Origin of the sequence: Enterobacter cloacae complex sp. 277I4 (genome assembly GCF_050031465.1) — a bacterium.
Lineage (GTDB): Bacteria > Pseudomonadota > Gammaproteobacteria > Enterobacterales > Enterobacteriaceae > Enterobacter > Enterobacter cloacae.
This window is the reverse complement of sequence record NZ_JBLGWC010000001.1, coordinates 56,341-517,713: the sequence shown is the minus strand read 5'-3', so window position 1 is coordinate 517,713 and position 461,373 is coordinate 56,341. Positions and strand designations below refer to the sequence as shown.

General features: G+C 54.8%; 419 protein-coding genes, 12 tRNA genes, 6 rRNA genes, 4 pseudogenes and 1 riboswitch (1 of these 442 only partly in view). Of the genes and pseudogenes, 199 read left to right on the top strand and 242 right to left on the bottom strand.

Translation table 11 applies throughout. The features are described from left to right. Positions 1-73 precede the first annotated feature (73 nt). Both fbp and ACQG19_RS02470 read left to right on the top strand, forming a co-directional pair. Positions 74-1,072, top strand: a complete 999-nt coding sequence (gene fbp, locus ACQG19_RS02475; RefSeq protein WP_013095345.1) for a class 1 fructose-bisphosphatase — start codon at positions 74-76, stop codon at positions 1,070-1,072. Between the two features lie 145 nt (positions 1,073-1,217). Beyond that, positions 1,218-1,577, top strand: a complete 360-nt coding sequence (locus ACQG19_RS02470) for a LysR family transcriptional regulator (RefSeq protein WP_246932104.1) — start codon at positions 1,218-1,220, stop codon at positions 1,575-1,577. Here the strand turns inward: ACQG19_RS02470 and ACQG19_RS02465 are convergent. From ACQG19_RS02465 to ytfQ, 5 genes are all read right to left on the bottom strand, one after another. Next, the gene (locus tag ACQG19_RS02465; RefSeq protein WP_097536000.1) at positions 1,549-3,120 is read right to left on the bottom strand and encodes a methyl-accepting chemotaxis protein; all 1,572 of its coding nucleotides are present in this window, start codon (positions 3,118-3,120) and stop codon (positions 1,549-1,551) included. The two genes, ACQG19_RS02470 and ACQG19_RS02465, sit on opposite strands and share 29 nt — an antisense overlap. Before the next feature lie 93 nt (positions 3,121-3,213). Further along, positions 3,214-4,215 carry a galactofuranose ABC transporter, permease protein YjfF gene (gene yjfF, locus ACQG19_RS02460; RefSeq protein ID WP_040020470.1) on the bottom strand — a complete coding sequence of 334 codons (1,002 nt, stop codon included), beginning with the start codon at positions 4,213-4,215 and terminating at the stop codon, positions 3,214-3,216. Beyond that, on the bottom strand, positions 4,202-5,227 hold the full coding sequence (ytfT, locus tag ACQG19_RS02455) for a galactofuranose ABC transporter, ATP-binding protein YtfT (RefSeq protein WP_161799150.1): 1,026 nt from the start codon (positions 5,225-5,227) through the stop codon (positions 4,202-4,204). Before ytfT ends, yjfF begins: the two co-directional genes overlap by 14 nt. A gap of 10 nt (positions 5,228-5,237) precedes the next feature. Beyond that, complete coding sequence (gene ytfR / locus ACQG19_RS02450; RefSeq protein ID WP_040020472.1) at positions 5,238-6,740, bottom strand: galactofuranose ABC transporter, ATP-binding protein YtfR; 1,503 nt, start codon at positions 6,738-6,740, stop codon at positions 5,238-5,240. 131 nt (positions 6,741-6,871) lie between these two features. Next, positions 6,872-7,828, bottom strand: a complete 957-nt coding sequence (gene ytfQ / locus ACQG19_RS02445; protein WP_222169094.1) for a galactofuranose ABC transporter substrate-binding protein YtfQ — start codon at positions 7,826-7,828, stop codon at positions 6,872-6,874. A 309-nt stretch (positions 7,829-8,137) separates the two neighbouring features. Here ytfQ and ppa point away from each other — a divergent pair, with 309 nt between their 5' ends. The 4 genes from ppa to ACQG19_RS02425 all read left to right on the top strand — a co-directional run bounded on the left by ppa (position 8,138) and on the right by ACQG19_RS02425 (position 10,209). Next, positions 8,138-8,668 (top strand): inorganic diphosphatase, encoded by a 531-nt coding sequence (ppa, locus tag ACQG19_RS02440; protein ID WP_008501423.1) that lies wholly within the window; start codon positions 8,138-8,140, stop codon positions 8,666-8,668. 218 nt (positions 8,669-8,886) lie between these two features. Next, positions 8,887-9,471 (top strand): hypothetical protein, encoded by a 585-nt coding sequence (locus ACQG19_RS02435; protein WP_013095338.1) that lies wholly within the window; start codon positions 8,887-8,889, stop codon positions 9,469-9,471. Continuing rightward, positions 9,468-9,938: a hypothetical protein gene (locus ACQG19_RS02430; protein ID WP_038418553.1), complete on the top strand. Its 471-nt coding sequence runs from the start codon at positions 9,468-9,470 to the stop codon at positions 9,936-9,938. The genes ACQG19_RS02435 and ACQG19_RS02430 overlap by 4 nt, the downstream gene beginning before the upstream one ends. Then, positions 9,916-10,209 (top strand): hypothetical protein, encoded by a 294-nt coding sequence (locus ACQG19_RS02425; RefSeq protein ID WP_013095336.1) that lies wholly within the window; start codon positions 9,916-9,918, stop codon positions 10,207-10,209. Before ACQG19_RS02430 ends, ACQG19_RS02425 begins: the two co-directional genes overlap by 23 nt. Before the next feature lie 41 nt (positions 10,210-10,250). On the opposite strand, the gene ACQG19_RS02420 is transcribed toward ACQG19_RS02425, so the two are convergent. From ACQG19_RS02420 to tamA, 3 genes are read right to left on the bottom strand one after another with little or no spacing between them, the layout of a single operon-like run. Beyond that, positions 10,251-10,595, bottom strand: a complete 345-nt coding sequence (locus tag ACQG19_RS02420) for a gamma-glutamylcyclotransferase family protein (protein ID WP_028027890.1) — start codon at positions 10,593-10,595, stop codon at positions 10,251-10,253. 2 nt (positions 10,596-10,597) lie between these two features. Continuing rightward, positions 10,598-14,374 (bottom strand): autotransporter assembly complex protein TamB, encoded by a 3,777-nt coding sequence (tamB, locus tag ACQG19_RS02415; protein ID WP_102751781.1) that lies wholly within the window; start codon positions 14,372-14,374, stop codon positions 10,598-10,600. Beyond that, positions 14,371-16,104: an autotransporter assembly complex protein TamA gene (gene tamA / locus ACQG19_RS02410; protein ID WP_013095333.1), complete on the bottom strand. Its 1,734-nt coding sequence runs from the start codon at positions 16,102-16,104 to the stop codon at positions 14,371-14,373. Before tamA ends, tamB begins: the two co-directional genes overlap by 4 nt. A 225-nt stretch (positions 16,105-16,329) precedes the next feature. Here tamA and msrA point away from each other — a divergent pair, with 225 nt between their 5' ends. Next, positions 16,330-16,971: a peptide-methionine (S)-S-oxide reductase MsrA gene (gene msrA / locus ACQG19_RS02405; RefSeq protein ID WP_246932106.1), complete on the top strand. Its 642-nt coding sequence runs from the start codon at positions 16,330-16,332 to the stop codon at positions 16,969-16,971. Here the strand turns inward: msrA and ACQG19_RS02400 are convergent, their stop codons facing one another. After that, the gene (locus ACQG19_RS02400; protein WP_029882373.1) at positions 16,972-18,030 is read right to left on the bottom strand and encodes a LacI family DNA-binding transcriptional regulator; all 1,059 of its coding nucleotides are present in this window, start codon (positions 18,028-18,030) and stop codon (positions 16,972-16,974) included. It abuts the gene before it with no gap. A 192-nt stretch (positions 18,031-18,222) separates the two neighbouring features. Here ACQG19_RS02400 and ACQG19_RS02395 point away from each other — a divergent pair, with 192 nt between their 5' ends. The 5 genes from ACQG19_RS02395 (at position 18,223) to ACQG19_RS02375 (ending at position 24,301) form a co-directional block, all read left to right on the top strand. Further along, on the top strand, positions 18,223-19,374 hold the full coding sequence (locus ACQG19_RS02395) for a Gfo/Idh/MocA family protein (protein WP_058684042.1): 1,152 nt from the start codon (positions 18,223-18,225) through the stop codon (positions 19,372-19,374). Positions 19,375-19,390: 16 nt separating this feature from the next. Further along, positions 19,391-20,575, top strand: coding sequence for a Gfo/Idh/MocA family protein (locus ACQG19_RS02390; RefSeq protein ID WP_020684407.1), 1,185 nt, complete (start codon positions 19,391-19,393; stop codon positions 20,573-20,575). Then, on the top strand, positions 20,572-21,639 hold the full coding sequence (locus ACQG19_RS02385) for a Gfo/Idh/MocA family protein (RefSeq protein WP_102751782.1): 1,068 nt from the start codon (positions 20,572-20,574) through the stop codon (positions 21,637-21,639). The genes ACQG19_RS02390 and ACQG19_RS02385 overlap by 4 nt, the downstream gene beginning before the upstream one ends. A gap of 12 nt (positions 21,640-21,651) precedes the next feature. Then, positions 21,652-22,671 (top strand): Gfo/Idh/MocA family protein, encoded by a 1,020-nt coding sequence (locus ACQG19_RS02380; protein WP_102751783.1) that lies wholly within the window; start codon positions 21,652-21,654, stop codon positions 22,669-22,671. Between the two features lie 82 nt (positions 22,672-22,753). Continuing rightward, entirely contained in the window at positions 22,754-24,301 is a 1,548-nt protein-coding gene (locus ACQG19_RS02375) for an MFS transporter (RefSeq protein WP_222169096.1), read from the top strand. A 92-nt stretch (positions 24,302-24,393) separates the two neighbouring features. Here ACQG19_RS02375 and ACQG19_RS02370 read toward each other — a convergent pair whose 3' ends face one another. Both ACQG19_RS02370 and ACQG19_RS02365 read right to left on the bottom strand, forming a co-directional pair. After that, positions 24,394-24,888 (bottom strand): YrhA family protein, encoded by a 495-nt coding sequence (locus ACQG19_RS02370; protein WP_369700805.1) that lies wholly within the window; start codon positions 24,886-24,888, stop codon positions 24,394-24,396. A gap of 16 nt (positions 24,889-24,904) precedes the next feature. Next, on the bottom strand, positions 24,905-25,777 hold the full coding sequence (locus tag ACQG19_RS02365) for an HNH endonuclease signature motif containing protein (RefSeq protein WP_080397695.1): 873 nt from the start codon (positions 25,775-25,777) through the stop codon (positions 24,905-24,907). A gap of 521 nt (positions 25,778-26,298) precedes the next feature. On the opposite strand from ACQG19_RS02365, the gene ACQG19_RS02360 reads away from it, so the two are divergent. Continuing rightward, on the top strand, positions 26,299-27,636 hold the full coding sequence (locus ACQG19_RS02360) for a hemolysin family protein (RefSeq protein ID WP_013095324.1): 1,338 nt from the start codon (positions 26,299-26,301) through the stop codon (positions 27,634-27,636). A gap of 76 nt (positions 27,637-27,712) precedes the next feature. Here the strand turns inward: ACQG19_RS02360 and ACQG19_RS02355 are convergent, their stop codons facing one another. The 4 genes from ACQG19_RS02355 to ACQG19_RS02340 all read right to left on the bottom strand — a co-directional run bounded on the left by ACQG19_RS02355 (position 27,713) and on the right by ACQG19_RS02340 (position 29,471). Then, a complete protein-coding gene (locus ACQG19_RS02355) occupies positions 27,713-28,120 on the bottom strand; it encodes a hypothetical protein (protein ID WP_246932108.1) in 408 nt (135 codons plus the stop codon). After that, positions 28,098-28,514 carry a polymorphic toxin type 44 domain-containing protein gene (locus ACQG19_RS02350; RefSeq protein ID WP_071885244.1) on the bottom strand — a complete coding sequence of 139 codons (417 nt, stop codon included), beginning with the start codon at positions 28,512-28,514 and terminating at the stop codon, positions 28,098-28,100. The genes ACQG19_RS02355 and ACQG19_RS02350 overlap by 23 nt, the downstream gene beginning before the upstream one ends. 1 nt (position 28,515) lies before the next feature. After that, the gene (locus ACQG19_RS02345) at positions 28,516-29,001 is read right to left on the bottom strand and encodes an Hcp family type VI secretion system effector (protein ID WP_038418543.1); all 486 of its coding nucleotides are present in this window, start codon (positions 28,999-29,001) and stop codon (positions 28,516-28,518) included. Between the two features lie 263 nt (positions 29,002-29,264). Then, entirely contained in the window at positions 29,265-29,471 is a 207-nt protein-coding gene (locus tag ACQG19_RS02340) for a DUF1107 domain-containing protein (RefSeq protein WP_008501430.1), read from the bottom strand. A 324-nt stretch (positions 29,472-29,795) separates the two neighbouring features. Here ACQG19_RS02340 and ACQG19_RS02335 point away from each other — a divergent pair, with 324 nt between their 5' ends. Then, on the top strand, positions 29,796-30,353 hold the full coding sequence (locus tag ACQG19_RS02335; protein WP_013095323.1) for a YtfJ family protein: 558 nt from the start codon (positions 29,796-29,798) through the stop codon (positions 30,351-30,353). On the opposite strand, the gene cysQ is transcribed toward ACQG19_RS02335, so the two are convergent. After that, complete coding sequence (cysQ, locus tag ACQG19_RS02330) at positions 30,347-31,087, bottom strand: 3'(2'),5'-bisphosphate nucleotidase CysQ (RefSeq protein ID WP_013095322.1); 741 nt, start codon at positions 31,085-31,087, stop codon at positions 30,347-30,349. The genes ACQG19_RS02335 and cysQ overlap by 7 nt on opposite strands. Before the next feature lie 190 nt (positions 31,088-31,277). Between cysQ and ACQG19_RS02325 the strand changes: the two genes are divergently transcribed. Continuing rightward, complete coding sequence (locus ACQG19_RS02325) at positions 31,278-33,221, top strand: bifunctional 2',3'-cyclic-nucleotide 2'-phosphodiesterase/3'-nucleotidase (RefSeq protein WP_013095321.1); 1,944 nt, start codon at positions 31,278-31,280, stop codon at positions 33,219-33,221. 530 nt (positions 33,222-33,751) lie between these two features. On the opposite strand, the gene ACQG19_RS02320 is transcribed toward ACQG19_RS02325, so the two are convergent. Beyond that, positions 33,752-34,132, bottom strand: a complete 381-nt coding sequence (locus tag ACQG19_RS02320; protein ID WP_028027891.1) for a winged helix-turn-helix transcriptional regulator — start codon at positions 34,130-34,132, stop codon at positions 33,752-33,754. Positions 34,133-34,221: 89 nt separating this feature from the next. On the opposite strand from ACQG19_RS02320, the gene ACQG19_RS02315 reads away from it, so the two are divergent. The 3 genes from ACQG19_RS02315 (at position 34,222) to ACQG19_RS02305 (ending at position 37,017) form a co-directional block, all read left to right on the top strand. Beyond that, positions 34,222-35,070, top strand: coding sequence for an SDR family oxidoreductase (locus ACQG19_RS02315; RefSeq protein ID WP_226835549.1), 849 nt, complete (start codon positions 34,222-34,224; stop codon positions 35,068-35,070). An 81-nt stretch (positions 35,071-35,151) separates the two neighbouring features. Further along, on the top strand, positions 35,152-35,976 hold the full coding sequence (locus ACQG19_RS02310) for an AraC family transcriptional regulator (protein ID WP_013095315.1): 825 nt from the start codon (positions 35,152-35,154) through the stop codon (positions 35,974-35,976). Positions 35,977-36,051: 75 nt separating this feature from the next. After that, positions 36,052-37,017, top strand: coding sequence for a DMT family transporter (locus tag ACQG19_RS02305; RefSeq protein ID WP_246932110.1), 966 nt, complete (start codon positions 36,052-36,054; stop codon positions 37,015-37,017). Between the two features lie 62 nt (positions 37,018-37,079). Here the strand turns inward: ACQG19_RS02305 and ACQG19_RS02300 are convergent, their stop codons facing one another. Then, positions 37,080-38,729, bottom strand: a complete 1,650-nt coding sequence (locus ACQG19_RS02300; protein WP_020684395.1) for a methyl-accepting chemotaxis protein — start codon at positions 38,727-38,729, stop codon at positions 37,080-37,082. A 244-nt stretch (positions 38,730-38,973) separates the two neighbouring features. On the opposite strand from ACQG19_RS02300, the gene ytfE reads away from it, so the two are divergent. Next, positions 38,974-39,636, top strand: a complete 663-nt coding sequence (gene ytfE, locus ACQG19_RS02295) for an iron-sulfur cluster repair protein YtfE (protein WP_023619711.1) — start codon at positions 38,974-38,976, stop codon at positions 39,634-39,636. Between the two features lie 95 nt (positions 39,637-39,731). Here the strand turns inward: ytfE and cycA are convergent, their stop codons facing one another. Together cycA and fklB are read right to left on the bottom strand one after the other, a co-directional pair. Continuing rightward, a complete protein-coding gene (gene cycA / locus ACQG19_RS02290; RefSeq protein ID WP_023619712.1) occupies positions 39,732-41,141 on the bottom strand; it encodes a D-serine/D-alanine/glycine transporter in 1,410 nt (469 codons plus the stop codon). 311 nt (positions 41,142-41,452) lie between these two features. Continuing rightward, positions 41,453-42,073 carry an FKBP-type peptidyl-prolyl cis-trans isomerase gene (fklB, locus tag ACQG19_RS02285; RefSeq protein WP_008502892.1) on the bottom strand — a complete coding sequence of 207 codons (621 nt, stop codon included), beginning with the start codon at positions 42,071-42,073 and terminating at the stop codon, positions 41,453-41,455. 233 nt (positions 42,074-42,306) lie between these two features. Here fklB and ACQG19_RS02280 point away from each other — a divergent pair, with 233 nt between their 5' ends. Then, positions 42,307-42,951 (top strand): OapA family protein, encoded by a 645-nt coding sequence (locus tag ACQG19_RS02280; RefSeq protein ID WP_246932112.1) that lies wholly within the window; start codon positions 42,307-42,309, stop codon positions 42,949-42,951. A 46-nt stretch (positions 42,952-42,997) separates the two neighbouring features. Here ACQG19_RS02280 and ACQG19_RS02275 read toward each other — a convergent pair whose 3' ends face one another. The 5 genes from ACQG19_RS02275 to rpsF form a co-directional block, all read right to left on the bottom strand. After that, positions 42,998-43,927, bottom strand: coding sequence for a DMT family transporter (locus tag ACQG19_RS02275; protein ID WP_246932114.1), 930 nt, complete (start codon positions 43,925-43,927; stop codon positions 42,998-43,000). A 151-nt stretch (positions 43,928-44,078) separates the two neighbouring features. After that, positions 44,079-44,528 (bottom strand): 50S ribosomal protein L9, encoded by a 450-nt coding sequence (gene rplI, locus ACQG19_RS02270; protein WP_008502894.1) that lies wholly within the window; start codon positions 44,526-44,528, stop codon positions 44,079-44,081. A 41-nt stretch (positions 44,529-44,569) separates the two neighbouring features. Next, a complete protein-coding gene (gene rpsR / locus ACQG19_RS02265) occupies positions 44,570-44,797 on the bottom strand; it encodes a 30S ribosomal protein S18 (RefSeq protein ID WP_000135199.1) in 228 nt (75 codons plus the stop codon). 4 nt (positions 44,798-44,801) lie between these two features. Then, positions 44,802-45,116, bottom strand: coding sequence for a primosomal replication protein N (priB, locus tag ACQG19_RS02260; protein WP_008502895.1), 315 nt, complete (start codon positions 45,114-45,116; stop codon positions 44,802-44,804). A gap of 6 nt (positions 45,117-45,122) precedes the next feature. Continuing rightward, positions 45,123-45,518 (bottom strand): 30S ribosomal protein S6, encoded by a 396-nt coding sequence (rpsF, locus tag ACQG19_RS02255; protein WP_003856034.1) that lies wholly within the window; start codon positions 45,516-45,518, stop codon positions 45,123-45,125. 343 nt (positions 45,519-45,861) lie between these two features. Between rpsF and yjfY the strand changes: the two genes are divergently transcribed. Next, the gene (gene yjfY / locus ACQG19_RS02250; RefSeq protein WP_013095308.1) at positions 45,862-46,137 is read left to right on the top strand and encodes a DUF1471 family protein YjfY; all 276 of its coding nucleotides are present in this window, start codon (positions 45,862-45,864) and stop codon (positions 46,135-46,137) included. A gap of 140 nt (positions 46,138-46,277) precedes the next feature. Here yjfY and ACQG19_RS02245 read toward each other — a convergent pair whose 3' ends face one another. The 6 genes from ACQG19_RS02245 to ulaA are packed head-to-tail and all read right to left on the bottom strand — an operon-like array spanning position 46,278 to position 50,686. Beyond that, positions 46,278-46,964, bottom strand: a complete 687-nt coding sequence (locus ACQG19_RS02245) for an L-ribulose-5-phosphate 4-epimerase (RefSeq protein ID WP_013095307.1) — start codon at positions 46,962-46,964, stop codon at positions 46,278-46,280. Beyond that, positions 46,957-47,817, bottom strand: a complete 861-nt coding sequence (locus ACQG19_RS02240) for an L-ribulose-5-phosphate 3-epimerase (RefSeq protein ID WP_013095306.1) — start codon at positions 47,815-47,817, stop codon at positions 46,957-46,959. The genes ACQG19_RS02245 and ACQG19_RS02240 overlap by 8 nt, the downstream gene beginning before the upstream one ends. A gap of 9 nt (positions 47,818-47,826) precedes the next feature. Beyond that, on the bottom strand, positions 47,827-48,477 hold the full coding sequence (gene ulaD, locus ACQG19_RS02235; protein WP_013095305.1) for a 3-keto-L-gulonate-6-phosphate decarboxylase UlaD: 651 nt from the start codon (positions 48,475-48,477) through the stop codon (positions 47,827-47,829). 13 nt (positions 48,478-48,490) lie between these two features. Then, the gene (gene ulaC / locus ACQG19_RS02230; RefSeq protein ID WP_013095304.1) at positions 48,491-48,958 is read right to left on the bottom strand and encodes a PTS ascorbate transporter subunit IIA; all 468 of its coding nucleotides are present in this window, start codon (positions 48,956-48,958) and stop codon (positions 48,491-48,493) included. A gap of 9 nt (positions 48,959-48,967) precedes the next feature. After that, a complete protein-coding gene (ulaB, locus tag ACQG19_RS02225; RefSeq protein ID WP_004109091.1) occupies positions 48,968-49,273 on the bottom strand; it encodes a PTS ascorbate transporter subunit IIB in 306 nt (101 codons plus the stop codon). Between the two features lie 12 nt (positions 49,274-49,285). Continuing rightward, a complete protein-coding gene (ulaA, locus tag ACQG19_RS02220; protein WP_246932116.1) occupies positions 49,286-50,686 on the bottom strand; it encodes a PTS ascorbate transporter subunit IIC in 1,401 nt (466 codons plus the stop codon). Between the two features lie 359 nt (positions 50,687-51,045). On the opposite strand from ulaA, the gene ulaG reads away from it, so the two are divergent. Continuing rightward, positions 51,046-52,110 carry an L-ascorbate 6-phosphate lactonase gene (gene ulaG / locus ACQG19_RS02215; protein WP_010427455.1) on the top strand — a complete coding sequence of 355 codons (1,065 nt, stop codon included), beginning with the start codon at positions 51,046-51,048 and terminating at the stop codon, positions 52,108-52,110. Between the two features lie 110 nt (positions 52,111-52,220). After that, positions 52,221-52,976: an HTH-type transcriptional regulator UlaR gene (gene ulaR, locus ACQG19_RS02210; protein ID WP_013095301.1), complete on the top strand. Its 756-nt coding sequence runs from the start codon at positions 52,221-52,223 to the stop codon at positions 52,974-52,976. Here the strand turns inward: ulaR and yjfP are convergent. Further along, complete coding sequence (gene yjfP / locus ACQG19_RS02205) at positions 52,973-53,695, bottom strand: esterase (RefSeq protein WP_094916355.1); 723 nt, start codon at positions 53,693-53,695, stop codon at positions 52,973-52,975. The two genes, ulaR and yjfP, sit on opposite strands and share 4 nt — an antisense overlap. A 137-nt stretch (positions 53,696-53,832) precedes the next feature. Between yjfP and bsmA the strand changes: the two genes are divergently transcribed. The 3 genes from bsmA (at position 53,833) to ACQG19_RS02190 (ending at position 56,688) form a co-directional block, all read left to right on the top strand. Next, on the top strand, positions 53,833-54,162 hold the full coding sequence (bsmA, locus tag ACQG19_RS02200; RefSeq protein ID WP_071830088.1) for a biofilm peroxide resistance protein BsmA: 330 nt from the start codon (positions 53,833-53,835) through the stop codon (positions 54,160-54,162). Positions 54,163-54,298: 136 nt separating this feature from the next. Next, positions 54,299-54,586 (top strand): DUF1471 family protease activator YjfN, encoded by a 288-nt coding sequence (yjfN, locus tag ACQG19_RS02195; protein ID WP_013095298.1) that lies wholly within the window; start codon positions 54,299-54,301, stop codon positions 54,584-54,586. Positions 54,587-54,756: 170 nt separating this feature from the next. After that, positions 54,757-56,688, top strand: a complete 1,932-nt coding sequence (locus ACQG19_RS02190) for a methyl-accepting chemotaxis protein (protein WP_161657645.1) — start codon at positions 54,757-54,759, stop codon at positions 56,686-56,688. Here ACQG19_RS02190 and ACQG19_RS02185 read toward each other — a convergent pair. Then, entirely contained in the window at positions 56,685-58,307 is a 1,623-nt protein-coding gene (locus ACQG19_RS02185) for an isovaleryl-CoA dehydrogenase (protein ID WP_013095296.1), read from the bottom strand. The two genes, ACQG19_RS02190 and ACQG19_RS02185, sit on opposite strands and share 4 nt — an antisense overlap. 193 nt (positions 58,308-58,500) lie before the next feature. On the opposite strand from ACQG19_RS02185, the gene ACQG19_RS02180 reads away from it, so the two are divergent. Beyond that, positions 58,501-59,775, top strand: coding sequence for an MFS transporter (locus ACQG19_RS02180; protein ID WP_020688968.1), 1,275 nt, complete (start codon positions 58,501-58,503; stop codon positions 59,773-59,775). Positions 59,776-59,853: 78 nt separating this feature from the next. Here ACQG19_RS02180 and rlmB read toward each other — a convergent pair whose 3' ends face one another. The 14 genes from rlmB to nnr form a co-directional block, all read right to left on the bottom strand. Further along, positions 59,854-60,588 (bottom strand): 23S rRNA (guanosine(2251)-2'-O)-methyltransferase RlmB, encoded by a 735-nt coding sequence (gene rlmB / locus ACQG19_RS02175; protein ID WP_013095294.1) that lies wholly within the window; start codon positions 60,586-60,588, stop codon positions 59,854-59,856. A 67-nt stretch (positions 60,589-60,655) separates the two neighbouring features. Then, positions 60,656-63,097, bottom strand: coding sequence for a ribonuclease R (gene rnr, locus ACQG19_RS02170; RefSeq protein WP_013095293.1), 2,442 nt, complete (start codon positions 63,095-63,097; stop codon positions 60,656-60,658). A gap of 38 nt (positions 63,098-63,135) precedes the next feature. Next, positions 63,136-63,561: a nitric oxide-sensing transcriptional repressor NsrR gene (gene nsrR / locus ACQG19_RS02165; protein WP_014830384.1), complete on the bottom strand. Its 426-nt coding sequence runs from the start codon at positions 63,559-63,561 to the stop codon at positions 63,136-63,138. 193 nt (positions 63,562-63,754) lie between these two features. Continuing rightward, on the bottom strand, positions 63,755-65,053 hold the full coding sequence (locus ACQG19_RS02160; protein ID WP_006178975.1) for an adenylosuccinate synthase: 1,299 nt from the start codon (positions 65,051-65,053) through the stop codon (positions 63,755-63,757). Positions 65,054-65,157: 104 nt separating this feature from the next. Further along, entirely contained in the window at positions 65,158-65,361 is a 204-nt protein-coding gene (locus tag ACQG19_RS02155) for a DUF2065 domain-containing protein (protein ID WP_246932117.1), read from the bottom strand. 71 nt (positions 65,362-65,432) lie between these two features. Beyond that, positions 65,433-66,437, bottom strand: a complete 1,005-nt coding sequence (hflC, locus tag ACQG19_RS02150; protein WP_013095290.1) for a protease modulator HflC — start codon at positions 66,435-66,437, stop codon at positions 65,433-65,435. A gap of 2 nt (positions 66,438-66,439) precedes the next feature. Further along, positions 66,440-67,699 (bottom strand): FtsH protease activity modulator HflK, encoded by a 1,260-nt coding sequence (gene hflK, locus ACQG19_RS02145; RefSeq protein WP_013095289.1) that lies wholly within the window; start codon positions 67,697-67,699, stop codon positions 66,440-66,442. Between the two features lie 56 nt (positions 67,700-67,755). After that, positions 67,756-69,036 carry a ribosome rescue GTPase HflX gene (gene hflX / locus ACQG19_RS02140; RefSeq protein WP_013095288.1) on the bottom strand — a complete coding sequence of 427 codons (1,281 nt, stop codon included), beginning with the start codon at positions 69,034-69,036 and terminating at the stop codon, positions 67,756-67,758. A 74-nt stretch (positions 69,037-69,110) separates the two neighbouring features. Continuing rightward, positions 69,111-69,422 carry an RNA chaperone Hfq gene (gene hfq / locus ACQG19_RS02135; RefSeq protein WP_013095287.1) on the bottom strand — a complete coding sequence of 104 codons (312 nt, stop codon included), beginning with the start codon at positions 69,420-69,422 and terminating at the stop codon, positions 69,111-69,113. Positions 69,423-69,507: 85 nt separating this feature from the next. Then, complete coding sequence (miaA, locus tag ACQG19_RS02130) at positions 69,508-70,458, bottom strand: tRNA (adenosine(37)-N6)-dimethylallyltransferase MiaA (protein WP_020688973.1); 951 nt, start codon at positions 70,456-70,458, stop codon at positions 69,508-69,510. Beyond that, positions 70,451-72,295, bottom strand: coding sequence for a DNA mismatch repair endonuclease MutL (mutL, locus tag ACQG19_RS02125; RefSeq protein ID WP_246932119.1), 1,845 nt, complete (start codon positions 72,293-72,295; stop codon positions 70,451-70,453). The genes miaA and mutL overlap by 8 nt, the downstream gene beginning before the upstream one ends. Before the next feature lie 9 nt (positions 72,296-72,304). Further along, on the bottom strand, positions 72,305-73,630 hold the full coding sequence (gene amiB / locus ACQG19_RS02120) for an N-acetylmuramoyl-L-alanine amidase AmiB (RefSeq protein ID WP_222169104.1): 1,326 nt from the start codon (positions 73,628-73,630) through the stop codon (positions 72,305-72,307). Between the two features lie 16 nt (positions 73,631-73,646). Then, positions 73,647-74,108 carry a tRNA (adenosine(37)-N6)-threonylcarbamoyltransferase complex ATPase subunit type 1 TsaE gene (gene tsaE, locus ACQG19_RS02115; RefSeq protein WP_013095283.1) on the bottom strand — a complete coding sequence of 154 codons (462 nt, stop codon included), beginning with the start codon at positions 74,106-74,108 and terminating at the stop codon, positions 73,647-73,649. Then, positions 74,101-75,624, bottom strand: a complete 1,524-nt coding sequence (gene nnr / locus ACQG19_RS02110) for a bifunctional ADP-dependent NAD(P)H-hydrate dehydratase/NAD(P)H-hydrate epimerase (RefSeq protein ID WP_222169105.1) — start codon at positions 75,622-75,624, stop codon at positions 74,101-74,103. Before nnr ends, tsaE begins: the two co-directional genes overlap by 8 nt. Between nnr and queG the strand changes: the two genes are divergently transcribed. Continuing rightward, a complete protein-coding gene (queG, locus tag ACQG19_RS02105) occupies positions 75,623-76,762 on the top strand; it encodes a tRNA epoxyqueuosine(34) reductase QueG (protein WP_246932121.1) in 1,140 nt (379 codons plus the stop codon). The two genes, nnr and queG, sit on opposite strands and share 2 nt — an antisense overlap. A 270-nt stretch (positions 76,763-77,032) precedes the next feature. On the opposite strand, the gene ACQG19_RS02100 is transcribed toward queG, so the two are convergent. From ACQG19_RS02100 to orn, 4 genes are all read right to left on the bottom strand, one after another. Then, positions 77,033-77,108: transfer RNA gene (locus ACQG19_RS02100), tRNA-Gly, on the bottom strand. Positions 77,109-77,153: 45 nt separating this feature from the next. Further along, positions 77,154-77,229 (bottom strand) — tRNA-Gly (locus ACQG19_RS02095). 45 nt (positions 77,230-77,274) lie between these two features. Continuing rightward, positions 77,275-77,350, bottom strand: a tRNA-Gly gene (locus ACQG19_RS02090). Between the two features lie 196 nt (positions 77,351-77,546). Then, positions 77,547-78,092: an oligoribonuclease gene (gene orn, locus ACQG19_RS02085; RefSeq protein WP_013095280.1), complete on the bottom strand. Its 546-nt coding sequence runs from the start codon at positions 78,090-78,092 to the stop codon at positions 77,547-77,549. Positions 78,093-78,199: 107 nt separating this feature from the next. Between orn and rsgA the strand changes: the two genes are divergently transcribed. From rsgA to mscM, 3 genes are all read left to right on the top strand, one after another. Continuing rightward, positions 78,200-79,252, top strand: coding sequence for a small ribosomal subunit biogenesis GTPase RsgA (rsgA, locus tag ACQG19_RS02080; protein ID WP_013095279.1), 1,053 nt, complete (start codon positions 78,200-78,202; stop codon positions 79,250-79,252). A 96-nt stretch (positions 79,253-79,348) separates the two neighbouring features. After that, positions 79,349-80,317, top strand: coding sequence for an archaetidylserine decarboxylase (gene asd / locus ACQG19_RS02075; protein ID WP_013095278.1), 969 nt, complete (start codon positions 79,349-79,351; stop codon positions 80,315-80,317). A gap of 19 nt (positions 80,318-80,336) precedes the next feature. After that, positions 80,337-83,660, top strand: a complete 3,324-nt coding sequence (mscM, locus tag ACQG19_RS02070; protein WP_029883866.1) for a miniconductance mechanosensitive channel MscM — start codon at positions 80,337-80,339, stop codon at positions 83,658-83,660. Between the two features lie 43 nt (positions 83,661-83,703). On the opposite strand, the gene epmA is transcribed toward mscM, so the two are convergent. Then, a complete protein-coding gene (gene epmA, locus ACQG19_RS02065) occupies positions 83,704-84,681 on the bottom strand; it encodes an elongation factor P--(R)-beta-lysine ligase (RefSeq protein ID WP_014830371.1) in 978 nt (325 codons plus the stop codon). A 309-nt stretch (positions 84,682-84,990) separates the two neighbouring features. Here epmA and frdA point away from each other — a divergent pair, with 309 nt between their 5' ends. Genes frdA through frdD form a run of 4 tightly spaced genes read left to right on the top strand, consistent with a single transcriptional unit; the run spans position 84,991 to position 88,284 of the window. Beyond that, entirely contained in the window at positions 84,991-86,781 is a 1,791-nt protein-coding gene (gene frdA, locus ACQG19_RS02060) for a fumarate reductase (quinol) flavoprotein subunit (RefSeq protein WP_013095275.1), read from the top strand. After that, positions 86,774-87,508, top strand: coding sequence for a fumarate reductase iron-sulfur protein (gene frdB, locus ACQG19_RS02055; RefSeq protein ID WP_013095274.1), 735 nt, complete (start codon positions 86,774-86,776; stop codon positions 87,506-87,508). Before frdA ends, frdB begins: the two co-directional genes overlap by 8 nt. A 10-nt stretch (positions 87,509-87,518) precedes the next feature. Further along, positions 87,519-87,914: a fumarate reductase subunit FrdC gene (gene frdC / locus ACQG19_RS02050; RefSeq protein ID WP_013095273.1), complete on the top strand. Its 396-nt coding sequence runs from the start codon at positions 87,519-87,521 to the stop codon at positions 87,912-87,914. 10 nt (positions 87,915-87,924) lie between these two features. Beyond that, positions 87,925-88,284, top strand: coding sequence for a fumarate reductase subunit FrdD (frdD, locus tag ACQG19_RS02045; RefSeq protein ID WP_013095272.1), 360 nt, complete (start codon positions 87,925-87,927; stop codon positions 88,282-88,284). A gap of 29 nt (positions 88,285-88,313) precedes the next feature. Here frdD and ampR read toward each other — a convergent pair whose 3' ends face one another. Next, the gene (gene ampR, locus ACQG19_RS02040) at positions 88,314-89,189 is read right to left on the bottom strand and encodes a LysR family transcriptional regulator AmpR (RefSeq protein WP_020688981.1); all 876 of its coding nucleotides are present in this window, start codon (positions 89,187-89,189) and stop codon (positions 88,314-88,316) included. A gap of 132 nt (positions 89,190-89,321) precedes the next feature. Between ampR and ACQG19_RS02035 the strand changes: the two genes are divergently transcribed. Together ACQG19_RS02035 and ACQG19_RS02030 are read left to right on the top strand one after the other, a co-directional pair. After that, positions 89,322-90,467: a class C beta-lactamase CMH-4 gene (locus tag ACQG19_RS02035; protein ID WP_013095270.1), complete on the top strand. Its 1,146-nt coding sequence runs from the start codon at positions 89,322-89,324 to the stop codon at positions 90,465-90,467. A 158-nt stretch (positions 90,468-90,625) separates the two neighbouring features. Further along, positions 90,626-91,156, top strand: a complete 531-nt coding sequence (locus ACQG19_RS02030) for a lipocalin family protein (RefSeq protein ID WP_013095269.1) — start codon at positions 90,626-90,628, stop codon at positions 91,154-91,156. Here the strand turns inward: ACQG19_RS02030 and sugE are convergent. Next, complete coding sequence (sugE, locus tag ACQG19_RS02025) at positions 91,153-91,470, bottom strand: quaternary ammonium compound efflux SMR transporter SugE (protein ID WP_013095268.1); 318 nt, start codon at positions 91,468-91,470, stop codon at positions 91,153-91,155. The two genes, ACQG19_RS02030 and sugE, sit on opposite strands and share 4 nt — an antisense overlap. Before the next feature lie 262 nt (positions 91,471-91,732). Between sugE and ACQG19_RS02020 the strand changes: the two genes are divergently transcribed. Next, a complete protein-coding gene (locus tag ACQG19_RS02020; RefSeq protein WP_222169106.1) occupies positions 91,733-92,332 on the top strand; it encodes a response regulator transcription factor in 600 nt (199 codons plus the stop codon). 37 nt (positions 92,333-92,369) lie between these two features. Here the strand turns inward: ACQG19_RS02020 and ecnB are convergent, their stop codons facing one another. The 3 genes from ecnB to efp all read right to left on the bottom strand — a co-directional run bounded on the left by ecnB (position 92,370) and on the right by efp (position 93,370). Further along, positions 92,370-92,516: a lipoprotein toxin entericidin B gene (gene ecnB, locus ACQG19_RS02015; protein WP_003025482.1), complete on the bottom strand. Its 147-nt coding sequence runs from the start codon at positions 92,514-92,516 to the stop codon at positions 92,370-92,372. Positions 92,517-92,624: 108 nt separating this feature from the next. Then, positions 92,625-92,756, bottom strand: a complete 132-nt coding sequence (locus ACQG19_RS02010) for an entericidin A/B family lipoprotein (RefSeq protein ID WP_013095266.1) — start codon at positions 92,754-92,756, stop codon at positions 92,625-92,627. A gap of 47 nt (positions 92,757-92,803) precedes the next feature. After that, a complete protein-coding gene (gene efp, locus ACQG19_RS02005) occupies positions 92,804-93,370 on the bottom strand; it encodes an elongation factor P (protein WP_014830362.1) in 567 nt (188 codons plus the stop codon). A 40-nt stretch (positions 93,371-93,410) separates the two neighbouring features. Between efp and epmB the strand changes: the two genes are divergently transcribed. After that, a complete protein-coding gene (gene epmB, locus ACQG19_RS02000) occupies positions 93,411-94,439 on the top strand; it encodes an EF-P beta-lysylation protein EpmB (protein WP_222169107.1) in 1,029 nt (342 codons plus the stop codon). 47 nt (positions 94,440-94,486) lie between these two features. Here epmB and ACQG19_RS01995 read toward each other — a convergent pair whose 3' ends face one another. Further along, complete coding sequence (locus ACQG19_RS01995; RefSeq protein WP_013095263.1) at positions 94,487-94,840, bottom strand: DUF4156 domain-containing protein; 354 nt, start codon at positions 94,838-94,840, stop codon at positions 94,487-94,489. Positions 94,841-95,094: 254 nt separating this feature from the next. Here ACQG19_RS01995 and ACQG19_RS01990 point away from each other — a divergent pair, with 254 nt between their 5' ends. Both ACQG19_RS01990 and ACQG19_RS01985 read left to right on the top strand, forming a co-directional pair. Continuing rightward, complete coding sequence (locus ACQG19_RS01990; protein WP_246932122.1) at positions 95,095-95,772, top strand: nucleoside recognition domain-containing protein; 678 nt, start codon at positions 95,095-95,097, stop codon at positions 95,770-95,772. Beyond that, positions 95,753-96,214 carry a YjiG family protein gene (locus ACQG19_RS01985; protein ID WP_058661912.1) on the top strand — a complete coding sequence of 154 codons (462 nt, stop codon included), beginning with the start codon at positions 95,753-95,755 and terminating at the stop codon, positions 96,212-96,214. The genes ACQG19_RS01990 and ACQG19_RS01985 overlap by 20 nt, the downstream gene beginning before the upstream one ends. A gap of 89 nt (positions 96,215-96,303) precedes the next feature. Here the strand turns inward: ACQG19_RS01985 and groL are convergent, their stop codons facing one another. Then, a complete protein-coding gene (gene groL / locus ACQG19_RS01980) occupies positions 96,304-97,950 on the bottom strand; it encodes a chaperonin GroEL (protein ID WP_013095260.1) in 1,647 nt (548 codons plus the stop codon). Positions 97,951-97,989: 39 nt separating this feature from the next. Continuing rightward, a complete protein-coding gene (locus tag ACQG19_RS01975; protein ID WP_003855929.1) occupies positions 97,990-98,283 on the bottom strand; it encodes a co-chaperone GroES in 294 nt (97 codons plus the stop codon). 178 nt (positions 98,284-98,461) lie between these two features. Here ACQG19_RS01975 and yjeH point away from each other — a divergent pair, with 178 nt between their 5' ends. Further along, positions 98,462-99,682: an L-methionine/branched-chain amino acid transporter gene (yjeH, locus tag ACQG19_RS01970; RefSeq protein ID WP_246932124.1), complete on the top strand. Its 1,221-nt coding sequence runs from the start codon at positions 98,462-98,464 to the stop codon at positions 99,680-99,682. A 37-nt stretch (positions 99,683-99,719) separates the two neighbouring features. Here the strand turns inward: yjeH and ACQG19_RS01965 are convergent, their stop codons facing one another. Beyond that, complete coding sequence (locus ACQG19_RS01965; RefSeq protein ID WP_013095258.1) at positions 99,720-100,184, bottom strand: FxsA family protein; 465 nt, start codon at positions 100,182-100,184, stop codon at positions 99,720-99,722. A gap of 335 nt (positions 100,185-100,519) precedes the next feature. On the opposite strand from ACQG19_RS01965, the gene aspA reads away from it, so the two are divergent. The 6 genes from aspA to ACQG19_RS01935 all read left to right on the top strand — a co-directional run bounded on the left by aspA (position 100,520) and on the right by ACQG19_RS01935 (position 106,306). Beyond that, positions 100,520-101,956, top strand: coding sequence for an aspartate ammonia-lyase (gene aspA, locus ACQG19_RS01960; protein WP_003855923.1), 1,437 nt, complete (start codon positions 100,520-100,522; stop codon positions 101,954-101,956). Positions 101,957-102,072: 116 nt separating this feature from the next. Next, complete coding sequence (locus ACQG19_RS01955) at positions 102,073-103,374, top strand: anaerobic C4-dicarboxylate transporter (protein ID WP_013095257.1); 1,302 nt, start codon at positions 102,073-102,075, stop codon at positions 103,372-103,374. 113 nt (positions 103,375-103,487) lie between these two features. After that, positions 103,488-103,811 (top strand): divalent cation tolerance protein CutA, encoded by a 324-nt coding sequence (gene cutA / locus ACQG19_RS01950; protein WP_013095256.1) that lies wholly within the window; start codon positions 103,488-103,490, stop codon positions 103,809-103,811. Next, on the top strand, positions 103,787-105,487 hold the full coding sequence (locus ACQG19_RS01945; protein ID WP_246932126.1) for a protein-disulfide reductase DsbD: 1,701 nt from the start codon (positions 103,787-103,789) through the stop codon (positions 105,485-105,487). The genes cutA and ACQG19_RS01945 overlap by 25 nt, the downstream gene beginning before the upstream one ends. A 48-nt stretch (positions 105,488-105,535) precedes the next feature. After that, positions 105,536-106,111: a transcriptional regulator gene (locus ACQG19_RS01940; protein ID WP_013095254.1), complete on the top strand. Its 576-nt coding sequence runs from the start codon at positions 105,536-105,538 to the stop codon at positions 106,109-106,111. 119 nt (positions 106,112-106,230) lie between these two features. Beyond that, positions 106,231-106,306 (top strand) — tRNA-Phe (locus tag ACQG19_RS01935). Positions 106,307-106,671: 365 nt separating this feature from the next. Here the strand turns inward: ACQG19_RS01935 and ACQG19_RS01930 are convergent. Next, a complete protein-coding gene (locus tag ACQG19_RS01930; RefSeq protein ID WP_014830351.1) occupies positions 106,672-106,992 on the bottom strand; it encodes a FaeA/PapI family transcriptional regulator in 321 nt (106 codons plus the stop codon). Positions 106,993-107,160: 168 nt separating this feature from the next. Between ACQG19_RS01930 and ACQG19_RS01925 the strand changes: the two genes are divergently transcribed. From ACQG19_RS01925 to ACQG19_RS01915, 3 genes are read left to right on the top strand one after another with little or no spacing between them, the layout of a single operon-like run. Further along, positions 107,161-107,889 (top strand): winged helix-turn-helix domain-containing protein, encoded by a 729-nt coding sequence (locus ACQG19_RS01925; protein ID WP_023621694.1) that lies wholly within the window; start codon positions 107,161-107,163, stop codon positions 107,887-107,889. Further along, the gene (locus ACQG19_RS01920; protein WP_044158991.1) at positions 107,882-108,349 is read left to right on the top strand and encodes a FidL-like protein; all 468 of its coding nucleotides are present in this window, start codon (positions 107,882-107,884) and stop codon (positions 108,347-108,349) included. The genes ACQG19_RS01925 and ACQG19_RS01920 overlap by 8 nt, the downstream gene beginning before the upstream one ends. A 51-nt stretch (positions 108,350-108,400) precedes the next feature. After that, on the top strand, positions 108,401-109,573 hold the full coding sequence (locus ACQG19_RS01915) for an HD domain-containing protein (protein ID WP_048972334.1): 1,173 nt from the start codon (positions 108,401-108,403) through the stop codon (positions 109,571-109,573). Positions 109,574-109,609: 36 nt separating this feature from the next. On the opposite strand, the gene ACQG19_RS01910 is transcribed toward ACQG19_RS01915, so the two are convergent. The 21 genes from ACQG19_RS01910 to ACQG19_RS01810 form a co-directional block, all read right to left on the bottom strand. Further along, positions 109,610-110,347 carry an SDR family oxidoreductase gene (locus ACQG19_RS01910; RefSeq protein ID WP_246932128.1) on the bottom strand — a complete coding sequence of 246 codons (738 nt, stop codon included), beginning with the start codon at positions 110,345-110,347 and terminating at the stop codon, positions 109,610-109,612. Between the two features lies 1 nt (position 110,348). Then, on the bottom strand, positions 110,349-110,600 hold the full coding sequence (locus ACQG19_RS01905) for an acyl carrier protein (protein ID WP_246932129.1): 252 nt from the start codon (positions 110,598-110,600) through the stop codon (positions 110,349-110,351). Continuing rightward, positions 110,587-111,390 (bottom strand): MaoC/PaaZ C-terminal domain-containing protein, encoded by an 804-nt coding sequence (locus ACQG19_RS01900; RefSeq protein WP_246932131.1) that lies wholly within the window; start codon positions 111,388-111,390, stop codon positions 110,587-110,589. Before ACQG19_RS01900 ends, ACQG19_RS01905 begins: the two co-directional genes overlap by 14 nt. Beyond that, positions 111,387-112,640 (bottom strand): beta-ketoacyl-[acyl-carrier-protein] synthase family protein, encoded by a 1,254-nt coding sequence (locus ACQG19_RS01895; protein WP_046887426.1) that lies wholly within the window; start codon positions 112,638-112,640, stop codon positions 111,387-111,389. Before ACQG19_RS01895 ends, ACQG19_RS01900 begins: the two co-directional genes overlap by 4 nt. Further along, positions 112,618-114,000 (bottom strand): TolC family protein, encoded by a 1,383-nt coding sequence (locus ACQG19_RS01890; RefSeq protein ID WP_246932133.1) that lies wholly within the window; start codon positions 113,998-114,000, stop codon positions 112,618-112,620. The genes ACQG19_RS01895 and ACQG19_RS01890 overlap by 23 nt, the downstream gene beginning before the upstream one ends. Beyond that, the gene (locus tag ACQG19_RS01885; RefSeq protein ID WP_246932135.1) at positions 113,997-115,928 is read right to left on the bottom strand and encodes an ABC transporter permease; all 1,932 of its coding nucleotides are present in this window, start codon (positions 115,926-115,928) and stop codon (positions 113,997-113,999) included. The genes ACQG19_RS01890 and ACQG19_RS01885 overlap by 4 nt, the downstream gene beginning before the upstream one ends. Before the next feature lie 3 nt (positions 115,929-115,931). Then, the gene (locus tag ACQG19_RS01880) at positions 115,932-117,083 is read right to left on the bottom strand and encodes an efflux RND transporter periplasmic adaptor subunit (RefSeq protein ID WP_246932137.1); all 1,152 of its coding nucleotides are present in this window, start codon (positions 117,081-117,083) and stop codon (positions 115,932-115,934) included. Then, complete coding sequence (locus ACQG19_RS01875) at positions 117,073-119,187, bottom strand: peptidase domain-containing ABC transporter (protein WP_246932139.1); 2,115 nt, start codon at positions 119,185-119,187, stop codon at positions 117,073-117,075. Before ACQG19_RS01875 ends, ACQG19_RS01880 begins: the two co-directional genes overlap by 11 nt. 2 nt (positions 119,188-119,189) lie before the next feature. Further along, positions 119,190-120,146 carry an ABC transporter gene (locus ACQG19_RS01870; RefSeq protein ID WP_095440240.1) on the bottom strand — a complete coding sequence of 319 codons (957 nt, stop codon included), beginning with the start codon at positions 120,144-120,146 and terminating at the stop codon, positions 119,190-119,192. 4 nt (positions 120,147-120,150) lie between these two features. Beyond that, positions 120,151-120,768 carry a DsbA family protein gene (locus ACQG19_RS01865; RefSeq protein ID WP_246932145.1) on the bottom strand — a complete coding sequence of 206 codons (618 nt, stop codon included), beginning with the start codon at positions 120,766-120,768 and terminating at the stop codon, positions 120,151-120,153. A 114-nt stretch (positions 120,769-120,882) separates the two neighbouring features. Then, the gene (locus tag ACQG19_RS01860; RefSeq protein ID WP_013095127.1) at positions 120,883-121,083 is read right to left on the bottom strand and encodes a DUF4762 family protein; all 201 of its coding nucleotides are present in this window, start codon (positions 121,081-121,083) and stop codon (positions 120,883-120,885) included. 89 nt (positions 121,084-121,172) lie between these two features. Further along, positions 121,173-121,832, bottom strand: coding sequence for a transcriptional regulator (locus tag ACQG19_RS01855; protein ID WP_095440241.1), 660 nt, complete (start codon positions 121,830-121,832; stop codon positions 121,173-121,175). Positions 121,833-121,855: 23 nt separating this feature from the next. Then, complete coding sequence (locus ACQG19_RS01850; protein WP_048972343.1) at positions 121,856-122,404, bottom strand: fimbrial protein; 549 nt, start codon at positions 122,402-122,404, stop codon at positions 121,856-121,858. A 9-nt stretch (positions 122,405-122,413) separates the two neighbouring features. Beyond that, complete coding sequence (locus tag ACQG19_RS01845) at positions 122,414-123,457, bottom strand: fimbrial protein (RefSeq protein ID WP_023622584.1); 1,044 nt, start codon at positions 123,455-123,457, stop codon at positions 122,414-122,416. 18 nt (positions 123,458-123,475) lie between these two features. Next, positions 123,476-124,219 carry a fimbrial biogenesis chaperone gene (locus ACQG19_RS01840; protein ID WP_370882414.1) on the bottom strand — a complete coding sequence of 248 codons (744 nt, stop codon included), beginning with the start codon at positions 124,217-124,219 and terminating at the stop codon, positions 123,476-123,478. 41 nt (positions 124,220-124,260) lie between these two features. Next, the gene (locus ACQG19_RS01835; RefSeq protein ID WP_102751994.1) at positions 124,261-126,735 is read right to left on the bottom strand and encodes a fimbria/pilus outer membrane usher protein; all 2,475 of its coding nucleotides are present in this window, start codon (positions 126,733-126,735) and stop codon (positions 124,261-124,263) included. 219 nt (positions 126,736-126,954) lie between these two features. Continuing rightward, positions 126,955-127,485, bottom strand: coding sequence for a fimbrial protein (locus ACQG19_RS01830; RefSeq protein WP_246932141.1), 531 nt, complete (start codon positions 127,483-127,485; stop codon positions 126,955-126,957). Positions 127,486-127,974: 489 nt separating this feature from the next. Then, positions 127,975-128,090 (bottom strand): 5S ribosomal RNA (gene rrf, locus ACQG19_RS01825). 187 nt (positions 128,091-128,277) lie between these two features. Further along, positions 128,278-131,181, bottom strand: a 23S ribosomal RNA gene (locus tag ACQG19_RS01820). A 182-nt stretch (positions 131,182-131,363) separates the two neighbouring features. Beyond that, positions 131,364-131,439: transfer RNA gene (locus tag ACQG19_RS01815), tRNA-Glu, on the bottom strand. An 84-nt stretch (positions 131,440-131,523) separates the two neighbouring features. Further along, a 16S ribosomal RNA gene (locus ACQG19_RS01810) occupies positions 131,524-133,063 on the bottom strand. Together the 16S, 23S and 5S rRNA genes with 1 tRNA gene alongside form the textbook arrangement of a ribosomal RNA operon. A gap of 497 nt (positions 133,064-133,560) precedes the next feature. Between ACQG19_RS01810 and ACQG19_RS01805 the strand changes: the two genes are divergently transcribed. Continuing rightward, a complete protein-coding gene (locus tag ACQG19_RS01805; RefSeq protein WP_038418498.1) occupies positions 133,561-134,514 on the top strand; it encodes a nickel/cobalt transporter in 954 nt (317 codons plus the stop codon). 33 nt (positions 134,515-134,547) lie between these two features. On the opposite strand, the gene proP is transcribed toward ACQG19_RS01805, so the two are convergent. Continuing rightward, a complete protein-coding gene (proP, locus tag ACQG19_RS01800; RefSeq protein ID WP_013095119.1) occupies positions 134,548-136,050 on the bottom strand; it encodes a glycine betaine/L-proline transporter ProP in 1,503 nt (500 codons plus the stop codon). A 649-nt stretch (positions 136,051-136,699) separates the two neighbouring features. On the opposite strand from proP, the gene kdgT reads away from it, so the two are divergent. Further along, positions 136,700-137,692, top strand: a complete 993-nt coding sequence (gene kdgT, locus ACQG19_RS01795) for a 2-keto-3-deoxygluconate transporter (RefSeq protein ID WP_013095118.1) — start codon at positions 136,700-136,702, stop codon at positions 137,690-137,692. A gap of 41 nt (positions 137,693-137,733) precedes the next feature. Here kdgT and ACQG19_RS01790 read toward each other — a convergent pair whose 3' ends face one another. Together ACQG19_RS01790 and crfC are read right to left on the bottom strand one after the other, a co-directional pair. Then, the gene (locus ACQG19_RS01790) at positions 137,734-138,609 is read right to left on the bottom strand and encodes a diguanylate cyclase regulator RdcB family protein (RefSeq protein WP_029882903.1); all 876 of its coding nucleotides are present in this window, start codon (positions 138,607-138,609) and stop codon (positions 137,734-137,736) included. Then, positions 138,606-140,960 (bottom strand): clamp-binding protein CrfC, encoded by a 2,355-nt coding sequence (gene crfC / locus ACQG19_RS01785; protein WP_013095116.1) that lies wholly within the window; start codon positions 140,958-140,960, stop codon positions 138,606-138,608. The genes ACQG19_RS01790 and crfC overlap by 4 nt, the downstream gene beginning before the upstream one ends. 600 nt (positions 140,961-141,560) lie before the next feature. On the opposite strand from crfC, the gene ACQG19_RS01780 reads away from it, so the two are divergent. The 16 genes from ACQG19_RS01780 (at position 141,561) to phnP (ending at position 153,393) form a co-directional block, all read left to right on the top strand. Then, on the top strand, positions 141,561-141,896 hold the full coding sequence (locus ACQG19_RS01780) for a zinc ribbon domain-containing protein YjdM (protein WP_013095115.1): 336 nt from the start codon (positions 141,561-141,563) through the stop codon (positions 141,894-141,896). A gap of 80 nt (positions 141,897-141,976) precedes the next feature. Next, positions 141,977-142,420 carry a VOC family metalloprotein YjdN gene (gene yjdN / locus ACQG19_RS01775; RefSeq protein WP_013095114.1) on the top strand — a complete coding sequence of 148 codons (444 nt, stop codon included), beginning with the start codon at positions 141,977-141,979 and terminating at the stop codon, positions 142,418-142,420. A gap of 173 nt (positions 142,421-142,593) precedes the next feature. Further along, the gene (gene phnC / locus ACQG19_RS01770) at positions 142,594-143,382 is read left to right on the top strand and encodes a phosphonate ABC transporter ATP-binding protein (RefSeq protein ID WP_013095113.1); all 789 of its coding nucleotides are present in this window, start codon (positions 142,594-142,596) and stop codon (positions 143,380-143,382) included. 23 nt (positions 143,383-143,405) lie between these two features. Further along, the gene (gene phnD, locus ACQG19_RS01765; protein WP_095455747.1) at positions 143,406-144,422 is read left to right on the top strand and encodes a phosphonate ABC transporter substrate-binding protein; all 1,017 of its coding nucleotides are present in this window, start codon (positions 143,406-143,408) and stop codon (positions 144,420-144,422) included. A 115-nt stretch (positions 144,423-144,537) separates the two neighbouring features. Further along, positions 144,538-145,317, top strand: a complete 780-nt coding sequence (gene phnE / locus ACQG19_RS01760; RefSeq protein WP_013095111.1) for a phosphonate ABC transporter, permease protein PhnE — start codon at positions 144,538-144,540, stop codon at positions 145,315-145,317. Positions 145,318-145,337: 20 nt separating this feature from the next. Beyond that, positions 145,338-146,063, top strand: a complete 726-nt coding sequence (gene phnF / locus ACQG19_RS01755; RefSeq protein WP_013095110.1) for a phosphonate metabolism transcriptional regulator PhnF — start codon at positions 145,338-145,340, stop codon at positions 146,061-146,063. Beyond that, entirely contained in the window at positions 146,064-146,516 is a 453-nt protein-coding gene (phnG, locus tag ACQG19_RS01750; RefSeq protein ID WP_023621464.1) for a phosphonate C-P lyase system protein PhnG, read from the top strand. Continuing rightward, entirely contained in the window at positions 146,513-147,097 is a 585-nt protein-coding gene (gene phnH / locus ACQG19_RS01745) for a phosphonate C-P lyase system protein PhnH (protein ID WP_014830323.1), read from the top strand. Before phnG ends, phnH begins: the two co-directional genes overlap by 4 nt. Beyond that, on the top strand, positions 147,097-148,161 hold the full coding sequence (locus ACQG19_RS01740) for a carbon-phosphorus lyase complex subunit PhnI (protein ID WP_038980855.1): 1,065 nt from the start codon (positions 147,097-147,099) through the stop codon (positions 148,159-148,161). Before phnH ends, ACQG19_RS01740 begins: the two co-directional genes overlap by 1 nt. Continuing rightward, on the top strand, positions 148,154-148,999 hold the full coding sequence (phnJ, locus tag ACQG19_RS01735; RefSeq protein ID WP_013095106.1) for an alpha-D-ribose 1-methylphosphonate 5-phosphate C-P-lyase PhnJ: 846 nt from the start codon (positions 148,154-148,156) through the stop codon (positions 148,997-148,999). Before ACQG19_RS01740 ends, phnJ begins: the two co-directional genes overlap by 8 nt. Beyond that, complete coding sequence (phnK, locus tag ACQG19_RS01730; RefSeq protein ID WP_222169147.1) at positions 148,996-149,751, top strand: phosphonate C-P lyase system protein PhnK; 756 nt, start codon at positions 148,996-148,998, stop codon at positions 149,749-149,751. Before phnJ ends, phnK begins: the two co-directional genes overlap by 4 nt. Before the next feature lie 85 nt (positions 149,752-149,836). Continuing rightward, positions 149,837-150,517: a phosphonate C-P lyase system protein PhnL gene (phnL, locus tag ACQG19_RS01725; RefSeq protein WP_013095104.1), complete on the top strand. Its 681-nt coding sequence runs from the start codon at positions 149,837-149,839 to the stop codon at positions 150,515-150,517. Then, entirely contained in the window at positions 150,514-151,650 is a 1,137-nt protein-coding gene (phnM, locus tag ACQG19_RS01720; protein WP_246932714.1) for an alpha-D-ribose 1-methylphosphonate 5-triphosphate diphosphatase, read from the top strand. Before phnL ends, phnM begins: the two co-directional genes overlap by 4 nt. Continuing rightward, a complete protein-coding gene (phnN, locus tag ACQG19_RS01715; RefSeq protein ID WP_028028055.1) occupies positions 151,647-152,198 on the top strand; it encodes a ribose 1,5-bisphosphokinase in 552 nt (183 codons plus the stop codon). Before phnM ends, phnN begins: the two co-directional genes overlap by 4 nt. Further along, positions 152,191-152,625 (top strand): aminoalkylphosphonate N-acetyltransferase, encoded by a 435-nt coding sequence (gene phnO / locus ACQG19_RS01710; protein ID WP_023621470.1) that lies wholly within the window; start codon positions 152,191-152,193, stop codon positions 152,623-152,625. Before phnN ends, phnO begins: the two co-directional genes overlap by 8 nt. Before the next feature lie 9 nt (positions 152,626-152,634). After that, complete coding sequence (gene phnP / locus ACQG19_RS01705) at positions 152,635-153,393, top strand: phosphonate metabolism protein PhnP (RefSeq protein ID WP_246932716.1); 759 nt, start codon at positions 152,635-152,637, stop codon at positions 153,391-153,393. Positions 153,394-153,445: 52 nt separating this feature from the next. Here phnP and yjdP read toward each other — a convergent pair whose 3' ends face one another. From yjdP to ACQG19_RS01690, 3 genes are all read right to left on the bottom strand, one after another. Beyond that, positions 153,446-153,769 (bottom strand): DDRRRQL repeat protein YjdP, encoded by a 324-nt coding sequence (gene yjdP, locus ACQG19_RS01700; RefSeq protein ID WP_029882896.1) that lies wholly within the window; start codon positions 153,767-153,769, stop codon positions 153,446-153,448. A gap of 78 nt (positions 153,770-153,847) precedes the next feature. Next, entirely contained in the window at positions 153,848-154,471 is a 624-nt protein-coding gene (locus ACQG19_RS01695) for a GNAT family N-acetyltransferase (protein WP_062935408.1), read from the bottom strand. Positions 154,472-154,592: 121 nt separating this feature from the next. Then, positions 154,593-156,869 carry a hybrid sensor histidine kinase/response regulator gene (locus tag ACQG19_RS01690; protein ID WP_246932718.1) on the bottom strand — a complete coding sequence of 759 codons (2,277 nt, stop codon included), beginning with the start codon at positions 156,867-156,869 and terminating at the stop codon, positions 154,593-154,595. Between the two features lie 181 nt (positions 156,870-157,050). On the opposite strand from ACQG19_RS01690, the gene ACQG19_RS01685 reads away from it, so the two are divergent. The 7 genes from ACQG19_RS01685 to lpxO all read left to right on the top strand — a co-directional run bounded on the left by ACQG19_RS01685 (position 157,051) and on the right by lpxO (position 164,232). Beyond that, a complete protein-coding gene (locus ACQG19_RS01685) occupies positions 157,051-158,571 on the top strand; it encodes a sugar ABC transporter ATP-binding protein (RefSeq protein WP_246932720.1) in 1,521 nt (506 codons plus the stop codon). Continuing rightward, positions 158,568-159,563: an ABC transporter permease subunit gene (locus ACQG19_RS01680; RefSeq protein WP_013095095.1), complete on the top strand. Its 996-nt coding sequence runs from the start codon at positions 158,568-158,570 to the stop codon at positions 159,561-159,563. The genes ACQG19_RS01685 and ACQG19_RS01680 overlap by 4 nt, the downstream gene beginning before the upstream one ends. 28 nt (positions 159,564-159,591) lie before the next feature. After that, entirely contained in the window at positions 159,592-160,533 is a 942-nt protein-coding gene (locus ACQG19_RS01675; protein ID WP_013095094.1) for an ABC transporter substrate-binding protein, read from the top strand. Positions 160,534-160,616: 83 nt separating this feature from the next. Beyond that, positions 160,617-161,303, top strand: a complete 687-nt coding sequence (locus ACQG19_RS01670) for a D-lyxose/D-mannose family sugar isomerase (protein WP_095455741.1) — start codon at positions 160,617-160,619, stop codon at positions 161,301-161,303. A gap of 10 nt (positions 161,304-161,313) precedes the next feature. Next, positions 161,314-162,174 (top strand): ketose 1,6-bisphosphate aldolase, encoded by an 861-nt coding sequence (locus tag ACQG19_RS01665; RefSeq protein WP_044159019.1) that lies wholly within the window; start codon positions 161,314-161,316, stop codon positions 162,172-162,174. Continuing rightward, positions 162,174-163,181 (top strand): carbohydrate kinase family protein, encoded by a 1,008-nt coding sequence (locus tag ACQG19_RS01660; RefSeq protein ID WP_047351897.1) that lies wholly within the window; start codon positions 162,174-162,176, stop codon positions 163,179-163,181. The genes ACQG19_RS01665 and ACQG19_RS01660 overlap by 1 nt, the downstream gene beginning before the upstream one ends. Before the next feature lie 142 nt (positions 163,182-163,323). Then, complete coding sequence (gene lpxO / locus ACQG19_RS01655; RefSeq protein WP_246932721.1) at positions 163,324-164,232, top strand: lipid A hydroxylase LpxO; 909 nt, start codon at positions 163,324-163,326, stop codon at positions 164,230-164,232. 4 nt (positions 164,233-164,236) lie between these two features. Here the strand turns inward: lpxO and ACQG19_RS01650 are convergent, their stop codons facing one another. Next, positions 164,237-164,968: a response regulator gene (locus ACQG19_RS01650; protein ID WP_013095088.1), complete on the bottom strand. Its 732-nt coding sequence runs from the start codon at positions 164,966-164,968 to the stop codon at positions 164,237-164,239. Positions 164,969-165,220: 252 nt separating this feature from the next. Between ACQG19_RS01650 and fdhF the strand changes: the two genes are divergently transcribed. The 4 genes from fdhF (at position 165,221) to ACQG19_RS01630 (ending at position 170,084) form a co-directional block, all read left to right on the top strand. Beyond that, positions 165,221-167,368, top strand: a complete 2,148-nt coding sequence (gene fdhF, locus ACQG19_RS01645) for a formate dehydrogenase subunit alpha (protein WP_077681898.1) — start codon at positions 165,221-165,223, stop codon at positions 167,366-167,368. 297 nt (positions 167,369-167,665) lie between these two features. Beyond that, positions 167,666-169,035, top strand: a protein-coding gene (locus ACQG19_RS01640; protein WP_085949440.1) for an IS3-like element ISKpn8 family transposase whose coding sequence is annotated in 2 segments (ribosomal slippage) — positions 167,666-168,146 and positions 168,146-169,035 — 1,371 coding nt in all. Because the reading frame shifts where the segments join, the coding sequence is not laid out codon by codon here. Positions 169,036-169,135: 100 nt separating this feature from the next. Beyond that, positions 169,136-169,288 (top strand): Hok/Gef family protein, encoded by a 153-nt coding sequence (locus ACQG19_RS01635; protein ID WP_013095084.1) that lies wholly within the window; start codon positions 169,136-169,138, stop codon positions 169,286-169,288. Between the two features lie 121 nt (positions 169,289-169,409). Next, positions 169,410-170,084, top strand: coding sequence for a tetratricopeptide repeat protein (locus ACQG19_RS01630; RefSeq protein WP_029883707.1), 675 nt, complete (start codon positions 169,410-169,412; stop codon positions 170,082-170,084). A gap of 80 nt (positions 170,085-170,164) precedes the next feature. Here ACQG19_RS01630 and gltP read toward each other — a convergent pair whose 3' ends face one another. Further along, positions 170,165-171,478, bottom strand: a complete 1,314-nt coding sequence (gltP, locus tag ACQG19_RS01625) for a glutamate/aspartate:proton symporter GltP (RefSeq protein WP_013095082.1) — start codon at positions 171,476-171,478, stop codon at positions 170,165-170,167. Positions 171,479-171,901: 423 nt separating this feature from the next. Here gltP and acs point away from each other — a divergent pair, with 423 nt between their 5' ends. From acs to actP, 3 genes are all read left to right on the top strand, one after another. Continuing rightward, positions 171,902-173,860, top strand: coding sequence for an acetate--CoA ligase (gene acs / locus ACQG19_RS01620; protein WP_246932723.1), 1,959 nt, complete (start codon positions 171,902-171,904; stop codon positions 173,858-173,860). Positions 173,861-173,993: 133 nt separating this feature from the next. Beyond that, complete coding sequence (locus ACQG19_RS01615; protein ID WP_013095080.1) at positions 173,994-174,308, top strand: DUF485 domain-containing protein; 315 nt, start codon at positions 173,994-173,996, stop codon at positions 174,306-174,308. Beyond that, positions 174,305-175,954: a cation/acetate symporter ActP gene (actP, locus tag ACQG19_RS01610; protein ID WP_013095079.1), complete on the top strand. Its 1,650-nt coding sequence runs from the start codon at positions 174,305-174,307 to the stop codon at positions 175,952-175,954. The genes ACQG19_RS01615 and actP overlap by 4 nt, the downstream gene beginning before the upstream one ends. Before the next feature lie 31 nt (positions 175,955-175,985). Here the strand turns inward: actP and ACQG19_RS01605 are convergent, their stop codons facing one another. Together ACQG19_RS01605 and ACQG19_RS01600 are read right to left on the bottom strand one after the other, a co-directional pair. Continuing rightward, complete coding sequence (locus ACQG19_RS01605) at positions 175,986-176,675, bottom strand: LrgB family protein (protein WP_246932724.1); 690 nt, start codon at positions 176,673-176,675, stop codon at positions 175,986-175,988. Beyond that, the gene (locus tag ACQG19_RS01600; RefSeq protein WP_020686648.1) at positions 176,668-177,078 is read right to left on the bottom strand and encodes a CidA/LrgA family protein; all 411 of its coding nucleotides are present in this window, start codon (positions 177,076-177,078) and stop codon (positions 176,668-176,670) included. Before ACQG19_RS01600 ends, ACQG19_RS01605 begins: the two co-directional genes overlap by 8 nt. Before the next feature lie 102 nt (positions 177,079-177,180). On the opposite strand from ACQG19_RS01600, the gene ACQG19_RS01595 reads away from it, so the two are divergent. Next, positions 177,181-178,068 carry a LysR family transcriptional regulator gene (locus ACQG19_RS01595; RefSeq protein WP_040023652.1) on the top strand — a complete coding sequence of 296 codons (888 nt, stop codon included), beginning with the start codon at positions 177,181-177,183 and terminating at the stop codon, positions 178,066-178,068. Positions 178,069-178,138: 70 nt separating this feature from the next. On the opposite strand, the gene ACQG19_RS01590 is transcribed toward ACQG19_RS01595, so the two are convergent. The 4 genes from ACQG19_RS01590 to soxR form a co-directional block, all read right to left on the bottom strand. Beyond that, on the bottom strand, positions 178,139-179,785 hold the full coding sequence (locus tag ACQG19_RS01590) for a Na+/H+ antiporter (RefSeq protein ID WP_013095075.1): 1,647 nt from the start codon (positions 179,783-179,785) through the stop codon (positions 178,139-178,141). A gap of 149 nt (positions 179,786-179,934) precedes the next feature. Beyond that, the gene (gene ghxP / locus ACQG19_RS01585; protein ID WP_013095074.1) at positions 179,935-181,284 is read right to left on the bottom strand and encodes a guanine/hypoxanthine transporter GhxP; all 1,350 of its coding nucleotides are present in this window, start codon (positions 181,282-181,284) and stop codon (positions 179,935-179,937) included. Between the two features lie 298 nt (positions 181,285-181,582). Then, positions 181,583-182,254, bottom strand: a complete 672-nt coding sequence (locus tag ACQG19_RS01580; protein ID WP_013095073.1) for a glutathione S-transferase family protein — start codon at positions 182,252-182,254, stop codon at positions 181,583-181,585. A gap of 312 nt (positions 182,255-182,566) precedes the next feature. Beyond that, positions 182,567-183,025: a redox-sensitive transcriptional activator SoxR gene (gene soxR, locus ACQG19_RS01575; RefSeq protein ID WP_013095072.1), complete on the bottom strand. Its 459-nt coding sequence runs from the start codon at positions 183,023-183,025 to the stop codon at positions 182,567-182,569. A gap of 97 nt (positions 183,026-183,122) precedes the next feature. Between soxR and soxS the strand changes: the two genes are divergently transcribed. Then, the gene (gene soxS, locus ACQG19_RS01570; protein WP_013095071.1) at positions 183,123-183,449 is read left to right on the top strand and encodes a superoxide response transcriptional regulator SoxS; all 327 of its coding nucleotides are present in this window, start codon (positions 183,123-183,125) and stop codon (positions 183,447-183,449) included. Between the two features lie 5 nt (positions 183,450-183,454). On the opposite strand, the gene ACQG19_RS01565 is transcribed toward soxS, so the two are convergent. Next, the gene (locus ACQG19_RS01565) at positions 183,455-185,020 is read right to left on the bottom strand and encodes an EAL domain-containing protein (protein ID WP_023622182.1); all 1,566 of its coding nucleotides are present in this window, start codon (positions 185,018-185,020) and stop codon (positions 183,455-183,457) included. A 659-nt stretch (positions 185,021-185,679) separates the two neighbouring features. On the opposite strand from ACQG19_RS01565, the gene ACQG19_RS01560 reads away from it, so the two are divergent. Next, positions 185,680-185,961, top strand: coding sequence for a YjcB family protein (locus ACQG19_RS01560; RefSeq protein WP_008503385.1), 282 nt, complete (start codon positions 185,680-185,682; stop codon positions 185,959-185,961). Positions 185,962-186,022: 61 nt separating this feature from the next. Here ACQG19_RS01560 and ACQG19_RS01555 read toward each other — a convergent pair whose 3' ends face one another. Next, positions 186,023-186,658, bottom strand: coding sequence for a hypothetical protein (locus ACQG19_RS01555; RefSeq protein WP_038418467.1), 636 nt, complete (start codon positions 186,656-186,658; stop codon positions 186,023-186,025). Positions 186,659-186,758: 100 nt separating this feature from the next. Further along, positions 186,759-187,283, bottom strand: coding sequence for a single-stranded DNA-binding protein SSB1 (ssb1, locus tag ACQG19_RS01550; RefSeq protein ID WP_003860284.1), 525 nt, complete (start codon positions 187,281-187,283; stop codon positions 186,759-186,761). Positions 187,284-187,534: 251 nt separating this feature from the next. Between ssb1 and uvrA the strand changes: the two genes are divergently transcribed. Then, entirely contained in the window at positions 187,535-190,357 is a 2,823-nt protein-coding gene (gene uvrA, locus ACQG19_RS01545; protein ID WP_013095069.1) for an excinuclease ABC subunit UvrA, read from the top strand. A 3-nt stretch (positions 190,358-190,360) separates the two neighbouring features. Here uvrA and ACQG19_RS01540 read toward each other — a convergent pair whose 3' ends face one another. The 6 genes from ACQG19_RS01540 to dnaB form a co-directional block, all read right to left on the bottom strand. Then, positions 190,361-190,714: an MmcQ/YjbR family DNA-binding protein gene (locus tag ACQG19_RS01540; protein ID WP_013095068.1), complete on the bottom strand. Its 354-nt coding sequence runs from the start codon at positions 190,712-190,714 to the stop codon at positions 190,361-190,363. 2 nt (positions 190,715-190,716) lie between these two features. Further along, a complete protein-coding gene (locus ACQG19_RS01535; RefSeq protein ID WP_013095067.1) occupies positions 190,717-191,133 on the bottom strand; it encodes a secondary thiamine-phosphate synthase enzyme YjbQ in 417 nt (138 codons plus the stop codon). Between the two features lie 112 nt (positions 191,134-191,245). After that, positions 191,246-191,959, bottom strand: a complete 714-nt coding sequence (gene aphA, locus ACQG19_RS01530) for an acid phosphatase AphA (RefSeq protein ID WP_013095066.1) — start codon at positions 191,957-191,959, stop codon at positions 191,246-191,248. 217 nt (positions 191,960-192,176) lie between these two features. Further along, a complete protein-coding gene (tyrB, locus tag ACQG19_RS01525; protein WP_222169151.1) occupies positions 192,177-193,370 on the bottom strand; it encodes an aromatic amino acid transaminase in 1,194 nt (397 codons plus the stop codon). A 125-nt stretch (positions 193,371-193,495) separates the two neighbouring features. Then, entirely contained in the window at positions 193,496-194,575 is a 1,080-nt protein-coding gene (alr, locus tag ACQG19_RS01520) for an alanine racemase (protein WP_013095064.1), read from the bottom strand. Between the two features lie 16 nt (positions 194,576-194,591). Continuing rightward, positions 194,592-196,004: a replicative DNA helicase gene (gene dnaB / locus ACQG19_RS01515; protein ID WP_013095063.1), complete on the bottom strand. Its 1,413-nt coding sequence runs from the start codon at positions 196,002-196,004 to the stop codon at positions 194,592-194,594. 60 nt (positions 196,005-196,064) lie between these two features. On the opposite strand from dnaB, the gene ACQG19_RS01510 reads away from it, so the two are divergent. Beyond that, positions 196,065-197,048, top strand: coding sequence for a quinone oxidoreductase (locus tag ACQG19_RS01510; protein ID WP_095453734.1), 984 nt, complete (start codon positions 196,065-196,067; stop codon positions 197,046-197,048). Positions 197,049-197,232: 184 nt separating this feature from the next. On the opposite strand, the gene pspG is transcribed toward ACQG19_RS01510, so the two are convergent. The 4 genes from pspG to ACQG19_RS01490 all read right to left on the bottom strand — a co-directional run bounded on the left by pspG (position 197,233) and on the right by ACQG19_RS01490 (position 200,658). Continuing rightward, entirely contained in the window at positions 197,233-197,475 is a 243-nt protein-coding gene (gene pspG, locus ACQG19_RS01505) for an envelope stress response protein PspG (RefSeq protein ID WP_013095061.1), read from the bottom strand. Positions 197,476-197,611: 136 nt separating this feature from the next. Continuing rightward, positions 197,612-198,607, bottom strand: a complete 996-nt coding sequence (dusA, locus tag ACQG19_RS01500) for a tRNA dihydrouridine(20/20a) synthase DusA (protein WP_013095060.1) — start codon at positions 198,605-198,607, stop codon at positions 197,612-197,614. Positions 198,608-198,689: 82 nt separating this feature from the next. Next, on the bottom strand, positions 198,690-199,949 hold the full coding sequence (gene traF / locus ACQG19_RS01495; RefSeq protein WP_201747483.1) for a conjugal transfer protein TraF: 1,260 nt from the start codon (positions 199,947-199,949) through the stop codon (positions 198,690-198,692). Between the two features lie 220 nt (positions 199,950-200,169). After that, complete coding sequence (locus ACQG19_RS01490; protein ID WP_023620296.1) at positions 200,170-200,658, bottom strand: cupin domain-containing protein; 489 nt, start codon at positions 200,656-200,658, stop codon at positions 200,170-200,172. A gap of 115 nt (positions 200,659-200,773) precedes the next feature. On the opposite strand from ACQG19_RS01490, the gene zur reads away from it, so the two are divergent. Next, positions 200,774-201,286 carry a zinc uptake transcriptional repressor Zur gene (zur, locus tag ACQG19_RS01485; RefSeq protein WP_013095057.1) on the top strand — a complete coding sequence of 171 codons (513 nt, stop codon included), beginning with the start codon at positions 200,774-200,776 and terminating at the stop codon, positions 201,284-201,286. 69 nt (positions 201,287-201,355) lie between these two features. Here zur and ACQG19_RS01480 read toward each other — a convergent pair whose 3' ends face one another. From ACQG19_RS01480 to ACQG19_RS01460, 5 genes and pseudogenes are all read right to left on the bottom strand, one after another. Beyond that, positions 201,356-201,565 carry a CsbD family protein gene (locus ACQG19_RS01480; protein WP_020686626.1) on the bottom strand — a complete coding sequence of 70 codons (210 nt, stop codon included), beginning with the start codon at positions 201,563-201,565 and terminating at the stop codon, positions 201,356-201,358. A 49-nt stretch (positions 201,566-201,614) separates the two neighbouring features. After that, positions 201,615-201,689 (bottom strand): annotated as a pseudogene (locus ACQG19_RS01475) (hypothetical protein); the annotation flags it as partial. Next, positions 201,686-203,023: an MATE family efflux transporter DinF gene (gene dinF, locus ACQG19_RS01470; RefSeq protein ID WP_062729307.1), complete on the bottom strand. Its 1,338-nt coding sequence runs from the start codon at positions 203,021-203,023 to the stop codon at positions 201,686-201,688. The pseudogene ACQG19_RS01475 and the gene dinF, both read right to left, overlap by 4 nt. A 64-nt stretch (positions 203,024-203,087) precedes the next feature. Beyond that, the gene (gene lexA, locus ACQG19_RS01465; protein ID WP_013095053.1) at positions 203,088-203,696 is read right to left on the bottom strand and encodes a transcriptional repressor LexA; all 609 of its coding nucleotides are present in this window, start codon (positions 203,694-203,696) and stop codon (positions 203,088-203,090) included. A gap of 108 nt (positions 203,697-203,804) precedes the next feature. Further along, entirely contained in the window at positions 203,805-204,173 is a 369-nt protein-coding gene (locus tag ACQG19_RS01460; protein WP_246932726.1) for a diacylglycerol kinase, read from the bottom strand. Between the two features lie 154 nt (positions 204,174-204,327). Here ACQG19_RS01460 and plsB point away from each other — a divergent pair, with 154 nt between their 5' ends. Continuing rightward, on the top strand, positions 204,328-206,748 hold the full coding sequence (gene plsB / locus ACQG19_RS01455; RefSeq protein WP_426725817.1) for a glycerol-3-phosphate 1-O-acyltransferase PlsB: 2,421 nt from the start codon (positions 204,328-204,330) through the stop codon (positions 206,746-206,748). A gap of 98 nt (positions 206,749-206,846) precedes the next feature. Here plsB and ubiA read toward each other — a convergent pair whose 3' ends face one another. The 5 genes from ubiA to malK form a co-directional block, all read right to left on the bottom strand. Continuing rightward, the gene (gene ubiA / locus ACQG19_RS01450; protein WP_013095050.1) at positions 206,847-207,716 is read right to left on the bottom strand and encodes a 4-hydroxybenzoate octaprenyltransferase; all 870 of its coding nucleotides are present in this window, start codon (positions 207,714-207,716) and stop codon (positions 206,847-206,849) included. A 13-nt stretch (positions 207,717-207,729) separates the two neighbouring features. Further along, positions 207,730-208,227: a chorismate lyase gene (ubiC, locus tag ACQG19_RS01445; RefSeq protein WP_013095049.1), complete on the bottom strand. Its 498-nt coding sequence runs from the start codon at positions 208,225-208,227 to the stop codon at positions 207,730-207,732. A gap of 180 nt (positions 208,228-208,407) precedes the next feature. After that, the gene (gene malM / locus ACQG19_RS01440) at positions 208,408-209,352 is read right to left on the bottom strand and encodes a maltose operon protein MalM (protein ID WP_023622494.1); all 945 of its coding nucleotides are present in this window, start codon (positions 209,350-209,352) and stop codon (positions 208,408-208,410) included. Between the two features lie 114 nt (positions 209,353-209,466). Next, positions 209,467-210,774, bottom strand: a complete 1,308-nt coding sequence (locus ACQG19_RS01435) for a maltoporin (RefSeq protein WP_013095047.1) — start codon at positions 210,772-210,774, stop codon at positions 209,467-209,469. Between the two features lie 71 nt (positions 210,775-210,845). Further along, positions 210,846-211,955 (bottom strand): maltose/maltodextrin ABC transporter ATP-binding protein MalK, encoded by a 1,110-nt coding sequence (gene malK, locus ACQG19_RS01430; protein WP_008500080.1) that lies wholly within the window; start codon positions 211,953-211,955, stop codon positions 210,846-210,848. A 371-nt stretch (positions 211,956-212,326) separates the two neighbouring features. Here malK and malE point away from each other — a divergent pair, with 371 nt between their 5' ends. The 3 genes from malE (at position 212,327) to malG (ending at position 216,092) form a co-directional block, all read left to right on the top strand. Further along, positions 212,327-213,517, top strand: a complete 1,191-nt coding sequence (gene malE, locus ACQG19_RS01425; protein ID WP_014830274.1) for a maltose/maltodextrin ABC transporter substrate-binding protein MalE — start codon at positions 212,327-212,329, stop codon at positions 213,515-213,517. A 125-nt stretch (positions 213,518-213,642) separates the two neighbouring features. Then, entirely contained in the window at positions 213,643-215,187 is a 1,545-nt protein-coding gene (gene malF, locus ACQG19_RS01420) for a maltose ABC transporter permease MalF (RefSeq protein WP_020686620.1), read from the top strand. A gap of 14 nt (positions 215,188-215,201) precedes the next feature. Then, positions 215,202-216,092, top strand: coding sequence for a maltose ABC transporter permease MalG (gene malG, locus ACQG19_RS01415; RefSeq protein WP_013095043.1), 891 nt, complete (start codon positions 215,202-215,204; stop codon positions 216,090-216,092). Positions 216,093-216,195: 103 nt separating this feature from the next. Here malG and ACQG19_RS01410 read toward each other — a convergent pair whose 3' ends face one another. The 5 genes from ACQG19_RS01410 to psiE all read right to left on the bottom strand — a co-directional run bounded on the left by ACQG19_RS01410 (position 216,196) and on the right by psiE (position 221,095). Beyond that, positions 216,196-216,900 (bottom strand): GntR family transcriptional regulator, encoded by a 705-nt coding sequence (locus tag ACQG19_RS01410; RefSeq protein ID WP_029882653.1) that lies wholly within the window; start codon positions 216,898-216,900, stop codon positions 216,196-216,198. 40 nt (positions 216,901-216,940) lie between these two features. Further along, positions 216,941-217,801 carry a hypothetical protein gene (locus tag ACQG19_RS01405; protein ID WP_045294813.1) on the bottom strand — a complete coding sequence of 287 codons (861 nt, stop codon included), beginning with the start codon at positions 217,799-217,801 and terminating at the stop codon, positions 216,941-216,943. A 2-nt stretch (positions 217,802-217,803) separates the two neighbouring features. Beyond that, entirely contained in the window at positions 217,804-218,847 is a 1,044-nt protein-coding gene (locus ACQG19_RS01400; protein WP_058660669.1) for an oxidoreductase, read from the bottom strand. Continuing rightward, entirely contained in the window at positions 218,844-220,538 is a 1,695-nt protein-coding gene (locus tag ACQG19_RS01395; RefSeq protein ID WP_426725816.1) for a PTS transporter subunit EIIC, read from the bottom strand. The genes ACQG19_RS01400 and ACQG19_RS01395 overlap by 4 nt, the downstream gene beginning before the upstream one ends. A 146-nt stretch (positions 220,539-220,684) precedes the next feature. Continuing rightward, positions 220,685-221,095 carry a phosphate-starvation-inducible protein PsiE gene (gene psiE, locus ACQG19_RS01390; RefSeq protein ID WP_000202963.1) on the bottom strand — a complete coding sequence of 137 codons (411 nt, stop codon included), beginning with the start codon at positions 221,093-221,095 and terminating at the stop codon, positions 220,685-220,687. Between the two features lie 96 nt (positions 221,096-221,191). Here psiE and ACQG19_RS01385 point away from each other — a divergent pair, with 96 nt between their 5' ends. Beyond that, on the top strand, positions 221,192-221,644 hold the full coding sequence (locus tag ACQG19_RS01385; protein ID WP_094916507.1) for an acyltransferase: 453 nt from the start codon (positions 221,192-221,194) through the stop codon (positions 221,642-221,644). 55 nt (positions 221,645-221,699) lie between these two features. Here the strand turns inward: ACQG19_RS01385 and ACQG19_RS01380 are convergent, their stop codons facing one another. The 5 genes from ACQG19_RS01380 to pgi all read right to left on the bottom strand — a co-directional run bounded on the left by ACQG19_RS01380 (position 221,700) and on the right by pgi (position 227,491). Then, the gene (locus ACQG19_RS01380) at positions 221,700-223,796 is read right to left on the bottom strand and encodes a YjbH domain-containing protein (protein WP_029882648.1); all 2,097 of its coding nucleotides are present in this window, start codon (positions 223,794-223,796) and stop codon (positions 221,700-221,702) included. After that, positions 223,796-224,533, bottom strand: a complete 738-nt coding sequence (locus ACQG19_RS01375; RefSeq protein ID WP_148790502.1) for a capsule biosynthesis GfcC D2 domain-containing protein — start codon at positions 224,531-224,533, stop codon at positions 223,796-223,798. The genes ACQG19_RS01380 and ACQG19_RS01375 overlap by 1 nt, the downstream gene beginning before the upstream one ends. Then, complete coding sequence (locus ACQG19_RS01370; RefSeq protein WP_013095035.1) at positions 224,530-225,168, bottom strand: YjbF family lipoprotein; 639 nt, start codon at positions 225,166-225,168, stop codon at positions 224,530-224,532. Before ACQG19_RS01370 ends, ACQG19_RS01375 begins: the two co-directional genes overlap by 4 nt. Positions 225,169-225,231: 63 nt before the next feature. Continuing rightward, complete coding sequence (yjbE, locus tag ACQG19_RS01365; protein WP_013095034.1) at positions 225,232-225,474, bottom strand: exopolysaccharide production protein YjbE; 243 nt, start codon at positions 225,472-225,474, stop codon at positions 225,232-225,234. Positions 225,475-225,841: 367 nt separating this feature from the next. Further along, positions 225,842-227,491 (bottom strand): glucose-6-phosphate isomerase, encoded by a 1,650-nt coding sequence (gene pgi, locus ACQG19_RS01360; protein WP_246932728.1) that lies wholly within the window; start codon positions 227,489-227,491, stop codon positions 225,842-225,844. 375 nt (positions 227,492-227,866) lie between these two features. Between pgi and lysC the strand changes: the two genes are divergently transcribed. Then, positions 227,867-229,216, top strand: coding sequence for a lysine-sensitive aspartokinase 3 (lysC, locus tag ACQG19_RS01355; protein ID WP_040023622.1), 1,350 nt, complete (start codon positions 227,867-227,869; stop codon positions 229,214-229,216). A gap of 92 nt (positions 229,217-229,308) precedes the next feature. Then, the gene (gene panS, locus ACQG19_RS01350) at positions 229,309-230,253 is read left to right on the top strand and encodes a ketopantoate/pantoate/pantothenate transporter PanS (RefSeq protein WP_013095031.1); all 945 of its coding nucleotides are present in this window, start codon (positions 229,309-229,311) and stop codon (positions 230,251-230,253) included. Between the two features lie 67 nt (positions 230,254-230,320). Here the strand turns inward: panS and rluF are convergent, their stop codons facing one another. The 5 genes from rluF to metH all read right to left on the bottom strand — a co-directional run bounded on the left by rluF (position 230,321) and on the right by metH (position 237,380). Continuing rightward, positions 230,321-231,190 (bottom strand): 23S rRNA pseudouridine(2604) synthase RluF, encoded by an 870-nt coding sequence (gene rluF, locus ACQG19_RS01345; RefSeq protein ID WP_023621411.1) that lies wholly within the window; start codon positions 231,188-231,190, stop codon positions 230,321-230,323. A gap of 53 nt (positions 231,191-231,243) precedes the next feature. Continuing rightward, positions 231,244-231,561 (bottom strand): CcdB family protein, encoded by a 318-nt coding sequence (locus ACQG19_RS01340; RefSeq protein ID WP_038980792.1) that lies wholly within the window; start codon positions 231,559-231,561, stop codon positions 231,244-231,246. Beyond that, entirely contained in the window at positions 231,561-231,854 is a 294-nt protein-coding gene (locus tag ACQG19_RS01335) for a type II toxin-antitoxin system CcdA family antitoxin (protein WP_020686614.1), read from the bottom strand. The genes ACQG19_RS01340 and ACQG19_RS01335 overlap by 1 nt, the downstream gene beginning before the upstream one ends. A 95-nt stretch (positions 231,855-231,949) precedes the next feature. Then, on the bottom strand, positions 231,950-233,581 hold the full coding sequence (locus tag ACQG19_RS01330; protein ID WP_013095027.1) for a Na/Pi cotransporter family protein: 1,632 nt from the start codon (positions 233,579-233,581) through the stop codon (positions 231,950-231,952). Positions 233,582-233,696: 115 nt separating this feature from the next. Further along, a complete protein-coding gene (gene metH, locus ACQG19_RS01325; RefSeq protein ID WP_038980788.1) occupies positions 233,697-237,380 on the bottom strand; it encodes a methionine synthase in 3,684 nt (1,227 codons plus the stop codon). 193 nt (positions 237,381-237,573) lie between these two features. Between metH and iclR the strand changes: the two genes are divergently transcribed. Further along, the gene (iclR, locus tag ACQG19_RS01320) at positions 237,574-238,401 is read left to right on the top strand and encodes a glyoxylate bypass operon transcriptional repressor IclR (protein WP_013095025.1); all 828 of its coding nucleotides are present in this window, start codon (positions 237,574-237,576) and stop codon (positions 238,399-238,401) included. A gap of 22 nt (positions 238,402-238,423) precedes the next feature. Here the strand turns inward: iclR and aceK are convergent, their stop codons facing one another. The 8 genes from aceK to ACQG19_RS01280 all read right to left on the bottom strand — a co-directional run bounded on the left by aceK (position 238,424) and on the right by ACQG19_RS01280 (position 249,627). Further along, the gene (gene aceK, locus ACQG19_RS01315) at positions 238,424-240,175 is read right to left on the bottom strand and encodes a bifunctional isocitrate dehydrogenase kinase/phosphatase (protein WP_246932729.1); all 1,752 of its coding nucleotides are present in this window, start codon (positions 240,173-240,175) and stop codon (positions 238,424-238,426) included. Positions 240,176-240,225: 50 nt separating this feature from the next. After that, entirely contained in the window at positions 240,226-241,530 is a 1,305-nt protein-coding gene (gene aceA / locus ACQG19_RS01310) for an isocitrate lyase (RefSeq protein ID WP_222169156.1), read from the bottom strand. A 32-nt stretch (positions 241,531-241,562) separates the two neighbouring features. Continuing rightward, the gene (gene aceB, locus ACQG19_RS01305; RefSeq protein WP_040023614.1) at positions 241,563-243,164 is read right to left on the bottom strand and encodes a malate synthase A; all 1,602 of its coding nucleotides are present in this window, start codon (positions 243,162-243,164) and stop codon (positions 241,563-241,565) included. 270 nt (positions 243,165-243,434) lie between these two features. After that, positions 243,435-244,364, bottom strand: a complete 930-nt coding sequence (gene metA / locus ACQG19_RS01300; RefSeq protein ID WP_246932731.1) for a homoserine O-acetyltransferase MetA — start codon at positions 244,362-244,364, stop codon at positions 243,435-243,437. A gap of 175 nt (positions 244,365-244,539) precedes the next feature. Next, a 5S ribosomal RNA gene (gene rrf / locus ACQG19_RS01295) occupies positions 244,540-244,655 on the bottom strand. Between the two features lie 187 nt (positions 244,656-244,842). Next, a 23S ribosomal RNA gene (locus ACQG19_RS01290) occupies positions 244,843-247,745 on the bottom strand. 182 nt (positions 247,746-247,927) lie between these two features. Further along, positions 247,928-248,003, bottom strand: a tRNA-Glu gene (locus ACQG19_RS01285). An 84-nt stretch (positions 248,004-248,087) separates the two neighbouring features. Further along, positions 248,088-249,627 (bottom strand): 16S ribosomal RNA (locus ACQG19_RS01280). 563 nt (positions 249,628-250,190) lie between these two features. Here ACQG19_RS01280 and purH point away from each other — a divergent pair. Next, positions 250,191-251,780, top strand: coding sequence for a bifunctional phosphoribosylaminoimidazolecarboxamide formyltransferase/IMP cyclohydrolase (gene purH, locus ACQG19_RS01275; RefSeq protein WP_013095020.1), 1,590 nt, complete (start codon positions 250,191-250,193; stop codon positions 251,778-251,780). 15 nt (positions 251,781-251,795) lie between these two features. Next, positions 251,796-253,088, top strand: coding sequence for a phosphoribosylamine--glycine ligase (gene purD, locus ACQG19_RS01270; protein WP_246932943.1), 1,293 nt, complete (start codon positions 251,796-251,798; stop codon positions 253,086-253,088). Between the two features lie 46 nt (positions 253,089-253,134). Here the strand turns inward: purD and ACQG19_RS01265 are convergent, their stop codons facing one another. The 6 genes from ACQG19_RS01265 to nudC all read right to left on the bottom strand — a co-directional run bounded on the left by ACQG19_RS01265 (position 253,135) and on the right by nudC (position 257,489). Beyond that, on the bottom strand, positions 253,135-253,827 hold the full coding sequence (locus ACQG19_RS01265; protein ID WP_023621286.1) for a DUF1481 domain-containing protein: 693 nt from the start codon (positions 253,825-253,827) through the stop codon (positions 253,135-253,137). Between the two features lie 11 nt (positions 253,828-253,838). Then, complete coding sequence (gene hupA / locus ACQG19_RS01260; protein ID WP_002445246.1) at positions 253,839-254,111, bottom strand: nucleoid-associated protein HU-alpha; 273 nt, start codon at positions 254,109-254,111, stop codon at positions 253,839-253,841. A gap of 186 nt (positions 254,112-254,297) precedes the next feature. Next, the gene (locus ACQG19_RS01255) at positions 254,298-254,888 is read right to left on the bottom strand and encodes a YjaG family protein (RefSeq protein ID WP_013095017.1); all 591 of its coding nucleotides are present in this window, start codon (positions 254,886-254,888) and stop codon (positions 254,298-254,300) included. Positions 254,889-254,932: 44 nt separating this feature from the next. Then, positions 254,933-255,601, bottom strand: coding sequence for a deoxyribonuclease V (gene nfi, locus ACQG19_RS01250; protein ID WP_029883065.1), 669 nt, complete (start codon positions 255,599-255,601; stop codon positions 254,933-254,935). A 9-nt stretch (positions 255,602-255,610) separates the two neighbouring features. Next, positions 255,611-256,675 carry a uroporphyrinogen decarboxylase gene (gene hemE, locus ACQG19_RS01245; protein WP_020684618.1) on the bottom strand — a complete coding sequence of 355 codons (1,065 nt, stop codon included), beginning with the start codon at positions 256,673-256,675 and terminating at the stop codon, positions 255,611-255,613. Positions 256,676-256,715: 40 nt separating this feature from the next. After that, the gene (gene nudC, locus ACQG19_RS01240; RefSeq protein ID WP_013095014.1) at positions 256,716-257,489 is read right to left on the bottom strand and encodes an NAD(+) diphosphatase; all 774 of its coding nucleotides are present in this window, start codon (positions 257,487-257,489) and stop codon (positions 256,716-256,718) included. A 95-nt stretch (positions 257,490-257,584) separates the two neighbouring features. On the opposite strand from nudC, the gene ACQG19_RS01235 reads away from it, so the two are divergent. The 10 genes from ACQG19_RS01235 to ACQG19_RS01190 all read left to right on the top strand — a co-directional run bounded on the left by ACQG19_RS01235 (position 257,585) and on the right by ACQG19_RS01190 (position 266,329). Next, positions 257,585-258,082: an Rsd/AlgQ family anti-sigma factor gene (locus ACQG19_RS01235; protein WP_013095013.1), complete on the top strand. Its 498-nt coding sequence runs from the start codon at positions 257,585-257,587 to the stop codon at positions 258,080-258,082. 54 nt (positions 258,083-258,136) lie between these two features. After that, positions 258,137-258,246, top strand: a riboswitch (TPP riboswitch). 79 nt (positions 258,247-258,325) lie between these two features. Next, positions 258,326-260,221 carry a phosphomethylpyrimidine synthase ThiC gene (gene thiC, locus ACQG19_RS01230; RefSeq protein ID WP_246932941.1) on the top strand — a complete coding sequence of 632 codons (1,896 nt, stop codon included), beginning with the start codon at positions 258,326-258,328 and terminating at the stop codon, positions 260,219-260,221. Beyond that, a complete protein-coding gene (thiE, locus tag ACQG19_RS01225) occupies positions 260,221-260,856 on the top strand; it encodes a thiamine phosphate synthase (protein WP_020684621.1) in 636 nt (211 codons plus the stop codon). The genes thiC and thiE overlap by 1 nt, the downstream gene beginning before the upstream one ends. After that, positions 260,849-261,604, top strand: a complete 756-nt coding sequence (locus ACQG19_RS01220) for a HesA/MoeB/ThiF family protein (RefSeq protein ID WP_013095010.1) — start codon at positions 260,849-260,851, stop codon at positions 261,602-261,604. Before thiE ends, ACQG19_RS01220 begins: the two co-directional genes overlap by 8 nt. Then, complete coding sequence (gene thiS / locus ACQG19_RS01215) at positions 261,588-261,788, top strand: sulfur carrier protein ThiS (protein ID WP_013095009.1); 201 nt, start codon at positions 261,588-261,590, stop codon at positions 261,786-261,788. The genes ACQG19_RS01220 and thiS overlap by 17 nt, the downstream gene beginning before the upstream one ends. Before the next feature lies 1 nt (position 261,789). Further along, positions 261,790-262,560 (top strand): thiazole synthase, encoded by a 771-nt coding sequence (gene thiG, locus ACQG19_RS01210; RefSeq protein ID WP_013095008.1) that lies wholly within the window; start codon positions 261,790-261,792, stop codon positions 262,558-262,560. Beyond that, positions 262,557-263,690: a 2-iminoacetate synthase ThiH gene (gene thiH, locus ACQG19_RS01205; RefSeq protein WP_058679394.1), complete on the top strand. Its 1,134-nt coding sequence runs from the start codon at positions 262,557-262,559 to the stop codon at positions 263,688-263,690. Before thiG ends, thiH begins: the two co-directional genes overlap by 4 nt. Positions 263,691-264,015: 325 nt before the next feature. After that, positions 264,016-265,557 carry a sensor domain-containing diguanylate cyclase gene (locus tag ACQG19_RS01200; RefSeq protein WP_028028038.1) on the top strand — a complete coding sequence of 514 codons (1,542 nt, stop codon included), beginning with the start codon at positions 264,016-264,018 and terminating at the stop codon, positions 265,555-265,557. 146 nt (positions 265,558-265,703) lie between these two features. Continuing rightward, positions 265,704-266,012 carry a PTS sugar transporter subunit IIB gene (locus ACQG19_RS01195; protein ID WP_023334100.1) on the top strand — a complete coding sequence of 103 codons (309 nt, stop codon included), beginning with the start codon at positions 265,704-265,706 and terminating at the stop codon, positions 266,010-266,012. Further along, positions 266,012-266,329 (top strand): PTS lactose/cellobiose transporter subunit IIA, encoded by a 318-nt coding sequence (locus ACQG19_RS01190; RefSeq protein WP_020684626.1) that lies wholly within the window; start codon positions 266,012-266,014, stop codon positions 266,327-266,329. The genes ACQG19_RS01195 and ACQG19_RS01190 overlap by 1 nt, the downstream gene beginning before the upstream one ends. A gap of 57 nt (positions 266,330-266,386) precedes the next feature. Here ACQG19_RS01190 and rpoC read toward each other — a convergent pair whose 3' ends face one another. The 13 genes from rpoC to ACQG19_RS01125 all read right to left on the bottom strand — a co-directional run bounded on the left by rpoC (position 266,387) and on the right by ACQG19_RS01125 (position 280,457). Further along, complete coding sequence (gene rpoC, locus ACQG19_RS01185; RefSeq protein ID WP_013095003.1) at positions 266,387-270,610, bottom strand: DNA-directed RNA polymerase subunit beta'; 4,224 nt, start codon at positions 270,608-270,610, stop codon at positions 266,387-266,389. 76 nt (positions 270,611-270,686) lie between these two features. After that, positions 270,687-274,715, bottom strand: coding sequence for a DNA-directed RNA polymerase subunit beta (gene rpoB, locus ACQG19_RS01180; protein ID WP_008503453.1), 4,029 nt, complete (start codon positions 274,713-274,715; stop codon positions 270,687-270,689). Between the two features lie 319 nt (positions 274,716-275,034). Further along, a complete protein-coding gene (gene rplL, locus ACQG19_RS01175) occupies positions 275,035-275,403 on the bottom strand; it encodes a 50S ribosomal protein L7/L12 (RefSeq protein WP_013095002.1) in 369 nt (122 codons plus the stop codon). A gap of 66 nt (positions 275,404-275,469) precedes the next feature. Then, positions 275,470-275,967, bottom strand: a complete 498-nt coding sequence (gene rplJ / locus ACQG19_RS01170) for a 50S ribosomal protein L10 (protein ID WP_013095001.1) — start codon at positions 275,965-275,967, stop codon at positions 275,470-275,472. A gap of 292 nt (positions 275,968-276,259) precedes the next feature. Continuing rightward, the gene (gene rplA / locus ACQG19_RS01165) at positions 276,260-276,964 is read right to left on the bottom strand and encodes a 50S ribosomal protein L1 (protein WP_013095000.1); all 705 of its coding nucleotides are present in this window, start codon (positions 276,962-276,964) and stop codon (positions 276,260-276,262) included. 3 nt (positions 276,965-276,967) lie between these two features. Continuing rightward, the gene (rplK, locus tag ACQG19_RS01160) at positions 276,968-277,396 is read right to left on the bottom strand and encodes a 50S ribosomal protein L11 (RefSeq protein ID WP_008503452.1); all 429 of its coding nucleotides are present in this window, start codon (positions 277,394-277,396) and stop codon (positions 276,968-276,970) included. Positions 277,397-277,551: 155 nt separating this feature from the next. Further along, on the bottom strand, positions 277,552-278,097 hold the full coding sequence (nusG, locus tag ACQG19_RS01155; RefSeq protein WP_003862341.1) for a transcription termination/antitermination protein NusG: 546 nt from the start codon (positions 278,095-278,097) through the stop codon (positions 277,552-277,554). A 1-nt stretch (position 278,098) separates the two neighbouring features. Beyond that, complete coding sequence (gene secE / locus ACQG19_RS01150; protein ID WP_013094999.1) at positions 278,099-278,482, bottom strand: preprotein translocase subunit SecE; 384 nt, start codon at positions 278,480-278,482, stop codon at positions 278,099-278,101. 229 nt (positions 278,483-278,711) lie between these two features. Further along, a complete protein-coding gene (tuf, locus tag ACQG19_RS01145; protein ID WP_013094997.1) occupies positions 278,712-279,896 on the bottom strand; it encodes an elongation factor Tu in 1,185 nt (394 codons plus the stop codon). Positions 279,897-280,014: 118 nt separating this feature from the next. Beyond that, positions 280,015-280,090 (bottom strand) — tRNA-Thr (locus tag ACQG19_RS01140). A gap of 6 nt (positions 280,091-280,096) precedes the next feature. Then, positions 280,097-280,171, bottom strand: a tRNA-Gly gene (locus tag ACQG19_RS01135). 117 nt (positions 280,172-280,288) lie between these two features. Further along, positions 280,289-280,373 (bottom strand) — tRNA-Tyr (locus tag ACQG19_RS01130). A gap of 8 nt (positions 280,374-280,381) precedes the next feature. Continuing rightward, a tRNA-Thr gene (locus ACQG19_RS01125) sits at positions 280,382-280,457 on the bottom strand. Positions 280,458-280,774: 317 nt separating this feature from the next. On the opposite strand from ACQG19_RS01125, the gene coaA reads away from it, so the two are divergent. Continuing rightward, on the top strand, positions 280,775-281,725 hold the full coding sequence (gene coaA, locus ACQG19_RS01120; RefSeq protein ID WP_013094996.1) for a type I pantothenate kinase: 951 nt from the start codon (positions 280,775-280,777) through the stop codon (positions 281,723-281,725). Between the two features lie 43 nt (positions 281,726-281,768). Here coaA and dppF read toward each other — a convergent pair whose 3' ends face one another. The 9 genes from dppF to ACQG19_RS01075 form a co-directional block, all read right to left on the bottom strand. Beyond that, complete coding sequence (gene dppF, locus ACQG19_RS01115; protein WP_014830234.1) at positions 281,769-282,782, bottom strand: dipeptide ABC transporter ATP-binding subunit DppF; 1,014 nt, start codon at positions 282,780-282,782, stop codon at positions 281,769-281,771. Further along, positions 282,779-283,762: a dipeptide ABC transporter ATP-binding protein gene (gene dppD / locus ACQG19_RS01110; RefSeq protein WP_013094994.1), complete on the bottom strand. Its 984-nt coding sequence runs from the start codon at positions 283,760-283,762 to the stop codon at positions 282,779-282,781. The genes dppF and dppD overlap by 4 nt, the downstream gene beginning before the upstream one ends. A 10-nt stretch (positions 283,763-283,772) precedes the next feature. Next, positions 283,773-284,675, bottom strand: coding sequence for a dipeptide ABC transporter permease DppC (gene dppC, locus ACQG19_RS01105; RefSeq protein WP_020684504.1), 903 nt, complete (start codon positions 284,673-284,675; stop codon positions 283,773-283,775). A 9-nt stretch (positions 284,676-284,684) separates the two neighbouring features. Then, a complete protein-coding gene (dppB, locus tag ACQG19_RS01100) occupies positions 284,685-285,704 on the bottom strand; it encodes a dipeptide ABC transporter permease DppB (RefSeq protein WP_014830232.1) in 1,020 nt (339 codons plus the stop codon). A 160-nt stretch (positions 285,705-285,864) separates the two neighbouring features. Further along, complete coding sequence (gene dppA / locus ACQG19_RS01095) at positions 285,865-287,472, bottom strand: dipeptide ABC transporter periplasmic-binding protein DppA (RefSeq protein ID WP_023620080.1); 1,608 nt, start codon at positions 287,470-287,472, stop codon at positions 285,865-285,867. A 620-nt stretch (positions 287,473-288,092) separates the two neighbouring features. Further along, positions 288,093-288,169: transfer RNA gene (locus tag ACQG19_RS01090), tRNA-Pro, on the bottom strand. 91 nt (positions 288,170-288,260) lie between these two features. After that, positions 288,261-289,955, bottom strand: coding sequence for a kdo(2)-lipid A phosphoethanolamine 7''-transferase (gene eptB, locus ACQG19_RS01085; protein ID WP_023620079.1), 1,695 nt, complete (start codon positions 289,953-289,955; stop codon positions 288,261-288,263). A 239-nt stretch (positions 289,956-290,194) separates the two neighbouring features. Beyond that, positions 290,195-291,397, bottom strand: a complete 1,203-nt coding sequence (locus ACQG19_RS01080) for an L-lactate MFS transporter (protein ID WP_246932244.1) — start codon at positions 291,395-291,397, stop codon at positions 290,195-290,197. Between the two features lie 238 nt (positions 291,398-291,635). Next, a complete protein-coding gene (locus ACQG19_RS01075) occupies positions 291,636-292,334 on the bottom strand; it encodes an autotransporter domain-containing protein (RefSeq protein WP_023620076.1) in 699 nt (232 codons plus the stop codon). A gap of 159 nt (positions 292,335-292,493) precedes the next feature. Here ACQG19_RS01075 and tag point away from each other — a divergent pair, with 159 nt between their 5' ends. Both tag and ACQG19_RS01065 read left to right on the top strand, forming a co-directional pair. Continuing rightward, positions 292,494-293,075, top strand: a complete 582-nt coding sequence (gene tag / locus ACQG19_RS01070; protein ID WP_013094984.1) for a DNA-3-methyladenine glycosylase I — start codon at positions 292,494-292,496, stop codon at positions 293,073-293,075. Continuing rightward, entirely contained in the window at positions 293,053-293,499 is a 447-nt protein-coding gene (locus ACQG19_RS01065; RefSeq protein ID WP_102752339.1) for an N-acetyltransferase, read from the top strand. The genes tag and ACQG19_RS01065 overlap by 23 nt, the downstream gene beginning before the upstream one ends. Here ACQG19_RS01065 and ACQG19_RS01060 read toward each other — a convergent pair. Next, positions 293,462-295,783 carry a molybdopterin guanine dinucleotide-containing S/N-oxide reductase gene (locus ACQG19_RS01060; RefSeq protein WP_281506480.1) on the bottom strand — a complete coding sequence of 774 codons (2,322 nt, stop codon included), beginning with the start codon at positions 295,781-295,783 and terminating at the stop codon, positions 293,462-293,464. The genes ACQG19_RS01065 and ACQG19_RS01060 overlap by 38 nt on opposite strands. 164 nt (positions 295,784-295,947) lie before the next feature. On the opposite strand from ACQG19_RS01060, the gene ACQG19_RS01055 reads away from it, so the two are divergent. The 6 genes from ACQG19_RS01055 to ghrB all read left to right on the top strand — a co-directional run bounded on the left by ACQG19_RS01055 (position 295,948) and on the right by ghrB (position 301,949). After that, positions 295,948-296,610, top strand: coding sequence for an OmpA family lipoprotein (locus ACQG19_RS01055; RefSeq protein ID WP_013094980.1), 663 nt, complete (start codon positions 295,948-295,950; stop codon positions 296,608-296,610). A gap of 129 nt (positions 296,611-296,739) precedes the next feature. Beyond that, complete coding sequence (locus ACQG19_RS01050; protein WP_222168963.1) at positions 296,740-297,756, top strand: LacI family DNA-binding transcriptional regulator; 1,017 nt, start codon at positions 296,740-296,742, stop codon at positions 297,754-297,756. Between the two features lie 104 nt (positions 297,757-297,860). Continuing rightward, entirely contained in the window at positions 297,861-298,610 is a 750-nt protein-coding gene (locus ACQG19_RS01045) for a sugar phosphate isomerase/epimerase family protein (RefSeq protein WP_038418414.1), read from the top strand. Between the two features lie 3 nt (positions 298,611-298,613). Continuing rightward, on the top strand, positions 298,614-299,552 hold the full coding sequence (locus ACQG19_RS01040) for a sugar kinase (protein ID WP_013094977.1): 939 nt from the start codon (positions 298,614-298,616) through the stop codon (positions 299,550-299,552). A gap of 115 nt (positions 299,553-299,667) precedes the next feature. Continuing rightward, positions 299,668-300,948: an MFS transporter gene (locus tag ACQG19_RS01035; protein ID WP_013094976.1), complete on the top strand. Its 1,281-nt coding sequence runs from the start codon at positions 299,668-299,670 to the stop codon at positions 300,946-300,948. Between the two features lie 26 nt (positions 300,949-300,974). Then, positions 300,975-301,949: a glyoxylate/hydroxypyruvate reductase GhrB gene (ghrB, locus tag ACQG19_RS01030; protein ID WP_045901963.1), complete on the top strand. Its 975-nt coding sequence runs from the start codon at positions 300,975-300,977 to the stop codon at positions 301,947-301,949. Positions 301,950-302,007: 58 nt separating this feature from the next. On the opposite strand, the gene cspE is transcribed toward ghrB, so the two are convergent. After that, the gene (gene cspE / locus ACQG19_RS01025; RefSeq protein WP_003860775.1) at positions 302,008-302,220 is read right to left on the bottom strand and encodes a transcription antiterminator/RNA stability regulator CspE; all 213 of its coding nucleotides are present in this window, start codon (positions 302,218-302,220) and stop codon (positions 302,008-302,010) included. Between the two features lie 246 nt (positions 302,221-302,466). After that, complete coding sequence (locus ACQG19_RS01020; protein WP_013094974.1) at positions 302,467-303,177, bottom strand: DUF3053 domain-containing protein; 711 nt, start codon at positions 303,175-303,177, stop codon at positions 302,467-302,469. A 331-nt stretch (positions 303,178-303,508) separates the two neighbouring features. Between ACQG19_RS01020 and ACQG19_RS01015 the strand changes: the two genes are divergently transcribed. Next, positions 303,509-303,796 carry an HTH-type transcriptional regulator gene (locus tag ACQG19_RS01015; protein WP_013094972.1) on the top strand — a complete coding sequence of 96 codons (288 nt, stop codon included), beginning with the start codon at positions 303,509-303,511 and terminating at the stop codon, positions 303,794-303,796. Between the two features lie 46 nt (positions 303,797-303,842). Here the strand turns inward: ACQG19_RS01015 and ACQG19_RS01010 are convergent, their stop codons facing one another. The 4 genes from ACQG19_RS01010 to ACQG19_RS00995 all read right to left on the bottom strand — a co-directional run bounded on the left by ACQG19_RS01010 (position 303,843) and on the right by ACQG19_RS00995 (position 309,151). Then, entirely contained in the window at positions 303,843-305,462 is a 1,620-nt protein-coding gene (locus tag ACQG19_RS01010; RefSeq protein ID WP_222168965.1) for an ABC-F family ATP-binding cassette domain-containing protein, read from the bottom strand. Positions 305,463-305,694: 232 nt separating this feature from the next. Then, positions 305,695-307,764 (bottom strand): glycine--tRNA ligase subunit beta, encoded by a 2,070-nt coding sequence (glyS, locus tag ACQG19_RS01005; RefSeq protein ID WP_222168966.1) that lies wholly within the window; start codon positions 307,762-307,764, stop codon positions 305,695-305,697. A 9-nt stretch (positions 307,765-307,773) separates the two neighbouring features. Continuing rightward, a complete protein-coding gene (gene glyQ / locus ACQG19_RS01000; protein ID WP_003860141.1) occupies positions 307,774-308,685 on the bottom strand; it encodes a glycine--tRNA ligase subunit alpha in 912 nt (303 codons plus the stop codon). Positions 308,686-308,845: 160 nt separating this feature from the next. Next, positions 308,846-309,151 (bottom strand): YsaB family lipoprotein, encoded by a 306-nt coding sequence (locus ACQG19_RS00995; RefSeq protein WP_023620070.1) that lies wholly within the window; start codon positions 309,149-309,151, stop codon positions 308,846-308,848. A gap of 183 nt (positions 309,152-309,334) precedes the next feature. Between ACQG19_RS00995 and ACQG19_RS00990 the strand changes: the two genes are divergently transcribed. Next, on the top strand, positions 309,335-310,330 hold the full coding sequence (locus ACQG19_RS00990) for an acyltransferase (RefSeq protein ID WP_029882714.1): 996 nt from the start codon (positions 309,335-309,337) through the stop codon (positions 310,328-310,330). Here ACQG19_RS00990 and ACQG19_RS00985 read toward each other — a convergent pair. From ACQG19_RS00985 to xylA, 4 genes and pseudogenes are all read right to left on the bottom strand, one after another. Continuing rightward, positions 310,323-311,243, bottom strand: a pseudogene (locus ACQG19_RS00985) (GlxA family transcriptional regulator). The gene ACQG19_RS00990 and the pseudogene ACQG19_RS00985 overlap by 8 nt on opposite strands. Beyond that, on the bottom strand, positions 311,243-311,782 hold the full coding sequence (locus ACQG19_RS00980) for an isochorismatase family protein (protein ID WP_013094966.1): 540 nt from the start codon (positions 311,780-311,782) through the stop codon (positions 311,243-311,245). Before ACQG19_RS00980 ends, ACQG19_RS00985 begins: the two are co-directional and overlap by 1 nt. A gap of 103 nt (positions 311,783-311,885) precedes the next feature. Continuing rightward, complete coding sequence (gene xylB / locus ACQG19_RS00975) at positions 311,886-313,340, bottom strand: xylulokinase (RefSeq protein WP_246932246.1); 1,455 nt, start codon at positions 313,338-313,340, stop codon at positions 311,886-311,888. Between the two features lie 59 nt (positions 313,341-313,399). Beyond that, positions 313,400-314,722, bottom strand: a complete 1,323-nt coding sequence (gene xylA / locus ACQG19_RS00970) for a xylose isomerase (RefSeq protein ID WP_014830210.1) — start codon at positions 314,720-314,722, stop codon at positions 313,400-313,402. Positions 314,723-315,092: 370 nt separating this feature from the next. Here xylA and xylF point away from each other — a divergent pair, with 370 nt between their 5' ends. The 4 genes from xylF to xylR all read left to right on the top strand — a co-directional run bounded on the left by xylF (position 315,093) and on the right by xylR (position 320,070). Beyond that, positions 315,093-316,085, top strand: coding sequence for a D-xylose ABC transporter substrate-binding protein (xylF, locus tag ACQG19_RS00965; RefSeq protein ID WP_013094963.1), 993 nt, complete (start codon positions 315,093-315,095; stop codon positions 316,083-316,085). A 72-nt stretch (positions 316,086-316,157) separates the two neighbouring features. Further along, positions 316,158-317,699: a xylose ABC transporter ATP-binding protein gene (locus ACQG19_RS00960; RefSeq protein WP_013094962.1), complete on the top strand. Its 1,542-nt coding sequence runs from the start codon at positions 316,158-316,160 to the stop codon at positions 317,697-317,699. After that, positions 317,677-318,858: a xylose ABC transporter permease XylH gene (gene xylH / locus ACQG19_RS00955; protein WP_020686536.1), complete on the top strand. Its 1,182-nt coding sequence runs from the start codon at positions 317,677-317,679 to the stop codon at positions 318,856-318,858. The genes ACQG19_RS00960 and xylH overlap by 23 nt, the downstream gene beginning before the upstream one ends. A gap of 33 nt (positions 318,859-318,891) precedes the next feature. Further along, positions 318,892-320,070 (top strand): D-xylose utilization transcriptional activator XylR, encoded by a 1,179-nt coding sequence (gene xylR, locus ACQG19_RS00950; protein WP_426725815.1) that lies wholly within the window; start codon positions 318,892-318,894, stop codon positions 320,068-320,070. 37 nt (positions 320,071-320,107) lie between these two features. Here xylR and ACQG19_RS00945 read toward each other — a convergent pair whose 3' ends face one another. Next, positions 320,108-320,932 carry a protein bax gene (locus tag ACQG19_RS00945; protein WP_014830204.1) on the bottom strand — a complete coding sequence of 275 codons (825 nt, stop codon included), beginning with the start codon at positions 320,930-320,932 and terminating at the stop codon, positions 320,108-320,110. Positions 320,933-321,246: 314 nt separating this feature from the next. On the opposite strand from ACQG19_RS00945, the gene ACQG19_RS00940 reads away from it, so the two are divergent. Continuing rightward, entirely contained in the window at positions 321,247-323,277 is a 2,031-nt protein-coding gene (locus ACQG19_RS00940; RefSeq protein WP_246932248.1) for an alpha-amylase, read from the top strand. 194 nt (positions 323,278-323,471) lie between these two features. Further along, complete coding sequence (gene avtA / locus ACQG19_RS00935; RefSeq protein WP_013094957.1) at positions 323,472-324,728, top strand: valine--pyruvate transaminase; 1,257 nt, start codon at positions 323,472-323,474, stop codon at positions 324,726-324,728. 4 nt (positions 324,729-324,732) lie between these two features. On the opposite strand, the gene ACQG19_RS00930 is transcribed toward avtA, so the two are convergent. Further along, positions 324,733-325,188: a 4Fe-4S dicluster domain-containing protein gene (locus tag ACQG19_RS00930; protein ID WP_013094956.1), complete on the bottom strand. Its 456-nt coding sequence runs from the start codon at positions 325,186-325,188 to the stop codon at positions 324,733-324,735. 3 nt (positions 325,189-325,191) lie between these two features. Next, the gene (gene yiaJ / locus ACQG19_RS00925; protein ID WP_013094955.1) at positions 325,192-326,010 is read right to left on the bottom strand and encodes an IclR family transcriptional regulator YiaJ; all 819 of its coding nucleotides are present in this window, start codon (positions 326,008-326,010) and stop codon (positions 325,192-325,194) included. Positions 326,011-326,235: 225 nt separating this feature from the next. Here yiaJ and yiaK point away from each other — a divergent pair, with 225 nt between their 5' ends. The 8 genes from yiaK (at position 326,236) to araD (ending at position 333,959) form a co-directional block, all read left to right on the top strand. Next, entirely contained in the window at positions 326,236-327,234 is a 999-nt protein-coding gene (gene yiaK / locus ACQG19_RS00920) for a 3-dehydro-L-gulonate 2-dehydrogenase (RefSeq protein ID WP_013094954.1), read from the top strand. Between the two features lie 10 nt (positions 327,235-327,244). Next, positions 327,245-327,712, top strand: a complete 468-nt coding sequence (locus ACQG19_RS00915; protein ID WP_222168970.1) for a YhcH/YjgK/YiaL family protein — start codon at positions 327,245-327,247, stop codon at positions 327,710-327,712. Positions 327,713-327,863: 151 nt separating this feature from the next. After that, positions 327,864-328,790, top strand: a complete 927-nt coding sequence (locus tag ACQG19_RS00910) for a DUF4862 family protein (protein ID WP_246932250.1) — start codon at positions 327,864-327,866, stop codon at positions 328,788-328,790. 45 nt (positions 328,791-328,835) lie between these two features. Next, positions 328,836-330,155, top strand: a complete 1,320-nt coding sequence (locus tag ACQG19_RS00905; RefSeq protein ID WP_029881926.1) for an MFS transporter — start codon at positions 328,836-328,838, stop codon at positions 330,153-330,155. 96 nt (positions 330,156-330,251) lie between these two features. Next, a complete protein-coding gene (locus ACQG19_RS00900; RefSeq protein WP_246932252.1) occupies positions 330,252-331,757 on the top strand; it encodes an FGGY-family carbohydrate kinase in 1,506 nt (501 codons plus the stop codon). After that, the gene (gene ulaD, locus ACQG19_RS00895) at positions 331,754-332,407 is read left to right on the top strand and encodes a 3-keto-L-gulonate-6-phosphate decarboxylase UlaD (protein ID WP_038418390.1); all 654 of its coding nucleotides are present in this window, start codon (positions 331,754-331,756) and stop codon (positions 332,405-332,407) included. Before ACQG19_RS00900 ends, ulaD (ACQG19_RS00895) begins: the two co-directional genes overlap by 4 nt. Before the next feature lie 2 nt (positions 332,408-332,409). Continuing rightward, positions 332,410-333,270, top strand: coding sequence for an L-ribulose-5-phosphate 3-epimerase (locus ACQG19_RS00890; RefSeq protein WP_020686527.1), 861 nt, complete (start codon positions 332,410-332,412; stop codon positions 333,268-333,270). Beyond that, positions 333,264-333,959, top strand: coding sequence for an L-ribulose-5-phosphate 4-epimerase (araD, locus tag ACQG19_RS00885; RefSeq protein WP_048972676.1), 696 nt, complete (start codon positions 333,264-333,266; stop codon positions 333,957-333,959). Before ACQG19_RS00890 ends, araD begins: the two co-directional genes overlap by 7 nt. Here the strand turns inward: araD and ACQG19_RS00880 are convergent, their stop codons facing one another. Continuing rightward, complete coding sequence (locus ACQG19_RS00880; RefSeq protein ID WP_020686525.1) at positions 333,960-334,778, bottom strand: helix-turn-helix domain-containing protein; 819 nt, start codon at positions 334,776-334,778, stop codon at positions 333,960-333,962. 224 nt (positions 334,779-335,002) lie between these two features. Between ACQG19_RS00880 and ACQG19_RS00875 the strand changes: the two genes are divergently transcribed. Next, positions 335,003-336,403: an MFS transporter gene (locus tag ACQG19_RS00875; protein ID WP_020686524.1), complete on the top strand. Its 1,401-nt coding sequence runs from the start codon at positions 335,003-335,005 to the stop codon at positions 336,401-336,403. Positions 336,404-336,413: 10 nt separating this feature from the next. After that, positions 336,414-338,369, top strand: coding sequence for a glycoside hydrolase family 127 protein (locus ACQG19_RS00870; RefSeq protein ID WP_102752350.1), 1,956 nt, complete (start codon positions 336,414-336,416; stop codon positions 338,367-338,369). A gap of 77 nt (positions 338,370-338,446) precedes the next feature. On the opposite strand, the gene ACQG19_RS00865 is transcribed toward ACQG19_RS00870, so the two are convergent. After that, complete coding sequence (locus ACQG19_RS00865) at positions 338,447-339,187, bottom strand: MipA/OmpV family protein (protein ID WP_013094942.1); 741 nt, start codon at positions 339,185-339,187, stop codon at positions 338,447-338,449. A 117-nt stretch (positions 339,188-339,304) separates the two neighbouring features. On the opposite strand from ACQG19_RS00865, the gene ACQG19_RS00860 reads away from it, so the two are divergent. Beyond that, positions 339,305-340,270, top strand: a complete 966-nt coding sequence (locus tag ACQG19_RS00860; protein WP_061771396.1) for a LysR family transcriptional regulator — start codon at positions 339,305-339,307, stop codon at positions 340,268-340,270. Here the strand turns inward: ACQG19_RS00860 and exaC are convergent. The 6 genes and pseudogenes from exaC to ACQG19_RS00830 all read right to left on the bottom strand — a co-directional run bounded on the left by exaC (position 340,267) and on the right by ACQG19_RS00830 (position 347,407). Then, a complete protein-coding gene (gene exaC, locus ACQG19_RS00855; protein ID WP_020686520.1) occupies positions 340,267-341,805 on the bottom strand; it encodes an acetaldehyde dehydrogenase ExaC in 1,539 nt (512 codons plus the stop codon). The two genes, ACQG19_RS00860 and exaC, sit on opposite strands and share 4 nt — an antisense overlap. An 86-nt stretch (positions 341,806-341,891) precedes the next feature. Further along, entirely contained in the window at positions 341,892-343,739 is a 1,848-nt protein-coding gene (selB, locus tag ACQG19_RS00850; RefSeq protein ID WP_057071741.1) for a selenocysteine-specific translation elongation factor, read from the bottom strand. Beyond that, complete coding sequence (selA, locus tag ACQG19_RS00845) at positions 343,736-345,121, bottom strand: L-seryl-tRNA(Sec) selenium transferase (protein WP_246932253.1); 1,386 nt, start codon at positions 345,119-345,121, stop codon at positions 343,736-343,738. The genes selB and selA overlap by 4 nt, the downstream gene beginning before the upstream one ends. Positions 345,122-345,224: 103 nt before the next feature. Beyond that, positions 345,225-345,833, bottom strand: coding sequence for a glutathione S-transferase (locus ACQG19_RS00840; RefSeq protein ID WP_013094937.1), 609 nt, complete (start codon positions 345,831-345,833; stop codon positions 345,225-345,227). An 89-nt stretch (positions 345,834-345,922) separates the two neighbouring features. Beyond that, a pseudogene (locus ACQG19_RS00835) lies at positions 345,923-347,048 on the bottom strand (HlyD family secretion protein). 2 nt (positions 347,049-347,050) lie between these two features. Next, complete coding sequence (locus ACQG19_RS00830) at positions 347,051-347,407, bottom strand: DUF3302 domain-containing protein (protein WP_013094935.1); 357 nt, start codon at positions 347,405-347,407, stop codon at positions 347,051-347,053. A gap of 659 nt (positions 347,408-348,066) precedes the next feature. Between ACQG19_RS00830 and ACQG19_RS00825 the strand changes: the two genes are divergently transcribed. From ACQG19_RS00825 to ACQG19_RS00810, 4 genes are all read left to right on the top strand, one after another. Further along, positions 348,067-349,974, top strand: coding sequence for a PTS mannitol transporter subunit IICBA (locus ACQG19_RS00825; RefSeq protein ID WP_013094933.1), 1,908 nt, complete (start codon positions 348,067-348,069; stop codon positions 349,972-349,974). 102 nt (positions 349,975-350,076) lie between these two features. Further along, positions 350,077-351,225: a mannitol-1-phosphate 5-dehydrogenase gene (gene mtlD, locus ACQG19_RS00820; RefSeq protein ID WP_013094932.1), complete on the top strand. Its 1,149-nt coding sequence runs from the start codon at positions 350,077-350,079 to the stop codon at positions 351,223-351,225. Next, a complete protein-coding gene (mtlR, locus tag ACQG19_RS00815) occupies positions 351,222-351,812 on the top strand; it encodes a mannitol operon repressor MtlR (protein WP_058661810.1) in 591 nt (196 codons plus the stop codon). Before mtlD ends, mtlR begins: the two co-directional genes overlap by 4 nt. 58 nt (positions 351,813-351,870) lie before the next feature. Next, positions 351,871-352,233 (top strand): YibL family ribosome-associated protein, encoded by a 363-nt coding sequence (locus ACQG19_RS00810; RefSeq protein ID WP_023621173.1) that lies wholly within the window; start codon positions 351,871-351,873, stop codon positions 352,231-352,233. 33 nt (positions 352,234-352,266) lie between these two features. Here the strand turns inward: ACQG19_RS00810 and ACQG19_RS00805 are convergent, their stop codons facing one another. The 4 genes from ACQG19_RS00805 to ACQG19_RS00790 are packed head-to-tail and all read right to left on the bottom strand — an operon-like array spanning position 352,267 to position 357,139. Then, on the bottom strand, positions 352,267-353,361 hold the full coding sequence (locus tag ACQG19_RS00805; protein ID WP_038418375.1) for a fimbrial protein: 1,095 nt from the start codon (positions 353,359-353,361) through the stop codon (positions 352,267-352,269). Between the two features lie 9 nt (positions 353,362-353,370). Beyond that, positions 353,371-355,851, bottom strand: coding sequence for a fimbria/pilus outer membrane usher protein (locus tag ACQG19_RS00800; RefSeq protein ID WP_029881913.1), 2,481 nt, complete (start codon positions 355,849-355,851; stop codon positions 353,371-353,373). Between the two features lie 3 nt (positions 355,852-355,854). After that, positions 355,855-356,526, bottom strand: coding sequence for a fimbrial biogenesis chaperone (locus ACQG19_RS00795; protein ID WP_038982547.1), 672 nt, complete (start codon positions 356,524-356,526; stop codon positions 355,855-355,857). 31 nt (positions 356,527-356,557) lie between these two features. Further along, entirely contained in the window at positions 356,558-357,139 is a 582-nt protein-coding gene (locus ACQG19_RS00790) for a fimbrial protein (protein ID WP_029881911.1), read from the bottom strand. Positions 357,140-358,222: 1,083 nt separating this feature from the next. On the opposite strand from ACQG19_RS00790, the gene lldP reads away from it, so the two are divergent. The 5 genes from lldP to trmL all read left to right on the top strand — a co-directional run bounded on the left by lldP (position 358,223) and on the right by trmL (position 363,873). Continuing rightward, the gene (gene lldP / locus ACQG19_RS00785; RefSeq protein WP_020686512.1) at positions 358,223-359,878 is read left to right on the top strand and encodes an L-lactate permease; all 1,656 of its coding nucleotides are present in this window, start codon (positions 358,223-358,225) and stop codon (positions 359,876-359,878) included. Next, positions 359,875-360,648 (top strand): transcriptional regulator LldR, encoded by a 774-nt coding sequence (gene lldR, locus ACQG19_RS00780; protein WP_246932255.1) that lies wholly within the window; start codon positions 359,875-359,877, stop codon positions 360,646-360,648. The genes lldP and lldR overlap by 4 nt, the downstream gene beginning before the upstream one ends. Beyond that, positions 360,645-361,832 (top strand): FMN-dependent L-lactate dehydrogenase LldD, encoded by a 1,188-nt coding sequence (gene lldD / locus ACQG19_RS00775; protein ID WP_246932256.1) that lies wholly within the window; start codon positions 360,645-360,647, stop codon positions 361,830-361,832. The genes lldR and lldD overlap by 4 nt, the downstream gene beginning before the upstream one ends. A gap of 181 nt (positions 361,833-362,013) precedes the next feature. Further along, positions 362,014-363,354, top strand: coding sequence for an MFS transporter (locus ACQG19_RS00770; RefSeq protein WP_020686509.1), 1,341 nt, complete (start codon positions 362,014-362,016; stop codon positions 363,352-363,354). A gap of 45 nt (positions 363,355-363,399) precedes the next feature. Further along, positions 363,400-363,873, top strand: coding sequence for a tRNA (uridine(34)/cytosine(34)/5-carboxymethylaminomethyluridine(34)-2'-O)-methyltransferase TrmL (trmL, locus tag ACQG19_RS00765; RefSeq protein ID WP_045294588.1), 474 nt, complete (start codon positions 363,400-363,402; stop codon positions 363,871-363,873). Here the strand turns inward: trmL and cysE are convergent. From cysE to ACQG19_RS00740, 5 genes are all read right to left on the bottom strand, one after another. Next, positions 363,870-364,691, bottom strand: coding sequence for a serine O-acetyltransferase (cysE, locus tag ACQG19_RS00760; RefSeq protein WP_013094922.1), 822 nt, complete (start codon positions 364,689-364,691; stop codon positions 363,870-363,872). The two genes, trmL and cysE, sit on opposite strands and share 4 nt — an antisense overlap. Before the next feature lie 75 nt (positions 364,692-364,766). Further along, on the bottom strand, positions 364,767-365,786 hold the full coding sequence (gpsA, locus tag ACQG19_RS00755; protein ID WP_020686508.1) for an NAD(P)H-dependent glycerol-3-phosphate dehydrogenase: 1,020 nt from the start codon (positions 365,784-365,786) through the stop codon (positions 364,767-364,769). After that, positions 365,786-366,253 (bottom strand): protein-export chaperone SecB, encoded by a 468-nt coding sequence (gene secB / locus ACQG19_RS00750; protein WP_003860835.1) that lies wholly within the window; start codon positions 366,251-366,253, stop codon positions 365,786-365,788. Before secB ends, gpsA begins: the two co-directional genes overlap by 1 nt. 33 nt (positions 366,254-366,286) lie before the next feature. Continuing rightward, positions 366,287-366,538, bottom strand: coding sequence for a glutaredoxin 3 (gene grxC / locus ACQG19_RS00745; protein ID WP_010426371.1), 252 nt, complete (start codon positions 366,536-366,538; stop codon positions 366,287-366,289). An 11-nt stretch (positions 366,539-366,549) separates the two neighbouring features. Further along, entirely contained in the window at positions 366,550-366,981 is a 432-nt protein-coding gene (locus ACQG19_RS00740; RefSeq protein ID WP_013094920.1) for a rhodanese-like domain-containing protein, read from the bottom strand. Positions 366,982-367,229: 248 nt separating this feature from the next. Between ACQG19_RS00740 and gpmM the strand changes: the two genes are divergently transcribed. From gpmM to ACQG19_RS00725, 3 genes are read left to right on the top strand one after another with little or no spacing between them, the layout of a single operon-like run. Next, positions 367,230-368,774, top strand: coding sequence for a 2,3-bisphosphoglycerate-independent phosphoglycerate mutase (gene gpmM, locus ACQG19_RS00735; RefSeq protein ID WP_058650592.1), 1,545 nt, complete (start codon positions 367,230-367,232; stop codon positions 368,772-368,774). Positions 368,775-368,807: 33 nt separating this feature from the next. Further along, a complete protein-coding gene (gene envC, locus ACQG19_RS00730; protein WP_246932297.1) occupies positions 368,808-370,067 on the top strand; it encodes a murein hydrolase activator EnvC in 1,260 nt (419 codons plus the stop codon). Positions 370,068-370,070: 3 nt separating this feature from the next. After that, a complete protein-coding gene (locus ACQG19_RS00725; RefSeq protein ID WP_246932257.1) occupies positions 370,071-371,003 on the top strand; it encodes a divergent polysaccharide deacetylase family protein in 933 nt (310 codons plus the stop codon). Positions 371,004-371,014: 11 nt separating this feature from the next. Here ACQG19_RS00725 and ACQG19_RS00720 read toward each other — a convergent pair whose 3' ends face one another. Beyond that, positions 371,015-371,815: a glycosyltransferase family 2 protein gene (locus ACQG19_RS00720; protein WP_246932258.1), complete on the bottom strand. Its 801-nt coding sequence runs from the start codon at positions 371,813-371,815 to the stop codon at positions 371,015-371,017. A gap of 206 nt (positions 371,816-372,021) precedes the next feature. On the opposite strand from ACQG19_RS00720, the gene ACQG19_RS00715 reads away from it, so the two are divergent. Together ACQG19_RS00715 and ACQG19_RS00710 are read left to right on the top strand one after the other, a co-directional pair. Next, a complete protein-coding gene (locus tag ACQG19_RS00715) occupies positions 372,022-373,227 on the top strand; it encodes a glycosyltransferase (protein ID WP_246932299.1) in 1,206 nt (401 codons plus the stop codon). A gap of 15 nt (positions 373,228-373,242) precedes the next feature. After that, positions 373,243-374,157, top strand: coding sequence for a hypothetical protein (locus tag ACQG19_RS00710; RefSeq protein WP_102752290.1), 915 nt, complete (start codon positions 373,243-373,245; stop codon positions 374,155-374,157). Between the two features lie 71 nt (positions 374,158-374,228). Here ACQG19_RS00710 and ACQG19_RS00705 read toward each other — a convergent pair whose 3' ends face one another. The 3 genes from ACQG19_RS00705 to kbl all read right to left on the bottom strand — a co-directional run bounded on the left by ACQG19_RS00705 (position 374,229) and on the right by kbl (position 378,205). Then, on the bottom strand, positions 374,229-375,809 hold the full coding sequence (locus ACQG19_RS00705) for a phosphoethanolamine transferase (protein ID WP_246932259.1): 1,581 nt from the start codon (positions 375,807-375,809) through the stop codon (positions 374,229-374,231). A 164-nt stretch (positions 375,810-375,973) separates the two neighbouring features. Continuing rightward, positions 375,974-376,999, bottom strand: a complete 1,026-nt coding sequence (gene tdh / locus ACQG19_RS00700) for an L-threonine 3-dehydrogenase (RefSeq protein WP_029881902.1) — start codon at positions 376,997-376,999, stop codon at positions 375,974-375,976. Positions 377,000-377,008: 9 nt separating this feature from the next. Further along, positions 377,009-378,205 (bottom strand): glycine C-acetyltransferase, encoded by a 1,197-nt coding sequence (gene kbl, locus ACQG19_RS00695; protein WP_246932260.1) that lies wholly within the window; start codon positions 378,203-378,205, stop codon positions 377,009-377,011. Between the two features lie 215 nt (positions 378,206-378,420). Between kbl and rfaD the strand changes: the two genes are divergently transcribed. Genes rfaD through ACQG19_RS00670 form a run of 5 tightly spaced genes read left to right on the top strand, consistent with a single transcriptional unit; the run spans position 378,421 to position 383,417 of the window. Continuing rightward, positions 378,421-379,353: an ADP-glyceromanno-heptose 6-epimerase gene (gene rfaD, locus ACQG19_RS00690; RefSeq protein ID WP_013094908.1), complete on the top strand. Its 933-nt coding sequence runs from the start codon at positions 378,421-378,423 to the stop codon at positions 379,351-379,353. A gap of 2 nt (positions 379,354-379,355) precedes the next feature. Continuing rightward, the gene (rfaF, locus tag ACQG19_RS00685; protein ID WP_040021004.1) at positions 379,356-380,402 is read left to right on the top strand and encodes an ADP-heptose--LPS heptosyltransferase RfaF; all 1,047 of its coding nucleotides are present in this window, start codon (positions 379,356-379,358) and stop codon (positions 380,400-380,402) included. Between the two features lie 3 nt (positions 380,403-380,405). Continuing rightward, a complete protein-coding gene (rfaC, locus tag ACQG19_RS00680) occupies positions 380,406-381,389 on the top strand; it encodes a lipopolysaccharide heptosyltransferase RfaC (protein ID WP_246932261.1) in 984 nt (327 codons plus the stop codon). A 3-nt stretch (positions 381,390-381,392) separates the two neighbouring features. Beyond that, the gene (locus ACQG19_RS00675) at positions 381,393-382,502 is read left to right on the top strand and encodes a glycosyltransferase family 9 protein (protein WP_013094905.1); all 1,110 of its coding nucleotides are present in this window, start codon (positions 381,393-381,395) and stop codon (positions 382,500-382,502) included. Between the two features lie 6 nt (positions 382,503-382,508). Beyond that, positions 382,509-383,417 carry a glycosyltransferase family 2 protein gene (locus ACQG19_RS00670; protein ID WP_246932262.1) on the top strand — a complete coding sequence of 303 codons (909 nt, stop codon included), beginning with the start codon at positions 382,509-382,511 and terminating at the stop codon, positions 383,415-383,417. A 105-nt stretch (positions 383,418-383,522) separates the two neighbouring features. Here the strand turns inward: ACQG19_RS00670 and ACQG19_RS00665 are convergent, their stop codons facing one another. Further along, the gene (locus ACQG19_RS00665; RefSeq protein ID WP_013094902.1) at positions 383,523-384,479 is read right to left on the bottom strand and encodes a polysaccharide deacetylase family protein; all 957 of its coding nucleotides are present in this window, start codon (positions 384,477-384,479) and stop codon (positions 383,523-383,525) included. 150 nt (positions 384,480-384,629) lie between these two features. On the opposite strand from ACQG19_RS00665, the gene rfaQ reads away from it, so the two are divergent. The 7 genes from rfaQ (at position 384,630) to coaD (ending at position 391,522) form a co-directional block, all read left to right on the top strand. After that, a complete protein-coding gene (gene rfaQ / locus ACQG19_RS00660) occupies positions 384,630-385,700 on the top strand; it encodes a putative lipopolysaccharide heptosyltransferase III (protein ID WP_222168979.1) in 1,071 nt (356 codons plus the stop codon). After that, a complete protein-coding gene (locus ACQG19_RS00655) occupies positions 385,697-386,824 on the top strand; it encodes a glycosyltransferase family 4 protein (RefSeq protein WP_222168980.1) in 1,128 nt (375 codons plus the stop codon). The genes rfaQ and ACQG19_RS00655 overlap by 4 nt, the downstream gene beginning before the upstream one ends. 2 nt (positions 386,825-386,826) lie before the next feature. Next, positions 386,827-387,927, top strand: a complete 1,101-nt coding sequence (locus ACQG19_RS00650; protein ID WP_029881896.1) for a glycosyltransferase — start codon at positions 386,827-386,829, stop codon at positions 387,925-387,927. Positions 387,928-387,938: 11 nt separating this feature from the next. Then, entirely contained in the window at positions 387,939-388,928 is a 990-nt protein-coding gene (locus tag ACQG19_RS00645; protein WP_246932263.1) for a glycosyltransferase, read from the top strand. A 66-nt stretch (positions 388,929-388,994) separates the two neighbouring features. Next, a complete protein-coding gene (gene waaA / locus ACQG19_RS00640) occupies positions 388,995-390,269 on the top strand; it encodes a lipid IV(A) 3-deoxy-D-manno-octulosonic acid transferase (RefSeq protein ID WP_013094897.1) in 1,275 nt (424 codons plus the stop codon). Next, positions 390,269-391,039 (top strand): glycosyltransferase family 2 protein, encoded by a 771-nt coding sequence (locus tag ACQG19_RS00635; protein WP_038418342.1) that lies wholly within the window; start codon positions 390,269-390,271, stop codon positions 391,037-391,039. The genes waaA and ACQG19_RS00635 overlap by 1 nt, the downstream gene beginning before the upstream one ends. A gap of 3 nt (positions 391,040-391,042) precedes the next feature. Further along, complete coding sequence (gene coaD / locus ACQG19_RS00630; RefSeq protein WP_013094895.1) at positions 391,043-391,522, top strand: pantetheine-phosphate adenylyltransferase; 480 nt, start codon at positions 391,043-391,045, stop codon at positions 391,520-391,522. A gap of 2 nt (positions 391,523-391,524) precedes the next feature. Here the strand turns inward: coaD and mutM are convergent, their stop codons facing one another. From mutM to radC, 4 genes are all read right to left on the bottom strand, one after another. Further along, positions 391,525-392,334, bottom strand: coding sequence for a bifunctional DNA-formamidopyrimidine glycosylase/DNA-(apurinic or apyrimidinic site) lyase (gene mutM, locus ACQG19_RS00625; RefSeq protein ID WP_246932265.1), 810 nt, complete (start codon positions 392,332-392,334; stop codon positions 391,525-391,527). 74 nt (positions 392,335-392,408) lie between these two features. Then, positions 392,409-392,576, bottom strand: a complete 168-nt coding sequence (gene rpmG / locus ACQG19_RS00620; RefSeq protein ID WP_013094893.1) for a 50S ribosomal protein L33 — start codon at positions 392,574-392,576, stop codon at positions 392,409-392,411. Positions 392,577-392,598: 22 nt separating this feature from the next. Next, positions 392,599-392,835, bottom strand: coding sequence for a 50S ribosomal protein L28 (rpmB, locus tag ACQG19_RS00615; protein ID WP_002436699.1), 237 nt, complete (start codon positions 392,833-392,835; stop codon positions 392,599-392,601). A gap of 217 nt (positions 392,836-393,052) precedes the next feature. Then, entirely contained in the window at positions 393,053-393,721 is a 669-nt protein-coding gene (gene radC / locus ACQG19_RS00610) for a RadC family protein (RefSeq protein WP_013094892.1), read from the bottom strand. Between the two features lie 185 nt (positions 393,722-393,906). On the opposite strand from radC, the gene coaBC reads away from it, so the two are divergent. The 3 genes from coaBC to slmA all read left to right on the top strand — a co-directional run bounded on the left by coaBC (position 393,907) and on the right by slmA (position 396,271). Further along, a complete protein-coding gene (coaBC, locus tag ACQG19_RS00605) occupies positions 393,907-395,118 on the top strand; it encodes a bifunctional phosphopantothenoylcysteine decarboxylase/phosphopantothenate--cysteine ligase CoaBC (RefSeq protein WP_246932301.1) in 1,212 nt (403 codons plus the stop codon). Beyond that, complete coding sequence (dut, locus tag ACQG19_RS00600; protein ID WP_015570042.1) at positions 395,096-395,554, top strand: dUTP diphosphatase; 459 nt, start codon at positions 395,096-395,098, stop codon at positions 395,552-395,554. The genes coaBC and dut overlap by 23 nt, the downstream gene beginning before the upstream one ends. A gap of 120 nt (positions 395,555-395,674) precedes the next feature. Continuing rightward, positions 395,675-396,271, top strand: coding sequence for a nucleoid occlusion factor SlmA (gene slmA, locus ACQG19_RS00595; RefSeq protein ID WP_013094890.1), 597 nt, complete (start codon positions 395,675-395,677; stop codon positions 396,269-396,271). Between the two features lie 83 nt (positions 396,272-396,354). On the opposite strand, the gene pyrE is transcribed toward slmA, so the two are convergent. Next, a complete protein-coding gene (gene pyrE / locus ACQG19_RS00590) occupies positions 396,355-396,996 on the bottom strand; it encodes an orotate phosphoribosyltransferase (RefSeq protein WP_013094889.1) in 642 nt (213 codons plus the stop codon). Positions 396,997-397,063: 67 nt separating this feature from the next. Further along, positions 397,064-397,780 carry a ribonuclease PH gene (rph, locus tag ACQG19_RS00585; protein ID WP_013094888.1) on the bottom strand — a complete coding sequence of 239 codons (717 nt, stop codon included), beginning with the start codon at positions 397,778-397,780 and terminating at the stop codon, positions 397,064-397,066. A 125-nt stretch (positions 397,781-397,905) separates the two neighbouring features. Here rph and ACQG19_RS00580 point away from each other — a divergent pair, with 125 nt between their 5' ends. Next, complete coding sequence (locus tag ACQG19_RS00580; protein WP_013094887.1) at positions 397,906-398,769, top strand: YicC/YloC family endoribonuclease; 864 nt, start codon at positions 397,906-397,908, stop codon at positions 398,767-398,769. Between the two features lie 205 nt (positions 398,770-398,974). Continuing rightward, positions 398,975-399,592 (top strand): trimeric intracellular cation channel family protein, encoded by a 618-nt coding sequence (locus ACQG19_RS00575; RefSeq protein WP_246932267.1) that lies wholly within the window; start codon positions 398,975-398,977, stop codon positions 399,590-399,592. Between the two features lie 2 nt (positions 399,593-399,594). Here the strand turns inward: ACQG19_RS00575 and ligB are convergent, their stop codons facing one another. Continuing rightward, on the bottom strand, positions 399,595-401,265 hold the full coding sequence (gene ligB / locus ACQG19_RS00570) for an NAD-dependent DNA ligase LigB (RefSeq protein ID WP_013094885.1): 1,671 nt from the start codon (positions 401,263-401,265) through the stop codon (positions 399,595-399,597). A 251-nt stretch (positions 401,266-401,516) separates the two neighbouring features. On the opposite strand from ligB, the gene gmk reads away from it, so the two are divergent. From gmk to recG, 5 genes are read left to right on the top strand one after another with little or no spacing between them, the layout of a single operon-like run. Continuing rightward, entirely contained in the window at positions 401,517-402,140 is a 624-nt protein-coding gene (gene gmk / locus ACQG19_RS00565) for a guanylate kinase (protein ID WP_013094883.1), read from the top strand. A 54-nt stretch (positions 402,141-402,194) separates the two neighbouring features. Further along, positions 402,195-402,470 carry a DNA-directed RNA polymerase subunit omega gene (gene rpoZ / locus ACQG19_RS00560; protein WP_000135058.1) on the top strand — a complete coding sequence of 92 codons (276 nt, stop codon included), beginning with the start codon at positions 402,195-402,197 and terminating at the stop codon, positions 402,468-402,470. A 19-nt stretch (positions 402,471-402,489) separates the two neighbouring features. Further along, positions 402,490-404,604 carry a bifunctional GTP diphosphokinase/guanosine-3',5'-bis pyrophosphate 3'-pyrophosphohydrolase gene (gene spoT / locus ACQG19_RS00555; protein ID WP_013094882.1) on the top strand — a complete coding sequence of 705 codons (2,115 nt, stop codon included), beginning with the start codon at positions 402,490-402,492 and terminating at the stop codon, positions 404,602-404,604. A gap of 4 nt (positions 404,605-404,608) precedes the next feature. Then, positions 404,609-405,298, top strand: coding sequence for a tRNA (guanosine(18)-2'-O)-methyltransferase TrmH (gene trmH, locus ACQG19_RS00550; protein ID WP_020686483.1), 690 nt, complete (start codon positions 404,609-404,611; stop codon positions 405,296-405,298). Positions 405,299-405,301: 3 nt separating this feature from the next. Beyond that, positions 405,302-407,383 (top strand): ATP-dependent DNA helicase RecG, encoded by a 2,082-nt coding sequence (gene recG, locus ACQG19_RS00545; RefSeq protein WP_014830141.1) that lies wholly within the window; start codon positions 405,302-405,304, stop codon positions 407,381-407,383. 2 nt (positions 407,384-407,385) lie between these two features. On the opposite strand, the gene gltS is transcribed toward recG, so the two are convergent. Next, entirely contained in the window at positions 407,386-408,588 is a 1,203-nt protein-coding gene (gene gltS, locus ACQG19_RS00540; RefSeq protein WP_013094878.1) for a sodium/glutamate symporter, read from the bottom strand. A 225-nt stretch (positions 408,589-408,813) separates the two neighbouring features. Between gltS and ACQG19_RS00535 the strand changes: the two genes are divergently transcribed. Together ACQG19_RS00535 and ACQG19_RS00530 are read left to right on the top strand one after the other, a co-directional pair. After that, entirely contained in the window at positions 408,814-410,205 is a 1,392-nt protein-coding gene (locus ACQG19_RS00535; protein WP_426725814.1) for a nucleobase:cation symporter-2 family protein, read from the top strand. Between the two features lie 119 nt (positions 410,206-410,324). Next, complete coding sequence (locus ACQG19_RS00530; RefSeq protein ID WP_013094876.1) at positions 410,325-412,028, top strand: AsmA family protein; 1,704 nt, start codon at positions 410,325-410,327, stop codon at positions 412,026-412,028. Positions 412,029-412,076: 48 nt separating this feature from the next. On the opposite strand, the gene yicI is transcribed toward ACQG19_RS00530, so the two are convergent. Continuing rightward, complete coding sequence (yicI, locus tag ACQG19_RS00525; protein ID WP_246932268.1) at positions 412,077-414,395, bottom strand: alpha-xylosidase; 2,319 nt, start codon at positions 414,393-414,395, stop codon at positions 412,077-412,079. A 328-nt stretch (positions 414,396-414,723) separates the two neighbouring features. Between yicI and ACQG19_RS00520 the strand changes: the two genes are divergently transcribed. Continuing rightward, positions 414,724-414,818: transfer RNA gene (locus tag ACQG19_RS00520), tRNA-Sec, on the top strand. Positions 414,819-414,888: 70 nt separating this feature from the next. Continuing rightward, positions 414,889-415,464: a DUF6680 family protein gene (locus ACQG19_RS00515; protein WP_048972662.1), complete on the top strand. Its 576-nt coding sequence runs from the start codon at positions 414,889-414,891 to the stop codon at positions 415,462-415,464. Between the two features lie 7 nt (positions 415,465-415,471). Here the strand turns inward: ACQG19_RS00515 and ACQG19_RS00510 are convergent, their stop codons facing one another. Beyond that, on the bottom strand, positions 415,472-415,663 hold the full coding sequence (locus ACQG19_RS00510) for a toxin-antitoxin system HicB family antitoxin (protein ID WP_075203472.1): 192 nt from the start codon (positions 415,661-415,663) through the stop codon (positions 415,472-415,474). Positions 415,664-415,799: 136 nt separating this feature from the next. Between ACQG19_RS00510 and ACQG19_RS00505 the strand changes: the two genes are divergently transcribed. Beyond that, the gene (locus ACQG19_RS00505) at positions 415,800-416,141 is read left to right on the top strand and encodes a SymE family type I addiction module toxin (protein WP_045294542.1); all 342 of its coding nucleotides are present in this window, start codon (positions 415,800-415,802) and stop codon (positions 416,139-416,141) included. A 59-nt stretch (positions 416,142-416,200) separates the two neighbouring features. Further along, positions 416,201-417,238, top strand: a complete 1,038-nt coding sequence (locus ACQG19_RS00500; protein WP_048972660.1) for a virulence RhuM family protein — start codon at positions 416,201-416,203, stop codon at positions 417,236-417,238. Here ACQG19_RS00500 and ACQG19_RS00495 read toward each other — a convergent pair. The 5 genes and pseudogenes from ACQG19_RS00495 to ACQG19_RS00475 all read right to left on the bottom strand — a co-directional run bounded on the left by ACQG19_RS00495 (position 417,235) and on the right by ACQG19_RS00475 (position 421,250). Beyond that, positions 417,235-417,675 carry an acetyltransferase gene (locus tag ACQG19_RS00495; protein ID WP_048972659.1) on the bottom strand — a complete coding sequence of 147 codons (441 nt, stop codon included), beginning with the start codon at positions 417,673-417,675 and terminating at the stop codon, positions 417,235-417,237. The genes ACQG19_RS00500 and ACQG19_RS00495 overlap by 4 nt on opposite strands. A 90-nt stretch (positions 417,676-417,765) precedes the next feature. Next, positions 417,766-418,763: pseudogene (locus ACQG19_RS00490) on the bottom strand (class I SAM-dependent methyltransferase). A gap of 85 nt (positions 418,764-418,848) precedes the next feature. After that, a complete protein-coding gene (locus tag ACQG19_RS00485; RefSeq protein ID WP_058678555.1) occupies positions 418,849-419,736 on the bottom strand; it encodes a GlxA family transcriptional regulator in 888 nt (295 codons plus the stop codon). Between the two features lie 238 nt (positions 419,737-419,974). Next, positions 419,975-420,457, bottom strand: coding sequence for a hypothetical protein (locus tag ACQG19_RS00480; RefSeq protein WP_013094867.1), 483 nt, complete (start codon positions 420,455-420,457; stop codon positions 419,975-419,977). A gap of 1 nt (position 420,458) precedes the next feature. After that, the gene (locus ACQG19_RS00475) at positions 420,459-421,250 is read right to left on the bottom strand and encodes a winged helix-turn-helix domain-containing protein (protein ID WP_023621014.1); all 792 of its coding nucleotides are present in this window, start codon (positions 421,248-421,250) and stop codon (positions 420,459-420,461) included. 710 nt (positions 421,251-421,960) lie between these two features. On the opposite strand from ACQG19_RS00475, the gene ACQG19_RS00470 reads away from it, so the two are divergent. From ACQG19_RS00470 to ACQG19_RS00445, 6 genes are read left to right on the top strand one after another with little or no spacing between them, the layout of a single operon-like run. Then, the gene (locus tag ACQG19_RS00470) at positions 421,961-422,563 is read left to right on the top strand and encodes a LuxR C-terminal-related transcriptional regulator (RefSeq protein ID WP_246932271.1); all 603 of its coding nucleotides are present in this window, start codon (positions 421,961-421,963) and stop codon (positions 422,561-422,563) included. Between the two features lie 52 nt (positions 422,564-422,615). Then, a complete protein-coding gene (locus tag ACQG19_RS00465) occupies positions 422,616-423,200 on the top strand; it encodes a fimbrial protein (protein ID WP_161657547.1) in 585 nt (194 codons plus the stop codon). A gap of 53 nt (positions 423,201-423,253) precedes the next feature. Further along, complete coding sequence (locus ACQG19_RS00460; RefSeq protein WP_023621016.1) at positions 423,254-423,931, top strand: fimbrial biogenesis chaperone; 678 nt, start codon at positions 423,254-423,256, stop codon at positions 423,929-423,931. Between the two features lie 23 nt (positions 423,932-423,954). Further along, positions 423,955-426,477, top strand: coding sequence for a fimbria/pilus outer membrane usher protein (locus ACQG19_RS00455; RefSeq protein WP_139937352.1), 2,523 nt, complete (start codon positions 423,955-423,957; stop codon positions 426,475-426,477). After that, positions 426,468-426,983 (top strand): fimbrial protein, encoded by a 516-nt coding sequence (locus ACQG19_RS00450; protein ID WP_023621018.1) that lies wholly within the window; start codon positions 426,468-426,470, stop codon positions 426,981-426,983. Before ACQG19_RS00455 ends, ACQG19_RS00450 begins: the two co-directional genes overlap by 10 nt. Then, positions 426,983-427,993, top strand: a complete 1,011-nt coding sequence (locus ACQG19_RS00445; RefSeq protein WP_246932303.1) for a fimbrial protein — start codon at positions 426,983-426,985, stop codon at positions 427,991-427,993. The genes ACQG19_RS00450 and ACQG19_RS00445 overlap by 1 nt, the downstream gene beginning before the upstream one ends. A gap of 3 nt (positions 427,994-427,996) precedes the next feature. Here the strand turns inward: ACQG19_RS00445 and ACQG19_RS00440 are convergent, their stop codons facing one another. Beyond that, the gene (locus tag ACQG19_RS00440; protein WP_029881878.1) at positions 427,997-428,521 is read right to left on the bottom strand and encodes a lipocalin family protein; all 525 of its coding nucleotides are present in this window, start codon (positions 428,519-428,521) and stop codon (positions 427,997-427,999) included. 117 nt (positions 428,522-428,638) lie between these two features. On the opposite strand from ACQG19_RS00440, the gene ACQG19_RS00435 reads away from it, so the two are divergent. The 5 genes from ACQG19_RS00435 to ACQG19_RS00415 all read left to right on the top strand — a co-directional run bounded on the left by ACQG19_RS00435 (position 428,639) and on the right by ACQG19_RS00415 (position 433,017). Continuing rightward, complete coding sequence (locus ACQG19_RS00435; protein WP_020686466.1) at positions 428,639-429,364, top strand: MerR family transcriptional regulator; 726 nt, start codon at positions 428,639-428,641, stop codon at positions 429,362-429,364. A 99-nt stretch (positions 429,365-429,463) separates the two neighbouring features. Beyond that, positions 429,464-429,874, top strand: a complete 411-nt coding sequence (gene uraH / locus ACQG19_RS00430; RefSeq protein WP_013094857.1) for a hydroxyisourate hydrolase — start codon at positions 429,464-429,466, stop codon at positions 429,872-429,874. A gap of 102 nt (positions 429,875-429,976) precedes the next feature. Beyond that, positions 429,977-430,936: a YbgA family protein gene (locus ACQG19_RS00425; protein ID WP_062730020.1), complete on the top strand. Its 960-nt coding sequence runs from the start codon at positions 429,977-429,979 to the stop codon at positions 430,934-430,936. Between the two features lie 145 nt (positions 430,937-431,081). Beyond that, the gene (locus tag ACQG19_RS00420; RefSeq protein ID WP_013094854.1) at positions 431,082-432,170 is read left to right on the top strand and encodes an AAA family ATPase; all 1,089 of its coding nucleotides are present in this window, start codon (positions 431,082-431,084) and stop codon (positions 432,168-432,170) included. Positions 432,171-432,285: 115 nt separating this feature from the next. Then, positions 432,286-433,017: a carbonic anhydrase gene (locus ACQG19_RS00415; RefSeq protein WP_052705562.1), complete on the top strand. Its 732-nt coding sequence runs from the start codon at positions 432,286-432,288 to the stop codon at positions 433,015-433,017. A gap of 60 nt (positions 433,018-433,077) precedes the next feature. Here ACQG19_RS00415 and ACQG19_RS00410 read toward each other — a convergent pair whose 3' ends face one another. From ACQG19_RS00410 to ACQG19_RS00345, 14 genes are all read right to left on the bottom strand, one after another. Next, on the bottom strand, positions 433,078-434,055 hold the full coding sequence (locus ACQG19_RS00410) for a GlxA family transcriptional regulator (protein ID WP_246932275.1): 978 nt from the start codon (positions 434,053-434,055) through the stop codon (positions 433,078-433,080). Between the two features lie 25 nt (positions 434,056-434,080). Beyond that, entirely contained in the window at positions 434,081-434,860 is a 780-nt protein-coding gene (locus ACQG19_RS00405; RefSeq protein ID WP_061771466.1) for an MBL fold metallo-hydrolase, read from the bottom strand. Between the two features lie 89 nt (positions 434,861-434,949). Further along, a complete protein-coding gene (locus ACQG19_RS00400) occupies positions 434,950-436,200 on the bottom strand; it encodes an HlyD family secretion protein (RefSeq protein WP_013094850.1) in 1,251 nt (416 codons plus the stop codon). Positions 436,201-436,206: 6 nt separating this feature from the next. Next, positions 436,207-436,956 carry a hypothetical protein gene (locus ACQG19_RS00395; protein WP_046888806.1) on the bottom strand — a complete coding sequence of 250 codons (750 nt, stop codon included), beginning with the start codon at positions 436,954-436,956 and terminating at the stop codon, positions 436,207-436,209. Beyond that, complete coding sequence (locus ACQG19_RS00390; protein WP_246932277.1) at positions 436,953-439,049, bottom strand: peptidase domain-containing ABC transporter; 2,097 nt, start codon at positions 439,047-439,049, stop codon at positions 436,953-436,955. Before ACQG19_RS00390 ends, ACQG19_RS00395 begins: the two co-directional genes overlap by 4 nt. A gap of 64 nt (positions 439,050-439,113) precedes the next feature. Beyond that, on the bottom strand, positions 439,114-439,299 hold the full coding sequence (locus ACQG19_RS00385; protein ID WP_013094847.1) for a hypothetical protein: 186 nt from the start codon (positions 439,297-439,299) through the stop codon (positions 439,114-439,116). A gap of 22 nt (positions 439,300-439,321) precedes the next feature. Further along, positions 439,322-439,516, bottom strand: coding sequence for a hypothetical protein (locus tag ACQG19_RS00380; RefSeq protein WP_013094846.1), 195 nt, complete (start codon positions 439,514-439,516; stop codon positions 439,322-439,324). A gap of 72 nt (positions 439,517-439,588) precedes the next feature. After that, positions 439,589-440,242: a hypothetical protein gene (locus tag ACQG19_RS00375; protein WP_246932279.1), complete on the bottom strand. Its 654-nt coding sequence runs from the start codon at positions 440,240-440,242 to the stop codon at positions 439,589-439,591. Positions 440,243-440,248: 6 nt separating this feature from the next. After that, complete coding sequence (locus tag ACQG19_RS00370) at positions 440,249-441,847, bottom strand: hypothetical protein (RefSeq protein ID WP_038982468.1); 1,599 nt, start codon at positions 441,845-441,847, stop codon at positions 440,249-440,251. After that, positions 441,825-444,419, bottom strand: a complete 2,595-nt coding sequence (locus ACQG19_RS00365) for a CS1-pili formation C-terminal domain-containing protein (RefSeq protein WP_246932280.1) — start codon at positions 444,417-444,419, stop codon at positions 441,825-441,827. The genes ACQG19_RS00370 and ACQG19_RS00365 overlap by 23 nt, the downstream gene beginning before the upstream one ends. Positions 444,420-444,425: 6 nt before the next feature. Then, positions 444,426-445,103, bottom strand: coding sequence for a fimbria/pilus periplasmic chaperone (locus tag ACQG19_RS00360; RefSeq protein WP_020686458.1), 678 nt, complete (start codon positions 445,101-445,103; stop codon positions 444,426-444,428). Between the two features lie 45 nt (positions 445,104-445,148). Then, the gene (locus tag ACQG19_RS00355; RefSeq protein ID WP_013094841.1) at positions 445,149-445,772 is read right to left on the bottom strand and encodes a common pilus major fimbrillin subunit EcpA; all 624 of its coding nucleotides are present in this window, start codon (positions 445,770-445,772) and stop codon (positions 445,149-445,151) included. A gap of 229 nt (positions 445,773-446,001) precedes the next feature. Then, positions 446,002-446,487: a hypothetical protein gene (locus tag ACQG19_RS00350; RefSeq protein ID WP_013094840.1), complete on the bottom strand. Its 486-nt coding sequence runs from the start codon at positions 446,485-446,487 to the stop codon at positions 446,002-446,004. A gap of 4 nt (positions 446,488-446,491) precedes the next feature. Beyond that, the gene (locus tag ACQG19_RS00345) at positions 446,492-447,292 is read right to left on the bottom strand and encodes a winged helix-turn-helix domain-containing protein (RefSeq protein WP_038418292.1); all 801 of its coding nucleotides are present in this window, start codon (positions 447,290-447,292) and stop codon (positions 446,492-446,494) included. Between the two features lie 374 nt (positions 447,293-447,666). On the opposite strand from ACQG19_RS00345, the gene ACQG19_RS00340 reads away from it, so the two are divergent. From ACQG19_RS00340 to ACQG19_RS00325, 4 genes are read left to right on the top strand one after another with little or no spacing between them, the layout of a single operon-like run. Next, entirely contained in the window at positions 447,667-448,251 is a 585-nt protein-coding gene (locus ACQG19_RS00340; protein WP_013094838.1) for a fimbrial protein, read from the top strand. A gap of 52 nt (positions 448,252-448,303) precedes the next feature. Next, positions 448,304-448,996 (top strand): fimbrial biogenesis chaperone, encoded by a 693-nt coding sequence (locus tag ACQG19_RS00335; RefSeq protein WP_246932282.1) that lies wholly within the window; start codon positions 448,304-448,306, stop codon positions 448,994-448,996. Between the two features lie 15 nt (positions 448,997-449,011). After that, entirely contained in the window at positions 449,012-451,507 is a 2,496-nt protein-coding gene (locus tag ACQG19_RS00330; protein WP_246932284.1) for a fimbria/pilus outer membrane usher protein, read from the top strand. A gap of 12 nt (positions 451,508-451,519) precedes the next feature. Continuing rightward, on the top strand, positions 451,520-452,584 hold the full coding sequence (locus ACQG19_RS00325; RefSeq protein ID WP_013094835.1) for a fimbrial protein: 1,065 nt from the start codon (positions 451,520-451,522) through the stop codon (positions 452,582-452,584). A gap of 41 nt (positions 452,585-452,625) precedes the next feature. On the opposite strand, the gene ACQG19_RS00320 is transcribed toward ACQG19_RS00325, so the two are convergent. Continuing rightward, positions 452,626-453,291 (bottom strand): LuxR C-terminal-related transcriptional regulator, encoded by a 666-nt coding sequence (locus tag ACQG19_RS00320; RefSeq protein ID WP_130626913.1) that lies wholly within the window; start codon positions 453,289-453,291, stop codon positions 452,626-452,628. A gap of 447 nt (positions 453,292-453,738) precedes the next feature. Between ACQG19_RS00320 and ACQG19_RS00315 the strand changes: the two genes are divergently transcribed. Continuing rightward, positions 453,739-454,350, top strand: coding sequence for a helix-turn-helix transcriptional regulator (locus ACQG19_RS00315; RefSeq protein ID WP_080348043.1), 612 nt, complete (start codon positions 453,739-453,741; stop codon positions 454,348-454,350). Between the two features lie 69 nt (positions 454,351-454,419). Further along, a complete protein-coding gene (locus ACQG19_RS00310) occupies positions 454,420-455,100 on the top strand; it encodes an EAL domain-containing protein (protein ID WP_058650563.1) in 681 nt (226 codons plus the stop codon). Positions 455,101-455,112: 12 nt separating this feature from the next. Here ACQG19_RS00310 and nlpA read toward each other — a convergent pair whose 3' ends face one another. The 4 genes from nlpA to ACQG19_RS00290 all read right to left on the bottom strand — a co-directional run bounded on the left by nlpA (position 455,113) and on the right by ACQG19_RS00290 (position 457,263). Next, a complete protein-coding gene (nlpA, locus tag ACQG19_RS00305) occupies positions 455,113-455,913 on the bottom strand; it encodes a lipoprotein NlpA (RefSeq protein WP_130626912.1) in 801 nt (266 codons plus the stop codon). 140 nt (positions 455,914-456,053) lie between these two features. Then, entirely contained in the window at positions 456,054-456,452 is a 399-nt protein-coding gene (locus ACQG19_RS00300) for a type II toxin-antitoxin system VapC family toxin (RefSeq protein WP_020686448.1), read from the bottom strand. A 3-nt stretch (positions 456,453-456,455) separates the two neighbouring features. Further along, the gene (locus ACQG19_RS00295; protein ID WP_020686447.1) at positions 456,456-456,716 is read right to left on the bottom strand and encodes an antitoxin; all 261 of its coding nucleotides are present in this window, start codon (positions 456,714-456,716) and stop codon (positions 456,456-456,458) included. 127 nt (positions 456,717-456,843) lie between these two features. Continuing rightward, positions 456,844-457,263, bottom strand: coding sequence for a GNAT family N-acetyltransferase (locus ACQG19_RS00290; RefSeq protein ID WP_246932286.1), 420 nt, complete (start codon positions 457,261-457,263; stop codon positions 456,844-456,846). Between the two features lie 187 nt (positions 457,264-457,450). Here ACQG19_RS00290 and ACQG19_RS00285 point away from each other — a divergent pair, with 187 nt between their 5' ends. The 3 genes from ACQG19_RS00285 to ACQG19_RS00275 form a co-directional block, all read left to right on the top strand. Then, positions 457,451-458,020, top strand: a complete 570-nt coding sequence (locus tag ACQG19_RS00285; protein ID WP_013094828.1) for a TetR/AcrR family transcriptional regulator — start codon at positions 457,451-457,453, stop codon at positions 458,018-458,020. 148 nt (positions 458,021-458,168) lie between these two features. Then, positions 458,169-459,290, top strand: a complete 1,122-nt coding sequence (locus ACQG19_RS00280; protein WP_246932305.1) for an efflux RND transporter periplasmic adaptor subunit — start codon at positions 458,169-458,171, stop codon at positions 459,288-459,290. After that, positions 459,290-461,373 carry the 5' portion of an efflux RND transporter permease subunit gene (locus ACQG19_RS00275; RefSeq protein ID WP_029881863.1) on the top strand. 1,027 nt of this gene lie beyond the right edge of the window, so only the first 2,084 of its 3,111 coding nucleotides appear in the window; it begins with the start codon at positions 459,290-459,292; the stop codon falls past the right edge of the window. The genes ACQG19_RS00280 and ACQG19_RS00275 overlap by 1 nt, the downstream gene beginning before the upstream one ends.

Sequence of the window (461,373 nt, the reverse complement as noted above, 5' to 3'; positions counted from 1 at the left end):
TTAAGATTGTTGGGCATTAGTCGTTTTAGTGAACATACAATCGCTCTACTCACAAAGATGCAGGGAAAGTGTTATGAAAACGTTAGGTGAATTTATTGTCGAAAAGCAGCACGAGTTCTCTCATGCTACCGGTGAACTCACTGCTTTGCTGTCGGCAATAAAGCTGGGCGCTAAGATCATCCACCGTGATATCAACAAGGCCGGTCTGGTCGATATCCTGGGTGCCAGCGGTGCCGAGAACGTTCAGGGCGAGGTTCAGCAGAAACTCGATCTGTTCGCAAATGAAAAACTGAAAGCTGCACTGCGCGCGCGCGACATCGTTGCGGGTATCGCCTCTGAAGAAGAAGATGAAATTGTCGTATTCGAAGGGTGTGAACACGCGAAATACGTTGTTCTGATGGATCCGCTGGACGGCTCCTCCAACATCGACGTTAACGTTTCTGTCGGTACCATTTTCTCCATCTACCGCCGCGTCACGCCTGTTGGCACGCCGGTGACAGAAGAAGATTTCCTGCAGCCTGGCAGTCAGCAGGTTGCTGCCGGTTATGTCGTGTATGGCTCCTCCACCATGCTGGTCTACACCACCGGCTGTGGCGTTCATGCCTTTACTTACGATCCGTCGCTGGGCGTATTCTGCCTGTGTCAGGAACGTATGCGCTTCCCGGAGAAGGGCAACACCTACTCCATCAACGAAGGTAACTACATCAAGTTCCCGACTGGCGTGAAGAAGTACATTAAATTCTGCCAGGAAGAAGATAAAGCGACGCAGCGCCCTTACACCTCCCGCTATATCGGTTCCCTGGTTGCGGATTTCCACCGTAACCTGCTGAAAGGCGGCATTTACCTCTACCCAAGCACCGCCAGCCACCCGGACGGGAAGCTGCGTCTGCTGTATGAATGCAACCCGATGGCGTTCCTGGCGGAACAGGCGGGCGGCAAGGCGAGCGATGGTAAAGAGCGCATTCTGGACATCGTGCCAGAAAGTCTGCACCAGCGTCGTTCCTTCTTCGTCGGCAACAACCATATGGTTGAAGACGTTGAACGTTTTATCCGTGAGTATCCGGACGCGTAATCCCTCTCCCGGGGAGCCGCTCTGGCTCCCCAATACATTTATATAATTTACCGTATAAGTGTTTATAAAAAACGCGCTTTAATATTCAGATTCGCTCCTGCATTATTTCCATAACAGTTTGACAGATATTTCCTGGAGCGCACCCGTGACGAAAAACTATTCCCGTGCCAATACCGGCATCGATTTAAATCTTATTCCTGTCTTTATTGAAGTGGTCCGCTGCGGCAGCATGGCGAAGGCCTCTGTCCGGCTGGAGATGTCACGCCCGGCCGTGAGCCTGGCGTTGAAGCGCTTTAGCCAGCTTTTTGCTGAACCGCTATTTATCCGTAAAGGGTTATATCTTGAACCGACGGAAAAAGCGTTAACCTTAACCCACCAGCTGGAAATATTACTCGGTAATATTCACGATAATATTAGCGCGATTAATTCGTCCGAGAATAATACCCTGGCACAGAATGTACCAGGGTCGGGGAATATTATGCGACACTCTGCGTCGTCAGTTTAAATGATGACATGGCTTCCATCAGCTGGCGCGACTGCTCTTCCAGCGAGCGCGTCGCGGCAGAGGATTGCTGTACCAGCGCCGCATTCTGCTGCGCGGTTTCATCCATCTGATTTACCGCAATATTAACCTGTTCAATACCACGGCTCTGTTCCTGAGACGCGGTGGCAATTTCGCGCATCAGTTTGGTCATGCGCAGCACTTCGGTTGCGATCTCATCCATCGTTTCGCCCGCCTGCTGCGCCAGCTCGCTGCCCTCATTAACGTGGGTCTGCGAGTCGCTGATAAGTGAACGGATCTCTTTTGCCGCATCGGCGCTGCGGCTGGCAAGATTGCGCACCTCGCCCGCAACGACGGCAAAACCGCGCCCCTGCTCGCCCGCACGCGCCGCTTCCACGGAGGCGTTCAGCGCCAGAATGTTGGTCTGGAAGGCAATGCCGTCAATAACGCTCAGAATGTCGGCAATGCGCGCCGAGCTGCCGGAGATATCGCGCATTTTCTCAATCACATAGCAGACCATTTCGCTGCCGTGATCGGCAGTATCCGAGACAGATTTCGCCAGCTGGTGCGCCTGCTCGGCGTTATCCGCGTTGAGTTTCACCGTGGCGGTGATCTCTTCCATGCTGGCGGCGGTCTGCTCCAGCGAGGTCGCGGTGGACTCCGTGCGCTCGGCAAGATCCCTGTTTCCCGCCGTCAGCTCGCGGCTGCCGGTATCAATTTGCGAGCTGGCATCGCGGACCCGCAGCACCGAGTGCATCAGCGACTGGCGCATGCCTTCGATAGCAGCGTTCAGACGGTTGAACTCCTGGCTCGCCGGGGCATTCAGCGTGTGGGTTAAATCCCCCGCGGCGACGTTTTCCAGCTGCGCAATCGACGCCGAGAGCGGCTTGAGCAGCATGTGGCGCAGCACCAGCCAGGCCAGCACAATGATGCCTGCCGTCAGCAGCGCCGCGACAACGATCAGGATCAGAACCCGCGTTTTGCTCGACTGCACGGCGCTGACTTCCGCTTTCCCGCGCGCGTCGCTCCACATCTGGAACGTCTGCATATCGTTATCAAACTGCTTTGCTACCGGAATGAGCTTACTCTCCAGCAGATCGTAATAGCTGTCTGCGCTCTGTTCGTTCAGCGCTTTCAACATTGGGTTGATCCCCTGCTGGTTATAGGCCGCCAGACTGGCCGCCACCTTATCCAGCAACTGCTGTCCCTGGGGATCGGCCACGCCTGCGTCGATCACGCCTTTCAGCGTTTTTTGCGCCAGGGCGATCTCCTGATTAATGCTTTTCACCGATTTCGCGGCATCGTCCAGCAGACCAATTTCCATCATTCTGACGGCCTGGCCCGCCTCGTTGCGCGCACGAAGGATCAGCGTATAGCCAGAATTGAGCTGCACCATCTGCTCACCCTGAAGGTGGTTGATGCGCTGAAGTGACGAAGAACTCTGTGTGAGGGCATAAATGCCAATGCCGCTGACAATCAGCAGCAGAAGGGTCATAACGGCCAGTAAAGAGAGCAAGCCGGTACGAATCGATAGCGTTTTAAGCATGATGTTATTTCCGGTAGCGAGATATTTCTGGGCATAAAAAAAGAGTATCGGCCGCTACCGGAAAATGTTTAGACTTTAAGCAAATTCAGCATGTTATCGCTCTGTTACTGATGTGTTCACGCGGGTAACAGGCGAGCTCTGGCGGTTCTCCCAGAGCACCGTCAGACCGCGCTGCAGGGCAATAAAAATAAACAGTAAAATGCCGATGGCGATTTTCGTCCACCAGGAGCTGAGCGTGCCGTCAAAGTTGATATAGGTCTGGATCAGCCCCTGGATTGCCACGCCAAACAGTGTTCCCAGCACCGTCCCCACCCCGCCGCTGAGCAGCGTGCCGCCAATCACCACAGAGGCAATCGCATCCAGTTCAACGCCAACCCCGGCCAGCGCGTAACCCGCCTGGGTGTAAATGGAGAAGACAATCCCCGCCAGCGTCGCCAGCCCGGTGGAGAGCATATAGATGCGGATGGTGGTGCTACGGGTGGAGATCCCCATCAGGTTGGCCGAGGTCGCGTTGCCGCCAATAGCGTAGACCTGATTACCAAACCGGGTGCGATGGGCAAGGAAGATACCAATGACCACCACGCCCAGCATCAGCAGCCCCATCGCGCTCAGGCGGCCCCCGCCGGGGATTTTCCACGCCAGGCTGGAGAGCGTGTCGTACACCGGATGGTTGATCGGGATCGATTCCTCAGACACCAGATAACTCACGCCGCGCAGGAAGAACATCCCGGCAAGCGTAATGATAAAGGCCGGGAGCTTGAGCGCGTCAATCAGAAGCCCCATAAAGGCACCAAACGCACAGCCCATCACCAGCACCAGCGGAAACGCCACCAGCGGCGAGATGCCCCAGAAACCGATCGCTTTGGCAAGAAACACGCCGGTAAAGGCGATCACCGATCCGACGGAGAGATCAATCCCCCCGGAGAGGATCACAAAGGTCATCCCAACCGCGATGATGCCTAAAAAGGCGTTATCTGTCAGAATGTTACAAATCACACGCGTCGAGGCGAACCCCGGGAACTGGGTCAGGCAGTAGAGATAGCCCAGCACAAACACGCCCAGCGTGATCATTAACGGTAAATTACGTTTTATCATGGCCACGGATCCCCTTAATGATGCTGACAAAGCGCGGTGACTGAACGATCAGCACGCAGAGCACGACCACCGCTTTCACCACCTGGTTGAGTTCCGGCTGGAACCCGGAAAGCAGGATCCCGGTGTTCATGCCCTGAATAATCAGCGCACCAATTACCGAGAGCAGCAGGTTAAAGCGCCCGCCCATCAGCGATCCGCCGCCAATAACCACCGCCAGGATCGCATCCAGCTCCAGCCATAACCCGGCGTTGTTGGCATCAGCCCCACGAATATCTGCCGCGACGATCACCCCGGCGATGGCAGCACACACGCCGCTCAACACGTACGTGAGCATCACCATCAGCCGCGTATTGACCCCCGCGTTGCGCGCCGCACGGATGTTGATCCCGACCGCTTCAATGAACATGCCCAGCGCCGTTTTGCGGGTAAAGATCCAGAACACCACCAGCGTCACCAGCGCAATGATCACCGGCGTGGGGAAGAAGAGCAGCTTGCCGCTCCCGAGCCACGCCAGGTTCGGCGAGTTGAAGGTAACAATCTGCCCCGAGGTGATGAGCTGTGCGACACCGCGCCCGGCCACCATCAATATCAGCGTGGCAACAAACGGCTGGATTTTGAGCACCGCCACCAGAATGCCGTTCCACAGTCCGGCCAGCACGCCGGTGCCCAACGCCGCCAGCAGCACCACTGGCAGGCTGTGCCCGGCCACGGTCATTGATGCTGCCGTCGCCCCGGCAATGGCCATCACCGCGCCAACAGAAAGGTCGATCCCGCCGGTGGCGATCACCAGCGTCATACCAATAGCGAGCAGCGCCACCGGCGCGGCGCGGTTTAAAATATCGATCGGGCTGCCGAACAGGCGGCCATCCTGCACGATTATCTGGAAGAAATGCGGTGCGACTAGGCTATCGACCAGCAACACCACCAGCAGCGCGGCGATTTGCGGCGTGCCGGTCGGCCAGTTGAAGCGGCGTTTTGTTTCGCCAGTTTGCGAAAGCGAACGAGACATCACGATTCACTCCTTACGCCGCGATGGCATTCATGATTGCCGGAACGGACAGTTTATCCAGCGGGATCTCTGCCACCTGCTTGCGATCGCGCATGATGATGACGCGATCGGCATAGCCCACCAGCTCCTCCAGTTCAGACGAGATGACCAGCAGCGCCAGCCCGTCCGCGCACAGGGTTTCAATAAGGCGGATAATTTCGGCGTGCGCCCCCACGTCAATGCCGCGGGTCGGTTCATCGAGGATCAAAAACTGAGGTTTGGTCAGCAGCCAGCGGGAAAGCAGTACCTTCTGCTGGTTGCCCCCGGAGAGGAACTCTATCGGCTGTTCTGCGCTCGGGGTACGGATACCGAGCTGGCGAATAAAGCGCTCGGCAATGGCGTTTTGCTCTTTCCGTGGGATCGGCCGCAGCCAGCCGCGCTGCGCCTGTAAGGCCAGAATGATATTTTCCCGCACCGAGGCGGCGGCAATAATGCCATCCGTTTTTCTGTCTTCCGGGCAGAAGCCCACACCCAGACAGGAGGCCTGATGTGGCGAGCGCAGGGTTTGCGGTTTACCTTTGATCAGCGCGGTGCCGCTGTCTGCAGGCTTGATCCCGAAGATCACCTCGGCGGTTTCGGTACGGCCCGAGCCTAACAGGCCCGCCAGACCGACAATTTCACCGGGGCGCACCTCCAGGTTAAACGGCGAGATGACCCCTTTCTTGCCGAAATCACTGAACGCGGCGACCGGTTTCTCACTCAGCAGCGTACGGCCGGCACGCTGGAGCGCATTGGATTCCAGCTCGCGGCCGAGCATCATTTTGACCAGTTCAATCTGCGGCAGCTCGCGGGTTTCGCGGCAGCCGACAAAACTGCCGTTGCGCAGCACCGTAATGCGATCGCTCACCTCATACACCTGATCGAGGAAATGGGTGACGAAGATCAGGCTCACGCCCTGATTGCGCAGCTGGCGCATCAGGGTAAAGAGCATCTCCACTTCCTGGGTATCGAGGCTGGCGGTGGGCTCATCAAGGATCAGCACTTTTGCCGAGAGGTCGATAGCGCGACAAATGGCGACAATCTGCTGCATGGCGACGGAAAAACGGTTCAGCGGCTCGCGTACGTCGAGAGAGAAGCCGTAAGACGCCATCAGTTTTGTCGCCCGCGCTTCCATCTCCTTGCGGCGAAGCAGGCCAAAGCGTCGTGGCTCCCGGCCAATAAACAGGTTATCCGCGACCGACATGTTCGGCAGCAGGTTCACCTCCTGGTAGACCGTCCCGATCCCCAGCTGCTGCGCATGGGCGGTATTTTTGGGTGATATGGCGTTACCTTCCAGCCAGATGGTGCCGCGATCGGCGTGATAAACCCCGGTCAGGGCTTTAATCAGCGTCGATTTCCCCGCACCGTTCTCGCCCAGCAACGCCATGATCTCGCCGCGTCGCAGGCTAAAATCAACGTTATCCAGCGCTTTTACGCCGGGGAAGAATTTACTCAAGCCCTCTGTGCGGAGGATTTCCTGGTGTTGTTCAGTGGTCATGGTTTTCCCCCTCACCCTGACCCTCTCCCCGGAGGGGAGAGGGGACTATTCGTGCCAGTCTTTAATTTTCTGCCCAAACTGCCCTTTTCCCTCTCCCCTCCGGGGAGAGGGCTAGGGTGAGGGGGCTGAGCTTAGTAGCCCATATTTTTTTTCTTCTCTAACTCTTCTTTCGCGGTATCCGGCAGGTAGAGAGTGGATTTGGTGACCGTCACCTTCTGAGGCATCGTGCCGTCTTTCTTGAATTTCTCCAGCGCATCGAATGCAGGACCGGCCATGTTTGGCGTGAGCTCCACGCTGGCGTTGGCTTCGCCGTCGATCATCGCTTTGTAGATGTCTGGCACGCCGTCGATAGAGCCGGTGAGGATATCTTTGCCCGGTTTCAGGCCCGCTTCTTTAATGGCCTGAATCGCCCCGATCACCATGTCATCGTTGTGGGCGTAAACCATGCAGATGTTCTTGCCGTTGTTTTCAGCTTTGATAAAGCTCTCCATGACCTCTTTACCTTTACTGCGGGTAAAGTCACCGGACTGAGAACGGATAATTTTAATGTTTGGCGCTTTGGCGATGGCCTCAGCAAACCCCTTCTTACGGTCGATGGCCACGCTCGCGCCGACCGTACCCTGCAGCTCGACGACGTTACACGGCTTGCCATCCACCTGTTTCACCAGCCAGTCACCAATTAATTGCCCTTCAAGAACGTTGTTGGCGGTCACGGTGGTCATATAGAGAGATTTGTCTTTTACATCGATGGAACGATCGAGCAGGAAGACCGGGATCTCAGCATCTTTCGCTTCCTTCAGGACAGGCTCCCAGCCGGTCGCCACAACGGGCGCAATAAAGATGGCATCCACACCCTGCGCAATAAACGAACGCACGGCTTTAATCTGGTTTTCCTGTTTTTGCTGGCCATCGGCGATCTTCAGCGTGATGCCGCGTTTCTGGGCCTCGCTTTTCGCCACGTTGGTTTCTGCCGCACGCCAGCCTGATTCAGAGCCGACCTGCGAAAATCCTACGGTTAAAGGTGCGGCCATCGCCATAGACGACATGGCTGCCGAAACTGCTGTGACAAGAAGTAAGCGCTTCCACATATGAACGTCCTCGTAGGGTGAGTTATTGTTGGTTAAAAGATGTTCTGCGAAATGACTATAGCCAATGAAATATGTAACGAATTGCGTTACATCACACTTCAGAAAAGTGAATAAAACGTTAATCACAAGTTTGTAATCGCTTTCATTTCTCCATGAAAAATGCGGCTGAGTTTATGGATTTTTCTGTCATGGAATCGGTCTGAAAAGTGAGACGAACGCGGTGAGAAGACGAAAACAGGCGGAGACATTCAGCGCCAGTTGGCTATAATACCTGCCACTTGTTTACCATCCATTTTAAAGGACACAGACATGAGCTTACTCAACGTCCCTGCGGGTAAAGAACTGCCAGAAGACATCTACGTTGTTATCGAAATCCCGGCTAACGCAGATCCTATCAAATACGAAGTGGACAAAGAGAGCGGTGCGCTGTTTGTAGACCGTTTCATGTCTACCGCGATGTTCTATCCATGCAACTACGGTTACATCAACCACACCCTGTCTCTGGACGGTGACCCGGTTGACGTGCTGGTTCCAACGCCATACCCACTGCAGCCAGGCGCAGTCATTCGCTGCCGCCCAGTTGGCGTGCTGAAAATGACCGACGAATCCGGCGAAGATGCGAAACTGGTTGCGGTACCGCACACCAAGCTGAGCAAAGAGTACGATCACATCAAAGATGTGAACGACCTGCCAGAACTGCTGAAAGCGCAGATCACTCACTTCTTCGAGCACTACAAAGACCTCGAAAAAGGCAAGTGGGTTAAAGTTGACGGCTGGGACAACGCAGAAGCGGCGAAAGCAGAAATCATCGCCTCTTTCGAACGCGCTGCTAAGAAGTAATTCTTACCGCACATCGATAAAGCCCCGCTGGTCGGGGCTTTTTTGTACCTGGCTAACGCATCACAAGCGGATATTTAAGAAGAATCTCATTCCTTTTCATGCATATAATAAAACCATAAACGATGCACTATCATTTATGGTGGGGATAGTTGAATAGACTGGCCATTAACAACATACTGTCACGATGAACATTAATCCCCATTCTTTATAGGATTCACATGTCATCCATTAACATTGATGTTGCCCGCCCAACTGGAATTTATTTTATCATTGAACGCCTGTATTCTCGCGATGGCCTGATGCCTTCTTTTGGGGAAATAAGTCCCTCTTTGACACAGGTGCACCGTACTGTCATTCAGCTCAAACGCAAGCAAGATATGTTTATGGATGGTGTCAAGGTTATCCCCAAAGACATTACCCTTTGGCAACAGATAAAATATATTACGGGTTCAAAAGTCACGACCAAAGATACAGATACGTTAGTGTATACGACCGATTTTATCGGCTCCCTTGTTGCCACAACACCGTTAGGCAATATTGAACTTGAAAATATTCCTCGGTTCCTCACGACAGAGTCTATCCACTCGCTGCCACAGGCGGTGAGTTATGGCCGTGATCCCATTCCACAAGTTCTTCTGTATGGCCGTAAGGATATTGTTTTCTTTATGGACAATGGTGGAAAAGGCACGCCAACCGCTATTGCAAAATATAACCATAACACGCGCGATCTTGCCATAATCAAAGATCAGCTAGAAGCCAGTAAAACAATGAAAGAACTGCTCTCAAAAGGAGCAAAATTATGAATAAAAAAACTCATATCGTGAGTCTTTTCATCCTTATTATTGCCGCCTTTATCTTTGGCAGAAGCACATATACTGAATACCTGGCATGGTACTATGGGAGCAATAATTTAATATTTAGCGAAGTGAACAGCGCCTTATTATCCAGTTTATTCAACGGGTTCTTCTTCGTTCTTTCAGCATGTATTATTTATGCGTCGCTCACTCTATTAAAAAGAATCCCCAGAAATATCGTTGTTTCATGTCTGCTTCAGTTCTGTATTAATATCGGTCTCTATACGCTTTTCGTTGCCGTAGAGAGAGGATATAGTAAATTGCATACTTTAGGCCCGGGTGCTACTGACATTACCTACGGCTATTTTTTAGGGGCGTTGCTCACGAGCACCCTCCTGACCGTCGCGATCGTGAGCGTTATACATGCTAAGTTTCTTTCTTCAAAGCATAAAGATGGGCTACATAAAGGCGTTTGACTGTTACGGCAAAGACAGTAAATGGCAGTATCTCTGCATCCTGGCATTCCAGCTTGCCTGGTTTTTGGGGTACTTATGGATCCCTTATCGAAGTGATTATGCGATTCTGCTGTTTTTACTGTTTTTCCTGCCCGTCATTTCAAGCAATACGCGGTGCATAAACTACTATGGCCGTTCACGCGCCCTGTGCCTGTTATGGCTTATTGCCCCGTACATCATGCTGTTTGTTCCTCTGTTTTTAACCCGTCGCCGGGATACAGAAGAGAGTTGAAGGCACAAAAAACAACGCCACCTCACGGTGGCGTTGTTTTTTCAGTACTGGTCTCTGTCTAACCAGTTACCGCTTACAATCCGCGTTAACCCTTCGACCGGACGCTGGTAGACGTACATCCACGCACTTCCGTACGGCGTCTGGATCAACTGGCGCGCGTATTCACCGCCCCTGGTGCGCAAGGCATCAAGTTCGGCAAGTGTCGCGTTATCAATACGATAAACTTCACCGTGTACTGTTCCTTCGCCGGGAACCGCGCCTGGATAGTGGCCCAGGCTGTACAACTGGTAGTTTTCGATATTGTAATTCCCAAGCAACAGGGCATTGGTCATCCAGTGACTGTTGCCTTGCTTGGTTCGTAAACTGCCGTAGACAAATATTCGCATTGCTAAAACTCAAACTGATAGAGCAGATCAAGTGCCTGGTCTACGCCGGACACTGCTTCCAGATATAGCTTAGGCATCAGGCGATAGCGTAACGTGAGAGTTGCCAGCGAGTCAAAGATCCCCACGCCATATTTTACCTGCAGACCCGGCAGTACATAGCCGCTGACCACCACCTGCGAGGAGTCACCCACGCCCTGGGTGTCCAGCGCCAGATTGCTTACGCCGAACGTCTCACCGATTTTACCCACAACCTGACCACTTTGTGCAACCCCCAGACCCACTAACATTGAGGTCATCGCTGCACTGTCGCTTTGGCCGCTATCCAGGCCCTGACCACGCAGCAGGTAAGAGAGTGCTTCCTGCTGGGACATCGCCGGGTCGGAGAAGATCTCCGCCTTCGGTTCGTCGGCCGAACCGGTGACACGCACGCCCGCAATCACGTCGTTTTCTGTCGCTTCCGGGTTACGAATCGCTTCAATGTTGAGCAGCGGCTGATCCGGCGGACCGGAGAACAGCAGTTCACCTTTACGCACTATCAAATCCTGACCATAAGCATGGAAGCGCCCTTCAGGAATGTTGATCTGCCCGTTCAGGCCAAGCCCCTGTCTGTCCTGCGCCACTTTCAGGTCACCCGTCAGGCGTGCCTTCAGCCCAAACGCGTTCAGACGAACGTTATTCCCCACATGCACGGTAAGATTGCTGTTGATCGGAATGCCCGCGCTTTGCTGATTAATCGGCTTGAGGTTATCGTCGAGCATCACTTCATCACTGGAGACGCCCACCGCGCTTTCCGGCACCTCGTGAACCACGATGCGCGCCCACGGCACGTCCACGTTCCCGTCGAGGGTAAAGAGGCTCGGCGTTGCTTCAAAGACGATATCCGGCGAGACATCCAGACGTACCATCGGCGGTACGGTGATCCTCACCTTGCTGCCTTTCGCGGCGATACGGGCGCGCCAGTTATCAAGCTGGCTCCAGTCGGCGTCACCGCTGAGGTTGATTTGCCCCTGCTGGGTCAGCACCGAGCCGTTCAGCGTTGAGCTCATCCCGTTGAAGTTCATCGTAATCTGGCTTGGCTGCATATCGAACGGCATAAAGTTGCCGTCGATATCCACACCGTTTAGCTGCATCTGACCGAACAGCTGCGGGCTTTGCGCGTTGCCCGCCAGCCGCAGGTTCGCGTTGAGCATCCCCGCCGCTTTTTCACCGCGCGAGAAAATCGGGTTAACCATCGCCAGGTTGAAGTTGCGAATAGAGACGTTCCCACCCAGATTACGTCGCCCTTGTGGGTCGGTAATCTGCACCTTACCGTCGAACTGGCCATTATTGGTCAGGCGGATAAGCCACCCCAGCTCGGCCCGGTTGTTGTGCAGATCCGCGCTCAGGTTCAGGGTATCAAACGCCACCGGCAGCGGCGCGTTGTTGACATCCTGTGTCACCTTCACGTTGCGGCCAGAAAGCGTCACGCTGCCCTGTGGCAGCCCCTCTTTGGTGGTGTCCCAGGCCACATCAGCCTTCCCGCTAAAGACGCCGCTCGCCTGAGTGGTATCCGGCATGAACGGTTTTAACATCGCCAGATCAAAACGATTGAGGGTGATCTGCGCGCGCCCTTCCGCTCCCGCGTCGATGGTCTGCGGCACACACAGCTCCGCATTCGGGTTGGTCCAGCAGTGTGGGCCAATGCTGATCTTTTGTTCGGCATTGCGGTAGTCCAGGGCAATAGCGCGTGACAGCACCAATGGCCCTACCGGGGTGTTGAAACGGGTATTGTCGAGCGTCCCTTTCCAGCGCTCCGCCTTGCGGTCGAAGCTCCCCGTCAGGTGAAGCTGCCCGGAAACCGGCTCGCCCTGCACGCGCAGCTGGAGGTCGTGCTGCTTCTCGTTGCCTTTGGCGTCCAGGGTCACCAGATTAATGTTCACGTCCGGCTGAGAAATGCGTTCCACGCGCAGGTTCAGGTTACCGCCGATCTGATCGGTGGATTTCACATCCCCGTCAACGCGCACACGGGCGATGGACAGCTCCTGCCAGCGCAGGTTACTGGCCGTGATATCCGCCAGCAACTGCGGTGCATCCACCGTGCCGCGCACCTTAAGCAGCCCCTTCGCCGTGCCGCCAAGCCCCGGAAGGGCGTTATCCAGATTCGGCGCATCGATAGTGGCGTCGAGGTTCAGATCTTTCACCCCCAGTTCACCTTTGATATCCGCCGTGTTGCGCCCCAGCGCCACGTGCAGACCCGGGATCACCCACTGCAGGTAGCTGTTGCCTTTGAGCGAACCTTCTACGTTAACCTTGTTCTGCTTCACGTTACCGGTGAGCTTGATTTCCGGGACATCCATCTGCCACGTGCCGCCGTACAGGCTGCCGCGAGTTTTGATAAGACCGTCCAGTTTTGACGGCCAGTCCGGCACCTCTTTCGCCGTGTTAATCCCCGAGAGCTTCAGCTGACCGCGCCAGCTGATCGCCTGCTGCCAGTCGAGCAGCGCGGTCAGCTCGGTTTTGCCTTCCAGCGCCGCAACGGTCAGTTTGTCGAGATTAACCTGCTGTTCATTCCCTTTTGCATCCAGCGTGATCGTGGCGGGTGGCACGTCCTGGCCCTTCACGGCGGTACGGAACGACAGCGTGTAATCGGTCATCTTGCCGCTCAGCTTCAGCTTCAGGTCATCGGCCTGGAACTGTTTCTCGCCGGTGAACGGCCAGTACAGCTGCTTGCTGACCACCTCAAGGTTAAGCGGCAGTCCGGCTTCCGCCAGCTGGGTTTGCGCGCGCAGGGCCATGTCCACCGGGCCGGAGAGATTCACCCCGACATCCAGCTTGTCGCGTAGCGCGCCGCCCACCTTGACCTTCACTTTTTCGCCTTTCAGCGGGTCGATGTTAAGCGCGCTGTTCAGGGTAATATCCACCGGCCAGTTGTCACGCAGCAGGGCATGACCCGAGGCATTGACAGAGCCCTGATTGGTGTCGATATCCAGCGCGTCGAGCTTCATGTTGCCGTCGATGCTGCTGACCTTCAGCAACATGTTATAGACCGTGAGATCGGTGTCACCGGTCAGACGCAGTTGCTCGCCCTTGAACGCTTCGATATTCAGGTTCAGCGGCAGATGCACGTCCGTCATCTCCGGCAGGACGGGCTTCGAGAACAGATCTTTCAGCGTTTCACCCAGCGGTTTCTCTTCCGGCTGTGGGTTCTGGATCTTCGGCTCGACGATCTCCTCTTGCGCCACGTCCGCCACCTTCGGCAGCGCGATCAGCAATCCCTGCAGGGTGGTTGGCGTCAGGGTGAGGTTTTTCTCCTGCCAGCGCAGGCCGGAGGTGAAATCCATCACCGATACGGTGGTGTCATCGATTTTGACATTGACGTTGTCCAGCGCCACCCGATAAAGCGCAATCGGGTACGGCGTCGAGAGATTCAGCGGGCCGCTGTCCTCTTCTTCAACCGGCGCTGATTTCGGCATTTTCTCCGAATCAATCGCCACGTTCACATCTTTTAGCGACAGGTCGTTGACGCAGAGCTTACTGTCCCGCAGGCAACCCAGCCTGACGGCAAGGTGAAACTCGCCCGCGTTGACCGCAACGCCAGGCTGCTCGTAGCGAATATTCTTCAGACGTAGATCGCGCCAGCCGCCCGTCACCTGGCCGATTTCCAGCCCGGGTACCCAGCGGTTCGCCGCGTTAAACAGCAGATGCAGGCCGGTTGTCGTGCCCACCAGAAACGCCACCGTACCGAGCAGCAGCACGATAAAAATCAGTACTCCGAGGCTTATCTTCTTCCATAAACTCATAATTCAGGCCCCAGACCGATGTAAAACTGTAAACCGTGTTCTTCTTTGTCACCCACCGGCACAGCGAAGTCGAGCTTGATGGGCCCGACGGGCGACTGCCAGCGCACGCCCACGCCCGCGCCGGTTTTGAAATCACTGCGGCGGATATCGCTCACCGCTTCGCCGCCGTCCACAAACATGGCGCCCCACCATTTTCCGCTGACGTTGTACTGGTACTCCAGCGAGCCGGTCGCCAGCTTGGAGGCCCCGATCAGCTTGCCGTCATCATCTTTAGGCGCGATGGATTTGTATTTGTAGCCGCGGATACTGCGGTCGCCCCCGGCGAAGAAGCGCAGGTCGGGCGGGACTTTGTCGAAGTCGCCGGTTTCAATCCAGCCGAGGTTCCCGCGCATCACAAAGCGGTGTTTGTCATACAGCGTGCGGATCCAGACGTTTTGCGCCTGAATCACCGAGAAATCCACATCGGAACCCCACATGGTGTTGGAGTAATCGATAGAGTAACGCTGGGAATCGCCCCAGGTCGGCATCAGGCCGCCGCGTGAGCGGGTACGGCTGATCATCACCCCCGGATAGAGCAGCATGGTGGTGTTGGTGACGTTGGCCTGGGTAAAGTGGTCAAGACTCCAGCGCAGGTTAATGGCGCGCTGCCAGCCGCTGGAGAGATCCCAGAATCGGGATACGGCAAGCGTGGTGGAATCCGACTCGGTATCGTTCAGATCGGTACGCTTAAAGCCCCCCTGGACCAGGTAATACTGCTCAAGCGGGTTCTTCAGCAGCGGGATTTTGTAGCTGAAGTCGAGCTGTTGCTCCGGGGCTGAGATACTGGCGCTGGTGGTCAGGCTATGGCCGTACGAGTTCATCCACGGCTTTTTCCAGGTCGCCCTCACGCGCGGCCCCACGTCCGTTGAATAGCCAGCCCCGGTCTCAATGGTGTTTTCGGTGCGTGGCGACACCACACCGTGCAGCGGTAATACCTTGGTTTTGCGGGCCTTTTCAAACTCCGGCGCAACGACCACCGAATTAAACCACCCGGTTGCCGACAGGCGGCGGTTCAGCTCGGCCAGATCGCGTGAATGGTAGTAGTCACCCTTTTTGAACGGCACGAGGTTTTGCAGGTACTCTTCACGAATTTGCGAGCCTTCGAACGTCACATCGCCAAAGCGGTAGCGTTCGCCGCTGTCGTAGTCGATATCCCAGAAGGCCTGGCGTCTGCCCAGCGCAATGCCCAGCTGGCTTTTATTGAACTGGCTGTCGAAGTAACCCTTGCGTAAGGAGACGCTCGTCAGCGATTTTTTGAAACTGTCGTAATCACCGTGATTCAGTACGGTACCGATTTTAGGCCGCGTACTGAGCAGATCCAGATAATCGCGATCGGTACGCGCGCCGCCGCGTAACACCACATTGGTGCCGCCTATCAGCACCGGCTCACCCGGCGAGACGCGGGCAATAAGTACCTGCCGCCCCTTTTTTGGCGGTGGGCGGAGATCGAAATCGATGGTGGGTTCGTAATATCCCAGGGCTTTTAGCCCTTCGCGTATCGCGTCATCCACGCGTGCACGAAAACGCCGGTCCGGCGTCACTTCGTCACTTTCAATCGTCGACAGCTGTGCACGCACGTTTTTTTCCAGCGCCCCGGATAACCCCTCAACCTGCAAACGGACATTCGCCGCGCTGGCAACCCCGCTTGTCAGCAAGACACTGACCAAACATAACTGGCGGATTTTTGTCACGTTCTCTCCTGAATATCCCTGTTTCCACCCTGGAAGCAAATGAAGTGCCGCTCCGCGGCAAAATACGGCCTGTTGGCCAAAAAACCCAATTCTCGGGTTGAAAAAGGGTGTAACACCCAAATATTTCTTATGATTAAATCTAGACTCATTCAGCGCATTTATTGTGTTCAATTAAACGCTTCGTGACAACCTTAACCGAAACATCGCACCCCGGGAGGCCCCATCGTGAGTTTATTCGACAAAAAGCATCTGGTTTCACAAGCAGATGCATTACCGGGACGCAACACCCCTATGCCAGTCGCAACCTTACACGCCGTGAATGGCCATTCCATGACCAACGTACCTGAAGGCATGGAAATCGCCCTGTTTGCCATGGGCTGCTTCTGGGGCGTGGAACGCCTCTACTGGCAGTTGCCTGGCGTCTACAGCACCGCGGCGGGCTACACGGGCGGATATACGCCAAACCCCACCTACCGCGAAGTCTGCTCCGGCGAGACCGGCCATGCTGAAGCCGTACGCGTGGTATACGACCCGTCCGTCATCAGCTATGAACAGCTGCTACAGGTGTTCTGGGAAAACCACGACCCGGCGCAGGGTATGCGTCAGGGTAATGACCATGGCACCCAGTATCGTTCGGCGATTTATCCGCTCACGCCTGAGCAGGAAGCCGCCGCACTCGCCAGTAAGGAGCGTTTCCAGCAGGCCATGCGCGACGCAGGTGATACGCGCGATGTGACAACGGAAATCACCACCGCGAAACCGTTCTACTATGCCGAGGACGACCACCAGCAGTATCTGCACAAAAATCCGTACGGCTACTGCGGAATTGGTGGCATCGGCGTGTGCCTGCCGCCGCAGCTTGCCTGATTACTGATCCAGCGCCACGCGAGCCGCGTGGCGCGTGGCATTACTGACTGAGCCGTAATCCATGACTTTGCCCTGCAACAGCAGGTTATAGACCGGCGCCTGAGGTCGGTTGAGCCGCGTTTGCAGCAGGTGTACGGCCTCAATCCCCAGCTCACGGCAGGGCACCGTGACGCCTGTGATCGGTTTTTCCAGACGGTGCGCTAAATTCCATGCAAAATCGGTCGTAATGAGCGAAATGTCTTCCGGAATGCGCAGCCCGTGGCGCGTTAACGCCCTGATCACTCCCTCCGTCATGCTGGTACTGTTCGGGAAAATCACCTCTGGCCACTGCGATCTGTCATGACTTAACAGCCATGCATCCAGCGCCCGCTCGGCCTCCTCTGCCGTAAACCACTCCGTCACCAGCAAATCACGCTGGGGATCAAAGGCCACGTGAAAATGGCGGTACGCCTCTTTAATGCCGTCCAGACGCGCATACAGCGTCTCTCGCCGCAGGCAGGTGAGCGTGAGCACACGGCGGTGCCCCTGCTCAAAAAGGTACTGCATGGCGGTGAAACCAATCGCCCGGTGATCGGGTGATACGGCGTCCAGCACCCGATCACGATCAACGGAGTTAATCAATACGCAGGGCTTATTCAGCGTGCTCGCCAGTTTAAAGATGGTGGAATCATCAGTCCCAATAATTATTATTGCGTTGATATTCTTATGGCTGGCCTTTTCCATAAACAATTTCACGTCGGCGTGCTGCTCTTCTAATCCGCAGCAACTGACCCACACGTTATGCGGGGCGCACGCTTCAGCAATGCCTTTGGTCACTTCCAGATAAAAAATGTCTCCACGCCCCTGAAAGGTTCTTTCCGGGGCAAAGACAGCGATACCGTTAATTAACAGCCTTCCGCTTGCCATTGCCTCCAGAACACCTAATTCGCGCGCGGTGCGAACGATCGCGTCACGGGCTTTATCGCTGGCATAAGACTTGCCGCTTAATACCCGCGAAACCGTGCTGACGGAATACCCCGTCAGGGTCGCAATCTCCTCCATTTTTAACCTGCCCGGCATAGTGTGACCTCGCTCTCAATCAGTTTTTGCAAATATTTGCAGAAACAGCGCTTTGATTTTAAAACCAAATTTCAGAGACCCTGGAGATTACTTAAACAGCTTGCGAGTATTCTCACAAAAACACATTGTCGCTGCGGCTCCCCTTTCCTATTTTCCGGTCATCCCTCATTTCAACTGAAATTAAGGTGTGACATGGAGAAGGTACGTTTTGGCATTATCGGAATAGGTAATATCGGTACGGTCCACGCGCGTTATTTACTGGCGGGTACGGTCAGTGACGCATGCCTGGCGGCGGTTTGTGATAATGCACCGGAAAAGCATCCGGCCATTCGCCAGCTGGTCGGCTCCCTCCCCCTTTTCAGCGATGCGCAGGAGATGCTCCAGAGCGGGCTTATCGACGCGGTGATTGTCGCAACGCCACACTACGAGCATCCGCGTTTGTCGATGCTGGCAATGCGCCACGGCATCCACACGCTCTGCGAAAAACCGGCAGGCGTATATACGGCGCAGGTGCAGGAGATGAACGCCTGTGCCCGGACCTGCGATGTGGTGTTCGGCATCATGTACAACCAGCGCCCGAATCCGCTCTACCAGAAGGTGAAAGATCTGATCGACAGCGCCGAGCTGGGTGAGATCCGCCGCTCCAACTGGATCATTACCAACTGGTATCGCTCGCAGAGCTACTACAACTCCGGCGGCTGGCGCGCCACCTGGAAAGGAGAAGGCGGCGGCGTACTGCTCAATCAGGACCCGCATCAGCTCGATCTCTGGCAGTGGCTGGTTGGTATGCCGATCCGTCTGCGCGCGTTTTGCCAGTTTGGTAAGCATCGCGACATTGAAGTGGAAGATGAGGTCACCGCCTACGCCGAGTACGCCAACGGTGCGACGGGCGTATTTATCACGACCGTGGCTGAAACGCCGGGGACCAACCGGCTGGAGATCGTCGGCGATCGCGGCAAGGTGGTCGTCGAAGAAGGGAAACTGCGCTACTGGCGGCTGCGGGAATCTGAAACCGCCTTCAACGCCCGCTGGCAAAACGGCTTTGGTGAACCGGAATGCTGGGAGGTCACGCTTCCCGTCGGCCCGGAATGCAGCGAACACCACGTCATTACCGCCAATTTCTGCGGCGCCATCCTGCGCGGCGAGCCGCTCATTGCCCCGGGGCTGGAAGGGATCCACGGGTTAACGCTCTCCAACGCCATGCACCTCTCCACCTGGACCGACGACTGGGTCGACCTCCCGCTCAACGAGAAACAGTATCTGCGCTTGCTTCAACAGCGTATCAGCACCTCAGTGGCTAAAGAGACCGCCAGCGTCACGCTGGATGCCTCCGGCACCTGGTAACTCAGGAGAAGAAACGATGTTAAATGTCGCTATCGTGGGAACAGGAAATATCTCGCATAACCATATTCAGGGTTATTTGCAGTTTGGCCAACGCTGCCGGATCGTCGCGCTGGTCGATATCTACCCGGAAAAAGCCCACGAGAAAAAAGCACGCTACAACCTGACGGACGCACGCGTGTATGAAAGCCACGAGCAGATGCTGGCGTCAGAGCCAGATATCGATATCGTCGACGTCTGCACGCCGCCCTACGTTCATGCAGAGATAAGCATTAATGCCCTCAATGCGGGTTGCCATGTGCTGTGCGAAAAACCGATGGCCGCCTCGCTGGAGGAGTGCGACGCCATGATCGCCGCGCAACAGGCCAGCGGTAAATTGCTCGCCATCATCGCTCAAAACCGCTTTACCGATGCCTTCTGGCGTTTAAAAGCGGCGCTGGATTCGGGCCTTGCTGGCAAGGTGTGCCATGCCCAGGTGGACTCGTTCTGGTGGCGCGGACATTGCTACTACGACCTGTGGTGGCGCGGCACCTGGGAAAAAGAGGGCGGCGGCTGCACCCTTAACCACGCGGTTCACCACATCGACGCCATTCAGTGGATGCTGGGCTTCCCGTCTGAAGTGGTGGCCATGATGACCAACGTGGCGCACGACAACGCTGAAGTCGAAGATCTCAGCGCGGCAATATTTAAATACCCCAGCGGCGCACTCACTCAGCTAACCGCCTCGGTCGTGCACCACGGCGAAGATCAGAAAATCATTATCCAGGGTGAAAAGGCGCGCATCTCCGCACCGTGGCAGGCCTTTGCCAGCGTCAGCGCTGATAACGGCTTCCCCCAGGAGGATCGGGACCGGCAACGGGAAGCGCAGCTTAACGCCGTTTTTCACGAGACGCCGAAGCTCGAATGGACGCTGCACACCGGGCAGATTAACGACCTGCTGTATGCCATTGAGCACGGCACGGCGCCGTTAGTGGATGGCCTGCAGGGCAAACGCTCCCTGGAGCTGATAACCGCGATCTATAAATCCGCCATCACCCGCTGCGTGGTTTCGCTGCCGATTCAACGCGACGATCCGTTTTACCGTACCGGCGGGACCAACGCCCTCGCCCCCCGTTTTTATGAAAAATCCGCAAGCGTCGCCAACTTCAGCGAAGTCGGTGCGATTCCCCTGGGCAAAGATCTGGATGAAGGAGTAACACCATGAACAAAAATGACGGCATGAACTACGCGCCAGTGGGTAAACCTCAGCCCGTTGTCAGGGAAGGAGAGTTTGTCTTTGCCGCTGCCGCGCTCGACCACGGCCATATCTACGGCATGAGTAACGGCCTGATTGAAGCGGGCGCCACGCTGAAATGGGTCTACGACCCCGATCCGGCAAAAGTGGATAAATTCATTCAGCAGTATCCGCAGGCCAGGGTTGCAGACTCCCTGGATGTCATACTCGCCGACGATGAGGTGCGTCTGGTAGCTGGCGCCGCCATTCCCGCCGAGCGCTGCGCGCTGGGGCTAAAAGCGATGGCCGCAGGCAAAGATTACTTCACCGATAAAGCCCCCCTTACCACCCTTGAACAACTGGCAGATGCCAAAGCCATGGTGGAAAAAACGGGCCGGAAATACGCCGTGTATTACAGCGAACGCCTGCATGTTGAGAGCGCGGTCTTTGCCGGACAGCTGGTGCAGCAAGGGGCCATTGGCCGCGTCGTACAAACGCTGGGAACGGGCCCGCACCGGGAAGGGACCGGCCGCCCGGACTGGTTCTACGATCGGCGCTATTTCGGCGGCATTCTGTGCGATATTGGCAGCCATCAGATTGAGCAGTTCCTGTTTTACACCGGCAACAGCGACGCCACCGTGGTGGCAAGCCAGGTACGGAACGTTAAACACCCCCAGTACCCCGCCTTCGAAGATTTTGGCGATGCCATGCTGAAAGGGGAAAACGGCGCCAGCGGCTATTTCCGCTGCGACTGGTTTACCCCTGACGGGCTCTCGACCTGGGGCGATGGCCGCCTGACGCTGCTGGGCACCGAAGGCTATATCGAGATCCGCAAATATGTCGATCTCACCCGTGGTGAACAGGACGTAGTGTATCTCGTCAATAACGAGGGGGAGTTCCGTTATCCGGTCGCCGGCCAGGTCGGATTCCCGTTCTTTGGCGAACTGATCCTCGACTGTTTGCATCGTACTGAACATGCCATGACCCAGGCTCACGCCTTTAAGGCGGCGGAGCTCTGCGTGAGGGCACAGATGCTGGCCAACGCAACAGCATAACGGGAGGCGACAATGAAGCTCCTGAACACGGCGGTGATCGGCGCCGGAGCGATTCACGGCTGCCACGTGAATGCGCTGCGCCAGCTCCCCAACGTTGCGCTGCGTGCGCTGGCAGATATCGACAGCGTCAAAGGGCTGAAGCTGGCACTGGGCTATCAGTGCCGCTTCTATCAGGATTACCGGGAGATGCTGATGGATGATGCCATCGATGTGGTCCATATCTGCACTCCGCACTTTGAGCATAAAAGCATGATTCTGGCGGCCCTCGCCGCCGGAAAGCATGTGTTCTGCGAAAAACCGGTGGGCATGAACAGCAGCGAACTGGTGGATATCACCCGCGCCGCTGACCAGGCTACGGGTCTGCTCGGCGTGTGTTATCAGAACCGGCTCAACCCCACCAGCCTGCGCATTCGCCAGGCGCTGGACGAAGGCGAGCTGGGAAAAATGCTCAGCATCAAAGCGGTGCTGACGTGGTCACGCTCGGGCGCGTACTACACCCAAAGTCCGTGGCGTGGGCGACTGGCTACGGAAGGGGGTAGCCTGCTGATCAACCAGGCCATTCATACCCTCGACCTGATGCAGTGGTTCGCCGGCGGCGTGACGCGTGTGAAAGGCGTGGTGGATAGCGGTGAACTGGCGGACGTGACGGAAGGTGAAGACAGCGCGATGGCCACGCTGCACTTTGCTAACGGCGCGCGCGGCCTGTTTTACGCCAGCAACTGCAATACCACTGATTCCCCGCTTCTGATGGAGATCCACTGCGAGCAGGGCTCGCTGCTGCTCAACGACAACACGCTCTGGCGCGTGACGCCGGGTGAGCGCGTCAGGCTCACCTGCGACGACTCCCCGGACGGTTCGGTCAAAAGCTACTGGGGGCTGGGCCACCAGCAGGCGATCCGTCGTTTTTATCAAGCTATCACCCACCCCGGTTACACGGATTACACCGATATCCGTGAAGCCGGGAAATCACTCACCCTTGTGGAGGCTATTTATCGATCATCTCAATTAAGGCAATGGATAGAAATCAATTAATAGAACGTAATTTGTATTCCAGCAGTAAATAAAAAACGACCCGACAGATCGGGTTAATCATTACCCTACACTGGATATTATTATGGTCAAACCAACTGAACGTAGAGTGGGTTATGGCGTGGCGCTCGGCTACGGTATAACCGATCTGTTTGGCGGAGGCGCTTTCGCCATTATCGGCACCTGGCTTTTATTTTTTTACACCACCTATTGCGGGCTCTCTGTCGTCGAAGCGGGTTCGATATTTGCTATTGCTCGCGTCATTGATGCGTTATTAAGCCCAATTATGGGTTATATTACTGATAATTTCGGTGATACCTGGCTCGGGCGTAAATTTGGCCGTCGCCGCTTCTTTTTATTACTCAGTTCGCCCTTAATGTTTCTGTATGCCCTGCTGTGGCTTACGGACATGGGTTACTGGTATTACCTGGGCACTTACCTCTCTATTGAGCTATTGTCAGCGATGGTTCTGGTGCCCTGGGAAACCCTGGCCGCTGAGATGACTAACCGGTATGAAGAGCGTAGCCGTCTCTCCGGCGTGCGCATGATCTGCTCTCAGCTCGGCGGCTTTCTTGCGGTTTCCGTTCCCGGCGTCATTATGCAGTTCACGGGGAAAGATAATCCGTTTACCTATACTCTTACCGGGCTGATATTCTCCTGCGTATTCTGTATTGCGGTATTTATTACCTGGTATACCACCTGGGAAGCGAAAGATATGCAACAGCCATCCACGTTTAAAGTGGATAAACAGCGCAGCAGCGGATTAATTAATCACCTGAAATATCTGGTGCTGGATCTCTTTTCCTCTTTCCGTATTCGCGCGTTCCGCCTGCATATTATTATTTATATCTTTTCATTTACGGCGATGGACGTATTCGGTTCGGTCTTTACCTATTATGTCGTGTATTGTCTGAGCCAGGACGCGGCAGCCGTCTCCGGCTGGCTGAGCATTGCGGCTTTCGCCTCGGTACCTGGCACATATGGATTTATGCTGTTGCTGAACAGGCTGAATGTCTCACCTTCTGCCGCTTTGCGCCTCTCTTACGGCGGGATCTTCTTCGTGCTGGTGTTCCTGTTTACGGTCTACCTGACCAAAACCCAGGTGCCCACGCTGCTGTTCACGGCGGTCTTTATCCTGCTGGGCGCCACCCGAGCAGGCCTCTATTACATACCGTGGAATATCTACAGCTTCATTCCTGATATTGACGAGATGGTGACGCAGCAGCGCCGCGAAGGGATTTTTGCCGGGGTAATGGTCCTGACCCGCAAAAGCACCGTGGCGATCGCCATCATGATTATTGGCCTGGTCCTGCAGGAGTCCGGCTTTGTGAAGGGAGGCGGCGCACAGCCTGAAAGCGCGCTGGGGGCGATTATAGGCCTGATGATCTTCGCGACGGCAGCCCTGCTGGCGGTGAGCTTCTTCACTACCTATAAGTTCAAGCTCACCCGCGAGACGCATAAGCTGCTTCTCAAGGAGATTGCCCGCCGTAAGCTGGGCGGTGATTACCGCGACTGCGATGCCAATACCCGTGTGGTGATAAAACAGCTCACAGGCTATGAGTACGATCAGGTGTGGGGAGGCGATGCTACCCGTCGTGCAGTGAACAACGTCGGGTTATCGGCCGCAAAATAGCGCGTCTCGCCGGGCCGGTTCCCCGCCAGCCCGGCCTCTTACTAGCTGTAATGTTAGACCTATAAGTGGATTTAGATTCACTGAAATAATTTTTATTTTACAGAGTCAACTATTTCACTTAAAAAGTCATTGAAATTATCAAAGGAACCATATATCGACTCTGTAGAGGCATTGTCACGAATTTCAAATAAATTCATTTTTGTATCATAAGTAAACAATGACATTCCATCCTCCCCAATAACCAATCGTTCTTGTAATTCGGGATCTAAATAATCATTATTACGATAAAACTCATTCATAATGAACAAATTTTTAACTATTGGTTCTGGAATTGATAAACTAAACATTGTCAGCCCATTATACTCAAATCCATCCATTGTTTTGATGAATGTAGTATAATCAGGTTGATTAGCTAAAAGAAGACACGTTTCATTTCCAATTTGATCCAGTATTGGTGATGCAGTATTTCTATGTCCTTTTGTTAGACTATCAAGAAATGATGTGTTAATAGGTTGCTGTACTGGGTATTCTAAATCGGTCATCATCTTTCTTAATTCTATTAGTAGATCTGTTACATTTGATTTCATTTTCATACCCATCAAATTATTTAAGCGGATAAATCGAACCAGTAGGCATAACCCATGGAGTTACTTTGCTCTCTCCCGGTAGCATACCTCTTGTCGATGTTCTCTGCATATTTGTTAACACCTTATGAAACGGTTCTTTTTCAATCAATGATAAGTTATCAAAGGCATTTGTGCCACCATCATCCAATGGTAGTTTATGATGAACTTCCCAGCCATCTGGTACTGTACCCTTACTCATTTTGAACAAATCTGAAGGTTCGAAGACGTTAGCTGCATCTGAAGAACTGGATAATTGATTAAGAAATTTCTTCCTCACTGTGTTATTAAATTCTTTCCTCAGTAACATAGTTTCAGAAGGATCACGTTTTATATAATTTATTTCTTTCACTTCTATATTGTTTAATAGTTTTGTCTCTCCTCTTACTTTACCTAAGTAGTTATACACTTCTCCAAAAGACTCGCTATTAGGTCGTTTCGCTAACAGAATTGAAGCCGCCGCAATAGCAGTACCCGCCGTTTGTTCATTCAGAACCTGATCATACCCCTTAACAGCATCTCCACCTAACTGCTCAGCTGTTTTCCTGAATCCCTCAACGTTACCATTGTAAACACCGCCAGCCGCCAGTAGACGTCCTGCAGCCTTGCTGTTAATTGTCTGGTATGTCGGCTCAGAAGCGGGTGCTGATATTCCGCCTGAGAAAGATAAAGCAAACGAAGTTGGGCGGGGCTTTCCTGAACGGTAGTACCTGCATCCGACAGAATTCCTGTATTCTCTCAGGATCCGTTCAGCCCCGTTCATTTCAAACACATGGTAATTCCTGCAGATAAGCTGGCCTTCTTCATCAATATAGAAAAGTTCTCCAGGGGAACCGTAACGGTTTAACGTCACAACTTCACCTCTGAAGACAAGGTATCTCAGCCGCCTTTCTGTGTTGAATCCATTTGAATGATTGTTTTGATAAGCGTAGCTACGCGAACAGGTTGGTCGTGGCCTGAGCCCTTCGACATGAAAATGATCACGATACCTGTCATCGAATTCATACTCCTGTCTGATGTAATCCCACGTGACAGAAGGGCGAGTAATCAACTCATACTTCTCTGGTTCAAGGTTATCCCTGGACAGGTAAAACAAGTTAAATCCCGGTAAGCTAAAACTCATACCAACTCCTTTTGGTAACGATCTGCACATTTTATAACCACAACATATTGAAAACAAACGATTGTTGTGACCTGCTCCCCGCGGATTTCCCATTAGTACACAAAAATGTGACCTCTGGCAGGTTTACATCTCTTTACGCTATACTACCCGCTGAAATAATCAGCTCAACGCTACGAGCTGACGTTCAATGTGTTTCCACACAAATGGTATCAACTTCCCTTCCGAGGATCTGGCGAGAAGCCGGATAAACTATGTTAAACAGTATTTTAGTAATACTTTGTCTGATAGCCGTCAGCGCATTTTTCTCGATATCCGAGATCTCGCTGGCCGCGTCCCGTAAAATCAAACTTAAGCTGCTTGCCGACGAAGGCAATATCAATGCTTCCCGTATCCTGAAGATGCAGGAAAATCCTGGAACGTTCTTCACCGTGGTACAAATTGGCCTGAACGCGGTCGCTATTCTCGGCGGTATCGTGGGGGATGCAGCATTTTCTCCGGCCTTTTACAGCCTGTTCGTGCAGTACATGTCCGCCGAACTTGCCGAGCAGATGAGCTTTATTCTCTCCTTCTCGCTGGTCACCGGGATGTTCATCCTGTTCGCTGACCTGACCCCGAAACGCATCGGTATGATTGCGCCAGAAGCTGTGGCTTTGCGTATCATCAACCCGATGCGCTTCTGCCTGTTCGTGTTCCGTCCGCTGGTGTGGTTCTTCAACGGCCTGGCGAACGTCATCTTCCGCATCTTTAAACTGCCGATGGTGCGTAAAGATGACATCACCTCCGACGACATCTACGCCGTGGTAGAAGCCGGTGCGCTGGCCGGGGTGCTGCGTAAGCAAGAGCATGAGCTGATCGAAAATGTGTTCGAGCTGGAATCCCGTACCGTGCCCTCTTCCATGACGGGCCGTGAAAGCGTGATTTGGTTCGATCTGCATGAAGATGAGCAGAGCCTGAAGAATAAAGTCGCGGAGCACCCGCACTCTAAATTCCTGGTCTGTAATGAAGATATCGACCACATCATCGGCTATGTGGACTCCAAAGATCTGCTGAACCGCGTGCTGGCGAACCAAAGCCTGGCGCTTAACAGCGGCGTGCAGATCCGCAATACCCTGATTGTACCGGACACGTTGACGCTCTCTGAAGCGCTGGAAAGTTTCAAAACCGCCGGTGAAGACTTCGCCGTTATCATGAACGAATACGCGCTGGTGGTGGGCATCATTACCCTCAACGACGTCATGACCACGCTGATGGGTGACCTGGTCGGCCAGGGTCTGGAAGAGCAGATTGTGGCGCGTGATGAGAACTCATGGCTGATTGACGGCGCAACGCCAATCGACGACGTGATGCGCGTGCTGGATATCGACGAGTTCCCGCAGTCAGGCAACTACGAGACCATCGGCGGCTTTATGATGTTTATGCTGCGTAAAATCCCGAAGCGCACCGACTCGGTGAAGTTCTCCGGCTACAAGTTTGAAGTGGTGGATATTGATAATTACCGCATCGACCAGCTGCTGGTGACGCGTATTGATAACAAACCGACCGTGCTGGTGCCGAAACTGCCGGATGCGGAAGAGAAGGTGTCGGCGTGATAACTAAAGGGCAGTGATTAACTGCCCTTTCTTTTTTCATTCATATGCAGTACGTATCCTACATTGATAAAAAAATTTAGAACGGTGATGAATCCATATATATAAAACTATAGCCGGCAACGTTATTAAATTTAAAGATGTCACCACTAACCATAAGATGGATAGAATTATCTACAATTTTTACATACACATCTGAGGCGGTAGTCACCAGGAAAGGTTCATAGCCACTTCTTAGATCATTAAAAAAATCCGCATCCGATTTTTTCGCAGAGTATAGGTAATATTGGTATACATATGGAGTGGTTGCTCCAGCATTACTTTCAGTAATAATTAAAGTTGACAACTCACCAACTTTCTCTCGGCGTATAATATCTTGTTCAAGGTAAAGAAATTCATCAACTACACGCCATATGCCACACCCTAACAAAATAATCACGACGATTATATATAGCCACTTCTTTTTAAAAACCAGAGCGTTGAGCATAGTCTATTCCTGCTCTAATCCATGTCTGATCGGTTGGATCATCCCCATGTGAATCCGGCCCTTGATAATTTTTAAAACTAGGGTCGCTGGTCCCTGCAAGAATTTGAGCAAGTCCGGCTGCCCGCAATAATATCTCGGGTTCAATTCCGGCGGCAATGCCTACCGCTCCGAAATGAAAATTTCCAAAATTTTCGTATTGCCTACCTAATATGTTTTTATAATCCCAAGGGCCATGCCCTTTTACTTGCTTATAAAACCATAAGTAGGTCAGCGCTGACGGGCCATGATGGAACCGCGCAATCATCATGTTGTTTGATAATGAAACGCCAGGTGGAGAAAATGAAGAAATATCATAAGGAGGTTGAGGCTTAACAGCGATTGCTGGACGTCTCATGTTATGCCCTTTCGTTCCAGCTATCGGAAAAGAGCAAATTCCCATCACAGTGTTTCCATGTTATTTTTTCATATCGCATCTCAACACATTCAAGGTGATTATGTTTCTCTTTCGAAGCATCTTTCGTATCATGCATGACAGGAGAAACTCCGACAATTTTTACGTTTTCAAGAAACATGTTGTTATACTCAACTTCCTGACCCGCATCGTTAATACGATACCATTTAAACTCTGCGCTTATTAACGTTTGGCCGGTACAAACCGCCTTGAACAGATAGGGAGATGAACAATCAAATTCTTTCATAAAGAGGATACTTGAGTGCTTCCTTGTTCCGGTAATTTTTCCTGTCAATGGATCTGTTGGAATAGATACATTATGTGAAAACCCATTGATCTCTATACTTGACTCTCTATCTTGTACGTCAACAGCACCTTTTATTAACGCACCACCATCATCCTTCAGCCATAAATAAGCAGGAATAGCCATCCTTAAAACTCCTTTTCGTTAATGAGATGAGCATTCTTTATTCGTTATTCAATAAGGCCAATAGAGAATCAATTTTTTATTGTTTTATATCAAAACGAGAGCACTGAAAGAGAGTTTAAGAATAACTACACAAACTCATACTTCCTCTGGAAAGTGGCAACCAGAAATTCACCGATACAACAGAGTCAGAGTTATACTTCTCCCCACAAACATCAACGGCTCCCATCGGGAGCCGTTTTTTTAACTACTGCATAGCACGTAGGTTAAGCCATCTCAGTTTGCAGACGCATAACCTGACGGTTGACTTCGGACATCACAGACAAGTGCTGTTTGTCCTTCACTTTTGGGACAAGGATCTTGCCCTTATCAAACTCAAAAGCGCCAACATCCTTGATATACAACCGTCCACGGAACAGGATCTTCACGTACTTCGCCACCTGAAGCGGGTTGTAGCGTTGGAAAATTTTCATTCTTGTATCTCCTGCGAATCATACGCTCTTGCGGCGCCACAATCGGCCCGACTGTTCTGAGCGCAAATTTTGTTGCCCAATGACTATAGACCAGAACTACGTAGTTACCCAGTGTGCATAAGTTTATTTACCGTTTGATTACAATTATTCAGAATAATCTTTTCAAACTGTGACTACAGGCAGTATAAGCCGTCGTTTTTTTATGGATATGTGCGTTCGCCCGCAAACTGGCATCGGGATTGCGGGAAAAGCCCATTGATCGCACTTATGATTAAAAGCGTAAGACCAAGTGGTCGGATCACCTGCATACAATAAGGAAACACCATGACCCTACGTAACATTCTTGCAGCCGCATGCCTGCTCCTGCCCCTGTGGGCGAGTGCCCACAACATTGAAAAAGGACAACGCGTACCGCCAGTCGGCATTGCTGACCGGGGAGAATTGATTCTCGACAATGATAAGTTTAGCTACAAACCGTGGAATAGCGCGCAGCTCGCGGGCAAAGTGAGAGTTGTACAACATATTGCCGGTCGTACATCTGCAAAAGAGAAAAACGCAAACCTGGTGGAAGCGATCAAGGCCGCAAAATTCCCGCATGACCGCTATCAGACCACCACCATTGTGAATACCGACGATGCCATCCCTGGCTCCGGGATGTTTGTACGCTCAAGCCTTGAGAGCAACAAAAAGCTCTACCCGTGGTCGCAGTTTATTGTCGACAGCAACGGCGTGACGCGCAAAGCCTGGCAGCTTGAGGAAGAGAGTTCCGCGATTATCGTGCTGGATAAAAACGGCCAGGTGCAGTGGGTAAAAGACGGGGCGTTAACCCAGGAAGAGGTGCAGCAGGTGGTTGATCTGCTGCACAAGCTGCTGGCTCAGTAAAGAGAGACCCGGAAGCCTGGATTGAGGAATGATTCGCGCGGGGTGTAGTCCAGCGGCTTGCCCTGCCAGTCATGAACATGCGCACCCGCGGCCGCGGCTACCGCGTGGCCGGCTGCCGTGTCCCAGATGTTCGTCGGCCCGAAACGGGGATAGAGCTGCGCCTGCCCCTCCGCCACCAGACAGAATTTCAGCGAGGAGCCAATCGAGGTCGTCTGATGTTCACCCAACTGTTGCAGGTACTCTTCCAACTCGCTGTCGCTGTGCGAGCGGCTGATGACCACCAGCGGAGGGCGCGCATCGCGCACCTGGATCGGCTTGCGGACACCACACTCTTCCTTCCAGGCCTTGCCTTCTGCGGCGCTGTACATCACTTTCATCACCGGCGCGTAAACCACCCCAAGCACCGCCTTGCCCTTGTCGATCAGAGCGATATTCACGGTGAATTCACCGTTACGCTTGATAAACTCTTTGGTGCCGTCCAGAGGATCGACCAGCCAGTAACGCTGCCAGTGCTGACGCTCATCCCAGCTCTGCGGCGCTTCTTCGGAAAGCACGGGGATCTCTGGCGTGAGTGCCTGTAGCCCTTTCATGATCACGCCATGCGCCGCGATATCCGCCGCCGTGACCGGGGAATCATCCGCCTTGCTGACAACGTTCATCGGTTGTGCGCCGTCATACACCTGCATGATGGCATCGCCCGCATCCCGTGCGAGCTGACAAATTTTATCTAACATTCTCCACCTCTTCGTTAACGCAGTGGGTATAACTCTTTGTTTTATTTATATCGTAATGTGAACAATTCCGCTATCTGTGAAGCAATTCCGGTTTCATCGCCCTTTTTTCTGGCAGGATTCACACTTCTGTAAGCAACAAACGATAGATACATATTCTTTTGTGGCCTGGATCGAAAAAAGGACTCCTCTGATGATTAAGTTTAGCGCAACGCTCCTGGCGACGCTGATTGCAGCGAGCGTACAGGCGGCGACGGTCGATCTCCGTATTCTGGAAACCACCGACCTGCACAGCAATATGATGGACTTCGATTACTACAAAGATACCCCTACGGAAAAATTCGGACTGGTACGCACGGCAAGTTTGATCAATGCCGCCCGCAATGAAGTGAAAAATAGCGTGCTGGTCGACAACGGTGATTTGATTCAGGGGAGTCCGCTGGGTGACTACATGGCGGCAAAGGGGCTGAAAAAAGGCGAGATCCACCCGGTGTATAAAGCGATGAACACCCTGGATTATATCGTCGGCAACCTCGGTAACCACGAATTCAACTATGGTCTTAAATACCTGCACGATGCGCTGGCAGGCGCAAAATTCCCGTACGTTAACGCCAATATCATCGACGTTAAGACCAAAAAGCCGCTTTTCACCCCTTATCTGATTAAAGAGACCGAGGTTGTTGATCAGGACGGTAAAAAGCAGACGCTGAAAATTGGCTACATCGGCTTTGTACCGCCCCAGATCATGACCTGGGATAAAGCCAATCTCACCGGCAAAGTCACCGTTAACGACATCACCGAAACGGCGCGTAAATATGTACCGGAGATGCGTGAAAAAGGGGCGGATGTTGTGGTCGTTGTCGCCCACTCGGGCCTCTCTGCCGATCCGTACCAGGTGATGGCGGAAAACTCCGTTTACTACCTGAGCGAAGTGCCGGGCGTGGACGCGATCCTCTTCGGCCACGCTCATGCGGTCTTCCCGGGTAAGGATTTTGCCAGCATCAAAGGGGCAGACATCGACAAGGGAACGCTCAACGGCGTGCCGGCGGTAATGCCCGGCATGTGGGGCGATCATCTTGGCGTGGTGGATCTGGTACTCAATAACGACAGCGGCAGCTGGAAGGTGACCGGATCCAAAGCCGAAGCGCGCCCCATTTACGATGCTGCCGCCAAAAAATCACTGGCGGCTGAAGACCAAAAACTCCTCGACGTGCTCAAGCATGACCACGACGCCACCCGCGAATTCGTTAGCAAGCCGATCGGCAAATCCGCCGACAACATGTACAGCTATCTGGCGCTGATACAGGATGACCCAACCGTTCAGGTGGTCAACATGGCGCAGAAAGCCTATGCCGAACATTTTGTTCAGGGCGATCCGGACTTAGCCAACCTGCCAGTGCTTTCCGCCGCCGCACCGTTCAAAGTGGGCGGACGTAAAAATGACCCGGCCAGCTATGTTGAAGTGGAAAAAGGCCATCTGACGTTCCGTAACGCCGCCGATCTCTATCTCTACCCGAACACGCTGGTCGTGGTTAAAGCAACGGGTAAAGAGGTGAAAGAGTGGCTGGAATGCTCCGCCGGGCAGTTTAACCAGATCGATCCGAAGAGCAGCAAGCCGCAGTCGTTGATTAACTGGGACGGGTTCCGCACCTATAACTTCGACGTTATCGACGGGGTGGATTATCAGATTGATGTCACCCAGCCGGCGAAATATGACGGTGAGTGCCAGGCGATTAACCCGCAGGCAGAGCGCATCAAAAACCTGACCTTCAAGGGCAAGCCTGTCGATCCGGCGGCCACCTTCCTGGTGGTGACCAATAACTATCGCGCGTATGGCGGCAAATTTGCCGGCACCGGCGATAGCCACATTGCCTTTGCTTCTCCGGATGAGAACCGCTCAGTGCTGGCCGCCTGGATCAGCGCAGAGTCGAAAAAGGCGGGAGAAATTCATCCGGCGGTCGATAACAACTGGCGTCTGGCCCCGATCCACAGCGATACCCCACTGGATATTCGCATTGAAACGTCTCCGTCGGATAAGGCTGCGGCGTTTATTAAGGAGAAGGCGCAGTATCCTATGAAGAAGGTTGCGACGGATGATATCGGGTTCGCCATTTATCAGGTGGATTTAAGTAAGTAAAAGCAAAACGGCAACGCACGTTGCCGTTTTTAGTGTTTATTCCCTCTCCCTGTGGGCTGAGGGATCCCCAGTAATTTTTTACCGAAAGCGATGAATGTTGCTTCAGGAAAATGAATGACTTATAGCGACGCCCTGGTCCGGCTGTAAATCGCTGAGGCGTTTCCTGCAGGCCGGGGCGAGGCGCATGGATGCGCCGAGAGGGCGGCTTTACAGGGACGTTACATCCGCCCGTCCCCGATAAGCCGGAAGGAATAAGCCGAAGGCACCGCGAAGCGGCGATTTACCGCCGGGAGCCCGGGTCGCCAGGGTGGTGGCGACTGAGCCGCCCTGGCACGTTCACAAGTCATGCCGTTACAGAGTAGCAAGGAACATAAAGTGAACGGAATGACCTCTACAGCCATATGTTCCCCCTCACCCCAACCCTCTCCCTCAAGGGAGAGGGGGTCCTCCGTGCAGGCATTATTTTGTGGGGAACCCAGCCCTGTGGGAGAGGGTTAGAGTGAGGGTATCAGACCGCACATTCCCGGCTATTACGCTGCCCGCTCATCCCGGTTCGCCATTACTTTTGGCGTATTCACCTCTATCCAGTCCGCCAGCGCGGCCACTTTCTCGCTCACCTCTACGCCAAGCGGCGTCAGGCTATACTCAACATGCGGCGGTACAACAGGATACGAAACGCGATCGACAAAACCGTCATGCTCCAGTGCCTGCAGCGACTGGGCCAGCATCTTCTCGCTCACGCCGCCCATTTTACGGCGCAGATCGCTGAAGCGGTGCGTTCCCTCACGTAGCGCCACCAGGATCAGAACCCCCCAGCGGCTGGTGACATGTTTGAGCACCTCTCTGGACGGGCACTGCTCCGCGAAGAGGTTACCATCGCGCATTTGTTCGCTGAGTGTCGGTATCGTCATTTAATACTTACCTTTTTGTACGTACTTACTAAAAGTTAGTTATGGTGCTAGTGTGCCACAACACCAGACAAACACGAAGGAGATTGATCATGATCGCGATTACCGGCGCTACCGGCCAGCTTGGCCGCCTCGTTATCGAACAGCTGTTAAAAACCGTCCCGGCAAACCAGATTGTCGCCATTGTGCGTAACCCGGCGAAAGCGGAAGCCCTGAGCCAGCAGGGTATTGTGGTTCGTCAGGGCGATTACACCGACCAGGCCGCGTTGACCACGGCGCTGAAGGGTGTGAAGAAACTGCTGCTGATCTCATCCAGCGAAGTGGGTCAGCGCGCCACGCAGCACCAGAACGTCATCAACGCTGCCAAAGCGGCTGGCGTGACATTTATCGCCTACACCAGCCTGCTGCATGCGGATAACTCACCGCTGGGCCTGCACGTTGAGCACGTTGCTACGGAAAAAGCGCTGGCAACATCCGGCATTCCTTATGCCCTGCTGCGCAACGGCTGGTATACCGAAAACTACCTGGCGAGCGCGCCGCCTGCGCTGGAACACGGCGTGTTTATCGGTGCCGCAGGTGAAGGCAAAATCGCCTCAGCCACCCGTGCGGATTACGCGGCGGCGGCGGCAAAAGTGGTTTCGGAAGAGGGCCACGCTGGCAAGGTCTATGAACTGGCAGGCGACAGCGCGTGGACGCTGAGCGAACTGGCGGCTGAACTGAGCAAGCAGAGCGGTAAACCGGTGGTTTATCAGAACATGAGCGAAGCGGATTTCGCCGCTGCGCTGAAGAGTGTCGGCCTGCCTGCCGGGTTGGCGGATATGCTGGCGGACTCTGATGTGGGCGCATCTAAAGGCGGGCTCTTTGACGATAGCCATACGCTGAGCAAACTGATTGGGCGACCAACGACCTCTCTGGCGGAGAGCGTCAAGGCCATCCTGTAATTGTTACGGATTGGTTATTTTTTGTGGCATCCCCTCGGGTCATCTCTGATAATGAAGCGATGACCCACGAGGAGGCTCACCGTGCAAGGCGTACCGGAACAATTTAGCGATGAGAGAGACAGCGCGCGCTTTCGCCATCTGGCGCAGTTGCCGGGTCTGGAACTTTATCACGCGCATATCGCTGACTACGCCTTTGAGCCTCACACGCATGAAGCCTTCGGCATCGGCACCATCGAAACCGGTGCCGAGCGCTTTCGCTATCGCGGTACTCAGCACCTGGCCGCTGAAAAATCCGTTGTCACCATGAACCCAGACGAGATCCACACCGGAGAATCGGCCACCGAAGGCGGCTGGCGCTACCGGATGGTCTACATCGAACCCGCTTTACTGGAAGAGGTGACTGGCCTGCGCCACTGGTGGTTCAGCGACGTTACCCGCCACGACCCGCTGCGTTCGCAGCAAATCGGCCAGCTGATCTACGGCCTGTGGCATACCCAGGACCCGCTTGCGCAAAAAGGACTGCTGCTGGATCTGATTGAGACCTTCCAGCCGTTGGCCCATCACGCTCCAATAATTAAGGAAGGCGCGCACCGGTTCGAACGGGTACGCGAATATCTGCACGACAACTACATGCACGCCGTGACGCTGGACGAGTTGGCCAACGTGGTTTCTCTTAGCCCTTACCATTTTCAGCGCCAGTTTAAAGCCCATTTCCACGTCACGCCGCACCAGATGCTGATGGCTATTCGTCTGTGGCGCGCCAAAGGCTTCCTTACGCACGGCATGCCCGCCGCCGAAGTGGCCGCCGCGACCGGGCTGACCGACCAGTCGCATTTAACCCGCGCGTTTACCCGCCGCTACGGGATTACGCCCGTCCGCTACCAGAAACAAGTTATCGGGCGCTGATGCGCAATCTCATACAATACGCGCGCAATCCCCCCTTCTACACTGAGTACAAAGTTAATTGATGTGGATGGAATAATGATTAGTGGCGTGTTGTATGCCCTGCTGGCAGGGCTGATGTGGGGGCTGATTTTTGTCGGCCCGCTGATTGTGCCCGAGTATCCGGCGGCCCTGCAGTCAACCGGACGCTATCTGGCGCTGGGGCTGATTGCCCTGCCGCTGGCCTGGCTCGGTCGTACGCGTTTACGCCAGCTCAACCGCCAGGACTGGATGACCGCGCTGGCGCTGACCATGATGGGCAACCTTATCTATTACGTCTGCCTGGCGAGCGCCATTCAGCGTACCGGCGCGCCGGTATCGACCATGATTATCGGCACGCTGCCTGTCGTTATCCCCGTCTTTGCGAACCTGCTGTACAGCCAGCGCGATGGCAAACTGGCATGGTCAAAAATGGTACCCGCGCTGATCTGCACGGGCGTCGGGCTGGTCTGTGTGAATATTGCCGAGCTTCGCCACGGGCTCGCTGATTTCAGCGTCTGGCGTTACGGTTCGGGGATCGGTTTAGCGTTTATTTCCGTCGCCTGCTGGGCCTGGTATGCCCTGCGTAATGCGCGATGGTTGCGGGAGAACCCGGATAAACATCCGATGATGTGGGCAACGGCACAGGCGCTGGTGACGCTGCCGGTCTCGCTGGTGGGCTATGCCGGGGCGTGCCTCTGGTCTGCGCAGCAACAACCGGACTTCGCCCTCCCTTTCGGGCCGCGGCCGTGGGTCTTTGTCGGGCTGATGATCGCTATCGCTGTGCTCTGTTCCTGGGTGGGCGCACTGTGCTGGAATATCGCCAGCCAGAAACTGCCAACGGTGATCTTAGGGCCGCTGATTGTCTTCGAAACGCTGGCCGGGCTGCTGTACACCTTCCTGATGCGCCAGAGCGTACCGCCGCTGTTAACGGCCTTTGGAATAGTGCTGCTGGTGATGGGGGTAGTGATGGCGGTAAGAGCGAAGCCGGAAAAACCGATGGTCGTTCCGGCGTCGGAGATGTGAGGCGTTTGCAGGGCCAGCAAAAACGTAGGCCCGGTCAGGCGTAGCCGCCACCGGGCAAGCTTTTAAAACGTTTCCCAGTTGGCTTCAGACGCAGAAGCGACGGGCTGCGTTTTTGGCGCATAGGTTTTCGCCGGAGCCGCCTTCACTGCCTGGCTGCGGGCAATTTTAAACACCGCCACCGCGTCGTTCAGGCGTGCCGCCTGGTCTTCCAGCGCGGCCGCTGCGGCCGCAGACTCTTCCACCAGCGAGGCGTTCTGTTGGGTAACACGATCCATCTCTGCCACCGCCTGGCCCACCTGGTCGATCCCGCGGCTCTGCTCATCAGACGCAGAGGCAATTTCACCCATAATGTCGGTGACGCGAGTCACGGCGTTAACAATCTCCGCCATGGTGGCCCCGGCTTCGTTCACCAGTTGCGAGCCTGCGTTAACTCGCTCACCAGAGTCATCAATCAGCGCTTTAATCTCTTTCGCCGCCTGGGCGCTGCGCTGAGCGAGCGTACGCACTTCTCCGGCTACCACCGCAAAGCCACGCCCCTGCTCACCTGCGCGCGCCGCTTCAACTGCCGCGTTAAGAGCCAGGATGTTCGTCTGGAAGGCAATGCCGTCAATGACATTGGTAATTTGCGCAATTTTGCTGGAACTGGTGGCGATTTCGTCCATGGTGCGCACCACGCCTTCTACAACGTTACCGCCCTTCTTCGCCGTTGAAGAGGCATCAAGCGCCAGACGGGAAGCCTGACGGGCATTGTCGGCGTTTTGTTTCACCGTTGCCGTCAGCTGCTCCATACTGGCAGCCGTCTCTTCCAGCGAGGCAGCCTGCTGCTCGGTACGGGAAGAAAGATCGTTACTGCCCGCAGAGATTTCCCCCGCACCGGTGTAAATGGTATCCGCACCTTCACGAACCACGCCCACGGTGTTTGCCAGCGCGGTTTGCATCTCCTGGACGTTTTGCGCCAGTACGGCCATCTCGTTTTTACCCTCTGCATGGATCGGCTGGGTTAAATCACCGGCGGCAATGGCGCGGATATGGCTTATCACATCCTGCAGCGGCAACAGCAGCACGCGGCGCATGGCAATCCAGCTGGAGATAATCACGATAATTACCAGCAGCATAACCGCAGAGAGGATCCACAGGATACGCTTGTAATCACTTTCGTTATCTTTGATACCTTTATCCGTAAGCACGGCCTGGGCTTCACGCCATTCCCGGTAAACGTTTTGCATCGCGGTCTGTTTCTGCTCTGCATTCTGCTTGAACATCTCTTCCAGATTGCCCTGAGAGAGCAAAACGTTCATTTGGGTCAGCGTCGCGGAGTAATTGCGGTACTGCTCTTCCAGGCGATTTGCCAGGTTGGGATCCAGCCCTGGGGTATTCGGCAAAGCATAGTATTTGTCGTAATGAGACTGGGCATTGGCCAGCAGGTTTTTCGCCGTGTTTACCAGCTCATTGAGCTGTCCGCCGTTAATCTGCGAGGCCATGCTGCTTTGCAGACGCAGCATGCCGCGGTTCAGGGTGACGCGCGCCTGGTTCAGGCTGATCCATGCATCGGTAAACTCCGCCACGTTCTTGCTGGATAGCTGCGACACGGTGAAATTGTCTTTATCGTTATTCAGCGCGTTGATAAAGATACCGGCGGAAACGAGTTGCATGATGCCGAGCACAAGCAGCACCGAAATCAAAAGGGTAATGACTTTTATACGTTTAAACATGCGTTGCCTTTGTAATATGCAGGTTTGTCTGACGTGGGTATATCGGCAGGCGCGGCGGGTTGTTTACTGTTTCTCCACGTTAAAAAAGTTTCTAAAGTTATTTTCTGCATTCATTCAGTGAGTTAAACACGCTAATTTTTTGTGACTTACATCTCATTTTCACCCTTGCCTCTAAAGGGTTATAGCGCCGCCTTAAAGATGTATTTAATATACATCTTATATTCTTGATGATGAGGTAACTGCTATGGCCTTCCGCGACCAACCCCTCGGCGAGCTGGCGCTCTCCATCCCTCGCGCTTCTGCGCTGTTTCGTAAATACGACATGGATTACTGCTGCGGCGGTAAGCAAACCCTGGCACGTGCGGCCTCGCGCAAAGAGCTGGATGTAGAGGTTATTGAAGCGGAGCTGGCTCTGCTGGCAGAGCAACCCATCGACAAAGAGTGGCGCACGGCCCCGCTTGCCGAAATCATCGACCACATTATCGTGCGTTACCACGATCGCCACCGCGAACAACTGCCGGAGCTGATCCTGCAGGCCAGCAAAGTTGAACGTGTGCACGCCGACAAGCCTTCCGTGCCGCGCGGCCTGGCGAAATACCTGACCATGCTGCATGAAGAACTCACCAGCCATATGATGAAAGAAGAGCAGATCCTCTTCCCGATGATTAAACAGGGAATGGGCAGCCAGGCGATGGGGCCAATTAGCGTGATGGAAAGCGAACATGACGACGCGGGTGAACTGCTGGAAGTCATCAAACACACGACCAATAACGTCACGCCGCCGCCAGAAGCCTGCACCACATGGAAAGCGATGTACAACGGCATTAACGAGATGATCGATGACCTGATGGAACACATCAGTCTTGAGAATAACGTTCTGTTCCCGCGTGCATTGGCGGGTGAATAAAAAAGGCCACTGAAGCCTGATGCCCTCACCCGGCCCTCTCCCACGGGGAGAGGGTGCAAAAACTAAAAACGGCAACCGAAGTTGCCGTTTTGCTTTTACCTTACGCCTGCCATTCGTTTCTTACCAATGAACAGCCAGCCCAATCCCAGGGCGATGAACCACAGCGGCGTGACGATCAGCGCCTGACGGGTGTCATCTTCCAGCGTCAGCAGAACCAGAACGAACGCGAAGAACGCCATGCACACCCAGCACATCAGCTTGCCCAGCGGCATCTTATAGATCGATTTCTCATGCAGATGCGGACGCTGTTTACGATACACCAGGTACGAACAAAGGATGATCGTCCAGACGAACATAAACAGGATCGCCGAAACGGTGGTGATCATGGTGAACGCACCGATAACGCTCGGGTTCACGTAGAGCATTACCACCCCACCCAACAGGCACATGCAGGAGAACGTCAGCCCTTTCGCCGGAACGGCACGCTTAGAGAGCTTCGCGAACGCGCTCGGCGCAACGCCTTCCTGCGCCAGGCCAAACAGCATGCGGCTGGTTGAGAACACACCGCTGTTCGCCGATGACGCTGCAGATGTCAGCACCACGAAGTTAATCAGGCTCGCTGCCGCAGGCAGTCCCACCAGCACGAACAGTTCAACAAATGGGCTCTTGCTTGGCACAACCGAGCTCCACGGCGTCACGGACATAATAATGATCAACGCAAAGACGTAGAACATGATGATACGAACCGGAATGGAGTTGATTGCACGCGGCAGGGATTTTTCAGGGTCTTTGGTTTCCGCAGCGGTGGTTCCCACAAGCTCAATCCCCACAAAGGCAAACACCGCAATCTGGAAGCCGGCAAAGAAGCCGCTGATGCCTTTCGGGAACCAGCCGCCGTCATTCCACAGATGGGTAAACGAAGCCTGTACGCCGGTTGGCGACTGGAAGTGCGTCAGCACCATTACCAGGCCCACCACAATCAGCGCCACAATAGCGACAATCTTGATCATCGCGAACCAGAACTCCATCTCACCGAACATCTTAACGGTGGCGAGGTTGAGGCTCAGCAGCAGAATAATCACCGCCAGCGAGGCGACCCAGTCCGACAGCCCCGGGAACCAGAACTGCGCATAGGCAGTAATGGCGACGACATCCGCCATGCCGGTTACGACCCAGCAGAACCAGTAGGTCCAGCCGGTGAAATAACCCGCCCAGGGACCGAGCAGGTCGGAAGCAAAATCGCTGAAAGATTTGTATTCGAGGTTGGAGAGCAGCAATTCACCCATTGCACGCATCACAAAAAAGAGCATAAAACCGATGATCATATAAACAAAAATGATCGACGGCCCGGCAAGACTGATGGTTTTGCCTGAGCCCATAAACAGCCCGGTACCGATGGCACCCCCGATGGCGATAAGCTGAATATGACGGTTTGTGAGATTGCGCCGTAGCGACTGTTCAGACGTCGCCTCTTCTGTCGCGGCGACTTTGACCTGATCTACCATGTAATTTTCCTGTTTATGCCTGTCTGTGTTGTTAAGGCTCTTCTGGCCTTTAAAAACGTCAAATAAATGACGGTCCCTTTGTAAGGGTTTATCGATATTAGGTAAGAATCGGCGGGATGAATACTATGATTTAGATATTATGTTAATAATATGTTGGAAGTGAGTGTCATATCACTCATACAGCGCGAAACAGCTCACAAAAATACACGCAACAGTTTCGTTTGCAAGATAAAATATTGATTCCGTCGTAACTATAGGTTTTAACACTATTTTCCTCTCCCCGGACGGAGAGAGGAAATAAGAAAAGCCGATTACAGGATTTCCAGCAGCTCGACTTCAAACACCAGGGTGCTGAATGGTGGGATGGACGCACCAGCGCCACGCTCACCGTACGCCAGGTTGTGTGGGATAGTCAGTTCCCATTTGGAGCCGACTGGCATCAGGGTCAGAGCCTCAATCCAGCCTGCGATAACGCCGTTAACCGGGAATTCAGCCGGTTCGCCGCGTGCAACAGAGCTGTCGAACACGGTACCGTCGATCAGCTTACCGGTGTAGTGTACGCGAACGTGGTCAGTGCGTGCCGGGATAGCGCCGTCGCCCTGGTTGATCACGCGGAACTGCAGGCCAGACTCGGTGCTGTTCACGCCTTCACGCTCACGGTTCTCTTCCAGATATTTCACACCTTCTGCCGCCATCTCTTCGAAGCGCGCGCGACGCACAGCGTCCGCACGTTCGTGGATTTCACGCAGCGCACGGTGCACAACATCAACCGGAACGGCTGGCTGTTTGCCTTCCAGCGCGTCAGCGATACCCGCCACCAGCGCTTCTGGTAACAGACCTTCCAGGCCGGATTCGCTCAGTTGCTGTCCTACCTGCAAGCCGATACCGTAACTTGCCTGCGCTTCGATAGTGTCAAAAGTCGGGGTGGTCATGGGTTTTCCTTCCATCACATTTAAAGTAGCGGGCAGCATAGCAGCCATGCCCTTATGGGTAAAACTTTGTCTGAAGTTAAGGTGACAAACTGCGACGAAACAGAAACAATAGAGGTAACCAGGATTAATCCCGAATGGATGTCACGGATGTCGGGTTTGCTACGCCGTTCAGGCAGTTAGCGAACTATACTTCGGAGCACAGGATAAAAAAGACGCGGAGCAGGAGGAGAGCCATGCCCGGGCGATTTGAACTGAAACCTACCCTGGCGAAAATCTGGCATGCGCCGGACAATTTTCGCATTATGGACCCGCTACCTCCTCTGCATCGCAGAGGGATTATCATAGGCGCGCTGCTGGTGATCGTCGGTTTCCTGCTCCCTTCTGGCGGCGATGATGTCGATACCGCACCGGTTACCCGCAATGCGCAACTGGATCTTCAGTCGCAAACGCGCCCGCAGCCTGACACGCAACCCATGCAGACACAGTTTGTGACGCCGTCTAACGATCCGGGACAGGTTGCACCGGTTGAGCCAGAGCCTATTCAGGAAGAACAGCCGCAGGAGCAGGCCGCAGCCCCGTCTGAACCGCAGACGCAGCAGCCAACCGGCATTGAGCAGCAATGGCGTTCCTACCGCGTGGAGGCGGGCAAAACGCTTGCTCAGCTGTTCCGCGACCATAACCTGCCGCCAACCGATGTCTATGCGATGGCTCAGGTAGAAGGTGCGGGTAAGCCGCTCAGTAACCTGCAGAACGGCCAGATGGTGCAGATCCGCCAGAATGCCAGCGGCGTGGTCACCGGGCTAACGATTGATACGGGTAATGGCCAACAGGTGCTGTTTACCCGCCAGCCAGACGGCAGTTTTATCAGAGCACGGTAATGGCGTAGGCCGGGTAAGGCGAAGCCGCCACCCGGCACTTTTGTTCTCAGGCACTCCGTTTATTCACCCACCAGATCCCCGAGCAGACCAGCACCAGCGCAATCGCGTATTTAATCTCAAGGATGTTTTCGCCAAGGAAAATAGCGGACAGTACCGTCCCGGCGACGGGAATCACAAAGTTGAACGGGGCAATCATACTGACGCGGTTCACTTTCAGTAGCGCGCTCCACAGGGCGAAGGCGACGGATGAGAGCAACGTCAGATACCCTAATACCGTCACCGCGGTAAGGCTATGCACCTCCAGCGTCCCGCCCGTTGCATATCCCCCTACCACCAGCGCAAGACCACCAATGCCCAGCTGCCAGCCGGTCATCACCGTGGGATCAACCGTCTGGGAAATCCGTTTGCCGTAAAGCGTGGCGGCGGAGAGGATGAACGCCGCCAGCACCACAAACCCGTCACCATTCCAGACAAAGCGGAAATCACGAATACCACTGTGGAAATTCACCAGCATCACCCCGGCAAACCCCAGAATACAGCCCAGCGTTTTGTTATAGCTGAGCTTGTCGTTGTGGTAGATAAAATGCGCCAGCAGTACGCTGAAGAAGGTGCCGGTGGCGTTCATGATCGAGCCATTAACGCCCGTGGTGTATGCCAGCCCGATATAAAAGAAGGTGTACTGAATGGTGGTCTGCGTCAGTCCCAGGATCGTAAGCTGGCCAAACTGCGTGGGCGTGAGCCTGGCGATGGGTTTACGCTGTGCCAGCGCAAACAGCAGCAGCAGTGCTCCGGCAAACAGAAAACGGTATCCGGCAAAGACGACTTTTGACGGGATATCATCGGTTGCGATCTGAAAGAGTTCATAGCCACTTTTAATGGCCGGGTAAGAGCTACCCCAGAGCAGACAGCAGAGTGTGGCGCAGGCGTAGGCCACATTGCGACGGGCAAAGACAGGCGTAGACAGAGCGGTTTCCATGGCAAATCTCAAAGATAAAATTGCGTTTCATTTTATTATCAGAGAATGCGTCAGGAATCGCGACCATACAAGCTAAAAGAGAGGTTCGTCAGGCTTTAAAAAGCAAAACGCCGGCACAAGGCCGGCGCTTCGACGCGAGCAGAGTAAAAAATTACTCAGCTACAACGTTAACAACCAGTTTAGCGAACACTTCGCTGTGAACCTGGAAGTCAACTTCGTGCTCACCAGTGGTACGCAGAACGCCGTTCGGCAGACGAACTTCGCTCTTAGCCACTTTAACGCCTGCTGCAGAAACTGCATCAGCGATATCGCGGGTACCGATGGAACCGAACAGTTTACCTTCGTCGCCAGCTTTGGAAGCGATGGTAACAGTGCCCAGTGCGTTGATTGCTTCAGCGCGAGCGTTAGCAGCCGCCAGAACGTCAGCCAGTTTGGCTTCCAGTTCAGCACGACGTGCTTCGAAAAACTCTACGTTTTTCTTGGTAGCAGGAACAGCTTTACCCTGTGGAACCAGGAAGTTACGAGCGTAGCCCGCTTTAACGTTTACCTGATCACCCAGGCTGCCCAGGTTTGCTACTTTATCAAGCAGAATAACTTGCATTACCTTATCCTCTTAAAGTCGTATTAATGGACCGTGCCCGATTACTGATGACGATCAGTGTACGGCAGCAGAGACAGGTAGCGAGCGCGTTTGATAGCGCGAGCCAGCTGACGCTGGTATTTTGCACGAGTACCGGTGATACGGCTTGGGACAATCTTACCGCTTTCGGTGATGTAGTTTTTCAGCGTTGCGATATCTTTATAGTCGATCTCTTGAACGCCTTCCGCGGTGAAACGGCAGAACTTGCGACGACGGAAATAACGTGCCATATGGCTAGTCTCCAGAATCTATCAAATCAATCTGCTCGGCATGCAGAACCATTTTGCTCAGACCGTTCTTTGCCTTGTGGCAAGAGATGAACCCCTGAACGATTACTGCACTACCGACCGTTAAACTGTGAGTAATGGCCTGGTTTTCGTGTCCGCTAATGATAACGGGCATTTGGCACCACGCCTGCCGGTGAAACCCGGCTTCCTCTTGCACAGAACGATGCTCAAGCACGAACTGGCAATGCGGAATTCCTGATGGACTGACCTTTCGAAGGGGAGCCCTGCATACGATGCCGGACAACGCCAGACGGTTGGTCATCAGAAATTACTCTTCAGAATCCCCAGCATCAGAATCATCTGCGGTTTCGTTTGCGAAATCATCGCGACGCTCACGGCGCTCGTCTTTCGCTTTAACCATCGGAGATGCTTCGGTAACTGCGTGTTTGGTACGCATAACCATGCTGCGGATAACGGCATCGTTGAAGCGGAAGGTAGTTTCCAGCTCATCGATCACTTCCTGCGGAGCTTCAACGTTCATCAGAACGTAGTGTGCTTTGTGCAGTTTGTTGATCGGGTAAGCCAGCTGACGGCGGCCCCAGTCTTCCAGACGGTGGATCGTACCTTCTGCACCAGTGATGGCAGCAGAGTAACGCTCGATCATACCCGGAACCTGTTCGCTCTGGTCAGGATGGACCATAAAAACGATTTCGTAATGACGCATCGAATTGCTCCTTACGGATTATTCAGCCTCCTGTCTGGGTCAGCCGAGGCCCGGGGAGGCAAGGAACGTGTTAAAGGTCGGCTGAAAAATTGACGCGTCATAATACTTGCGCCCCCCAGGAAACTCAAGCTGATTGCACAAATAATTCGCACAAACCGCAAAGCTGGTCTAAGTGGGTGATTTAAAATTAACCACATCAGGAAGCGTTGTTTTTTTGAACAACTGCATCAGAAATGGTCACGCATCCTCGCCGGATAAGTGATTACACTTTAATCAGAGACCATATAAATACCGGAGGGGAGCAAACAACCGTCTCACAGCACGCAGTCGTGGAGCGCATATCATGAAAAAAATCGCAATTGCCGTAATGGCTGCGCTTTTGCTCAGTGCAAACGCGATGGCAGCCATCAAGATAGACAGCCGACAGGCCAGAAACATGGATGATGTGCAGAGCTTAGGCGTTATTTACATCAATCACCATTTCGCCACAGAGAGCGAAGCAGATCAGGCGCTTAATAAAGAAACCGATGCTCAGGGGGCAAATTACTACCACGTTATTCTGATGCGTGAGCCCGGCAGCAACGGCAACATGCACGCCAGTGCAGATATTTACCGATAACGCTTTGACGCTAGCACCAGGAAAGCCAACAAAAAGAATATAGCCATCGTTTTACTTGCCCCCTGCGCGGGGGCTTTTTTTTATGAATGGCTCTGAAATACCACCGGTTACAACTGTTTTCGGTATTCCAGAGCACTTATTCACTTCTGCCCGTAATAGGCGTTTGGACCGTGCTTGCGCATGAAATGCTTGTTCATCAGGTAATCATCAATGCCCTGAAGCTGTGGGTTGATGCCACGAGCGATCCACGCCATACGTGCCACCTCCTCCATGACTACCGCGTTATGGACAGCGTCATGCGCATCTTTTCCCCAGGCGAACGGACCGTGCTGATAGACCACAATGCCCGGCGTATGCAGCGGTTCGCTCTCACCCAGCGTTTCGATAATGACGTTGCCGGTGTTGAGCTCGTACTCGCCTTCCACTTCTGTCTGCGTGAGTGCCCGCGTGCACGGAATGTCACCAAAGAAGTAGTCCGCATGCGTGGTTCCCAGAGCCGGAATGGCCCGCCCCGCCTGTGCCCAGGCTGTGGCATGCGTAGAGTGCGTATGCACTACGCCGCCCAGAGAAGGGTAACGCCGGTAGAGCGCCAGATGGGTGGCTGTATCTGAAGAAGGGCGCCATTTGCCGTCGACAACGTTACCCTCAAGATCAACCACCACCATATCGTCAGGGCTCATGGCGTCATATGCCACGCCGCTAGGCTTAATCACCACGAGCCCTTGCTCTCGGTCGATAGCACTGACGTTTCCCCAGGTGAAGGTCACCAACCCATAGCGCGGGAGATCCATATTAGCGTCAAAGACCTGCTGCTTAAGCTTAAGCATATTCAGCCTCCAGTAAGCCGGCCCGTGCCATACGTTCCCGTACCCAGTCGCGAGCGTTAGCCACTTCACCTGCCGGGTCATCTGACGTTTCGCTCCACATCTCAATCAGGTAAGGTCCGCAATACCCCGCCTGTTTGAGCGTCTGGAAGCACCGTTCGAAATCCACCACCCCGGTGCCGAACGGAACGTTTTTGAATACCCCAGGACGCGTATCTTTGACATGAACCGCGACGATATGGCCCATCCCCGCCAGCAGTTCCATTTGTACGTCGTTATCCCACGCCGACAGGTTGCCGATATCAGGATAGAGCTGGAACCACGGATTGTTCAGGTAATGCGCGTAGCCCAGCGCCTTGCTGATCGAGTTCATTAACGGATAGTCCATGATCTCCATCGCCAGCGTCACCTGCGCGCGGCTAGCCATTTCAACGCTCTCTTTCAGGCCATCACGAAAACGACGACGCGTTTCGTCATTGGCTTCCTGATAGTAAACGTCATACCCGGCAAGCTGTATCACGCGAATACCCACATCCTGCGCAAAACGAATGGCTTTACGCATGATCTCCAGCCCCTGCGCGCGCACCGTATCATCTTCACTGCCAAGCGGAAAACGACGGTGGGCACTGAGGCACATAGACGGCACGCGTACGCCCGTTTCGGCGACCGCACTCACCAGCGCCAGACGCTGCTCCTGGCTCCAGTCGAGGCGAGAAAGACGTTCATCGGTCTCATCCACGGACATTTCGACAAAATCGAAGCCCAACTGTTTCGCCAGTTTCAGCCGCTCCAGCCAGCACTCCCCCGCAGGGAGTGCCTTTTCATAGATGCCAAGCGGGACCTGTTTAGACAACATACCCGCTCCTTAGCCCCAAAGCTGAGCGATTGAACGTTTGAACTGACGTGCCGCTTCCACCGGAGACGCGGCATCACGAATGCTGCGACCCGCGATAAAGACGTGAATAGGGATACCTTTAAACAGCGGCAGATCTTCCAGTGCCAGGCCACCGGTAACGGTCACTTTAAAGCCCATGTCAGCAAGACGTTTAATGGCGCTGATATCCGCATCTCCCCACGCCACGCCGGCGGCCTGCGCATCACGGCTGCGGTGATAAACGACCTGCTGAATGCCAGCATCGCGCCACGCCTGGGCCTGTTCCCAGGTCCAGAAACCGGTCAGTTCAATCTGCACATCGCCGTTGAACTCTTTCGCCACATCCAGCGCGCCTTTCGCGGTGTTGATATCTGCACAGCAGATCACAGTGACCCAGTCGGCATTGGCTTCAAAACACATGCGGGAGAGAATTTTGCCTGCATCGGCAATCTTGGCATCGGCCAGCACGATTTTATGCGGGTAGAGCGCTTTCAGATCGCGAACGGCGCGCACGCCTTCGCCTACGCACAGAATGGTGCCAACTTCGATAATATCCACCTCTTCCGCAATCAAGCGGGTGGTTTCATACGCATCGGACAGAGTCTGGTTATCCAGCGCGACCTGCAACATTGGTAATGACATTTTCAATTCCTTCTTAAACTGCCGCCGCTGTGGCGTTATCAATTAAATCCAGCACTTCCTGCTCGGTGCGGCAGGCGCGTAAACGATCAAAATTCGCTTCGTCATCAAACAGGTTAACGATCTGCATGATGCCAACCTCCTGATGGGTATTGGCATCGACGGCCGCCATGGTGATCAGGATGTCGACCGGGTCGTTATCTTCATGGTTAAACACCAAAGGCGTTTTCAGCGTTACCAGCGCGAAGCCGGTTTTCTTCACGCCCTCTTCCGGGCGACCGTGTGGCATTGCAAGGCCTGGCGCGATGACAAAATAAGGACCATGCTGCGCCACACCATCAAGAATGGCCTGGTAATACCGCGGCTCGACAACGTCAGCCTTAACCAGCAGATCCACGCTCAGCTTGACCGCCTCCTGCCAGGTGCTGGCCTCGGCCTGTAAAAGGATGGAGTTATTCTCTGCCAGCGAATCACGTAGTTTCATGTGGCGTCCTTACTTCACGTCCTGGGGGAAGTGCGCTTTGATCACTTCCAGCAGTTTTGGGCCGAAATCCGCAGGGGAGAGCATGTTGCGTACCCCCACGACATACTTGTTGCCAGAAACGCTAATTTCACCGGCGATATGGGTAGACGCGATGATGATATCGGCGCCGTTCAGTTCACTTTTGTATTCCCCCACCGCGCAGCTGTTCACCGTGTGGTCAATGTTTGACTGGGTTAAAAACTGGTCCACTTTCATCTTCATGATCATGGAGCTACCTTGCCCATTGCCACACACAGCCAGGATACGTACGGTCATAATCGAAACTCCTTAGTGAGCAGAAACTTCTGCTGTTTGTTTTTCCGCATCTTCTTCAGCTCGCAGAGAACGGCCAGCGAAGAACATATAAGCCAGAGCAATCAGGATGATGACGGCCATAAAGACCAGCCCGACGGACGCAAAGCCCTGCATCATTGGCGGTGCCAGGATTGACCAGTCCGCCATGCCCATCCAGGCGCTCATACCGGTGAGCTTGACCGCCCACACGCAACCGAAGATCTCCACCATGCCCATCACCAGACAGATCTTGAGCGCCGCGCGCCAGCCGCCAAAGTGGTTAGCAAAGACGCCAATGGTGGCGTTGGAGAAGAACATTGGGATAAAGCCAGGAATAATCAGAATGGATGAGCCGCAGCCGACCAGAATGCCTACCGCAATCAACTGGCCGATGGTGCCCCACATGAAGCCCCAGACCACCGCGTTTGGCGCAAAGCTGTAGATAGCCGCACAGTCAATGGCCAGCACCGCACCAGGAATCAGGCGTTGGGATATCCCATTAAAGGCTTCAGACAGTTCGGCAACAAACATACGGACGCCCTGGGTAATGATGAAAATGGCTACCGCGAAGGAGAAACCGGTCTGCAGGATATAAACCGTCCAGTGCGTTTTCCCCGCCATCGCCTGCACCACATCAATCCCGAAGGAGAGCAGAATGGCGCCGAAGAAGATGGTCATCACAATGGCGGTTGAGACGATGTTGTCGTGGAAGATATTCAGCCAGCCCGGCAGCTTGAGATCTTCTACGCTGTCCTCTTTTTTACCCAGGTACGGTGCGACCTTGTAAGCGAGCCAGGCGGCGAATTGCTGCTGATGGCCGATGGAGAAACCGCAGCCGTCGGTGACCTCCTGCGTCGGCTTGTACATCATGTTGGAGGTGATACCCCAGTAGAGCGATACCAGCACGGCGGTGCAGATAATCGTGGTCCACATGGGGTAGCCGAAGATATAGAGAGACACCGCAATCAGCCCGGCCTGCTGGAACATAATGTGGCCAGTCAGCATGATGGTGCGGATGCCGGTAATGCGGCGCAGCAGAACGTAAATGATGTTCAACGCCAGCGCGAGCAGTACCGCGTACCCCACCCAACTGTAGGCATCTCCCATGCGGTCAATGGTGGCCATCATCGACGCGTAGGTGTCAGAGATGGCGCCGTTGATGCCATACACCTCCGACATCTTCGCAACCACAGGCTTAAAGGTGCTGGTCAGAATACCTGAACCCGCCTGCAACAGCATGAAACCGATGATGGTTTTGATTGTGCCTTTGATGATGACGCTGATGCTTTTGCGCAGAAGGATGTAGCCCAGGCACGTCACGATACCCAGCAAAAGCGGGGCGTTAGTCATTACCTGATTAAAGAACACGGTAAAGACGTTGTAGAGGATCTCCATAACTCTCTCCAGAAATGAGAACACGAGGGGGTAATCCCTGTTCGGTTGGTGCCATCACTCTATTAATCACAAATAATCACCACAAGATTGCATTTGATTATTTGTGACGTATCACGCAAATTATTTCCATGGTGTTAGTAATTATTTTCACTACCGATTTCCACGCATAAATTATTTCTTATAATTCATGCAATTAATCATTGATAGCGGATATTCTAACAACGTAGAAAAGGATTATCTGTGACATGGCGAAGATAAATTTCCTCAATTTACTCGTTGCAAACCGATTCAAAGAGTGCCAGCATTAATCACAACAAATCACCATATGATTACTTTTGATTAAACCAGGAGTCAAAACGATGAGTAAAGTGAACACCATCACCCGTGAATCATGGATTCTGAGCACCTTCCCGGAATGGGGCAGCTGGCTGAATGAAGAGATTGAGCAGGAACAGGTTGCTCCTGGTACGTTTGCAATGTGGTGGCTGGGTTGCACCGGCATCTGGCTGAAATCCGAGGGTGGCGCCAATATTTGCGTTGATTTCTGGTGCGGTACCGGCAAACAGAGCCACGGCAATCCACTGATGAAAAAAGGTCATCAGATGCAGCGCATGGCAGGTGTAGAAAAATTGCAGCCGAACCTGCGTACCACACCGTTTGTTCTTGATCCTTTTGCCATTCGCCAGATCGACGCCGTCCTTTCCACCCACGATCATAACGATCACATCGATGTAAACGTGGCGGCAGCGGTGATGCAAAACTGCGCGGACGACGTGCCGTTTATCGGGCCGCAGACCTGCGTGGATCTCTGGATTGGCTGGGGCGTGCCGAAAGAGCGCTGCATCGTCATGAAGCCAGGCGACGTGGTGAAAATTAAAGACATTGAAATCCATGCGCTGGACGCCTTTGACCGCACCGCGCTGATCACCCTGCCTGCTGACCAGAAAGCCGCAGGCGTCCTGCCAGACGGCATGGATGAGCGAGCAGTGAACTATCTGTTTAAAACCCCTGGCGGTTCCCTGTACCACAGCGGTGATTCTCACTACTCCAACTACTATGCGAAGCATGGTAACGAGCATCAGATTGACGTGGCACTGGGCTCCTACGGCGAGAACCCACGCGGCATCACCGACAAAATGACCAGCGCCGATATGCTGCGCATGGCAGAAGCACTGAACACCAAAGTGGTGATTCCTTTCCACCACGATATCTGGTCAAACTTCCAGGCCGATCCGCAGGAAATCCGCGTATTGTGGGAGATGAAAAAAGACCGTCTGAAGTATGGCTTCAAGCCATTTATCTGGCAGGTAGGCGGCAAGTTCACCTGGCCGCTGGACAAAGACAATCTCGAGTATCACTACCCACGCGGTTTCGATGATTGCTTCACCATTGAGCCAGACCTGCCGTTCAAGTCATTCCTCTGATTGTGAAACCCCATCGCCAGACCTTGCGTCTGGCGATTTCATATTTATTTTAGTAATTTCACGCTATTTCAAATATCATCTTTTCAAATCAATTCTTATCGGAATAGCTCATGACGGAAGCGCAACGGCATCAAATATTACTGGAACTCCTGGCGCAAACAGGGTTTATCACCGTCGAGAAAGTGATCGAACGTTTAGGGATTTCCCCCGCGACGGCACGACGAGATATCAACAAGCTGGATGAGAGCGGTAAGCTGAAAAAAGTCCGTAACGGCGCGGAAGCCATCAGCCAGCAGCGCCCCCGCTGGACGCCGATGAACATCCATCAGGCGCAAAACCACGATGAAAAAGTGCGCATTGCCAGAGCCGCATCACAGCTGGTCAACCCGGGTGAGAGCGTGGTGATCAACTGCGGCTCCACGGCATTTCTGCTGGGCCGCGAGATGTGCGGTAAACCGGTGCAAATCATCACCAACTATCTGCCGCTGGCTAACTATCTTATCGATCAGGAACATGAAAGCGTGGTGATCATGGGCGGCCAGTATAATAAGAGCCAGTCCATTACCCTCAGTCCCCAGGATAGCGAAAACAGCCTCTATGCCGGGCACTGGATGTTTACCAGCGGCAAAGGCCTGACCGCGGACGGGCTCTACAAAACCGACATGTTAACCGCGATGGCAGAGCAAAATATGCTTAACGTCGTGGGCAAGCTCGTCGTACTGGTCGACAGCAGCAAAGTCGGCGAGCGAGCTGGCATGTTGTTCAGCCGCGCCGAACAGATTGACATGGTGATCACCGGCAAACATGCCAATCCAGAGATCCTGCAGAAGCTGGAAGATCAGGGCGTCAAAATTCTGCGCGTTTAAAGATGCTGGCGGAAAAAGTCCACCGTCGCGTCCAGCGCCGCTGGCGTGATACGGTGGCGAACTCCCGCTTCCCACAGACAGGTCAGGTTGCCGTCCAGCCCTTCGCGCTGTAGTGCCTGCTGGAGACGGAAGGTTTCGCCAGGGGGCACCACATCATCCGCGTCACCATGCCACAACAGCAACGGGCGATCGGCCAGACGCGGTAACGCCCGGGTCACTTCCCATTCGGCCAGCAACGCATCAATCTCCGTCGCGTCTTGCGGTGGAAACAGCGTTTTTGACAATGACGTAAAATAGCCCGAGCCCATCAGGCACGCCACAGAGGTCACCTCAGGATGACGAGCCATGATCCCGAGCGCCGTCATTCCCCCCATCGATGCGCCGGCCACCGACAGCCGTTGATCCGCCACCAGCCCCGCCTGGTAAAGCGCATCGCGCAGCCCGGCAAATTCGCTCAGGCTACCGTGCAAAATCTGCCAGAACTGCCCCAGTCGCACCTGTGCATCACCGGTAAAACGTGCACCGTGATCGGGCGCATCCGGCATCACTACCCGAAAACCGGCCTGCGCCAGCGCCACCGCAAAGTAGCTGTACACCAGCTTCGATGAAGTAAAGCCATGATAAAAAACCACAACAGGCAGCGGGTGTGCACTTTTTCCCGCAGGGATAGCGTGTAATATTTCATGATTGCCGAGGCGGCGAGTTTCAATTTCAATCATTGTCGACCCTGTGCTGATGAATGATTCATAATGTTGAGAACTGGATTACGCTTTCACGATATTTTCATTCGAAATATACGTACCAGATAACACTTCGGGAACATTCCCCCAAAACTAAATTCGCAGACAACTACACTATGGCTATCAGGAAACGAGATATGGTTATGCGCAGGTTTGCTACTTTATTGTTGCTGGTTCTGCTCAGTGGCTGTAGTGCACTACAGGGGACACCGCAACCCGCTCCCCCGGTCGCCGACCATCCGCAGGAGATTCGTCGTAATCAGACGGAAGGATTACAACGAATGGGTACCGTCTCCGCGCTGGTTCGCGGATCCCCGGATGACGCAGAGGAGTCAATAAAGGCGCAAGCTGCCGCCGCCAAAGCAGATTATTACGTCATCATTATGATCGATGAAACCATCATTACGGGACAGTGGTATTCACAGGCTATTTTGTACCGTAAATAACGATCTTCATTTGAACGACATTTACACTGCTTTGCGTCCATAGACATTTTCCTGTCCACAATAAACTCCATGCCCGCGACAATGGAAGTGAGTTTATTTGCGAAGGAGTGCCCGGCGGATACCGGAGAAATGTGAAATGGAGCTGACAATGAAACGAACTCTTGCTTTGACCTCTCTGTTGCTCTCAGTAGGCCTTGTGAGCACGACTGCACAGTCAGCAGAATTCGCCAGTGCTGATTGCGTCACTGGCCTTAATGAAATTGGCCAGATCTCCGTCAATAACATTTCGGGAAGCCCGCAAGATGTTGAACGTGTCGTGGCACTAAAAGCCGATGAACAGGGCGCTTCCTGGTATCGAATTATTCAGATGCAGGAAGATAACCGCAGCGATCATTGGCGCGTACAGGCTATTCTCTACGTCTAATCACCTCCGATAAAAGCCACTTATTTTTAGTGGCTTTTCGTTTTTGCAAATTTTTTATCTTCTTTCAACCCCATTAAAAACAATTTGATAACATTTTGTTACATTATTTAAGTAAATGTTAGCTCTGTCCTGCCGTTGAAAAGCCATACCTTTTCAATAATGAGCAATTTATGATCACCTTTTTTCGCCGTGCGGGTCTGGGCGCAAAGCTATCGCTTCTTACCGGCGTGAGTGTCGCCACGCTGTTTCTGCTTTTCACTTTTCTGCTCAGCCATAAAGCCAGCCAGCAGCTTGAAGCCCTTGCGGTAGAAGACCTGCATAACCAGTCCACCGGTATGGTTGATATGGTACAGATGTTTAACACCAGTCTGAGCGAAGAGGTCGAGAGCTATACCCGGCTGTTCACCACCTTTTTACCGCAGCCTTTGAGCGTCGACAGCAGTCAACTCCAGACCATTAACGGGCTTAGCGTTCCCCTTCTGAAAGGGAGTGAAACGGGCCTGCATGAAAACAATGCACTTTCTGACGACTTCCTGACGCGTACAGGGGCAATCTCGACCCTGTTTGTGCGTAGCGGTAATGACTTTGTCCGTGTCGCCACCTCCCTGCGCAAAGAGAACGGCGATCGGGCAATGGGTACCGTTCTGGACACAGCCAGTCCGGCCTATGCGGCCGTCACCAAAGGCGAGGTCTATCGCGGTCTGGCGTTGCTGTTCGGCAAGCGCTATATCACCCAGTATCAGCCGTTCAAAAACGCAGAAGGCCAGGTCATTGGGATCATTTTTGTTGGTGTGGATATCACCCACTCCTGGAACGTGATGCGCGAAAAAATCCTCAATCGTCGTTTAGGTGACAGCGGACACTTCTTCGTGCTGGATCGCAGCAACGGTAAAACGCGCGGACAGTTCCTTTTCCACTCGAACCGGGAAGGCCAGCTTCCTGAGTGGGACAGCGCCACCCAGCAGCAGTTGCTGAGCAATACCCCGGGCACGCTGGAACGCACAAGTGAGGATGGTCGCATACTGAAAATGGCCTATACGCCGCTGCCAGGCTGGAACTGGACCATTGTGGGGGAAGTGGATAAATCGGTCCTGCTTTCAAGCGTCACCACGATGCGGGATCGCTTCCTGCTGGCAGGCGTGGTGCTGTCAGTCCTGTTTGCCGCGCTGTTTGTCATCATCATTCGTCGCATGCTGACGCGCCCGTTGCGTAACGTCATTCATCTTGCCCGACAATATGCGGCAGGCGATCTGCGTGCCAGCCTGTCCGTTACCCGCCAGGATGAGGTTGGCCAGCTTATCGACGCCATCAACGGGATCGGCGGCGGTCTGCAAAAGATTGTCCTGCAGGTACGCGAAGCCGCAGGCGAGATCCATCTGGGCACTAACGCCCTGGCCTCTGATACCGGTGAGATCTCAGAGCAGATCAACAAACAGGCCAGTAGCGTTGAAGAGACCTCCGCGAGTATGGAACAACTCGCCGCAACCGTGCAGCAAAACGCGGCCAATATGGAACAGACGCAGCAGCTGGTGGGGGAAACCTCACGCGCGGTGCATCAGGGGGGCGAGACGGTGACGAACGCAGTCTCCACCATGGACGATATTCGCGACGCCTCAAAGCGCATCGAGGACATCACGCGCGTGATTGAGTCGATTGCTTTCCAGACTAACATTCTGGCGCTTAATGCAGCGGTTGAAGCAGCACGCGCCGGCGAACACGGAAAAGGGTTTGCTGTGGTCGCGCAGGAAGTGCGCGCCCTGGCGGCACGCAGCGCTAATGCGGTGAAAGAGATTGAGCAGCTGATTGGCGACACGCTGAACAAGGTGAGTGAAGGCCATGCGCTCTCAGAGCAGACGCGTCTGGCGATGGATGCCATCATCGCGCACATCGATAACATCAACCAACTGGTGACCGAGATTAACCATGCATCCCGCGAACAGTCGGCGGGGATCCGTCAGGTGAATCTGGCCATGACCCATATTGGTGAAGCCTCCCACATCAACGCCGATCGCGTCTCGCGCAGCGAGCAAACCGCACAATCACTGCGCGAGAAAGGGTCGCACCTCACTCAACTGGTGAGCCTGTTCCAGCTTAAAAACTAGCCTACCCTGCCCGTGGCGCGTAGCAGAAGATCGCTTTGAACCTGCTCTGTCATCAGCGTGCCGCCACGGGTATCCAGCATCATGCGGCACCACGCCTGCGCGACGGGCGGAGAGGCGTGCCGCAGCATCTGGCTTCCGGCGCCCAGCAGGAATAGCTGATGCGCAATCTCCCGCCCCTGCGCCTCCTGCGGTTTACGCAGTTTTTGCTGCAACTGCCGCCAGCTGCGATCGAAGTGTCTGTCCTGACCTTTCACCTGCGCAAAATCCTCTGCCAGCAGATCGAACATACCCGGCTGCTTCGCCAGAACGCGCAGAACATCCAGACACATGATGTTCCCTGAGCCTTCCCAGATGCTATTCACCGGCATCTCGCGATACAGGCGGGGGAGTTCACTCTCCTCACAGTACCCGATGCCGCCCAACACCTCCATCGCCTCTGCCACGAACGGGATACCCGCTTTGCAGACGCTGAATTTCGCGGCTGGTGTGAAAAGCCGCGCCCAGGCCGCCTCCTGCGGATCGGCGCGTTTATCCCACGCCCGGGCAAGGCGAAACAGCAGCGCCGTTTGCCCCTCCAGCACCAGCGCCATGCGGCTCAGGACGTCGCGCATCAGCGGCTGATCGATGAGGTTTTTCCCGAACGTCTGCCGCTGATGGGCGTGGTACAGCGCCACGGATAATGCCCGACGCATCAACCCATGGCTGCCCAGAGCACAGTCAAAACGCGTTAACCCGCCCATGCGGAGGATCTGTCGTACCCCTTCCCCCTCTTCCCCTAACAGCCAGCCGGACGCATCCAGAAACTCCGCTTCACTGCTGGCGTTAGAGCGGTTGCCGAGCTTGTCTTTCAGCCGCTCCAGGCGCACGGCGTTGCGCTGCCCGTCAGGCAAAAAGCGAGGAACAAAAAAGCAGGACAACCCGCCTTTCGCCTGCGCCAGCACCAGATGCGCATCGCTTTGTGGCACGGAGAAAAACCATTTATGACCCACCAGCCGGTAGCTGCCGTCGCTGCACTTTTCTGCTTTGGTAGTGTTGCTGAGCACGTCCGATCCGCCCTGTTTTTCCGTCATCCCCATGCCGATCAGCAGGCCGCGCTTTTGGGCTCCAGGGGCAAGGTGAGGATCATAACGATCGCTCAGTAGCGGCGTGAGCCAGTTCTGAAAAGGTTCAGGGAGCGCCTGTTGCAGCAGCGGCGTGGCGGCAAACGTCATGGTCACGGGGCACAGCGTTCCGGCCTCAACCTGAGCATGCAACACGAAGCGCGCGGCGCGAGCGACAAAGGAGCCTTTACGCGCCTCCTCTTCCCACGCCAGGTTATGCACCCGGTTAGCGCACAGCCCCTGCATCAGAAGATGCCAGGCGGGGTGAAAACGGACATCATCCAGCCGCTCACCGGTGGGGTCATAGCGAAGTAACTCCGGCGGATTGACGTTCGCCAGCCTGCCAAGCTCCAGCGACTCCGCCGTACCTAACTGCTGGCCGATACTAGCCAGCAACTCGCTATCCCACTCCGCGCCTTCGCGGGCCACCGCGTCACGCAGGGCACAATCAGAGAGAAAAAGGTTGCTGTTCGAAAGCGGTGCGGGTTGGTTAAAAACGGTATGTGTTTGCCAGTGCATGCTGTCTCCCTCCTTCAGTGGCAATGAAGATAAGTATGGACAGACCCTGTGCACGCTGCATGGGAGTAAGGTCACACGGTAGCGATCCCGCTGATATCATTCGTGAAATAGCTCACAGAACATAAGAATAAACTATTTCATCACTTCACTTTTATTGAATAATTTATTCTTACCCCTTTCAGTGAGGAAAGTTATGCAACCGAATGCGCATAAGCGTGCGTTAATTGCAGGCTCCATTGGTAATTTCATCGAGTGGTATGAGTTTGCGGTCTACGGCTTTCTGGCCACCGTGATTGCGAAAAACTTCTTCCAGCTTGAAGGCGAGTCGGGGCTGACCAGCCTGATCCTCACCTACGCCTCGTTTGCCATTGCTTTCTTTTTCCGCCCACTGGGGGCGGTGGTGTTTGGCCGCATCGGTGACCGGATTGGCCGCAAACCGACGCTGATTATTGTGCTGGTGCTGATGACGCTCGCCACCGCCGCCATCGGTGTTGTGCCGGTCTATGCCAGCATCGGTATCGCTGCGCCGCTGATCGTTACGTTGCTGCGCATCCTGCAGGGATTGTTCGCGGGGGGTGAGTACGGTGGTGCGGTTTCCTTGATGACGGAATTTGCACCACGCGGTAAACGTGGTCTGTATGGCGCATGGCAATCGTTCACGGTGGCGCTGGGGCTATTAGCGGGCGCGGGTATTGTCGCCTTGCTTTCTGCCTTACTGACACCGGAAGCCCTGCACGACTGGGGCTGGCGTATCCCATTTTTCCTGGCCCTGCCTATGGGGGTGGTGGCGCTCTGGTTGCGGGTGAGTATGGAAGAGACGCCGAGCTTCGTGCAGCAGCAGGAAAAACCGCTGATCGCGCAGGCCAGTACCGTCGCCACAATTAAAGCGATCGTGATGGGAATTGGCCGGGTGATGGTCTGGTCGGCGGCGGGATATACCTATCTGGTGATTATGCCAACCTATCTGCAATCGGCACTGCACACCGGATTTAACCAGGCACTGTTGATAGCCGTGATTTCGAATGTCGGCTTTGCGCTCACCATTATTCCGTCGGGGATCCTGAGCGACAGGATTGGCCGCCGCACGGTGATGATTATCGCCACCGCGTTACTGCTGATCCTCGCCCTGCCGCTGCTGAAAATTCTGCAGGCGGAGTCCAGTACCCTCGCGGTAAAAGCGATCGTGGTATTGATAGCTGGCGGTCTGGTGGGCATGCTGGCAGGTCCAGGGCCGGCAATGCTCTCAGAGATGTTCCCGACGCGTGTACGCTATACCGGGCTTGGTCTGGCGTATTCCTTGTCGAATGCCATTTTCTCGGGGTGTGCGGGGCTTATTATTACCGGGTTGATTAAGGAGACGGGAAACCTCGACATTCCGGCATATTACGTGATGGCGACGGCGGTCGTGAGTATTGTGGCGCTGATGACGCTCAGGAAGGATGACCATTTGCGGGCGTTAGAGGAGTAAGGTTGTCACCGTCTGGTGCCCTCACCCACCGGGAGAGAGATAAAACACAAAAGGCCGTCCACAGGACGGCCTTGCTGTTTATTCGCCGCGCTGACGTACCGCTTCAAACAGGCAAATACCCGTTGCAACAGAAACGTTCAGGGACGACACGCTGCCCGCCATCGGGATGCTTATCAGCTCGTCGCAGTGCTCACGCGTCAGGCGACGCATGCCTTCACCTTCCGCACCCATTACCAGCGCCAGACGGCCGGTCATTTTGCTCTGATACAGAGTATGATCTGCTTCACCGGCGGTACCGACGATCCAGATATTCTCTTCCTGCAGCATACGCATGGTGCGCGCCAGGTTGGTGACGCGGATCAGCGGAACGTTTTCCGCTGCACCGCAGGCCACTTTCTTCGCCGTTGCGTTCAGTTGTGCAGAACGATCTTTCGGTACGATCACCGCGTGCACGCCCGCCGCATCGGCGCTGCGCAGGCACGCGCCGAGGTTGTGCGGATCGGTCACGCCATCAAGGATCAGGAAGAACGGGTTATCCAGTGCGGCGATCAGATCCGGCAGATCGTTTTCCTGATACTGACGGCCTGGCTTCACGCGGGCAATAATCCCCTGGTGAACCGCGCCTTCACTTTTCTCATCCAGGAACTGGCGGTTGGCCAGCTGGATCACCACGCCCTGCGCTTCCAGTGCGTGGATCAGCGGCATCAGACGTTTGTCTTCACGCCCTTTCAGAATGAACACTTCCTGAAAACGCTCCGGTGCGCGCTCCAGCAGGGCCTGCACCGCGTGGATGCCGTAAATCATTTCACTCATTGATGATTCTCATAAAAGGTATTTCCCCCTCTCCCCAGTGGGGAGAGGGTCAGGGTGAGGGGAGAATTTACTCCGCCTGCTGTTTCTTCGCTGCGCGCTTCGCTTTGGTCGCAGCAGCAATTTTCTGTGTTTTCGCGGACGGCTTTTTCGCCTTGCGAGCCTCTTTCTTCGCCGCTTTTGGCTTCTGCTTTTTCTCACCGCGGAAGGCGCTGTCTGGCTCGAAGTTCACTTTCTTACCCGCCTGACGACGTTTGCCGCTCGCGTTGCCGTTACCGCCTTTTTTCGCCTTCTCACGCGCGGTTTTACCTACGTTGCGCGGCGCGCGCTCGCTGGAGATCAGACTGAAGTCAATCTTACGCTCGTCCATGTTGACGGCTTCGACTTTGACTTCCACCCGATCGCCAAGGCGATAGGTCTGTCCACCCGATTCACCAATCAGGCGCTGTCCAACCTGGTCGAAACGATAATAGTCGTTATCGAGGCTGGAGACATGCACCAGACCGTCGATAAACAGCTCGTCAAGGCGAACAAAGAAACCAAACCCGGTCACGCTGGCGATAACACCTTTGAAAATGTTACCGACCTGATCCAGCATAAAGTCGCATTTCAGCCAGTCAGAGACTTCGCGCGTCGCTTCATCGGCACGGCGTTCGGTCATGGAACAGTGCTGGCCAAGCTGCAGCATCTCTTCCATTGAATAGTGGTACCCGCCGGTTTCAGTCGTGTTTCCTTTATGGCCCTGCTCCTGCGCCAGCAGATACTTGATCGCACGGTGCAAAGACAGGTCCGGATAACGGCGGATCGGCGATGTAAAGTGCGCGTAAGACTGCAGCGCCAGACCGAAGTGACCACGGTTTTCCGGATCGTAAATCGCCTGCTTCATGGAGCGCAGCAGCATGGTCTGCAGCATTTCTGCATCCGGACGATCGCCAATGGATTCCAGCAGCTCGGCATAATCGCGCGGCTCTGGCTTGTTACCGCCAGGCAGCTCCAGACCGAGTTCAGCCAGTACGGAGCGGAACGCGGTAATGGCTTCCGTCGACGGTTTATCGTGGATACGGAACAGCGCCGGCTCTTTAGCTTTCTCGACAAAACGGGCCGCCGAGATGTTCGCCAGGATCATACACTCTTCGATCAGCTTATGCGCATCGTTACGCTGGGTCTGTTCAATACGCTCAATGCGGCGTTCAGCGTTGAAAATGAACTTCGCCTCTTCGCTCTCAAACGAGATCCCGCCGCGCTCTTCACGCGCCTGATCCAGCGTTTTGTAGAGGTTATGCAACTCTTCGATGTGCTTCACCAGCGGCGCATACTGTTCACGCAGATCCTGATCGCCCTGCAGCATATGCCAGACCTTGGTGTAGGTCAGACGCGCATGGGAGCTCATTACCGCTTCGTAGAATTTATAACCGGTTAAGCGACCTTTACTGGAGATGGTCATCTCGCAAACCATACACAGGCGATCAACCTGCGGGTTCAGGGAACAGAGGCCGTTGGAAAGCACTTCCGGCAGCATCGGCACCACCTGAGACGGGAAGTAAACCGACGTACCACGGCTGCGCGCTTCGTTATCGAGCGGCGTGTGGGGACGAACGTAATAGCTCACGTCGGCGATAGCAACCCACAGACGCCAGCCGCCACCGCGTTTTTTCTCGCAGTATACGGCGTCATCGAAGTCGCGGGCATCTTCACCATCAATGGTGACCAGCGGCAGACTGCGGAGATCCACGCGTCCCGCTTTGGACTCTTCCGGAACCTCTTCCTTCAGACCCACAATCTGCTCTTCAACCGCTTTTGGCCAGATGTAAGGGATCTCATGCGTACGCAGGGCCATATCAACAGCCATGCCGGTACCCATGTTATCGCCCAGCACTTCGACGATTTTACCTACCGCTTTGGTGCGACGCGTTGGACGTTGGGTAAGTTCCACTACTACCACAAAGCCCATGCGCGCACCCATCACCTCTTCAGGCGGGATCAGGATATCGAAGCTCAGACGGCTGTCATCCGGTACCACAAAGCCTACACCGGCATCGGTAAAGTAGCGGCCAACGATCTGGCTGGTTTTTGGCACCAACACGCGAACCACGCGTGCTTCGCGGCGGCCTTTACGATCGGCACCCAACGGTTGCGCCAGGATCTGGTCGCCGTGAATACACATCTTCATCTGTTCGGATGAGAGGTAGAGGTCGTCTTTGCGGCCCTCTACGCGCAAAAAACCGTAACCGTCGCGGTGACCAATGACGGTCCCTTTCAACAGGTCGAGGCGTTCTGGCAGCGCATAGCACTGGCGGCGGGTAAAGACCAGTTGCCCGTCGCGCTCCATGGCGCGCAGGCGGCGGCGAAGGGCTTCAGTTTGCTCTTCACCTTCAATGTTTAATTCAACAGCAAGTTCTTCACGATTGGCGGGTTTTTCGCGTTTTGTTAAGTGTTCAATGATGAACTCGCGGCTGGGGATAGGATTCGCGTATTTTTCAGCTTCGCGTTCCTGGAAAGGATCATGTGACATATCGGTTCCTCCGTTGTCAGCTCCGGTGGAAATTTTCTTCATTCCACCAGCAATAATTTATAAAGCGGTTGATTCTCTTCAACCAAATCGGCCAGCGTGTAGTTATCCAGTTCCTTAAGAAAACTTTGCACGGCCAGAGAAAGCGCCTGTTTCAGGCGACAAGCGGGGGTAATGTGGCAGAACTCACTGCTGCAGTTCACCAGAGACAAGGGTTCCAGTTCACGCACCACATCCCCAATACGAATACTTTGCGCCGGTTTACCGAGACGGATCCCACCATTTTTCCCGCGGACGGCAGCAACGTATCCGGCACGACTAAGTTGATTGATTATTTTGACCATATGATTACGGGACACGCCGTAGACCTCTGTCACTTCAGAGATACTGGTCATTTTCCCATCGGGTAACGACGCCATGTAGATTAGCGCGCGTAAGCCGTAATCGGTGAAACTTGTTAACTGCACATCAACCTCAGGAAAAAAGGGAAAACGCGGTAAAACCGCAGAGATATTCATTAATGATGATAAACCAGCCAGATAGTTAGGGGCTAATTTATTTGACAGACGGGGCGAAAAAGCGGATATCCAGGAGCGGTCGCCGGATGGCGCTACGCTTATCCGGCCTACGGGTTTTCCCGCAGGCCAGCAGTCACGAAGATTATGCGTCGAACGGGTCGCGCAGGATCATCGTTTCAGTACGATCCGGGCCGGTAGAGATAATGTCGATCGGCACTTCGGTCAGTTCTTCAATGCGCTTGATGTAATCCAGCGCTGCCTGTGGCAGGCCGCTACGCTCTTTCACACCGAAAGTGGTCTCAGACCAGCCTGGCATGGTTTCGTAGATTGGCTCGATACCTTCCCAGTCATCAGCAGCCAGCGGAGTGGTGGTCACTTCACGGCCATCCGGCATGCGGTAGCCGACGCAGATTTTCACCTCTTTCAGGCCGTCCAGGACGTCCAGTTTGGTCAGGCAGAAGCCAGACAGGGAGTTGATCTGCACTGCACGACGCACAGCCACTGCATCCAGCCAGCCGGTACGACGACGACGACCGGTGGTCGCGCCAAACTCGTTACCCTGCTTGCACAGGAACTCGCCGGTTTCATCAAACAGTTCGGTCGGGAATGGACCCGCACCCACGCGAGTGGAGTACGCTTTGATGATGCCCAGAACGTAATCCACATAACGTGGACCCAGGCCAGAGCCGGTCGCCACGCCACCTGCGGTGGTGTTAGAGGAAGTTACGTACGGATAGGTACCGTGGTCGATATCCAGCAGCGTACCCTGCGCACCTTCGAACATGACGAAATCGCCACGCTTGCGCGCCTGGTCCAGCAGATCGGACACATCAACTACCATGCCGGTCAGAATATCAGCAATCGCCATGACATCATCCAGCACTTTCTGGTAGTCAACAGCGTCTGCTTTGTAGAAGTTCACCAGCTGGAAGTTGTGATATTCCATCACTTCTTTCAGTTTTTCAGCGAAGGTTGCTTTATCGAACAGGTCGCCCACGCGCAGACCGCGACGAGCCACTTTGTCTTCATAAGCCGGGCCGATACCACGACCGGTGGTGCCGATCGCTTTAGCGCCACGCGCTTTTTCACGCGCAACGTCCAGCGCCACGTGATAATCAAGGATCAGCGGGCAGGCTTCGGAGAGCAGCAGACGCTCGCGAACCGGGATACCACGGTCTTCCAGACCTTTCATCTCTTTCATCAGCGCAGCCGGAGACAGCACTACGCCGTTACCGATGATGCTGGTGACGTTTTCGCGGAGAATGCCTGATGGAATAAGATGGAGGACGGTTTTTTCACCGTTGATTACGAGAGTATGGCCTGCGTTGTGACCGCCCTGGTAGCGTACAACATATTTAGCCCGTTCAGTCAGAAGATCAACAATCTTCCCTTTACCTTCGTCACCCCATTGGGTGCCCAGTACGACGACGTTGTTACCCATTTTTTTCAAAATCACCGTTTGCTTAAAAATCGATTCTACCATCGCTTTTTCAGATATACAGCACTTTTTGACCCCAAAATATGCCAAAACCGATCACTTTTTGATCAGCCAATCGTTTTCCTCAACATGTAGTAGATAACAATGCCAGCAACCACAAGACCGCCGCCGAATCGGCGCAAAATATTATCCGGCAACTGGCTCAGGGTGGCGATCATGCGACGCCAGGCGCGCGGATAGAGCATCGGGCCCAGGCCTTCCAGGACTAAAACCAGCGCCAGTGCCAGTGCCAGCCAGATCGTTGAATTCATTTTTAATCCTTATAAAAGAAAACCACCGCTCCGTTAAGAGCGGTGGTTTGAATACTCAAACGAGACTGAGTTTATCGCGTTGCGTTAGTCGGCGTCTTCATATAACGGAAGAAATCGCTGTCCGGGCTGAGCACCATCACATCCTGGTTGCTCTGGAAGCTATTCTCGTAAGCACGCAGGCTACGGATAAAGGCGTAGAAGTCTGGATCCTGGCTAAACGCATCGGCGAACAGTTTCGCGGCTTCCGCATCACCTTCACCACGCAGGATACGGCCCTGACGCTCAGATTCCGCCAGCGTCTTGGTCACTTCGTAATCCGCGGCCGCACGCAGTTTTTCCGCTTCTTCCTGACCCTGTGAACGGTGACGACGGGCTACCGCTTCACGCTCGGCGCGCATACGGTTGTAGATCGCCTCAGACACTTCCGCCGGCAGGTTGATCTGCTTAATACGCACATCCACCACTTCGATACCCAGCGCAGCCATACTGTTCGGGTTGATTACAGGCACTTTACCATTGGTTTCAGCCTGAACACGTTCCGCCGCTTTAGCAATTGCATCGTCCGCTGCTGGCGTTTCAACTTCGTCTTCCGTACCCGCGGTGCCGGAGTTCAGCGCATCGCGCACTTCCAGCGTCAGACGACCACGAGAGTCGGTCACGATATCTTTCACATCCAGACGACCAATTTCAGAACGCAGACGGTCAGAGAATTTACGTTTCAACAGCACTTCCGCCTGAGAAACATCACCGCCGCCCGTTGCCAGGAAGTAACGGCTGAAATCACTGATACGCCACTTGATATAGGAGTCAACGATCAGGTCTTTCTTCTCTTTGGTCACGAAACGGTCGGCCTGGTTATCCATGGTCTGGATACGCGCATCAAGCGTCTTCACTGACTGGATAAAAGGAACCTTGAAGTGCAGACCCGGCTCATAAATCACCGGACGCTTGTCACTGTCACGGACGACGCTGCTGAACTGGAACTTAATCCCGCGCTCGCCCTCTTTCACCACAAAGATAGAGGTATAAAGTACGACCAGTACGATGACAATAATCGCAATAACTGACTTACGCATCCTTATTCCCCCTGACGCTGGTAGTCGTTACGCTGCGCGTTAGCACGGCGTTGGTCCATAATGTCACCATCGTTCGAAGAAGGCGTGGTTGTTGCGCTGGAGCTACCGGACGATGCAGGTGGCAGACGCAGCAGGTTATTCGCACCGCTGTTGTCTTTTGCTGCCGGTGCAGAACCGCCTTTCAGCATCTGATCCAGCGGCAGTACCATCAGGTTTCCACCTTTGCTGTCGTTAACCAGCACTTTACGTGTATGGCTCAGCACTTTTTCCATGGTTTCGATATAGAGACGCTCGCGGGTAATTTCCGGAGCCGCTTTATATTCCGGCAGGATTTTCGCGAAACGTGCCACTTCACCCTGCGCTTCCAGGATGGTCTGGGTCTTATACGCGCGTGCTTCTTCAAGAATACGCTGCGCCTGACCGTTAGCACGTGGCTGAACTTCGTTGGCGTATGCTTCCGCTTCACGGATGTACTGCTGTTCGTTCTCACGCGCGGCAATCGCGTCATCAAACGCGGCTTTCACCTCTTCCGGCGGACGAGCAGCCTGGAAGTTGACGTCCAGCAGGGTGATACCCATGTTGTACGGACGAATGGTCTCTTCCAGCTCACGCTGGGTATCGCTACGAATAACGGTACGACCTTCAGTCAGAATGCGGTCCATGGTGTATTTACCGATCACGCCACGCAGGGCGCTGTCGGTCGCCTGACGCAGGCTGTCATCGGCACTGGTCACGCTAAACAGATAACGTTCTGGATCCGTAACACGATATTGCACGTTCATCTCAACGCGCACTACGTTCTCATCAGAGGTCAGCATCACGCCGGAAGCGGCCAGCTCACGCACCGACTCCACGTTCACTGCAGTGACGTCGTCAATGAAGGTCGGTTTCCAGTTCAGGCCCGGCTCAACCAGATGGCTGAACTTACCAAAACGGGTAACCACGCCGCGCTCGGCTTCTTTAATGGTGTAGAACCCGCTGGCTGCCCAGATGATGACCACGGCAGCGGCCACAATGCCCACGATGCGACCACCCATTTGCGGGCGCGGGCCCTGGGTAGAATTGCCACCCGAGCCAGACCCCTTTCCTCCACCAAGCCCACCAAGCTTCTTGCTTAGCTTGCGGAAGATATCATCCAGATCCGGCGGCCCCTGATCGCGACCACCTTTGTTGCCATTTCCCCCAGAGTTGCCGCCTTGATTATTGCTGCTTCCCCACGGGTCGCGGTCCTGTCCGTTATTACCGGGCTGATTCCACGCCATGTATATGCTCCATATTTGTTATGCAAGGGCGAATTATTCAGGCATCCCCTTTCCGATCAGACGATATAGTCGACCAGCGCAGGTTCTTGTTTACAGAGGCGACGCCAGTCAACGATCGGCATACGCACCTGCATCCCCACGCTGCCGTCATCCTCCATCCACTCTTTTTCTATCGCCTGAAGCTGATAAAACCGGCTGCGCAGCCTGCCTTCCTGTGGTGGCAGTCGCAGCGTGTGCTGGGCTACCTCACCGGAAAGACGTTCTGTCAAAGCCTGGAAAAGCAGTGGCACGCCAATACCGGTCTGGGCGGAAAGCCAGACCCGAATTGGTTTGTTCTCTTCATCACGATCGATACGCGGCTCAAAATCATCCAGCATGTCGATCTTGTTCATCACCAACAGCGTTGGGATCTCGTGGGCCTCGATCTCTTCGAGCACCACATTCACCGCGTCGATGTTTTCCTGCACGCGGACATCTGCAGCATCAATAACGTGCAGCAGCAGGGTCGCCTGACGCGTCTCCTGCAGGGTGGCTTTAAACGCGGCCACCAGATCATGCGGCAGGTGGCGGATAAACCCTACGGTATCCGCCAGCACGGTTTCACCCACATCCGCCACATCGATACGACGCAACGTTGGGTCCAGGGTCGCAAACAGCTGGTCTGCGGCATAGACCTGGGCCTCGGTAATCTGGTTAAACAGGGTGGATTTACCGGCGTTGGTATACCCCACCAGCGACACCGTCGGGATGTCGGCTTTCGTACGCGCCCGACGTCCCTGCTCACGCTGTTTCTCGACTCTTTCCAGACGAGAGAGGATCTGAGTAATACGGCCGCGCAGCAAACGGCGGTCGGTTTCGAGCTGGGTTTCACCCGGACCGCGCAAACCAATCCCGCCTTTTTGTCGTTCAAGGTGGGTCCAGCCACGTACAAGACGCGTGGCCAGATGGCGCAGCTGCGCCAGCTCAACCTGCAGCTTACCCTCGTGGGTACGTGCACGCTGAGCAAAAATATCTAAAATCAACCCCGTGCGATCGATAACACGGCATTCGCAAAGCGCTTCCAGGTTACGCTCCTGAGCCGGAGACAGCGCATGATCAAACAACACGACTGACGCACCGGTTGCTTTTACGGCATCCGCAATTTCTACTGCTTTACCTTCACCAACAAAATACTTTGGGTGCGGCGCTTTACGGCTACCGGTAATCACCTGCATTGCTTCGACACCGGCGGAAGAGACCAGAGATTCAAACTCCTGGAGGTCTTCCATATCTTTGTCTTGCGAAAAATAGATGTGTACCAGCACCGCCTGCTCACCGGCATCATAACGGTCAAACAAGCGTAAAACCCTCTAAAAATATCAGCGGGGAACGCAGGATCCCTGGCTCCCCGTGTGGATAACAGTGCGAAACCTTATTCGGTCTCGTCGCTGTCCTGCGCAGGAGCAGAAGAACCCTGCGCGTTGCTGCCATGATGGTAGTTACTACCAGTGCCGCCGCCAGCGTTATTGCTGTGATGAGATACCGGACGGGACGGAACAACAGTAGAAATAGCGTGCTTGTAGACCATCTGGCTGACCGTGTTTTTCAACAGGATCACGAACTGATCGAAAGACTCAATCTGACCTTGCAGCTTAATACCATTCACCAAATAAATAGAAACTGGAACACGTTCCCGACGCAATGCGTTCAGGAACGGATCTTGTAAAGATTGCCCCTTAGCCATTCTATCTTTTCCTTATATGCTTGTTTTGTACTTAGAACCTTGCGATTCTGAAAAATTGCGCACGATACGTCTCAATTGTACACATTCAGTGAGCGATATCACCAATAACCTCAATCACTTCGTTTAGCGCCTGTTGCGGTTTTTCGCTGTCTAACCAGTGAACCCCTTCCCAACCGCGCAACCAGGTGATCTGGCGCTTCGCTAACTGTCTCGTGGCGCAAACACCTCTATAAACCATTTCATCATATGAAATCTCGCCTTCAAGATATGACCACATCTGGCGGTATCCCACACAACGAACGGAAGGCATGTCCGTATGCAAATCTCCACGGGCAAATAACGCCCGCACTTCTGCTTCAAAATCTGAAGCCAACATCTGATGAAAACGCTGCTCAATTCGTTGATGGAGCAGTTCACGGCTCGCCGGGGCGATAGCGAACTGATGCACCTGATACGGCAGAGCGTCTCCTGACGTTTGCGTCAGTTCCGTTAAAGTTTTACCCGAAATGAAAAAAACTTCCAGTGCCCGGGAAAGCCTTTGCGGATCATTTGGATGGATCCGTGCTGCGGCAACCGGGTCAATCTCTGCCAGTTGCTGATGCAAAACGTCCCATCCCTGCTCTGCCGCCTGCTGTTCAATTTTTGCTCTTATTTCAGGGTCCGCCGATGGCAGAGGAGAGAGCCCCTCCAGCAACGCCTTGAAATAGAGCATGGTGCCGCCAACCAACAGCGGTATACGTCCCGCCGCCGTTATCTCGGCCATCTCGGCTAAGGCATCGCGGCGAAAATCCGCTGCGGAGTAGGCCTGCGCCGGGTCGAGAATGTCCAGCAAACGATGCGGAGCCGCGCGCAGTTCGGCTGCGTCGGGCTTCGCCGTGCCAATGTCCATTCCTCGGTAGATGAGGGCAGAATCGACACTAATCAACTCTACGGGCAAAACTTTACGTAGCTCAATGGCTAACGCCGTTTTGCCGGAGGCCGTAGGGCCCATCAAAAAAATCGCCTTAGGCAGGCTCGCCTTACTGACATCAATCATCTTTAAGGGCAGTCATCGCCGTTTGTAAATCAACAGGTTGTAATAATCCACCCGGCGGTGCTTTCACCAGATGCGGGCAAAGGCGTTCCACCTCTGCCAGCACGCTAATCGCCTGTGCCATACTCCACGGCGTATGTTCGCTGGCCAAATGGCGGGCGATCCACTGCGCGGTGTTGGCGGCATCAAACGTTGTTTGTTGCGCCAGGTAGCCTATCAGTTCAGGAATCAAGTTTTGTAAATTTTGTTGGCGTAAGGGTAAAGGCACTGCGCGAATTGTCACATGCTGTGATTCCAGTACCATTTCAATCCCCATCTGCGCCAGTTGGGCCTCTGCGCGCTGCAGTACCCTTGTTTCTTCAGTGGATATTTTTAGTCGAACCGGGATCAAAAGCGGTTGCGCACAAGCCGCGTTTTCTCCCGGGGTCAGTTGCACCTGTTTTAGCCAGCGTTCTGCAACCGGCAGGGCCAGGAGCATGAGCTTGCCCTCGCGTTCGAGTAACGCCATATCCGGCGCAATAATCGTCAGCACCCGGCCAAAGCTTTGACTATGCCCTTCCAGCGAAGGCGCTTGTACCTCACTGTGCTCTTTACGCGTGACTGCGGGGGTTTCCAGCAGTTTACGGTACAACGCCCCCTGCTGCTTTTGATAGCCGGGCTGAGCGTTGGGATAGTTCGCACCGGTGGGTCGCGGCGCGCTTCCTGCCGACGAGAAACGTGGCGCTTCCGGTTCACGCGCGAAAGCTGGCTCGGCAAAATGGTTACGCCCCGCCGCAACACGGTTTTCCGGTATTGGACGCGGAGCGGGCTCTTCTTTTTCCAGCGGCAGCGTGGGTTCAACCTGCTGCTGCAAAACGCTCAACACGCCCTGATAGATGAAATCGTGCACCAGCCGCGACTGATGGAACCGAACTTCATGCTTGGCAGGATGGACGTTAACATCAACCTGATGCGGGTCGATTTCCAGATAAAGCACAAACGCAGGCTGCTGATCCGCGCCGAGCTTATCTTCACAGGCCTGACGAATGGCGTGGTTGATCAGACGGTCGCGCATCATGCGGCCGTTTACGTAGCAATACTGGATCTCCGCGAAGGCGGCGCTGCTGGCGTTCGGGTCGGCAACCCAACCGCGTAAGGCCAAATCACCGTGCTGCCATTCAATGGCCAGCGCCTGTTCCAGAAACGGCATACCGCAGATTGCCCCCAGACGACGCTCTTTCTGCCCGCCCTCCGCTACTGCGCGGTACTGGCGCATCACCTTGCCGTTGTGGCTGAGGTTGATGGTGACATCGAAACGCGCCAGCGCGATACGGCGGATAATCTCATCGATATGACCGAATTCGGTCTTCTCGGTGCGCATAAACTTACGGCGGGCGGGAGTGTTGTAGAAGAGATCCAATACTTCGAGCGTCGTGCCAACAGGATGCGCCGCAGGTTTAATCGTGACGTCCATATCGCGCCCTTCGGCATAGGCCTGCCAGGCTTCCTGCTGTTCGGCCGTACGGGAGGTTAGCGTTAAACGGGAAACCGAGCTGATACTGGCCAGCGCCTCGCCTCGAAACCCGAGGCTGATGATCGCTTCCAGGTCGTCCAGAGAGGCGATTTTACTGGTCGCGTGACGCGCCAGCGCCAGCGCCAGCTCCTCTTTTTTGATACCGCACCCGTTATCCCGAATGCGAATCAGCTTTGCGCCACCACGTTCGATATCAATATCGATGCGGGTGGCTCCCGCATCAAGACTGTTTTCGACCAGCTCCTTCACCACCGACGCAGGGCGCTCCACCACCTCACCGGCGGCGATTTGGTTCGCAAGCTGCGGCGGTAGAACCTGAATCGGCATGAATTCTCCTTAGTTGGTCGCGGTCATCTCACCCGGCAGCACGGCGCTGGCCGTCTGGGCTGCACCGCCCTGCGGCGCAGACTGCAGCGGATGAGCCTCAAAATATTTACGCAGACCGTTATAAATCGCTTCGGCAATTTGCTGCTGATAGCTGTCGCTGCCCAGCAAACGCTCTTCGCTGTTATTACTGATAAAGCCCGTTTCCACGAGGATCGATGGAATGTCCGGCGAACGCAGAACCCCAAGGCTCGCATGCTCCGGACGGCGTTTATGCAATGCCCCGATGCCTTGCAGCTGATTCAGTACGTTGGTGGCGACATCATACCCGACGCGCTGAGAATGACCGAACTGTAAATCGAGCACCGCCTGGCTGAGATACGGGTCAGACTGGCTGTTGGCCAGCACATCGCCCGCACCACCCAACAGTTCGGACTGCTTCTCATGCTCTTCAAGCCAGTTAGCCATTTCACTGTTCGCCCGACGGTTTGACAGCACCCACACCGATGCCCCTGTGGCGTTACGGTTTGGCGCGGCATCCGCATGAATGGAGACCAGGAAGTTAGCATTTTGCTTACGCGCCACGTCTGAGCGTCCCATCACGGAGATAAAGTAATCGCCGTCACGGGTCAATACGCCTTTAAACATCGGGTCATCGTTCAACAGCGTCCGTAGCTTACGGGCAATGGCGATGGTCACGTTTTTCTCACGCGTACCACCTGGACCAATTGCACCAGGATCCTGCCCGCCATGACCGGCATCAATGGCGATAATCACTTTATCACCGCTGACCACACGACGCGCGCTGGCCGCCGGGCGCGTCACGGTATTACTGCTGGTGACGCCGGTGATGCGATCGTTGTCGGTTTTAAACGGATTCCGCGCAGGTTCAGACGGGCGCGGGGTATAAACCGGCTCTTCCACCCGTTTCGCCACAACCGGTGGCGGTGGCGCATCGGCATTGATGGTAAAGACCACCGTATAATTCGCGCCGTTTTGCTGCTTCACCGCCCGCGTTTTACCCTTTTCGGTCAGATCGACCACCAGGCGCAATGACTGACTATCTTTTGGCGTACCGGAACGAATACTTTTGACCAGGTTGTTACCGCTGAACTGCAAGGGCAACCCCTGGATCACACCCGTCTGTTTGATATCCAGCGCCACGCTGCGGCTGTCTGGTTGAGAAAAAGCATATTCAGGGTCGCCCATAAAACTGAACGTGATTCGGGCCTGACTCTCCCCGTTCGACACCTGAATATCCGAGAGGCTTGCCGCACCAGCCTGCGCGCACAGCAGCACCGTGGCAGCCAATAACCAACCTTTAACGCGATTTATCATCCCGTCATCCCTACGCTCAACCGGCTAAACGCGCCAGTAAGGAACTGCCTGATGAGGAAACAGCACTGATGCGCGCCTCACGCCCTTGTGCCTGGTAATCTAAGTGAATTTCGACATCCGGGTCAGGCAACACACCCGCACCTTGTTGCGGCCACTCCACCAGGCAGATGGCATCATTGGCAAAATAATCACGGATCCCCATAAATTCCAGCTCCTCAGGATCCGCAAGTCGGTATAAATCGAAGTGATACACCATGAGATTTTCAAGAGTGTACGGTTCTACCAGCGTGTAGGTTGGGCTTTTCACATTCCCATTATGGCCTAACGCCTGCAAAAAACCCCGGCTGAAGGTGGTTTTACCCGCACCTAAATCACCATAAAGATAAATGACAGTCGCCCCCTGACAGGCCTGCGCCACGCGCTTGCCGAGTTCTAAAGTGGCTTGTTCATCAGGTAAAGGAATCGCTCGATTAGTCATTTTCTACGTCAATCACATCCGGGTTAACAACACGCCGCAGCGTGCAAAAAAGATCGGTGGCCAGCATACCGCGTGTGCCATACCGTGCAGCCAGGCTGTCAGCCGCCGCACCGTGAGCCACGCAGCCGGCACAGGCTGCATCATAAAGGGGAAGTTTCTGCCCGAGCAATGCGCCGATGATACCTGAAAGCACATCGCCCATTCCGCCACTCGCCATGCCCGCATTTCCGGCATCAATAATGCCCAGTGCCTCATCGCTTGCGATGACGGTTCCCGCCCCTTTGAGAACGGCAACACCTCCGTAACGTTTTACCAGACGGCGAGCAGAAAGTAAGCGATCGCTTTCAATTTCTGCCACGCTGCAGTTAAGCAGCCGCGCGGCTTCGCCGGGGTGTGGCGTCAGGATGCGATTGTGACGCTTATCCGGGTTGATTGCCAGAAGGTTCAGCGCATCGGCATCCCAGAGCATCGGTTTACGAAAATTCTCGACCTTTTGCAGCGCCTGCTTACCCCAGGCCTGTTGCCCGAGTCCCGGGCCAATCACCACCACATCCGCCCACTCAAGACTCTCTTCAAGGGTCTGCGGCGTAAGCTCATGCACCATCAGCTCTGGTCGGGCCGTAATAATGGGCGGGATATTTTCACTGCGCGTCAGCACCCGGACCAGCCCCGCGCCGCTGCGCAACGCAGCTTCCCCCGTCATCCGGATAGCGCCGGCCGTGCCGTGATCGCCGCCAATGATGACCAGCCTGCCGTGGTCGCCCTTGTGCGACGTTGGCCGACGCGGCGGCAGCCAGTGGCTAAGTTGAGTAGCATCAAAGCGGGAAAGGTGTGTCTCCTGCCCGGCAAGCCAGCTCTCCAGCCCCAGGGCGTTATGGTGCAACGAGCCCACCACATCCCTCGCTTTCCCGGTGAGTAACCCGGGCTTCAGGGCAATAAACGTGACGGTATGCGCGGCCTGGATCACCGCTCCTGGCGTCGCACCGGTTTCCGCCATCAGACCAGAGGGAATATCCAGTGCCACCACCGGCGCGGTATGGGCATTGGCGCGCGCAATCAGAGCTGCTACGTTATCACGGGGCGCACTACGTAACCCGGTGCCCAGCAGACCATCAATAATGAGATCAACATCCTCTGGCCAGACGATATCGGATGCATGAATCACTCCGCCTGCATTCAGCCAGGCTTCCCGCGCGGCGCTGGCTTCTTCCGGCAGCGGCTTATCGCTCTCCAGCGCCAGTAACGTAACGCGGAGACCTGCCGCGACCGCCAGCCGGGCGACAACGTAACCATCGCCGCCGTTATTGCCGTGTCCGCATAAAATGAGCCAGTGGCCGGATTGCGGATACGCACTACGAGCAATGTTGAATGCCGCCTCGCCCGCCCGTTGCATGAGCTCATAAAGGGTAATGCCAAGACTGTCCGCGGCCTCTTTTTCGGCGCGTCTGAGGTCATCCGCATGCCAGATGGAATGTGGTATACTTGCGGGGTTTTTCTTCACAGTATGGTCCGTCATGTCACAGCCCCTCGATCTCAATCAGTTAGCGCAAAAAATAAAACAGTGGGGTGCTGAACTGGGCTTCCAGAAGGTGGGGATCACCGACACCGATCTCTCCGCCAGCGAGCCAAAACTGCAGGCCTGGCTGGATAAACAATACCACGGCGAAATGGAGTGGATGGCGCGTCATGGCATGATGCGGGCCCGTCCACACGAGCTGTTGCCGGGTACGTTACGCGTTATCAGCGTACGCATGAATTATCTTCCCGCCAACGCGGCTTTTGCGCGTACGTTAAAAAATCCCTCTCTCGGTTACGTTAGCCGGTATGCCCTGGGGCGTGATTACCATAAGCTTCTGCGTAACCGACTAAAAAAACTCGGCGAAACTATTCAGCAGCACTGTGTTTCGCTGAATTTTAGACCGTTTGTCGACTCCGCGCCTGTTCTTGAGCGCCCTATCGCTGAAAAAGCCGGGCTTGGCTGGACTGGTAAGCACTCACTTATTCTGAGCCGCGACGCAGGATCGTTCTTTTTCCTGGGTGAACTGCTGATTGATTTACCGCTGCCGGTAGACGGCCCGGTAGAAGAAGGTTGTGGGCACTGCGTGGCCTGTATGACTATCTGCCCGACGGGCGCTATCGTTGAGCCCTATACGGTGGATGCCCGACGCTGCATCTCTTACCTCACCATCGAACTGGAAGGGGCGATCCCTGAAGAATTCCGGCCGCTTATCGGCAATCGCATCTACGGCTGCGACGACTGCCAGTTAATTTGCCCGTGGAACCGCTATTCGCAGCTCACGGACGAAGAGGATTTTAGCCCGCGTAAGGCGCTGCATGCGCCACAGCTCATTGAACTGTTCGCCTGGAGTGAAGCCTGGTTCCTGAAAGTGACGGAAGGTTCGGCCATTCGCCGTATTGGCCATCTTCGCTGGCTGCGTAATGTCGCCGTTGCGCTGGGGAATGCCCCGTGGGATGAAGCGAATATCCGGGCGCTTGAGAGCCGTAGAGGTGAGCACCCACTTCTCGACGAACACATAGAATGGGCGATTGCGCAGCAAATCGAGAAGCGAAATGCCTGCGTGGTTGAGGTACAACCACCGCAAAAACAACGCCTGGTGAGGGTGATAGAAAAAGGGCTTCCGCGGGATGCGTGAACTATTCACAGCCTGTGAATAAAATTACAAACTCAAGCAGCATCAGGGCTGGAGATGAGGTCAAGTGATCTCAATAACATTTTGAAATCAAATTTTCCCAAGCATATACAGCAAGTTACAGAGATACTATTCACCCTGCTAACTTTTCACACGGTTTCGGTCATACCCAAAATCTGTGGATAACTCTGTTTACAAGAGTATTTCGGAAGTAATAGAAAACGTCCCCAACGCATCTTATCGCTGTGGATATTTTTGATATCAAGAAGAATTTGGAGCGGGAAACGAGACTCGAACTCGCGACCCCGACCTTGGCAAGGTCGTGCTCTACCAACTGAGCTATTCCCGCTTGGGCGTTCTGAAGCTGTACGTATCTTGCGATACTTTCAAATTTTGGAGCGGGAAACGAGACTCGAACTCGCGACCCCGACCTTGGCAAGGTCGTGCTCTACCAACTGAGCTATTCCCGCTTGGGTGTTCTGGTGCTGGCGTATCTTGCGATACTTTTCAAATTTTGGAGCGGGAAACGAGACTCGAACTCGCGACCCCGACCTTGGCAAGGTCGTGCTCTACCAACTGAGCTATTCCCGCAAATTTGTACTGCTTTTGTTGCTGTCGTAACGCGTATTTCTCTGTCGTTACGGGAGGCGCATTATACGAGAAATCCTTTTAGCTGCAACCCCCCTCAACGCGATTTTTTCGAAAATCAGTTCAAGTGCTTATTTAATCGGCAAGCTGAACAATTTAACGACAAAAACCCGGCCACGCAAGGCGCCAGGTCTCAAAATCACAGCTTAATAAAGTTTTCGCGATAGTACGCCAGCTCCGCGACGGACTCACGGATATCGTCCATCGCCTGATGCGTACCCTGCTTTTTAAAGCCATCGAGGATTTCGGGTTTCCAGCGGCGCGCCAGCTCTTTAAGGGTGCTCACGTCCAGATAACGGTAGTGGAAGTAAGATTCCAGCTCCGGCATGTACTTAAACAGGAAACGACGATCCTGGCCAATGCTATTACCACAGATAGGGGATTTGCCCGCCGGGACCCACTGTTTCAGAAACTCAAGCGTCGCCAGCTCCGCCTCGCGGTCGCCCATCGTGCTCGCTTTCACCCGTTCAACCAGCCCGCTGCCGGTGTGGGTACGCACGTTCCACTCATCCATCAACGCCAGCTGATCGTCGGACTGGTGCACCGCAATGGTTGGCCCTTCCGCCAGAATATTAAGGTTTGCATCGGTGACCAGCGTGGCAATCTCAATAATGCGATCGCGCTCGGGATCCAGCCCGGTCATTTCAAGATCGATCCAAATCAGGTTGTTTTCATCCGCGCTCATGTTATTTTCCACCCTTCTCGCATAACCGGCTGTAGCAGGTTAACTAGTATTAATTAGAGTGTATCATAGAGGTTTTGCCCCTTACGGGCGACCAGGAGCCAGCGCGATTGAGTAAAAATAAACTCTCCAAAGGGCAGCAGCGCCGCGTGAATGCCAATCACCAGCGCCGTCTTAAAACCACTTCGGAGAAGGTCGATTACGACGACAACCTGTTTGGTGAGCCGACGGAAGGCGTCGTCATCAGCCGTTTCGGTATGCATGCCGACGTGGAATCCGCCGACGGTGAGATCCACCGTTGCAACATTCGACGAACTATTCGTTCGCTGGTTACCGGCGATCGCGTTGTCTGGCGTCCAGGTAAAGAGGCGGCGGAAGGCGTAACGGTCAAAGGTATCGTTGAAGCGGTTCACGAGCGCACGTCGGTACTTACCCGTCCCGATTTCTACGACGGGGTAAAACCCATTGCCGCCAATATCAACCAGATCGTCATCGTCTCGGCGATTTTGCCCGAGCTGTCGCTCAATATTATCGACCGCTACCTTGTTGCCTGCGAAACGTTACAGGTTGAGCCAATCATTGTTCTGAACAAGATCGATCTGCTGGATGATGAAGGTATGGACTTCGTGAATGAGCAGATGGATATCTACCGCAAGATCGGTTATCGCGTGCTGATGGTCTCCAGCTACACCAAAGATGGCCTGAAACCCTTGGAAGAAGCGCTGACCGGGCGCATCAGTATCTTTGCGGGTCAGTCCGGCGTGGGGAAATCCAGCCTGCTGAATAATCTTCTCGGTCTCCAGCAAGAAATTCTGACTAACGATGTCTCTGATGTCTCGGGCCTGGGCCAGCACACCACTACCGCTTCTCGTCTCTACCACTTCCCGCATGGCGGCGATGTGATTGACTCTCCGGGCGTGCGCGAATTCGGTTTGTGGCACCTTGAGCCGGAACAAATCTTCAACGGATTTGTCGAATTCCATGATTATTTAGGGGCTTGCAAATACCGGGACTGTAAACACGATAATGACCCGGGCTGTGCCATCCGCGAAGCGGTCGAGAAAGGTGAGATTGCGGAGACCCGCTTTGATAACTACCACCGCATTCTTGAGAGCATGGATCAGGTAAAAACGCGTAAAAACTTTTCTGATTCTGATAACTGACAACTAAGCTAAGCATCGCTAAAATCGTCCCCTTTTTTCAGGTTCCGGCTGATTACAGCCGGATCAGGAACGACAAAAAATGGCCTGGAGGCTACCTTGTTAAACGCATTTAAACTTTCGCTTCAATACATTCTGCCAAAACTGTGGCTCACTCGCCTGGCGGGCTGGGGCGCGAGCAAACGAGCGGGCTGGCTGACCAAACTGGTCATCGACCTTTTCGTAAAATATTACAAGGTCGACATGAAAGAGGCGCAGAAGCCAGATACCGCCAGCTATCGCACCTTCAACGAATTCTTCGTGCGCCCACTGCGCGACGAAGTCCGCCCGGTTGATACCGATCCTAACGTGCTGGTCATGCCTGCGGATGGCGTGATTAGCCAGTTGGGTAACATCGAAGACGACAAAATCCTGCAGGCAAAAGGCCACAACTACAGCCTTGAAGCGCTGCTGGCGGGTAACTACCTGATGGCGGATCTGTTCCGCAACGGTACCTTCGCCACCACCTATCTCTCTCCGCGTGACTATCACCGCGTGCACATGCCGTGCAACGGGATCCTGCGTGAAATGATCTACGTGCCGGGCGATCTGTTCTCCGTGAACCACCTGACCGCGCAAAACGTTCCCAACCTGTTCGCGCGTAACGAACGCGTCATCTGCCTGTTTGATACTGAGTTTGGCCCAATGGCGCAGATTCTGGTGGGTGCAACGATTGTCGGCAGCATCGAAACGGTCTGGGCTGGAACCATCACCCCACCACGTGAAGGCGTGATCAAACGCTGGACCTGGCCTGCCGGTGAAGAAGAAGGCGCAGTCGCTCTGCTGAAAGGCCAGGAGATGGGTCGCTTCAAGCTGGGTTCCACGGTTATCAACCTCTTTGCCCCTGGCAAAGTGAAGCTGGCTGAACAGCTCCAGAGCCTGTCAGTCACCAAACTCGGCCAGCCGCTGGCGGTCTCGACTGAACCTTTCGTGACGCCGGATGCAGAGCCTGCACCGCTCCCGGAAGAAGAGATCAAGGCCGAACTTGACGCCAGCCCGCTGGTTGACGACAAAAAAGACGAAGGCTAACAACAGAAGGAACGCTGACGTGCGCCCGATTATCGTACTACTGATGGCCTGGTGCCTCAGCATGGGGGCGTACGCAGCGACAGCCCCCGACGCAAAACAGATAACCCAGGAACTGGAGCAGGCGAAAGCGGCAAAACCCGCTCAGCCAGAGACCGTTGAGTCGCTCCAGTCTGCACTGAATGCGCTTGAGGAGCGGAAAGGCTCCCTTGAGCGCGCTCAGCAATATCAGCAGGTTATCGACAACTTCCCCAAACTCTCGCAAACGCTACGCAATCAGTTGAGCAATCTGCGCGATGAACCGCGCGATGTGCCTGCTGGCATGACCTCTGACGCGTTGAATCAGGAGATCCTGCAGGTTAGCAGTCAGCTTCTGGAAAAGAGTCGTCTGGCACAGCAGGAGCAGGAACGCGCACGTGAAATCGCCGACTCGCTGAGCCAGCTTCCGCAACAGCAAACCGATGCCCGCCGTCAGCTCAACGAGGTTGAGCGCCGTATCGGTACCCAAACGGGTAACACACCGCAGAACCAGGCGCAAAATCTGTCGCTTCAGGCTGAATCAGCCAGACTTAAAGCACTGGTCGATGAACTGGAGCTGGCGCAGCTCTCGGCAAACAACCGCCAGGAGCTGTCGCGGATGCGCTCCGAACTGGCGCAAAAGCAGAGCGAACAGCTCGATGCTTACCTGCAGGCTTTACGTAATCAACTTAACAGCCAGCGCCAGCGTGAAGCCGAGCGCGCGCTGGAAAGCACCGAGCTGCTGGCAGAAAACAGCGATAACCTGCCAGCGGGCATCGTTGACCAGTTTAAGGTTAACCGTGAACTCTCTGCTGCACTGAATCAGCAGGCGCAGCGTATGGATCTGGTGGCGTCCCAGCAACGTCAGGCCACCAATCAAACCCTTCAGGTTCGCCAGGCGCTCAACACCCTGCGCGAGCAGTCTCAGTGGCTGGGCTCGTCCAACCTGCTGGGAGAGGCATTACGCGCCCAGGTTTCACGCCTGCCAGAGATGCCAAAACCGCAGCAGCTGGATACCGAGATGGCGCAGCTGCGTGTTCAACGCCTGCACTATGAAGACCTTCTCAATAAACAGCCGCAAATCCGCCAGATCCGTCAGGCCGATGGGCAGCCTCTCACCAGCGAGCAAAATCGTATTCTGGAAGCCCAGTTGCGGACCCAGCGCGAGCTGCTGAACTCCCTGTTACAGGGCGGGGATACGCTGATTCTGGAGCTGACCAAGCTGAAGGTCTCCAACAGTCAGCTGGAAGATGCGCTGAAAGAGGTGAACGAGGCAACGCACCGTTATCTCTTCTGGACCTCTGACGTGCGCCCAATGACCTTCTCATGGCCAATCGAGATCGTTCAGGATCTGCGCCGTTTGATCTCGCTGGATACCTTTAGCCAGCTTGGAAAAGCCAGCGTGATGATGCTCACCAGCAAAGAGACCATTTTCCCTCTTCTGGGCGCGTTGATTCTGGTGGGCTTTAGCATTTACTCACGCAGACACTTCACCCGCTTCCTGGAACGCTCCAGCGCCCGGGTGGGTAAGGTTACGCAGGATCACTTCTGGCTGACGCTGCGTACCGTGTTCTGGTCAATACTTGTCGCCTCGCCGCTGCCGGTCCTGTGGATGACGCTCGGTTATGGCCTGCGGGAGGCCTGGCCCTACCCGCTCGCGGTCGCCATTGGCGATGGCGTGACCGCTACCGTCCCCCTGCTGTGGGTAGTGATGATTTGCGCCACGTTTGCGCGACCGAATGGTCTGTTCATTGCTCACTTTGGCTGGCCGCGTAACCGCGTGGCGCGCGCCATGCGTTACTACCTGATGAGCATCGGGCTGATTGTGCCGCTAATTATGGCACTGATCATGTTTGATAATCTCAATGACCGGGAGTTTTCGGGCTCGCTGGGCCGTCTCTGCTTTATGTTGATATGCGGTGCGCTGGCCATCGTCACGCTCAGCCTGAAACGGGCTGGTATACCGCTCTATCTGGATAAAACCGGCAGCGGCGACAACATGTTCAACCGCATGCTCTGGAACCTGCTGCTGTGCGCCCCCCTGGTTGCCATGCTGGCAGCGGCGGTGGGTTACCTGGCGACCTCGCAGGCACTGCTGGCGCGACTGGAAACCTCCGTTGCCATCTGGTTCCTGCTGCTGGTGATCTATCACGTCATCCGCCGGGGGATGTTGATCCAGCGACGCCGTCTGGCGTTTGACCGCGCCAAGCACCGTCGGGCAGAGATCCTCGCCCAGCGTGCGCGGGGCGAGGATGAGCCAAACCACGTCAACAGCACCGAAGGCACGATAGATGCGGACGAGGTTGAGCTGGATCTCGACGCAATCAGCACCCAGTCTCTGCGTCTGGTACGCTCCATCCTGATGCTGATTGCGCTGCTGTCGGTGATCTTCCTGTGGTCAGAAATCCACTCCGCGTTTGGTTTCCTGGAGAACATCTCGCTATGGGATGTGACGTCCACGGTACAGGGTGTGGAGAGCCTGGAGCCCATAACCTTAGGTGCGGTACTGATTGCCATTCTGGTGTTGATCATCACCACGCAGCTGGTGCGTAATTTCCCGGCACTGCTGGAGCTGGCGCTGTTGCAGCACCTGGATTTAACTCCTGGTACGGGCTATGCCATTACCACCATCACCAAATACCTGATTCTGCTCTTTGGCGGGATGGTTGGATTCTCCATGATTGGTATTGAGTGGTCTAAATTGCAGTGGCTGGTTGCCGCGCTGACGTTTGGTCTGGGCTTTGGCATGCAGGAGATTTTCGCTAACTTTGTGTCCGGCCTGATTATCCTGTTTGAAAAACCGATTCGTATTGGCGATACGGTGACGATCCGCGATCTGACAGGCAGCATCACCAAAATCAACACTCGCGCCACCACGATCAGCGACTGGGATCGCAAAGAGATCATCGTGCCCAACAAGGCGTTTATCACCGAGCAGTTTATCAACTGGTCGCTGTCAGACTCCGTCACGCGTGTGGTGCTGACGGTACCGGCGCCCTCGGATGCCAACAGTGAAGAGGTCACACAGATCCTCTACACCGCCGCCGAACGCTGCACGCTGGTCCTTGATAACCCGGCGCCGGAAGTGTTCCTGGTCGATCTCCAGCAGGGTATCCAGATTTTCGAATTGCGTATTTACGCCGCCGAAATGGGGCACCGTATGCCGCTGCGCCATGAGATCCACCAGTTGATTCTGGCTGGCTTCCGTGAGCACGGTATTGATATGCCGTTCCCACCGTTCCAGATGCGTCTGGAAAGCCTGGACGGACTTAAGACAGGAAAAACATTAACCTCTGCGGCGCGTAAACGCCCGGCGGGGAGTTTGTAAGCCAGCCAGTACCCCCTCTCCCGTGGGAGAGGGGGTACTGCCGTCAGGCTCGATCGACGGTAAAAGCAATCACATCGCCCAGCTGTTCTGCGCCCAGCGCCAGCATCACCAGACGATCCACACCCAACGCCACGCCAGAACAATCCGGCAGACCCGCTTTCAGGGCCTCCAGCAGGTTAGTATCAATAGGCTGCTGCGGCAGACCGCGCGCGGCGCGCTTGCGGTTATCCTGCTCAAAACGCTGCTGCTGTTCGCGGGCGTCGGTCAGTTCGTGGAAGCCATTCGCCAGCTCAATGCCCTTGTAATAGACCTCAAAACGCTCCGCCACGCGGTGATCTTCAGTGCTGATCTGCGCCAGAGAAGCCTGGCTTGCCGGGAAGTGGTAGACGAAAGTCGGACGATCTTTGCCAATCTGCGGTTCAACCCCAAAGGTGAAGAGCAGTTGCAGCAGCGTGTCGCGATCTTCTTCAGTATCCGCCACGTTGCTCAGATCCAGTTTTGCCGCGACTTCGCGCAGCTGGGTTTTGTCCGCTGACAGTGGATCAATTTCCAGATAACGCTGGAAAGCCTGCTGATAAGAGAGCGTTTCCGCTTCTGAGCAGTCGAGAACCTGCTGCAGCAGATCGTCTACCTCGTTCATCAGGCGGTACATATCGTAATGTGGACGGTACCACTCCAGCATGGTGAATTCCGGATTATGGTGACGCCCCATCTCTTCATTACGGAAACTGCGGCACAACTGATACACCGGGCCACACCCTGCCGCCAGCAGGCGTTTCATATGGTATTCCGGGCTGGTCATCAGCCAGAGGTTCATGCCCTGTGAATGGCCGGGGCCAACAAAACGGGTTTCAAACGGCACCAGATGAATATCCGTTACCGTAGCCTGACTCATGCACGGCGTTTCCACCTCAAGGACTCCGCGGTCGGCAAAGAAGCGGCGGATCTCCGCCATAATTGCAGCGCGTTTCAGCAGATTGGGGATGGATGCGCTCGGCTGCCAGGTGGCCGTTTCGCTCATGGGTAATTCTCCGATTTCAGACAAGGGCACGAAGTCTACTCGTTAGCACGGACAGAGACAAATTTTGCGCAATAAAAATCGCATTTCATTTAGGGCAACTATCACGTGACGGAATTCATCATTCACGATGATAAATCACCGCACAGAACAGCAAAAAAATCGAACACGTCAAATTTCCCTGCCGTTCGCGCGGTTATACTTCTTTACCCATAAAGGAGCAGTGGAAACGCTTTCGCAATCGTCCTTGCGGACAGGTGGGCTACCTTTAGTTTATCGCGTTGCGAAATAACAAAAATCTGGAGGAATGTCGTGCAAACTTTTCAAGCCGATCTTGCCGTAATAGGCGCTGGCGGAGCGGGATTACGTGCTGCGATTGCTGCAGCACAGGCTAATCCCAACGCTAAAATCGCACTGATTTCAAAAGTCTATCCGATGCGCAGCCACACGGTTGCCGCAGAAGGAGGATCCGCCGCCGTTGCGCAGGATCATGACAGCTTCGAATACCATTTCCACGACACGGTTGCAGGGGGCGACTGGCTTTGCGAACAGGATGTCGTTGACTACTTTGTACATCACTGTCCAACGGAAATGACCCAGCTTGAACAGTGGGGCTGCCCGTGGAGCCGCCGTCCGGACGGCAGCGTCAACGTTCGTCGCTTCGGCGGAATGAAAATAGAACGCACCTGGTTTGCCGCTGATAAGACCGGCTTCCATATGCTGCACACCCTGTTCCAGACCTCCCTTCAGTTCCCACAAATCCAGCGTTTTGACGAACATTTTGTCCTCGATATTCTGGTCGATGACGGTCACGCGCGTGGTCTGGTGGCGATGAACATGATGGAAGGCACGCTCGTGCAGATCCGCGCTAACGCGGTGGTGATGGCAACGGGCGGCGCGGGCCGGGTTTACCGCTACAACACCAACGGCGGCATCGTCACCGGTGACGGTATGGGCATGGCGCTCAGCCACGGCGTACCGCTGCGCGATATGGAATTTGTCCAGTATCACCCTACCGGCCTGCCGGGTTCCGGCATTCTGATGACGGAAGGCTGCCGCGGCGAAGGCGGTATTCTGGTCAACAAGAATGGCTACCGTTATCTGCAGGATTACGGCATGGGCCCGGAAACGCCGCTCGGTGAGCCGAAAAACAAATACATGGAACTCGGCCCGCGCGACAAAGTGTCTCAGGCCTTCTGGCATGAGTGGCGCAAAGGCAACACGATCTCCACGCCGCGTGGCGATGTGGTCTACCTCGATCTGCGTCACCTCGGCGAGAAGAAACTGCTGGAACGTCTGCCGTTTATCTGTGAGCTGGCAAAAGCCTACGTGGGTGTCGACCCGGTGAAAGAGCCGATTCCGGTACGCCCAACAGCGCACTACACCATGGGTGGGATCGAAACCGACCAGCAGTGTGAAACGCGCATCAAAGGGTTGTTCGCCGTCGGCGAATGCTCCTCTGTCGGCCTGCACGGTGCCAACCGTCTCGGGTCAAACTCGCTGGCGGAGCTGGTTGTCTTTGGCCGCATGGCGGGCGAACGCGCAATGGAGCGTGCCGCAACGGCGGGCGAAGCCAACGGCGCAGCACTGGACGCGCAGGTCGCTGACGTTGAGAAACGGCTGAAGGATCTGGTCAACCAGGAAGGCAACGAAAACTGGTCGAAAATCCGCGACGAAATGGGCATGTCGATGGAAGAGGGCTGCGGTATCTACCGTACACCAGAGCTGATGCAGAAAACTGTCGATAAGCTGGCGGAACTGCAGGAGCGTTTCAAACGCGTGCGCATCACCGACACCTCCAGCGTGTTCAACACCGACCTGCTTTATACCATCGAGCTCGGTCACGGCCTGAACGTCGCGGAATGTATGGCGCACTCTGCGCTGGCACGCAAAGAGTCACGCGGGGCACATCAGCGTCTTGATGAGGGCTGCACCGAGCGTGACGACGTCAATTTCCTGAAACACACCCTCGCCTGGCGCGACGCGGATGGCACCACTCGTCTGGACTACAGCGACGTGAAGATCACAACGCTGCCACCGGCTAAACGCGTTTACGGCGCAGAAGCAGAAGCCGCCGAGAAGAAGGAGAAGGCGAATGGCTGAGATGCAAACACTGAAAGTTGAAGTGGTGCGCTACAACCCGGAAGTGGACACCGCGCCACACAGCGCTTTCTATGAAGTGCCCTATGACGAGCAAACCTCTCTGCTGGATGCGCTCGGCTATATCAAGGATAACCTGGCACCGGACCTGAGCTACCGCTGGTCCTGCCGCATGGCCATCTGCGGCTCCTGCGGCATGATGGTGAACAAAGTACCGAAACTGGCCTGTAAAACCTTCCTGCGTGATTACACCAAAGGCATCAAGGTTGAAGCGCTGGGCAACTTCCCGATTGAGCGCGATCTGGTGGTCGATATGACCCACTTTATCGAAAGCCTGGAAGCCATTAAGCCGTACATCATTGGCAACCCGCGCACGCCGGATCAAGGACCGAATACCCAGACACCCGCCCAGATGGCGAAATATCATCAGTTCTCCGGGTGCATCAACTGCGGTCTTTGCTACGCCGCGTGTCCACAGTTTGGCCTGAACCCTGAGTTCATCGGCCCGGCGGCGATCACGCTGGCGCACCGCTACAACGAGGATAGCCGCGACCACGGTAAAAAAGAACGTATGCCGCAGCTTAACAGCCAGAACGGCGTCTGGAGCTGTACTTTTGTGGGCTACTGCTCCGAAGTCTGTCCGAAGCACGTCGACCCGGCCGCCGCTATTCAGCAGGGTAAAGTGGAAAGCTCGAAAGACTTTCTTATCGCCACCCTGAAACCACGCTAAGGAGTGCATGATGACGACTAAACGCAAAGCCTACGTGCGGCCGATGCCGTCCACCTGGTGGAAGAAACTGCCGTTTTATCGCTTCTATATGCTGCGTGAAGGCACTGCGGTGCCTGCGGTCTGGTTCAGCCTTGAACTGATGTATGGCGTCTTTGCCCTCAAACATGGTCCTGAAACCTGGGCCAGTTTTGTCGGGTTCCTGCAAAACCCGATCATCGTGATCCTGAACCTGATTGTGCTCGCAGCCGCCCTGCTTCATACCAAAACCTGGTTTGAACTGGCGCCAAAAGCGGCGAATATTATCGTTAAAGGCGAAAAAATGGGGCCAGAGCCGGTCATTAAAGGGCTTTGGGCAGTGACGGCAGTGGTCTCTGTGGTCATTCTGTTTGTCGCACTGTTCTGGTAAGGAGACTATTGTGATCAATCCAAATCCAAAACGTTCAGACGAGCCGGTCTTCTGGGGCCTCTTTGGCGCAGGCGGCATGTGGAGTGCCATCATTGCGCCTGTCATTATCCTGCTGGTCGGCATTATGCTGCCGCTGGGTCTGTTCCCCGGTGATGCGCTGAGTTATGAGCGCGTCCTGGCATTTGCAGGTAGCTTTATTGGCCGGGTATTCATCTTCCTGATGATTGTCCTGCCGCTGTGGTGCGGCCTGCACCGTATCCATCATGCGATGCATGATCTGAAGATCCACGTACCGAGCGGTAAATGGGTGTTCTACGGTCTGGCAACTATCCTGACCGTGGTCACACTGATTGCCGTAGTCACTATCTGACACACCAGGCCCGCCCTCCGGCGGGCCTGTTATTTCTGCATCTTCCCCACCAGCCACTGAGCAAATTCACGCATTGCCGGGGTTTGGGCGCGTGACTGCAGCCGCGTTAGCCAGTAACTGCCAAGATCAATCTGCGTCGTAAACGGCTGCACAATGCGCTCGCTGTTCAGCAGATGGGTAAACATATCGACAGGAGCGATAGCAATGCCTGTGCCTGTCTGTGCGGCCTCCAGCATAGTGACCGACGAATCAAACACCATCACCCGATGCGTGGGTGAAGGCGGGTTTTCTCCGGCGGCCTGCATCCAGGCTGTCCACTCGTCGCGCCGGTAAGAGCGCAGCAGGGTAAACTTCAGGATATCGGCAGGGGTTTGCAGCGCGGCTGCAATGTCAGGCGTGCAAAGTGGTGCCAGCGGCGCTGAACAGAGGAACGTCGCCTCCGTGCCGTGCCACGCTCCCCCACCGTAGCGAATGGTGTAATCAAGCCCTTCCGCTGCCGGATCGACGCGATTGTTGTGCGTGGAAAGCTGAAGATCGATATGCGGATAACTGCGACGGAAATCATCCAGCTGTGAGAATAACACCCCAGTGGCAAAGGTCCCCACCACGCCAATTTTCAGCTTCTCCTGCGCCCGATGGTTAGCAAAGCGATCCAGCATGCCTGCGATACGATCGAAGGAGTCATTCAGCACCGGCAGCAGATTCTCGCCTTCGGTGGTTAACATCAACCCGCGCGAAACGCGGACAAACAACTGGCAGTTAAGGTGTTGCTCCAGCGCCTTCACGTGCTGGCTAATCGCGGAATGGGTCACATTCAGCTCAATCGCGGCATGAGTAAAACTGAGGTGCCTGGCGGCGGCTTCGAACGCCCGAAGCGAATTAAGAGGGAGATAGCTGCGTGTCATGGTTCCTTCCGTTAGAAAAATTAACAGCTAATGCTAAATTTAACCGTTTGTCAGCCTCAGTCAAATCACCCAGACTACGAACGTCTGACGGGCCCGGACATCCCCTTGATTCGCTATTACGGAAGATAACTGATGATGAAAAAATCCCTAAGCTGCGCCCTGCTGCTCAGCGTTGCTTGCTCTGCTTTTGCCGCGCCGATGTCAGAAAAACAGCTGGCTGACGTCGTGGAACGTACCGTTACGCCCCTGATGAAGGCGCAGGCCATACCCGGAATGGCCGTGGCCGTCATTTATCAGGGCCAGCCACACTATTTTACTTTCGGTAAAGCAGACGTTGCGGCGAATAAGCCCGTCACGCCGCAAACCTTATTTGAGCTGGGCTCCGTCAGCAAAACCTTCACCGGCGTGCTGGGTGGCGATGCCATTGCCCGCAAAGAGATTTCGCTGGCCGACCCGGTCACGAAATATTGGCCTGAATTGACGGGCAAGCAGTGGCAAGGCATTCGCCTGCTAGACCTGGCAACCTATACCGCAGGCGGATTGCCGTTGCAGGTACCGGATGATGTCACCGATAACGCCTCTCTGCTGCGTTTCTACCAGTCCTGGCAGCCAAAGTGGGCCCCGGGTACCACGCGTCTGTACGCCAACACCAGCATCGGTTTGTTTGGCTCACTGGCCGTTAAACCGTCCGGCATGCGCTTCGAGCAGGCCATGGCGGAGCGGGTCTTTAAGCCCCTGAAACTCAACCATACGTGGATAAACGTTCCACACGCTGAAGAACCGCACTACGCATGGGGTTATCGTGAGGGAAAAGCGGTCCACGTTTCGCCTGGTATGCTGGATGCAGAAGCCTATGGCGTGAAATCTAACGTCAAAGATATGGCGAGTTGGGTGATGGCCAATATGGCACCTGAGACACTCCCGCAGTCCACTCTGCAGCAGGGTATTGCGCTGGCGCAGTCTCGCTACTGGCGCGTGGGTGCCATGTATCAAGGGTTAGGCTGGGAGATGCTCAACTGGCCGGTCGATGCCAAAACCGTGGTGGATGGCAGCGATAATAAGGTCGCACTGGCGCCGTTGCCGGTCGCAGAAGTGAATCCTCCGGCTCCGCCAGTAAAAGCCTCCTGGGTGCATAAAACGGGCTCTACGGGTGGGTTTGGCAGCTACGTGGCGTTTATTCCTGAAAAGCAGATCGGTATTGTGATGCTCGCAAATAAAAGCTATCCGAACCCGGTACGGGTGGAAACGGCTTACCGTATCCTCGACGCGCTACAGTAAACCTTTGCCGGGTGGCGGCTTCGCCTTACCCGGCCTACAAAATTTACGCGTTGTATAGGCCGGGTAAGCGCAGCGCCACCCGGCGAAACACGCTGCACAATCTTCCGCAATTTCCCTGCTGTCATCTACACTTAACAAAAAACAGTAAGGAAACTCCTATGCGCATTCTGCCTGTTATCGCCGCGGTGACAGCCGCGTTTTTAGTGGTTGCCTGCAGTTCCCCTACCCCTCCCTCCGGCGTCACTGTTGTAAGTAATTTCGACGCTCAACGTTTCCTCGGAACCTGGTATGAAATCGCCCGGCTCGACCATCGGTTTGAGCGGGGGTTAGAGAAAGTCACAGCACATTACAGTTCGATGGACGACGGGGGTATTCAGGTAATCAACCGTGGATACAATCCGGATCGGCAGATGTGGCAACAGTCGACGGGAAAAGCGTACTTTACCGGCGACCCGCGCCGGGCCGCGCTAAAAGTCTCGTTCTTTGGCCCGTTCTATGGCGGGTACAATGTCATCGCCCTCGACAGAGAGTACCGCCATGCGCTGGTCTGCGGGCCGGATCGCGACTATTTATGGATACTCTCCCGCACGCCGACCATTTCGTCAGAGATGAAACAGCAGATGCTGGACGTTGCGACCCGGCAAGGGTTTGATGTGTCAAAACTCATCTGGGTAGAACAACCGCATTAGTGGGCGCTGAGTTTCAGCCCAATGATACCGCACACAATCAACGCGAGGCTGGCGATACGCGCCAGACTCGCCGACTCTCCCAGCAGCAAAATCCCGGTAATCGCCGCGCCCACTGCACCAATGCCCGTCCAGACAGCATAGGCCGTCCCCACCGGCAAAGAGCGCATCGCCCAGGAGAGCAGCACAATACTCACAATCATGGCGGTAACGGTAATCACGCTGGGTGTCAGGCGGGTAAATCCGTGGGTGTACTTCAGACCAATTGCCCAAACCACTTCGAGCAGACCAGCGATAACAAGAATAATCCAGGACATTTCAGGCTCCTTAACTTAACTGCAAGTTGGGGCCGTCCCCGGTGAACGAAACGCTTACGGGTCGTCCCGTAAGGCATAGATTAGGTCACTTATTTTGGTTAACGAACGATTTTTTTTCAATCCCTTTGTGCTGAACCTGTTAAGGCAAGAAATAGCCTCAGTATGGCGCGTAGTTCAGGCATTTATCACTCATCCGACTTCTCTATCATGATGTGCTTTCTGATGGCAGGAAGCCAAACCACTAGCCGACTGCGAATCTATTATGTTCAAAATTCTTTTGATTGACCGATGTCACTTCACCCGCGCGGGGTTTGAAGCATGGCTCAATCATTCCGGTTTGTTTCCCGGGCACTTCGTCGTGACCGGGCTGAATAATCTTATCCTCGCCAGAGAGCATATTCTGCAGTGGCATCCGTCAGTGGTTATCGCCGATCTGCACGGCTTTATGCAGGACATTCACCATTTCCAGCAGCTTTCTTCCCTGCTGAACGCCAGTGAAAAAGTGCCTTTCATTTTGCTGCAGTCGGGGGAGGATAAAGAGATGGCAGGCTTTCTGACCCAATTTCCGATATGGGCTTCGCTTACCAAAAATACCGGACTGGAGACGCTGGCGACGGTCATCAACGACGCCCTGACGACTCGCGCAAGCGTTGAGATCCCTGCGGTCGCGGCCCCTCTGCTCACTCGCCAGGAGGAGAAGGTGTTGACGCTGTGGATGGATGGCGCAAGCAATCAGAAGATTGCCACTCACCTGAGTATCAATGGAAAAACGGTCTATACCTATAAGCGAAATATCCGCATGAAATTGCATATGGATACGCGCTTTTCCCCGTTTTTATCTCTGCAGGAATCAGAAAACTGACGGTACGAAACCCGTCCGGGCCCGTACCGTTTTTAAATTACTGCTGAGCTTTTGTTGCCGCGCCGGAGATTGCACTACCGCCTTCAGAAATGTCCTGACCAACGCCGCGCGTGGTATTACAGGCCGTTAATACTGAAGAAAGTACCAGAACTGAAAAGATCGCTGCAATTGTCTTCTTAACCATAATATCTTCCTTTTATAGCCAGAGTTGTTTTGTGTATAGCAACTTAAGAATAGACAAGATCCCGCCAGTTGACGGAAAAGGAAGCATTTTTAGGAAAATTAGACGGGATTAGCTGGCGGCGTGAGAAATGATATGGCCGAGATCCTGGATATCCTCCCCCATTCCACGTGTGGTATTACAGCCGGAAAGCAACGCGCTGGACAGCGCTAACAGAAGCAGAATTTTAACGGTGCGTTTCATCATCCCTGCCTGCAAAAATCAGGCGCAGCAACGCTGCGCCTTAACACTTACTTCACGCGAGATACGTATTCGCCGGAGCGGGTATCCACTTTGATCACTTCGCCAGTCTGTACGAACAGTGGCACTTTAACCACGGCACCGGTAGACAGTTTCGCTGGCTTACCACCTGTACCGGCGGTGTCACCTTTCAGACCTGGGTCAGTTTCAACGATTTCCAGTTCAACGAAGTTCGGTGGGGTAACCGCGATAGGCTGGCCGTTCCACAGGGTCACGATGCACTCAGCCTGATCCAGCAGCCATTTGTCGCTATCGCCAATGGCTTTAGCGTCAGCAGACAGCTGTTCGAACGTTTCGTTGTTCATGAAGTGCCAGAACTCACCGTCGTTGTACAGGTAAGTCAGGTTCATATCGACAACATCAGCGCCTTCAGCGGAGTCAGTAGACTTGAAGGTTTTTTCGACACGGGTACCGGTCAGCAGGCGGCGCAGCTTAACGCGTGCAAATGCCTGGCCTTTACCTGGTTTAACGAATTCGCTGGCTTCAACCGCATACGGTTCGCCGTCCAACATGATTTTAAGACCAGCACGAAAATCGTTGCTATAGTACGTTGCCATAAGGCCCTCTAAATTTGTTAACTGGTAGCTTAGCCACAAAATGGCGCATATTGTAACCCTAAACACCCCGTCCAGAGAAGATTGGTTATCGCAACTTGCCGATGTAATCACCAGTCCTGATGAATTACTGCGTCTTCTTGAGCTCGAACAGCATACCGATTTGCTGGCCGGCCGGGAGGCGAAGCGGCTTTTCGCCCTGCGCGTTCCCCGCGCGTTTGTTGCCCGTATGGAGAAAGGCAATCCTGACGATCCATTATTAAAACAGACGCTTACCGCACAGGAAGAGTTCATTACGGCACCCGGCTATAGCACCGATCCGCTGGAAGAGCAGAACAGCGTGGTACCCGGTTTGCTGCACAAGTATCTGAACCGTGCGCTGCTGCTGGTGAAAGGTGGCTGTGCGGTAAATTGCCGTTATTGCTTCCGTCGACACTTCCCGTATGCCGAAAATCAGGGCAATAAACGCAACTGGCAGGTCGCGCTGGACTATATCGCCGCCCATTCTGAGCTGGATGAGATCATTTTTTCCGGTGGCGATCCGCTGATGGCGAAAGATCATGAGCTGGACTGGTTGCTGACCCAGCTTGAAGCCATTCCACATATTAAGCGCCTGCGCATACACAGCCGTCTGCCGATTGTTATTCCGGCACGTATCACTGACGGACTGGTCTCACGACTTGAGCAGTCCCGCCTGCAGGTGCTGCTGGTGAACCATATCAATCACGCCAATGAAATTGATGATGCATTTCGTGCGGTAATGGTGCGTTTACGCAAGGCAGGCGTGACGCTTCTGAACCAGAGCGTGCTGCTGCGCGGCGTAAATGATAATGCCCACGTGCTGGCGGACCTCAGCAATGCGCTGTTTGATGCGGGAGTGATGCCCTATTACCTGCACGTGCTGGATCGCGTTCAGGGTGCGGCCCATTTCATGGTGACGGATGAAGAAGCCCGGCAGATCGTGCGTGAACTGTTAACGCTGGTGTCAGGCTATATGGTGCCGAAGCTGGCGCGTGAGATTGGCGGTGAACCGAGCAAGACGCCGCTGGATTTGCAGCTAAGACAGAGCTAGTTTCCCCTCAGCCTAACCCTCTCCCGGTGGGAGAGGGAAAAAGGCAATCAGTTCGGGCACTTATAGACCTGGCCATTCATCTGGCTGGCGGTTGGCACGAAGCTGGATAACATTCCCTGCGTCGGGCTGCTTACTCCGTAAATCACGTTGCCACCCATAGCCGCGGCCTGGTTACGCAAGGCATTGGCCGCGCCACGCATAGAGCCGCCCTCTTCGCCGTGCTGACCCGACATCCAGTTGCTTTGCTCACCGGTTGCCGTGCCTAAAAACTGGCACTCGTTACCCGGCTTATCTTCCACAAAGCGAACGCCCTGACCCGCTGCAGTCAGCTCATTGCTGGAGCTACAACCCGCCAGCAGCAATGCTGCTCCTACAATCCCTGCACAGACTTTTACGCGCATGTTATTCCTCGTTTTCAATAAGCTGGACAGTAGTTGTCCGTGTGTAAACCTTATACTAAAAAGATGACCAAAAGAAAAACCTCCGTGCGTTTCTGCGAGATATCAAGCACGAATGGTGCCTTCGCCTCCCCTAAATGAATTCTGATAATCACCCCGCGGATATCGTTTTTTTATGCTTTTTCGTTTTTAGTGACAGGCCACCGGCTTATTTTTTGCGCGTGTGGTGACAGGGAAACATAAAAACAGGAGGCAACATGAGTGAAGTATCCCCGAATCAGGGGAAAGTGACGTGGGTAGGGTATCTCGCTTTCTTTCTAACCATCATTTTCTTTTCTGGCTTTTTCGCCAAAGCCACCGAATGGTGGCGAGTCTTTGATTTCACCGTACTGAACGGCACGTTTGGCCAGGTTAATGGCGAAGGCGCCGCAAGCGTCTCTTTTCGCGGCACAGGCGGTACCGGCGCAAAAGATGGCTTTCTGTTTGCGCTGGAACTGGCACCGTCTGTCATTTTGTCGCTGGGCATCATTTCAGTGACCGAAGGGCTGGGCGGGCTGCGGGCGGCACAGCAATTGATGACGCCCGTTTTGAAACCGTTGCTGGGCATTCCAGGCATTTGTTCTCTGGCGCTTATCGCCAATTTGCAAAACACCGATGCGGCTGCAGGTATGACCAAAGAGCTCGCCGATGAAGGCGTTATCAGCGACAGGGAACGAGCGATTTTCGCCACCTTTCAGACCAGCGGTAGCGCAATTATCACCAATTACTTCTCGTCCGGCGCGGCGCTGTTCACCAGCATCACCGTGCCGGTTATCACCCCGCTGGCAGTGATTCTGGTCTTTAAATTTATAGGTGCCAATTTTCTCAGAGCATGGATTGCGCACATGGAAACCCGTCAGTTCAAGGAGAGAGAAGATGACCGCCGAAGTGCGTAAAAACCTGATGGATCTCTTTACCGACGGCGCTCGCCGTGGCTTTACCATCGCCACCACCAGCCTGCTGCCAAACGTCGTAATGGCCTTTGTGATCATCCAGGCGCTGAAGGTAACAGGATTGCTGGATATCGTTGGCCGCGTTTGCGAGCCGATTATGGCGCTGTGGGGGCTGCCCGGAGAAGCCGCCACCGTGTTGCTGGCGTCGGTGATGAGCATGGGCGGCGGTGTGGGTGTCTGCGCAAGCCTGGTGGTGGCAGGGTCGCTCAGCGGGCATGACGCCACCGTACTGCTTCCGGCTATCTATCTGATGGGTAATCCGGTGCAAAACACCGGCCGCTGTCTCGGTACGGCAGGGGTAAACCCTAAATACTATCCGCATATTATTGGCGTCTGCGTAATTAACGCTCTGCTCTCTATGTGGGTCATGCAACTGCTGTTCTAAAACAAAAAACCCCGGACAGCGATGCCCGGGGTTTTTTATTAAGAGGTAGATACGCCCAACGCCTGATGGCTGCCGGGCGAAGGGGGCAATTACATCATGCCGCCCATACCACCCATGCCGCCCATACCACCAGCAGCACCTAAGTCAGGTGCGTCGCCTTTAGGCAGGTCGGTCACCATGCACTCGGTAGTGATCATCAGGCCAGCTACAGATGCCGCATACTGCAGAGCAGAACGGGTCACTTTAGTTGGATCCAGGATACCGAAGTCGATCATGTTGCCGTATTCTTCTGTTGCCGCGTTGTAACCGTAGTTACCTTCGCCCGCTTTCACGTTGTTGGTAACAACAGATGGCTCTTCACCGGCGTTGGAAACGATCTGACGCAGAGGCGCTTCCATCGCGCGCAGCGCAACTTTGATACCCACGTTCTGGTCTTCGTTCTGACCGGACAGGCCAGCCAGTTTGGCGGCAACACGCACCAGCGCAACACCACCACCAGCAACCACGCCTTCTTCTACCGCAGCACGGGTCGCGTGCAGGGCATCGTCAACGCGTGCTTTTTTCTCTTTCATTTCAACTTCGGTAGCCGCACCGACTTTGATTACCGCAACGCCGCCTGCCAGTTTCGCTACGCGCTCCTGCAGTTTTTCACGGTCGTAATCAGACGTTGCTTCTTCAATTTGCTTACGGATCTGAGCAACACGGCCCTGAATAGCGGACTCTTCACCTACGCCATCGATGATGGTGGTGGTGTCTTTGTTGATCACAACACGTTTCGCCTGGCCCAGGTCTTCCAGGGTCGCTTTTTCCAGCTCCATACCGATCTCTTCAGAGATTACGGTACCACCGGTCAGGGTAGCGATGTCCTGCAGCATAGCTTTACGACGGTCGCCGAAGCCAGGTGCTTTAACCGCAGCCACTTTCACGATGCCACGCATGGTGTTAACCACCAGGGTCGCCAGCGCTTCGCCTTCAACGTCTTCAGCGATGATAACCAGCGGCTTGCCTGCTTTCGCAACGGCTTCCAGCACTGGCAGCATTTCGCGGATGTTGGAGACTTTCTTATCAGCCAGCAGGATGAACGGGCTTTCCAGTTCAACAGCTCCAGTTTCTGGCTTGTTGATGAAGTATGGGGACAGGTAACCGCGGTCAAACTGCATACCTTCAACCACGTCCAGTTCGTCTTCCAGACCGGTACCGTCTTCAACGGTGATCACGCCTTCTTTACCGACTTTGTCCATCGCTTCAGCGATCAGTTTACCTACGGTTTCGTCGGAGTTAGCGGAGATGGTACCTACCTGAGCAATCGCTTTAGAGTCAGAGCATGGTACAGACAGCGCTTTCAGTTCTTCAACAGCGGACGCGACAGCTTTGTCGATACCACGTTTCAGATCCATTGGGTTCATGCCCGCAGCAACGGCTTTCAGACCTTCAGTGATGATTGCCTGCGCCAGTACAGTCGCGGTGGTGGTACCGTCGCCTGCAGCGTCGTTCGCTTTAGAGGCCACTTCTTTCACCATCTGCGCGCCCATGTTTTCGAACTTGTCTTCCAGCTCGATTTCACGTGCAACGGAAACACCATCTTTGGTGATGGTTGGCGCGCCGAAGGATTTATCCAGCACTACGTTACGGCCTTTCGGGCCCAGGGTGACTTTCACTGCGTCTGCCAGTACGTTTACGCCGCGGAGCATTTTTACACGAGCGTCGTTACCGAATTTTACGTCTTTAGCTGCCATGTTCTTATTTCCTCAAATTCGTACAGTTTCGTGCGTTAATTACGCTTCAACAATTGCCAGAATGTCGCTCTCGGACATGATCAACACTTCTTCATTGTCGATCTTCTCGGATTTCACGCCGTAGCCATCGTTGAAAATGACGATGTCACCAACTTTAACGTCCAGTGGCTGCACAGTTCCGTTTTCCAGGATGCGGCCCTTACCGACAGCGATGATTTCGCCACGCGTTGATTTTGCTGCTGCAGAACCCGTCAGAACGATGCCGCCAGCAGACTTGGTTTCAACTTCTTTACGTTTGACGATCACACGATCATGTAACGGACGAATACTCATTGATAGCTCTCCTTTGAGAAAGTCATTATCAGTTATGGATGACGCCGGGCCGCACACGGTTTTCCGGCTAGTGCCCTGAGAGATGGGGATAGCTTTTTACCCCTTCAAGGGGGAGTCGAAAAAAAATTTGCGAAAGTGTTACCATCGGCTCTCTTTGAATGGTGGCGGGACGATGCCAATGAGTGGACTCAAGCAGGAGTTGGGGCTGGCGCAGGGGGTCGGCCTGCTCTCAACCTCCTTGTTAGGAACAGGAGTGTTTGCGGTGCCCGCACTGGCGGCGCTGGTTGCCGGAAATAACAGCCTGTGGGCGTGGCCGGTGCTGATTGTGCTGGTGTTCCCGGTTGCGATCGTGTTCGCCATTCTGGGAAGGCATTTTCCCAGCGCGGGTGGCGTGGCGTACTTTGTCGGCATGGCGTTTGGCCCACGACTGGAGCGCGTCACCGGCTGGCTGTTCCTTTCCGTCATTCCGGTTGGTCTGCCTGCGGCGTTGCATATCGCAACCGGCTTTGGGCAAGCGCTCTTCGGCTGGCATGACGAAGCACTGCTGCTGGCTGAGCTGGGTACGCTGGCCATCGTCTGGTGGGTGGGCTCACGCGGGGCCAGTTCCAGCGCTAACCTGCAGACGATCGTCGCGGTGCTGATTGTCGCGCTCATCACCGCTATCTGGTGGGCGGGTGATATTCGCGTCGAGGAGATCCCCTTCCCGACCATCACCGATATCGATCATGCGCAGCTCTTCGCTGCCCTGTCAGTCATGTTCTGGTGTTTTGTCGGTCTGGAAGCGTTCGCCCATCTGGCGTCGGAGTTTAAGCATCCCGAGCGCGATTTTCCGCGAGCCCTGATGATTGGCCTGTTGGTCGCAGGCACGGTTTACTGGGCCTGTACTGTGCTGGTGCTGCACTTCGACGCTTTTGGCGCAGATAAAGCAGCCGCCGCTTCGCTGCCGGGTATCGTGGTGCAACTGTTTGGCGTAAAAGCGCTATGGGTGGCCTGTGTGATTGGCTATCTGGCCTGTTTTGCCAGCCTCAATATTTACATCCAGAGCTTTGCGCGGCTGGTGTGGTCTCAGGCGCGCAATAAACCGCAGAGCCGTCTTGCGCAGTTGTCTAAGCGTCAGCTGCCGTTGAATGCGCTGAATCTCGTGCTGGGAAGTTGCGTTGTGAGCACGTTGTGCATTTACGCGCTTAAGATCAATCTGGATGCGCTAATCATCTACGCCAACGGCATATTTATTATGATCTATCTGCTGTGCATGCTGGCGGGCTGTCGTCTGTTGAAGGGTCGCTATAAAGCACTGGCCGTTGTCGGGGGAGTGCTTTGCCTGCTGTTGCTGATGATGGTGGGATGGAAGAGTATGTACGCCGTCGTCATGCTGGCAGGGCTGTGGGTGGCGCTTTAGTCGCGCCCGGTAAGCGAAGCGTCACCGGGCAAAGTCATTACCGATCGTCTTTATGATCCAAACGGTCGTGTTGGTCATCCTTACGCTGGTATTCCCCTTCAAACGTATCACCCGGGCCGGTGCTGAATCCGCCGCCCGGCATCCGGCTGAAGCGCAGATGCGGCAGCAGCTTCATAGTCAGGTGTTTTTGCACCGGCGGCAACAGCAGCAGCAGACCGAGGAAGTCGGTGAAGAAGCCCGGCAGGATCAGCAGCAGACCGGCAATAATCAGCGATACGCTTTTGATCATCTCGGCCGCCGGGCTCTCGCCTGCGGCCATCTTCTGCTGCATTAACAGGAAATTTTTGAAACCCTGATTACGCACCAGCGACATGCCGATGACGGAGGTGAAAATCACCAGAATCAGCGTCAGCAGGACGCCCAGCACATGGGCGACCTGGATAAAAATCGAAATCTCAATGTAAACATAGAGAAAGAAAGCAATAAACGGTATCCAGCGCACTGGCGTCTCCTGTGTGGCAGGTGCCTTTTGGCCCCTGTCTGAATGTGTTCGCGACACGCGTCTGTAAGAGATGAGGACGGTTAGCTAAAATTCAATCGGTTTGCACGGATATTTTTTTTGGAAATATTAAAGCGGTGACCCATTTCACAGATTAATAATTATCATGGAATCGGGTCGATAATAAGTGATCCAGCTTACGGCAATTCGCTATCATCAGCATATGATCTCGAGCAATTGGCCGATTGAGGGAATAATCGTCGGTCAGAAAATATTCAAAACCACATAAATACTGTGTGTTTAGTACAATCCATCGGCAGCTTGAAAAGAAGGTTCACATGTTAAACAACATTCGTATCGAAGAAGACTTGTTGGGTACCAGGGAAGTTCCAGCGGATGCCTACTACGGTGTCCACACTCTGAGAGCGATTGAAAACTTCTACATCAGCAACAGCAAAATCAGCGACATTCCTGAGTTTGTCCGTGGCATGGTGATGGTGAAGAAAGCGGCAGCGCTGGCAAACAAAGAGCTGCAAACCATTCCTAAAAGCGCGGCAAATGCGATTATCGCGGCCTGCGATGAAGTGCTGAACAACGGCAAATGCATGGACCAGTTCCCGGTTGACGTCTATCAGGGCGGCGCGGGCACCTCCGTCAACATGAACACCAACGAAGTACTGGCAAATATCGGCCTGGAGCTGATGGGCCACCAGAAAGGTGAATACCAGTACCTGAACCCGAACGATCACGTCAACAAATGTCAGTCCACTAACGACGCCTACCCAACCGGCTTCCGCATCGCGGTTTATGCCTCCGTTGTGAAACTGGTCGACGCCATCAACCAGCTGGGCGACGGTTTCCAGCGCAAAGCGGTTGAGTTCCAGGACATTCTGAAAATGGGGCGTACCCAGTTACAGGACGCGGTACCAATGACCCTCGGTCAGGAATTCCACGCGTTTAACGTGCTGCTGAATGAAGAAACCAAAAACCTGCTGCGCACCTCCGAGCTGCTGCTGGAAGTGAACCTGGGCGCCACCGCCATCGGTACGCGTCTGAACACCCCGGATGGCTATCAGCAGCTGGCGGTTCAGAAACTGGCTGAAGTCTCTAACCTGCCGGTGGTGCCTGCGGAAGACCTGATTGAAGCCACCTCCGACTGCGGCGCCTACGTCATGGTACACAGCGCCCTGAAACGTCTGGCGGTGAAACTGTCCAAAATCTGTAACGACCTGCGCCTGCTCTCTTCCGGCCCACGCGCTGGCCTGAACGAAATCAACCTGCCAGAACTGCAGGCCGGTTCGTCCATCATGCCAGCGAAAGTGAACCCGGTAGTGCCAGAAGTGGTGAACCAGGTTTGCTTCAAGGTTATTGGTAACGATACGACCGTAACCATGGCCTCTGAAGCCGGTCAGCTGCAGCTGAACGTCATGGAGCCCGTGATTGGCCAGGCGATGTTCGAATCTATCCACATCCTGACTAACGCCTGCTATAACCTGCTGGAAAAATGCATCAACGGCATTACCGCGAATAAAGAAGTCTGCGAAGGTTACGTGTACAACTCCATCGGGATCGTCACCTACCTTAACCCGTTCATCGGCCACCATAACGGCGACATCGTCGGTAAGATTTGCGCCGAAACCGGTAAGAGCGTGCGTGAAGTCGTCCTGGAGCGCGGACTGTTGACCGAAGCCGAGCTGGACGATATCTTCTCCGCCCAGAACCTGATGCACCCGGCATATAAAGCGAAACGATACACCGATGAAAGCGAACAGTAACCGTTCAGGCTAAGCTTCCGAAAGGCACGTCACTTGTGACGTGCCTTTTTTCTTTTTAGGCGTTACCAAAATACAACAATTCAATATCAACTTGTTAATAAGCAAGGCAGGTCCTTATGTTTGGAGCAGAACTCGTCATCGTCCTGTTGGCGATTTATTTGGGAGCAAGACTCGGGGGTATCGGCATCGGTTTTGCCGGCGGTCTCGGGGTGCTCGTTCTTACCCTTATCTTTCAGATTAAACCCGGCGCAATCCCGTTTGACGTTATCGAAATCATCATGGCAGTTATTGCCGCTATCGCCGCCATGCAGGTGGCTGGCGGTATGGACTACCTGGTGAGTCTGGCGGAGCGTATGCTGCGCCGTCATCCTAAATACATTACCTTCCTTGCCCCGCTGGTGACCTGGTTCATGACCATTCTCGCCGGTACCGGTCACACTGCCTTTTCCACGCTGCCGGTGATTACCGAAGTGGCGAAAGAACAGGGTATCCGTCCATCTCGCCCGCTCTCTATTGCGGTGGTGGCCTCCCAGATTGCGATTACCGCCTCGCCTATCTCAGCGGCAGTGGTGTTCTTCGCCGGTATCCTGGAACCCATGGGTGTGAGCTATCTGACGCTGCTGGCGATCTGTATTCCGGTAACGTTGATTGCAGTCATGATCACCGCCGTGCTGTGTAACTTCCTCGGCGCTGAACTGAAAGACGATCCGGTTTATCAGGAACGTCTGGCCAAGGGCGAAGTGAGCTTGCGCGGTAGCCAGGTCTTCAAACTGAAGCCGCATGCGAAACGCTCCGTGGTGCTGTTCCTGATCGGTATCGTGGCGGTGATGTTCTACGCGACGGCCATCAGTGACACAGTAGGCCTCATCCAGAACCCGGTTCTGCCGCGTAACGAAGCGATTGTGGTATTCATGCTGACCATCGCAACCCTGATCAGCATCACCTGTAAAATCGATACCAGCGAAGTGCTGAATGCCAGCACCTTTAAATCCGGTATGAGCGCCTGCGTGTGCGTGCTGGGTGTGGCATGGCTCGGTGATACCTTCGTAAAAGCGCACATCAGCGATATCCAGACCGTTGCGGGTGACCTGCTGCACAACTACCCATGGCTGCTGGCGGTGGTACTGTTCTTTGCCGCGACCCTGCTTTATTCTCAGGCTGCCACGACCAAGGCGCTGATGCCTGCGGCTCTGATGCTGGGCGTAACGCCACTGACGGCCATTGCCTCGTTTGCTGCCGTTTCTGCCCTGTTCGTTCTGCCCACTTATCCAACCCTGCTGGCGGCGGTTGAAATGGATGACACTGGTTCAACCCGCATCGGTAAGTATGTGTTTAACCATGCGTTCCTGATCCCGGGTGTGGTCGCGATTACGCTGTGCGTGATCCTCGGCTTTATCATCGGCGGCGTCGTGCTGTAAACCATTTCGGGTTGTAAAAATAGTTAAAATCGGGCCGCTCTGCGGCCCGTTTCATTAATGGCCAATCGCCTTGCGTGATATAGTGACCACTTTCGTGATGAGGAGGTCGACTTGTGAACACGCCTGATGCTGTTGTCGTATTGTGTACCGCCCCTGATGAAGCTTCCGCCCAGGATCTCGCCGCCAAAGTATTGGCCGAAAAACTGGCTGCCTGTGTAACCCTCCTCCCCGGAGCGACCTCCCTTTATTACTGGGAAGGCAAACTGGAGCAGGAGTATGAAGTCCAGATGTTGCTCAAAACCAACCCGGCAAACCAGCAGGCGCTTCTTGACTGCCTCAAATCTCATCATCCTTACCAAACTCCGGAACTGCTGGTATTGCCAGTGCTCCACGGTGATAACGATTATCTCTCATGGCTCAACGTTTCCTTACGCTGATCCTGCTGCTGTGCAGCACGTCAGTCTTTGCCGGGTTGTTTGACGCGCCCGGCCGTTCGAACTTTATTCCTGCCGATCAGGCATTTGTTTTCGATTTCCAGCAAAACCAGCATGACCTCAACCTCACCTGGCAGGTGAAAGAGGGTTATTACCTGTATCGTAAGCAGGTCAGTATCACACCCGCTCAGGCAAGCGTGGGCGCGCTGCAACTGCCTGCGGGCGAATGGCATGAGGATGAGTTTTACGGCAAAAGCGAGATTTATCGCCAGCACTTAAGCGTGCCCGTAACGGTGCAACAGGCAGACAAAGGCGCTACGCTCACCGTCACTTACCAGGGCTGTGCCGATGCAGGCTTCTGCTATCCCCCAGAAACGAGGATCGTTCCGCTTAGTGAAGTTAAAGCGTCTGCCGCCAACGTTGCTCCTCTTCCTGCAGAGGTCAAGCGTGAAGGTGAGCCTGCGTCAGACCTCCCTTTCTCCGCGCTCTGGGCCTTGCTGATTGGTATCGGCATCGCCTTCACGCCATGCGTACTGCCAATGTACCCGTTGATCTCCGGGATAGTGCTGGGCGGAAAACAGCGTCTTAGCACCGCCCGCGCGCTACTGCTTGCCTTTATTTACGTGCAGGGAATGGCGTTAACCTATACGGCACTCGGCCTCGTGGTTGCGGCGGCTGGCTTGCAGTTCCAGGCAGCTCTTCAGCACCCTTATGTCCTTATCGGCCTGTCGGTGGTGTTTATCCTGCTGGCCTTGTCGATGTTTGGCCTGTTCACCCTGCAACTGCCGTCTTCCCTGCAAACCCGCTTAACGCTGCTCAGCAACCGCCAACAGGGGGGGTCAGCGGGTGGCGTGTTTGCGATGGGAGCTATCGCCGGGCTGATTTGTTCGCCCTGCACCACTGCTCCGCTTAGCGCGATTCTGCTCTATATCGCCCAGAGCGGTAATATGTGGCTTGGCGGCGGTACGTTGTACCTTTACGCGTTTGGGATGGGTCTGCCGCTGATCCTGGTCACGGTATTTGGCAACCGCCTGCTGCCGAAGAGCGGGCCGTGGATGGAGACGGTGAAAACCGCGTTTGGCTTTGTCATTCTGGCGCTGCCGGTCTTCCTGCTGGAGCGTATTGTCGGTGATGTCTGGGGGATGCGCCTGTGGGCGATGCTCGGCGTAGCGTTCTTCTCCTGGGCGTTTATCGTCAGTCTGGGGGCAAAAAGCGCGTGGATGCGTCTGGTACAAATCGTCCTGCTCGCCGCTGCGCTGGTGAGCGTGCGTCCACTTCAGGATTGGGCATTTGGCACGCCAGTGGCTCAGAACCAGGCGCATCTGAATTTCATCCAGATTAAGAACGTGGATGATCTTAACCAGGCTCTGGCCCAGGCGCGCGGCAAACCGGTGATGCTCGATCTCTACGCAGACTGGTGCGTTGCCTGCAAAGAGTTTGAAAAGTACACCTTTAGCGATCCGCAGGTGCAAGGTGCGCTAAACGGGACCGTTCTGCTTCAGGCAAACGTGACCGCCAACAATGCGCAGGATAAAGCCCTGCTGAAGCAACTTAACGTGCTCGGGCTGCCGACCATTCTGTTCTTCAATCAACAGGGTGAAGAACAGCCAGGGCAGCGTGTGACCGGGTTTATGGACGCGGCGGCTTTCAGCGCGCATTTGCGCGATCGCCAACCGTAAACAACACTTTAAACGGGACAACCGTTGGGAATAACGGAGGAGAGAACCGTGCAACGCGAAGACGTACTGGGACAAGCCCTGCAATTACTTGAGATTCAAGGGATCGCCAGCACCACGCTTGAGATGGTAGCCGACCGTATCGATTACCCTCTGGATGAGCTTACGCGCTTCTGGCCCGATAAAGAGGCGCTGCTTTATGATGCCCTGCGCTACCTCAGCCAGCAGGTTGATATCTGGCGCAGGCAGCTGATGTTGAATGAAGAACTGACCGCCGAACAGAAGCTGCTGGCGCGCTATACCGCGCTGACGGAATGTGTAAGTAACAACCGCTATCCGGGTTGTCTGTTTATCGCCGCCTGCACCTACTACCCCGATCCAGGCCATCCGATCCATCAGCTGGCGGATCAGCAAAAACGGGCGGCGCACGACTTCACCCACGAACTGCTGACAACGCTTGAAGTGGATGATCCGGCAATGGTGGCAAAGCAAATGGAGCTGGTGCTGGAAGGCTGCCTGAGCCGTATGCTGGTAAACCGTAGCCAGGCCGATGTGGATACCGCTCACCGCCTGGCAGAGGACATCCTGCGCTTTGCCCAGTGCCGCATGGGCGGCGCGTTGACGTAAGCGTAATTTGACCTGTTTGCTTCAGAAGTCAGCGCATTGCCGCAAACTTAAGCAGTTGAACAGCTTTTCCAGAAATAGTGTTGACGATCGGGCGGGATTGCGGTTTAATGCGCTCCGTTGCCCGGATAGCTCAGTCGGTAGAGCAGGGGATTGAAAATCCCCGTGTCCTTGGTTCGATTCCGAGTCCGGGCACCACTATTTAAAGAACCCAGCCTATGGCTGGGTTTTTGCTTTTCAGCGCCAAAACACCGGGGGCATTCCCCTCAGATGACTTTCAACGTCAAACTATTCACGCTTCCTCATCTACTCTCCATGGCCCCTCGGTGCATGATTCACTCGAACGTAAAGCAGGGCATTTAGCTGCAATACAAGAATATTATTTTGAATCAAAAAACATGAATTCATAAGTATTAATACAGGAACGTTAATACATTTATTGGGAATTTTCTTAACGTCCTGCGAGATTATAATTAGTATTTTTCAAAAGTCTTAGATATATCTATTTGACTTCCGTGCCATTGTTGCAAATAAAAATACCCCTTGTTAGAATGCAAACATAATTATGTCGCATCCTTTGACAAAAACCACTGATGATGCTTTTGCATTTTATCCCGTATAACCTGGCCATATTTTTCCAGCGGAAGAAGTAAGTGTCTAACTTTATAAATTGAAATACCGCACAGATTGGCAAGCTCCCTCGTGGACAGTCCCTGCGTGCTATGATCTTTAAGTAAATTGAGAATCAACATTTGTTCCGGGCCTCTGATCATCGCCAGACCACTTATTCCCATTTCCGCCGCTAACATCTGCAGATTGTCGTGAGGTGCGTTGTAGCCTGGATGTACAGCCTCCGGGTTGTATGAACACAGTGAGAGTTTCATTGTCGACTCCTGAGTTTTGAAGGAGTTAGCAGTATGAAATCCCTTGAGTCAACCAGCAACATTAGCTTCAAATGAAAGTAAAAACAGGGTTTTTATCTGGCTTTCATACTGTTTTATCAAAAACAGTCGGTATGTGAGAGAAAAGTAGGGCTTAGGGAGGAGAGGGATATGAGGTACGATATTGAGGGATTTATCACTTTTGATACGGAGGATGCATCTCTCCTTAATGTGCTTACCGGGGATTGCGTTGAATTATCTCAGACATCGACGCGTCTATTAGCAGAATTACTCAATCACCGCGGCGATATCCTGTCCAGAAGTGAAATTTTTCATTCCGTGTTTGATCAGTACGGTGCCAGAGCATCAAATAGTAACCTCAATCAATATATCTCAACGTTACGCAGAAATCTGAACGACCTGGGCGTGGAAAAAGAGATTATCACTACCGTTCCCCGCATTGGTTTTAAGATTGCAGATGATGTCATCATCCATAACGACCGCGAGTATCGAACCCCGTTCCTGGAAGAAAAAACCTCAGAAGCCACGCGCAACCCCCCTCCTCCTTCGGTGTTTGAAAGGATAGCCCGAATAATCGCGCTAGGTATTGTGTCAATCCTTTTAGTAATAAGGCCTCACACCGTCGATTCAGGGAATAACGTACATAAAATAGTTGATGACCAATGCATCATTTTTACATCCCCCGCACTGTCGCTATGGGATGTAAAAAATAGCTTTCATTTTACAACACAACCATTCGACTGTTCGCAGCCAAAAGAACTGTACCTTTACAAGAAGCAGATAAATGGAACCTTAGGTAACATTATACAATTGCTACTCGTTGAGTGTGATAACGGTAACTGCGAAAGTTTTTATTACAGAGAAAAAAACAATGTCTAAGCGCGTCTTTTTCCTGTTACTCTGCCTCGCTCTCTTCCTGGCGGGGGGGATGTATTCATTTACCAGCCCCGCTGTTTTCTCCTGCGAATCGCAATTTTCTGTCGTACAAAACATTAACGGCAAAAGTGTCCATGCTGAAGGGCTGATTTTTATCAACATGGCGAACGATCATATCCTCATGAATATCGATGGGTTACTCTCTCATGACAATAAAAACCAACTGATTTCGCGAACGCTCAAGATAAAATACAAAAAATTTAACCCCAGCGCGAATTTATATCAAGTCACGAGCGTCCGCACCCTGCGCGACAGCACAGATAATATTGATGACACTGTCGCCATAAATTTATTATTTGGCAAAGGGCCAGACGACAAAATAATTTACCTTAATAAACTCAATAATAATACATTACTCTTTGGTAACCACACATTTCCGCAGTATGGTTGCAAACGAAAATAATTTGTGTGGTTTTCTTAAACGAAGCACAGCGTAAGTTAAATTTTCAATATCATGAATATAAACTTAATAGAATCACTGGCTTGCATCTCAAAAATAATAGACATGATCAATCCTCGGCTTAACTTGCATCATGTCAGAACGGCGTATATTGCCTGGCTCCTGGCACGAGAGTCGCAGTTTACGCCTGCGCAATGTCGGAAAACCCTGCTGGCGGCCCTGCTTCATGATATTGGAGGACTGAATGAAGAGTCTCGCCTCCAGCCTATGAGCTATTACGATAATGAACTCAATAACCACGCTGCTGTGGGAGCGGAATTGCTGGCCAGTGTCCCTTTACTGAATCCGCTGAACGCCATTGTGCGATATCATCATACCCACTGGAATAATGGTCGGGGGGCGTGTGTTAATGGCATTAAAACCCCGAAAGAAAGCCATATCATTTATCTGGCCGATCGTCTGGATGTATTAATCTCTCACTACCGGGCCAGCGATATCATCACCGCACAAGAAGAAATTATAAAAATTATTGTCAGCGGTGAGAACGACCTGTTTCAACCTGACTATATCCATGCCTTCCAAAGGGTCGCAAGCAGGGATCATTTTTGGCTAAGAATTCAATCAACAGAGTTTGACGATTATATTAAAGAAATCCCCCGCATTCATAACGACACCCTCTCATTACACAACTTTCGCGATATCGCCGGTATGCTGGCGTTTATTATAGATGGATTCAGTCAACATGGGGTTCAGCACTCTCTGGTGGTCGGGCGAATATCGGGATACCTTGCCAGAGAAATGGGTATTCCTCCCGTGCAGTGTTTAAAGATTGAAATCGGAGGGCTATTGCATAATCTCCCAAGCCTGGCCCTGTGCGCCACACCGGCACAGACCGATGAGGGAAAAGCAGTTTGGGATGAGCTCTATCCTATTGAGGCAATAAGAGACATAGCAGGATGGTGTCAGCTTCAGAAATCCGTAGATGCAAAATCCGCTTATCCGCCGGAAGTGACGATTATCAAAGCCAGCATTTGGCTGGCCTCGTTACTTCAGGGGGTCACGCTATCGTCCGAATTTAAGGCCCGGGTAGGTGAAACGGCGGAAATCGCCCCCGCGCTGGCGGGTATCGTGCAGCAACACAGTGCGATTTTATTACAGATATTCCATGAGTCGGTCAAAGAACGACGCGCTCTGGTACAGCGAATTAATCAACTGACCCTGTCATGAGCCGCGGGAAGTCGCCCTTCTCGCGGCTGCCTTAACTCAGGCTGACAGCCCTCCGTCCAGCACCAGCGTTTGCCCGGTGAGATAGCGGCTTCCTTCTCCGGCCAGAAAGGCAACAGCGTGCGCCACGTCCTGCGTTTGCCCCAGACGGCGTAAGGGAATGCTCTGCCGCATGGCTTTCAGGCGGGCTTCAGGGATAGCCTCAACCATTTCACCTTCAATCAGTCCCGGCGCCAGACAGTTAACCCGAATGCCAAAGCGTCCCACCTCCTGCGCCAGCGAACGCGTCAGGCCAATCATTGCGGCCTTACTGGCTGCATAGGCCGTTTGGCCGCTATTGCCCTTTATTGCCGTTACGGACGACATCAATACCACAGCTCCGCTCCCCTGCATCATCATGGCGGGTAAAAGCGTTCGGTTCCAGTTCACGAGCGCAACCAGGTTGTTCGTTAGCACATCCTGCCAGTCGCGTGCCGTTTGATGAATATGCAGTGCGTCACGGGTCATTCCGGCGTTGTGTACAATGGCCGCTGGTGCGCCAAACTCGTCAAGTAGCGACGTCGCCAGCCGTTGGACATCCGCCTCATCGCGGCCATCGCAGCGGTAACCTTTTACCCAGGTTGCCGTGCGCAGACCTTGCGCCTGCGCCAGCGTACGGCCAATTCCGGCCTCATTGCGGCCGGTAAACACAATGTTCCACTCGGGCAGAAGGTGGCTCACCAAAGCCTGTCCGATTCCTCTGCTGCCGCCGGTGATCAACATCCATCTCTTTGTCATCTCAGCCAGCCATTTCCTGGTCGATGTACAGACTCAAATCGCGAAGGGTCATATGCGGCTTTTTCATAAACATTTCGGCCGTAAGCGTCACGTTAAACTCGCGTTTCGCCAATACCATCAGTTCAACATAATCGAGGCTGTCAAGTTCCAGCTGCGACAGCGTCGTGTCCGGTGTCAGCGCCTCCAGCGGCAGATCTTTTGCATCAGCAATCATTTCGCTGATTTTGCTGTAGATGATTTCATACGAGTTCATTTGCATTTCCTTTTGTCAGCGGGCCAACTTTCAGCGTCACGGCACTGCTGATGTAGTGTTGTTGATAGCGGGTTTGCGCAGCAATTCGCACCACTGCGCCATATCTAAGATCGCCAACCACCGTGGCGGGTAATGTCTCTATCTCAAGCGGTTCCGGTAAAGGCACCGTCTGCCAGGGCGCGAGCAGATGGCTGTCAAAAACAACCTCCTGATGGGTCTGGACAACGGGATAGCGGGTAAACAACGCCTCCAGCGTATGGCCAGACGGTATCAGCGGTGCGATGTCTTTCTGATGTAACAGCGCGGTATCCTGAAGAAGATGGCGAAATAGCAGGGCATCAAGAAAATGCCACTGCTGTGCGTGGGGAAGCAGGGGCAAAAACGTCTGATGTAGCGCGGCAATGGTTGATGCGCCGAGTTCTCGCTGACTTTCTGCTTCTGCCACAGCAAAAAGGTTAACCGGCGCGATAGCACATGAAAGGCAGACCGTTTGAGCGGTAAGATCGTACACGGAGGCTGAAACAGGCTTGTTGGGATCGCACATCAGAAGATAAGTGGTATCCCGCCACAGCGGCCTGCGCAACCGCACGGTACACTTCAGAAAGGATGAGCGGCGAACTACCGGACTGATGAACCGTTTGACATCCAGCAGGGCGCGCATACCGTGCACGCTGAGCCGGCTTCCACCCTGCGATTTCACCCAGGCTTTATCAAAATGCACGGGGTTGTAATCCCCTGAAAATGCAGCCCATAGCCGCGCATCCTGTTGGCTGTAACGCAGCGTCATCATGAATGTTTCTCCAGAATCAACGCCGCGTTTGCGCCACCAAACCCAAAGCTCAGGTTGAGCGTACGGCGGATAGTGGCGTGACGATGCCCTTCAACGACATAATCCAGATCACAGCACTCATCCGCATGCTGAAAATTGGTCGTCGCGGGGATAATGCCGTTGGCAATGGCCTGCAGGCAGACGATGCTCTCGAACGCGCCTGCGGCTGAAATTAAGTGCCCGGAGTAAGACTTCGTGCTGGAAATGGGAACAGTCCAGACCGCCTCCCCCAGCGCCATTTTTAGCGATTGCGTTTCGTTGATGTCATTGAGCGGTGTCGAGGTACCATGAGCGTTAATATAGTCCAGGTGCTCGGGTTCAAGTCCGGCCTGCCGCAGCGCGGAGATGATGGTTTGCACGCGCGCAAGGCAGTCTTCAGCGGGCGAGGTAAAATCCCAGGCGTCAGAGAAATTGGCGTAACCCGTAATTTCGCCAAGAATGGTCGCGCCGCGCGCAAGCGCCCCCTCGCGCGACTCCAGACACAGTACCGCCGCCCCCTCCGACAGCACGAACCCATTACGGTGGGCACTGAAAGGACAGCTGGCGCGCTGCGGATCCTGCGTTTCTTTACTTAACGCCCCTAATACGTCGATATTCCAGATCGCGCAGGGACTGGTCAGCGACTCCCCGGCCCCCGCCAGCATCATCTGCGCTCTGCCGGTGCGGATCACCTCGTAGGCTTCGCCAATGGCGATGGTTCCCGTCGCACAGGCCGCTACCACGGTGTTCTGGAAGCCGTTTAGCCCCCAGAACTGGCTACAGGCGGCAGTGGTGACGCTAGGCATCGAATAAAAACAGTTAAACGGCGAGGCGAAGCCCGTTGCCGAAAAATCGCTCTGCGCATCGTAGCTTTCGTCCAGCCCTCCCCAGCCGGTCCCCATGATCGCGCCGCAGTCTAGCGGGCTATAGAACTCCTGCGGTGGCTGGCCGCCAAAAGCCATCGCCATGGCCTGACGCGCCGCGCCAAACGTGAGCCGGGCAAAACGCGGCAGACGGCGTCTGACGGCGGCAGGAACCCCAATCAGGCTGGGTTCGTTGTCCACCAGCCCGAGAAAATGGGTTTTGATATTCCGCGCCGTGTAATCGACGTAGCGATAGCCCAGCCGATAGTCCATGATCGCCTGCCAGCTCTCACCAGCCGTCACGCCAAGGGGGGTAACGGCCCCATAGCCGGTAACAACCACCCGATTATCTCCATTTTTCAGCTTCATCTTTTATCATCCTGTTTTGCGTGTCGCCCCCTTGTGCCAGCCAGAGCTGCAGCGTGGCGTAAAGGTAGTCGTACTGGGTTTGCGCGAGGGCGTTCTCTGTGTTCAGCAGATCGTCCTGCGCGTTGAGCAGCGTCTGGAAATCCACCGCACCTGCGCGATAACGGCTTTCCGTAAGGGATAATCGCCGCTGGCTAAGCGCCAGCGACTGATGGAGTCGGCTGCGTTGCTCATCTGCACTCAGCCGGTTTTCCATAGCCTCATCCACTTCAGCGAGTGCGGTATAGGCGGTAGAACGAAACGCGATCGCGGCCTGTTTTATCGCTAAATCCGCCTGCGCAACGGTGAGCTGACGGGTGTTCCACTGGATAAACGGCAAGGCCAGCGCGGCCCCTGTCGTACGGATAGGATCGCGGAACCACTGGCTAAAAACCTGGCTCCCGGCATTCAGAGACGCATCAAGCGAAAGCGTGGGGTAGAACTGCAGGCGAGCCGCGTCGTAACCCGCAAGCGCGGCTCGCAGGCGCGACTCAGCAGCCTGAATATCTGGCCGCTGAGCGATCACCCGTAGCGGCGTTTTTTGTGCCACAGGCACCTGCTGATACACGTCCAGCTCGCGCAATTCATCGGCATGTTGTTCCGCCGGCCTGTTAAGCATCAGTGCCAGCGCACTGCGTGTGTTCTGGCGCTGCTGAACCAACGTTCTGAGCTGATTTTGCCGCGCCAGCAGCGCCTGCTGTGCTTGCAGAACATCAAGTTGCCCCACCTTTCCGGCGTTAAACCATGAGGACACCTGTTGCACGGTCTGTTCAGAGACAGTCAGACCGTCACGCTGATGGCGGATCTGCTGGTTATACAAGGCGATACGCCAGTAAAGCTGAGCGGTGAGGCCCATCGTTGAGAGAACGGTTGCACGGTAATCCTGCTCGCTTGCCCTGGCCTGCCATTCGCTTTGCTCACGGGTGCGCGCCAGTTTTCCCCACAGGTCCAGCTCCCAGGCGATGGCAACACTGCCGCTGTAGTTCTCCTGTGGAGGTGCCCCCCGACGCACATTTTTACTGTTACTGGCGGCTCCACTCACTCTGACGTCGGGGGAGATGTTGGTGCTGGTGAGTCCTGCCGCAACGCGTGCTTGCTGCAGCGTGAGGGCTGCCGCTGCAAGATCGTTATTGCTTTCCAGTACCTGTTCAATCACCCGAGACAGGCGGGGATCGCTAAAACGCCAGCCGTTTTCCGTCCCCTTTTCCGCCATCGTGGGCCACTGTGTGGGCAATGACAGCAGCGGGCGCTGGTAGTCGCTGCGGGTCATCGCGCGGCAACCCGCCAGGAGTAGCAGTACGGCTAAAAAGAGGTATCGTGTCATTCGCGAGCCAGCGCCTCCGTAGGGGAAAGGCGAGCCGCGCTGCGCGCCGGGAAATAACCAAACGTGAGGCCGATCGCAGCAGAAAAACCGCAGGCCATCAGCACCGGGAATACGGTAAATACCATTGAAAAGGCGTCCGTCACGAAGGCAAAAATATGCCCTGCCAGCCAGGCGCCTGACACCCCCACCAGGCCACCGAGCACGCAGATCATCACCGCCTCAATGAGAAACTGGTTCATGATGTCTGCGGGTCGAGCCCCCACGGATAATCGAATGCCGATTTCATGCGTCCGCTCCGTCACCGACACCAGCATGATATTCATCACACCCACGCCGCCCACCAGCAGCGAGATAGCCGCGATCGCTGTAATCAGAAGCGACATGGAGTCCGACGTTTTTTGCATGGCATTCGCCAGCCGATCGTCGGTTTGTATAAAGAAATCTTTTCGTCCGTGTTCCCGCAGCAGGTGGCGCTCCACGCGCTGCGCGGCCTCCTGTGATGTCAGCGGCGGCTGAAAACGCAGCACCAGCGACTCCAGCGGTATTTGCCCCGTCAGCCGCTGCTGCAAAGCAGTATGCGGAACCCACGCCGCCATGAAGCCCCCCACCACTTTCGGCCCGGGTCGAGTGGCCACGCCGATCACGCGCCACGGCGCACCGGCAATCTGCACAAGTGCACCGAGCGGATTTTCCCCACCGGGGAACAGCGTATCTCGCCCGGTTTCATCCAGGATCATAACCGGTTCACCTTCCGCAACATCGCGCGCCGTGAAGCCATTACCCTGAACAACGCGCAGCCCTTGCAGGGTGAAAAAGTCCTGTGATACCCCTGACAGCATCATCGAGGAATCCATACCTTTGCGGACCGCGAGTGCAGTGCTGCTGACGACCGGCGAGACGCCCATCACCCACGGCAGCGCCTGCAAACTGCGCACGTCTTCCATCGACAGCGCGCGCGCCATGTCCGGACGCGCGTTGCCCCATCCGGTGCCCGGGCGGATCTCAAGCGTCGTATTTCCCAGCTTGCCTATCTCATCCACGATCGCCCGCCGCGCGCCTTCCCCTACCGCCATTGACGACACCACCGACGCGATGCCAATGATGATCCCCAGCATGGAAAGAAACGCACGCATACGGTGCCCAAGCAGTGCACGCCAGGCCATACGAACCGACTCGCGAAAACGGCTCGCCAGCGACGCTCGGCCGTTGTCCTGCTCCGGCAGCAGCATTGAGGGATGAACCTCAGCGTGCCGTACATCGCTGATGATTCGCCCGTCGCTAATCTCAATAATACGCTGCGCCTGTCGGGCGATATCGCGGTCATGGGTAACGATAATCACCGTGTGCCCTGACGCATGCAGTTGATGCAGCACGCCCATCAGAGCCTTACCACGGGTACTGTCGAGCGCGCCGGTAGGTTCGTCTGCCAGGATAATGTGTGCACCGTTGATCAATGCCCGACAAATGCTCACCCGCTGCTGTTGTCCACCCGACAGCTCCGCTGGACGGTGCTGGAGACGGTTTTCCAGCCCGAGCTGAACAGCTAACCTCTGCACACGGGCGGTACGCTCCTGTTCCGACATTGCGGTGTACAGCGCGGGAATGGCAATGTTTTCTTCTGCGGTCAGATACGGCATCAGGTGATAGCGCTGAAAAATGAATCCCAGGTAACGGCTGCGCAGATCGGCAAGGTAGAGGCTATCCGCGTTATGCACGGGCGTGCCGTTGATCAGGACTTCTCCGGACGTGGGCTTGTCCAGGCAGCCAATGATGTTCATCAGCGTGGACTTACCCGAGCCGGATGCCCCCACAATCGCCACCATTTCACCGCGATGAAAGGTCAGTGAAATATCACTCAGCACCGCTAACGTTTGAGTGCCCGCGTGGAATCGTCTGCACACCCGCCGTAATACGATAATCGGCTCCATCCGCTATCCTCGCTCCGTCTCTTGCGCCAGCACCACCTGTTCGCCCGCCTGCAGCCCTTCCAGCACTTCGGCGTACTGCCGATCTTGAATGCCAATGCGGATCGTGCGGGACTGCGTATTTCCATCTTTAACGGTGGTGATGGTGTAACGATCGGCATCCAGCGCCTGGCCCAGTGCCGCAACCGGAACACGCAGGACATTGCTGGCCCTGGCGATCTGAATAAATACCTGTGCCGTCATGGATGTTTTGAGCTCACGCCCAGCGTTAGGCACTTCGAACGTGCCGGTGTAGTAGACTGCCATCGCCTGCGCGTTCCCGCCCATACCTCTCTCACCGGACGCCTCCATCGCGTCCTGCGGCGCAGGCTGCACATAGCCCATGGTACTGGCGTAGCGTTTATCCGGATTGGCGATGACATAAAAACTGAGCGGCTGGCCGGGATGAATTTTTTGGACGTCCGCTTCTGAAATACGCGTTTGCACCTGCATCGTATCGAGATCCGCCAACACCAGAATGGTCGGCGCCGTTTGCGAAGAAACGATGGTCTGACCTTCACGGGTCACAATACCCAGCACCTCGCCGTCGACCGGCGCGACAATGCGGGTATAGCTGAGGTTGGCCTGCGCCGTTTTCACCGCCATTTCAGCCTGTGCAATCTGTGCCTCGCTCACCGCTATCTGCTGCACCTGCACAGCGTATTGCGACCTGGCCTGCTCAAACTCACTGCGCACCCCCGAGCCGTCGCGCTGCATCAGGCGCTGTCGGTCCAGCTCCTGGCGGTAGCGCAGCAACATTGCCTGCGCAGAGCGCTTTTGCGCTCGGGCGCTGGCAAGCTGCGCCTTTGTATTCCTGAGTTCCGATTCCTGTAACGTCGGGTCGATTTCTGCCAGCAGTTGCCCTTTCTTCACGCGCTCTCCCTGGCGAACATACAATTTCCGCAGCTGTCCGTTGACCTGCGCACCGACGTTAACCTGTACCGCCGGCTTCAGGATCCCCGTCACCAGCACCACCTTTTCGATGTCGCCGGTGCCGATAGTGTCCACGGGTAAACGCGTATGTGGTGAGGGCGGGGCCATAGACACCCAGACGCCCGCCATCGCGGCGGCAAACGCCAGACCGCAGCCCAGCATCACCCAGAGAGATTTATGCTTCATCGCTCCCTTCCCGCAGGCTGAGCCTGCCGTCGACCAGGTGGTAAACCTGCTGAAAGCCCGATAAAACCTGCTCGCTATGCGTGACAACAATCAACGACTTACCGGCCCTGCGGCAGTGGGCGTGAACCGTTGCCATGACGATTGCCGCGGTTTCGTCATCAAGATTGGCCGTCGGCTCATCGAGCAATAACACCGGACGTGAGCTGTACAACGCGCGGGCCAGCAACAGGCGCTGACGCTGGCCGAGAGAGAGCGCCGCGTGGCTTTCGCGGATCAGAGCATCCAGACCACCCGGCAATGCACGCACCACGTCACCCAGCATGAGAGCATCAAGCAGGGCCTCAACCCGTCCGCGGTCACGCTCGCGGTAGTGCGCGTCGAATAAGGTGATGTTTTCACGCACCGAGGCGTTAAAAAGAATGTCCTCCTGGCTTTGCAAACAGACATACTGCGCCAGATGCGCGGCAGGCAGCGCGCGACCGGCGGCATAACATCCTCCTGCCTGAGGCGAAAACAGCCCGGCGATCAGCCGAAGTAAGGTACTTTTACCGGCCCCCGACTCCCCGACTATCGCGATCTGCTCACCCGCCGGCAGCGATAATGAGACGGATGAAAGGACGGGCACAGCGGGGTCATACCCGTAGCCAAGCGCCTCAAAGGCCAAAGCAGGCGTTGTATCCGCTGTCGGTACCGCGGTCAGCGGCGCGGGCGCGCGTTCTCCTCCTGGAGCAAAGAGGGCATGTGCACGGGTGTCGATCACGTGCAGCTGCGTTTTCTGGATGATGGCGTAGAAGATCCGCGTGACGTAGGACGTGAAGATTTGCCGCAGGAAGCTGTAGGCAAAAAAATCGCCCAGCGAGATCTGCTTGCCATGGACCATCGGCAGTACCACCAGCATAAACGCCACCATCTCCAGGCTACCGCATAGCTGATAGAGCCCTTCTTTCACCTGTTGATAGACCTTCTGGCGCTGTAGGCATCTGTAGAGCTCGCGGCTTAAGGCGGCAAACTGCGCCTGACGCTGCCCTTCCAGCCCGGCGGTTTTGACGGTCAATATGCCCTGAAGGGTCTCCATGAAAAAATCATTCAGCGCAGCGCTTTTCAGCTGTAGCTGCTGGGTAAACCAGCGATCGCGGATCACGGCCCAGACACTGATGATCCCCATCACCGTCACGCCGATGGCGGAGATCGCCGCCAGGATGGGCGCGATCCAGAACATGATCGCCAGCGCGATCGCACCGATCACCCAATCGGAACGCAGACCATTATCCAGTTCGATCTTCTGCAGCAGGCCCATCTGCCAGGCCGTGAAGCGGCTGAAGATCTCCCCCGGCGCGCGTTTTTCAAAAAAACGGAGGGGGTTTTGAAGCAGGCGAGAAAAGCCGACACCGCTGTGGATCAGCACAAAGCGTTTAATGTAGCGCTCGGCGATCGCCCGAACCCCCAGCGCCATCAGCGAAGAGACCACAAAGGCCAGAATAAACCAGCCGTACGGGAAGCCGCTGCTCTCAACGCTGGAGAAAGCTTTATTGATGGCACTACTCACCATCGTGGGCATCAGAAACAGCGTTAACGACACCATGAAGGTCAACAGCATCAGCCGATATATGCCCGGCACATCTGCCGTCTCCTTCATGCTCATCACCCGAGGCATGCTCTGTCCCGCTGTCGGTCGCGCCAGCGCGGGATCTGCAGCCAGCCTCTGCTCTGGCTCCACTATCAGGGCATAGCCGCTGATCTCCTGCTTAAGCGCGGCAAAAGGCAGCCACTGCTCGCCAATCGCCGGGTTCATCACGCAGACGTGGTTGCCTTTACGCCAGGCCAGCAGGACATAGTGGCTCGCGCCGTAGTGCAAAATGGCTGGCAGCGGGAGTTCACTGAGTTCGTGATGCTCAAACAGCACAGGGGCCGTCGCAATGCCCAACCGCGCCAGAATGGCCATCAGCGTGTCCAGCGACGTACCGTGGTCGGAGGCTGGAAAAATGTCGCGCAGTGTTTCCAGTGAGATCGTCTGTCCCTGCGTTTGTGCCAGCATTGCTACACACGCCAGTCCGCACTCGTTGGTCTCTTCCTGAAAGATCAGATTCGGGATCGTGTTTTTCATTGTTATCGTGAGTGATTAATAAAGTAGAGAGAATGGCTGTGCCACAGGAGCCACTCCTGCGGGGACGCTCGCAGGGTAGATTCAATGATGTCGGGCAGCGCGCTGGCGACATGCTGGCTGCTCACCGGCGGATGAATGTGAATACGCAGGCGGTTGTCATAGCTCAGGTGATAAAACACGACCTGCGCAGCTATCGCCCCGGAAAGACGCACCAGACCACCGTGCAACCTGGCGCTGCGACCAAATAAACGACACGGCTGTTTCGCCACCAGCGTCCCTTCTGCCTGCGAGGTATAGTCGGGCGTGATATCGGGAAAAATAATCATGTTCCGCTGCCCGGCGGCGACATCGGTGATGAGATCCATCAGGTTGCTGGCAAGCGTTTTGTTTTCCTGGTGGATTGAACAGTAGTCAAGTGCTACGCCGCCGAATGCACGGGCGGAGGCGCTGTAAAGCTCCGCGCTGGACGAGACCACCACGCTTGCTTTCCCCGGCGTGACGCTGGCACCAATGATGGCAGCGAGCACGTCAGACACCGTATGGAGCGGCGCCAGTATGTAGGGTGCGTTTTGTTCGTACAACGGTGTAACCACCGCATTGAGTTCCGCTGCGCAAGTACGCATTTGCTGAAGCAGCGCCGGGTTTTGCGCCCAGGTGGCGGCCTCTTCCAGCAGGCGTCGCCGTACTGTCAGCCAGGCCACGTTCAGGCGGATTTTTTGCCCGGTCAGGCAACGAACGTTTTCATTCGCCACCGCGTTACGCAAGCGAAACGCACGCCCGAACAGTCGCGTTGCGCACAGTCCCTTCGCCACGGTCAGCGTCACAGGGAGAGGCACGACGCGCACAATTTTCCTCAGAAAAAAAACACCGCACTGAGTAAGCCTTTGATGAATGTCTTCAATCTTTCCCGTGCTGTTTTTAAAACTCAACACGCTCCAGATTATGAATAATCTGACCACGGGATTATTTATCCTCTTCGAGCAATTCCCGAATGCGCTGCGCAAACGCCGGGAACTCGCGATCCTGAGCAACAACATAGCGTTTATTAATAATAAACATCGGGGTGGCGTTGATATCATAGTAAGCAGTAATGGCCGCCATTTCGCTGAGACGTTCTTTTACCGCCTTGCTTAGCCTGAACGTATTAAACTTGACGACATCAATATTATTTTTGACTAACCAACCATTCAGCTTTTTTTCATCCGTCAAATCGACGTTACGCGTGATAATGGCGTTATACGCACTGTCGCGAATCTGCTTTTCTATCCCCATCGCTTCCAGCGTCGCAAAAAGCGGTGCATAGGCTGCAAGACCATTATCCTCGTCAGCAATATGAATAGAGGTAAATGTGCTGTCTGGCGGCAGAGTACGGCTAAATTCCGCGAGGTTCTCTTCGTTTGCCGCACAATAATGACAACCATAAGACATGACTTCGATAATACTGCGCTCATTTTTAATCGGACTGTTCGCCTGCATATCGGGGCTGACCTCGCGAAATGCCTGCGTCTGCGAATCATCTCTCGTAAAAGTTTTAAAAACAAAAATATGGTAACAAAGTACCGTAATTAAAAAGGAAACCATAATCAGAAAGATCGAATAACCGATCGCGGTTTTGCGCGTACAGGTAGTCACTATCGTATTCTCTCAGTGGAAAATAAGAGCCTGAGGGTGTTCAGCCCCCAGGCAGTGTCGGTGTTAATAGCGGTTAGGGATCCCACCGCATTTGCTGGAATCAGCATCTCTCATTGTGGTCGTACAGCCATGCTTATCTGTACAGGTTGTGATCTGCTTACAGGAGGTGACGCCACCGACGGTGACGTTTTGATACGTGATTTCACACGTCTTGCAGGTTCCCCCCACAATCCTCGCGGCTTCAAATGCGGTCAGTTTTTTCATTTCCGTTCTCCTTACTTCGGGTTAATGGCGTGCAATATGTTGCACTGTTAAATCGGTAATGTGTTCTACCGAAAATGTGGCTCACGGATTCAGGGCATAATGCCGCGAAACGCGGAGAATAAAGCGATATTGCTTCTTATATTCAACCTCTTCATTAAATGGCGTTTGATATAGCTCAAGCGACGAATGTCGACGTTTATTTCGTCTGATATTTGCGACAGGGATTTCCCCTTAAATAGCTCTTCCATCAACCACCATTCACTTCCAGAAATCGTGGGTTCCACGCTCCGGTCATAAAGTTTTTTTTTCGTATAGTTGACCAGCGATGCACTAAAGCAACATCCCTGACGTGTTTTATCCAACAGACGCTGAAAAAAAGGCGTAATGCTCTCCATATTTTCAGTTTTGAGCAACCAGTGCGCGGTGGGCAAAATCGAATACAGCGCAAAAAAAAGAGGCATATTATGTTTGCTTAAGAGAATAATCAGGCTTTTATTTTCCTGCTGATAGAACTCTTTCATTAATTGCAGCGTGTGAAGCCGCTCTCGCGGCAGGCTGTCTAAATCACAGAGGATCCACATGCAACCCTCGTCATTAACCTGACGCTGTAATTGAACAAGGAGCTGCTCGTAATCATCCGTTAAGGAATATAAAACGTCCGCTTGTTCTGCGAGTAAACTGGTAATAACCATTTTAATTCCTTGCGAATAAAAAATATTTTTATCGTAAAGAAAGAACTGATATCTCATGTCGCAGCTCCCGGTTAACGCCGCTACTGATAATCCAACGTATAATGTGCAGTGGCGGTAAATGGCCCGGTAGTTAACGTTCCGCTTGCCACGGCATCGGGTTCCGCTTCCACAAAAGCCTGGAAGCTTAGCCGTAACAGGGTGTCGTTGATGAGAGTGGGACGGGTGGCGACATTCAGGCGCACGGGAGTATCATCCTCCTCCAGCAATCCAATCCCTACCCCGCCTGCATTACCCGGCGCTGTTGCGTTGATGGCCAGACGGTCCGCCATATTGGCGTTGGCGATGCCGCTGAACGTTACCGTCACCGCGTTAAAGACGTTCGGATTACAGTCCTGCAATTTAATCGCGAACGGAACCGGTGTCGTTTTTCCGTTTATATACAATGACTTTGTTGATATCTCACCAAAATCCACCAGGATCCGACCCGACTCTGGCGCAATACTGCACGGGTAAGCCATGACGACGCCTTTAAAGCTAAGATCGCCACCGATCAACTCTCCCCGCGCCCAGGCGGGTGCCGCAGCGAAGACCGTGAGATAACAGGTGAGGATGATTATCATGCGATGCATATTCCCTCCTTACTGGAATTCAGCCACAACCGTCGCCGACGCATGGAACTCGCCTTCGGGAATAACCGAGGTAGTGTTTTTGGCCACCGGCGCGGCGATCAGGTTCCAGTCACCTTCGTTGTGGGAAAATCCCGGCACGTTATAGAACGTGTTTGGCACCACAGGATTACCCTTGCTATCACGCAGCGCGATCCCCAGTTCAGACCGGTCGACGGCTCCTTGCGTACTCAGGTATTTGCCGTCACTGAATGCTGGATTAGCTTGCTGGATCCCCAGCTTGATATTCAGCTCTCCCTGGGAAAAACTGCCGCCCTGGCACTTGACGTGAATCGGTACGTTTTGACTGTAATTGATGCCATCCAGCCGACTGCCCGTCCCCGGAATGTTGCCGAAGTCAACGACGATGGGCGTCCCCTGATTCACGATGCATTTATCCGGTACGGTGATGACGCCTGAAGCGATGGTGACGCGCGACAGTGGCGTTTGGCCCATTGCACCCGGCCCCAGTCGTCCATAAAGTGTTGCGATTTCTGACCCCTGCAAGTTGACCCCATTGATAATGGGCTTGGTGATCATAAAGGTCACTTTCCCCTTCGCACCGGAAGCAAACTGGTTGTCCAGTATGGTGCTGGGGGGGTTGCAGTAGTTCTGATTGACGTTATTGGAGACGTTATCGAAGGGTACGGTTTTGTACTGCTGTAGATTACCGCCGATGTAGATCTCGATTTTGACGTCCATGTAGTCATTCAGCTTGAGGTAACCCGCCGTCATTCCTGATTGGGTTAACGTTGCCTGCGACGTGTAATAGACCGGCTGGCTTATCATCGGCTGCGCGCAGTACGCGCGGCCCTGAAACATCCCTGCCAGATCAAATTCGTCGATAACGACAGCACCGACCTGATTGCTGGTAATATCATGATTGTTAATGTTGATCAGGTATTCATAGGTGCCATTTACCGCCTTAATTTCACCGTCCACCACGGATCGTGCCGCCCCGGAAAATCCGAGCGCGCACATCGCCAGAAGAGCGGCATAAGGATAAGGATGTTGCATTGTCAGGCTCCTTCCTTGTTAACCCTGCTGGGCAGGGGGTAACGCCTTACAGGTATTGCCATCACAACGGAATTTCAGCTCCGGATGCCCGCCATAGTCATTCACAAACTTCATAGAAAACTGACTGACACCGGCGTCCGTTACCGCAAACGTCTGGCTCGATTTAGGCGCAACCATGATCCCCGGGAAACGGGTGATCTTCACCCCGTCTCCTTTGGTCAGGCTGAGGATCGTCACGTAGTAAGGCGTAGGATTCTGCACGGTCATTTCGCTGCCGCTTTTCTGGAACACCACCCGATCCTGCCAAACTTCCCCCTTTGTCTTCGGGATCACCGCTTCAGGGCGATAAAACAACTTGATGCGTGATTGCATTGCCAGCTGAAGCGTGTTGGGTTTTTCCGGTTTTGGCGGAATTTCCCTGACGTTGAGGTAGAACAGACTCTCTCTGTCCTTCGGCAGTTTTTCGATGCCAGCCGTTTTAGTGACCCGCGCGATCCCTTTCTGCCCCCCATTAATTCGCTGTAACGGCGGGAGTACAATCAGCGGAGAGGCGATCTTATTGCCCTTTTCATCCTCCACCCACGACTGGGCCAGGAAGGGGATATCCGGGCTGGTATTGGACAAATTGGCGCTGGACGAAGACTCTTTCTCCGTAATGATGATGCGCGTCCGATCCAGGGAGACGCCTGCCTGCGCGTAGCCCGCCACCAGGCTCAGCGCACACGCCGCCATAAGATATCTGCTATGTCTGTTCTTGCTCATTTTTAGCCTTTCATTACAGTGAGATAATGCTTACTAAAGGATTAACGGCACGGCAGAAGCATGTCCGAACGTCCGTTGTTCTCTCCAGGCGGGACGGTTACTTTGCACTGCTGTTTACCCCCCCACATAACATTCAGGGTTTCATTGGCGTTTATGCCCGCAAGCCATGCCTTTCCGTCCTCCAGCACCATGGCGACGCTTACGCCATCGGCGTTGTAAATTTCTGCCCCAAAAGGAGGGACGCTGTTATCAACGAGGCGCAACGTGCCCATCATTTTCATCCCTTTCGCCATCCCAAAAGCCTGATAGCCGATGGCCCCTTCAGTGAGGGTGCTGGTACTGATGGCTCTGGCCGGTTCGATATCGCCATCCATGGCGTCGACGTCTACGCGGGTATCAAAGCTGTTGTAACTCACTACATCCGGTACAACGGCAATACCGAAGCGGTTAGTCCGGGACTTTTCACCATTGAGTGGGACGCCGCCAATGCCGTTGGTATCGACCATGACCCGCGCCGTGTTCATTGTTGCGCCACTGTTATGCATCGCCGCACCGTGCCGGGTCGCCGTAAAGCCGCCGCGCAGAGTGGTGCTTAACGCCATAAACTCATTTTGCTGGTAGCTTGCGTTGGTATTAATTTCCGCCCACTGCGAACGGTGCAGGTAATAGCCGTCAACGCTGGCGTTACTGTTCTGACTGGCACCCGCGCGAACGCGCCACAGATTGTTGAAGTCGCTGTTGTCGGTGTATGACGCCATTGGACTGGTTTTACCGTTGTTGGTCTGGACGTCCAGACCCGCCCATTTGTTATCCCCAATCGGCACAGACAGCGAGAAGGAAATTGAGTCGTCCTTACGCCCTTTATAATCGGTACGGTAAGCAGAAAGATTGGCGGTGATGCCGTTGATATCGCCAACGCGGAAGGCTCGCCCCACGGACATGCCGTATCGATCCTGGCTGCGCTGATTCCAGTAGTTTTGGTGGGTCCAGGTAAGAAAGACGGTCGTCGCTTTACCCGCCTCACCGGCCCAGAAGGTTTTACTCCCGGTAATGGTGTAGAGCTGTTTCTCGCGTCCGACATGGTCATAACCCTGATAACGCTCATCAAGGTATTGCGCCATCGTGCGGAAGTCTTCCTGTGAGAAGCGGTACCCCGCGAACGTAATTGAGCTGTTGTATTCGTCGAAGGTTTTCGCGTAGCTCAACTTATATGAGGTACCTTTCAGGCGTTTGCCGTCAGGCTCACGGCTCCACGACTCTGTGGCATCCAGAGAGATCGCCCCTAACGCGTTCAGATCGCGACCTATACCCAGAGAGGCTGCAGTGTAGGCTTCACCCGATGACTGCAGGCCACCGTACAGCGACCACGCGTTGCTGATCCCCCAGGAGAAATCGCCAGACAGGAACGTCGGTCCCTTTAACGAGTGGTTATAACGGGACGGCGTGCCACCAGAGAGGTTGTAACGCACATAGCCCGGACGCGTGAGATACGGAATGCTGGCGGTATTCACCTGGAACAGCGATACTGAGCCATCCTGCTCCTCAACGCGTACATCGAGCGTACCGCGCACTGAACTGCGCAAATCCTGAATATTGAACGGTCCGGCGGGGACGGTAGTTTCATAGATGACGCGCCCGCTCTGACTGACGGTCACTTTGGCATTCGAGCGAGCAATACCGTGGATTTCAGGCGCATAGCCCTGCAGCGCAGGCGGCAGCATCCGCTCATCGCTGGCGAGGTTAATCCCGGTAAATCGCAGCGTATCGAAAACCTGCGAATTCAGGTAAATCTCCCCCAGCGTCAGTTTTGCCGCCATCATCGGCAACGGCCGGTAGGCGTAGATCTGGTTCCAGTCAAAACTGGATTGATGGTGCTGGCTGTAGTAGCTGGTCTGATATTCACCGCGTATGCGCCAGCCGCCGATGTTGGCTCCCGCCTGACCGTAACCTGATATCGCGCTGTAGTTTTTATTGTCGCTGAACTGACGAGTCAGCTGCCCGTTAATGCTGTAGTCAAAAATCAGGCCAGCAATACCTTCATCCCAACGTTCAGGCGGCGTCCAGTCAGGATCGTTGTACTTCATCCATGCCTGCGGCACGGTGATTTCAAGCACGCCGGCATAGTTGCTTAATTTCGCGCCAGACAAACGCTGCAGGGAATAGCAGTTTTCATAGATTTGAGCGATCTGTGAACGTGCGTCTTCTTTCAGCGCCAGTTTGTCCAGCAGGTCGCCGCTGATACACGGCAGCGTACGATTGCCTTCAGGCGATTCCACATAACGGATTTTCTCCTGGCCTACCGACTGGCCGTTAATACGGATATCCAGCAGATAATCACCAGGTGTGACATAGTTATCTGTCGCAAAACGTGACAGATCAATACGGGTACGATCTGAAGCATCCAGAACATCAGTATTAAACTCAACGCGCTCTTCTCCGCGCGCCGTTGCTGCATAGCAGCAATTCATCACCAGGAGAGCAATAATTGTAAGATTCGTTTTTAATTTTACTGACATGATCCCCGTCCTGAACAAATCCATTAAAAGCGTCCAGCGTTCCACCGCGTTATAATTATTTTGTTAATGCCTACAATTAAAATATGGAGAAATGCCGTCATGACTTTCGCGTAAATCGTTCCATCGCGATGACAGTGAAATAAAGCGGCATTAAAAATCCATTTTATTTTCGTTCTTTAACAGTGCGGGATAATTCCCGCACTGAAGTTGCTCTGCGGATTACTGATAAGCAATCTCGAAGTTAACCGTTGACTGGAAGGAACCCGCCGTTACGGTCGCACTTGCGCTTTCTGCTTTCACATATGCCACGAACGGAATGGTGTTGGTGCCATCAACCAACTGAACAGGCGTGGTTGCGTTACCCCAGACGACGTCCTGGCTGGCGCTGTCACGCAGGCCAATACCGGCACCCGACGCAGTACCAGAAGTGAAGGCAGCCAGAGACGCATCCGTTGGGTTTACGCTGGTTGGGGAGTACGTTACCTCAGCTGTTTGTGCAACGGTGGTGTCACAGTGCTGCAGTTCAATGTTCTGATGTACGTTTCCGGCGCGCGCACCATTTGCCAGTGCAGAAACTGGAATTTGGCCAAAATCAACGCTTACCGGGCTTGAGCCTGGCGCCAGACCACATGCGGTATTCACCAGTTCGCCCTGGAATTCAATCTGGCCATTCGTCGTATCAGCGAATGCAGACATTGAACTCAGAACTGCGGTCAAAGCAACAGCCATAGCAACTTTATTCAGTTTCATAAAATATCCTGTTTTTACCAATATCCTGAGAAATAAAGAGTCGTCACGCTACACAAATGATATACGCGAGTGAAATTAACTCTTGGTTTAGTTCTTAAAACGATATGCGAATAATGAAACTCGCCTAATATTAATTCCCATCGTTTCTTCGAACTAATTCAAATGCTACCAAATCACAATTTCATCACAAAGCAATACATTTAATGTGGGATAGATACGCATTATTAACTCGTAATGCTCAAAAAATAGGGTTTTATATCTCGCAGAGTGGTATGAATAATCTGAAATTTATGATGCTTTTACCACATATATAAATATATAAAAAAATGGGAAATTAAGAAATTTCGTAGAGGGAAATGTGAATTTGTTTAATCATGGGGAGAAACTGTGCTGTCGGATGCAGTCACCCGCAGGGAGAGGGTAAGAGTGAGGGAGAAAACAAAAGCAAAAAACCCCGCACCTTACGGTACGGGGTTCTTCTTATTTGATGCCTGGCAGTTCCCTACTCTCACATGGGGAGACCCCACACTACCATCGGCGCTACGGCGTTTCACTTCTGAGTTCGGCATGGGGTCAGGTGGGACCACCGCGCTAAAGCCGCCAGGCAAATTCCTGTGCTCTGTCCTGTGTCTTTTGGGCTGATACTGCGTTGGCTGCTCTCGTAAAGTCAGTCACATACCTCAGTATGCTCCTTCCTTTCCTTCGCTTGCCGCCTTGTCTCAGCGCAAAATCCTTCGGACTCTGAATCAAAGCTGAAATTCTGTCTCTTCGCCAAAACATCTTCGGCGTTGTAAGGTTAAGCCTCACGGTTCATTAGTATCGGTTAGCTCAACGCATCGCTGCGCTTACACACCCGACCTATCAACGTCATCGTCTTTAACGTTCCTTCAGGAGACTTTAAGTCTCAGGGAGAACTCATCTCGGGGCAAGTTTCGTGCTTAGATGCTTTCAGCACTTATCTCTTCCGCATTTAGCTACCGGGCAGTGCCATTGGCATGACAACCCGAACACCAGTGATGCGTCCACTCCGGTCCTCTCGTACTAGGAGCAGCCCCCCTCAATTCTCCAGCGCCCACGGCAGATAGGGACCGAACTGTCTCACGACGTTCTAAACCCAGCTCGCGTACCACTTTAAATGGCGAACAGCCATACCCTTGGGACCTACTTCAGCCCCAGGATGTGATGAGCCGACATCGAGGTGCCAAACACCGCCGTCGATATGAACTCTTGGGCGGTATCAGCCTGTTATCCCCGGAGTACCTTTTATCCGTTGAGCGATGGCCCTTCCATTCAGAACCACCGGATCACTATGACCTGCTTTCGCACCTGCTCGAGCCGTCACTCTCGCAGTCAAGCTAGCTTATGCCATTGCACTAACCTCCTGATGTCCGACCAGGATTAGCTAACCTTCGTGCTCCTCCGTTACTCTTTGGGAGGAGACCGCCCCAGTCAAACTACCCACCAGACACTGTCCGCAACCCGGATTACGGGTCTACGTTAGAACACCAGCCATTAAAGGGTGGTATTTCAAGGACGGCTCCACGCAGACTGGCGTCCACGCTTCAAAGCCTCCCACCTATCCTACACATCAAGGACCAGTGTTCAGTGTCAAGCTATAGTAAAGGTTCACGGGGTCTTTCCGTCTTGCCGCGGGTACACTGCATCTTCACAGCGAGTTCAATTTCACTGAGTCTCGGGTGGAGACAGCCTGGCCATCATTACGCCATTCGTGCAGGTCGGAACTTACCCGACAAGGAATTTCGCTACCTTAGGACCGTTATAGTTACGGCCGCCGTTTACCGGGGCTTCGATCAAGAGCTTCGCGTTACCGCTAACCCCATCAATTAACCTTCCGGCACCGGGCAGGCGTCACACCGTATACGTCCACTTTCGTGTTTGCACAGTGCTGTGTTTTTAATAAACAGTTGCAGCCAGCTGGTATCTTCGACTGATTTCAGCTCCACCCGCAGGGGCTTCACCTACATATCAGCGTGCCTTCTCCCGAAGTTACGGCACCATTTTGCCTAGTTCCTTCACCCGAGTTCTCTCAAGCGCCTTGGTATTCTCTACCTGACCACCTGTGTCGGTTTGGGGTACGATTTCGTGTTACCTGATGCTTAGAGGCTTTTCCTGGAAGCAGGGCATTTGTTACTTCAGCACCGTAGTGCCTCGTCATCACACCTCAGCGTTAAAAGGTACCGGATTTACCTGGAACCTCCGCCTACATGCTTAAACCGGGACAACCGTCGCCCGGCTAACATAGCCTTCTCCGTCCCCCCTTCGCAGTAACACCAAGTACAGGAATATTAACCTGTTTCCCATCGACTACGCCTTTCGGCCTCGCCTTAGGGGTCGACTCACCCTGCCCCGATTAACGTTGGACAGGAACCCTTGGTCTTCCGGCGAGCGGGCTTTTCACCCGCTTTATCGTTACTTATGTCAGCATTCGCACTTCTGATACCTCCAGCAGCCCTCACAGGCCACCTTCAACGGCTTACAGAACGCTCCCCTACCCAACAACACAGAGTGTCGCTGCCGCAGCTTCGGTGCATGGTTTAGCCCCGTTACATCTTCCGCGCAGGCCGACTCGACCAGTGAGCTATTACGCTTTCTTTAAATGATGGCTGCTTCTAAGCCAACATCCTGGCTGTCTGGGCCTTCCCACATCGTTTCCCACTTAACCATGACTTTGGGACCTTAGCTGGCGGTCTGGGTTGTTTCCCTCTTCACGACGGACGTTAGCACCCGCCGTGTGTCTCCCGTGATAACATTCTTCGGTATTCGTAGTTTGCATCGGGTTGGTAAGCCGGGATGGCCCCCTAGCCGAAACAGTGCTCTACCCCCGAAGATGAGTTCACGAGGCGCTACCTAAATAGCTTTCGGGGAGAACCAGCTATCTCCCGGTTTGATTGGCCTTTCACCCCCAGCCACAGGTCATCCGCTAATTTTTCAACATTAGTCGGTTCGGTCCTCCAGTTAGTGTTACCCAACCTTCAACCTGCCCATGGCTAGATCACCGGGTTTCGGGTCTATACCCTGCAACTTAACGCCCAGTTAAGACTCGGTTTCCCTTCGGCTCCCCTATACGGTTAACCTTGCTACAGAATATAAGTCGCTGACCCATTATACAAAAGGTACGCAGTCACACCACGAAGGTGCTCCCACTGCTTGTACGTACACGGTTTCAGGTTCTTTTTCACTCCCCTCGCCGGGGTTCTTTTCGCCTTTCCCTCACGGTACTGGTTCACTATCGGTCAGTCAGGAGTATTTAGCCTTGGAGGATGGTCCCCCCATATTCAGACAGGATACCACGTGTCCCGCCCTACTCTTCGAGTTCACAGCCTGTGTGTTTTCGTGTACGGGACTTTCACCCTGTACCGTGCGACTTTCCAGACGCTTCCACTAACACACAAGCTGATTCAGACTCTGGGCTGCTCCCCGTTCGCTCGCCGCTACTGGGGGAATCTCGGTTGATTTCTTTTCCTCGGGGTACTTAGATGTTTCAGTTCCCCCGGTTCGCCTCGTTAACCTATGTATTCAGTTAACGATAGTGTGACGAATCACACTGGGTTTCCCCATTCGGACATCGCCGGGTCAAGGGTTCATATCACCTCGCCGGCGCTTTTCGCAGATTAGCACGTCCTTCATCGCCTCTGACTGCCAGGGCATCCACCGTGTACGCTTAGTCGCTTAACCTCACAACCCGAAGATGTTTCACTTCTGATTGCGAAAATTTGAGAGACTCGAACACACATTAACTGTGTGTCGTTTCAATTTTCAGCTTGATCCAGATTTTTAAAGAGCAAATATCTCAAACATGACTCGCAAGTCAGTTTTGAGATATGACGGCAGGTGACTTTCACTCACGAACCAGCAAGTGGCGTCCCCTAGGGGATTCGAACCCCTGTTACCGCCGTGAAAGGGCGGTGTCCTGGGCCTCTAGACGAAGGGGACGTACAGTCTCAATCGCAAGACGCCTTGCTATTTACTTTTCATCAGACAATCTGTGTGAGCACTGCAAAGGCAGGTTCTTTAAGGTAAGGAGGTGATCCAACCGCAGGTTCCCCTACGGTTACCTTGTTACGACTTCACCCCAGTCATGAATCACAAAGTGGTAAGCGCCCTCCCGAAGGTTAAGCTACCTACTTCTTTTGCAACCCACTCCCATGGTGTGACGGGCGGTGTGTACAAGGCCCGGGAACGTATTCACCGTAGCATTCTGATCTACGATTACTAGCGATTCCGACTTCATGGAGTCGAGTTGCAGACTCCAATCCGGACTACGACGCACTTTATGAGGTCCGCTTGCTCTCGCGAGGTCGCTTCTCTTTGTATGCGCCATTGTAGCACGTGTGTAGCCCTGGTCGTAAGGGCCATGATGACTTGACGTCATCCCCACCTTCCTCCAGTTTATCACTGGCAGTCTCCTTTGAGTTCCCGGCCTAACCGCTGGCAACAAAGGATAAGGGTTGCGCTCGTTGCGGGACTTAACCCAACATTTCACAACACGAGCTGACGACAGCCATGCAGCACCTGTCTCACAGTTCCCGAAGGCACCAATCCATCTCTGGAAAGTTCTGTGGATGTCAAGACCAGGTAAGGTTCTTCGCGTTGCATCGAATTAAACCACATGCTCCACCGCTTGTGCGGGCCCCCGTCAATTCATTTGAGTTTTAACCTTGCGGCCGTACTCCCCAGGCGGTCGATTTAACGCGTTAGCTCCGGAAGCCACGCCTCAAGGGCACAACCTCCAAATCGACATCGTTTACGGCGTGGACTACCAGGGTATCTAATCCTGTTTGCTCCCCACGCTTTCGCACCTGAGCGTCAGTCTTTGTCCAGGGGGCCGCCTTCGCCACCGGTATTCCTCCAGATCTCTACGCATTTCACCGCTACACCTGGAATTCTACCCCCCTCTACAAGACTCCAGCCTGCCAGTTTCGAATGCAGTTCCCAGGTTGAGCCCGGGGATTTCACATCCGACTTGACAGACCGCCTGCGTGCGCTTTACGCCCAGTAATTCCGATTAACGCTTGCACCCTCCGTATTACCGCGGCTGCTGGCACGGAGTTAGCCGGTGCTTCTTCTGCGGGTAACGTCAATTGCTGCGGTTATTAACCACAACACCTTCCTCCCCGCTGAAAGTACTTTACAACCCGAAGGCCTTCTTCATACACGCGGCATGGCTGCATCAGGCTTGCGCCCATTGTGCAATATTCCCCACTGCTGCCTCCCGTAGGAGTCTGGACCGTGTCTCAGTTCCAGTGTGGCTGGTCATCCTCTCAGACCAGCTAGGGATCGTCGCCTAGGTGAGCCGTTACCCCACCTACTAGCTAATCCCATCTGGGCACATCTGATGGCAAGAGGCCCGAAGGTCCCCCTCTTTGGTCTTGCGACGTTATGCGGTATTAGCTACCGTTTCCAGTAGTTATCCCCCTCCATCAGGCAGTTTCCCAGACATTACTCACCCGTCCGCCACTCGTCACCCGAGAGCAAGCTCTCTGTGCTACCGTTCGACTTGCATGTGTTAGGCCTGCCGCCAGCGTTCAATCTGAGCCATGATCAAACTCTTCAATTTAAAAGTTTGATGCTCAATGAATTAAACTTCGTAATGAATTACGTGTTCACTCGTTGAGACTTGGTATTCATTTTTCGTCTTGCGACGTTAAGAATCCATGTCACTTTGAGTGCCCACACAGATTGTCTGATAAATTGTTAAAGAGCAGTTGCGACGCGCTTCAGCGCTCTGTCGCGAGGTGGCGTATATTACGCTTTCCTCTTTCAGAGTCAACCCTGATTTTCAGGATTTTTTCTCTTCAACCGACCGGGTTGTTTGTGAAGTGATTCACATCCGCCGTGTCGATGGAGGCGCATTATAGGGAGTTCCCGAGCGACCGCAACCGAAAAGTTGCAAAAAGATGACTGACTGCTGTATTCCCCAGCAAAACCCCGCTTTATACCCTTTTACACACAGACTTATCCACAATACAACGCGTAAGCATAATAAGAACCCACGGATTGAGGGGGATAATCAACTATACTATTGGCAAATATTTTCCCTGACAGACAATATCCATGATCACACAACGCCTCACCCGAGACTGGCGCATTCCTGGCGCTGGCCTCATGACGCTGCTACTCCTTATTGCGGGCTTCACTCTGCACGCACACTGGGGGGCTTTCATCCAGTGGTGTCTTGCTACGCAAATCACCCTGCACCGTTATCTGGTGATGTACCTGTTGCAGCTTAATAACCATCAGTACAGCGGTGGCTTATGGCTATTAACCGGCGCGTTCTTCTATGGCGTACTTCACGCTATCGGGCCGGGGCACGGCAAATTCATTGTCACTACCTATCTCAGTACAAATAAAGAGAGCGAACTGGCTGCCCGGGTCGTTCCTTTTTTTGGCAGTATGCTGCAGGGCGTCAGCGCCATTCTGTTTGTCTTTATTCTGGCGGTGGGGTTTAACCTGGCGTCCGGGGATATCAGTACCAGCCGCTGGTATGTCGAGAAGATAAGCGCGGTCCTCATTGGCGCATTCGGCGCGTTTATCATTTACCAGGCGCTGAAAAGCCTGCGCCCGCGCAGGATGGCAATCTCCGCCATCACGCCCCTTCACCAGCATGATGAACATTGTGGCTGCGGCCATCACGGCGTAGGGGCAGACCTTGCGCAGGGTGACTGGAAAACCCGTCTGGGTGTAATTCTGGCGATCGGCGCGCGTCCATGCAGTGGGGCCATTATGATCCTGATGTTTTCGAATGCGCTGGGCATCGTCACCTGGGGAATGGCCGCGGTAATGACCATGTCGCTGGGAACCGCGCTGTCGATTATGGGGCTATCGCTGGCCGTGCGTTACGCCCGCGAGCGCACGGTCGCCTGGTTTGGCGGCGGCGCCTCGCTGAAGTGGCTGGTTCCGGCGGTCAAGATTGCCGGCGGGATTGTTCTGATCCTGTTTGCGACCATCCTGTTCCTGACGGTGATCCCCATCAGCGCCAATGGCGATTACATCGCTGCAGGATGCTAATAAAAGAAAACCCGCCAGCGGCGGGTTTTTTGATTACTCGTTGATGCGTGGATGTTGGTCCACCAGTCGGGAGCGTTTCTTCTGCAGTTCTTCAATCTCTGCGTCAATATCTTCAATCTTCTGCTCGACGTTATCGTAGTGCTCGCGCAGGATCTCTTTCGCTTCCTGAATATCCGATGCCGCAGGCGTCGCCCCTTTCAGAGGACGGTTCGCCGTCTCCTTCATGGTAATACCCGTAATCAAACCAATCACCGCGATAACCATCAGGTAATAAGCGGGCATCATCAGGTTTTGCGTGCTTTCCACCAGAGAGGCGGCAAGCGTCGGCGTCAGACCGGCAATCAGAACCGAGATGTTAAAGGCCGCCGCCAGCGCACTGTAGCGAATATGCGTCGGGAACATGGCCGGTAGTGTAGAGGCCATCACCCCGATGAAGCAGTTGAGGATCACCGCCAGCATCAGCAAGCCGGCAAAAATCAGGCCCAGCACATTGCTGTTAATCAGAATGAATGCCGGAATAGCAAGGGCAAACAGCGCAACGCTACCCAGAATAATGAACGGTCGACGGCCAAAGCGGTCACTCAACAGCCCCATAATCGGTTGCACAAACAGCATACCCACCATGATGGCGATAATGATCAGTACACCGTGGTCTTCCGAGTAGTGCAGGTTATGCGACAGATAGCTCGGCATGTAGGTCAGCAGCATGTAGTAAGTCACGTTCGTGGAGATCACCAGGCCGATACAGACCAGCAGGCTGCGCCAGTGTTTGGTCGCGATCTCTTTAAAGGAGACTTTCGGGCCATCCTGCAGACCTTCGCGGTCACCCTGCTCGAGCTTATCAACGTGCTGCTGGAACGCAGGCGTCTCTTCAAGCGCATGACGCAGGTACAGGCCAATGATCCCCAGCGGCAGCGCGAGGAAGAACGGAATACGCCAGCCCCATTCAAGGAAGTTCGCCTCACCAACCACGGTTGAAATCAGCACCACCACGCCCGCACCCATGACGAACCCGGCAATGGAACCAAAGTCCAGCCAGCTTCCCATGAAGCCACGTTTACGGTCCGGGGAGTACTCTGCAACGAAGATCGAGGCACCGGTATATTCTCCCCCTACGGAGAATCCCTGAGCCATCTTACAGAGCAGCAGCAATATTGGCGCCCAGATGCCAATCGAAGCATAAGACGGGATCAGGCCGATACAGAATGTACTGATCGACATAATGACAATGGTGATGGCCAGGATCTTCTGACGACCATATTTATCACCAAGCATACCGAAGAACAGACCACCCAGCGGGCGAATGAGGAAGGGAACCGAGAACGTACCCAGCGCGGCAATCATCTGCAGGCTGGGGTCAGCGCCGGGGAAGAACACTTTACCTAACGCATAGGCCACGAAGCCGTAGACACCAAAATCGAACCATTCCATCGCATTACCGAGCGAGGCGGCAGTGATCGCTTTACGCAGTTTTGCATCATCGATGATGGTGACGTCGCGAAGCGTGATGGGTTTAATCTTTTTCCTTCTAAGCATAGCTTTCCTCGTAGACTCAGCCCTGTCCATTTCACCGGCCATCTGGTGAACCGTGAAACGGGGATCCGCTCCATGCGAATCGCCTTATTCAAGCGTAGCAGGTTTACTTACATTGACGTTTTACGTCGATACAACCGAACCTGTTGACGCCTGTCTGGGCAGTTAATGACCTTTTTACCCTACCAGCGTTTATATTTGTGATCAACTTCACATATATTTTTCCGTATCGTCAACTGAGTTCAATATTTGTCAATTTCCGCCCATCAGCTCTTTCTTATCCACCAAAAAAGAACATGCTCACGCACGTTATTATCGCCTGCACAACAATTCTCAAAACCATACTGCGTCACATCAGATTTACATAAATTTTAAATATTAAAACGCGGTTCGAATATTTACGCTGAATATGTGATAGAGATAACTAAAACACTGTTTTATTTTCATTGAATCATCATTCCAATGATCGCATGATAAATCCGAACGCAACGTCCAGCGGGCTTTTGAGCGGCATGAATCAAGAGCGCGCGATTAATTTCCCTGAAAGGATAACGAAGCGCCAGGCTAAGCATCCTTTCAATTAATTGAATTTGTTGATTTTATTTTCGATAGCATTCCGTCCGCCACGCGGGACACGATGTGAGGGTTGTACATGAAGATTAAAGCCACAATAGAACGCATCCCCGGCGGGATGATGCTGGTTCCTCTGGTGCTTGGCGCCATTCTGAATACCCTGGCACCTGATACCGGTGCTTATTTTGGTGGTTTCACAAAAGGAATGATTACGGGAACCGTGCCCATTCTGGCCGTCTGGTTCTTTTGTATTGGAGCATCTATTAACCTGCGGGCAACGGGTACCGTATTACGTAAATCCGGAACTCTGGTTATAACGAAAATTGCGGTTGCCTGGGTTGTGGCAATGGTCTGTGCACTGTTCATTCCGGAGAATGGCATTCAGACCGGATTCTTCGCCGGATTATCCGTTCTGGCCATTGTCTCCGCGATGGATATGACTAACGGTGGGCTCTATGCCAGCCTGATGAACCAGTACGGCACAAAAGAGGAGTCTGGCGCCTTTGTGCTGATGTCTCTGGAGTCCGGTCCGCTGATGACGATGTTGATTCTGGGCTCGGCGGGGCTGGCCTCGTTTGAACCACACCACTTTGTCGGCGCGATCCTGCCTTTCCTGATCGGTTTTGCGCTGGGGAATCTGGACCACGATCTGCGCGATTTCTTCAGCAAAGCCACGCCGGTGCTGATCCCGTTCTTCGGCTTCGCGCTGGGGAATACCATTAACCTGAAGGTGATCCTCGATACCGGTCTGCTGGGTATTGTCCTGGGCGTGGCTGTTATCATTATCACCGGCATTCCGCTGATCATTGCCGATCGCGTAATTGGCGGAGGAAACGGAACGGCAGGTGTAGCCGCCTCTTCAGCCGCCGGGGCCGCCGTGGCGAATCCGGTGATCATTGCCCAGATTAACCCGGCTTTCGAACCGGTTGCGGCCTCGGCAACGGCGCTGGTTGCCGCCAGCGTGATCGTCACCGCCATTCTGGTGCCCATCATCACGGCCCTGTATGCGAAGCGCTTCGGCAATCTCCCCGAGCCGGATACAGAACCGAAAGCAGTAGAGCTTCATCATTAACGCACCGCATAAGACCCCCCTCTCCCCGCCGGGTGAGGGGTTCAACCAAAAATTTCTTCCACCATCCCATCCACCAGCCGCTTTGCCGAACAGAGTCTCGGCATACCCAGCGCGACCGTTTGCCAGTTTTGGGTTACTGACCAGCTCACCGGGTGACTGTCCGCCTGACACCAGTCCCCCAGCCAGCCCAGCATATCTTTATGATCGATGCTCCCCGGCGTAGAGGGGGTTGTGAGCCACTGGTGATAAAAATGGCGGGTAGTGGGAGAAGCATTGATCCCCTGCGCCAGATAATTTGCCGCCATGCTGCGCAGGTTATCCTTGAGCATTGCCGCCACGTCCGCATTCGCCAGACGACAGGCATCGCCAAATGCTCCCCAGCGCAGCTCTTCCAGCACAATGTAGCAACGCCCGGCCAGCGACCAGCCATCATAGTGTCCGGCCCGCCAGCGGGTAAAAATCTGCTCGCTATGATCGCCCGCCTGCACCGTTAACCCACGCTGGGACAACGCCTTTTCTTTATAGGCTGCGCGTTGAAGAAAATGGGAAGAGAGTTCAGCGTACTGCTGAACCAGGCCCGGCGAGGGCTGCGTACGCAGAGAGGTTTGCTGGCGCAGGGCAACCAGTTTATCGGCCATACGCGTCAGCGCGAGATGCCCCGGATCCAGCATGCCGGCCAGCTTTTCCGCCAGCCCCAGGCGCAGAGCCGCATTTTCGTTGAGCATTCCCGCCATTGCCCACGGTCGCAGCCGGGTGTGCGTCATGATCTCCTGCGTCAAACGCTCACGAAACTGCAGCTGTTGCGGCCCCAGATGGGTATGACGCGGCGCGTCTACCCCCTGGACCAGATCGACCATAAATTTAGGATGGATACACTCCAGCGTCCGCCCGGGACCGTCCAGTAGCTGTGTTGTCATGGTTGCTCTGCCGCGAAAAGAGTTTGAATATCATCGCGTAACAGTCGGGTATCTTCCTGAATCCACGTCGCAGTCGTGATACTTTGTTTCAACAGCTGGCTGAGCGATCGGGTCGAATGCTCATTTTGCTGACGGACTGCGAGGCTATCACGCAAGCTTTCCTGTAACCCGGCAAGGCATAACGAAAATTCTGCAAAGAACGTTGCCATACCCGCCGTAACAGAGACATCGACCTGCGCGGTTAAAGCTTTACGGATTTGTTCACAAAACTGATCAATATGCTGCATAAACTTGTCATGCAGCTGCGCAATATCAATAACGTATCGCGTGCGCGTCGCCACATAATCTTCCCAGCCCCAGCCAGGATTGTTCAGCCAGCGCGACACCGTTTCCCGTACACTTCCCGCAGCCGATGGCTGGCCTGCCGGACGGGTATCCTCCGCGATGGCATCAGTAAACAGCGCCCGCGTATTGAAGTTCAGCTGATTTGCCTGAAATGCCGGGAAACTGATCCGCGCCCGGAAACCGGCATGGCTGAGCTGCTCTTTAATACGCAGCTCAATGGGCCGCATCGCCTCATTCAGCGAACGCGCCAGCGTAGACTCCAGTTGATCGAAGCGAAGCGCCAGCTCCCGGCTGATTTTCGTCTGTGCGTCCAGCATGACCTGCTCGCAGGCGGAGCGGATGCTGTTCAGTACCGTTTGCGCCTGCCTTTCATCATCCAGCACCAGCTGCGTCAGCGCCTCCGGTGCATCCTGCCGATGATTCAGCGGATCAATACCTGCCAAATCAAGTAGCGTGTGGCTGTTGAAGATATGGCCAATCGCCTGCTGAAGGGCTCCTTTCTGCAACGCCATAAAATCGTCAGTGGCGTGGAGGGCCTGCTCCACTTCGTGTTTGACTTCTTCGCTAGCCACGCGCTGCCGCGTTTGCAGCAGAGCCATATCCTCTTCAAGACGCGTAATATTCAGCTCCAGCGATTCAAAGGCCACCGTCAGGGCCTGATAGCGAAAATCGAGATACTCTCTGGCATTTTGGGCATAGTTGAGCAGCTTATGCGACGCCGAACGCAGCGCAAATAACGACGCATTGGCATAGGCGGCGTAAATGAGTTTGCGGATAGGTTGTTCAAATAACGAATCTTCCCACAGCAAATCAGCCGCATGACGAATATGTTCGATATCATCCAGGTCCGCCGTACGCCAGCGACGCCCCAGCGCGGCCTCGGCAAAGTCCTGTACCCAGCGCTGTTCCTGGTGATCCGGTAGCTGCCCATGGTTCGCCATCTCATAGCGGGCGCGGTTTGCCAGATAGGCCCACATCGACGAAACAGGGTAAATTTGTCCCGGAGAGATGTTCCCTTTCATTAAGGTCCCGGAGATCATCGCCCTGACCTGCTCTTCATCGTCGCTGTTGCGATCCTTCTGGTCGAATTTATTCACCAGCGCATACAAAGGCACCGATTTTCCCGCTACCGAAATGGCCTGACGAACCTCTTCATCAGAAATCGATTTGAGCTGGGTATAGTCCATCACCGCCAGCACCGCGGAGGCGCGGGACAACTGTTCGGTGAGCATTTTTTGCAGATGGGGCTGCCCGGCTTCATTTGGCCCAGGCGTGTCCAGCAGCGTCAGCTGCCCCAGGTGCGCATCCAGACCCGCAAGATGCACAAACTCCACCTCAATCACCGGTATATGCTCTATCGCCGCGTACTCTGAGAACGGGAAGGCCACGTCCAGCGCCTGAGAGAGCCTCACGAGGTCGTTCAGGCTTTTCAGACAATGAAATATCGGCTGCGCCCCAAGGTGGTGCTTCTCGAAAGCCTCGCCTCTTTCAATTCTCTCCAGCAGCGTATTCATGTCTTTATCGATTTCCAGACGCTGCGCCAGCTTACCGCGATCGTCATCGCAGAGCTTTTTCTGTAGCAGTTGGATCAAATCATCAATGGGAGAGACATGCGTAAAATGCAGTACCGGCTCTTTCTGGCCCGGCGTATGACGAATAAGGGTCGGAAGCGCCGTCATCGGACGGTTGCGGTTGGGCAACACTTCGGTGCCCACAATCGCATTAATGGTGGTCGATTTCCCCGCCTTCATGGTTCCAACAATAGCCAGCACCATTTCCAGACGGGTTATTTTGCGCAATTCACTATTCAGCATCGCCTGCTGTGCTTCGACACCACGCGCGCTAAAATGCAAAGGTAAAACGTTGTTCTTTTCACCCGTAATGGCCGTCGCGGTACTCTCCAGCATCGCTATCGGCATTGATTTCAAGGTATCAAGGTTTTGCAGGGCGAGTTGTAGCAACCGTTCTGCTTCCTGGCTTAATTCAAAAATTGTCTGTGTGTGCATGATAAAAGCCTTTCCTTAACGCAAATTTATTACTTTTATTAAGCCACCGGGTTTTAATTATGTTTTTCGGCTTATATGATCACGTGTGGAAAACATGTTCACCGAAATATAACTGATTGAAGACAATCAGAAATAAATCGCTATCCTTGCATGGCGTGAAAAGCTTTTCTCCTGACCTGATAGTCAAAAGATAAAAAGCGTAGCCCATTTTTAAGAAACTTCAGGATATATCATCATTATTTACCCACCTAAAAAGAGAGGGAATGGTTCAGCGTCATAACAGATGTACGACGACGAAAACCGGCGATAAATAACAATGTGTCGCTTCACCTTATCCGAAATGGCGGAACGTAGCAATTTGCCGCAATAAAATATTCGATATATTCAGTGTCAATTCTTCCCAACACGTTAATGGCGTTAGCATCGCTTAACCGACTGACAGAAAGTGTCACCCGCAACACGCTTTTCGGTTTTTTTTTATTAAACAATATCACCGACAATCGTGTGGATTTGCGTTATACTTGCCCTCTTTTTCGGCGCTCTGCCGTCATTTTGCTGGCACTTTCCAGCGTGTTAAGCACTTTTTTGAGGATACCCCCGATGCAACTTCCACACTGCCCGAAATGCAATTCTGAATACACCTATGAAGATAATGGCATGTTCATTTGCCCGGAATGCGCCCACGAATGGAACGACGCAGAGCCGTCACAGGATGCTGACGTGCTGATTGTAAAAGATGCTAACGGTAACCTGCTGGCAGATGGCGACAGCGTCACCGTCGTCAAAGACCTGAAGGTTAAAGGCAGCTCTTCCATGCTGAAGATCGGGACCAAAGTGAAGAATATCCGTCTGGTTGAAGGCGATCATAATATCGACTGCAAAATTGACGGTTTTGGTCCAATGAAACTGAAATCTGAGTTTGTGAAAAAGAACTGATTTACCCGCCCGGTGGCGCTTCGCTTACCGGGCACACACCCACTACACTTAATGGGCTTTTCTTACGTGAGGTAAAGATTATGCCGTTAAGTCCCTACATCTCTTTCGCCGGCAACTGTGCAGAGGCAACCGCCTTTTATCAGCAGGCCGTCGGCGCAGAACTCCTCTATAAAATCACCTTCGGCGAAATGCCAAAAAGCGAGAGCAGCGAAGAAGGCTGCCCGTCTGGCATGCAGTTCCCGGACTCCGCTATAGCCCACTCCAACGTTCGCATTGCGGGCAGCGATATCATGATGAGCGATGGCCTGCCGCCGGGCAGTAAGGCGCAGTATGCCGGATTCACGCTGGTTCTCGACACACAGGATGTCAATGAAGGCCAACGCTGGTTCGACAATCTCGCGGATGGCGGAAATATTGAAATGGCCTGGCAGGAGACCTTCTGGGCGCACGGTTTCGGTAAGGTCACCGACAAATACGGCGTGCCGTGGATGATTAACGTCGTTAAGCAGCAACAAAGTTCGTAGGCCGGATAAGCGCAGCGCATCCGGCAACAACCCCGGGTGGCGCTGCGCTGACCGGGTCTGGAAAGATTGTCATCGTTTTCACTTCAACTCTTCAAACTCCCGCAACCTGCACTTAACCCAAATGTCATATTGATGCGCCAGCATGAGGCCACATTTATTGTGAGGCCCAGCATATGCAAACCGTCATCCGCGTCGAGAAACTGAGCAAGACCTTTCATCACAACAAGGCTCTGCATGCCGTTGATCTGACCGTCCAGCAGGGCGACATGGTAGCGCTGCTGGGGCCATCCGGTTCAGGTAAATCCACCCTTCTGCGTCACTTAAGCGGCCTGATTACCGGCGATAGCATCCCGGAAAGCCACGTCGAACTGCTGGGCAACACCGTACAGCGCGCAGGGCGACTGGCGCGGGATATCCGCAAAAGCCGCGCGCAGACAGGCTGCATCTTCCAGCAATTTAATCTGGTAAATCGACTGACGGTGCTGGAGAACGTGCTGATTGGCGCGCTCGGCAGCACCCCATTCTGGCGCACCTGTCTGCGCTGGTTCTCCCCGTTACAGAAGCAAGAGGCGTTGCGGGCACTCACCCGCGTAGGCATGGCGCACTTCGCCCATCAGCGCGTCTCCACCCTCTCCGGTGGACAACAGCAGCGCGTGGCCATCGCCCGTGCCCTGATGCAGAAAGCGAAAATCATCCTTGCCGACGAGCCCATCGCCTCGCTGGATCCGGAATCCGCCCGCATCGTGATGGAAACCCTGCATGACATTAACCAGAACGACGGCATCACCGTGGTGGTGACGCTGCATCAGGTGGATTACGCCCTGCGCTACTGCGAGCGCATTGTCGCCCTGCGTCAGGGACATGTGTTCTTTGATGGCGCAAGCCACCAGTTTGATAACGAACGTTTTGACCATCTCTACCGCAGCATTAACCGTGTCGAAGAGAACGCGAAGGCTGCATAACGTCCCCACTACGAGGAATGGAAATGAGCTATAAAACGGTTGCCGCGCTGGCTTTTACCAGCATGTTCAGCATCAGCACCCTGTTAAGCCCTGCATACGCCGAGGAGCAGGAAAAAGCGCTGAACTTTGGCATTATTTCGACGGAATCACAGCAGAACCTGAAGCCTCAGTGGGAACCCTTCCTGAAAGATATGGAAACCAAACTGGGGATCAAAGTAAACGCCTTCTTCGCCCCGGACTACGCGGGCATCATCCAGGGGATGCGCTTTAACAAAGTGGACATCGCCTGGTATGGCAACCTCTCCGCCATGGAAGCGGTGGATCGTGCAAACGGCCAGGTCTTTGCCCAGACCGTTGCTGCAGATGGCTCTCCGGGTTACTGGAGCGTGCTGATCGTCAACAAAGACAGCCCGATCAATAACCTCAACGATATGCTCGCCAAACGCAAAGAACTGACCTTCGGCAACGGCGATCCGAACTCCACTTCTGGCTTCCTGGTGCCGGGCTATTACGTCTTCGCCAAAAATAATGCCTCTGCCACCGATTTCAAACGCACCGTCAATGCCAGCCATGAAACCAACGCCCTGGCCGTGGCCAACAAGCAGGTGGACGTCGCCACCAACAACACCGAAAACCTCGACAAGCTGAAGACCTCCGCACCGGACAAGCTGAAAGAGCTGAAGGTGATCTGGAAATCCCCTCTCATCCCGGGTGACCCGATTGTCTGGCGCAAAAACCTTTCTGAAAGCACCAAGGACAAGGTGTACGACTTCTTTATGACTTACGGCAAAACGCCGGAAGAGAAAGCCGTGCTGACGCGTCTGGGCTGGGCACCGTTCCGCCCGTCGAGCGACCTGCAGCTGGTCCCGATTCGCCAGCTGGCGCTGTTTAAAGAGATGCAGGGCGTGAAGGACAACAAGGGGCTTAAGGACGAGGAGAAGACCAGCAAAGTGGCAGCTATTCAGGCCCAGCTGGAAGACCTGGACCGCCTGACCGCCGCGCTTGGTGCAATGACCAGTGTGAATAAAGCGGTGCAGTAACTTAAGTCCCCTCTCCCTTGAGGGAGAGGGTTAGGGTGAGGGGGAAATGCGCACGCTGATGCCCTCACCCCGGCCCTCTCCCACGGGGAGAGGGAGAATACACAAAGGAGTCAACATGCAAACCATCACCCTCCCACCGCCGAAACGCAGCTGGTTCTCGCTATTTAGCTGGGCCATCCTGCTGGCGGTGCTGGTTATCTCCTGGAAGGGCGCGGAGATGGATCCGCTGCTGCTGTTTAAAGACGCCGGTAACATGGCCACCTTCGCTGCCGACTTCTTCCCGCCCGATTTTAGCCAGTGGCAGGACTATCTCGGCGAAATGGCTGTCACCCTGCAAATCGCCGTCTGGGGGACCGCCCTGGCCGTCATCCTCTCCATTCCGTTTGGCCTGATGAGCGCGGAAAACATCGTTCCGTGGTGGATTTATCAGCCGATGCGCCGCCTGATGGACGCCTGCCGCGCCATTAACGAAATGGTGTTCGCGATGCTGTTCGTGGTTGCCGTGGGTCTGGGGCCGTTCGCGGGGGTGATGGCGCTGTTCATCCACACCACCGGCGTGCTCTCCAAGCTGCTTTCCGAAGCCGTGGAAGCCATTGAACCCGGCCCGGTCGAAGGTATTCGCGCCACCGGCGCCAACAAAATTGAAGAGATCCTTTACGGCGTGCTGCCCCAGGTCATGCCGCTGCTGATCTCCTATTCGCTCTACCGCTTCGAATCTAACGTCCGTTCCGCCACCGTCGTCGGCATGGTCGGCGCAGGCGGCATTGGCGTCACCCTGTGGGAGGCGATCCGCGGTTTCCAGTTCCAGCAAACCTGCGCCCTGATGGTACTCATCATCATCACCGTCAGCCTGCTGGATTTCCTCTCTCAACGTTTGCGTAAGCACTTCATCTGAGAAGCGAGGCTTTGATTGGTATGCACTTATCCAGACATCCGACCAGTTACCCTACCCGCTGGCAAGAGATTGCAGCAAAGCTCGAAGTGGAGCTGCGCACCCATTATCGCTGCGGAGACTACCTGCCAGCCGAACAGCAGCTTGCAGACCGCTATGAAGTGAACCGCCACACCCTGCGCCGCGCCATCGATCAGCTGGTTGAGCGCGGATGGGTACAGCGCCGTCAAGGCGTCGGCGTGCTGGTGCTGATGCGCCCGTTCGACTACCCGCTCAATGCCCAGGCGCGCTTTAGTCAGAACCTGCTCGACCAGGGAAGCCATCCCACCAGCGAAAAACTGCTCTCCGTGCTGCGTCCGGCCTCCAGCCATGTAGCCGATGCGCTGGGTATTCAGGAGGGCGACAACGTTGTACATCTGCGCACCCTGCGCCGGGTCAATGGCGTGGCAGTCTGCCAGATAGATCACTACTTCAGCGATCTGAGCCTCTGGCCGGTGCTGCAACACTTCTCCAGCGGTTCACTGCATGACTTTTTGCAGGACGCCACGGGTCTTGTGCTCAAACGTACCCAGACGCGTATCAGCGCCCGCCGCGCGCAGGCGAAAGAGAGCAAGGTGCTGGAGATCCCCAACATGGCTCCGCTGCTCTGCGTGCGCACCCTCAACCACCGTGACGGCGAGATCAACGCAACGGAGTACTCCGTCAGCCTGACCCGCGCCGACATGATTGAATTCACCATGGAGCACTGAATGCATTTCGACACCTCCACCCGTCAGCGCTGGATGCGCGCCCTGGCCCATAGCCAGCCTGCTGCACTGGCGAGCCGCATTAACGCGCTTAACCTGACGCCAGACTATGAAACGCTCCGCGCGCCGGAAATCGGCCTGGTACAGATTCAGGCAAGAATGGGCGGTACCGGGGAGCGCTTTTTCGCCGGTGATGCCGCCCTCACCCGCGCGGTCATTCGTCTGAGCAGCGGCACGCTGGGTTACAGCTACGTGCTCGGTCGCGATAAACCGCACGCCGAGCGCTGCGCGGTGATCGACGCCCTGCTGCAGGAACAACCCCATTTCCAGACCCTGATGGAAACCCTGATTGCCCCGCTGGAAGCCGACCTCGCCGCGCGCACTGCCGCACGTCAGGCGCAAGTCAATACCAGCCGGGTCGACTTCTTTACGCTTGTTCGCGGAGATAACGCATGACGCTTCAACCCGCTTTTACCCTGGCCGTCCAGGATGCCCAACACAGTTTTCGTCGCCTGCTGAAAGCCATGAGCGAGCCTGGCGTGATTGTCTCCCTGCATCAGCTCTCCCAGGGCTGGCTGCCGCTGAACCTGGCGACCACCAGCGTACTGCTGACTCTCGCCGACAACGATACCCCGGTGTGGCTTTCGGGGACGTTATCCAATGACATCGCCAGCCAGAATCTGCGTTTTCACACTAACGCCCCGCTGGTTGAGCAGCCCCGTCAGGCGGTGTTTGCCGTTGCCGATGAGCAAATCAGCCATGAGCAGCTCAATGCCCTGAGTGAAGGCAGCGCGGTAGCACCGGAGACCAGCGCCACGCTGATCCTGCAGGTCGCCAGCCTGAGCGGTGGTCGCATGCTGCGCCTGACCGGGGCGGGGATTGCCGACGAACGCATGGTCGCGCCACAGCTGCCGGAGTGCATTATTCATGAGCTGACGGAACGCCCGCATCCGTTCCCGCTGGGCATTGACCTGATCCTGACCTGCGGCGAGCGCCTGCTGGCGATCCCGCGAACCACCCACGTGGAGGTGTGCTGATGTACGTTGCCGTCAAAGGGGGCGAGAAGGCCATCGCCGCCGCCCATGCGCTACAGGCGCACAGACGACGGGGTGATGAACAGCTTCCCGAGCTGAGCGTCGCCCAGATTGAGCAGCAGTTGAACCTGGCGGTGGATCGGGTGATGACCGAAGGCGGCGTCGCCGACCGCGAGCTGGCGGCGCTGGCGCTGAAGCAGGCCAGCGGCGACAACGTCGAAGCCATCTTTTTGCTGCGAGCCTGGCGCACCACCGTTCCCCGCCTGGCGGTGAGCGAGCCGGTCAATACGGCAGAAATGCGCCTGGAGCGGCGAATTTCCGCCGTTTATAAAGATATTCCCGGCGGCCAGCTCCTTGGCCCTACGTACGACTACACCCACCGCCTGCTGGATTTCACCCTGCTGGCGAACGGCGAAACGCCGCCGCTCAGCACCACGGAGACCGGGCAGGAAGCGTCTCCGCACGTCTTTAGCCTGCTGGCGAAGCAGGGTCTGGCAAAGGCTGAAGAAGAGACCGGAGCGCAACCCGACGACATCACCCGCACGCCCCCCGTTTACCCCTGTTCACGCTCGTCTCGCCTGCAGCAGCTGATGCGCGGGGACGAAGGCTATCTGCTGGCGCTGGCCTATTCAACGCAGCGCGGCTACGGGCGTAACCACCCGTTTGCGGCGGAGATTCGCAGCGGCTATCTCGACGTCGAAATCATCCCCGAAGAGCTGGGTTTTGCTGTGAACGTCGGTGAACTGCTAATGACCGAGTGTGAAATGGTGAATGGTTTTGTCGCACCTGACGACGACACCCCACACTTTACCCGCGGTTACGGGCTGGTCTTTGGCATGAGCGAGCGTAAAGCCATGGCGATGGCGCTGGTTGACCGCGCCCTGCAGGCCCCGGACTACGGCGAACAGATTTCCGGCCCGGCACAGGACGAAGAGTTCGTGCTGGCCCATGCGGATAACGTCGAGGCGGCGGGCTTTGTTTCGCACCTCAAGCTGCCGCATTACGTTGACTTCCAGGCCGAACTGGAACTGCTGAAACGTCTGCAACGGGAGCGTGAAAATGGCTAACCTAAGCGGCTACAACTTTGCTTATCTGGACGAGCAAACCAAACGCATGATCCGCCGCGCCATCCTGAAAGCGGTCGCTATCCCCGGCTATCAGGTGCCGTTTGGTGGTCGAGAAATGCCGATGCCTTACGGCTGGGGCACCGGGGGCATTCAGCTTACCGCCAGCGTCATCGGTGAGTCAGACGTGCTGAAGGTCATCGACCAGGGAGCCGACGACACCACCAACGCCGTGTCGATTCGCAACTTCTTTAAGCGCGTGACGGGCGTCAACACCACCGAAAAAACCGAAGATGCGACGCTTATCCAGACCCGCCACCGCATTCCCGAAACGCCGCTCACGGAAGATCAGATTTTGATTTTCCAGGTGCCGATCCCGGAGCCGCTGCGCTTTATCGAGCCGCGCGAAACCGAAACCCGCACCATGCACGCCCTGGAAGAGTACGGGGTGATGCAGGTGAAGCTGTATGAAGATATCGCCCGCTTCGGCCATATCGCCACCACCTACGCCTACCCGGTGAAGGTCAACGGGCGCTACGTGATGGATCCGTCGCCGATCCCGAAATTCGACAACCCGAAAATGGACATGATGCCTGCCCTGCAGCTGTTCGGTGCCGGGCGCGAAAAGCGCATCTACGCCGTCCCGCCCTACACCCGCGTGGAGAGTCTCGATTTCGATGACCACCCGTTCACGGTGCAGGAGTGGGACGAGCCGTGCGCCATCTGCGGCTCGAAGCACAGCTATCTGGATGAAGTGGTGCTGGATGACACGGGCAAACGGATGTTTGTCTGCTCCGACACCGATTACTGCCGCCAACAGAGCGAGGCGAACAGCCAATGAAACCGCTGCTTTCAGTGAACAACCTGACCCACCTTTACGCGCCGGGCAAAGGCTTCAGCGACGTCTCGTTCGAGCTGTGGCCGGGCGAGGTGCTGGGAATTGTCGGTGAATCCGGCTCGGGCAAAACTACCCTGCTGAAGTCCATCTCCGCGCGCCTGGCCCCGCAGAACGGCGAGATTTTGTATGAGGGTGCCTCCCTCTATGGCATGAGCGAGGCTGAACGCCGCCGCCTGCTGCGCACCGAGTGGGGCGTGGTACATCAGCATCCGCTGGACGGGCTGCGTCGTCAGGTCTCGGCGGGAGGCAATATCGGCGAACGGCTGATGGCGACCGGCGCGCGGCACTACGGCAACATCCGGGAAACCGCACAGCGCTGGCTGACCGATGTGGAGATCCCCTCCTCGCGCATCGACGATTTGCCCACCACCTTCTCCGGCGGCATGCAGCAGCGCCTGCAGATCGCCCGTAACCTGGTCACCCACCCGAAGCTGGTGTTTATGGATGAACCCACCGGTGGGCTGGACGTCTCCGTGCAGGCGCGCCTGCTCGACCTGCTGCGCGGCCTGGTGGTGGAGCTGAACCTGGCGGTGGTGATTGTCACCCATGATCTGGGCGTCGCCCGCCTGCTGGCAGACCGTCTGCTGGTAATGAAGCAGGGTCAGGTGGTGGAAAGTGGGCTTACCGACCGCGTGCTCGACGATCCGCTCCATCCTTACACCCAGCTGCTGGTGTCATCCGTGTTGCAGAATTGAGGGCGCCACCCGGCAAAACGAACGCCGTACCTTGTAGGCCGGGTAAGCGAAGCGCCACCCGGCAAGAAAACGCCACGAGGCCAAAATGATCCACGTAGAAAACGTAAGTAAGACCTTTGTGCTCCACCAGCAAAACGGCGTGCGTCTGCCGGTGCTGCAAAATGCTTCTCTGAAGGTGAACAGCGGCGAATGCGTGGTGCTGCACGGCCACTCCGGCAGCGGAAAATCCACCCTGCTGCGCTCCCTGTACGCCAACTATCTGCCGGACGAGGGGCACATTCATATTCGCCATGCCGATGAATGGGTCGACCTGGTTCAGGCCCCCGCGCGTAAGGTGCTGGAAGTCCGCCGCTCGACGATCGGCTGGGTGAGCCAGTTTCTGCGGGTGATCCCGCGGATCTCCGCTCTGGATGTAGTCATGCAGCCGCTGCTGGATCTCGGCGTGCCGCGCGAAACCTGCGCCGCCAAAGCCGCCAGCCTGCTGACGCGCCTCAATGTGCCCGAGCGCCTCTGGCATCTTGCCCCGTCGACCTTTTCCGGCGGCGAGCAGCAGCGCGTGAATATCGCTCGCGGGTTTATCGTCGACTATCCGATTTTACTTCTTGATGAACCCACCGCTTCGCTCGACAGCAAAAACAGCGCGGCAGTGGTGGAACTGATCGAACAGGCCAAAGCGCGCGGCGCGGCGATCGTCGGGATCTTCCACGACGAGAGCGTTCGCAACCGCGTGGCGGACAGATTGCACCCGATGGGGACAAACGTATGATTATCAATAACGTCAAGCTGGTGCTGGAAGATGAGGTCATCGACGGCTCGATTGAGATCCGCGACGGCGCGATCCGCGCGTATGCCGAAACCCGAAGCCATTTGCCCGAAGCGATGGACGGCGAAGGCGGCTGGCTGCTGCCAGGGCTGATTGAGCTGCACACCGATAATCTGGATAAATTCTTCACCCCACGGCCGAAGGTGGACTGGCCCGCCCATTCGGCGATGAGCAGCCACGACGCGCTGATGGTTGCCAGCGGCATCACCACCGTGCTGGATGCGGTGGCGATTGGTGACGTACGCGACGGCGGCGATCGGCTGGAGAATCTGGAAAAGATGATCAACGCCGTGGAAGAGACGCAAAAGCGCGGTCTTAACCGCGCCGAACATCGCCTGCACCTGCGCTGCGAGTTGCCGCATCATACCACCCTGCCGCTGTTTGAAAAGCTGGTAGACCGCGAGCCAGTGTCGCTGGTCTCGTTGATGGACCACTCGCCGGGGCAGCGCCAGTTCGCCAGCCTCGAAAAATACCGCGAGTATTACCAGGGCAAATATTCACTTAACGATGTGGAGATGGCGCGCTACGAGGAAGAGCAGCTGGCGCTGGCGGCACAGTGGTCACAGCCGAACCGTGTTTCGATTGCCGCAATGTGCCGGGACCGTAGCATCGCGCTGGCCAGCCATGATGATGCCACGCACGATCATGTCCGCGAATCCCACCAGCTTGGCAGCGTGATCGCTGAATTTCCTACCACGTTTGAGGCGGCAGAAGCCTCCCGCGCACACGGCATGAACGTGCTGATGGGGGCACCGAACATCGTGCGCGGCGGCTCGCATTCCGGCAACGTGGCGGCAAGCAAGCTCGCCTCGCTCGGTCTGCTGGATATCCTCTCTTCCGACTACTACCCCGCCAGCCTGCTGGACGCCGCCTTCCGCGTCGCGGATGACGACAGCAACCGCTTCACGCTGCCGCAGGCGATTCGCCTGGTAACGAAGAACCCGGCATCGGCGCTTAATCTTCACGACCGGGGCGAGATAGCCGAAGGAAAACGGGCGGATCTGGTGCTGGCCCACCGTAAGGGCGAGCACATCCATATCGACCACGTCTGGCGTCAGGGAAAACGGGTGTTCTGATGGGAAGAGTCATCTGGTTAATGGGGCCCTCCGGCTCCGGGAAGGACAGCCTGCTGTCCGCCTTACGGCAGCGGGAACACCCGCAGCTGCTGGTCGCACATCGCTACATTACCCGGGCGGCGAATGCCGGCAGTGAAAACCATATCGCCCTGAGCGAACAGGAATTTTTCACTCGCGCCGGGCAGAATCTGCTGGCGCTCAGCTGGCACGCCAACGGCTACTACTACGGGATCGGTATTGAGATCGACCTGTGGCTACACGCGGGTTTTGACGTGCTGGTCAACGGCTCTCGTGCGCATCTTCCCCAGGCACGCGCCCGGTATGCCTCGGCGCTGCTGCCGGTCTGTCTGCAGGTTTCGCCGGATGTCCTGCGCAGCCGCCTGCAAAGCCGCGGACGCGAAAACGAAAAAGAGATCGCGCAGCGGCTCGAACGCGCAGCGCGCTATACCCCGGCGGATTGCCACATCCTCAACAACGACGGAAGTTTGCTACAGTCAGTCGATAACGTTTTATCACTTATCCGTCAGAAGGAGAAACAGCATGCCTGACTGCACGCTTCGCCCCGCCACCGCCGATGATGCGCAAATCGTTTACGCACTGATCTGCGAGTTAAAACAGGCCGAATTTGATCATCAGGCGTTCCACACCGGGTATCTGGCCAATCTGCAGGACCACAATATGCGTTATCAGCTGGCAGAGCTGAATGGACAGGTAGTGGGTATGATTGGCCTGCATATGCAGTTTCACCTGCACCACGCCAGATGGATCGGCGAAATACAGGAGCTGGTGGTGATGCCCGAGGCGCGTGGTCTTAAAGTGGGGAGCCAACTGCTGGCATGGGCAGAGGACACCGCGCGGCAGGCGGGCGCGGAACTGACGGAGCTCTCCACCAGCGTCCGGCGGCTGGACGCCCACCGTTTTTATGTTCGTGAAGGGTATACGCAGAGCCATTTTCGTTTCACCAAACCGTTGTAGAGGTGCACGATGAGTCTGACCATCACGTTAACGGGCACCGGCAGTGCCCAGCTGGTCCCGGTGTTTGGCTGCGATTGCGCGGCGTGCCGCCGGGCACGTCTGCAGGAGAATTATCGTCGTCGGCCCTGTAGCGCGGCCGTCAAATTCAATGATGCGGTGACGCTACTGGACGCGGGTATTCCGCACCTGATGGACGACTGGCCAGCCGGCAGCTTTCAGCAGTTTTTGCTGACCCACTACCATATGGACCACGTTCAGGGGCTGTTTCCCCTGCGCTGGGGCGTTGGCGCGACGATCCCCGTTTACGGCCCGCCGGATGAAGCCGGATGTGACGATCTCTTCAAACACCCGGGCATTCTGGATTTCAGCCATACGCTGGAGCCGTTTGTGATGTTTGAGCTGCAGGGCCTGCGGGTGACGCCGCTGCCGCTCAACCACTCGAAACTCACCTTTGGTTATCTGCTGGAGTCCGCCCACAGCCGCGTGGCGTGGCTTTCTGATACTGCCGGATTGCCGGAGAAAACGGTGAAATTTCTGCTTAACAACCAGCCTCAGGCGATGATCATCGACTGTAGCCATGAACCGCGCCCGCAGACGCCGCGCAACCATTGCGATTTAAACACCGTGGTGGCACTGAACGAGGTGATTGGCTGCCCGCAGATGATCCTGACCCATATCAGCCATCAGTTTGACGTGTGGATGATGGATAACCCGTTGCCGGACGGCATCGAAGCGGGATATGACGGCATGGTGTTGGTACTGGATTAGGTTTTCTCCCTCTCCCGTGGGAGAGGGTTGAGGTGAGGGCAACAGGCCGCACTTAACCGCGATCGTAATCGTCTTCTAACCGCCGCTCATCCTCTTCCAGGCGTCGTCTGTCGTCATCAAGCTGGCGCTGGCGCTCGTCTAAACGGCGGCGTCTGTCTTCAAGCTGCCGACGGCGGTCGTCATACTGACGGCTATCAATGCGACGGTCATCGTCATAACGATCGTCATCATCGTTGCTGCGGCTGCTGCCGGGGTTATAGGCATCGTTGATCGCCTGCTGAATGTTGCCAATGGCATCATCAATCACATCGGCATGCGCCAGTTGGCTGGAGAGTGACAGCAGACCAAATAACAGAGCGGTAGAGTAACGTTTCATAAGGCCAGACTCGCAGATGAACTGGCCTTACGGTAATTAACCGCAAACGGGAGAGGTAGCGGAGGAATCTCAAATTCTTTAGCGAGGCGACGCTTCCATTATTTGACGCACTCGCTGTTTATTCTCTGCGACCAGCACAATCCCGGAGCATTTTTGGTCCGGAGAATGACTCCAGATGCGGTCTTCAGGAATACATCCTCCGTCATATATCACCTTGCTGCCATCATAAGGCCAGAATGCTCCCTGCTCTGTGTCGAGTACAAAAACAGCGATTTGGTCGGATTCACGGGCTATTTTCTGCCAGAGCATCTTTCCACCCTCATATTGCTCGAAGTCGCTGATTAAGGTCACGCCGCAATGTAAGACCAACGCTTCATAGAGACGAGTCGCCAGCCCTTTGTCTCGTTCGGCAGGATCGACGCAAATGCCTTCTACCTGGACAACGCGAGTATCTTCCCAGCATCGTTCGACTGCGATAATGTCCTTTCCCAGATGGGCCTTATGCTGTAAATCCAGAGCAGCAACAACCCGATGTCGGGGAACGCCATCAAAGGTTTCGATATCTGCTTCAATAATTGCAGCCCGGGGCGTCTGGCTGTCATAAATGACATGTAACACCCGACCGGAGAGTTCAAATTCATCTACGAGCGTAAATGACCTGGCAACCGTATTCGGGCTGTACGTTGCAGGCATCACGATCATTTGTGAGTCCCCTCTTGTGAGTAACCGGCATAATTCCCTTTATATCTTAATCCGCTAAATTTTGCGCAGATTAGCATCGCCGACTTTAATCAGGCTCTTGATGAAATCCTAAATTCGCTGTTTAAGCGCTGATTTTCCGCAGCGCCTGCGCCAGCTGTACGCGGGTAAACGGTTTGCGCAGTAGCGCTACATCCGGCAGTTGTGGATTGTGCGTCGGACGTAAATCCTGACCGCTGATCAACAACACCGGCAGTTGCGGGTAGTGGCTGCGCACGTGGTTAATCACCTCCGCCCCGCTCAGGCTGCCCGGCAGCATCAGATCACTGATAAACATGCCGATATCCGGCGAGGCCGCCAGCATGTTCAGTGCCTGCTCACCGCTTTCCGCTTCAAGGGTCAGGTAGCCAAGCTGATGCAGTTGCTCGCACAGGGTCTGGCGAACGTCGGCCTCATCTTCCAGTACCAGCACCAGCCGTTCGTTTTCAGCGGATGCGGTGGCAGAGTGCATTTCATCTTCAGGGACGACGGGCAGCGTTGAGCGCGGCAGATGGAGCCGCACGGTGGTGCCTTGTCCCGGCGCGCTTTCAATTTCGACGCGGCCGCCGGACTGACGCACAAAACCGTACACCATCGACAGCCCTAAACCACTGCCACTGCCGGTCTGCTTGGTGGTGAAGAACGGCTCGAACACCCGGGATTTGACCTCCTGCGTCATACCGCTGCCGCGGTCGATCACCTCCAGCGCCACCATATCCTGCCTGCGTCCGTCGCTGCGAGTGACGCGCTGATTCCACGTGCGGATCTTAATCACGCCCGTCTGCCCCTCCATCGCATCGCGGGCGTTCATCACCAGGTTGATAATGGCGTTTTCGAGCTGGCCAACGTCTATCCACGCCGGCCAGGCCGGGGATTGAGCCTCTATATCCAGGCTCAGGGTGGCGGGCAAGGAGTGGCGCATCAGCTCTCTGAGATTCTCCAGCAGCGGTTTCATCTCTACCGCATGCGGAGTCAGGGATTGCTTGCGGGAAAAAGCCAGCAGACGCTGGGTCAGCAACGCACCGCGCTCGGCAGCATTGAGCGCGCGGGCAATACGTGGGGCATCACTGGAGTCGGGATCGGTCAGCTCCAGGCTACCAATTATCACCGCCAGCAGGTTGTTGAAATCATGTGCCAGCCCGCCCGTCAGTTGACCAACGGCCTTCATCTTCTGACTGTGCAGCAGCGCCTCCTCCAGTCCCTGACGCTCGATGCGGTCGATCTCCATCTGGGAGGTTTTCTCTTTCAGCAGACGGGTGGTGTGCTCCAGCGAGGCGGTATTGCGGGCAAAGACGTTAAACGCGCGAGCCAGCTCTCCCAGCTCATCACGCCGCTGCAGCGCGGGCACCGAAACGTCCTGCTCGCCGTGGGCAAGACGCGACATCGCCCGGGAGATCGCCGTCAGGTTGGAGCCCAGATTGCGGTAGATATACCAGCAGGCGCAGCCGGTGATGATCAGCGCCAGTACGGCGAATATGCTGATAAATACGCTGATGGACCGCAGCTCCTGATGACTCTGGGCCGTACGCAGCCGGGAAGCCTCCGCTACCTGCTCAACGTACTGATTGATATCGCTATTTAATATCGCCACCAGCGCCTTGATGTGGAACATATACCAGCTTATCGCCAGGTCGCTCTCCTCAAGCTGCTTTGACAGCGGGGCAAGCCTGCGTAGCTCGTCGTTGAAATCGGGCAGAACAAGATTCACCACGGGCTGCGTCGCGCGCTGGGGCAACGTTGCGGTAACGGCGTCCAGCTGCTGTAGGGTGGCGCGCGGTGAGGGGGTATCGATGGCGGCGAGAATCAGCCTGTCCATTTCCGCAAGCTGCTGCGCATCCGGGATGTTGCTGCCAAACCGACGGTTAATATCCTGCAGATGGCGTAAATAGCTCTGGCTTTGATACAGCGAGCTAAGCAGCGCGTTACGCTGCAGATGGCGCCGCTGTCCGCGCTCCAGCATGCCCGTCACGCTTTGCTGTAACTCATTACTGCGACGAATAATGCGCGCCACCAGCCCCGGCTCCTGCTGCGCTAAGGGCGCATCTGCGAGCTGTTCCAGCGAGTGCCGCAGCGCCATTTGGGTCTGCTTCAGCCTCTCGGCCTCTCCTTTGTATTCCAGCGCCCCCACCACCTGCGAAAGCCGTACCGCCGCGGTTGCCACGCTGGCGGTATCGCGGGCGAGATTCATGCTGCCGGTCATGTCATCCAGCGTCTGCTGTTGTACCTGTTCCTGGATCTGGCTGGCATGCCGAAAACCCAGCACCGCCACACCACTGACCATCAGCGTCACCGCCACCACCAACAGATTAAAGATCAGCAGACGACCGCGGGCACTGGCGAAGAACGGCGAGCGTGATGGCATGGGATTGGGCTCCTCTGCAAATGGGTGCCCTCACCCTGGCCCTCTCCCACAGGAAGAGGGAAAAGAGAAATGTGACGGCGATTAGCTATTCATAACTATGACAAATATGAACGGCTTCTGACATTTTGCATTTACGCACCTGTGATGAAGTGCAGATATCAACCTTCACAGGAGATCCGCCATGAGCAGAACCCCGGTACTGGAGATGCGCAGCATTGCCAAAACGTTTGGCAACTTCCACGCGCTCAAGGGTGTGGATTTGACGGTCTTTCCCGGTGAGATCCAGGCGCTGATGGGTGAAAACGGCGCGGGAAAAAGCACGCTGATGAAGATCCTCGCGGGCGCCTACACCGCGACCAGCGGCGAGATCCTGATTGACGGTCAGCCGTATCACATTAAAGGCCCGAAGGATGCGCTGGCCGCAGGCATTACCCTGATCTATCAGGAGATGCAACTCGCCCCCAACCTGACGGTTGCGGAAAACATCTTTCTTGGCAGCGAACTCTCGCGCGGCGGACTGGTGCAGCGTAAAGAGATGGCCGCCCAGGCTCAGGCGGTCATCGACCGTCTGGGTGCAAACTTCAACGCCACCGACCTGGTGATGAAGCTGACTATCGCTGAACAACAGCAGGTGGAAATCGCCCGCGCGCTGCACCGTAACAGCCGCATTCTGGTGATGGATGAACCCACTGCCGCCCTCTCCTCGCGTGAAACCCATCGTCTGTTTGAGCTGATCCTGCGCCTGCGTGATGAAGGGATGGCGATCATCTATATCAGCCACCGCATGGCGGAAGTGTACGAACTCTCTGACCGGGTCAGCGTCCTGCGTGACGGGCAATACGTCGGTAGCCTGACGCGCGACAAACTGAACGCATCTGAGCTGGTGAAAATGATGGTGGGTCGCCCCTTAAGCGATCTGTTCAACAAAGAGCGCGATATCCCGCTCGGCAACCCGCGTCTTAACGTGCATCACCTCACCGACGGTAAAAAAGTCCAGCCCTGCAGCCTGCAGGTGCGCTCAGGGGAAATCGTCGGCCTGGCGGGGCTGGTCGGTGCCGGTCGCTCCGAGCTGGCACAGCTCATCTTTGGCGTACGTAAAGCCACGGGAGGAATGATTGAAGTGGACGGCGAGCCGGTGGTGATCCACTCCCCGCGCGCGGCCATAGAAAACGGGATCGGTTTTCTTACCGAGAACCGCAAGGAGCAGGGGCTGTTCCTGGAGCTGGCGGCGCAGGAGAACATCACCATGGCGACGCTGGAGCGCGACGCCACCTTCGGCATGCTTAACCGCAAAAAAGCGCAGTCCATTTCTGACGATGCCATCGCCCTGCTGAATATCCGCGTGCCTCACGCACAGGTCCGCGCGGGCGGTCTGTCAGGCGGTAATCAGCAGAAATTGCTGATCTCCCGCTGGGTGGCGATTGGTCCGCGTATTCTGATCCTCGACGAACCGACGCGCGGTGTCGATGTCGGCGCAAAAAGCGAAATCTACCGCATCATGAACCAGATGGCGCGCAAGGGCGTGGCGATTTTGATGATCTCCAGCGAACTGCCGGAAGTGGTGGGCATGAGCGACCGCGTCTATGTCATGCGTGAAGGCAGCATCGCCGGGGAGCTCCACGGACACGACATCTCTCAGGAAAACATCATGACGCTGGCAACCGGCGTGAACGACTCACATCATCAGGCGGTGCAACTATGACAACTCCAACCCATCCGCAGCAGGTGGCAAAATCTGCCTCCGCCAAAAAAATGCTGATGAGCGATCTGATGCAAACGGTCGGCATTTTGCCCATTCTCATCCTGATCGTGGCGGTTTTTGGCTTTATCGCCCCTAACTTCTTTACCGAAAGCAACCTGCTCAACATTACCCGTCAGGCGTCGATCAACATCGTGCTGGCGGCAGGGATGACCTTCATCATCCTGACCGGGGGGATTGACCTCTCCGTCGGGTCGATTCTGGGTACCACGGCGGTCGCCGCGATGGTGGTGTCGTTAATACCGGAATTCGCCGGGCTCTCTATTCCCGCCGCGCTGATGCTCGGCCTGGTGCTGGGGTTGTTCAACGGCGCGCTGGTGGCCTTTGCCGGACTACCGCCGTTTATTGTCACCCTCGGCACCTACACGGCACTGCGGGGCGCAGCGTACCTGTTGGCCGATGGCACGACGGTAATTAACTCGAACATCAATTTTGAGTGGATAGGCAATAACTATCTTGGCCCCGTGCCGTGGCTGGTGGTGATTGCCCTGGCGGTGATTGTGGTGTGCTGGTTTATCCTGCGTCGCACTACGCTTGGCGTTCACATCTATGCGGTAGGCGGCAACATGCAGGCGGCACGCTTAACGGGCATCAAAGTCTGGCTGGTGTTGCTGTTTGTGTATGGCATGAGCGGCCTGCTCTCCGGGTTAGGCGGTGTGATGAGCGCGTCGCGCCTCTACAGCGCCAACGGAAACCTGGGCATGGGTTACGAGCTGGATGCGATTGCGGCGGTGATCCTCGGCGGCACCAGCTTCGTTGGCGGGATCGGCACGATCACCGGCACGCTGGTGGGGGCGCTGATTATCGCCACCCTCAACAACGGCATGACGCTGATGGGCGTCTCCTACTTCTGGCAACTGGTGATCAAAGGGGCGGTGATCATCATTGCGGTGCTGATCGACAAATACCGTACCCGACACCATCAAAGTGCATAACAACAATACCCTACGTGAGGAAGAGAGCATGAGATTGAAGCCCTTAGTGACCGCGCTCTGTGCTGGCGCGCTGCTTGCCGCAACACCGTTTGCGCAGGCGAAAGATCTGAAGTCCATCGGCGTAACGGTGGGTGACCTGGCCAACCCGTTCTTCGTGCAGATCACCAAAGGTGCCGAGCTGGAGGCGCGCAAGCTGGCGGGGGATAACGTCAAAGTGACGCTGGTCTCCAGCGGGTACGATCTGGGCCAGCAGGTGGCGCAGATCGACAACTTTATTGCCGCCAAAGTGGACATGATCATCCTCAACGCCGCAGATTCTAAAGGGATCGGCCCGGCGGTGAAACGCGCGAAAGAGGCCGGGATCGTGGTGGTCGCGGTTGACGTGGCGGCAGAAGGTGCAGACGCGACGATCACCTCCGATAACACCCAGGCGGGCGAAATGGCCTGTAAGTACATCACCGACCGCCTGAACGGCAAAGGCAATGTGGTAATCATCAACGGACCGCCGGTCTCTGCCGTCCAGAACCGTGTGGAAGGTTGCCAGACAGAGTTCAAAAAACACCCGGATATCAAAGTGCTCTCCGATAACCAGAACGCCAAGGGCAGCCGTGAAGGGGGTCTGGAAGTCATGACCTCGCTGCTGGCGGCCAATCCGAAGATCGATGGCGTCTTCGCGATTAACGATCCGACCGCGATCGGTGCCGATCTGGCGGCGAAACAAGCACAACGTAACGAGTTCTTTATCGTTGGTGTGGACGGTAGCCCGGACGGCGAAGAAGCCCTGAAGCGGGAAAACTCCCTGTTTGTGGCGACGCCGGCACAAGATCCGCAGGTCATGGCGGCAAAAGCGGTTGAGATCGGCTATGACATTCTACAGGGCAAACCGGCACCGAAAGAGCCTGTGCTGATCCCGGTGACGATGATCGATAAAAAGAACGTCGGCACGTATAAGGGGTGGACGGTTAAGTAACAATTGCGCGGCCCGATGCCCTCACCCTAACCCTCTCCCACAGGGAGAGGGGACTGGGCCGACAAAAAACACAAGGAGTCCCCATGAAACGCTCCGAAATCAACGAAATCCTCGGCCACACGCGGCAGTTTTTCTCCATGCACGACGTGCATCTCCCCCCTTTTGCCAGCTTCCCACCCACAAAATGGCAACAGCTCGATCAGGCCGCCTGGCAGGAAGTGTTTGACCTTAAGCTCGGTTGGGACGTAACGGCCTTTGGCGGCAGCAGCTTTGCCGCGCAGGGGCTCACGCTGTTTACCCTGCGCAACGGCTCACCAAACGGCACGCCGTATGAAAAATGCTACGCCGAAAAAATCATGCACGTACGCGACGGTCAGGTCACGCCCATGCATTTTCACTGGCGCAAACGGGAGGACATCATCAACCGCGGCGGTGGAAATCTCATTATTGAGTTATGGAATGCCGGTGCACATGCAGAGACCGAAAACACGGACGTCACCGTCACGATAGACGGTTGCCAGCAGACCCACGCACCCGGCAGCCAGTTGCGCCTTACACCAGGGGAGAGCATCTGTCTGACGCCCGGCCTGTACCACAGTTTCTGGGGTGAACGCGGTTTTGGCGACGTGCTGGTGGGCGAAGTGTCATCGGTCAATGACGATGAACACGACAACCACTTTTTGCAGCCCGTTGCCCGCTATAACAACATCGAAGAAGACGAACCGGCGGTGCTGGTACTGTGCAACGAGTACAACCTGTTTCGGATATAAGGGGTAAATGATGCCATTGATTTCTCTTGCCGACGGTCTTGCGCACGCCAGGCAACATCGCTACGCGCTGGGCGCGTTCAACGTTCTCGACACCCACTTCCTGCGCGCCCTGTTTGCCGCGGCGAAGCAGGAGCGCTCGCCTTTTATCATCAACATCGCCGAAGTGCATTTTAAATACGTGTCGCTGGAGTCGCTTGTCGAAGCGGTTAAGTACGAAGCCGCCCGCCACGCGATCCCCGTGGTACTCAACCTCGACCACGGCCTGCACTTTGACGCCGTGGTGCGCGCCCTGCGCTTAGGGTTCAGCTCCGTGATGTTCGATGGCTCGACACTGAGCTACGAGGAGAATATTCGTCAGACGCGTGAAGTGGTGAAGATGTGTCACGCGGTGGGCGTGTCGGTGGAGGCAGAGTTAGGTGCCGTCGGTGGCGATGAAGGCGGAGCGCTCTACGGCCATGCGGATGAAGCGTACTTTACCGACCCGCAGCTGGCACGGGAATTTGTCGATTCAACCGGCATTGACGCGCTGGCCGTCGCCATTGGCAACGCACACGGCAAATACAAGGGCGAGCCAAAACTCGATTTCCCCCGTCTGGACGCCATTCGCCAGCAGACCGGGCTGCCACTGGTGCTGCACGGCGGCTCCGGGATCAGCGATGCTGATTTTCGTCGCGCCATTGAACTTGGTATTCATAAAATCAATTTCTATACCGGCATGTCCCAGGCCGCGCTTTCCGCCGTTGAGCAGCGTATGGCCAACCGCCAGCCGCTGTACGATGAGTTTGCCGAGCTGCTGCTGGGCATAGAAGAGGCGATTACCGATACGGTCGCCGAACAGATGCGCATCTTTGGCAGCGCGGGGCAGGCATAATGGAACGCAAAGGGATCATCGCCGCGGGCAATATGCTGGTGGATCACGTTCACCAGATCGTGCAATGGCCGGAACGCGGCTGGCTGGCAGAAATTACCCACAGCGAGCGTTCCACCGGCGGCGCGCCGCTTAACGTCCTGCTGACGCTGGCGAAAATGCACGTCGGCCTGCCGCTGCAGGCGGTGGGGCTGATTGGCGAAGACAGCGACGGGGACTACATTCTGGCAATGCTCGACCAGTATCACGTTAATCGGCAGCGCGTACAGCGCACCACCTTTGCGCCAACCTCCATGTCGCAGGTGATGACCGACCCCAGCGGACAGCGCACCTTTTTCCACTCTCCCGGGGCCAACCGCCTGCTGGATCTCCCCGCGTTTGACCGTCTCGACGGCACAATGAAAATCTTCCACCTCGGCTACCTGCTGCTGCTCGACAGTCTGGATATGCCAGATGACGAATACGGCACCCGCAGCGCACGGCTGCTGGCGCAGATGCGCGAACAGGGGTATGAAACCTCGCTCGATCTGGTCTCCCGTAAGGGCGATCCGCGCTATCAGCCGCTGGTCCTCCCTGCCCTGCGTCATCTCGATTATCTGGTCATTAACGAACTGGAAGCCGGAGAATTTAGCGGCCTTGAGATGCGCGACGGCAACGACGCACCGCACGTTGCCCACATCGCTGAAGCCGCCGCGCAGCTGCTGGCGGCAGGCGTCCGGCAACGGGTGGTGATCCACTGCCCGGAAGGTGCCTGGGGAGAAGCCGCAAACGAAGAAGGACGCTGGATCCCCTCATGGAGGCTGACTCAGGAGGAGATTATTGGCAGCGTCGGCGCGGGCGACGCCTTTTGTGCCGGTTTCTTATATGGCTGTCATGAATCACTGCCGCTGGCAGAGAGTATTTACCTGGCGCATGCCTGCGCCCGGGCAAGCCTGCTGGCCGCGAATGCCATTGATGGAGCAAAAACGCTGGAGGAATTGACGCGCTTTATTCAGGAGAGCAGCGCCTAAATTAACAAAAATTGCGATTTTTGATTACAGTTCTATGAATTTTGCATAGCCGAACTACACTCTCTGCGTCTGGCACATTCGGCGTGGGCAACATATTGCCCACACGCTTTTCCGAGATGAGAGATACAGAGGACAAGGAAAAATGTTCGCAGCAATTATCATCGCTATATTTATTATCAGTGTTATTTATGCGCATTCGCGCGGCAAAGAAAAACAGACGCTTTCCCGTCAACTTTTCGACCACTCCACCTTTATGGCGCCTATCAATATGTTTATGACGGCGTTCTCTTCGCTGCCCGCCAGACAGCCCTTTTTTGAAACCGAGCGCTTTCCGGAATTAAATAAACTGACGGAAAACTGGGAGGTCATTCGCGAAGAGGCGCTGCGTTTGCAGGATCATATTAAGGCGGCACAAAATCATAACGATGCCGGTTTTAACACCTTCTTTAAACGCGGCTGGAAACGGTTTTACCTCAAATGGTATGCCGATGCGCATCCCTCGGCTCAGACCCTGTGCCCCGTTACGACACAACTGGTGAGTGAGATCCCGTCCGTGAAAGCGGCAATGTTTGCCGAACTCCCGGCGGGCGCGAAGCTCGGCAAGCATCGCGATCCCTACGCCGGCTCGGTTCGTTACCATTTAGGCCTGGTCACGCCAAATGACGATCGCTGCTTTATAGAGGTTGACCAGCAGCGCCACAGCTGGCGTGACGGTGAGGCTGTCATCTTTGATGAAACTTACGTGCACTGGGCGGAGAATAAATCGGATCACACGCGGATTATTCTCTTCTGCGATATCGAACGTCCGATGAAATGGCGCTGGGCGCAGGCGGTTAACCACTGGGTCGGGACAACGCTGATGTCAGCGGCCAGCTCCCCCAATGACGATAACGACCGCACCGGGGGAATTAACCGTATCTTCAAATATGTGCACGCCGGGCGAGAACACGGTCAGCGTCTGAAGAAGCGTAATCGGAAGCTCTATTACGCACTGAAGTACCTGGTCATCACGGCGATTTTCGCCGCGCTTATTGTCGCTGCCATAACGTAAGCACTTACGCCGCCCGATCGGGATGACAGACATCGGCGGCAAAGACGTAGCCCAGCCCGCGGATCGTTTTGATTAATGCGGGCTGGTGCGGATTGGCTTCGATTTTCCGGCGCAGGCGCATGATCAACACGTCGATGGTGCGGTCAAACACATCGGCACTTTCGCTGTGGGTCAGCTCAAGCAGCTGCTCGCGGCTCAGTACCCGGCGGGCGTTCTGGGTAAGCGCCAGCAGCAGGCCGTATTCACCCTGGGTCAACGGTACGGGGTTACGCTGCGGATCGATCAGTTCGCAGCGGGTGGTATCCAGCGTCCAGCCATTAAAAGCAATGCCCGCCACTCGTGGCGCGGGCGTGTCAGCCGCCAGCGCTCCGGTACGCCTGAGCACGGCTTTAACCCGGGCGACCACCACACGCGGATTAAACGGTTTGCCAATGTAATCGTCGGCCCCCATCTCCAGCCCTACCACCACGTCAGACTCACTGCCCAGCCCGGTAAGCATCACTACCGGCAGATCCGGGCGTTGCTTTTGCAACTGCAGCAGGACCTGCAGGCCGTTGATATCCGGCAGCATCATGTCCAGCAGGACCAGGGCAATTCCCGGTTCCTGATGAACCCGGTTCAGTGCGTCCTGTCCGTTATGGCAGACGAGCACCGTAAAGACGTGCTCGCTGAGCACATCCTGCAGCAGCTCGCACACTGCCGTATCGTCATCAACCACCAGAATCGCCGGTTTCATCGCATGCTTCCGTCAGGGGATTATGTTAAGTCTGAACTATTCTGCCGTCGGCTCCAGCCAAATGGATTTTTACGTGACGGAATTACAACCCATGTCACATCCGCTGCCTTTTCGACACGTCAATTTTGACGATTGCCTGCTTTTCGTCAGGGTTTTGCCAGGAAAACACCCGTAAAGTCGAGTGATAACCACACTAAAAACATGGCATAAAAGCTGCATTATGGCTGCGAAATGATTAACTGGAGCAGACTGATGAAAAAAGTCGTCACGGTTTGCCCTTATTGTGCCTCAGGTTGCAAGATCCACCTGGTGGTCGATAACGGCAAAATCGTCCGGGCGGAGGCCGCACAGGGGAAAACCAACCAGGGCACGCTGTGCCTGAAAGGGTACTACGGCTGGGATTTTATTAACGATACCCAAATCCTCACCCCGCGCCTGAAAACCCCCATGATCCGCCGTGAACGCGGTGGCAAGCTGGAAGCCGTCTCGTGGAACGAGGCGCTGGACTACGTCGCCACCCGCCTGAGCGCCATTAAGGCTAAATATGGCCCGGATGCGATCCAGACCACCGGGTCATCACGCGGGACGGGTAACGAAACCAACTATGTAATGCAAAAATTCGCGCGCGCCGTTATTGGAACCAATAACGTCGACTGCTGCGCTCGCGTCTGACACGGCCCATCGGTTGCAGGTCTGCACCAGTCGGTCGGAAACGGCGCAATGAGTAATGCAATTAACGAGATAGACAACACCGATCTCGTCTTTATCTTCGGCTATAACCCGGCAGATTCTCACCCGATTGTCGCGAACCACGTTATTCGCGCCAAACAGAACGGGGCGAAAATCATCGTCTGCGATCCGCGCAAAATCGAAACGGCTCGTATTGCAGATATGCACATCGCGTTGAAAAACGGCTCGAACATCGCGCTGTTGAACGCCATGGGGCACGTCATTATTGAGGAGAACCTCTACGACCAGGCGTTTGTCGCCACTCGTACGGAAGGTTTTGAAGAGTATCGGAAAATTGTCGAAGGCTATACGCCAGAATCTGTCGAAGCGATCACCGGCGTCAGCGCGCAGGAGATCCGTCAGGCAGCAAGGATGTACGCCGGGGCGAAAACCGCCGCCATTCTGTGGGGCATGGGCGTGACCCAATTCTATCAGGGCGTGGAAACCGTGCGTTCCCTGACCAGCCTCGCCATGCTGACCGGCAACCTTGGCAAGGCACACGTCGGGGTGAACCCGGTACGCGGTCAGAACAACGTGCAGGGTGCCTGCGATATGGGTGCGCTGCCGGACACCTATCCGGGCTATCAGTACGTGAAGTTCCCGGAAAACCGCGCGAAGTTTGCCAAAGCGTGGGGCGTGGAAAGTTTGCCGGAGCACACCGGGTATCGCATCAGCGAGCTGCCGCACCGGGCGGCACATGGTGAAGTGCGGGCGGCTTACATCATGGGCGAAGATCCTCTCCAGACCGACGCCGAGCTCTCTGCAGTGCGTAAAGGGTTTGAGGATCTGGAGCTGGTGATTGTTCAGGACATCTTTATGACCAAAACCGCGGCAGCGGCGGATGTGATTTTACCGTCAACGTCCTGGGGCGAGCATGAAGGGGTTTACACGGCGGCAGACCGTGGCTTCCAGCGCTTCTTTAAAGCGGTGGAGCCGAAGTGGGATCTGAAAACCGACTGGCAAATCATCAGCGAAATTGCCACCCGCATGGGTTATCCGATGCACTACAACAACACTCAGGAGATCTGGGACGAGTTGCGGCATCTGTGTCCGGACTTCTACGGTGCAACCTATGAAAAAATGGGTGAACTGGGGTATATCCAGTGGCCGTGCCGGGATGAGTCTGAGGCCGACCAGGGCACGTCGTATCTCTTTAAAGAGAAATTCGACACCCCAAATGGGCTGGCACAGTTCTTCACCTGCGACTGGGTTGCCCCCATTGATAAACTCACTGATGAGTATCCAATGGTGCTTTCCACCGTGCGTGAAGTGGGCCACTACTCCTGTCGTTCGATGACCGGCAACTGCGCGGCGCTGGCAGCGCTGGCGGACGAACCTGGTTATGCGCAGATCAACACCGCCGACGCTGAACGTCTTGGCATTGAAGACGAAGCGCTGGTATGGGTGAACTCGCGTAAAGGCAGGATCATTACCCGTGCGCAGGTCAGCGATCGTCCCAACAAAGGGGCGGTGTACATGACCTACCAGTGGTGGATAGGCGCCTGTAACGAACTGGTGACGGAGAACTTAAGCCCGATAACCAAAACGCCGGAGTATAAGTACTGCGCCGTACGCGTGGAGCCGATTGCGGATCAGCACGCTGCGGAACAGTATGTGATCGACGAATATAACAAGCTGAAAGCCCGCTTGCGCGAAAGTGCGATGGGATAATGATATTATTTAATTGATGAATAAAGGGAGTGAAATATTCACTCCCTTTTTATTTCCGCTTAACTCATTAAAAATATCAATTATTAATCTTGTAAGCTGCTCGCAGAAATAATGTAAATTGCACGAAAAAGAATTACATCTTTGCTTTTTGATTCAGATGGATAAGATGTGCGGCGGGTGCTTAAGACTTTCTGTCTTGAGCATTGTTGAGGGACAGAAAGTGGAAAGCCCCGGGAAATATTCATTTACCTGTACTGCACCCATTTTGTTGGACGATGAAATGGAATAGTCCCTGATATGTCAAAGCCAAAATACCCCTTCGAAAAGCGCCTTGAAGTCGTGAATCACTACTTCACAACTGATGATGGTTACAGGATCATCTCTGCACGTTTTGGTGTGCCTCGAACCCAGGTCAGGACGTGGGTTGCCCTCTATGAAAAACATGGAGAAAAAGGTTTAATTCCCAAACCTAAAGGCGTTAGTGCTGATCCAGAGTTGCGCATTAAGGTCGTGAAAGCCGTGACCGAGCAGCAGATGTCCCTCAATCAGGCTGCTGCTCACTTTATGCTTGCTGGTAGTGGTTCTGTAGCCAAGTGGCTGAAAGTCTATGAGGAGCACGGAGAAGCTGGTTTACGCGCACTCAAGATCGGCACCAAAAGAAACATTACAATGTCAGTTGATCCAGAAAAAGCGGCGTTAGCATTGGAGCTGTCGAAAGACCGACGTATTGAGGATCTTGAAAGACAAGTTCGATTCCTTGAAATGCGGCTTACGTATCTAAAAAAGCTGAAAGCCTTAGCTCATCCCGCGAAAAAGTGAAAGTACTCAACGAGCTAAGGCAGTTTTACCCTCTTGATGAGCTTCTCAAGGCAGCGGAGATACCGCGCAGTACGTTTTATTACCATCTAAAGGCTCTCAGCAAGCCTGATAAGTATGCGGATGTTAAAAAGCGTATTGGTGAGATTTATCACGAGAATAAAGGTCGTTACGGATACCGTAGGGTAACGTTGTCTCTCCATCGAGACGGGGAACGGATTAACCATAAAGCCGTTCAGCGCCTGATGGGAACCCTCTCGCTTAAGGCAGCGATTAAGGTCAAGCGATACAGCTCCTACAGAGGAGAGGTAGGGCAAACCGCCCCCAATGTTCTCCAAAGGGATTTCAAGGCTACACGGCCAAACGAGAAGTGGGTTACCGACGTTACTGAATTTGCAGTCAATGGGCGAAAGCTGTATTTGTCTCCAGTAATAGATCTCTTCAACAACGAAGTTATTTCTTACAGCCTGTCGGAAAGACCTGTGATGAACATGGTCGAGAATATGCTCGATCAGGCATTCAAAAAGCTTAAGCCTCACGAGCATCCTATTCTGCACTCTGACCAGGGATGGCAGTATCGTATGAGAAGGTATCAAAACATCCTTAAAGAACAAGGCATTACACAGAGCATGTCCAGAAAAGGCAATTGTCTGGATAATGCAGTCGTGGAATGTTTCTTTGGAACCTTAAAGTCGGAGTGTTTTTATCTTGACGAGTTCAGTAATATAAGCGAACTGAAGGATGCTGTTACGGAATATATTGACTACTACAACAGCAGAAGAATTAGCCTGAAATTAAAAGGTCTGAGTCCAATTGAATATCGAACCCAGACCTATGTGCCTCGTGTTTAACTGTCCAACTTTTTGGGGTCAGTACAACCCGAGGCTACCCCTCAACAACCTACAGGTTGAGAGTAGCCTCTTATTCTTTTTTTGACAAGGAGTAAAAGGCATGACGCCATTAAAAACTGCGTTAGGCATTGTCTTTATTATCTGCCTGACGATAGTGATCTTTACCTTTATTACTCGCGGAAAGTTATGCGAACTGACAATAAAGAGTGAACATCAGGAGGTGGCGGCGAAATTAGCCTGCGTTGCAGGCTAACCTCTGCGGGCGGGACGCCAGTTACGCCCGGCTTGCAGGATGCTGAGGTCTTAACGCACCCGTTTTTTTATTCTATGGCCGCGATTATACTGCGCGGCGTGTACCCAGATGATAAGAATCCATGAAACCATTTTTACTGTTGTTATTAATTTTTACGTCGTTCGTCCATGCCGATGAGATTGGCAGCCAGTACAAAGCACAGGCGGAGGCGGGCGATGCACGCGCTCAGTATTATCTCGCCGACACCTGGTTCAGCTCCGGCGACAGCAAGCAGGCGGCGATGTGGGCAGAGAAAGCGGCAAAAGGGGGCGACATCGATGCCATGGCCCTGTTGTCTCAGATCCACTTTACTCAGGGCGATTACGCTCAGGCTAAAGCGCTGGCACAGCAGGCCACGATTGCGGGCAGCAAGCGTGGCGCCATTATGCTGGCACGCGTTCTGGTGAATACCCAGGGTGGCAAAACAGACTACCCGCAGGCCATCAAACTGCTGCAGACGGCCACCGAAGATATCGACAACGACTCTGCGGTAGATGCGCAAATGCTGCTGGGTCTGATTTATGCCAACGGTGTAGAAGTGGCCCAGGACGATGCTCTGGCGGCATCGTGGTTTAAGCGCAGCTCATCTTTGTCACGCACTGGCTATGCCGAATACTGGGCAGGGATGCTGTTCCAGCAGGGCGAGAAAGGCTTTATCACGCCCAATAAACAGAAGGCGCTCTACTGGTTGAACCTGAGCTGTACGGAAGGGTTTGATACGGGATGTGAAGAGTTTGATGCGTTGAGCGGAGAATAAAGTGCCGGGTGGCGGCTTCGCCTTACCCGGCCTACAAAACCCGTAGGCCCGGTAAGCGCAGCGCCACCGGGCTTAGGATGTTACTGGTCAGCCGTCTTATCAAAACGACCCAGCACCTCGCGTTCATACGCCAGCGCTTTTTTACGGTCGAACTTGTGTTCCCACTTGGCGATAACCAGCACCGCCAGCGCGTTTCCAACCACATTCAGCGCCGTACGCGCCATATCGAGGATACGGTCAACACCGGCGATAAACGCCAGGCCTTCCAGCGGAATACCGACACTGCCAAGCGTCGCCAGCAGCACCACGAAGGAGACTCCCGGCACGCCCGCGATCCCTTTTGAGGTCACCATCAGCGTCAGCACCAGCACAATTTCCTGCCACAGCGACAGATCAATGCCGTACAGCTGGGCAATAAAGATGGCTGCGATGCTCTGGTACAGCGTCGAGCCGTCCAGGTTAAAGGAGTAGCCGGTTGGCACCACGAAGCTGGTGATAGAAGCCGGGGCACCATAGGCCTCCATCTTCTCAATAATACGCGGCAGCACGCTTTCAGAGCTGGCCGTGGAGTACGCCAGAATCAGCTCATCTTTCAGAATGCGGATCAGGATCCAGATGCTCAGCCCACACAGGCGCGCCACAATGCCCAGTACCACCAGCGCGAAGAACAGGATGGCGAAATGCACCAGAATTACCAGCTTCGCCAGCGGCCACAGGGAGGCAAAACCGAAGTTCGCCACGGTTACCGCGATAAGCGCAAACACCCCAACCGGCGCGTAACGCATCACCATGTGGGTCACTTTAAACATGGTTTCAGAGATGGAGCGGAACACGGTGACCAGCGGTTCACGGTGCGTGGCAGGCAGAGAGGAAAGACCCAGACCAAAAAGCACCGAGAAGAAGATGATTGGCAGCATCTCGCCCTTCGCCATCGACGCCACAATGTTAGTCGGCACCAGCGACAGGATGGTGCCCATCAGGCCGTGCGCATGGCTCTGCACTTCAGCGGTCGTACTTTGGTATTTCGAAATATCCACCGTCGCAAGTTGCGACATATCGATCCCGGAACCTGGCTGGAAGACATTCGCCAGGGTAATGCCAAGGATGATGGCAATCGTCGTGATCACTTCGAAATAGAGAATGGTTTTTGCACCGATGCGGCCCAGCTGTTTTGCATCACCGACTCCGGCAATACCGACCACCAGCGTCGAGATGACAATTGGCACCACGATCATTTTGATCAAATGAATAAAGATATCGCCCGCCGGGGAGAGCAAGTTCGCAATCAGCCACTCGCGGCTGTCGCTGTGATAATGGAGATAGCTACCCAGCAGGATACCCAGCACAAGGGCCAGCAGGATTTGCCAGGCCAGGCTGACTTTAACGTTTTTCATAGAAACTGACTTCCTCAATGAAGCGCCCTATTCATGCAGACTGCATGAATATGGAGACATACTGAAAGGGTATGAATTGTGTTGCGTTGGTTTATGGGATTTTTTAACGCGGCGTATGAGTATCATCTGCGCGGTGTGTTGCGCAAGCCTTAAAGAACAACGCATTCCACTACGAAAAATCGTTATGACGCGAGTTTACGATAATTCTTATAAATAACCATTTGTTATAAAAACGATTTTTTATGCGCAAATGTGAATAATCCGCCCGGTAAATTATTTTTCTTCAAAGTTTCATTCGCTCATTTTTCATACGCTTCAAACAATGCGTGATCTGCCGCCCAAATAATAAACAAAGCTTGTAAAGCCCCTACTATTAACGTTTTTGCGACATATTATTAACATCTTACAAGGAGAAAAAAAGCCATGAGCCAAATACACAAACACGACATTCCCGCTAACATTGCGGACCGTTGCCTGATCAACCCGGAGCAGTACCACGAGAAGTATCAGCAATCTGTCTCTGATCCTGACGCTTTCTGGGGCGAGCAGGGCCATATTCTTGACTGGATCAAACCTTACCAGAAGGTGAAGAACACCTCCTTTGCGCCGGGTAACGTTTCTATTAAATGGTATGAAGACGGCACGCTAAACCTTGCGGCGAACTGCCTCGATCGCCACCTTGCCGAACGCGGTAACGAAACGGCCATTATCTGGGAAGGCGACGACGCCTCTCAGAGCAAACATATCTCTTATAAAGAGCTGCACCGCGACGTGTGCCGCTTCGCTAACGTGCTGCTGGACCAGGGCATTAAAAAAGGCGATGTGGTCGCCATCTATATGCCGATGGTGCCGGAAGCGGCGGTGGCGATGCTGGCCTGCGCGCGCATCGGCGCGATCCATTCCGTTATCTTTGGCGGGTTCTCGCCGGAAGCGGTTGCCGGGCGTATTGTCGACTCGAGTTCGAAACTGGTGATCACCGCCGATGAAGGTGTGCGCGCCGGGCGCGGTATTCCTCTGAAGAAAAATGTCGACGAAGCGCTGAAAAACCCGAACGTCAAAACCGTCAGTAACGTTATCGTCCTTAAGCGTACCGGTGGCAAGATCGACTGGAATGAAGGACGTGACCTGTGGTGGAGCGACCTGATTGAAAAAGCGAGCGACCAGCATCAACCGCAAGAGATGAACGCGGAAGATCCGCTGTTTATCCTCTATACCTCCGGCTCCACCGGCAAACCGAAAGGCGTACTGCATACCACCGGTGGCTATCTGGTCTATGCGGCCACCACCTTTAAATACGTTTTCGACTACCATCCGGGCGATATCTACTGGTGCACCGCCGATGTGGGCTGGGTCACCGGTCACAGCTATCTGCTGTACGGCCCGCTGGCCTGCGGTGCAACAACGCTGATGTTTGAAGGTGTACCAAACTGGCCAACCCCGGTGCGGATGTGCCAGGTGGTCGATAAGCACCAGGTCAACATTCTGTACACCGCGCCAACGGCGATCCGTGCGCTGATGGCGGAAGGGGATAAAGCGATAGAAGGCACTGACCGCTCTTCCCTGCGCATCCTCGGCTCCGTCGGCGAGCCTATTAACCCGGAAGCCTGGGAGTGGTACTGGAAGAAGATCGGCAACGAAAAATGCCCGGTAATGGACACCTGGTGGCAGACCGAAACCGGTGGGTTCATGATCACACCAATGCCGGGTGCGACCCGCTTAAAAGCCGGTTCAGCGACCCAACCGTTCTTCGGCGTCCAGCCTGCGCTGGTGGATAACGAAGGCAATCCGCTGGATGGTGCCACCGAAGGCAACCTGGTGATCGTCGATTCCTGGCCGGGCCAGGCACGTACGCTCTTTGGCGACCATGAACGCTTCGAGCAGACCTACTTCTCAACCTTTAAAAACATGTACTTCAGCGGTGACGGCGCGCGTCGCGACGAGGATGGCTATTACTGGATCACCGGGCGCGTGGACGATGTGCTGAACGTCTCCGGCCACCGTCTGGGCACCGCGGAGATTGAATCCGCGCTGGTATCGCATCCGAAGATTGCCGAAGCCGCCGTTGTGGGGATCCCGCACAACATTAAAGGCCAGGCGATTTACGCTTACGTGACGCTGAACCACGGTGAAGAGCCATCGCCAGAACTGTATGCCGACGTGCGCAACTGGGTCCGCAAAGAGATTGGCCCGCTTGCCACGCCGGATGTACTGCACTGGACTGACTCGCTGCCGAAAACTCGTTCCGGCAAAATTATGCGCCGAATCTTGCGCAAAATCGCGGCAGGGGACACCAGCAACCTTGGTGATACCTCAACGCTCGCCGATCCGGGCGTGGTGGAAAAACTGCTCGAAGAGAAGCAGTCCATCGCAATGCCTTCGTAATCTTTTCTCCCTCTCCCTGTGGGAGAGGGCCGGGGTGAGGGCATCAGACTGCACCTCCTCCCCTCACCCTAACCCTCTCCCCATAGGGGAGAGGGGATAAAACAAACCAACCTTACTTCTGGAGATTTCTGTGATGAATAACGATATTTGTCAGCAGATAGAGAATAGTGCGCACTACAGGGAGCTCGTTGATAAACGGCAACGGTTTGCCTTCTTACTTTCCATCATCATGCTGATTATCTACGTCGGCTTTATTCTGCTTATCGCCTTTGCCCCACACTGGCTGGGTACGCCGCTGCATGAGGGCACCAGCGTCACACGGGGCATTCCGATTGGCATTGGCGTGATTGTGATTTCGTTTGTGCTGACCGGCGTCTACGTCTGGCGCGCGAACGGCGAATTCGATCGTCTTAATAAAGCGGTACTGCGTGAGGTAAAAGCATCATGAAGAGAGTCCTGACGGCGCTTGCCGCCACACTTCCCTTTGCGGCACACGCCGCAGATGCCATTACCGGCGAGGTTCAGCGCCAGCCAACCAACTGGCAGGCGATTATCATGTTCCTGATTTTCGTGGTGCTGACGCTGTATATCACCTGGTGGGCGTCGAAACGCGTCCGTTCACGTAATGATTACTACACTGCGGGCGGTAATATTACCGGTTTCCAGAACGGACTGGCGATTGCGGGCGACTTTATGTCTGCCGCGTCTTTCCTTGGGATCTCCGCGCTGGTTTACACCTCCGGCTACGATGGTCTGATCTACTCTCTCGGCTTCCTGGTGGGCTGGCCGATCATTCTGTTCCTGATCGCCGAACGCTTGCGCAACCTGGGGCGTTTTACCTTTGCTGACGTGGCTTCGTATCGCCTGAAGCAGGGTCCGATTCGTATTCTCTCCGCCTGCGGTTCGCTGGTGGTGGTGGCGCTGTATCTGATCGCCCAGATGGTTGGCGCAGGCAAACTGATCGAACTTCTGTTCGGCCTGAACTACCACGTCGCGGTGGTGCTGGTGGGTGTGCTGATGGTGATGTACGTCCTGTTTGGCGGCATGCTGGCAACCACCTGGGTGCAAATTATCAAAGCGGTTCTGCTGCTGTTCGGTGCGAGCTTCATGGCCTTTATGGTGATGAAACACGTCGGCTTTAGCTTCAACAACCTGTTTACCGAAGCAATGGCTGTCCACCCGAAAGGGGAAGCGATCATGAGCCCGGGCGGGCTGGTGAAAGACCCGATATCCGCGCTTTCACTCGGTCTGGGTCTGATGTTTGGTACCGCAGGCTTGCCACATATCCTGATGCGTTTCTTCACCGTGAGCGATGCCCGCGAAGCGCGCAAGAGCGTCTTCTACGCCACCGGGTTTATGGGTTACTTCTACATACTGACCTTTATCATCGGTTTTGGCGCCATCATGCTGGTGGGAGCGAACCCGGCATTTAAAGACGCGGCGGGCGCGCTGATTGGCGGGAATAACATGGCGGCAGTGCATCTGGCAGATGCGGTAGGCGGCAATCTCTTCCTCGGCTTTATCTCAGCCGTGGCCTTTGCCACCATCCTTGCCGTGGTGGCCGGGCTTACGCTTGCCGGAGCATCTGCGGTGTCGCATGACCTGTACGCGAACGTGTTCCGCAAAGGCGCAACCGAGCGTGAAGAGCTCAAAGTCTCCAAAATCACCGTACTGATTCTGGGTGTGGTGGCGATCCTGCTGGGGATCCTCTTCGAGAAGCAGAACATTGCCTTCATGGTGGGGCTGGCCTTCTCAATTGCGGCGAGCTGTAACTTCCCTATCATCCTGCTCTCCATGTACTGGTCTAAACTGACCACCCGTGGCGCAATGGTAGGCGGCTGGCTGGGGCTGCTGACCGCGGTGATTCTGATGATCCTCGGCCCGACGATTTGGGTGCAGATCCTCGGTCACGAAAAGGCGCTCTTCCCGTATGAGTACCCGGCGCTGTTCTCAATCGCCGTGGCGTTTATCGGTATCTGGATCTTCTCTGCAACCGACAACTCCCCGGAGGGGAACCTGGAGCGTGAGAAATTCCGCGCCCAGTTTATCCGCTCGCAAACCGGCCTGGGCGTGGAACAAGGCCGCGCACACTGAGTCTTGATCCCCGGCCTTCGGGCCGGGGAGTTCAGAACATCACCCACGCCACCAGCGGCGAAATCAGCACCATCAACACGCCTGATAGCATCATCACCAGGCTTGCTACAACCCCCTCCTGCTGACCCAACTCATAAGAGCGTGCCGTTCCCGCGCCGTGTGACGCCGCGCCAAATCCCGCCCCTTTTGCCAACCCTTCACGGATAGAAAGCCGCAGAAACAGCATATCGCCTACCGCCATACCGAAGACACCGGTGACAACCACGAACAGCGCCACCAGATCCGGCTGTCCGCCGAGCGGTTTAGCGGCTGCCAGAGCAAATGGCGTCGTTACCGAGCGCACGGCCAGGCTACGCTGAATTTCATCGGGCAGCGTAAACAGCCGCGCCAGCCAGACGGAGCTACAGACCGCCACCACCGTGGCGGTAATCACCCCCGCGCTGAGCGACATCCAGTGACGTTTAATGATGTTCAGGTTGTCGTACACCGGCACCGCAAAGGCGATGGTGGCTGGCCCCAGTAGCCACAGCAACCAGTGGGATTCGCCAATGTAGTTTTGCCAGGAGATATGGCCTAAAACCAGCATCAGCACCAGCAGTATCGGCGTGAAGACCAGCGGCATCAGCGGCAGCGCGTGAAAACGACGATACAGGCGTTTGTTGGCAAAGTAGATAACCAGCGTGGCAATCAGGCACAGCACGCTTATCTGGAAGTTAGTCATGTTTTTGCCTGCGGATCTCGAAGCGATAAACCTTGTCCACCACCCAGGCGGTGGCGCCCAGCACCATCAGCGTGCTCAGGGCGATGACCGCGAAGATCCGCCAGCCGTCCACCATCAGCAGTTGCGCATAGTTCACCACTGCCACCACGGCAGGAACAAAGAACAGCAACATCTCTGCCAGCAGCCAGCGCGCGCCGGCACGCACCCAGCTAAGGGGGATAACGCGGCAGAGAATGAGCGTCAGCATCAACACCATCCCCACCAGGTTGGCAGGCAGCGGCAGATGCAGCCAGCCGACAAGATATTCCGCAAAAACAAACAGTCCCGCGTAGAGCAGTACCTGAACCGGTACCTGGAGTCGTTGCACAACGGCAGGCGTAACACGGCTTAACGCCACGGCCATGGGGGTTTTCCTCAAAAATGAGACGAGGCGCCAGTATAGTGAGCGCACGGTATGGACTGAAATGAATTAAAATCATCGAAGGTATAGTTTCGAGGAATAATCATGGACATAAGAACGCTGCGCTATTTTGTCGAAGTGGTTCGCCAGCAGAGTTTTACCCGCGCAGCGGAGAAGTTATTTGTTACCCAGCCCACCATCAGCAAAATGCTGAAAAACCTCGAAGATGAACTCAACTGTACCCTGCTGATCCGCGACGGACGCAAGCTGTTGCTTACCGATACCGGGCGCGTGGTGTTTGAACGTGGCCTGGCGATCCTGGCCGAGTTTCGTCAGCTGGAAGCGGAGCTAGACGATATTAACCACCTGACCAAAGGGGTGCTGCGCCTTGGTATTCCGCCGATGGTCGGGATGATGATGGCCGGGCCGATTAGCCTGTTTCGCCAGCGTTACCCCGGCGTTGAACTCAAAATTTCGGAGTTTGGTGGATTAACCGTCCAGCAGGCCGTAACCAACGGCGAGCTGGACGTCGCCATGACAGCCCTCCCCGTTGAGGAAGAGAGCGGTCTGGCGACGCTTCCGCTCTTTAGCCATCCGCTGTGCGTGCTGGTTCCCCGCTCCGGCGACTGGCTCAAGCGAGATTCAGTGAAACCTGAACTGCTCGGTGAATACCCTCTGCTGATCTACAACGAAGATTTCGCCCTCAGCCGCCAGCTGATGACGCTGTTTAATCAACATAGCGTGAAGCCGCGCATTGCGGTGCGCAGCGGCCAGTGGGATTTCCTGGCAGCGATGGTGCAAGCAGGCGTGGGGATTGCCATTCTGCCGCAGCCGATTTGCGAGCGTCTGGATAAAAACACGCTGCGCTGGATCCCACTCGAAAGCGATTTGCACTGGCAGCTGGGGATGATTTGGCGAGAAGGGGTGTATCTGTCGCACAGCGCGCAGGCGTGGCTGCAATGTTGTGAGGGATTTTGGGTGCCCTCACCCTAACCCTCTCCCACAGGGAGAGGGAACCGATCGAGCCCCTCGCCCCTATGGGGAGAGGGGTTGGGGTGAGGGGCTACTGATTCTCTATCAACAACGCTTCCAGCAGATCCAGATCGTGCAGCAGCTTTTGCAGCGTTTCATTACTGATTTGCCGCGTGGCACGCAGGTGGTACAGCTCGGCACGCTCGGAGCGCAGCGCCGCCAGACGGAACCGGCGCTCCAGGTTCTCCTCCTGCAGCGAGCTTTCCACATCGTTACGGCCGTCAGCCCGGCGACGCAGATTACCAATCACGCGTGAGCTCACCTCCGTCAGCAGCTGATTGTCGATGTTCTCTTCGGCATCGGCGGCCAGGCGCTCTTCCATTTTCTGAATAGCGACAATCGCCACTTCGGCAGTGGCGGCGCGGGCAATCCGCTCCTCTTTATGCTGCTGCGTGGCGTCCCCGGCGTCGATATGCTGCAGCAAAATCGGCAGCATAATCACCCCGACAAACAGTGAGAACAGGATCACGCCCGCCGCCAGGAAGACCAGTTCATAACGCGCCGGGAAGACATCGCCCGTCGGCAACAGCAGCGGAATGGAGAGCACACCGGCCAGGGTAATCGCCCCGCGTACCCCCGCAAAGGAGGCAATCAGCAGCTCACGCGTGGTCCACGAACCAAACTCCATCGGCTTTTTCTTCAGGAAGCGCACGCTGAAGTTTTTCATCGTCCACAGCCAGCCGAAGCGCACCAGCATCAGCGCCATGTAGATCAGCACGATGTCGGTAAAGAGCATCCAGACTTCAACGTTCGGATCGGCCTCCGCCGCCACCAGAGAGGATTCCATAATGCCCGGCAGCTGCAGACCCAACAGCAGGAAGACCATGCCGTTAAAGACAAATTCCAGCATTGCCCAGGTGCTGTTTGCACGCAGACGCATGGCCAGCGGCGCGCGGCGCATTACGCCGGAGCGGGTGATGGTCATCCCTGCCGCGACCGCTGCCAGAATGCCCGACACGCCAATGTGTTCGGCAATCAGATAGGAGGCAAACGGCAGCAGGAACAGCAGTACGATCTGTGTTGCGGGTTCATCACCGCCCCAGCGGCTGAGGAAGCGCAGCGAGCGGCCATACAGCCAGCTCACCACGAAGCCCGCCAGGATACCGCCAATAGCAACCTTAAAGAATTCCAGGGTCGCGCCACCAACGGTAAAGATCATCGTCCCCATTGCGACGGCCACGGCGAACTTCAGGGCAACCAGACCGGAGGCGTCGTTCATCAGCGCCTCTCCCTGTAAGATGCCCATGATTTTCTTCGGAATCCGCCCTTCACCCACAATGCCGGACAGCGCCACGGCATCGGTTGGCGACAGGACTGCGGCCAGCGCAAAAGCGGGGATTAACGGGATCCCCGGAACCACCCAATAGATCAGGAAACCAATCCCGACCACGGTCACGACGACCAGCGCCAGTGCCAGACCGAAGATCTCGCGCCCATGTTCCAGAAACTCGCGCGTGGGTGTTTTCCAGCCATCGGCAAACAGCAGTGGCGGGATAAACAGCACGAGGAACAGTTCCGGGTCGAACTCAACGTGCAGGCCAAACGTCGGCCACGCCAGCAGCGCGCCGATGGCAATTTGCATTAATGGCAGGGGGACCTGAAAGGGCAGTACGCGTGTAACCACCCCGGATAATGAGACCACAAGGGTCATGATGAGTATTGTGAAAAAGATTTCCATGCGTTCCCTGTTTGCTGTGTTACTTATGTACTACGGAAGGCGTCGTGCCTTTTATTCTATCTTCCCCAGAGTAACGCAAAAGGCAACGGGATGAGTCCTGAAAATAAAAACGGGCGGCCTGAGCCACCCGTTTTCGCATCAAAGGACAATTAGATTGCCCAGCCGCCCGCGTAGAACACCACCAGCGCAACGGCGATAACCACGGTGCCGATATTCAGCTTGCGCCACTCACCGGAGACCAGGCGACCAATCACCAGCGACGCGAAGCCGATCATGATGCCGGTCACGATGTTACAGGTCAGCACGATAAATACCGCAGTGATCAGGCCTGACATCGCGTCCACAAAGTCCGCAAAGTCAATTTTCGCCACGTTGCTCAGCATCAGCAGGCCGACGTACATCAGTGCCGGAGCCGTAGCGTAGGCTGGCACCAGATAAGAGAGCGGAGAGAGGAACAGGATCAGCAGGAACAGTACACCAACGGTAATGGCGGTCAGGCCAGTTTTACCGCCTGCCGCGGTGCCCGCAGCGGACTCGATATAGACCGCAGCCGGAGAAGCGCCTACCAGACCCGAGAAGACGCTGCTCAGGGAGTCGGTGGTCAGCGCTTTGCCACCGTCGATAATCTGACCGTCTTTATCCAGCAGGTTCGCCTGACCGGCCACCGCACGGATGGTACCGGTGGCATCAAACACCGCCGTCATCACCAGCGCCAGCACGCTTGGCAGGATCACCGGGTTCAGCGCGCCGACAATATCCAGGCTGCCAATCAGGGAGTTACCGTTGTCATCGCTCAGCGACGGCATGGCAAAAATACCAGAGAAATGCACGGTCGGATCGAAAATCAGGCCAACAATGGACACACCGATAATGGTCAGCAGAATGCCGCCTGGGACTTTCAATTTTTCCAGACCAATAATCACCGCCAGGCCAATCAGGGACATGATCACCGGGAAGCTGGCGAAGTGACCCAGCGCCACCGGCAGACCGTCCAGCGGGTTCTTAATGACCAGACCCACGCCATTGGCGGCAATCAGCAGCAGGAACAGACCGATACCGATACCGGTGCCGTGCGCCACGCCGTGCGGCAGGTTGCGCAAAATCCAGCTACGAATGCCGGTTGCCGAGATAATGGTGAACAGCACGCCCATCAGGAAGACGGCGCCCAAGGCAACCGGTACGCTGATGTGTTGGCCCAGCACCAGGCTAAACGCGGTGAAGGCGGTCAAGGAAATGGCACAGCCAATCGCCATCGGCAGATTCGCCCACAGCCCCATTACGATGGAGCCAACACCGGCGACAAGACAGGTTGCAACGAAAACCGCTGCCGGTGGGAAGCCTGCTTTACCGAGCATGCCCGGCACAACGATGACGGAGTACACCATTGCCAGAAACGTTGTCAGACCGGCAACGATTTCCTGGCGCACGGTGCTGCCGCGAGCAGAAATTTTAAAGATGGCGTCAAGTGAACCGCCGGTACGCGCGGATGGCGTAGACATAGAAAACATCCCCTGAGAGTTTTTATAGAAAGTCCGTAAGCGTGGTGGAGACTCCACTGCCAGCAAAACGTCAAATCCTTGTGCTGCGTTTGCGACGAAAAGGGGCGTCACAAAAAAAGCAAACGTTTAGCTCCGCGCTTACAAAACGGGTGGTCAAATTTAGGCAAACGATTATCCAGCCTAATCACCGCCCTTTTCAACTGAACTTTCTCGTTTTTCGCTAAATTTCCCTTATGACGATGAAGAAATAAGCAGAGGATGCGCAAACGTTATCGTTTATGCGCAATGGGGTTACAAATTACGCCTCGCCAGGGATCGTTAACGGCCCACCTTGTTCCAGGGTTCTCTGCCAGGCAGGACGATTTTCGACCTTTTTCTTCCAGGCATGGGTGTGCGGAAGATCCTCGACACCGCCGCGTGCCAGCAGGGCAAAAATCGGGAAACTCATCTGAATATCGGCCATGCTGAGAGTCTCTCCGGCAAACCAGCTATTTTCAGCCAGGTGAGATTCAATAAAACGCGCGTGGGTTTCGAGCTGGGGATTGAGATAGGCCTTTTGCACGCCCTGACCCAGCGCTTTCCCCAGCGTGCGTATTCCAAACGGCACGGGCGGTTTACCGAGGCTGCTAAATACCAGCTTCATTAACAGCAGCGGCATAAGAGAACCTTCTGCATAGTGTAGCCAGAAGCGGTATTGCACCTTATGGGCAGGATCCAGCGGCTTAAGCTGCGATTCTGCGTCGTAGGTTTCCTGCAGATACTCCAGAATGGCACCGGATTCAGCAAGGATCAGTCCGTTGTCTTCAATGACCGGAGACTTGCCCAACGGATGCACGCGTTTAAGGGACTCGGGAGCCAGCATCGTTTTTTCGCGCTGGTAGTGAACAATCTCATAGGGCAGAGAAAGTTCTTCCAGAGCCCAGATCACGCGGTGTGAGCGCGACTGGTTAAGGTGATGTACCGTGAGCATAGAGGTCTCCTGTTATTCATACTTTTTAACTATAGAAAATTGAACAACACCGCGAAAAATATTCGCCAAAAAAGCGGCCCCGGTGACTGGCGAAAACGCGGCCCTTACATAGAATTAAAGTGTCAGCACAAACCGGAACCTCCTCAACCAGCTCGACATGAGGGGTGCTGATGTCGGGGGAAACCCTCCCGTGAGCCAGCGGGATAGAGAGAAAGACAAAGACCGGAAAAAACTAAAGCGCCCTTATGTGGCGCTTTAGTTCTTTATTATGCTTTTTGCTGGATGGCGCAGCCGCCACCCGGCAAACAGATCTCAATCTTCTTCCAGCAGCCGCGCCCCCGTCCCCTGTTCGCCCAGTTTGTCACCGGGGTTGCGTAACGGGCAATCGCTGCGCGACAAACAGCCGCAACCGATGCACCCGTCCAGTTCGTCACGCAGCGCCACCAGCGTATGAATACGCCGGTCCAGCTCCTCACGCCACTGGGATGACAGCTCTTTCCACTCTTTCGGGCTCAGCGTGTGGCCTTCCGGTAACACGCCGAACGCTTCACCGATGGTGGCCAGGGGAATTCCGATTCGTTGCGCAATTTTAATAATCGCCACGTAGCGAAGCACGTCACGGGTGTAGCGCCGCTGGTTTCCGGCGTTACGGATGCTTTTGATTAACCCTTTACTTTCATAGAAGTGGAGCGCCGATACTGCCACACCGCTTCGCTTAGCCACTTCACCCGGGGTCAAAAGCGCTTTTATTCTCGGCAATCTCTTTTCCATAAAACCTCTTTACCTCAAGTTAACTTGAGGAATTATACTCCCCCACAGAGAAAACGACGAATCAACCAGGAAAGTTGTATCTACAGAGGGCAACCTTATGTCGCATCAGCAAATTATTCAGACACTTATTGAATGGATTGATGAACATATCGACCAACCGTTGAACATTGATGTGGTCGCGAAAAAGTCGGGCTATTCGAAATGGTATTTACAGAGAATGTTCCGGACCGTAATGCACCAGACGCTGGGTGAGTACATTCGTCAGCGCAGGTTACTGCTGGCAGCGCAGGCGTTACGCTCTACGCAGCGGCCTATTTTTGATATCGCGATGGATCTGGGGTATGTGTCGCAACAAACCTTTTCCCGCGTGTTTCGCCGCGAGTTTGACCGCACGCCAAGCGATTACCGTCACCAGTTGAATTAAGGTTATCAGTGCAAAGGTTGCTGCTGCCAGGTCATAAACTCCTGGGGCGGCATCGCTTTCGCGAAGTGCCATCCCTGACAGAACTGTACGCCGCGCTTCAACAACCAGCTTACCTGCTCGGCAGTTTCTACCCCTTCCGCAATGGTTTTGAGCCGCAGGCTCTGCGCCATCTCGATAATATGCTCGGCGATAAGATGGCTGGTGCTGTTGGTGGTTAGGGTGTCGATAAAGGATTTGTCGATTTTCAGAATATCGACATTCAGCGAGTAGAGATTATGCAGGTTCGAGTAACCTGTACCAAAATCGTCGATTGCCACTTCATAACCCGCCTGACGAAAAGCCTGGATAACCGGCGTAGTTTTCGGCACATCAATAAATCCGCGCTCCGTCACTTCGATTTTGATCTGCTGCGCACGCACGGCATAGTGCCGCGCTTTGTCGGATATCATGGCGATCAGCCGCGAAGAGTGAAAATCCGTCGCCGACAGGTTGATCGAAATATAGAGGTCAGGATGCGCGGCCAGGAAATGGCCCAGATCGCTGAAGACCTCTTCTACAACATAATCCGTGATGCGTTCACTCATCCCCTCTTTTTCCGCCAGCGGGATGAATTCCGCCGGGCTCATGACAGGCCCGTTAAAACCAGGCCAGCGTAACAACGCCTCTGCCCCCACGCACTGATTATTCTTGATATCGATGATTGGCTGATAATGGACACAAAGCTGACGTTTATTCAGCGCCCGATGCAGCAATCGTCCTGGGGAGTTCAGCTCACGGTGGGTGCGCGACCAGACCAGCAAAATAATGATGCTACAGATCATTCCCAGCGGCAGCGTCAACGTCGCCTGATGGTAGAGCGTTTCATAGAAGCGTTTATTCGACGTTGAAACGATGGCGGCAATCGGACGTTTATCCGATTTTACCACCGTATAAAAACGGTCATCTTTTTGAAATACCACGTCCTTATCCCGAATCATCGAGTTTAATAAAGAAACGTTGGCTTTCTGACTGACGGAAAAGAAGGCATTCGTTACCGTATCGTACACGCCCCATGAGAGAGAGTGATCGGTGGACATCACTTCACTGTACGAGAGCGGATTAACCACCACGACATAATTCCCGCGCTGCATATATGTCATTTTATAGCCAGTGAAAAATGGCGTATCACGGTAATAATAGATAGCGATATCGGGTTTACGGATGTAATTAGCGGGGGAGATCGCGTAGGGCCGATCCGGGGTAAAAATGGATGAGCAACGAAAATTCTGGCCTTCGGCATAAATTAAATCAGCGATGAACAGACGGCCGCGAACCACGTTCAACATATATTGCCGATGTGACGGCGTACAAACTTTACCCTGATATTTTTCCGCTTCGGCCCGGGCCAGATCAACCTGTTCAATAACCAGTTCAGTTTTGTCTAAAGCCAGTTCAGCAAATGTGCGTAACTGCGCGCTTGTTTCCGACACCGCTCTTAGCTGGGCAAACCATAGCGCAAGCATCACCGGCAGCATAACTACCATGATGATCCCTACCACTCTGAGCATCTTGCGCCGCGCGCTACGATTCATTTCCCGCCCTATATCCCTGCATGTTGTACGCCTGTAGTAATGAAGGCCGGATGCTTTGATAAACAGGTGATTACGTTGCATGAATCATGCGAAGTTAGCAACTGACTTTTAGTATTAAAAATCTTAAATTTCGTTATGACGATAATATTTGTCCGTAAGCTAAACTAAAAGTATTCGTTCCGTTTCTATTAAGGAAAATATTTATCCAGCCTGAACGGGGGGATTGAAGATAACGCAACAGAGGATCGTTGATTAAGCCAAACTTCTGGCAGCATGAAAAAAGTACAACATCAACATGACGTTTTATACTATTTGCGCGGATGTAATTTGATCAATGTTTTATAAACGTTCGGCTATTACCACATTATTTCCAGGATCAGCAGAGAATAAGGCTTCATTTATAAAAAGGCATCGCTGGGAACGCCGTTGCCCTCCTCCGCTCGTTCGAAGGAGGTTGCTCCCGGCACGTGGTGGGTTCGCATCCGCCGATGTCGAAGGCAACCCCATCCTGCCGCCTCTCTTTTTCAGCGTAATAAAATCCCCAATCTGCTCGCACAGGTACTGGCGAATAAATCAACAAATGTGATATAGTTCACACATATCATGTAACGAGAAACACTGTTTCATTCAGTTCGTCTGTTTTGGAGAGGATGGGTTTTATGGCAACCATTACGACCAGCATGGTTCTCCTGCGCTGGCCTTTGTTGAGTGCGGTACTGATGTTTTTAGCCAGCACGCTGAACATTCAGTTTCGTAAATCTGACTACGCGGGTCTTGCGGTCATCAGTACGCTGTTAGGACTGGGCGCGGCTTGCTGGTTTGCAACGGGTCTGCTTGGTATCACCCTGCTGGATATTGCCGCCGTCTGGGAAAATATTAAAGTAGTGATGGTTGAGGCAATGAGCCATACGCCACCAGACTGGCCGATGGTGATTACCTGATGGTCGTTTCATAACAGCATGTTAAAAGCCTCTCTTACGAGGCTTTTTTATTTTCAAGGCATCAGTCCACAGCAGGCAGCGGGAGTTTACTGATGATCGCCAGCCGGTTCTGATGATGCTCCTCATCGCCCCATAGCCAATCAACCTGATTGCCGATATCGCTATCTTTCATTATCGGTCTCATTTCACAGGTGATCATGTCGTACGCATACAAATGATGCCCACTGGCGATGGCATCATACAGACGTGATTGCCAGAAACTCATACCATCACGTGTCTGGTGACGGTCTGTGATGATGACATTGTATTTTTCCAGCAAATACTGAGAAAACACTTTTCCGGGCAGATCGCGCAACACGCCACGGTGCGACGGTTTAGGCGAGCGCCATATCAGAATTTGCGTCACTGGCATGTAATTTAAAAATGCATCTTTCTGATAAATCACGCGATTGTAGTAAACAATCTCCTGCGTAATTTCATTGACCAGCGCCAGTTCAAAGTGCTCATTAGGAATATCAGCAATTCGATTTTCAGCTCTGACAAAATGATATCCCGGCGGGAATGGGCCAAAGCACAGTTCTTCATCCACTGACGCGCAAGGAGAAATTTCGTTCAGCAACGCAGCGTTGTGGTTATCCACCGTGAGCATTGCGAATGTCTTCTGAACGTCTGCGGGATCAAAGAGTTGTTGTGGCATAGCTCCTCGCGGATGAGATGGGTCAGGCACCAAATATAACGTGATGAGAATTAAACAAGAAGCCCTGCAACAGCAGGGCTTTCTTTAGTGCTGAAGACAATCAGAACGGAATGTCGTCGTCGAAGTCCATTGGTGGTTCGTTAGACGGTGCCGGAGCGGACTGCTGCTGCGGACGAGACTGCGCGCCGCCGCTGAACTGGTTGCCGCCCTGTGGCTGCTGAGGCTGGCCCCAACCGCCCTGCTGCTGGCCGCCACCTGCTGGTGCGCCGCCGCCCTGACGGCCTCCCAGCATCTGCATGGTGCCGCCAACGTTTACCACCACTTCAGTGGTGTACTTTTCCTGACCGGATTGATCGGTCCATTTGCGGGTACGCAGTTGGCCTTCAATATAAACCTGAGAGCCTTTACGCAGATACTCACCGGCCACTTCTGCCAGTTTGCCAAACAGCACAACGCGGTGCCATTCGGTCTGCTCTTTCATCTCACCGGTCGCTTTGTCACGCCAGGATTCGGAAGTAGCCAGCGTAATGTTGGCAACTGCGCCACCACTCGGCATGTAGCGTACTTCCGGGTCCTGGCCCAGATTACCGACGAGAATCACCTTGTTTACGCCTCTGCTGGCCATGTTCGTGTCTCCTGAATACGTTTCTTAATAGTGTAAACGCGCGAGTGTACCATTTCCACGCCTCAATTTGCATAGTTGCGTGGCGGGTTCAGAAATCTCTCGCGAACTCGACATTGTTACACAGCTAATCAGAAAATGCATTCCAATACTGTATATTCAAACAGGTTAAATTGTGTCATAATTAGCCGTTTCTGACAGCCGTTTGTCCTTCAAACAAACCAGGCAATCCGTGTTCCAACCGGGAAAGGTGAATGGATAAGATCGAAGTTCGGGGCGCCCGCACCCACAATCTCAAGAATATCAACCTCATAATCCCTCGCGACAAACTCATCGTCGTGACCGGGCTTTCGGGGTCTGGCAAATCCTCACTGGCTTTCGACACTCTGTATGCCGAAGGACAGCGCCGTTACGTTGAATCACTCTCTGCGTATGCGCGCCAGTTCCTGTCATTGATGGAAAAACCGGATGTAGACCATATCGAGGGGCTTTCGCCTGCTATCTCTATTGAGCAGAAGTCCACCTCCCACAACCCGCGTTCAACGGTCGGTACCATTACCGAAATTCATGACTACCTGCGTCTGCTGTATGCCCGCGTAGGAGAGCCGCGCTGCCCGGATCACGACGTGCCGTTGGCGGCGCAGACCGTGAGCCAGATGGTGGATAACGTGCTGTCGCAGCCAGAAGGCAAACGCCTGATGCTGCTTGCCCCAATCATTAAAGAGCGTAAGGGCGAGCACACCAAAACGCTGGAAAACCTGGCAAGCCAGGGGTATATCCGCGCCCGTATCGACGGCGAGGTGTGTGACCTGTCCGATCCCCCGAAGCTGGAGCTGCAGAAAAAACACACCATCGAAGTGGTGATTGACCGCTTTAAAGTGCGTGACGATCTGGCGACCCGTCTGGCGGAATCCTTTGAAACCGCGCTGGAACTCTCTGGCGGTACGGCGGTGGTCTCCGATATGGACGACCCGAACGCGGAAGAACTGCTCTTCTCCGCCAACTTTGCCTGCCCGATTTGCGGCTACAGCATGCGTGAGCTGGAGCCACGTCTGTTCTCCTTTAACAACCCGGCGGGAGCCTGCCCGACGTGCGACGGCCTGGGCGTACAGCAGTATTTTGACCCGGACCGCGTGATCCAGAATCCTGAACTGTCGCTGGCTGGCGGTGCGATCCGTGGCTGGGATAAGCGTAATTTTTACTACTTCCAGATGCTTAAATCGCTGGCAGAGCACTATAAGTTCGACGTGGAAGCGCCGTGGGCCAGCCTGAGCCCGAACGTGCACAAAGTGATCCTGTTCGGTTCCGGTAAAGAGAACATCGAGTTCAAATACATGAACGATCGCGGCGATACCTCCGTGCGTCGCCACCCGTTCGAAGGGGTGCTGCACAACATGGAGCGCCGCTACAAAGAGACCGAATCCAGCGCGGTGCGCGAGGAGCTGGCGAAGTTCATCAGCAACCGCTCCTGCGCCACCTGTGAGGGCACGCGTCTGCGTCGCGAAGCGCGCCACGTGTTTGTCGAAAACACGGCGTTGCCGACCATCTCAGACATGAGCATCGGTCACGCAATGGACTTCTTCAACAACCTGAAGCTCTCCGGCCAGCGTGCGAAGATTGCCGAAAAAGTGCTGAAAGAGATCGGCGACCGTCTGAAATTCCTGGTGAACGTCGGCCTGAACTACCTGACGCTTTCCCGCTCCGCAGAGACGCTGTCCGGCGGTGAAGCCCAGCGTATCCGTCTGGCCAGCCAGATTGGCGCGGGCCTGGTGGGCGTCATGTATGTCCTGGACGAGCCGTCCATCGGCCTGCACCAGCGCGACAACGAGCGTCTGCTCGGAACGCTTATTCATCTGCGTAACCTCGGCAACACGGTGATTGTGGTCGAGCACGACGAAGATGCGATCCGTGCTGCCGACCATGTGATCGACATCGGCCCGGGCGCGGGCGTGCACGGCGGCCAGGTGGTCGCGGAAGGCACCCTGAAAGACATCATGGCGGTGCCAGAGTCGTTAACTGGTCAGTACATGAGCGGCAAGCGCAAAATTGAGGTGCCGAAACAGCGCGTGGCGGCGAACCCGGAAAAAGTGCTGAAGCTCACCGGCGCTCGCGGCAACAACCTGAAAGACGTGACGCTGACGCTGCCCGTCGGGCTGTTTACCTGTATCACTGGCGTATCCGGTTCCGGTAAGTCGACGCTGATCAACGATACGCTGTTCCCGATTGCGCAGACGGCGCTGAACGGCGCGACGCTGGCCGAACCTGCACCGTACCGCGACATTCAGGGGCTGGAGCATTTCGATAAAGTTATCGACATCGACCAAAGCCCGATTGGCCGTACGCCACGTTCCAACCCGGCGACCTATACCGGCGTCTTCACGCCCGTCCGTGAACTCTTCGCCGGTGTACCGGAAGCGCGTTCGCGCGGCTACACGCCAGGACGTTTCAGCTTTAACGTTCGCGGCGGCCGCTGTGAAGCCTGTCAGGGCGACGGCGTGATCAAGGTTGAGATGCACTTCCTGCCGGATATCTATGTGCCGTGCGACCAGTGCAAAGGCAAACGCTATAACCGTGAAACGCTGGAGATTAAGTACAAAGGCAAGACCATCCACGAAGTGCTGGACATGACCATCGAAGAGGCGCGCGAGTTCTTTGATGCCGTTCCTGCGCTGGCGCGTAAGCTGCAGACGCTGATGGACGTAGGCCTGACCTACATTCGTCTGGGGCAGTCAGCGACCACGCTCTCTGGAGGTGAAGCGCAGCGCGTGAAGCTGGCGCGTGAGTTGTCCAAACGCGGTACCGGGCAGACGCTGTACATTCTCGATGAGCCGACCACCGGTCTGCACTTTGCGGATATCCAGCAGTTGCTCGACGTTCTGCATCAGCTTCGCGATCAGGGCAACACTATTGTGGTCATTGAGCACAACCTGGACGTGATTAAAACCGCGGACTGGATTGTCGATCTCGGCCCGGAAGGCGGCAGCGGCGGCGGTGAAATCCTCGTCTCCGGTACGCCAGAGACCGTTGCAGAGTGCGAAGCCTCGCACACCGCGCGCTTCCTTAAACCGTTGTTGTAATTGTCACACGGAGAGTTGCTGTCGGGTCGCTTCCGGCAGCAGCTCAACCGCCTGCTGATAAGACGCGTCCACCAGGTAGTAAATCTGCGATCCCGGGAGTGAACCGTCGAGATAGACCGTACTCCAGTGCGCTTTGTTCAGATGTTTGCTCGGCCGGACATCGTCGTGCTGCTGACGTAATAGCTCCGCCAGCTCCGGGCTGGTTTTCAGCGACGCCGCCGGGCGGCCTTCCACCTCTTTCACCATCGCAAACAACACATCTCCCACTTTAATCTGCGTGGCTTTCCAGTCGCTGTGAACGCTCTGCTCCGCGCCTGGCTTACTCATGCAGTACTGCAGTAGCTCCGAAATTGTCATCTTTATTCCCCTTGTAGCGTTGCGATAATTTTACGCGAACCACCGTGAATGCGATGTTCTCCCAGCCAGATCCCTTGCCATGTTCCCAGCAGAAGCCGCCCGTTGTGTACCGGCAGCATTAGCGATACGCCCAGCAGAGAAGATTTGATATGCGAAGGCATGTCGTCCGCCCCCTCATAGTCATGCTCGTAGGAGGCGTTGTCCGGAACGGTTTTCAGAAAATGCCGCTCCATATCAGACCGGACGGTGGGATCGCAATTTTCATTAAGCGTGAGAGAGGCCGACGTGTGCTGAAGCAGCAGATGCAGCAAACCCGTTTTGACGCGCGACAGATCGCGGATCTGCCCGATAACTTCATCCGTCACCAGGTGAAATCCGCGAGGTTTAGCGCTTAAGGTCAGGGTTTGTTGGTACCACATGTGCTGCTCCGTTATGAAAGTGAATCTTTCTAAGTGTGCAGCAAGAAGACGAAAGGTAAAACCCGCAGCGACGAGATTTGATTAAAAAAGAGCCAAACTCGCCGCCAACGGTTTAATACTCTGAGTTCACAATGACCTCTTCGCCAAACTTCCCGGCCATTGGCAGCGGGCGATAGGTCGAGTTTGAGGCGCGTAACACCCTGATCCCTCTGGCTCCCACATCACGCGCGGCGCTGATATCGTTGTCTGAATCACCGTAGAAGACTTTGATATGTTTCTGCTCCAGCCACTGGGTTTTGGTGTTTTGTCCCGGTTTGTCACCCGCGAAAATCACCGGGTTCATGCTGGCCGCCGGGATCAGGAAATCATCCTGCAGGGTTTTAGAGACGGTTTCCGTTTTGGTCTGACTGCGTCCGGTAACGAAGTAAATGCTGTCGCCGCGTTTTACATGCATGGCGATAAGCGCGCGGGCCACCTCTTTCGGGATGCTGAATTCGTCCCAGCCGTTGTTCATCTTTTCCCAGAACTCAGGGTTTTTCAGATACGCTTCGCTGTCCGGTGAGTATGTTTTTTTACCGCGCCAGAACCCGGGGCTGGAGAAGAGGACGGTATCGTCAATATCAAAGCCCACGGCCATTGGCGGGCGGCCCATCAGGCTGTTTTCAATCTGGGCTACAGAGACCCAGTGAATGGGGGCTTGTTCAGCCAGAATAGCGGCGGTAGTGCCGGTGTAAAGCGGCGTCGGTGCGGAAGCGCGCGCGACGACCGTACTGTTAAGCGAGAACAATAAGCAGGCGGCGCTGAGCGCCAGTGTGATCTTGCGCATATTTTCCCCTGAATATTCAGTTTGTTATCGTTTTAATTTGAGCGACTGGTCAAAAATCTATCCGACCATAACCCCAGCGGGAGATGAAGGGAAGGAGTTTTTGCTTATGAGGTTGGATAAAAAGAAGAAGATCACAGAATGCCGGGCAACCTGTTTGTGCGGCCTGATGCCCTCATCCCGGCCCTCTCCAACGAGGAGAGGGAGGGTGAGTAAGTACTTACATTACTGCAGCAAATGCCTGCGCCACGCGATGAACGTTGCTGGCATTCAGACCCGCCACGCACATACGTCCGCTGGCAATCAGGTAGACGCCGAACTCTTCGCGCAGACGTTCAACCTGTGCGGCGCTCAGCCCGGTGTAGCTAAACATCCCGCGCTGTTTAAGCAGATAGTCGAAGTTATGCCCCGGTACGGCCTCTTTCAGCACGTTAACCAACTCCTGACGCATCGACAGAATACGCTTACGCATGGATTCCACTTCTGCAAGCCAGCTGGCTTTTAGCTGTTCGTCTCCCAGCACGGTCGCCACCACTTGCGCGCCAAAGTTTGGCGGGCTGGAGTAGATGCGGCGCACGGTCGCCTTCAGTTGCCCCAGTACGCGACCTGCCGCTTCGGCGTCTTCGCACACCACAGAGAGGCCACCCACGCGCTCGCCGTACAGGGAGAAGATTTTTGAAAACGAGTTGCTGACCAGAACAGGCAGACCAGCGCTGGCCACGGCACGGATGGCATAGGCATCTTCTTCCATCCCTGCGCCAAAGCCCTGATAGGCGATGTCGAGGAAGGGGATCAGGTTGCGCGCTTTCAGCACCTCAGTCACCGCATCCCACTGGGTGTTGGTGAGATCTGCCCCGGTCGGGTTGTGGCAGCACGGGTGCAGCAGCACTATGCTGCGCTCTGGCAGGGTATTTAGTTTTTCCAGCAACGCGTCAACGCGCACGCCGTTGGTTTCACTGTCGAACCATGGATAGGTCGCCACCTTAAAGCCGGCACCCTCAAAAATCGCCACGTGGTTTTCCCAGGTGGGATCGCTGACCCATACCCCTGAATCCGGGAAGTATTTTTTCAGGAAGTCCGCACCCACTTTAAGCGCGCCTGAACCGCCCAGGGTCTGGATGGTTGCCACACGTTTTTGTGCGAGCACCGCGTGATCGGCACCAAACAGCAGCGGCGCGATGGCGTTACGGTAAGTATTGAGCCCTTCCATCGGCAGATAAAGAGAAGCACCGTGCGGGGCGGCGTTAAGACGCGCTTCCGCTTCAGCAACGGCTTTCAACTGAGGGATAATGCCGTCCTCGTTGTAATACAGACCAATGCTGAGATTCACTTTGTCGCTGCGAGGATCTTCTTTGAAACGCTCCATTAAGGAGAGAATGGGGTCGCCGGCGTAGGCGTCAACTTTCTGAAACACGCGATGGTTCTCCGGAATTCGATGAGGCAGGGAATTCAACAATAAACCGGATATGACAGAAGATCGAGCGTTTAACCTGTTCCATGCCGGGTCAGGCAACGCTGCCCCCCGGCGTTCACAGCAGTTTAATCGATGTACTTCATCGCCACCCTTGATGTCAGGCGCGTTATAAGTTCGTAAGCACTCACTTTCGTGATTTCCGCGATGCGTTCGACGGGCAAACCGTCACCCCACATCACCACATCGTCGCCCGCTTTATCCTGGGCATCGGGGCCGAGATCTACGCAAATCATGTCCATCGCCACGCGACCGACAATCTTCACTTCGCGGCCATTGACCAGAACCGGCGTACCGGACGGCGCAGCACGTGGATAACCGTCGCCATACCCCATCGCCACCACACCCAGCCGGGTGTCACGCGCGCTGGTCCAGGTGCCGCCGTAACCCACCGGTTCCCCCGCCTTGTGCTCACGCACCGCAATCAGCTTAGACACCAGGGACATCACCGGCTGGAAGCCAAAGTCCGGCCCCCAGGGTCTGTTCTCCAGCGGCGATACGCCGTAAAGAATAATCCCCGGACGCGCCCAGTCGAAGTGCGACTGCGGCCACAGCAGAATGCCACCGGAGGCCGCGATAGAGCGCATCCCCGGCTTGCCTTCGCAGAAGGTGTTAAAGATGTCGAGTTGTTGTTCAGTAGCGCCGCAGTCAGGCTCATCAGCCCGGGCAAAATGGCTGACAATATTTACCGGCTGGCGGACATTTTTGCACTGGCACAGACGCTGATAAAACGCCTGCGCGTGTTCCGGACGTACACCCAGACGGTGCATGCCCGTGTCGAGCTTCATCCAGACGGTGACTGGCTCGCTCAGCTCAGCGGTTTCGAGGGCGGAAAGCTGTTCTTCGTTGTGTACCGCCGTGTGCAGATGCTGGTCTGCAATGGTCGGCAGGTCTGCAGCCTCAAAAAAGCCTTCGAGCAGCAAAATCGGTTGGGTGATCCCCCCCGCGCGCAGGCGGAGGGCTTCTTCAAGACGGGCAACGCCAAAGGCGTCGGCATCGGGGAGCGTTCGCGCGGTCTCAAGAAGACCGTGTCCGTAAGCGTTCGCTTTCACGACTGCAACAAGTTTACTGGCAGGAGCCAGTTCACGCAGACGTTGCAGGTTGTGTCGCAGAGCGCGGCGGTTAATCACAACAGTTGCCGCTTGCATTTGATTTCCTTAGAAATTACTCATCATCATATTGAGGACCGGCATAGTTGTCGAAACGCGACCACTGTCCGTTAAAGGTCAGACGTACCGTACCGATAGGGCCGTTACGTTGTTTACCGATAATAATTTCGGCGATCCCTTTCAGGTCGCTGTTCTCGTGATAAACCTCATCACGGTAGATGAACATGATTAAGTCGGCATCCTGCTCGATGGAGCCGGATTCACGCAGGTCGGAGTTGACCGGGCGTTTGTCGGCACGTTGTTCCAGGGAGCGGTTAAGCTGCGAGAGCGCCACGACCGGCACATGCAGCTCTTTGGCTAATGCCTTGAGCGAGCGGGAAATTTCCGCAATCTCCAGCGTACGGTTATCGGAGAGCGACGGCACGCGCATCAGCTGAAGGTAGTCGATCATGATAAGGCCAATACCGCCATGCTCGCGGGCGATACGGCGCGCACGGGAGCGCACTTCTGTCGGCGTCAGGCCGGAGGAGTCATCGATATAGATGTTACGTTTTTCCAGCAAGATCCCCATGGTGCCGGAGATACGCGCCCAGTCCTCATCGTCGAGCTGACCGGTACGGATACGGGTCTGATCCACACGAGAAAGCGACGCCAGAGAACGCATCATGATCTGCTCTGATGGCATCTCCAGACTGAAGATTAAGACCGGCTTATCCTGCAACATCGCCGCGTTTTCGACGAGGTTCATCGCAAAGGTGGTTTTACCCATCGACGGACGCGCGGCGACGATAATCAAATCCGACGGCTGCAGGCCTGCGGTTTTCTTATTAAGATCGTCATAGCCGGTGTTAACTCCGGTTACGCCATCGTGCGGCTGCTGGAAGAGCTGTTCAATACGGGCGACGGTGGCATCGAGCACATCGGCGATGTTTTTCGGGCCTTCGTCTTTATTGGCGCGACTTTCAGCGATTTTAAAGACGCGGGATTCCGCGAGATCGAGCAGGTCTTCGCTGGTGCGACCCTGCGGATCAAAGCCCGCTTCGGCGATTTCATTCGCGACCGAGATCATCTCTCGAACAACGGCACGTTCGCGAACGATGTCCGCATAAGCGCTAATGTTCGCTGCACTTGGCGTGTTTTTCGACAGTTCTGCTAAATAAGCAAAACCGCCAACGCTGTCCAGTTGCCCCTGCCGCTCCAGCGATTCCGCGAGCGTAATCAGGTCAATCGGGCTACCGGACTCCTGCAGGCGCGCCATTTCGGTGAAGATGTGGCGGTGCGGGCGGGTGTAGAAATCGTCGGACACGACGCGCTCGGCGACGTCGTCCCAGCGCTCGTTATCCAGCATTAAACCGCCCAACACCGACTGTTCCGCTTCAATCGAGTGCGGCGGGACTTTTAACCCGGCGACCTGAAAATCACGCTCACGAGGTTCAGTCTGTTTGTTGAAGGGTTTGTTTCCTGCCATAGTGAATGGAGTTACCGAGATAAAGAGTGGGTCGAAAGATTACCACATTCTGGAGGAAGCATGGCAACACGTATTGAATTTCACAAGCATGGTGGCCCTGACGTACTCAACGCGGTGGAGTTTACCCCCGCCGCGCCTGGCGAAAATGAAGTGCAGGTTGAAAATAAAGCCATCGGCATTAACTACATCGACACCTATATTCGCGGCGGTCTTTATCCACCGCCGTCACTGCCGAGCGGTCTGGGTACCGAAGCGGCGGGCGTGGTCAGCAAAGTGGGCAGCGCCGTTAAGCATGTTAAAGAAGGCGATCGCGTGGTGTATGCGCAATCGGCGCTGGGCGCTTACAGCTCCGTACACAACGTTCCGGCTGACAAAGTTGCCCTCCTGCCCAATGCCATTTCGTTTGAACAGGCCGCGGCCTCCTTCCTGAAAGGGCTGACGGTCTATTATCTGCTGCGCAAAACCTATGAAATCAAACCCGACGAGCAGTTCCTGTTCCATGCGGCTGCGGGCGGCGTAGGACTCATCGCCTGCCAGTGGGCCAAAGCGTTAGGCGCAAAACTGATCGGCACCGTTGGGAGCACGCAAAAAGCCCAGCGCGCGCTGCAGGCCGGCGCCTGGCAAGTGATTAACTACCGGGAAGAGAGCATCGTTGAACGCTTAAAAGAGGTAACCGGCGGCAAGAAAGTGCGCGTGGTATATGACTCAGTAGGGAAAGATACCTGGGAAGCGTCTCTGGACTGCCTGCAGCGCCGCGGTCTGATGGTGAGCTTCGGTAACGCGTCAGGCGCGGTGACCGGTGTGAATCTGGGTATTCTGAATCAGAAAGGCTCGCTGTATGTCACTCGTCCATCCCTGCAGGGCTACATCACCAATCGCGAAGAGTTGCTCGAAGCCAGTAACGAACTGTTCTCGCTGATTGCCAGCGGGGTCATCAAAGTGGATGTGGCAGATGCGCAGAAGTACGCGCTAAGCGATGCGCAACGTGCGCATGAGGTGCTGGAGAGCCGGTCAACGCAGGGGTCAAGTCTGTTAATTCCCTGATCCCATAAAAGAAATTGGGCTTCCCTGAGGAAGCCCTTTCTTTTTTTAGTTCGGCTGTATGTAGGGTACAGCTCGATGAATTCTTTAGCGGCAGCCATAGTGACAGATTCGATAAGTAAATCCTATTCCGTTCTAAGCAATGCCGCCGGAAAAGTTGCAGGTATGTGACGAACCCCTCAATACCTTAGTAACGAAAGCGGTTATTACGCTGATAAGTGGGCAGTTTTGGTGATTTAATCGCCCGTATAACCCACACCACCGCAACGGCCAGCAGCAGCCACGGCAGAAGTTTGATCGTCAGGGCAAATAATCCGCCAATAAACATGACCACTGTTGCCACCACAAGCGCTGCCAGAATGCCGAGCAGCGACACGCCGGTGGCTAACAGCATGACAAAAAAGCCAATCACAAAAAGCAGTTCCAGCATGGTTCTCTCCCACGAGTTCCCGAATGATATCGCAACCATTACAAGATCCATGCCAACACTAACGTGTTGTTATAAAAGCAAAACGCCCCGCAAGGCTGTGCGGGGCGTGGTGAATTTGACGAATTTTTAGCGAGATTTATCGTTTATCTGCAACCAGGCGTAGCGCCTGTTCCAGCACTTCGATATCCGCGCCAGCTTTATGCGCGTTCTCGCTCAGATAGCGACGCCACTGGCGTGCGCCCGGGATCCCCTGGAACAGGCCAAGCATATGACGCGTGATATGGCCAAGGTAAGTGCCGTTACTCAGCTCACGTTCAATGTACGGATACATGGCCCGCACCACGGCAACCGGGTCAGTGTCTGCGCCTTCAACGCCGAAGATCTCGCGATCGACCGTCGTCAGAATACCCGGATTCTGATATGCCTCGCGACCGACCATCACGCCATCCATATGCGCCAGATGTGTTTTGGCCTCGTCGAGCGACTTGATACCACCGTTGATCGACATGGTCAGGTGCGGGAAGTCCCGCTTCAGTTGATACACACGCGGGTAGTCCAGCGGCGGAATTTCGCGGTTCTCTTTCGGGCTAAGGCCAGAGAGCCAGGCTTTACGCGCATGGATGATAAACATCTCGCACTCGCCCTTTCCGGCAACCGTATTGATGAAATCACACAAGAATTCGTAGCTGTCCTGGTCATCAATACCGATACGGGTCTTCACCGTCACCGGAATGGAGACCACATCACGCATCGCCTTGATGCAGTCCGCTACCAGCTGTGCGTTCCCCATCAGACAGGCGCCGAACATGCCGTTTTGCACGCGATCGGACGGACAGCCAACGTTAAGGTTAATTTCGTCGTAGCCACGTTCTTCTGCCAGCTTCGCACAGTGCGCCAGCGCAGCCGGATCGCTGCCCCCCAGCTGCAGGGCAACCGGATGCTCTTCTTCGCTGTACGCCAGATAGTCGCCCTTACCGTGAATAATTGCACCGGTGGTGACCATTTCGGTGTACAGCAGCGTATGGCGGGAGAGCTGGCGCAGGAAATAGCGGCAGTGTCTGTCCGTCCAGTCGAGCATAGGCGCAATGGAGAAACGGTGTGCGGGAAAGGCAGTCTGGTGTTCTGACGACATGGCGAAGTTTTAAGCATCTGGTGGAAAAGGGGCGCTACTATAGCATAAAGAAAAGCCGGAGGCGCAACGCCTCCGGTGCCCTTTAGAACGTCATACTCAACTGCGCCCCTGCGCCCCAGGTTTCATCTTCACCGTAGAGCCCCATCAGGTCGACGTGGACCGTGTTAAACGGTGCAAAACCGACACCACCGGTAAAGACGTTACTGTCATTCCCTTTCATATCGGCACGATAACCCGCCCGCACGGCCAGCCAGCTCAGCGGCGTCACTTCCGCACCCACGCCAACATACTGCGAGGTATCTTCGCTTTTAAAGCCTTTGGTTTCTGTCAGATCGCCATCGGCGGTCAGGGTCACCAGATCGTTGTGCCAGGCGGCACCGGCCGTCACCAGCGGACGGATTTGGTAGGTGTCTTTATAGCTCACCACTTCCCCCGTGCGCCCGTTGCGGATGCGAATGTCCTTGGTGTCGATATCGCGCGACATCAGGTTTTGCCCGCTCACCCCGACCGTCCAGTGCTCGCCGAAATCGGCCGCGATACCGGCATCCACGTTAAAGCCGGTATCGTCTTTCCGGTAGCGGCTGTCGTTCCACTTGTTACTGTCGTAATCGTAAATAGAGGTGGTGTAGTTGTAGATCCAGGTTTTCTGCAGTTTTGGCGTGACACCAAGGGAAACCGGGACGCCACCCAGATCGAACTGACGGGCAATGGCAACACCATAATCGGAGACAATTGCCGCCCGGCCAGACGCCGTAGAGTTAAGGTTTTTCGTGATTTGATCGGTACCGTTTAGCGCCGCATCCAGTGCCACGCCCGCCGCCACCGCATCGCTGTTTTGGATACTGCGCAGGTAATCAATATCTTGCTGATCGATAGAAGAGCTGACGCGCCCGTGGGCATAGCCTTTCGCCATAAAGGCCACGGAGAGCACATCGTTAGGGATACTCACCGCAATCCCCGCGCCTGCCGTAGCGCGTGCGGTTTTGCCTTTGAGATAGTCCAGTTCATCGGCAAGATCTTTTGCCGCTCCCTGGAACTGATTGATTGAGCCCAGCGGGTTGGTAATCACTTCGATGGGGGTCAGGCTATCAACCACATCCTTATAGTGATTGATTTTATCGTTGATGGTATCAATCTCATCCTGAAGATTGTCTTCATCCGTCACCTGCACGCCGACGGACGGTAAAATAACCGTCACATCATCGTCCGGTTTCGCCTTTGCCAACAACGCAGGGTTGATTAACGCCCCGCTGCCATAGCTGCCCGAAGCGACGCCCGTGCCACCCATTGCGTCGCTACGTGATTCTGTCCAGGTATTGGCTGCTCCCGCCTGATTTGCCATAAACAGGGAGACAGCGATGCTAACCACCGAAAATTTTAAATGTTTTTTCACAGTATGCTCGTCTTATTGTCGTTAATAACATCACCCTGTTTGTTATCACCCAAACAGGAACGAACTATTGCTGTGAATAAGTACAAAAAGACCCGCTATTTCCTTAAGTAAAACTCCGGACAGGCCTGTTGTTATTTGTGACGGCCCTCAATATTTATAGAAGAGGAAATTATTTTTTCCCAGGTTTTCCATCGTGCGGCCCAAAGAACTGAGGGGGATGATCAACCCAGCGATCTTCACGCGTGGCGGCATACTCCGGATTAAGCGGATAGTAGATTCGGTTGTGCTTCTTGTTAGCCTCGCCAACAACCAGTAATCGCACCTCTTCTTCGGTGTTATTAATAAAGGTATGGCAGACGCCGGTGCCAGCAGGAAACCCTACGCTGTCGCCGGGTTCTAGCTTCCACAAATAGCCGTTAATCCAGGCTTCCGGATACCCTTCCAGCACATAGATGAACTCTTCTTCGTCGCTTTCCGCGTGGGGATAGGAGGTTCGACGCCCGGGCGGCAAACGCTCGTGGTGAATACCGATTCGCCTGAGCCCCAGGTGACGAGCCAACGGTGCACCGATGGAGAAAAGCTCGTTGCTGTCGGGATAGGTTGAATTATCTGGCTCTTCCACGTCTCGCCAGTGCCGAATACAGTCAGGTTTTTTCATCATTAATTTCCCGGTTTGCGATGGGTCAGGTATAGCACAGCCTGGCGGATCTCGGCGTTTTTACCAGAACATGGTAAAGTGAGGGTTTTCCAGCCTATAACATCCGAGGTGCTAAATGGATAAGTCCACAAAAGAGCTGTTAGCGCAGGCAGAGAAGCTGTGCGCGCAACGCAATGTGCGCCTGACTCCGCAGCGCCTTGAAGTCTTGCGTCTGATGACCCTGCAGCAGGGCGCCATCAGCGCATACGACCTGCTCGACCTGCTGCGCGAAAGCGAGCCACAGGCTAAACCGCCTACGGTCTATCGTGCGCTAGATTTTCTGCTGGAACAAGGGTTTGTACATAAGGTCGAATCCACAAACAGTTATGTGTTGTGTCATCTTTTTGACCAGCCAACCCATACGTCGGCCATGTTTATCTGCGACCGTTGTGGCGTGGTGAAAGAAGAAGGGGCGGAAGGCGTAGAAGATATTATGCATACGCTGGCGGCCAGAATGGGCTTTGCCTTGCGCCATAACGTCATTGAAGCACACGGATTATGCTCTGCGTGTGTAGAAGTGGAGGCCTGTCGGCATCAGGACGCGTGCCACCATGACCACTCTATCCTCGTAAAGAAAAAGCCGCGTTAACAGCCAAAACAAAGGCGGCCTATGGCCGCCCTCAGGGAGTACTTCCTTGTACTGTCGGGTATCACACGGTTACCAACGGTAGTCGTTGCGTTTTTCCCAGTCGCCGACCTCTTTTTCCGCCTGGTCTTTCTCGTAACCGTAGCGTTCCTGAATTTTACCGACAAGCTGATCGCGTTTACCTTCGATGACCGTCATATCGTCATCCGTCAGCTTACCCCACTGTTCTTTCGCTTTACCTTTGAACTGCTTCCAGTTGCCGCCGATTTCGTCTTTATTCATCATCGTGTCCTCTTAGTTAAGCGTCGGGTCGTAACGTCCGTTACGTTCTTTTCTGCTGGACGTGATAATAATTGTAGTTAAGGATTCGGCGGTTGATTTCATATTCGGAATCTTTAACCGTCACGATATATCGTTGCGGGAAGGAAGCCAGGTATTGTTTTGCCAGTGCCGGTGCCAGATAAAGCCCAGTGACAGGCCCCGCAACGCGAGAAAGACCGCCAGGGAGAGCCATAAACCATGGTTACCCAGCCACGGGAGCGTGAGCAGCGTCAGGGCAAAACCAGCCGCCGCCACCGCCATACTGTTACGCATCTCCGCTCCTCGCGTCGCGCCAATAAACATACCGTCCAGCAGATAGCACCAGACCCCCACCACCGGCAAAATGACCTGCCAGATGAGGTAATGGCTTGCCAGCTCGCGCAGTGCAGGAAGGGAGGTGAGTAACGCAATAATCTGTTCGCCAAAACAGGCGTAAATCAGCGCGAACGCCAGCGCCACCAGCCCCGACTGCCGACAGGCCGCCCGCCAGACATCCCGCAGCTGACCACTTTCACGTGCGCCGTATGCCTGGCCGGAATGCGCTTCCACAGCATAGGCAAAGCCATCCAGTGCATAGGCGGTAAAGGTCAGCAGCGTCATCAGAACGGCATTCACCGCGACGATATCTGGCCCAAGCCGGGCGCCAAAGACCGTCAGTGCGCCGAAACAGAGCTGCAGCAGCAATGAGCGCAGCATAATGTCGCGATTAAGCGCCAGCAGGGTGCGGATATTGCCTCGCCATGCACTCTTGAGCAGTGTAACGGAGATCCCGCGCATGACCAGCACCCGCCAGACCATCCACAGACCAAGGATAAACGTCCCGTATTCGGCAATCGCCGTCGCCAGTGCCGCACCCTGCACGTTCATGTGCAGGCCCATCACCAGCCAGAGATCGAGCACGATGTTGAGGAGGTTGCCTACCACTAACAGGATTACGGGCGCGCGGGCATACTGCACGCCGAGTAACCACCCCAACAAAACCAGATTGGCCAGCGACGCGGGCGCGCTGAGCCAGCGAATTTCCAGGAAGCGTCGTGCCTGCTCCAGTACCGCCTCGCTGCCGCCAACGATATGCAGCGCCAGATCAATCAGTGGGGTACGTAATATAGCGATTAACGCGCCTGCCCCAAGCGCCAGAATTAATGGCTGAACCAGCGCACGCGCCAGACGCAAAGGATCTTTAGCACCGTACGCCTGCGCCGTAAGCCCGGTGGTACTCATGCGCAAAAAGAGCAGGAGCATAAAAAGGAAGCTGGTCGCCGTCGCGCCAATCGCCACGCCGCCCAGATAGATGGGTGAATCAAGGTGACCAATAACTGCCGTATCCACCAGCCCCAGCAGAGGAACGGTGATATTGGAAAAAATCATCGGCAGTGCAAGACGCCACAATGCCTTATCGGATGCCGTAAGCAGTGACATGAAAAAATACCGGGAGTGGATAAGGAATCAGGCCACGGCAGATCCGTAGCCTGTCAGGATGAGATTACAGCCATTCTCCGTTGCGAATGACCCCTACCGCCAGCCCCTCGATAGAGAAGTTTTGTTCGCGGAGGTCTACCACAATGGGGGAAAACTCGTTGTTTTCCGGCAGCAGCTGAACCGTATTACCTTGCTTTTTCAGGCGCTTAACGGTGACTTCATCATCGATGCGTGCCACCACAACCTGGCCGTTACGCACGTCTTGCGTTTTATGCACCGCAAGCAGATCGCCGTCAAGAATACCGATGTCTTTCATGGACATACCGCTTACGCGCAGCAGGAAATCCGCGCTCGGCTTGAACATGCCCGGATCAACCTGGTAGTGGCCTTCAATATGCTGTTGCGCCAGCAGAGGTTCACCTGCCGCGACGCGCCCCACCAGCGGAATACCCGTCTCTTCTTCCACCAGCAGGCGGATACCGCGTGAAGCACCCGATACAATCTCAATTACGCCTTTACGCGCCAGCGCTTTCAGGTGTTCCTCGGCAGCGTTCGGAGAACGGAAGCCCAGACGCTGCGCGATTTCCGCACGCGTGGGTGGCATACCCGTCTGGCCGATATGATCCCGAATGAGATCAAACACCTCTTGCTGCCTGGTCGTTAACGCTTTCATTCCGCCCCCTGGGTGTATATACAGTTATGCTGTGAGTATATACAGTCAAAGGCGATTTTGGAACCAAAAACTGCACAAAAAACCAGGGACTTAATTATTCCTCGAGGCTCATCGGAAATGTGACCAAAGCAGCGTGACCCAGGTGATGACCGCAGTGATAATCGCCAGCAATACGGCAGCAGAGCCCATGTCTTTTGCCCGGCCAGAAAGTTCGTGGAAATCAGAGCCAATACGGTCCACAACGGCCTCAATAGCGCTATTAATAATTTCCACTATCATCACCAACAGCACGGAGCCGATCAGAAGCACGCGGGTAATGGCATCAACATCAAGGAAACAGGCGATAATCATCGCGACAATCGCGGCGACACCCTCCTGGCGAAACGCGGCTTCGTTGACCCAAGCGGCGCGAAAACCTTTCCAGGAATAGCCAGCAGCTTTAATGATACGGGTTAACCCAGTGGTATTATTGGCCATTAAAAGAACCTTTTATTTGAAATAGCGTCAATAACAGGAGGCGCAACGTGTTGCGCTGTAGCCTGAAGTATGACGGGTAACAACAGTAATTTCGCGCGCTTTCTGTTATCCTTGCGCCGCAATTGCATTATTAACCAGAGGCTTTACATCGTTTATGTCTGGCTGGCCACGAATTTACTACAAATTACTTAATTTACCATTAAGCGTCCTGGTAAAAAGTAAGTCTATCCCAGCAGAACCCGCGCTGGAATTGGGGCTCGATACGTCGCGCCCTATTATGTATGTTTTGCCTTACAACTCGAAGGCAGACTTGCTGACGCTTCGCGCCCAGTGTCTGGCGCATGATTTACCTGACCCGCTTGAACCGTTAGAAGTCGACGGTACGCTGTTGCCGCGATACGTGTTCATTCACGGTGGGCCACGCGTGTTTACCTATTACACGCCCAAAGAAGAGTCCATTAAGCTGTTCCACGACTATCTCGACCTGCATCGCAGCAATCCCGATCTGGATGTGCAAATGGTGCCGGTGTCGGTGATGTTTGGTCGTCGTCCGGGCCGCGAAAAAGGGGAAGAGAACCCACCGTTACGCATGCTTAATGGCATCCAGAAATTCTTCGCCGTCTCCTGGCTGGGGCGCGACAGCTTTGTGCGCTTCTCCCCTTCCGTCTCGCTACGCCGGATGGCCGACGAGCACGGCACCGATAAGATCATCGCGCAAAAACTGGCGCGCGTGGCGCGCATGCATTTCGCTCGTCAGCGTCTGGCCGCCGTTGGCCCTCGCCTTCCGGCGCGTCAGGATCTCTTCAACAAGCTGCTGGCTTCCAAAGCGATCGCTCGTGCTGTTGAAGACGAAGCGCGCAGTAAAAAGATTTCTCATGAAAAAGCACAGCAGAACGCCATTGCGCTGATGGAAGAGATTGCCGCGAACTTCTCCTATGAGATGATCCGTCTTTCTGACCGCATCCTGGGCTTTACATGGAACCGCCTCTATCAGGGCATTAACGTCCATAATGCCGAGCGCGTTCGCCAACTGGCGCATGACGGCCATGAAATTGTTTATGTGCCCTGTCACCGCAGCCACATGGACTACTTGCTCCTCTCGTATGTGCTCTATCACCAGGGGCTGGTGCCACCGCACATCGCGGCCGGTATCAACCTGAACTTCTGGCCAGCAGGCCCGATTTTCCGCCGCCTGGGGGCGTTCTTCATTCGTCGTACCTTTAAGGGCAACAAGCTCTACTCCACCGTATTCCGTGAATATCTGGGCGAGCTGTTCAGCCGCGGTTATTCCGTTGAGTACTTCGTGGAGGGGGGACGTTCACGAACCGGCCGTCTGCTGGATCCGAAAACCGGCACGCTGTCGATGACCATCCAGGCGATGCTGCGCGGCGGCACTCGTCCCATCACGCTGGTGCCCATTTACATTGGCTATGAGCACGTCATGGAAGTGGGGACTTACGCCAAAGAGCTGCGCGGGGCGACCAAAGAGAAAGAGAGCCTGCCGCAGATGCTGCGCGGGCTGAGCAAGCTACGTAATCTTGGTCAGGGCTATGTAAACTTCGGCGAGCCGATGCCGTTGATGACGTATCTGAACAACCATGTTCCCGATTGGCGCGAGTCTATCGATCCTATCGAAGCGGTGCGTCCAGCCTGGCTGACGCCAACGGTTAACGGTATCGCGACTGAGCTGATGGTGCGTATTAACAACGCCGGTGCCGCAAACGCCATGAACCTCTGCTGTACGGCGCTGCTGGCATCACGTCAACGCTCGCTGACCCGTGAACAGCTTACGGAGCAGTTGGATTGCTATCTTGACCTGATGCGCAACGTTCCCTACTCGGTGGATTCAACGACGCCTGCCAGCACGGCGAGCGAGCTGATCGACCATGCGCTGCAGATGAACAAGTTTGAAGTCGAGAAAGATACGATTGGCGACATCATCATTCTCCCGCGCGAACAGGCGGTGCTGATGACCTACTATCGTAACAATATCGCGCATATGCTGATGCTGCCGTCGCTGATGGCGGCGATCATTACTCAGCATCGCCGTATTTCTCGTCAGGAGCTGCTGCGTCATGTAAAGACGCTCTATCCGATGCTGAAAGCAGAGCTGTTCCTGCGCTGGAGCAAGGATGAGCTGGCGATTGAGCTAGATAAAATGACCGAGGAGCTGCGTCGTCAGGGGCTGATTACCGTTGTTAACGACGAGCTGCATATCAATCCGTCACGCTCCCGTACGCTGCAACTGCTGGCGGCGGGTGCGCGTGAAACGCTGCAGCGCTACGCTATCACCTTCTGGCTGCTGAGCGCGAACCCCTCCATTAACCGCGGTACGCTGGAGAAAGAGAGCCGGACGCTGGCACAGCGCCTTTCCGTTCTGCACGGCATCAACGCCCCGGAATTCTTCGACAAAGCGGTCTTCAGTTCACTGGTACTGACGTTGCGTGATGAAGGGTTCATTAGCGACACGGGCGATGCCGAGCCGGAAGAGACGCTGAAGGTGTATCAGATGCTGGCAGAGCTGATTACCTCCGACGTGCGTTTGACGATTGAGAGTGCGACGCAGGGCGAGTGATGTGAAAAAGCCGGGTGGCGGCTTCGCCTTACCCGGCTCACAATCTGACGCTTCATATCATGCAGGCCCGGTAAGCTTCAGCGTCACCGGGCTTTTTTTCAGCCAAAATAGCTCATCGCCAGCCCCAGGAACAGCACCAGGCCCACGTAGTTATTATTCATAAACGCTTTAAAACAGGCGTCACGCTCACGCTTTGCGATCAGCTTTTGTTGATAAGCAAACAGCAGCCCCGCCACCAGTACTGACCAGTAAAACTCCCAGTTGAGCCCGTTCAGGCGACCAATCGCCACCATCAGCGCCAGCACCGCAACCTGCAGGATACCGATAATCAGCTTATCGTGACGACCAAACAGAATGGCGGTCGATTTAATGCCAATTTTCAGATCGTCATCGCGGTCGACCATCGCATATTGCGTGTCATAAGCCACGGCCCAGAGAATGTTCGCCAGGAACATCAGCCAGCAGCTCAGCGGTACCGACTCGCTGACCGCCGCAAACGCCATTGGGATCGACCAGCCAAACGCCGCGCCGAGCACCACCTGCGGCAGATGGGTATAGCGTTTCATAAACGGGTAGACCCATGCCAGCGCGAGGGCCGCAACGGAAAGCAGGATGGTCATGGTGTTGAGGGTTAACACCAGCAGGAAGGAGAGCAGCACCAGCACGATGAACAGCACACGGGCCTCTTTCTCTGTGACCTGCCCGCTGGGTAACGGACGATTGGCTGTCCGTTTCACATGTCCGTCGAATTTACGATCGGCGTAGTCATTGACCACACAGCCCGCCGCACGCATCAGCCAGACACCGGCCACAAACACGCCCAGGATCCACAGCGGTGGAACGCCCGGCGTCGCCACCCATAGCGCCCATAATGTCGGCCACAACAGCAGTAGCGCGCCGATGGGTTTATCGGTACGCATTAAGCGGTGATAGGCCAGCAGCTTGTTCTGCGTCAGGCTCCACTCCATTTTTTTCTTCCTCTCAGTACAACGGCGATGCCGGTAAAAAAAGCTCCGTCAGTATTAACGGTTTACCGCTCAGGCGAAGACGGGAACGACGTCCCCACAGTTCGGCATCGCGTCCAATTTCAATAAAATCACGGGTAAGTTCAGACGAGGTAAAAAGATACCGCCCGAGCGGGGTATTTCCCAGCCGTTGCAGTGCCAGCTCTGGCCCGGAAAGGGTGGATTCAGGCACCACGGTTCGCCCGGCGAGCCACGGCTCACCATCCGCGCAGAGCAGAATTTCACGCAACCAGTAGCGTTCTTCTTTTGGTAACAGCGGCAGCTCACTGGCAATGTCAGCGGAGGTGACAAACCCTTCCTGAATCATCGTCACCGTAACCGTCTTGCCCTGTTGCTCAAAACGTTTAGTCATGGAATCTTCCAGCAGCAACCAGTCAAGCTGCTGCGGGTCAAGCGCAGGTATTTGGTCGAAATAGCGCAGCGAACGCAGTTGCGTTAGCGCAGGGTGTGACATGCCGGACTCTCCGATACATAACGTAATGGCATTGTATCGCAGAAAAGCGCATTGAGGGGGGCCAAACGTTATTTAGCGATCACTATCGCAACAATGGTGCAACAGCGCGAGCGGCACGAAAAAAAGTGCGCCCACTCAGGCGCACTAAACTACTAACAAATCAGCACTGTGGGGAAACGGTTACCCCTTGCCTTTTACACTGCTGATAAAGGTGGAACGGGCAGTGGTTGAACCTAAACGTTCGGCTTCATCAAGCAGTTTCAGCGCTTTATCGACATCGCCGCGCTTCACCGCCTGCTTAATGGCGTTGTTGAAGTATTCTTCGGTGTCGTTCAGTACCGGCTCAGCTTTCTTCGCCGGAGCTGGGGCTGCGGTCGCGGCTGCCGTAGCCGCTGGCGCGGTATAAACAGGTGCAGCGGTATTCCCCACAGTCACCGGACCTGGACCAGACGAGCCAAACAGTGGGCCAACGAGTACGCTGGAAGCGCTGTTGGTGGAAACTTTCAGTTTGACCAGGCCATCAGTGGTATGGCGGGCAAGCGGATCCGGAATATCCGGGACAGAGTTACCGGTGCCTTTGGCATAAGCTTTCGCCGGGTCAACCAGCTTTGTTGTCTGCTGCAAATCTTTCTCTGTTGTGAATACCAGCACGTAAATCTTTTGCTGACCCAGAGCAGGCGTCAGGCGCATAACGCCTTCCAGGCGGTCCGCACTCATTACGCCCGGTTCCTGATAGCTAAAATAGTCGCTCGGGAAGAACGCCGATGGCGTCATGTTTTGATCTAGGATCAGGACGTTTGGCGCAAACACACTGGTCTGTTTGTTTACTTCGCTGGTCAGCGTCAGGGTCAATTCACCAATGTTCGCCGGTACGCTATAAGCCGCAACGGGGCCAGAAATTCCCGGCACGTTCAGTTGTTGGCCACCCATAGAGAGCTGAGTCGACTGCGTTTTGGATTGATCAACCGGCGTCCATGTCAGTTGCTGGAGTGCCGCTGCCGGGATAGCGGGCGCAGCACTGGTATTTTGTGGCACGAAATTCACGTCTGCAAAGGAGACGGCCGGAACACAGGCTAACAGCCCCGCAGAGAGGCACAGCGCGACGAGACTTTTCTTCATTTTCATTGTTATTACCTCTGATAGCGTGAGCACTGCGGTGGCCAGGCAATAGCGCGCAGCACCCTAAGGAGAGAGGGGCTTGCGCCCCTCTTTTCAGGTCATTACGTCAGGTCTAACGAATTACCACCAGATTTCCATCTGGGCGCCGAAGGTCCACTCATCGTTGTCGCCACGGCTGAAGGTTTTCGCAGAGGTGTCACTGTAAGCCACACCGGAGGTGTAGCCAGTGTCGCTGTTGTTTGCGTAACCCCATTTCTCATCCCACTTCGCGTAGGTTGCGAAGACACGGATAGCCGGACGGGACCAGATGCTGTCGCCTGCCTGCCATTGTTGTGCCAGGGTGATTTTGTACTGGCTGTTCTTCTCGTCAGTTCTCTGAGATTTGACGTTGTCGTAGCCCACTTCAAGCAGGGTGCTCATGATTGGCGTCCATTTGAACATCGGACGAACACCCACAGTCCACCACTCGGTACCGTTGTTGTTGTCACGATCGATGTTCTGGTACATACCGACGTACATCAGGTCCCAACGGTCTGCCAGGGTGATTGCACCGTGGTCCAGCACACGCCACATGGAGCCATCGTTATCAACGCTACCGCCCTGTGGAATACCTTTGCCGTTAGAGGTCATGGAATCCGTACCGTACTGCAGTACGAACTTGTTGAAGCCCTTCATCATGCTCTGGGTGTGTTCAGCAGTGAACAACCAGCCATCTTTAGAAGCGCCAGGCTGCAGGTAGTAGTCATCAGGAATGTTGGTGTGACCATAGTCAACGCCCAGCTCCAGCGTACCGCCCGGGTTGGTTTCCAGACCGGCTAAACGCACGTCGAAGACGTCGTTAGGTACAACGTTGTCATAAACACGGTCGCCGTTGGCATCACGATCGGCGAAGGTTGCAGAACCGCCTGATTCAGAAGAGCGGGTAGCTGCCAGAGAGAGTTTACCAAAGCCCAGATCGATGTTTTCAATACCGGCACCAGGACCTGAGATGTCCCAGTAGTAGAAGTCGATCATGTGGACGTCATGACGCTGATAGAAGCGCTTACCGGCCCAGATGGTGGAGCCTGGCAGCCACTCAATCAGGTTTTTACCCTGCACGTTAGCTTCACGGAAGGCCGGGCTGGTGGATTCCCAGTCGTTCTGCTGAGAAACGGAATACGCTACGTTAGTGTCGAAATAGAAGCTCTTGTCGCCCTCTTTCCACACTTCCTGGCCCAGTTTCAGCTCAGCGTACGTCTCACATTCGTTACCGAGACGGTATTTACTTTGAGCACCGGTTGCCTGGAAACATTGTTGTTCACCGCCACTCCCGGTCCAGCCAATGCCGGAACGAGCATAACCTTTAAAGTCTACAGCGCCTGCCTGGGCAGACATAATGCCTGCCGCAATGGCGAGTGCCAGAGGGACTTTGCGCAGAGTAATCATCATTCTATCTCCTGAGATCATTGCTTTTCTTTGAACACTTGACCTGTCGGTTTCGTGTCTTCTTTTGGGATTGCTTAAACGCCTGGCTCTTTGTGCAGCCGACGACATGCAGTGCCATCCTCGCGGAACAGATGGCAACGCTCTGGCGGCAAACCGATAGCGAATGTGGCACCCTCTTCTACCAACACCACGTCATTCTGGCGGTAGACCAGGTTCTGACGGATGGCGGGGATCTGGATATGAATCTGTGTTTCGTGACCAAGTTGTTCGACGACCTGAACTTCACCTTCCAGCGTCACATCGGCGATGTGGCTCGGCAGTAAATGTTCAGGACGAATACCGAGGGACATGTTGGCCCCCACCTGTACGTTGGCGCTGTCGACCGGCAGCCAGACTTGCTGACGGTTTGGCAACTCCACCTGTACCTGTTCAATGGCTGTCGCCGTGACTTTGACGGGCAGGAAGTTCATCTTTGGCGAGCCAATAAAGCCCGCAACAAAGCGGTCTGCCGGATAGTGATAAAGCTCCAGCGGTTTACCCACCTGTGCCACGCGGCCTGCGTCCAGAACCACAATTTTGTCAGCCAGCGTCATCGCTTCGACCTGATCGTGGGTGACGTAAATCATCGTGCGGCCAAGACGTTTATGCAGACGGGAGATTTCGATACGCATCTGGACGCGCAGCGCGGCATCCAGGTTAGAAAGCGGTTCATCCAGCAGGAAGACGCGTGGTTCGGCCACCAGCGTACGGCCAATCGCGACGCGCTGACGCTGACCACCGGAAAGCGCCTTCGGTTTACGCTCCAGCAGGTGTGCCAGCTGTAACACTTCCGCCACCTGCGTGACGCGCTGGTTAATCACCTCTTTTTTCGCCCCCGCCAGCTTCAGGCCAAAGGACATGTTCTCGGCGACGGAGAGATGGGGATAAAGTGCATAAGACTGGAACACCATGCCAACGCCACGTTCGGCAGGCGGAATGTCGTTCATTCGGGTATCACCAATCAGCAAATCACCGCTGGTGATGGTTTCAAGACCGGCAATCATACGCAGCAGAGTTGATTTACCGCAGCCAGATGGGCCAACAAACACCACGAATTCACCTTCGTGGATGTCGAGATTGATGTCTTTTGACACCACTACGTCGCCCCAGGCTTTCGTTACATTACGCAGCTGTACGCTCGCCATGCCCTTCTCCCTTCGTTACAACCTGTCACCGACAGAAACATTCAAGATAAGTTCACTATGGGGTATCCATTACTTTCGCGAATCCTCCACCCCCCGGCTTTTTTATGGGGGAGGAGGCGGGAGGATGAGAGAGCAGGCTCTGCGACCGCAGCTGGCGGGCTGAGGCAAAATTCGTGAAGCCACCTGCAAAATTCAGCGTGTTTTTATGTGCGCCAGCACTCATAACTTAAATTTATGCAAACCAGATCACAAAACCGGGGGGTGGGGCGTTGGGGTTGGGAGGATGGAAAGAGGATGTCAAATAAGGAGACTGAGTGACGTTGAACCACCTTATGTATCCACGAGCACATCACCAAAAAAGGATGGCAGATATGAAGATCAAGACTGGCGCACGCGTTTTCGCATTGTCCGCCCTTGCAGCAATGATGATTTCCGCACCGGCTCTCGCCAAAATTGAAGAAGGTAAGCTGGTTATCTGGATTAACGGCGACAAAGGCTATAACGGCCTGGCCGAAGTGGGTAAAAAATTCGAAAAAGACACCGGTATCAAAGTCACCGTAGAACACCCGGACAAGCTGGAAGAGAAATTCCCGCAGGTTGCGGCAACCGGTGACGGCCCGGACATCATCTTCTGGGCGCATGACCGTTTCGGGGGTTATGCACAATCCGGCCTGCTGGCGGAAGTCACGCCTGATAAAGCCTTCCAAGACAAACTGTTCCCGTTCACCTGGGACGCCGTTCGCTATAACGGCAAGCTGATCGCTTATCCCATTGCAGTAGAAGCCCTGTCTCTGATTTATAACAAAGACCTGGTGCCTAACCCGCCGAAAACCTGGGAAGAGATCCCGAAACTGGATAAAGAGCTGAAAGCGAAAGGTAAGAGCGCGCTGATGTTCAACCTGCAGGAGCCGTACTTCACCTGGCCGCTGATTGCTGCCGATGGCGGTTACGCGTTCAAGTTTGAAAACGGCAAATATGACGTCAAAGACGTGGGCGTGGACAACGCGGGCGCGAAAGCGGGTCTGACCTTCCTGGTCGATCTGATCAAGAACAAACACATGAACGCGGATACCGATTACTCCATCGCGGAAGCGGCGTTCAACAAAGGCGAAACCGCGATGACCATCAACGGTCCGTGGGCCTGGACCAACATCGACAAGAGCAAAATCAACTACGGCGTGACGCTGCTGCCAACCTTCAACGGCAAGCCGTCTAAACCGTTTGTTGGCGTGCTGAGCGCAGGTATCAACGCCGCCAGCCCGAACAAAGAGCTGGCGAAAGAGTTCCTCGAAAACTACCTGCTGACCGATCAGGGTCTGGATGAAGTGAACAAGGACAAACCGCTGGGTGCCGTTGCGCTGAAATCCTTCCAGGATCAGCTGGCAAAAGACCCACGTATCGCGGCAACCATGGATAACGCCCAGAAAGGCGAAATCATGCCGAACATCCCACAGATGGCCGCGTTCTGGTATGCCACCCGTACTGCGGTAATTAACGCCGCAAGCGGTCGTCAGACTGTCGATGCCGCGCTGAAAGATGCGCAGGGTCGTATTACTAAGTAATGCCGTAGTCCCCTCTCCCTCTGGGAGAGGGTTAGGGTGAGGGTTGTCGCTATCCGTACGCCCTCACCCCGGCCCTCTCCCCCAGGAGAGGGAGAAAAGATCAAACGTTGTAGAGGAAGAACCCCATGGATGTCATTAAAAAGAAACATTGGTGGCAAAGCGACGTGCTGAAGTGGTCAGCGATCGGTCTGCTCTGTCTGCTGGTGGGTTACCTTGTTGTTTTAATGTACGTACAAGGGGAATATCTGTTCGCCATCATGACGCTGATTTTAAGCTCTGCTGGCCTGTATATTTTCGCCAACCGTAAGGCGTATGCCTGGCGTTATGTCTATCCGGGCGTGGCCGGGATGGGGCTGTTTGTCCTGTTCCCGCTGATCTGTACTATCGCTATCGCATTCACTAACTACAGCAGCACCAACCAGCTCGCGCAAGAGCGCGCCACTCAGGTGCTTCTGGACCGTTCTTATCAGGCAGGCAAGACCTTCAACTTTGGTTTGTATCCTGCGGGTGACGAATGGAAATTAGCACTGACTGACGGCGAGAGCGGCAAAACCTATATTTCCGACGCTTTCAAATTTGGCGGCGAGCAGAAGCTGGCCTTAAAAGAGGCCCCTGCCCTGCCGGAAGGCGAACGCGCTAACCTGCGTATCATTACCCAGAACCGTCAGGCGCTGACTCAGCTCACCGCCGTGCTGCCAGATGAAAGCAAAGTGACCATGAGCTCGCTGCGCCAGTTTTCCGGCACGCAGCCACTCTATACTCTGGCGGATGACGGCACGCTGACGAATAACCAGAGCGGCGTGAAGTACCGTCCGAACAACGATATTGGTTTCTATCAGTCTGTAAACGCCGACGGCAGCTGGGGCGATGACAAACTCAGCCCGGGCTATACCGTGACTATCGGCTGGGACAACTTTACCCGCGTGTTTACCGACGAAGGGATCCAGAAGCCGTTCTTTGCTATCTTCGTCTGGACGGTGGTCTTCTCCGTATTGACGGTACTCCTGACCGTTGCCGTGGGTATGGTGCTGGCCTGCCTCGTGCAGTGGGAAGCCCTGAAAGGCAAAGCGATCTACCGCGTGCTGCTGATCCTGCCGTATGCCGTACCGTCGTTTATCTCAATTCTGATTTTCAAAGGGCTGTTTAACCAGAGCTTCGGTGAAATCAACATGATGCTGAGCGCGCTGTTCGGCATCAAACCGGCCTGGTTCAGCGACCCGACCACCGCCCGTTCGATGATTATCATCGTCAACACCTGGCTGGGTTATCCGTACATGATGATCCTGTGCATGGGCCTGCTGAAGGCTATCCCGGACGACCTGTACGAAGCCTCGGCAATGGATGGCGCGGGTCCGTTCCAGAACTTCTTTAAGATTACGCTGCCGCTGCTCATCAAGCCGCTGACTCCGCTGATGATTGCCAGCTTTGCCTTCAACTTTAATAACTTCGTGCTGATTCAGCTGTTGACCAACGGTGGCCCGGATCGTCTCGGTACCACCACGCCAGCCGGCTATACCGATCTGCTCGTGAGCTACACCTATCGCATCGCCTTTGAAGGCGGCGGCGGTCAGGACTTTGGGCTGGCGGCAGCGATTGCCACCCTGATCTTCCTGCTGGTTGGCGCGCTGGCGATAGTGAACCTGAAAGCCACACGTATGAAATTTGACTAAGGAGGGCATCGATCATGGCTATGGTACAACCCAAATCTCAGAAACTGCGCCTCCTGGCGACACATTTAGGGCTGCTGATTTTTATTGCGGCGATCATGTTCCCGCTGCTGATGGTCATCGCCATCTCCCTGCGTTCGGGTAACTTCGCTACCGGCAGCCTGATCCCGGACGAAATCTCCTGGGAGCACTGGAAGCTTGCGCTGGGCTTCAGCGTGGAGCATGCCGATGGCCGCGTTACGCCGCCGCCGTTCCCGGTACTGCTGTGGCTGTGGAACTCGGTTAAAGTGGCCACCATCACCGCGATCGGCATCGTGACGCTCTCCACCACCTGTGCGTACGCCTTCGCCCGTATGAAGTTCCCGGGCAAGGCTTCACTGCTGAAAGGGATGCTGATTTTCCAGATGTTCCCGGCGGTACTGTCTCTGGTCGCGTTGTATGCCTTGTTTGACCGCCTGGGGCAGTATGTGCCGTTTATCGGCCTCAACACCCACGGCGGCGTGATCTTCGCCTATCTTGGCGGCATCGCCCTGCATGTGTGGACCATCAAAGGCTATTTCGAAACCATCGACGGCTCGCTGGAAGAAGCGGCGGCGCTGGATGGCGCGACACCATGGCAGGCGTTCCGTCTGGTTCTGCTGCCGCTGTCGGTGCCTATCCTGGCGGTGGTGTTTATCCTGTCGTTTATCGCCGCCATCACCGAAGTGCCGGTCGCGTCTCTGTTACTGCGTGATGTGAATAGTTACACCCTGGCCGTGGGTATGCAGCAATACCTCAACCCGCAAAACTACCTGTGGGGCGACTTTGCCGCGGCGGCCGTACTCTCTGCCATCCCGATTACCGTGGTGTTCCTGCTGGCGCAGCGCTGGCTGGTCAACGGCCTGACGGCGGGCGGTGTGAAAGGTTAAGTTTCATCTGTTATGCCACTGCAACCCTCAACTTTAGACGTATTGTATTAACCCAACTTGTGACTGTTGTTAGGCGCTCTTCGGAGCGCCATTTTTTTATGGGTCAGACACGCACAAAGTCAGTCTCAAAGTTAAAGGTATGCCAGAGATGGCGGGCGCAGGAGTATTCAAACAGCTTGCCGTTATCGAGAAATGCCGTCTGCTCCACCTGAATAAGCGTGGTGGGTTCGGTCAGCTCCAGCCACACCCTTTCCTGCTCGCTGGCGTTTCGCCCGGTGACTTTCATATGTGCGCTATGGACGGTACACCCCAGTTCATGGGTAATGTACGCGTAAATGGAATGCTGAACATGGCTCAGAGCCAGACGAGGAAACAGCGCGACAGGCATCCATGTGTACTCCACGATGGAAGGGATCTCCGCTATGACGCGTACCCTGTGGATTTCATGCACCAGTTCACCCTCAGGGATTTGCAATTTTTGCGCGATATCGGCAGAGGCAGGCACGGCGGTATATAACTGCACGCGAGTGGTAAGGGTTTTCCCCTGAGTGGCGCAGCGCTGCGCGGTGCCTATCAGGTGTGAGTTGCTTGCCGCAGAAACCTGGCGCTTAACAAACGAGCCTAGCCCACGCTTGCGCAGCACCAGTCCCTCGCGGACGAGCAAATCCAGCGCTTTGGTGATGGTTAGCTCGCTACATCCAAATTCAGCGGCGAGCCTTGCCCCTTCGGGCAATTTTTTGTCGGGAGCATAGATGCCCACCATAATGCGCCGCCGCACTTCATGGTAGATCTCCATATACTTAGGCATAACGCTCTCCGCAAACGGCCCCTTACAGGGCCGACTCAAATTAACGAGACAGGGATGCAGCCATACGCACCCAGGTGTGCCGTCGGCCACGGATAGCGAGGGATAAGGCATTCAGCGCTTCCGGGTCGGCCATGCCTGCCACCCCTGCGTCGCCAAAATTATGCATGTCGCTACCGCAACGTTTACTGGCCAGGCCAATGTCGCGCACCGTAGCACAATCCGCACCTTCCTGACTACTGCTCAGCGTGGTGATGGCAAGCCCTCCCAGCGACTGCACTGCCTGCGCAATGTGGCTGACGCGTCCTTCCGATGCCCCCCGGCATCCGCCTGGTGCCGAAAAGATAGCGCCATCTGCGCCTGCACTGATATAGCCAGCATACTCCTGGGGTTGCGCCAGACCAGAAGTATAAAATTTCGCGGCCAGAATCAGCTTATCGGTTTGCGCCCTGAGCGCCGCTATCGCCTGACACATACGCCCGGCCGTCACCCCGGGTTTGTCATAGCCGGTCAGGCAGTAAAAATCCGCATGCCGCACTGCCTCCAGATGCGCAGGCAGAAAAGCGCCGGGGCTGGAGAGATCGTCTGCGGGCAGGACTTCAAAATTAACGCCTGTTAAACGCCCCGTCAGGCATTTCACCTGGCTGACAGGATCGGCGCCAAAACGTTCTTCTCCGCCGTTCAATGCGGGCCGCTGAAAATGGATCCCCTTGAGCAGCAGAAGGTCGGCGCCAAACGCGCACAACAATTCCGCATTCGTCACCTCTGCAAACAGCGGGGGCGCCTGCACGGCAATTTCGGCCATAATGACGCGCCCTTCGCTGGCGCTGATGGCATCTCGTAAGCTATCGCCGGTAATGGGGCCACGAAAGTCGCTGGCCCGGCAATTCAGAAGCCGTTTCATCTTTACGCCTCCTCTTCGAGAGAAACGATGGCAGGCGTTGGCTGTTGAAATGCCTTTTGCAAAATGTCGAGATTGGTTAACGCTTCATGCTCGCTGACATAGTTGGCCTTGCCTGAGGAGAGTGTGTCGTAAAGCGCGTCATAAACGCGTCCGTAGTCGCCGGGCACCGCCGACAGTTCCTCCCGGACAGAACATCCTGCGTCATCGATATACTCCAGCACCGCGCATTCACGATCTTCACCAAACCCTGGGTGCCCAGGCATAATGCCCGCCTTCAGGCTGGTTTCCTGCTGGTCGATACCATAGCGAATAAACGAGCCTCTCGTACCGTGTACCGTGAATCTCGGCGCGGGTATTTTCACCAGATGGCTGGTTTTCACGATCGCGGTCGTCTTCGGGTAATAGAGGTGAACAGTGAAGGCGTCGTCAGGGTTGAGCGGGTTTCTCTGGCGCTGAAGATGGTACCCGACCTGCTGCGGACGCCCCAGCAGGGCGATAATTTGATCGAGCGTATGCACGCCAAGGCCATAAAACGCGCCGTCGAAATAACTGCCGGGACAGGTTTCCGACGCCGGGCGAAAATAGTCAAAATGGCTTTCGATCTCGACAATTTCCCCCAGTTTACCGCTCTCAATCGCCTGTTTCATGGTCAAATAACAGCTATCAAAACGTCGGTTCTGAAACGGAGAGACGGTTAAGCCCTTTTCTCTCGCCAGAGCAAACAGCGTTTTCGCTTCTTCTGGGGTGGTTGTAAAAGGTTTCTCGACCAGCACGTTTTTGCCATGTGCCAGACATAGCCGGGCATACTCAAAATGGCTATCAGGATGGGTGCAAATAACCACCAGCTGAAGCGTATTGTCTTCCAGAATATCCTGCAGCCGGGAGGTAAAACAGATGTGTTGATAGTGCGGCTGCGCTTCAACCTCTGGCTTACGCGCAATATCATAAATACGCTTTACGTTGTATTTATCCTTGCGGCATAAAACATAAGGGAGATGATAGCGCGTGGCGCTTTTACCAAAGCCAATATAGGCGCAGTTAATCATACGGATTCCTTTTTAAAGTATGGCAGGGCGGTATGAATTACCGCCGGTCCATCAAGTTTGCTGAAGTGCTGAGGGTCAAGGGGGATCACCGGGCAGTGGTGATTGATATCCTGAAGAATGGTTTCCTGGAGATACGCGATTTGCGGCCCCAGCAATATAAGCTGGGCGTTTTTATATTCATCGACCAGTTTACCTGCATTCACGGCATATACGTTGAGCGTACAATTTTGGCTTTCGCAATATTTTCGCATTTTGCTGGCCATCAAAGAGGTCGACATGCCTTCATTGCAGGCCAGAATAATGGTTTTCCCATCCAACCGATGAATATCATTGTCCTCCTGCGGCGTTATTTCTGACTCAGAGGCGAGAGTATTAATTATCGTTTCATTGCTGCGTTTGATTAACGAACGCTCATAGGCGGTTAGAAAAGGTAAATAGATTACGACCCCAAGCGCTAATAGCAGGATCTGCAAAATGACATTACGAAAATCACCGCCGGATCCGAGCCAGCCAGAAATAAGCGGAGGCACTGACCAGGGAACGTAGGCAACAATTTTTGAGACCCACCCCCAGGCGGTTGCAAAGTACGCGATTGTAAAATTAATTTGCGGATAAAGGATAAAAGGGATCATCATTAACGGGTTGTAGAGCACCGGGAAACCAAAAATGACCGGCTCGTTAATATTAAAAATGCCTGGGGCAATCACCGTTCTGGAAAAGTTACGGTGGCTGGACATATGGCTTCGAACAAACACTGCCAGCAGCATGGCCAGCGTGCTCCCGGTTCCTCCCATATGACCATACAGATCGCGAAATGGCAGAACGATAATATGGGGTGGGATCTGCCCGCTGGCAAAGGCGGACATGTTCTCCTGCATCGCTACCAGCAAGGGAGGTTCAAGAATGGGATTAATAATCCCACCCGGATGTATCCCCAACGAAAAGAGAAGATTTGTCAGGGTCGTTAACACCAGAAAACCGGATAAATTAGTCGTTAAATGTACCAGCGGCGCCTGGATGAGATGCTGAATCAGCGCCGGGATTTCAGTATGAAGGAAAAGATTAACGCTAAATGCAACCAGCGCGAAAATAGCGACGGTTAGCATAATTGAAAACATCGACTGGAAGGATTGTACCACCATGGAAGGCACATCATCTCCTAGCCGGATCTGTAATTTTTTATTTTTCGAAATCCATAAAAAAAGATTTGTTGATAACACCGCCGTCAGTATTGCCAGAAAGACACCGCCAGCATTGGTACTGCCATAGGAGACCATCCCGGTAAGCCGAACCTGCTGACCATCGGCCAGGGTTTGCACGGTTTCAATGGGCATTAATGCATAAAACACCGCCAGCGCAACCATAGCGGGAATAACTGGCGTAGGGTGTTTTTTCTTACTGGCAATATGATACGCAATTAATATCACCAGCATCAGCGATAAAATATTCATTGTTCCGTTAAGAACGCGCTCGCCAATATTGCGTAGCTGTACCAGGGTGTCAGTGGATAACAGACCGCTCAATATGCCTTTCGGATCGAGAAAAACATAATTAAGCATGATGAAGAGTCCAGCCAGGACAAGGAACGGAACAGTAATAATAAAACTGTCCCGTAGACTTCGAAGATGGACTTCTGATGCCAGCTTTTGCGAGACGTCAGTTATCCGCTCCAGTATTGAAGAGTGGGCCATGCAGATCACCTGTCGAATAGATTAAGTATGTGGCAGTTAATTTCAGTACCGCGTATGCCTGAACTGCCACACATTTAAAACTATATATTTTTAAATTAAATCTATATAGATCACATTTTGACCGCATCTCTTCCGCGTCAGAGCGCCTATTCGCGCTTCAGCCGCTTCGAATTACACAACCAGAGCGTGATCACCAGCAGCAGGATCGCCGCCGAGTAGATCAGCACATCAAGGGGAGATTTATGATCGACGATGATCAGCCGCACTATCGCGGTGATCCCAATGTAGACAAAATAGCGCAGCGGGAAGTGAAAGCCTGACTGGAAATACTTCACAATCAGGGCGATAAATTCAAAGTAGAGAAAGTAGACCACCAGGCCTTCCACCAGCGCATATTTGCTGGTTTGCTCGGGGGCGAACAGTACATCCGCCAGATGCACCGTCTCTTTACCCAAAAAGACGACCAGGATCAGGCCAAGGCTCAGCAGACCGAGGTTGAGCACGGTCTGGAGGATAGTTGAGATGAACTCAACGCGCGGGCGAGTCAGGGATGTCATACAGCACCTCATTCTCCAGGGCGAGGTTCCTGTATAACGCAAAAATGTGACGTGGATCTATATTTTTTAATTATGTTTTATGTACGGAGGTAACGAATGGAGTGCAGACCTACCGGGGTTCGCAACGTAACCTGTGGTGAAAATGTCACCCTGTATGAGCCCTGCAATCTCTATGACTGCGTGCTTGGCAACGGTGTGTTTATCGGCCCGTTTGTTGAAATTCAAGGCAATACGCGCATTGGCGACGAGAGCAAAATTCAGTCGCACACCTTCATTTGCGAGTACGTCACCCTGGGCGAACGCTGTTTCATTGGCCATGGGGTGATGTTTGCCAACGATATGTTTCGCGACGGCAAACCCAATGCTGACCGGAACAGCTGGGGACACATTACCGTGGGAAATGATGTGTCGATAGGCAGCGGGGCGACCATCCTGGCGGTCTCCATCTGCGACGGGGTGGTGATTGGTGCGGGGAGCGTGGTGACCAAATCCATCACCGAGAAAGGCGTTTATGCGGGAAACCCGGCGAGGCTGCTGCGCCGCTTGTGAGTTGCCCGGTGGCGCAAGCGCTTACCGGGCCTACAACAGAAAAGGATGAGGGTTATCAGCGGAAGTTAATGTTCTTATCGCTGGTCATGTCATACAGCTGGAACTTACGACCCAGCTGCTGGCCCCCGTCGCGCGTCAGCGGCGTCCAGCCAATGGCCGCACGGCTGCGGGTTGGACCGGATGAGAACAGATCCAGCGGAATCGACACATACACCCCTTTGGTGAAGTCCCCTTCCCCGTATTCGTCCGGCGAGACGTTGGTGATAGTGGCGTAACCACCCACCACCACTCCGCTGTCGAAGTGTTTGGAGATATCCAGCGTGCCGCCCTTATCGCCCGCCAGGTACTGACCCACGCTGGCTTTCACCAGCACGTCCTGGGCGAACGACGGTGTCCAGTAGGCCGTCAGGTGGCCGGTTTTCACGCTATAGTCGGTGAACTTCATCATGTCCTGCGCGCTGCGCCAGTCACGCTGTTTAACATAGTTAGCATCAATACCAAACGCCCAGTTGCTGTCCACCGGACGATAAAGCACTTCCGCCCCCGCGCCGCCATACATGGTTTCCAGATAACCGCCGTAGACCTGGCCGTAGAAGCCATTGCCGAAGTACTGGAAGTAGTTGGCCTGCAGGTTATTTACGTAGGCATCGTTCTGCACGTACTCACGCACGCGGGTACGTACGCGCGGCAGCTTCGAGTCGTTCGGCGGGTTAGTGTAGTTGAACTTGTCGTAGTTGTTGGCAATGTTGCCAAACAGGCTGCCGGTGGTCAGCAGGTGGTCGGTCACCCACAGATCCGCCGTTGCCATCACGCCCAACTGGTACATGTAGAAGTTTTCCGGCCCGCCGACAGACTGGTTTAGCACCGGGTCGATGTGGAAATCGAAGCGCGATTTATCGATATACCAGCCCTGCTCGGTCGTCTCCGGCACGATCGGCTCAACGCGTTTTTGTACCAGCTCGGTTTCATGCCCCAGCGGCTCGCCCTCCAGATGGCGCTTCAGACTGGCCACGTCCGTTTCCGTCGTCACTTGCGGCAGGTTCAGGCGGTTCTCCGTTACGCGGATCGTGCGGATCCCCTCCGGCAGATCGTTCATGATGATCCGGTTGGCACGTTCGATCCCTTCCCGCGAGTCGCGGTATTTCACCTGCTCACCGGTCACGTACAGCGTATCGCCTTTCACCTGGATTTTCGGATCCGCCAGACCGGCGTTGTACTTCAACAGCGTCAGCTGGTTGGCCACCACGGAGTGCTGCAGAATGGCATCCTGCGGCTCCGGCTGGTACGCAGGCCGCGCGTTGTCGTTATAGTGCGGCCGCATGTCGTTAAAGTTAGTACGCAGCGTAAAGCCAAACATCACGGTGTTGCCGCGCTCGTAGCTGAGGTTAACGTCGGCCCAATCGGTGACGCGGTAAATGGCGCCGACGTTAAACTTGCTCTTTTGCTCAATCTTTCCGGCGAACTCTTGCGAGTAGTCGTTACCTTCATACTCCAGCTTCAGGCGCAGCGGCTGCCACGGCGTCTGATACTCCACGCCGCCAAACAGGGCAGCCGGGCCGTGGAACATCTGGTCACCGTTAATGGAACCCGCTTTCTGATAGCTGTTGTCGCGATAGCAGAATTTGTCGCTGTAGGTGCAGAACGGGTTTTTCACGTTGCCGCTGGTGCCGAGATAGCCCCAGCCAAGCCCCAGCGAGAAGTCAAACGGCCCCCAGGCCTTACTGGCGACAATGTACTCCGCGTCGAACAGGCCGGTACCGCCGATATCTTTGGCCCCCACGGAAACCTGCGGCATCCAGTAGCTCTCTTCCCACAGGCGCAGTTTGAGATCGAAGGCTTTGTCTTTGTAGGTCTGATCGCCGGAGAACGCATCCACGCTGCTGTACTGTTTCGTTCGTACGTCGGTGTAGCGCAGCGTGGTTTCGAGCCATGGGAACAGCTGTACGGATGCAGAATAGTAGCGGTACTGGTCGTTATCACGATAGTTAAGGCTAATTTCCCCTTCTCGCGCCATACGCGCGGTAGGGGTTTGCAGTAAACCGACGCCACCGAAGTCTGACTGAGACGGACCAATGGGTGCCGGATACGTTTCTGCATGACAGGCGGCACTCACACACAGTGCCAGCATGCTGTAGAGATAGGTCTTTTTCATTATTCCGGTATCCGCTGTGTCAGGGAATGAAGGATATCGGCATTCAGCCCGTCATATGCCTTCGTCCAGAAATGGTCGGCAAAACCGACAAAAATGATGCTGCCTGGCATGGGTTCGACATGCCGCTTGTTCCAGTAGGCAACCGGCGCCTTTTGCGTGTTCCCGTCAGGATAAATCACCCAGGCGTAGCTGTTATCCGCACCACTCAGCAGGCTCTGCTCGTCGAGATAGCTCGCCACGTCGCGGCCGGGAGTAAACGGTTTTTTACCCGGGCTGCTGATAAGCCCCATCACCGTGATGGTGGAAGGCTGCGCCGGGAGCCAGAGCGTGTAATCTCCCTCCAGGGCCGGATTACCTTTTTCCGTCACGCGGACTTCATCCGGATCGAGATTGATGTTTTGTCTTCCGGTAACCTTTAGCGCCAGAAGCTGCTGGCGAAGGCTGTTAATGGCTGCCGCATCGTCGCCGTCTTCCTGCTCTGCTAACCCCGTTAATCTGGCGAGCAGCGCCTTGTGCTTTTGTTCCGCCGCCACCGTTGCCTGCCGCTCAGCGATCACCGCACCTGGCCACCAGCTGTTTGCCAGCCTTGGCTGACCGACGAGATCAATCAGGTGGCCGGCGTTCGTCAACGTTTTGGGCTGCGTGCTGTCCGGCGTGTAGACCTTCACCGTCCCGGCAGACCAGGCGAGCGGTGTGGCAAAGCTTGCGATCAGCGCAACGCGAATAAGTGTTTTCATGATTTCGCGGCCTTGATCAGCGTGGTTTTAACCGGGAAGAATCCGGCACCCAAATATTGCAGGGACTGACGGATCTGCCCTTCATCATCCACCCAGAAACGGTTATGCCAGGTTGCCCGATCGGTCGTGACCTCTTCATCCAGTACGCGCACCCGGGTTTCGTCGCTGCCTACCCTGACGCTGTCCGTACCGTCCCAGCGGAAGGTAGAGCGGGCGGTGGCGTAACGCACCTGCTTGTGTTCCGTCCAGCCCATTGTCCGCGTCCAGCTTGCCCCGTCGGTGATCTGGTTCGGTTTGCTGAGCGGATCGGCCGCAAGGTTGTTGACCTCAAGAAGGTTATCGCCACCGAGCAGGGTTTTCACAATACGGCTATGTTGCGTCACGATGGTGGCCTGATCCTGCGTCACCCATTTCTGCTGCCCGTTTTCATCGAAAGCGAGCACCACAAACAGTTGCGGACCATCGTTGAGCTGCATGTACTGGCTGGCATACGGCATGTTCTGAAGTTCATCATCGGTCAAATGCACACCCGGCGTACCGAATATGCTGTCCCACAGTGAGTTGCCCAGCCCTTTGGTGGTGGCCGAGCACGCCTGCAACAGCAGGCAAATCAGGATGATTGCAGGTCGCTTCACGACTCTTCTCCGAAGGGGCGAAATAACCACACCGAAGTGTGGTTATGATTAAAACACCCGGAATTACTGGGTGCTGGTCGTCGTAGTGGTCGTGGTTCCGGTATTGGAGCCATCACCGCCACCGGTTGCCGCCAGCGCGACACCCACGGCTGAACTTACGGTGCTGGTGCTGGCCGCGGTAGAACTCCCCGCAGACGCAGACGTCGCTGCCGACCCTGCTGCTTCCCCGACCTGGACCGGAGCTGCATAGACAGATGTCGCCGCAAGTGCAGATATGGCAAAAATGCCATACAGTACTTTCTTCATAACAATTTCCCTTCAATGAATGAATGGAGATTTGCCCGAAAAGAAATTCAGGCGGATTCGAGTATACACAACTAAAGCAGAGGGATTGCCGTACGGATAAATAGAGAAAGGGTTTTCGGACTATTGGATAAATGTGAAGTATAAGAATAATTAACTAATAAATTATTTATTTAAAATCAAATAGATATAATTACATAAGGCGAAAGTAACTCTCCGTATAATCCTAAAATAAACCGCACTCATTAACGGGTTAAAAGGTATTTTCGGATAAAACTCATAACGGGAATTTGAGTTAAATAACAGACATCAGGAATTGTCTGATAAAAAAATGCCGGCATATCGCCGGCACGTTTTTATGACGATTTAATTACGCGCGCCATGCTTTATAACGGTTAATCAAACCATTTGTCGAGCTGTCGTGGCTGCTGATCGCTTTGTCATCACCCAGTTCAGGCAGAATACGGTTCGCCAGCTGTTTACCCAGCTCAACGCCCCACTGATCGAAGGTGAAGATGTTCAGGATTTCGCCCTGCGTGAAGATCTTATGCTCATACAGAGCAATCAGCGCACCCAGGCTGAGCGGCGTGATTTCACGCAGCAGGATGGAGTTGGTTGGACGGTTGCCTTCGAACACTTTGAACGGCACAACGTGTTCCAGGGTGGCCGGATCTTTACCCTGGTCACGATATTCCTGCTCTACCACCTCGCGGGATTTACCAAACGCCAGCGCTTCGGTCTGAGCAAAGAAGTTAGACAGCAGTTTAGGATGATGATCAGACAGTGGATTGTGGGTGATAGCCGGGGCGATGAAATCGCACGGTACCATTTTGGTCCCCTGGTGAATCAGCTGGTAGAACGCGTGCTGACCGTTGGTGCCTGGCTCACCCCAGATGATTGGGCCAGTCTGGTAATCCACCGCGTTGCCGTTACGGTCAACGTATTTACCGTTGGATTCCATATTGCCCTGCTGGAAGTAGGCCGCGAAGCGGTGCATGTACTGGTCGTACGGCAGGATCGCTTCGGTCTCTGCGCCGAAGAAGTTGTTGTACCAGATACCGATCAGCGCCAGCAGCACCGGCAGGTTTTTCTCAGGTGCGGTGGTGGAGAAGTGTTTGTCCATCGCGTGCGCACCGGAGAGCAGCTCAACAAAGTTGTCGAAGCCCACGGAGAGAATGATAGACAGGCCGATCGCAGACCACAGAGAGTAGCGGCCACCAACCCAGTCCCAGAACTCGAACATGTTCGCGGTGTCGATACCGAACTCGCCAACCGCTTTACCGTTGGTGGACAGCGCTGCGAAGTGTTTCGCCACGTGCTTGTTGTCACCTGCGGTTTTCAGGAACCAGTCGCGTGCGCTGTGGGCGTTGGTCATGGTTTCTTGGGTGGTGAAGGTTTTAGAAGCCACCAGGAACAGTGTAGTTTCCGGGTTCACGTTCTTCAGCACTTCGGCGATGTGGGTACCATCGACGTTGGAGACAAAGTGCATGTTGAGATGATTTTTGTATGGACGCAGCGCTTCGGTCACCATGAACGGGCCGAGGTCAGAACCGCCGATACCGATGTTCACCACGTCGGTGATGGCTTTGCCGGTGTAGCCTTTCCAGCTTCCGGAGATGATTGCTTCAGAGAAGGCTTTCATCTTTTCCAGCACCGCGTTCACTTCCGGCATCACATCTTTGCCGTCAACGATAATTGGCGTATTGCTACGGTTACGCAGAGCCACGTGCAGCACGGCACGGTCTTCGGTACGGTTGATCTTCTCACCGGAGAACATGGATTTGATGGCGTCTGCCAGTTCCGTCTCTTTCGCCAAATCCTGCAGTTTCGCCAGCGTCTCTTCGGTGATGCGGTTTTTGGAGAAATCCACCAGCATCAGATCATCGAAGGTCGCGGAGAATTTGTTGAAACGATCGGCATCTTTCGCGAACAGCTCCGCGATGGTGACGTCTTTCATTTCATCAAAATGTTTTTGTAGTGCCTGCCAGGCAGCGGTCTGCGTTGGGTTGATGTTTTTCATTAGCAATACTCTTCTGATTTGAGAATTGTGACTGCGGTCGATTGTAGCGCCTGCAAATAAAAATTGTGATGGTTTTTATGCCATTGCCCTGGCCTGCATCAAACGCAGGTGAAAAGACCCGAAAAGTATAGCTGCTGACGCGCCCACCCGTGGCGGCGAAATGTCGGTCAAAACCGGGGAAAACGAAGCATAAAATATGGCCCTGTTATAAGTCCTGTTTCTCAGGGGTACCCCCCCATGAAAAATCCGCATAATCCCGGCATTGACAGGACCTCCCCCGCATTTTATTTATAGGGCCGTATTTTGCGCCTGCACCTGTTTTCGTTTCATTCTTGTGCCATGGTCGCTTTATTCATTCCCTGACACGAGGTTGTTATGACGAGTTTTGTGGTCGCCAAGTTTGGCGGCACCAGTGTGGCAGATTACGATGCCATGAACCGCAGCGCCGATGTGGTGCTGGCCGATCCGAATACCCGCCTGGTAGTGCTTTCTGCCTCTGCTGGCGTGACGAACCTGCTGGTTTCTCTGTCTGAAGGGCTGGAGGCCACCGAGCGCTTCGTTAAGCTGGACGCACTGCGCAAAATTCAGTTCGACATCCTTGAACGTCTGCAGAACCCGAACGTGATCCGCGAAGAAGTGGAGCGTCTGCTGGAAAATATCACCACGCTGGCAGAAGCGGCTTCTCTGGCCACCTCCACCGCCCTGACCGATGAGCTGGTCAGCCACGGTGAGCTCATGTCCACCCTGCTGTTTGTTGAAATCATGCGTGAACGTAACGTTCAGGCACAGTGGTTCGACGTGCGTAAAATCATGCGCACCAGCGATCGCTTTGGCCGCGCCGAGCCGGACGTGGAAGCGCTGGCCGAGCTGACCAATCAGCAACTGGCCCCGCGTCTGAATGAGGGGATCGTGATCACCCAGGGCTTTATCGGCAGCGAAGCCAAAGGACGCACCACCACGCTTGGCCGTGGCGGCAGTGATTACACCGCGGCGCTGCTGGGTGAAGCGCTGCACGCGACCCGTGTGGATATCTGGACTGACGTCCCGGGGATTTACACCACCGATCCACGCGTCGTCTCTGCGGCAAAACGTATTGATGTGATTGCGTTTGAAGAAGCGGCGGAAATGGCGACCTTCGGTGCGAAAGTGCTGCACCCGGCAACGCTGCTGCCTGCCGTGCGTAGTGATATCCCGGTCTTCGTCGGTTCAAGTAAAGATCCGAAAGCGGGCGGTACGCTGGTGTGCAAGAAAACCGAAAATCCACCGCTGTTCCGCGCGCTGGCCCTGCGCCGTAAGCAAACGCTGGTTACGCTGCACAGCCATAATATGCTGCACTCGCGCGGCTTCCTGGCGGAAGTGTTTGGCATCCTGGCGCGTCATAACATCTCCGTGGATCTGATCACCACCTCCGAAGTGAGTATCGCACTGACGCTGGACACCACCGGTTCAACCTCAACGGGTGACACCCTGCTGACGCAGTCGCTGCTGATTGAGCTGTCAGAACTGTGCCGCGTGGAAGTAGAAGAAAACCTGGCGCTGGTAGCCATCATCGGCAATAAGCTGTCGCGCGCCTGTGGCGTGGGCAAAGAGGTCTTCGGTGTGCTCGACCCGTTCAATATCCGCATGATTTGCTACGGTGCCTCCAGCTACAACCTCTGCTTCCTGGTGCCTGCTGAGCAGGCAGAACAGGTGGTGCAGAAACTTCATCAGAATTTGTTTGAATAAAATTCGTTAGCACGATAAACAATATCTATAAGCCGGGCACAGACCCGGCTTTTTTATAACTAAACAACACGACAATACTGCAAGGAATATCTATGTTATCCGCCATCACCCGGCTGTTCCCGTTATGGGCGCTGCTGCTCTCCATACTCGCGTATTACACCCCCACTACGTTCACGGGCATTGGTCCGTGGGTGACCACGTTGCTGATGCTGATTATGTTCGGCATGGGTGTGCATCTAAAAATCGACGACTTTAAACGCGTGCTCTCACGCCCGGCTCCGGTTGCTGCAGGGATTTTCCTGCACTACCTGGTGATGCCCCTTGCAGCCTGGCTGCTGGCAATGGCCTTTAAGATGCCACCCGACCTCTCCGCCGGGATGGTGCTGGTGGGCAGCGTGGCCAGCGGAACCGCTTCCAATGTCATGATCTATCTGGCAAAAGGCGATGTGGCGCTCTCCGTAACCATCTCTTCGGTATCCACGCTGGTGGGTGTGATTGCCACGCCGCTGCTAACACGCCTGTACGTTGACGCCCATATTCAGGTGGACGTGATGGGAATGCTGCTGAGCATTTTGCAAATCGTGGTGATTCCGATCGCGTTGGGCCTTGTCATTCACCACCTGTTCCCGCGCGTGGTAAAAGCCGTTGAGCCCTATCTGCCTGCGTTTTCGATGGTCTGTATTCTGGCCATCATCAGCGCCGTGGTAGCCGGTTCTGCGTCGCACATTGCATCCGTGGGCTTTGTCGTGATTATCGCGATAGTGTTGCATAACACCATTGGCCTGCTGGGCGGATACTGGGGCGGGAAACTGTTTGGCTTCGATGAATCCACCTGCCGGACGCTGGCAATTGAGGTAGGGATGCAGAACTCCGGTCTGGCAGCGGCACTCGGGAAAATTTACTTCTCGCCGCTGGCGGCTCTGCCTGGTGCGCTCTTCTCGGTCTGGCATAACCTGTCCGGTTCGCTGCTGGCGGGATACTGGTCCGGCAAACCGATAGAAGAAAAACCACAGAAAACAGACGAATATCGTCTTTAACAGTCGGGTGGCGCTACGCTAACCCGACCTACACTCTCCGCACGCGCAAGCCGGGGAAAAAAGGGGCTTAACGCCCCTTCTTTTTACGTCCTGGTTGCGTAAAGCGTTTACCTGCGGGCTTGCCTCGCCCTTTCTCTTCCGACTGCGGTGCTTTCACGACCGGGCGTTTAATCGCCTGAGTTTTCGGTTTGGCTTTGGCCTTCGGCTTTGCTTCAGACGAGGAGTTCTCGATAAGCTTAAACAGCTCGATCAGTTCATCATCGGTTAAATCGCGCCACTCGCCCAGCGGGATACCGGACAGGCTGACGTTCATGATGCGCGTGCGTTCCAGCTTCGTCACTTCATAACCGAAGTATTCGCACATACGGCGGATCTGACGATTCAGGCCCTGCACCAGGGTAATGCGGAACGCGAACGGCGCTTCTTTCTTCACCTTACACTTTTTCGTGACGGTACCGAGGATGGGTACACCGGCGCCCATGCCGCGAATAAATTCGTCCGTGACCGGCTTATTCACCGTCACGATATACTCTTTCTCGTGGTCATTCCCGGCACGCAGAATCTTATTCACCAGATCGCCGTGGTTAGTGAGGAAAATCAGCCCCTGCGAGTCTTTATCCAGACGGCCAATCGGGAAGATACGGCTGCTGTGGTTAACGAAATCAACGATGTTGTCCCGCTCGCCATCTTCCGTGGTGCTGACAATCCCAACCGGTTTATTCAACGCGATAAACACCAGGTCTTCTGCATCACGCGGTTCGATGAGCTGACCATTCACTTTGACCACGTCGCCAGGCATCACCTGGTCACCAATAGTGGCGCGTTTGCCGTTGAGGAACACATTACCTTGTTCGATGTAACGGTCCGCCTCGCGACGTGAGCAGATCCCGCTCTCGCTAATGTATTTGTTTAATCGGGTTGATTGAGTTGGCAGCATAGTTTCTCCTGTGAAGGCGAAATATACCTTACCTTGCGGCTGACAAAAAAGTCCTAGTAACCGTTGATCAGAAAATCAAGTGCATCCCGCAATGAAGCACTGTTGTCAGTGAGATCGGCAACACGTTCACCTAACTCTTTTGAAGATATGCCTGACAGCATATGCATCATGACAACGCAGGGCTTACCCGCGATTTCAACGACAGGGCACACTTTCGCAGGCGGACGAATGCCGCCCAGCAGGCTTAATTCAACGGCGGGAGCGACAAGTATATGTTTCATCACATTAGCAACAGGGTGCTGCATATTAATAAGCCATGGATAGGCTTTTCTCCCATTGCCTTCATTCTCATAAGCAAAATATTGCTCCATCAGAACGACCTCTGAAAATCACTAAAGGAGCCGTTTTCATCAACCCACTGGTTGATGGCCTCTATAGACGCTTTATTTTCTGCTAACCACTCTGCGCGCTGATGCGCACGAAACTGCTCCTGTAGAGCGGTAGTGAGTACAGCAGAGAGATTGAGTTTAAGCCGTCGCGCTTCTTCAAGAATTTCAGGTGCTAACGAGACATTGACCGATTTTTTAATGCCATGGGTAGTGCGCATGAGAACCCCCATTGGAATGCGCATGAATTGGCGAAGTGTAGCGTAATAAACGAGCATTTTCTATTCCCTTCAAAATATAAGGTCTGAAGAGTAAATTGCTCTTTATAAAGCGTCACGCCTCGCAAATGGGTTTTGCGAGGCGCTTTCAGAGATTAATACTCATCCCGCTCGTCATCTTCATCCGGCTGTTCCATCACGCTGTACGCCACCGCACAGAACAATGAGTTAAGGCGTTTCATATCCCCCAGCAGCCCCAGGTGCAGGGAGCTGGTTTCGATACTCTGCACGTTCTGCTGGTGCAGACGTTCAACGTGGGCGTGCGAGTAGCGGCGGTTGAGGATACGGAAGCGATGCTTGTTGCGGCGCAGACGGCGTGCGCTCGGCACATCGCTTGAGAAGAAGACCAGCATCGCCAGCTTCAGGTTGCTAAGAAGTTGTTCGTGCAGGGCTTCCAGCTCCTTAAGCCCTTCGACGGAGAACGCGCGGCGGGCGGCCAGAGATTTGTCAGCAATTTCACTGCCCATCCGCTCCACAATATCCGAAGCCTGCTCAAGGTTAAGCGACATCTCTATGATTTCCGCCCAGCGGCGGGACTCCTCTTCCGCCAGTTCATCCTGCGGGATGCGCGCCAGATAGAGCTTGATAGCGGTATAAAGCACGTTGATATCATCCGCCAGCCGGCGCAGCTCTTTCTCTTCCCGCGGCTCGCCGTGCATCACCTTTTGCAAGCCTTCGAGCATGGTTTCCATGGCATCACCCATGCGCAGCGTCTCGCGGGCGGCATTGGCCAGCGCCAGCGCAGGAGTATCCAGCGCGGAGGTGTCCAGATGCTTCGGTTTCAGGCGCGCATCCAGCTCCGGTTCATCGCGTATAAGCCGTTCGCAGAAGCGCGCCATTGGTTCAGCAAACGGCACCATCGCCAGGCAACGCACCAGGTTATAGAAGACGTGGAAATAGATCACCAGCTCTGCCTTCGGCAGAGAGAGGTTGTCCATCAGGTTCGCCAGTGGGTGCACAAACGGCAGAATAATCAGGCTGCCCACCAGCTTAAACAGCAGACTGCCGAGCGCCACGCGGCGCGCGGCAGCATTGGCAGCGCTGTTATTGAGCATCGCCAGCAGGCCCGAGCCGAGGTTAGCCCCGATCACCAGACACAGTGCGACCGGGAAGGAGATCGCCCCTGCGGCGGTGAGCGTGGCCGTCAGCAGCACCGCCGCCAGGCTGGAATAACTGACGATGGCAAACACCGCGCCGATAAGCGCATCCAGCATAATATCGCCGGTTAACGAGGCGAAGATAACCTGCACGCCGTTGGCTTCGGTAATGGGCGTTACCGCCTGCACAATCAGCTCCAGCGCCAGCAGAATCAGCCCGAGGCCAATCCCCACGCGTCCAAGCTGACCAGCGCGCGTCTGCTTACGCCCAAGGAAAAAGATGACCCCGATAAATATCAGCAGCGGCGACAGCCAGGAGAGATCGAAAGTCAGGATACGTGCCATCAGCGCGGTACCCACGTCAGCGCCCAGCACAATAACCAGTGCAGGGGCAAGCGCCACCAGATCCTGAGCGACAAACGATGTCACGAGCAATGTGGTCGCATTACTGCTCTGAACCAGCGCCGTTACGCCAATGCCCGCGCAGAAGGCGAGCGGTTTCTTCTCCACGCTGCTGCTGAGAACAGTACGTAAACGTGCGCCAAATACGCGCATCACGCCGGTACGGACAATATGGGTGCCCCAGACCAGCAGTGCGACTGCCGAGAGCAGATGTAACAGGGTCAGCACGGAAGGTTATCCTCCTTATCGTTATTCGTTTTCCTTAGGTCAGTATAAGGGTTTAAACGTAAGAAAGAGACAGGGCGCTCAATGAGCGCCCTGTTAGTTGTAAGGAAAAGTGACGTCAGTCGGCGTCGTAGCCGAGATTCGGCGCTAACCAACGCTCCACTTCTGAGACGCTCATGCCTTTACGCAGTGCATAATCTTCAATCTGATCGCGCTGCAGCTGCGCCACGGCAAAGTATTTGCTGTCCGGATGACTGAAGTACCAGCCGGATACCGATGCCCCAGGCCACATCGCGAAAGATTCGGTCAGTTTCATCCCGGTATGGGCCTCAACGTCGAGCAGCTGCCAGATGGTGCCCTTTTCGGTATGTTCCGGACAGGCCGGGTAGCCGGGTGCCGGGCGGATCCCCTGGTAGTTTTCGCGGATCAGCTCCTCGTTGCTGAGATTTTCATTCGCCGCGTAGCCCCAGTAAACCTTGCGTACGCGCTCATGCAGATACTCTGCGAACGCTTCCGCCAGACGATCGGCAATCGCTTTGACCATGATTTTGTTGTAATCATCGTGCTGCGCTTCAAAGGCATCCGCCAGGGCGTCCTCTTCCAGACCGCCGGTCACGGCGAAGGCACCGATGTAGTCGGCTTTACCACTCAGCTTCGGCGCAACAAAATCGGCCAGACAGTAGTTGGCAAACCCGACCTTTTCGGTTTGCTGGCGCAGGTGATGGCTTACGGTCAGCACGTGGGTGCGCGTCTCATCGCGATAAATTTCGATGTCGTCCCCCACGCGGTTAGCCGGGAACAGCCCCACCACGCCGCGCGGGTTAAGGGCTTTCTCGGCGCTGAGTTTGTCGAGCATGTCGTTAGCGTCTTTAAACAGGCGCTTCGCCTCTTCGCCGACAACCTCATCTTCCAGGATGCGCGGATATTTGCCTGCCAGCGACCAGGTCATAAAGAATGGTGTCCAGTCGATGTAGTTGCGCAGCGTTTCGATGCTGGCGGTCACCTCCTGCACGCCCAGGCGATGGGCAACTGGCGGCGTATAGCTCGCCCAGTCAAACGCCAGATCGTTATCGCGCGCCGCCTGAAGCGTCACCGGTGGGGTGCGCGGTTTCTTGCGGGCATGCTGAATGCGGACGGTTTCGTACTCTTTGCGGGTCCGGGCCACAAAGTCATCGCGCTGGGTGTCGGAGAGCAGCGCTGAGACCACGCCCACGGTGCGAGAGGCGTTCTGTACATAGACCGTCGGGCCGCTGTAGTTCTGCTCAATCTTCACCGCAGTATGCGCTTTTGAGGTGGTCGCCCCGCCAATCAGCAGCGGAATGGTGAAGCCCTGACGCTCCATCTCTTTCGCCACGTTAACCATCTCGTCGAGCGACGGGGTAATCAGCCCCGAAAGGCCAATCAGGTCAGCATTGACTTCGCGCGCGGTCCTGAGGATTTTATCCGCCGGCACCATTACACCAAGGTCAATAATCTCGTAGTTATTGCACTGTAGCACCACACCGACAATGTTCTTTCCGATGTCATGCACGTCGCCCTTCACGGTGGCGATAACCATTTTACCGTTGCTGGAGCCCTGCTCTTTGCTGGCTTCGATGAACGGCTCCAGATACGCCACGGCCTGCTTCATTACGCGCGCGGACTTGACCACCTGCGGCAGGAACATTTTGCCCTCGCCGAACAGATCGCCCACCACGTTCATGCCGTCCATCAGCGGCCCTTCGATAACCTCGATGGGCCGGGCGGCCTGCTGGCGCGCCTCTTCGGTATCCTGCTCGATAAATTCGGTGATGCCTTTTACCAGCGAATATTCCAGCCGCTTCTTGACATCCCAGCTACGCCACTCGGCCTGCTGGACGTTGGCAGCGTCGTCCGATTTGCTGCCGCGGTATTTTTCTGCCAGATCGAGCAGCCGCTCGGTGGCGTCGTCACGGCGGTTGAGGATCACATCCTCCACCGCGTCGCGCAGTTCTGCGGGCAGATCGTCATAAATCGCCAGCTGTCCGGCGTTGACGATCCCCATATCCATCCCGTTGCGGATGGCGTAGTAGAGGAATACGGCGTGGATCGCTTCACGTACCGGGTCGTTGCCGCGGAACGAGAACGACACGTTCGAGACGCCGCCGGAGATCAGCGCATGCGGCAGCTCACGTTTGATGTCTTCACACGCGCCGATAAAGTCCTGAGCGTAGTTATTGTGCTCTTCAATCCCGGTGGCGACGGCGAAGATGTTCGGGTCAAAGATGATGTCTTCCGGCGGGAAGCCCACCTCTTCGGTCAGGATCTTGTACGCACGGCGGCAAATCTCAATTTTGCGCTCGCGGGTGTCCGCCTGGCCCACTTCATCAAAGGCCATCACCACCACGGCCGCGCCGTAGCGGCGCACCATCTTCGCGTGGTGAATAAAGATATCGACCCCTTCTTTCATTGAGATGGAGTTGACGATACCTTTGCCCTGAATGCACTTCAGCCCTTTTTCGATCACTTCCCATTTGGAGGAGTCAATCATGATCGGCACGCGGGCGATATCCGGCTCGCCGGCGATCAGGTTGAGGAAACGTACCATCGCCGCCTCGGCGTCGAGCATCCCCTCATCCATGTTGATGTCGATGATCTGCGCGCCGCTTTCTACCTGCTGGCGGGCAACGTCCAGCGCTTCGCTGTACTTCTCTTCTTTGATCAGGCGTTTGAATTTCGCGGAACCGGTGACGTTGGTACGTTCCCCAACGTTCACAAACAGGCTGTCGTCACCGATGGTCAACGGCTCAAGGCCGGAGAGCCGGCAGGCAACCGGCAGCTCGGGCAGTTTACGCGGCGGCAGACCGGCCACGGCATTGCTCATTGCGGCGATGTGCTCTGGCGTGGTGCCGCAGCAGCCGCCAACGATATTCAGGAAACCGGATTCGGCCCATTCGCGGATCTGCGCCGCCATGGTGTCCGCATCCAGATCATATTCGCCAAAGGCGTTTGGCAGACCGGCGTTCGGGTGTGCGGTGACGTAGCATTCCGCAATACGTGATAGTTCCTGCACATACTGGCGCAGCTCATCCGGACCCAGCGCGCAGTTCAGGCCGAAGGAGAGCGCTTCCGCATGGCGCAAGGAGTTATAAAACGCTTCGGTGGTCTGCCCGGACAGGGTACGGCCAGAGGCATCGGTAATGGTGCCGGAAATCATAATTGGCAGCTCGACGCCCAGCGCCTCGAACTCCTCTTTCACCGCGTAAATCGCGGCTTTGGCATTGAGGGTATCGAAAACCGTTTCAATCAGGATCAGGTCGGAACCGCCTTCCACCAGCGCTTTGGTTGATTCACGGTAGGCTGCCACCAGCTGGTCAAAGGTGATGTTACGAAACGCCGGGTCGTTTACGTCCGGTGAAATAGAGGCGGTGCGGTTGGTTGGGCCCAGCACCCCGGCAACGTAGCGCGGTTTCTCCGGCGTGCGCGCCGTCCACGCGTCGGCACAGGCGCGGGCTAGCTTCGCCGCCTCATAGTTTATCTCCGCCGACAGGGATTCCATCTGGTAATCCGCCATGGCGATGGTTGTCGAGTTGAAGGTGTTGGTTTCAACGATATCCGCACCCGCTTCGAAGTAGGCGTTGTGGATATCCGCAATCACCTGCGGTTTGCTTAATACCAGCAGGTCATTGTTACCTTTGAGATCGCATGGCCAGTCCGCAAAACGTTCGCCACGGAAATCGTCTTCACTGAGGCGATAGCTCTGGATCATGGTGCCCATGCCGCCGTCCAGCACCAGAATTCGTTCATTTAACTGCGCACGCAGTTGCTCTACTTTGCTGCTCACACTTGCTCCCGACAACGCTCAACCAGGCCAAAAGGCTGCGGTCCATACTGGCACAATCTTGCAGGGTGGAAAAGTCACACGGCGGTAACATGAGACATGTTCACTATCACTCATCCGATCAGTCAGGATAACGGTTGCAAAATCACCAAATAAAACGAAAATGATTTCCACGATACAGAAAAAGGAGATCGTCATGGTCACGACCGTTCCCGCGAAACGCGGCAGAAAACCTGCTGCCACCCCCGCCGCACAACAGGGTGGACAGGTTCAATCGCTTACACGCGGTTTGAAGCTGCTGGAATGGATAGCCGAGTCGCACAGCAGCGTGGCCCTGACGGAGCTGGCCCAGCAGGCTGGTTTGCCGAACTCCACTACGCACAGGCTGCTGACCACCATGCAACAGCTTGGCTTTGTGCGTCAGGTTGGCGAGCTGGGACACTGGGCAGTCGGCGCCCATGCGTTCATCGTCGGCAGCAGCTTCCTGCAAAGCCGCAACCTGCTGGCGATTGTGCACCCTATCCTGCGCAAATTAATGGAAGAGTCGGGCGAGACCGTGAATCTGGCCGTGCTCGACCAGAGCGACCATCAGGCGATCATCATTGACCAGGTACAGTGTACCCAGCTGATGCGTATGTCAGCCCCCATTGGCGGTAAGCTGCCTATGCACGCGTCCGGCGCGGGGAAAGCCTTTTTGTCGCAGCTGAGCGAGGAACAGGTGACGGGGCTGCTGCACCGTAAAGGGCTGCACGCCTATACCCACGCCACGCTGGTTTCACCGGTGCATCTGAAAGAAGATCTGGCCCTGACCCGTAAGCGCGGCTATTCGTTTGACGACGAAGAGCACGCCCTGGGCCTGCGCTGCATTGCGGCCTGTATCTTTGACGAGCATCGCGAACCGTTTGCCGCCATCTCCATCTCCGGGCCGATTTCACGTATGACCGACGATCGCGTCACCGAGCTGGGTGCGCTGGTGATTAAGGCAGCGAAAGAGGTCACCCTGGCGTATGGTGGGATTCGCTAGGATTGAGTGCGGTCTGTTGCCCTCACCCCGGCCCTCTCCCACAGGGAGAGGGAGAAAACCGGATGCAAAACCGCTGCTTACGACGGTAGGCGTACACATCTTCCACATGCCCGTTTTTGATCCGCGTTTGCAGCCCGCGCCAGTAGCTGGCACAAAACAGATCGGCATGCATCTCTTCAAACAATGGCCCAATACGCGGGTCGGCGCACAGCCAGTGGCGAAACTCCTCGGGAAAGACATCGCCCGGTGAGACGCTGTACCACGGCTCCCCGGAGAGTTCATCTTCCGGGTAACGGGGCGGCGGGATATCGCGGAAATTAACCTCGGTCATGTAGCAAATTTCATCGTAATCATAGAACACTACCCGCCCGTGTCGGGTCACGCCGAAGTTTTTAAACAGCATATCGCCGGGGAAGATATTGGCAGCGGCAAGCTGACGAATCGCGTTGCCGTACTCTTCAATGGCATCTTTTAAAGCCTGACCGTCGGCCTGTTCCAGCCAGATATTCAGCGGCACCATACGGCGCTCGATATACAGATGGCTAATCGCTATTTTGTCGCCCAAATCGGTGATTTTTGCCGGTGCTTCCTGCAGTAACAGGGCCATTAAAGCCGGATCGATCTGCCGCTTATCCAGCACAAAATTTTCAAACTCCTGCGTATCCGCCATCCGTCCGACGCGATCGTGTTCTTTCACCAGCTGATAGCAGGCACGAACATGCGCTGCGGTCATCTCTTTCTGCGGCGCGAATGTATCTTTGATGACCTTAAACACCCGGTCAAATCCCGGCAGCGTAAAGACCAGCATCACCATGCCGCGAATGCCGGGCGCTTCGATAAATTGCTCATCGGCGGTGGTGACATAACGCAAATACTCCCGGTAGCTTTCCGTTTTGGCATGCTTTTGACAGCCAATCGCCATATACAGCTCGGCGGTGGTTTTGCCCGGCAGGATCTCGCGCAGCCACTCCACCAGGGCGGCAGGCAGCGGAGCGTAGACCATAAAATAGGAGCGGGCGAAGCCAAACACAATGCTGGCCTCAGCGCTGGTGGTCAGGCAGGTATCGACAAACAGTTCGCCGTCATCGGTACGGTGTATGGGCAGCAGAAACGGCACGGTGGCGGAGGGCGTCACGAGCTTGCCCACCAGCCATGCGGCTTTATTGCGGTAGAAAAGCTCGTTGGCGACCTGCAAATGGCAGTGGCTGAGAACCTCTTCGCCAAAGGATTCGTGGAGATGGGCGATGATAAAGCCAATATCGCGGGCTTTATTCTCCCACGGCAAACGCAGCGGTAAATCTGTTAACACGCGGTGCAGGAGCTTCTCCCAGCCGTGGTCGGGGAAAAAATCCTTCGCCAGCGGGCGCGGAATGGTGCGAAAACGGCGCTCCGGCTGGGAGCTAAAAATAAATAACCGCTCAGGAGATAATGAGCGGTGGTCAAATAACCGGCAATACACGGAGTTGAAAAAGCTCTCCGCAATCTCGAAGCGCGGGTAGTCTGGCAACAAATGGGTGTAGTGCTCCTTAACGCGCAGTAAAAATGCCGCGTCAGGGTTTTTACCGTCGGTAATGCAGCGCAGTTGCTCCACCACCAGACCCACGTGATGATCGTAGAGGTGAATACGCTGCTTCATGGCCTGCTGGACCGCATGCCAGTCGGCGTGCTCAAAGCGCTGCTGCGCGCCGGAGGTGACTTCCAGAAAACGACCATACTGGGCATCGAAGCCCTGCAAAATAGTCTGTGCAATCAGTAATTCCAGACCACGCGACATAGATTCCCCCTCACCCCAACCCTCTCCCCAGAGGGGAGAGGGGGAAAAGATTAGAACTGTGCTTCTTCTGTTGACCCCTTTAAGGCAGTGACGGAGGAGGCGCCGCCCTGAATAATCGTGGTCACATTATCAAAGTAACCGGTTCCCACCTCCTGCTGATGAGAAACAAAGGTATAGCCCTCTTTGCCCGCGGCAAACTCCGGCTGCTGCACTTTCTCAACATAGTGCTTCATGCCTTCGCCCTGCGCGTAGGCGTGCGCCAGGTCGAACATGTTGAACCACATGCTGTGGATCCCCGCCAGGGTGATGAACTGATACTTGTAGCCCATGTCTGACAGCTGCTGCTGGAAGCTGGCGATGGTTTTATCGTCCAGATTCTTCTGCCAGTTGAAGGACGGCGAGCAGTTATAGGCCAGCAGTTTGCCCGGGTATTTGGCGTGGATAGCATCGGCAAAGCGTTTTGCCAGCGCCAGATCCGGCGTGGAGGTTTCGCACCAGACCAGATCCGCGTACGGTGCATACGCCAGGCCACGGCTGATGGCCTGCTCAATGCCAGCATGGGTACGATAGAATCCTTCGCTGGTGCGCTCGCCGGTAATGAACTCGCTGTCGTATGGATCGCAGTCAGAGGTGATCAGGTCAGCCGCGTCCGCATCGGTACGGGCAATCACCAGCGTCGGCACGCCGAGCACGTCAGCGGCAAGACGCGCAGCGACCAGTTTCTGAATCGCTTCCTGGGTCGGGACCAGCACTTTGCCGCCCATGTGTCCGCATTTCTTCACCGAGGCCAGCTGATCTTCGAAGTGTACGGCCGCTGCACCGGCCTCAATCATCGATTTCATCAACTCAAAGGCGTTCAGCACGCCGCCGAAACCGGCTTCTGCATCCGCGACGATCGGCAGGAAGTAGTCAATAAAGCGCGGATCGTTTGGCTCAATACCTGCCGCCCACTGGATCTGATCCGCACGGCGGAAGGTGTTGTTGATCCGATCCACCACCGACGGCACCGAGTTTGCCGGATAGAGCGACTGATCCGGATACATGCTGGAGGCCAGGTTGGCATCCGCCGCGACCTGCCAGCCGGAAAGATAAATGGCTTCGATACCGGCCTTCGCCTGCTGCAACGCCTGACCGCCGGTCAGTGCACCGAGGCTGTTGATGTAGCCCTTTTTGGAGCCGCCATGCAGCAGATGCCACATCTTCGCCGCGCCATTTTGCGCCAGCGTGCATTCCGGATTGACCGAGCCACGCAGTTTCACCACTTCCTCAGCGCTGTATGGGCGACGGATACCTTCCCAGCGCGGCTGTGTCCACTCTTTCTTCAGTTCTTCGATTTGTTGGGTACGGGTTTTCATGTGCAGATGCTCCATATTGTTATGTGGTGGATTTACGCAAGCAGGCGGTAGCCTGGCAGGGTGAGGAAGTCGATTAAGTCATCTGAGGTTGTGATTTGCTCCATCAGGCGGGCGGCATCATCAAAACGTCCGCTGCTGAAGCGGTGTTCGCCCAGCTCGTCCTGAATGACGCGCATCTCTTCGGCCAGCATCTGGCGGAACAGGGATTTGGTCACCGGCTTGCCGTTGCTGAGCGTTTTCTGATGGTGGATCCACTGCCAGATAGAGGTACGGGAGATTTCTGCCGTCGCCGCGTCTTCCATAAGACCGTAGATGGGCACACAGCCGTTACCGGAGATCCACGCTTCGATGTACTGCACGGCCACGCGGATATTGGCACGCATGCCCTCTTCCGTGCGTTCACCCGAGCACGGCGCCAGAAGTTGCTCTTCTGCGATTGGGGCATCGTCATCACGGGTGACAAACAGCTGGTTTTTGTTGTCGCCGAGCACGTGGTTAAAGACTTCCATTGCCGTATCGGCCAGGCCTGGATGGGCGATCCACGTACCGTCGTGACCGTTACGCGCTTCAAGCTCCTTGTCAGCTTTCACCTTGTTGAGCACCTGATTGTTACGCTCAGCGTCTTTGCTCGGAATAAAGGCCGCCATGCCGCCCATCGCAAAGGCACCGCGCTTGTGGCAGGTTTTAATCAGCAGGCGCGAGTAGGCGCTGAGGAACGGTTTATCCATGGTGACAACCTGGCGATCCGGCAGTACGCGATCGGGGTGGTTTTTCAACGTTTTGATATAGCTGAAGATGTAGTCCCAGCGTCCGCAGTTCAGACCCACAATGTGATCGCGCAGAGCGTGCAGGATTTCATGCATCTGGAATACGGCAGGCAGCGTTTCAATCAGCAGGGTGGCTTTAATGGTGCCACGCGGCAGGTTGAAGCGATCTTCCGCGTAGCTGAACACCTCACTCCACCAGGCCGCTTCCTGCCAGGCCTGGGTCTTCGGCAGGTAGAAATAGGGGCCGCTGCCTTTTGCCAGCAGGTTTTTGTAGTTGTGGAAGAAATAGAGGGCGAAATCAAACAGGCTGCCCGGAATCGCTTCTCCGCGCCACGTGACGTGTTTTTCCGGCAGGTGCAGGCCGCGTACGCGGCAGATCAGAACCGCCGGATTGGGTTTCAGCTGATAAATTTTACCGGCTTCGTTGGTATAACTGATGGTGCCATTAACGGCATCGCGCAGGTTGATCTGCCCGTCGATCACTTTACGCCAGTCCGGGGCCAGGGAGTCCTCAAAATCCGCCATAAAGACTTTGACGTTGGCGTTCATGGCGTTGATCACCATTTTGCGCTCTACCGGGCCAGTGATCTCAACGCGGCGATCCTGCAAATCTTCAGGGATGCCGCGGATTTTCCAGTCGCCGCGTCGAATGGAAGCGGTTTCCGAAATAAACCCAGGCAGCTTGCCATTATCAATTTCCTGCTGTTGATGAATGCGTGCAGCCAGCAGCTTATTGCGCTGCGGCGTAAAGCGGGTCACCAGTTCAGTCAGAAATTCAACCGCCTCAACCGTCAAAATTTGCTGTTCTTGCTCGCCATACGGCTGGGTAAAGGCCAGTTCATCGGCCGTCGTTGCCTGTTGAGTCATCACTCTGCTCCTCATCAAAGATCCAAATTCACATCCCCAATGCGAACGAAAGATCGTTGTGTAGTTTTCGCTCAGCAGAATTAAGACTATCTCTATTTTTTCCAAAATCAAAAACAATTTCCATTTTAAATTCAATTTAACTTCAACTTATTGATTACTATGAATTTAAAGTTTTATTGCATGTTGAGTTGAATTTCGGAAATAAAAAAGGCACCCGAAGGTGCCTGATGTGAATAGCTGAAACGCTTTAGGATCGTTTTATGCAGAAGATTACTCCAGCGTCGGATTCATGTGACGCAGATCGTATGGCGTTATCTGGTAGACGTAATAGTTGAGCCAGTTGGTAAACAGCAAATTCCCGTGACTGCGCCAGGTGGCTCGCGGTTTGTTCTGGGGATCGTTTTTCGGGAAGTAGTTATACGGCACATCCGGATTGAGACCCGCTTCGACATCACGGAAATACTCTGCCGCGAGGGTGTATGGATCGTATTCAGGATGCCCGGTTACAAAGGCAATACGTTTATCTTTGCTGGCAAACAGGTAAGCATCGCCATCTTCTGTTTCGGCCAGGATCTCCAGATCGGTGTAGTCACGAATCAGCTGCGCCGGGAAATCGGCGTAGCGCGAATGCGGGGCCAGGAACGAATCATCAAACCCACGTGTCAGCAAGGCATGAGGGTGAAGAATGTGGTGTTCGTATACGCCGGAAAGTTTTTCGGTACGGGTTTGTTTGGGGATGCCGTAGAGGATATTCAGCGCAGCTTGTACCGCCCAACAGACAAACAACGTGGACGTGACGTGATCTTTTGCCCACTCCAGTACCTGTTTGATCTGCGGCCAGTAGGCGACATCATTAAATTCTACCAGGCCCAGCGGCGCACCAGTGACAATCAGTCCGTCGAAGTTTTCCTCGCGGATATCGTCGAAGTTACAGTAGAAGTTATTCAGATGCTCAGAAGGCGTGTTACGCGACTCACGGGCATCGATCCGCAGCAGCTGAATATCCACCTGAAGCGGAGAGTTCGAAAGCAGGCGCAGGAACTGATTCTCTGTTTCGATCTTTTTCGGCATCAGATTAAGAATGAGCACCTTCAGCGGGCGAATTTCCTGACCTGTCGCGCGTGAAGTGGTCATCACAAAGACGTTTTCTTCACGTAAGAAATTGACGGCTGGTAGCTCGTCCTGCACCCGAATCGGCATAACCTTGTATCCTCACAGCATACGTATAAACGTTTAGACATCCAGACAGCCAACGATACCCAGAATTGGTGTGAATGTCGAGTCTGCAAGCTTAAGGTGAGAAAGTTTCAAGGAGAGGGAGAAAACAAAAGCAAAAAACCCCGCACCTTACGGTACGGGGTTCTTCTTATTTGATGCCTGGCAGTTCCCTACTCTCACATGGGGAGACCCCACACTACCATCGGCGCTACGGCGTTTCACTTCTGAGTTCGGCATGGGGTCAGGTGGGACCACCGCGCTAAAGCCGCCAGGCAAATTCCTGTGCTCTGTCCTGTGTCTTTTGGGCTGATACTGCGTTGGCTGCTCTCGTAAAGTCAGTCACATACCTCAGTATGCTCCTTCCTTTCCTTCGCTTGCCGCCTTGTCTCAGCGCAAAATCCTTCGGACTCTGAATCAAAGCTGAAATTCTGTCTCTTCGCCAAAACATCTTCGGCGTTGTAAGGTTAAGCCTCACGGTTCATTAGTATCGGTTAGCTCAACGCATCGCTGCGCTTACACACCCGACCTATCAACGTCATCGTCTTTAACGTTCCTTCAGGAGACTTTAAGTCTCAGGGAGAACTCATCTCGGGGCAAGTTTCGTGCTTAGATGCTTTCAGCACTTATCTCTTCCGCATTTAGCTACCGGGCAGTGCCATTGGCATGACAACCCGAACACCAGTGATGCGTCCACTCCGGTCCTCTCGTACTAGGAGCAGCCCCCCTCAATTCTCCAGCGCCCACGGCAGATAGGGACCGAACTGTCTCACGACGTTCTAAACCCAGCTCGCGTACCACTTTAAATGGCGAACAGCCATACCCTTGGGACCTACTTCAGCCCCAGGATGTGATGAGCCGACATCGAGGTGCCAAACACCGCCGTCGATATGAACTCTTGGGCGGTATCAGCCTGTTATCCCCGGAGTACCTTTTATCCGTTGAGCGATGGCCCTTCCATTCAGAACCACCGGATCACTATGACCTGCTTTCGCACCTGCTCGAGCCGTCACTCTCGCAGTCAAGCTAGCTTATGCCATTGCACTAACCTCCTGATGTCCGACCAGGATTAGCTAACCTTCGTGCTCCTCCGTTACTCTTTGGGAGGAGACCGCCCCAGTCAAACTACCCACCAGACACTGTCCGCAACCCGGATTACGGGTCTACGTTAGAACACCAGCCATTAAAGGGTGGTATTTCAAGGACGGCTCCACGCAGACTGGCGTCCACGCTTCAAAGCCTCCCACCTATCCTACACATCAAGGACCAGTGTTCAGTGTCAAGCTATAGTAAAGGTTCACGGGGTCTTTCCGTCTTGCCGCGGGTACACTGCATCTTCACAGCGAGTTCAATTTCACTGAGTCTCGGGTGGAGACAGCCTGGCCATCATTACGCCATTCGTGCAGGTCGGAACTTACCCGACAAGGAATTTCGCTACCTTAGGACCGTTATAGTTACGGCCGCCGTTTACCGGGGCTTCGATCAAGAGCTTCGCGTTACCGCTAACCCCATCAATTAACCTTCCGGCACCGGGCAGGCGTCACACCGTATACGTCCACTTTCGTGTTTGCACAGTGCTGTGTTTTTAATAAACAGTTGCAGCCAGCTGGTATCTTCGACTGATTTCAGCTCCACCCGCAGGGGCTTCACCTACATATCAGCGTGCCTTCTCCCGAAGTTACGGCACCATTTTGCCTAGTTCCTTCACCCGAGTTCTCTCAAGCGCCTTGGTATTCTCTACCTGACCACCTGTGTCGGTTTGGGGTACGATTTCGTGTTACCTGATGCTTAGAGGCTTTTCCTGGAAGCAGGGCATTTGTTACTTCAGCACCGTAGTGCCTCGTCATCACACCTCAGCGTTAAAAGGTACCGGATTTACCTGGAACCTCCGCCTACATGCTTAAACCGGGACAACCGTCGCCCGGCTAACATAGCCTTCTCCGTCCCCCCTTCGCAGTAACACCAAGTACAGGAATATTAACCTGTTTCCCATCGACTACGCCTTTCGGCCTCGCCTTAGGGGTCGACTCACCCTGCCCCGATTAACGTTGGACAGGAACCCTTGGTCTTCCGGCGAGCGGGCTTTTCACCCGCTTTATCGTTACTTATGTCAGCATTCGCACTTCTGATACCTCCAGCAGCCCTCACAGGCCACCTTCAACGGCTTACAGAACGCTCCCCTACCCAACAACACAGAGTGTCGCTGCCGCAGCTTCGGTGCATGGTTTAGCCCCGTTACATCTTCCGCGCAGGCCGACTCGACCAGTGAGCTATTACGCTTTCTTTAAATGATGGCTGCTTCTAAGCCAACATCCTGGCTGTCTGGGCCTTCCCACATCGTTTCCCACTTAACCATGACTTTGGGACCTTAGCTGGCGGTCTGGGTTGTTTCCCTCTTCACGACGGACGTTAGCACCCGCCGTGTGTCTCCCGTGATAACATTCTTCGGTATTCGTAGTTTGCATCGGGTTGGTAAGCCGGGATGGCCCCCTAGCCGAAACAGTGCTCTACCCCCGAAGATGAGTTCACGAGGCGCTACCTAAATAGCTTTCGGGGAGAACCAGCTATCTCCCGGTTTGATTGGCCTTTCACCCCCAGCCACAGGTCATCCGCTAATTTTTCAACATTAGTCGGTTCGGTCCTCCAGTTAGTGTTACCCAACCTTCAACCTGCCCATGGCTAGATCACCGGGTTTCGGGTCTATACCCTGCAACTTAACGCCCAGTTAAGACTCGGTTTCCCTTCGGCTCCCCTATACGGTTAACCTTGCTACAGAATATAAGTCGCTGACCCATTATACAAAAGGTACGCAGTCACACCCGAAGGTGCTCCCACTGCTTGTACGTACACGGTTTCAGGTTCTTTTTCACTCCCCTCGCCGGGGTTCTTTTCGCCTTTCCCTCACGGTACTGGTTCACTATCGGTCAGTCAGGAGTATTTAGCCTTGGAGGATGGTCCCCCCATATTCAGACAGGATACCACGTGTCCCGCCCTACTCTTCGAGTTCACAGCCTGTGTGTTTTCGTGTACGGGACTTTCACCCTGTACCGTGCGACTTTCCAGACGCTTCCACTAACACACAAGCTGATTCAGACTCTGGGCTGCTCCCCGTTCGCTCGCCGCTACTGGGGGAATCTCGGTTGATTTCTTTTCCTCGGGGTACTTAGATGTTTCAGTTCCCCCGGTTCGCCTCGTTAACCTATGTATTCAGTTAACGATAGTGTGACGAATCACACTGGGTTTCCCCATTCGGACATCGCCGGGTCAAGGGTTCATATCACCTCGCCGGCGCTTTTCGCAGATTAGCACGTCCTTCATCGCCTCTGACTGCCAGGGCATCCACCGTGTACGCTTAGTCGCTTAACCTCACAACCCGAAGATGTTTCACTTCTGATTGCGAAAATTTGAGAGACTCGAACACACATTAACTGTGTGTCGTTTCAATTTTCAGCTTGATCCAGATTTTTAAAGAGCAAATATCTCAAACATGACTCGCAAGTCAGTTTTGAGATATGACGGCAGGTGACTTTCACTCACGAACCAGCAAGTGGCGTCCCCTAGGGGATTCGAACCCCTGTTACCGCCGTGAAAGGGCGGTGTCCTGGGCCTCTAGACGAAGGGGACGTACAGTCTCAATCGCAAGACGCCTTGCTATTTACTTTTCATCAGACAATCTGTGTGAGCACTGCAAAGGCAGGTTCTTTAAGGTAAGGAGGTGATCCAACCGCAGGTTCCCCTACGGTTACCTTGTTACGACTTCACCCCAGTCATGAATCACAAAGTGGTAAGCGCCCTCCCGAAGGTTAAGCTACCTACTTCTTTTGCAACCCACTCCCATGGTGTGACGGGCGGTGTGTACAAGGCCCGGGAACGTATTCACCGTAGCATTCTGATCTACGATTACTAGCGATTCCGACTTCATGGAGTCGAGTTGCAGACTCCAATCCGGACTACGACGCACTTTATGAGGTCCGCTTGCTCTCGCGAGGTCGCTTCTCTTTGTATGCGCCATTGTAGCACGTGTGTAGCCCTGGTCGTAAGGGCCATGATGACTTGACGTCATCCCCACCTTCCTCCAGTTTATCACTGGCAGTCTCCTTTGAGTTCCCGGCCGGACCGCTGGCAACAAAGGATAAGGGTTGCGCTCGTTGCGGGACTTAACCCAACATTTCACAACACGAGCTGACGACAGCCATGCAGCACCTGTCTCACAGTTCCCGAAGGCACCAATCCATCTCTGGAAAGTTCTGTGGATGTCAAGACCAGGTAAGGTTCTTCGCGTTGCATCGAATTAAACCACATGCTCCACCGCTTGTGCGGGCCCCCGTCAATTCATTTGAGTTTTAACCTTGCGGCCGTACTCCCCAGGCGGTCGATTTAACGCGTTAGCTCCGGAAGCCACGCCTCAAGGGCACAACCTCCAAATCGACATCGTTTACGGCGTGGACTACCAGGGTATCTAATCCTGTTTGCTCCCCACGCTTTCGCACCTGAGCGTCAGTCTTTGTCCAGGGGGCCGCCTTCGCCACCGGTATTCCTCCAGATCTCTACGCATTTCACCGCTACACCTGGAATTCTACCCCCCTCTACAAGACTCCAGCCTGCCAGTTTCGAATGCAGTTCCCAGGTTGAGCCCGGGGATTTCACATCCGACTTGACAGACCGCCTGCGTGCGCTTTACGCCCAGTAATTCCGATTAACGCTTGCACCCTCCGTATTACCGCGGCTGCTGGCACGGAGTTAGCCGGTGCTTCTTCTGCGGGTAACGTCAATTGCTGTGGTTATTAACCACAACACCTTCCTCCCCGCTGAAAGTACTTTACAACCCGAAGGCCTTCTTCATACACGCGGCATGGCTGCATCAGGCTTGCGCCCATTGTGCAATATTCCCCACTGCTGCCTCCCGTAGGAGTCTGGACCGTGTCTCAGTTCCAGTGTGGCTGGTCATCCTCTCAGACCAGCTAGGGATCGTCGCCTAGGTGAGCCGTTACCCCACCTACTAGCTAATCCCATCTGGGCACATCTGATGGCAAGAGGCCCGAAGGTCCCCCTCTTTGGTCTTGCGACGTTATGCGGTATTAGCTACCGTTTCCAGTAGTTATCCCCCTCCATCAGGCAGTTTCCCAGACATTACTCACCCGTCCGCCACTCGTCACCCGAGAGCAAGCTCTCTGTGCTACCGTTCGACTTGCATGTGTTAGGCCTGCCGCCAGCGTTCAATCTGAGCCATGATCAAACTCTTCAATTTAAAAGTTTGATGCTCAATGAATTAAACTTCGTAATGAATTACGTGTTCACTCGTTGAGACTTGGTATTCATTTTTCGTCTTGCGACGTTAAGAATCCATGTCACTTTGAGTGCCCACACAGATTGTCTGATAAATTGTTAAAGAGCAGTTGCGACGCGCTTCAGCGCTCTGTCGCGAGGTGGCGTATATTACGCTTTCCTCTTTCAGAGTCAACCCTGAATTTCAGGATTTTTTCTCTTCAACCGACCGGGCTGTTTGTGAAGTGATTCACATCCGCCGTGTCGATGGAGGCGCATTATAGGGAGTTCTCCGCAGGCCGCAACCGCTAAATGACAGAAAAATGACTGACTGCTGCATTCCCCAGCAAAACCCCGCCTTATACCTTTTTACACACAAAGTTATCCACAGCGATGCGAAAAAGTGAAAATTCGCGAGCGTTGCGCAAACGTTTTCGTTAAAATGCTCGCGCTTAACAAGGATGCCTCGTCAGGTGTGTTAGATGAGTTTTTCGCTGGAAAATTCATCTAACGCTCTCTGTAATCGTGAAATCCAGGGGATTTACCATGCAACAACGTCGTCCAGTCCGCCGCGCTCTGCTCAGTGTTTCTGATAAAGCCGGTATCGTCGAATTCGCTCAGGCACTTTCTGCACGTGGTGTAGAGCTGCTGTCCACAGGTGGTACCGCACGCCTGTTAGCAGATAAAGGTCTGCCGGTAACCGAAGTGTCCGATTACACCGGTTTCCCGGAAATGATGGATGGACGCGTCAAAACCCTGCACCCGAAAGTCCACGGCGGCATTCTGGGTCGTCGCGGTCAGGATGATGCCATTATGGAACAGCATGATATCGCGCCCATTGATATGGTTGTCGTTAACCTTTATCCGTTCGCCCAGACCGTGGCGCGTGAAGGCTGCTCTCTGGAAGACGCCGTAGAGAATATTGATATCGGCGGACCGACGATGGTGCGCTCCGCGGCCAAGAACCATAAAGACGTGGCCATTGTGGTGAAGAGCAGCGACTACTCCGCCATTATTAATGAAATGGATGCGAACGAAGGGTCACTGACTCTGGACACCCGTTTCGACCTCGCGATTAAAGCATTCGAACACACCGCCGCGTACGACAGCATGATCGCCAACTACTTCGGTAGCCTGGTGCCGGCTTACCACGGCGAAAGCAAAGATCCTTCCGGCCGCTTCCCACGCACGCTGAACCTGAACTTCATCAAGAAGCAGGATATGCGTTATGGCGAGAACAGCCACCAGCAGGCAGCCTTCTATATAGAAGAAGAGGTAAAAGAAGCTTCTGTCGCTACCGCCCAGCAGGTTCAGGGCAAAGCGCTCTCTTATAACAATATTGCCGATACCGATGCCGCACTGGAGTGTGTGAAAGAGTTCAATGAGCCTGCCTGCGTTATTGTGAAGCACGCGAACCCCTGCGGCGTAGCGGTCAGTACCTCTATCCTGGACGCTTACGATCGCGCCTATAAAACTGACCCAACCTCTGCCTTCGGTGGCATTATCGCGTTTAACCGTGAACTGGATGCCGAAACCGCACAGGCCATTATCTCTCGTCAGTTTGTTGAAGTGATCATCGCGCCATCTGCGTCTGAAGAAGCGCTGAAAATCACCGCCGCGAAACAGAACGTGCGCGTGCTGGTTTGCGGCCAGTGGGCAGAGCGCGTGCCGGGTCTTGATTTCAAACGTGTAAATGGTGGGCTGCTGGTTCAGGATCGCGATTTGGGCATGGTGACAGCCGCTGACCTGCGCGTCGTCACCAAACGTCAGCCAACCGAACAGGAACTGCGTGATGCGCTGTTCTGCTGGAAAGTGGCGAAGTTCGTGAAATCCAACGCCATTGTCTATGCCAAAGAGAACATGACCATCGGGATAGGTGCAGGCCAGATGAGCCGCGTTTACTCTGCGAAAATTGCCGGTATCAAAGCAGGCGACGAAGGCCTGGAAGTAAAAGGTTCTGCCATGGCGTCTGACGCCTTCTTCCCGTTCCGTGACGGTATTGATGCGGCCGCCGCTGTGGGTATCACCTGTGTGATCCAGCCTGGCGGTTCTATCCGTGACGACGAAGTCATTGCCGCTGCCGACGAACACGGCATTGCGATGATCTTCACCGATATGCGTCACTTCCGTCATTAATTCCCGGAGCAGAAAATGAAAGTATTAGTGATTGGTAACGGCGGGCGCGAGCACGCGCTGGCGTGGAAAGCGGCGCAGTCTCCGCTGGTTGAAACCGTTTTTGTGGCTCCGGGTAATGCGGGTACGGCGCTGGAACCTGCGCTGCAGAACGTCGCCATCGGCGTGACCGATATCCCCGCGCTGCTGAGCTTTGCCCAGAACGAGAAAATCGATCTCACCATCGTCGGCCCGGAAGCGCCACTGGTGATTGGCGTCGTTGACGCGTTCCGTGCTGCAGGGCTGAAAATCTTCGGTCCGACGGAAGGCGCTGCACAACTGGAAGGGTCTAAAGTCTTTACCAAGGATTTCCTTGCGCGTCATAACATCCCGACGGCGGAATACCAGAACTTCACCGAAGTCGAGCCCGCGCTGGCTTACTTACGTGAAAAAGGCGCGCCGATTGTGATCAAAGCCGACGGTCTGGCTGCCGGTAAAGGTGTTATCGTCGCGATGACGCTCGAAGAAGCCGAAGCAGCCGTACAGGATATGCTGGCAGGCAATGCCTTTGGCGACGCGGGCCACCGCATCGTGATCGAAGAGTTCCTTGATGGCGAAGAGGCGAGCTTTATTGTAATGGTGGATGGCGAACACGTTCTGCCGATGGCCACCAGCCAGGACCATAAGCGCGTGGGCAATGCGGATACCGGGCCGAATACCGGTGGTATGGGCGCTTACTCTCCTGCCCCTGTGGTGACGGATGAAGTGCATCAGCGCACCATGGACCGTATCATCTGGCCAACCGTAAAAGGAATGGCTGCCGAGGGTAACACTTACACCGGTTTCCTCTATGCGGGCCTGATGATTGACAAGCAGGGCAATCCGAAGGTGATCGAATTTAACTGCCGCTTCGGCGATCCAGAAACTCAGCCAATCATGCTGCGCATGAAATCTGACCTGGTGGAGCTGTGCCTGGCCGCATGCGACGGCAAGCTGGATGAGAAAACCTCAGAGTGGGACGAACGCGCGTCTCTGGGCGTGGTGATTGCTGCGGGCGGTTATCCTGGCCACTACAACACCGGAGATGAGATCCATGGCCTGCCACTGGAAGAAACCAAAGGTGCCAAGGTGTTCCACGCCGGAACGAAACTGGCTGACGACGATCGCGTACTGACCAATGGTGGTCGCGTACTGTGTGCCACCGCGCTGGGTCATACCGTTGCCGAAGCGCAGAAGCGCGCCTATGCGCTGATGGCGGATATCCACTGGAACGGTAGCTTTAGCCGTCAGGATATCGGTTATCGTGCGATTGCACGTGAGCAGGGGGAGTAATCCCCCCTCATCCTAACCCTCTCCCTGAAGGGAGAGGGGATTTACGTCAAAAACTCTTTTCTGTCGGCTGCCAGGTGCAGAAATCTTCGTTCGCCACCAGCAACAGCTGAGAGCCTTCAGGCGCTTCAAGCCACGCCACACTCACTTCCATCGATGAATGACGCTGACGGCGCTGAATATGTTCGGTTGCCCAGGATTCAAGATCAGGTTTGACTGTCTGCCCTTCGCAGGTAGTGACCGTACCATCGGTATGCCAGCGCCCCTGACGCAGCACCACGCGTCCCTGACGCAGCGCATCACTGGTCTGGCGGATTTGTCCGGCACGATAACGATAGAGAGCAACCTGATCGCTGGAGAGTTGCTGTTTTTGACCGTTGACTTCACGCTGCATAAAGCTCAGCTCGCCGTGGTCATCAAACCGCACTTTTACATGTTCGGGGGTTTTGCCGTAGATATTGAGTTCTATGAATGACAGGTCGTCTCCCTGCCAGCGATACTCTGCGGTCGATGTATTGCCGTTATGCCACGGGCTAAAAGCGGAAAGCAGATGCACTTCACCGCCAGAATCTTTACGCCAGATCCTCACCGCTCCCTGGTTGTCAGCGTAACCGCTGGCGGTAAACGGTGGTAAAGAGGTGTCATGGCTACAGGCGGAAAGCAGTAACACGCCCGCCAGCGCGAGCGCGCCACGCCAGAATGACAAAAGGGGCGTTGCCGCCCCTTCGTTAAAACTGTTCACTGCCACGCGTCTTACTTAACTGCGTCTTTCAGTGCTTTACCAGAAACAAATGCCGGCACGTTAGCTGCGGCGATTTTGATTTCTTTACCGGTCTGCGGGTTGCGGCCAGTACGCTCAGCGCGGTGGTTCACTTTGAAGGTACCGAAACCAACCAGTTGTACAGCATCGCCTTCTTTCAGAGACTCAGTAATAGCAGCCAGGGTAGATTCCAGAGCAGCTTTAGCCTGCACTTTAGACAGATCAGCCTTGTCCGCAATTACATCAATCAGTTGAGTCTTGTTCATAAGTTATCCTTTCAATGTGTTTATCGCTTGCTAAGCATCGAGTGCGACGAAAATGCCAAAATAGCACTCTCCTGCATACACGCACCGATAGCCACTTTTTTTCGCCCCCCAAATGTAGACCAGACGGGGGGCAGAAGGGAAGAGTCGAGGTGCGACAAAACAGGCGTTAAATCACGTTTTGTTGTCTCATTGGTTAAAAATTATACCAATATTACTCTCGCCGGCCTCACGCAAGTCCGCACGCAGCCCTTTTATCAGCTCAATATCGCGTTCTTCACACTCTGCCAGCAGGCGGAAAATCTCCCACTGAATATCCCATTCCTGTTCAACCGCAGGGTTAGCCCGCAGTTCTTCGTCGGTCATTTCACGGCCTGCCTGGGTCATTTCCAGCATCGCTACGGTCGTAATGGATGCCTTACTGACTTCAATAGCGTGCTCCAGCGTTTCACCGCTCAGACGAGAGTGAATCAGTTCGCTTAACGCTACGCAGGCATCAATTGCCGGATAGACACCGTACAGATCAAAATCATCCGCCACCGGAATAGCCTCTTCGAGCTTTTCCAGCTGAGAGTCGAAGTTCACCTTTGCGTCTTTGACCGTCAGCGTTTCCCAGATGAGGTCGAGGATCCGGCGATAAATATGGCCATCACCAAACTCCGTCTGCTTGCAGAACGCGGCGTAGTTCGGATACATGCGCTCGCACAGGCAAGCCATAAAGGTGACGTGCTGCCAGCTTTCCAGCTTCTCAAGGCGCAGGTGAATCGGGTTTTGTAGCATGATGAGATCTCGAATCGAAAATTAGCCGCAGTTTACCTGATTCATCACTGAATTTCCTGCCAACGAACAAAAGCCGGACGAGCAGAGGCCACCGCATCTGCCCAGCGCGTGGGCTCAGGTAAACGGTAACCCTTCATACAACGCTGCACCCAAGCCAGGGCGCTGTCCATGCTCACACGGTGCCCGGTTGCGATAAACAGCGGGTTACAGCGCGCTTTACTGCGCCAGACCCATGCCAGTTGCTCACCCTTATCGATAAGCGGCGCCAGCGCGCCCGGCTCGGCGGAGAGCGGCTCAAATGCACCGCACAGGCGTTTTTTGGCCACACCGATGGTGGGTACATCCACCAGCAGACCAAAGTGGCTGGCAACGCCTAAGCGACGCGGGTGAGAGATACCGTGTCCATCAACAAACAGCAGATCGGGTTTTTGTGAGAGTTGCTCCCACGCTGCGAGCAGCGCGGGGTATTCACGGAAGGAGAGAAAGCCCGGTATGTACGGCATGGTGGTGGCGATACGCGCCACTTTGTACTCCACCAGCTCAAGTGAGGGATACTTCAGCAGCACCATCGCCGCCCGCGTCACTTCACCGCCCTGCTCAAACCCGACATCCGCACCGCCTATATACTGCGGGGGATCCTTATCCAGACGATCCTCGCGGACCACGGATGAAGCCAGTTCTATCTGTTGAGCGCGTAATGACGCGAGATCCATAACCACTCCTTATTTGTGATATTGCGCAGAAAGTCGGTGCACCGCCTCCACAAACGCGCCAGCGTGCTCTGGCGGAACGTCCTGATGGATACCGTGCCCGAGGTTAAACACGTGCCCTTCCCCCTGGCCAAAGCCAGCCAGAATAGACGCCACCTCTTCTTCAATACGGGCAGGCTGCGCGTAGAGCATGGACGGATCCATATTGCCCTGCAGCGCCACTTTGTCACCCACGCGACGGCGCGCGTCGGCGATATCGGTGGTCCAGTCGAGACCCAGCGCATCGCAGCCGGTCGCCGCCATGGCTTCCAGCCACTGACCGCCGCCTTTGGTGAACAGCGTGACCGGCACACGGCGGCCTTCATTTTCACGCAGCAGGCCATCAACGATTTTGTGCATGTAGTAGAGCGAAAATTGCTGATAATCGCGCCCGGTCAGCACACCGCCCCAGGTATCGAAAATCATCACCGACTGCGCACCCGCTTTGATCTGCGCGTTCAGATAGAGGGTGACGCTTTTCGCCAGCTTATCGAGTAGCGCATGCAGGGCCAGCGGCTCTGCATACATCATCTTTTTGATCACGGTAAAGGCTTTACTGCTGCCGCCTTCAACCATATAAGTCGCCAGCGTCCACGGACTGCCGGAGAAGCCAATCAGCGGGACTTCGCCTTTCAGTTCACGACGAATGGTGCGCACGGCATTCATCACATAGCCCAGCTCCTGTTCAGGATCGGGAACGGGCAGCTTATCAACGTCCGCTTTGCTTTTGATTGGGGAAGTGAAACGCGGGCCTTCGCCGGTTTCGAAATAGAGCCCAAGGCCCATCGCATCCGGAATGGTCAGAATGTCCGAAAAGAGAATGGCGGCATCCAGCGGGAAGCGGCGCAGCGGCTGGAGCGTGACTTCACACGCCAGCTCGGCATTTTTGCACAGCGACATAAAATCGCCCGCCTGCGCACGCGTGGCTTTGTACTCTGGCAAATAGCGTCCCGCCTGGCGCATCATCCACACCGGGGTGACATCAACGGGCTGGCGCAGCAGCGCACGCAGATAACGATCGTTTTTCAGTTCGGTCATTTTTGCAGTTCCTTAAGCGTCATGGCCTCAGTGTAACATGTCACTCAGCATCAGCCCGACACATTGCTACGGTATCTTCTATCAGCCGACGGGCGACGGTGCCTGGGGGTGGCAGCAGCGGCAAATCGTCATAACGATACCAGTTCGCCTCCAGCAACTCTTTCTGGTCGATGACAATCTCGCCGCTGTCATAATCGGCCATAAAGGCCGTCATCAGCGACTGCGGGAACGGCCACGGCTGCGAGGTAACATAGCGCAGGTTTTTAACCTTAATCCCGCTCTCTTCCATCACTTCCCGCGCCACCGCCTGTTCCAGCGTTTCGCCCACCTCGACGAACCCGGCCAGCACGGTATGAATGCCGTTGCGGTGGCGGGTGTGCTGCGCCAGCAGGATGGAATCGTCACGACGGATAGCGACGATAATGCACGGCGCAATTTGCGGGTAGTAGCGCTCACGGCAGTGGCTGCAGAGCATCGCCCACTCGGTTTTACTGGGGTGCATGGTGTGACCACAGTAGCCGCAGTACTTATGCGAACGGTAAAACTCAGCCAGCTGCACACCCCGGCCCGCCAGCTGGAACAAACCCACATCCTGATCCAGCACCTGACGAACCGATCCCATGTCATTGCGGCGTGGCTGTTGGATCAACCACACGGGTTCACCCTGCCATTCCCCGATCTTCAGCGCGGGCAGGCCGACAAGATCAAATTTTTCTGCTGCGCCATAGGGTATTTCCCCGGCAGGCAACCATAATTTTTGTTCGTGACTGACGATCCACCAACCCAGATCTGATTTTTCAATAATACGATCCATATCTATTGCACTACCTTCGCTTCACTGACATGTTGTTAGCATTGTGGTTACATTTTGGATAAGCAGATTCAATTCTCAACCTTGCGGAGTCAACCATGTTAAACCAGCTAGAGAGCCTGACTGAGCGCGTTAGAGGAAGTAACAAACTGGTGGATCGCTGGCTACATGTGCGCAAGCATCTACTCGTGGCTTATTACAATCTGGTCGGTATTAAGCCTGGCAAAGAATCGTTTATGCGGTTGAATGAAAAAGCGCTGGATGATTTTTGTCAGAGCCTGGTCGACTATCTGTCCGACGGCCATTTCAATATTTATGAACGCATTATCCGCGAAATGGAAGGGACTACACCGTATTTAGCAGCCAGCAAACTCTATCCGCTGCTGGAAGCTAACACCCAGCAGATCATGGATTACTACGATTCCACGCTTGAGAACGCTATCGATCACGATAACTATCTTGAGTTTCAGCAGGCGCTTTCCGACCTCGGCGAAGCGCTGGAAGAGCGATTCACGCTGGAAGATAAGCTGATCGCCCTCGCCCTGGATCACGGCCTGGATGTGAGCCACGAAGATAACGTCGCGCGACCTGCTTGAGTTCTTAATCGTTAACGAGTAATTTACAACCATTCGCCCCTCTGCGGAGGGGGATTTTTCTTGTCGGAGTGCCCAGTGTGCAAGCACGGGCTGAGACCGTTAATTCGGGATCCGCGGAACCTGATCAGGCTAATACCTGCGAAGGGAACAAGAGTCACACTGCTGTTGTATCGCCCCCAGGGCGATCCTCTCTTGCTTCATCCGTCGTCTGACAAGCCATGTCCTTCACTTTTGGAATGAGCTATGTCTACAACAAAACTGACCCGCCGCGAACAGCGCGCACAAGCCCAACACTTCATCGACACTCTGGAAGGCACCGCTTTCCCGAACTCAAAACGCATTTACATCACCGGTTCACAGGCGGATATCCGCGTGCCAATGCGTGAAATCCAGCTTAGCCCGACCCTTATCGGTGGCAGCAAAGCGCACCCGCAGTATGAAGATAACGAAGCCGTTCCGGTGTATGACACTTCCGGTCCGTACGGCGATCCTGCGGTTGCCATTAACGTTCAGCAGGGGCTGGCGAAATTGCGCCAGCCGTGGATTGACGCGCGTAACGACTGCGAAGAGCTCTCTGACCGCAGCTCGGCGTACACCAAAGCGCGTCTGGCCGACGATGGTCTTGATGAGCTGCGCTTCGCCGGGTTGCTGACGCCGAAACGCGCGAAAGCGGGTAAATGCGTTACCCAGCTGCACTATGCCCGCCAGGGCATCGTTACGCCGGAGATGGAGTTTATCGCCATTCGTGAAAACATGGGTCGCGAGCGTATCCGCAGCGAGGTGTTACGCCACCAGCATCCGGGAGAAGGCTTCGGGGCACGTTTGCCGGAAAACATCACGCCGGAGTTTGTGCGTGATGAAGTGGCCGCTGGCCGTGCGATTATCCCTGCCAACATCAATCACCCGGAATCTGAACCAATGATCATTGGCCGCAACTTCCTGGTGAAGGTCAACGCCAATATCGGCAACTCGGCCGTGACCTCCTCCATCGAAGAAGAGGTGGAAAAACTGGTCTGGTCGACACGCTGGGGCGCGGACACGGTGATGGATCTCTCCACCGGGCGTTACATCCACGAAACCCGCGAGTGGATCCTGCGCAATAGCCCGGTGCCTATCGGAACGGTGCCCGTTTATCAGGCACTGGAGAAGGTGAACGGTATTGCCGAAGACCTTACCTGGGAAGCCTTCCGCGACACGTTGCTGGAGCAGGCCGAGCAGGGAGTCGACTACTTCACCATTCACGCGGGCGTGCTGCTGCGCTACGTGCCGATGACGGCGAAGCGTCTGACCGGTATTGTCTCGCGCGGCGGCTCTATCATGGCCAAATGGTGCCTGTCGCACCATAAAGAAAACTTCCTCTACGAACACTTCCGCGAGATCTGTGAAATCTGTGCCGCGTACGATGTCTCCCTGTCGCTGGGCGACGGCCTGCGTCCGGGCTCCATTCGTGATGCCAACGACGAAGCGCAGTTTGCCGAACTGCATACCCTGGGTGAGCTGACCAAAATCGCCTGGGAGTATGACGTGCAGGTGATGATTGAAGGCCCGGGACACGTGCCAATGCAGATGATCCGCCGCAACATGACCGAAGAGCTGGAGCACTGCCACGAAGCGCCATTCTATACCCTGGGGCCGTTGACCACGGATATCGCTCCGGGCTATGACCACTTCACCTCCGGGATTGGTGCGGCGATGATCGGCTGGTTCGGCTGCGCCATGCTCTGCTATGTGACGCCGAAAGAGCACCTCGGCCTGCCCAACAAAGAGGATGTGAAGCAGGGGCTGATCACCTACAAAATCGCCGCCCACGCCGCGGATCTGGCCAAAGGCCACCCTGGCGCGCAAATCCGCGACAACGCTATGTCGAAGGCGCGCTTTGAATTCCGCTGGGAAGACCAGTTCAACCTGGCGCTCGATCCTTTCACTGCCCGCGCGTATCACGATGAAACCCTGCCGCAGGAGTCGGGTAAAGTGGCGCACTTCTGCTCCATGTGCGGGCCAAAATTCTGCTCGATGAAAATCAGCCAGGAAGTCCGTGACTACGCCGCCACGCAAACCATTGAAGTGGGTATGGCGGATATGTCAGAAACCTTCCGGGCGAAGGGCGGCGAAATCTACCTCAAAAAAGAGGAGGCGTAATGTATCAGCCTGATTTCCCCTCCGTTCCCTTCCGTTTAGGGCTCTATCCGGTGGTGGACAGCGTAGCGTGGATCGAACGCCTGCTGGCGTGCGGCGTTCGCACAATCCAGCTGCGCATCAAGGATAAACGTGATGACGAGGTGGAGGCCGATGTGGTTGCCGCCATCGCGCTGGGGCGTCGCTACGACGCGCGCCTGTTTATCAACGACTACTGGCGACTGGCCGTTAAGCACCAGGCGTACGGTGTGCATCTGGGTCAGGAGGACCTGGAAACAACGGACCTGAGCGCTATCCGGGACGCTGGATTAAGACTGGGGGTGTCAACACACGACGACATGGAGATCGACGTGGCGCTGGCGGCTCGCCCTTCGTACATCGCACTTGGCCATGTTTTTCCGACGCAGACCAAACAGATGCCCTCTGCCCCACAGGGGCTGACGCAGCTGGCGGCGCACGTTAAACGCCTTGCCGATTACCCTACCGTCGCGATCGGTGGGATCAGCCTGGAACGCGCTCCTGCCGTGCTGGATACCGGTGTCGGCAGTATCGCTGTCGTCAGCGCCATTACCCAGGCGGCAGACTGGCAGGCCGCCACCGCACAGCTGTTAAAGCTGGCAGGAGCAGGCGATGAATGATCGTGATTTTATGCGCTACAGCCGCCAGATCCTGCTGGAGGATATCGCCATTGACGGGCAGCAAAAGCTGCTCGCCAGCCGGGTCCTGATTGTTGGTCTGGGCGGATTAGGCGCTCCTGCCGCGCTCTATCTGGCAGGCGCGGGCGTGGGCACGCTGGTTCTGGCCGATGATGACGAGGTACATATCAGTAACCTGCAGCGACAAATCCTCTTCACCACGGAGGATGTTAACCAGCCCAAAGCGCAAATCACCCGCAAAAGGCTGAAGCAGTTAAACCCGGACATCACGCTCATCGCGCACCAGGAGCGACTCCACGGCGACACTCTGCAGCGCGAAGTCGCCCTTGCTGATGCGGTGCTGGACTGCACCGACAATATGGCGACCCGCCAGGCCATTAACGCCGCCTGCGTGGCACAGAATACGCCGCTTATCACCGCCAGTGCGGTCGGTTTCGGCGGGCAGATGATGGTGCTGACCCCGCCCTGGGCGCAGGGCTGTTATCGCTGCCTGTGGCCGGATGATGCCGAGCCGGAGCGCAACTGCCGCACCGCGGGCATACTGGGCCCGGTGGTAGGCGTGATGGGGACCCTGCAGGCGCTGGAAGCCATTAAATTGCTCAGCGGTATGGAAACAGAGCGCAATACGCTGCGGCTGTTTGATGCCCGCTCCAGCGGCTGGCGTCATCTGGCACTGCACCGCGCCAGCCACTGTCCGGTGTGCGGAGGCCGCAATGCGCATTCTGTTTAATGATGAGCCGATGAAATGCGATGACGGTCTCACCGTTGCCGCGCTGCTCGAGAAGCTGCGCCAGCTCAAGCCGGGAACGGCGCTGGCGCTTAATCAACAGATCCTGCCGCGTGAGCAGTGGGAACATCAGCAGGTGAGCGAAGGCGACCAGATCCTGCTGTTTCAGGTTATCGCCGGGGGCTGAGATGTTACGTATTGCTGATAAAGTCTTTGATTCACATCTGTTTACCGGGACCGGAAAATTCGCCTCGCCGCAGCTGATGGTGGATGCCATCCGTGAAAGCGGCAGCCAGCTGGTGACGCTGGCGCTCAAGCGCGTCGATCTGCGCCATCACAGCGACGCCATTCTGGCACCATTGCTGGATGCTGGCGTTACCCTGCTGCCCAATACCTCCGGAGCGAAAACGGCTGAAGAAGCGATTTTTGCGGCTCAGCTGGCTCGTGAAGCGCTGGGTACCCACTGGCTGAAACTGGAAATACATCCGGATGCGCGCTGGCTGTTGCCCGACCCCATCGAAACGTTAAAAGCGGCCGAAAAGCTGGTGCAGCAAGGCTTTACCGTTCTGCCCTACTGCGGGGCCGATCCCGTGCTGTGTAAACGGCTGGAAGAGGTCGGCTGCGCTGCCGTCATGCCGCTGGGCGCTCCAATTGGTTCTAATCAGGGCCTGGAGACCCGCGCCATGCTGGAGATCATCATTGAGCAAGCCACCGTGCCGGTGGTGGTGGATGCAGGCATTGGCGTGCCCAGCCATGCCGCCCAGGCGCTGGAGATGGGAGCAAGTGCCGTGCTGGTGAACACGGCCATTGCGGTCGCCGACGACCCCATCAGGATGGCCCGTGCGTTCCGCATGGCCGTGGAGGCTGGCTTGCTGGCACGAGAGTCTGGCCCGGGAACGCGCAGTTTTCAGGCACAGGCCACCAGCCCGTTGACCGGCTTTCTGGAGGCGCTCTCATGACCACCTTTACCGACCGCTGGCGGCAGCTTAACTGGGACGATATTGCCCTGCGTATCAACAGTAAAACGCAGGCTGACGTGGAGCGCGCCTTACAAGCCCGTCACCTGTCCCGCGACGATATGATGGCCCTGCTCTCTCCGGCGGCGAGCACCTTTCTTGAGCCGATGGCCCAGCGCGCTCAGAGGCTCACCCGCCAGCGTTTTGGCAACACGGTGAGCTTTTACGTACCGCTCTATCTCTCTAACCTGTGCGCGAATGACTGCACCTACTGCGGCTTCTCCATGAGCAACCGCATCAAGCGGAAAACACTCGATGAGAGTGAAATCGCCCGTGAGTGTGCCGCCATCCGTGAAATGGGTTTTGAGCATCTCCTGCTGGTCACGGGTGAACATCAGAGCAAAGTCGGGATGGACTATTTTCGACAGCACTTTCCGGCCATTCGCCGTCAGTTCGCGTCGCTACAGATGGAGGTTCAACCCCTGTCGCAGGAGGAATACGCGGAGCTTAAAACCCTCGGGCTGGACGGAGTGATGGTGTATCAGGAAACCTACCACGAGGCGACGTATGCCCGGCATCACCTGAAGGGAAAGAAACAGGATTTCTTCTTCCGGCTGGAGACCCCGGACAGACTGGGCCGGGCCGGGATCGACAAAATCGGTCTGGGTGCGCTGATTGGGCTATCAGATAGCTGGCGAGTGGATTGCTACATGGTAGCGGAACACCTGCTATGGCTGCAGCAGCACTACTGGCAAAGCCGTTACTCCATCTCTTTCCCACGCTTGCGGCCATGTACGGGAGGTGTTGAACCCGCCTCGGTAATGGACGAACGTCAGCTGGTCCAGGCCATCTGTGCGTTTCGCCTGCTTGCCCCGGAGGTTGAATTATCCCTCTCGACGCGTGAATCTCCTGAGTTTCGTGACCGCGTGATCCCGCTTGCGATTAACAACGTCAGTGCGTTCTCCAAAACGCAGCCAGGGGGCTACGCCGACGACCATCCGGAGCTGGAACAATTTGCGCCACATGATGGTCGACGGCCAGAAGCAGTTGCCGCCGCCCTGACCGCGCAGGGGTTACAACCGGTCTGGAAAGACTGGGATAGTTGGCTGGGAAGAGCCTCGCAAATGCGTTGAAACGCACTGCAAGCCGTTAAAAAATTGTCGAGGCGCTCTGGAGAGTCACAACCGGACGATTGTCATCTATCGTCCGGTTTTTTATTGTCATGCCGTCAGCAACGGAAGCTGACCAGGGCGAAAAGCTTCTTCCTCGTTTCGCCCTGCCTCTGATTCATTGCACACGCCGCCCGCCAGTGAATGAGTATTTTCTTAATGGTTCTTAAGATAAATCATCTCATCTGAAACTGTGTTCCGTATAATTCACAGCTAACCGCAGGACAGCGACTATGCTGAGAGGATATCGGCAGACGAAAAACTCACCATCAGGATTGATGTACAACTCATGGCACTTCACAGCAGAAAGCTCTCTTTTACCCGACCCATTATGCTCAGCTTTGCGGGGATCCTGTGCAGTTTTGCGCTGATCGCGGTCGTGGTTACCCTTTCACAACAAAAAGATTTTCTTGAGGATTATCATAAGATTAATGGTAACTTCACCCACAACCTGGCGGTGAACTACACCGAATCTATCCTGCGTGAAAACGACTATATCCTTGGGCGTTCGGCGCTCTATTTTTCACGCAACGACACGCTGAACGAGATGCTGAACGTCAATCCGTCGCAGGGTTTACAGATGTTGATGCATCTACAGAACCTGATGCCGACCGTCTCTTCCATTTCTCTGACAGACACCCAGGGCCGTTATCTGCGCGCGCCGGAGGTACTTCCCACGGAAAAGAGCAAAACCTTCGATCCCCGGACGCGTCCATGGTTCATCGCCCAGGCGGAAGCCAGCATCTTCAGCCACTATACCCGCCCTTACATGGACTATTTTACCGGGCATCCCACGGTCACTCTTTATAAGCCGTTGATTTCTCCGGAAGGACGGCTCAAGGGTACAATAGCATTTCATCTCGATTTGACCTCCATGGGGTTTACCCTTCGTCAGATGGTAGCGCCTGTACAAGGGGAATTCTTTGTTGTCGAACGCGACGGTGCCGTGGTGCTTCATCCTGATCCGGGCGCACTCTTCAAGCAGTACGTGAGCGAAGCGCTGATGGACAAAATGACCAGCGGCGAAGGCCATCTGTATGATAAAAAAACCAAAGCCTGGTATTACTACTACTCCTTCACCAACCCGGACTGGTTTGTCATCTACCGGGTTTCGGGCGCAACGCTCACCGACATTACCCGCCATGAGACCACTATCGTCGGCTGGGGTTTTGCGCTGGCGGCCATCATTATCATCCTCTTCGGTCTGTACCTGCGCCATGAGTCGCGTACCGTGCTGATGACGATTATCAACGCCATCAAAACCGGCGACGTCAACCAGGCTCCGCGTCTGGAAGCGATGCTTAGCCATACCATCCAGTCCAATAAAGCGCGTGAGATGGCCTATGTGCGCCAGGCCACCCATGATGCACTCACCGGCTGCAAAAACCGCCGGGCATTTGATAGCGATGTAGATGAGCTACTCAGTGCCCACCAGCCTTTCGCCCTGGCGCTGATTGACATCGATAACTTCAAATCGATTAACGACACCTGGGGTCACCTGAGCGGTGATATCGTCCTGCGTAACGTGGCGCGTGAAGGGATCCAGATAATGCAGCCGCATAACGTCTCGGTTTACCGCTACGGTGGAGAAGAGTTCGCAGTGATTTTCCAGGCTGACCAGATCGCTAGCGCATTCTCGTTACTGGACGCGTGGCGTACCGCCGTTGAAAAACGCGTATGGCGGGAAGAAAATCTGCGGGTAACGTTCAGTGCCGGTCTGGGAGAATGGCATTTCGAACCGCTGGAGGAGCTGGTGGGGAGCGTAGATAACGCCCTCTACAGCGCGAAACAGCAGGGAAAAAACCGCATTATTCGAACGTCCGTCGGCTGATTTTCGCTGCCCGGCGCAAAATTGTAACCGGTTTCAGAAAAATGCCGATTTCTTTGTGATGCCTGACACACAATCACGGTAAAGCGGTTGTTGAAGCAGTCTGCACGGGATAATTATCAATAAACACATGTAGATCGAGGCTGATTATGAAGAACATCGTTTTATGCTGTGCAGCGGGAATGTCAACGAGCATGCTGGTTCAACGTATGAAAGACGCCGCGCAGAAAAAAGGGGTTGAAGTCACCATTAAAGCCGTTCCGGTCGCGGAATTTAAAGACAACATCGCGACGGCCGACATCGTATTACTGGGGCCACAGGTTAAATACGAGCAGGCGAAACTTCAGGCCCAGGCCGAGCCGCTGGGTAAAAAGGTCGCGGTGATCGACATGATGGATTACGGCATGATGAAAGGTGATGCCGTACTGGAAAAAGCGCTCAAACTGCTGGAGTCATAATGGAAGACTTAGAAACGACAATCATGGAATTGCTGGTCAACGCGGGTGCGGCGCGCAGTGCTGCCCTGACGGCATTACAGATGGCGCGTAAAGGTGACTTTGACGGGGCCGAAAAGGCGATGGAAGAGTCGCGCGAGTATGTGAAGCATGCGCACACCATTCAGACACAGCTTATTGGTCTTGATGAAGGCACCGGGAAGCTTCCGGTTAACCTGATTACCGTCCATTCTCAGGATCACCTGATGAACGCGATGGTCATCCAGGATCTGGCGGGCGATATGATTGAGCTTTATCGACGCATCCCGTTGCTAAATTAAAAGCTACAGCTGTAAAAAAACCCGCCGAGGCGGGTTTTTTATTTACGGCATTAACGATTACTCGTTGTCGGAACCGCCCAGACCTGCGTTCAGCAGCTCTGCCAGGCTCGCGGATGCATCTTCAGCAGTCACCTGCGGTGCAGCTGGCAGTTCGCCTGCAGCACGACGACGCATACGATCCTGATGGTACGCATAACCTGTACCCGCTGGGATCAGACGACCCACGATAACGTTCTCTTTCAGACCGCGCAGTTCATCACGTTTACCTGCAACAGCGGCTTCGGTCAGGACACGAGTGGTTTCCTGGAACGATGCTGCAGAGATGAAGGACTCGGTTGCCAGAGACGCTTTGGTGATACCCAGCAGATCGCGCGAGAAGGTCGCACCGATTTTGCCGTTCGCTTCCAGTTCGCGGTTAGCGATCTTGACGCGTGAGTACTCAACCTGCTCGCCTTCCAGGAACTCGGAGCTGCCCGCGTTCTCGATGGTCGCTTTACGCAGCATCTGACGAACGATAACTTCGATATGTTTATCGTTAATCTTAACGCCCTGCAGACGGTATACGTCCTGTACTTCGTTAACAATGTAACGCGTAACAGCATGCACACCACGCAGACGCAGGATGTCGTGCGGCGCTTCTGGACCGTCGGAAACCACGTCACCACGTTCTACGCGTTCACCTTCGAACACGTTGAGCTGACGCCACTTAGGAATCATCTCTTCGTACGGCTCGCTGCCATCTACCGGGGTGATAACCAGACGGCGTTTACCTTTGGTCTCTTTACCGAAGGAGATGATACCGCTGATTTCAGCCAGGATTGCCGGCTCTTTCGGACGACGTGCTTCGAACAGGTCCGCAACGCGTGGCAGACCACCGGTGATGTCCTTGGTACCGCCGGATTCCTGAGGAATACGCGCCAGGGTGTCACCAGAGCTGATCTGTACGCCATCTTCCAGCTGTACAATCGCTTTACCAGGCAGGAAGTACTGCGCAGGCATATCGGTACCTGGGATCAGAACGTCGTTACCCTGAGCATCAACGATTTTCAGTGCAGGACGCAGATCTTTACCGCCGGTAGTACGTTCAGCAGAATCCAGAACTACCAGAGAAGACAGACCGGTCAGCTCGTCAGTCTGACGAGTAATGGTCTGGCCGTCGATCATGTCAGTGAAGCGGATGAAACCACTCACTTCGGTGATAACTGGCATGGTGTGTGGATCCCAGTTTGCAACGGTTTCACCGCCGGCAACCTGCTCGCCATCACCTTTCGCCATAACAGCACCGTAAGGCACTTTATAGCTCTCTTTGGTACGACCGAATTCGTCGATCAGCTTCAGTTCGGTGTTACGAGAAGTGATAACCAGTTTACCGCTGGAGTTCACAACCGATTTCGCGTTGCTGAGCTTGATGCTACCTTTGTTTTTCACCTGGATGCTGGATTCAGCAGCCGCACGAGATGCCGCACCACCGATGTGGAACGTACGCATCGTCAGCTGTGTACCCGGCTCACCGATGGACTGTGCCGCGATAACGCCGATGGCTTCACCTTTGTTGATGATGTGGCCACGTGCCAGGTCACGACCGTAGCAGTGCGCACATACACCAAAGTCGGTGTCACAGGATACAACGGAACGCACTTTCACGGAGTCAACAGAGTTCGCTTCCAGCAGGTCACACCACTGTTCGTGCAGCAGCGTGTTGCGTGGAACCAGAATGTCTGCGGTACCCGGCTTCAGAATGTCTTCCGCGGTAACACGACCCAGTACGCGATCGCGCAGTGGCTCTTTAACATCACCACCCTCGATAACCGGGGTCATGGTGATACCTTCAAGGGTGCCACAATCGTCTTCGGTCACCACCAGATCCTGCGCAACGTCAACCAGACGACGCGTCAGATAACCGGAGTTCGCTGTTTTCAGTGCGGTATCCGCCAGACCTTTACGTGCACCGTGCGTGGAGATGAAGTACTGGAGTACGTTCAGACCTTCACGGAAGTTCGCGGTGATTGGCGTTTCGATGATGGAGCCATCTGGCTTCGCCATCAGACCACGCATACCTGCCAGCTGACGAATCTGTGCTGCAGAACCACGCGCACCGGAGTCGGCCATCATGTAGATACTGTTGAAGGAAACCTGCTGCTCTTCTACGCCGTCACGGTTAATCACGGTTTCGGTTTGCAGGTTATCCATCATCGCTTTGGATACACGATCGTTCGCCGCAGCCCAGATATCGATAACTTTGTTGTAGCGTTCGCCCGCGGTTACCAGACCAGACTGGAACTGCTCCTGGATTTCCGCAACTTCAGCTTCTGCTTCAGAGATGATCTCGTGTTTCTTCTCTGGGATGACCATGTCATCGATACCAACAGATGCACCTGAACGCGCTGCATAAGCAAAGCCGGTGTACATTGTCTGGTCAGCGAAGATAACAGTCGGCTTCAGACCCAGAATGCGGTAACAGGTGTTCAGCATTTTGGAGATCGCTTTCTTACCCAGCGCCTGGTTGACGATGGAGAAAGGCAGACCTTTCGGTACGATCATCCACAGAATGGCACGGCCGATAGTCGTGTCTTTCAGGCTGGTTTTCGCAACGAATTCGCCGTTAGCATCTTTTTCGTATTCAGTGATACGCACTTTAACGCGCGCATGCAGAGAGGCCAGGCCAGCGCGATAAATACGCTCAGCTTCTTTCGGGCCAGTCAGCACCATGCCTTCGCCTTTAGCGTTAACACAGTCACGGGTCATGTAGTACAGACCCAATACAACGTCCTGAGAAGGAACGATGATTGGCTCGCCGTTCGCAGGAGACAGGATGTTGTTGGTAGACATCATCAGCGCACGCGCTTCGAGCTGGGCTTCCAGCGTCAGCGGTACGTGAACAGCCATCTGGTCACCATCGAAGTCGGCGTTATACGCCGCACAAACCAGTGGGTGCAGCTGAATAGCTTTACCTTCGATCAGGACTGGCTCAAATGCCTGGATACCCAGACGGTGCAGAGTTGGTGCACGGTTCAGCAGTACCGGGTGTTCGCGGATCACTTCGTCCAGGATATCCCAAACGACAGCTTCTTCACGCTCAACCATTTTCTTAGCGGCTTTGATGGTGGTGGCGAGTCCTCGCAACTCCAGTTTGCCGTAGATGAATGGTTTGAACAGCTCCAGTGCCATTTTCTTCGGCAGACCGCACTGATGCAGACGCAGGTATGGACCTACGGTGATTACAGAACGACCGGAGTAGTCAACACGCTTACCGAGCAGGTTCTGACGGAAACGACCCTGTTTACCTTTGATCATGTCGGCCAAAGATTTCAGAGGACGTTTGTTAGAACCGGTGATCGCACGACCGCGACGACCGTTATCCAGCAGGGCATCTACCGCTTCCTGCAGCATACGTTTTTCGTTGCGTACGATGATGTCCGGCGCAGCCAGATCCAGCAGACGTTTCAGACGGTTGTTACGGTTGATCACGCGACGATACAGATCGTTCAGATCGGACGTAGCGAAACGACCACCATCCAGCGGAACCAGCGGACGCAGATCTGGCGGCAGAACCGGCAGAACGGTCAGGATCATCCACTCTGGCTTGTTACCAGACTGAACGAACGCTTCCAGCAGTTTGATACGCTTGGTCAGCTTTTTACGCTTGGTTTCGGAGTTGGTTTCGTTCAGCTCTTCACGCAGCTGCTCGCACTCTTGCTCCAGATCCATACTCTTCAGCAGGGCCTGAATAGCTTCCGCACCCATCTTCGCGTCGAATTCGTCACCGAACTCTTCCAGCGCGTCCAGATACTGCTCTTCAGTCAGGATCTGGTGACGTTCCAGGTTCGTCATCCCGCCTTCGATAACCACATAAGATTCGAAGTACAGAACACGTTCGATATCGCGCAGCGGCATATCCAGCAGCAGGCCGATACGGGACGGCAGAGATTTCAGGAACCAGATGTGAGCAGTCGGAGACGCCAGCTCGATGTGGCCCATGCGCTCACGGCGCACTTTGGTCTGGGTCACTTCAACGCCGCACTTCTCACAGATCACACCACGGTGTTTCAGGCGCTTGTACTTACCGCACAGGCACTCGTAATCTTTTACTGGCCCGAAAATACGTGCACAGAAAAGGCCGTCACGCTCAGGTTTGAACGTACGGTAGTTGATGGTTTCCGGCTTTTTAACTTCACCGAAAGACCATGAACGGATCATGTCTGGCGAAGCCAGAGCAATTTTGATCGCATCAAACTCTTCGGTTTTAGTTTGCGCTTTCAGAAACTTTAATAAGTCTTTCACGGATTTGCTCCCGTCGGAGTTAGCACACTCTGCTGTCGGGCGTTAACCCGACAGCAGTGACCTGTTTGAGCGAGAATTACTCGTCTTCCAGTTCGATGTTGATACCCAGCGAACGAATCTCTTTCAACAGTACGTTGAAGGACTCTGGCATGCCCGGTTCCATCTGATGGTTGCCGTCCACGATGTTTTTATACATCTTGGTACGACCGTTCACGTCATCAGACTTAACGGTGAGCATTTCCTGCAGGGTGTATGCTGCGCCGTATGCTTCCAGCGCCCACACTTCCATCTCCCCGAAGCGCTGACCACCGAACTGTGCCTTACCACCCAGCGGCTGCTGAGTAACCAGGCTGTAAGAACCGGTAGAACGAGCGTGCATTTTGTCGTCGACCAGGTGGTTCAGTTTCAGCATGTACATGTAACCTACGGTTACCGGACGCTCGAACTGTTCACCGGTACGGCCGTCAAACAGCGTAATCTGACCAGACGTTGGCAGACCACCCAGTTGCAGCAGCTCTTTAATTTCAGCTTCTTTTGCACCGTCGAATACCGGCGTTGCAATTGGCATACCTTTGCGCAGGTTCTCTGCCAGACGCAGCACTTCTTCATCGCTGAAGGTGTTCAGGTCGACTTTCTGACGCACATCGGTACCCAGATCGTAGGCACGCTGGATGAATTCGCGCAGTTTCGCGACTTCCTGCTGTTGTTTCAGCATGGCGTTAATCTTGTCGCCGATACCTTTCGCAGCCATACCCAGGTGGGTTTCCAGAATCTGGCCGATGTTCATACGAGACGGTACGCCCAGTGGGTTCAGTACGATATCTACCGGCGTACCGTTAGCATCGTGCGGCATATCTTCGATCGGGTTGATCTTAGAGATAACACCCTTGTTACCGTGACGACCTGCCATCTTATCACCAGGCTGGATCTGACGTTTAACAGCCAGATATACCTTAACAATCTTCAGCACGCCTGGTGCCAGATCGTCGCCCTGAGTGATTTTGCGGCGTTTCGCTTCGAGTTTTTTCTCGAACTCGTGTTTCAGTTCGTCATACTGCTCAGCCAGCTGTTCCAGCTGATTTTGTTTCTCTTCGTCGGTCAGGCCCAGTTCCAGCCAGCGATCGCGTGGCAGTTTGTCGAGCTTCTCAGCTTCAACGCCACCGGCAACCAGCACCGCATAGATACGGCTGAACAGACCCGCTTCGAGGATCTGCAGTTCTTCAGACAGGTCTTTCTTAGCCTGTTTGAGCTGCATCTCTTCGATTTCCAGCGCACGTTTATCTTTCTCAACGCCGTCACGGGTGAAGACCTGAACGTCGATAACCGTACCGGAAACACCGTTTGGTACGCGCAGAGAAGAGTCTTTAACGTCAGACGCTTTCTCACCGAAGATTGCACGCAGCAGTTTCTCTTCTGGCGTCAGCTGGGTTTCACCTTTCGGCGTTACCTTACCAACCAGAATGTCGCCGCCGGTCACTTCCGCACCGATGTAAACGATACCGGATTCATCCAGTTTGGAGAGCGCAGCTTCACCCACGTTAGGGATGTCAGCGGTGATCTCTTCTGGCCCCAGCTTGGTGTCACGGGACACACAGGCCAGTTCCTGAATGTGGATGGTGGTGAAACGATCTTCCTGTACCACACGTTCGGAGACGAGGATGGAGTCTTCGAAGTTGTAACCGTTCCACGGCATGAACGCTACGCGCATGTTCTGACCGAGCGCCAGTTCACCGAGGTCGGTGGACGGACCGTCTGCCAGCACGTCGCCGCGCTCAACTGGCTCACCCAGAGATACGCAAGGCATCTGGTTGATACAGGTGTTCTGGTTAGAACGGGTGTATTTGGTCAGGTTGTAGATGTCGATACCCGCTTCGCCCGGATACATCTCGTCTTCGTTAACTTTGATAACGATACGGGATGCGTCAACGTACTGAACGGTACCGCCACGCTTAGCCACTGCAGTAACACCGGAGTCAACGGCAACAGCACGTTCCATACCGGTACCAACCAGCGGCTTATCAGCACGCAGAGTTGGAACGGCCTGACGTTGCATGTTCGCACCCATCAATGCACGGTTGGCGTCATCGTGTTCCAGGAACGGGATCAGGGACGCACCGACGGATACCACCTGCTGGGTGGATACGTCCATGTAGTCAACCTGGTCGCGGCTGAACAAGCTGGATTCGCCTTTGCTACGGCAGGTAACCAGATCTTCTACAAAGTGGCCTTCGTCATCCAGGTTGGAGTTCGCCTGAGCGATAACGTAGTTGCCTTCTTCAATAGCAGACAGGTAATGAATTTCGTCGGTAACAACACCGTCAGTCACTTTACGGTACGGGGTCTCAAGGAAACCGTATTCGTTTGTCTGTGCGTACACGGACAGGGAGTTGATCAGACCGATGTTTGGACCTTCAGGCGTTTCGATTGGACATACGCGACCGTAGTGAGTCGGGTGTACGTCTCGAACTTCGAAGCCTGCGCGTTCACGGGTCAGACCGCCTGGGCCGAGTGCAGAGATACGACGTTTGTGCGTGATCTCAGACAGCGGGTTGTTCTGGTCCATAAACTGAGACAGCTGGCTGGAACCGAAGAACTCTTTCACGGCTGCAGAAATCGGCTTGGCGTTGATCATATCCTGAGGCATCAGGGTATCCAGATCGCCCAGAGACAGACGCTCTTTCACCGCACGCTCTACACGCACCAGGCCAACGCGGAACTGGTTTTCCGCCATTTCGCCTACGGAACGGATACGACGGTTGCCGAGGTGGTCGATATCGTCCACTTCGCCTTTACCGTTACGGATATCGATGAGCTTCTTCATCACTTCGATGATGTCGTCTTTGCTCAGGATACCGGAACCTTCGATCTCATCGCGCAGCAGAGAACGGTTGAACTTCATACGACCAACCGCAGACAGATCGTAGCGGTCTTCAGAGAAGAACAGGTTCTCGAACAGGCTTTCAGCCGCTTCGCGAGTTGGTGGCTCACCAGGACGCATCATGCGGTAGATTTCTACCAGCGCGCTCAGACGATCGTTGGTTGGGTCGACGCGTACAGTCTCAGAGATGTACGGACCGTGGTCCAGATCGTTAGTGAACAGCGTTTCGATACGTTTGTGGCCAGCCTGACTCAGCTTAGCCAGCAGATCCAGGCTCAGCTCCATGTTAGCCGGGCAGATCAGCTCGCCAGTTGATTCATCAACGTAATCTTTCGCGGCTACTTTTCCTGCAATGTATTCAACCGGAACTTCGATGTGTTTGATATCATCTTTTTCCAGCTGACGGATGTGGCGCGCGGTAATACGGCGACCTTTTTCCACATACACTTTGCCGTCGGCTTCGATGTCGAACGACGCGGTCTCACCACGCAGACGTTCCGGCACCAGCTCCATCTGCAGCTTGTTGTCGCGGATTTCAAAGATCACTTTTTCAAAGAACAGGTCCAGGATCTGTTCAGTGGTATAGTTCAGTGCGCGCAGAATGATGGTTGCAGGCAGTTTACGACGACGGTCGATACGGACAAACAGGTTGTCTTTTGGATCGAACTCGAAGTCCAGCCATGAACCACGGTAAGGAATGATGCGCGCGTTATACAGTACTTTACCGGAAGAGTGTGTTTTACCTTTATCGCTGTCGAAGAAGACACCCGGGCTACGGTGCAGCTGGGAAACGATAACACGCTCAGTACCGTTGATAACGAAAGTACCGTTGTCTGTCATGAGTGGAATTTCACCCATGTAGACTTCTTGTTCTTTAATGTCTTTAACAGTGCCTTCCGGCGCTTCGCGCTCGTAGATCACCAGACGCAGTTTTACGCGCAGCGGTGCGGAATAGGTCACGCCACGGATCTGACATTCCTGAACGTCAAACACCGGTTCGCCAAGGCGGTAGCTGACGTACTGCAGCTCGGAGTTACCGCTGTAGCTCTGAATTGGGAACACGGAACGGAAGGCTGCTTCCAGACCGTACTGCCCTTCAGGATCTTGCTCGATAAACTTCTGGAACGAGTCAAGCTGGATAGAAAGGAGATATGGAATGTCCAGAACTTGTGGACGTTTACCAAAATCCTTACGAATACGTTTTTTCTCGGTATAGGAGTAAACCATAGGGTTCCTCAGCTCGCTGACAAGTCGACCCATCTGTCCGACGAAGGGACAGTTTGTGCAACACCATTTTGTGGACCGGAAAATTGAATACTTTCCGCAATACCTGTTGCTATCACGCTTAAACCATTTCATTGCGATTTACACAGAGCGAGCACCCTGTCGCAGTATATTAAGTCGTCGATAGAAACAAGCATTGAAAGACACATCGATAGTCAAACAGTGTGAAATGCTACCGAGGCCTTACAGCGCAAAAAGGCTGGTGACTAAAAAGTCACCAGCCATCAGCCTAATGACTTAGGCTGCAACCAGAAAAGTTGGCTTATTTAACTTCAACTTCAGCGCCAGCTTCTTCCAGAGATTTTTTCAGTGCTTCTGCGTCGTCTTTGCTCACGCCTTCTTTCAGCGCAGCTGGAGCAGATTCTACCAGGTCTTTAGCTTCTTTCAGACCCAGACCGGTAGCGCCACGAACAGCTTTGATTACTGCAACTTTGTTCGCGCCAGCAGCTTTCAGAATTACGTCGAATTCAGTTTTCTCTTCAGCAGCGTCAGCAGCTGGGCCAGCAGCAACAGCTACAGCAGCAGCAGCAGAAACACCGAATTTTTCTTCCATTGCAGAGATCAGCTCAACAACGTCCATTACGGACATAGCGGATACTGCTTCAATGATTTGATCTTTAGTGATAGACATTTAAATTGTTCCTGAATATCAGAATAAGTTTATACGTAAGCAGATGCTTTATAAAGATAACTGAGATTAAGCAGCTTCTTTCGCATCGCGTACAGCAGCCAGAGTACGAACCAGTTTGCCAGCCGAAGCTTCTTTCATGGTTGCCATCAGGCGTGCAATTGCTTCTTCGTAGGTCGGCAGAGTTGCCAGGCGGTCGATCTGAGACGCCGGGATCAGCTCACCTTCAAAGGCAGCGGCTTTGACCTCAAATTTTGCATTCGCTTTCGCGAACTCTTTGAACAGACGAGCAGCAGCGCCCGGGTGTTCCATAGAGTATGCAATCAGGGTCGGACCAACAAACGTGTCTTTCAGGCACTCAAAAGAGGTACCTTCAACAGCACGGCGCAGCAGGGTGTTACGAACAACACGCATGTAAACGCCAGCTTCACGACCTGCTTTACGCAGTTCAGTCATTTTATCTACAGTTACGCCACGGGAATCCGCAACTACTGCAGACAGCGCGCCTTTGGCTACTTCGCTGACTTCAGCAACAATCGCTTGTTTGTCTTGAAGATTTAAAGCCATTAGCTTTTGCTCCTGGATGTTTGCCGGAACTCATGTTCCGGAACTCACTTCACTCTTCCCAGCGGAAAGAGCGTCTTAATACGGTGAGCAGAAACAAGCCAGAATATCCAAAAATAATCTTAGCGTTCTGTCACCGTCTACGCAGGGGATTAAGTCTCTTGCGAAACACCTGCGGTCTTCGACGGAGGCCTGGATTAGGCCAGGCTCCAACGAACAATTCTTTTAGCCGCTAACTTTCGTTAGCAAACGTGGGGGTAAGATTGTAGACAAAATCACCGCCCACGTAAAGGCATTAGTTTGCAGCAGCGCTCAGGCCAGCCTGGTCAACTGCAACACCTGCACCCATGGTGGTGGAGATGCTAACTTTCTTGATGTACACGCCTTTCGCCTGAGTTGGTTTAGCTTTTTTCAGCGCAACCAGCAGAGCTTCCAGGTTTTCTTTCAGTTTGTCAGCGTCGAAGTCCACTTTACCGATGGTGGTGTGGATGATGCCGTTTTTGTCGTTACGATAACGAACCTGACCTGCTTTAGCGTTCTTAACCGCTTCAGCAACGTTAGGGGTTACAGTACCCACTTTCGGGTTTGGCATCAGGCCGCGTGGACCCAGAACCTGGCCCAGCTGGCCAACAACGCGCATTGCATCTGGAGATGCGATAACAACGTCAAAGTTCATTTCGCCTTTTTTGATCTGGTCAGCCAGATCTTCCATACCTACCAGTTCAGCGCCAGCAGCTTTAGCAGCTTCTGCGTTTGCACCCTGAGTAAATACAGCTACGCGAACGGAACGGCCAGTACCGTGTGGCAGTACAGTTGCACCACGAACGTTCTGATCAGATTTACGAGCATCGATGCCCAGGTTAACAGCAACGTCAACGCTTTCAACGAACTTAGCGGTAGCCAGTTCTTTCAGCAGAGCGATAGCTTCGTTGATGTCGTACTGTTTGGTCGCATCAACTTTGTCACGGATCACGGACATGCGCTTGGTCAGTTTAGCCATTTCTTAGTCCTCCACTACCAGGCCCATGGAACGTGCAGTACCTTCGATAGAGCGAGTCATCGCTTCAATGTCGGCACCAGTCATGTCGGCAGCTTTGGTCTGCGCGATTTCCTGCAGCTGAGCGCGGGAAATTTTACCCACTTTGTCTTTGTTCGGTTTACCGGAACCAGACTTGATACCAGCCGCTTTCTTCAGCAGAACTGCTGCAGGAGGGGTTTTGGTAACGAAAGTGAAAGAACGGTCAGCGTAAACAGTGATTACAACTGGGATTGGCAGACCTTTTTCCAGGGATTCAGTTTTGGCGTTAAACGCTTTACAGAATTCCATGATGTTCACACCCTGCTGACCCAGAGCTGGACCAACTGGTGGACTTGGGTTCGCCATACCAGCTGCAACCTGCAGCTTGACGTAGGCTTGTACTTTCTTAGCCATTCTAAAATCCTCTGATTGGGTGATAGCGCCTCAGCGAGGCTCCCCGTGAATAAAATCGTTTTACAGGCCGTGGCCCATAAAAACAAAAGGCGCGAAATTGTATTCCAATCTCGCGCCCTGTGCAACGATTAAATCGCCGCTTTTTTGATCGCTGCTTAGGCTTTTTCTACCTGGGCAAAGTCCAGTTCTACCGGGGTCGCACGACCGAAGATAGAAACAGAAACTTTCAGGCGGGATTTCTCGTAATCCACTTCTTCGACCACGCCATTAAAGTCAGCAAACGGACCGTCATTAACACGAACCATTTCACCCGGTTCAAACAGCGTTTTCGGACGCGGCTTATCACCCACCTGCTGCAGGCGGTTCATAATCGCATCAACTTCTTTGTCGCTGATTGGCGCCGGACGGTCAGACGTGCCGCCGATAAAGCCCATCACGCGCGGTACGCTGCGCACAAGGTGCCAGCTCGCGTCGTTCATAACCATCTGAACCAGCACGTAACCCGGGAAGAATTTACGCTCGCTTTTGCGGCGTTGGCCGCCACGGATCTCGACCACTTCTTCGGTCGGAACCATAACTTCGCCAAATAACTCTTCCATGTTGTGTAATTTGATATGCTCACGCAGCGACGTTGCTACGCGGCCTTCAAAACCGGAAAACGCCTGAACGACGTACCAGCGCTTTTTAGGGGCTTCAGACATCTCAGAACCTCAGGCCAGTGATAAAGGATACCAGGCGAACCAGAATACCATCCAGTCCCCACAGGATCAGTGACATTACAGCGGTTACCGCCGCTACGATCAGCGTGGTGTGCAATGTTTCCTGGCGAGTCGGCCAAATTACCTTACGGACTTCGGTACGCGCTTCGCGGGCAAAAGCGACAGTCGCTTTGCCTTTTGTCGTCAACAGCGCGACACCACCCGCTGCAGCAATCAGAATTACCACTGCAAGCGCGCGTAGCGGCAGCATAATGTCACGATAAAGATAGTTGCCGACGATCGCTACGATCAGCAGAACGGCTACCACTACCCATTTCATCGCTTCCAGGCCGCGCCCGCTCCCTTGAGCTTCGGTATTCGCACTCATAAACCAACCTGTCAGAAGTATTCTACAAACATTTTCACCCCGCGATCGCGAGGCAAACCAAATCGAAATGCTAATTCGCTTTTCGAATTATACGCTCTCTGCAGAGCCTGTCTCAGCAATGATTATGACAAAAATAATCACTGATGAGCCAGGTTCTGGCGTGAAAGCGTGCAAAAAGGGCATCAAATGATGCCCTTTTATTGCGCATTGCGTCAAATGTTATCAGCAATTAGCCGAGAACTTTAGCAACCACGCCCGCGCCAACGGTACGGCCACCTTCACGGATTGCGAAACGCAGACCGTCGTCCATCGCGATTGGGTGGATCAGAGTCACAACCATCTTGATGTTGTCGCCTGGCATTACCATCTCTACGCCTTCTGGCAGTTCGATGGTACCGGTCACGTCAGTTGTACGGAAGTAGAACTGTGGACGGTAGCCTTTGAAGAACGGAGTATGACGGCCGCCTTCGTCTTTGGACAGGATGTACACTTCAGATTCGAATTTGGTGTGTGGCTTGATTGAGCCTGGCTTCGCCAGAACCTGACCACGTTCGATTTCTTCACGTTTGATACCACGCAGCAGAACACCAACGTTCTCACCAGCACGGCCTTCGTCCAGCAGTTTGCGGAACATTTCAACGCCAGTACAGGTAGACTTCGCAGTCTCTTTGATACCAACGATTTCAACTTCTTCACCCACTTTGATGATACCGCGCTCTACACGACCGGTAACAACGGTACCACGACCGGAGATGGAGAATACGTCTTCGATTGGCAGCAGGAATGGCTTGTCAATCGCACGCTCTGGTTCTGGAATGTAAGAATCCAGGTAGCCAGCCAGTTCGATGATTTTCGCTTCCCACTCTGCGTCGCCTTCCAGCGCTTTCAGCGCGGAACCACGAACGATTGGGGTATCGTCGCCTGGGAAATCGTACTGAGACAGCAGTTCACGAACTTCCATCTCTACCAGTTCCAGCAGCTCTTCGTCATCAACCATGTCGCATTTGTTCAGGAACACGATGATGTAAGGAACGCCTACCTGACGACCCAGCAGGATGTGCTCACGAGTCTGAGGCATTGGGCCGTCAGTCGCAGCTACTACCAGGATCGCGCCGTCCATCTGCGCAGCACCGGTGATCATGTTTTTAACATAGTCGGCGTGGCCTGGGCAGTCTACGTGTGCGTAGTGGCGAGTCGGGGTGTCATACTCAACGTGAGAGGTGTTGATGGTGATACCACGAGCTTTTTCTTCTGGTGCGTTATCGATCTGGTCGAATGCACGAGCAGAACCACCGTAGGTTTTTGCCAGAACGGTAGTGATTGCAGCGGTCAGCGTTGTTTTACCATGGTCAACGTGGCCGATAGTACCGACGTTAACGTGCGGTTTTGTACGTTCAAACTTTTCTTTAGACATCGATTGTCCCTCTAAGACACGGATAAATCGGTGATATCACCACATCAACCAGGCGAAATGCCTGAACTGTTGAATCAAGTAAAATTGAAACAGAGAGAAACGGGAAGGAGAAGTGAAGTGGTGCTGATACCCAGAGTCGAACTGGGGACCTCACCCTTACCAAGGGTGCGCTCTACCAACTGAGCCATATCAGCACGTATTGGAGCGGGCAGCGGGAATCGAACCCGCATCATCAGCTTGGAAGGCTGAGGTAATAGCCATTATACGATGCCCGCATCCTGAAACTCGGCTACCCAGTTCTTTCTGTAACAAAAAAAGAGATTTCTCTCTTTTTAAGTTCGAGCTGATTCAGCTTTTAAACCAGCTCCGGCGGCATTTACGCTGCCAGAAAGTGGTGGTGGGGGAAGGATTCGAACCTTCGAAGTCTGTGACGGCAGATTTACAGTCTGCTCCCTTTGGCCGCTCGGGAACCCCACCGGACTTGATGGTGCCGACTACCGGAATCGAACTGGTGACCTACTGATTACAAGTCAGTTGCTCTACCTACTGAGCTAAGTCGGCATCAAGTAGCGCGCATTCTATGGATACCTGCGCGGTCATGCAACTAAAAATTTGCATAAAACGTTCTTTCGCTCACATTTTATGCTAACCACGCATCAAGCGCTGTAAAAGTAGTCATTCGCGGTCAAATATTCAACATATATGAGCGAATTGCATCGCATACACCGTAGCGTGACGGCTTCCGCGTAACGCAGCGCTTTCCATCTTTTTTCTTATTATTCCTGTCATCTGGTGTTAACCTCCTGCCCATTGTCCAAAATTAACTGTGTGATGAGCCATGATCCGGCAATGTGATGCTGGCTCACTGAAGCATGCTTATGAGCAAAAAAGAGCAAACGTTAATGACGCCTTATCTTCACTTTAACCGCAGCCAGTGGGCTGCCCTGCGTGATTCCGTCCCTATGACGCTGACGGAAGGTGAAATCGCACGGTTAAAAGGGATAAACGAAGATCTGTCCCTGGAAGAAGTGGCAGAAATTTATCTCCCCCTCTCACGCTTGCTTAACTTCTATATCAGTTCCAACCTGCGCCGTCAGGCGGTGCTGGAACAGTTCCTTGGAACTAATGGTCAACGCATTCCTTATATCATCAGTATTGCTGGCAGCGTGGCGGTAGGTAAAAGCACAACCGCGCGTGTCTTGCAGGCTCTCCTGAGCCGCTGGCCAGAACACCGCAGCGTGGAGCTGATCACCACCGACGGCTTTCTGCACCCCAATGAGGTGTTAAAAGAACGCGGGCTGATGAAGAAGAAGGGCTTCCCGCTCTCTTATGACATGCACCGTCTGGTGAAATTTGTCTCTGACCTGAAATCCGGCGTGCCTAACGTCACGGCGCCGGTCTATTCGCACCTGATCTACGATCGCATTCCGGGCGGAGACAAAACGGTGGTGCAGCCAGACATTCTGATTCTGGAAGGGTTAAATGTGCTGCAAAGCGGGATGGATTACCCTCACGATCCGCATCACGTGTTTGTCTCTGACTTCGTCGATTTCTCTATTTATGTCGATGCACCGGAAGATTTGCTGCAAAGCTGGTATATCAACCGCTTCCTGAAGTTCCGCGAAGGGGCGTTCACCGACCCGGACTCCTATTTCCATCACTACGCCCAGCTTTCTGAAGAAGAGGCGGTGAAGGTGGCGACAGGTCTGTGGAACGAGATCAACTACGTAAACCTGAAAGAGAACATTCTCCCTACCCGCGAGCGGGCGAGCCTGATCCTCACCAAGAGCGAGAAACACGCCGTGGACCAGATTCGTTTGCGGAAATAGGTTAGCAGACATAAAAAAACCGGCTCAACGCCGGTTTTTTTGTTTACGCCTGAGGCTTTTCGCCGTTTTCATCCTGATCGACCGCAAAGCAGGCCACCAGCTGACCGCGATAATCTTTCAGCTGCGGCTGTAGCTGGGTGCAAGGGCCAAAGCGGCGACTGCAGCGGGCGTTGAACGCACATCCCGGAGGTGGATTCAGCGGACTTGGCAGTTCACCGGTCAGCTTAATACGCTCACGACGATCGTCCGGGTTCAGGCGCGGTGTCGCAGAGAGCAGCGCCTGGGTGTACGGGTGGCGAGGGTTATTAAAGATCTGATCTTTCGTCCCCTTCTCCACGCAGCGCCCCAGATACATCACCATCACTTCATCAGCGATATGCTCTACCACCGACAGGTCGTGGGAGATAAATACGTAAGACAGCCCCAGCTCCTGCTGCAGATCCATCATCAGATTCAGCACCTGTGCGCGCACGGAAACGTCGAGCGCTGAGACCGGTTCATCGGCAATCACGACATCCGGGTCGAGCATCAGGCCACGAGCGATGGCGATACGCTGGCGCTGACCGCCAGAGAACATATGCGGGTAGCGATCGTAATGCTCGGTTTTCAGGCCGACTTTCGCCATCATCGCCAGCGCTTTTTCACGACGCTGCTCTTTGCTGAGATTGCTGTTAATCAGCAGCGGCTCTTCCAGAATCTGCCCCACTTTCTTGCGCGGGTTCAATGAACCGTACGGGTTCTGGAACACAATCTGGATTTTCTGGCGACGCAGCTTCTGCGCCTGCGGATCGTGCTTGAGCAGATCCTGCCCCTGATAATAAAGCTCGCCGCCGGTAGGCGTTTCAATCATCGTCAGCAGACGGCCTAAGGTTGATTTGCCGCAGCCCGACTCCCCGACCACCGCCAGCGTTTTACCGCGTTCGAGGGTAAAGGAGACGCCGTCCAGCGCTTTCACCAGGCGCTCAGGGGCAAAAATCCCCTTCTTCACCGGGTAGTGTTTTTTCAGGTCGATAGCCTGCAACAGCGGTTGTTGCGTGGTGGCCTGTTGCGTACTCATAGTGTTGGCCTCCCGGCATCATCGAGTGGGTAGTGGCATTTCGACTGACGACCGTCAGCCAGCTGGTTCAGCTCAGGCTCTTCTGCACGGCATTTATCCGTCGCATACGGGCAACGCGGATTCAGCAGGCAGCCCTGCGGACGGTCATATTTACCCGGTACCACACCCGGCAGCGACGCCAGACGCGCTTTATCCTGGGCAAACTCCGGCAGCGCACGTAAAAGCGCCTGGGTATACGGATGACGCGGTGCGCGGAAGATATCGTGCGAACTTCCGGTCTCCACCACCTGTCCTGCATACATCACGATGATTTTGTGTGCTGCTTCAGCCACCAGCGCCAGGTCGTGCGTAATCAGCACCAGCGCCATGTTCTCTTTCTGCTGCAGTTCCAGCAGCAGCTCGATGATTTGCGCCTGGATGGTCACGTCCAGCGCTGTGGTCGGCTCATCGGCAATCAGCAGTTTTGGCCGACAGGCAATTGCCATCGCGATCATCACACGCTGACTCATCCCGCCAGAAAGCTGATGCGGGTAGACATCAAGGCGCGATGCCGGGTCAGGGATCCCCACCTGGTTCAGCAGGTCGATCGCCCGCTGACGACGGGTTTTCTTGTTACCGCCCTGATGGACCTTGATCGCCTCCATAATCTGGAAGCCCACGGTGTAGCAGGGGTTCAGGCTGGTCATCGGGTCCTGGAAGATCATCGCCACTTCCGCGCCCACCAGCTGGCGGCGCTGTTTCTCGGAAATGCGCTTCAGATCCTGACCATTGAACTGCAGGTTTTCCGCCATCACGCGGCCCGGATAATCGATCAGCCCCATAATCGCCAGTGAGCTTACGGACTTACCGGAACCGGATTCCCCAACAATGCCAACCACTTCGCCCTGATTTACGCTGTAGCTGATGCGGTCCACGGCGCGAAACGGGGTGCCTTCATCGCCGAAGTGCACCGATAATTTATCTACATTTAATAACGCCATCTCGTGCCTCTTACTGCTTCAGTTTGGGATCAAGTGCATCGCGCAGACCATCACCCATCAGGTTAAATGCCAGCACCGTCAGCAGAATTGCCAGACCCGGGAAGGTGACAACCCACCAGGCGCTTTGTGCGAACTGCAACACGTCGGAGAGCATCGTGCCCCACTCCGGTGTTGGCGGCTGCGCACCCATGCCCAGGAAGCCAAGAGCGGCCATATCAAGAATGGCGTTAGAGAAGCCGAGCGACGCCTGAACAATCAGCGGCGCAAGGCAGTTCGGGAAGATATTGACGAACATCTGGCGCATCGCACCGGCACCGGCCACGCGGGACGCGGTGACGTAGTCGCGGTTCACTTCCACCAGCACTGCCGCACGGGTTAAACGCACGTAGTGAGGGAGTGCCACGAAGGTCAGCGCAAGCGCGGCATTACCGATCGACGGGCCAAATATCGCCACCAGCACCAGGGCCAGCAGCAGGCTTGGCAGCGCCAGCATGATGTCGACGATACGCATGATGATGTTATCAACAATACCGCCAAAATAACCCGCAACCAGGCCGAGGATGATCCCCATGATCAGGGACAGCACCACCACCAGGCAGCCCACCAGCAGCGACAAACGCGCGCCGTACATCAGACGCGACAACACGTCGCGACCCACATCATCGGTACCCAAGAGGTGAGCCAGGCTCCCGCCGTCCTGCCATGCAGGGGGGGCCAGCAGCGCGTCACGGAACTGATCGGCCGGGTTATACGGTGCAAGCACGTTTGCAAACACGGCAATCAGGATCATGACAGAGACATAGACCAGCCCCACTACCGCGCCTTTATTACGCTTGAAGTAGTGCCAGAATTCCTGCAGCGGCGTCATTGGAACCGGTGCAGCAACCACTTTATTTTCAGAAACGTGTGACATGATGGCCCCTTACTTCTTATGACGAATACGCGGGTTCACCACGCCGTACAGCAAATCGACCAGCAGGTTGACGAGAATAATCATCGTCGCGACCAGCAATACACCGCCCTGCACGACCGGATAGTCACGGCGTTGCAGCGCGTCAATCAGCCAGCGGCCAAGGCCCGGCCAGGAGAAGATGGTTTCGGTCAGGATCGCCCCTGCCAGCAGCGTACCCACCTGCAGACCGATAACGGTCACCACCGGCAGCATGGCGTTACGCAGCGCATGAACGATGATGACTCGCATACGCGTCAGGCCCTTGGCACGCGCGGTACGAATATAATCCTCGCCCAGCACTTCCAGCATTGACGAACGGGTCATACGCACGATTACCGCCAGAGGGATCGTGCCGAGCACCATCGCCGGCAGGATCATATGCGCGACCGCATCAATAAAGTTGCCCTCTTCGCCCCATATCGCCGTATCAATCAGCATAAAGCCGGTCAACGGGTTGGAATCATCGAGGAAGACCATATCGCTGACGCGTCCGGAGACCGGCGTCAGGTTAAGCTGCACCGAGACCAGCATAATCAGCATCATGCCCCACCAGAAGATCGGCATGGAGTAGCCGGTCAGCGCCAGGCCCACAGCGGTATGGTCAAAAATAGAGCCACGTTTAACGGCAGCCAGCACCCCGACAGGGATACCCACCGCAGTGGCAAAAATCATGGCGCAGATGCCAAGCTCCAGTGTCGCTTTAAAACGCGGCACGAACTCGTCCCACACCGGAAGACGGCTTTTCAGTGAAATCCCTAAGTCACCATGCATAACGCCCCAGATATAGTGGAGGTACTGCTGCCACATCGGCTTATCGAGGCCGAGTTCAGCCAGCAGCTGCGCATGACGTTCAGGGGAAATACCACGCTCGCCCGCCATAATCATTACCGGGTCGCCGGGGATCATATGGACAAAGGCAAAAGTGAGAAGGGTGATACCGATAAACGTGGGGATGACAAGTCCCAAACGTCGGAGGATGAACTGCAACATAACCCGGATTCTCTCTGAAGACGCACGACCAGTGGCGTGGCGTCTGTATTGCTCACAAATGTAAATTCCCTCTCCCGCAGGAGAGGGTTAGGGTGAGGACTAGCATGCAAGCCCCTCACCCCTGCCCTCTCCCACAGGGAGAGGGAGAACACCCTACTGATTATTCAACAGATACGTTTTCGAAGTGGTGTTTGCCCAGCGGATCAACCACGTAGCCTTTCACTTCTTTGCGCACTGGCTCGTACACGGTGGAATGAGCAACAATCAGAGCCGGAGCCTGATCGTGCATAACAACCTGTGCCTGCTTGTAGAGTTCAATACGTTTGTTGTGATCGTCGGTGGCACGCGCCGGCTGGATCAGGTCTTCAAACGGCTTGTAACACCAGCGAGAGTAGTTAGAGCCGTCTTTTGCCGCCGCACAGCTGAAGAGGGTGGCGAAGAAGTTGTCCGGATCCCCGTTGTCACCGGTCCAGCCCATCATCACTGCCTGATGTTCACCCGCTTTGGCGCGCTTCAGATACTCGCCCCACTCGTAGGTGACAATCTTGGCCTGAACGCCGATTTTCGCCCAGTCAGCCTGAACCATTTCAGCCATACGGCGTGCGTTCGGGTTGTACGGACGCTGTACCGGCATCGCCCACAGTTCAACGGTAAAGCCTTTATCCTGCCCTGCTTCCTTCAGCAGCGCTTTCGCTTTCTCTGGGTCGTAGGTGTAGTCTTTAACGTCATCGTTATAGCCCCACATGGTTGGCGGGATCAGGTTTTTAGCCGCAACGCCAGCGCCCTGGTAAACGGCCTTGATGATCGCTTCTTTGTTCACCGCATAAGTCAGCGCCTGACGCACTTTCACGTCATCAAACGGTTTCTTCTCGGTGTTGAAGGAGAGATAGCCCACGTTCAGGCCAGCCTGCTCCATCAGGTTGATATTCTTGTCCTGCTTCATGCGGGCGATATCAGCCGGGTTCGGGTAGGGCATAACCTGGCATTCGTTTTTCTGCAGTTTTGCGTAACGCACAGACGCGTCAGGCGTAATGGAGAAGACCAGACGGTCGATCTGTGGTTTGGTACCCCAGTAGCCCGGGAACGCTTTGTACAGAATACGGGAGTCTTTCTGGTACTGCAGCAGCTGGAACGGACCGGTACCGATTGGGTTCAGGTCCACTTTTTCCGGCGTGCCGGCTTTCAGCATGTTGTCCGCGTACTCTTTAGAAAGGATAGAGGCGAAGTCCATGGCCAGGTCCGCCAGGAATGGCGCTTCCGGGCGAGTCAGCACGAACTGAACGGTTTTATCGTCCACTTTTTTCACTTCAGCGATCAGGTCTGGCAGCCCCATCCCTTCGAAGTACTCATAGCTACCGCCGGACACTTTGTGGTACGGGTTCTGAGCGTTTTTCTGACGATCGAAGGAGAACACAACGTCATCGGCGTTGAAGTCGCGCGTTGGTTTGAATTCTTTGCTGTCCTGCCACTTCACGCCCTGGCGCAGGTGGAAGGTATAGGTTTTACCGTCTTCGCTGACATCCCACTTCTCCGCCAGGCCAGGAATCACTTCCGTGGTGCCGGTTTTGAATTCAACCAGACGGTTATAGATCGGCACAGAGCTTGCGTCGTAAGTCGTACCAGAGGTAAAGAGCTGTGGGTTAAAGCCTTCCGGCGAGCCTTCAGAACAGTAAACCAGGGTTTTTGCCTGTACGCTTGCTGCCACGGTCATAGCCACCAGGCTCAGACCAAGCTTCAGCATCCCTGACTTCTTCAAGGAAATACTCATTATTCTGCTCCAATGTGATGTTTTGCTTTGTTGTGTTACGCCGCCTGACCTTTATTTATTTTTTACCCGGTCCGGTCGGTGATGCCCGAAGGCGTTAAAGGGATGGAGAATCCTTTCAGAAGAGCGTTGGAGTTGCAGCGCAGATCGTCCCTGAAATGCCCCTCGTGCCCTACAATCTGTCAACAGAATGTGAAAACGTCAATACAGGTGACGGGGATTTACGCTGAGTGTGAGAAACCGCAAACAAAGATTAAAAAAACTATGTACGCCAGTTTTCAGCAGGGAAATTTATGCTACTCGTCATGTTGCAGCACAAATATCTTCATATTTCGCAACAATCAGTGATTAACTTTTATTCAGAATGGGTAAATTTTCTTGCAGAACGGTGATTATCTGAGCACTAAATACCGCGAACGTTAAAACGCACAGCGAAAAATGCTGAGGTTATCCATAAGCAACGCGAAAAAAGATCAATCTATATATAAAAAAATACAATGGATTATGTCACAAAATCACTAACAGGCAGGAAGAAGCAGGACTAAGAGGTGTTTTGGCTAATCTGGACGAATAAAGCGTTAATGCAAAAAGGGCTAACCTTGCGGTTAGCCCTTTTTTGAATGTGGTCGGCGAGAGAGGATTCGAACCTCCGACCCACTGGTCCCAAACCAGTTGCGCTACCAAGCTGCGCTACTCGCCGAATGCGGAGCGCATCTTACTGCTGAGGTGCGCCCCCGTCAATCCCTTAATTTAAAAAAGCCATCCAACTGGCGATAAACTCACCAGGCAAGCTACTGCGCGGCTTTCTGGCTGCTTTCAGGCAGTTTGCACCAGTTGTTATTTTCGTTAATCCCCCCGTCCGGAGAGGTATAACCCAGGCAACCCATGATAGTGTCGTACAACTCAACGTGACGGCGCGGTACCTTAATTTCTGCCTGCTGTTTCAGATGAGCAAACATTTTGGCTTTGTCAGGGTTCTCCAGGTACTTATCTGACATCCACATAATCATCGGTACACGGAATTGCTCCGGCGGCGCCAGCTTACGCGGCGTACCGTGCAAATGCTCTTGCTCGTTGATGGACTCGCCGTGATCAGCCGCATAGATCACAATCGCTTTCTTATCGCGAAGCTGGTCAATTACCCGGCTGAGGAACGTATCCACATACAGCACCGAGTTATCATAGGCATTAATCAGCTCCTGCTTGCTGCAGTATTTATTAATACCGATGCACTCAGGTTGCCATTTTGCGAAATCACGCGTGTAACGCTGATAGTAGCTGTAGTGTGATCCTTTGGTGTGCAGAACAATAAGATGCTTACCCTGCGGATGATTTTTCAGCGACTGCTCCATTTCTGAGAGTAGCAGCATGTCATCAACGGTCTTACCGCGGTTACGCGGCTCGGCGCCAATCTGCTCACGGTACGCGATGTTATCTGCAAGGGTGTTGGTGTAGAACCACATCTCACTTTGCATGGCGAACAAGTCTGAGCTGAAGCCAAGCTGCTTCAGTACGGCAAATACATTCTGCTCTTTAAGGGTACGCTGCGGGTTATCACTCGCACCGCCTTCACGTACAAACATACAGCGCAGCGAAAGCTTTGTGGCGGTATCACAAGAATAGCCGCGGTAAGCCACCAGGTTCTTTTCCTGTGCCAGTTTAGGCGTGGTATCACGGTCATAGCCCAGAATACCCATATGATCCCAGCGCGTTGTTTCACCAATAACAAACACGACGTAAGTATCATCGAGCCCGTCAGCGGGTGCCTCGTAGTGGAATTTTTTGGTCGGATTCATCAGCGATTTCACATCGCTGGATTCATCCGCCTGCGCCCAGGCATAGAGACCTAACGCTGAAAGCCAGTTTGACGGCAGATACGAGTTGGCCACAACTCCGCCATAGCTTGGCATATCGACACCCGTTGCCTTTTCGATGCGTTTTTGCTGTTTTTCCATCAGGCGGATAGGCGCCCATACCAGCAAACCAGCCAGCAGGACCACGGCGACAGTGCGGATCCGCTGTCCACGAGTGCGCAACTGGCGTAACAACGTATAGCGGCAGGTATTACTCCAGATAAAGAAGAGTGGGAGCAGACAGGTTAAAATTGTCCAGACGATAAAGCCTTTACCCACAACCTCTTTCGAGAGGTCAATGTCAGTGGTCATTACCGACGCAACGATACCGTAGCCTATGACGACGTTCATAAAGGTCATGTAATAGCTGGCGGCGGCGGAAATTATCACCACCAGCGAGGCCAGAATTTGCCACGTGCGACGGCCGAAGAGAGATAACAGGCGTAACAAGAAAAATGTCGCGAGGACTGAGCCGAACACTTCAATAGCGGCAAAAATTCCATTTCTTACGGTGAGGTCTTCGAAATAACCTTCCACTCGTCTGAACAGCACCGCGCCATTCAGAAATAATCCGATATAGACAGCCAGCATCAGACACAATCTTTGCTGGGTAATAGACCTAATGTATTTCATGCAAACAACCCTGGGGGAAGGGGTATAAAGACCCGCCGAATCTCAGTGAGAAAGCGGACAGAGTAAGTAAATGCGTAAGAAAGCGTTATCAGAAACGTCTACAAGCGCCGTAAGTAGACCACAGCGGGAGAGAAAAGTGGCAGCGGAGAATGTGATCGGTGCAAATTTTTACAAAATAACAAGTCTGGAAGCATATCAAATAAAAGTTAAAGAGGCCGTTAAGGCCTCTTTAATTTAAGTTAAGCATGTGCTTCATTAAACACTTCGCGCTGCGGCTGCCGAATCGTCGTCGACAGGGCCAGCGAAATAATCAACAGGGCGAATATTACGCAGAAGGTGACATAGAATCCGCCGAACAGCGAGGCAATTAACGAGCCGCAAATGCTGCCGATGCCAAAGCCTAAGTAAATCACGCCGTAATTTTTCGCCAGGTTGTTCAGACCAAAGAACTCGCTCACCAGTGACGGGAACACCGTGATGGTGCCGCCGAAGTTAAAGGCCACGCAGGCAATCGCAGCAAAGAAAGTCGCTTCATTCAGGGGCGCAAACAGCAGAGCCGCCATACCCACCAGTGAAACCACCTGTCCAAGGGTAATCACGCGGATACGGGCAATCTTGTCGGACAGGATACCCAGCACCAGACGACCAGACAGGTTAGCGATAGAGATCACGGTCACCGCATTTGCCGCCGTCATGGCATCCAGTTTAACCATGCCCTGCGCGATATCTTTCGCCACACCAATCACATACAGGCCACTCATGCAGGCCGTCAGGAACATCACCGCCAGCATCCAGTACTGGGGTTTACGCATGGATTGAGCCAGGGTGAAGTCATTCTCCACCACGCCGTTAACGGTTTTCACTTCCTGCTGCGGTGCGTCTTTCATCAGCGTCGCGCCAAACAGGATCATCACCAGGACGATAGCCCCCCAGATCATGAAGGTTTTTTCGAGGCCAACCGACGCCAGCAGATGAGAGTCGATAAATTTAAATCCGAGGCTGCCCAGGCCATAAGAACCGATGGCAAACGCGGAGATTAACCCTTTACGCTCCGGGAACCATTTGACGCAGTTCGACAGGGTCAGCAGATAACCGGCACCGTCCGCCAGACCGACCAGTACCCCGGCGCTCAGCCAGAGCATCATCAGGTTGTTTGAATACGCCGTCAGGAAAAAGCCCAATCCCAGCAGGATCCCCGAGGCCATCGTGACGCGTTTCACGCCGAACCGCTCCTGCAACTTGCCCGCAATCGAAGAGGACAGCGCCAGCCCAAGGCTTAGCAAACCGAAAGAGAACGCCACCTGACTGATCGGCGCACCAAGCTTGTCGGAAAGGGCACTGTTAAACAGGCTCCAGGTATAGACCGAGCCCAACGCAAACTGGGTAACGATGGTGCCAAAGAGCGTCAGCCAGCGTGTACGATTGTAGGAAGATGTATTCATGGCAGTTGTCCTGCAAGAGAAAGTAAGGGAATTTGCTGAGGACAACGATAAACAAAACCCTGATCCCGCTGGGGGAAAACGGCATGAGATGCAGGAGAAACGGAATGAAATGCCTGAAATCGGGAATGAACGTCCTTGCCGGGGAATGAAGCGACAGAATGTTAGTGCACGCTATCGCTACAACCCCCACGGTTATTGTATTCAAGATGTTAACGTGACGTTTAAAATAGTAACAACGTTAGAAATTTGCACTTACGCCCAGCGTGTACAAAAACTGCTCTCCCGTCGTGCTGTCCTCCCCCTGCGCTAAGGAAGCATACGCCGCCATGTGCGAGGTGAAAGGAATATCGGTGCCTACGGTGACATCCATCCAGTTGCCATTTTGAGCCGGGGCAGGCGTTTGCGGCATCCCGAACTGGGATTTCCACTGATTTTCACCATACTGCTGGTTATAGCTAATCTGCGCCCAGGGACGAAGTTCGCCATATTGCGTATCCACGCGCCAGCCTAGCGTACTCACGCTGGCATGCCACAGGGGATCGGTCAGCGCCTGGGTTGTCACGCTATCACCAAACTCATTAATCATCATGGGCGTGGTGCCGTCATAACGCCATGCCACCACCGGGCCGGTCGTGACATGACCCGCCAGCGGAAAATTCCAGCCGACGCTCATCGCCCCCGCGGAGGTCGAGCCAGAGGGCAGATTCAGAGCCAGCCCCGGCGCATTTTGCGAAGACTGGATGCGCTCCGCCAGGATATCGTCATAACGCGGTTGGTGATCCGCATCCCATGTATAGCGTTCCGCCGTATTACTTTGCGGGTCTGAAACGATATATTCCTGTTGCCAGGCAAATGCTGAGTGACCAGAAAGCAGACAGGCTGAAATCCCCACCAGGCCAGAAACAGCATGGCGACCACTGATTTTTTTTATCATCAAAGCGACTCCAGAGAGAGCCGAATTCGGCGATTTTTATCATTGTTCAGGAAGAGGTTTTTAGGGCTTATGGCCCTGTATTAACTATTGTCTTTACAGGTCACACGTCAAGCCTGACGGAATGAAATTTTTGCGATAACCGTGTCATAAGGGAGATAACCGATGCAACGTTGCGGTTGGGTAAGCCAGGATCAGCTCTATATCGACTATCACGATCGGGAATGGGGCGTGCCGGAAACGGACGGCAAAAAACTTTTCGAGATGATCTGCCTGGAGGGTCAGCAGGCGGGTTTGTCATGGATTACGGTATTGAAGAAACGCGAAAACTACCGCAATGCCTTTCATCAGTTCGATCCCGTCCGGGTCGCCGCGATGACCGACGACGACGTGGAGCGACTGGTGCAGGATGCAGGCATCATCCGCCATCGCGGTAAGATCCAGGCCATTATCGGTAACGCACGCGCTTACCTGGCAATGGAACAAAACGGTGAACCGTTCTCAGAGTTTGTCTGGACGTTTGTGAATAACGATCCGCAAATCACGCAGGCCGCCACGCTCGCGGAAATTCCCGCCTCGACTCCGGCCTCGGACGCACTCTCGAAAGCGCTGAAAAAACGCGGCTTTAAGTTTGTCGGCTCCACCATCTGCTACGCCTTTATGCAGGCCTGTGGCCTGGTCAATGACCATGTTACCGGCTGCTTCTGTCATCCGGGAGGCCATCATGATCCGCAAATGGCAAAGTGAGAATACCGCGTCGCTGTTGAGCCTATGGCTTGAAAGTACCACGGAAGCGCATCCTTTTATTGAGGCGAGCTACTGGAAAGAGAACGAAGCCATGGTGCGGGACGTTTATCTGCCGTCGGCCGAAACCTGGGTCTGGGAACAGGATGGCGAACCTCACGGGTTTATCAGCGTGATGCAGTCTCAGTTTGTCGGCGCACTATTTGTCGCACCGGCGTACATCGGCAAAGGCATCGGACGCGCGCTGCTGAACCACGTTCAACAGCGCTTCCCGCATTTAAGCCTGGAGGTATATCAAAAAAATGTCCGGGCGGTAAATTTCTACCATGCACAGGGCTTTCGCATTGAGGACAGCGCCTGGCAGGATGACACCCAACACCCGACGTGGATCATGAGTTGGCAGGCGGATCAAACGCCGTCAGAGTAAGCTCGGGTCCCTGATATTTCTCAACCCATGCCAGCGCCGTATTGCCTGCGCAGCCATTCCCCAGCTTCGAGCTGGGGAGATCTTTGGTCAGCACGTTAACGGCACCGTTTTTACAAATACCGCTCTCGTCCAGGTCCGGCCACGCGCCCTGGTGGATGCAGATCACGCCTGGTTTGATTCCGTCGCTCACCACCGCTCCGGCCAACACCTGCCCACGATGGTTCCAGACGCGCACCAGATCGCCATCCGCAATCCCGCGCGCTTTGGCATCTTCAGCATGAAGCGTGATCGGCTCCCGCCCGGCGACCGCATACTGCTCGCGCAGCGACGAATAGTTAAGCTGGCTGTGCAGGCGATGCGCGGGGTGCGCGGATAACACCTGGAGCTGCTCCGGCTGGGCATTGCCGTGCCACTCATCCGGTTCAAGCCATGTGGGATGCGCAGGACAATCCGCGTACCCAAAGCGGGCAATGCGCTCACTGTAAATCACAATCTTTCCGCTCTCGGTTTTCAGCGGATGGTTCTCCGGGTCGCGACGGAAATCGGCGAAACGGACAAACTGCGCATTCTGCTCGCTCTCTGGCATTTCGAAAATCGCGTTCGCTTCCCAGAATTCCGCAAACGGCGGCAGCGTCACCCCCTGGGCCGCACCGCGCTGAGCGGCAATCTGATAGAACGTTTCCAGCCACTCAAGATCGGTTTTCCCTTCGGTGAAACGCTCACGACCGCCCGCTTCCCACCGTTCGCTCAGTTCCGCAAATACGTCAAAATCATCACGCGCTTCATCCCGCGGTGCGACCACACGCTTCATCGGCACCATATGCTGATTGCTGTAGTCACCGGTCATGGTGAGATCGTTACGCTCATACGAAGTCGTGGCCGGCAGCACGATATCGGCATGTTTGGCGGAGGCGGTCCAGAAGCATTCCGAAATCACCACCAGCTCCGGCTTCTGCCAGGCGCGGATCAAACGATTGGTATCCTGATGGTGCGTGAAATTCGCCCCACCCGCCCACCAGACAAACTTAATATCCGGAAAATGGCGGTCCAGACCGTTATGCTGATAAAACCCGCCCGGGTTTTCCAGGGCTTCAACAATACGCGCCACCGGAATTTTATCCACGGCATCAACGCCGCCCTTCACCGATCCCTGCATGGAGGCCAGCACGGCGGCTTTACGGGTGGGGTTGCCGCCATTGGCGAAGTGATAAGAGAGCCCAAACCCGCCGCCCGGCGTACCAATTTGCCCGAGCATCGCGGCAAGCGTCACCAGCATCCAGTGTTTTTGCTCGCCAAACTGCTGGCGCTGCATGCCCCAACCTGACATCAACATCGTGGTGTTTTCATGGAACAACGCGGCCAGTTCACGGAGCTTGTCAGCCGGAATGCCACAAATATCGGCTGCCCACGCTGCCGTTTTGGCAACACCATCCGTTTTACCCGTCAGATAATCGGCGAATTTGTCGAAGCCCGATGTGCAACGCGCGAGGAAGTCGGCGTCGTGCCAGCCATTCTCTACCAGCGTGTGGGCGATACCCAGCATCATCGCCACGTCAGTACCCATATGCGGGGCGAGCCATTCGGCACTGTCACCAAAGAAATCCATGGTTTCAGAGCGCATGGGGTCAATACAGATGATGCGCTTACCGCTCTTGCGCAACGCATCAAAATAGCCAATACCCTGCTCGTCGGAAGCATTCCAGGCAATTTTCAGCGTGTTGAGAGGGTTGGCACTCCACAGCACCACCACCTCGGTATGCTCCAGTACCAGCGGCCAGCTGGTCTGCTGCTGATAAACCTCATTACCGCCGACGACGTACGGCATGATCGCCTGCGCCGCGCCGGTGGAGTAATCCCCCAGATGGCCCGTGTAGCCGCCGGCCAGGCTCATGTAGCGCTGCAGCAATGTCGATGCTTTATGCAGTACGCCGTTAGAACGCCAGCCGTAAGAGCCGGCAAAAATGGATGCAGGCCCATAGCTGTCGCGAATGCGCTTGTGCTGGGCGTGGATCAGCGCCAGCGCGTCATCCCAGCTCACACGCACAAACTCATCCTGACCACGAATGCCCTGCGGCTTGTCCGGCGAAGCCAGAAATCCTTTACGCACCATCGGCCAGCGCACACGGGTTTTGCTGTGCACCTGATCGCGAACGACGGTCTGTAAAGAGTTAGGGTGTTGTGTTGGCAATGCCCCACGGGAAGACAGGACATTTTCGCCGTCGGTTTCGACCAGCATCGGCCCCCAGTGGGCGGCGGTCAGAATGGTTTTTGTTGAGGTGCTCAAAGCGTGCGCTCCTGGTTGCGTGCAGGTTTACGGTCTTGTTATTGAGGCCGTTTATGGTTTGTCACAAATTTCAGAGTTATCCCCGGAATTTTCTCCGTATCCGGACGTCATAATCAACTGCCACGTCCGTCGTGGCAAAGAATAAAAAGGATTAAGGAAAGAAGATGAAAAAACGCGTACTCGTTATTGCCGCTCTGGTGAGCGGTGCACTGGCGGTTTCTGGCTGCACAACAAACCCATACACCGGTGAACGCGAAGCGGGTAAATCCGGCATCGGCGCGGGTATCGGTTCACTGGTCGGGGCGGGTGTAGGTGCGCTCTCCTCCTCCAAAAAAGACCGCGGTAAAGGCGCGCTGATTGGCGCAGCGGCAGGCGCAGCACTCGGCGGCGGCGTGGGTTATTACATGGATGTGCAGGAAGCGAAGCTGCGCGACAAAATGAAAGGCACAGGCGTGAGCGTCACGCGCAGCGGTGACAACATCATCCTGAATATGCCTAACAACGTGACCTTCGACAGCAGCAGCGCAACGCTGAAACCTGCCGGTGCGAATACCCTGACCGGCGTGGCGATGGTGCTAAAAGAGTACAACAAGACCGCCGTGAATGTGATTGGCTACACCGACAGCACCGGCAGCCAGGAGCTGAACATGCGTCTGTCTCAGCAGCGTGCGGATTCCGTGGCCAGCTCGCTGATCACCCAGGGCGTTGAAGCGAACCGTATCCGCACCAGCGGTATGGGCCCGGCAAACCCTATCGCCAGCAACAGCACGGCGGAAGGCAAAGCGCAGAACCGCCGCGTTGAGATTACGTTGAGTCCAATTCAGTAATCGCATTTCCCCCTCTCCCCGTGGGAGAGGGTCGGGGTGAGGGCATCAGACCGCACACCCCGACATGAACCACTTGCCATCGTTGATTTTCCCGCTAAGGTATTCTCACTAAAGTCAGGGAATTCAGTGATGAGCAAACCAACGCGGGCCACCATCAGCGACGTGGCGAAAGCCGCCAGAACCGGTAAAACCAGTATTTCACGCTATCTCAACGGCGAGAAACACCTGCTTTCCGATGCGCTGCTGGCACGTATTGAACAGGCCATTGCCGATCTCGACTACCGCCCCAGCATCATGGCGCGCGGACTTAAACGTGGCCGTACCCGCCTTATCGGGCTTATCATCGCCGATATTACCAACCCCTACTCGGTAAACGTGCTGAGCGGTATCGAAGCCGCCTGTCGCGAGAAAGGTTTTACCCCGCTGGTCTGTAATACCAACAACGAGGTGGACCAGGAGCTGCATTATCTCGATCTGCTGCGCAGCTACCAGGTGGAAGGTATCGTGGTCAATGCCGTAGGTATGCGCGAGGAAGGATTAAACCGGCTGCAACAGTCTTCCCTGCCGATGGTGCTCATCGATCGTAAAATCCCGAAATTCGCCTGCGACGTCGTCGGGCTGGATAATACCCAGGCGGCCACGACTGCAACCGAGCATCTGATCGAACAGGGCTTCGAAGCAATTCTGTTCCTGAGCGAGCCGCTGGGCATGGTGAATACCCGTCGCGAGCGCCTGAATGCATTTCGTGCCACCCTGGAGCGTTATCCCGGAGTGATCGCCGAAAACGCCGAAACTCCGCTTCATGAAGCCGACCAGCTCGATAATACCCTGCGTCAGTTCCACACGCGCCATCGCGGGATGCGCAAAGCTGTGATTTCGGCCAATGGGGCGCTGACGCTTCAGGTCGCCCGCTCGCTCAAACGCATTGGCCTGCACTGGGGCAGCGATATCGGCCTGCTGGGTTTCGATGAACTGGAGTGGGCAGAACTGGCCGGGGTAGGCATCACCACGCTCAAACAGCCGACCTGGCAAATCGGCTATGCCGCTGTTGAACAAGTGGTTCGTCGCATTGAAGGGATCAGCGATGCCGTGCGCGAGCAGGTCTTTTCCGGCGAGCTGATTGTCCGCGGCTCCACCGCCCGTTAATTTCCCCTTGTGATGACGATCATAAATTCAACATCCTGAACTTTTCTTTGGAACCGGTTCCATCTAGCGTAATAGTATCGATGTACGTTTGATGGAGTTCCTGAATGGGCAGAAAAATAATGGTGGTCACCGCCGCGTATGGTGCGGATCAGGTGCGACAGGCTGGCGGCCAACGGGCGATGCTGCCCGTAATTGCCGGTGCGGGTGCCGATGGCGTAGAGATCCGCCGGGAGCTGTTCAACAGCGAAGAGCTACAGGCGCTGCCTGCGCTGGGTGAATCCATTGAGCTGCTGGGCCTGCTGGCGTGTTATTCCGCCCCCGCCCCCCTGTTTATGCCCGACGGTACCCTCAACCCCGACCTTCCCCGCTACCTTTCTGAAGCCAGCACGCTCAACGCGCTGTGGCTGAAGGTATCCCTGGGTCATTTCAGCGGCACCCGGCCGCTTACCGCCCTGCGCACTTTGCTCAATGAAAGCGGCATGGCACTGGTGGTGGAAAACGACCAGACCGACTGCGGCCAGCTTGCGCCGATGCAGCGCTTCCAGGCCGCCTGCCGGGAAATGGCGCTCCCCGTCACGCTGACCTTCGACATGGGTAACTGGCTGTGGGTCGGCGACTCGCCGGAAGAAGCGGCAACCCGTCTGGCTCCGGCGGTCAGCTATATCCATGTGAAAGCCGCCGTACCGCATAAAGCACAGTTCCGCGCCGTCGCGCCGGATCGCGCCGATGCGCGCTGGCTGGCCCTGCTCAGTCAGTTGCCTGCCGATGCCCCACGCGGGATCGAGTTCCCGCTGGAAGGGGCGGACTTAACCGCTGTCACCCGGCATTACGTTAACCTGCTGCGCGAGGAGTAAACCATGCACAAGACACTGGATGTGATCACTATCGGTGAAGCCATGGCGATGTTTGTCGCTACCGAAACCGGTGAGCTGAGCACGGTTGAGCACTTTATCAAACGCGTGGCAGGCGCAGAGCTGAATGTGGCAACGGGGCTGGCACGCCTCGGCCTGAAAACAGGCTGGGTCAGCCGCGTGGGTGACGACAGCTTTGGTCACTTCGTTCTTGATTCGCTGAAAAAAGAGGGGATTGATGCCGCAGGCGTGACGCTCGATGGACGCTTCCCGACCGGCTTTCAGCTTAAATCTAAAGTCGAAAATGGAACCGATCCCATCGTGGAATACTTCCGCAAAGGGTCGGCGGCAAGCCATCTCTCGGTGGAAGATTATCACGCCGACTACTTTGCGAGTGCACGCCATCTGCACCTGAGTGGTGTGGCAGCCGCGTTGTCAGCCAGCTCGTATGAGCTGCTCGATCATGCCGCGACCACCATGAAGGCTCAGGGGAAAACGATCTCTTTCGATCCTAACCTGCGCCCGGTGTTGTGGAAAAGCGAGGCGGAGATGGTCGAAAAGCTGAACCGTCTGGCATTCCAGGCGGACTGGGTTCTGCCGGGGGTGAAAGAAGGTGTGATCCTCACCGGTGAAAATACGCCGGAAGGAATTGCCGATTTTTACCTGAATAAAGGGGTAAAAGCGGTGGTACTGAAAACCGGTGCTGATGGCGCATGGTTTAAAACCGCGGATGGTGAACAGGGCGCGGTCGCGGCCGTGAAGGTTGAGAACGTAGTCGATACCGTCGGCGCGGGCGATGGCTTTGCCGTCGGGGTCATTAGCGCCCTGCTGGAAGGCAAACCGCTGCCGCAGGCCATCGCCCGGGGCAACTGGATCGGCTCGCTGGCCATTCAGGTGCAGGGCGACAGTGAAGGATTGCCGACGCGCGCGCAGCTTAACGAGTAAATCCCCTCTCCCGTGGGAGAGGGCCAGGGTGAGGGCAACGACCCGCACATATAATTAAACCACCGTGTACCCTACAGACAACGGCGGTAACAACCTCAACAACAGAGGCAAGCCTATGAACAGTTCGACCAATGCAGTAAAACGCTGGTGGTACATCATGCCAATCGTGTTTATCACGTACAGCCTGGCGTACCTTGATCGTGCCAACTTCAGTTTCGCATCCGCCGCGGGGATCACCGAAGACCTCGGGATCACCAAAGGTATTTCATCTCTGCTGGGCGCCCTTTTCTTCCTGGGCTACTTCTTCTTCCAGATCCCCGGCGCGATCTACGCCGAACGCCGCAGCGTGCGTAAGCTGATCTTCGTCTGTCTGATCCTGTGGGGCGCCTGCGCGTCGCTTACCGGCGTGGTCAATAATATCCCTGCCCTGGCCGCTATTCGCTTTATCCTTGGGGTAGTTGAGGCGGCGGTGATGCCCGCAATGCTGATCTACATCAGCAACTGGTTTACCAAATCTGAACGTTCCCGTGCGAACACCTTCCTGATCCTCGGTAACCCGGTCACCGTACTGTGGATGTCAGTGGTGTCCGGCTACCTGATCCAGTCTTTCGGCTGGCGTGAGATGTTTATCATCGAAGGGGTGCCGGCAATCATCTGGGCCTTCTGCTGGTGGGTGCTGGTAAAAGATAAGCCTGCTCAGGCGAAATGGCTCTCCGAAGATGAAAAAGCCGCACTGCAGGCGCAGCTGGATAAAGAGCAGCAAGGGCTGAAGGCGGTGCGTAACTATGGCGAAGCCTTCCGCTCCCGCAACGTGATCCTGCTGTGCGCGCAGTATTTTACCTGGAGTATCGGCGTGTACGGTTTCGTACTGTGGTTGCCGTCAATTATCCGCAGCGGCGGGGAAAATCTCGGTATGGTGGAAGTCGGCTGGCTCTCCTCCGTGCCCTATCTGGCGGCAACTATCGCGATGATCATCGTCTCCTGGGCATCGGACAAACTGCAAAATCGTAAGCTGTTTGTCTGGCCACTGCTGCTGATCGCTGCCTTTGCTTTCATCGGCTCCTGGGCCGTGGGCGCAAACCACTTCTGGGTCTCCTATACGCTGCTGGTGATTGCCGGTGCGGCGATGTACGCCCCGTATGGTCCCTTCTTCGCCATCATCCCGGAGATGCTGCCGCGTAATGTGGCAGGCGGCGCGATGGCCCTGATTAACAGTATGGGTGCGCTCGGTTCGTTCTGCGGCTCTTGGTTCGTCGGTTACCTGAACGGTGCAACCGGCAGCCCGTCAGCCTCATACATCTTCATGGGAGTGGCGCTTTTCGCCTCAGTATGGCTTACTCTGATTGTTAAGCCTGCTAATAATCAACAACTCCCCGTCGGCGCACGCCACGCCTGAATCATTAAAAATCAACGGAGATAAGCATGAAGCCGTCCGTCATTTTGTATAAAGCACTGCCTGATGATCTGCAAAAACGCCTGGAAGAACACTTCGCCGTCACGCAGGTGAAGAACCTAAGCCCGGAGACGGTGGCACAACACGCCGGGGCGTTCGCCCGGGCCGAAGGCCTGCTGGGTTCAAGCGAAAAAGTGGATGTCGCGTTGCTGGAAAAAATGCCGAAGCTTCGTGCTACCTCAACCGTTTCCGTGGGTTACGACAATTTTGACGTGGACGCCCTCAACGCGCGCAACATTCTGCTGATGCATACGCCACATGCCCTGACGGAGACCGTGGCCGACACGCTGATGGCGCTGATGCTCAGCACTGCCCGCCGCGTGGTGGAGGTGGCCGATCGCGTCAAAGCGGGCGAGTGGACAAAAAGCATCGGCCCGGACTGGTTCGGTGTGGATGTTCATGGCAAAACGCTGGGGATTGTTGGCATGGGCCGGATCGGCCTGGCGCTGGCGCAGCGTGCGCATTTCGGTTTTAACATGCCGATTCTGTATAACGCGCGTCGCCATCACAGCGAAGCCGAAGAACGCTTCAACGCCCGCTATTGCGAGTTGGATACGCTGTTGCAGGAAGCGGATTTTGTCTGTCTGATCCTGCCTCTGACGGACGAAACCCGGCATCTGATTGGCAAAGCGGCGTTTGAAAAGATGAAGAAATCCGCCATTTTCATCAATGCGGGTCGTGGCCCGGTCGTGGATGAGAAGGCGTTAATTGAGGCGCTACAAAACGGTGAGATCCATGCGGCCGGTCTGGACGTGTTTGAACAGGAGCCGCTGCCGGTGGATTCGCCGCTGCTTTCGCTGCCTAACGTGGTCGCGCTGCCCCATATTGGTTCTGCGACGCACGAGACGCGTTACAACATGGCGGCCACCGCGGTGGATAATCTGATCGCCGCGCTGAACGGAAACGTGGAGAAAAACTGCGTCAATCCACAGGTCCAACAGTAGAAACGAAAAAACCCGCCAGAAGGCGGGTTTTTAAATTCTTTGCTACTGGGTTGGAAGCTTACAGGCTTACAACGTTACCAGCTGCTGGGCCTTTAGCGCCGCTTTCGATGGTGAAGGACACTTTCTGACCTTCGTCCAGAGATTTGTAGCCATCGTTCTGGATAGCAGAGAAGTGTACGAACACGTCTTTAGAGCCATCGTCAGGAGTGATGAAGCCGAAACCTTTATCAGCGTTGAACCATTTTACCAGACCAGTCATTTTAGCAGACATAGAATTACCTTAATTAACAAATATATTGTGCCTTCCGGCTTGATGGGTTGCGTTACAGATTTTTAAGCGATGAAGGAAGGGTCACTACGAAGGGTATCTATGGATAACAATCTGGACTGCTTTACTAAACTGCTTTAGGTCTGTGTAACAAACCGACGCGAACAGTTATACCGATGTGGTAGAGGAATGACAAGCGTTATTTTAGTCATATGTAAAAAACCCCGCCTGAAGCGGGGTTTTTTCGGTTTATTCTGTGGCAGCGACGGCTGCGCTCCACGCCTGACTAAAGGCCTGGTGCTGGGAGGCCAGCGGCCCAATCAGCGTATTGTACTGACTCGCCTGCTGCGAGGTTGGGAACTGAATACCGTTGGCAACAAAGCTCACCTGCGTTCCCTGCTGGGAGATAAAATCCCCTACCTGAACCAGCTGCTGCGTGAAGATCTGCGCGGCGGGGATCAGCGGTTGCAGGGCATCCGAAGGTTTGGTCACCACTTTCTCATACACTTTGTCGAAGACCGGTTTGAGATCGTCGCCCTGTTTCAGCGCGGAACGTGACGCGTCAGCCTGCATTTTCGCGTTCTGCAATTGCTGGCTCAGCACGCCGAGCGCACCGTTAGACTGGCGAAGCGGTTCACGTTGGGTGACATAATCCTGCGGGACACGGATGGCGTTAACGCTATCCACAACCGGACGAATGCCGGAGTCCATCGCCTGGCTTACCTGCTGTGAATAACCATACAGAATGGCGTAATCAGACACGAAGGGGCCAAACTGTTTTTTCTGATCCGCAGTCAGCGTCGGCAAACGCTCGCCGCTGCGCATCACTGTATTCTGCAGAAAATCGATAAACGCTTTGCGCTGATCGCCTTCTTTATCAAAACACCCACTCAGGCTAACAACCATCAACAACGCCGCAATAGGCGCAAACCAGCGAGAGCAGGACTTTCCTGTCGCCATTTCATTACTCCTTTCACCCAAAAAAGCGCACATCGGCACACGCGTGCCCAACGCTGACAAGGATAGTCCAGGTCAGCGCTGCAAGATACTCTTTTCATGCAAAACGGCTATTGCCATTTTATTTCTTACTCTTTACAAAAAAATACCTGGCGAAGCCGACATATGGTTAATCAGGTAATTAGCATAACTATCCGCATAGCTGAAACGGATAAAGCGATCGTTACCGCACGATTAATCACAAGCGTGATGATCCTTCGTTTGTATTAGGGACTATTCTTAATGGGCTCTCTGATGTTCTTGATCCCGGTGTGTGATTTAAGAGGAGTTCTCAATGGAATATAAAGATCCTGAGTTTGAGCTGCTGAGCAGCCTGGAACAGATTATTTTTAAAGATGTACCGCAGACAGTGACCCTGCAACAGAAATCCAATCCCTTTACAGAATATGAGCAATTGCGCAAAGGGACAGGTTTAAAAACAGATGAATTCGCCAGAGCGATGGGTGTCAGCGTAGCGATGGTGCTGGAGTGGGAGTCGAAACGAGAGAAACCCACGCCAACCGAGTTAAAGCTGATGCGCCTGATTCAGGCCAACCCTGCACTCAGCAAACAGATAGCGTGATGCAGTACCGTGAATTACCGCCCCCGCCTCTGCGGGGGTTTGTGTTTTAAAGGCCTTCACAACGCCAGCCCGTCTCCTCCCACACCAGTTCATGCGTTAACGCCAACCCTTGCAGAAAGCTTTCATCATGGGACACCACCAGCAGTGCTCCGGGGAAACCGGCCAGCGCCGCTTCAATCGCCTGGACCGATGCCAGGTCCAGATGGTTGGTCGGTTCATCAAGCAGTAAAAGCTGCGTGGCGTGCTCGCGCCACAACACGCAGGCCAGGGCGGCTTTCAGACGCTCACCTCCGCTCAACTCTGCCAGCGGCAGTGAGACTTTATCCGCCCCCAGTTGAAGCTGTGCCAGGCGGGTGCGCAGCGTCCCCTCTTCCAGCGGCGTATTGCTCAGATTGAGATGTGCCATCACCGACTGCGTCAGATCCAGCTGCGACAGGTGCTGATCGAGATACGCACACGTCACCGATACCTTACAACTGCCTGCACGGGGTGCGGTTTCACCGAGGATGACTTTTAACAGCGTTGATTTACCGCAGCCATTGGGCCCCCTGAGCGCCACGCGCATCGGGCCGTCCATCCGCCAGTTCATTGGCGGAAGTGAGACATGCGGCAATTGCAGTTCCTCCAGCACCAGCACCTGTTTTCCCTCAGCAATCTGGCTTCCCGGCAGGGTAAACATGATCGGGGCGTCCTCTTCAACCCGTTCCCGCGCCTTGTTTACCGCGGCATTCAGCGCATCGTTTTGATCGCTGTGCTGTTTTTTCCACGAGCCGATACGCTCTTTTGCCGCCGCTTTATATTTGACCCGCTCAAACGACGCGATATTCAGGGTATCGACCGTGCGTATGGTCTTCGCCGAACGCCGCTGGCTGTCATCATGCTCTTTTTGCATTCGCGCGCGGGTGCGTTTGCGCTCCGTTGCCGCATGCTCCAGCGCCGCGCGGGCAGCCTGCTGTTCGGCATCCCGTTGCTGTTTATAGTCTGCATAATTGCCGCCGTAGCTGCGCAGCCCGGAGGCGCTCAGCTCAAGGATACGTGGCACCTGCGCCAGTAGCTCACGATCGTGAGAGGCAACCAGCACGCCGCCCTGATAACGGCGCAACTGGTCGTAAAACCACGCCCGGCCTTGTCGATCCAGATGGTTGGTGGGTTCATCCAGCAACAGGAAATTCGCCTCAGCCGTAAATGCACCACACAACAGGGCACGGATCCGCTCGCCACCGCTGAATTCGGCGGCAGGTTTATCGGGGTCAAACGGTGGCAGTTTCGCCTGGAGAAACGCCTCGTTCAGGCGTTCTGCTAAATCCCAGTAGCCGTCAAGCATCTCCAGATCGTCAGGCTGGTAATCGCCGCGATCGATGCGCTTACGCGCTGCAAAAATCGCGTCATAACCAAGCAGTTCAGCAAGCGTTGTCTGTGGGGAGATATCCTGCTGTTGTGCCACATAGACATGTGAAGCAAAACGCTCAATATGACCACTGGCAGGTTCATCCAGCCCCGCCAGCATGCGCAGCAGACGCGTTTTCCCGCTGCCATTACGACCAACGAGCGCGCACAGGGATGTCTCCAGAGAGAGGTTCAGCGGGCCAAATAGAATATCGCCCGTCGCAAACTGACAGGTGACCTGATGCAAAATAAAAGAAGGGGACTGCGCAAAATGAGCCATAAGCACTCCTGAATGAAATCAAAACATCCCCTGCCGACGCGGTCGCGTTTAGCAAGGATCGAAATTCATCAGTCGTGTTTGTTCATTTTCGGAATGCGCTCCTGAGGGAGAAAGTTAACGCCGATAAGGATAGCGGTAATATGTTGACCATTTCAAGATTAAATTTTCACCCGCACGCCATAAAAAAACCCGCCGAAGCGGGTTTTTAGCCTGTACATGCCCGGCGGGCACATTACTGCAGCAGCGAGATATCCGCCACGCGCAGGAACAGCTCGCGCAGTTTTTCGAGCATAGAGAGACGGTTAATACGCAGATCTTTATCTTCCACGTTGACCATCACTTTTTCGAAGAAGGCGTCGATAACGTCACGCAGTTCCGCCAGTTCTACCAGCGCTTCCTGATAACGGCCTTCTGCGAAGTATGGCTCCAGCTTGTCACGCAGCACCACAACCTGCATCGCCAGGGCGATCTCTTCCGGCTCTTTCAGCGTCGCGGCGTTCACACGCTCGTTCAGCGTTTCGTCAGATTTCGCCAGAATGTTGGAGACACGCTTGTTCGCCGCCGCCAGGGCAGATGCCGCTTCCAGCGTACGGAAGTGAGAAACCGCCTTCATACGCGCATCGAAGTCAGCCGGACGCGTTGGACGACGCGCCAGCACCGCCTGAATGGTATCCACGGTGTAACCTTCGTCCTGATACCACGCGCGGAAGCGACCGAGCATAAAGTCGATCACGTCATCCACCACGTTGGCATTGGTCAGCTTGTCACCGTACAGACGCACCGCTTCTTCAGTCAGAGTCTGCAGATCGAGGTTCAGGTTCTTCTCAACGATGATACGCAGCACGCCCAGCGCCGCACGACGCAGCGCGAACGGGTCTTTGTCCCCTTTCGGATGCTGGCCGATACCGAAGATCCCCGCCAGGGTATCCATTTTATCGGCAATCGCGACCGCACAGGCAACCGGGTTAGACGGCAGTTCATCGCCAGCAAAGCGCGGCTGATACTGTTCGTTCAGGGCGACCGCCACATCTTCCGCTTCGCCATCGTGACGCGCGTAGTGCATACCCATAACGCCCTGGGTGTCGGTAAACTCGAACACCATGTTGGTCATCAGGTCGCACTTGGAGAGCAGACCCGCACGGGTGGCATGGTTAACGTCCGCGCCAATTTCACGGGCGATCCAGCCGGACAGCTCCGCGATACGGTCGGTCTTGTCGCGCAGCGTACCCAGCTGCTGCTGGAACAGCACGGTCTGCAGGCGCGGCAGGTTATCTTCCAGACGTTTTTTACGGTCGGTATTGAAGAAGAACTCCGCATCCGCCAGACGTGGACGCACCACTTTCTCGTTACCGGAGATAATCTGCTGCGGATCTTTCGATTCGATGTTCGCCACGAAGATAAAGTTTGGCAGCAGCTTGCCGTCGTTGGCATAAACCGGGAAGTATTTCTGGTCACCCTTCATGGTGTATACCAGCGCTTCTGCCGGAACCGCGAGGAATTTCTCTTCGAACTTCGCGGTCAGCACAACCGGCCATTCCACCAGCGAGGTGACCTCTTCCAGCAGGCTGTCGCTCAGGTCAGCGTTACCGCCAATCTTGCGCGCCGCCTCTTCAGCGTCGGCTTTGATTTTGGCTTTACGCTGTTCGTAGTCAGCAATGACTTTACCGCGCTCCAGCAGGATCTGCGGATACTGGTCGGCATTGTCGATGGTGAACTCTGGCTCGCCCATAAAGCGGTGGCCGCGAATAACGCGATCGGACGCCACGCCCAGAATGGTCGCCGGAATAACGGTGTCGCCCAGCAGCAGGGTCACGGTGTGTACCGGACGCACGAAGTGTACTTCGGACGCGCCCCAGCGCATCAGCTTAGGAATGGGCAGCTTAGCCAGCGAAGTGGCGATCATGTTTGGCAGCAGTGCTTCTGCGCGTTCACCTTTTACGTGAGCGCGATACAGCAGCCATTCGCCTTTGTCAGTGGTCAGACGCTCGGCCTGGTCAACGGTAATACCGCAACCGCGCGCCCAGCCTTCTGCCGCTTTGCTTGGCTTGCCTTCCGCGTCGAACGCCTGGGCAATCGCCGGGCCACGTTTTTCCACTTCACGATCCGGCTGAGACGCCGCCAGGTTCGCCACTTTCAGCGCCAGACGACGCGGAGCAGCAAACCACTCAATTTTACCGTGCGCCAGGCCAGCGTTATCCAGCTCGGCAGTCACGTTCGCAGCAAAAGATTCAGCCAGGCTGCGCAGGGCTTTTGGTGGCAGCTCTTCGGTGCCAATTTCCACCAGGAAAGTTTTCTCAGACATGGCCGCCTCTTATTTGTTTCGGTTGCACATCGGGAAGCCAAGGGCTTCACGGGACGCGTAGTAAGCTTCTGCAACGGCTTTGGTCAGGGTACGAATACGCAGAATGTAGCGCTGACGTTCAGTCACGGAGATCGCTTTGCGGGCGTCCAGCAGGTTGAAGCTGTGGGCGGCCTTCAGAATACGCTCGTAGGCAGGCAGCGGCAGCGGAGTCTCCAGAGCCAGCAGTTGCTGCGCTTCTTTCTCGTACTGCTCGAAGCAGGTGAACAGGAAGTCCACGTCCGCGTATTCGAAGTTATAGGTGGATTGTTCCACTTCGTTCTGATGGAACACGTCGCCGTAAGTGGTTTTACCCAGCGGGCCGTCGCTCCAGACCAGGTCGTAAACGCTGTCCACGCCCTGAATGTACATTGCCAGACGTTCCAGACCGTAGGTGATTTCACCGGTGATCGGCTTACATTCCAGACCGCCAACCTGCTGGAAGTAGGTAAACTGGGTCACTTCCATGCCGTTCAGCCACACTTCCCAACCCAGACCCCAGGCACCCAGCGTTGGGTTTTCCCAGTTATCTTCCACGAAACGAATGTCGTGAATGGTCGGATCCATACCCAGCTCTTTCAGTGACCCAAGGTACAGTTCCTGAATATTGTCTGGCGATGGCTTAATGACCACCTGGAACTGATAGTAGTGCTGCAGACGGTTTGGGTTTTCGCCGTAACGGCCATCGGTCGGACGACGGGAAGGCTGCACATAAGCAGTCGCCATTGGCTCTGGCCCCAACGCGCGTAAGCTGGTCATCGGGTGTGAGGTGCCTGCGCCGACTTCCATGTCCAAAGGTTGAACAATGGTGCAGCCCTGGCGAGCCCAGTAATCCTGTAAGGTCAGGATCAGGCCCTGGAAGGTCTTGGTATCAAACTTTTGCATAGTATTTCGTGCTGGATACGTGTGGTTTTAAATGGAAGGGACCAGTATACCCGCTGGCTGCAAGATATACAGTACGAAACGGGGTTGTTTAGGGAAAATTGGGAAATAAGCGTTCGAGCCAGAACGCGGCGAGCGTCTGGCTGTCGATTATGCGAGCAGATTAGCGCATGGAGAGATGTAAAAACTGGCCGTCCGCATCAAACGAGCAGACAAAGCCCTCTTTACGAGAGGTATGGCCCCGAAGCTCATAGCTGCCCTGAAAACGCTCAAAGCCGGTGACATCAATTTTCTGGGTATCCAGGTTATAGCGGTGAGCCGCCTGATCTTTACACAACTGTTCCATATTCAACGAACGTTCCGGGCTCATTTTGCCCTGCTGCGCTTTTTGCGCAGGTGCTTCCTGAGGCGTACTGCATCCGGCCAGTACCACCAGCAGAAAGAGTGACCCCACACGCTTCATCATCATTTTTATTACCGACCCGGTCAGTGGCTGTTATTTTTAGTAGCAAAGCTTTTATAGATTACGGTCTGGCATTCTGCGAATCTCGCGATGGCCAGACAAGTCCGCGTTATAAAACTCAGATTTTTCCAAGGAAAGACTTTTACACAATAGCAGTCACACTCTATTTACAGGGAAAAAGAGGAACTGATGCAGTCAAAAATTAGCTGGATTGATAATCTGCGAGGAATAGCGTGTCTGATGGTGGTGATGATCCACACGACGACCTGGTATGTTACGAACGCACACAGTATCAGCCCTGTTAACTGGGATGTCGCGAATATTCTCAACTCCGCGTCGCGTGTCAGCGTTCCGCTGTTCTTTATGATTTCCGGCTTTCTCTTTTTTGGCGAGCGTAGCGCACAACCGCGACATTTTATTCGTATCGCCGCGTGTCTCGGGTTTTATAGCGCCGTCGCGCTGATTTACATCACGCTGTTTACCTCCATTAGCCCCGGCCTGTCACTCAAATATCTGCTGCAAAAGCCGGTGTTTTACCACCTGTGGTTTTTCTTCGCCATTATCGTTATCTACCTGGTATCACCGTTGATTCAGGTAAAAAACGTCAGCGGAAAGATGCTTCTGGCGCTGATGGTGGTGATAGGCATCATCGCCAATCCGAATACCGTCTCACAGAAAATCGACGGTTTTGAGTGGCTACCGGTAAACCTCTACATCAATGGCGATACGTTTTACTACGTGCTCTACGGCATGCTGGGGCGCGCCATCGGGATGATGGATACCCAAAAGCGGGGTATCAGCTGGCTATGTGGCGCGTTGTTTATCATCGGGGTGATTATCATTTCACGCGGGACGCTGCATGAGCTGCAATGGCGCGGCAATTTTGCCGATACCTGGTACCTGTACTGCGGGCCGATGGTCTTCATTTGTGCCGTTTCCCTGCTGACGCTCGTTAAGAACACCCTGAACGCGCGCCCTCTTCCCGTGCTGGGTTTTATCTCGCGGCACTCGCTGGGGATTTATGGTTTTCACGCGCTGGTGATCCACGCACTACGCACGAGAGGCGTTGAACTCAAAAGCTGGCCAGTGCTGGACATCGTCTGGATTTTCTCCGCCACACTGGTCGTGAGCCTGTTGCTGTCGATGCTGCTACAGAAGCTAGACACCCGCCGCTTCGTCAGTTAACGACGCGCTGTCGGGCCCGATGAAACTGGCGCGGGGAGGAAAACCCTGCCGCCAGTGAGGCCTGCTCCACGCCGCGCCCCTGCAATAGCTACTGCTCCGCCACCGCCAGACGCAACTGCTCCAGGTAATCGCGAACGCTTATCCCCAAATGCGTCTGGAAAAGACGGGTTAAATGGCGCGGGCTGACATGCGCCAGCGCGGCAATATCCGGCACGTTCCACGCTTTTTGCGGGTCTGCGGTGAGCGCATCCTGAGCACGGTGGATAGCCGGATGAAGATGATTGCGATAGCGTAACCATGGCGATAGCTGCGGATCGTCCCCGGACCGGCGGAACCAGACCACCATCTCGCGTGCCACGGCCAGCGCCTTTTCTGGCCCGCACAGACGGTTAATCATATGCAGCGCCAGGTCGATACCCGAGGTGATCCCTGCGCTGGTCCAGACATTCTCATCCTGCACGAATATCCGGTTCTCTTTGATCGTCGCCGTGGGGGCGGCAACGCGTAAACGGCCGATAACCTCATGATGCGTTGTGCACTGCCGGTTGTTCAGCAGCCCTGATTTTGCTGCCAGCAAAGCCCCTGAGCAGACGCACATCACGGTGATATCCTGACGCTGAATAGCTGGCTGCAGGCGCATCAGCCAGTGCTGGATCTGCATCGCCTGCGGCGTAGAAAACTGAACGCGGGAGTCGCTTACACCAGGCAGAACCAGCAGGCTCCCTTCCGGAAGCCTTTCCGGTAATGGCGCGATACCGCTCATCATCAAACCAATCGACGTTTGCACCTCAGGTTGCGGGCCAATGTAATGCAGACGAAACGCATCGCCTGCCAGGACAAAGGTTTCTGCCGGGCCGGTCATGTCTAATGACAACACCCCGGGCAACATAACGAACCAAACGTCGATACGCATTACAGTGACTCCAGCGTCTCCGCTACCGTTTTAATCGCGGCAAATCGCCCTGACAGTACCGTTTCGGTACGATGACGAATTTCCGCAGCGCTAAGGGTTACGCCCTTGTACGTCATAGGAAACGTGAGCATTGCCTCGCTAACAAAGGTCACAGCATAACCCAGATCGGATGCCACCCGTGCGGTGGTTTCGCAGCACTGTTCAGTACGAATACCGCATAGGATCAGCTGGTTGATATCACGCTCGCGCAGCCAGCGATCCAGGCCCGTATCCGTGAAGGCATTATGAACATGTTTCTGGAAAACCACATCCGGCTGATGACGTAAAAAGGCCATCGGTTTGACATAGCCGCTTTGCAGTGAGAAAGGGCCTTTTTCATCCACATGGAAAATATCGACGACGGGAATACCGCGCGACTGGCAGCCTTCTGTCAGCCCCAGCATTGCCTGCTCAAAGGCCGGAACATCTTGCTCCTGCCAGTAATCGCGGTGATGAAAAGACTGTTGGGTATCGATATTGATTAATGCAATACGTGACATGATGGTGCTCCTCGCCAGTGGGTATAAATACATACTGGCGAGGAAACAGGCACGCGGACAGACCAAAAAAGGACATCCTCGTGCCTCTGACAGACAATCACGCTTATGACATCAGCGGCAGCAACTGCTGATAAATTTTGCGGAACACATCGCGCCTTTCAGCATATCGCGCGTGGCGAGTTGCGTCGGGCAGATGAGCCTGTTCCAGCGTAAGCTGTGGCAACAGTTGCGAAAGCGGTTTGTCCGGGTTCATGGCTATCTGCGCCAGCCGCGCGGCACCCAGCGCCGGGCCCACATCGCCCCCGGTACGATAGTCCAGCTGCAATCCACTGATATCAGAGAGCATCTGGCGCCAGTAGCTGCTGCGTGCGCCGCCGCCGATCAGGGTGATGCTTGCTGGTTTCAGGCCGCAGTCATGCACCACGTCCATTCCATCCGCCAGCGCATAGCCCACGCCTTCCAGAACCGCACGCGCCAGTTCCGCAGGACCGTGCTGATGGGTTAAGCCAAAAAATACCCCTTTCGCTTCCGAGTTGTTGTGCGGTGTACGCTCACCGGAGAGATACGGTAAAAACCAGACGGTACCAGCGTTTTCATCCGCCTGCTGTGCTGCGGTAATCAATGCCGGAACATCGGCCATCCCGGTCAGCTTCGCCGCCCAGTCCAGGCAAGAAGCTGCACTGAGCATCACCGACATCAAATGCCATTTTCCTGGCAGCGCATGGCAAAAACTGTGCACCGCACTTTCCGGGTTGCTGCGATATCCGTCGCTGACGGCAAAATAGACGCCAGAGGTGCCGAGAGACAGCATGGCCTGGCCCGCATCAACCATGCCGACACCCACGGCGCCCGCCGCATTATCCCCGCCGCCAGCCACCACCGGCACAGCAGGCATATTCCAGCGTTCCGCTATGGCGGACTGTAAGGTGCCGGTAATTTCGCTGCCTTCAAAGAGTGCGGGCATATGCTCACGGGTGAGATGACAGGCATCCAGCATCGCCTCGCTCCAGTCGCGTTTCGCCACGTCGAGCCACATGGTGCCAGCGGCGTCGGACATGTCGCTGGCAAAATCCCCCGTCATGCGAAAACGCAGATAATCTTTTGGCAGTAAGACCTTCGCCACCTGACGGAAAATCTCCGGCTCATGGCGTTGCACCCAGAGAAGCTTCGGCGCGGTGAAGCCGGGCATCATCAGGTTGCCGGTGATGTCACGGGACGCAGGCACTCGCTCTTCCAGGAGCGCGCACTCTTCCGCACAGCGGCCATCGTTCCAGAGGATCGCAGGGCGCAGCACACGATGCTGGCTGTCCAGCAGCGTAGCGCCGTGCATCTGTCCGGCGATACCCAGCGCGGTGAACTCACGCAAACTGTGCTGTTCACCTAACCCCTTGATTGCGCGATCCGTCGCCTGCCACCACTGCTCCGGATCCTGTTCCGACCATAACGGATGCGGACGCGAAACCTGCAGTTTTTCAGTCTGCGTTGCCAACACGTCACCCTGCTCGCTTAAGAGGATGGCTTTCACACCCGATGTGCCAAGATCAATCCCGATATACATTGTGGTGGCTCCTTTGACAGAAATGCCCGGTGGCGCTTCCGCTTACCGGGCCTACGTTTTTACTTGTCGAACAAATAGTGATTAACCAGATTTTCCAGCAGTTCCTGGTGTCCGCTCTGATGCTGCGGCGCCAGCTGATGTTGTTCAGCGTACTTCGCGATTTCCGCAAGCGATAACTGGCCTTTCAAAATTTGCTGGCCCAGCTCACTGTTCCAGCCGCTATAACGCTTCGCGACACGTTTATCCAGCTCACCGTCTTCAATCATGCGCGCAGCGACTTTTAGCGCCAGCGCCATGGTATCCATCGCGCCAATGTGGCCGTAGAACAGATCGTATTTATCGGTGCTCTGACGACGCACTTTGGCGTCAAAGTTCAGGCCGCCGGTAGTGAAACCACCCGCTTTGATGATTTCATACATCACCAGCGCATTCTCTTCCACGCTGTTCGGGAACTGGTCGGTATCCCAGCCCAGCTGCGCATCACCACGGTTAGCATCTACCGAGCCGAAGATGCCCAGCGCAATGGCAGACGCAATTTCGTGATGGAAAGAGTGGCCCGCCAGGGTGGCATGGTTGGCTTCAATGTTAACTTTAATCTCTTTTTCCAGGCCGAACTGCTTCAGGAAGCCGTACACGGTCGCGACGTCGTAATCGTACTGGTGCTTGGTTGGTTCCTGTGGCTTCGGTTCAATCAGCAGCGTGCCGCGGAAACCGATTTTATGCTTATGCTCAACCACCATCTGCATGAAGCGGCCAATCTGCTCGCGCTCCTGACGCAGATCGGTATTCAGCAGGGTTTCATAACCCTCACGTCCGCCCCACAGAACATAGTTCTCGCCGCCCAACTGATGCGTGGCGTTCATTGCGGTCACGACCTGCGTGGCGGCCCAGCTAAACACTTCTGGATCCGGGTTAGTTGCTGCCCCGGCGCCATAGCGAGGGTTCGTGAAGCAGTTAGCCGTGCCCCACAGCAGCTTCACGCCACTTTGCTGCTGCTTCGCCGCCAGCACATCCACCATCTGCGCAAAGTTGTTCAGGTACTCTTTCAGCGATGCGCCTTCCGGCGACACATCCACGTCATGGAAGCAGTAATACGGCACGTTCAGCTTGTGGAAGAATTCAAATGCCACATCCGCTTTGCGCTTCGCCAGCTCGATAGCCTCTCCCGGCTGTTGCCACGGGCGGTCAAAGGAACCCACACCGAACATATCGGCGCCGTTCCAGCAGAAGGTATGCCAGTAACAGGCGGCAAAGCGCAGATGATCTTCCATGCGCTTACCCAGCACCAGCTCATCCGGGTTGTAGTGACGAAATGCTAAAGGATTGGTCGTTTTCGGGCCTTCGTAACGAACACGATCGAGTTGGTCGAAATAAGCTTGCATATTGAGCTCCATAATCAGGGTATGCGGCGAGTCGTTGATACAGGAGTAATAGTGAATAGACATTTTGGGTTGCTCAATTACGTTATTTCACACTGCTATTGAGAGAATGCGCAACTGTGCGCTGGCTCGCAAAATAATGCGCAAGCAAACTATTTTTCGGCGCAGATTCCATAATCAAATGTAATTAAGACCTTACGTATTTTAAAATCCGATCGCGGTCATAAATTCAGAAATAAACCAAATATCGTAATGAGAAGATAAAAATCTGTAATTGCCAGCCCGCCTTTCCGCGTTAAAAATTTGCTGCGTCTAAGCAGTGAATGTTTCTTTTATCTCAGCAACACATACCCCTACAAAAGGCCTAATAATTATGAAGATAAAGAACCTTACCCTAACGCTCTGCACTACTCTCCTCCTTGCAAGCTTTGCAGGACATGCCAAAGAGGTCAAAATTGGCATGGCGATTGACGACCTGCGTCTGGAGCGCTGGCAAAAAGATCGCGATATTTTTGTAAAAAAAGCGGAATCACTTGGCGCAAGTGTGTTTGTGCAGTCTGCAAATGGCAACGAAGAAACGCAGATGTCGCAAATTGAGAATATGATTAACCGTGGCGTTGATGTACTGGTCATTATCCCTTATAACGGCCAGGTATTAAGTAACGTCGTGAAAGAAGCGAAGCAAGAAGGGATTAAAGTTCTGGCGTATGACCGCATGATTAATAATGCGGACATTGATTATTATATTTCGTTCGACAATGAAAAAGTGGGCGAACTGCAGGCAAAAAGCCTGGTCGATAAAGTGCCGCAGGGCAATTATTTCCTGATGGGCGGCTCACCGGTGGATAACAACGCCAAATTGTTCCGCGAAGGTCAGATGAAAGTCCTCAAGCCGTATATCGACAGCGGCAAGATTAAAGTGGTTGGCGATCAGTGGGCGGACGGCTGGTTGCCTGAAAACGCGCTAAAAATTATGGAAAACGCGCTAACCGCGAATAACAACAAAATTGATGCCGTCGTCGCCTCCAACGACGCCACCGCCGGGGGTGCCATTCAGGCGCTGAGCGCGCAGGGGCTGGCCGGGAAAGTGGCCATTTCAGGCCAGGATGCGGATCTCGCCGGTGTAAAACGCATCATTGCGGGCACCCAGACCATGACGGTGTATAAGCCCATCACTGAACTGGCCAACACGGCTGCAGAGATCGCCGTAGAGCTGGGGAACGGTAAACAACCGAAAGCCGACGCGACGCTGAACAACGGTCTGAAAGATGTGCCGGCACGCCTGCTCACGCCAATTGAAGTCAATAAAGAGAACATTGACGCCACCGTTATCAAAGACGGTTTCCACAAGAAGAGTGAACTGTAATCCAGCGCAGCCCCTGCCCTGCGGGGGCGCATCGACTTGTACTGTTTTTACCTCGGGTCATGTGGAGCAGTTATGCCTTATTTACTTGAAATGAAGAGCATCACCAAGCGTTTTGGCGCGGTGAAAGCGGTCGATAACGTGAGCCTGCGGCTAAATCCTGGTGAAGTGGTTTCGCTCTGCGGCGAAAACGGTTCGGGTAAGTCGACGCTGATGAAAGTGTTGTGCGGGATCTATCCGCATGGCAGCTACGAAGGTGAAATTGTCTTTGCCGGCGAGGTCATTCAGGCCACCCACATTCGCGATACTGAACGTAAGGGTATCGCCATCATTCACCAGGAGCTGGCGCTGGTGAAGCATCTCACCGTGCTGGAGAACATTTTCCTCGGGGCCGAAATTTCGCGCCACGGCGTGCTGGATTACGACACCATGACGCTACGCTGTGAAAAACTGCTGGCGCAGGTCAGTCTGGCCATTTCGCCGGATACCCGCGTGGGAGACCTGGGTCTGGGGCAGCAACAGCTGGTTGAAATCGCTAAGGCGCTGAACAAACAGGTCAGGCTGCTGATCCTCGACGAACCCACGGCCTCTCTCACCGAACAGGAAACGGCCGTCCTGCTGGATATCATCCGCGATCTGCAAAATCACGGTATCGCCTGCATCTACATTTCTCACAAACTCAACGAGGTCAAAGCCATTTCGGACACCATCTGCGTGATCCGCGATGGTCAACACATCGGCACACGCGAAGCCGAAGGCATGAGCGAGGATGACATCATCACCATGATGGTGGGCCGCGAACTGACGGCGCTCTACCCGAATGAACCTCACACAACGGGTGATGAAGTGTTACGCGTAGAAAACCTGACCGCGTGGCACCCGGTAAATCGCCATATCAAACGCGTAAACAACATCTCCTTTTCCCTGCACCGGGGTGAAATTCTCGGTGTTGCCGGGCTCGTCGGCGCCGGACGTACTGAAGCCGTGCAGTGCCTGTTCGGCGTCTGGCCAGGGCGCTGGGAAGGCACGGTTTATATTGATGGCAAGCCGGTGAAAATCGACAACTGCCAGCAGGCAATTGCCCACGGAATTGCCATGGTGCCGGAAGACCGCAAAAAAGACGGCATCGTGCCGGTGATGGCGGTGGGTAAAAACATCACGCTCGCGGCACTCGATCAGTTCTCCGGCGCGCTGAGCAGCCTTGATGATGCCGCAGAGCAGCAGTGCATTTTGCAATCTCTCGCCCGCCTCAAAGTGAAAACATCCTCACCGGAACTGGCCATTGGGCGCCTGAGCGGAGGCAACCAGCAAAAAGCCATTCTGGCGCGCTGTCTGCTCCTCAATCCACGCATCTTGATCCTGGATGAGCCGACGCGCGGCATTGATATCGGTGCAAAGTACGAAATCTACAAACTGATTAATCAGCTTGTACAGCAAGGGATCGCCGTCATTGTCATCTCCTCTGAATTACCCGAAGTGCTCGGCCTGAGCGACCGTGTGCTGGTCATGCACGAGGGCAAACTGAAAGCCAATCTGATTAACCAGAACCTGACGCAGGAGCAGGTGATGGAAGCCGCTTTAAGGAGCGAACGTCATGTCGAAAAGCAATCCGTCTGATATCAAAGTCGCTGTTCAGACGCCCGGCGCATTCGCGGGGTTAAAAGCGCTGAACCTGCAGGTATTCGTGATGATCGCGGCCATTATCGCCATCATGCTGTTTTTTACCTGGATGACCGATGGCTCCTACCTGAGCGCGCGTAACGTCTCTAACCTGCTGCGCCAGACTGCCATCACCGGCATTCTGGCCGTGGGCATGGTCTTCGTCATTATTTCGGCGGAAATCGACCTGTCGGTGGGGTCGATGATGGGCCTGCTCGGCGGCGTCGCGGCCATTTTTGACGTCTGGCTCGGCTGGCCGCTGCCGCTGACCGTGGCGGTGACGCTGGTATTAGGTCTGGTGCTGGGTGCCTGGAACGGCTGGTGGGTTGCCTACCGGAAGGTCCCGTCGTTCATTGTTACTCTGGCAGGAATGCTGGCCTTCCGCGGCGTATTGATTGGCATCACCAACGGCACCACCGTCTCTCCCACCAGCGCCGCCATGTCACAGATTGGTCAGAGCTACCTCTCCGACAGCGTGGGCTTTACCATCGGCGTGGTCGGGCTGCTGGCGTTCGTGGCCTGGCAATGGCGTGGCCGTATGCGCCGTCAGTCGCTGGGGCTGGCCTCCTCTCCATCAACATCCGTGGTGGGACGTCAGGCACTGACTGCGGTGATCGTGCTCGGCGCGATTTGGCTCCTGAATGACTATCGCGGCGTGCCTACGCCAGTTCTCCTGCTGGCCCTCCTGCTGCTGGGCGGCATGTTTATGGCCACGCGCACCGCGTTTGGCCGCCGTATTTACGCCATCGGCGGTAACCTTGAGGCCGCCCGTCTGTCAGGCATTAACGTAGAGCGCACCAAACTGGCGGTCTTTGCCATCAACGGCCTGATGGTTGCTATCGCCGGGTTGATCCTCAGCTCGCGTCTCGGAGCGGGTTCCCCGTCTGCCGGAAACATTGCCGAGCTGGATGCTATCGCCGCCTGCGTCATTGGCGGTACCAGCCTCGCAGGCGGTGTCGGCAGCGTGGCGGGCGCGGTGATGGGGGCATTTATCATGGCTTCGTTGGATAACGGGATGAGTATGATGGACGTCCCGACGTTTTGGCAGTATATCGTCAAGGGGGCCATTCTTTTGCTGGCAGTCTGGATGGACTCTGCCACCAAGCGGCGTACCTGATAACCGTATTGTGACTTATTTGGGAAGCGAGCCATGTTTGAAAAGCGTCACCGCATTACGTTGTTATTCAATGCCAACAAAGCTTACGACCGACAGGTGGTAGAGGGCGTTGGTGAATATTTGCAGGCGTCGCAATCTGAGTGGGATATCTTTATCGAAGAGGATTTCCGCACCCGACTCGAGAACATCAAAGACTGGCTGGGCGATGGCGTCATCGCTGACTATGACGACCCGGTCATTGAGCAATTACTGACTGACGTCGACGTCCCGATTGTGGGCGTCGGCGGCTCTTACCATTCGCCCGAGCACTATCCTCCCGTCCACTATATCGCCACCGATAACCATGCGCTGGTCGAAAGCGCGTTTCTGCATTTAAAGGAGAAAGGCGTCCATCGCTTTGCGTTCTATGGTTTACCAGCCTCCAGCGGCAAGCGCTGGGCCGTTGAGCGCGAACACGACTTTTGTCAGCTTGTCGCCCAGGAGAAGTACCGCGGCGTGGTCTATCAGGGGCTGGAAACCGCACCGGAAAACTGGCAGCACGCGCAAAACCGTCTGGCTGACTGGCTGCAGACGCTGCCGCCGCAAACCGGCATTATTGCCGTGACGGACGCCCGTGCGCGCCACGTATTGCAGGTCTGCGAACATTTGCACATTCCGGTGCCGGAGAAGCTGTGCGTGATTGGCATCGATAACGAAGAGCTGACCCGCTACCTTTCACGCGTGGCTCTCTCCTCAGTGGCGCAGGGCACCCGACAGATGGGATATCAGGCCGCAAAATTACTCCATCGTCTGCTGGATAACGAATCCCTGCCGCTTCAGCGCCTGCTGGTTCCCCCGGTCCGCGTGGTAGAACGTCGATCAACGGATTACCGCTCCTTAAACGACCCGGCAGTCATTCAGGCGATGCACTTTATCCGCAACCACGCCTGCAAAGGTATCAAGGTCGATCAGGTGCTGGATTCCGTGGGTATTTCCCGTTCAAATCTGGAGAAGCGTTTTAAAGAGGAAGTGGGCGAAACCATTCATGCGGTCATTCACGCAGAGAAGCTGGAGAAAGCGCGCAGTTTGCTCATCTCCACGTCGCTGTCGATCAACGAAATCTCGCAGATGTGCGGCTATCCGTCGCTGCAGTATTTTTATTCGGTGTTCCGTAAAGAGTATGACAACACGCCGAAAGAGTATCGGGAACGCCACAGCGAAGTCATGATGTAGAAAAGAAAACGCCTTCCAGTGGAAGGCGTTATTGGGATTACATATGGGCGGCGATAAGTCGCTGGTTATCCTGGTACATCGCAAACAGATAGTTGTTATAGCGCTGACCCTGGGTGGAATAACCTTTCAGCTTGTGGATCATCGTACTGGCCGTCACTTCCTGATCCGCTTTACGCAGCTGTGCGCGTGACTTACGGAACGACGAGTAGGCCGGATGGGTGTTCAGGTTTACCACATAGGCATTTACTGAATCTTTCACCGATTCAAACTGCGAGTAGCCCTTCACCTTGCCCGGCGCATTTTTACAACGCCCCTTCACGCACTTCATGCCGAAGAGGTTGTTGTTGTTGCGCGCCAGCTTCGAGGTGCCCCAGCCACTTTCGGCTGCAGCCATTGTCGCAACCATGCTGCCCGGGATGATGTCGACACGCTCAAGGAGCGAGTTCCACGGCACACGACGGGTGTTACCGTTCCAGCTCACTTTGTAGCGCTTTGCGATATCTTTCAGGCGCGCGCGCTCGGACGGCGTCCAGCGGCTATCGTACTGTTTGGCGATCAACCAGTTACGATCTGCCGTAATCGCGGCGTTTTGACTTGTGATGTAAGGCATTACTGTCCGGAGAAACGCTTTTTTCCTTGGTGTTCCGGAAGGGTATTTTCGCAAATCAGGAAGTGAACTACTCTTTGCACTATTGCGAGAATACTCTTGTTTACTGCTAACCTTACTGCTTGTCGTCTTTATTACGTGGGCTTTCTTACTCGTTGTATCCGTGTGCGTCTTTGCAAGCACCCCACCCGAAAATGTCGTGGTGAGTAACATGAGTATCGCGGCCCCATATCGTCGAATGGGAGTCGATATCATTAGGTCTCCTGGTCGGATATAAACATTCCAACACCTTATTTTTTTCACAAATTTGAGAGCGGAATCTCAAATCATATCAAAAATAGACTTCAAGAGCACGTATAGAAATAGTCCAATTCCGAAACTATGTCACCTGAAACGTGCTCACTTAAGCATCAATTCTGAAAATTTGTGTGCGATCTCGCAGATAACTGCCTAATTTTGCGCGGGATCACTCATCCTCTCGCGTCATCCTTGTAGAAAGCGCCGGGGGATGAGTTTTTACGCCTCACCTGATGGCACACTGGTCAAAAATGCCGCGACAGGAAGATGGAATGAAACGCACCGCCGTAGCTTTTCTGATGTTACCCGCACTGGCACACGCTGACTGGTCATCGCCGGGATTTAACGCGTTCAGCGCCGGAGGCACCGGAATGTTCACCAGCCAGGCAAAGCTTGCGAAGGGTACGCGTCCTTTGACAGTGAGTTTTGACAACACGTGCTGGCAGCCAACAGAAGCGATAAAACTCAACGAGATGCTGTCACTCAAACCGTGTGACGGCACGCCGCCGCAGTGGCGTCTGTTCCGCGACGGAGAGTACCAGATGCGTGTCGATACCCGTTCCGGCACGCCAACCCTGATGCTGACCATCAAGAGCGCAGCAGAACAACCGGTGGCAAACGTTATCCGCCAGTGCCCAAAATGGGATGGAAAACCCCTGACGCTGGAGGTGGGAAACACCTTCCCGGAAGGCTCCGTGGTGCGAGATTTCTACAGCAAACAAACCGCGACGGTGCAGCAGGGAAAAATTACCCTTCAGCCTGCCGCCAACAGCAACGGCCTGCTGCTGCTTGAGCGCGCCGAAACCGACAAACCCGCGCCGTTTAGCTGGCAAAACGCTACGGTCTATTTCGTGCTGACCGACCGCTTCGTGAATGGTGACCCCACGAATGACAATAGCTATGGCCGCCACAAAGACGGCATGCAGGAGATTGGCACTTTCCACGGCGGCGATCTGAAAGGGCTTGCGAGCAAGCTTGATTATCTGCAGCAACTGGGGGTAAACGCGCTCTGGATAAGCTCCCCGCTGGAGCAGATCCATGGCTGGGTCGGCGGTGGCACTAAAGGGGATTTCCCCCACTATGCCTACCATGGCTACTACACGCAGGACTGGACCAGGCTTGATGCCAACATGGGCACCGAAGATGATTTACGTCATCTCGTCGATGAAGCGCACAAGCGCGGCATCCGCATTCTGTTCGATATCGTCATGAACCATGTGGGCTACGCAACGCTTGCCGACATGCAGGAGTACCAGTTTGGCGCGCTCTATCTGCAGGGTGATGAGCTGAAGAAGACGCTGGGTGAACGCTGGACCGACTGGAAGCCGGGCACGGGACAAAGCTGGCACAGCTTTAATGATTACATCAACTTCAGCGATAAAGCCGCATGGGAAAAATGGTGGGGTAAAAAATGGATCCGCACCGATATTGGCGATTACGACAACCCGGGCTTTGACGACCTGACCATGTCACTGGCGTTTTTACCCGACCTGAAAACGGAATCCACCACGCCGTCCGGTTTGCCAAACTTCTATCAGCACAAGCCCGATACCCAGGCAAAAGCTATCCCGGGATACACCCCGCGCGATTACCTGACCCACTGGCTCAGCCAGTGGGTACGCGAGTATGGCATTGACGGTTTCCGTGTTGATACGGCAAAACACGTGGAGCTGGCGGCCTGGCAGCAGTTGAAGGACCAGGCAAGCCAGGCGCTGGCGGCCTGGAAAGGTGCTCACCCGGACAAAAAACTCGACAATGCGCCGTTCTGGATGACGGGTGAATCCTGGGGCCACGGGGTCATGCAGAGCGATTATTACCGCCACGGCTTCGATGCGATGATTAACTTCGATTATCAGGAGCAGGCGGCAAAAGCGGTGAACTGCCTGGCCGATATCGATCTGACCTGGCAGCAGATGGCGGAAAAACTGCAAAGCTTTAATGTTCTGAGCTATCTCTCTTCGCATGACACCCGCCTGTTCCGCGAAGGGGGCCAGCGCGCGGCAGAACTGCTGCTGTTAGCGCCAGGCAGCGTACAAATCTATTATGGGGATGAATCAGAGCGTCCGTTCGGGCCGACGGGTTCCGACCCTCTGCAGGGAACACGCTCGGATATGAACTGGCAGGATGTGACGGGCAAACAGGCGTTAACCGTCGCCCACTGGCAAACGCTGGGTCAGTTCCGCGCCCGCCATCCGGCGATAGGTGAAGGCAAGCAAACCACGCTTTCGCTGAAAGAGGGGTATGGATTCGTACGTGAACATGATGGCGATAAGGTCATGGTCGTCTGGGCGGGGAACCAATAGCCCCCTCACCGCGGTTTTCTCCCTCTCCCACCGGGAGAGGGTCGGGGTGAGGGGCACTCACCAGAACTATTCACTACAAAAATCCACACCCGCCACATAAAACCACAAATCCGACCACACCAGCCGATTTGCACCCGCACGGTGCTAGCGTTATGGTTACCCACTTTCAAAACAAGCTCGACAGATCACCTGCTATGACGTTTTCACTTTTCGGCGACAAATTTACCCGCCATTCAGGCATTACCCGCCTGATGGAGGACCTCAACGACGGGCTGCGCACACCGGGCGCCATCATGCTCGGCGGCGGAAACCCGGCTCAAATCCCGGAGATGAATACCTATTTCCAGACGCTGCTCGCTCAGATGCTGGAAAACGGCAAAGCAACCGATGCGCTTTGCAATTACGACGGCCCTCAGGGTAAAACCGAACTGCTGAAACTCCTCGCCGACATGCTGCGTGAAGAGCTGGGTTGGGATATCGAACCGCAGAATATTGCACTGACAAACGGCAGTCAGAGCGCGTTTTTCTACTTGTTTAACCTTTTCGCAGGACGTCGCGCCGACGGCACCACCAAAAAAGTGCTGTTCCCGCTGGCACCGGAGTATATCGGCTACGCCGATTCCGGTCTGGAAGAGGATCTGTTCGTCTCTGCCCGCCCGAATATTGAGCTGCTGCCGGAAGGTCAGTTCAAATACCACGTCGATTTTGAACATCTGCACATTGGTGAAGAGACGGGCATGATCTGCGTATCACGTCCAACCAACCCAACGGGCAACGTCATCACCGACGACGAGCTGATGAAACTGGATGCGCTGGCAAATCAGCATGGCATCCCGCTGGTGATCGATAACGCCTATGGCGTGCCGTTCCCGGGCATTATCTTCAGCGAAGCACGCCCGCTGTGGAACCCGAACATCGTCCTGTGTATGAGCCTCTCCAAGCTCGGCCTGCCGGGCAGCCGCTGCGGGATCATCGTCGCCAATGAAAAAATCATCACCGCCATTACCAACATGAACGGCATTATCAGCCTTTCTCCTGGCGGTATTGGCCCGGCGATGATGTGCGAAATGATTAAACGCAACGATCTGCTGCGCCTGTCTAATGACGTGATTAAGCCGTTCTATTATCAGCGCGTTCAGGAGACGATTGCCATACTTCGCCGCTATTTACCGGAAGAACGCTGCCTGATCCACAAACCTGAAGGGGCGATTTTCCTGTGGTTGTGGTTTAAAGATCTGCCGATCACCACCGAGCTGCTTTACCAGCGCCTGAAGAAGCGAGGCGTATTGATGGTGCCGGGTGATTACTTCTTCCCGGGGCTGGACAAGCCGTGGCCGCATACGCATCAATGTATGCGCATGAACTACGTGCCCGATCCGGAAAAAATCGAAGCCGGAGTGAAAATTCTCGCCGAAGAGATCGAATTCGCCTGGCGCGAAGACGTCCAGTAAGAACCTACGCCAGATGACGCAACCGCTCGGTGCGTAATCTGGCGGGATCGACACAGCTCAGCGCGTGGGTCGGACAGGCTTCCACACAGGCCGGTCCGTCCGCGCGGTGCGCGCATAAATCGCATTTCAGCGCCTGAAGCGTATCTCCTGCCCACTGCACCTGCATCGCCCCAAACGGGCACGCCACCATACAGCGTTTACACCCAATACACCGTGCCTGCTCAACCTGCCAGGCTCCCTCGCCACGGCGAATCGCCTGCGTTGGGCAGACATTCGCGCAAGGGGCATCTTCACACTGATGGCAACCCACCGCCGTGGTGAAAGCGTCCCCTTTGACTACCCGAATGCGGGGCGTAAAGGCGTCTGTTGAGATGGCGTCCTGATGCGACACGACACACGCCACTTCGCAGGTGCGACAGCCGATGCATTTTGCCGAATCCGCCATGATGAACCGGTTCATCTGTTATCCCTCGCGCACGTTAAAACCCAGCTCTCTGGAGATCGCGTCCGCCGTTTCACGCAGAGGTGTAAGCAGATTTTTTTCGCCAATCTGCTTCATGCGGGAGGTCGACAGCGAAATTGAGATCGCATACGGCACGCGGCCATGAATATCAAACACCGGCACCGCGATACAGGAGACCCCCAGCTCGTTCTCTTCTTTGTCCATCGCCATGCTGTGCTCGCGGATTTCCGCCAGCTCGTCATACATCGCGCTCAGTTCAGTGATGGTGTTGCGGGTCAGCGGCTGGATCTGATCCTGGTGGCTTTCCCAGTAGCTCGCCACATAGTCCTGGTGACCGAATGCCATGTAGATCTTGCCCATTGCCGAGCAGTAAAGCGGCATATGCTGGCCGATATAGGCGCGCGTGCGCAGCATACCGGTGGTCGGCTCAAGCTTATAAATCAGGATCGCGTGATCGTCTTCGCGGCTGGAGAAGTTCACCGTCTCGCCGGTGGCGATATTCAGCGACTCAAGATGCGGAGCAGCCACGTGGATGATATTCAGCGACGACAGCGCCTTTTGCCCGACGGCGATAAATTTGGTGGTCAGGCGATAGCTGCCCGCCGCCGGTGCCGGGGTGACGTACCCGCACGACTGCAATCCCTGCAGTAACCGGTGCACGGTGCTCTTATTCAGCCCGGCCAGTTCCGATAAATGGGCCAGAGGACAGCCGTTCGGATAGTTACTGAGGATCTCAATCAGCATCAGACCGCGAAACAAGCTCTGGCTACCTGCTGGCCTCTCTTTTTCTTGCGTCATGTCGCTCTCTTTCATGCTCATCCCATGGCTCCTTTTTATCGCGCCCTGATGGTAGCGCAAAGTGTGGTTCAGTTCACGATCTCAACAGAAAAAACACAACCATTTGATTTTAATCGATTTTGAAAATCATGAATGTCGTTGATCTGGCAAAATTTGATCGCTATATTTGAAATCAGATTTCGCATAGTGAAATTTAGCGATAAAAAAGCACTCGCACTTGCCCCTACGAAGAACAGGAGAACAGGGATGAAAGTGACATTCGAAGAGTTGAAAGCAGCGTTCAATCGGGTTCTGCTCGATCGCGGTGTAAAAGCAGAAACGGCGGATGCCTGCGCGGAGATGTTTGCCCGCACCACGGAATCTGGCGTCTATTCCCACGGCGTGAACCGCTTCCCGCGTTTTATTCAGCAACTGGACGCGGGCGACATCATTCCTGATGCCCAGCCAAAACGGGTGACCACATTAGGGGCCATCGAACAGTGGGATGCCCAACGCGCCATCGGTAACCTGACGGCGAAAAAAATGATGGATCGCGCTACTGAACTGGCCTCCGATCACGGTATCGGTCTGGTTGCGCTGCGTAACGCTAACCACTGGATGCGCGGGGGGAGCTACGGCTGGCAAGCCGCAGAGAAGGGCTACATCGGGATCTGCTGGACCAACTCTATTGCGGTGATGCCCGCGTGGGGGTCAAAAGAATGTTGCATCGGCACCAACCCGCTGATCGTGGCGATCCCCTCCTCCCCAATCACCATGGTCGATATGTCGATGTCAATGTTCTCCTACGGCATGCTGGAAGTGAACCGACTGGCCGGACGCACGTTACCGGTCGACGGCGGATTCGACGACGAGGGCAATCTGACCAAAGAGCCTGGCGTGATTGAGAAAAACCGCCGCATTCTGCCGATGGGCTACTGGAAAGGTTCCGGCTTATCGATTGTGCTCGATATGATCGCCACCCTGCTCTCTAACGGCTCCTCCGTGGCGGAAGTTACCCAGGACAACAGCGACGAGTATGGCGTGTCGCAGATCTTTATCGCCATCGAGGTCGACCGCCTGATCGACGGCCCAACCCGCGATGCCAAACTGCAGCGTATTATGGACTTCATCACCACCGCCGAGCGGGCAGACGAAAACGTCGCTGTCCGTCTGCCGGGGCATGAATTTACGCGACTGCTTGAAGAGAACCGCCGCAACGGCATCACCATTGATGACAGCGTGTGGGCGAAAATCCAGGCGCTGTAAGGAGTGGGCCATGATATTCGGACATATTTCACAGCCAAATCCGTGTCGCCTGCCGCGGGCGATTGAAAAAGCGTTAGATTTTCTGCGTACCACGGATTTCAGCATGCTAAAGCCGGGTGTCGTTGAAATTGAGGGACACAACATCTTTGCCCAGGTGCTTGATCTCACCACCCGGGAACAGCACGAAAATCGCCCCGAAGTGCATCGCCGCTATCTTGATATTCAATTTCTGGCGTGGGGTGAAGAAAAAATCGGTATTGCTATCGATACCGGAAATAACAACATCAGCGAATCATTACTGGAACAACGGGATATTATTTTTTATCACAACAGTGAAAATGAGTCGTTCATTGAAATGGTACCTGGCAGTTATGCCATATTTTTCCCGCAGGATGTACACCGTCCTGCCTGTATTAAAAACAAGGAAACTGCAATTCGCAAAATTGTGGTGAAAGTGGCAATCAGCGAATTAGATTAATTTTCTGATATACCCTAAATAATTCGAGTTGCAGGAAGGCGGCAAGAGAGTGAATCTCCAGGAGCTTACATAAGTAAGTGACTGGGGTGAACGAGCGCAGCCAACGCACATGCAACTTGAAGTATGACGGGTATAAATACAGGAACGCGAAATGACCAACACCGGTTTTATTATTGGTGCGTACCCCTGCGCACCCTCGTTTCACCAGAAAGGGGAACAAGAAGAACAGGCCTTCTGGCGGGAGCTTTCCGATACACCTCACATCCGTGGGCTGGAACAACCCTGCCTTGAACATCTCCATCCTTATGGGGATGAATGGCTGTTCCGCCATACGCCGGGAGACTGGCAAATCGTCGTCACGGCAGTGATGGAAACCATGCGTCGCCGTGGCACCAATGGCGCATTTGGGCTGGCGTCTGCTGACGAAGAACAGCGTAAAGCGTGTGTGGAATATTACCGCCATCTGCAGCAGAAGATTGCTGCGGTTAACGCCCGTTTTCCCGGGAAAGTTATTGCCCTGGAGATGCAGGCCGCACCGCAGGCGGGCAATGCTTCAGTCGAGCAGGCTATCGAGGCGTTCGCCCGTTCCATTCGTGAAATCGCGGGCTGGGACTGGTCCTGCGATCTGGTGCTTGAACACTGCGATGCCATGACCGGTCCCGCACCGCGTAAGGGATTTTTACCCTTAGAGCAGGTGCTGGAGGTGACAAAAGAGACAGATATCAGCATCTGTATTAACTGGGCGCGCTCAGCCATTGAAGGGCGCAACACCACGCTTCCGGTTGAGCACGTTCAGACCGCCCTTCAGGCCGGAAAACTGGCCGCGCTAATGTTCTCCGGCACCACCATCCGCGGAGAGTACGGTGAATGGCAGGATCTGCACGCACCGTTTTCATCGTACTGTGCCGACAGTTTGCTGACCACTGAACATGCAAAAGCACTCTTTACTGCGGCGAGCGCCGCAACATTGAAATTTTCCGGTATCAAATTACTGGAAATAAATGCTAATGCTGATATCAGCCATCGCATCGCTATTTTGCGAGACGGCATTAGCCAAATGAAAAAAGCAACGCAATAACAATAAAAAAATCTTATTCCGGTTACCTACACTGAGATATTAAATATGAATACGTCTACTCAAGCTCTACATGCGGACATTCCGCGCCAGCGCTGGCTAAGAATTATTCCCCCGATTCTTATCGCCTGCATTATTTCTTATATGGACCGTGTGAATATTGCTTTTGCCATGCCCGGCGGTATGGATGAAGAGTTAGGTATTTCTGCCACCATGGCAGGCCTGGCGGGTGGGATCTTCTTTATTGGCTATCTGTTTTTGCAGGTGCCTGGCGGCAAGATTGCCGTTCATGGCAGCGGGAAGAAATTTATCGGCTGGTCGCTGGTCGCCTGGGCGGTGATTTCGGTCCTGACCGGGCTCGTCACCAGCCAGTATCAACTGCTGGTGCTGCGTTTCTTACTCGGGGTAGCAGAAGGCGGGATGCTGCCGGTTGTGCTGACGATGATCAGTAACTGGTTCCCTGACGCCGAACGCGGTCGTGCCAATGCGATTGTAATTATGTTCGTCCCCATTGCCGGGATCATCACCGCGCCCCTGTCGGGCTGGATTATTACCGCACTCGACTGGCGCTGGCTGTTCATCATTGAAGGGCTGATGTCCATCGTTGTACTGGTGCTGTGGGCCTTCACGGTGTACGACCGCCCGCAGGAAGCACGCTGGATTTCTGAAGCGGAAAAAAACTATCTGGTCAAAACCCTGGCCGCAGAACAGCAGGCCATTGCCGGTAAAGAGGTGAAAAACGCCTCGCTGAGCGCGGTGCTGTCCGACAAAACCATGTGGCAGCTGATTGCCCTGAACTTCTTCTACCAGACCGGCATTTACGGTTACACCCTCTGGCTACCCACCATTCTCAAAGAGCTCACGCACACCAGCATCGGCCAGGTAGGCGTGCTCGCGATCCTGCCTTATATCGGGGCCATTGCGGGTATGTTCCTCTTCTCTTCGCTCTCTGACCGTACCGGTAAGCGCAAGCTGTTTGTCTCCCTGCCGCTGATTGGTTTTGCGCTCTGCATGTTCCTCTCCGTGGCGCTGAAAGAGCATACCTGGCTGGCCTACGCCGCACTGGTGGGGTGTGGGTTCTTCCTGCAGTCGGCGGCGGGCGTGTTCTGGACCATTCCGGCACGCCTGTTCAGCGCGGAGATGGCAGGCGGCGCGCGGGGGGTAATTAACGCCCTGGGTAACCTCGGCGGGTTCTGTGGCCCTTATGCGGTCGGCGTGCTGATCACCTTGTACAGCAAAGATGCGGGCGTTTACTGCCTGGCGGTGTCACTGGCACTGGCCTCTCTGCTGGCCCTGCTGCTACCGGCGAAGTGCGATGCCGGTGCGGAGCCTAACCCTACGGTGAATCCGCATAAGCGTGCGGCCTGATGCCCTCACCCCAGCCCTCTCCCACAGGGAGAGGGAGCAAGACGAGAACCCCCGCCCTCTCCCAAAGGGAGAGGAAGCAAGACGAGAGAGTCAAAGATGAGTGAAAAAGAACCCTTCTGGCTGGGTATCGATTGTGGCGGTACTTATCTGAAAGCCGGTTTATACACCCGCGAGGGCAAAGAGGTCTGTATTGAACGCCGCACGATTGCCACGCTCAGCCCGCGAGCAGGCTATGCGGAGCGGGACATGAACCAGCTGTGGCAGCAGTGTCACACCACCGTCGCTCTTCTGCTCAACAACGCCCGGGTTAGCGGCGAGCAGATCAAAGGCGTGGGCATTTCAGCGCAGGGCAAGGGGCTATTTCTTCTCGATAAACAGGATCGTCCCCTGGGCAATGCGATGCTCTCCTCAGACCGTCGGGCACTGGACATCGTGCAGCGCTGGCAGCAGGACGGTATTCCCGAAAAGCTCTATCCGCACACGCGACAGACGCTCTGGACCGGGCATCCGGCCTCTCTTCTACGCTGGGTCAAAGAGAATGAACCACAGCGCTATCAGCAGATTGGCTGCGTGATGATGGCGCACGACTACCTGCGCTGGTGCCTCACCGGCGTAAAAGGCTGCGAAGAGAGCAACATCTCTGAATCCAATCTCTACAACATGAACACCGGCCAGTACGATCCGCAGCTCACGCGCTGGCTGGGTATCAGTGAAATCGACAACGCTCTGCCACCCGTTGTCGGTTCAGCAGAAATCTGCGGGGAAATCACCGCTCAGGCTGCCGCACTTACCGGTCTCGCGACGGGAACCCCCGTCGTTGGTGGGCTGTTTGATGTGGTTTCCACCGCGATCTGTGCCGGACTGCACGACGAACATACGCTGAACTCCGTCATGGGCACCTGGGCCGTCACCAGCGGGATTGCCAATGCGCTTCGGGACAACGAACCGCATCCCTATGTCTATGGGCGTTACGTCCACCCGCAGCAGTACATCGTCCACGAAGCCAGCCCCACCTCTTCCGGCAACCTTGAGTGGTTGACCGCCCAGTGGGGAGAAATGTCTTTCAGTGAGATCAACCGCGCCGTGGCCAGCCTGCCGAAAGCCGAAAGCGATCTGTTATTTCTGCCGTTTCTCTATGGCAGCAACGCCGGGCTGGAGATGACGAGCGGTTTCTACGGCATGCAGGCGCTGCATACTCGCGCGCATCTTTTACAGGCAGTTTACGAAGGCGTGGTGTTCAGCCATATGACCCATCTAAACCGCATGCTCGAACGCTTTACCGACGTACAGGCACTGCGCGTCACCGGCGGCCCGACCCACTCTGACGTATGGATGCAGATGCTGGCGGATGTCAGCGGTCTGGCAATTGCGCTCCCGCAGGTGGAAGAGACTGGCTGTTCCGGCGCGGCGCTGGCCGCCCTGGTCGGCACCGGCGTTTATCCCGATTTTTACGCAGCGCAGCACGCGCTCAGACACGACATTCGGGTCATTGAACCCGACATGCACGCCCATGCGGCCTATCAGCGCAAGTATCAGCGCTACCAGTTACTGATTTCAGCACTACAGGGTTATCACGCCCGTGTTAAGGAGCACGACCTATGAGCCGACCATTACTGCAGCTGGCGCTCGACCACACCTCACTTCAGGCTGCCCAGCGCGATGTCGCCAGGCTTTCCGATCACGTCGATATTATCGAAGCGGGCACCATTTTATGTCTGACCGAAGGGCTTAACGCCGTGCGTGCGTTACGCGAGCAGTGTCCAGGGAAAACCCTCGTGGCGGACTGGAAGGTGGCCGACGCCGGAGAAACGCTGGCAGAGCAGGCGTTTGGCGCAGGCGCGAACTGGATGACCATCATCTGCGCCGCGCCGCTGGCCACGGTTGAAAAAGGTCACGCGGTGGCGCTGCGCTGCGGTGGGGAAATTCAGATGGAGCTGTTTGGCAACTGGACGCTGGATGATGCCCGCGCCTGGCACCGCATCGGCGTGAAGCAGGCCATCTACCACCGGGGACGCGACGCGCAGGCCAGCGGCCAGCAGTGGGGTGAGGCAGATCTCGCCCGAATGAAAGCGCTCTCCGACATTGGTTTGCAGCTGTCCGTCACCGGCGGCATCACCCCGGCCGACCTGCCGCTGTTTAAGCAGATCAACGTCAAAGCCTTTATCGCCGGTCGCGCACTGGCAGGCGCTGCCAATCCACCGCAGGTGGCCGAGGCCTTCCATTCGCAAATCCGCGACATCTGGGGAGCGTAATCATGCGTCAGCATCCATTAGGTATTTACGAAAAAGCGCTGCCGAAATCCCTCACCTGGCCGGAGCGCCTGGTGCTGGCAAAAAGCTGTGGCTTTGATTTTGTTGAAATGTCGGTAGATGAAACGGACGAACGCCTGTCGCGCCTGGCGTGGAGCACCACACAGCGTGCATCGCTGGTGGAAGCGATGCTGGAGACCGGTGTGTCGATCCCCTCCATGTGCCTGTCTGCCCACCGCCGCTTCCCGTTTGGCAGCCGGGATGAAACCGTGCGCGCCCGCGCCCGGGAGATCATGTCCAGCGCCATTAAACTGGCGCGTGATTTGGGTATTCGCACCATCCAGCTGGCCGGGTATGACGTGTATTACGAAGAGCATGATGAAGGCACCCGGCAACGCTTCGCCGAAGGGCTGGCATGGGCAGTCGAGCAGGCCGCCGCCGCGCAGGTGATGGTGGCCGTTGAGATCATGGACACCGCGTTTATGAACTCCATCAGCAAATGGAAAAAGTGGGACGAGATGCTGGCCTCGCCGTGGTTTAGCGTTTACCCGGATGTCGGCAACCTCAGCGCGTGGGGTAACGATGTGGCCGCCGAACTGACGCTGGGCATTGACCGCATCGCGGCAATTCACCTGAAAGATACCCAGCCCGTCACGGCACAAAGCCCAGGACAGTTCCGCGACGTGCCGTTTGGCGAGGGCTGCGTCGATTTCGTTGGCGTGTTTAATACCCTCAATAAGCTGAACTACCGCGGCGCGTTTCTGATTGAAATGTGGACCGAAAAAGCAAAAGAGCCGGTGCTGGAGATTATCCAGGCGCGCCGCTGGATTGAAGCCCGTATGCAGGAAGGAGGCATGACATGTTAGAACAACTCAAAGCCGAGGTGCTGGCAGCCAACCTGGCACTGCCCGCCCACCAGCTGGTGACCTTCACCTGGGGTAACGTCAGCGCGGTGGATCGCGACAGCGGTCTGATGGTGATCAAACCGTCCGGCGTGGAGTATGACGTGATGACGGCGGAGGATATGGTGGTGGTGAATATCGCCACCGGTGAGGTGGTCGAGGGCAGCATGAAACCGTCGTCAGACACGCCTACCCATCTTGCGCTGTACCGTCGCTACCCGGAGATTGGCGGCATCGTCCATACCCATTCCCGCCATGCCACCATTTGGTCTCAGGCAGGTCAGGATCTGCCCGCATGGGGCACGACGCACGCGGACTACTTCTACGGCGCGATCCCCTGCACGCGGCGGATGACCACGGCGGAGATCGCAGGAGACTACGAGTATCAGACCGGTGAAGTGATCATCAAAACCTTTGAAGAGCGCGACATCAGCCCCATGCAGATCCCGGCAGTGCTGGTGCACTCCCACGGACCGTTCGCATGGGGTAAAGATGCCGCCGATGCGGTACACAACGCCGTGGTGCTGGAAGAGTGCGCGTACATGGGCCTGTTTTCGCGCCAGCTTGCGCCGCAGCTTCCGGTTATGCAGCAGGAACTGCTCGACAAACATTATCTGCGCAAGCACGGTGCGCATGCCTATTACGGGCAGTGATCAACCGGAATTAATGTGTTCTTTACAGTACCGCCGTTTCCAGACGGCGGGCGTTAACCCGGTATGCTTCGAAAATATCTGCCGGAAATACCCCACGTCGTTAAAACCGCAGCGGGTGGCCACTTCCGTTAATGACGCTGAGTCATTCAGCAGCATTTTTTCTGCCGCCCTGACGCGCTGGCGATGAATCGCCTCCGTCAGGGTTAAATGAAATGTCCGACGAAACACGCGCCCGAGGTAATCGGCATTACAGTGCAGAGATTTTGCCAGCAGCGAGGTGGAGAGCGGTAAATGAAACTGCGTGCGAATAAGCTGTTTTGCCTTCCAGGCCAGAGCTGCACCGGCCTCATCGGGGCGGTCCTCATACCCTGCTGAGAGGGATATTTGCTGCAAAATCAGTAGTAAAAGCATTTCCAGCGCTACGCTGCGCTGTAATTTTTCCTGCTCGCTGAGGAACTGGCGAAAAAGCGCAATCACCGACGGGACATCCCTCACGCAGCAATGTTGTTCAATGGTCAGCGGAGAAGCCTCCGGCAAAGCGGAAGGCCCAGGTTTCACCTCAAAATGCAGCCAGTAGAATCGCAGATCGGCCGGAAAATCTTCTGTACCCACATGCCGCCGCTTCGGCCAGAGCAATAAACTCTCCCCCGCCTTCACCTCAAAAAGACGGTTCTCCTCCTGGATCGTTAATGTCCCCTTTTCGACGAAAATGATTTCCCACGACGTTAATTTACGCGCCGGGTGGCGACCCACGCCCCGCGAAATAAACAATCCGCCGTTTTGCACTTTAATCGGAAGCGCTATGGATAATTCGAGCATGGATATTCACCATTCCGCTTTTATTGCCGCATTTAATTGACTTATCCATTGATTATTAACAATTAACGTTATAGCTGCCCGATCAAACTCACACTTTCTTCATCAGGTCGGAATCGTCATCTTTTTATACTTTTCCCTTCCCTTGTTGCCCTTTGCGTTCAGTGCAGAATGAATGAGGTACCTTGCACAAATACGATAAAAATCGATTACCGAGGAGTTATCTCATGACTTCCACACCGATTACCGAGTCTGACGTTGCACAACGGGTGAGAGAAGAACGTTTGTCCGTTCGCGAAAAAATTGGCTACGGCCTGGGCGACGCGGGCGGCACGGTCATTACCTGTCTGATAATGAATTTCCTGACCTTTTTCTATACCGATATTTTTGGCCTGACCCCGGCGCTTGTCGGCACGCTGTTTATTGCCCTGCGCGTATTTGACGCGATTTCTGACCCTGTCATGGGCGTGATTGCCGACCGCACCCAAAGCCGATGGGGGCGCTTTCGTCCCTGGCAGCTGTGGGTGGCATTCCCTATTGGCATCATCGGCGTGCTGACCTTCACCGTACCTGAAGCCAGCATGGGCGTGAAAATTGCGTGGGCATTCGGCACCTACCTGCTGCTGTCCGTCGGCTATACCGCCATCAACGTGCCCTACTGCGCGCTGATCAACACCATGACCACCCGCCACAGCGAGGTCATTTCCTGCCAGTCATGGCGCTTTGTGCTGTGCGGCGTTGCGGGATTTTTGGTCTCCGTCGGCCTGCCGTGGCTGGTGGCAGCGCTGGGGCAAGGCAACGCCGCCCGGGGTTATCAGCTGGGGGTTGGCGTCCTGTGCACCCTCGCCGTGGTGATGTTTCTCTGCTGCTTCTTCTGGGTCCGTGAACGCGTCCCACTGGCGCTGATGGGTAAATTCACCCTGCGCGAACACCTGGCAGGGCTGCGTAAAAATGACCAGCTGCTGCTGATGCTGGTGATGTCGTTTTTGCTGATCAACGTCTTCAATATCCGTGGTGGCGGATACATGTACTTCATCACCTATGTGCTTCAGGGCAGCACCGCCTACACCTCGCTGTTTTTCACCATGGTGACCTTCGCAGCGATCCTCGGGGCGGTGATCGTCAGCCCCCTCTCTCGCCGTATTGATACGGTCAAACTCTACTACTACACCAACCTGGTGCTCGCCGCGATCGCGGCTGGCATGTGGTTCCTGCCCGGCGGCCCGGCGCATCAGACGCTCTGGCTGATCGTAATTCTGAGTAACGGCGTCATCCTGGGCTTTACCCTGCCGCTGCACTTCTCGCTGATGGCTTTTGCCGACGACTACGGCGAGTGGAAGACCGGCGTGCGATCGTCGGGCATGAACTTCGCCTTCAACCTGTTTTTCATCAAGCTGGCGTGGGCCTCCAGCGCCGGGATCATCAGCCTGGTGTTTATCGCCGTCGCCTATCAGCCGGGAGCGGGTAACCAGACGCCCGCCTCGCTGCAGGGCATTACCGCCATGGAGACGCTGCTCCCTGCCCTTTTCCACCTGCTGCTGGCGGTCTCAATCCGCTGGTGCAGACTCAACAATCCGATGATGTCGCGCATTGCCACCGATTTGCGCCAGCGTCATGTACCGTCCTGAGGAGAACGTGATGTCCATAATGGAAGCCGACCTGCATAACCTGAAAATCAACGATCCGTTTCTTGGCCAGTATCAGCGGCTGGTGCGTGATGTGGTCATCCCCTATCAGTGGGATGCGCTCAACGATCGCGTGGCAGAAGCCGAGCCCAGTCATGCCATCACCAACTTCCGCATTGCGGCAGGTCTTGAAGAAGGTGAGTTCTACGGCATGGTATTTCAGGACAGTGACGTGGCGAAATGGCTGGAAGCCGTGGCGTGGTCGCTGTGTCAGAAACCCGATGCTGAACTGGAAAAAACCGCCGATGAGGTGATTGAACTGATCGCCGCGGCGCAGTGTGAAGATGGGTATCTCAATACGTACTTCACCGTCAAAGCGCCTGACGAACGCTGGACAAATCTTGCCGAGTGCCACGAGCTTTACTGCGCGGGGCATATGATCGAAGCTGGCGTGGCGTATTTTCAGGGCACCGGAAAACGCCGACTGCTGGAGGTGGTGTGCAAACTGGCAGATCATATCGACACCGTTTTCGGCCCCCGGGAAGGCCAGCTTCACGGCTATCCGGGCCACCCGGAAATCGAGCTGGCGCTGATGCGGCTGTACGACGTTACTGAGGAGCCACGCTACCTGAACCTGGTGAAATACTTCATCGAGGCGCGCGGTACGCAGCCTCACTTCTATGATATCGAATACGAGAAGCGCGGCAGAACATCGTACTGGCACACCTACGGCCCGGCATGGATGGTCAAGGACAAAGCTTACAGCCAGGCGCATCAACCGCTTGCTGAACAACAAACAGCGATTGGCCATGCGGTGCGTTTTGTCTACCTGATGGCGGGTATGGCACACCTGGCTCGTCTGAGCAAAGACGACGCAAAACGTCAGGACTGCTTACGCCTGTGGAACAACATGGCGCAGCGCCAGTTGTACATTACCGGCGGGATTGGTTCGCAAAGTAGCGGTGAAGCCTTCAGCAGCGATTACGATCTGCCCAACGATACGGTGTATGCCGAAAGCTGCGCCTCGATTGGCCTGATGATGTTTGCCCGTCGGATGCTGGAGATGGAAGCGGATAGCCGCTACGCCGACGTGATGGAGCGCGCCCTGTACAACACGGTGCTGGGCGGCATGGCGCTGGACGGTAAGCATTTCTTCTATGTTAACCCGCTGGAAGTGCACCCCAGGACGCTGGCCTTTAACCACATCTATGACCACGTCAAACCGGTTCGTCAGCGCTGGTTCGGCTGCGCCTGTTGCCCGCCGAATATCGCCCGCGTGCTGACGTCGCTGGGGCATTACATTTACACCGTTCGCCCGGATGCGCTTTTCATTAATCTCTACGTAGGGAATGAGGTCACCATCCCGGTGGGCGATGAGACGCTTAAGCTGCGGATCAGCGGTAATTATCCGTGGCAGGAAGAGGTCAACATTGAGATCGCCTCGCCCGTACCGGTGGCGCATACCCTGGCCCTGCGACTACCGGACTGGTGCGCAAATCCTCACGTGTCGCTGAACGGAGAAGGCATGACGGGCGAGGTATCACGGGGCTATCTTCGCCTCACCCGTCGCTGGCAGGAGGGCGATACGCTCACGCTAACCTTACCGATGCCGGTCCGCCGCGTGTACGGTCACCCACAGGTTCGTCAGCAGGCCGGAAAGGTCGCGCTGCAGCGCGGTCCGCTGGTCTACTGCCTGGAAGAAGCCGACAACGGCGCCAACCTGCATAATCTTGCCCTGCCTGCCAACAGTGAATTCCGGGTTTTCGAGGGTAAAGGAATTTTCGCTCATAAGATGCTGATTCAGGCGGAAGGTGTCACGCATGACGCCGCAGAAGCGGGATCGGAGGCGTTATGGCAATACGACCGTCCTGCGGTGCGACGTCAACCCAAAACGTTGACCTTTATTCCGTGGTTTAGCTGGGCTAACCGGGGAGAAGGGGAAATGCGCATTTGGGTGGATGAGGACTGAATCTCTGCGGCCTGATGCCCTCACCCCAACCCTCTCCCACGGGAGAGGGAGTAATACCGCCACCCGGCTTTACAGCATCAGAAGCGCCAGCTCAGCCCGGTCATCAGCGCGAAGCTGTCGTCGCGGTCGATCATCGGGCTGTTCTTCACGTCGTCAGGCAATACGGTATAAACCGCGCTGGCGTTAAGGAACAGGTTCTGGGTTAACTGATATTTTGCCGCCAGACCCACGTATGGCGTCCAGCTGTCACCGGCGGCGTATTCATTGAGACCTGAGCGGCGAGACTCGCTGCCGGAAACCCCGTAGTAGTAGTCGTTATAGCTCTCGTCACTGTAGAAAATGCCCACAGATGGCGTCAGCGTGAGGCGTTCCATGCGGATGGGGCGGAAGTAGGAAATCTCACCGACTACGCCACCGCTTTCATCCATCGCATCGCCGGAAACGGCCACTTTCAGCGAGCCCCAGTTTTCATGGCGGTAATAGGCGCCACCCAGGAAAGCAGACGCTTTACGCTCATCCAGATGTTTCATCTGAGGGTCGTCGTTATCGTCGGGATCAAAATGCAGCGGCATCCACGACGCGGTCAGGCTAAATTCATTTTTTTCGTCTTTCCACAGGATCCATCCACCTGTGGTCTGGCGCACATAGAATCGGTCACCTTCATAGCTAATTAACGGAACCGCGGTGGTATTTTCATTATACCCTTTATAAGGTGACTCATTAAATACAGCCCCCGCGCCAAGTGAAAAGTCACCGGCCATTGCGGATGAGGTCGCAAATAACGTGGCAGCGATGAGTAAATTGTTTTTAATAGTCATTCCATGTAATCCATTTAAACGCCAAACAAGCGAGGCGAATAATAATGGTTACAAATTTGCGTATGCAACGCCGCTGTTTATATAATATTATATATAAAATCATATAGATGGGTGGGCATGATGAATAAATTACAACTAAAACCCCGTGAATTAAAAATAATTTCCGTCATCGCCGCTACCCACAGCATTGGCGACGCCGCCGCCCTGCTGGGCATGGCACAGGCCAACGTCAGTAAATATCTCTCTGATTTTGAAACACGAGTCGGTCTCAAGGTCTTTGAGCGTACCACCCGTCAGCTTGCGCTAACGCAGTTTGGTGAGGCCTTGCTTCCTTACGTGAACGCCACGCTGGATAAAAATAGTCAGCTTATTAATTTTATTGCCGATTATAAGCATGAAAAGCGTGGAAAGGTGACGATTTACGCCCCGACAGGCATCGTGACCTATCTCTCTCGTCATGTGATCCACCAGATAAAAGATATTGGCGATATTCGTATTTCGCTGAAAACATACAATCTGGATCGCAATGAATTTTCTGAGGGGGTGACCTTTCCGGATGACTGCGATATTTTAATTACCTATGCTCAGCCGAAAGATGAAAGTCTGGTCGCAAGTGTATTAACCCAATATTCCGTTACCGCCTTCGCGACCGAAGAGTATTTAAATCAGCACCCGTTAAACGGCCCGGAAGATTTAATTCATCACTCCTGTATTCTAATCGACTCCATGCTGGTGGATGATGCTAACATCTGGCGGTTCCGCGTTCATGGCAGTGATGATGTACAGGATTACCGGGTTACCGGGAATTATATTTGCGACAATACGCAAACTGCCCTGGAGCTGGCGAGGAATAATCTCGGTATCGTCTTTGCGCCGAAAGAGAGCCTGAGAAAAGAGTTAAAAAACGGTTCACTTGTTCCCTGCTTCCCGCATCAGGAAGAGTGGTGGCTGGATCTGACGGCCATCTTCCGCAAGCGTGAATACCAGCCATGGCGCGTGCAATATGTTCTGGATGGCGTCCTGAATAATCTTCGCCAGCAAATAGCTCAGGCCGCCCACGGACGGCCTGAGCTGGATGACTAGAACAGCCCCAGCGGTTTATCGGAGTAGCTGACCAGCAGGCATTTCGTCTGCTGATAATGCTCCAGCATCATCTTGTGCGTTTCACGCCCGATGCCTGACTGCTTATAGCCCCCAAAGGCCGCGTGCGCCGGATAGGCGTGATAACAGTTGGTCCATACGCGTCCGGCCTGGATCCCCCGGCCCATTTTATACGCCAGATTGCCGTTGCGGCTCCAGACGCCTGCCCCCAGGCCATACGGCGTATCGTTGGCAATCTCCAGCGCCTCCTCCATCGTTTTGAAGGTGGTCACGGCCAGCACCGGTCCAAAAATTTCCTCCTGGAAAACGCGCATGTTGTTTTTGCCAGACAGTATGGTCGGCTCAAGGTAATACCCTTCCTGCAGATCGCCGCCGAGCACTTTACGGCGTCCACCGGTCAGGACATCCGCCCCTTCTTTTTTGCCGATATCAATGTAATTAAGGATGGTTTCCAGCTGTCCATGCGACACCTGCGCGCCCATCTGCGTCACGTTATCTAGCGGGTTACCGCTGCGGATCGACTCCACGCGGCGAATGGCCCGTTCCATAAAGCGCTCATAGATGGACTCCTGCACCAGCGCGCGGCTTGGGCAGGTGCAGACTTCGCCCTGGTTAAAGGCAAACAGCGCAAACCCTTCCAGCGCTTTATCGAAGAAGGCGTCCTCTTCCGCCATCACGTCCTCGAAGAAGATGTTCGGGGATTTTCCGCCCAGCTCCAGCGTCACCGGAATGATGTTCTGGGTGGCGTACTGCATGATCTGCTGGCCCACTTCCGTCGAGCCGGTAAACGCCACTTTGGCGATGCGTTTTGAGGTTGCCAGATATTCCCCAATCTCCCCCCCGGCCCCGTTGACCACGTTAATCACACCCGGGGGCAGCAGGTCACCGATAATGTCCATCAGCAGCAGTACTGAAAGCGGCGTTAAGCGGGCCGGTTTCAGCACAATGCAGTTCCCGGCCGCCAGCGCGGGCGCCATTTTCCAGCTCGCCATCAGCAGCGGGAAGTTCCACGGGATAATCTGCCCCACCACGCCCAGCGGCTCGTGGAAGTGATACGCCACGGTGTCGCTATCGACTTCACTGATTCCCCCCTCCTGAGCACGAATACAGGAGGCAAAATAGCGGAAGTGATCAATCGCCAGCGGCACATCCGCCGCCATCGTTTCACGGATCGGCTTGCCGTTATCCCAAGTTTCTGCCGTCGCCAGCAGCTCAAGATTTTGCTCCATCCGGTCGGCAATTTTGAACAGGATCGCCGCCCTGTCCTGCACGGAAGTCTGTCCCCATTTATCTTTGGCTTTATGCGCCGCATCCAGCGCCAGATCGATATCGCGCTTGCCTGAGCTGGCTATCTCGCACAGCGGCTGGCCGGTGACGGGGGTCAGGTTGGAATAGTATTCGCCGTCGACGGGTGCCACCCAGTCGCCGCCAATAAAGTTGTCATAACGGGGTTTTAGCTTGAGAGGGAAACCGTACTCGCCTGGCTGAATGCGTGAAGAGGGAGGATTGTTTGTCATGACCGTCTCCTTGCTGTTGGTGTACAACAAGGGTAGTACCGGCTGGTGATTTTATCGCCAGCCGGGAGTGGTGTTTACGACAGGGGTCACGCTGTTTCTGGAAAGAGCAACGAATCCCGTAATAAATGGTCGTTACCGCGACGGCGGGTAAAACCGATGCGGTTGAAATATTCCAGGATCTGAATGGCAAGCTTTCGCCCCACGTTCAGACGATCGCGGAAATCAGCCGCACAGGTGGAGCCTCGCGCCTGATCCAGTTCGCGGATCAGACTGGCAAACGCGACGATACGATCGTTGCGGTAATAACGATCTTTCACGATCGCAACGATGAGCCCCTGCTGCGCGGCATGGCGCAATACCTGGCGCATCACCTGCTCGTCGGTATTCGTTTCACGGGCGAGATCGCGAACCCACCAGGGCTCATCGCCAAACAGAGGGGCCGCTTTTTGCCAGATTGCCTCTTGCTCTGCGGTGAACCCGGCTTTGTGTTCCGGCAGATGCAGCCAGCCGTGGTGGCTTTTGATCACGCCGCTTTCACGCATGTTTTCTATCAGCAACAGCACCAGCGCATCGTCTTCCATTGGCAGCGCCATACGACGCAGGCGCTCGCGCCCCGGGCCAGGTTCATCCTGATGCTGTTCATGGTAGGTGGCAAGCGTGTTTAACACTTTTCGCTGCCAGCACGCCGCAACCGGCGCGTTCAGCAGGTTATTACCGGCCTGGATAAATCCCGGCTGCTGGGTCAGCGGGAGGAGGCCTTCGTTGCTGAGCTGTCGTGCCCAGGCGAAGTCGGTCAGGTTCACCGCACCGCGTTCAAGATGCACCTCCAGCGCAGCCTTGTCGTTACTGGCCTGCGCCAGTGCCGACAGCCACTGCAAATACTCCGGTTTACGCTTCCCGCGACGCGGCGGGTTGAGCGTCACCACCCGCGCCCCGGCCAGCGTTTCTCGCGCCGAGATATCACGCAGCACCAGACGGTCATTATCTGCCAGCCAGAGTGGCGTATCGAAAACCAGTTCAGCGAGATCGTTTTCCAGCAGCGACACGCGCCCAGTGATATGGCTGGCCGCATGGTGGATATGCAGCGGCTGCCACTGACTGAGCGGGATATGCGTCTGCAGGGAGACAATCACCCGCTCAGACGGTTCTGGCGGCGCCTCAGACAGCAGCCAGTCGCCGCGGTTTAGCTGCGCTTTCTCCGCATCGCCGGCAATATTGAGGGCGATACGCTGCCCGGCATGGGCATGATCAACGGGCTGGTTTTGTGCATGCAACCCGCGCGCCCGCATCGGCTTGTTAATACCCGTCAGCCATACGGTATCGCCCACCTTCACTTCACCACTCAGGGCGGTACCGGTCACCACCAGACCCGCACCTTTTACGGTAAACGCCCTGTCGATGGCCAGACGAAAGCGATGATGGCTGGCATGTTCCCGCGACGAAAGCTGCTGCAAATGGTGGCGAAGTGTGTCGATCCCGCGCCCTTCTGTGGCGACTGTTTCAAACAGCGCAGCATCGGTAAAGCCATATTCGCGCAACGTGGCCTGCACCGCCTCGCGCACTTCGTTAATACGCGTCGCGTCCACACGATCGGCTTTGGTCAGCGCCACGGTTAGCTGTGGGTTGCCCGTCAACTGCAGGATCGCCAGGTGTTCACGCGTTTGCGCCATAACGCCGTCATCACAGGCCACCACCAGCAGGGCATGGTCAATACCACCGACCCCCGCCAGCATATTGGAAAGAAACTTTTCGTGTCCGGGGACGTCAATAAAGCCCAGCACGCGGCCATCGGGCTGCGGCCAGTAGGCATAACCCAGATCGATGGTCATACCGCGCTTTTTCTCTTCCGGCAGGCGATCGGCATTCACGCCCGTGATGGCCTGCAACAAGGTGGTTTTTCCGTGGTCAACATGACCGGCGGTGGCAATAATCATTTCAACAGCATCTCCAGAAATCGCTCTTCATCTTCAAGACAGCGTAGATCCAGCCACATTCGGCCATCGTAAATTCGCCCGATAACCGGCGTAGGCAGAGCACGCCAGCGCGCAGAGAGCGCATCAAGCCTGCTGCCGCGGCCATCGCGCGGGGTGAAGGTCAGGGCCGCGCTGGGCAGCCGATCCACCGGTAACGAGCCACTGCCAATTTGCGACTGGCAGGACTCAATGCGCACGTCGAAATCGGCGTAATGCGACGCGACATTGGGCAACAGTAACTCGGCCTGCGCGCGAATCGAGGCGGCATCACGCGTTAACAGACGCAGCGTTGGCAGGCGTTCCGCCAGTTTCTCCGGGTGGAGATAGAGCCGCAGCGTCGCGTCCAGCGCGGCAAGCGTCATTTTATCGGCACGCAGGGCGCGCTTCAGCGGATGCTGCTGCAGTTTCGCAATCAATTCACGCTTACCGACGATGATCCCGGCCTGCGGCCCGCCCAGCAGCTTATCACCGGAAAAACTGACCAGGCTAACGCCCGCCGCAATCATCTCCTGCACCATCGGCTCTTTCGGCAGACCATACTGGCTCAGATCCACCAGCGAGCCGCTGCCGAGATCGGCAACGACCGGCACATTCAGCTCCTGGCCTATCGCCGCCAGCTCGGCCTCTTCAACGGCTTTAGTGAACCCTTCGATATGATAATTACTGGTGTGGACCTTCATCAGCAGGGCGGTGTTTTCATTCACCGCCGCACGGTAATCTTTCGCATGGGTCCGGTTAGTGGTACCCACTTCATGCAGGGTACAGCCCGCCTGGCGCATCACGTCCGGGATGCGAAACGCGCCGCCAATCTCCACCAGTTCGCCGCGCGAGACGACCACCTCTTTGCCGCTGGCGGTCGCTGCCAGCATCAACAGGACCGCCGCCGCGTTGTTATTCACAATGCAGGCATCTTCAGCACCGGTGAGCTGGCAAAGCAGATCCGCCAGGGCCCGATCACGATGCCCGCGTCCTGCTCCGTCGAGATCGTACTCCAGCGTGACAGGCGAACGCATGGCCTGCGTTACGGCATCTACCGCCTCTTCCGCCTGTTGCGCACGCCCGAGATTGGTATGCAGGACAGTCCCCGTCAGGTTAATCACCGGGCGCAACGCGCCTTGCCCTTTCTCAACCAGCCTCTGTTCCAGCTCCTGCTCCCACGCCACGCACCAGCCGGGCAAGGCATTTTCTGCCTGAATATGGCGCCGGGCCTCTTCCTGAAGCAGACGTAACATCTCAACCGTCGCGGTATGGCCGAACCGCTCGACAGCGGAATGAATAAGGGGTTCTCGAAGGAGTCGGTCGGTAGCGGGGATCTGGCTGTACAGGGAGTGATGAGTAGTCATGGAAGCGCCTGGCGAGTAAATATCATCCCCCCTCCCGACGGGAGAGGGAGTTAACATGTGGAGGGATTGTACCGCCTCCTGACGCGAAGTGTTATAACCCGCGTCAAGCCTTTGGCGGTTCGGTACGGGCGAAGCTCTCGCGCTGGAAGAGCGTTTCGGCGAGCTTCACCAGCAGCGGACGGTCGACGCACCAGCCAGGGGAGACGCGACGAAAGTTGAGATAACCAATGGCGCAGGCGATAGCGATCGTCGCCAGATTCAGGCTATCCGTTGCTATTTTGCCCTCCTGGATGAGCTGCTCGCACCTGTCCAGGCTGCGGCTGATTTTCTCACGCTGGCGCAGCAGCTCCGTTTCCGACTGCTGAGCAACGGGCCTTGCCTGCTCGCGCACGGAAGTTAACGCCGCATCCATGATGCCATCAGCCAGGGCTTCAATTTGCTTCACTGCCAGGGCCGCCTTCGGATCTGCCGGTAACATGGCTGGCGCAACGCCGAGCAGCTCGATGTACTCAGCGATAATCGGGGAATCAAACCAGTATTCGCCCTCGTCCGTTACCAGCGCCGGGACTTTCCCCAGCGGGTTGTACTGCGCAACGCCGTTTTCGGCGTTATAGGGCTGTTCATTAACGAATTCAAATTCAATCCCTTTCTCCAGCAGGAGAATCGAGATCTTTCGCACGAAGGGACTGGTGTAGCTGCCGATGAGTTTCATTGCCTGATCCTTGATGCCAGAAAAAGTCAGTATGGATCAAGCGCTGAAAAAAGGGCAGGTATGCATGTCGCATTCCTGCCCGGCGAGGATTAATGATCAAGATAGAGATAGTGCATCCAGCTGGTCATACGCAGCAGGACTTTACGCATCACCGAGACGTGCGCGAAATGGTCGGAATAGACCGCCACCTGCGCGTAAATACCGTCCGGCAACGCATCAACGTCGGCGTTAGGCTCCAGTTCTATCAGCGCCTGCACACCATCCGTTCCCGGTGTTACCGTTAGCGATTGCAGTGCCCCCTGCGCCTGATATGAGCCCCCTGGCACCACCGGCAGAATGCTGGTGAGCTTGCCGGAGAAGACCTGCCCCGGCAGGGCGTTAAACACCACTTCCGCTTCATCGCCCGGCTTCAGACGCAGCAGCGAGTTCTGACGGAACTGGGCCACAATCTGGCGTTTCTGTTCAGGAATAAAGACCATGACCGGGCGCAGCGGCATACGTTCCCGGGCGAATCAGCACTTGGGTGATGTAGCCATTGCTCGGCGCACGTACCACGGTCTGATCCAGGTTGTATTTGGCTTCGGCCAGCTGGGCGCGTAAAGAGGCAATCTGCGACTGTTCGCCGTTCACCATGCTGTCTAACTGACTTTTGATCTGCGTTTGTTCCGCCACTGAGCCTTTTACCAGCGCGTCCTGAGCCAGATAGTTCTGCCGCGCGTTGTCGATATCGCTCTCAGAGAACGGGTTTACCTTCGCCTGGCTGCCTTTGAGATAGCGCTGGTAATCTTTATACAGACGGTCCCGCTCGGCGGACACGCGCGTGGTGTTGGCTACTGCTTCCGACAGTTGCGCTTTGAGCACGTCGATATTGTGCGTCGCGGTCACCAGGTCGGCCTGCAGTCTGTCGACCCGTGCCTGATAGCGGCCCGGGTCAAGTTTAAATAACACTTCGCCTTTTTTAATAAGCTGGTTATTTTTATCAGTGACTTCGCTGACCACGCCGGTCACCTGCGGCGTAATCGGAATGGAAATAACCGCTTTTTGCGCCGTAAACGTATACGGGTGGTTATAGTTCATTAATAAAATGAGGCCCGCCACAATAAATACCCCACCTAATGTGGCGGTGGCGAGCGTCCACTGGTTGACCGGAATACGGAATATTTTAAAAATCGCCCAGGCAAACGCCACGTAGGTCAAAATAATCAACAGATCCATAATTAGCGCTCCAGCGTTTTCGTATCAGCAGTGGGCTGTACCGCTGCCAGCTTTTGTTCTAATTCGGCCACGCGTTTGGCCAGCGCATCCATACCCGGCACCTCATCAGGTTTGGTGATGTGGTTTTGCATGCCCCAACCGCGATCTTCCCGGTACAGCGTGGCCCAGATCCACAGGAACGGCCAGATGGCATGGAGCGTAAACAGGCTAATCCAGCCCGCCGTGTGGATTGCATCGGCATGGGGATGATTACGCTTTTTGGCCATGTTATAGGGGATGTCATGAATGGCGATGATTCCGTAAAACAGAACCAGAAAAACAAAAATCAATACGCCCAGCGCAAAATAGTTGAGAAACATATTCTCCTCACTTAAACAACGTCAACTCATTAAATTAATAAAACAGTACGCAACCTAATTAATTTATTTTTAAACATAAAAGGTAGACTGGTTATTTCAGAGCCGGGGAGTATCGGTTTTTATAATATCTCCATGCAAGTTTATAAACGTGTCAAAATATATCCTGAATAATAATATACTTAACCTTACATTATGAGCGTAATCCACGTTTTCGCTTTTCGCCATACCACACATGAAAAGTGGTTTTTTAGCTTTGCGTGTTGCCCAGAACCATCGTGACGCTCATTCGTCAGGCAGAATTTGCCGCCGATCACAGCCGGAGAAATCCGTATAAAAATTTTTTGTGAATTAAATCACAACTCAGAAACAAACTCGCGACAACTAAATGTGATACATCTCACAAAAACAGGGGTGTTTTGCCGATTTCCTCCCCATTGTGTTTTTTTTAGACTGTGGTTTTGTGATTCAGATCACCTCATTTCCCGCCACACCCCCTGCATTTACGTGATTGTGATCACACAATTTTTCGCTGTCTGGACAGTTGAACGATTCAGTGCCAGATTTCACAGCATCAGAACAGGGCCCGGCTACCTCTGCCGCCTCATTAACAATAAACCTCGGGCCGCAAGCCTAAGCGTAAACAGAAGAAGGGGTGTTTTATGTCATCCGATTTCAAGATCAAAGTTCAAAGCTTTGGTCGTTTCCTCAGCAATATGGTGATGCCAAATATCGGCGCGTTTATCGCGTGGGGTATCATCACTGCATTATTCATTCCGACAGGGTGGTTGCCTAACGAAACGCTGGCGAAACTTGTTGGCCCAATGATTACTTACCTGCTGCCGCTGCTCATCGGTTATACCGGTGGTCGTCTGGTGGGCGGTGACCGTGGTGGCGTAGTGGGTGCCATCACAACCATGGGTGTTATCGTCGGTGCGGATATGCCGATGTTCCTCGGTGCGATGATCGCCGGTCCTCTGGGTGGCTGGGCGATTAAGAAATTCGACGTTTGGGTTGATGGCAAAATCAAATCCGGCTTCGAGATGCTGGTGAACAACTTCTCTGCGGGCATCATCGGGATGATCCTCGCGATTCTGGCGTTCCTCGGCATTGGCCCGGCAGTTGAAGTCCTGTCCAAGATTCTGGCGGCGGGCGTTAACTTCATGGTGGCGCACGACATGCTGCCGCTGGCGTCTATCTTTGTTGAACCGGCGAAAATCCTGTTCCTGAACAACGCCATCAACCACGGTATCTTCTCACCGCTGGGTATTCAGCAGTCTCATGACCTCGGCAAGTCCATCTTCTTCCTGATTGAAGCGAACCCGGGTCCGGGTATGGGCGTTCTGCTGGCGTACATGTTCTTTGGTCGCGGCAGCGCGAAGCAGTCTGCTGGCGGTGCGGCTATCATTCACTTCCTGGGCGGTATTCACGAAATTTACTTCCCGTACGTGCTGATGAACCCACGTCTGATCCTGGCCGTTATCCTCGGCGGTATGACCGGTGTGTTCACTCTGAGCGTGCTGAACGGTGGTCTGGTTTCTCCGGCGTCTCCGGGCTCTATCCTGGCGGTACTGGCAATGACGCCGAAAGGTGCCTATTTTGCTAACATCGCGGCTATCTGTGCGGCAATGGCAGTCTCCTTCGTGGTCGCTTCTATCCTGCTGAAAACCAGCAAAGTGAAAGAAGATGACGATATCGAAGCGGCCACCCGTCGTATGCACGACATGAAAGCCGAGTCCAAAGGCGCAACGCCGCTGTCAGCGGGTGATGTTTCTAACGACCTGAGCCACGTGCGTAAAATCATCGTTGCCTGTGATGCTGGTATGGGTTCCAGCGCAATGGGTGCCGGCGTGCTGCGTAAGAAAGTGCAGGATGCAGGCCTGACCAATATCTCAGTGACCAACAGCGCCATTAACAGCCTGCCACCGGATGTTGACCTGGTAATTACGCACCGTGACCTGACCGAACGTGCCATGCGCCAGGTACCGCAGGCACAGCATATTTCGCTGACCAACTTCCTCGACAGCGGCCTGTACACCAGCCTGACTGAACGTCTGGTGGCCGCACAGCGTCACGAAGACAACGAAGTGAAAGTGCGGACCAGCCTGCAGGACAGCTTTGACGAGAGCAATGCTCACCTGTTTAAGCTGGGCGCGGAGAACATCTTCCTCGGCCGTACCGCGAGCACCAAAGAAGAGGCAATTCGCTTTGCCGGTGAGCAGCTGGTGAAAGGCGGCTACGTTCAGCCTGAATATGTCGACGCGATGCTGGAACGCGAAAAACTGACGCCAACCTACCTGGGCGAATCCATCGCGGTGCCGCACGGTACGGTGGAAGCGAAAGACCGCGTGCTCAAAACCGGCGTGGTGTTCTGCCAGTATCCTGATGGCGTGCGCTTCGGTGAAGAAGAAGACGACATCGCCCGTCTGGTGATTGGTATCGCCGCTCGCAATAACGAGCACATCCAGGTGATTACCAGCCTGACCAACGCGCTGGATGATGAGTCCGTCATCGAGCGTCTGGCACAGACTGAAAGCGTTGAAGAAGTGCTGGCACTCCTCAACAAATAACAGCGTATCTTCCCTCTCCCCTTAGGGGAGAGGGCTAGGGTGAGGGGTATACGTTCCTCACCCCAGCCCTCTCGGGTAAAAACATTGATAAAGGTTAACACTATGAAAGCATTACATTTTGGCGCAGGTAATATCGGTCGTGGCTTTATCGGCAAACTGCTGGCAGACGCGGGCATTACGCTGACATTCGCCGATGTGAATCAGGTCGTTCTGGATGCCCTGAATGCCCGTCATAGCTACCAGGTACACGTGGTGGGAGAAAACGAGCAGGTTGAAACGGTCTCTGGCGTCAACGCGGTAAGCAGCATTGGCGACGATGTTATCGACCTCATCGCCAGCGTTGACCTGGTGACCACCGCAGTGGGCCCGGTGGTACTTGAGCGCATCGCGCCTGCGGTCGCAAAAGGCCTGGCAAAACGTAAAGCGCAGGGCATCGATACCCCGCTGAACATCATTGCCTGTGAAAATATGGTGCGTGGCACCACACAGCTGAAAGGCCACGTTCTGGCCGCCGTTGCGGACGAAGACAAAGCCTGGGTTGAAGCGCACGTTGGCTTCGTGGATTCTGCCGTTGACCGTATCGTTCCGCCGTCAGAATCTGCAACTAACGACCCGCTGGAAGTGACGGTAGAAACTTTCAGCGAGTGGATCGTGGACAAAACCCAATTTAAAGGCGCGCTGCCGACCATTCCAGGTATGGAATTAACGGATAACCTGATGGCATTTGTGGAACGTAAACTCTTCACGCTGAACACGGGTCATGCTATAACCGCGTACCTCGGAAAATTGGCCGGTCATCAGACTATTCGTGATGCGATCCTCGACGAGAAGATCCGCGCGGTGGTAAAAGGGGCAATGGAAGAGAGCGGCGCGGTGCTGATCAAACGCTACGGTTTTGATGCTGATAAACACGCAGCATACATCCAGAAAATCCTCGGTCGTTTTGAAAACCCGTATCTGAAAGATGACGTTGAGCGCGTGGGCCGCCAGCCATTGCGTAAGCTGAGCGCGGGCGATCGCCTGATTAAGCCGCTGCTGGGTACGCTGGAATACGGCCTGCCGCACGCCAACCTGGTGAAAGGGATTGCCGCCGCGATGCACTACCGCAGCGAGCAGGATCCGCAGGCGCAGGAGCTGGCTCAGCTGATTGATGACCAGGGCGCACAGGCTGCGCTGGCGCAGATTTCCGGTCTGGACGCCAACAGCGATGTGGTTGCGGAGGCGGTTAACGCATATAACGCAACCAAATGATGCACAGTGAGGCGCAGGCAATCCTGCGCCCTGATTACAGATTGTCAGATATGCAGGCAATAATGGAACAAACCCAGGCCTTTGAAAATCGTGTGCTTGAGCGTCTGAATGCTGGCAAAACCGTACGAAGTTTCCTGATTACCGCCGTCGAGTTGTTAACCGAGGCGGTGAATATCCTGGTACTTCAGGTGTTTCGCAAAGACGACTACGCGGTAAAATATGCTGTAGAACCGTTACTGGACGGCGACGGACCGCTGGGCGATTTATCCGTGCGTCTGAAGTTGATTTATGGTCTTGGCGTGCTGAACCGGCAAGAGTATGAAGATGCGGAGCTGTTGATGGCACTGCGCGAAGAGCTCAATCATGACGGTAATGAGTACACCTTTACCGATGACGAGATCCTTGGCCCCTTCGGCGAGCTGCATTGCGTTACCGCGCTCCCCCCTGCCCCCCATTTTGATAACAGCGACCCGGAACTGTACGCCATGCAAAAGCTGCGTTATCAACAGGTTGTCCGTTCCACGATGGTTCTTTCCCTGACTGAGCTGATTTCCCGAATCAGCTTAAAAAAAGCGTTTCAGAAGTAAGCCTGCTCACATTGGTGTATCCTTCCCTCTAAATTCCCCGTTTTCAGAGTTATTTGTCATGAAAGAAGTCGAAAAGAACGAAATTAAACGCCTGAGCGACCGTCTGGATCTGATCCGCCATCAGATGGCCGGTCTCTCGCTGGTAGACTCCGCCGAGAAGTACGCCGAGCTTGAGAAAGAGACCGCGAAGCTGGAAGCGGAGATCGAGCGCCTGCGCGAAGTGAAAAGCCAGAAGCTGAGTAAAGAAGCGCAGAAGCTGATGAATATGCCGCACCGCCGCGCCATTACCAAAAAAGAGCAGGCCGATATGGGCAAGCTGAAGAAAAGCGTACGGGGCCTGGTGGTGGTCCACCCGATGACCGAGCTTGGCCGCGAGATGGGCCTGAAAGAGATGACGGGTTTTTGTAAGACGGCGTTCTGATCGGTCTCCCCTGCCGCAGCGGCAGGGGAACATTCAGTTGTAAATCAGGTTAAACGTGGCCATCGCATCCGCTTTTCCCGCCGTCACGTTCTCTTCTGTCTGAATATAATGCGCATCAAACCAGAAGGTCTGCGTCTGGTTATCTCCCACCTGCCCAAGCGCCGACACCTGCGGGGTGTTCCACGGCACCACCTGCCCCTGAACCGCACCGGTGTTGTCGCCATAAAGCAGTTCGATCCCGACGCCGCTGGCGCTGTCCTGCTGCTTCGTTAACGCCAGCGCCCGATCGTTGCCCGGCGTGGTATCGCCGAAAAAGCCCATCTTCACCGTCGTGTTATTTTCACAGGTCACCGGAATGCTGAAGCGTCCGCCACCGGCGCGGGAGCCTGTGCCGTGAAATTCACGCTGGCTTACGGTTCCCATCGGCACCAGAATGCTGCGGGAACCAACGGAACAGCTGGTATGCCTGACCGTGAAGCTGGCGAGACGGATCTGCACCGGTGTCGCGACGCTGGTCGCGCTGGCTTTGTTTTCTCCCGCCTGTAATATCAGCGATCCGACGTTTTGCTCCTGGGAGTTGGCGTTATCATCAGGCATGGCGCTGGACGTCGGTATTTTGTAAAACACTACCCAGAACTGCATTTTATAGGTTGAGGCGCTGGCAAAAGCAGGATTCTGTGAGGCGTCGCAGATACGGCGTGACTCGTTGCCGTCCACCGGGCTGGTGCCGTCAATATACCGCACGGCATCCGCACCACAGTACTGCTGCTCGCGGAACCCGAGCGCGTAGCCGATGCCTTCAATCTGGGTTTTGTAGACGTGCCGCGACGCACCGTCTTCCCCCACCACGGTGCCGACGGGATTATCCATCTCGACAAATCCGATACTTCGCCAGGCGTCATTTCCGCCATCGCAGCTGTAAAAATCCGCCCCGGTAGACTGTATCGGCGCGGAAACCGGCGTCCAGTCCGCTGTGCCAGGAGCATATCCAATGGCGTAGGGTACCTGGACAACCCACTGATTGCGCGTGGTGTGGCAGGGCGAGGCCTGAGCGTGCGCATGAAAACTCAGCATGCCAAAAAGAGAAAGTAGACTGAGGTAGAAAACCCATTGAATAAAGTGACGCATAATATTCCTCTAGTGGCACTCAAGAGACAGCGTAGCGATGCCGGGAGCCATATGAACCGCCCCCAGTTTGAACGGCGTCTGGCACTGACGCGGCTCTCCGTCTTCATACCAGGTTACGCGCAGCGTGCCGCGCTCCGGTACTCCGCTCAGGTAAGCCTGACCGCCGTCAGCCACCATGCTTCGGTTGGCTGAACGACGTTTTTGCTCCACCACCTCGGCCTGGGCGCCAAATGGCAATGGCTCGCCGTGGTATCGCAGGGAGAACAGCACGCGATAGCCAATGTGCGTTGCGTAATTAGCAAGCACCACCGCGCCGCTGGTGGGAACGAGCGTCAGACCGCTCTGCTCAACGTCGACGTTTTCGCCAAGCGTCGCCGTATCAAGATTGACGGTATTCTTACGATAGGCCGAAAGCGCGGGCATAACCGCGTAGCCGCGACTGTCGGTATGGATGCCGCTGTAGCCCTCCGGCTCAACGTTCGCCGCGCCAGGCACGCGCAGCAGGGCGACGCTATCGCCCAGCGGCTGGCTGAGCGTGACGCCATACTGCGTGGCGATAACGCCCCCGGCGAGGCCGAGACTGGCATTATCGCCGTTTCGGCTGCGATCATAACCGAGGCTTACGTTGCCGTAGCCGCCGTTATATTGCAGCGCCAGACTGGTGCTGTCGGCTTGTCCCTCGCTGGCTTTACTCTGCTGAACGCTATAGTTGAGGTTGCGGTTCGCCAGCGCGCTGCCGTTGAGTGACACCTGCTGCGTGGACATCCCACGGTTATTTTTATTGATGAAGTAACTCACCGAGCTGTCCGGTAGCCAGTTACCGAGCGGAATATTGATATTAAACGACACGGTGCGATCGGGATGTTGCTCACGTGCTGAGTCGGTATAGTCATACCCCGCTCCCCATGAAATGCCCCGCCAGCTGGTGTACCAGCCAAGGTGTATGGTTTTATCCTGCCCGGAGGTGTGCCAGTAATCCTGCATCCACGCCGAAACGCTAAGACTGCCGAACTGCCCCAGCGTCTGTGAGAAGGTTATTTGCGAGCGGCTACGGCGGTTATTGAGCCGTAACTGCTGGCTGTCAGACTGATTCAGCTCGCTAAACTCATAAAAATTGCGCGAAGCATAACGATAGCTCGCCAGATTGAAGGCGGTGCCGGTGGTATTAAAATCCTTCTGATACTGAACGCGCCACGCCTGCCCTATTACGCTTTTGCCGTCAGATAAACGGCTTTTTGCCAGCGTATCGTCAACGCCCAGCGAGCCGAACGCGCCAAACCCTCTGCCCACGCCAATGGCGCCGGCCTGGTAGTTATTCGCGGTACGAAAGCCGCCGTATACCGTCATACTGGAGAACAAGCCGTAGAAAAAAGCGCCTTCAACAAAGTCCGGCGACCGGGCATCGCTGGAGCCGGAGTGAAAGCGTCCGGCGTTGAGGCTGTATTTCAGGCTGCCCTGGCGCCGCATAAACGGTACCGCAGAATAAGGCTGGGTAAATACGCGTTTCGAGCCGTCGCTTTCCGTGATGGTCACTTGCAAATCGCCGCTTTGCGCGCCGGGGAACAGATCGTTAATAACAAACGGCCCGGCGGCAACCCAGGTTTCATAAATGACATAGCCATTTTGCGAAACAGAAACCCTGGCATAGCTGTGCGCGACGCCGCGAATTGTCGGCGCGAAGCCGCGCTGGCTGTCGGGTAACATACTCTCGCTGGATGAGAGCTGAACCCCGCGAAACGCCACGCTATCGAACAGGTCGCCGGCAGTCCAGGCATCGCCGATCCGCAGTTGGCTGTTCAGGCTGCGAATATCCCTGCTCAGCCAGCTGCTTTGTGACTGAAAACGATTGCCGCCCGCGTTGCTGTAGCTCCAGGCCGACGTATTACGCAGCCGCCACGGTCCCAGGTTTACGCCGTTACGCAGACTGAGATAACTTGACGTCGTGTCGCCGTTTTGATGATGGGCCTGCCCGCCCGTGAGACTGTAATCAACAAATGCCGCCGGAATACCGTCATCCCACTGCGACGGAGGCACATAGCCACGGCTTCGGTGCGTCATCGCCGCCTGCGGCAGGCTGAGAAACAGGCGCTGCTGGTTAAAATCATAGGAGGTCCGCGCCGCCGGGATAAAATCGGCGATATGCGTGAAGGTCTCTCCCTCCTGCAACCGGGAAAGCGCCGGGATCGCCCCCACATTCACCCCGAGCGTCTCCAGCAGCGGCACGCTAAACACGGGCTGCAGGCTGCCTTTCTCATTGACGAAAGTAATCTCCTGATGCCGTTCCTCGCGTCCATTAACCTCAATCGTTACGAGCCACGTGCCGGGCATCTGCCCGCCCTTTTCGGAGAAATAGTGCAGATCCGCCGTTTTCTGTTCGGCAGAGGAAAGCTCCAGCGCGGCGGGATCGAAATAATCCTCGGCCCATCCTGTGCGGCTGAAGCTGAGCAGCAGCACCGAAAGTGGCGCATAACGAAACAGGCGAGAAGGCATGGTTTAAAGAGGTTGCGACCGGGTCGCGGTAATAGCGCCAAAATCATTAATAGCCGACCAGGTAACGCTGCCGGAGGCTGCCACAGGCCATTCGCGGGTTTCGCCTGGGCCGATCATGCCCGGTTGCTCAATGTTGTGCCCCGAGACGCTGAGGCGATAAAAAGAGACGTAGTACGGCGTCGGGTTGGTGGCCTCAAGCCCTTTCTGCGTCGTTGAGAACCTCACCTTTTGCCAGGCGGTTGCAGCATCGCCTTTCAGGTTTTCAGGGCGGTAGAAAATTTTAAATTTCGATTTAACGTTAATTTGTAATTCGTTGCTGCTCTCTTTTGGCTTTGGCGCAATGGCCTTAATATCGAGCCAAAATACGGATTCACGATCTGCGGGTAGCGGCGCGCCGGTATATTGAATACGAAGCGTATTGGTCTGATCCGGATCAAGCCTGAATAGTGGCGGCGTGACGATAAATGGCGCGGCGCGGTTTTTCCCTTCAGCGTCATTCTCAACCCAAGACTGGATCAGATAGGGAACTGCACTTTCCATATTAGATACAGAAAATGCCACCTCCTTACTGTTTTGCGGGTATACGATCCGTGTTCCCCCCATTACTACGCCTGCGGAAACTGACGCAGAGCTAATCATTAATGCAGTGAGCATAATATACGACAAACGTTTCATCTCTATTATCTCTGGAGGTGGCTAAAAATAATCAGTTATAAACCATCAGGAAATTGGACACAGCGTTGACATCACCCGCTTTGATTTCCGTTCCATCTTTGTCCAGTGCGGCAAAGAACGTTAATTCTGCATTGCCTTGAGCATCTGGTGCGGTGGTTTTTGAAACCGTACCCGGCTTAATAACCGTGCTGCGATCGCTGTTATAAAGCTTCACCCCGACGCCCGTCGCCATACCCGTGCCTGGCGTAACCTGCAACAGCGAGTCATCAACCGCATCTTTATTCCCGTCAAACAGCACCGCCACAGATTTAACCGTTTCCGGGCATTTTTCGACGTTGATTTTGAACTCACGCGGCGTTGTTTCGACGTGTTCATCGAAGTAGCTTTTCGCCCACGCCCCAAGATCTACCGTTTTGGTTTTTGATGCCGTAGTAATGTTACAGGAAATAAGGGTAATCTTGCCGGTGAAGTTGATTGTACCGCCTGTGCTCTGTGTACCTGCGTCTGTATTCAGGCTAGTATTAACGCCTGAATTACTGCTTGCCAGCACCGCCTGAGAAGATAACAGAAACCCCGCCGTGGCAAATGCCAGCGCCACATTTTTGATTTTCATTAGGAACACTTTCCCCTCTGTAAATTAAACAGATATTGATTTATTGTACCAAGTACAATAACTTCTATAAGGATTTTAAAGCCGTCACCCAAAGGGTACTAACAGAATTGGTGACGCGACCTCAAAGAATAAATCAGGGTCCATCCCAGCGTGACAATCCGTATATTTTCTGCAAACCCTTCCGCTATATCCTACAGTTTTGGAAAATCCGCCAGGCCGCAAATAACAATGATTAGTGTGTAGTTAAAATTTAATTTAGCATCTTCTGTAACGTTGTATATCAATAAATAGTAAATCAAATGTCTTTTAACGTCTACGCACTTAAAAGCGCTCAGCAGGCCTGTTTCACATTTCATATTTAACAGCCAGATAACATATTTAACGCATTTCCATAGCCCTGAGAATTATTAACTACCTCCTAATACCGAAGCTAAATTATTTTACTTACACAACTGATCATTGTTTGATCAATTTTTTTAAGAATATTATTAGAAGAAATTATTAGCATCGTGCGAAAAACATCGTTTTTATACTGGCCAGGTGCGCTTATAAAGGATATTTTATCATTGATCAGCAAATGATCGTTTGTAATAAGCTGTTAAAGCCTATATGTGAAATTTACCTTAAATGTAATTTTTTGCTAAACATGATATTCCGCATTTTTACCTAAAAAAAATTTTTATTTTTAGGTAAAAAATCACACCCTTAACACGCAAGACACCCAACACAAACCAGAATAAAACATAAATCCCTCCTAAAGTTAACATGATTGCGGTACTTGCTTCTCTTTATCCCCTTCGCTACGCACCGCGCCTGACTGAATGACACGATTTTGACCCGGCTCCTGCTCAACCCTGAACATTGTGGATTTGGTCCTACCAATGGGTTTTAAAGCTATCCTTCGTTCACAGTTTCAATGATTCACGTCACAAATATATTGCCGAATAGCAACAGTTGATTAACCATTCATTGTCATTACCCCTACAACACAATATTGGCAGGACCACTTTTACACAGACTGTGACGCAGAGATGAGCGGAGACTCACCCGCAGCATAGGCTGTCTGGTCCCCAGGAGACCTGCATGAGCCTCTGGCAACAAAACTACGACCCGGCCGGGAATATCTGGCTGTCCAGCCTGATCGCATCGCTGCCGATCCTGTTCTTCTTCTTTGCGTTGATTAAGCTCAAGCTGAAGGGCTACCTCGCCGCGACGTACACCGTCGCCATCGCGCTGCTGGTGGCGCTGTTCTTCTACAAAATGCCGATCGATCGCGCGCTGGCATCCGTTGTCTACGGTTTCTTCTACGGCCTGTGGCCGATTGCGTGGATCATCATCGCCGCAGTGTTTGTCTATAAAATCTCAGTCAAAACCGGGCAGTTCGACATCATTCGCTCGTCGATTCTCTCCATCACGCCGGACCAGCGCCTGCAGATGCTGATTGTCGGCTTCTCCTTCGGGGCGTTTCTGGAAGGGGCGGCAGGGTTTGGTGCGCCGGTGGCAATCACCGCCGCGCTGCTGGTCGGGCTGGGCTTTAACCCGCTCTATGCCGCCGGTCTTTGCCTGATCGTCAACACCGCGCCGGTGGCGTTTGGCGCGATGGGTATTCCGATTCTGGTCGCAGGCCAGGTGACTGGCCTGGACAGCTTCGAAATTGGTCAGATGGTTGGCCGCCAGCTGCCGTTCCTGACCATTATCGTGCTGTTCTGGATCATGGCGATTATGGACGGCTGGCGCGGCGTGAAGGAGACCTGGCCTGCGGTGATGGTGGCGGGCGGTTCGTTCGCGATTGCCCAGTATCTCAGCTCGAACTTCCTTGGCCCGGAGCTGCCGGACATTATCTCTTCCCTGGTGTCGCTGGTCTGTCTGACGCTGTTCCTGAAACGCTGGCAGCCTGTGCGCATCTTCCGCTTTGCCGATATGGGCGCGTCACATGTGGATCAAACTCTGGCGCGTACCGGCTACAGCGCAGGGCAGATCGTTCGCGCCTGGTCACCATTCCTGTTCCTGACCGCCACGGTAACGCTGTGGAGCATCCCGCCGTTTAAGGCCCTGTTCGCCCCGGGCGGTGCGCTGTACGACATGGTGATTAACATCTCCGTGCCGTTCCTCGACAAGATGGTCGCCCGTATGCCGCCAGTGGTGCACGACGCCACGCCGTACGCGGCGGTATTTAAGTTTGACTGGTTCTCCGCCACCGGCACGGCCATCCTGTTTGCCGCACTCCTTTCTGTGGTGTGGCTGCGCATGAAACCGGCCGCCGCGGTACAGACCTTTGCGGCGACCATTAAAGAATTGATGCTGCCGATCTACTCCATCGGCATGGTGCTGGCGTTCGCGTTTATCTCGAACTACTCCGGCCTGTCATCAACGCTGGCACTGGCGCTGGCCCATACCGGCCACGCCTTCACCTTCTTCTCGCCGTTCCTCGGCTGGCTGGGGGTATTCCTGACCGGTTCAGATACCTCGTCTAACGCCCTGTTCGCCGCCCTGCAGGCGACGGCGGCTCAGCAGATTGGCGTCTCTGACGTGCTGCTGGTGGCCGCGAATACCACCGGCGGCGTGACCGGGAAGATGATCTCTCCGCAGTCCATCGCCATTGCCTGTGCGGCAGTAGGGCTGGTGGGTAAAGAGTCCGACCTGTTCCGTTTTACCGTGAAACACAGCCTGATATTCACCTGCATGGTCGGGGTGATCACCACCCTGCAGGCCTATGTCTTAACCTGGATGATCCCATGATAGTCATGCCCAGACGCCTGTCCGACGAGATTGCCTCTCGCGTTCGGGCGCTGATTGAAGAACAACAGCTGGAAGCGGGCATGAAATTGCCCGCCGAACGTCAACTCGCCGCTCAGCTTGGCGTGTCGCGCAATTCCCTGCGTGAAGCGCTGGCGACGCTGGTCAGCGAAGGAGTACTGGTAAGCCGTCGCGGCGGCGGCACCTTTGTGCGCTGGCAACATGACGACTGGTCCGAGCAAAACATCGTCCAGCCGCTCAAAACCCTGATGGAGAATGACCCGGACTACAGCTTCGACATCCTCGAAGCCCGTCACGCTATCGAAACCAGTACCGCCTGGCATGCGGCCATGCGAGCAACCGAGGCCGACAAAGAGAAGCTCAGGGCCTGCTTCGACGCCACGCAAAGCAGCGACCCGGATATCGCTTCGCAGGCGGATGTCCGCTTTCACCTGGCGATTGCCGAGGCGTCGCACAACGTGGTGCTGCTCCAGACCATGCGCGGTTTTTTCGACCTGCTGCAATCCTCCGTGAAGCAGAGCCGCCAGCGCATGTATCTGGTCCCGCCGGTCTTTGCTCAACTGACCGAACAGCACGAGGCGGTGCTCAACGCCATTCTGGCCGGTGATGCCGAGGCCGCACGCAAGGCGATGATGGCGCATCTGGGCTTCGTCCACACCACCATTAAACGATTTGATGAAGATCAGGCCCGACAGGCGCGTATTACCCGTCTGCCTGTCGACAGTGATATATCCAGGGAGAACAAAGCATGATTATTTCAGCAGCCAGTGACTACCGCGCCGCGGCGCAGCGTATTTTGCCGCCGTTCCTGTTCCACTATATCGACGGCGGGGCCTATGCCGAATATACCCTGCGCCGTAACGTGGAAGATCTGTCGGAGGTGGCTCTGCGTCAGCGCGTGCTGAAGAATATGTCGGATCTGAGCCTTGAGACGAAACTGTTTAACGAAACGCTCTCCATGCCGGTAGCGCTTGCCCCGGTCGGGCTGTGCGGCATGTACGCCCGTCGCGGTGAAGTGCAGGCCGCTGCGGCGGCGGATGCCAAAGGCATTCCGTTTACCCTTTCCACCGTGTCTGTCTGCCCGATTGAAGAGGTGGCCCCGACCATCAAGCGCCCGATGTGGTTCCAGCTATACGTCCTGCGCGATCGCGGCTTTATGCGTAACGCGCTGGAGCGCGCCAAAGCGGCGGGCTGTTCCACGCTGGTCTTTACCGTTGATATGCCCACCCCCGGCGCGCGCTACCGTGATGCCCACTCCGGCATGAGCGGCCCGAACGCTGCCCTGCGTCGTTACTGGCAGGCGGTAACACATCCGCAGTGGGCGTGGGACGTGGGCCTGAATGGCCGTCCACACGATCTGGGGAACATCTCGGCTTATCTCGGTAAGCCTACCGGGCTGGAAGATTATATCGGCTGGCTGGCGAACAATTTCGATCCGTCCATCTCCTGGAAAGACCTGGAGTGGATCCGCGAATTTTGGGACGGCCCAATGGTGATTAAAGGGATCCTCGACCCGGACGACGCCCGCGACGCGGTGCGTTTTGGCGCAGACGGGATAGTGGTCTCGAACCACGGCGGACGTCAGCTTGATGGCGTGCTCTCATCCGCACGCGCCCTTCCGGCGATTGCCGATGCGGTTAAAGGCGACATCGCTATCCTCGCCGACAGCGGTATTCGTAACGGGCTGGACGTGGTGCGCATGATTGCGCTGGGTGCCGACAGCGTACTTCTGGGACGCGCTTATCTTTACGCGCTGGCCACCAGCGGCCAGGCAGGGGTAGCAAACCTGCTCAACCTGATTGAGAAAGAGATGAAGATTGCAATGACTCTCACCGGGGCGAAAACAATCGGCGAGATCAGCGAGGATTCTCTGGTGCAGGAGTTGAGCAAGATCCCTGCGGCACTGGCACCGCTTACCCACGGAGACGCGGCCTGATCCCCTCCGCTTAACCTACCTTTCTGACGCGTCCGATCTCCTCCATCGGGCGCGTTTTTGTGTCGTAAATACCATCTAGATAACATATTAGATAAGAATATTTGACATCCCCCGCCACACGCAATTGTATAGACAAGCAAATACAAGAACACAAAAACAACATCACATCAGAGAGGAGCGTATGGCCTATTCAGGTAAGGTGGATATTCAGCAGGTAATCGACGACAGTTCCTTTTCATGGTTTCACTGGCTACTCATTGTGCTGGGCTTTCTGGTGCTGGCAATCGATGGTTTCGATACAGCGGCAATGGGCTACATTGCCCCGACGCTCTCGGCAGAATGGGGGATCCACAAACAGGATCTGGGGCCGGTACTGAGTGCCGCGCTGTTGGGACTGTCGCTGGGTGCGCTGATCGCAGGTCCGGTATCGGACCGGATGGGCCGCAAGCGCGTACTGGTCTTTTCGTGTTTATTCTTTGGTCTTGCAAGCCTGGGCGCCGCCTGGGCGCAAACCCTGAACACCCTGACGCTGTGGCGATTTCTCACCGGCCTGGGTTTGGGTGCGGCAATGCCTAACGCCATCACGCTGATCTCAGAGTTTGCCCCTAAGCGCTGTCGCGCCATGGCGATCAATACCATGTACTGCGGTTTTCCTCTGGGCGCGGCGGGGGGTGGGGCAATCTCCTCCTGGCTGATTCCTCACCACGGCTGGCGAAGCGTACTGCTGACCGGCGCAATTGCCCCGCTAATCCTGACGCTGCTGCTGGCGCTGTTTTTGCCGGAGTCGGTGAAGTTTCTGGTTCAGCGTGGAAGAGACGTGATGCAGATCCGCCGTATCGCCAGCCGCTTCGCCCGCGGCACGCTGGATGGCGTGACCGGCTTTTTCCTGGCGGAGGAGCGGGTCGCGTCTAAGAAAGGGAGCGTGGCACAGCTGTTTTCTATGCCCTGGCTGCCCGGCACCCTGATGCTGTGGGTGACCTACTTTATGGGGCTGGTGATTTATTACGTCCTGCTGAGCTGGATGCCGACGCTGATGCTGGGGATGGGTTATCCGCTGGCGGAATCTGCCTGGCTCACCTCGCTGTTCACCTTCGGCGGTACCGCAGGCATTCTTCTCGCCGGGTGGATGATGGACCGCTGGGAGGCGCACAGGGTGGTGGCAGGTGGGTTTATGCTGACCATGGCGCTCATCCTGCTGCTCGGCATGGAGCATAATCACATCGCCCTGTTTGGCGGATTGATTTTCCTGATGGGGATCGCCATGAACGGCGCGCAATCAGGGATGCAAACCCTGGCCGCCACCTTCTACCCAACCGAATGCCGCGCGACGGGTATCGCGTGGATGCAGGGAATTGGCCGTTTTGGTGGCGTGGCGGGTACCATGACCAGCGCGCAGCTTCTCTCCATGCAGTGGCAGGCAGACAGTATTTTGATGATCCTCAGCCTGCCCGCGCTGGTGGCTGCAGGTGCCACCGTCTATAAAATGCTGCGCTGCCGCCCACAGGAACCCGGCGTCGCGTAGTGCCCGTCATTTCTGCTATGCTGCCCCCGCAATTAAGGGGGCAGCATGCTTAACATCGTTTTATTCGAACCTGAAATTCCGCCTAATACCGGCAACATTATCCGCCTGTGCGCCAACACCGGGTTTCGCCTGCATATTATCGAGCCGATGGGCTTTACGTGGGATGATAAACGCCTGCGTCGTGCGGGGCTGGATTATCATGAATTTACCGCGGTGGTTCGCCATCATGATTACGCCGCGTTTCTGGAAAGCGAAAAGCCAGAGCGCATGTTTGCCCTGACGACCAAAGGCACGCCCGCGCACAGCGCCGTGAGCTACCAGGCAGGCGACTATCTGATGTTTGGTCCGGAAACCCGCGGCCTGCCGGCCACGATTCTGGACGCCCTGCCCGCTGAGCAGAAAATCCGTATTCCGATGATGCCGGACAGCCGTAGCATGAACCTGTCGAACGCGGTGTCCGTGGTGGTGTATGAAGCCTGGCGCCAGATGGGGTATCCGGGCGCCATTCTCAGAAGTTAAATGCCGTCACCATACTCAAACGTATGGTGAATGCCGTTGAAGTGCTGATCCATGTCCATCGATGGTTTATCACTGTCTGGCTTACCGACGATGCGCGCCGGTACGCCAGCGGCGGTTGTGTGCGGCGGCACGGGCTGCAGCACCACAGAGCCCGCGCCGATTTTCGCGCCGCGGCCCACTTCGATATTGCCGAGGATTTTGGCACCCGCGCCAATCATCACCCCTTCACGAATTTTCGGATGGCGATCGCCGCTGGTTTTGCCGGTACCGCCCAGGGTAACCGACTGCAGGATCGACACGTCATCTTCAATGACCGCCGTCTCACCGACAACAATCCCGGTGGCATGGTCGAGCATGATCCCCCGGCCAATTTTGGCCGCCGGGTGAATATCAACCTGGAAGGTCACAGAAACCTGGTTTTGCAGGAAAATTGCCAGCGCGCGGCGGCCTTCCTTCCATAACCAGTGGCCGATGCGGTACGCCTGTAAGGCATGAAAACCCTTCAGGTACAGCAGCGGCGTAGAATATTTATCGACCGCCGGATCACGCGTGCGCACGGCCTGAATATCACAGGCGGCAGAGGCGATCATTTCCGGGTCTGCGGCGTAGGCCTCTTCCACCACTTCACGAATGGCGATGGCGGGCATGATTGAAGACGCCAGCTTGTTGGCGAGCATATAGCTCAGGGCACTACCGAGGTTTTCGTGCTTGAGTAACGTTGCATGGTAGAAACTGGCCAGCATCGGCTCACAGTCGGCCAACGCCCGGGCTTCGGCTTTAATATTATTCCAGACGATATCCAGTTCTTCACACGGCATTGCTTACTCCAGACGATAGTATAATGACCAGCCAGTTCTGCGCTGGCTGGGTCATTCAGGTGACAATGGTTCCGACTAGTTACTGCTGCGCTCGTCCTTGCGCGCACGACCTAATAAGGTCAATGCTGCCTCGCGCGCATTTTTTCCGCAATACAATACCTGATAAATTTCCTCGGTTATTGGCATTTCGACACCAAAACGGTGCGCCAATTCGCGGACTTCTTTGGTATTGCGGTAGCCTTCAACCACCTGACCAATCTTCTCCTGCGCGCCTTTTACATCCATGCCCTGACCGAGCATCATGCCAAAGCGGCGGTTACGCGACTGGTTGTCGGTACAGGTCAGCACCAGATCGCCTAAACCCGCCATCCCCATAAAGGTGGCCGGATCGGCACCCAGTGCCGCCCCGAGACGGGACATCTCGGTTAACCCACGGGTGATCAGCGCAGTACGTGCATTGGCACCAAAGCCAATGCCGTCGGACATCCCGGCGCCAATGGCGATGACGTTCTTCACCGCACCGCCCAGCTGCACGCCGATAAAATCGGGGTTGCTGTAGACGCGGAAACTCTTGCCGCAGTGCAGCAGGTGCTGAAGATCGTCCGCAAAAACAGGATCCGTAGAGGCCAGCGAGATTGCCGTTGGCAGGCCTGCGGCCAGCTCTTTGGCAAACGTTGGGCCGGAGATAACCGCCAGCGGGATCTCGGTACCCAGCACTTCGCGGGCAACGTCCTGCAACAGACGACCGGTTTCGGCTTCCAGCCCCTTCGTTGCCCACACAATGCGTGCATCCGGGCGCATCAGCGGCTTGATCTGCTGTAGCACGTCGCCAAACACATGGCTCGGCACCACAATCAAAATATTGCGGCTGGCTGCCAGCGCGGTCGCAAGGTCGCTTTCCAGGTGCAAGGAGTCAGGGAACGGAACGTCAGGAAGGAACGCCACGTTACAGCGGTCGTGCTGCAGCGTTGCGATATGTTTTGGGTCGTGGCCCCACAGGACCACCTCGTGACCATTTCTTGCCAGCGTGATGGCAAGAGCGGTGCCGTAAGAGCCGGCACCGATCACAGTCATTGACGCATTAACAGTGCTCATCAGGCATCCTGATGTTGTTCAGCACCTTCGCCAGCCTGCTGCTGCAGATAGTTCATGAACAGCGCATCAAAGTTAACTGGCGCAAGGTTCAGTTGCGGGAATGTACCGCGAGAAACCAGGCTGGTGATGCATTCACGCGCATACGGGAACAGGATGTTCGGGCAGTATGCACCCAGGCAATGCGCCATCTGGTTGCCTTCAATACCGCCGATGGAGAAGATACCGCCCTGCTGTACTTCACACAGGAATGCAGTTTCTTCGCCCAGAGAGGCGGTCACGGTCACACGCAGTACGACTTCATACACGTCATCAGCCAGTTGGGTTGATGCGGTATCCAGATCAAGTTTAACCTCTGGCTGCCAATCTTTCTGGAAAACATGTGGCGCATTTGGCGCTTCGAAAGAGACATCCTTGGTGTAGATACGCTGGATCTGGAAAGTCATTTCGGTGTTGTTTTGTTCTGACATGGAAAAACCCTTTTTAAATTGTCCTAAAGTCTCTTAGCTCAGCAGGGGATCGAGTCCACCACGGGCGTCGAGCGCATACAAGTCATCACAGCCGCCAATGTGCTGCGCATCAATAAAAATCTGCGGAACCGTCGTGCGACCACTACGTTGAATCATCTCTTCGCGTTTTATCGCGTCACCATCGATCGGCAGTTCCTGGAACGTTACGCCTTTGCTGTTCAGCAGCGCTTTCGCACGGTGACAGAACGGGCAGGTCGCTTTGGTGTAGATCTCGATATTGGCCATCACTGAACTCCTTATTTACCGCGCACCAAAGGAAGGTTTTCTCCGCTCCAGCCGGAAATGCCTTCTTTCAGTACAGAGACGTTTTCGAAGCCTGCTTTATGTAGCAGGCTAGCAGATTCCTGCGCCTGCATGCCGGTACCGTCAACAACGATAATCGGCTGGGCTTTATGCTTCTCAAGCTCGCCCACGTTGTTGGCTTTGATTTCAGCTGGCAGCAGGTTGATAGCGCCTGCAATGTGCCCTTTGCGGAAATCGTCACGCTGACGCAGATCGACCACGACGGCATCTTCTTTGTTAATCAGACGCGTCGCTTCACCACGGGTGATAACCTTAATCTTAGACGTCAGGCCCTTAAATGTGGTGAACAGCACAGCGGCCAGCAGGCCAATCCACGCGATGCTCAGAACCGGATGGCGGCTAACGAATTGCATAATTTCTTGCATGGAGGGTAACTACTCCCGACTTAGTGATTAAAAAAACCAGGACAGGAGTATACCTGTGCGTTGTGGCAAATACAGCCAGCGACCCTAAGCTAATCCATTTTCTGCGGCATGCCACCTAAAAAAATGCCTCAAAATGGTCGGAGAAGCATCTTGTCCCTGCCCTTTCTTTGATCTTCTGCGGCTATTTGAACGATTCAGCTGTAGTAAAATTACGCAAATTTTTGACTCTTGAGCATGAGGTTGTCGCAATGTCGGTTTCTAAAAAACCTATGGTACTGGTGATTCTGGATGGCTATGGCTACCGTGAAGATCAACAGGATAACGCCATTTTCAACGCTAAAACCCCGGTCATGGATGCGCTGTGGGCGAAACGTCCCCACACTCTGATTGACGCATCCGGCCTGGAAGTGGGTCTGCCGGACCGTCAGATGGGTAACTCTGAAGTCGGTCACGTCAACCTGGGCGCCGGGCGTATCGTCTATCAGGATCTGACGCGTCTGGATGTTGAAATCAAAGAACGCACCTTCTTCGCCAACCCTGTGCTGTGTGGTGCGGTGGATAAAGCCGTTGCCGCAGGCAAAGCCGTGCATATCATGGGTCTGCTGTCTGCCGGCGGCGTTCATAGCCATGAAGATCATATTATGGCGATGGTTGAACTGGCCGCTGAGCGCGGTGCGGAAAAAATCTACCTGCACGCGTTCCTGGATGGCCGCGATACGCCACCGCGTAGCGCTAAAGGTTCGCTGGAAGCCTTCGAAGAGAAATTTGCCGCACTGGGCAAAGGCCGCGTGGCATCTATTATTGGCCGCTACTACGCCATGGATCGCGATAATCGCTGGGATCGTGTGGAACAGGCCTATGACCTGATGACGCTGGCAAAAGGCGAGTTCCAGTTTGCGACTGCCGTTGAGGGCCTTGAAGCCGCGTACGCGCGCGATGAAAACGACGAATTCGTTAAAGCGACCGTCATTCGCGCAGAAGGCCAGGCTGATGCCGCCATGGAAGATGGCGACGCGCTGATCTTCATGAACTTCCGTGCTGACCGTGCGCGTGAAATCACCCGCGCATTCGTTAACAGCGATTTCGACGGTTTCGCCCGTAAGAAAGCGGTGAACATCAACTTCATCCAGTTGACCGAGTACGCCGCAGACATCAACGCCCCATGCGCTTACCCACCGGCTTCACTGGCCAATACCTTCGGTGAGTGGATGGCGAAAAACGATAAGACGCAGTTGCGTATCTCCGAAACCGAGAAATATGCCCACGTCACCTTCTTCTTTAACGGCGGTGTAGAAGAGCCGTTCAAAGGCGAAGATCGCATTCTGATTAATTCACCAAAAGTCGCTACCTATGACCTGCAGCCAGAGATGAGCTCTGCGGAATTGACCGAAAAACTGGTTGCGGCGATCGTTAGCGGTAAATACGACACCATCATCTGTAACTATCCGAACGGTGACATGGTGGGTCATACCGGGGTGATGGAAGCGGCTATTAAAGCGGTTGAAGCGCTGGATCACTGCGTTGAGCAGGTTGCCAAAGCGGTTGAATCCGTTGGCGGCCAGCTGCTGATTACCGCTGACCACGGTAACGCAGAGCAGATGCGCGACCCGGCAACCGGACAGGCGCATACGGCCCACACCAACCTGCCGGTTCCGCTGATTTATGTAGGTGATAAAGCACTGAAAGCAGTGGAAGGCGGCAAGCTTTCTGACATCGCGCCAACCATGTTGTCGCTGATGGGTATGCCGATCCCTGAAGAGATGACTGGTAAGCCGCTGTTCATCGTGGAATAATCGCTCCCCATGAGGGGAAAGGCGATTTTTTCAATCACATGGGTCGTGAAACCGCTTAGGTTATCAATCAGACCTCTGTTTTACGCCAGCGCACTCAGCGCTGGCGTATTGCTGTGCGCCGCATCCGCCCACGCGGATGATCGCGACCAGCTGAAATCCATTCAGGCCGATATCGCCGCCAAAGAGCGTGCGGTACGTCAGCAGCAACAGCAACGCGCGTCGCTGCTTGCTCAGCTTAAGCAGCAGGAAGAGGCGATCTCCGCCGCCGCACGTAAGCTCCGCGAAACACAAAACACCCTCTCCCAGTTGAATAAACAGATCGACGAGATGAACGCGTCGATTGCCAAGCTGGAACGTCAGCGCGATGCGCAGGAACGTAATCTTGCGGCGCAACTTGACGCCGCATTCCGCCAGGGTGAACACACCGGCCTTCAGCTGATCCTCAGCGGTGAAGAGAGCCAGCGCGGTCAGCGCCTGCAGGCCTATTTCGGCTATCTGAACCAGGCGCGTCAGGAGACTATCGCGCAGCTAAAACAGACGCGCGAAGAGGTCACCACGCAAAAAGCCGAGCTGGAAGAGAAGCAGAGCCAGCAGCAGACGCTGCTCTACGAACAGCAGGCCCAGCAGGCAAAGCTCGAGCAGGCTCGCAACGAACGTAAGAAAACCCTTTCCGGGCTTGAATCCTCCATTCAGGCTGGTCAGAGCCAGTTGAGCGAAATGCGCGCCAACGAATCGAAGCTGCGTAACAGCATCGCCCGAGCGGAGGCCGCGGCAAAAGCCCGCGCTGAAAAAGAGGCTCGCGAGGCGCAGGCCGTTCGCGATAAGCAGCAGGAAGCCTCCCGTAAAGGCACGACCTATAAACCAAGCGAAAGCGAACGCTCATTGATGTCACGAACCGGTGGCCTGGGCTCCCCTCGCGGTCAGGCTTACTGGCCCGTTCGCGGTACAATTCTGCATCGTTATGGCGAACAGCTGCAGGGTGAACTACGTTGGAAAGGGATAGTTATCGGTGCGTCTGAAGGTAGCGAAGTGAAAGCCATCGCCGATGGCCGCGTGATCCTGGCCGACTGGCTGCAGGGTTACGGGCTTGTGGTAGTGGTTGAGCACGGTAAAGGCGACATGAGCCTCTACGGTTACAACCAGAGCGCACTGGTCAGCGTTGGCACTCAGGTGCGCGCGGGTCAACCCATCGCCCTTGTGGGCAGCAGTGGCGGTCAGGGCCGCCCGTCACTCTATTTCGAAATTCGTCGCCAGGGTCAGGCGGTCAATCCACAGCCGTGGTTGGGAAGATAAGTTTTGCTTCAATTTCGTCGAATTGTTCTCTCCGTCGCCAGCGCACTGGCGCTGGTCGCACCGGTATACGCCGGTAAACTCGCCATTGTGATTGATGACTTCGGTTATCGTCCGCACTATGAAAATCAGGTGCTGGCGATGCCGGCAGCCATTTCTGTCGCCGTCCTCCCGAATGCGCCACACGCGCGTGAGATGGCGACCAAGGCCCACAACAGCGGCCACCAGGTATTGATCCATCTGCCGATGGCCCCCATCAGCAAACAACCGCTGGAAAAAGATACTCTGCGCCCTGAGATGAGCAGCGATGAGATCGATCGCATTATCCGCGACGCTTACAACAAAGTGCCGTATGCCGTGGGGTTAAACAACCATATGGGCAGCGCGATGACATCCAGCCTGTACGGGATGCTCAAAGTGATGCAGGCGCTGGAGCGTTACAACCTCTACTTCCTCGACAGCATGACCATCGGCAACAGTCAGGCGATGCGTGCCGCGCAGGGAACGGGGGTGAAGGTGATTAAGCGCAAGGTGTTCCTTGACGATACGCAGAACGAAGCGGACATTCGCGTGCAGTTTAATCGCGCTGTGCAGCTGGCCCGCCGCAATGGCTCCGCGATTGCCATCGGCCACCCGCATCCGTCGACCGTTCGCGTCCTGCAGCAAATGCTGCCGACCTTGCCTTCGGATATCACGCTGGTCCGCCCGAGCGATCTCCTGAACGAACCACAGGTTGATACGTCGACGCCGAACCAGGGGAAACCAGGGTTATCAACGCCGCGTAACCCGTTCCGCGGCGTAAAACGCTGTGTGCCGAAACAAGCCCCTGAACCGGTTTATGCGACCCGGTTCTTCTCTGTGATTGGTGAAAGCATGAGTCAGAGTACGCTGGTGCAATATTTTCAACATCAGTGGCAAGGCTGGGGTAAGAAAGCCTGATCGGCTAACGCTTATTCTGTAATGTGAGAGTCCGTTTGCTCTTTTGTAACGGGCTCTTTTCTTTCCTGATATTGATACCAGGCTTTGAAATACTTCAAAAAACTGTAGGCCGTGGCATACAAGCCTGTTGCTGCCCCCACTCTTCCCTGACGCCAGGCACCACTGAACAGATACCATTTGAAAAAGGCGCCGATGGCGCTGATCACACCTCGACCGATAGAGGGGCGTATCGTTTGATATTGAACCAGGCGGGTTGTATAACCATTCAATTTGCTAAAAAGTTCATGCAATGTGTGAAATGTATCATGTCTGACGTAACCGGGAATGCGTTCAGAGTGGCGAAAACCTTCTACCTTATCGTCTACGGGTCTGTTATTAAATCGTGCCTGCTTACGGTTAAAAAGTCGTACCGGGAAATCAGGAGAAGAGACAGGATATAATGTTCGGACTTTTTCGCCCAAAACATACCAGTGACGACATATCCGCCATGCCATTTCAGGATCGGGTTCGTCACCCCTTTTTAATTTTAAAATAGCATCAACAGTGTCTGAATCGAGAATTTCATCACTGTCGATGCACAGGACCCAGTCATGACTCGCTAATGACACGGCATGGTTCATCTGCTCGCCATGCCAGCCATATTTTTTGTAGACCGGCGACAAACCATAACTCTGGCAAATATGTAGTGTATTATCTGTGCTTCCGGAATCAACAATGACGATTTCATCCGCTATTTTTAAAAGAGGCGGAATTACGTCACGTAACAACCTTTCTGAGTTGAAAGTTAATAAGCAGACCGTTATTTTAAACATTTTTCCACTCACTCAATAACAGCATAAATTTTTTCATTAATACTATCTAAATGAGAAGAGACGATTAAAGTCTTAAATCACACTTTTAAAATAATCGTGTTTGAAAATTTATCTTACAGAAAAAACTATCACAATAGAAAAATCTATTTTATTTCAGCAGATTCTTTATAATGCGGTCAGATCAAGGGTAGCACATGGATTCAGACATGCCGCAAAAACGTAAAATCCTCCTCCTGGACACAGGCAAAGAATGGGGGGGAGGCACCAACAGTATGCTTGAGCTTCTGAAGCGAATTGATCGCGACAAATTCGACATTACTTGTTGTTTTTACAACGATTATAGTCGTGCTGGTGGTCAAACCATAGGCCAGGTGCTAAACAGCATTGGGATCCCGCTGATCGTCATTCCTCAACATAAGCAACCGGCATGGGCAAAATTGTTGAAAGAAGCAGGACGTGGTCTGCTGTTTTTCTCGCGCAATGCCCGTAAAGCGTTTACACGACACGTCGATACTCTGTGGCGTATCAGGCCCAATGTCAGCAAAATCGAAACGCTTTTCTCGCATGGTGGTTTCGATACGCTCTATATGAATAACCAACCTGGCTCGAACGAGGAAGGTTATCTCGCGGCGGCGAAACTACAGGCGCGATTAATTCAGCACTGCCGTATTGAACCTGTTCTGTCCCCACCACTGGTGAAACTGGTCAATGCGCATGCCACAAAGATCATCGCGGTCTCGCATGGCGTTGAACAGGTGCTGCTGCAGCATGGTATCCGACCCGATCTGTGTACGACCGTTAACAATGCCATCGACATCTACCAGCCTTTACCGGATCGCCGCGCAATGCGTCAGCGACTGGGCATAGATGACGAGACCTTTGTGTTTGGCAGCATTGGCTCATTGATCCCACGTAAAGCTAACCATCATACGCTTGAAGCACTGGCGCAGTTCAGTCTGAAGCATCCTGAGGCGAAGTGGAAAATGGTGCTGGTCGGTGAAGGCCCTGAGCGTGATGCGTTAGCAGCACAGGCCCAAAATCTGGGTATTGCAAGTCACGTGATCTTCACTGGTTTTCAGAATACCCCTTTTGATTACCTCGCCACGTTTGACGCATTTATCCTCGCCTCTAAAAGTGAAGGCCTTCCTCGCGTAGTGCTGGAAGCGATGCTACTTAATATCCCCGTTATTGGATCCCAGGTGACCGGCACAGGTGAACTCATTGACCATGCCTCTACCGGGTTGCTTTTCCCCTGGAGCGATGTTTCACAACTAGCGCAACATCTGGATAGTATCTGGACGGATGCTAACCTGCGGGCTCGACTGGCTGCAGCAGCCAGGCAAAATGTTTGTCGTAACTATGCCATTGAAAAGTATGTCAGCGGTGTCGAAGCCGTGCTTGGCGCGCAATAAACTAACGAGATAAATATGTTTAAATTTCTTAACGCTCGCTATCGTCATATCACCGGGCGGCACAATATTCCTTACAGCTCTCTTCACCTGACGGGCGAACTGCCTACGGTTGATTCAATTGTCATTCCCTGTACCGGTGCAGATTTCGTCGAAGAAGCATTACTCTCTGCCACTTTCGCGGAGCGCTATGCCACCGGGATTAGCGAAATAGTCATCGTCAGCGATCAGCCAGAGTCAGCCTTTGGTACATTGCCGCCTAAAACCCGCATAGTGACGCTTAGCCTTCCGGTCCGTGAGGAAAATTATCGTTATAAGCAGATCTACCTCAGCCGCCTGATAAAACTTAACGCCCCGCTACAGGCGCGCGGTGAAGGTGTATTGATGATCGATTCCGACCTCAATCTGCTAAAAATGCCAGAGATTAAAATCGCGGATATGCACCTTTACTCAAGCTTCCGCCAGGGGAAAATGATTGCCAAACTGGACGGTGCACCGGTTGAAAAAGTGCCAGCGTATTATAAAGATATGGTACGGCCGTATCTGGTTGACCATGTTAACAGTGCCTTCCTTGCGGCTACCAAAAAGACCTGGCGTCGTATTTGCCCATTGTGGCTGGCGCTATTTCAGGATACCTGGGAACTCATGGACGACAGTCAGCCCCCAACTGACCAGTTGCCGCTCACTGCCCTACTGGACATGCTGGATTTAAAAACCGTCAACCTGGGGGACTGGGTAAACTGGCCTGTTTCCAAAAAAATTGGCGGACAGGAAGCCGTAATTCCAAAAGAGGTGATTGGCGCTCATGGCGGTTTCCCTCTCTCCGAATGGCAGAAATATATAAAGTCAGCAGATAATAAATTACTGTTCAAAGGTCAAGATTATACCCGCAAAGTGCGGTATTTGACTGACGAAGAGAAAAAGAACCAGTAAATAAAAGGGGCCTCAGGCCCCTTTTATTATTTTACGTCACCTTGATGTGCAGTAGATATCACACGTCCAGGCTAACGTATATTGCTCCAGTAATAGGTCTTACCTGTGGTATCCAGTACTGAGACATTCTTATCGTAACCGGCAAGCCATGAGTGTACCGACTGGACAGGTTGACCCTGACGATGGATCCCCAACCACAATTCAGCAAGCGTGTTCACATCATCAGCAGACCAGACGGTGTAATAGTCTCCTGTGTATTGCCTGGCTTTATCAACCTGTTGCCCATACCAGATAAACATAGGGATGTGCAGAGCCTCTCGTGGAGGGTTCACGTTTCCGTGAGAATAAACGACAGCGCGTTGCGGATCACGAATCAAACCATGATCGGAAAAATACATAACCGAAGAACGCGAGTTGGCCAGCATGCTAAACATCTTGCCCATCAATGTGTCTGTATACCGTACCGAGTTGTCATAACAGTCATCCGCCTCATTACTACCATGTAACACCGCCTGGTTTGCCGGAAAGCGCGTACAGGATGGTTCATGGCTGCCGTATAAATGCAAGACGATCACTTTTTTACCCGGGGTTTTTAATGCATTCTGCAGCAGAGGTAGAAGATCTTCATCGTAACCGCCTTCGAGCCATTCATGCTTTTTCGTATTCATGGCAATCCCGGTGATGACGTTGTTATGCGCCCCGCCTTTACCCTGATGACTAAACCAATAAGTTTCATAGCCTGCTTTATTGGCAATATTAATAATATTATCACCATATTTTTTCGGATCGCGAATATTCACTTTACCAGCGGTCATGGCCAACGGTACGGCCATAATCGTAACCGGCGCTGGCGCTACAGCATTACGGAACAGCAAGAGCTGCGATTTCTGCTTTTCCAGCTCTGGTGTAGTATCTCGTTGATAACCATAGATGCCCATATTCGCCGCTCGCTCAGACTCACCGATAACCAGTACGTAGTTCTCAATACCGGTATCCGAAAGCGTGAGTTTGTAATCAGGAATGTTGTTACCGATATTGGCAATGACCGCGTTATCTTCAAAAGCCTGCATAAAAACTTTTGCCGTACTGACTGGTGTCGCCTGAACCACGCGCTGCGCCAGACTTTCGACGCTGCTTTTCCTGAGCTGGTGCTGTAGTGCCTGGCCATAGAAAGCCAACAACGTCACGCCAAGCACAATGGCAGGCCAGCGACGAAATCGCGGTGCAACGGGCCATGCACCCGTATTTGCGGTATAAATAAAAAAAGCAGAGAGTGTGATAAAAATAATACATTCACGCCAGTACACGCTGAGCATTGAACTTGCTTCATCCGGTGTGGTGTGGATTATGCTCATTGCAAACCCATAACTAAACGCAGAATCGAAATTTCTCCATGCATATAGCTGGAGAGAAATATCTGCCGCAACTGGAATGAGAAGTACAATCGCCAGTACATTGCGTATTAATTTATTATCTATGCACTTGAGCATCAACAACATCAATAAAAAAACAAACGATCTGTTAATTACCAAATTATAGCGGGCATGTAAAATATTTACAGCCATAAGTATTAAAAGAGAAATCGCCAGATTTAAAAAAGAGGTAAACCGTGAAGTTGTATCAACCAGCTTCAGCGAAAGGTGCGTGGACATAATGTTTTGACAAGCCTGACAGTGTCTTCCTGACGTAATTATTATTAATAAACGCGTGGAGAAGAAAGATTGGTATTTTATTGAAAAGTAACAAGAAAATTCCGAAAAGTCAAACTACCATAATTAGCACTGGCACCCGTTTATACGGGTGCCAGCTGGCAGGTTTAATCCCAGCTCAAAATAACTTTCCCGGACTGGCCCGAACGCATCGCGTCAAAGCCTTTCTGGAAATCATCAACGGAGAAACGATGTGTAATAATCGGGGACAGATCCAGGCCAGACTGAATTAATGCCGCCATCTTATACCAGGTTTCGAACATTTCACGGCCATAGATGCCTTTAATGAACAGCCCTTTGAAGATAACTTTATTCCAGTCGATAGACATATCCGACGGCGGAATACCCAGCATCGCAATACGACCGCCGTGGTTCATGGTATCCAGCATGGTACGGAACGCCGGTGGTGCGCCGGACATCTCCAGACCCACATCAAACCCTTCGGTCATGCCCAGCTCTTCCATCACATCGGCCAGGCTCTCTTTAGAGACATCCACCGCACGGGTGACGCCCATCTTGCGGGCCAGCGACAGACGGTATTCGTTCACGTCGGTAATCACTACATTACGCGCACCCACGTGCTTCGCCACCGCTGCGGCCATTATCCCGATAGGGCCCGCGCCGGAGACCAGCACGTCTTCACCCACCAGGTCGAAAGAGAGCGCCGTATGTACCGCGTTGCCGAACGGGTCAAAGATGGAGGCCAGATCGTCAGAAATGTTGTCCGGAATTTTGAACGCGTTAAAGGCCGGGATCACCAGGTACTCGGCAAAGCAGCCCGGACGGTTCACGCCCACGCCAATAGTATTACGGCACAGGTGCGTACGCCCACCGCGGCAGTTACGGCAGTGGCCGCAGGTGATGTGTCCTTCACCGGAGACGCGGTCGCCAATGTTAAAACCTTTCACTTCCTGACCAATCCCAACCACTTCACCAACGTATTCGTGGCCGACAACCATGGGTACCGGAATGGTTTTTTGCGACCACTGATCCCAGTTGTAGATATGAACGTCAGTGCCGCAAATGGCGGTTTTACGAATTTTGATCAGCAGATCGTTATGACCGACTTCCGGCTCCGGCACGTCGGTCATCCAAATCCCTTCTTCCGCTTTCAGTTTGGATAACGCTTTCATCACACGTCCTCAGGCAATTACGCCCAGCTGTTTACCGATGCGGGTAAAGGCTTCCACCGCACGTTCAATTTGTTCAGGCGAATGCGCCGCGGACATCTGGGTGCGGATACGCGCCTGGCCTTTTGGTACGACCGGGAAGAAGAACCCGGTCACGTAAATGCCTTCTTTTTGCAGCTCACGGGCAAAGTTCTGCGCCACGACGGCATCACCCAGCATGACCGGGATAATGGCGTGGTCAGCACCGGCCAGGGTAAACCCTGCCGCACTCATTTTTTCGCGGAACAGGCGCGCGTTGGACCACAGACGGTCGCGCAGTTCAGCCCCGGATTCCACCATCTCCAGCACTTTGATGGAGGCGGCAACAATGGCCGGCGCGAGGGAGTTGGAGAACAGGTACGGACGGGAGCGCTGGCGCAGCCACTCCACCACCTCTTTACGCGCAGCGGTATAACCGCCAGACGCGCCACCAAGCGCTTTACCCAGCGTACCGGTGATGATGTCCAAGCGGCCCATCACGTCACAGTATTCATGCGAGCCACGGCCGTTTTCACCCACAAAACCGACCGCGTGCGAGTCATCGACCATCACCAGCGCATCGTATTTATCCGCCAGGTCGCACACGCCCTTCAGGTTGGCGATCACGCCATCCATAGAGAACACGCCGTCGGTGGCGATGAGCACATGGCGAGCACCCGCTTCACGCGCCTCTTTCAGGCGTGCTTCCAGTTCAACCATATCGTTGTTGGCATAGCGGAAACGCTTCGCTTTACACAGGCGCACACCATCAATGATGGAAGCGTGATTAAGGGCGTCGGAGATAATGGCATCTTCTGCACCCAGCAGCGTCTCAAACAGACCGCCGTTGGCGTCGAAGCAGGAGGAGTACAGAATTGCGTCTTCCATGCCTAAGAAGTTCGCCAGCTTTTTCTCAAGCTGCTTGTGACTGTCCTGCGTGCCGCAGATAAAGCGTACGGAGGCCATACCAAAACCGTGGGTGTCCATACCGCTTTTCGCCGCAGCAATCAGCTCAGGGTGATTCGCAAGACCTAAGTAGTTGTTCGCACAAAAGTTGATCACGTGGCTGCCATCGGCAACGGTGATGTCCGCCTGCTGAGCAGACGTGATAATACGCTCTTCTTTAAACAACCCTTCCGCACGCGCGGTCTCAAGGTCGCTGTTTAACTGTTTGTAAAAATCACCACGCATTGCAATTCTCCAGACTCGGCAAATTTCGGCACATATTACCCAAACCTATAGTTCATGACGAGATGACACATTATCTCTTCTCGTTTTTGCAGCATAAATCACGTGTACCCTTGCGCTATGTCGGTGAATGGCTGAAGGGCAGCCATACTAATGATATGATAGAACCATTAGCGTCCGGGATTGTCCCCGGACTCCACACTTCAAAGGTTACAGTTATGATCATCGTTACCGGCGGCGCGGGCTTTATCGGCAGCAATATTGTTAAAGCTCTCAATGACAAAGGCATCACCGACATCCTGGTGGTTGACAACCTGAAAGACGGCACCAAGTTCGTCAACCTGGTGGATCTGAACATCGCTGACTACATGGATAAAGAAGACTTCCTTATCCAGATTATGGCAGGTGAAGAGTTCGGCGAGATCGAAGCCATCTTCCACGAAGGGGCATGCTCCTCCACCACCGAGTGGGATGGTAAGTACATGATGGATAATAACTATCAGTACTCTAAAGAGCTGCTTCACTACTGTCTGGAGCGTGAAATTCCGTTCCTGTATGCCTCTTCGGCGGCCACCTACGGCGGACGTACCTCTGATTTCATTGAATCCCGCGAATATGAACAGCCGTTGAACGTCTACGGTTACTCCAAGTTCCTTTTCGACGAATATGTGCGTCAGGTGTTGCCAGAAGCGAACTCCCAGATCGTTGGTTTCCGCTACTTCAACGTCTACGGGCCGCGCGAAGGCCACAAAGGCAGCATGGCGAGCGTGGCGTTCCATCTGAACACTCAGCTGAATAACGGCGAAAGTCCAAAACTGTTCGAAGGCAGCGACGGCTTTAAGCGTGACTTCGTCTACGTAGGCGACGTTGCCGCCGTGAACCTGTGGTTCTGGGAAAATGGGGTATCCGGTATTTTCAACCTTGGCACCGGCCGCGCGGAGTCTTTCCAGGCCGTGGCTGACGCAACGCTGGCGTATCACAAGAAAGGCAGCATTGAGTACATTCCTTTCCCGGACAAACTGAAAGGCCGCTACCAGGCATTCACCCAGGCCGATCTGACTAACCTGCGCGCAGCGGGTTATGACAAGCCGTTCAAGACCGTTGCCGAAGGCGTAACGGAATATATGGCCTGGCTGAACCGCGACGCGTAAGTATGAGAATTCTGGTGATCGGCCCGTCATGGGTGGGCGACATGATGATGTCGCAAAGTCTCTATCGCACGCTCAAGGCGCGTTATCCCCAGGCGATAATCGACGTGATGGCACCCGCATGGTGCCGTCCATTGTTATCGCGTATGCCGGAAGTGAATGAAGCCATCCCAATGCCGCTCGGCCACGGGGCGCTGGAGATTGGCGAACGTCGTAAACTCGGCCACAGTCTACGCGAGAAGCGTTATGACCGTGCTTACGTGTTACCCAATTCGTTTAAATCCGCGCTTGTTCCCTTCTTCGCCGGTGTGCCGCACCGTACCGGCTGGCGCGGTGAGATGCGCTACGGTCTGCTGAATGACGCACGCGTGCTGGATAAAGAGGCCTGGCCATTAATGGTGGAGCGCTATGTGGCGCTGGCCTACGACAAGGGCGTGATGCGCAGCGCAAAAGATCTGCCGCAGCCGCTGCTATGGCCACAGCTACAGGTCAGCGAGGGTGAAAAATCCCAGACCTGTAACGCGTTTGGTCTTTCCTCTGAACGGCCAATGATTGGCTTCTGCCCGGGCGCAGAATTCGGCCCGGCAAAACGCTGGCCGCACTATCACTACGCAGAGCTGGCAAAGCAGTTGATTGACGAAGGTTATCAGATCGTTCTGTTCGGCTCAGCCAAAGACCACGAGGCGGGGAACGAAATTCTTGCAGCCCTCAGCACAGAACAGCAGGCCTGGTGCCGCAACCTGGCCGGGGAAACCCAGCTTGAGCAGGCGGTGATTTTACTTGCTGCCTGTAAAGCCGTAGTCACCAACGACTCCGGGCTGATGCACGTCGCCGCCGCGCTCAACCGCCCGCTGATTGCGTTGTACGGTCCAAGTAGCCCGGACTTCACGCCGCCGCTCTCAAATAAGGCGCGCGTTATTCGTCTGATCACGGGTTACCATAAGGTGCGTAAAGGCGATGCCGCGCAAGGTTATCACCAGAGCCTGATCGACATCACGCCGCAGCGCGTTCTCGAAGAACTCAACGAACTGCTGCTGAGCGAAGAAGGATAACGAATGCGGGTATTGATCGTTAAAACCTCTTCGATGGGTGATGTGCTGCATACGCTTCCGTCGCTGACGGACGCCATGCGGGCCATTCCTGGCATTCGTTTTGACTGGGTGGTGGAAGAGGGTTTCGCGCAGATCCCTACCTGGCACGAAGCGGTCGACCGCGTGATCCCGGTGGCCATCCGCCGCTGGCGTAAAGCGTGGTTTTCCACACCGATTAAAGCCGAGCGCAAAGCCTTCCGCGATGCGGTGCAGGCGCAGCATTACGACGCCATTATCGACGCGCAGGGGCTGGTCAAAAGCGCCGCGCTGGTCACGCGCCTGGCACACGGTGTAAAGCACGGCATGGACTGGCAAACCGCCCGCGAACCACTCGCCAGCCTGTTCTATAACCGTCGTCACCATATTGCAAAGCAGCAGCACGCAGTGGAACGCACCCGCGAGCTGTTCGCAAAAAGCCTCGGTTACACAAAGCCGGAAACGCAGGGTGATTACGCGATTTCGCAGCATTTTCTGCGTGATGCAGAGAAGCCTGCGCAGCCCTGGCTGGTCTTCCTGCATGCCACAACGCGCGATGATAAGCACTGGCCGGAAACGCACTGGCGAAGACTCATTGAACTAATGCAACCTGCCGGCATCCATATTAAACTGCCGTGGGGTGCTGAACATGAGCGCCAGCGTGCTGAACGTCTGGCAGCCGGTTTTTCGCACGTCGAGGTTTTACCTAAACTCACGCTGGCGCAAGTTGCTGCAGAGCTGGCCGGAGCTAAAGCTGTCGTTTCCGTTGATACGGGTTTAAGCCATTTAACCGCGGCGCTGGATCGTCCAAACATCACGATTTTTGGCCCGACCGATCCCGGTTTGATTGGGGGTTACGGTAAAAACCAGCATCAAATGGTCAGCCCGACTCAACAAACGAGGGACATTAGCGCAGATGCCATTTTTTCATTTTTACAGGACAGCCACTGGCTTTCCGACAGGGATATCTAACGAATGAGTTACGTATTTCTGCTGATTTTACTCCTTCCGGTGAAGCTTATCCGGAAGCTGTTCCGCAAAGATACAGGTAAAAACCTGGTCATTCAGACAGCCAAAATCGGTGATTTTGTTAATGCGACGCCCCTGCTGGCATACCTGCAAAAAAGTGATGTGCTCATCAGTCGCAGCGTAGGTGCGCTGGCGAAGCATGACGAAACGATCGAAGAGATTTTTTTTATCGAGCAGCATAAGCGTAGCCTGTGGCGTAAGCTCAGCTTTGCCTGCCGCATCATGAACCGCTACGACAACGTCTATCTTCTGCAACCCAACAGCGTAAATCTGTTTTTTGCCGCCGTCTGTAATGCCAAAAACAAACAATTTTTAAGCATTTACACCCGCAGATGGTATCACGGGATTTTCTATCTCACCGCCGACGGTACCGTTGAGCACGGCAAAAAAACGCTATCAGTGACCAATTACCTGAAGCTGGCCGACCGTTCGTTGACGTGGCAGGACTCGCCCAAGCACGCCACAAAGCCGCTGTTCAAACCGGCGACCTACCCGGCAATTCTCGACAAACCTGATGTGATCCGCATCGGCATCAGCATTGCCGCAGGTAATAAAGCCAAAACGGTGCCGCCGGTCATCTGGAAGCGAATTATTGATCGTCTCGCCGACCTGCCCTGCGAGTTTTATGTGTTTGGCGCCCCTGATGAACAGTCGTGGCTGGACGATATCACCCGTGCTTACGGTGATATTCCTAATGTCGTTAACCTCATCGGCAAAATCCCTCTCGAAGATCTTCCGTGGGCGATTTCCAGGATGGATTGTTATATCGCGTCTGATTCAGGCAATGTCTATATTGCCGATGCAGTAGATGTACCCGTAGTGCTGCTGTTTGGCCCATGCTGCCACTATGAACAACGCCCACTTGGAAATGTGATGCTGATAGGGAACGACGACAATATTTGTTCTTATGTTTTTGAGACTAAATACTATTTCTCGCAAGACAGGGAAGAACTCTTTGCTGTAACAGACGAATCCTTAAACGAACTCGAACGTTTCATTTGCGCGTTACCAAAAGCTACCGCAACCCCATATACCTTTGATGCCCTGGGAAACTAATTTTTTATGGCTTTTCTAAGCATCATTATTGCTGCACATAACGCCGAAGATACCCTTCACACAACGTTAGAAAGCCTGCACAATGCCATCGATAATGCGGGCGACGATGTTGAGGTGATTATCTTTAACGACAGCTCCGATGATTCCACGCAAGATATTATTGAGACGTGGTTGCCAGCGTTTCCGAATGTGCACTCCCGGCACGTTCAGTTTCGTAATGTAGGCCTTGTTCGCAACAGCGCATTCTCTCTGGCATCAGGTGACTACATTACGATGCTGGATAGTGATGACCGACTGAAACCGGGTAGCATCAGGGACGCTGTAGCATTCCTCAAGACAGAGCGTCCTGATATGCTGCTGACGCGCCTGCTAGAAATTCGTGATATCAAAAAAATCACCCCCCACTGGCAAGGATTTTCTCCCGTTGCGTTGTCGCAACGGGAGGCTATAAAACGTTTCCTGCTGCATAAAGATTTCCAGGCACATCTCATTGGTCAATTCATTCATCGCAAGTTATACGAAAGTAATCCGATTCCTTCGATGGTGTGTTATGAGGATTTTGCGGTATTCCCTGGCATGTTGATGCAATCGAGTAAAATAGCCTATCAACGTCGCGGGCACTATTACTACATCAAGCGTAGCGACAGTTTGTCGAGCAAACTCGACGCGAGCAAAATCAAGACGCTTGTGGAATGCACATTGTTGATGGAAAAAACATTCCCGCAGCCGTTTCAACATCTCATAAATTGTCATTGGTTTGATATTTACAGTAATCATCGGCTACATCTGACCGACCAGCATTTCCAGCTCGTTAAACAACGGGTAAAAGCACTTTATTCTCTCTCATTTTTCTTATCCAGCGATGTTCGCTTCAGCTATAAAAAAAGGGTTATTGAGGCATTATGGAAAAAATAAAATTGCGACTCTATCGAGTGACGCTAATTTTGAGCCTTATTTCGTTGTCTTCGACATTACTTATTGTTAGTAACAGCGTTAATCATAATGCCCGCGATGCGGGCATTAATTTTTCTTGTATTGATAAAACTCCGCCAACGTCATCCCTACCGTCTTGTCGGATAACCAGCTAAAGAGCACTTCCAGATCCTGATACAACCCTTCAATCGCCGCCTCATCTTTAAACGTAGGACTTCCGCCCGGCATAAATTCAGAGGAATGCAGCATAAACTCCACGTAGTCATGTCCCTGAGACAGGCATTGCTGTGCGACCTGAATCATCTGCGACGCATTACCACCGGACGGTCTCAACCAGTTTACGGACGGTGATCGATATTTACCGCGCAGGCGATCGTAGCCCTGTTTGACGGTGTTCAACCAGGCCGGATGCTTATACTGGATGCTCATCGGCACTTCGAGTAAGGGGCTATTGCCCGCTCGTGAGATATCGTCTGTATCAATAAAGTAGGCGTGGTCTGGAAAGTGCTGATAATTGGTTCCGCCATTCCCCTGCGGTGCACCTTTCGCGTTACGCCAGTTCACGCGCGGCGTAACAGAGCAATCAACCTGGTAGCCCAGTTCGATCAGCAGTCTGGCGTAACGGCTATCAAAGGCCCAGCGCCCGGCGCGATGGCTTAACATTTTGGTCTGGAAGGTCTCTTCCAGCAGACGGGTCATGAACAACACTTTCTCGCGCATCACCTCATCTGAAAATTCAATCAAATACGGCTGCCAGCGCCAGTCATCTCCGGTGAGATCGTGTTCAGGAGGGCTATTCCACGCGTGAAGGTGCATCCCGACTTCACCCTGACCGCGGGCGATCACATCTTTGGCAAACTCAATGAAAACCGGCTCAATCGCCATCTCATAATTTGTCAGCCATACGGGTTTGAAACCGAAACGCTCACAAAGCGTCTGGAATCGCGCCAGATAGCGCGCATTCTCCGTTTTAATGACGCGGTGATTTTGCCAGAGATTATCGCCTTCAGTATCAATCGTGATGATAAACGCTGGTTTTTTCATAATGAGTCCGCAAGACAGGAAAGTTAGCGCTATGTTACGCACTCACCGAAGCATGAGTAAACCCTTCCAGGGAATTTCCTGAGATTATGGAGAAAGAGTGCAAGTCGCTATCAGGTCTATTAGAATTGCCAACAGTACAACGCCAATAAGATGATGATGAATAACTTACCTGACACGCCTGATTTGCGCATTTTACTTATCAAACTCCGCCATCATGGCGACATGTTACTGACCACTCCCGTCATTGATTCGTTACGTCAAAAATGGCCGCAGGCACAGATTGATGTGCTGTTGTATGAAGAAACCCGCGATATGCTCGCCGCACACCCGGCGATCGGTACTGTTTACGGGATCGACCGTAAATGGAAGCAGCTGGGCACGCTGAAACATCTGCAAAAAGAGTGGCAGTTGCTCTGTGCGTTAAGGAAACAGCATTATCACCTGGTGATTAATCTTGCCGATCAGTGGCGCAGCGCTATCGTTACCCGTTTCACCGGCGCACCGGTACGACTCGGGTTCGCTTTTAACAAGCGCAACAACGCATTCTGGCGGTTTTGCCATAGCGATTTGGTCTCTGTGGCCGGGCACAACGCGCTGCACACTGTCGAACAGAACCTCTCTATTTTGTCGCCATTACCGGTCACAGCTCAACCTGCCGTAACCATGGCCTACCATGCTGAAGACTGGCACGAGGCTCACCAAAAGTTGATGCAAAACGGTGTGGGAGACAACTACATCGTGATTCAGCCTACGTCGCGCTGGTTCTTTAAATGTTGGGACGAAGGCAAAATGGCGCAAACCATCACGGCGCTGCAGCAGGATGGCCACACTGTCGTCCTCACCGCCGGGCCGGATAAAAAAGAGCTGGCGATGATCGATCGCATTCTCGCCGCCTCGCCAGATACGGGGGTCGTCTCGCTGGCAGGTCAACTCACGTTGCGTCAACTGGCTTCGCTTATCGATCATGCGTCTCTGTTTATTGGCGTTGACTCCGTTCCGATGCATATGGCCGCTGCGCTTCAGACCCCCTGTGTGGCATTGTTTGGCCCATCAAAACTTACCTTCTGGTCACCCTGGCAGGTTAATGGGGAAGTCATCTGGGCAGGTGATTACGGCCCACTGCCCGATCCAGACGCCATTGATACCAAAACAAAAGAACGCTATCTCGACGCCATTCCCGTTGATGCTGTCATCTCCGCCGCAAGGAGATATCTGTCATGAAACACCATCGCCTGGCGATTGTTCGCCAAAAGTATCGCCCGGATGGCGGGGCAGAACGCTTCGTGTCTCGCGCCCTTACCGCGCTGAGCAACCAAAATCTCGAGCTCAACGTCATCACGCGCGAATGGCAGGGTGAGAAGCAGGACGACTGGCATATTCATATTTGCGATCCGCGCAAATGGGGCCGCATCAGCCGCGAGCGCGGGTTTGCGCATGCCGCACGTGCGCTCTGGCAGCAGCAGCAGTTTGATATTGTGCAAAGCCACGAGCGCATTCCGGGCTGTGACATTTATCGTGCAGGCGACGGCGTACACCGACGCTGGCTCCTGCAGCGCGCACGCATTCTGCCTGCCTGGCGTGCAAAACTGCTGATGCATGATCGCTATCACCGCTATGTGATGAATGCCGAACGTGAAATGTACCAGGCGCCGGAGTTAAAGGCGGTTATCTGTAATGCGGAGATGATCAAGCGCGAAATCGTCGAAGACTTTGATATTGACGCAAAAAAAATACATGTGATTTATAATTCAATTGATTCCACCCGTTTCGTTCCGGCAGAAGAGGCACAACGTATTGCATTGCGTCAGCAGTTTGGTTTGCCGACCGATGCCGTCATTTTCTGCTTCGTAGGGTCAGGATTTGAACGAAAAGGATTGGCCAGCGCTATACGCGCCGTTGCGGGTACTGCGGCATGGCTGATTGTGGTTGGGCAGGATAAAGCAGAACGTCGCTATCGCGACATCGCCCGTTCATTAGGCTGCGAGGGGCAAATCCGTTTTCTGGGAATGCAAAAAGAGACGCTGCCATTTTATCAGCTATCTGATGGTTTACTGCTACCAACGCTGTATGATCCTTTCCCTAACGTCATTCTTGAAGCGATGGCCTGCGGTTTGCCGGTCATTACATCAGAGAGTTGCGGTGGGGCAGAATTTATTCAGCAAGGCCAGAACGGATTTTACTGTGACGCACTTGATATCAGCACCCTGAAGGAGGCGGTAGCGGCCACCCCTTCGCTGGAAAAAAATAACGATATGGGACGAGCGGCACGTGAACGTGTAAAAGACGCCACCCCCGAAAAACTGTCAAGTCAGCTTATTTCGCTTTATCAAAAATTACTGGATTAAAAATGCGCATCCTAATGATTATTGATGGTTTACCCGGTGGAGGAGCTGAAAAAACGGTTCTTACACTCTCCAGCGGATTAACAGAGATGGGGCATCAGGTCTCTCTCTTCTCGCTGCGGAAAGTGTGCGACTACGCCATTCCGGAAGGCATCGATTATCAGGTCGTTCAGGATACCTGCAAAAAACCGTGGCGGAAGCTAACGGAGATCCCACGCCGCGCCAGGCTGCTGGATCAGGCTATCGAGCGGGCTGAGCGCAGCGGCAAATTTGATGTGGTGTTCTCGCATCTGCACAAAACTGACCGCATCGTGGCACACTGCCGCGCCCTGGAGCGCGATAAAGTGTGGTTCTGCGTGCATGGCATGTTCTCATTCTCCTACCTTCGCCATCGCCGTGGGCTTTCACGCTGGTTTAAACACACTAAGATTCGCCATACCTACGAAAACCGCAACGTGGTCGCCGTCTCCGGCGCCGTGTTGAAAGATCTTTCAGAAACGCTGGCCCTGAATCTCCGACGCACGGCGGTAATCCATAATCCTTTTGATATTCCTGAAATCCAGCGTCTGGCGGACGCCCCCTTTGAGATGCAGGGAAAGGATTACATCATTCACGTCGGCCGCTTCCATGAACACAAGCGCCACGATCGCCTGCTACGGGCGTTCGCGCTGAGTCAGCTCAATACCACGCTGGTTATGATGGGCAATGGCTCTGAGGCTAAAATTCAAAAGCTTAAGCAGCTTGCCCGCGAACTGGGCATTGAAGACAAAACGGTTTTCCGTCCGTTCGAACCTAATCCTTATCCCTGGATTAAAGGGGCACGCCTTTTAGTGTTAAGTTCTGACTGCGAAGGTTTTGGTAATGTGCTGGTTGAATCCATTATCTGCCAGACGCCACCCGTCAGTACACATTGTCCAGGTGGCCCCGCCGAAATCCTCAAGGGAGACTTATCCCGCGGTCTGGCAGAGATGAATGACGAGTCTCTGGCAAAAACGCTGGCGGATATTTATACCTCTCCACCGGTCGTTGATCGCGCAACCATTGCATCGTTCGGTATCAAGGCCATTTGCCAGCAATATATTGCTTTGGTCGACAATCAAAAATAATCAGGTTTCTTATGCAAAATTCAGCGCCATTATTAAGCGTGGTGGTAGCCGTTTATAACGGTGAAGCGTTCCTGGATCAGTTCTTTACCTGCCTTGTGGATCAACGCATCGACAGCATGGAAGTCATCATCGTCAATGACGGCTCCACGGACCGTTCGATGCAGATCGTCGAAAACTGGCGCGAAAAGCTGCCGCAGATGCAGGTTATTGAGCAGCAAAATCAGGGCGTATCCATTGCGCGTAATACCGGTCTGGCCGTCGCGACGGGCCAATATCTTTCTTTCCCTGATATTGATGATGTCTTTAAACCCGGCATGTATCAGCACCTGCTTGATATGGCTGTTACGCAACGTCTTGATGTCGCTACCTGTAACGGCAACTACGTCTGGGAAAATAATAAGAAGCCTTCACGCCCTATTTTCCCTGAAGACAAACTGGCATCAACGGGCGTCATGTCCGGCCCTGCATGGCTCAAAAGGGCGCTCGACTCCCGTAAGTTCCTGCACGTGACCTGGCTGAACATCTATCGTCATGACTTTATTCGCGAGCACGGTTTTCACTTTGAACCGGGGCTGCGCCATCAGGATATTCCGTGGACCACAGAAGTACTGCTGGCGGCGGAGCGGGTGCAGTACACCAGTGAACGTTACTACGACTACTACATTCACTCTGCGTCGGTGTCTCATATGCCGGACAATGACGACACGCTCATTCGCTCGGCGCGTCACTACATGAAAATCCTGCAGATGCTCGATGCCATAAATCAGCGCTATCCCGATAAAGTGAAAGGGATCCCTGCTTGCCGCTGGCAAATTGCCAAAGAAGGGCTGGGCATCATTCATACTTTCGACAACATGAAAGATGAGCAGAAAAAGGCATTTATTATCAAAGAGTTTTTCGATAAAGGGATCTGGAAACTCATCTGGAAAAATGCAAAAAGTCCCCGACTGCGCTGGCGACTGGGCCGTCGTTACTTCCGTTTGAAGCGCTATGTGGCATAAGAGATAGCTTTACCTGGCCCAAATGCTTAGAATTTGCCCGCCGAAACTAAAAAGACGGATAATCGCTTGGAATTGTTGTATACCGCCCTGCTCTATATCATTCAGCCACTGGTGTGGCTGAGACTGCTGCTTCGTAGCCGTAAAGCGCCTGCGTACCGAAAACGCTGGGCTGAACGCTATGGCTTCTGTCGCAATAAAGTTGCCCCGGACGGTATTTTGCTGCATTCCGTTTCTGTTGGCGAAACGCTGGCAGCGATCCCGCTGGTTCGCGCCCTGCGTCACCGTTATCCATCGCTGCCGATCACCGTCACGACCATGACCCCGACCGGCTCTGAGCGCGTGATGTCCGCCTTCGGTAAAGACGTGCATCACGTCTATCTGCCCTACGACCTTCCCTGCGCCATGAACCGTTTTCTGGAAACCGTTCGCCCTAAACTGGTGATCGTGATGGAAACCGAGCTGTGGCCGAATATGATTTCCGCTCTGCATGCCCGTAAAATTCCACTGGTGATCGCGAACGCGCGTCTGTCTGAGCGGTCGGCGAAAGGCTACGGCAAGCTGGGGAAATTTATGCGCCGCCTGCTCAGCAAGATCACGCTGATTGCTGCGCAAAACGAAGAAGACGCAGCGCGCTTTATCTCGCTTGGCCTGAAACGCAACCAGCTGGCGGTGACAGGCAGCCTGAAATTCGATATCTCCGTCACGCCTGAACTTGCGGCCCGTGCTATCACACTGCGCCGCCAGTGGGCACCGCGTCGCCAGGTCTGGATTGCGACCAGCACCCATGATGGCGAAGAGGCGATTATCCTGCAGGCGCATCGTAAGCTGCTGGAGAAATTCCCCGATTTGCTGCTGATTCTGGTGCCTCGCCATCCCGAGCGTTTTAAAGACGCCCGTGAAATGGTGCAAAAAGGCGGCTTCAGCTTCACCCTGCGCAGCAGCGGTGAGATCCCCTCCACCAGCACGCAGGTGGTTATTGGCGATACCATGGGTGAGCTGATGCTGCTGTATGGCATCGCTGATCTGGCCTTTGTTGGCGGCAGCCTGGTGGAGCGTGGTGGCCATAACCCGCTGGAACCAGCGGCCCATGCCATTCCCGTGCTGATGGGTCCACATACCTTCAACTTCAAAGATATCTGTGCGAAATTGCAGCAAGCGGAAGGGCTAATTACCGTGACCGATGCGGATTCGGTGGTCAAAGAGGTCTCGACTCTGCTGACCGACGAAGATTACCGCCTGTGGTACGGTCGTCATGCCGTCGAAGTGCTGCATCAGAACCAGGGTGCCCTCACCCGTCTGCTGCAGCTTCTGCAACCTTATCTGCCGCAGCGGAGCCACTAATGTCAACGCGCCTGTCGGTCGTTCTGATCGCCAAAAACGCTGCCGACCTGATTCCGGATTGCCTGGCCTCCGTTGCCTGGGCTGACGAAATTATCCTGCTCGACTCCGGCAGTGAAGACAACACGGCGGACGTTGCCCGCGCAGCGGGTGCAAAAGTCTATACCAACACCGACTGGCAAGGTTATGGCATCCAGCGCCAGCGCGCGCAGGGATATGCCACCGGTGATTATGTACTGATGCTCGACACAGACGAGCGCATCACGCCGGAGCTGCGTCAGGCTATTCAGGCGGTGCTCGCCGCACCAACGCCGGGCACGGTCTACAGCATTGCGCGTCGTAACTATTTCCTTGGCCGTTTTATGCGTCACAGCGGCTGGTACCCCGACCGGGTCACGCGCCTCTACGAGCGCGAGCGGTATCAGTACAATGATAATCTGGTCCATGAATCCCTGGCCTGCGACAGTGCACCAGTCGTCCCTCTGACGGGCGATCTTTTGCACCTGACCTGCCGGGATTTCGCCAGCTTCCAGCGTAAACAGCTCAACTATGCCACCGCCTGGGCACAGGAGCGCCATCAGCGCGGCAAGAAGGCCACGCTGACGGGTATCTTCACCCATACGCTGGGGGCGTTTCTGAAAACGCTGCTGCTGCGTGGCGGCGTGCTGGACGGCAAACAGGGCTGGTTACTGGCCGTAGTAAATGCCCAGTATACTTTCAACAAATACACCGAGCTGTGGGCGCTCAGCCGCGGCTACTCAGAGAAAACGTGAGCCATGAGCACAAAAGCGATTTATCCAGGTACCTTTGATCCGATCACCAATGGTCATCTTGATATCATCACCCGTGCGGCGTGCATGTTCGACAAGGTGATTCTGGCGATTGCTGCCAGCCCCAGTAAAAAACCGATGTTTGACCTGAACGAGCGCGTCGCGCTTGCCACCGAGGCCATTGCGCACCTGCCAAACGTGGAAGTGGTGGGCTTCAGCGATCTGATGGCCAACTTTGCCCGCGCTCAGCAGGCGACGATTCTGATCCGTGGCTTACGCGCGGTGGCAGACTTCGAGTATGAGATGCAGCTGGCGCATATGAATCGTCATTTGATGCCGGAGCTGGAAAGCGTATTTCTGATGCCATCCAAGGAGTGGTCGTTCATCTCTTCCACGCTGGTGAAAGAGGTGGCGCGTCATCACGGGGACGTTACCCATTTCCTGCCGGTTAACGTCCACCAGGCGTTGATGGACAAGCTAAAGTAGCGCTATTTCTGGCACTGACGGCAATAGAATGTGGCGCGCTGGGCATGCTTTGTTGCGATGATCGGCGTTCCACACACCCTGCACGGATCGCCTTTGCGGCCATACACCTGCAGCTCCTGAGCAAAATAGCCTGGCTTACCATCGCTTTGCAGGAAGTCCTTCAGCGTCGTTCCCCCCTGCTCAATTGAGCGAAGCAGCACCGCTTTAATCACCCGCACCAGCAGCTCACACTCCTGCGCCGACAGCGAAGAGGCCAACCGATCGGGATGGATCCCGGCTGCAAACAGCGATTCGCTGGCATAGATATTCCCCACGCCGACCACCAGCTTGTTATCCATCAGCCAGGGTTTAATCGGGGTTTTCTTTTTCGCACACTTCGCTTTCAGGTATTCCGCGTTAAACGCTTCTGAAAGCGGCTCTGGCCCCAGATGTGCCAGTACGCTATGTCCTTCCAGTTCTTTGGTCCACAACCATGCGCCAAAGCGGCGGGGATCGGTATAACGCAACACTTTGCCGTTACTCATCACCAGATCGACATGGTCATGCTTTTCCGCAGGCAGCTCTTCAGTGAGGATCCGCAGGCTGCCGGACATGCCAAGATGGATGATGATCCAGCCATCGGGCAGCTCCAGGAGCAGATATTTCGCGCGGCGCTGGACGCTGAGGATCGGTTTATCGCTTAACGCATGGATCTCATCAGAAACCGGCCAACGGAGGCGGCCGTTACGCACGGTAGCATGAAGAATAGTCGCGCCGACCAGATGCGGCTCAATACCGCGGCGGCTGGTCTCCACCTCAGGTAATTCAGGCATGATTCCTCCGTAGTAAGATGCAGAATGCAAAAAACCCCGCAGTTGCGGGGTTTTTCAATACAAGAAGGCTAAAATTATTTGATTTTAGCTTCTTTGTACATTACGTGCTGGCGTACAACTGGATCGAATTTTTTCAGTTCCAGTTTTTCCGGCTTAGTACGTTTGTTCTTCGTGGTGGTGTAGAAGTGACCTGTACCAGCAGAAGAAACCAGCTTGATTTTCTCGCGAATACCTTTAGCCATGATTTATTTCCTCTTTAAGTACTTAGTACTTTTCGCCACGGGCACGCAGTTCAGACAGAACTGTATCGATGCCTTTCTTATCAATTACACGCATACCTTTAGCAGATACGCGCAGGGTGACAAAACGCTTCTCGCTCTCAACCCAGAAACGGTGAGAGTGCAGGTTCGGCAGGAAACGGCGTTTAGTCGCGTTCAGTGCGTGGGAACGGTTGTTACCGGTCACCGGACGCTTGCCAGTAACTTGGCAGACTCGGGACATGTCTATTCTCCAAAAATCAAATTAGCTCGAGCTTCGTATGGGGTATCGGCGCCTCGTCAGGCTTTACAGCCCGGTCATCGCATAGTTCTATTGAACTCTCGATTGCCAGGCCCAAATGCCAAACCCGAGATTCTCAAAGGTGGCGTAGTATACGCTGACTCGGCGGTGTGCTCAAGTCCCGAACAGACAAAGATCCCGATGGATCGCGAGAAATAGCCTAAATCCAGCCATGTTCTGCAAAAGAAAGGTACTCTCCGCGGCCAATTATCAGATGGTCCAGCACACGAATGTCCATGAATTGACAGCATTTGACAATGCGGTCGGTGATCTCTTTGTCAGCTCTGCTTGGTTCTGCACAGCCAGAAGGGTGATTATGCGCGAGTATCACGCCGGCTGCATTCAATTTTATTGCTTCGCGCACAATTTCACGCGGATGAACCTCTACATGGCTTAGCGTGCCCGAGAAAAGGTGGCTATGCTTGAGCACCCGGTTCCGGTTATCGAGAAAGATCACCATAAAGATCTCGCGTTCAATATCGGTTAACTGACTTTGCAGAAACTCGCGCGTCATCGCAGGAGTCAGTATCGGGTCCTCTTCCTGCATACGAACACACTGAAAACGGCGGGCCAGTTCGGCAATCCCCTTGAGCTGGGCATATTTCGCCACACCGATACCCTCCACATGCGCAAACTCCGCCAGTTCCGCCGTCATCAAACCGTAGAGTGAACCAAAATGGCCTATCAGATCTTTTGCCAGCGTAAAGACCGTTTTGCCCGGCGTACCGGTGCGCAAAAAAAGCGCCAGCAGTTCTTCATCCTTTAGCAAGGTGACGCCATAGCGCAGCAATTTTTCGCGCGGCAAGAGCAGTTCATCCTCGTCTTCCATGCTTTTTCTCCATGCTTTTTCTCCCTATTTTTTGCCCATCTTGCCATAGGCTACTCAGGTACCTGACTCTCGCGTCTCGTTCTTGCGTAACGCCTCGCAAAGTGACCGAAGGACAAGATCACCCCGTTTTTGGGATTGTGATAAAATGCCCGCTCTCTGGTGAAACCCAACAGGAAAGAATCATGATGAGCCTGGCCGGTAAAAAAATCGTTCTTGGCGTTAGCGGCGGCATTGCAGCCTATAAAACGCCGGAACTGGTGCGCCGTCTGCGCGAGCGCGGGGCCGACGTACGGGTCGCGATAACCGAAGGCGGAAAAGCCTTTATTACTCCTCTGAGCCTGCAGGCCGTTTCAGGATACCCGGTATCTGACAGCCTGCTTGACCCTGCCGCAGAAGCCGCGATGGGCCATATTGAGCTTGGGAAATGGGCAGACCTGGTTATCCTTGCCCCCGCCACGGCCGATTTAATTGCCCGCGTTGCCGCCGGGATGGCGAACGATCTGGTTTCGACCATTTGTCTGGCTACGCCCGCCCCTGTTGCCGTTGTGCCGGCCATGAATCAGCAGATGTATCGCAATTCCGCGACCCAGCATAATCTACAGACGCTGGCTTCGCGCGGCCTGCTGATCTGGGGGCCGGACAGCGGGAGCCAGGCCTGTGGCGATGTCGGCCCAGGCCGTATGCTTGATCCATTGACTATTGTCGATATGGCCGCGGCCCATTTTTCGCCTGTCAACGACCTGCAACATCTCAACATCATGATTACAGCCGGCCCAACGCGCGAGCCGCTGGATCCGGTACGTTACATTACCAACCACAGCTCCGGTAAAATGGGCTTTGCGATTGCGGCCGCAGCGGCGAAACGCGGCGCGAACGTCACGCTGGTCAGTGGCCCGGTCTCGTTACCTACGCCGCCTTTTGTGCAGCGTATTGATGTCACCACCGCGCTGGAAATGGAGGCCGCGGTACAGGCCCATGCGCAAAACCAGCAGATTTTTATCGGTTGTGCTGCCGTCGCGGACTACCGCGCAGAGACCATTTCCGATGCCAAAATCAAAAAGCAAGGCGATGAATTAACACTAAAAATGGTGAAAAACCCGGATATCGTTGCTGGCGTCGCCGCGCTGAAAACCCATCGTCCTTACGTTGTTGGGTTTGCCGCAGAAACAAATAATGTGGAAGAATATGCCCGGCAAAAACGTACCCGCAAAAACCTCGATTTGATTTGCGCGAATGACGTATCGCTGGCCACGCAAGGATTTAACAGCGACAGCAACGCACTGCACCTTTTCTGGCAGGATGGAGATAAAATCTTACCGCTTGAGCGCAAGGAACTCCTGGGCCAACAATTACTGGACGAGATCGTTACCCGTTATGATGAAAAAAATCGACGTTAAGATTCTGGACCCGCGTGTTGGCGAGCAATTCCCGCTGCCAACCTATGCCACCTCCGGCTCTGCCGGTCTTGACCTGCGCGCCTGTCTCGATGACGCCGTAGAACTGGCTCCGGGTGCGACTACCCTGATCCCAACGGGCCTGGCGATTCACATTGCTGACCCTTCACTGGCGGCGGTGATCCTGCCACGTTCAGGCCTGGGTCATAAGCATGGTGTCGTGCTGGGTAACCTGGTCGGCCTGATCGACTCTGACTACCAGGGCCAGCTGATGGTCTCCGTCTGGAACCGGGGTCAGGACAGCTTCACCATTGAACCGGGCGAGCGTATCGCGCAGATGGTCTTTGTACCTGTGGTGCAGGCAGAATTTAACCTGGTGGCAGACTTTGATGCCACCGACCGTGGCGAAGGCGGCTTCGGCCATTCCGGGCGCAAATAACCGCCCGACAGACACGCATCTCACAGCGCCATAATGTCATAACAAACCGCAAACGCCAGTTTGCGGTCGCTGTGTGGATGCCAGCCTGACAAGTGCTTATTTTCAGGGGTATTTTGCAACATGGCAGAAAAACAAACCGCGAAAAGGAACCGTCGCGAAGAAATACTTCAATCTCTGGCTCTGATGCTTGAATCCAGCGATGGCAGTCAACGCATCACCACCGCAAAACTGGCCGCCTCTGTAGGCGTGTCTGAAGCGGCGCTGTACCGTCATTTCCCGAGCAAAACCCGGATGTTCGACAGCCTGATCGAGTTTATCGAAGACAGTCTGATCACGCGCATCAACCTGATTCTGAAAGACGAAAAAGACACCACTGCGCGTCTGCGTCTGATTGTGCAATTGATTCTGGGATTTGGAGAACGTAACCCGGGCCTGACCCGTATTCTGACTGGCCATGCGCTGATGTTTGAGCAGGACAGACTGCAGGGTCGCATCAACCAGCTTTTCGAACGTATTGAAGCGCAGCTGCGCCAGGTACTGCGCGAAAAGAAAATGCGTGAAGGCGAAGGTTACAGCACGGATGAAACGCTGCTGGCAAGCCAGATCCTGGCGTTTTGCGAAGGCATGCTCTCCCGTTTTGTACGCAGTGAGTTCAAATACAGCCCAACGGACGATTTCGACGCCCGTTGGCCGTTAGTGGCGGCGCAGTTGCAGTAACGTCGTTGCCGGATGGCGGCTACGCCTTATCCGGCCCACAAATTGCGCAGGCCCGGCAAGCAACGCGTCACCGGGCAATTCCATTATACGCCGAACTCTTCGCGATATGCCCGCACCGCAGCCAGATGATCCGCCATCTCTGGCTTCTCTTCCAGATACGCAATCAGGTCTTTCAGGTTGATGATTGACGTCACTTTGCAGCTGTAATCACGTTCAACTTCCTGAATGGCCGAGATTTCACCACGACCCCGTTCCTGACGGTCCAGAGAAATTAACACGCCAGCCAGCGTCGCGCCGTTGGCCTGGATAATCTCCATGGATTCGCGAATGGCGGTACCCGCGGTGATGACGTCGTCCACCAGCATCACGCGCCCCTGCAGTGGGCTACCAACCAGATTGCCGCCTTCACCGTGGGTTTTGGCCTCTTTACGGTTAAAGCAGTACGGCACGTCGCGGTCATGGTGTTCTGCCAGCGCAACCGCGGTGGTGGTCGCAATCGGAATGCCCTTATAGGCCGGGCCAAACAGCAGGTCGAAATCAATCCCTGAATCCACCAGCGCTTCGGCATAGAAACGGCCTAACAGCGCCAGATCGCGCCCGGTATTGAACAGCCCGGCATTGAAGAAATAGGGGCTCTTGCGCCCGGATTTCAGCGTAAACTCGCCAAACTTGAGGACCTGCTTGTTAAGCGCAAACTCAATAAACTGGCGCTGATACGGTTTCATGGATTCGCTCCTTTGTCTTTTCTGTCTTACAGGCAAAAAAAAGGCGACTCATTGGTCGCCTTTAAAATCAATTTTCTAACGCCGCTTTCTGCGTCGTTACAATAGATTCAATTCCCCCTCGGGCCAGAGCCAGCAAGGTGAGAAGTTCTTCGTGGGTAAACGGTTCGCCTTCTGCGGTGCCCTGCACCTCAATGATACGTCCGTCTTCGGTCATCACCACGTTCATGTCAGTTTCGGCAGCGGAGTCTTCTACGTATTCCAGATCGCAAAGCGCTTCACCGTTAACGATACCGACGGACACCGCGGCAACCATCCCTTTCATTGGGTTTGTTTTCAGCTTACCGGCCGCAACCAGTTTATTCAGGGCATCCGCCAGCGCCACACAGGCACCTGTAATCGATGCGGTACGCGTGCCACCGTCAGCCTGAATGACGTCGCAGTCCAGAGTAATGGTGAATTCGCCCAGCGTTTTCAGATCAACAGCGGCGCGCAGCGCACGCGCGATGAGGCGCTGAATTTCCATGGTACGGCCGCCCTGCTTACCCTTTGCCGCTTCACGGGCATTACGGGTATGCGTTGCACGCGGCAGCATGCCGTATTCAGCCGTGATCCAGCCCTGGCCCTGACCTTTCAGGAAGCGCGGAACGCCTTCTTCAATGGAAGCCGTGCACAGCACTTTGGTGTCACCAAACTCAACCAGAACGGAGCCTTCAGCGTGTTTTGTATAGTTACGGGTCAGGGTGACGGGACGCACCTGATTGGCGCTACGACCTGCTGGACGCATGATGAATTCTCCGGCTTGAAACGAATGTGGCTGCGCATTATACGGATAAAGGACGCTTATTCCTATCCTGAGAAGCCCCTGAAAGCTATAATCCCCCCATCTCTCCTTTAAAAACGGGAATATCTATGATCCGCAGTATGACCGCCTACGCCCGGCGTGAAATCAAGGGTAGCTGGGGTAGCGCTACCTGGGAAATGCGTTCGGTAAACCAGCGCTATCTGGAAACCTATTTCCGTATGCCGGAGCAGTTCCGCAGCCTTGAGCCTGTGGTGCGTGAGCGTATCCGTACGCGTCTGACGCGCGGCAAAGTGGAATGTAACCTGCGTTTTGAGCCGGATGCCAGCGCGCAGGGCGAACTGATCCTCAACGAAAAACTGGCAAAACAGCTCGTCAATGCGGCGAACTGGGTCAAAATGCAAAGCGACGAAGGCGAAATTAATCCGGTTGATATTCTGCGCTGGCCTGGCGTCATGGCTGCCGGAGAGCAGGATCTGGATGCAATTGCCGCTGAAATCCTTGCCGCCCTCGACAGCACGCTCGATGACTTTATCGTTGCTCGCGAAACCGAAGGCCAGGCGCTGAAAGCGATGATTGAACAGCGCCTTGAAGGCGTCAGCGCCGAAGTGGCAAAAGTACGTACCCATATGCCGGAAGTGCTGCAGTGGCAGCGCGAGCGTCTGGTTGCCAAACTGGAAGAAGCGGAAGTTCAGCTGGAAAATAACCGTCTGGAACAAGAGCTGGTATTGATGGCGCAGCGCGTTGACGTGGCCGAAGAGCTGGACCGTCTGGAAGCACACGTTAAAGAGACCTACAACATTCTGAAGAAGAAAGAAGCCGTTGGTCGTCGTCTCGACTTTATGATGCAGGAGTTCAACCGCGAGTCGAATACCCTGGCGTCTAAATCAATCAATGCCGACGTAACGAATTCCGCCATTGAGCTCAAGGTACTGATTGAGCAGATGCGCGAGCAGATCCAGAATATTGAGTAATACTATTCGGGTGGCGTCGACCGACGTCACCCATTACTATTTCTAATCCATTTTAACCCGTCTTTTCTCGCTTTGCCGCCACCAATCAACCTTCTCCACTATGGGTTGATAAAATTTTATAGGGCAAACCCGCTCACTTTAGAAAATCTCAATCGTGATCGTGCGCACAAAACGTTAACCTTCCCGGCTTCACACCGGAGGTTATATGCTGCTTCACACTCTTTATCTCATTGGCATTACTGCAGAAGCCATGACTGGCGCGCTTGCAGCCGGTCGTCGCCGAATGGATACCTTCGGCGTAATCATTATTGCCACAGCGACCGCACTGGGCGGCGGTTCCGTGCGCGATATTCTGCTGGGCCATTACCCACTGGGCTGGGTGAAAAACCCCGAATACGTGATTATTGTGGCGACCGCCGCCGTAGTAACCACCATTGTCGCGCCCGTTATGACCCATCTGCGTCGCCTGTTTTTGGTGCTTGATGCGCTCGGGCTGATTGTCTTTTCTATCATTGGCGCACAATTCGCACTCGATATGGGCGAAGGGCCAGTTATCGCCACCATTGCCGCCGTGGTGACCGGGGTGTTTGGAGGCGTGCTGCGCGATATGTTCTGCAAACGTATTCCTCTGGTCTTTCAAAAAGAGCTGTATGCCGGCATCTCCTTCGCGGCAGCGGTGCTCTATATTGCCCTGCAGCATTATGTTTCGAACCATGATGTGGTGGTCATCTCCACGCTGCTGTTCGGCTTTACGGCCCGCATGCTGGCATTGCGACTGAAGCTCGGCCTGCCGGTGTTTCACTACAAACACAGCGCTCACTAAGTTCAGAATCCCTTGATGTGCTGTTCAGCCAGCCACTTTGCCAGCACATCCACCTCCGGCGCGTGGAGCCAGTTAACGATTTGCCGCGCTTTCTCCTCTCCGGTCCCCGGCAAGGTCTGCCAGTCCATAGCGCTACGCTGGTGCATGGTCTGCCATGATAGCTCTCCGGCGGCTTTCAGGGTCGCCTGAGCCAGCGGAACCCCCATCGCCATGATCCAACGAATAAAAGGACGCTCGCGCACCAGATTAAACTGATGCCAGAGCGCCAGTCCGCGTGCAGCCGAAAACCCCGGCGTGGTTTGCAGCTGTGCCTGGGTTAACAACAGCCATGAGAAAATATGTTCAAAGCGATGTGCCTGCCAGAGCGCCCGCCAGCCTGACTCGCCTAAACCGGCAATATCCAGCCCTTGCTTAGAACTGAGCCACGTCAGCCGGGCAAAGAACTGCTCCATACATTCCGGTGAAGCGTAAAAACAGCTGAGAGAATGGTACTGCGGGACTGGAGGTTCTGGTTTTTGCCGGTCGGTCCCTCGCCAGACGACTTTGTCGAATCGGGGGATCCCCTGTCCGGCCAGGCTTACCTGGATCTGATCGCCCGGCGCGATATCCAGCCTTTGCCAGCGGCCAACGGACCCGAGGCTAACCCGCTGCACCTGTTTATCATCCAGCCGTACTGGCTCCAGCCCCGCCACAACGGCAATTTTCCCCGTTCGGCCCACAGTGAAGTGTATATCCCGTACTTCAGCAACCTGCGCGACAGGGGGATATTTCCAAGCAACAACCCAACTGCCCTCTCCTGGCAGCCAGTTTTCACCCGGCAGTTCATCCGCCGAGCGAACCACAATGCCGTCCGTGGCAAAGGGTAATGCTGCGGTGTGCCACGCTGAGCGCTGCTTTTCGACGGCCTCAATATGCTCTACGGGCAAGGTATAGCGCGCCGTCAGGGTAAACCCCGCGTCAGACAGTTCCGCCAGTGCGGTTTTCATCTCTTTTGGCCCGTCTGGCCAGGCCCAGATGAATACCCCAACCTCTCTCAAAAACGCGTTATCCTGCTGGCGCATCATCGCACCTGCAACTTTTGCGCGTGCATTCATTCCGCCCATCTGCTGCTGAATGTGGTTTTCACGCTGCCAAAAAAGCTCCCCCTGTAACACGCTGTTTGCCAGCGCGCCGTAAAGGTGTTGTGGCACCGACGGTATTAAACGCACCTGCGATGTCCAGTCTTCACCTTTTAGCCCATCGCCACGGCTAATGGCCTGAGCCAATGTTCCCCCCCGATACACCAGCGTTACCGCTACACCGTCAACTTTGGGTTGCATCCAGAGATTGCGCCGGGCATGCATCCACTGGCCAAGCTCTTCTTTACTGCTCACCTTATGAACCCCTGTATGGGCGACAGGGTGTTTGATACGTCCCGTCAGGGCGGGAAGTGCTGCGTCAGGTGATGCATGCCCAAAACAGTGCTGCCACTGTTTTAACCGCCCGTTGAGCTGGTCATACACTTCATCGTTCACTTCGCTGATACCCTGCTGCCAGTAGGCGTCATCCCAGCGTTTGATTTGCGCACTTAACGTCGCAATCTCTTTCTCCGCCCTCGCCTGAGACCACACCGGGCACACCGCCGCCGCAGAACCACACCACAACAGCATGAAGCCGCTTATCCATCGCCACATCGCTACCCCTCCTTTACGTTGCTGGAGGTATAACCCGGCGACGAAAAACACGCTAATGGCAACATGGCGCTTTGCGAGGCGCTATCCAGAGTGAATTTATGTTGCTGCAAAACACAGGTAAAACCTGAAAACGACACGCAAAACGCAATAATCCAGGGGAAAAAGTGTGACAAAGGCTACGTCACACAGCGGCGACGTGTATAATAAGCCCGTATGTAGGACTTCTTCGTTAACACATACAAAAGACTCTCATGGCTCAAGGCACGCTTTATATTGTTTCTGCCCCTAGTGGCGCGGGTAAATCCAGCCTTATTCAGGCACTGTTAAAAACCCAACCGTTGTATGACACTCAGGTTTCTGTTTCACACACCACGCGTAAACCGCGTCCGGGTGAAGTGCACGGTGAACACTATTTCTTTGTCGATCACGACGAATTTAAAGCGATGATTGGCCGAGATGCGTTTCTTGAACACGCAGAAGTTTTCGGGAACTACTACGGTACTTCGCGTGAAACCATTGAGCAGGTTCTGGCAACCGGCGTGAATGTGTTCCTGGATATCGACTGGCAGGGCGCACAGCAAATTCGCAAGAAAATGCCTGATTCGCGCAGTATCTTTATTTTACCGCCGTCGAAAGATGAGCTGGATCGCCGCCTGCGTGGCCGCGGTCAGGACAGCGAAGAGGTCATTGCAAAGCGTATGGAACAGGCAGTTGCAGAAATGAGCCATTACGCCGAATATGATTACCTTATTGTGAATGATGATTTTGATGCCGCACTGAGCGATCTCAAAACCATCCTTCGCGCAGAACGTCTGCGTATGAGCCGCCAGAAGCAGCGACATGACGCATTAATCACCAAACTGTTGGCAGACTGAACCCACTTTCAGTATTATGCCCAGTCATTTCTTCACCTGTGGAGCATTTTAAGTATGGCACGCGTAACTGTTCAGGACGCTGTAGAGAAAATTGGTAACCGTTTTGACCTGGTGCTGGTCGCCGCGCGTCGCGCTCGTCAGATGCAGGTAGGCGGAAAAGATCCGCTGGTACCGGAAGAAAACGATAAAACCACCGTAATTGCACTTCGCGAAATCGAAGAAGGTCTGATCAACAACCAGATCCTCGACGTACGTGAGCGCCAGGAGCAGCAAGAGCAGGAAGCCGCAGAACTGCAGGCCGTAACCGCCATTGCTGAAGGTCGTCGTTAATTAAACCTGCGGGTCGCCCTTGTATCTGTTTGAAAGCCTGAATCAACTGATTCAAACCTACCTGCCTGAAGACCAGATTAAGCGTCTTCAGCAGGCTTATCTCGTTGCACGTGACGCTCACGAGGGCCAGACACGTTCAAGCGGTGAACCCTATATCACGCACCCGGTAGCGGTGGCCTGTATTCTGGCCGAGATGAAACTCGACTATGAAACGCTGATGGCCGCTCTGCTGCACGACGTGATCGAAGATACCCCTGCCACTTACCAGGATATGGAACAGCTGTTTGGCAAAAGCGTTGCCGAACTGGTGGAAGGGGTGTCCAAGCTTGATAAGCTGAACTTCCGCGACAAGAAAGAGGCGCAAGCCGAAAACTTTCGCAAGATGATTATGGCGATGGTGCAGGATATCCGCGTCATTCTCATCAAACTCGCTGACCGTACCCACAACATGCGCACGCTGGGCTCACTCCGCCCGGACAAACGTCGCCGCATTGCCCGTGAAACCCTCGAAATCTACAGTCCGCTGGCGCACCGTTTAGGTATCCATCACATTAAAACCGAGCTGGAAGAGCTGGGTTTTGAAGCGTTGTACCCGAACCGCTATCGCGTCATTAAAGAGGTGGTGAAAGCCGCCCGCGGTAACCGTAAAGAGATGATTCAAAAGATCCTCTCGGAAATTGAAGGACGTTTACAGGAAGCGGGCATTCCCTGCCGCGTGAGCGGTCGCGAAAAACACCTGTACTCTATTTACTGCAAAATGGTGCTCAAAGAGCAGCGTTTTCACTCGATCATGGATATTTACGCGTTCCGCGTGATCGTCCACGATGCCGACACCTGCTATCGCGTTCTGGGGCAGATGCACAGCCTCTACAAGCCGCGTCCTGGGCGCATGAAAGATTACATCGCCATTCCAAAAGCGAACGGCTATCAATCTTTGCATACCTCGATGATCGGCCCGCACGGCGTCCCTGTTGAAGTGCAGATCCGCACCGAAGACATGGACCAGATGGCGGAGATGGGTGTCGCCGCACACTGGGCCTATAAAGAGCACGGTGGTGAAAGCAGCACTACGGCACAAATCCGCGCCCAGCGCTGGATGCAGAGCCTGCTGGAGCTGCAGCAGAGTGCGGGTAGCTCGTTTGAATTTATCGAGAGCGTAAAATCCGATCTCTTCCCGGATGAGATTTACGTTTTCACGCCTGAAGGGCGTATTGTCGAACTGCCTGCGGGCGCGACCCCGGTCGACTTCGCGTATGCCGTGCATACCGATATCGGCCACGCCTGCGTAGGCGCACGCGTTGACAGACAGCCTTATCCGCTGTCTCAACCGCTCGCCAGCGGCCAGACAGTCGAAATCATCACCGCACCGGGCGCACGTCCAAACGCGGCCTGGCTGAACTTTGTTGTGAGCTCCAAAGCGCGCGCCAAAATCCGTCAGCTGCTGAAAAACCTCAAGCGTGATGACTCCGTCAGCCTTGGGCGTCGTCTGCTCAACCATGCGTTGGGTGGCAGCCGTAAGCTGGCAGAGATCCCACCAGAACATATCCAGCGTGAACTCGACCGGATGAAGCTCACCTCTCTGGACGATCTGCTGGCGGAAATTGGGCTGGGTAACGCCATGAGCGTCGTGGTGGCCAAAAATCTGCAGCAGGGCGAAGCAATACCTTCCGCACCTGGCGCATCCGGCCACGCGCATCTGCCGATCAAAGGCGCGGACGGGGTGCTTATCACCTTTGCGAAGTGTTGCCGTCCAATTCCTGGCGATCCGATTATTGCGCACGTCAGCCCGGGCAAAGGGCTGGTTATCCACCATGAATCTTGTCGTAACATCCGCGGCTATCAAAAAGAGGCGGAGAAGTTTATGGCGGTCGAGTGGGATAAAGAGACGGCGCAGGAATTTATCACCGAAATTAAGGTGGATATGTTCAACCACCAGGGTGCCCTGGCGAACCTGACGGCAGCGATCAACACGGCTTCTTCCAACATTCAGAGCCTGAATACGGAAGAAAAAGATGGCCGCGTGTACAGCGCCTTTATTCGTCTGACCGCCCGCGACCGCGTGCATCTGGCAAATATTATGCGCAAGATCCGCGTCATGCCGGACGTCATTAAAGTCACCCGAAACCGAAACTAGTTTTATGAATGCACAACGTTATGCACGTATCTGCGAAATGCTCGCCAGGCGTCAGCCTGATCTGACGGTCTGCATGGAGCAGGTCCATAAACCTCATAACGTCTCTGCCATTGTCCGTACCGCAGACGCCGTCGGCGTGCATGAAGTGCACGCCGTCTGGCCCGGTGCCCGCATGCGCACCATGGCGTCGACAGCCGCAGGCAGTAACAGCTGGGTGTCCGTCAAAACCCATCAGACCATCGGAGAAGCCGTATCGCACCTGAAAGGTCGCGGTATGCAGATTCTTGCCACCAACCTGTCTGCCAAAGCGGTCGATTTCCGCGAGATCGACTACACCCGCCCGACCTGTATTTTGATGGGTCAGGAGAAAACCGGGATCACTCAGGAAGCGCTGGATCTGGCGGATCAGGACATCATCATCCCCATGATCGGCATGGTGCAGTCCCTGAATGTCTCTGTGGCCTCCGCGCTCATTCTGTATGAAGCCCAGCGCCAGCGTCAGAACGCCGGGATGTACGAGCGCAGCAACAGCATGCTGCCGGAAGACGAACAGCAGCGCCTGCTGTTTGAAGGCGGTTATCCGGTGCTGGCTCGTGTTGCGAAGCAGAAAAAATTGCCTTACCCCCACGTCAACGCGCAGGGCGAAATTGAAGCCGATGCCGGGTGGTGGGCCACCATGCAGTACGCAGGGTAACCGATGAAAGGCCGCCTGCTGGATGCCATCCCGCTCAATAGCCTGACGGGCGTGGGCGCGGCACAAAGCAGTAAACTGGGCAAAATTGGCCTGCACACCGTGCAGGATCTCCTGCTCCACCTCCCCCTGCGTTATGAAGACCGCACGCAACTTTATAAGATTGGCGATCTGCTGCCCGCGATTTACGCCACCGTTGAGGGCGAGGTGCTGAACTGCAACATCACCTTTGGCGGCCGCCGGATGATGACCTGCCAAATCAGCGACGGCACCGGCATTCTCACCATGCGCTTTTTCAACTTCAACGCGGCGATGAAAAACAGCCTTGCAACAGGCCGCCGGGTGCTGGCGTATGGTGAAGCCAAACGCGGGAAATATGGCGCAGAGATGATCCACCCGGAGTACCGCGTGCAGGGCGATCTCAGCACGCCGGAGCTGCAGGAGACGCTCACCCCGGTCTACCCGACAACGGAAGGTATCAAACAGGCGACGCTGCGTAAGCTCACCGACCAGGCCCTGGAGTTACTCGATACCTGCGCCATCACCGAACTGCTACCGCCTGAGCTGGCGCAGGGAATGATGAGCCTGCCGGAAGCGCTGCGTACGCTGCATCGCCCGCCGCCCACGCTGCAGCTCAGCGATTTAGAAAGCGGCAAACACCCTGCCCAACGGCGTCTTATCCTTGAGGAATTACTGGCGCATAACCTGAGCATGCTGGCGCTGCGCGCCGGTGCGCAGCGTTTTCATGCCCAGCCCTTAAGCCCGCGTGATGAGCTCAAGGATAAGCTGCTGGCCTCCCTGCCGTTTAAACCTACCGGTGCCCAGGCGCGCGTCACCGCCGAGATCGAACGCGATATGGCGCTTGATGTGCCCATGATGCGCCTGGTGCAGGGCGATGTAGGCTCTGGTAAAACGCTGGTTGCTGCCCTGGCAGCCCTGCGCGCCATTGCCCACGGCAAGCAGGTGGCGCTGATGGCGCCGACGGAACTGCTGGCGGAGCAGCACGCGAATAACTTCCGCGCCTGGTTCGCCCCGCTGGGCATTGAGGTGGGCTGGCTTGCCGGAAAACAAAAGGGCAAAGCACGTCTTGCGCAACAGGACGCCATCGCTCGCGGTGAGGTGCAGATGATTGTCGGCACCCATGCCATCTTCCAGGAGCAGGTGCAGTTTAACGGCCTCGCGCTGGTGATCATCGACGAACAGCACCGCTTTGGCGTGCATCAGCGCCTGGCGCTGTGGGAAAAAGGGCTGCAGCAGGGCTTCCATCCGCACCAGCTGATCATGACCGCCACGCCTATTCCGCGAACCCTGGCGATGACCGCCTACGCCGATCTGGACACCTCCACCATTGACGAGCTGCCGCCGGGCCGTACGCCGGTCACGACGGTGGCCATCCCGGATACCCGCCGCAGCGACATCATCGATCGCGTGCGCAACGCCTGCACCCATGAAGGACGTCAGGCGTACTGGGTCTGTACGCTGATTGAGGAGTCTGACCTGCTTGAAGCGCAGGCCGCAGAAGCAACGTGGGAAGAGCTGAAGCTGGCGCTGCCGGAGCTGAAGGTGGGACTGGTGCACGGGCGCATGAAGCCCGCAGAAAAACAGGCCGTCATGCAATCCTTCAAACAGGGCGAGCTGCATTTGCTGGTCGCCACAACGGTGATTGAAGTGGGCGTGGATGTGCCAAACTCCAGTCTGATGATCATCGAAAACCCGGAGCGTCTGGGGCTTGCGCAGTTACACCAGTTGCGTGGCCGCGTGGGCCGTGGTGCGGTGGCCTCACATTGCGTTCTGCTCTACAAAGCCCCGCTCTCAAAAACCGCGCAGATGCGTTTGCAGGTACTGCGTGACAGCAACGACGGATTCGTCATTGCGCAAAAAGACCTGGAGATCCGTGGCCCGGGCGAGCTCCTGGGCACACGTCAGACCGGGAACGCTGAATTCAAAGTGGCAGATTTGCTGCGCGATCAGGCCATGATCCCTGAAGTTCAGCGCCTTGCCCGCCATATTCATGAACGCTACCCCGAACAGGCGGCAGCGTTAATTGAGCGCTGGATGCCGGAAACTGAGCGCTACTCCAACGCCTGATCTCAGGCGAACATCGGCAGCATCAGGTACAGCTTGATCACCAGCGCGTTGACGATATCAATAAAGAATGCCCCAACCATCGGTACCACCAGAAACGCCATGTGCGAAGGCCCGAAACGTTCGGTGATTGCCTGCATATTTGCGATTGCCGTTGGCGTGGCACCCAGACCAAACCCACAGTGCCCCGCCGCCAGCACCGCGGCATCGTAGTTTTTGCCCATCATGCGCCAGGTAACGAACATGGCATAGAGCGCCATAAACAGCGCCTGCACCGCCAGAATGGCTACCATCGGCAGCGCCAGCGACGCCAGTTCCCACAGCTTAAGGCTCATCAGGGCCATCGCCAGGAACAGCGACAGGCAGACGTTACCCAGCACCGAGACCGCACGTTCAAACACGCGATAGAAGCCCATCAGGGCCAGACCATTGCTCAGGATCACCCCGATAAACAGCACACAAACAAAGGTCGGCAGTTCAAAGGCCGTGCCCGCCAGCCATTGCGCAACCACTTTACCCAGCGTCAGACAGATGGCGATCATGGCGATGGTTTCAATCATCACCAGCGAGGTGATGGTGCGGCCAACGTCCGGCTTTTCGAACGCGGTGGGGACCAGTTCATCGTCCGGTCTGCCGTCTGGCGTGGTGGAGTGCTTCACCAGGTAGCGCGCTACCGGGCCGCCAATCAGACCGCCAAGCACCAGACCAAAGGTCGCGCAGGCCATCGCCACTTCCGTTGCGTTTTCAAAGCCATAGCGCTCAATAAACAGCTTACTCCACGCCGCCCCGGTACCGTGCCCGCCGGACAGGGTGATGGATCCGGCCAGCAGACCCATCAGCGGATCCAGCCCCAGCAGAGACGCCATACCGATGCCGATGGCGTTTTGCATCAGCAGCAGACCAACCACGACAATCAGAAACACGCCCAGCACCTTACCGCCCGAGCGCAGGCTCGCCAGGTTAGCGTTCAGGCCGATAGTGGCAAAGAAGGCCAGCATCAGCGGATCTTTGAGGGACATATCGAAATCGATTTCCCAGCCCATGCTTTTTTTCAACACCAGCAGGGCCAGCGCCACCAGCAACCCCCCGGCGACAGGTTCAGGAATGGTGTACTTTTTCAGAAAGGAAACACTGTGTACCAGCTTGCGACCAAGCAGAAGAACCAGCGTTGCGGCAACAAGGGTCGACAACGTATCGAGATGAATCATAAGAGGCTCCTGTTATGCGCGTGTTCCATACACACGCGGCGTTATCCTGGGCCGGCTTATGCTCGTCATGAGCTACCGGCGCGAAAAGTGTAATTTTTTTTTCCTCCACGTTGTAGAAAACCTGCTCATACCGGCAGATTTTCTCTGTTTTTTTTGCTGGCAATCGTTTGCTTTTACCAGGTGGTCAGATAAAATGCCCGCTTTTCCACCGTGGGATTACCGTCGATGTCCGTTAACAGCATAGAGTCTCCTGATGCGCAACCGATTGCGCAGAAGCAAAATAGCGAACTGATTTACCGTCTTGATGACCGCCCACCGCTTCCGCAGACGCTCTTCGCTGCCTGCCAGCATCTTCTGGCCATGTTTGTTGCGGTAATCACCCCGGCGCTGTTGATCTGCCAGGCGCTGGGTTTACCGGCTCAGGATACGCAGCACATCATCAGCATGTCCCTCTTTGCCTCCGGCGTGGCCTCAATTATTCAAATTAAAGCCTGGGGTCCGGTGGGGTCTGGCTTGCTGTCGATTCAGGGTACCAGTTTTAACTTTGTGGCACCGCTGATAATGGGCGGTACGGCGTTAAAAACCGGCGGGGCGGATGTACCGACCATGATGGCGGCGCTGTTCGGCACGCTGATGCTGGCCAGCTGCACGGAGATGGTGATCTCCCGTGTTCTGCATCTGGCTCGCCGCGTAATCACCCCGCTGGTCTCGGGCGTGGTGGTGATGATTATCGGTCTGTCGCTGATTCAGGTGGGGCTGACCTCCATCGGTGGGGGTTATGCCGCAATGAGCGACCACACCTTTGGCGCACCAAAAAACCTGCTGCTGGCTGGCGTGGTGCTGGCCATCATTATTCTGCTCAACCGTCAGCGTAACCCGTATCTGCGCGCGGCCTCGCTGGTGATCGCCATGGCGGCCGGTTACCTGCTGGCGTGGGCGCTGGGCATGTTGCCGGAAAACACCGCGCCGACCAACAGCGCGCTGATCACCGTTCCTACTCCACTGTACTACGGCCTGGGCATTGACTGGGGTCTGCTGCTGCCGCTGATGCTGGTCTTTATGATCACCTCCCTGGAGACCATCGGCGATATCACCGCCACCTCCGATGTCTCGGAGCAGCCGGTGTCCGGCCCGCTGTACATGAAGCGTCTGAAAGGCGGCGTGCTGGCAAACGGTCTGAACTCCTTTGTCTCTGCCGTGTTTAATACATTCCCGAACTCCTGCTTCGGGCAGAACAACGGCGTGATCCAGCTGACCGGCGTGGCCAGCCGTTATGTCGGGTTTGTGGTGGCGCTGATGCTGATTGTCCTTGGCCTGTTCCCGGCCGTGAGTGGTTTTGTACAGCACATCCCTGAGCCGGTTCTCGGCGGAGCAACGCTGGTGATGTTCGGTACTATCGCGGCCTCGGGCGTGCGAATCGTCTCCCGCGAGCCACTGAACCGCCGCGCGATCATGATTATTGCCCTGTCGCTGGCCGTGGGTCTGGGCGTTTCTCAGCAGCCGCTGATCCTGCAGTTTGCCCCGGACTGGGTGAAAAACCTGCTCTCTTCCGGCATCGCCGCTGGCGGTATCACCGCTATCGTGCTGAACCTCGTTTTCCCGCCAGAGAAAAACTGATTGTCCTCACGGCAGGCTGTCAATGCCTGCCGTGACATCTCTTTACACCATTCCCGCCTTGAGCATTGCGCATAAATCGTGCATAACTCCTTTATGTACGTTTCGCGGGAAGGAAGACCATGAAATTTATTGGAAAGCTGCTCGTCTATCTTCTGGTAGCCCTGCTCCTTGTGCTGCTGGCACTCTATTTTCTGCTTCAGACCCGCTGGGGTGCGTCACAGGTCAGCAGTTGGGTAACGGTGAACACCGATTACGAACTCAGTTTCGACCTGATGGACCACCGCTTTTCGTCGCCTTCCCACATCCTTCTGGAAAACGTCACCTTTGGCCGCGACGGTCAGCCCGCCACGCTGGTGGCTAAAAAAGTCGATATTGGTCTTGGCAGCCGACAGCTCACCGATCCACTGCATATGGACACCATCACCCTGGTCGATGGCACGCTGAACCTCTCTCCGCAGACCGCGCCGATGCCCTTCCAGGCAGACCGTCTGCAGCTAAACAACATGGCCTTCAACAGCCCCAACACGGAGTGGGATTTAAGCGCGCAAAAAGTGACGGGCGGCGTCAGTCCGTGGCAGCCAGAAGCGGGTAACGTGCTGGGCAAAAATGCGCAGATCCAGATGAGCGCGGGTTCGCTCACCCTGAACGGGGTACCGGCCACTAACGTGCTAATCCAGGGCCAGCTGAACGGCAAGGAGGTGGTGCTGAACACCATCGGCGCCGATATGGCGCGCGGCTCGCTTACCGGCTCCGCCCTGCGCAACGCCGACGGAAGCTGGGTCATCGACACCATGCGCCTGAACGAGATCCGCCTGCAGAGCGATAAAACGCTGCTGGATTTCTTCTCGCCGCTCAATACCATCCCCTCCTTGCAGATTGGCCGCCTTGAGGTCACCGATGCGCGCCTGCAGGGGCCAGACTGGGCCGTAACCGATCTGGATCTCAGCCTGCGCAACCTGACGCTGAGCAAAGGAGACTGGCAGAGCCTGGACGGGCGTTTATCCATGAATGCCAGCGAATTTATTTACGGCTCGCTGCATCTGTTCGACCCGATCCTGAATGCGGAATTCTCTCCGCAGGGCGTGGCGCTGCGCCAGTTCACCTCCCGCTGGGAAGGGGGCATGGTGCGCACCTCCGGCAACTGGCTGCGCGACGGTAAAGCGCTGGTACTGGACGATGTCGCCGTCGCCGGGCTGGAGTACACCCTGCCGCAGAACTGGAAAACGCTGTGGATGGATCCGCTGCCGGAATGGCTGAACAGCGTGACGCTGAAGAAGTTCGGCCTGAGCCGCAACCTGGTGATCGACATTGATCCCGCGTTCCCGTGGCAGATCACCTCTCTTGATGGCTATGGGGCTAACCTGCAGCTGGCGCAGGACCACAAATGGGGCGTATGGGGCGGCAGCGCCACGCTAAACGGCGCAGCAGCCACCTTTAACCGCGTGGACGTGCGACGTCCGTCGCTGGCGCTGAACGCTAACGCCGCCACGGTCAATATCACCGATCTGAGCGCCTTTACCGAGAAAGGCATTCTGGAAGCCACCGCGACGGTTTCTCAGCTTGCGCAACGACAGACCACGGTGAGCCTGAACGGGCGCGGCGTGCCGCTCAACATCCTGCAGCAGTGGGGCTGGCCCGCGCTGCCGGTGAGCGGCGACGGCAACATTCAGCTGACAGCCAGCGGGAGTGTGCAGGCGAATACCCCGCTGAAGCCAACGGTAAATGGCAAGCTGAGCGCGGTAAATATGGATAAACAGCAGGTTCAGCAGACCATGACGGGTGGTGTAGTTTCAACACCACCCTCACCCCAGCCCTCTCCCTGAAAGGGAGAGGGAGTAAACCATTCCCTCGCCCCTTTGGGGTGAGGGGAATTAAAGGTGAACCACCACCTCATCCCCCTCCGCGTCCACCACCACGCCCCACTCGCTGCCCGCGTATGAGCCACCTTTCACACCACTCACCTTCTGCACGTTGCGCAAGCATACCGACCAGTTCCGCGCGTCACCCGCGCCGGTAAGGGTCACAGTGTCGCCCTTGCGTGACGCCTTCAGCGTAAACCCCACGGAGCCGTCAGCCGCAGGCACCTCGCTCACCGCCGTTGCGCCCTCATCCAGGTTAAACAGCTGGAAGGCCGTGCCCTCATTCCAGGCGTAGTCCGGTTTGTGCTTGTTGTTACCCAGCGCCAGCAGGGTATTGTCGCGCACATAAACCGGCAGGCTCATGAAATCGTGCTGCTGCTTATGCCAGCGACAGCCCTGAACCTCATCGTTGTGCCACAAGTGCGTCCAGCGACCTTCCGGCAGGTAAAACTGCACCTCACCCGCCTCGGAGAACACCGGCGCCACCATCAAGGCATCCCCCAGCATGTACTGACGGTCGAGATAGTCACACGCCGGATCGTCCGGGAACTCCAGCATCATCGCCCGCAGCATCGGCGTGCCGCACTCCCGTGCCAGCGCCGCCTGACGGTAGAGGTACGGCATCAGCTGGCATTTCAGCTGCGTAAAGTGGCGCACCACGTCACAGGACTCATCATCGTACGCCCACGGCACCCGGTAGGATTTGCTGCCATGCAGGCGGCTGTGGCTGGAGAACAGCCCGAACGCGCACCAGCGTTTGTAGACGTGCGCCGGGGCGGTGTTTTCGAACCCGCCGATATCGTGGCTCCAGAACCCGAAGCCGGACAGACCAATCGACAGCCCGCCGCGCAGGCTTTCCGCCATTGATTCATAGTTGGCATAGCAGTCGCCGCCCCAGTGCACCGGGAACTGCTGTGCGCCGACGGACGCCGAGCGCGCAAACAGCACCGCCTCCTCCTCGCCTACCGTCTCTTTCAGCACGTTCCACACCAGCGCGTTATAGATGAAGGCGTAATGGTTGTGCATCTTCTGCGGATCGGAACCGTCAAACCACTGCACATCCGTCGGGATACGCTCGCCGAAATCGGTTTTGAAGCAGTCCACGCCAATCTCCACCAGGCCCTTCAGCTTGTCGGCGTACCACCGGCACGCGTCCGGATTAGTGAAGTCGTAAATCGCCAGCCCGGGCTGCCATTTGTCCCACTGCCACACGCTGCCATCCGGGCGCTTCAGCAGATAACCTTTCTCTTTCAGCTCGTTAAATACCGGCGATTTCTGGCCGATGTACGGGTTGATCCACACGCAGACCTTCAGCCCTTTCTCTTTCAGGCGGCGGATCATCCCTTCTGGATCCGGGAAGGTCACCGGGTCCCACTCAAAATCACACCACTGGAAGGCCTTCATCCAGAAGCAGTCAAAATGGAAGACGTGCAGCGGCAGGTCGCGTTCGGCCATGCCGTCGATGAAGCTGTTCACCGTCGCTTCGTCGTAGTTAGTGGTAAACGAGGTGGTGAGCCACAGGCCGAAGGACCACGCTGGCGGCAGCGCCGGACGACCGGTGAACTGCGTGTAGCGGTCCAGGACCGCTTTTGGCGTCGGGCCGTCGATCACAAAATACTCCAGATATTCGCCCTCCACGCTGAACTGTACTTTGGAGACCTTCTCCGAGCCGATTTCAAACGACACATTTTCCGGATGGTTGACCAGCACGCCGTAGCCGCGGTTGGTGAGATAGAACGGAATGTTTTTGTAGGACTGCTCGGTGCTGGTACCGCCGTCGCGGTTCCAGGTATCGACCTGCTGACCGTTGCGCACCAGGGCGGTAAAGCGCTCACCGAGGCCATAAACTGTTTCCCCGACGCCCAGATCCAGACGTTCGAACAGATAGTTGCGATTCGTGTTGCTGTCCTGCACGTAGCCGTTGTTTTTCAGTTCACTGCCGGTGATCCGCTGGCCGTTACGCAGAAAATCGAGCGCCCAGAATTCGCCTTTGGTGACGCGCACGCTGAGATTACCGCTTTTCAGCTCGGCGTATTCGGCGTTATTTACCGTCTCGACCCTTACGTCCTTCAGCACGTTGAGCGGATAGTGCGGGCCTTTGTCCTGCGCCCCCTGGAAGTGCTCGATGCGCACCCCGACAATCCCTTCCTGCGGTGCGAAGAGCCGGACGGTGAACATCAACGTATCGAGTTGCCACGCGCGTTCCCGGACGTCACGCGGTGCCACATACACCACCAGGTCATTGCCCTGCTGCTCCACATCGAACACCTGGACCGGATACGTCACGGTCAGGCCAGGTTGAATAAGCCAGTTTCCATCACTGATTTTCATACTTTCGTCCTCCTGGTTCTGTAATCCTTTGCTGGCCGCCAGATGCCTGCCGTGTGGCGATACGGGCACTGAGACCGGTTACAGAGGTTTTAAACCATTGTTTCAGGAGCGAGTATTGCGTTTTCTGGTTAGCAAATTACGTTTCTTGTTTTTTGTGATCGGGGTAAATGTCGCGGAGCACGAAATGCTAACCTGAGGATTTTCTTAAGAATTAACTGAAATGGGGGTGTTCAGGTCAAAAGAGAGGTGAAAAAAGTGTGTCGGGGTATGTGGTAAATGTCTGAAAGTAGCTATAATGCGCCCCGCCTCCATGTAGCAATGCAGGCGCGGAAGATCGTCATCTCCGGTGAGGTGGCTGGACTTCAAATCCAGTTGGGGACGCCAGCGTTCCCGGGCAGGTTCGACTCCTGTGATCTTCCGCCAATAATGCTCATAAAATCCTCAAAGAATTTTTCATTTCAATTGTCATAACCTTCAAAATTAAGGAAACGACATGAATTGGGCACTAGCTATCGCGACTATTTTTGCTACTCTTTTCAGTCCGTTAATTGCCGTTAGAGTGCAAAAACTTATCGAAAAAAATTCCGAAAAAAGAAACATAAAAGTTAATATATTTACTGAACTTATGGCCACAAGGTCAGCCGCAGCTCGCCTTTCCAGTGAGCATGTTAGAGCTCTTAATATGATCGACTTGGCATTTTATGGTGATATAAAAGGAAGTATCAATAAAAGAACAAAATCAGAGAAAAAAGTGCTTGATGCATGGAAAGAATATTTCACTCACTTATGCACACCCTGTCCAGAAAATGATAGCGGTAACACCTTGTGGAATAATACTAGCGATAAATTATTTGTGAATTTGCTTTCTGTTATGGCTGAAGACATAGGCTACGATTTTGATCGAGTTCATTTACAAAACGCGATTTATATGCCTGTTGCACATGGACAAATGAATTTAGATAATCAAAAAATTCGCAAAGGACTCGCTTCCATTTTTTCTGGTGAAACTGCATTGAAGATGGATGTAATTTCTTTTCCTAAATCCTCTGGTGCTCAAAAGCCTAAATAGAATTAGCCTACATTTTTGGCTCAATACCCATTTTACGTAACTCATTGCGTCCTAAAGTCTTGAGCCAATTCCCCAAACTCATCCCTTGAGCCTCTGCAGCAGCCTCAAATTGCGCCTTCAGTTCTGGCGTAATGCGAATCTGAAAAGTCGGTGCTTTTCCGGATTTTGACTGATTTCGATCACGTTTAACCGTTGACATGTACGTACCTAAGCGAGCAAGATGTCTTCATTGAGGTACGTACCTTATCATACGATAACCTCAGATTGAAACGCCCTCGCCAGGTACTCGCAATACCTGACGAGAGCTAACCTCACCAACTATCAAGGAGTTGATTATGGCTGATTCGCATTCTACCCCAGACACCGACCAATCCGGAACCGAGCGTTCGTTAATTGTGGGATACCGCCCGAATGTTTTCGACAAATCCACGCCCAATATCATTCTGTCCGGTAAATGGCTTCGCGCGGCAGGGTTTGAAACCGGACATCAGGTGACCGTAAAGGTGATGAAAGGATGCATCGTTCTGGTGGCGTATAACGAGCAGGAGCAGAGGTTGCAGGATGATTATAAACAGACGAAAGCAAAGCTCACTGAGATAGAGGACGCGCTTGCGGCGATCCAAGCTCAGCATCATGGAAAGCGCCTCGCAAAATCAAATACAAACCACCTGGCTTAGCGGCTGTTTCTGGCATACTACACGCTGGTAAGGTTAATTACTCAAAAGAGGGAGGCGACATGGCAGATCAAAACGTAATCCACTCTCCGGCTGGCGAATTTATTATGTTTGCCAGCGATGATGGAACTGTTCGCATCACATGTCGCTTTGAACATGAAATGCTCTGGCTGTCGCAAGCAGCCATAGCGGCTCTTTATCAGGTCACTCCTCAAGCCATTACACAGCATATTAAAGCTATTTACGAAGAGGGTGAGCTTGAACAAAAAGCAACTTGTAAGGCTTACTTACAAGTTCAGCAAGAAGGTCAGCGCAAGGTTAATCGCAACACACTTCACTATAGCCTGCCCGTCATTCTCGCCATCGGCTATCGCGTCCGCTCCACGCGAGGGACACAGTTCCGCCAGTGGGCCACCCAAACGCTGCAGGAATATCTGGTAAAAGGCTTCGTTATGGACGACGAGCGCCTGAAAAACCCGCCTGTGGGATCATCCGCCGTACCTGACTATTTCGATGAAATGCTGGAACGCATTCGCGATATACGGGCCAGCGAACGCCGGGTTTATCTCCGTGTGAGGGAGATTTTTGCATTAGCCGCTGACTATCAGCCGTCACTCAAAGAAACCACGCAATTCTTCCAGACCATCCAGAATAAACTGCATTTTGCCTGCACCGGCCTTACCGCCGCTGAGTTGATTCACCAGCGTGCGGACGCCACGCAACCGTATATGGGGCTGACCAGCTATAAAGGCGAAGAAGTCCGTAAAAGCGATGTCACCACAGCAAAAAATTATCTGTCTCAGGATGAAGTCAGCGAACTAAATCGTGTCGTTAATATGTGGCTCGACTTTGCTGAAGATCAGGCCAAACGCCGCAAGCAGGTATTTTTACGAGACTGGCAAACCAAACTCGATCAGTTCCTGCAATTTAACGACCGGGACGTTTTAGAAGGCGCAGGCAAAATCAGCAAAAAAGCGGCGGATGAAAAGGCGTGTTCAGAATACATTGAGTATGAAAAGAAGCAGCGCCTGCTGAAAGAAGCCGAGGGAGAGAAAGATATTATCGGCTTATTAAAATGGGATAAGCAGGCTAAGCGCTAATCCCGATTCAACCGCATATGCAACAGCGGAAACGGATTCCCCTGCCCATCAACCTCTGAGCGGCCGACCTGCACAAACCCCATATGGCGATAAAACGCGACGCCCTGCGGGTTTTGCTCATTCACATCCACTTCGTTTACGCCAAACTCTGCGATGGCATAGTGCAGCAGTAATTTCCCCACGCCCTTTCCCCGGCTCGCATCATCAACAAACAGCATTTCAATGCGGTTTTCATCCACGCCTAAAAAGCCGTGGATAACACCTGCATCATCGCGGGCTATCACGACGGTGAGGTTTGGCAGATACGCGTTGAGCAATAGCGGGCGCAGAGCCGCGATATCGCTTTCCTGTAAAAAGTGATGGGTAGCGCGAACGGAAGATTCCCAGATTGCGACCAGGCGTTCGAAGTGTGAGGGATGTGCGGTTTCTATTTTCATGAGGGGATCATGTTTGGAAAACCGAACTAATGCAAGTCACGCTGTGCGTGCTGCTCCCCCTCAGCCCACAGGGAGAGGGAACCGATCGCGCTAAACCTTCACCTCCATCACCGCGTACACCCCATCCTTTGGTACCACCACGGTGACATTCTCCACCGGCACGCCCGCCGCGAGGTGGATATCCTGCAACTGCTGCAACGACCTGGGATGGATGTCCTCCCAGCCAATACCGCGCAGCACAAAGTCGATCTGCGGGCTGCTGGTCAGCATATTCGACACAACCACCGCCCCCCGGGCTTCACCAGCCGCAGCGCGCGCTGCAGGAAAGTCACCGCATCGGTATCGTTGAAGTACTCAAATATGCCCAGCGCGTCGACCAGTTCGGCCTGATGCTCGCCTAGCTCCAGCAGTAAATCGTCGTTACGCACCAGCGTATGCAGCAGGTTGCGCCTGAGCAGCGTCAGCTGTTCGCCCACAACCAGCCCCTCCTGCGCGGCCATGGTCTCGGCCCAGCTCAGCGCGACGGGGTCTTTATCTACCAGCGTCAGGTACACCTGCTGACCGTCGAGCTTTGCGTTGCGCAGCGCCTCCAGCACGGGAATGGCCGCCCCGCTGGCCAGGCTCACCCAGTTGTTCTCGCTCTCGTTATGGATGTACTTCTCTACCAGCGCAGCCAGCACTTTTGCGCGGGAGCGCACGCCGATGGCGTCGTTAGCGTGAATAAACCACTGGCGGCTGTCGCTGTCCATTTTCGTGCCTTCGGGGAGGCGCTCCTCCAGCGGATTTTGCACCACAAACAGCGCCAGCGCGGTGGGAACCAGCCGGGCGCGCCACGCGAGAAGCGCAGGCCGGTTGCGAAAAGCCTGTTCGGAGTAACGGTTCTGCGGGACAAGCACCGCCTGCCCGCCCTCTTCGTATTCAATCAGCGGAGGGCGAAGCGCCGGGTCGGCTTTCAGGGCCCGGTTAAGCGCGTTGATCTCCCGGGCAGTCTCGTCTTTCATCGGCCACTGGTCGCTGACATCAGGAAATGAGGCGCTGAAAATGGTCATATTTCCCGGTGCGCTGCCGCGAAAAGGCTGCCAGTTCATGTCATCGTCCCCCCGTTGGGCTTTTAACGGAAGTGTATCCAGGCAAACCAGTAATACCCTACGAAGAAAGCACGAAATCGGGGCATTAGCTCTGCGACGTGCGCCACACCCCAGGCGTACAGCCGTACTCAAGCTGGAAATGACGAATAAAATGGGCGCAGTCGCTAAAGCCCATCCGCCGCGCAATGTCCGTGACGCTTTGCTGCGAGTTCTTCAACAGCCAGCAGGCATAGCGCAGTCTGGCGCTGCGGATAAATTCACGTGCCGTTTTACCAAACTCGGCGTGAAACAGGCGATTAAGCTGACGCTCGCTCAGCTTGACGTCCTGGGCCAGCCCGGCGGCGCTAAGCGGGCGTGTCAGGTACTGTTCGATGATCATCACCGCTCTGCGCAGCCGCGAGTCCGGGATCAGCGCAATATTGGCAGGTCGCGGGGTAGTAACAGCGTGCGGTGAGAGCGATAAACGCCGTGACGTGGTGGCGGCAATATCGTCGCCCGCATGGGCGCGAATCAGCGCCGTGGTTAGCGTCAGCGTGGAGATCCCGCCCGGGCAGGTCAGCACATCGCCTTCATCGATAAAATCCAGCCCCTGCTCGGCATAAACCTGCGGAAACCGTTGCGTGAAGACGTCATGATGATAAGGATGGATCGAGGCGCGCCGTTCATTGAGGATCCCCTCTTCCGCCAGGATAAAGCTCCCGGTGCCAATACCGATCAGCGGAATGGCGTTGTGATGCGCCTCTGCAAGAAATGCCCGGTCGTCCTGGAGCCCCTTATCCAGATCCTCCAGGCTTCCGCCAATCACGGCAATATAGTCGTATTCCCCCGGAGTAAGATGCGCGGCTTCAGGCTGCACGCTAATACCGGCGTTGCTGGTGATGGGCAATTCCGCCCGGGTGCTTATCAGACTGAGTTTGAACGCGATTTTCTGTCTGGTTTTTTGTACACAGGACGCCGTACGTAACGCCTCCATTAACCCCGATAGGGCTAATAACGAAAAATGGGGCCACAGAAATAAACCGATATGCAGGGGTTTATTTCGTGCAGAACCACGCCTGCATGAGTCATCAGTTAAAGTTTTCATTACCTTGCCAAAAAATATTAATTACATTATCGCAACATATTGTGTTGCTCTTATATTACTCTAAGATATTTCTTAGCGGTTCAATAAAGTATAAATGATGACCACAAAACAGCAACGCTTTTCCCGTTCAGCCCTCCGTTTTTGAGGGGTGGCACACATAGGTCGGTAACGTCCCCAGAATGAATAAATAATTATCATTCTGCTGTTTCTTAATTCGCATATAAATACTCTCGTTGGGGTAGATGAAAAATAACGGTTCGTACTTCTCCAGCCAGCTGTCGCTCACGTCATCATCGGGGAATTTGATATTGCGGACAGATCGCATGTAATAGACATTATCTTTGCGCTCTACCTGAAAGAATATTTTACGATTAAAGGTCTTACCCGGATCGCTCTTCACCCGACCGTTCATGCTGAGCGTGCCGTTGTTACCATCCACCGTATAATTTAGCCACAGGGTCAGTGTCTCTTCAGGATGGTGCTGAATAAAGTTCACCTGACAGGCAAAAGGATGAATGTAATAACGCTGCCACAGATAATAGCCAGCGGCTAACGCCCCCACCAGCAGGCACAAACAGAGCGTTAACAGCGTTTGACGGTAACGAGCCATATTAATGATCCTGAATAAAGTAATCTGACATACAACGGTTTGGTTCCGTCATTGCCCGGTCGCAGCGGATCACCGAAGCACGCGGCAACAGGCTATATCCACTGATATAGATCCAGGGATAACTGCTGCATTCATCTTTAAATGGCGCAGCATAGGCCAGCGCTTTTTCCCTGTCCTGCGGCGTCTCGATATCGCGGGCAAAATAGAGCCGACACTCTCCCATCATTGTCGTGAAGCGGTAACCGTCCACAAAATAGTTGTCATGCGGCCGGCTATAGCTGATGACGCTCACGCTAATGATTAACAGCAGCGCCAGCAGTGCGCCCCCCAGCCAGAAGCGTCGTTTCGCAACCGGAGCAACGGGAGTGACAGGAGCCACGGGCTGCGGCACGCCATCCTCTTCCTGAACGGTCTGGACCGGTGCTTCTGGCTCTGCCGAGGGCAACTGCGCCTCTTTAATCGTAATTTGCGTATCGCTTGCCAGCGTCAGGCCAATACGGGGGATCGTGACGATTGGATCGGTTTCAAACCCGGCTTTTTTCAGCCCCTTACGCAGAATAGAGATATTCTGGTAATAGGTATTCGGCGACACCATCATTCCCCGACGTTGCCAGACAATGTCCATACACTCCTGTTGAGTGACAATACTCCCGGCTCTTTCAATCAATAACAGCAAACAACGTCCGGCAGGCGAGTTTAATACCACCACCTGTTCAGGATTATTGAGGTCGCGTAATGTGCTGGCCGCAGGATGAAACTCGACGATGCCATTAATGATATAATACTTATGCATAAGACTCGTTAAATACCTCCTGTAAACGCCGGTTTAAGGATTAATGTGACCGATAAACCCGCGTCTGTATATCCTGGCGCCTGGCGAAAAATCTTATTTTTATTTTTTCTTAACCGCTTATCTGAAGTTCTCTTAACCGCCTTTTTGGCCATATGAGATCTGGCAAAGCACCTGAAAATGCCTCATGCTACCTTTCCCCACGCGGACTTGACACTGACAAAACTCGACAAAACCGCGAATTGAACGCTTCGGCCATCCGTGTCTGAATTATTCAGAGACCTTTATTCACTTTTTCCGAGGAAACCAGACAAGACGCGGCCTGTCGGTAATTTCAGTCATCTCAAACTCGTCTAAAAGCCCCGTCATAATTAACAGTTTCACCCTGAAATTGTTATCAGAAGTAAGTAACAAGGCGGAATACCTGACATCACCAGACAATTTCCTTACAAAACATTTAGTAAAGCCAACTTTTCATTAAAAAGTGTCGGTATGATTAATTACAGGCAAATATGAGGCAGCCGGTACGGCAGGGAGATAATGAAGAAATCCGTTTAGCTCAAGTTAATACAAATTAAGATTAATTCAGATTACCTGTTTCGCACTATCCGTATAGTGACTCCATACCGTGCAATGCTTAATTGCTTCGAAAATACAGGCATCGTTCTGCCAGACGGGCGAGCCTCATTACAATTATAAATCGAGGGAATAACATGGCGAATAAAACCGGAAATAAACGTCATTTAACAACCGCACTGTTGGGAGGCGATCACTTTTCACGTCAGGGGATCGCCGCGGTATTAAAAAACATGGTTCCTGAAATGCAGGTAATAGCATCAAGCGATGATTATTCATTAATGGAAACCGTGTTTTTAACCACCCCCGTTGATGTCATTTTTTTATCCGGCACGGAAAAATATCACGCGGGATTTGATTGCCTGAAATATATAAAAAACATCAAATCCCGCCACCCTGACGTCCTTATTTGTATGTATTCCGCGCCAGCCAATTCCTGGCTGTGGATACGCGGCGATATAGATGCCTATATCTCGCTGCAGGAGCCACTTTATCACTGGCGAGCCAGCTTATTAAAAATGGTCGATAGCCGATATCGCCCAAAAAAGAAACCCACGGCGTTATCGCTGACGCCGGGCGAATGGCGAGTATTGAAGGATCTGCGAAAAGGTCTGGATATGCGTTATATCGCCGAAACAGAGCAGCTTTCTTACCGCCGCGTCAGCGCGTTAAAAAGCTCAGCGATAAGAAAACTTGGGCTCAGAAATAAGACAGATTTGCTGGTCTTTTTAACCAGTTAGATCTGTCGACCAAGAGCACAACCCGACATAACGACAACATGGAATCAGGACAATGAAAGCTCAATTTAAAACGAAAACACTGCTTGCCGTCGCCATTGCGGCAGTACTGCCAGCAGGGTCGGCGTTCGCTGCAACCACCAGCGGCGGTACGGTGAACTTCAGCGGCAAGGTGGTGACGTCGGCCTGCGCCATCAGTGCTGGCAGCGCCAACATTGATGTCGACATGGGCGAAGTGCGTACCGCCACGCTGGCCGCAGCAGGCAGCGAAGCCAGCACCGCGAAAGCCTTCTCCATTACCCTGGAAGATTGCGAAATCGCCGATACCTCCGCCTCAACGGAAGACAATCCGATTGCCGCCACCACCGTGGCCGTGACCTTCACCGGTACGCCGGATGCGGCCGATGCCAACAGCCTGGCCGTTGGCGCAAACGGCGGCGCTAACTCGGCGCAGCACGTTGCGATTCGCCTGTACGACGAGCAGGGCAAAGTGGTGAAGCTGGGTGAACCTGCCGCCGCCATTCCTCTGCGTGCGGGGGCCAACACCCTGAACTTCAGCGCGAAATATTACTCACCGCAGGGCAACGCCACGGCGGGTGATGCCAGCGCGGTTGCAACCTACACCGTTACCTACTCGTAATTTTCAGGCCCGGTTCGCTGGCCGGGCCTGACTCAGCTTTAAGGAGACGCACCATGCGCGCAAAAGCAGGGATCTGTCTGGCTATTTCATTATGTTCATCCGCCGCATATGCAGGCGGCGTAGGGCTGGGCGCCACGCGAATGGTCTACTCCAGCACTACCAACCAGTCCATGCTGCAGGTCAGGAACACGCATCCCGACGCCACGTTCCTGATCCAGTCATGGATGGAAAACGAAAAAGGGCAAAAAACCAACGACTTCGTTATTACGCCGCCACTGTTCGTCATGAAACCGGCCAGCGAAAGCGCGGTGAAAATCATGTTTAACGGTAAAGCCCTGCCAGAGGATCGCGAAACGCTCTACTGGATGACGGTGAAAGCCATTCCACAGCAGACCAAAAGCGGTTCCGGCAATTCGCTGCAGTTTGCTTCGGCAAACCGCATCAAGGTGTTTTATCGCCCGGAGAGCCTTGGGCAAGGCGCAGGGGACGCCTGGAAAAGCCTGACCGGAGCCTATCGCGGCGGAAAGGTCACGCTCAGCAACCCAACGCCGTACTACCTCACCACCATCAACCTGAAAATCGATGGCATGCCGGTACAGCCGGTGATGGTGCCGCCGAAATCCAGCGTAACGCTGGGCGAAACCTTCAGCCACGCCAGCAGCGTGAGCTACCAGACCATTAACGATTACGGCGCATGGACGCCCGCGACACGCGCGGCATTGTCCCAATAATCCCGACTGTGAGGCGTGACCACGTGAAAAGAAAAATCCTGTGTGCCACGGTGATCTCCCTGGTAATTCGGCAGGCCATGGCGGCTGAAAGCGCGTTGCAATTTAACCCTGCGTTCCTCAACGGTGAGAGCGCCAACAGCGCCGATCTCGCCTGGGTCAACGCCGGGAGCGCATTGCCGCCGGGCGATCACAACCTCAACGTGTATATCAATAACAACTATGCGTTCACCGGCAATGTCACGTTCCGCACCGCTGAAAATACAGGGGAAGCCCTGCCATGCCTCACGCCTGAACAGATCGCGGCGCTGGGCATCGACAGCCAGCAGGCGAAAGGCGGCGCACTGCCGCTCGCGCAGCGCTGCATTTTTCTGACGGAGGCGTTTGCCGATACCCGGTTTGATTTTGACCAGCAGACGCTCTCCCTCAGCTTCACCGTACCGCAGAGCGCGATGCGCAATTTGCCGCGCGGGTATGTCAGCCCGGAAAGCTGGGAAGCGGGCATTCCTGCCGCGTGGCTGAACTATGTGGTAAACGGCTCGAACAATGACTATCAGGGCGAGACGCGCACGCGCGACCAGCAGCTGTTTGCGAGCCTGAACAGCGGCATCAATCTCGGCGCGTGGCGGCTGCGTGATTTCACCACGTGGACCAAAGATACTAACGAACTCACCCACGTGCAGACCTGGCTGCAGCGGGATATTCCCGCCCTGAACGCGCAGGTTTACGCCGGGGAAACGTATACCTCCGCCCAGGTGTTCGACGCCGTGGGCCTGCGCGGCATTGCCCTGAAAACCGATGACAATATGCTGCCTGCCAGCCTGAGCGGCTATGCGCCGGAAGTGCGCGGCATCGCCCGCAGCAACGCCACGGTGACGGTTCGCCAGAACGGCAACATCATTTATCAAACCTCAGTGCCGCCGGGGGCGTTTGTGCTGAAAGATCTCTACCCGACCTCTTCCGGGGGCGATCTCGCGGTCACGATCCAGGAGAACGACGGCAGCCAGACGCAGTACACGCTTCCGTATGCCAGCGTGCCAAACCTGGTGCGTAACGGACAGCTGAAATATGCCCTGGGGGCAGGAAAATATCGTCCGATGGGCCATCAGGATGCGCCCTCTTTCGCGCAGGGCGAGCTGTTCTACGGCTGGCGTTATGGCCTGACATTTTACGGTGGGGCGCAGTTTGCCGATCGCTATAACGGTCTGGCCTTCGGGATTGGGCAGAACCTGGGGCGCTTTGGCGCGTATTCCATCGACCTGACCCACGCCCGCAGCCAGCTGGCGGACGACCAGCACTACACCGGCGATTCCGTGCGCCTGCGTTACAGCAAGCTGCTGAATGATATCGGCACGCGGGTTAATTTTTTCTCGCTGCGCTACTCAACGAAAGGGTTTTATACCCTGAGCGATACCACGTACAAGGGCATGGCGGGCGGATCCCCAAAGCAGATTGTGGAAGACGATGGCACCGTCACCACCCACTACGACACGGTATATAACCTGCGCATGTCGCGTAAGGCCAAAAACCAGCTGCTGCTGTCACAGCCGATGGGGCAATACGGTTCGCTGTCGCTGTCGTGGGATCAGCAAACCTACTGGAACACGTCGAAAACCACGCAAAGTTTGCAGTTCGCGTGGAATGCCACGTTTCGTAACGTGTCGCTTGGCGTCAGCGTTCAGCGCAGCTCTAGCCTGTATGACGACAAAAAAGATAACGTGCTGGCGATGTCACTTTCGGTGCCGCTGGGCAACCCGGCGCTGTCGACCCGCGCCCGCTTTACCACCACCCATGCAGATTCAACCGGCACTACGGCCAGTACCGGCGTGAGCGGTTATCTGCCGGGCCAGGAGAACCTGTTTTACAGCGTCAACCAGCGCTATAGCGCGCAGCAGCACTACGGCGGCGACGCCACGCTGCAATACGAAGGCGCAAAAGGAGACTACAACCTGGGCTACAGCTATACCCGCGATTCCCGCAACCTCAGCTACGGGATGAGCGGCGGCGCGGTGCTGCATGAAGATGGTCTGACGCTGAGCCAGCCGCTCGGCAACACCAACATTCTGGTGAAAGCCCCGGGCGCCAGCGACGTTGCCGTGCTTAACCACAAGGGTATCAAAACCGACAGCCGGGGCTACGCGGTGATCCCCTACGCCACGCCGTACCGCGTGAACCAGGTCGCGCTGGATGTCACAACCGCAGGTAATGACGTGGAGCTGGAGAATGCCATCGTCAACAAAACGCCGACCGACGGCGCGCTGGTTCGCGCCACCCTTGTCACACGCCAGGGGAAAAAAGCGATGTTTGTCGTGCGCCGCGGCAACGACGTGCTGCCCTTCGGCACGCTGGTCTCACTGAACGATGACAAAACCAGCGGCATCGTCGGCGACGGCGGCAGCCTGTATCTGTCGGGGTTAACCGAGCAGGGCACGTTGAGTGCCGTATGGGGGCGCAACAGCGACCAGCGCTGCACCATCAACTACGCGTTGAACAAGCAGAGCTATAACGCCCGCACCGGGCTCTATTCACAGGAGGTGGTATGTCAGTAACGCTTCGGACGTTCAGCATCGCTTTGCTGATCTTCACGTTCCCGGTTCGCGGCTATGACGTGCTGGTTTCCGTCACCGGGAATTTGATCGGCAACACCTGCGTTGTCGCGGCGGACTCTAAAGAGCAGGACGTTCCGCTGGGTACCATCGGGATTAAACAATTCCCCCGTGCAGGCGCGGTCAGCAATATCAAAACGCCCTTCACGATCAGGCTTGAAGCGTGCGGGCCAACCTTTGCCGGGGTCAAAATCCGCTTCAGCGGCACGCCGGATAACGACAACCCGCAGCTGGTGAAAATTGCCGACGGCGGCGCCACCGGCGTGGCGGTGCAGATCCTCGATAAAGACGGCGGGCTGATCCCCCTCGACACGCAAACCACCGCCCGGGGCACGCCGGGCGATGACAGCGTAGAGATGACCTTCTACGCTCGGCTGGCCGCCACGGGCGCGCCGGTGAATGCCGGAGACGTCTCCGCCTTTGCCACCTGGACCACGGAGTATCAATGATGCGTTTATTCTTGTTTATTAGCGGATTACTGCTCTGCGCCAGCGCACAGGCGATGGAATGGAAATCAGATATCACCCTCGCCCCGCAGCCGATGACCTACAGCGGCCCGGCAGATTCGGTGGTGCCGGGGAGCATTATCGGCTCCACCTGGAGCGCCTCCGTCAGCGTACAGGAAGTGTTCTGGTGCGGCTGGGTCTTTACCTGCTCCAAAGGCACGCTGGAGCCGAGCAGCAGCGCGATCTCCAGCGGCACAACGGTCACCGTCGACGGGGTGAACTACACCATTTTTGAAACCGGCGTGCCGGGGGTGGGGTATATCATCGGGCTAAAAGATTTTAACGGCTCGGCCTGGATACCCCTGCAAAGCGGTATTACCCAAAGCTATCCTGCAGAGGGCACCAGCGGTTATGCAACCAGTTTAGGCTGGTCTGCCAAGGTAACCTTTATTAAGACCGCGACAGCACTGAAGTCAGGGGTTTACCAGATCCCCACCCTCGAAGCTGCGGTGGTGACCGCCTATAACAACGAGGTCAAAACGGCAAAGGTCATCATTAACCCCACCACCATCACCGTGACGGCGAGCGGCTGTACGGTGGGCACCAAAAGCGCGAACGTCGATCTGGGTACGATCGATATCCGCACGTTGACCACCGTGGGCAGTACATCGCCTTCGGGTGCGTTTAACGTCAGCCTGACCTGTGACGCGAACGTCGCGGTGAGCGCGGTGATGACCGATCAGACCACGCCGTCAAACACCTCGTCGGTGGTGACGCTGACCGGCGACTCCACCGCGTCCGGCGTAGGGGTGCAGTTTTTCTATAACGGTACCGGCCCGCTGATGATGGGGCCGGACAGCTCGGCGGCGGGCACAACCAATCAGTTCTTTATCCAGAGCACCACTGTGGCACAAACCCTGTCGCTGCCGTTCCAGGCGCAATACATCCGAACCGGCGAACTTGTCCCCGGCTCGGCGAACGCGCTGGCAAGCATTACGTTCTCGTACCAGTAGGGGTTAATGTTTTACCCACACCAGCTGATCGACCCGGAAGCCCAGACTGCGCGCGGTGTTCAGGTAATCCTGCTTCACCGCGTCCGGCACGGTTGGCGTGCGCGACAAAATCCACAGGTAGTCGCGGTTCGGGCCGCTGACCAGCGCGTACTGGTACTTATCGTCCAGCTTGATGACGTTATAGCCGCCGTAGAACGGGCCGAAGAATGAAACCTTCAGCGCGGCGGTGGTTGGCGCACCGGTAAAGTACGCTTTGCCTTCACTCTCGTTCCATTTGTTCTTCACCGGGTCGTAACCCCGGTTAAGCACGCTGATTCCGCCATCGCTCCGTTGGCCGTAGGTGGCCGTCACCTGCTCCAGCCCGCGTTCAAAGCGGTTCTCCAGGCGGGCGACTTCATACCACTTGCCGAGATAGCGGCTGGCATCAAAACCGGAAATAGGCTGCACGCCTTTCGGCGGCGTGGGGGATTTACAGGCTACAAGGGTCAGCGCAATGGCAACCCCGGTGACAACAGGCCATAGCTTCATGAGAATTCCTTTCATTTGCACGGTTGGATGTTAAGTGTAGTGCACCCTTTCGGCGCTTCATCCCGTTCTGAAAAATTCGTAGTATATTGAGAGTATTCCTCCACTCTGGACATGGACATGGCTTACTCCATCGGCGAATTCGCCAGACTTAGCGGCATCACCGCCACCACGCTGCGGGCGTGGCAGCGTCGTTATGGTTTACTCAAGCCACAGCGCACGGAGGGCGGCCACCGCCAGTACAGCGATGAAGACGTTCAGCAGGCGCTGAAAATCCTCGACTGGGTGAAAAAAGGCGTGCCCATTGGCCAGGTAAAACCCCTGCTTGAGCGCCCTGTACCCCGCCGGACCAACAACTGGCAAACGCTACAGCAGAACATGCTGGAACGCCTGCAGGGGGGCAAAATCGAGTCCCTGCGCCAGATGATTTACGACGCGGGCCGCGAATACCCCAGACCTGAGCTGGTGACCAACGTGCTGCGTCCGCTGCGCAGCCAGGTGTCCGCCAACGTCGCCGCCGCCATGACTCTGCGCGCGATCCTCGACGGCATCCTCATCGCCTACACCTCGTTTTGCCTCGAAGGCGATAAAAAAGCGCCGGGCGATAACATTCTGCTCAGCGGCTGGTATCTGAACGACCCGTGTGAAATCTGGCTCGAAGCCTTGTCGCGGACCGGTCAGGGTCACCGCATCGACGTATTACCCACGCCCCCTGCCACGCTGGCACCGGAGATATTTCCCGATCGCAAATGGTTGCTGGTCACCAGCGGTAAACTGACCGCCGCGCGGAAAAAACAGGTGGCGCAGTGGCAGCAGCAGCTTTCCCTTGAGGTCATTATCCTCTAATGATTTTCTCCTGCGGGAATCTTCACGAAAAGTTGAATATTTTTCCGCGCCGCAGATGCTAACGTTTTCCTGTGACTGACAACTTCACAGGAAAACAACATGAAAAAAACTGCCCCTCTGCTGATCCTGGCCTCCATGGCTTTTGCCCCTGCCGCCTTCAGTGCCCCTGCCGGCACGCTGAGCGTACACGTTCTCGACCAGCAAACCGGCATGCCGCCATCGGATGTCACCGTTACCCTGGAAAAGCAGCAGCAGGACAAATGGATCCCGGTTGCCAGCGGCAAAACCGACCATGACGGACGTATCAAATCGCTCTATCCCCAGGAACAGGACATGCAGCCTGGCGTGTATAAAGTGACCTTCAAAACCGCAGACTATTTCCACGCTAAAAAGCTGGAGACATTCTTCCCGGAAGTACCGGTGCTGTTTACCGTCACCCGGACCAACGAGAAACTGCACATTCCACTTCTGCTGAGTCAGTACGGTTATTCAACCTACAAGGGCAGTTAAAACCTGTTGATTTTAAACGGCAATAAAAAATACCTCCGCCAATACTTGGACAAATAAGCAAGATTGTGTAAGTTTTAAGTATTGGCTCTGGAGGAACATACCATGACAACGAAACCTGTGCTGGGTATTAGCGGCTGCTTGACCGGGTCCGCCGTTCGCTTTGACGGCGGGCATAAGCGTATGGGTTTCGTCATGGATGAGCTGGCCCAGTGGGTGAATTTCCGACCCGTTTGCCCCGAAATGGCCATCGGCCTGCCTACACCACGCCCTGCGCTGCGTTTGATCATGACGACCGGCGGCGACACGCAGATGCGTTTTAGCCATCCGCCGCATGATGACGTCACGCAGAAAATGGCCGACTTTACGGCCAGTTATCTGCCAAAGATCGGCGATCTCGCCGGGTTTATCGTCTGTGCAAAATCCCCGAGCTGCGGCATGGAACGCGTGCGCGTGTACGATGAAAACGGCAACCGGGGCCGCAAGGAGGGCGTCGGGCTGTTCACCGCCGCGCTCCTTGAAACCTGGCCGTGGCTGCCCGTAGAAGAGGATGGCCGTCTGCACGACCCGGTGCTGCGGGAAAACTTCGTCGAGCGCGTTTTTGCGCTGCAGGAACTGAACACGCTGCGTAAAAACGGCCTGACGCGCCGCGCGCTGCTGGATTTTCACAGCCGCTACAAACTGCAGCTGCTGGCACACCATCAGGCGGGTTACCGTGAGATTGGCCCATTTGTCGCCTCGCTGCATGAATGGGACGATCTGGACGCGTTCTTCGAGGCGTACCGCGAAAAACTGATGACCATCCTGAAAAAGCCCGCCTCGCGGAAAAATCACACCAACGTGCTGATGCATATTCAGGGCTATTTCCGTAACCAGCTTAACAGCCGCCAGCGGGGTGAGCTTCGTGACGTGATCCTGCATTACCGCGAAGGGCTTCTGCCCATTCTTGCGCCGATCACGCTGCTAAAACATTACCTTGCCGAATACCCGGATCAGTATCTGATGACGCAAAACTACTTTGATCCCTATCCTGATGATTTGGGTCTGCGTCTGGCCGTTAAATAATCAATAAGGCGAAGGCCCCCATTGACCCTCAGGGGCCCGAAGCAGTAGCCCGTTTAGACGACATCCTCACTGTCGTCTCTTTTTTGCATTTCGCCTGAAAGGCTGTAAATATATACAGGTTATAACGCAAAAAAGGGATCGGCCTGTGATTAACACCCTGCACATTCAAAACTACCGCTCAATTCGCGATATGTCGCTGGAGCTGGAACAACTCAACATTGTCTTCGGCCCGAATGGCACCGGGAAATCAAATATTTACAAGGCGATCCACCTGATGCACAGCGCCGCGCAGGGGCAGTTTTCTCAGGCTCTGGCGAATGAAGGCGGGATTTTGAAAGTGTTCTGGGCGGGTAAAACCCGCAGCGACCAGCTGCGACGGATGAACCTGGCGGTAGAAACCGAAACCTACGAATACGAGCTGCAGGTAGGCTTTGTTGAGAAGCTGCCCTATCCCTCGCAGTTTCAGCTCGATCCGGTGATCAAGGAAGAGTCGCTCTGGCTGAGCGGGCAGCACCGTCGCCCGTCGGCACAGCTGATGAAGCGCAGAAATCAGGCGGTTTTCCTGAATAACGTCCATCACGAGAAAGTGACCCACAGCGGCACGCTGTACGAGAACGAATCGGTGTTCGGCCAGCTCGGCGAACCGCACCTTTACCCGGAAGTGTCGCAGATGCGCGAGTCCCTGCGTAACTGGCGCTTTTATCATGAGTTTTCCGTTGCAAGCGGCTCCATGATGCGAGCCCCGCAGGTGGGTTTCCGCTCTCCGGTGCTGGCGAGCGACGGCGCCAACCTCGCGGCGGCGTTTCAGACCATCGTCGAGATTGGCGATGAACTGCTGCTGATGCGCATTCTTGATCAGGCTTTCCCCGGCTGCGTGTTTTACAGCGACAACACCGGCGGACGTTTTCGCATGATGATGCAGCGCGAGGGCTTAAGCCGCCCGCTGGAACCGGCGGAGTTCTCTGACGGCACGCTGCGCTTTTTATGCCTGGCGGTGGCATTGTTAAGCCCGCGCCCACCGGCGTTTATCGCCCTCAACGAACCGGAAAACAGCCTGCATCCGCAGATGCTGCCCGCGCTGGCAAGCCTGATTGCCGAGGCCAGCCGCTACTCGCAGATCTGGCTCACCAGCCACTCGCCGGAGCTGGCGACGTTGATTGAGAAGCACCGATCGTTTTCGCTGTATCAGCTGTCAATGACGGAGGGAGAGACGAAGATGGAGAAGCTGGGGTAAGAAGGGGCTTTCATTTTCTTTAACGCAAATAACCACAATATAAGACGGGTCTTTTGGAAAAGAGTACAATGCCATCAGTATTTTAACGCGCATTTCTTATTCTGAGAGACACAACATGAAACACATTCTGACCGCATCCTTATTCGCCTTATCTGCCTCTGTCTTTGCGGGGTCTGCCCCACACTGGACGTATGAAGGCAAGAGTGGTCCGGAAAACTGGGGCGAGCTCAGCGACGAGTTTGCCACCTGCAAGACCGGCAAATTCCAGTCGCCCATCGATATCCGTAACGCCTATAACGCCACGCTGCCGCCGCTGGAGATGAATTTCCATACCGCCGCCGAAAAGCTGGTGAACAACGGCCACACCCTGCAGGTGACCGCCAGCGACGAAGATGAATTCCGTCTGGACGATCAGACCTTTACCCTGCGCCAGTACCATTTCCACACCCCGAGCGAAAACCGGATCAACGGCAAATCCTTCCCGCTGGAAGCGCACTTTGTTCATGCCAGCAAAGAGGGCGACGTCGCGGTGCTTGCCGTTATGTTTGAGGTCGGCCCGGAAAACAGCGCACTCAACCCGCTGCTGGCGCGCCTTCCGAAGGAAAAGGACCACGAAATCTCGATTGATAAACACCTCGATCTTCGTCCGCTGTTCCCGGCTGACCTGCACTATTATCGCTTCAGCGGCTCGCTGACCACCCCACCGTGCACCGAAGGGCTGCGCTGGCTGGTGATGAAAAACACCGTCACCCTGTCAGAAAAGCAGCTGGAGATGTTTAAGCAAGCGCTTGAGCACAGCAATAACCGTCCGCTTCAGCCTCTGAACGGCCGCGTGATTGTTCAGTAAGGTGTTGTGAGTTAAAAGCATCCGCAGGCCGGGTCTCCCGGCCTAAAAGACGGTGTTACTTCATGTCGCATCATGCCTGGCTACAGACGGCTGAATACGAAACGTCTTGCGCCACTCCGTCGGGCTGACGCCAAAACGCGCCTTAAACTGTTGTCGCCAGGTCACCGCAGAGTTAAACCCCACCAGCTCGGCCACGCGTTCAATCGGCATATTGCCGGCTTCCAGTAAGATCTGGCTGCGCCGCAGGCGCTCGGCGGTGAGCCAGTCGGCCACGGTCATGCCGGTGGCGTTGACAAAATGGCGGGTCAGCGTGCGGCGGCTCATCGAGACCACCTTCGCCAGCGAGTCGAGATTATGCGGCTCGGTAATGTGTTGCTGCAGGTAGTCGATCAGGCAGTTAATCCGTGCGTCGCGGGTGTCCTTCGGCACCGGCTGGGCAATGAACTGCGCCTGACCGCCTTCGCGGTGCGGCGGCACAATCATCCGACGGGCGATCTGGTTGGCAACCACGCTGCCAAAGCGCTGACGGATGATATACAGGCAGCAGTCCAGCGCGGCGGCGGTCCCGGCGGAGGTAATAATATTGTCGTCATCCACATAGAGGGCGTTGATATCAAGCTGGACGCGCGGAAAAAGCGACTGGAAGTGATGTTCAAACTCCCAGTGGGTGGCCGCGCGCTTGCCGTCGAGAATGCCCGCATACGCCAGCACAAACGACCCCAGACACAGCCCGACGATTTCCGCACCGTTATCTCTTGCCTGCACCAGGCTGTCGAGCAGCACCTGAGGCGGGCGATCCAGCACGTGCTGCCAGTAGGGCACCACCACAATATCCGCCTGCGCGATGGCTGAAAAATCCTGCGTCGCGTTAAGGGCAAAGCCCTCTTTTGAGGTGAGAACGCCGGGTTTTTCGGCGCAGATCGTCACGTTAAAGCGCTTTTCGCCGGAAACCGCGTCGCCAAACAGAATACAGGGAACGGAGTAGTGGAACGGGCTAAACCCGTCCACCGCGACAATCGCGACGTTGATAAGTGGCATCTGTCTCTCCTTCCCTTTTTGGTGCTCAGAATATAACGGTTTCGCCGTCCTGGGGAATGCTCACCGCATCACCGATCTGGTTCGCTTCCACGTATTCCCGCAGCGCGCGGCGGCTCAGCAGGCAGTGGTTAATGGCTTCCATGTGGACCGCCACAATTTTTGCCTGCGGCAGCAGGAAGTGAACGTTGAGCAGATCCTGTTCCCCCATAATGATGGGCCCGAAACCGATCACATGCGCGTATCCGGCATTAAGCACCACCACATCCGGCTGGTGTTTTTGCAGATCGGCCGCCACCGCATCACGCCAGACGGTATCGCCCGCGATGTAGAGCGTTTTCTCGTCGGGGTGGCGCAGAACCACACCGCAGGCTTCGCCCAGACGCTCTGCCAGCTCCGGCACCGCGTACGCGCGATCGGTACCATGCTGGCCGCCGTGGGTTTTCGCGATGCGGATATCACCGAAGGTGGTCTCGTCGGTCATAACCGTGAGGTTATCAAAACCCTGGCTTCGCAGCAGCGCGGCATCACGATCGTTTTGCACATAGATCGGTTTGTCTTTGGCGATCAGTTCCACCGCCGCGCGATCCCAGTGATCGTCATGGGTGTGGGTGACGATCACCGCATCAGCGTCCAGCAGCGTGCTGACGTCAACGGGCAGTTCAACCATTGGGTTACGGATCTCGGCCCGCGCCGTGCCGGGGAAACCGGGATAAGCGTCTTTTGCGGCCAGCATCGGGTCGATCAAAAAACGTTTACCGGCATACGTGATCAGTTGGGTGGCATTGCGAATATGAGTGATGTTCATGGGCTATTCTCCTGTGCGTGTGATAAGGAGAATAGCCCGCGACCCGGCGTTAGCCTGTGGGCTAATGGGCGATGAACGATGAAATCGGGTCAATCGATAAACCGTTTACGCACCCGCTCCAGCGGCGCAATCAGCAGATTGATAAGCGGTTTGCGATCGATAACGATATCGGCGTTAACTGTCATCCCGCCCATCAGCAGACGCTTTTTGTTGTCCGGATCGGTAAACCAGGAAGGCACCCGCACCTTGGCAAGATAGTAGTTCTGCCCCTCCTGCAGCGGGATAAGCGCCGAATGCGCATCAATATTCACCTCGTAAAAATCAGACAGGGTGGCCTCCACCGAGCCATATTTATCCACTGGCCAGGAGTCAAAGCGCAGCTTCACCTTATCCCCTTTCGCCACCCGGCCCACGCCCGTGGCTGGCACATAGAGGTACCCCTCCATCGACGCGGCGGTGTTTTTACGGATCACCACCACCACCTCGCTGTTTTGCGTAATGGCCCGGCCCGGCGGGAAGTTGATCGCTACCACGTAGCCATCGGCAGGGGCCAGCATGGCCATCGTAGAGCTGCCCCGGCTGGAGAGGTTGCGGTCAATTTCGCTGATCCGGTTTTTCACGTACAGCAGCTCCTGGCTCAGGGAGTCGATTTGCGACTGAGTGCTGTCGGTCAGGCTGGTTTTGCGCGCCTCCAGATCGAGGATACTGCTCTCCTCCAGCGTCAGGTTAAGCTGCGCGTTGAGCACGTCGTTGTGGCTTTTATCCAGATCGACCTTCGACACATAGCCTTTCCCGGATATCGCTTTCCACGCCTCATAGGTATCGGTGCTGTTTTTGAGCAACGCACGCAGCTTTTTCACTTTGTCGCGGGATACCACAATCTGCCGGTCGGCAATATCCAGCTGCTGCGCCAGGTTTTTCCGGTACGTAGCGATAGAATCTTCAATGGTCTGCACGCGCTGCTCGCTGCGCTTTTTCTCCGCCTCCATCTGCTGGCGATCGAACTGCACCACCGAGCCCTGCTTGCCGCCGTAGTCCTGCGACACGGTAAAAAGCGGGTCATTCTCTTTCACGTACTGGCCTGGACGTACGGCAAAATCCACGATGGTGCCGGACTCTCTGGCACGCACTTCCACATCCCCCTGGGCCGGGATCAGCACCCCGCGCGCCAGCGTGGTTTCCGAAAAGTTAAAGACGATCGAAAAGACCAGCAGACAGAGAAAAAAGGAGATAAACAGCGTTAACACGCCTTTCAGCCGCGGGGCGTTGATCTCGTAGCTCTTTGAAAAATGGTGCGGGATCAGCGCCCGACGTTGTCGGTTTCGGTTTCTTAATTTCACGACATGTCATCCATGATAAATCACTGAAAGATCGTCCCATGCACTCCAGAGCGTGGGGGTTTTACGCAACGCGTTCAGCGTGGCGGTGGCGGCCTGACGGTACTCCGCAGGGGCATAGGTCTGGCTCTCCAGCGCAAATTCCGCCGAGTGCAGCGAACAGCCGGGCAGCAGCGTACGAATCACATATCCGTAGCGCGTTAAAAAGCGCGTCGACACGTCCGTTAACCACGCTTTCTGGTCGCCCGCCTGGGTCATGAACAGCGGCGCATCCGGGAGGCGCTCATCCACCAGCAGCACGGTCACCAGCCGGTGCGGGGCGAAAAACGCCCCTGCCCGCCGCTCCTCGTGTGCCGCCATCAGCTTGTGCAGCGCGGGAAGGCGGGTAACAAACTGAAAGCGCACGTCGTCTGGCGCGGTGGCGAGCAGCGCATCCGCGATCAGGCCAAATCCGGCCCAGCGCATGCCCAGCAGCAGGGTGCGGGGCTGAGAATAGAAATCCTGCTCGCGGGTAAATGCCGCCACCCGGGCGTGGAGATCGAAACGCACGTTGCGCCGCCACAGCGCGGGCGGGAAGATCTGCTCGACAAAATGAAAGCCGCTCATCTCCAGGGCGTTCTGGCGCAAAAAATCGGGTGGGACGTCAGTCTCCGGGCAGCGCATAAACTGGCTGTAGTTTTGCGTGATCCGGCTTGCGAGCAGCGTGCGTCCGGCCTGCCGGGCGCAAAGTCGGGCGTAGAGACGGGGCAGAAACATCATTGCTCACTCTCCCGCAGCGTGCCATTTTCCATGGTGTAGAGCCGTCCATGACAGCCCACCACCTCCGGCGAGTGGGTGACAAACACCATACCAATCCCCAGGCCACGCAGGTTCGCCAGCACCTTCTGCGCCGTGGTTTTATCGAGGTTTGCCGTCACTTCATCGCACAGCAGCAGCTTCGGCTGGCTGTACAGGGCGCGCGCCAGCACCAGACGCTGCATCTCGCCGGCGGAGAAAAAGGTATTTCCCGGCAGCAGCTCCGTTTCGTATCCGTGCGGCAGACGCGCAACCACGTGGTCAATCTCCGCCAGGCGGCAGGCAGCAATCACCCGCTCTTTGTCCGGCGCGCTATCAAAGCAGGAGAGGTTATCCAGAATGGAGCCGGTAAAGAGAATATCGTCCGCATGCACAATGCGAATATGCTGGCGCAAAGAGGAGAGATCGCACTCGGTGATCGGGATCGCATTGATCCGCAAACTGCCCGATGTGGAGAGCAACATCCCGGAGATCAGACGCAGCAGCGTGGTTTTCCCGGAGCCGCTCTGGCCGACAATCACCGCCTCTTCGCCCTGCTTCAGCGTCATGTTGATGTGCTGCAGGGTCGCCTCACGTCCCGGATAAGCAAAAGAGACATCCTCAAAGGCCAGACTGACGGGTGAAGTCACAATCTTCCGGCCAAACTGGCTGGCTTCAGAGGGGGCAAACAGCAGGTCGCCCACGCGATCCAGCGGCCCTTTCAGCGCATTTTTGTCCAGCAGCTTTTGCGCCACCTGTACCATCGCGTCGGAGAAATAGCGTTTGTAGCTGATGTAGGCGTAGAGCATCCCGATGCTCATCTGCCCTTCCAGGATAAGCCACGCGCCGAAGCAGACCACCAGCAGCTGCTCGGCGTTGATCACCAGCAGCGAGGCAACATCAAAGCGGGCCAGCAGGCGCTCTTTGCGCATCAGCCCGGCGATGTGCTCACGCTGGGATTTATCCATCACCGCGTCCCGGGCCTGCTCCATGTTGTTAGCCTTCAGGGTGATGATCCCCTTCTGCGTCTCCACCAGCAGCGATTCATACTTTGCGGTGCGCTCGATGGAGTCGTCCACCGCGCGCTGGTAAGGGCCGATCAGCGAAAAGCGGATCAGGAAGAACACCCCCATCAGCAGCATCGTCAGCACGGCGATTTTCACGTTATACAGCAGCATAAACAGCAGGCTGGTGAAGGCGATCAGGCTGGAAAAGAGGATCTGCACATAGCCATTGCTGATGAACTCCGCACAGGCATGCAGCGATTTTTCAATCGCCAGCACAATGCCCGGCGGACGGCTGCGGAACCAGCCGGTCTGGGTACGCAGCATATAGCGGCGAACCGACTGGCTGAGGTCGTCATAGGCGATGTTACGCATCAGGATCTCAAGCAGTTGCTTGAGGAACTTACCTATGACTTCAAAAATAAAGACGATAGCGAAAATGGCGGTGAGTAAGATCACCAGATCGTTGTCGTTGCGCGAGATGGCCTCATCCATGATCAGCTGCACGTAAGTGGGGCTGGCCAGCATGGTGATGAGGGTGAAAATCGAGAGCACAAACAGCAGCACCTGCCGCTGAAACAAGCTCGGGGATTTATTGGCCAGCCGCCCCAGCGTGAGCGTCTCGTCAGGGGATTTTTTGTCGAAGCGCGGCGTCGGCTTCAGCTCCAGCACGTAGCCGGAAAAGAGTTTTTGCGCCTCCTTGAGGCTGTAGCGACGCACGCCGCTGGCCGGGTCGTGGACCGTTACGCTGCGCCCGTCAACCTTCACGATCACCACGAAATGATTGCCGCGCCAGAAGGCGATGAGCGGCAGTTCGGCACTTTCAATTTCAGTGATTTCGCCCTTGAGCACCCGGCCCGTCATATTTTTATCGCTGGCGAGGGTCATGAGTTCCGCCATCGAGGTGCCCGCGTCGGCAGAGACGGTAAGCTCCCTGCGCAGCTGGCTGACGGAGACGTGGTGTTCATAGTGCCCCAGCACCATCGCCAGGCAGGCCAGCCCACATTCGGTATATTCATGCTGGCGAATAACGGGTGTCTTACCCTTTTTTTTATACTGAAAAAGCGAAAACATAATTATCCGTGGCTGAAATAAAAAAATGGCCCGGCAAAGCGGGCCATAAGCATAGGTCGATAACTTATGCGCTGAAGAAGCCGCCGATGAAGCCGCCCACCAGGCCAAACACACCACCGATGGTGCCGCCCAGCGCGCCTAACATCTGGCTGCCTGCGTTATAGCCTGCGCTCGCGCCCTGAAGGGCAGCAGCAAACGGATCCCAGCCACCGATGATGGCCTGTGCTTTTTTGAAATCGATAACTTGCATGATTGTCTTCCTGTTCGTTGAATTAGTTGTAGCTGCCAACCAGCGCACCCAGGAAGCCCATTGCGCCACCCAGAATTCCGCCAACCACGCCGCCTACCATGCCCATGATGCTTGCACCGGTGTCATAACCCAGCTGTGCACCTTTAACGAGGCCAGCGAATGGGTTTAATGCACCACCGATAATATCTTTCGCTTCTACGAATGAAATCGCTTTCATTTTATTCTCCTGTAGTTGTAAATCTTCAGCTTGCGCCAAAGGATAATTTCCTTTTATGAAGGAAAGCGGTTGTTACGGGCAGCGCGTAAGCGGGATGATTTTATTTCCATAAATAATCATCCGCCTTGCGGGCTGCGCGTAATTATCTATTTCCAGCCGTTGACCCGGTGGAAGATATTTTGAGTCATTATATTGTGAGCTACATCCCTGAGAAGAGACATATTTAAACCAGGTATTCCCGGTATTACTCACCACCCCGTTACTAAACGTATAATCAAAATGCCTTGTCCATGGTCGGACAATTAAAATAGCCTCAAGCGAAACCACCACATCCGACTGAATGCGTTGGCCTTTGCTCATCACAACCCGCGCCTGAAGCGGCGTCTCGGTGAATTTAACGCGATAATAGCGTTCTTTGCTGTCGTGCGGGCCGGTATAATAAAACTTAAACCCGGCCCGCTCGCCGCTCTCCAGAGTTAACTGTTTTGGCGAGAAAATCACCTCGCCATCTTTTATTTCAGTCTCTTTCCCGTGTTCTTTTGGGACATCAACCTGAATAAGCGAAACAGTATAATTCTGTCGTACGCTGGTATCGTTTTTTATTGGCTGAAAAACAACTTCTTTTTCAGGTAGAAAATCAATATTTAGATTTTCAATAATTAAAGCATTTGCGCTTGCGGAAATGAAGCAATTTATTGCGAAAATAGCCAGGAATTTTCCAGTCATACACGTTTAATTCCAGGATGCACTGACATCAATTCGACCCTGAGCCGTCACTTCACCAAACCACGTATTACCGTCATAGGTGGTTTTCGATACCGGGTTGTTCATCACAAACTGCAATACCAGCGGGGTTTTCCACAGCCACATGTCCGTCACGCCTGAGCTTATCTTGTCCCACTCTTCCGCATGGGTGGCGGGTGCGGGAATGGACAGCGCCTCGCCTTTGCAGTTATGCGCCTTCAGCGTTTGGCTTTTGCCCAGCAGCACGTTACCGGGAACAGGCACCGTGAAGCCGTTACCGCTAAAGGCACAGTAGTCCACGCCGTTCAGACTCTGCGTCGGCCCGGTGACCTTCACCGTGACCGCAATCGCGGCATCTTTTTGCGCGCCGCTGTAGGTAATGGTGTAGGGGATCTCTATCGGCCCCTCGCCAATCGTGCCTTTCCCGGAACCGCCCAGGCCGTTAGGGTCGAGCGTGTAATCCGGGTTATCCGGCACGATCGCAAGGCCTGGCTGGATAGGGTCAATCACCAGCCCGCCCCCCGGCTGGAAGCAGAAATCCGCCGCTAGCGAGCTGTTACCCGGCGTCAGGCACAGGCTGACGATATTGCCGATGTTGTTGCCATCCCCCGCCTGCGCCACGCTCAAAATCAGCGCCTTCGGGAGGAAGATTTTCAGGTACGCCTTGCCGCCGTTTTTTTGCGGCGCCGCGAGGAAGGTATTCGCCAGCACGCGCGTGTCGCTCAGGATGCCGCCGGAGATGCTGTACCAGTTGCTCTCATCGAAGGTGATTTCCGCCGCCAGCCCCGTCCCCCCGTTCATGTGCGATTGCAGCACGCCGTTCACGCGGGACGAGGTCAGCGCCAGCCCCGGGTTGTAGCCGGTGATATCTTCCCCGACAAAGGTGTATTCCAGCAGTTCGCAAAGCACACCCGACACCGTATTGCGGGTGTATTTAGTACACGTCGCCCCGGTTGAACCATCCACAATGGTCACCTCGCCGCTGATCGGGTCAATGCCCAGATCCAGCGCCCGCGAGTTGGTCATGGTCAATGTGCCGACCTTATGCAGCGTGTTGGTGGTGGTGACCTTGCCGATAGAGGAGATCTGCGGCGTGGAGGTAATCGTCACCTCGTTGCCAGGTGCAGCATTGAGCAGATAATCAAAGAACGGATCCCCCAGCACCCAGCGGCCATAAGCGGTGCCCGGCTCAATGACCGGCGGTTTCACCACCATGGACGTGTCGGTATAGCTGGTCGTCGCGGTATAGCCCGTGGTACCACAGCTTGACGAACACGCGGTGCCCTTAAAGAACGGCGAGGCGCTGGAGCCAGTGACGCTGAAGTTGATGGTCAGCGGGCTGCCTGCCGGGCCGTTAAAACTGTTGTCCGGAATATAGGTGGCAATCCCGTTGTTGGTTTTCGCACTCAGGGTGGGCCACTCCCGCGAGCCGTGTAAAAACGCGGTGGAGGTGCTGTTCAGACTGAACAGCGCCGCCGTGTTGCCCGTCCCGTTGTTGTCCGGGTTGTTGATCGCGAAATAGGGCATCTGCTGCGCCTGCGCCGCCGCGCTTATCAGCAGCAGATTAAGAGCGAATATCTTTTTCATCGTCACGTTCCCGTGTTCCTTTTGCTTCCTGCCAGACGAAATCGCCTTTATCGCAGGAGATGTCCCCAAGCCACAGCGCGCCACGGTTGGACGCAATATCCAGACGCACCTCGCAGACGCTGTCGTCCGGCGTGGCAATGCTGAGCACCGGATTGTTCTTGTCCACGTCAATCACGAAGCGACCGTCGTTTTCGGTGCGGGTCAGACCCACGTGGTTTTTGATTTGCGTGGCGCTCACCGGATTACCGTTGGCATCAACAAGGCGGCCAAACAGGGTGACGATTTTTTTCACCTGCGGCTTCATCACCACCGTGTTCCCCGGGTAAACCGTGATATGACGACGGGCATTTGCGCCAATGTCATAGCTTTCGGTGCCGGTTTCACTGTTCATGACCTCCAGGTCATAGGCCTGATAGGCCGGTAACGACAGCCAGGTTTTATCGCCCTTGATGCGCTCCGTGCGGCCGTTGAGCTTCAGCGTGAGCGACTCGTCGGACTTAAGCCCGGTACTGACGATCACCCCTGCGCTGTGGGTGCCTTTACCCGCTGCAACCGCCTCTTTCGACCAGCCCACGCTGCCGTCGCTGGTCAGCGTGGAGTTCCAGCCTTTGCTGGTACCGCTCTGCACGCTCAGAATGTTGCTGTTCCACGGCGTGTCGAAGCTCACGCTGCCCCCGCCGCTCACGGTGCGATCCTGGTTGCTGCTGAAGGCTCGTGAAACGTTGGCGGTAACCGACTTCAGGTAATCCCCTTCGAACTGGCGGCTGGCGCTGACGTTAAGCGCCGTGCCGGTATCGCGGTTATGGGAAACGCCCACCGAGACGGTGTTACCCAGCGGGATCGAGAAATCGAGCATCACGTAGCGGTCTTTCTCTTCGTAATAGCCTTCGTATTTATTGCGCGACATCCCCACCCGCAGGCGTGCCGTACCGTAACGACCAGCATACAGCCCCTGGGAGTAGTCAACCTGATAGCGTTTATAGCGGTATACGTCGTCTTCCTGTCGCATCAGGCTCAGGTTGCCGGCGGACGGCAGGCCAAACGACGGCAGGCTGAACGATGCCCCCCACGTGTTGCCTTTGTTTTCATAGATATCAAGGAACTTGCCGCTGGAGAGCTGCTCATGCGAGTACCAGACCGAACCGATATTCCACGGCAGGCTGACGTTAGCCCCGTAGTTGGCGCGGTACGTTCCGTCAGAGGCGGCCATCGTCTGGGTATTCACCGAGAAGTACCCGGTCAGGTTCAGGGAGGCCCACAGTTCACTGACCACATGTTCGCGCATCATATAGCCGGAGGCGTTCCAGTCGACCATCCCGCTGCGCTTGCTGAAGGAGGCGCCGACCAGCGACATGGTGTCTTTATGTTTGGTGTCGTAATCGTAGTAGTAGCTGTTGTCCTGCTCGTTTTTCCGTTTGGCGTACTTCTTATAGTTGACGACGGATTTGTCGCGGCTATAAATCCCGCCCCACGTCTGCCAGCGCAGCGATTCCGACACGTTGTTAGTGAAAGGTTTGTTCACGGTGTACATGCTCCGTGACACGGTGCGGCTGCCGCTGACCACCTCGACTTCCACGCTGTAAATCCCGTAGGGCAGCGCGCTGGTGTCGATTTCGTGGTTACCCACGTCAAAGCGCTGAATACCAATAAGCTGGCCGTCACGACGAATGCGGGCTTCTCCGGCGGTCGGGAAATAGACCACGATCGGCGTCAGGGAGAGGGTATTGTCCCGCTTACGCGAGTTGGCCTGGTTCCCCACGGAGACGCCGTATACCTCTCCGCCGGAGATCCCGCTGACGCTGGCGAGAGACTGCATCGCCCAGCCGTTCAACATCCCGGCGGCGTAGCGCATGCCCTGATAGTCACGTTCCCACATCACCGCGTTCATCTGGGTGTCGCTGCTGTTCTCGTTAACGTAGCCCGAGCCATCGACCAGCAGGTGATCGACCCCCATCGAGACCCAGCTTTTGGCGTTGAGATAGCCGGATGACCAGCTGTCGCCGTAGCCGCTCTCGGTGTGATACGCCCCCAGGTTATAGGAGAGCGTGCCGCTCAGATCGTCTGATTCAGGGGCATCGATATCCACCTCACGCGGACGAATATTGACCCCGTAGTCACGTTGGGAGAGGTTCAGCAGCAGGCGCATTTTTTTCTGATCCAGCTCGAACGCCGACCCGGCGCTCACCGGAATACGCATATGGTCGTCAAACTGCTTGCCGTTGATGCTTTGCAGCAGCGTCCGCATCTCTTTTGACAGGCGAATACCGTTGTCTGACTCCTGGACCTGGACATCGCGCAGCCCGAGCTGCCGGTCTTCTGCGTAGATCGTTACGTCGCCAATACGGACATACTCGCTCACGTCACCGGTGCTGCCCGCCTGTTGCACTGCACCCGGGCGGGTATTGACCAGATAAACGGGGATTTTGATCCCCTGCTCCAGCAGGGCATAGAGCGAGTCGGGAAAACGGTAATTAGCGATAACCACGGAGCTGGAGGCCGCATGCGCATACGCGGGCAAGAGGCCGGATGTGCACGCCATCATCACCGGCAACACTAATTTATTTTTCACCATGCATCCTTACTTAACAGGAATGAACTGTTTCAGGTCCCAAATTCCGAGATGAAAATGGCTGTCCGTTACGTTGATATCGTCGATCGCGCGGGAGGTGCCCGGCATCAGGTAAAAGTTTTTGACGCACGGCGTGGTCGGCGATTCCGGGTTGGGTTTCAGGCAAGTTCCGCTCGCGTTCACGCGAAACGCGGTATTGCCCTTATTGGTGATCTTCCCGGCCACGTAGACGAAATCGACGTTCTTCTTGCGGGGCTGGACCACCAGAATGGTGCTCACCACGGCGCGGGTCATCCCTTTGCCATTCTTTTGCGTGCCGTTGTCGAGATCTTCGCTGACCCCTTCATCAATGAAGGTAATGCGGTAATAGCGCTCCCGATCGTCGGCCTTACCGTGATAGTAAAATTTGACGATATTGCTGGTTCCGGCGGGCATGACCATGCGCGTGGGCGTCAGCAGCAGCTCGTCGGTTTGCTCTGGATTAATCACCACGCCTTCATCCATCGGGCTGCTGATACGCTGGGCGCTGATGGAAATAATGCGCACGCTGTCCGCTTCGTTTTTTAATTCCTTGGCGGTGGAATCCGCATCGGCAGGAATAATGGTGGTGACTTTGCCAACATTAATCGCCAGCGCGGAGGAGGAAATAAATAATAAAGAGAAGAAGATGGGTTTGAGGCTAAACATGATATTTCCCTAAACAGGGGCTTACGCCCCTGTAACTGTCAGCTCTTAGCCCCAGGTTGCGCGGAACGCAACGGAGACAGTACCTTCCCACAGGCTGTTGGTCAGGTCTTTGAACTCTTTCGCCGCACCGGTGCTGTCCTGTGCAGAATCGACGTAGAACACAAACTTGTCCTGGCCGGTCACTTCGGTGTTTGCCGTCGCGCCTGCGCTGGTGGTCAGGTTCCACAGGCCAGAAGAGACGCCGGTGTTGTTTGAAGAGTCAACCAGGGTAGTCCATGCCGTTGACTTCGTACCCACTGTGCCACCGATGGAGCCCAGATCGGTCCCGCCAAAGCGCGCGCCCACTTTCAGTTTGGTTGCTTCGCCGCCAACGCTGAACAGGGTGTTGTCAGAGTCATCAACGATAGCTTCCAGTTTGAAGCTGGTTGCAGAAGAGTGATCGCCACGAATAGCCACATCAAACAGACCGGTGTCGGTGTTAAAGGCTTTCGTGTTTGCGCTATAAACGAAATTCAGTGCGCGTGTTGGGGTGACAACCAGATCGGAATCGCTGTCTTTCGTTGCAGAAGCTTGCCAGGTTGCAGAAGCAGTAGTTTCCGCTGCATGAGCAACGCTCAGGGCAGAAAGAGACAGCAGTGAGCCCAGAACGATAGCGTTCAGTTTATTCATTTATTTAGTCCTTCAAAAAAGAATCCAGATGTTTAAAAAAGGGGAGCCCCTTTTTCGGGGCGAAGTATAGTCACCCGAAAAATAACGAGGCAATACAGAAAATTTCATTCCCTTTAAAGCAAAAGATGAAAAATATCCGCCTGCTTTTGCATCTTGTTGTTACATAATGAATAAAATTGAGACTCTTTGATGAATAGATAAACATCTATTCTGGTCATTCTGCAGAATATCAGGATGTGGGTACAGCCACGCACATCATTATTGGTAATACCAGCCCTTTAATTAGCCAGGCATGACCTTTAACCCGGGTAACATAAAAGAAGTCGATACTGTCCATTAGCAGCTCATTGACAATTCCATCCGGGGCAATGTCATCATCAGATTTCTGCAGTTTTTTTCCTTTAATATAGTAAATATCACTGCCAGCAACTTTCTCAACGTTAAGGACATAGTTTCGGTCAATCAAATAACGTTTGTCGCCGCGGGTGAATACCCCTTTATGGATCACCGTGACAATATCGCTGCCATTAAACAGAAACAGCGTGGTTAACGACAGGGCGGTCGACTCTCCCGTGGAATAGTTTTTCCTGGAAACCGTATCAGACTGACAGCCAAATCCCACTTCCTGAGTTCTTTTCGGGTAAAGCACGGCAATGACGATAACGGAAAGCAGCAGTACCACGCCCAATAATATACCCATCTGTCTCTTCGACATGATCTTAACTCCCTGTCAGGCTTCTGTAAGAGATGCAATTTTTATAGCTATCGGCGCCATCCTGCAGATAACAGACGGCCAAAAAATCATTTTCCAGCTGTGACTTTTTAAATTTTGAATAATAGGCATCAGCAGCCTGATGTTCGCAGTCGATATGTTGACGGGCGATCGCCTCTTTAGCGCGGTTAAGATAGACCTGCAGCGGCTGATACATGTTCTTATCGATAAGATAAACCGTACAGCGGTCAATTTTGCCCAGCCGATAGATATCGGACTCCTTCGGACGATCGGCGACGCGCATATTTTGATAGAACAGCAGCGCGGCAATACCCATTATTGCCACCAGCGCCATCACGAACAGGGTGGTAAAGCCGCTGTCCCGACGACGCAAACCTTCAGGCGGGTCTCGCTGCTGCGTCACAATATCGACGGTTTCCGTCATCATTTTTTCCGGAGCGGCCACGGGCGGCCTGACGGTATGATGTTCAATATGCGCGGCCAGGCTAAAACCTTTTCCACGAATGGTCTTAATCAGTAGCGGGTCACGTCCTAAACTCCGAAAAGCTTTTCTAATTTCACTTATGGCAACATTAAGACTGACCGAGGAGCCGGAAAAACCCCGGTCTTCCCAGACTTTCTTAATCAGGTCGTCCCTGTCGAGGGTTTTACCATTATTAATGATGAGTTCATATAACAAACGTGCCGCCTGATTTGATAACTTAATGGAAGATTCCTCTTCTCCATTTATCATGATCACACCGGAGTCCACTTCATAAAGCATTGCGAGATCAATAAGATACTTCATATGATTGTTACACCACTGTTATAAACGACTGTATTTCCCTCGCAATAATAGGTCTAAAGAGGGTGTGGTCAAGTCATCAAATATTATTTGAGCACGCCGCATAGAAAACTTCATAAATTAACAATTATTAATTCATTAATTAAGACCTTCGAATGAAGGCATTTAGGTTATGATCCTTAAAAGAACGTTATAGCAAGATTATAATCTCATTATTTTAATATTAACGGAATAATGTTTTGTTATGTATCTTTTTGATGCAACATAATATCGTCAAGGCTCGTACTCAGGTCGCGATGCGCGTAAGCCTGTCACAGTGTGTTGCGCAGCCGGGAAACATTCTTTCTTCGATAAAACAAAATATTATGGAGTTTATCATGTTCAAAACGATCATGACCGTATCTGTGCTTGGCGCAGCCATTGCCTCTACTCACGCCATTGCCGCAGATAACTCAGCGGGTGGCGTAATTAACTTTACCGGTGCTATTACCGATACCACCTGTACGATTAATGGCGGGAAAAGCGCGGATATGACCGTCGCCCTCTCCCCCATTTCGGTTAAGGATGCCGGAACAACGGTTGGCCTGATTACAAAAAATAAAAAATCCATTTCGTTAACCTTCTCTGGCTGTACGCCAGCAGCAGGTACGACCGGTACGCCGCTGAAAGTGTATTTCTCCAGCGCCGATAATATTTCTACCGACGGCAAATACCTGTTGAATAACAGCGTTAATGAAAACGACGCCAGCGTGGCGCGTAATGTCGGTTTCGCCTTAGTTGAACCAGGTAAATCTACGCCGGTTACGCTGAACCAGGCTTATACCACCAGCATTATGGGTACCTCAGCGGCGCCAGATTCAGAAACGCTGACGCTGGACGTTTATTACTATAAAACCAACGCCGCTGCTGCAACGGTCGGTGCGTTGAGCTCTAACGTGACCTACACCATTTCCTACCTGTAATTTCAGTTAATCAGGCTTCGTCCCGGCGAAGCCTGTATTTAAGGTTACCAATATGCGTAAGATTATTATGCTGGCATCTCTGCTGCTCAGCGCGGGCAACGCATGGGCCAATATTGTGATTAATGGCACGCGTGTTCTTTATCCTGAGAAAAACAAAGAGGTCATTGTTCAGTTAATCAATACGGGTGATGCCCCTGCGCTGGTGCAATCCTGGATTGATGACGGCGATATTAACTCCACCCCGGAAACGGCAAACGTTCCTTTTTTGTTATCGCCACCGGTGGTGAAGGTCAGCGAACATAATGGTCAGCAATTGCGGATAAAAAAGTTGCCAGCGAATTTACCGGGCGATCGCGAATCGGTCTTTTTCCTGAACGTGCTCGACATTCCGCCAAAGCCGGAAAATATACAAAACCAGAATACCGTTCAGCTGGCGATTAAATCACGCATCAAAATGTTTTATCGCCCGGCCTCGTTAACCGGCACGCTGGATAACGCAACGGGGAAACTGACGCTAATTGCCAGCGGTAAACAGTTCCGCATCGTTAATGACAGCCCTTTCCATATTACGGTTGCCAATATTTCCGAGGGCAAAACCAAATTACTGCAGGAATCACCGATGGTCGCGCCCTTTGGTCAACTCACCGTCGCAACAAAAAACGCGGTGAAACGCGGCCAAACCTACCAGCTGATGTATGTGGACGATTTGGGTGCGTATAAAACCCGCACGCTCACCAGCCAGTGATCGGAAAGACTCACCATGAAAATGAAACAAAACAGGCTCTGCATGCTGGCTGTCTGCTCGCTTCTGCTTTCGCATAAATCAGGTGCGGTAACGTTTGATACCTCCCTGCTTGCTGGCGCATCCGGTGAGTCCGATCTGTCACGCTTTTACGAAAACAACGCCATGCCAGCCGGTCCCCAGGAGATGGATATTTACGTCAACGGAGACTGGAAGGGGCGCTATACGGTGACCTACGGCGAGCAACAGGATGACGTTCGCCTTGCCTGGAAAGACGCGCTTATGCTGGGGATCAACACCAAAGCGATTCCGGCCCCCGCCATTACTGACGGCCAGGTGCAGCTGCACGATCTGGTTCAGGGCGGCGAGGTAAAAACGGACACCAGCACGCTGAGTCTGGCACTCACCGTGCCACAGGCGGCCGTCTTACGTACCGAAGAGGGCTATGTTGCCCCTCAGTTCTGGGACGAAGGGATCCCGGCGCTGATGCTCTCCTGGAACACCACCTGGTACAACACGCGAACGAAAGGTTCCGCCAAAGAGACCAACGATGATTTTTACGCCGGGCTGGATTCCGGTGCCAACCTGCTCGGCTGGCAGTTTCGCGACAGCAGTACCTGGCGCAAATCCGCCAGCGGTGACAGCAGCTGGCAGAATAACACCCGCTACCTGCGCCGCCCGCTGGCGGCGCTGAAATCCAACCTGACGCTGGGCGACTTTTATATTCCCGGCGATCTGTTTGATTCCCTTCGTGTGCGCGGCGTGTCGCTGGCCTCCGATATGAAAATGCGCCCTAACTCGCAGCAGGGCTTTTCACCGGTGGTACACGGCGTGGCGCGCACTAACGCCCTGGTGAAGGTAATGCAGAACGGTAACGTCATCTATCAGGAAAACGTTCCGCCGGGCCAGTTCACCCTCGACAGCATTCAGCCGACCGGTTCAGCGGGCGACCTGCTGGTGGTCGTGCGCGAAGCGGACGGTTCCCAGCAATCATTCACGGTGCCTTTCTCTGCCGTGCCCGGCATGCTCAAAGAGGGTGTGAGCGAGTACAGCGTGGTGGCGGGAAAGGTTCATCAAAACACCCTTGAGGCGGACCCGGCGTTCCTGCAGGCCACGCTGCGCTATGGCTTTAATAACCTGATGACCGGCTATACGGGCACGATCGTGAGCGATAATTATCAGGCGGGGCTTATCGGCACCGGCTGGAATTTGCCCTTTGGCGCGGTATCCGTGGATGTCACCCACGCCAAAACCACGCTGCAGGACAGAACCGACAGCGGCCAAAGCTTTCGCGTGTCGTACAGTAAATTTATCGATACCACAGCCACCAACTTCACGCTGGCGGCCTACCGCTACTCCACGAAAGGGTATTACAGCTTTAGCGACGCACTTTACTCCCGGGAAGGGTATCAACGCCTGAAAGCACAGTATGACGAGTATGAAGATCGCTTCGGGGTCGCCCCGGAGATGACGATGAGCACCTGGGATGCACTGCGCGCCGCACAGCCTAAAAACACCTTCACGCTTAACCTGAACCAGCGTCTGCCCGATAACTGGGGCACGGTGTTTATCTCGGGTACACAGCGCGACTACTGGAATTCCCGCCAAACCTCGCGCGAATATCAGGCCGGCTACTCCAACGCCCTCGGCCGGGCCAGCTATACCGTCTCCGCCAGCCGGGTGCGCAACAGCGAGCGTGAAGAAGAGACGCGTTTTTACCTCTCCCTCAGCCTGCCGTTCTCGCTGTTTGATAACAACGCGTGGGTCACCTCCAGCCTGACGGCCAGCGACTCGCATTATGAACAGAGCAATATCAGCATGAGCGGCAACGCGCTGGCGTCGAACCGCCTGAGCTATACGCTCTCCGGCAGCAATGCGCGGGGCGGGAACAACACCGCCAGCGTGAACACCGCATACCGGGCAAACTTCGCGACGCTTGGCGGCTCCTACAGTGAATCCTCCGACTACCGCCAGATGGGGCTGAACGGGCGCGGCAGCCTGGTGGCCGTGCCGTGGCATCTGCTTGCCTCCAACGAAACCGGTTCCACCATGACCATTGTCGATGCGCCGCAGGCGGAAGGGCTGATGGTTAACGGCGACGAAAGTATCGTGACCAACCGTGATGGCGTGGCGCTGGTGCCTTACGCCACGCCGTACCGTAAAAATGCCATCACCCTGTCCGAAACGGCGAACAGCCGCGGGGCAGAAGTGCTGGGCAACATCGCTAACGTCGCCCCTTACGATGGCGCGGTGAACTATATCCGCTTCGATACCGACCAGCGCCAGTCCTGGATGCTGCGCGCCACCCGCCCGGACGGGGCACCGTTGCCGTTTGGTACCGAAGTGCTGAACGAGCGCGGCGAGTCGGTGGGTTATGTCGGCCAGGCCAGCGTGCTCTACATTCGCGCGGAACAACCACCACGTGAGCTTAGCGTTCATTTGCGTGGCGGAAATTGCACTATCGCCGCACCGGCGTGGGGACTGGAAAGCCCGTCCTCTGTTTGCCATTACTAACGGAACATCAACATGATACGGTTACTGACCTTTCTGTTTCTCGCCTGCGTCAGCGGGGCAAGCTATGCCACCTGTTCCGGGGGCAGTATTTCCTATGGCCCGCCGATCAGCGTCGATCTGTCGGATAAGCTGACGCCCGCCACGCCGACCTGGACCGGGAGCTTCAGCACCCAGTACAGCGGCTCGTTTAACTGCTCAACCGGCAACAGCGAGTTTTCTTACACGCCGATCCTCTCGACCGACAGTAAGTACGCCACCATTCTGGGCTTCAGCAATGACAAATACAGGGTGCGGGCGGAGATCACCAGCACGCATCCCAACAAGACGCTGAGCGCGAGCGGTAACCATACGGCTTCAGAACTGAATACGCCGTTTACCGTGCGCTTTACGCTGGTTGATCAGAGTGGCACGACCCTCTCGGGGGACACGGCGACCATGAGCGATGTCTTGTTCGTCAGCGATATGAGCGGCATGTCGTTCTGGGAGATCATTACCTGGCCGATCAATCAGCTGGTGAAAATCGTGCAGTGGCTGTTTAACGGCTTTAAGTGGCCATACGATAACCGGGATATGTTTGGCCAGCCGATGACCATCAAATATGCACCGAAGCTGACCACCTGCTCTTTCGACAACGCGGGGCTGACGGTTCATTTACCTACGCTGGGTATCCCACAGTTGAGCGCCTCTGCCCAGCCAGGGCTGACGCCCTTTACGCTCAATATGAGCTGTCAGAATCTGGGGACAAACGGGACGTCTGACCGGGCGATTGAGATGTTCCTCTCCAGCACGCAACTGCTGTCGACCGACAGTTCCGTACTGGTCGATACCAGCAGCGGTGCCGCACAGGGCGTGGGGCTGCGGCTGATTCAGCGGAATAACCCGCAACAGCCGGTCATCTTCTCGACCTCTACCACCAGCCGCGGAAATGCCACGCTGCTGTTCAACGTGGCGGCGGGCGGGGCACTGAGCAAGACGTTCACCCTGCCCATGGCGGCGTCCTATTATGTCTGGGCACCGGCGAAGGTCAGTCAGGGCAAACTCAATACGACGGCGACGCTGAATATTATCTACCCCTGATGCGCATCTGCCGGGACGCTGTCGTTCCGGCGAATCGACGCTTAACTCCCGATCCGGCCCGCCATCTGCAGGTATTTGATGAGTTCGCTGTGGTTGGTGAGGTTGAGTTTTTTCATCGCATTGTGCTTTTGGGTGGCGATGGTACTGGCCGAGCGGCTTCGCAGCTGGGCAATTTCGGTCACGGTGTAGCCTTCCACCAGAAGATGCAGCACCTCCCACTCCCGGGCGGAAAGCACCGAACGCGAGCGCGCGCCAGCGCGCATCATTCCCTTCAGATACGATGAGACACGCGGCCTGGCCTCTTCTGCTCTGAGCAGCGCCTGTAATTCTCTTTTCAGCTCGCCGGGCTCGTCCTGCAGGGAAAGGGTCAGCTCGTATTTCATCTCCAGCACCCTTTTTAATAATCCGTACTGTAATTCAGGCACAAAAAGTACACGCTTAACGTGGTGCGTATGACATAACATATTGAGCCGGTTACTGGTCTGTACGCTCCACGATTTATGGTTAAACAGATAACTGAACTCGGCCATAACAATATCGACCTGACCGTCGCTAATGGCATCAAAGAGCTGTTCTGTTGATTCCACCATTGATATTTGCAGAGAATATTCAGGCAGTAATTTACGCAGCGCATCGCTTATCATCTCCTGCAGAATATTGACCCGATAAAACACAATAATCCTGAGAGTGAATTCAGAAAAAATCATATTATTTCATTATTAACACGATAAAAGGAGACTGATAGTAGTGTAATAAGCCCATGCTCACAACTTATTCCCACCAGGATTTTAACGCCCGGGAGGCTAAAATTCCTGGCGAAGCAACACAAGTGGCGAACCAACACCCAAAACGTGCTAAAACCCCGCCTAAAAACCCCATAAAAAGAGCGTGTTATCCATATCAAACCTTAACAAACGCCATTTCTCAGGATAAAAATCTATCTCTAATATTATAAGAAGATTAAAAATATTAGATCTCACCTTAAAATATTTTTTGAATTTTATCTTTCGATAATAAAAGGGATTGGCTTTACGCAATACATTCTCCTGGCATACATTTTATGCCATGTCTCGCGACAAAGGCATGGGTGACCGCACGATTCAAATAACTGTTTCTCTTACACGGACCGGGTGCCCAACTAAAGGAGAATGACCATGAAAGAAACAATACATGTGGCCGTTATTGATAGTTGTGAGTTCACAATGATTGGCCTGCAATATCTTGGCAACCGTGAACCTGACGCGCATCGGGATGTTATTTTCCATGGGTTCAGCAATATTGAAGATTTTCTCCTCAGCGAACAAACTTGGGACATCGTCATTTATGATCCACTGAATATCGGCAGTTTTATGATTACGCCCAATGAAGATATTCTGCGCATTAAAGAAAAACAGCCAGCGGCGAGGATCTATATCTATTCGTTATCCGTCGGTTTTCTGAAATTTAAGCATGTGGATGGGGTCATCAATAAGCGCGTGTCGCTGGGGGATATCAAGGCGATGTGGCAAATCCTGATGAGCCAGACGCCAAAAGCGTTAAACCATTACAACGTGAGCATTACGACGCGGCAGCGCCCTGCAAGGCTCTCCAACGAGGAAGCGAGCGTGCTGCGAGGTTACTCATGTAACCTGAAAACCAAGCAAATTGCCCGTCAGCTCGGCTGCAACGTCAGGCTGGTTTATTTCTACAAAAACAATGCCATGAATAAGCTGAAGGCCGTGCGGGGCCCCTCGTTCTATCAGAGCATTCGCTGGATCCTGAATTAACTTCCCGACCGTGTGTCGTTTGCCTTTGTTCCCGTGTCCGCGGGAACCTTTTTTTCTGCAGGTCTTGTCATGTACACCGTGCTTCCCTCTCCCCTGCTGCATGCCATCACCGGATTGCGGTTTCAGCCTTTAGTCGATTTGCATTCCGGCCAGGCGGTGGCGCATGAGGTTCTGGTGGAGATCCACAACGTGAATCTTGACGCACTCTTCGCTTCACTGCCCACCCGCAGCGCGCTGCAAATTTTTTTCTGGCAGGCCAATACGCTGCTGCAGATGCCGGACAAAGGCCAGTACTGGCTTAATCTCCCGGCAGACCAGCTGCTTGATGCTAAAGCCATCGACCTGTTGCTTGCGCTACGTCACCAGCAGCGCTTAACGATAGAAATTCAGGATCCGTTAACCGTGACCCGCATGAGTGCCGCAGAGCAACGCGGCATCCATCACGCCCTACTTCAGCTTAAGGCGGCGGGCTGGAAAATCTGGCTGGATGATCTGACTCAGGAACTGGCAGACGACTATGCGCGTCTTGCTCTGCCGGTAGATGGCATCAAGCTGGACCGCTCAGAGCTGAGCTCTCCCGCCCGCTTTGACGCACTGGTTCACTTCGTCAGAGAGAAGATTGCCCGGGCTGTTGTCGTCGAAGGCATTGAAACCGCGCAGGACTTACAGCGAGCCTGCGTCTCAGGAGCACGGTTTGGCCAGGGTTTCCTCTGGCCGGAAAGCCGGATAGATGCCAGCGTGACGGTGTAAATCCCGCGGGCATTACCAGCCCGGCACCGCTCCGCCGTTAAAAATGGTCTCCGCCGCCTTCACCACCTCCGGTGACTGATAGGACTGGATAAATTCCTTTACGTTCTCTGCGTCTTTATTGTCTTCGCGCGTCACCACGATGTTCACGTACGGCGAGTTTTTATCTTCAATAAAGACGCTGTCATGCACCGGGGAAAGCCCGGTTTGCTGGATATAGGTGGTGCTGATGATGGCAACATCCACTTTCGGGTCATCCAGCACGCGCGGCAGTTGCGCCCCTTCCAGCTCCATAATGTTCAGTTTTTTCGGGTTAGCGGTGATATCCAGCGCGGTTGGCAGCAGGCCCACGTCCGGTTTCAGGGTAATCAGTTTCTCTTTTTGCAGCAGGAGCAGCGCGCGACCGAGGTTGGTGGGGTCATTAGGGATGGCAATGGTCGCCCCGTCTTTCAGGTCAGACACGGATTTGATTTTGCGGGAATAACCGGCCATCGGGAAGACGAAGGTATTCGCTACGGCAACCAGTTTGTAGTTATGCGCCTTGTTATCTTCTGCAAGGAACGGACGATGCTGGAAGACGTTAGCATCCAGTTCTCCCTGGTTGGTGGCATCGTTGGGCAGCAGCGAACCGCTAAACCCGACCAGCTCCACATCCAGACCGTATTTCTCTTTTGCCACTTTTTTGGCGACTTCAGCCACATCCTGCTCCGCGCCGTTGATTACGCCGACTTTAATGTGTTTGGCATCGCTGCCACTTTGATCGCATCCTGCCAGCAGCAGACCCGCGAGAACCAGAGCACCCAATCGAAGTTTCACAAGACCTATCCTTTTGATGAACGTTTCAGTGACTATATCGACAACGAGGCGGTGAAATAAAAACCGAAAAGGAATCAATAAGAAGGATAGGTTATATGCGGTCTATTGCCGGGTGACGCTGCGCCACCAGGCATCGGCGATCACGACGCTGTTGTCCAGTCCTCAACGGCAAGCGCCTGCACCATTCTGAATGCATGATCGTTGGTCACTATTGTTGTACCCCGACTAAGAGCATGCGCAGCGATCAGTTGATCGAGATCGCCCATCACTCTCCCTCTCTTCTCCATTTCTGCGCGGAGTTCACCGTACGTTGCTGCGGCTTCACTGTCCCAGTCGCAAATAGTGATGGTTTTAAGGAACTCAAGTATTGTTTTTTGTAATCTGTCACTTTGCTTTTTGGCTATTCCATAAAGCAGTTCAGCCTCCGTCACGCTTGAAATACACATTTTTTCTATTGGGGTGCGAGAATAGTGCTTTATCACCCCGGGATGTTGCCTGACGAGGTGGCTTACTATGTTTGTATCCAACATATGCAGCATTTTCTAGAACCCTTCAAATGGATCTCTTGTTGTATAGCTCTGATTGCGTTCCTCTTTACTCAGGAAAGAATCAGGAACATCAGTCTGCTTCAATAAACGTAAAAAATTATCTCTGTGACGCTCCTTTTCCGATCTCGCAGTCAAGATGACATTCCCTTCCTCATCTCGTCGGATGTAAACACTCTCCGTATCAAACATGAAGTCAGCAGGCAACATCACTGCCTGACGTCGCCCCTTTTTGAAGAGTTTTGCTGTACGTTTCATTGCTATCTCCCTGGTTGAATGACCAGTCCGAAGCATGTGCCATCGCCCTCAAGGGAGGCAAGCGAGACGCGTCAATTTCAGAAAGCGACTCGCAATAAATAGCGGAATGACTAATGCAGAACCGGGCCTAAAGCGCTTTCGTCAGATAATGACGCTGCATGCCTGGGTACGGATAATTCTGCAAAGACATCTGCAGCTGGTACCCCTGTTTTTCATAAAACGGACGCGCCTGGAAGCTGACCGTGTCGACCAGGGCATGTGTACAGCCTTTACGTCTGGCTTCTTCTTCCGCCGTTTTGATAAGCTGGCTGCCCACGCCTGTTCCCCGTACGGTATCGCTCACCCAAAGATAATCAATATTCAGCCATTCACCTTTTCGTACGCCGATTAATCCACCCAGCATGACGCCCTTTTCGTCTCGCATGTAAACGCCAATATCACCACTAAAGTTCGTCATATCTAAAAACTGGGCGTTGTAAGCTCTTAATCCCACAAATAACTCTTCTTTTTCTGCGGGTGTGACTTTTTCTGTTATGCTCAGGTGCATATTTTTCTCCTTATTTTCCACGCAATCTGAATATCTCACAGGTTAACCTTCATAAAAACTCCTTATTTCCTCCATTTTTTAAATCCTGAAATATTCATTCAATATGTAAATAAAAAAAGCCTTTCCAATACGCACCCAAAACGTATAATGAGAACGATCATTCTCACTTTTTACCCGGTAATCGACGATGAGCACAAAACTGGAAGAACGGCAGAAACAACGTCAGGACGAGATCATCACCGCCGCGCGCCGCTGCTTTCGCGCCAGTGGATTTCATGCGGCCAGTATGTCGCAAATCGCCAGCGAGGCGAAACTCAGCGTCGGGCAAATTTACCGTTATTTCAGTAACAAAGACGCGATTATTGAAGAGATGATCCGCCGTATTATCGATTCCCGTATCGAGGGAATGCAGGACAAAACGGTGGTGGAAGGCATGCCGCAGGCGCTCGCCTGGCGTCAGACGATTAACGAAGACGACGATGCGCTGATGCTCGAAATGTCCGCCGAGGCGACGCGTAATCCGCAGGTGGCCGCCATGTTAACCGCAGCCGAGGCCCGTATGTTTAGCAACGCCTGTGCGCACCTGAAAAAGCAGTTTCCTCATTTAAGTGATGAACATATTCGCTGCTGCGTGGAGATTACCGCCGTGATGATCGAAGGCACAATTTACCGTCGGCTTACGCCTTTAAACGTGCCGTCAGAACAATTAGAGCCGATTTATCAGAATATTTTAAATATGCTTTTCACTGCGAAGTAATCGCATGTGAATAATTAACGGGAACAGGTAATTTCCCGGTTTACCATTTCTGGTTCTGCCAGAGATACGGTATCGCTGTGCCTTTAAAACGCCCTCCTCCTTGTTAAGCCATTAACAGGGCGGGCATCGTTCACCCTGGAAAAAGATGATGAAAAAGATAACAACCTCCATCGCCGCATTACTCCTCCTGACAGGGTGTGATAATGCGCAAACATCTGCTCCCCAACGTCCTCTTCCGGAAGTGGGGATTGTCACACTCATGAGCCAGCCGGTGTCCGTCGTCAGTGAACTGACCGGGCGTACCACCGCCGCAATGAGCGCCGAAGTTCGCCCACAGGTGGGCGGCATTATTCAGAAGCGGCTGTTCAACGAAGGCGATACCGTGAAAGCCGGACAAGCGCTGTATCAGATCGATCCCTCCAGCTACCGCGCCGCGTTTGATGAAGCCGCCGCGGCGCTGAAACAGGCGCAAGCGCTGGTGCAGGCCGACTGCCAGAAAGCCCGGCGCTATGCGCAGCTGGTGAAAGACGACGGCGTGTCGCGCCAGGACGCGGAAGACGCGAAATCCACCTGCGCGCAGGACAAGGCCAGCGTCGAGTCAAAGAAAGCCTCGCAGGAGAGCGCGCGCATTAACCTCAACTGGACTACCGTCACCGCGCCGATTGCCGGACGCATCGGCATCTCCTCCGTCACGCCCGGCGCGCTGGTGACCGCTCAGCAGGACACCGCGCTGGCCACCATTCGCGGGCTGGACACCATGTATGTCGATTTAACGCGTTCGAGTGCCGATCTGCTGCGATTACGCAAACAAACCCTCGCCTCGAACAGCGATACGCTCAGCGTCACGTTGCAGCTAGAAGACGGCAGCACCTACAGCGAAAAGGGTCGTCTGGCGCTGACCGAAGTGGCGGTGGATGAATCGACCGGCTCGGTCACCCTGCGCGCCGTCTTCCCGAACCCACAGCATCAGCTTTTGCCGGGGATGTTTGTCCGCGCCAGAGTGGACGAGGGCATCATGGATGACGCGATCCTGGCTCCTCAGCAGGGCATTACCCGCGATGCCAAAGGCAAAGCCACTGCGCTGGTGGTGAACGCCAGCAATAAGGTGGAGCAACGCCAGCTGGAAACGGGTGACACCTACGGCGATAAATGGCTGGTGCTGAGCGGTCTGAAGGCGGGTGACAGGCTGATTGTGGAAGGCACCGACAAAGTCACCGCCGGCCAACAGGTGAAGGCCGAAGAGATGAAATCCAGCGGAGGAAATGCCTGATGTTTTCCCGTTTCTTCGTGCGTCGCCCGGTCTTTGCCTGGGTGATCGCCATTCTTATTATGCTCGCCGGGATACTGGCGATCCGCACGCTGCCGGTTGCGCAGTACCCGGACGTCGCCCCGCCGTCGATCAAGATCTCCGCCACCTACACCGGTGCCTCCGCGCAGACGCTGGAAAACAGCGTGACGCAGGTGATCGAGCAGCAGCTCACCGGGCTGGATAACCTGCTCTACTTCACCTCCACCAGCAGTTCGGACGGCTCGGTGAGCATTACCGTCACCTTTGAACAGGGGACCGACCCGGACACCGCGCAGGTCCAGGTGCAGAACAAAGTCCAGCAGGCGGAATCACGCCTGCCGACTGAAGTACAGCAGTCCGGGATCACCGTCGAGAAATCGCAGAGCAACTTCCTGCTGATCATGGGGGTGTACGACAAAACCGACACCGCCAGCAGCTCGGATATCGCCGACTGGCTGGTCAGTAATATGCAGGATCCGCTGGCGCGTGTGGATGGCGTCGGGAGTCTGCAGGTGTTTGGCGCGGAATACGCGATGCGTATCTGGCTCGACCCGGCGAAGCTGGCGTCCTACTCGCTGATGCCTTCAGATGTACAGAGCGCGATTGAAGCGCAGAACGTGCAGGTTTCCGCCGGTAAAATCGGCGCGCTGCCCTCGTCGAACGCCCAGCAGCTGACCGCCACCGTGCGCGCCCAGTCGCGTCTGCAGACGGTGGATCAGTTTAAAAATATCATCGTCAAGAGCCAGTCTAACGGCGCGGTGGTACACATCAGCGATGTTGCACGCGTGGAGATGGGCAGCGAAGATTACACCTCCACCGCGAAGCTGAACGGCCACCCGGCCGCGGGGATGGCGGTGATGCTTTCACCGGGCGCTAACGCGCTCAATACCGCCACGGCGGTGAAAGAGAAAATCGCCGAGTTCAAAAAGTCGATGCCGGAAGGCTACGACGTGGCCTACCCGAAAGACAGCACCGAGTTCATCAAAATCTCCGTTGAGGATGTCATTCAGACTCTGTTCGAAGCCATTATCCTCGTGGTCGTGGTGATGTACCTGTTCCTGCAAAACATCCGCGCCACGCTGATCCCGGCGCTGGCCGTTCCGGTGGTTCTGCTGGGCACCTTTGGCGTACTGGCGCTGTTCGGCTACTCCATCAACACCCTGACCCTGTTTGCGATGGTGCTGGCGATAGGGCTGCTGGTGGATGATGCCATCGTGGTGGTGGAAAACGTCGAACGTATTATGCGTGACGAAGGGCTACCCGCCCGGGAAGCCACGGAAAAATCGATGGGCGAAATCTCCGGTGCGCTGGTAGCGATTGCGCTGGTGCTCTCTGCGGTGTTCCTGCCGATGGCCTTCTTTGGCGGCTCCACCGGGGTGATTTACCGTCAGTTCTCGGTCACCATTATCTCGGCGATGCTCCTTTCCGTGGTGGTGGCATTAACCCTGACGCCTGCGCTGTGCGGCTCGATTCTGAGCCACACCGCCCCACATAAAAAGGGCTTTTTCGGCGCGTTTAACCGCTTCTACAGCAAGACCGAGCATGGCTATCAGAACAAGGTGCTGCGCGCCCTGCGCCGTTCCGGCGGCATGCTGGTCATCTACGCCCTGCTCTGCGGCGCGATGGGGTTCGCGATGCTGAAACTGCCGGGCAGCTTCCTGCCGACGGAAGACCAGGGCGAAATCATGGTGCAGTACACCCTGCCAGCCGGCGCAACATCGACACGTACCGCCGAAGTCAGCCGCCAGGTGCGCGAATGGTTCCTCACCAAAGAGAAAGCCAACACCAACGTTATCTTCACCATTGAGGGCTTCAGCTTTAGCGGCAGCGGCCAGAACGCCGGGATGGCGTTTGTCTCCCTGAAAAACTGGTCCGAACGTAAGGGGGATGAAAACACCGCTCAGGCCATTGCCCTGCGCGCCACGCAGGAGCTGAGCACCATCCGCGATGCGACCATCTTTGCCATGACGCCACCGGCGGTGGACGGCCTGGGCCAGAGCAACGGCTTTACCTTTGAGCTGATGGCGAGCGGCGGCACCGACCGCGACACGCTGCTCAAGCTGCG

Bases quoted from the DNA above. Each gene is read 5' to 3' on its own strand.
- tsaE (WP_013095283.1), bottom strand. From the start codon at position 74,108: ATGACTAATCGAGCGATTCCTTTACCTGATGAACAAGCCACTTTAGAA.
- ACQG19_RS00340 (WP_013094838.1), top strand. From the start codon at position 447,667: ATGTTCAAAACGATCATGACCGTATCTGTGCTTGGCGCAGCCATTGCC.
- ACQG19_RS00805 (WP_038418375.1), bottom strand. From the start codon at position 353,361: ATGCGTCACTTTATTCAATGGGTTTTCTACCTCAGTCTACTTTCTCTT.
- tuf (WP_013094997.1), bottom strand. From the start codon at position 279,896: ATGTCTAAAGAAAAGTTTGAACGTACAAAACCGCACGTTAACGTCGGT.
- thiE (WP_020684621.1), top strand. From the start codon at position 260,221: ATGTATCAGCCTGATTTCCCCTCCGTTCCCTTCCGTTTAGGGCTCTAT.
- ACQG19_RS01235 (WP_013095013.1), top strand. From the start codon at position 257,585: ATGTTAAACCAGCTAGAGAGCCTGACTGAGCGCGTTAGAGGAAGTAAC.
- rpoB (WP_008503453.1), bottom strand. From the start codon at position 274,715: ATGGTTTACTCCTATACCGAGAAAAAACGTATTCGTAAGGATTTTGGT.
- ACQG19_RS01860 (WP_013095127.1), bottom strand. From the start codon at position 121,083: ATGAAAAAACTGACCGCATTTGAAGCCGCGAGGATTGTGGGGGGAACC.
- ACQG19_RS00655 (WP_222168980.1), top strand. From the start codon at position 385,697: ATGAAACACCATCGCCTGGCGATTGTTCGCCAAAAGTATCGCCCGGAT.
- lldD (WP_246932256.1), top strand. From the start codon at position 360,645: ATGATTATTTCAGCAGCCAGTGACTACCGCGCCGCGGCGCAGCGTATT.
- ACQG19_RS02190 (WP_161657645.1), top strand. From the start codon at position 54,757: ATGATCACCTTTTTTCGCCGTGCGGGTCTGGGCGCAAAGCTATCGCTT.
- ACQG19_RS01045 (WP_038418414.1), top strand. From the start codon at position 297,861: ATGGGCAGAAAAATAATGGTGGTCACCGCCGCGTATGGTGCGGATCAG.
- alr (WP_013095064.1), bottom strand. From the start codon at position 194,575: ATGCAAGCGGCAACTGTTGTGATTAACCGCCGCGCTCTGCGACACAAC.
- yiaK (WP_013094954.1), top strand. From the start codon at position 326,236: ATGAAAGTGACATTCGAAGAGTTGAAAGCAGCGTTCAATCGGGTTCTG.
- ACQG19_RS00580 (WP_013094887.1), top strand. From the start codon at position 397,906: ATGATCCGCAGTATGACCGCCTACGCCCGGCGTGAAATCAAGGGTAGC.
- ACQG19_RS01590 (WP_013095075.1), bottom strand. From the start codon at position 179,785: ATGGAAATCTTTTTCACAATACTCATCATGACCCTTGTGGTCTCATTA.
- hfq (WP_013095287.1), bottom strand. From the start codon at position 69,422: ATGGCTAAGGGGCAATCTTTACAAGATCCGTTCCTGAACGCATTGCGT.
- tamB (WP_102751781.1), bottom strand. From the start codon at position 14,374: ATGAGTTTATGGAAGAAGATAAGCCTCGGAGTACTGATTTTTATCGTG.
- acs (WP_246932723.1), top strand. From the start codon at position 171,902: ATGAGCCAAATACACAAACACGACATTCCCGCTAACATTGCGGACCGT.
- ACQG19_RS01405 (WP_045294813.1), bottom strand. From the start codon at position 217,801: ATGAAACGGCTTCTGAATTGCCGGGCCAGCGACTTTCGTGGCCCCATT.
- ACQG19_RS01605 (WP_246932724.1), bottom strand. From the start codon at position 176,675: ATGACTAACTTCCAGATAAGCGTGCTGTGCCTGATTGCCACGCTGGTT.
- ACQG19_RS01220 (WP_013095010.1), top strand. From the start codon at position 260,849: ATGAATGATCGTGATTTTATGCGCTACAGCCGCCAGATCCTGCTGGAG.
- ACQG19_RS01985 (WP_058661912.1), top strand. From the start codon at position 95,753: ATGACCGCCGAAGTGCGTAAAAACCTGATGGATCTCTTTACCGACGGC.
- proP (WP_013095119.1), bottom strand. From the start codon at position 136,050: ATGCTTAGAAGGAAAAAGATTAAACCCATCACGCTTCGCGACGTCACC.
- epmA (WP_014830371.1), bottom strand. From the start codon at position 84,681: ATGAGCGAAACGGCCACCTGGCAGCCGAGCGCATCCATCCCCAATCTG.
- malM (WP_023622494.1), bottom strand. From the start codon at position 209,352: ATGAAAATGAAGAAAAGTCTCGTCGCGCTGTGCCTCTCTGCGGGGCTG.
- ACQG19_RS01410 (WP_029882653.1), bottom strand. From the start codon at position 216,900: ATGCCTAAGTATATGGAGATCTACCATGAAGTGCGGCGGCGCATTATG.
- xylH (WP_020686536.1), top strand. From the start codon at position 317,677: ATGTCGAAAAGCAATCCGTCTGATATCAAAGTCGCTGTTCAGACGCCC.
- yjfY (WP_013095308.1), top strand. From the start codon at position 45,862: ATGAAAAAAATCGCAATTGCCGTAATGGCTGCGCTTTTGCTCAGTGCA.
- ACQG19_RS01920 (WP_044158991.1), top strand. From the start codon at position 107,882: ATGTCTAAGCGCGTCTTTTTCCTGTTACTCTGCCTCGCTCTCTTCCTG.
- rplL (WP_013095002.1), bottom strand. From the start codon at position 275,403: ATGTCTATCACTAAAGATCAAATCATTGAAGCAGTATCCGCTATGTCC.
- thiC (WP_246932941.1), top strand. From the start codon at position 258,326: ATGTCTACAACAAAACTGACCCGCCGCGAACAGCGCGCACAAGCCCAA.
- ACQG19_RS01565 (WP_023622182.1), bottom strand. From the start codon at position 185,020: ATGAATCGTAGCGCGCGGCGCAAGATGCTCAGAGTGGTAGGGATCATC.
- ACQG19_RS02280 (WP_246932112.1), top strand. From the start codon at position 42,307: ATGCCCGGGCGATTTGAACTGAAACCTACCCTGGCGAAAATCTGGCAT.
- ACQG19_RS00295 (WP_020686447.1), bottom strand. From the start codon at position 456,716: ATGAAACGTACAGCAAAACTCTTCAAAAAGGGGCGACGTCAGGCAGTG.
- ACQG19_RS02385 (WP_102751782.1), top strand. From the start codon at position 20,572: ATGAACAAAAATGACGGCATGAACTACGCGCCAGTGGGTAAACCTCAG.
- rfaC (WP_246932261.1), top strand. From the start codon at position 380,406: ATGCGGGTATTGATCGTTAAAACCTCTTCGATGGGTGATGTGCTGCAT.
- phnK (WP_222169147.1), top strand. From the start codon at position 148,996: ATGAAACCGCTGCTTTCAGTGAACAACCTGACCCACCTTTACGCGCCG.
- plsB (WP_426725817.1), top strand. From the start codon at position 204,328: ATGTCTGGCTGGCCACGAATTTACTACAAATTACTTAATTTACCATTA.
- ACQG19_RS01630 (WP_029883707.1), top strand. From the start codon at position 169,410: ATGAAACCATTTTTACTGTTGTTATTAATTTTTACGTCGTTCGTCCAT.
- ACQG19_RS01555 (WP_038418467.1), bottom strand. From the start codon at position 186,658: ATGCCACAACAACTCTTTGATCCCGCAGACGTTCAGAAGACATTCGCA.
- ecnB (WP_003025482.1), bottom strand. From the start codon at position 92,516: ATGGTTAAGAAGACAATTGCAGCGATCTTTTCAGTTCTGGTACTTTCT.
- rplI (WP_008502894.1), bottom strand. From the start codon at position 44,528: ATGCAAGTTATTCTGCTTGATAAAGTAGCAAACCTGGGCAGCCTGGGT.
- nnr (WP_222169105.1), bottom strand. From the start codon at position 75,624: ATGACGGACCATACTGTGAAGAAAAACCCCGCAAGTATACCACATTCC.
- zur (WP_013095057.1), top strand. From the start codon at position 200,774: ATGGATAAGTCCACAAAAGAGCTGTTAGCGCAGGCAGAGAAGCTGTGC.
- pspG (WP_013095061.1), bottom strand. From the start codon at position 197,475: ATGCTGGAACTGCTTTTTGTGATTGGCTTTTTTGTCATGCTGTTAGCC.
- ACQG19_RS01995 (WP_013095263.1), bottom strand. From the start codon at position 94,840: ATGCGCGTAAAAGTCTGTGCAGGGATTGTAGGAGCAGCATTGCTGCTG.
- ytfE (WP_023619711.1), top strand. From the start codon at position 38,974: ATGGCCTTCCGCGACCAACCCCTCGGCGAGCTGGCGCTCTCCATCCCT.
- ACQG19_RS01400 (WP_058660669.1), bottom strand. From the start codon at position 218,847: ATGATTAACTGCGCCTATATTGGCTTTGGTAAAAGCGCCACGCGCTAT.
- ACQG19_RS01510 (WP_095453734.1), top strand. From the start codon at position 196,065: ATGGCAACACGTATTGAATTTCACAAGCATGGTGGCCCTGACGTACTC.
- cysE (WP_013094922.1), bottom strand. From the start codon at position 364,691: ATGCCGTGTGAAGAACTGGATATCGTCTGGAATAATATTAAAGCCGAA.
- lldR (WP_246932255.1), top strand. From the start codon at position 359,875: ATGATAGTCATGCCCAGACGCCTGTCCGACGAGATTGCCTCTCGCGTT.
- soxS (WP_013095071.1), top strand. From the start codon at position 183,123: ATGTCGCATCAGCAAATTATTCAGACACTTATTGAATGGATTGATGAA.
- hflK (WP_013095289.1), bottom strand. From the start codon at position 67,699: ATGGCGTGGAATCAGCCCGGTAATAACGGACAGGACCGCGACCCGTGG.
- ACQG19_RS01685 (WP_246932720.1), top strand. From the start codon at position 157,051: ATGAGCAGAACCCCGGTACTGGAGATGCGCAGCATTGCCAAAACGTTT.
- ACQG19_RS01660 (WP_047351897.1), top strand. From the start codon at position 162,174: ATGGAACGCAAAGGGATCATCGCCGCGGGCAATATGCTGGTGGATCAC.
- ACQG19_RS00980 (WP_013094966.1), bottom strand. From the start codon at position 311,782: ATGTCACGTATTGCATTAATCAATATCGATACCCAACAGTCTTTTCAT.
- ACQG19_RS00530 (WP_013094876.1), top strand. From the start codon at position 410,325: ATGAAATTTATTGGAAAGCTGCTCGTCTATCTTCTGGTAGCCCTGCTC.
- ACQG19_RS01855 (WP_095440241.1), bottom strand. From the start codon at position 121,832: ATGAGATATCAGTTCTTTCTTTACGATAAAAATATTTTTTATTCGCAA.
- ACQG19_RS01595 (WP_040023652.1), top strand. From the start codon at position 177,181: ATGGACATAAGAACGCTGCGCTATTTTGTCGAAGTGGTTCGCCAGCAG.
- ACQG19_RS00930 (WP_013094956.1), bottom strand. From the start codon at position 325,188: ATGAACCGGTTCATCATGGCGGATTCGGCAAAATGCATCGGCTGTCGC.
- dppF (WP_014830234.1), bottom strand. From the start codon at position 282,782: ATGAGTACGCAACAGGCCACCACGCAACAACCGCTGTTGCAGGCTATC.
- pgi (WP_246932728.1), bottom strand. From the start codon at position 227,491: ATGAAAAACATCAACCCAACGCAGACCGCTGCCTGGCAGGCACTACAA.
- trmH (WP_020686483.1), top strand. From the start codon at position 404,609: ATGAATGCACAACGTTATGCACGTATCTGCGAAATGCTCGCCAGGCGT.
- malE (WP_014830274.1), top strand. From the start codon at position 212,327: ATGAAGATCAAGACTGGCGCACGCGTTTTCGCATTGTCCGCCCTTGCA.
- bsmA (WP_071830088.1), top strand. From the start codon at position 53,833: ATGGCTATCAGGAAACGAGATATGGTTATGCGCAGGTTTGCTACTTTA.
- aceK (WP_246932729.1), bottom strand. From the start codon at position 240,175: ATGTCGCGTGGTCTGGAATTACTGATTGCACAGACTATTTTGCAGGGC.
- ACQG19_RS02185 (WP_013095296.1), bottom strand. From the start codon at position 58,307: ATGCACTGGCAAACACATACCGTTTTTAACCAACCCGCACCGCTTTCG.
- recG (WP_014830141.1), top strand. From the start codon at position 405,302: ATGAAAGGCCGCCTGCTGGATGCCATCCCGCTCAATAGCCTGACGGGC.
- hflC (WP_013095290.1), bottom strand. From the start codon at position 66,437: ATGCGTAAGTCAGTTATTGCGATTATTGTCATCGTACTGGTCGTACTT.
- ACQG19_RS00335 (WP_246932282.1), top strand. From the start codon at position 448,304: ATGCGTAAGATTATTATGCTGGCATCTCTGCTGCTCAGCGCGGGCAAC.
- dut (WP_015570042.1), top strand. From the start codon at position 395,096: ATGATGAAAAAAATCGACGTTAAGATTCTGGACCCGCGTGTTGGCGAG.
- kdgT (WP_013095118.1), top strand. From the start codon at position 136,700: ATGAAGATTAAAGCCACAATAGAACGCATCCCCGGCGGGATGATGCTG.
- selB (WP_057071741.1), bottom strand. From the start codon at position 343,739: ATGATTATTGCCACCGCCGGTCATGTTGACCACGGAAAAACCACCTTG.
- frdC (WP_013095273.1), top strand. From the start codon at position 87,519: ATGACGACTAAACGCAAAGCCTACGTGCGGCCGATGCCGTCCACCTGG.
- priB (WP_008502895.1), bottom strand. From the start codon at position 45,116: ATGACCAACCGTCTGGCGTTGTCCGGCATCGTATGCAGGGCTCCCCTT.
- ACQG19_RS01020 (WP_013094974.1), bottom strand. From the start codon at position 303,177: ATGGCGACAGGAAAGTCCTGCTCTCGCTGGTTTGCGCCTATTGCGGCG.
- ACQG19_RS02395 (WP_058684042.1), top strand. From the start codon at position 18,223: ATGGAGAAGGTACGTTTTGGCATTATCGGAATAGGTAATATCGGTACG.
- ACQG19_RS00350 (WP_013094840.1), bottom strand. From the start codon at position 446,487: ATGTCGAAGAGACAGATGGGTATATTATTGGGCGTGGTACTGCTGCTT.
- rfaQ (WP_222168979.1), top strand. From the start codon at position 384,630: ATGATGATGAATAACTTACCTGACACGCCTGATTTGCGCATTTTACTT.
- ACQG19_RS00395 (WP_046888806.1), bottom strand. From the start codon at position 436,956: ATGATGTTTCTGCCCCGTCTCTACGCCCGACTTTGCGCCCGGCAGGCC.
- ACQG19_RS01055 (WP_013094980.1), top strand. From the start codon at position 295,948: ATGAAAAAACGCGTACTCGTTATTGCCGCTCTGGTGAGCGGTGCACTG.
- metA (WP_246932731.1), bottom strand. From the start codon at position 244,364: ATGCCGATTCGGGTGCAGGACGAGCTACCAGCCGTCAATTTCTTACGT.
- groL (WP_013095260.1), bottom strand. From the start codon at position 97,950: ATGGCAGCTAAAGACGTAAAATTCGGTAACGACGCTCGTGTAAAAATG.
- ACQG19_RS00385 (WP_013094847.1), bottom strand. From the start codon at position 439,299: ATGCAAGTTATCGATTTCAAAAAAGCACAGGCCATCATCGGTGGCTGG.
- ACQG19_RS01695 (WP_062935408.1), bottom strand. From the start codon at position 154,471: ATGATCGTGATGCCTGCAACGTACAGCCCGAATACGGTTGCCAGGTCA.
- xylA (WP_014830210.1), bottom strand. From the start codon at position 314,722: ATGCAAGCTTATTTCGACCAACTCGATCGTGTTCGTTACGAAGGCCCG.
- radC (WP_013094892.1), bottom strand. From the start codon at position 393,721: ATGGAAGACGAGGATGAACTGCTCTTGCCGCGCGAAAAATTGCTGCGC.
- pyrE (WP_013094889.1), bottom strand. From the start codon at position 396,996: ATGAAACCGTATCAGCGCCAGTTTATTGAGTTTGCGCTTAACAAGCAG.
- aphA (WP_013095066.1), bottom strand. From the start codon at position 191,959: ATGCGCAAGATCACACTGGCGCTCAGCGCCGCCTGCTTATTGTTCTCG.
- yjfF (WP_040020470.1), bottom strand. From the start codon at position 4,215: ATGATAAAACGTAATTTACCGTTAATGATCACGCTGGGCGTGTTTGTG.
- ACQG19_RS00285 (WP_013094828.1), top strand. From the start codon at position 457,451: ATGAGCACAAAACTGGAAGAACGGCAGAAACAACGTCAGGACGAGATC.
- thiS (WP_013095009.1), top strand. From the start codon at position 261,588: ATGCGCATTCTGTTTAATGATGAGCCGATGAAATGCGATGACGGTCTC.
- ACQG19_RS01915 (WP_048972334.1), top strand. From the start codon at position 108,401: ATGAATATAAACTTAATAGAATCACTGGCTTGCATCTCAAAAATAATA.
- ACQG19_RS00365 (WP_246932280.1), bottom strand. From the start codon at position 444,419: ATGGTGAAAAATAAATTAGTGTTGCCGGTGATGATGGCGTGCACATCC.
- ACQG19_RS01490 (WP_023620296.1), bottom strand. From the start codon at position 200,658: ATGAAAAAACCTGACTGTATTCGGCACTGGCGAGACGTGGAAGAGCCA.
- ACQG19_RS00475 (WP_023621014.1), bottom strand. From the start codon at position 421,250: ATGCATAAGTATTATATCATTAATGGCATCGTCGAGTTTCATCCTGCG.
- ACQG19_RS01540 (WP_013095068.1), bottom strand. From the start codon at position 190,714: ATGACAATTTCGGAGCTACTGCAGTACTGCATGAGTAAGCCAGGCGCG.
- ACQG19_RS01805 (WP_038418498.1), top strand. From the start codon at position 133,561: ATGATCACACAACGCCTCACCCGAGACTGGCGCATTCCTGGCGCTGGC.
- ACQG19_RS00635 (WP_038418342.1), top strand. From the start codon at position 390,269: ATGTCAACGCGCCTGTCGGTCGTTCTGATCGCCAAAAACGCTGCCGAC.
- ACQG19_RS01065 (WP_102752339.1), top strand. From the start codon at position 293,053: ATGATCCGCAAATGGCAAAGTGAGAATACCGCGTCGCTGTTGAGCCTA.
- fklB (WP_008502892.1), bottom strand. From the start codon at position 42,073: ATGACCACCCCGACTTTTGACACTATCGAAGCGCAGGCAAGTTACGGT.
- ACQG19_RS00485 (WP_058678555.1), bottom strand. From the start codon at position 419,736: ATGGAGGCGTTACGTACGGCGTCCTGTGTACAAAAAACCAGACAGAAA.
- trmL (WP_045294588.1), top strand. From the start codon at position 363,400: ATGCTTAACATCGTTTTATTCGAACCTGAAATTCCGCCTAATACCGGC.
- ubiC (WP_013095049.1), bottom strand. From the start codon at position 208,227: ATGTCACACCCTGCGCTAACGCAACTGCGTTCGCTGCGCTATTTCGAC.
- rpmG (WP_013094893.1), bottom strand. From the start codon at position 392,576: ATGGCTAAAGGTATTCGCGAGAAAATCAAGCTGGTTTCTTCTGCTGGT.
- ACQG19_RS00770 (WP_020686509.1), top strand. From the start codon at position 362,014: ATGGCCTATTCAGGTAAGGTGGATATTCAGCAGGTAATCGACGACAGT.
- slmA (WP_013094890.1), top strand. From the start codon at position 395,675: ATGGCAGAAAAACAAACCGCGAAAAGGAACCGTCGCGAAGAAATACTT.
- ACQG19_RS00890 (WP_020686527.1), top strand. From the start codon at position 332,410: ATGCGTCAGCATCCATTAGGTATTTACGAAAAAGCGCTGCCGAAATCC.
- mtlD (WP_013094932.1), top strand. From the start codon at position 350,077: ATGAAAGCATTACATTTTGGCGCAGGTAATATCGGTCGTGGCTTTATC.
- ACQG19_RS02425 (WP_013095336.1), top strand. From the start codon at position 9,916: ATGGGCTACATAAAGGCGTTTGACTGTTACGGCAAAGACAGTAAATGG.
- ACQG19_RS00535 (WP_426725814.1), top strand. From the start codon at position 408,814: ATGTCCGTTAACAGCATAGAGTCTCCTGATGCGCAACCGATTGCGCAG.
- ACQG19_RS02320 (WP_028027891.1), bottom strand. From the start codon at position 34,132: ATGACGATACCGACACTCAGCGAACAAATGCGCGATGGTAACCTCTTC.
- ACQG19_RS01740 (WP_038980855.1), top strand. From the start codon at position 147,097: ATGTACGTTGCCGTCAAAGGGGGCGAGAAGGCCATCGCCGCCGCCCAT.
- lexA (WP_013095053.1), bottom strand. From the start codon at position 203,696: ATGAAAGCGTTAACGACCAGGCAGCAAGAGGTGTTTGATCTCATTCGG.
- fbp (WP_013095345.1), top strand. From the start codon at position 74: ATGAAAACGTTAGGTGAATTTATTGTCGAAAAGCAGCACGAGTTCTCT.
- cspE (WP_003860775.1), bottom strand. From the start codon at position 302,220: ATGTCTGCTAAAATGACTGGTCTGGTAAAATGGTTCAACGCTGATAAA.
- crfC (WP_013095116.1), bottom strand. From the start codon at position 140,960: ATGCACACACAGACAATTTTTGAATTAAGCCAGGAAGCAGAACGGTTG.
- ACQG19_RS00390 (WP_246932277.1), bottom strand. From the start codon at position 439,049: ATGTTTTCGCTTTTTCAGTATAAAAAAAAGGGTAAGACACCCGTTATT.
- ACQG19_RS01845 (WP_023622584.1), bottom strand. From the start codon at position 123,457: ATGCAACATCCTTATCCTTATGCCGCTCTTCTGGCGATGTGCGCGCTC.
- purH (WP_013095020.1), top strand. From the start codon at position 250,191: ATGCAACAACGTCGTCCAGTCCGCCGCGCTCTGCTCAGTGTTTCTGAT.
- yiaJ (WP_013094955.1), bottom strand. From the start codon at position 326,010: ATGAGCATGAAAGAGAGCGACATGACGCAAGAAAAAGAGAGGCCAGCA.
- ACQG19_RS02355 (WP_246932108.1), bottom strand. From the start codon at position 28,120: ATGCTCAACGCTCTGGTTTTTAAAAAGAAGTGGCTATATATAATCGTC.
- ACQG19_RS00290 (WP_246932286.1), bottom strand. From the start codon at position 457,263: ATGCACCTGAGCATAACAGAAAAAGTCACACCCGCAGAAAAAGAAGAG.
- queG (WP_246932121.1), top strand. From the start codon at position 75,623: ATGTCACAGCCCCTCGATCTCAATCAGTTAGCGCAAAAAATAAAACAG.
- yjfN (WP_013095298.1), top strand. From the start codon at position 54,299: ATGGAGCTGACAATGAAACGAACTCTTGCTTTGACCTCTCTGTTGCTC.
- ACQG19_RS00505 (WP_045294542.1), top strand. From the start codon at position 415,800: ATGGCTGATTCGCATTCTACCCCAGACACCGACCAATCCGGAACCGAG.
- ACQG19_RS00840 (WP_013094937.1), bottom strand. From the start codon at position 345,833: ATGAAACTCATCGGCAGCTACACCAGTCCCTTCGTGCGAAAGATCTCG.
- ACQG19_RS01925 (WP_023621694.1), top strand. From the start codon at position 107,161: ATGAGGTACGATATTGAGGGATTTATCACTTTTGATACGGAGGATGCA.
- ACQG19_RS02430 (WP_038418553.1), top strand. From the start codon at position 9,468: ATGAATAAAAAAACTCATATCGTGAGTCTTTTCATCCTTATTATTGCC.
- ACQG19_RS01375 (WP_148790502.1), bottom strand. From the start codon at position 224,533: ATGAAAACACTTATTCGCGTTGCGCTGATCGCAAGCTTTGCCACACCG.
- yjdP (WP_029882896.1), bottom strand. From the start codon at position 153,769: ATGAAACGTTACTCTACCGCTCTGTTATTTGGTCTGCTGTCACTCTCC.
- secE (WP_013094999.1), bottom strand. From the start codon at position 278,482: ATGAGTGCGAATACCGAAGCTCAAGGGAGCGGGCGCGGCCTGGAAGCG.
- ACQG19_RS02435 (WP_013095338.1), top strand. From the start codon at position 8,887: ATGTCATCCATTAACATTGATGTTGCCCGCCCAACTGGAATTTATTTT.
- ACQG19_RS00315 (WP_080348043.1), top strand. From the start codon at position 453,739: ATGAAAGAAACAATACATGTGGCCGTTATTGATAGTTGTGAGTTCACA.
- ACQG19_RS00860 (WP_061771396.1), top strand. From the start codon at position 339,305: ATGATGAATAAATTACAACTAAAACCCCGTGAATTAAAAATAATTTCC.
- yjdN (WP_013095114.1), top strand. From the start codon at position 141,977: ATGCCGTTAAGTCCCTACATCTCTTTCGCCGGCAACTGTGCAGAGGCA.
- ytfQ (WP_222169094.1), bottom strand. From the start codon at position 7,828: ATGTGGAAGCGCTTACTTCTTGTCACAGCAGTTTCGGCAGCCATGTCG.
- ACQG19_RS00345 (WP_038418292.1), bottom strand. From the start codon at position 447,292: ATGAAGTATCTTATTGATCTCGCAATGCTTTATGAAGTGGACTCCGGT.
- ACQG19_RS01535 (WP_013095067.1), bottom strand. From the start codon at position 191,133: ATGTGGTACCAACAAACCCTGACCTTAAGCGCTAAACCTCGCGGATTT.
- ulaR (WP_013095301.1), top strand. From the start codon at position 52,221: ATGACGGAAGCGCAACGGCATCAAATATTACTGGAACTCCTGGCGCAA.
- ACQG19_RS00370 (WP_038982468.1), bottom strand. From the start codon at position 441,847: ATGAAAAAGATATTCGCTCTTAATCTGCTGCTGATAAGCGCGGCGGCG.
- ACQG19_RS02335 (WP_013095323.1), top strand. From the start codon at position 29,796: ATGACCCTACGTAACATTCTTGCAGCCGCATGCCTGCTCCTGCCCCTG.
- ACQG19_RS01460 (WP_246932726.1), bottom strand. From the start codon at position 204,173: ATGGCCAATAATACCACTGGGTTAACCCGTATCATTAAAGCTGCTGGC.
- phnL (WP_013095104.1), top strand. From the start codon at position 149,837: ATGATCCACGTAGAAAACGTAAGTAAGACCTTTGTGCTCCACCAGCAA.
- eptB (WP_023620079.1), bottom strand. From the start codon at position 289,955: ATGAAATACATTAGGTCTATTACCCAGCAAAGATTGTGTCTGATGCTG.
- gltS (WP_013094878.1), bottom strand. From the start codon at position 408,588: ATGATTCATCTCGATACGTTGTCGACCCTTGTTGCCGCAACGCTGGTT.
- phnP (WP_246932716.1), top strand. From the start codon at position 152,635: ATGAGTCTGACCATCACGTTAACGGGCACCGGCAGTGCCCAGCTGGTC.
- phnG (WP_023621464.1), top strand. From the start codon at position 146,064: ATGCATTTCGACACCTCCACCCGTCAGCGCTGGATGCGCGCCCTGGCC.
- ACQG19_RS00880 (WP_020686525.1), bottom strand. From the start codon at position 334,778: ATGCTCGAATTATCCATAGCGCTTCCGATTAAAGTGCAAAACGGCGGA.
- ulaB (WP_004109091.1), bottom strand. From the start codon at position 49,273: ATGACCGTACGTATCCTGGCTGTGTGTGGCAATGGGCAAGGTAGCTCC.
- phnE (WP_013095111.1), top strand. From the start codon at position 144,538: ATGCAAACCATCACCCTCCCACCGCCGAAACGCAGCTGGTTCTCGCTA.
- ACQG19_RS01830 (WP_246932141.1), bottom strand. From the start codon at position 127,485: ATGAAACTGAATAAAGTTGCTATGGCTGTTGCTTTGACCGCAGTTCTG.
- ghrB (WP_045901963.1), top strand. From the start codon at position 300,975: ATGAAGCCGTCCGTCATTTTGTATAAAGCACTGCCTGATGATCTGCAA.
- selA (WP_246932253.1), bottom strand. From the start codon at position 345,121: ATGACTACTCATCACTCCCTGTACAGCCAGATCCCCGCTACCGACCGA.
- efp (WP_014830362.1), bottom strand. From the start codon at position 93,370: ATGGCAACGTACTATAGCAACGATTTTCGTGCTGGTCTTAAAATCATG.
- ACQG19_RS02370 (WP_369700805.1), bottom strand. From the start codon at position 24,888: ATGAAATCAAATGTAACAGATCTACTAATAGAATTAAGAAAGATGATG.
- nusG (WP_003862341.1), bottom strand. From the start codon at position 278,097: ATGTCTGAAGCCCCTAAAAAGCGCTGGTACGTCGTTCAGGCGTTTTCC.
- ulaD (WP_038418390.1), top strand. From the start codon at position 331,754: ATGAGCCGACCATTACTGCAGCTGGCGCTCGACCACACCTCACTTCAG.
- ACQG19_RS01195 (WP_023334100.1), top strand. From the start codon at position 265,704: ATGAAGAACATCGTTTTATGCTGTGCAGCGGGAATGTCAACGAGCATG.
- psiE (WP_000202963.1), bottom strand. From the start codon at position 221,095: ATGACATCCCTGACTCGCCCGCGCGTTGAGTTCATCTCAACTATCCTC.
- ACQG19_RS00740 (WP_013094920.1), bottom strand. From the start codon at position 366,981: ATGCAAGAAATTATGCAATTCGTTAGCCGCCATCCGGTTCTGAGCATC.
- ACQG19_RS02325 (WP_013095321.1), top strand. From the start codon at position 31,278: ATGATTAAGTTTAGCGCAACGCTCCTGGCGACGCTGATTGCAGCGAGC.
- ACQG19_RS00990 (WP_029882714.1), top strand. From the start codon at position 309,335: ATGCAGTCAAAAATTAGCTGGATTGATAATCTGCGAGGAATAGCGTGT.
- frdB (WP_013095274.1), top strand. From the start codon at position 86,774: ATGGCTGAGATGCAAACACTGAAAGTTGAAGTGGTGCGCTACAACCCG.
- ACQG19_RS01035 (WP_013094976.1), top strand. From the start codon at position 299,668: ATGAACAGTTCGACCAATGCAGTAAAACGCTGGTGGTACATCATGCCA.
- ACQG19_RS02035 (WP_013095270.1), top strand. From the start codon at position 89,322: ATGATGAAAAAATCCCTAAGCTGCGCCCTGCTGCTCAGCGTTGCTTGC.
- sugE (WP_013095268.1), bottom strand. From the start codon at position 91,470: ATGTCCTGGATTATTCTTGTTATCGCTGGTCTGCTCGAAGTGGTTTGG.
- ACQG19_RS01865 (WP_246932145.1), bottom strand. From the start codon at position 120,768: ATGGTTTCCTTTTTAATTACGGTACTTTGTTACCATATTTTTGTTTTT.
- ACQG19_RS00460 (WP_023621016.1), top strand. From the start codon at position 423,254: ATGCGCGCAAAAGCAGGGATCTGTCTGGCTATTTCATTATGTTCATCC.
- gpmM (WP_058650592.1), top strand. From the start codon at position 367,230: ATGTCGGTTTCTAAAAAACCTATGGTACTGGTGATTCTGGATGGCTAT.
- ACQG19_RS00425 (WP_062730020.1), top strand. From the start codon at position 429,977: ATGACAACGAAACCTGTGCTGGGTATTAGCGGCTGCTTGACCGGGTCC.
- ACQG19_RS02315 (WP_226835549.1), top strand. From the start codon at position 34,222: ATGATCGCGATTACCGGCGCTACCGGCCAGCTTGGCCGCCTCGTTATC.
- glyQ (WP_003860141.1), bottom strand. From the start codon at position 308,685: ATGCAAAAGTTTGATACCAAGACCTTCCAGGGCCTGATCCTGACCTTA.
- ACQG19_RS00645 (WP_246932263.1), top strand. From the start codon at position 387,939: ATGCAAAATTCAGCGCCATTATTAAGCGTGGTGGTAGCCGTTTATAAC.
- ACQG19_RS01340 (WP_038980792.1), bottom strand. From the start codon at position 231,561: ATGGAGCAATATTTTGCTTATGAGAATGAAGGCAATGGGAGAAAAGCC.
- gltP (WP_013095082.1), bottom strand. From the start codon at position 171,478: ATGAAAAACGTTAAAGTCAGCCTGGCCTGGCAAATCCTGCTGGCCCTT.
- hemE (WP_020684618.1), bottom strand. From the start codon at position 256,675: ATGACCGAACTGAAAAACGATCGTTATCTGCGTGCGCTGCTGCGCCAG.
- hupA (WP_002445246.1), bottom strand. From the start codon at position 254,111: ATGAACAAGACTCAACTGATTGATGTAATTGCGGACAAGGCTGATCTG.
- ACQG19_RS01975 (WP_003855929.1), bottom strand. From the start codon at position 98,283: ATGAGTATTCGTCCGTTACATGATCGTGTGATCGTCAAACGTAAAGAA.
- rnr (WP_013095293.1), bottom strand. From the start codon at position 63,097: ATGTCACATGATCCTTTCCAGGAACGCGAAGCTGAAAAATACGCGAAT.
- ssb1 (WP_003860284.1), bottom strand. From the start codon at position 187,283: ATGGCCAGCAGAGGCGTAAACAAGGTGATTCTCGTCGGTAATCTGGGC.
- ACQG19_RS01835 (WP_102751994.1), bottom strand. From the start codon at position 126,735: ATGTCAGTAAAATTAAAAACGAATCTTACAATTATTGCTCTCCTGGTG.
- rfaF (WP_040021004.1), top strand. From the start codon at position 379,356: ATGAGAATTCTGGTGATCGGCCCGTCATGGGTGGGCGACATGATGATG.
- dinF (WP_062729307.1), bottom strand. From the start codon at position 203,023: ATGTCACTGCTTACGGCATCCGATAAGGCATTGTGGCGTCTTGCACTG.
- ACQG19_RS00495 (WP_048972659.1), bottom strand. From the start codon at position 417,675: ATGAAAATAGAAACCGCACATCCCTCACACTTCGAACGCCTGGTCGCA.
- ACQG19_RS01885 (WP_246932135.1), bottom strand. From the start codon at position 115,928: ATGGAGCCGATTATCGTATTACGGCGGGTGTGCAGACGATTCCACGCG.
- ACQG19_RS00905 (WP_029881926.1), top strand. From the start codon at position 328,836: ATGAATACGTCTACTCAAGCTCTACATGCGGACATTCCGCGCCAGCGC.
- ACQG19_RS01955 (WP_013095257.1), top strand. From the start codon at position 102,073: ATGTTTGGAGCAGAACTCGTCATCGTCCTGTTGGCGATTTATTTGGGA.
- ACQG19_RS00375 (WP_246932279.1), bottom strand. From the start codon at position 440,242: ATGACTGGAAAATTCCTGGCTATTTTCGCAATAAATTGCTTCATTTCC.
- rplK (WP_008503452.1), bottom strand. From the start codon at position 277,396: ATGGCTAAGAAAGTACAAGCCTACGTCAAGCTGCAGGTTGCAGCTGGT.
- nudC (WP_013095014.1), bottom strand. From the start codon at position 257,489: ATGGATCGTATTATTGAAAAATCAGATCTGGGTTGGTGGATCGTCAGT.
- ppa (WP_008501423.1), top strand. From the start codon at position 8,138: ATGAGCTTACTCAACGTCCCTGCGGGTAAAGAACTGCCAGAAGACATC.
- ACQG19_RS02465 (WP_097536000.1), bottom strand. From the start codon at position 3,120: ATGCTTAAAACGCTATCGATTCGTACCGGCTTGCTCTCTTTACTGGCC.
- ACQG19_RS00510 (WP_075203472.1), bottom strand. From the start codon at position 415,663: ATGTCAACGGTTAAACGTGATCGAAATCAGTCAAAATCCGGAAAAGCA.
- ACQG19_RS01670 (WP_095455741.1), top strand. From the start codon at position 160,617: ATGAAACGCTCCGAAATCAACGAAATCCTCGGCCACACGCGGCAGTTT.
- ACQG19_RS01010 (WP_222168965.1), bottom strand. From the start codon at position 305,462: ATGGCTCATTTTGCGCAGTCCCCTTCTTTTATTTTGCATCAGGTCACC.
- ACQG19_RS01780 (WP_013095115.1), top strand. From the start codon at position 141,561: ATGCAACTTCCACACTGCCCGAAATGCAATTCTGAATACACCTATGAA.
- uvrA (WP_013095069.1), top strand. From the start codon at position 187,535: ATGGATAAGATCGAAGTTCGGGGCGCCCGCACCCACAATCTCAAGAAT.
- ACQG19_RS01880 (WP_246932137.1), bottom strand. From the start codon at position 117,083: ATGAAGCATAAATCTCTCTGGGTGATGCTGGGCTGCGGTCTGGCGTTT.
- ACQG19_RS02390 (WP_020684407.1), top strand. From the start codon at position 19,391: ATGTTAAATGTCGCTATCGTGGGAACAGGAAATATCTCGCATAACCAT.
- rplA (WP_013095000.1), bottom strand. From the start codon at position 276,964: ATGGCTAAACTGACCAAGCGCATGTCCGTGATCCGTGACAAAGTTGAT.
- ACQG19_RS00300 (WP_020686448.1), bottom strand. From the start codon at position 456,452: ATGCTGCATATGTTGGATACAAACATAGTAAGCCACCTCGTCAGGCAA.
- ACQG19_RS00355 (WP_013094841.1), bottom strand. From the start codon at position 445,772: ATGAATAAACTGAACGCTATCGTTCTGGGCTCACTGCTGTCTCTTTCT.
- kbl (WP_246932260.1), bottom strand. From the start codon at position 378,205: ATGCGTGGTGATTTTTACAAACAGTTAAACAGCGACCTTGAGACCGCG.
- ACQG19_RS00410 (WP_246932275.1), bottom strand. From the start codon at position 434,055: ATGCCACTTATCAACGTCGCGATTGTCGCGGTGGACGGGTTTAGCCCG.
- ACQG19_RS00405 (WP_061771466.1), bottom strand. From the start codon at position 434,860: ATGAACATCACTCATATTCGCAATGCCACCCAACTGATCACGTATGCC.
- secB (WP_003860835.1), bottom strand. From the start codon at position 366,253: ATGTCAGAACAAAACAACACCGAAATGACTTTCCAGATCCAGCGTATC.
- ACQG19_RS01015 (WP_013094972.1), top strand. From the start codon at position 303,509: ATGGAATATAAAGATCCTGAGTTTGAGCTGCTGAGCAGCCTGGAACAG.
- lpxO (WP_246932721.1), top strand. From the start codon at position 163,324: ATGTTCGCAGCAATTATCATCGCTATATTTATTATCAGTGTTATTTAT.
- dnaB (WP_013095063.1), bottom strand. From the start codon at position 196,004: ATGGCAGGAAACAAACCCTTCAACAAACAGACTGAACCTCGTGAGCGT.
- rph (WP_013094888.1), bottom strand. From the start codon at position 397,780: ATGCGTCCAGCAGGTCGTAGCGCCAATCAGGTGCGTCCCGTCACCCTG.
- ACQG19_RS00945 (WP_014830204.1), bottom strand. From the start codon at position 320,932: ATGATATCGACTCCCATTCGACGATATGGGGCCGCGATACTCATGTTA.
- ACQG19_RS00470 (WP_246932271.1), top strand. From the start codon at position 421,961: ATGGCGAATAAAACCGGAAATAAACGTCATTTAACAACCGCACTGTTG.
- ACQG19_RS00435 (WP_020686466.1), top strand. From the start codon at position 428,639: ATGGCTTACTCCATCGGCGAATTCGCCAGACTTAGCGGCATCACCGCC.
- purD (WP_246932943.1), top strand. From the start codon at position 251,796: ATGAAAGTATTAGTGATTGGTAACGGCGGGCGCGAGCACGCGCTGGCG.
- ACQG19_RS00710 (WP_102752290.1), top strand. From the start codon at position 373,243: ATGTTTAAATTTCTTAACGCTCGCTATCGTCATATCACCGGGCGGCAC.
- cysQ (WP_013095322.1), bottom strand. From the start codon at position 31,087: ATGTTAGATAAAATTTGTCAGCTCGCACGGGATGCGGGCGATGCCATC.
- ubiA (WP_013095050.1), bottom strand. From the start codon at position 207,716: ATGGAGTGGAGCCTGACGCAGAACAAGCTGCTGGCCTATCACCGCTTA.
- dusA (WP_013095060.1), bottom strand. From the start codon at position 198,607: ATGTCGTCAGAACACCAGACTGCCTTTCCCGCACACCGTTTCTCCATT.
- ACQG19_RS01200 (WP_028028038.1), top strand. From the start codon at position 264,016: ATGGCACTTCACAGCAGAAAGCTCTCTTTTACCCGACCCATTATGCTC.
- rfaD (WP_013094908.1), top strand. From the start codon at position 378,421: ATGATCATCGTTACCGGCGGCGCGGGCTTTATCGGCAGCAATATTGTT.
- orn (WP_013095280.1), bottom strand. From the start codon at position 78,092: ATGAGCGCGGATGAAAACAACCTGATTTGGATCGATCTTGAAATGACC.
- traF (WP_201747483.1), bottom strand. From the start codon at position 199,949: ATGGCAAATCAGGCGGGAGCAGCCAATACCTGGACAGAATCACGTAGC.
- ACQG19_RS01600 (WP_020686648.1), bottom strand. From the start codon at position 177,078: ATGGCCGTGGCGTTAAGCCGTGTTACGCCTGCCGTTGTGCAACGACTC.
- ACQG19_RS00800 (WP_029881913.1), bottom strand. From the start codon at position 355,851: ATGCCTTCTCGCCTGTTTCGTTATGCGCCACTTTCGGTGCTGCTGCTC.
- ytfR (WP_040020472.1), bottom strand. From the start codon at position 6,740: ATGACCACTGAACAACACCAGGAAATCCTCCGCACAGAGGGCTTGAGT.
- ACQG19_RS01945 (WP_246932126.1), top strand. From the start codon at position 103,787: ATGGCTCAACGTTTCCTTACGCTGATCCTGCTGCTGTGCAGCACGTCA.
- malF (WP_020686620.1), top strand. From the start codon at position 213,643: ATGGATGTCATTAAAAAGAAACATTGGTGGCAAAGCGACGTGCTGAAG.
- ACQG19_RS00790 (WP_029881911.1), bottom strand. From the start codon at position 357,139: ATGAAAATCAAAAATGTGGCGCTGGCATTTGCCACGGCGGGGTTTCTG.
- ACQG19_RS00465 (WP_161657547.1), top strand. From the start codon at position 422,616: ATGAAAGCTCAATTTAAAACGAAAACACTGCTTGCCGTCGCCATTGCG.
- ACQG19_RS00280 (WP_246932305.1), top strand. From the start codon at position 458,169: ATGAAAAAGATAACAACCTCCATCGCCGCATTACTCCTCCTGACAGGG.
- ACQG19_RS00705 (WP_246932259.1), bottom strand. From the start codon at position 375,809: ATGTCCACGCACCTTTCGCTGAAGCTGGTTGATACAACTTCACGGTTT.
- ACQG19_RS00795 (WP_038982547.1), bottom strand. From the start codon at position 356,526: ATGAAACGTTTGTCGTATATTATGCTCACTGCATTAATGATTAGCTCT.
- ACQG19_RS01615 (WP_013095080.1), top strand. From the start codon at position 173,994: ATGAATAACGATATTTGTCAGCAGATAGAGAATAGTGCGCACTACAGG.
- ACQG19_RS01335 (WP_020686614.1), bottom strand. From the start codon at position 231,854: ATGCTCGTTTATTACGCTACACTTCGCCAATTCATGCGCATTCCAATG.
- dppD (WP_013094994.1), bottom strand. From the start codon at position 283,762: ATGGCGTTATTAAATGTAGATAAATTATCGGTGCACTTCGGCGATGAA.
- ACQG19_RS01040 (WP_013094977.1), top strand. From the start codon at position 298,614: ATGCACAAGACACTGGATGTGATCACTATCGGTGAAGCCATGGCGATG.
- ACQG19_RS01650 (WP_013095088.1), bottom strand. From the start codon at position 164,968: ATGAAACCGGCGATTCTGGTGGTTGATGACGATACGGCAGTGTGCGAG.
- ACQG19_RS00675 (WP_013094905.1), top strand. From the start codon at position 381,393: ATGAGTTACGTATTTCTGCTGATTTTACTCCTTCCGGTGAAGCTTATC.
- xylR (WP_426725815.1), top strand. From the start codon at position 318,892: ATGTTTGAAAAGCGTCACCGCATTACGTTGTTATTCAATGCCAACAAA.
- ACQG19_RS01790 (WP_029882903.1), bottom strand. From the start codon at position 138,609: ATGACAACACAGCTACTGGACGGTCCCGGGCGGACGCTGGAGTGTATC.
- aceA (WP_222169156.1), bottom strand. From the start codon at position 241,530: ATGAAAACCCGTACCCAACAAATCGAAGAACTGAAGAAAGAGTGGACA.
- ACQG19_RS02375 (WP_222169096.1), top strand. From the start codon at position 22,754: ATGGTCAAACCAACTGAACGTAGAGTGGGTTATGGCGTGGCGCTCGGC.
- ACQG19_RS01080 (WP_246932244.1), bottom strand. From the start codon at position 291,397: ATGAATACATCTTCCTACAATCGTACACGCTGGCTGACGCTCTTTGGC.
- ACQG19_RS02030 (WP_013095269.1), top strand. From the start codon at position 90,626: ATGCGCATTCTGCCTGTTATCGCCGCGGTGACAGCCGCGTTTTTAGTG.
- araD (WP_048972676.1), top strand. From the start codon at position 333,264: ATGTTAGAACAACTCAAAGCCGAGGTGCTGGCAGCCAACCTGGCACTG.
- miaA (WP_020688973.1), bottom strand. From the start codon at position 70,458: ATGATTGATGTCAGTAAGGCGAGCCTGCCTAAGGCGATTTTTTTGATG.
- ACQG19_RS00830 (WP_013094935.1), bottom strand. From the start codon at position 347,407: ATGTTTCTCAACTATTTTGCGCTGGGCGTATTGATTTTTGTTTTTCTG.
- ACQG19_RS00870 (WP_102752350.1), top strand. From the start codon at position 336,414: ATGTCCATAATGGAAGCCGACCTGCATAACCTGAAAATCAACGATCCG.
- phnJ (WP_013095106.1), top strand. From the start codon at position 148,154: ATGGCTAACCTAAGCGGCTACAACTTTGCTTATCTGGACGAGCAAACC.
- ACQG19_RS01480 (WP_020686626.1), bottom strand. From the start codon at position 201,565: ATGAATAAAGACGAAATCGGCGGCAACTGGAAGCAGTTCAAAGGTAAA.
- phnF (WP_013095110.1), top strand. From the start codon at position 145,338: ATGCACTTATCCAGACATCCGACCAGTTACCCTACCCGCTGGCAAGAG.
- panS (WP_013095031.1), top strand. From the start codon at position 229,309: ATGTTATCCGCCATCACCCGGCTGTTCCCGTTATGGGCGCTGCTGCTC.
- ligB (WP_013094885.1), bottom strand. From the start codon at position 401,265: ATGTGGCGATGGATAAGCGGCTTCATGCTGTTGTGGTGTGGTTCTGCG.
- ACQG19_RS01560 (WP_008503385.1), top strand. From the start codon at position 185,680: ATGGCAACCATTACGACCAGCATGGTTCTCCTGCGCTGGCCTTTGTTG.
- ACQG19_RS02155 (WP_246932117.1), bottom strand. From the start codon at position 65,361: ATGAATTCAACGATCTGGCTGGCACTGGCACTGGCGCTGGTTTTAGTC.
- ulaD (WP_013095305.1), bottom strand. From the start codon at position 48,477: ATGTCATTACCAATGTTGCAGGTCGCGCTGGATAACCAGACTCTGTCC.
- ACQG19_RS00445 (WP_246932303.1), top strand. From the start codon at position 426,983: ATGCGTTTATTCTTGTTTATTAGCGGATTACTGCTCTGCGCCAGCGCA.
- ACQG19_RS00900 (WP_246932252.1), top strand. From the start codon at position 330,252: ATGAGTGAAAAAGAACCCTTCTGGCTGGGTATCGATTGTGGCGGTACT.
- ACQG19_RS02275 (WP_246932114.1), bottom strand. From the start codon at position 43,927: ATGGAAACCGCTCTGTCTACGCCTGTCTTTGCCCGTCGCAATGTGGCC.
- ACQG19_RS01900 (WP_246932131.1), bottom strand. From the start codon at position 111,390: ATGATGACGCTGCGTTACAGCCAACAGGATGCGCGGCTATGGGCTGCA.
- xylB (WP_246932246.1), bottom strand. From the start codon at position 313,340: ATGTATATCGGGATTGATCTTGGCACATCGGGTGTGAAAGCCATCCTC.
- ACQG19_RS00940 (WP_246932248.1), top strand. From the start codon at position 321,247: ATGAAACGCACCGCCGTAGCTTTTCTGATGTTACCCGCACTGGCACAC.
- epmB (WP_222169107.1), top strand. From the start codon at position 93,411: ATGGCGCATATTGTAACCCTAAACACCCCGTCCAGAGAAGATTGGTTA.
- ACQG19_RS02380 (WP_102751783.1), top strand. From the start codon at position 21,652: ATGAAGCTCCTGAACACGGCGGTGATCGGCGCCGGAGCGATTCACGGC.
- ACQG19_RS00715 (WP_246932299.1), top strand. From the start codon at position 372,022: ATGCCGCAAAAACGTAAAATCCTCCTCCTGGACACAGGCAAAGAATGG.
- ACQG19_RS00915 (WP_222168970.1), top strand. From the start codon at position 327,245: ATGATATTCGGACATATTTCACAGCCAAATCCGTGTCGCCTGCCGCGG.
- gpsA (WP_020686508.1), bottom strand. From the start codon at position 365,786: ATGAGCACTGTTAATGCGTCAATGACTGTGATCGGTGCCGGCTCTTAC.
- iclR (WP_013095025.1), top strand. From the start codon at position 237,574: ATGGTCACGACCGTTCCCGCGAAACGCGGCAGAAAACCTGCTGCCACC.
- mutL (WP_246932119.1), bottom strand. From the start codon at position 72,295: ATGCCGATTCAGGTTCTACCGCCGCAGCTTGCGAACCAAATCGCCGCC.
- yicI (WP_246932268.1), bottom strand. From the start codon at position 414,395: ATGAAAATCAGTGATGGAAACTGGCTTATTCAACCTGGCCTGACCGTG.
- phnM (WP_246932714.1), top strand. From the start codon at position 150,514: ATGATTATCAATAACGTCAAGCTGGTGCTGGAAGATGAGGTCATCGAC.
- coaD (WP_013094895.1), top strand. From the start codon at position 391,043: ATGAGCACAAAAGCGATTTATCCAGGTACCTTTGATCCGATCACCAAT.
- ACQG19_RS01050 (WP_222168963.1), top strand. From the start codon at position 296,740: ATGAGCAAACCAACGCGGGCCACCATCAGCGACGTGGCGAAAGCCGCC.
- soxR (WP_013095072.1), bottom strand. From the start codon at position 183,025: ATGGAAAAGAGATTGCCGAGAATAAAAGCGCTTTTGACCCCGGGTGAA.
- dppB (WP_014830232.1), bottom strand. From the start codon at position 285,704: ATGTTGCAGTTCATCCTCCGACGTTTGGGACTTGTCATCCCCACGTTT.
- ACQG19_RS00320 (WP_130626913.1), bottom strand. From the start codon at position 453,291: ATGATTTTTTCTGAATTCACTCTCAGGATTATTGTGTTTTATCGGGTC.
- lysC (WP_040023622.1), top strand. From the start codon at position 227,867: ATGACGAGTTTTGTGGTCGCCAAGTTTGGCGGCACCAGTGTGGCAGAT.
- grxC (WP_010426371.1), bottom strand. From the start codon at position 366,538: ATGGCCAATATCGAGATCTACACCAAAGCGACCTGCCCGTTCTGTCAC.
- thiH (WP_058679394.1), top strand. From the start codon at position 262,557: ATGACCACCTTTACCGACCGCTGGCGGCAGCTTAACTGGGACGATATT.
- ACQG19_RS00575 (WP_246932267.1), top strand. From the start codon at position 398,975: ATGCTGCTTCACACTCTTTATCTCATTGGCATTACTGCAGAAGCCATG.
- uraH (WP_013094857.1), top strand. From the start codon at position 429,464: ATGAAAAAAACTGCCCCTCTGCTGATCCTGGCCTCCATGGCTTTTGCC.
- rpoZ (WP_000135058.1), top strand. From the start codon at position 402,195: ATGGCACGCGTAACTGTTCAGGACGCTGTAGAGAAAATTGGTAACCGT.
- ACQG19_RS01905 (WP_246932129.1), bottom strand. From the start codon at position 110,600: ATGAACTCGTATGAAATCATCTACAGCAAAATCAGCGAAATGATTGCT.
- coaA (WP_013094996.1), top strand. From the start codon at position 280,775: ATGAGCAAAAAAGAGCAAACGTTAATGACGCCTTATCTTCACTTTAAC.
- ACQG19_RS01840 (WP_370882414.1), bottom strand. From the start codon at position 124,219: ATGAGCAAGAACAGACATAGCAGATATCTTATGGCGGCGTGTGCGCTG.
- xylF (WP_013094963.1), top strand. From the start codon at position 315,093: ATGAAGATAAAGAACCTTACCCTAACGCTCTGCACTACTCTCCTCCTT.
- ulaA (WP_246932116.1), bottom strand. From the start codon at position 50,686: ATGGAGATCCTCTACAACGTCTTTACCGTGTTCTTTAATCAGGTAATG.
- dppA (WP_023620080.1), bottom strand. From the start codon at position 287,472: ATGAGTATTTCCTTGAAGAAGTCAGGGATGCTGAAGCTTGGTCTGAGC.
- ACQG19_RS01635 (WP_013095084.1), top strand. From the start codon at position 169,136: ATGACGCCATTAAAAACTGCGTTAGGCATTGTCTTTATTATCTGCCTG.
- phnC (WP_013095113.1), top strand. From the start codon at position 142,594: ATGCAAACCGTCATCCGCGTCGAGAAACTGAGCAAGACCTTTCATCAC.
- malK (WP_008500080.1), bottom strand. From the start codon at position 211,955: ATGGCGAGCGTACAGCTGCGTAATGTAACGAAAGCCTGGGGCGACGTA.
- ACQG19_RS01190 (WP_020684626.1), top strand. From the start codon at position 266,012: ATGGAAGACTTAGAAACGACAATCATGGAATTGCTGGTCAACGCGGGT.
- ACQG19_RS01435 (WP_013095047.1), bottom strand. From the start codon at position 210,774: ATGATGATTACTCTGCGCAAAGTCCCTCTGGCACTCGCCATTGCGGCA.
- ACQG19_RS00450 (WP_023621018.1), top strand. From the start codon at position 426,468: ATGTCAGTAACGCTTCGGACGTTCAGCATCGCTTTGCTGATCTTCACG.
- lldP (WP_020686512.1), top strand. From the start codon at position 358,223: ATGAGCCTCTGGCAACAAAACTACGACCCGGCCGGGAATATCTGGCTG.
- ACQG19_RS00665 (WP_013094902.1), bottom strand. From the start codon at position 384,479: ATGAAAAAACCAGCGTTTATCATCACGATTGATACTGAAGGCGATAAT.
- ACQG19_RS01850 (WP_048972343.1), bottom strand. From the start codon at position 122,404: ATGCATCGCATGATAATCATCCTCACCTGTTATCTCACGGTCTTCGCT.
- rplJ (WP_013095001.1), bottom strand. From the start codon at position 275,967: ATGGCTTTAAATCTTCAAGACAAACAAGCGATTGTTGCTGAAGTCAGC.
- ACQG19_RS00500 (WP_048972660.1), top strand. From the start codon at position 416,201: ATGGCAGATCAAAACGTAATCCACTCTCCGGCTGGCGAATTTATTATG.
- mutM (WP_246932265.1), bottom strand. From the start codon at position 392,334: ATGCCTGAATTACCTGAGGTGGAGACCAGCCGCCGCGGTATTGAGCCG.
- ghxP (WP_013095074.1), bottom strand. From the start codon at position 181,284: ATGTCTACGCCATCCGCGCGTACCGGCGGTTCACTTGACGCCATCTTT.
- ACQG19_RS01580 (WP_013095073.1), bottom strand. From the start codon at position 182,254: ATGCTCACGGTACATCACCTTAACCAGTCGCGCTCACACCGCGTGATC.
- actP (WP_013095079.1), top strand. From the start codon at position 174,305: ATGAAGAGAGTCCTGACGGCGCTTGCCGCCACACTTCCCTTTGCGGCA.
- rlmB (WP_013095294.1), bottom strand. From the start codon at position 60,588: ATGAGTGAAATGATTTACGGCATCCACGCGGTGCAGGCCCTGCTGGAG.
- ACQG19_RS02240 (WP_013095306.1), bottom strand. From the start codon at position 47,817: ATGTTGTCTAAACAGGTCCCGCTTGGCATCTATGAAAAGGCACTCCCT.
- ACQG19_RS00825 (WP_013094933.1), top strand. From the start codon at position 348,067: ATGTCATCCGATTTCAAGATCAAAGTTCAAAGCTTTGGTCGTTTCCTC.
- avtA (WP_013094957.1), top strand. From the start codon at position 323,472: ATGACGTTTTCACTTTTCGGCGACAAATTTACCCGCCATTCAGGCATT.
- ACQG19_RS01385 (WP_094916507.1), top strand. From the start codon at position 221,192: ATGGAGTGCAGACCTACCGGGGTTCGCAACGTAACCTGTGGTGAAAAT.
- ACQG19_RS02010 (WP_013095266.1), bottom strand. From the start codon at position 92,756: ATGAAACGCACCGTTAAAATTCTGCTTCTGTTAGCGCTGTCCAGCGCG.
- ACQG19_RS02160 (WP_006178975.1), bottom strand. From the start codon at position 65,053: ATGGGTAACAACGTCGTCGTACTGGGCACCCAATGGGGTGACGAAGGT.
- ACQG19_RS02420 (WP_028027890.1), bottom strand. From the start codon at position 10,595: ATGCGAATATTTGTCTACGGCAGTTTACGAACCAAGCAAGGCAACAGT.
- ACQG19_RS01380 (WP_029882648.1), bottom strand. From the start codon at position 223,796: ATGAAAAAGACCTATCTCTACAGCATGCTGGCACTGTGTGTGAGTGCC.
- ACQG19_RS02305 (WP_246932110.1), top strand. From the start codon at position 36,052: ATGATTAGTGGCGTGTTGTATGCCCTGCTGGCAGGGCTGATGTGGGGG.
- ACQG19_RS00310 (WP_058650563.1), top strand. From the start codon at position 454,420: ATGTACACCGTGCTTCCCTCTCCCCTGCTGCATGCCATCACCGGATTG.
- mtlR (WP_058661810.1), top strand. From the start codon at position 351,222: ATGATGCACAGTGAGGCGCAGGCAATCCTGCGCCCTGATTACAGATTG.
- yjbE (WP_013095034.1), bottom strand. From the start codon at position 225,474: ATGAAGAAAGTACTGTATGGCATTTTTGCCATATCTGCACTTGCGGCG.
- ACQG19_RS01395 (WP_426725816.1), bottom strand. From the start codon at position 220,538: ATGGCCCACTCTTCAATACTGGAGCGGATAACTGACGTCTCGCAAAAG.
- cycA (WP_023619712.1), bottom strand. From the start codon at position 41,141: ATGGTAGATCAGGTCAAAGTCGCCGCGACAGAAGAGGCGACGTCTGAA.
- ACQG19_RS01890 (WP_246932133.1), bottom strand. From the start codon at position 114,000: ATGACACGATACCTCTTTTTAGCCGTACTGCTACTCCTGGCGGGTTGC.
- rpsR (WP_000135199.1), bottom strand. From the start codon at position 44,797: ATGGCACGTTATTTCCGTCGTCGCAAGTTCTGCCGTTTCACCGCGGAA.
- ACQG19_RS02245 (WP_013095307.1), bottom strand. From the start codon at position 46,964: ATGCTTAAGCTTAAGCAGCAGGTCTTTGACGCTAATATGGATCTCCCG.
- ACQG19_RS01875 (WP_246932139.1), bottom strand. From the start codon at position 119,187: ATGAAAAACACGATCCCGAATCTGATCTTTCAGGAAGAGACCAACGAG.
- amiB (WP_222169104.1), bottom strand. From the start codon at position 73,630: ATGATAAATCGCGTTAAAGGTTGGTTATTGGCTGCCACGGTGCTGCTG.
- ACQG19_RS01675 (WP_013095094.1), top strand. From the start codon at position 159,592: ATGAGATTGAAGCCCTTAGTGACCGCGCTCTGTGCTGGCGCGCTGCTT.
- ACQG19_RS01910 (WP_246932128.1), bottom strand. From the start codon at position 110,347: ATGACAAAGAGATGGATGTTGATCACCGGCGGCAGCAGAGGAATCGGA.
- rpsF (WP_003856034.1), bottom strand. From the start codon at position 45,518: ATGCGTCATTACGAAATCGTTTTTATGGTCCATCCTGACCAGAGCGAA.
- ACQG19_RS00360 (WP_020686458.1), bottom strand. From the start codon at position 445,103: ATGTTTAGCCTCAAACCCATCTTCTTCTCTTTATTATTTATTTCCTCC.
- ACQG19_RS00910 (WP_246932250.1), top strand. From the start codon at position 327,864: ATGACCAACACCGGTTTTATTATTGGTGCGTACCCCTGCGCACCCTCG.
- gmk (WP_013094883.1), top strand. From the start codon at position 401,517: ATGGCTCAAGGCACGCTTTATATTGTTTCTGCCCCTAGTGGCGCGGGT.
- phnH (WP_014830323.1), top strand. From the start codon at position 146,513: ATGACGCTTCAACCCGCTTTTACCCTGGCCGTCCAGGATGCCCAACAC.
- ACQG19_RS00650 (WP_029881896.1), top strand. From the start codon at position 386,827: ATGCGCATCCTAATGATTATTGATGGTTTACCCGGTGGAGGAGCTGAA.
- ACQG19_RS00875 (WP_020686524.1), top strand. From the start codon at position 335,003: ATGACTTCCACACCGATTACCGAGTCTGACGTTGCACAACGGGTGAGA.
- ACQG19_RS01690 (WP_246932718.1), bottom strand. From the start codon at position 156,869: ATGCCATCACGCTCGCCGTTCTTCGCCAGTGCCCGCGGTCGTCTGCTG.
- ACQG19_RS02020 (WP_222169106.1), top strand. From the start codon at position 91,733: ATGTTCAAAATTCTTTTGATTGACCGATGTCACTTCACCCGCGCGGGG.
- ACQG19_RS00440 (WP_029881878.1), bottom strand. From the start codon at position 428,521: ATGAAGCTATGGCCTGTTGTCACCGGGGTTGCCATTGCGCTGACCCTT.
- ACQG19_RS00670 (WP_246932262.1), top strand. From the start codon at position 382,509: ATGGCTTTTCTAAGCATCATTATTGCTGCACATAACGCCGAAGATACC.
- ACQG19_RS00515 (WP_048972662.1), top strand. From the start codon at position 414,889: ATGAATTGGGCACTAGCTATCGCGACTATTTTTGCTACTCTTTTCAGT.
- ampR (WP_020688981.1), bottom strand. From the start codon at position 89,189: ATGACACGCAGCTATCTCCCTCTTAATTCGCTTCGGGCGTTCGAAGCC.
- malG (WP_013095043.1), top strand. From the start codon at position 215,202: ATGGCTATGGTACAACCCAAATCTCAGAAACTGCGCCTCCTGGCGACA.
- aspA (WP_003855923.1), top strand. From the start codon at position 100,520: ATGTTAAACAACATTCGTATCGAAGAAGACTTGTTGGGTACCAGGGAA.
- ACQG19_RS01255 (WP_013095017.1), bottom strand. From the start codon at position 254,888: ATGCTACAAAACCCGATTCACCTGCGCCTTGAGAAGCTGGAAAGCTGG.
- ACQG19_RS01665 (WP_044159019.1), top strand. From the start codon at position 161,314: ATGCCATTGATTTCTCTTGCCGACGGTCTTGCGCACGCCAGGCAACAT.
- ACQG19_RS00415 (WP_052705562.1), top strand. From the start codon at position 432,286: ATGAAACACATTCTGACCGCATCCTTATTCGCCTTATCTGCCTCTGTC.
- ACQG19_RS02345 (WP_038418543.1), bottom strand. From the start codon at position 29,001: ATGGCTATTCCTGCTTATTTATGGCTGAAGGATGATGGTGGTGCGTTA.
- ACQG19_RS00380 (WP_013094846.1), bottom strand. From the start codon at position 439,516: ATGAAAGCGATTTCATTCGTAGAAGCGAAAGATATTATCGGTGGTGCA.
- nfi (WP_029883065.1), bottom strand. From the start codon at position 255,601: ATGGATCTCGCGTCATTACGCGCTCAACAGATAGAACTGGCTTCATCC.
- tdh (WP_029881902.1), bottom strand. From the start codon at position 376,999: ATGAAAGCGTTATCCAAACTGAAAGCGGAAGAAGGGATTTGGATGACC.
- ACQG19_RS00960 (WP_013094962.1), top strand. From the start codon at position 316,158: ATGCCTTATTTACTTGAAATGAAGAGCATCACCAAGCGTTTTGGCGCG.
- rluF (WP_023621411.1), bottom strand. From the start codon at position 231,190: ATGCTGCCAACTCAATCAACCCGATTAAACAAATACATTAGCGAGAGC.
- ACQG19_RS02360 (WP_013095324.1), top strand. From the start codon at position 26,299: ATGTTAAACAGTATTTTAGTAATACTTTGTCTGATAGCCGTCAGCGCA.
- phnO (WP_023621470.1), top strand. From the start codon at position 152,191: ATGCCTGACTGCACGCTTCGCCCCGCCACCGCCGATGATGCGCAAATC.
- ACQG19_RS02350 (WP_071885244.1), bottom strand. From the start codon at position 28,514: ATGAGACGTCCAGCAATCGCTGTTAAGCCTCAACCTCCTTATGATATT.
- ACQG19_RS00720 (WP_246932258.1), bottom strand. From the start codon at position 371,815: ATGTTTAAAATAACGGTCTGCTTATTAACTTTCAACTCAGAAAGGTTG.
- thiG (WP_013095008.1), top strand. From the start codon at position 261,790: ATGTTACGTATTGCTGATAAAGTCTTTGATTCACATCTGTTTACCGGG.
- ACQG19_RS02180 (WP_020688968.1), top strand. From the start codon at position 58,501: ATGCAACCGAATGCGCATAAGCGTGCGTTAATTGCAGGCTCCATTGGT.
- yjeH (WP_246932124.1), top strand. From the start codon at position 98,462: ATGAGTGGACTCAAGCAGGAGTTGGGGCTGGCGCAGGGGGTCGGCCTG.
- exaC (WP_020686520.1), bottom strand. From the start codon at position 341,805: ATGACAAACAATCCTCCCTCTTCACGCATTCAGCCAGGCGAGTACGGT.
- ACQG19_RS01990 (WP_246932122.1), top strand. From the start codon at position 95,095: ATGAGTGAAGTATCCCCGAATCAGGGGAAAGTGACGTGGGTAGGGTAT.
- glyS (WP_222168966.1), bottom strand. From the start codon at position 307,764: ATGTCTGAGAAAACTTTCCTGGTGGAAATTGGCACCGAAGAGCTGCCA.
- ACQG19_RS00480 (WP_013094867.1), bottom strand. From the start codon at position 420,457: ATGGCTCGTTACCGTCAAACGCTGTTAACGCTCTGTTTGTGCCTGCTG.
- ulaC (WP_013095304.1), bottom strand. From the start codon at position 48,958: ATGAAACTACGTGATTCGCTGGCAGAGAATAACTCCATCCTTTTACAG.
- coaBC (WP_246932301.1), top strand. From the start codon at position 393,907: ATGAGCCTGGCCGGTAAAAAAATCGTTCTTGGCGTTAGCGGCGGCATT.
- ACQG19_RS01895 (WP_046887426.1), bottom strand. From the start codon at position 112,640: ATGAAGCTGAAAAATGGAGATAATCGGGTGGTTGTTACCGGCTATGGG.
- aceB (WP_040023614.1), bottom strand. From the start codon at position 243,164: ATGACTCAACAGGCAACGACGGCCGATGAACTGGCCTTTACCCAGCCG.
- ACQG19_RS00865 (WP_013094942.1), bottom strand. From the start codon at position 339,187: ATGACTATTAAAAACAATTTACTCATCGCTGCCACGTTATTTGCGACC.
- ACQG19_RS01930 (WP_014830351.1), bottom strand. From the start codon at position 106,992: ATGAAACTCTCACTGTGTTCATACAACCCGGAGGCTGTACATCCAGGC.
- dppC (WP_020684504.1), bottom strand. From the start codon at position 284,675: ATGTCACACGTTTCTGAAAATAAAGTGGTTGCTGCACCGGTTCCAATG.
- ACQG19_RS00330 (WP_246932284.1), top strand. From the start codon at position 449,012: ATGAAAATGAAACAAAACAGGCTCTGCATGCTGGCTGTCTGCTCGCTT.
- yjfP (WP_094916355.1), bottom strand. From the start codon at position 53,695: ATGATTGAAATTGAAACTCGCCGCCTCGGCAATCATGAAATATTACAC.
- ACQG19_RS01680 (WP_013095095.1), top strand. From the start codon at position 158,568: ATGACAACTCCAACCCATCCGCAGCAGGTGGCAAAATCTGCCTCCGCC.
- ACQG19_RS02400 (WP_029882373.1), bottom strand. From the start codon at position 18,030: ATGCCGGGCAGGTTAAAAATGGAGGAGATTGCGACCCTGACGGGGTAT.
- tag (WP_013094984.1), top strand. From the start codon at position 292,494: ATGCAACGTTGCGGTTGGGTAAGCCAGGATCAGCTCTATATCGACTAT.
- phnD (WP_095455747.1), top strand. From the start codon at position 143,406: ATGAGCTATAAAACGGTTGCCGCGCTGGCTTTTACCAGCATGTTCAGC.
- ACQG19_RS02300 (WP_020684395.1), bottom strand. From the start codon at position 38,729: ATGTTTAAACGTATAAAAGTCATTACCCTTTTGATTTCGGTGCTGCTT.
- ACQG19_RS00995 (WP_023620070.1), bottom strand. From the start codon at position 309,151: ATGATGATGAAGCGTGTGGGGTCACTCTTTCTGCTGGTGGTACTGGCC.
- ulaG (WP_010427455.1), top strand. From the start codon at position 51,046: ATGAGTAAAGTGAACACCATCACCCGTGAATCATGGATTCTGAGCACC.
- ACQG19_RS00810 (WP_023621173.1), top strand. From the start codon at position 351,871: ATGAAAGAAGTCGAAAAGAACGAAATTAAACGCCTGAGCGACCGTCTG.
- ACQG19_RS00325 (WP_013094835.1), top strand. From the start codon at position 451,520: ATGATACGGTTACTGACCTTTCTGTTTCTCGCCTGCGTCAGCGGGGCA.
- rpmB (WP_002436699.1), bottom strand. From the start codon at position 392,835: ATGTCCCGAGTCTGCCAAGTTACTGGCAAGCGTCCGGTGACCGGTAAC.
- ACQG19_RS02340 (WP_008501430.1), bottom strand. From the start codon at position 29,471: ATGAAAATTTTCCAACGCTACAACCCGCTTCAGGTGGCGAAGTACGTG.